The 443870-nt window shown below is 70.2% G+C and carries 442 protein-coding genes, 3 tRNA genes and 16 pseudogenes (2 of these 461 running past the window's edge); 235 read left to right on the plus strand and 226 right to left on the minus strand.

The genetic code is table 11. The annotated features are described in order from the left end of the window. The 5 genes in view from ACRAWB_RS14340 to ACRAWB_RS14360 are tightly spaced (each overlapping or abutting the next) and all read left to right on the plus strand, a layout consistent with a single transcriptional unit that may run on beyond the window. A protein-coding gene (locus tag ACRAWB_RS14340) for a molybdopterin oxidoreductase family protein (RefSeq protein WP_431353927.1) crosses the window boundary here: on the plus strand, positions 1–226 show its final stretch. The gene continues 2144 nt to the left of window position 1, outside the view; only the last 226 of its 2370 coding nucleotides appear in the window; the start codon falls outside the window, past its left edge; its stop codon occupies positions 224–226. Continuing rightward, positions 223–684, plus strand: a complete 462-nt coding sequence (locus ACRAWB_RS14345) for a hypothetical protein (protein ID WP_431353928.1) — start codon at positions 223–225, stop codon at positions 682–684. Before ACRAWB_RS14340 ends, ACRAWB_RS14345 begins: the two co-directional genes overlap by 4 nt. After that, complete coding sequence (locus ACRAWB_RS14350; RefSeq protein ID WP_431354522.1) at positions 684–1277, plus strand: NTP transferase domain-containing protein; 594 nt, start codon at positions 684–686, stop codon at positions 1275–1277. The genes ACRAWB_RS14345 and ACRAWB_RS14350 overlap by 1 nt, the downstream gene beginning before the upstream one ends. Further along, positions 1264–1545, plus strand: coding sequence for a DUF6457 domain-containing protein (locus tag ACRAWB_RS14355; protein ID WP_431353929.1), 282 nt, complete (start codon positions 1264–1266; stop codon positions 1543–1545). Before ACRAWB_RS14350 ends, ACRAWB_RS14355 begins: the two co-directional genes overlap by 14 nt. Next, on the plus strand, positions 1542–2717 hold the full coding sequence (locus ACRAWB_RS14360) for a molybdopterin molybdotransferase MoeA (protein ID WP_431353930.1): 1176 nt from the start codon (positions 1542–1544) through the stop codon (positions 2715–2717). The genes ACRAWB_RS14355 and ACRAWB_RS14360 overlap by 4 nt, the downstream gene beginning before the upstream one ends. 191 nt (positions 2718–2908) lie before the next feature. Here ACRAWB_RS14360 and ACRAWB_RS14365 read toward each other — a convergent pair whose 3' ends face one another. Beyond that, the gene (locus ACRAWB_RS14365) at positions 2909–3805 is read right to left on the minus strand and encodes an SDR family oxidoreductase (protein ID WP_431353931.1); all 897 of its coding nucleotides are present in this window, start codon (positions 3803–3805) and stop codon (positions 2909–2911) included. 151 nt (positions 3806–3956) lie between these two features. Between ACRAWB_RS14365 and ACRAWB_RS14370 the strand changes: the two genes are divergently transcribed. The 10 genes from ACRAWB_RS14370 (at position 3957) to ACRAWB_RS14415 (ending at position 12982) form a co-directional block, all read left to right on the plus strand. After that, on the plus strand, positions 3957–4958 hold the full coding sequence (locus tag ACRAWB_RS14370) for an SIS domain-containing protein (RefSeq protein ID WP_431353932.1): 1002 nt from the start codon (positions 3957–3959) through the stop codon (positions 4956–4958). Positions 4959–4968: 10 nt separating this feature from the next. Next, entirely contained in the window at positions 4969–5889 is a 921-nt protein-coding gene (locus ACRAWB_RS14375) for a PfkB family carbohydrate kinase (protein WP_431353933.1), read from the plus strand. Between the two features lie 34 nt (positions 5890–5923). Then, a complete protein-coding gene (locus ACRAWB_RS14380) occupies positions 5924–7024 on the plus strand; it encodes a LacI family DNA-binding transcriptional regulator (RefSeq protein WP_431353934.1) in 1101 nt (366 codons plus the stop codon). A gap of 248 nt (positions 7025–7272) precedes the next feature. Then, on the plus strand, positions 7273–8595 hold the full coding sequence (locus ACRAWB_RS14385) for an ABC transporter substrate-binding protein (protein WP_431353935.1): 1323 nt from the start codon (positions 7273–7275) through the stop codon (positions 8593–8595). Beyond that, a complete protein-coding gene (locus tag ACRAWB_RS14390) occupies positions 8592–8717 on the plus strand; it encodes a hypothetical protein (RefSeq protein WP_431353936.1) in 126 nt (41 codons plus the stop codon). The genes ACRAWB_RS14385 and ACRAWB_RS14390 overlap by 4 nt, the downstream gene beginning before the upstream one ends. Before the next feature lie 23 nt (positions 8718–8740). Next, positions 8741–9571 (plus strand): carbohydrate ABC transporter permease, encoded by an 831-nt coding sequence (locus ACRAWB_RS14395; RefSeq protein ID WP_431353937.1) that lies wholly within the window; start codon positions 8741–8743, stop codon positions 9569–9571. Further along, a complete protein-coding gene (locus ACRAWB_RS14400; RefSeq protein ID WP_431353938.1) occupies positions 9565–10401 on the plus strand; it encodes a carbohydrate ABC transporter permease in 837 nt (278 codons plus the stop codon). The genes ACRAWB_RS14395 and ACRAWB_RS14400 overlap by 7 nt, the downstream gene beginning before the upstream one ends. 4 nt (positions 10402–10405) lie before the next feature. Then, positions 10406–11581, plus strand: a complete 1176-nt coding sequence (locus tag ACRAWB_RS14405) for an MFS transporter (protein WP_431353939.1) — start codon at positions 10406–10408, stop codon at positions 11579–11581. A gap of 177 nt (positions 11582–11758) precedes the next feature. Further along, on the plus strand, positions 11759–12640 hold the full coding sequence (locus tag ACRAWB_RS14410; protein WP_431353940.1) for a manganese catalase family protein: 882 nt from the start codon (positions 11759–11761) through the stop codon (positions 12638–12640). A 78-nt stretch (positions 12641–12718) separates the two neighbouring features. Next, positions 12719–12982 (plus strand): DUF4190 domain-containing protein, encoded by a 264-nt coding sequence (locus ACRAWB_RS14415; RefSeq protein WP_431353941.1) that lies wholly within the window; start codon positions 12719–12721, stop codon positions 12980–12982. 262 nt (positions 12983–13244) lie between these two features. On the opposite strand, the gene ACRAWB_RS14420 is transcribed toward ACRAWB_RS14415, so the two are convergent. The 3 genes and pseudogenes from ACRAWB_RS14420 to ACRAWB_RS14430 all read right to left on the minus strand — a co-directional run bounded on the left by ACRAWB_RS14420 (position 13245) and on the right by ACRAWB_RS14430 (position 14804). Continuing rightward, a complete protein-coding gene (locus ACRAWB_RS14420; protein WP_431353942.1) occupies positions 13245–14051 on the minus strand; it encodes a helix-turn-helix domain-containing protein in 807 nt (268 codons plus the stop codon). A 175-nt stretch (positions 14052–14226) separates the two neighbouring features. Next, positions 14227–14400 (minus strand): hypothetical protein, encoded by a 174-nt coding sequence (locus tag ACRAWB_RS14425; RefSeq protein WP_310132241.1) that lies wholly within the window; start codon positions 14398–14400, stop codon positions 14227–14229. 3 nt (positions 14401–14403) lie between these two features. After that, positions 14404–14804 (minus strand): annotated as a pseudogene (locus tag ACRAWB_RS14430) (ChaB family protein). Positions 14805–14951: 147 nt separating this feature from the next. On the opposite strand from ACRAWB_RS14430, the gene ACRAWB_RS14435 reads away from it, so the two are divergent. The 6 genes from ACRAWB_RS14435 (at position 14952) to ACRAWB_RS14460 (ending at position 21290) form a co-directional block, all read left to right on the plus strand. Further along, positions 14952–16166: a zinc-dependent alcohol dehydrogenase gene (locus ACRAWB_RS14435; protein WP_431353943.1), complete on the plus strand. Its 1215-nt coding sequence runs from the start codon at positions 14952–14954 to the stop codon at positions 16164–16166. Positions 16167–16188: 22 nt separating this feature from the next. After that, positions 16189–16944 (plus strand): alpha/beta fold hydrolase, encoded by a 756-nt coding sequence (locus tag ACRAWB_RS14440; RefSeq protein ID WP_431353944.1) that lies wholly within the window; start codon positions 16189–16191, stop codon positions 16942–16944. Then, on the plus strand, positions 16941–17627 hold the full coding sequence (locus tag ACRAWB_RS14445) for an esterase/lipase family protein (protein WP_431353945.1): 687 nt from the start codon (positions 16941–16943) through the stop codon (positions 17625–17627). The genes ACRAWB_RS14440 and ACRAWB_RS14445 overlap by 4 nt, the downstream gene beginning before the upstream one ends. A gap of 64 nt (positions 17628–17691) precedes the next feature. Beyond that, the gene (locus ACRAWB_RS14450) at positions 17692–18078 is read left to right on the plus strand and encodes an META domain-containing protein (RefSeq protein WP_431353946.1); all 387 of its coding nucleotides are present in this window, start codon (positions 17692–17694) and stop codon (positions 18076–18078) included. A gap of 109 nt (positions 18079–18187) precedes the next feature. Continuing rightward, positions 18188–19615, plus strand: coding sequence for a glutamate decarboxylase (locus ACRAWB_RS14455; protein WP_431353947.1), 1428 nt, complete (start codon positions 18188–18190; stop codon positions 19613–19615). 37 nt (positions 19616–19652) lie between these two features. After that, the gene (locus ACRAWB_RS14460) at positions 19653–21290 is read left to right on the plus strand and encodes an amino acid permease (protein WP_431353948.1); all 1638 of its coding nucleotides are present in this window, start codon (positions 19653–19655) and stop codon (positions 21288–21290) included. A gap of 29 nt (positions 21291–21319) precedes the next feature. Here the strand turns inward: ACRAWB_RS14460 and ACRAWB_RS14465 are convergent, their stop codons facing one another. Then, complete coding sequence (locus tag ACRAWB_RS14465) at positions 21320–22225, minus strand: SDR family oxidoreductase (RefSeq protein ID WP_431353949.1); 906 nt, start codon at positions 22223–22225, stop codon at positions 21320–21322. A gap of 95 nt (positions 22226–22320) precedes the next feature. Between ACRAWB_RS14465 and ACRAWB_RS14470 the strand changes: the two genes are divergently transcribed. After that, positions 22321–22884, plus strand: a complete 564-nt coding sequence (locus ACRAWB_RS14470) for a TetR/AcrR family transcriptional regulator (RefSeq protein WP_431353950.1) — start codon at positions 22321–22323, stop codon at positions 22882–22884. 136 nt (positions 22885–23020) lie between these two features. On the opposite strand, the gene ACRAWB_RS14475 is transcribed toward ACRAWB_RS14470, so the two are convergent. Next, on the minus strand, positions 23021–23719 hold the full coding sequence (locus ACRAWB_RS14475) for a hypothetical protein (RefSeq protein ID WP_431353951.1): 699 nt from the start codon (positions 23717–23719) through the stop codon (positions 23021–23023). A 585-nt stretch (positions 23720–24304) separates the two neighbouring features. On the opposite strand from ACRAWB_RS14475, the gene ACRAWB_RS14480 reads away from it, so the two are divergent. Then, positions 24305–25258: a PrsW family intramembrane metalloprotease gene (locus tag ACRAWB_RS14480; RefSeq protein ID WP_431353952.1), complete on the plus strand. Its 954-nt coding sequence runs from the start codon at positions 24305–24307 to the stop codon at positions 25256–25258. Between the two features lie 62 nt (positions 25259–25320). Here ACRAWB_RS14480 and ACRAWB_RS14485 read toward each other — a convergent pair whose 3' ends face one another. The 5 genes from ACRAWB_RS14485 to ACRAWB_RS14505 all read right to left on the minus strand — a co-directional run bounded on the left by ACRAWB_RS14485 (position 25321) and on the right by ACRAWB_RS14505 (position 30264). Beyond that, the gene (locus ACRAWB_RS14485) at positions 25321–26418 is read right to left on the minus strand and encodes a hypothetical protein (RefSeq protein ID WP_431353953.1); all 1098 of its coding nucleotides are present in this window, start codon (positions 26416–26418) and stop codon (positions 25321–25323) included. A 102-nt stretch (positions 26419–26520) separates the two neighbouring features. Then, complete coding sequence (gene rimK / locus ACRAWB_RS14490; RefSeq protein WP_431353954.1) at positions 26521–27720, minus strand: 30S ribosomal protein S6--L-glutamate ligase; 1200 nt, start codon at positions 27718–27720, stop codon at positions 26521–26523. Positions 27721–27841: 121 nt separating this feature from the next. Then, positions 27842–28507, minus strand: coding sequence for a hypothetical protein (locus ACRAWB_RS14495; protein WP_431353955.1), 666 nt, complete (start codon positions 28505–28507; stop codon positions 27842–27844). 331 nt (positions 28508–28838) lie between these two features. Next, entirely contained in the window at positions 28839–29507 is a 669-nt protein-coding gene (locus ACRAWB_RS14500) for a hypothetical protein (RefSeq protein WP_431353956.1), read from the minus strand. Between the two features lie 193 nt (positions 29508–29700). Further along, entirely contained in the window at positions 29701–30264 is a 564-nt protein-coding gene (locus ACRAWB_RS14505; RefSeq protein WP_431353957.1) for a hypothetical protein, read from the minus strand. Positions 30265–30553: 289 nt separating this feature from the next. On the opposite strand from ACRAWB_RS14505, the gene ACRAWB_RS14510 reads away from it, so the two are divergent. Continuing rightward, a complete protein-coding gene (locus ACRAWB_RS14510; protein WP_431354523.1) occupies positions 30554–31036 on the plus strand; it encodes an ATP-dependent zinc protease family protein in 483 nt (160 codons plus the stop codon). A 1-nt stretch (position 31037) separates the two neighbouring features. On the opposite strand, the gene ACRAWB_RS14515 is transcribed toward ACRAWB_RS14510, so the two are convergent. Together ACRAWB_RS14515 and ACRAWB_RS14520 are read right to left on the minus strand one after the other, a co-directional pair. Further along, a complete protein-coding gene (locus ACRAWB_RS14515; RefSeq protein WP_431353958.1) occupies positions 31038–32198 on the minus strand; it encodes a hypothetical protein in 1161 nt (386 codons plus the stop codon). 91 nt (positions 32199–32289) lie between these two features. Beyond that, a complete protein-coding gene (locus tag ACRAWB_RS14520; protein WP_431353959.1) occupies positions 32290–33177 on the minus strand; it encodes a hypothetical protein in 888 nt (295 codons plus the stop codon). 31 nt (positions 33178–33208) lie between these two features. On the opposite strand from ACRAWB_RS14520, the gene ACRAWB_RS14525 reads away from it, so the two are divergent. Next, on the plus strand, positions 33209–34093 hold the full coding sequence (locus ACRAWB_RS14525) for a DNA-methyltransferase (RefSeq protein ID WP_431353960.1): 885 nt from the start codon (positions 33209–33211) through the stop codon (positions 34091–34093). A gap of 6 nt (positions 34094–34099) precedes the next feature. On the opposite strand, the gene ACRAWB_RS14530 is transcribed toward ACRAWB_RS14525, so the two are convergent. Continuing rightward, on the minus strand, positions 34100–34522 hold the full coding sequence (locus ACRAWB_RS14530; RefSeq protein ID WP_431353961.1) for an SRPBCC family protein: 423 nt from the start codon (positions 34520–34522) through the stop codon (positions 34100–34102). Between the two features lie 106 nt (positions 34523–34628). Between ACRAWB_RS14530 and ACRAWB_RS14535 the strand changes: the two genes are divergently transcribed. Further along, complete coding sequence (locus ACRAWB_RS14535) at positions 34629–35453, plus strand: phosphatase PAP2 family protein (RefSeq protein ID WP_431353962.1); 825 nt, start codon at positions 34629–34631, stop codon at positions 35451–35453. Between the two features lie 21 nt (positions 35454–35474). On the opposite strand, the gene ACRAWB_RS14540 is transcribed toward ACRAWB_RS14535, so the two are convergent. Together ACRAWB_RS14540 and ACRAWB_RS14545 are read right to left on the minus strand one after the other, a co-directional pair. Continuing rightward, on the minus strand, positions 35475–35975 hold the full coding sequence (locus tag ACRAWB_RS14540) for a DoxX family protein (RefSeq protein ID WP_431353963.1): 501 nt from the start codon (positions 35973–35975) through the stop codon (positions 35475–35477). Then, positions 35972–36412, minus strand: coding sequence for a DM13 domain-containing protein (locus tag ACRAWB_RS14545; RefSeq protein ID WP_431353964.1), 441 nt, complete (start codon positions 36410–36412; stop codon positions 35972–35974). The genes ACRAWB_RS14540 and ACRAWB_RS14545 overlap by 4 nt, the downstream gene beginning before the upstream one ends. Positions 36413–36548: 136 nt before the next feature. Here ACRAWB_RS14545 and ACRAWB_RS14550 point away from each other — a divergent pair, with 136 nt between their 5' ends. Together ACRAWB_RS14550 and ACRAWB_RS14555 are read left to right on the plus strand one after the other, a co-directional pair. Then, positions 36549–37253, plus strand: a complete 705-nt coding sequence (locus tag ACRAWB_RS14550; RefSeq protein WP_431353965.1) for a response regulator transcription factor — start codon at positions 36549–36551, stop codon at positions 37251–37253. Continuing rightward, entirely contained in the window at positions 37250–38383 is a 1134-nt protein-coding gene (locus ACRAWB_RS14555) for a sensor histidine kinase (protein ID WP_431353966.1), read from the plus strand. Before ACRAWB_RS14550 ends, ACRAWB_RS14555 begins: the two co-directional genes overlap by 4 nt. Here the strand turns inward: ACRAWB_RS14555 and ACRAWB_RS14560 are convergent. The 3 genes from ACRAWB_RS14560 to ACRAWB_RS14570 all read right to left on the minus strand — a co-directional run bounded on the left by ACRAWB_RS14560 (position 38373) and on the right by ACRAWB_RS14570 (position 41317). Beyond that, positions 38373–39233 (minus strand): alpha/beta fold hydrolase, encoded by an 861-nt coding sequence (locus ACRAWB_RS14560; protein ID WP_431353967.1) that lies wholly within the window; start codon positions 39231–39233, stop codon positions 38373–38375. The two genes, ACRAWB_RS14555 and ACRAWB_RS14560, sit on opposite strands and share 11 nt — an antisense overlap. A gap of 10 nt (positions 39234–39243) precedes the next feature. Further along, positions 39244–39636, minus strand: coding sequence for an SRPBCC family protein (locus ACRAWB_RS14565; protein WP_064110280.1), 393 nt, complete (start codon positions 39634–39636; stop codon positions 39244–39246). Between the two features lie 61 nt (positions 39637–39697). Beyond that, entirely contained in the window at positions 39698–41317 is a 1620-nt protein-coding gene (locus ACRAWB_RS14570) for a hypothetical protein (RefSeq protein WP_431353968.1), read from the minus strand. Between the two features lie 45 nt (positions 41318–41362). On the opposite strand from ACRAWB_RS14570, the gene ACRAWB_RS14575 reads away from it, so the two are divergent. Next, entirely contained in the window at positions 41363–41908 is a 546-nt protein-coding gene (locus tag ACRAWB_RS14575) for a CGNR zinc finger domain-containing protein (RefSeq protein WP_431353969.1), read from the plus strand. A 302-nt stretch (positions 41909–42210) separates the two neighbouring features. On the opposite strand, the gene ACRAWB_RS14580 is transcribed toward ACRAWB_RS14575, so the two are convergent. The 5 genes and pseudogenes from ACRAWB_RS14580 to ACRAWB_RS14600 all read right to left on the minus strand — a co-directional run bounded on the left by ACRAWB_RS14580 (position 42211) and on the right by ACRAWB_RS14600 (position 48035). Then, positions 42211–43233 (minus strand): LacI family DNA-binding transcriptional regulator, encoded by a 1023-nt coding sequence (locus ACRAWB_RS14580; protein WP_431353970.1) that lies wholly within the window; start codon positions 43231–43233, stop codon positions 42211–42213. Positions 43234–43263: 30 nt separating this feature from the next. After that, a pseudogene (locus tag ACRAWB_RS14585) lies at positions 43264–44714 on the minus strand (GH1 family beta-glucosidase). Positions 44715–44716: 2 nt separating this feature from the next. Further along, complete coding sequence (locus ACRAWB_RS14590; RefSeq protein ID WP_431353971.1) at positions 44717–45586, minus strand: carbohydrate ABC transporter permease; 870 nt, start codon at positions 45584–45586, stop codon at positions 44717–44719. Then, a complete protein-coding gene (locus ACRAWB_RS14595) occupies positions 45583–46644 on the minus strand; it encodes a carbohydrate ABC transporter permease (RefSeq protein WP_431353972.1) in 1062 nt (353 codons plus the stop codon). Before ACRAWB_RS14595 ends, ACRAWB_RS14590 begins: the two co-directional genes overlap by 4 nt. 68 nt (positions 46645–46712) lie before the next feature. Further along, the gene (locus ACRAWB_RS14600; RefSeq protein WP_431353973.1) at positions 46713–48035 is read right to left on the minus strand and encodes an ABC transporter substrate-binding protein; all 1323 of its coding nucleotides are present in this window, start codon (positions 48033–48035) and stop codon (positions 46713–46715) included. Between the two features lie 264 nt (positions 48036–48299). On the opposite strand from ACRAWB_RS14600, the gene ACRAWB_RS14605 reads away from it, so the two are divergent. Next, the gene (locus tag ACRAWB_RS14605; RefSeq protein WP_431353974.1) at positions 48300–49856 is read left to right on the plus strand and encodes a hypothetical protein; all 1557 of its coding nucleotides are present in this window, start codon (positions 48300–48302) and stop codon (positions 49854–49856) included. Between the two features lie 10 nt (positions 49857–49866). Here ACRAWB_RS14605 and ACRAWB_RS14610 read toward each other — a convergent pair whose 3' ends face one another. Continuing rightward, on the minus strand, positions 49867–51921 hold the full coding sequence (locus ACRAWB_RS14610; RefSeq protein ID WP_431353975.1) for an MDR family MFS transporter: 2055 nt from the start codon (positions 51919–51921) through the stop codon (positions 49867–49869). A 194-nt stretch (positions 51922–52115) separates the two neighbouring features. On the opposite strand from ACRAWB_RS14610, the gene ACRAWB_RS14615 reads away from it, so the two are divergent. Genes ACRAWB_RS14615 through ACRAWB_RS14640 form a run of 6 tightly spaced genes read left to right on the plus strand, consistent with a single transcriptional unit; the run spans position 52116 to position 57812 of the window. Further along, positions 52116–53024 (plus strand): amidase domain-containing protein, encoded by a 909-nt coding sequence (locus ACRAWB_RS14615; protein ID WP_431353976.1) that lies wholly within the window; start codon positions 52116–52118, stop codon positions 53022–53024. Positions 53025–53075: 51 nt separating this feature from the next. Next, a complete protein-coding gene (locus ACRAWB_RS14620; protein ID WP_431353977.1) occupies positions 53076–53915 on the plus strand; it encodes a M15 family metallopeptidase in 840 nt (279 codons plus the stop codon). A gap of 37 nt (positions 53916–53952) precedes the next feature. Further along, entirely contained in the window at positions 53953–55128 is a 1176-nt protein-coding gene (locus ACRAWB_RS14625; protein WP_431353978.1) for a PP2C family protein-serine/threonine phosphatase, read from the plus strand. After that, complete coding sequence (locus ACRAWB_RS14630; protein ID WP_431353979.1) at positions 55125–57077, plus strand: glycosyltransferase family 2 protein; 1953 nt, start codon at positions 55125–55127, stop codon at positions 57075–57077. Before ACRAWB_RS14625 ends, ACRAWB_RS14630 begins: the two co-directional genes overlap by 4 nt. Continuing rightward, entirely contained in the window at positions 57074–57406 is a 333-nt protein-coding gene (locus ACRAWB_RS14635) for an STAS domain-containing protein (RefSeq protein WP_431353980.1), read from the plus strand. Before ACRAWB_RS14630 ends, ACRAWB_RS14635 begins: the two co-directional genes overlap by 4 nt. Beyond that, a complete protein-coding gene (locus ACRAWB_RS14640) occupies positions 57399–57812 on the plus strand; it encodes an ATP-binding protein (RefSeq protein WP_431353981.1) in 414 nt (137 codons plus the stop codon). The genes ACRAWB_RS14635 and ACRAWB_RS14640 overlap by 8 nt, the downstream gene beginning before the upstream one ends. Here ACRAWB_RS14640 and pgm read toward each other — a convergent pair. Next, complete coding sequence (gene pgm, locus ACRAWB_RS14645; protein WP_431353982.1) at positions 57809–59428, minus strand: phosphoglucomutase (alpha-D-glucose-1,6-bisphosphate-dependent); 1620 nt, start codon at positions 59426–59428, stop codon at positions 57809–57811. The two genes, ACRAWB_RS14640 and pgm, sit on opposite strands and share 4 nt — an antisense overlap. A gap of 57 nt (positions 59429–59485) precedes the next feature. On the opposite strand from pgm, the gene pheA reads away from it, so the two are divergent. Both pheA and ACRAWB_RS14655 read left to right on the plus strand, forming a co-directional pair. Then, on the plus strand, positions 59486–60478 hold the full coding sequence (gene pheA, locus ACRAWB_RS14650; protein WP_431353983.1) for a prephenate dehydratase: 993 nt from the start codon (positions 59486–59488) through the stop codon (positions 60476–60478). 245 nt (positions 60479–60723) lie between these two features. Then, positions 60724–61101, plus strand: a complete 378-nt coding sequence (locus ACRAWB_RS14655; RefSeq protein WP_431353984.1) for a hypothetical protein — start codon at positions 60724–60726, stop codon at positions 61099–61101. On the opposite strand, the gene ACRAWB_RS14660 is transcribed toward ACRAWB_RS14655, so the two are convergent. Then, positions 61098–62087, minus strand: a complete 990-nt coding sequence (locus ACRAWB_RS14660) for a diacylglycerol/lipid kinase family protein (RefSeq protein WP_431353985.1) — start codon at positions 62085–62087, stop codon at positions 61098–61100. The genes ACRAWB_RS14655 and ACRAWB_RS14660 overlap by 4 nt on opposite strands. 44 nt (positions 62088–62131) lie before the next feature. On the opposite strand from ACRAWB_RS14660, the gene serS reads away from it, so the two are divergent. The 7 genes from serS (at position 62132) to ACRAWB_RS14695 (ending at position 71312) form a co-directional block, all read left to right on the plus strand. Next, on the plus strand, positions 62132–63397 hold the full coding sequence (gene serS / locus ACRAWB_RS14665; RefSeq protein ID WP_431353986.1) for a serine--tRNA ligase: 1266 nt from the start codon (positions 62132–62134) through the stop codon (positions 63395–63397). After that, positions 63394–64197, plus strand: coding sequence for an HAD family hydrolase (locus ACRAWB_RS14670; protein ID WP_431353987.1), 804 nt, complete (start codon positions 63394–63396; stop codon positions 64195–64197). Before serS ends, ACRAWB_RS14670 begins: the two co-directional genes overlap by 4 nt. Before the next feature lie 97 nt (positions 64198–64294). Next, positions 64295–65587, plus strand: a complete 1293-nt coding sequence (locus ACRAWB_RS14675; protein ID WP_431353988.1) for an LCP family protein — start codon at positions 64295–64297, stop codon at positions 65585–65587. 38 nt (positions 65588–65625) lie between these two features. Then, a tRNA-Ser gene (locus ACRAWB_RS14680) sits at positions 65626–65710 on the plus strand. A gap of 1375 nt (positions 65711–67085) precedes the next feature. Then, a complete protein-coding gene (locus tag ACRAWB_RS14685; RefSeq protein ID WP_431353989.1) occupies positions 67086–69296 on the plus strand; it encodes a hypothetical protein in 2211 nt (736 codons plus the stop codon). Between the two features lie 257 nt (positions 69297–69553). Further along, positions 69554–70033: a hypothetical protein gene (locus tag ACRAWB_RS14690; protein WP_431353990.1), complete on the plus strand. Its 480-nt coding sequence runs from the start codon at positions 69554–69556 to the stop codon at positions 70031–70033. Continuing rightward, positions 70017–71312, plus strand: coding sequence for a serine/threonine-protein kinase (locus ACRAWB_RS14695; protein WP_431353991.1), 1296 nt, complete (start codon positions 70017–70019; stop codon positions 71310–71312). Before ACRAWB_RS14690 ends, ACRAWB_RS14695 begins: the two co-directional genes overlap by 17 nt. Here the strand turns inward: ACRAWB_RS14695 and ACRAWB_RS14700 are convergent. Further along, positions 71285–72481, minus strand: coding sequence for an MFS transporter (locus tag ACRAWB_RS14700; protein WP_431353992.1), 1197 nt, complete (start codon positions 72479–72481; stop codon positions 71285–71287). The genes ACRAWB_RS14695 and ACRAWB_RS14700 overlap by 28 nt on opposite strands. 102 nt (positions 72482–72583) lie before the next feature. Between ACRAWB_RS14700 and ACRAWB_RS14705 the strand changes: the two genes are divergently transcribed. The 3 genes from ACRAWB_RS14705 (at position 72584) to ACRAWB_RS14715 (ending at position 74908) form a co-directional block, all read left to right on the plus strand. Beyond that, positions 72584–73168 (plus strand): Chromate resistance protein ChrB, encoded by a 585-nt coding sequence (locus ACRAWB_RS14705; RefSeq protein WP_431353993.1) that lies wholly within the window; start codon positions 72584–72586, stop codon positions 73166–73168. Between the two features lie 5 nt (positions 73169–73173). Next, positions 73174–73905, plus strand: a complete 732-nt coding sequence (locus ACRAWB_RS14710; protein WP_431353994.1) for a phosphatase PAP2 family protein — start codon at positions 73174–73176, stop codon at positions 73903–73905. 82 nt (positions 73906–73987) lie between these two features. Next, complete coding sequence (locus ACRAWB_RS14715; RefSeq protein ID WP_431353995.1) at positions 73988–74908, plus strand: helix-turn-helix transcriptional regulator; 921 nt, start codon at positions 73988–73990, stop codon at positions 74906–74908. A gap of 24 nt (positions 74909–74932) precedes the next feature. Here the strand turns inward: ACRAWB_RS14715 and ACRAWB_RS14720 are convergent, their stop codons facing one another. Together ACRAWB_RS14720 and ACRAWB_RS14725 are read right to left on the minus strand one after the other, a co-directional pair. After that, positions 74933–75343 (minus strand): nuclear transport factor 2 family protein, encoded by a 411-nt coding sequence (locus ACRAWB_RS14720; protein ID WP_431353996.1) that lies wholly within the window; start codon positions 75341–75343, stop codon positions 74933–74935. Between the two features lie 64 nt (positions 75344–75407). Further along, a complete protein-coding gene (locus ACRAWB_RS14725; RefSeq protein WP_431353997.1) occupies positions 75408–76334 on the minus strand; it encodes a helix-turn-helix domain-containing protein in 927 nt (308 codons plus the stop codon). Between the two features lie 174 nt (positions 76335–76508). Between ACRAWB_RS14725 and ACRAWB_RS14730 the strand changes: the two genes are divergently transcribed. The 3 genes from ACRAWB_RS14730 to ACRAWB_RS14740 all read left to right on the plus strand — a co-directional run bounded on the left by ACRAWB_RS14730 (position 76509) and on the right by ACRAWB_RS14740 (position 77629). Further along, positions 76509–76832 (plus strand): hypothetical protein, encoded by a 324-nt coding sequence (locus tag ACRAWB_RS14730; RefSeq protein ID WP_431353998.1) that lies wholly within the window; start codon positions 76509–76511, stop codon positions 76830–76832. Continuing rightward, a complete protein-coding gene (locus tag ACRAWB_RS14735; protein ID WP_431353999.1) occupies positions 76829–77470 on the plus strand; it encodes a DUF2510 domain-containing protein in 642 nt (213 codons plus the stop codon). The genes ACRAWB_RS14730 and ACRAWB_RS14735 overlap by 4 nt, the downstream gene beginning before the upstream one ends. Before the next feature lie 70 nt (positions 77471–77540). Continuing rightward, a tRNA-Ser gene (locus ACRAWB_RS14740) sits at positions 77541–77629 on the plus strand. A 65-nt stretch (positions 77630–77694) separates the two neighbouring features. Here the strand turns inward: ACRAWB_RS14740 and ACRAWB_RS14745 are convergent. The 3 genes from ACRAWB_RS14745 to ACRAWB_RS14755 form a co-directional block, all read right to left on the minus strand. Further along, on the minus strand, positions 77695–78171 hold the full coding sequence (locus ACRAWB_RS14745; RefSeq protein ID WP_431354000.1) for a nucleoside deaminase: 477 nt from the start codon (positions 78169–78171) through the stop codon (positions 77695–77697). Further along, a complete protein-coding gene (locus ACRAWB_RS14750) occupies positions 78168–79619 on the minus strand; it encodes a purine-cytosine permease family protein (protein ID WP_431354001.1) in 1452 nt (483 codons plus the stop codon). The genes ACRAWB_RS14745 and ACRAWB_RS14750 overlap by 4 nt, the downstream gene beginning before the upstream one ends. 97 nt (positions 79620–79716) lie before the next feature. Beyond that, positions 79717–80772 carry a LacI family DNA-binding transcriptional regulator gene (locus ACRAWB_RS14755; protein WP_431354002.1) on the minus strand — a complete coding sequence of 352 codons (1056 nt, stop codon included), beginning with the start codon at positions 80770–80772 and terminating at the stop codon, positions 79717–79719. Between the two features lie 114 nt (positions 80773–80886). On the opposite strand from ACRAWB_RS14755, the gene ACRAWB_RS14760 reads away from it, so the two are divergent. From ACRAWB_RS14760 to ACRAWB_RS14790, 7 genes are all read left to right on the plus strand, one after another. Continuing rightward, entirely contained in the window at positions 80887–81993 is a 1107-nt protein-coding gene (locus tag ACRAWB_RS14760) for a substrate-binding domain-containing protein (protein WP_431354003.1), read from the plus strand. Between the two features lie 67 nt (positions 81994–82060). Then, the gene (locus ACRAWB_RS14765; RefSeq protein WP_431354004.1) at positions 82061–83107 is read left to right on the plus strand and encodes an ABC transporter permease; all 1047 of its coding nucleotides are present in this window, start codon (positions 82061–82063) and stop codon (positions 83105–83107) included. Continuing rightward, on the plus strand, positions 83104–83880 hold the full coding sequence (locus tag ACRAWB_RS14770) for an ATP-binding cassette domain-containing protein (RefSeq protein WP_431198025.1): 777 nt from the start codon (positions 83104–83106) through the stop codon (positions 83878–83880). Before ACRAWB_RS14765 ends, ACRAWB_RS14770 begins: the two co-directional genes overlap by 4 nt. Continuing rightward, positions 83877–84176, plus strand: coding sequence for a putative quinol monooxygenase (locus tag ACRAWB_RS14775; protein ID WP_431354005.1), 300 nt, complete (start codon positions 83877–83879; stop codon positions 84174–84176). Before ACRAWB_RS14770 ends, ACRAWB_RS14775 begins: the two co-directional genes overlap by 4 nt. Continuing rightward, positions 84173–85114 carry a carbohydrate kinase family protein gene (locus ACRAWB_RS14780; RefSeq protein WP_431354006.1) on the plus strand — a complete coding sequence of 314 codons (942 nt, stop codon included), beginning with the start codon at positions 84173–84175 and terminating at the stop codon, positions 85112–85114. Before ACRAWB_RS14775 ends, ACRAWB_RS14780 begins: the two co-directional genes overlap by 4 nt. A gap of 16 nt (positions 85115–85130) precedes the next feature. Next, on the plus strand, positions 85131–86321 hold the full coding sequence (locus ACRAWB_RS14785; RefSeq protein WP_431354007.1) for a hypothetical protein: 1191 nt from the start codon (positions 85131–85133) through the stop codon (positions 86319–86321). Between the two features lie 158 nt (positions 86322–86479). Next, positions 86480–87628 carry a GH32 C-terminal domain-containing protein gene (locus ACRAWB_RS14790; RefSeq protein WP_431354008.1) on the plus strand — a complete coding sequence of 383 codons (1149 nt, stop codon included), beginning with the start codon at positions 86480–86482 and terminating at the stop codon, positions 87626–87628. A 58-nt stretch (positions 87629–87686) separates the two neighbouring features. Here the strand turns inward: ACRAWB_RS14790 and ACRAWB_RS14795 are convergent, their stop codons facing one another. The 3 genes from ACRAWB_RS14795 to ACRAWB_RS14805 form a co-directional block, all read right to left on the minus strand. Further along, positions 87687–88139: an Rrf2 family transcriptional regulator gene (locus tag ACRAWB_RS14795; protein ID WP_431354009.1), complete on the minus strand. Its 453-nt coding sequence runs from the start codon at positions 88137–88139 to the stop codon at positions 87687–87689. Beyond that, entirely contained in the window at positions 88136–88282 is a 147-nt protein-coding gene (locus tag ACRAWB_RS14800; protein ID WP_431354010.1) for a hypothetical protein, read from the minus strand. Before ACRAWB_RS14800 ends, ACRAWB_RS14795 begins: the two co-directional genes overlap by 4 nt. Positions 88283–88379: 97 nt before the next feature. Then, positions 88380–88997 (minus strand): MBL fold metallo-hydrolase, encoded by a 618-nt coding sequence (locus ACRAWB_RS14805; RefSeq protein WP_431354011.1) that lies wholly within the window; start codon positions 88995–88997, stop codon positions 88380–88382. Positions 88998–89232: 235 nt separating this feature from the next. Here ACRAWB_RS14805 and ACRAWB_RS14810 point away from each other — a divergent pair, with 235 nt between their 5' ends. Together ACRAWB_RS14810 and ACRAWB_RS14815 are read left to right on the plus strand one after the other, a co-directional pair. Next, entirely contained in the window at positions 89233–92565 is a 3333-nt protein-coding gene (locus tag ACRAWB_RS14810) for an RICIN domain-containing protein (protein ID WP_431354012.1), read from the plus strand. Positions 92566–92657: 92 nt separating this feature from the next. Next, a complete protein-coding gene (locus ACRAWB_RS14815) occupies positions 92658–92951 on the plus strand; it encodes a putative quinol monooxygenase (RefSeq protein ID WP_431354013.1) in 294 nt (97 codons plus the stop codon). Positions 92952–92956: 5 nt separating this feature from the next. Here ACRAWB_RS14815 and panD read toward each other — a convergent pair whose 3' ends face one another. From panD to ACRAWB_RS14840, 5 genes and pseudogenes are all read right to left on the minus strand, one after another. Then, positions 92957–93367, minus strand: coding sequence for an aspartate 1-decarboxylase (gene panD, locus ACRAWB_RS14820; RefSeq protein ID WP_431354014.1), 411 nt, complete (start codon positions 93365–93367; stop codon positions 92957–92959). Positions 93368–93405: 38 nt separating this feature from the next. Beyond that, positions 93406–93984 (minus strand): AAA family ATPase, encoded by a 579-nt coding sequence (locus tag ACRAWB_RS14825; protein WP_431354015.1) that lies wholly within the window; start codon positions 93982–93984, stop codon positions 93406–93408. A 55-nt stretch (positions 93985–94039) separates the two neighbouring features. Continuing rightward, on the minus strand, positions 94040–95350 hold the full coding sequence (locus ACRAWB_RS14830) for an MFS transporter (protein WP_431354524.1): 1311 nt from the start codon (positions 95348–95350) through the stop codon (positions 94040–94042). Positions 95351–95412: 62 nt separating this feature from the next. Next, positions 95413–95685, minus strand: a complete 273-nt coding sequence (locus tag ACRAWB_RS14835; RefSeq protein WP_431354525.1) for a hypothetical protein — start codon at positions 95683–95685, stop codon at positions 95413–95415. Between the two features lie 121 nt (positions 95686–95806). Then, a pseudogene (locus ACRAWB_RS14840) lies at positions 95807–96061 on the minus strand (hypothetical protein); the annotation flags it as partial. An 83-nt stretch (positions 96062–96144) separates the two neighbouring features. Between ACRAWB_RS14840 and ACRAWB_RS14845 the strand changes: the two are divergent. The 4 genes from ACRAWB_RS14845 to ACRAWB_RS14860 all read left to right on the plus strand — a co-directional run bounded on the left by ACRAWB_RS14845 (position 96145) and on the right by ACRAWB_RS14860 (position 99190). Then, on the plus strand, positions 96145–96948 hold the full coding sequence (locus ACRAWB_RS14845; RefSeq protein ID WP_431354016.1) for a DeoR/GlpR family DNA-binding transcription regulator: 804 nt from the start codon (positions 96145–96147) through the stop codon (positions 96946–96948). 5 nt (positions 96949–96953) lie between these two features. Further along, positions 96954–97679: a phosphotransferase family protein gene (locus ACRAWB_RS14850; RefSeq protein ID WP_431354017.1), complete on the plus strand. Its 726-nt coding sequence runs from the start codon at positions 96954–96956 to the stop codon at positions 97677–97679. A gap of 14 nt (positions 97680–97693) precedes the next feature. Further along, complete coding sequence (locus tag ACRAWB_RS14855; protein WP_431354018.1) at positions 97694–98275, plus strand: YdcF family protein; 582 nt, start codon at positions 97694–97696, stop codon at positions 98273–98275. Positions 98276–98350: 75 nt separating this feature from the next. Next, positions 98351–99190, plus strand: coding sequence for an alpha/beta hydrolase (locus ACRAWB_RS14860; RefSeq protein WP_431354019.1), 840 nt, complete (start codon positions 98351–98353; stop codon positions 99188–99190). Between the two features lie 33 nt (positions 99191–99223). On the opposite strand, the gene ACRAWB_RS14865 is transcribed toward ACRAWB_RS14860, so the two are convergent. The 3 genes from ACRAWB_RS14865 to ACRAWB_RS14875 form a co-directional block, all read right to left on the minus strand. Next, positions 99224–99757, minus strand: coding sequence for a hypothetical protein (locus ACRAWB_RS14865; protein ID WP_431354020.1), 534 nt, complete (start codon positions 99755–99757; stop codon positions 99224–99226). 18 nt (positions 99758–99775) lie between these two features. Beyond that, positions 99776–100987 carry a tyrosine--tRNA ligase gene (tyrS, locus tag ACRAWB_RS14870; RefSeq protein WP_431354021.1) on the minus strand — a complete coding sequence of 404 codons (1212 nt, stop codon included), beginning with the start codon at positions 100985–100987 and terminating at the stop codon, positions 99776–99778. A 254-nt stretch (positions 100988–101241) separates the two neighbouring features. Continuing rightward, on the minus strand, positions 101242–101646 hold the full coding sequence (locus ACRAWB_RS14875) for a hypothetical protein (RefSeq protein ID WP_431354022.1): 405 nt from the start codon (positions 101644–101646) through the stop codon (positions 101242–101244). Positions 101647–101760: 114 nt separating this feature from the next. On the opposite strand from ACRAWB_RS14875, the gene ACRAWB_RS14880 reads away from it, so the two are divergent. Then, complete coding sequence (locus ACRAWB_RS14880) at positions 101761–102168, plus strand: hypothetical protein (RefSeq protein ID WP_431354023.1); 408 nt, start codon at positions 101761–101763, stop codon at positions 102166–102168. A 45-nt stretch (positions 102169–102213) separates the two neighbouring features. Here ACRAWB_RS14880 and ACRAWB_RS14885 read toward each other — a convergent pair whose 3' ends face one another. After that, positions 102214–103458, minus strand: coding sequence for a DNA polymerase domain-containing protein (locus tag ACRAWB_RS14885; protein WP_431354024.1), 1245 nt, complete (start codon positions 103456–103458; stop codon positions 102214–102216). Positions 103459–103508: 50 nt separating this feature from the next. Then, on the minus strand, positions 103509–104009 hold the full coding sequence (locus ACRAWB_RS14890) for a MarR family winged helix-turn-helix transcriptional regulator (protein WP_431354025.1): 501 nt from the start codon (positions 104007–104009) through the stop codon (positions 103509–103511). 94 nt (positions 104010–104103) lie between these two features. Between ACRAWB_RS14890 and ACRAWB_RS14895 the strand changes: the two genes are divergently transcribed. Then, positions 104104–105048 (plus strand): NADP-dependent oxidoreductase, encoded by a 945-nt coding sequence (locus ACRAWB_RS14895; RefSeq protein ID WP_431354026.1) that lies wholly within the window; start codon positions 104104–104106, stop codon positions 105046–105048. A 78-nt stretch (positions 105049–105126) separates the two neighbouring features. Next, positions 105127–106521 carry an NtaA/DmoA family FMN-dependent monooxygenase gene (locus ACRAWB_RS14900; protein WP_431354027.1) on the plus strand — a complete coding sequence of 465 codons (1395 nt, stop codon included), beginning with the start codon at positions 105127–105129 and terminating at the stop codon, positions 106519–106521. A 32-nt stretch (positions 106522–106553) separates the two neighbouring features. Here the strand turns inward: ACRAWB_RS14900 and ACRAWB_RS14905 are convergent, their stop codons facing one another. The 3 genes and pseudogenes from ACRAWB_RS14905 to ACRAWB_RS14915 form a co-directional block, all read right to left on the minus strand. Next, on the minus strand, positions 106554–106907 hold the full coding sequence (locus ACRAWB_RS14905; protein ID WP_431354028.1) for a UBP-type zinc finger domain-containing protein: 354 nt from the start codon (positions 106905–106907) through the stop codon (positions 106554–106556). 23 nt (positions 106908–106930) lie between these two features. Beyond that, a complete protein-coding gene (locus tag ACRAWB_RS14910; RefSeq protein ID WP_431354029.1) occupies positions 106931–108628 on the minus strand; it encodes a class I adenylate-forming enzyme family protein in 1698 nt (565 codons plus the stop codon). Positions 108629–108649: 21 nt separating this feature from the next. Next, positions 108650–109476: pseudogene (locus tag ACRAWB_RS14915) on the minus strand (SDR family oxidoreductase). Between the two features lie 190 nt (positions 109477–109666). On the opposite strand from ACRAWB_RS14915, the gene ACRAWB_RS14920 reads away from it, so the two are divergent. Both ACRAWB_RS14920 and ACRAWB_RS14925 read left to right on the plus strand, forming a co-directional pair. Further along, positions 109667–109816, plus strand: a complete 150-nt coding sequence (locus tag ACRAWB_RS14920; RefSeq protein WP_431354030.1) for a hypothetical protein — start codon at positions 109667–109669, stop codon at positions 109814–109816. A 140-nt stretch (positions 109817–109956) separates the two neighbouring features. After that, positions 109957–110094: a hypothetical protein gene (locus tag ACRAWB_RS14925; RefSeq protein ID WP_431354031.1), complete on the plus strand. Its 138-nt coding sequence runs from the start codon at positions 109957–109959 to the stop codon at positions 110092–110094. A 19-nt stretch (positions 110095–110113) separates the two neighbouring features. Here the strand turns inward: ACRAWB_RS14925 and ACRAWB_RS14930 are convergent, their stop codons facing one another. Together ACRAWB_RS14930 and ACRAWB_RS14935 are read right to left on the minus strand one after the other, a co-directional pair. Continuing rightward, positions 110114–110818: an SDR family oxidoreductase gene (locus tag ACRAWB_RS14930; RefSeq protein WP_431354032.1), complete on the minus strand. Its 705-nt coding sequence runs from the start codon at positions 110816–110818 to the stop codon at positions 110114–110116. A 9-nt stretch (positions 110819–110827) separates the two neighbouring features. Beyond that, a complete protein-coding gene (locus ACRAWB_RS14935; RefSeq protein WP_431354033.1) occupies positions 110828–111382 on the minus strand; it encodes a TetR/AcrR family transcriptional regulator in 555 nt (184 codons plus the stop codon). Between the two features lie 86 nt (positions 111383–111468). Here ACRAWB_RS14935 and ACRAWB_RS14940 point away from each other — a divergent pair, with 86 nt between their 5' ends. Next, on the plus strand, positions 111469–112518 hold the full coding sequence (locus tag ACRAWB_RS14940) for an aldo/keto reductase (RefSeq protein ID WP_431354034.1): 1050 nt from the start codon (positions 111469–111471) through the stop codon (positions 112516–112518). A gap of 13 nt (positions 112519–112531) precedes the next feature. Here ACRAWB_RS14940 and ACRAWB_RS14945 read toward each other — a convergent pair whose 3' ends face one another. Next, entirely contained in the window at positions 112532–113755 is a 1224-nt protein-coding gene (locus ACRAWB_RS14945; RefSeq protein WP_431354035.1) for an MFS transporter, read from the minus strand. Positions 113756–113834: 79 nt separating this feature from the next. On the opposite strand from ACRAWB_RS14945, the gene ACRAWB_RS14950 reads away from it, so the two are divergent. Together ACRAWB_RS14950 and ACRAWB_RS14955 are read left to right on the plus strand one after the other, a co-directional pair. Continuing rightward, positions 113835–114710, plus strand: a complete 876-nt coding sequence (locus ACRAWB_RS14950; protein WP_431354036.1) for a LysR family transcriptional regulator — start codon at positions 113835–113837, stop codon at positions 114708–114710. A 104-nt stretch (positions 114711–114814) separates the two neighbouring features. After that, on the plus strand, positions 114815–116140 hold the full coding sequence (locus ACRAWB_RS14955; RefSeq protein ID WP_431354037.1) for a low temperature requirement protein A: 1326 nt from the start codon (positions 114815–114817) through the stop codon (positions 116138–116140). Here the strand turns inward: ACRAWB_RS14955 and ACRAWB_RS14960 are convergent. After that, a complete protein-coding gene (locus ACRAWB_RS14960; RefSeq protein WP_431354038.1) occupies positions 116112–116987 on the minus strand; it encodes an oxidoreductase in 876 nt (291 codons plus the stop codon). The two genes, ACRAWB_RS14955 and ACRAWB_RS14960, sit on opposite strands and share 29 nt — an antisense overlap. A 62-nt stretch (positions 116988–117049) precedes the next feature. Here ACRAWB_RS14960 and ACRAWB_RS14965 point away from each other — a divergent pair, with 62 nt between their 5' ends. Further along, positions 117050–117667: a TetR/AcrR family transcriptional regulator gene (locus tag ACRAWB_RS14965; RefSeq protein WP_431354039.1), complete on the plus strand. Its 618-nt coding sequence runs from the start codon at positions 117050–117052 to the stop codon at positions 117665–117667. Here ACRAWB_RS14965 and ACRAWB_RS14970 read toward each other — a convergent pair. Next, positions 117635–118648 (minus strand): TerC family protein, encoded by a 1014-nt coding sequence (locus ACRAWB_RS14970; RefSeq protein ID WP_431354040.1) that lies wholly within the window; start codon positions 118646–118648, stop codon positions 117635–117637. The genes ACRAWB_RS14965 and ACRAWB_RS14970 overlap by 33 nt on opposite strands. A gap of 281 nt (positions 118649–118929) precedes the next feature. On the opposite strand from ACRAWB_RS14970, the gene ACRAWB_RS14975 reads away from it, so the two are divergent. Next, on the plus strand, positions 118930–119505 hold the full coding sequence (locus ACRAWB_RS14975; protein WP_431354041.1) for a VanZ family protein: 576 nt from the start codon (positions 118930–118932) through the stop codon (positions 119503–119505). A gap of 7 nt (positions 119506–119512) precedes the next feature. Here ACRAWB_RS14975 and ACRAWB_RS14980 read toward each other — a convergent pair whose 3' ends face one another. Continuing rightward, on the minus strand, positions 119513–120631 hold the full coding sequence (locus ACRAWB_RS14980; RefSeq protein ID WP_431354042.1) for a cytochrome b N-terminal domain-containing protein: 1119 nt from the start codon (positions 120629–120631) through the stop codon (positions 119513–119515). Between the two features lie 730 nt (positions 120632–121361). Here ACRAWB_RS14980 and ACRAWB_RS14985 point away from each other — a divergent pair. Next, positions 121362–122564 carry a S1C family serine protease gene (locus ACRAWB_RS14985; RefSeq protein WP_431354043.1) on the plus strand — a complete coding sequence of 401 codons (1203 nt, stop codon included), beginning with the start codon at positions 121362–121364 and terminating at the stop codon, positions 122562–122564. Between the two features lie 2 nt (positions 122565–122566). Here the strand turns inward: ACRAWB_RS14985 and ACRAWB_RS14990 are convergent, their stop codons facing one another. Next, a complete protein-coding gene (locus tag ACRAWB_RS14990) occupies positions 122567–123103 on the minus strand; it encodes an MOSC domain-containing protein (protein ID WP_431354044.1) in 537 nt (178 codons plus the stop codon). A 14-nt stretch (positions 123104–123117) separates the two neighbouring features. On the opposite strand from ACRAWB_RS14990, the gene ACRAWB_RS14995 reads away from it, so the two are divergent. Beyond that, a complete protein-coding gene (locus ACRAWB_RS14995; protein WP_431354045.1) occupies positions 123118–124356 on the plus strand; it encodes an FAD-dependent oxidoreductase in 1239 nt (412 codons plus the stop codon). A gap of 13 nt (positions 124357–124369) precedes the next feature. On the opposite strand, the gene ACRAWB_RS15000 is transcribed toward ACRAWB_RS14995, so the two are convergent. After that, on the minus strand, positions 124370–124966 hold the full coding sequence (locus tag ACRAWB_RS15000; RefSeq protein WP_431354046.1) for a TetR/AcrR family transcriptional regulator: 597 nt from the start codon (positions 124964–124966) through the stop codon (positions 124370–124372). A gap of 107 nt (positions 124967–125073) precedes the next feature. Between ACRAWB_RS15000 and ACRAWB_RS15005 the strand changes: the two genes are divergently transcribed. The 3 genes from ACRAWB_RS15005 to ACRAWB_RS15015 all read left to right on the plus strand — a co-directional run bounded on the left by ACRAWB_RS15005 (position 125074) and on the right by ACRAWB_RS15015 (position 127332). Next, on the plus strand, positions 125074–126093 hold the full coding sequence (locus ACRAWB_RS15005; RefSeq protein WP_431354047.1) for an aldo/keto reductase: 1020 nt from the start codon (positions 125074–125076) through the stop codon (positions 126091–126093). 31 nt (positions 126094–126124) lie between these two features. Next, positions 126125–126829: a helix-turn-helix transcriptional regulator gene (locus tag ACRAWB_RS15010; protein ID WP_431354048.1), complete on the plus strand. Its 705-nt coding sequence runs from the start codon at positions 126125–126127 to the stop codon at positions 126827–126829. Between the two features lie 107 nt (positions 126830–126936). Next, positions 126937–127332 (plus strand): VOC family protein, encoded by a 396-nt coding sequence (locus ACRAWB_RS15015; RefSeq protein WP_431354049.1) that lies wholly within the window; start codon positions 126937–126939, stop codon positions 127330–127332. 4 nt (positions 127333–127336) lie between these two features. Here ACRAWB_RS15015 and ACRAWB_RS15020 read toward each other — a convergent pair whose 3' ends face one another. After that, positions 127337–128278: an SDR family NAD(P)-dependent oxidoreductase gene (locus ACRAWB_RS15020; protein WP_431354050.1), complete on the minus strand. Its 942-nt coding sequence runs from the start codon at positions 128276–128278 to the stop codon at positions 127337–127339. A 90-nt stretch (positions 128279–128368) separates the two neighbouring features. Here ACRAWB_RS15020 and ACRAWB_RS15025 point away from each other — a divergent pair, with 90 nt between their 5' ends. After that, positions 128369–128938, plus strand: a complete 570-nt coding sequence (locus ACRAWB_RS15025) for a TetR/AcrR family transcriptional regulator (RefSeq protein WP_431354051.1) — start codon at positions 128369–128371, stop codon at positions 128936–128938. Here the strand turns inward: ACRAWB_RS15025 and ACRAWB_RS15030 are convergent. From ACRAWB_RS15030 to ACRAWB_RS15070, 9 genes are all read right to left on the minus strand, one after another. Then, positions 128922–129248: an ABC transporter permease gene (locus ACRAWB_RS15030; RefSeq protein WP_431354052.1), complete on the minus strand. Its 327-nt coding sequence runs from the start codon at positions 129246–129248 to the stop codon at positions 128922–128924. The two genes, ACRAWB_RS15025 and ACRAWB_RS15030, sit on opposite strands and share 17 nt — an antisense overlap. Before the next feature lie 486 nt (positions 129249–129734). Further along, positions 129735–130553, minus strand: a complete 819-nt coding sequence (locus ACRAWB_RS15035; RefSeq protein ID WP_431354053.1) for an ABC transporter permease — start codon at positions 130551–130553, stop codon at positions 129735–129737. Beyond that, entirely contained in the window at positions 130550–131764 is a 1215-nt protein-coding gene (locus tag ACRAWB_RS15040) for an ABC transporter substrate-binding protein (protein WP_431354054.1), read from the minus strand. Before ACRAWB_RS15040 ends, ACRAWB_RS15035 begins: the two co-directional genes overlap by 4 nt. Beyond that, positions 131761–132840 (minus strand): ABC transporter ATP-binding protein, encoded by a 1080-nt coding sequence (locus ACRAWB_RS15045; RefSeq protein ID WP_431354055.1) that lies wholly within the window; start codon positions 132838–132840, stop codon positions 131761–131763. Before ACRAWB_RS15045 ends, ACRAWB_RS15040 begins: the two co-directional genes overlap by 4 nt. Before the next feature lie 139 nt (positions 132841–132979). Continuing rightward, positions 132980–133831, minus strand: coding sequence for a lipase family alpha/beta hydrolase (locus tag ACRAWB_RS15050; protein WP_431354056.1), 852 nt, complete (start codon positions 133829–133831; stop codon positions 132980–132982). 131 nt (positions 133832–133962) lie between these two features. Next, positions 133963–134379 (minus strand): hypothetical protein, encoded by a 417-nt coding sequence (locus ACRAWB_RS15055; protein WP_431354057.1) that lies wholly within the window; start codon positions 134377–134379, stop codon positions 133963–133965. Positions 134380–134558: 179 nt separating this feature from the next. Further along, positions 134559–134789 carry a hypothetical protein gene (locus tag ACRAWB_RS15060; protein ID WP_431354058.1) on the minus strand — a complete coding sequence of 77 codons (231 nt, stop codon included), beginning with the start codon at positions 134787–134789 and terminating at the stop codon, positions 134559–134561. Positions 134790–135222: 433 nt separating this feature from the next. Beyond that, positions 135223–135963, minus strand: a complete 741-nt coding sequence (locus ACRAWB_RS15065) for a response regulator transcription factor (protein WP_431354059.1) — start codon at positions 135961–135963, stop codon at positions 135223–135225. A 42-nt stretch (positions 135964–136005) separates the two neighbouring features. Beyond that, positions 136006–136353: a hypothetical protein gene (locus ACRAWB_RS15070; RefSeq protein ID WP_431354060.1), complete on the minus strand. Its 348-nt coding sequence runs from the start codon at positions 136351–136353 to the stop codon at positions 136006–136008. A 174-nt stretch (positions 136354–136527) separates the two neighbouring features. On the opposite strand from ACRAWB_RS15070, the gene ACRAWB_RS15075 reads away from it, so the two are divergent. From ACRAWB_RS15075 to ACRAWB_RS15090, 4 genes are read left to right on the plus strand one after another with little or no spacing between them, the layout of a single operon-like run. Next, entirely contained in the window at positions 136528–137070 is a 543-nt protein-coding gene (locus tag ACRAWB_RS15075) for a hypothetical protein (RefSeq protein ID WP_431354061.1), read from the plus strand. Beyond that, a complete protein-coding gene (locus ACRAWB_RS15080; RefSeq protein WP_431354062.1) occupies positions 137067–137297 on the plus strand; it encodes a hypothetical protein in 231 nt (76 codons plus the stop codon). The genes ACRAWB_RS15075 and ACRAWB_RS15080 overlap by 4 nt, the downstream gene beginning before the upstream one ends. 30 nt (positions 137298–137327) lie before the next feature. Further along, positions 137328–137603 (plus strand): hypothetical protein, encoded by a 276-nt coding sequence (locus ACRAWB_RS15085; protein WP_431354063.1) that lies wholly within the window; start codon positions 137328–137330, stop codon positions 137601–137603. Continuing rightward, complete coding sequence (locus ACRAWB_RS15090) at positions 137600–137857, plus strand: hypothetical protein (protein WP_431354064.1); 258 nt, start codon at positions 137600–137602, stop codon at positions 137855–137857. The genes ACRAWB_RS15085 and ACRAWB_RS15090 overlap by 4 nt, the downstream gene beginning before the upstream one ends. Positions 137858–137935: 78 nt before the next feature. Here ACRAWB_RS15090 and ACRAWB_RS15095 read toward each other — a convergent pair whose 3' ends face one another. Beyond that, a complete protein-coding gene (locus ACRAWB_RS15095) occupies positions 137936–138349 on the minus strand; it encodes a hypothetical protein (RefSeq protein WP_431354065.1) in 414 nt (137 codons plus the stop codon). A 99-nt stretch (positions 138350–138448) separates the two neighbouring features. On the opposite strand from ACRAWB_RS15095, the gene ACRAWB_RS15100 reads away from it, so the two are divergent. Then, a complete protein-coding gene (locus tag ACRAWB_RS15100) occupies positions 138449–139627 on the plus strand; it encodes an MFS transporter (protein ID WP_431354066.1) in 1179 nt (392 codons plus the stop codon). A gap of 9 nt (positions 139628–139636) precedes the next feature. Here the strand turns inward: ACRAWB_RS15100 and ACRAWB_RS15105 are convergent, their stop codons facing one another. From ACRAWB_RS15105 to ACRAWB_RS15135, 7 genes are all read right to left on the minus strand, one after another. After that, the gene (locus tag ACRAWB_RS15105) at positions 139637–141262 is read right to left on the minus strand and encodes a CDP-alcohol phosphatidyltransferase (RefSeq protein ID WP_431354067.1); all 1626 of its coding nucleotides are present in this window, start codon (positions 141260–141262) and stop codon (positions 139637–139639) included. 7 nt (positions 141263–141269) lie between these two features. After that, positions 141270–141989, minus strand: coding sequence for a RibD family protein (locus ACRAWB_RS15110; RefSeq protein WP_431354068.1), 720 nt, complete (start codon positions 141987–141989; stop codon positions 141270–141272). Next, positions 141871–142971, minus strand: coding sequence for a lysylphosphatidylglycerol synthase transmembrane domain-containing protein (locus ACRAWB_RS15115; RefSeq protein WP_431354069.1), 1101 nt, complete (start codon positions 142969–142971; stop codon positions 141871–141873). Before ACRAWB_RS15115 ends, ACRAWB_RS15110 begins: the two co-directional genes overlap by 119 nt. Continuing rightward, entirely contained in the window at positions 142968–143786 is an 819-nt protein-coding gene (locus ACRAWB_RS15120) for an SAM-dependent methyltransferase (RefSeq protein WP_431354070.1), read from the minus strand. Before ACRAWB_RS15120 ends, ACRAWB_RS15115 begins: the two co-directional genes overlap by 4 nt. Continuing rightward, a complete protein-coding gene (locus tag ACRAWB_RS15125; RefSeq protein WP_431354071.1) occupies positions 143783–144718 on the minus strand; it encodes a glycosyltransferase family 4 protein in 936 nt (311 codons plus the stop codon). Before ACRAWB_RS15125 ends, ACRAWB_RS15120 begins: the two co-directional genes overlap by 4 nt. Positions 144719–144833: 115 nt before the next feature. Next, positions 144834–145220, minus strand: coding sequence for a 6-pyruvoyl trahydropterin synthase family protein (locus tag ACRAWB_RS15130; RefSeq protein WP_431354072.1), 387 nt, complete (start codon positions 145218–145220; stop codon positions 144834–144836). Continuing rightward, positions 145220–146212 (minus strand): zinc-dependent alcohol dehydrogenase, encoded by a 993-nt coding sequence (locus ACRAWB_RS15135; protein WP_431354073.1) that lies wholly within the window; start codon positions 146210–146212, stop codon positions 145220–145222. Before ACRAWB_RS15135 ends, ACRAWB_RS15130 begins: the two co-directional genes overlap by 1 nt. A 64-nt stretch (positions 146213–146276) precedes the next feature. Here ACRAWB_RS15135 and ACRAWB_RS15140 point away from each other — a divergent pair, with 64 nt between their 5' ends. Then, entirely contained in the window at positions 146277–147038 is a 762-nt protein-coding gene (locus tag ACRAWB_RS15140) for a CDP-alcohol phosphatidyltransferase family protein (protein WP_431354074.1), read from the plus strand. A gap of 33 nt (positions 147039–147071) precedes the next feature. Here the strand turns inward: ACRAWB_RS15140 and ACRAWB_RS15145 are convergent, their stop codons facing one another. Further along, the gene (locus ACRAWB_RS15145; RefSeq protein WP_431354075.1) at positions 147072–147632 is read right to left on the minus strand and encodes an NADPH-dependent FMN reductase; all 561 of its coding nucleotides are present in this window, start codon (positions 147630–147632) and stop codon (positions 147072–147074) included. 164 nt (positions 147633–147796) lie between these two features. Here ACRAWB_RS15145 and ACRAWB_RS15150 point away from each other — a divergent pair, with 164 nt between their 5' ends. Beyond that, on the plus strand, positions 147797–148294 hold the full coding sequence (locus ACRAWB_RS15150; protein WP_431354076.1) for a hypothetical protein: 498 nt from the start codon (positions 147797–147799) through the stop codon (positions 148292–148294). A 26-nt stretch (positions 148295–148320) separates the two neighbouring features. Here the strand turns inward: ACRAWB_RS15150 and ACRAWB_RS15155 are convergent, their stop codons facing one another. Next, on the minus strand, positions 148321–149367 hold the full coding sequence (locus ACRAWB_RS15155; RefSeq protein ID WP_431354077.1) for an LLM class flavin-dependent oxidoreductase: 1047 nt from the start codon (positions 149365–149367) through the stop codon (positions 148321–148323). 80 nt (positions 149368–149447) lie between these two features. Here ACRAWB_RS15155 and ACRAWB_RS15160 point away from each other — a divergent pair, with 80 nt between their 5' ends. After that, complete coding sequence (locus ACRAWB_RS15160; protein WP_431354078.1) at positions 149448–150098, plus strand: TetR/AcrR family transcriptional regulator; 651 nt, start codon at positions 149448–149450, stop codon at positions 150096–150098. Here the strand turns inward: ACRAWB_RS15160 and ACRAWB_RS15165 are convergent. Both ACRAWB_RS15165 and ACRAWB_RS15170 read right to left on the minus strand, forming a co-directional pair. Continuing rightward, entirely contained in the window at positions 150088–151107 is a 1020-nt protein-coding gene (locus tag ACRAWB_RS15165; protein WP_431354079.1) for a GlxA family transcriptional regulator, read from the minus strand. The two genes, ACRAWB_RS15160 and ACRAWB_RS15165, sit on opposite strands and share 11 nt — an antisense overlap. A 40-nt stretch (positions 151108–151147) precedes the next feature. After that, a complete protein-coding gene (locus ACRAWB_RS15170) occupies positions 151148–151810 on the minus strand; it encodes a nuclear transport factor 2 family protein (protein ID WP_431354080.1) in 663 nt (220 codons plus the stop codon). A gap of 161 nt (positions 151811–151971) precedes the next feature. Between ACRAWB_RS15170 and ACRAWB_RS15175 the strand changes: the two genes are divergently transcribed. From ACRAWB_RS15175 to ACRAWB_RS15195, 5 genes are all read left to right on the plus strand, one after another. After that, on the plus strand, positions 151972–152877 hold the full coding sequence (locus ACRAWB_RS15175) for an alcohol dehydrogenase catalytic domain-containing protein (protein WP_431354081.1): 906 nt from the start codon (positions 151972–151974) through the stop codon (positions 152875–152877). After that, positions 152796–152984: a zinc-binding dehydrogenase gene (locus ACRAWB_RS15180; protein WP_431354526.1), complete on the plus strand. Its 189-nt coding sequence runs from the start codon at positions 152796–152798 to the stop codon at positions 152982–152984. The genes ACRAWB_RS15175 and ACRAWB_RS15180 overlap by 82 nt, the downstream gene beginning before the upstream one ends. 76 nt (positions 152985–153060) lie before the next feature. Next, positions 153061–153726, plus strand: a complete 666-nt coding sequence (locus ACRAWB_RS15185) for an NADP-dependent oxidoreductase (protein ID WP_431354082.1) — start codon at positions 153061–153063, stop codon at positions 153724–153726. Then, a complete protein-coding gene (locus tag ACRAWB_RS15190) occupies positions 153684–153995 on the plus strand; it encodes a zinc-binding dehydrogenase (RefSeq protein ID WP_431354527.1) in 312 nt (103 codons plus the stop codon). Before ACRAWB_RS15185 ends, ACRAWB_RS15190 begins: the two co-directional genes overlap by 43 nt. Positions 153996–154028: 33 nt before the next feature. Continuing rightward, entirely contained in the window at positions 154029–154874 is an 846-nt protein-coding gene (locus ACRAWB_RS15195; protein ID WP_431354083.1) for an enoyl-CoA hydratase/isomerase family protein, read from the plus strand. Between the two features lie 20 nt (positions 154875–154894). Here the strand turns inward: ACRAWB_RS15195 and ACRAWB_RS15200 are convergent. Next, a tRNA-Gly gene (locus ACRAWB_RS15200) sits at positions 154895–154968 on the minus strand. A gap of 267 nt (positions 154969–155235) precedes the next feature. Here ACRAWB_RS15200 and ACRAWB_RS15205 point away from each other — a divergent pair. From ACRAWB_RS15205 to ACRAWB_RS15235, 7 genes and pseudogenes are all read left to right on the plus strand, one after another. Further along, the gene (locus ACRAWB_RS15205; RefSeq protein WP_431354084.1) at positions 155236–157083 is read left to right on the plus strand and encodes an adenylyl cyclase; all 1848 of its coding nucleotides are present in this window, start codon (positions 155236–155238) and stop codon (positions 157081–157083) included. A 295-nt stretch (positions 157084–157378) separates the two neighbouring features. Next, entirely contained in the window at positions 157379–157468 is a 90-nt protein-coding gene (gene kdpF / locus ACRAWB_RS15210; protein WP_431354085.1) for a K(+)-transporting ATPase subunit F, read from the plus strand. Positions 157469–157470: 2 nt separating this feature from the next. Continuing rightward, positions 157471–159143: pseudogene (gene kdpA / locus ACRAWB_RS15215) on the plus strand (potassium-transporting ATPase subunit KdpA). 2 nt (positions 159144–159145) lie between these two features. Then, on the plus strand, positions 159146–161263 hold the full coding sequence (kdpB, locus tag ACRAWB_RS15220; RefSeq protein ID WP_431354086.1) for a potassium-transporting ATPase subunit KdpB: 2118 nt from the start codon (positions 159146–159148) through the stop codon (positions 161261–161263). 20 nt (positions 161264–161283) lie between these two features. Next, on the plus strand, positions 161284–161907 hold the full coding sequence (kdpC, locus tag ACRAWB_RS15225; protein WP_431354087.1) for a K(+)-transporting ATPase subunit C: 624 nt from the start codon (positions 161284–161286) through the stop codon (positions 161905–161907). A gap of 10 nt (positions 161908–161917) precedes the next feature. Beyond that, positions 161918–162712, plus strand: a complete 795-nt coding sequence (locus ACRAWB_RS15230) for a thioesterase family protein (RefSeq protein ID WP_431354088.1) — start codon at positions 161918–161920, stop codon at positions 162710–162712. Beyond that, complete coding sequence (locus ACRAWB_RS15235) at positions 162709–163320, plus strand: MBL fold metallo-hydrolase (protein WP_431354089.1); 612 nt, start codon at positions 162709–162711, stop codon at positions 163318–163320. The genes ACRAWB_RS15230 and ACRAWB_RS15235 overlap by 4 nt, the downstream gene beginning before the upstream one ends. 1 nt (position 163321) lies before the next feature. On the opposite strand, the gene ACRAWB_RS15240 is transcribed toward ACRAWB_RS15235, so the two are convergent. After that, positions 163322–164182 carry a hypothetical protein gene (locus ACRAWB_RS15240; RefSeq protein ID WP_431354090.1) on the minus strand — a complete coding sequence of 287 codons (861 nt, stop codon included), beginning with the start codon at positions 164180–164182 and terminating at the stop codon, positions 163322–163324. A gap of 62 nt (positions 164183–164244) precedes the next feature. Between ACRAWB_RS15240 and dcd the strand changes: the two genes are divergently transcribed. From dcd to ACRAWB_RS15260, 4 genes are read left to right on the plus strand one after another with little or no spacing between them, the layout of a single operon-like run. Then, a complete protein-coding gene (dcd, locus tag ACRAWB_RS15245; protein WP_064110137.1) occupies positions 164245–164847 on the plus strand; it encodes a dCTP deaminase in 603 nt (200 codons plus the stop codon). Positions 164848–164882: 35 nt separating this feature from the next. Then, positions 164883–165410, plus strand: a complete 528-nt coding sequence (locus ACRAWB_RS15250) for a hypothetical protein (protein WP_431354091.1) — start codon at positions 164883–164885, stop codon at positions 165408–165410. Positions 165411–165423: 13 nt separating this feature from the next. Continuing rightward, a complete protein-coding gene (locus tag ACRAWB_RS15255; protein WP_431354092.1) occupies positions 165424–166170 on the plus strand; it encodes a glycoside hydrolase family 16 protein in 747 nt (248 codons plus the stop codon). A gap of 44 nt (positions 166171–166214) precedes the next feature. Continuing rightward, on the plus strand, positions 166215–167018 hold the full coding sequence (locus ACRAWB_RS15260; protein WP_431354093.1) for a patatin-like phospholipase family protein: 804 nt from the start codon (positions 166215–166217) through the stop codon (positions 167016–167018). On the opposite strand, the gene idi is transcribed toward ACRAWB_RS15260, so the two are convergent. Together idi and ACRAWB_RS15270 are read right to left on the minus strand one after the other, a co-directional pair. Further along, positions 167004–167555, minus strand: coding sequence for an isopentenyl-diphosphate Delta-isomerase (gene idi, locus ACRAWB_RS15265; protein ID WP_431354094.1), 552 nt, complete (start codon positions 167553–167555; stop codon positions 167004–167006). The genes ACRAWB_RS15260 and idi overlap by 15 nt on opposite strands. Before the next feature lie 9 nt (positions 167556–167564). Further along, a complete protein-coding gene (locus ACRAWB_RS15270) occupies positions 167565–168548 on the minus strand; it encodes a hypothetical protein (RefSeq protein WP_431354095.1) in 984 nt (327 codons plus the stop codon). Positions 168549–168603: 55 nt separating this feature from the next. Here ACRAWB_RS15270 and ACRAWB_RS15275 point away from each other — a divergent pair, with 55 nt between their 5' ends. Together ACRAWB_RS15275 and ACRAWB_RS15280 are read left to right on the plus strand one after the other, a co-directional pair. Next, a complete protein-coding gene (locus ACRAWB_RS15275) occupies positions 168604–169098 on the plus strand; it encodes a hypothetical protein (protein WP_431354096.1) in 495 nt (164 codons plus the stop codon). Next, positions 169047–169289, plus strand: a complete 243-nt coding sequence (locus ACRAWB_RS15280; protein ID WP_431354097.1) for a MarR family winged helix-turn-helix transcriptional regulator — start codon at positions 169047–169049, stop codon at positions 169287–169289. Before ACRAWB_RS15275 ends, ACRAWB_RS15280 begins: the two co-directional genes overlap by 52 nt. Before the next feature lie 46 nt (positions 169290–169335). On the opposite strand, the pseudogene ACRAWB_RS15285 reads toward ACRAWB_RS15280, so the two are convergent. Beyond that, positions 169336–170768: pseudogene (locus tag ACRAWB_RS15285) on the minus strand (MFS transporter). A 79-nt stretch (positions 170769–170847) separates the two neighbouring features. Next, on the minus strand, positions 170848–171579 hold the full coding sequence (locus tag ACRAWB_RS15290; protein ID WP_431354098.1) for a GTP pyrophosphokinase: 732 nt from the start codon (positions 171577–171579) through the stop codon (positions 170848–170850). 113 nt (positions 171580–171692) lie between these two features. Here ACRAWB_RS15290 and ACRAWB_RS15295 point away from each other — a divergent pair, with 113 nt between their 5' ends. The 6 genes and pseudogenes from ACRAWB_RS15295 (at position 171693) to ACRAWB_RS15320 (ending at position 178002) form a co-directional block, all read left to right on the plus strand. Continuing rightward, positions 171693–173285 (plus strand): MFS transporter, encoded by a 1593-nt coding sequence (locus ACRAWB_RS15295; protein WP_431354099.1) that lies wholly within the window; start codon positions 171693–171695, stop codon positions 173283–173285. Between the two features lie 22 nt (positions 173286–173307). Continuing rightward, complete coding sequence (locus ACRAWB_RS15300) at positions 173308–173808, plus strand: hypothetical protein (RefSeq protein WP_431354100.1); 501 nt, start codon at positions 173308–173310, stop codon at positions 173806–173808. A gap of 162 nt (positions 173809–173970) precedes the next feature. Then, positions 173971–175832: pseudogene (gene dnaK / locus ACRAWB_RS15305) on the plus strand (molecular chaperone DnaK). Between the two features lie 2 nt (positions 175833–175834). After that, positions 175835–176494 carry a nucleotide exchange factor GrpE gene (locus ACRAWB_RS15310; protein ID WP_363805947.1) on the plus strand — a complete coding sequence of 220 codons (660 nt, stop codon included), beginning with the start codon at positions 175835–175837 and terminating at the stop codon, positions 176492–176494. Between the two features lie 102 nt (positions 176495–176596). Further along, the gene (locus ACRAWB_RS15315; RefSeq protein WP_431354101.1) at positions 176597–177586 is read left to right on the plus strand and encodes a DnaJ C-terminal domain-containing protein; all 990 of its coding nucleotides are present in this window, start codon (positions 176597–176599) and stop codon (positions 177584–177586) included. 2 nt (positions 177587–177588) lie between these two features. Beyond that, positions 177589–178002, plus strand: a complete 414-nt coding sequence (locus tag ACRAWB_RS15320) for a heat shock protein transcriptional repressor HspR (RefSeq protein ID WP_431354102.1) — start codon at positions 177589–177591, stop codon at positions 178000–178002. A gap of 75 nt (positions 178003–178077) precedes the next feature. On the opposite strand, the gene ACRAWB_RS15325 is transcribed toward ACRAWB_RS15320, so the two are convergent. After that, a complete protein-coding gene (locus tag ACRAWB_RS15325; RefSeq protein ID WP_431354103.1) occupies positions 178078–178815 on the minus strand; it encodes a cysteine hydrolase family protein in 738 nt (245 codons plus the stop codon). 61 nt (positions 178816–178876) lie between these two features. Here ACRAWB_RS15325 and ACRAWB_RS15330 point away from each other — a divergent pair, with 61 nt between their 5' ends. The 4 genes from ACRAWB_RS15330 (at position 178877) to ACRAWB_RS15345 (ending at position 182215) form a co-directional block, all read left to right on the plus strand. Beyond that, on the plus strand, positions 178877–179239 hold the full coding sequence (locus ACRAWB_RS15330) for a DUF4190 domain-containing protein (protein WP_431354104.1): 363 nt from the start codon (positions 178877–178879) through the stop codon (positions 179237–179239). A gap of 114 nt (positions 179240–179353) precedes the next feature. After that, positions 179354–180397 carry an L-threonine 3-dehydrogenase gene (gene tdh, locus ACRAWB_RS15335; protein WP_431354105.1) on the plus strand — a complete coding sequence of 348 codons (1044 nt, stop codon included), beginning with the start codon at positions 179354–179356 and terminating at the stop codon, positions 180395–180397. A gap of 1 nt (position 180398) precedes the next feature. Next, entirely contained in the window at positions 180399–181589 is a 1191-nt protein-coding gene (locus ACRAWB_RS15340) for a glycine C-acetyltransferase (protein ID WP_431354106.1), read from the plus strand. Between the two features lie 32 nt (positions 181590–181621). Continuing rightward, positions 181622–182215, plus strand: a complete 594-nt coding sequence (locus ACRAWB_RS15345; RefSeq protein WP_431354107.1) for a GNAT family N-acetyltransferase — start codon at positions 181622–181624, stop codon at positions 182213–182215. Between the two features lie 15 nt (positions 182216–182230). On the opposite strand, the gene ACRAWB_RS15350 is transcribed toward ACRAWB_RS15345, so the two are convergent. From ACRAWB_RS15350 to ACRAWB_RS15360, 3 genes are all read right to left on the minus strand, one after another. After that, the gene (locus ACRAWB_RS15350; protein WP_431354108.1) at positions 182231–183412 is read right to left on the minus strand and encodes an alpha/beta hydrolase; all 1182 of its coding nucleotides are present in this window, start codon (positions 183410–183412) and stop codon (positions 182231–182233) included. After that, entirely contained in the window at positions 183406–183612 is a 207-nt protein-coding gene (locus tag ACRAWB_RS15355) for a hypothetical protein (protein ID WP_431354109.1), read from the minus strand. Before ACRAWB_RS15355 ends, ACRAWB_RS15350 begins: the two co-directional genes overlap by 7 nt. 64 nt (positions 183613–183676) lie before the next feature. Next, complete coding sequence (locus ACRAWB_RS15360) at positions 183677–184351, minus strand: TetR/AcrR family transcriptional regulator (protein WP_431354110.1); 675 nt, start codon at positions 184349–184351, stop codon at positions 183677–183679. Positions 184352–184445: 94 nt separating this feature from the next. Here ACRAWB_RS15360 and ACRAWB_RS15365 point away from each other — a divergent pair, with 94 nt between their 5' ends. Genes ACRAWB_RS15365 through ACRAWB_RS15375 form a run of 3 tightly spaced genes read left to right on the plus strand, consistent with a single transcriptional unit; the run spans position 184446 to position 188663 of the window. Next, on the plus strand, positions 184446–186068 hold the full coding sequence (locus tag ACRAWB_RS15365; RefSeq protein ID WP_431354111.1) for an amidohydrolase: 1623 nt from the start codon (positions 184446–184448) through the stop codon (positions 186066–186068). Positions 186069–186121: 53 nt separating this feature from the next. Next, positions 186122–187501: an APC family permease gene (locus ACRAWB_RS15370; RefSeq protein ID WP_431354112.1), complete on the plus strand. Its 1380-nt coding sequence runs from the start codon at positions 186122–186124 to the stop codon at positions 187499–187501. Positions 187502–187535: 34 nt separating this feature from the next. Continuing rightward, the gene (locus ACRAWB_RS15375) at positions 187536–188663 is read left to right on the plus strand and encodes a class I SAM-dependent methyltransferase (RefSeq protein WP_431354113.1); all 1128 of its coding nucleotides are present in this window, start codon (positions 187536–187538) and stop codon (positions 188661–188663) included. A 3-nt stretch (positions 188664–188666) separates the two neighbouring features. Here ACRAWB_RS15375 and ACRAWB_RS15380 read toward each other — a convergent pair whose 3' ends face one another. Then, positions 188667–189581 (minus strand): glycerophosphodiester phosphodiesterase, encoded by a 915-nt coding sequence (locus ACRAWB_RS15380; RefSeq protein ID WP_431354114.1) that lies wholly within the window; start codon positions 189579–189581, stop codon positions 188667–188669. A 265-nt stretch (positions 189582–189846) separates the two neighbouring features. Between ACRAWB_RS15380 and ACRAWB_RS15385 the strand changes: the two genes are divergently transcribed. Then, the gene (locus tag ACRAWB_RS15385) at positions 189847–191367 is read left to right on the plus strand and encodes an APC family permease (protein ID WP_431354115.1); all 1521 of its coding nucleotides are present in this window, start codon (positions 189847–189849) and stop codon (positions 191365–191367) included. A gap of 69 nt (positions 191368–191436) precedes the next feature. Here the strand turns inward: ACRAWB_RS15385 and ACRAWB_RS15390 are convergent, their stop codons facing one another. Further along, positions 191437–191787 carry a hypothetical protein gene (locus ACRAWB_RS15390; protein ID WP_431354116.1) on the minus strand — a complete coding sequence of 117 codons (351 nt, stop codon included), beginning with the start codon at positions 191785–191787 and terminating at the stop codon, positions 191437–191439. 108 nt (positions 191788–191895) lie between these two features. On the opposite strand from ACRAWB_RS15390, the gene ACRAWB_RS15395 reads away from it, so the two are divergent. Both ACRAWB_RS15395 and ACRAWB_RS15400 read left to right on the plus strand, forming a co-directional pair. Further along, the gene (locus ACRAWB_RS15395; RefSeq protein WP_431354117.1) at positions 191896–194049 is read left to right on the plus strand and encodes an ATP-dependent Clp protease ATP-binding subunit; all 2154 of its coding nucleotides are present in this window, start codon (positions 191896–191898) and stop codon (positions 194047–194049) included. A gap of 78 nt (positions 194050–194127) precedes the next feature. After that, positions 194128–195192: a zinc-dependent alcohol dehydrogenase family protein gene (locus ACRAWB_RS15400; protein ID WP_431354118.1), complete on the plus strand. Its 1065-nt coding sequence runs from the start codon at positions 194128–194130 to the stop codon at positions 195190–195192. A 63-nt stretch (positions 195193–195255) separates the two neighbouring features. On the opposite strand, the gene ACRAWB_RS15405 is transcribed toward ACRAWB_RS15400, so the two are convergent. Continuing rightward, positions 195256–195846: a nitroreductase family protein gene (locus ACRAWB_RS15405; protein WP_431354119.1), complete on the minus strand. Its 591-nt coding sequence runs from the start codon at positions 195844–195846 to the stop codon at positions 195256–195258. Positions 195847–196451: 605 nt separating this feature from the next. Between ACRAWB_RS15405 and ACRAWB_RS15410 the strand changes: the two genes are divergently transcribed. From ACRAWB_RS15410 to galU, 4 genes and pseudogenes are all read left to right on the plus strand, one after another. Beyond that, positions 196452–197876, plus strand: coding sequence for a glycosyltransferase family 2 protein (locus ACRAWB_RS15410; RefSeq protein WP_431354120.1), 1425 nt, complete (start codon positions 196452–196454; stop codon positions 197874–197876). 30 nt (positions 197877–197906) lie between these two features. Continuing rightward, positions 197907–199367, plus strand: a complete 1461-nt coding sequence (locus tag ACRAWB_RS15415; protein ID WP_431354121.1) for a glycoside hydrolase family 26 protein — start codon at positions 197907–197909, stop codon at positions 199365–199367. A 29-nt stretch (positions 199368–199396) separates the two neighbouring features. Continuing rightward, complete coding sequence (locus ACRAWB_RS15420; protein WP_431354122.1) at positions 199397–200797, plus strand: UDP-glucose dehydrogenase family protein; 1401 nt, start codon at positions 199397–199399, stop codon at positions 200795–200797. Between the two features lie 31 nt (positions 200798–200828). Next, positions 200829–201706: pseudogene (galU, locus tag ACRAWB_RS15425) on the plus strand (UTP--glucose-1-phosphate uridylyltransferase GalU); the annotation flags it as partial. A gap of 249 nt (positions 201707–201955) precedes the next feature. Here galU and ACRAWB_RS15430 read toward each other — a convergent pair. Beyond that, complete coding sequence (locus tag ACRAWB_RS15430) at positions 201956–202276, minus strand: hypothetical protein (RefSeq protein ID WP_431354123.1); 321 nt, start codon at positions 202274–202276, stop codon at positions 201956–201958. 37 nt (positions 202277–202313) lie between these two features. On the opposite strand from ACRAWB_RS15430, the gene ACRAWB_RS15435 reads away from it, so the two are divergent. Next, positions 202314–203057: a GNAT family N-acetyltransferase gene (locus ACRAWB_RS15435; protein ID WP_431354124.1), complete on the plus strand. Its 744-nt coding sequence runs from the start codon at positions 202314–202316 to the stop codon at positions 203055–203057. A 16-nt stretch (positions 203058–203073) separates the two neighbouring features. On the opposite strand, the gene ACRAWB_RS15440 is transcribed toward ACRAWB_RS15435, so the two are convergent. Continuing rightward, a complete protein-coding gene (locus tag ACRAWB_RS15440; protein ID WP_431354125.1) occupies positions 203074–204861 on the minus strand; it encodes a glycoside hydrolase family 2 protein in 1788 nt (595 codons plus the stop codon). 52 nt (positions 204862–204913) lie between these two features. After that, the gene (locus tag ACRAWB_RS15445; protein ID WP_431354126.1) at positions 204914–205903 is read right to left on the minus strand and encodes a LacI family DNA-binding transcriptional regulator; all 990 of its coding nucleotides are present in this window, start codon (positions 205901–205903) and stop codon (positions 204914–204916) included. Between the two features lie 228 nt (positions 205904–206131). Here ACRAWB_RS15445 and ACRAWB_RS15450 point away from each other — a divergent pair, with 228 nt between their 5' ends. The 6 genes from ACRAWB_RS15450 to ACRAWB_RS15475 are packed head-to-tail and all read left to right on the plus strand — an operon-like array spanning position 206132 to position 212102. Continuing rightward, complete coding sequence (locus ACRAWB_RS15450; RefSeq protein WP_431354127.1) at positions 206132–207439, plus strand: ABC transporter substrate-binding protein; 1308 nt, start codon at positions 206132–206134, stop codon at positions 207437–207439. Further along, entirely contained in the window at positions 207432–208415 is a 984-nt protein-coding gene (locus ACRAWB_RS15455) for a carbohydrate ABC transporter permease (RefSeq protein WP_431354128.1), read from the plus strand. The genes ACRAWB_RS15450 and ACRAWB_RS15455 overlap by 8 nt, the downstream gene beginning before the upstream one ends. Then, on the plus strand, positions 208412–209341 hold the full coding sequence (locus ACRAWB_RS15460) for a carbohydrate ABC transporter permease (protein ID WP_431354129.1): 930 nt from the start codon (positions 208412–208414) through the stop codon (positions 209339–209341). The genes ACRAWB_RS15455 and ACRAWB_RS15460 overlap by 4 nt, the downstream gene beginning before the upstream one ends. Next, complete coding sequence (locus ACRAWB_RS15465) at positions 209338–210312, plus strand: glycoside hydrolase family 43 protein (RefSeq protein ID WP_431354130.1); 975 nt, start codon at positions 209338–209340, stop codon at positions 210310–210312. The genes ACRAWB_RS15460 and ACRAWB_RS15465 overlap by 4 nt, the downstream gene beginning before the upstream one ends. Beyond that, entirely contained in the window at positions 210309–211217 is a 909-nt protein-coding gene (locus tag ACRAWB_RS15470; RefSeq protein WP_431354131.1) for a glycoside hydrolase family 43 protein, read from the plus strand. The genes ACRAWB_RS15465 and ACRAWB_RS15470 overlap by 4 nt, the downstream gene beginning before the upstream one ends. A gap of 21 nt (positions 211218–211238) precedes the next feature. After that, a complete protein-coding gene (locus ACRAWB_RS15475; RefSeq protein ID WP_431354132.1) occupies positions 211239–212102 on the plus strand; it encodes a phytanoyl-CoA dioxygenase family protein in 864 nt (287 codons plus the stop codon). A gap of 220 nt (positions 212103–212322) precedes the next feature. On the opposite strand, the gene ACRAWB_RS15480 is transcribed toward ACRAWB_RS15475, so the two are convergent. The 3 genes from ACRAWB_RS15480 to ACRAWB_RS15490 are packed head-to-tail and all read right to left on the minus strand — an operon-like array spanning position 212323 to position 215569. Beyond that, a complete protein-coding gene (locus ACRAWB_RS15480; RefSeq protein WP_431354133.1) occupies positions 212323–213396 on the minus strand; it encodes a threonine aldolase family protein in 1074 nt (357 codons plus the stop codon). Next, positions 213393–214127: an SDR family NAD(P)-dependent oxidoreductase gene (locus tag ACRAWB_RS15485; RefSeq protein ID WP_431354134.1), complete on the minus strand. Its 735-nt coding sequence runs from the start codon at positions 214125–214127 to the stop codon at positions 213393–213395. The genes ACRAWB_RS15480 and ACRAWB_RS15485 overlap by 4 nt, the downstream gene beginning before the upstream one ends. After that, positions 214124–215569, minus strand: coding sequence for a DUF6421 family protein (locus tag ACRAWB_RS15490; protein WP_431354135.1), 1446 nt, complete (start codon positions 215567–215569; stop codon positions 214124–214126). Before ACRAWB_RS15490 ends, ACRAWB_RS15485 begins: the two co-directional genes overlap by 4 nt. Before the next feature lie 160 nt (positions 215570–215729). On the opposite strand from ACRAWB_RS15490, the gene ACRAWB_RS15495 reads away from it, so the two are divergent. The 5 genes from ACRAWB_RS15495 (at position 215730) to ACRAWB_RS15515 (ending at position 220402) form a co-directional block, all read left to right on the plus strand. Further along, entirely contained in the window at positions 215730–216191 is a 462-nt protein-coding gene (locus ACRAWB_RS15495) for a GNAT family N-acetyltransferase (protein ID WP_431354136.1), read from the plus strand. A 40-nt stretch (positions 216192–216231) separates the two neighbouring features. After that, entirely contained in the window at positions 216232–217008 is a 777-nt protein-coding gene (locus ACRAWB_RS15500) for a class I SAM-dependent methyltransferase (protein ID WP_431354137.1), read from the plus strand. Positions 217009–217043: 35 nt separating this feature from the next. After that, a complete protein-coding gene (locus ACRAWB_RS15505) occupies positions 217044–217940 on the plus strand; it encodes an SDR family NAD(P)-dependent oxidoreductase (protein WP_431354138.1) in 897 nt (298 codons plus the stop codon). Between the two features lie 324 nt (positions 217941–218264). Continuing rightward, positions 218265–218909 (plus strand): hypothetical protein, encoded by a 645-nt coding sequence (locus ACRAWB_RS15510; protein ID WP_431354139.1) that lies wholly within the window; start codon positions 218265–218267, stop codon positions 218907–218909. Positions 218910–218989: 80 nt separating this feature from the next. After that, positions 218990–220402, plus strand: coding sequence for an APC family permease (locus ACRAWB_RS15515; protein ID WP_431354140.1), 1413 nt, complete (start codon positions 218990–218992; stop codon positions 220400–220402). Between the two features lie 4 nt (positions 220403–220406). Here ACRAWB_RS15515 and ACRAWB_RS15520 read toward each other — a convergent pair whose 3' ends face one another. Continuing rightward, the gene (locus ACRAWB_RS15520; protein WP_431354141.1) at positions 220407–220988 is read right to left on the minus strand and encodes a cation transporter; all 582 of its coding nucleotides are present in this window, start codon (positions 220986–220988) and stop codon (positions 220407–220409) included. A gap of 70 nt (positions 220989–221058) precedes the next feature. On the opposite strand from ACRAWB_RS15520, the gene ACRAWB_RS15525 reads away from it, so the two are divergent. Then, on the plus strand, positions 221059–221820 hold the full coding sequence (locus ACRAWB_RS15525) for a Type 1 glutamine amidotransferase-like domain-containing protein (RefSeq protein ID WP_431354142.1): 762 nt from the start codon (positions 221059–221061) through the stop codon (positions 221818–221820). 21 nt (positions 221821–221841) lie between these two features. Here ACRAWB_RS15525 and ACRAWB_RS15530 read toward each other — a convergent pair whose 3' ends face one another. Then, positions 221842–222072, minus strand: a complete 231-nt coding sequence (locus ACRAWB_RS15530) for a hypothetical protein (protein WP_431354143.1) — start codon at positions 222070–222072, stop codon at positions 221842–221844. 99 nt (positions 222073–222171) lie between these two features. Between ACRAWB_RS15530 and ACRAWB_RS15535 the strand changes: the two genes are divergently transcribed. Continuing rightward, a complete protein-coding gene (locus ACRAWB_RS15535; protein WP_431354144.1) occupies positions 222172–223011 on the plus strand; it encodes an SDR family oxidoreductase in 840 nt (279 codons plus the stop codon). A 60-nt stretch (positions 223012–223071) separates the two neighbouring features. Here ACRAWB_RS15535 and ACRAWB_RS15540 read toward each other — a convergent pair whose 3' ends face one another. Genes ACRAWB_RS15540 through ACRAWB_RS15550 form a run of 3 tightly spaced genes read right to left on the minus strand, consistent with a single transcriptional unit; the run spans position 223072 to position 225130 of the window. Beyond that, on the minus strand, positions 223072–223539 hold the full coding sequence (locus ACRAWB_RS15540) for an SRPBCC family protein (protein WP_431354145.1): 468 nt from the start codon (positions 223537–223539) through the stop codon (positions 223072–223074). Further along, on the minus strand, positions 223527–224831 hold the full coding sequence (locus tag ACRAWB_RS15545) for a Vms1/Ankzf1 family peptidyl-tRNA hydrolase (RefSeq protein ID WP_431354146.1): 1305 nt from the start codon (positions 224829–224831) through the stop codon (positions 223527–223529). Before ACRAWB_RS15545 ends, ACRAWB_RS15540 begins: the two co-directional genes overlap by 13 nt. Continuing rightward, entirely contained in the window at positions 224828–225130 is a 303-nt protein-coding gene (locus ACRAWB_RS15550) for a hypothetical protein (RefSeq protein ID WP_431354147.1), read from the minus strand. The genes ACRAWB_RS15545 and ACRAWB_RS15550 overlap by 4 nt, the downstream gene beginning before the upstream one ends. Positions 225131–225263: 133 nt before the next feature. Here ACRAWB_RS15550 and ACRAWB_RS15555 point away from each other — a divergent pair, with 133 nt between their 5' ends. Then, entirely contained in the window at positions 225264–225458 is a 195-nt protein-coding gene (locus tag ACRAWB_RS15555; RefSeq protein ID WP_431354148.1) for a DUF2795 domain-containing protein, read from the plus strand. A gap of 22 nt (positions 225459–225480) precedes the next feature. Here the strand turns inward: ACRAWB_RS15555 and ACRAWB_RS15560 are convergent. Beyond that, a pseudogene (locus tag ACRAWB_RS15560) lies at positions 225481–225930 on the minus strand (hypothetical protein); the annotation flags it as partial. After that, a pseudogene (locus tag ACRAWB_RS15565) lies at positions 225873–226720 on the minus strand (exodeoxyribonuclease III). The pseudogenes ACRAWB_RS15560 and ACRAWB_RS15565, both read right to left, overlap by 58 nt. 78 nt (positions 226721–226798) lie before the next feature. On the opposite strand from ACRAWB_RS15565, the gene pyrE reads away from it, so the two are divergent. Together pyrE and ACRAWB_RS15575 are read left to right on the plus strand one after the other, a co-directional pair. Then, on the plus strand, positions 226799–227347 hold the full coding sequence (pyrE, locus tag ACRAWB_RS15570) for an orotate phosphoribosyltransferase (protein ID WP_064110095.1): 549 nt from the start codon (positions 226799–226801) through the stop codon (positions 227345–227347). Continuing rightward, positions 227347–230346: a hypothetical protein gene (locus tag ACRAWB_RS15575; protein ID WP_431354149.1), complete on the plus strand. Its 3000-nt coding sequence runs from the start codon at positions 227347–227349 to the stop codon at positions 230344–230346. Before pyrE ends, ACRAWB_RS15575 begins: the two co-directional genes overlap by 1 nt. Positions 230347–230377: 31 nt before the next feature. Here ACRAWB_RS15575 and ACRAWB_RS15580 read toward each other — a convergent pair whose 3' ends face one another. Next, positions 230378–231175, minus strand: a complete 798-nt coding sequence (locus tag ACRAWB_RS15580; RefSeq protein ID WP_431354150.1) for an HAD-IIA family hydrolase — start codon at positions 231173–231175, stop codon at positions 230378–230380. Between the two features lie 96 nt (positions 231176–231271). Between ACRAWB_RS15580 and ACRAWB_RS15585 the strand changes: the two genes are divergently transcribed. Next, entirely contained in the window at positions 231272–231907 is a 636-nt protein-coding gene (locus ACRAWB_RS15585) for a TrmH family RNA methyltransferase (protein ID WP_431354151.1), read from the plus strand. A gap of 26 nt (positions 231908–231933) precedes the next feature. Here ACRAWB_RS15585 and ACRAWB_RS15590 read toward each other — a convergent pair whose 3' ends face one another. From ACRAWB_RS15590 to ACRAWB_RS15605, 4 genes are all read right to left on the minus strand, one after another. Further along, positions 231934–232338, minus strand: coding sequence for a DUF3052 family protein (locus tag ACRAWB_RS15590; RefSeq protein ID WP_431354152.1), 405 nt, complete (start codon positions 232336–232338; stop codon positions 231934–231936). Next, positions 232335–233174, minus strand: a complete 840-nt coding sequence (locus ACRAWB_RS15595; protein WP_431354153.1) for a metallophosphoesterase — start codon at positions 233172–233174, stop codon at positions 232335–232337. The genes ACRAWB_RS15590 and ACRAWB_RS15595 overlap by 4 nt, the downstream gene beginning before the upstream one ends. A 67-nt stretch (positions 233175–233241) precedes the next feature. Further along, positions 233242–233424, minus strand: coding sequence for a hypothetical protein (locus ACRAWB_RS15600; RefSeq protein ID WP_431354154.1), 183 nt, complete (start codon positions 233422–233424; stop codon positions 233242–233244). A gap of 76 nt (positions 233425–233500) precedes the next feature. Continuing rightward, the gene (locus ACRAWB_RS15605; RefSeq protein ID WP_431354155.1) at positions 233501–235438 is read right to left on the minus strand and encodes a YhgE/Pip family protein; all 1938 of its coding nucleotides are present in this window, start codon (positions 235436–235438) and stop codon (positions 233501–233503) included. A gap of 14 nt (positions 235439–235452) precedes the next feature. Between ACRAWB_RS15605 and ACRAWB_RS15610 the strand changes: the two genes are divergently transcribed. Then, complete coding sequence (locus ACRAWB_RS15610) at positions 235453–235932, plus strand: hypothetical protein (protein ID WP_431354156.1); 480 nt, start codon at positions 235453–235455, stop codon at positions 235930–235932. A gap of 181 nt (positions 235933–236113) precedes the next feature. Here the strand turns inward: ACRAWB_RS15610 and ACRAWB_RS15615 are convergent, their stop codons facing one another. The 6 genes from ACRAWB_RS15615 to ACRAWB_RS15640 form a co-directional block, all read right to left on the minus strand. Further along, entirely contained in the window at positions 236114–236764 is a 651-nt protein-coding gene (locus ACRAWB_RS15615; protein ID WP_431354157.1) for a TetR/AcrR family transcriptional regulator, read from the minus strand. 51 nt (positions 236765–236815) lie between these two features. Continuing rightward, positions 236816–238723, minus strand: a complete 1908-nt coding sequence (locus ACRAWB_RS15620) for a YhgE/Pip domain-containing protein (protein ID WP_431354158.1) — start codon at positions 238721–238723, stop codon at positions 236816–236818. Positions 238724–238749: 26 nt separating this feature from the next. After that, on the minus strand, positions 238750–239406 hold the full coding sequence (locus tag ACRAWB_RS15625; RefSeq protein WP_431354159.1) for a hypothetical protein: 657 nt from the start codon (positions 239404–239406) through the stop codon (positions 238750–238752). After that, entirely contained in the window at positions 239376–241487 is a 2112-nt protein-coding gene (locus ACRAWB_RS15630) for an MMPL family transporter (protein WP_431354160.1), read from the minus strand. Before ACRAWB_RS15630 ends, ACRAWB_RS15625 begins: the two co-directional genes overlap by 31 nt. A 93-nt stretch (positions 241488–241580) precedes the next feature. Next, the gene (locus ACRAWB_RS15635) at positions 241581–241775 is read right to left on the minus strand and encodes a hypothetical protein (protein WP_431354161.1); all 195 of its coding nucleotides are present in this window, start codon (positions 241773–241775) and stop codon (positions 241581–241583) included. A 52-nt stretch (positions 241776–241827) separates the two neighbouring features. Next, a complete protein-coding gene (locus ACRAWB_RS15640; protein WP_431354162.1) occupies positions 241828–242739 on the minus strand; it encodes a CPBP family intramembrane glutamic endopeptidase in 912 nt (303 codons plus the stop codon). Positions 242740–242934: 195 nt separating this feature from the next. Here ACRAWB_RS15640 and ACRAWB_RS15645 point away from each other — a divergent pair, with 195 nt between their 5' ends. Beyond that, entirely contained in the window at positions 242935–244221 is a 1287-nt protein-coding gene (locus ACRAWB_RS15645; RefSeq protein WP_431354163.1) for an adenylosuccinate synthase, read from the plus strand. 72 nt (positions 244222–244293) lie between these two features. On the opposite strand, the gene ACRAWB_RS15650 is transcribed toward ACRAWB_RS15645, so the two are convergent. Both ACRAWB_RS15650 and ACRAWB_RS15655 read right to left on the minus strand, forming a co-directional pair. Next, on the minus strand, positions 244294–245577 hold the full coding sequence (locus tag ACRAWB_RS15650; protein WP_431354164.1) for a GNAT family N-acetyltransferase: 1284 nt from the start codon (positions 245575–245577) through the stop codon (positions 244294–244296). Between the two features lie 44 nt (positions 245578–245621). Next, entirely contained in the window at positions 245622–246215 is a 594-nt protein-coding gene (locus ACRAWB_RS15655; RefSeq protein WP_431354165.1) for a TetR/AcrR family transcriptional regulator, read from the minus strand. Positions 246216–246331: 116 nt separating this feature from the next. Between ACRAWB_RS15655 and ACRAWB_RS15660 the strand changes: the two genes are divergently transcribed. The 3 genes from ACRAWB_RS15660 to ACRAWB_RS15670 are packed head-to-tail and all read left to right on the plus strand — an operon-like array spanning position 246332 to position 248888. After that, the gene (locus ACRAWB_RS15660; protein WP_431354166.1) at positions 246332–247228 is read left to right on the plus strand and encodes a carbon-nitrogen hydrolase family protein; all 897 of its coding nucleotides are present in this window, start codon (positions 246332–246334) and stop codon (positions 247226–247228) included. Then, the gene (locus tag ACRAWB_RS15665; RefSeq protein WP_431354167.1) at positions 247225–248577 is read left to right on the plus strand and encodes an APC family permease; all 1353 of its coding nucleotides are present in this window, start codon (positions 247225–247227) and stop codon (positions 248575–248577) included. Before ACRAWB_RS15660 ends, ACRAWB_RS15665 begins: the two co-directional genes overlap by 4 nt. 20 nt (positions 248578–248597) lie before the next feature. Then, on the plus strand, positions 248598–248888 hold the full coding sequence (locus ACRAWB_RS15670) for a hypothetical protein (protein WP_431354168.1): 291 nt from the start codon (positions 248598–248600) through the stop codon (positions 248886–248888). Positions 248889–248957: 69 nt separating this feature from the next. On the opposite strand, the gene ACRAWB_RS15675 is transcribed toward ACRAWB_RS15670, so the two are convergent. From ACRAWB_RS15675 to ACRAWB_RS15705, 7 genes are all read right to left on the minus strand, one after another. After that, on the minus strand, positions 248958–249875 hold the full coding sequence (locus tag ACRAWB_RS15675; protein WP_431354169.1) for an SDR family NAD(P)-dependent oxidoreductase: 918 nt from the start codon (positions 249873–249875) through the stop codon (positions 248958–248960). A gap of 3 nt (positions 249876–249878) precedes the next feature. Next, positions 249879–250193, minus strand: coding sequence for a chorismate mutase (locus ACRAWB_RS15680; RefSeq protein WP_363805857.1), 315 nt, complete (start codon positions 250191–250193; stop codon positions 249879–249881). 17 nt (positions 250194–250210) lie between these two features. Further along, positions 250211–251536, minus strand: coding sequence for an FtsX-like permease family protein (locus ACRAWB_RS15685; protein ID WP_431354170.1), 1326 nt, complete (start codon positions 251534–251536; stop codon positions 250211–250213). Then, positions 251533–252234, minus strand: a complete 702-nt coding sequence (locus ACRAWB_RS15690) for an ABC transporter ATP-binding protein (RefSeq protein WP_431354171.1) — start codon at positions 252232–252234, stop codon at positions 251533–251535. Before ACRAWB_RS15690 ends, ACRAWB_RS15685 begins: the two co-directional genes overlap by 4 nt. Before the next feature lie 101 nt (positions 252235–252335). Then, on the minus strand, positions 252336–253814 hold the full coding sequence (locus tag ACRAWB_RS15695; RefSeq protein ID WP_431354528.1) for a glycosyltransferase: 1479 nt from the start codon (positions 253812–253814) through the stop codon (positions 252336–252338). A gap of 116 nt (positions 253815–253930) precedes the next feature. Beyond that, positions 253931–254620, minus strand: a complete 690-nt coding sequence (locus tag ACRAWB_RS15700) for a CE1759 family FMN reductase (RefSeq protein WP_431354172.1) — start codon at positions 254618–254620, stop codon at positions 253931–253933. 41 nt (positions 254621–254661) lie between these two features. Then, positions 254662–255849, minus strand: a complete 1188-nt coding sequence (locus tag ACRAWB_RS15705) for an LLM class flavin-dependent oxidoreductase (RefSeq protein ID WP_431354173.1) — start codon at positions 255847–255849, stop codon at positions 254662–254664. Positions 255850–255994: 145 nt separating this feature from the next. On the opposite strand from ACRAWB_RS15705, the gene ACRAWB_RS15710 reads away from it, so the two are divergent. Together ACRAWB_RS15710 and ACRAWB_RS15715 are read left to right on the plus strand one after the other, a co-directional pair. Next, the gene (locus ACRAWB_RS15710) at positions 255995–256912 is read left to right on the plus strand and encodes a DMT family transporter (RefSeq protein ID WP_431354174.1); all 918 of its coding nucleotides are present in this window, start codon (positions 255995–255997) and stop codon (positions 256910–256912) included. Between the two features lie 112 nt (positions 256913–257024). Next, positions 257025–257222: a hypothetical protein gene (locus tag ACRAWB_RS15715; protein WP_431354175.1), complete on the plus strand. Its 198-nt coding sequence runs from the start codon at positions 257025–257027 to the stop codon at positions 257220–257222. Position 257223: 1 nt separating this feature from the next. Here ACRAWB_RS15715 and ACRAWB_RS15720 read toward each other — a convergent pair whose 3' ends face one another. From ACRAWB_RS15720 to kynA, 11 genes are all read right to left on the minus strand, one after another. Next, entirely contained in the window at positions 257224–258252 is a 1029-nt protein-coding gene (locus tag ACRAWB_RS15720; RefSeq protein ID WP_431354176.1) for an alpha/beta hydrolase, read from the minus strand. A gap of 97 nt (positions 258253–258349) precedes the next feature. Further along, positions 258350–260668 (minus strand): phosphoribosylformylglycinamidine synthase subunit PurL, encoded by a 2319-nt coding sequence (gene purL, locus ACRAWB_RS15725; RefSeq protein ID WP_431354177.1) that lies wholly within the window; start codon positions 260666–260668, stop codon positions 258350–258352. A gap of 88 nt (positions 260669–260756) precedes the next feature. Then, the gene (locus tag ACRAWB_RS15730; protein ID WP_431354178.1) at positions 260757–261581 is read right to left on the minus strand and encodes a hypothetical protein; all 825 of its coding nucleotides are present in this window, start codon (positions 261579–261581) and stop codon (positions 260757–260759) included. Continuing rightward, positions 261578–262135 (minus strand): RNA polymerase sigma factor, encoded by a 558-nt coding sequence (locus ACRAWB_RS15735; protein ID WP_431354179.1) that lies wholly within the window; start codon positions 262133–262135, stop codon positions 261578–261580. Before ACRAWB_RS15735 ends, ACRAWB_RS15730 begins: the two co-directional genes overlap by 4 nt. 87 nt (positions 262136–262222) lie before the next feature. Continuing rightward, entirely contained in the window at positions 262223–262921 is a 699-nt protein-coding gene (gene purQ / locus ACRAWB_RS15740) for a phosphoribosylformylglycinamidine synthase subunit PurQ (RefSeq protein ID WP_431354180.1), read from the minus strand. After that, complete coding sequence (purS, locus tag ACRAWB_RS15745; RefSeq protein ID WP_431354181.1) at positions 262921–263181, minus strand: phosphoribosylformylglycinamidine synthase subunit PurS; 261 nt, start codon at positions 263179–263181, stop codon at positions 262921–262923. Before purS ends, purQ begins: the two co-directional genes overlap by 1 nt. 49 nt (positions 263182–263230) lie before the next feature. After that, positions 263231–263941, minus strand: coding sequence for a PaaX family transcriptional regulator C-terminal domain-containing protein (locus tag ACRAWB_RS15750; RefSeq protein ID WP_431354529.1), 711 nt, complete (start codon positions 263939–263941; stop codon positions 263231–263233). Beyond that, on the minus strand, positions 263941–264084 hold the full coding sequence (locus ACRAWB_RS15755) for a hypothetical protein (RefSeq protein ID WP_431354182.1): 144 nt from the start codon (positions 264082–264084) through the stop codon (positions 263941–263943). Before ACRAWB_RS15755 ends, ACRAWB_RS15750 begins: the two co-directional genes overlap by 1 nt. Beyond that, a complete protein-coding gene (locus tag ACRAWB_RS15760) occupies positions 264077–265354 on the minus strand; it encodes a kynureninase (RefSeq protein ID WP_431354183.1) in 1278 nt (425 codons plus the stop codon). The genes ACRAWB_RS15755 and ACRAWB_RS15760 overlap by 8 nt, the downstream gene beginning before the upstream one ends. Next, complete coding sequence (locus ACRAWB_RS15765; RefSeq protein ID WP_431354184.1) at positions 265351–266604, minus strand: amidohydrolase family protein; 1254 nt, start codon at positions 266602–266604, stop codon at positions 265351–265353. The genes ACRAWB_RS15760 and ACRAWB_RS15765 overlap by 4 nt, the downstream gene beginning before the upstream one ends. Next, the gene (gene kynA / locus ACRAWB_RS15770; protein ID WP_431354185.1) at positions 266601–267461 is read right to left on the minus strand and encodes a tryptophan 2,3-dioxygenase; all 861 of its coding nucleotides are present in this window, start codon (positions 267459–267461) and stop codon (positions 266601–266603) included. Before kynA ends, ACRAWB_RS15765 begins: the two co-directional genes overlap by 4 nt. Positions 267462–267614: 153 nt before the next feature. On the opposite strand from kynA, the gene ACRAWB_RS15775 reads away from it, so the two are divergent. From ACRAWB_RS15775 to ACRAWB_RS15790, 4 genes are read left to right on the plus strand one after another with little or no spacing between them, the layout of a single operon-like run. Next, positions 267615–268571: a phosphonatase-like hydrolase gene (locus ACRAWB_RS15775; protein WP_431354186.1), complete on the plus strand. Its 957-nt coding sequence runs from the start codon at positions 267615–267617 to the stop codon at positions 268569–268571. Beyond that, positions 268568–269731 (plus strand): zinc-binding dehydrogenase, encoded by a 1164-nt coding sequence (locus tag ACRAWB_RS15780; protein WP_431354187.1) that lies wholly within the window; start codon positions 268568–268570, stop codon positions 269729–269731. Before ACRAWB_RS15775 ends, ACRAWB_RS15780 begins: the two co-directional genes overlap by 4 nt. A 28-nt stretch (positions 269732–269759) precedes the next feature. Continuing rightward, positions 269760–270362 carry a uracil-DNA glycosylase gene (locus ACRAWB_RS15785; protein ID WP_431354188.1) on the plus strand — a complete coding sequence of 201 codons (603 nt, stop codon included), beginning with the start codon at positions 269760–269762 and terminating at the stop codon, positions 270360–270362. A 60-nt stretch (positions 270363–270422) separates the two neighbouring features. Beyond that, positions 270423–271094, plus strand: coding sequence for a TIGR00645 family protein (locus ACRAWB_RS15790; RefSeq protein ID WP_431354189.1), 672 nt, complete (start codon positions 270423–270425; stop codon positions 271092–271094). Positions 271095–271100: 6 nt separating this feature from the next. Here the strand turns inward: ACRAWB_RS15790 and ACRAWB_RS15795 are convergent, their stop codons facing one another. Next, positions 271101–271622, minus strand: a complete 522-nt coding sequence (locus tag ACRAWB_RS15795) for a gamma carbonic anhydrase family protein (RefSeq protein WP_431354190.1) — start codon at positions 271620–271622, stop codon at positions 271101–271103. 168 nt (positions 271623–271790) lie between these two features. Here ACRAWB_RS15795 and ACRAWB_RS15800 point away from each other — a divergent pair, with 168 nt between their 5' ends. After that, positions 271791–272291: a PadR family transcriptional regulator gene (locus ACRAWB_RS15800; RefSeq protein ID WP_431354191.1), complete on the plus strand. Its 501-nt coding sequence runs from the start codon at positions 271791–271793 to the stop codon at positions 272289–272291. Positions 272292–272322: 31 nt separating this feature from the next. Beyond that, positions 272323–274020, plus strand: coding sequence for a DHA2 family efflux MFS transporter permease subunit (locus ACRAWB_RS15805; protein ID WP_431354192.1), 1698 nt, complete (start codon positions 272323–272325; stop codon positions 274018–274020). A 76-nt stretch (positions 274021–274096) separates the two neighbouring features. Here the strand turns inward: ACRAWB_RS15805 and ACRAWB_RS15810 are convergent. From ACRAWB_RS15810 to ACRAWB_RS15820, 3 genes and pseudogenes are all read right to left on the minus strand, one after another. Then, positions 274097–274989 (minus strand): annotated as a pseudogene (locus ACRAWB_RS15810) (VOC family protein). A 33-nt stretch (positions 274990–275022) separates the two neighbouring features. Next, a complete protein-coding gene (locus ACRAWB_RS15815) occupies positions 275023–275703 on the minus strand; it encodes an RraA family protein (protein WP_431354193.1) in 681 nt (226 codons plus the stop codon). 45 nt (positions 275704–275748) lie between these two features. Beyond that, positions 275749–276690 (minus strand): phosphoribosylaminoimidazolesuccinocarboxamide synthase, encoded by a 942-nt coding sequence (locus tag ACRAWB_RS15820; protein ID WP_431354530.1) that lies wholly within the window; start codon positions 276688–276690, stop codon positions 275749–275751. Positions 276691–276798: 108 nt separating this feature from the next. Between ACRAWB_RS15820 and ACRAWB_RS15825 the strand changes: the two genes are divergently transcribed. Beyond that, the gene (locus tag ACRAWB_RS15825; protein WP_431354194.1) at positions 276799–278175 is read left to right on the plus strand and encodes an SGNH/GDSL hydrolase family protein; all 1377 of its coding nucleotides are present in this window, start codon (positions 276799–276801) and stop codon (positions 278173–278175) included. A gap of 56 nt (positions 278176–278231) precedes the next feature. Here ACRAWB_RS15825 and ACRAWB_RS15830 read toward each other — a convergent pair whose 3' ends face one another. Together ACRAWB_RS15830 and ACRAWB_RS15835 are read right to left on the minus strand one after the other, a co-directional pair. After that, complete coding sequence (locus tag ACRAWB_RS15830; protein ID WP_431354195.1) at positions 278232–278606, minus strand: SHOCT domain-containing protein; 375 nt, start codon at positions 278604–278606, stop codon at positions 278232–278234. A gap of 10 nt (positions 278607–278616) precedes the next feature. Further along, positions 278617–279063 carry a DUF6325 family protein gene (locus tag ACRAWB_RS15835; protein WP_431354196.1) on the minus strand — a complete coding sequence of 149 codons (447 nt, stop codon included), beginning with the start codon at positions 279061–279063 and terminating at the stop codon, positions 278617–278619. Positions 279064–279223: 160 nt separating this feature from the next. Between ACRAWB_RS15835 and ACRAWB_RS15840 the strand changes: the two genes are divergently transcribed. After that, on the plus strand, positions 279224–280471 hold the full coding sequence (locus ACRAWB_RS15840; RefSeq protein WP_431354197.1) for an FAD-binding protein: 1248 nt from the start codon (positions 279224–279226) through the stop codon (positions 280469–280471). A 19-nt stretch (positions 280472–280490) separates the two neighbouring features. Here ACRAWB_RS15840 and purD read toward each other — a convergent pair. Beyond that, positions 280491–281746: pseudogene (purD, locus tag ACRAWB_RS15845) on the minus strand (phosphoribosylamine--glycine ligase). Positions 281747–281802: 56 nt separating this feature from the next. On the opposite strand from purD, the gene ACRAWB_RS15850 reads away from it, so the two are divergent. From ACRAWB_RS15850 to ACRAWB_RS15870, 5 genes are all read left to right on the plus strand, one after another. Next, the gene (locus tag ACRAWB_RS15850) at positions 281803–282159 is read left to right on the plus strand and encodes a sterol carrier family protein (protein WP_431354198.1); all 357 of its coding nucleotides are present in this window, start codon (positions 281803–281805) and stop codon (positions 282157–282159) included. A gap of 179 nt (positions 282160–282338) precedes the next feature. Further along, positions 282339–282698, plus strand: a complete 360-nt coding sequence (locus tag ACRAWB_RS15855) for a hypothetical protein (protein WP_431354199.1) — start codon at positions 282339–282341, stop codon at positions 282696–282698. A 29-nt stretch (positions 282699–282727) separates the two neighbouring features. Then, positions 282728–284299 carry an amidophosphoribosyltransferase gene (gene purF, locus ACRAWB_RS15860; protein WP_363805823.1) on the plus strand — a complete coding sequence of 524 codons (1572 nt, stop codon included), beginning with the start codon at positions 282728–282730 and terminating at the stop codon, positions 284297–284299. A gap of 37 nt (positions 284300–284336) precedes the next feature. After that, on the plus strand, positions 284337–285458 hold the full coding sequence (purM, locus tag ACRAWB_RS15865) for a phosphoribosylformylglycinamidine cyclo-ligase (RefSeq protein ID WP_431354200.1): 1122 nt from the start codon (positions 284337–284339) through the stop codon (positions 285456–285458). A gap of 72 nt (positions 285459–285530) precedes the next feature. Further along, positions 285531–286832, plus strand: a complete 1302-nt coding sequence (locus ACRAWB_RS15870; protein ID WP_431354201.1) for a Calx-beta domain-containing protein — start codon at positions 285531–285533, stop codon at positions 286830–286832. A gap of 59 nt (positions 286833–286891) precedes the next feature. Here ACRAWB_RS15870 and ACRAWB_RS15875 read toward each other — a convergent pair whose 3' ends face one another. Next, positions 286892–287107 (minus strand): DUF3073 domain-containing protein, encoded by a 216-nt coding sequence (locus ACRAWB_RS15875; RefSeq protein ID WP_363805818.1) that lies wholly within the window; start codon positions 287105–287107, stop codon positions 286892–286894. 140 nt (positions 287108–287247) lie between these two features. Between ACRAWB_RS15875 and ACRAWB_RS15880 the strand changes: the two genes are divergently transcribed. Continuing rightward, positions 287248–288321, plus strand: coding sequence for an NAD(P)-binding domain-containing protein (locus tag ACRAWB_RS15880; RefSeq protein WP_431354202.1), 1074 nt, complete (start codon positions 287248–287250; stop codon positions 288319–288321). 94 nt (positions 288322–288415) lie between these two features. Here the strand turns inward: ACRAWB_RS15880 and ACRAWB_RS15885 are convergent, their stop codons facing one another. The 5 genes and pseudogenes from ACRAWB_RS15885 to ACRAWB_RS15905 all read right to left on the minus strand — a co-directional run bounded on the left by ACRAWB_RS15885 (position 288416) and on the right by ACRAWB_RS15905 (position 294573). Then, a complete protein-coding gene (locus ACRAWB_RS15885) occupies positions 288416–290491 on the minus strand; it encodes a glycogen debranching N-terminal domain-containing protein (RefSeq protein WP_431354203.1) in 2076 nt (691 codons plus the stop codon). Beyond that, complete coding sequence (locus tag ACRAWB_RS15890; protein WP_431354204.1) at positions 290488–291231, minus strand: Type 1 glutamine amidotransferase-like domain-containing protein; 744 nt, start codon at positions 291229–291231, stop codon at positions 290488–290490. Before ACRAWB_RS15890 ends, ACRAWB_RS15885 begins: the two co-directional genes overlap by 4 nt. Further along, entirely contained in the window at positions 291228–292139 is a 912-nt protein-coding gene (locus ACRAWB_RS15895; protein ID WP_431354205.1) for a carbohydrate ABC transporter permease, read from the minus strand. Before ACRAWB_RS15895 ends, ACRAWB_RS15890 begins: the two co-directional genes overlap by 4 nt. Then, positions 292136–293292 (minus strand): annotated as a pseudogene (locus ACRAWB_RS15900) (carbohydrate ABC transporter permease). The gene ACRAWB_RS15895 and the pseudogene ACRAWB_RS15900 overlap by 4 nt, the downstream one beginning before the upstream one ends. 27 nt (positions 293293–293319) lie before the next feature. Next, positions 293320–294573, minus strand: a complete 1254-nt coding sequence (locus tag ACRAWB_RS15905; RefSeq protein WP_431354206.1) for a sugar ABC transporter substrate-binding protein — start codon at positions 294571–294573, stop codon at positions 293320–293322. 225 nt (positions 294574–294798) lie between these two features. Between ACRAWB_RS15905 and ACRAWB_RS15910 the strand changes: the two genes are divergently transcribed. The 5 genes from ACRAWB_RS15910 (at position 294799) to ACRAWB_RS15930 (ending at position 300489) form a co-directional block, all read left to right on the plus strand. Continuing rightward, positions 294799–295845 (plus strand): LacI family DNA-binding transcriptional regulator, encoded by a 1047-nt coding sequence (locus ACRAWB_RS15910; RefSeq protein WP_431354207.1) that lies wholly within the window; start codon positions 294799–294801, stop codon positions 295843–295845. 43 nt (positions 295846–295888) lie between these two features. After that, positions 295889–296470, plus strand: coding sequence for an antibiotic biosynthesis monooxygenase (locus ACRAWB_RS15915; RefSeq protein ID WP_431354208.1), 582 nt, complete (start codon positions 295889–295891; stop codon positions 296468–296470). Positions 296471–296631: 161 nt separating this feature from the next. Beyond that, the gene (locus ACRAWB_RS15920; RefSeq protein WP_431354209.1) at positions 296632–297477 is read left to right on the plus strand and encodes a DUF4097 family beta strand repeat-containing protein; all 846 of its coding nucleotides are present in this window, start codon (positions 296632–296634) and stop codon (positions 297475–297477) included. Further along, positions 297474–298103 carry a PadR family transcriptional regulator gene (locus tag ACRAWB_RS15925; protein WP_363805804.1) on the plus strand — a complete coding sequence of 210 codons (630 nt, stop codon included), beginning with the start codon at positions 297474–297476 and terminating at the stop codon, positions 298101–298103. The genes ACRAWB_RS15920 and ACRAWB_RS15925 overlap by 4 nt, the downstream gene beginning before the upstream one ends. Before the next feature lie 232 nt (positions 298104–298335). After that, positions 298336–300489, plus strand: coding sequence for an APC family permease (locus ACRAWB_RS15930; RefSeq protein WP_431354531.1), 2154 nt, complete (start codon positions 298336–298338; stop codon positions 300487–300489). On the opposite strand, the gene ACRAWB_RS15935 is transcribed toward ACRAWB_RS15930, so the two are convergent. Then, on the minus strand, positions 300486–301208 hold the full coding sequence (locus ACRAWB_RS15935; protein ID WP_431354210.1) for an MBL fold metallo-hydrolase: 723 nt from the start codon (positions 301206–301208) through the stop codon (positions 300486–300488). The genes ACRAWB_RS15930 and ACRAWB_RS15935 overlap by 4 nt on opposite strands. 92 nt (positions 301209–301300) lie before the next feature. Between ACRAWB_RS15935 and ACRAWB_RS15940 the strand changes: the two genes are divergently transcribed. Next, the gene (locus tag ACRAWB_RS15940) at positions 301301–302062 is read left to right on the plus strand and encodes a MerR family transcriptional regulator (protein ID WP_431354211.1); all 762 of its coding nucleotides are present in this window, start codon (positions 301301–301303) and stop codon (positions 302060–302062) included. Positions 302063–302146: 84 nt separating this feature from the next. Here ACRAWB_RS15940 and ACRAWB_RS15945 read toward each other — a convergent pair whose 3' ends face one another. Continuing rightward, the gene (locus ACRAWB_RS15945; RefSeq protein WP_431354212.1) at positions 302147–303037 is read right to left on the minus strand and encodes a YczE/YyaS/YitT family protein; all 891 of its coding nucleotides are present in this window, start codon (positions 303035–303037) and stop codon (positions 302147–302149) included. Between the two features lie 64 nt (positions 303038–303101). Here ACRAWB_RS15945 and ACRAWB_RS15950 point away from each other — a divergent pair. The 4 genes and pseudogenes from ACRAWB_RS15950 to ACRAWB_RS15965 form a co-directional block, all read left to right on the plus strand. Further along, positions 303102–303296, plus strand: a pseudogene (locus tag ACRAWB_RS15950) (GntR family transcriptional regulator); the annotation flags it as partial. Between the two features lie 250 nt (positions 303297–303546). After that, entirely contained in the window at positions 303547–304578 is a 1032-nt protein-coding gene (locus ACRAWB_RS15955; RefSeq protein ID WP_431354532.1) for a PLP-dependent aminotransferase family protein, read from the plus strand. Between the two features lie 141 nt (positions 304579–304719). Continuing rightward, positions 304720–308118, plus strand: coding sequence for an efflux RND transporter permease subunit (locus tag ACRAWB_RS15960; RefSeq protein ID WP_431354213.1), 3399 nt, complete (start codon positions 304720–304722; stop codon positions 308116–308118). Between the two features lie 85 nt (positions 308119–308203). Further along, positions 308204–309100, plus strand: a complete 897-nt coding sequence (locus ACRAWB_RS15965; RefSeq protein WP_431354214.1) for an arginase family protein — start codon at positions 308204–308206, stop codon at positions 309098–309100. Between the two features lie 267 nt (positions 309101–309367). On the opposite strand, the gene hutI is transcribed toward ACRAWB_RS15965, so the two are convergent. From hutI to hutH, 3 genes are all read right to left on the minus strand, one after another. After that, positions 309368–310525 (minus strand): imidazolonepropionase, encoded by a 1158-nt coding sequence (gene hutI, locus ACRAWB_RS15970; RefSeq protein ID WP_431354215.1) that lies wholly within the window; start codon positions 310523–310525, stop codon positions 309368–309370. Then, a complete protein-coding gene (hutU, locus tag ACRAWB_RS15975) occupies positions 310522–312192 on the minus strand; it encodes a urocanate hydratase (RefSeq protein ID WP_431354216.1) in 1671 nt (556 codons plus the stop codon). The genes hutI and hutU overlap by 4 nt, the downstream gene beginning before the upstream one ends. A 97-nt stretch (positions 312193–312289) precedes the next feature. Then, complete coding sequence (gene hutH / locus ACRAWB_RS15980) at positions 312290–313822, minus strand: histidine ammonia-lyase (RefSeq protein WP_431354217.1); 1533 nt, start codon at positions 313820–313822, stop codon at positions 312290–312292. A 92-nt stretch (positions 313823–313914) separates the two neighbouring features. Between hutH and ACRAWB_RS15985 the strand changes: the two genes are divergently transcribed. Further along, complete coding sequence (locus tag ACRAWB_RS15985; protein WP_431354218.1) at positions 313915–314673, plus strand: IclR family transcriptional regulator; 759 nt, start codon at positions 313915–313917, stop codon at positions 314671–314673. A 23-nt stretch (positions 314674–314696) separates the two neighbouring features. On the opposite strand, the gene ACRAWB_RS15990 is transcribed toward ACRAWB_RS15985, so the two are convergent. After that, positions 314697–315272 carry a Dps family protein gene (locus tag ACRAWB_RS15990; RefSeq protein ID WP_431354219.1) on the minus strand — a complete coding sequence of 192 codons (576 nt, stop codon included), beginning with the start codon at positions 315270–315272 and terminating at the stop codon, positions 314697–314699. Positions 315273–315451: 179 nt separating this feature from the next. On the opposite strand from ACRAWB_RS15990, the gene ACRAWB_RS15995 reads away from it, so the two are divergent. Beyond that, the gene (locus tag ACRAWB_RS15995) at positions 315452–315919 is read left to right on the plus strand and encodes an Hsp20/alpha crystallin family protein (RefSeq protein ID WP_363805784.1); all 468 of its coding nucleotides are present in this window, start codon (positions 315452–315454) and stop codon (positions 315917–315919) included. Between the two features lie 23 nt (positions 315920–315942). Here ACRAWB_RS15995 and ACRAWB_RS16000 read toward each other — a convergent pair whose 3' ends face one another. Continuing rightward, positions 315943–316383, minus strand: coding sequence for an SRPBCC family protein (locus tag ACRAWB_RS16000; RefSeq protein WP_431354220.1), 441 nt, complete (start codon positions 316381–316383; stop codon positions 315943–315945). 2 nt (positions 316384–316385) lie between these two features. Further along, entirely contained in the window at positions 316386–317930 is a 1545-nt protein-coding gene (locus tag ACRAWB_RS16005; protein ID WP_431354221.1) for a phytoene desaturase family protein, read from the minus strand. A gap of 266 nt (positions 317931–318196) precedes the next feature. On the opposite strand from ACRAWB_RS16005, the gene ACRAWB_RS16010 reads away from it, so the two are divergent. Both ACRAWB_RS16010 and ACRAWB_RS16015 read left to right on the plus strand, forming a co-directional pair. Next, positions 318197–320263, plus strand: coding sequence for a DEAD/DEAH box helicase (locus ACRAWB_RS16010; RefSeq protein ID WP_431354222.1), 2067 nt, complete (start codon positions 318197–318199; stop codon positions 320261–320263). A 3306-nt stretch (positions 320264–323569) separates the two neighbouring features. Further along, complete coding sequence (locus ACRAWB_RS16015) at positions 323570–324106, plus strand: hypothetical protein (protein WP_431354223.1); 537 nt, start codon at positions 323570–323572, stop codon at positions 324104–324106. On the opposite strand, the gene esaA is transcribed toward ACRAWB_RS16015, so the two are convergent. After that, on the minus strand, positions 324042–326906 hold the full coding sequence (gene esaA, locus ACRAWB_RS16020; protein WP_431354224.1) for a type VII secretion protein EsaA: 2865 nt from the start codon (positions 326904–326906) through the stop codon (positions 324042–324044). The two genes, ACRAWB_RS16015 and esaA, sit on opposite strands and share 65 nt — an antisense overlap. A gap of 188 nt (positions 326907–327094) precedes the next feature. Between esaA and ACRAWB_RS16025 the strand changes: the two genes are divergently transcribed. The 12 genes from ACRAWB_RS16025 (at position 327095) to ACRAWB_RS16080 (ending at position 338886) form a co-directional block, all read left to right on the plus strand. Beyond that, entirely contained in the window at positions 327095–327385 is a 291-nt protein-coding gene (locus ACRAWB_RS16025) for a WXG100 family type VII secretion target (protein WP_431354225.1), read from the plus strand. A 36-nt stretch (positions 327386–327421) separates the two neighbouring features. After that, positions 327422–327661 (plus strand): EsaB/YukD family protein, encoded by a 240-nt coding sequence (locus tag ACRAWB_RS16030; RefSeq protein WP_431354226.1) that lies wholly within the window; start codon positions 327422–327424, stop codon positions 327659–327661. 27 nt (positions 327662–327688) lie between these two features. Further along, entirely contained in the window at positions 327689–328840 is a 1152-nt protein-coding gene (gene essB / locus ACRAWB_RS16035; protein WP_431354227.1) for a type VII secretion protein EssB, read from the plus strand. Beyond that, complete coding sequence (gene essC / locus ACRAWB_RS16040; protein ID WP_431354228.1) at positions 328837–333321, plus strand: type VII secretion protein EssC; 4485 nt, start codon at positions 328837–328839, stop codon at positions 333319–333321. Before essB ends, essC begins: the two co-directional genes overlap by 4 nt. Then, entirely contained in the window at positions 333318–333758 is a 441-nt protein-coding gene (locus ACRAWB_RS16045) for a DUF4176 domain-containing protein (RefSeq protein ID WP_431354229.1), read from the plus strand. The genes essC and ACRAWB_RS16045 overlap by 4 nt, the downstream gene beginning before the upstream one ends. Further along, positions 333755–334174: a DUF4176 domain-containing protein gene (locus ACRAWB_RS16050; protein WP_431354230.1), complete on the plus strand. Its 420-nt coding sequence runs from the start codon at positions 333755–333757 to the stop codon at positions 334172–334174. Before ACRAWB_RS16045 ends, ACRAWB_RS16050 begins: the two co-directional genes overlap by 4 nt. Further along, positions 334167–334484 (plus strand): hypothetical protein, encoded by a 318-nt coding sequence (locus ACRAWB_RS16055; protein ID WP_431354231.1) that lies wholly within the window; start codon positions 334167–334169, stop codon positions 334482–334484. The genes ACRAWB_RS16050 and ACRAWB_RS16055 overlap by 8 nt, the downstream gene beginning before the upstream one ends. A gap of 293 nt (positions 334485–334777) precedes the next feature. After that, entirely contained in the window at positions 334778–336211 is a 1434-nt protein-coding gene (locus ACRAWB_RS16060) for a T7SS effector LXG polymorphic toxin (protein ID WP_431354232.1), read from the plus strand. Next, the gene (locus ACRAWB_RS16065; protein WP_431354233.1) at positions 336208–336579 is read left to right on the plus strand and encodes a hypothetical protein; all 372 of its coding nucleotides are present in this window, start codon (positions 336208–336210) and stop codon (positions 336577–336579) included. Before ACRAWB_RS16060 ends, ACRAWB_RS16065 begins: the two co-directional genes overlap by 4 nt. Before the next feature lie 2 nt (positions 336580–336581). After that, positions 336582–336932 (plus strand): hypothetical protein, encoded by a 351-nt coding sequence (locus ACRAWB_RS16070; protein WP_431354234.1) that lies wholly within the window; start codon positions 336582–336584, stop codon positions 336930–336932. Positions 336933–337087: 155 nt separating this feature from the next. Further along, on the plus strand, positions 337088–337228 hold the full coding sequence (locus ACRAWB_RS16075; RefSeq protein WP_431354235.1) for a hypothetical protein: 141 nt from the start codon (positions 337088–337090) through the stop codon (positions 337226–337228). Between the two features lie 722 nt (positions 337229–337950). Then, positions 337951–338886, plus strand: a complete 936-nt coding sequence (locus ACRAWB_RS16080; RefSeq protein WP_431354236.1) for a hypothetical protein — start codon at positions 337951–337953, stop codon at positions 338884–338886. A gap of 25 nt (positions 338887–338911) precedes the next feature. Here the strand turns inward: ACRAWB_RS16080 and ACRAWB_RS16085 are convergent, their stop codons facing one another. The 11 genes and pseudogenes from ACRAWB_RS16085 to ACRAWB_RS16135 all read right to left on the minus strand — a co-directional run bounded on the left by ACRAWB_RS16085 (position 338912) and on the right by ACRAWB_RS16135 (position 349898). Continuing rightward, positions 338912–339400, minus strand: a complete 489-nt coding sequence (locus tag ACRAWB_RS16085) for a MarR family winged helix-turn-helix transcriptional regulator (protein ID WP_431354237.1) — start codon at positions 339398–339400, stop codon at positions 338912–338914. A gap of 59 nt (positions 339401–339459) precedes the next feature. After that, positions 339460–340215 carry an alpha/beta fold hydrolase gene (locus ACRAWB_RS16090; RefSeq protein ID WP_431354238.1) on the minus strand — a complete coding sequence of 252 codons (756 nt, stop codon included), beginning with the start codon at positions 340213–340215 and terminating at the stop codon, positions 339460–339462. Continuing rightward, positions 340212–341384: an enolase C-terminal domain-like protein gene (locus tag ACRAWB_RS16095; protein WP_431354239.1), complete on the minus strand. Its 1173-nt coding sequence runs from the start codon at positions 341382–341384 to the stop codon at positions 340212–340214. The genes ACRAWB_RS16090 and ACRAWB_RS16095 overlap by 4 nt, the downstream gene beginning before the upstream one ends. A 36-nt stretch (positions 341385–341420) precedes the next feature. Next, positions 341421–343211, minus strand: a complete 1791-nt coding sequence (locus ACRAWB_RS16100) for a thiamine pyrophosphate-requiring protein (protein ID WP_431354240.1) — start codon at positions 343209–343211, stop codon at positions 341421–341423. A gap of 34 nt (positions 343212–343245) precedes the next feature. After that, positions 343246–343755 (minus strand): GMC family oxidoreductase, encoded by a 510-nt coding sequence (locus tag ACRAWB_RS16105; RefSeq protein ID WP_431354241.1) that lies wholly within the window; start codon positions 343753–343755, stop codon positions 343246–343248. Next, the gene (locus ACRAWB_RS16110) at positions 343719–344882 is read right to left on the minus strand and encodes a GMC family oxidoreductase N-terminal domain-containing protein (protein ID WP_431354242.1); all 1164 of its coding nucleotides are present in this window, start codon (positions 344880–344882) and stop codon (positions 343719–343721) included. Before ACRAWB_RS16110 ends, ACRAWB_RS16105 begins: the two co-directional genes overlap by 37 nt. Then, on the minus strand, positions 344879–345526 hold the full coding sequence (locus tag ACRAWB_RS16115) for a gluconate 2-dehydrogenase subunit 3 family protein (RefSeq protein WP_431354243.1): 648 nt from the start codon (positions 345524–345526) through the stop codon (positions 344879–344881). The genes ACRAWB_RS16110 and ACRAWB_RS16115 overlap by 4 nt, the downstream gene beginning before the upstream one ends. After that, positions 345523–345981 carry a hypothetical protein gene (locus ACRAWB_RS16120; RefSeq protein ID WP_431354244.1) on the minus strand — a complete coding sequence of 153 codons (459 nt, stop codon included), beginning with the start codon at positions 345979–345981 and terminating at the stop codon, positions 345523–345525. The genes ACRAWB_RS16115 and ACRAWB_RS16120 overlap by 4 nt, the downstream gene beginning before the upstream one ends. Continuing rightward, positions 345978–347327 carry an NAD(P)/FAD-dependent oxidoreductase gene (locus tag ACRAWB_RS16125; protein WP_431354245.1) on the minus strand — a complete coding sequence of 450 codons (1350 nt, stop codon included), beginning with the start codon at positions 347325–347327 and terminating at the stop codon, positions 345978–345980. Before ACRAWB_RS16125 ends, ACRAWB_RS16120 begins: the two co-directional genes overlap by 4 nt. Positions 347328–347330: 3 nt before the next feature. Then, positions 347331–349104: pseudogene (locus ACRAWB_RS16130) on the minus strand (glycoside hydrolase family 15 protein). Positions 349105–349130: 26 nt separating this feature from the next. Next, the gene (locus ACRAWB_RS16135; RefSeq protein WP_431354246.1) at positions 349131–349898 is read right to left on the minus strand and encodes an SDR family NAD(P)-dependent oxidoreductase; all 768 of its coding nucleotides are present in this window, start codon (positions 349896–349898) and stop codon (positions 349131–349133) included. A gap of 211 nt (positions 349899–350109) precedes the next feature. On the opposite strand from ACRAWB_RS16135, the gene ACRAWB_RS16140 reads away from it, so the two are divergent. Both ACRAWB_RS16140 and ACRAWB_RS16145 read left to right on the plus strand, forming a co-directional pair. Beyond that, positions 350110–351483, plus strand: a complete 1374-nt coding sequence (locus ACRAWB_RS16140) for an NAD-dependent succinate-semialdehyde dehydrogenase (RefSeq protein WP_431354247.1) — start codon at positions 350110–350112, stop codon at positions 351481–351483. Positions 351484–351574: 91 nt separating this feature from the next. Further along, positions 351575–351907: an ATP-dependent DNA ligase gene (locus ACRAWB_RS16145; protein ID WP_431354248.1), complete on the plus strand. Its 333-nt coding sequence runs from the start codon at positions 351575–351577 to the stop codon at positions 351905–351907. A gap of 7 nt (positions 351908–351914) precedes the next feature. On the opposite strand, the gene ACRAWB_RS16150 is transcribed toward ACRAWB_RS16145, so the two are convergent. After that, a complete protein-coding gene (locus ACRAWB_RS16150) occupies positions 351915–352790 on the minus strand; it encodes an aminoglycoside phosphotransferase family protein (protein WP_431354249.1) in 876 nt (291 codons plus the stop codon). A 139-nt stretch (positions 352791–352929) separates the two neighbouring features. Between ACRAWB_RS16150 and ACRAWB_RS16155 the strand changes: the two genes are divergently transcribed. Next, the gene (locus tag ACRAWB_RS16155) at positions 352930–354318 is read left to right on the plus strand and encodes a pyridoxal phosphate-dependent decarboxylase family protein (RefSeq protein ID WP_431354250.1); all 1389 of its coding nucleotides are present in this window, start codon (positions 352930–352932) and stop codon (positions 354316–354318) included. Between the two features lie 68 nt (positions 354319–354386). On the opposite strand, the gene ACRAWB_RS16160 is transcribed toward ACRAWB_RS16155, so the two are convergent. The 3 genes from ACRAWB_RS16160 to ACRAWB_RS16170 form a co-directional block, all read right to left on the minus strand. After that, positions 354387–354641, minus strand: coding sequence for a DUF6458 family protein (locus tag ACRAWB_RS16160; RefSeq protein WP_064110016.1), 255 nt, complete (start codon positions 354639–354641; stop codon positions 354387–354389). Positions 354642–354654: 13 nt separating this feature from the next. Further along, a complete protein-coding gene (locus ACRAWB_RS16165) occupies positions 354655–354819 on the minus strand; it encodes a hypothetical protein (protein WP_183080093.1) in 165 nt (54 codons plus the stop codon). A gap of 69 nt (positions 354820–354888) precedes the next feature. After that, a complete protein-coding gene (locus ACRAWB_RS16170; RefSeq protein ID WP_431354251.1) occupies positions 354889–355380 on the minus strand; it encodes a MarR family winged helix-turn-helix transcriptional regulator in 492 nt (163 codons plus the stop codon). Between the two features lie 97 nt (positions 355381–355477). Between ACRAWB_RS16170 and ACRAWB_RS16175 the strand changes: the two genes are divergently transcribed. Then, positions 355478–356803 carry a serine/threonine-protein kinase gene (locus tag ACRAWB_RS16175; RefSeq protein WP_431354252.1) on the plus strand — a complete coding sequence of 442 codons (1326 nt, stop codon included), beginning with the start codon at positions 355478–355480 and terminating at the stop codon, positions 356801–356803. Positions 356804–356862: 59 nt separating this feature from the next. Next, complete coding sequence (locus ACRAWB_RS16180; RefSeq protein WP_431354253.1) at positions 356863–357840, plus strand: diacylglycerol/lipid kinase family protein; 978 nt, start codon at positions 356863–356865, stop codon at positions 357838–357840. On the opposite strand, the gene gap is transcribed toward ACRAWB_RS16180, so the two are convergent. The 5 genes from gap to ACRAWB_RS16205 form a co-directional block, all read right to left on the minus strand. Then, a complete protein-coding gene (gene gap, locus ACRAWB_RS16185) occupies positions 357837–358838 on the minus strand; it encodes a type I glyceraldehyde-3-phosphate dehydrogenase (RefSeq protein WP_431354254.1) in 1002 nt (333 codons plus the stop codon). The two genes, ACRAWB_RS16180 and gap, sit on opposite strands and share 4 nt — an antisense overlap. A gap of 136 nt (positions 358839–358974) precedes the next feature. After that, the gene (locus ACRAWB_RS16190) at positions 358975–359925 is read right to left on the minus strand and encodes a GlxA family transcriptional regulator (protein WP_431354255.1); all 951 of its coding nucleotides are present in this window, start codon (positions 359923–359925) and stop codon (positions 358975–358977) included. Continuing rightward, the gene (locus ACRAWB_RS16195) at positions 359922–360353 is read right to left on the minus strand and encodes a MarR family winged helix-turn-helix transcriptional regulator (protein WP_431354256.1); all 432 of its coding nucleotides are present in this window, start codon (positions 360351–360353) and stop codon (positions 359922–359924) included. Before ACRAWB_RS16195 ends, ACRAWB_RS16190 begins: the two co-directional genes overlap by 4 nt. A 50-nt stretch (positions 360354–360403) precedes the next feature. Next, positions 360404–361837: an argininosuccinate synthase gene (argG, locus tag ACRAWB_RS16200; protein WP_431354257.1), complete on the minus strand. Its 1434-nt coding sequence runs from the start codon at positions 361835–361837 to the stop codon at positions 360404–360406. Between the two features lie 10 nt (positions 361838–361847). Next, positions 361848–362336: a MarR family winged helix-turn-helix transcriptional regulator gene (locus ACRAWB_RS16205; RefSeq protein ID WP_431354258.1), complete on the minus strand. Its 489-nt coding sequence runs from the start codon at positions 362334–362336 to the stop codon at positions 361848–361850. Positions 362337–362395: 59 nt separating this feature from the next. On the opposite strand from ACRAWB_RS16205, the gene ACRAWB_RS16210 reads away from it, so the two are divergent. Further along, positions 362396–363025 carry an NAD(P)-dependent oxidoreductase gene (locus ACRAWB_RS16210; protein ID WP_431354259.1) on the plus strand — a complete coding sequence of 210 codons (630 nt, stop codon included), beginning with the start codon at positions 362396–362398 and terminating at the stop codon, positions 363023–363025. A gap of 15 nt (positions 363026–363040) precedes the next feature. On the opposite strand, the gene ACRAWB_RS16215 is transcribed toward ACRAWB_RS16210, so the two are convergent. The 3 genes from ACRAWB_RS16215 to ACRAWB_RS16225 form a co-directional block, all read right to left on the minus strand. Further along, positions 363041–363628, minus strand: a complete 588-nt coding sequence (locus tag ACRAWB_RS16215) for a M15 family metallopeptidase (RefSeq protein WP_431354260.1) — start codon at positions 363626–363628, stop codon at positions 363041–363043. Positions 363629–363795: 167 nt separating this feature from the next. Continuing rightward, positions 363796–365496 carry an amidase gene (locus ACRAWB_RS16220; protein WP_431354261.1) on the minus strand — a complete coding sequence of 567 codons (1701 nt, stop codon included), beginning with the start codon at positions 365494–365496 and terminating at the stop codon, positions 363796–363798. Next, the gene (locus tag ACRAWB_RS16225; RefSeq protein WP_431354262.1) at positions 365493–366527 is read right to left on the minus strand and encodes an agmatine deiminase family protein; all 1035 of its coding nucleotides are present in this window, start codon (positions 366525–366527) and stop codon (positions 365493–365495) included. Before ACRAWB_RS16225 ends, ACRAWB_RS16220 begins: the two co-directional genes overlap by 4 nt. A gap of 79 nt (positions 366528–366606) precedes the next feature. On the opposite strand from ACRAWB_RS16225, the gene ACRAWB_RS16230 reads away from it, so the two are divergent. Genes ACRAWB_RS16230 through ACRAWB_RS16240 form a run of 3 tightly spaced genes read left to right on the plus strand, consistent with a single transcriptional unit; the run spans position 366607 to position 368014 of the window. After that, positions 366607–367209, plus strand: coding sequence for a TetR/AcrR family transcriptional regulator (locus ACRAWB_RS16230; RefSeq protein WP_431354263.1), 603 nt, complete (start codon positions 366607–366609; stop codon positions 367207–367209). A gap of 30 nt (positions 367210–367239) precedes the next feature. Then, the gene (locus ACRAWB_RS16235) at positions 367240–367509 is read left to right on the plus strand and encodes a DUF1778 domain-containing protein (RefSeq protein ID WP_431354264.1); all 270 of its coding nucleotides are present in this window, start codon (positions 367240–367242) and stop codon (positions 367507–367509) included. Continuing rightward, a complete protein-coding gene (locus tag ACRAWB_RS16240; protein WP_431354265.1) occupies positions 367502–368014 on the plus strand; it encodes a GNAT family N-acetyltransferase in 513 nt (170 codons plus the stop codon). The genes ACRAWB_RS16235 and ACRAWB_RS16240 overlap by 8 nt, the downstream gene beginning before the upstream one ends. Here ACRAWB_RS16240 and ACRAWB_RS16245 read toward each other — a convergent pair. From ACRAWB_RS16245 to ACRAWB_RS16270, 6 genes are all read right to left on the minus strand, one after another. Then, positions 368007–369059: an alpha/beta hydrolase gene (locus tag ACRAWB_RS16245; RefSeq protein ID WP_431354266.1), complete on the minus strand. Its 1053-nt coding sequence runs from the start codon at positions 369057–369059 to the stop codon at positions 368007–368009. The genes ACRAWB_RS16240 and ACRAWB_RS16245 overlap by 8 nt on opposite strands. Beyond that, positions 369056–369184 carry a hypothetical protein gene (locus tag ACRAWB_RS16250; RefSeq protein ID WP_431354267.1) on the minus strand — a complete coding sequence of 43 codons (129 nt, stop codon included), beginning with the start codon at positions 369182–369184 and terminating at the stop codon, positions 369056–369058. Before ACRAWB_RS16250 ends, ACRAWB_RS16245 begins: the two co-directional genes overlap by 4 nt. Then, the gene (locus ACRAWB_RS16255) at positions 369181–369963 is read right to left on the minus strand and encodes an alpha/beta fold hydrolase (protein WP_431354268.1); all 783 of its coding nucleotides are present in this window, start codon (positions 369961–369963) and stop codon (positions 369181–369183) included. The genes ACRAWB_RS16250 and ACRAWB_RS16255 overlap by 4 nt, the downstream gene beginning before the upstream one ends. Beyond that, positions 369960–370706 (minus strand): 3-hydroxybutyrate dehydrogenase, encoded by a 747-nt coding sequence (locus ACRAWB_RS16260; protein WP_431354269.1) that lies wholly within the window; start codon positions 370704–370706, stop codon positions 369960–369962. Before ACRAWB_RS16260 ends, ACRAWB_RS16255 begins: the two co-directional genes overlap by 4 nt. A gap of 79 nt (positions 370707–370785) precedes the next feature. Continuing rightward, positions 370786–371763, minus strand: coding sequence for a Gfo/Idh/MocA family protein (locus tag ACRAWB_RS16265; RefSeq protein WP_431354270.1), 978 nt, complete (start codon positions 371761–371763; stop codon positions 370786–370788). 31 nt (positions 371764–371794) lie between these two features. Continuing rightward, positions 371795–373318, minus strand: coding sequence for an ATP-dependent DNA ligase (locus ACRAWB_RS16270; RefSeq protein ID WP_431354533.1), 1524 nt, complete (start codon positions 373316–373318; stop codon positions 371795–371797). Positions 373319–373370: 52 nt separating this feature from the next. Between ACRAWB_RS16270 and ACRAWB_RS16275 the strand changes: the two genes are divergently transcribed. Then, a complete protein-coding gene (locus ACRAWB_RS16275; RefSeq protein WP_431354271.1) occupies positions 373371–373742 on the plus strand; it encodes a cupin domain-containing protein in 372 nt (123 codons plus the stop codon). Between the two features lie 3 nt (positions 373743–373745). On the opposite strand, the gene ACRAWB_RS16280 is transcribed toward ACRAWB_RS16275, so the two are convergent. Then, positions 373746–374426 (minus strand): DedA family protein, encoded by a 681-nt coding sequence (locus ACRAWB_RS16280; RefSeq protein ID WP_431354272.1) that lies wholly within the window; start codon positions 374424–374426, stop codon positions 373746–373748. A 49-nt stretch (positions 374427–374475) separates the two neighbouring features. Then, positions 374476–376020 carry a molybdopterin-dependent oxidoreductase gene (locus ACRAWB_RS16285; RefSeq protein ID WP_431354273.1) on the minus strand — a complete coding sequence of 515 codons (1545 nt, stop codon included), beginning with the start codon at positions 376018–376020 and terminating at the stop codon, positions 374476–374478. A 129-nt stretch (positions 376021–376149) separates the two neighbouring features. On the opposite strand from ACRAWB_RS16285, the gene ACRAWB_RS16290 reads away from it, so the two are divergent. Further along, entirely contained in the window at positions 376150–376806 is a 657-nt protein-coding gene (locus tag ACRAWB_RS16290) for a fasciclin domain-containing protein (RefSeq protein WP_431354274.1), read from the plus strand. Between the two features lie 74 nt (positions 376807–376880). On the opposite strand, the gene ACRAWB_RS16295 is transcribed toward ACRAWB_RS16290, so the two are convergent. The 5 genes from ACRAWB_RS16295 to ACRAWB_RS16315 all read right to left on the minus strand — a co-directional run bounded on the left by ACRAWB_RS16295 (position 376881) and on the right by ACRAWB_RS16315 (position 380491). Continuing rightward, entirely contained in the window at positions 376881–377552 is a 672-nt protein-coding gene (locus ACRAWB_RS16295) for an alpha/beta hydrolase (protein ID WP_431354534.1), read from the minus strand. A 92-nt stretch (positions 377553–377644) separates the two neighbouring features. After that, on the minus strand, positions 377645–378040 hold the full coding sequence (locus tag ACRAWB_RS16300) for a VOC family protein (RefSeq protein WP_431354275.1): 396 nt from the start codon (positions 378038–378040) through the stop codon (positions 377645–377647). Then, positions 378037–378447: a hypothetical protein gene (locus ACRAWB_RS16305; RefSeq protein WP_431354276.1), complete on the minus strand. Its 411-nt coding sequence runs from the start codon at positions 378445–378447 to the stop codon at positions 378037–378039. Before ACRAWB_RS16305 ends, ACRAWB_RS16300 begins: the two co-directional genes overlap by 4 nt. Positions 378448–378710: 263 nt before the next feature. Then, positions 378711–379832: an endo-1,4-beta-xylanase gene (locus tag ACRAWB_RS16310; RefSeq protein WP_431354277.1), complete on the minus strand. Its 1122-nt coding sequence runs from the start codon at positions 379830–379832 to the stop codon at positions 378711–378713. Between the two features lie 110 nt (positions 379833–379942). Then, positions 379943–380491 carry a cysteine hydrolase family protein gene (locus ACRAWB_RS16315; protein ID WP_431354278.1) on the minus strand — a complete coding sequence of 183 codons (549 nt, stop codon included), beginning with the start codon at positions 380489–380491 and terminating at the stop codon, positions 379943–379945. Positions 380492–380545: 54 nt separating this feature from the next. Here ACRAWB_RS16315 and ACRAWB_RS16320 point away from each other — a divergent pair, with 54 nt between their 5' ends. Genes ACRAWB_RS16320 through ACRAWB_RS16335 form a run of 4 tightly spaced genes read left to right on the plus strand, consistent with a single transcriptional unit; the run spans position 380546 to position 383361 of the window. Next, the gene (locus ACRAWB_RS16320; RefSeq protein WP_431354279.1) at positions 380546–380983 is read left to right on the plus strand and encodes a MarR family winged helix-turn-helix transcriptional regulator; all 438 of its coding nucleotides are present in this window, start codon (positions 380546–380548) and stop codon (positions 380981–380983) included. Beyond that, positions 380983–382323, plus strand: coding sequence for an MFS transporter (locus tag ACRAWB_RS16325; RefSeq protein ID WP_431354280.1), 1341 nt, complete (start codon positions 380983–380985; stop codon positions 382321–382323). Before ACRAWB_RS16320 ends, ACRAWB_RS16325 begins: the two co-directional genes overlap by 1 nt. Further along, positions 382290–382415, plus strand: coding sequence for a hypothetical protein (locus ACRAWB_RS16330; RefSeq protein WP_431354281.1), 126 nt, complete (start codon positions 382290–382292; stop codon positions 382413–382415). The genes ACRAWB_RS16325 and ACRAWB_RS16330 overlap by 34 nt, the downstream gene beginning before the upstream one ends. A 37-nt stretch (positions 382416–382452) precedes the next feature. Beyond that, positions 382453–383361, plus strand: coding sequence for a bifunctional methylenetetrahydrofolate dehydrogenase/methenyltetrahydrofolate cyclohydrolase (locus tag ACRAWB_RS16335; RefSeq protein WP_431354282.1), 909 nt, complete (start codon positions 382453–382455; stop codon positions 383359–383361). Between the two features lie 10 nt (positions 383362–383371). Here the strand turns inward: ACRAWB_RS16335 and ACRAWB_RS16340 are convergent, their stop codons facing one another. Beyond that, positions 383372–384373: an alpha/beta hydrolase fold domain-containing protein gene (locus ACRAWB_RS16340; protein ID WP_431354283.1), complete on the minus strand. Its 1002-nt coding sequence runs from the start codon at positions 384371–384373 to the stop codon at positions 383372–383374. Positions 384374–384475: 102 nt separating this feature from the next. On the opposite strand from ACRAWB_RS16340, the gene ACRAWB_RS16345 reads away from it, so the two are divergent. Continuing rightward, positions 384476–386218: an MFS transporter gene (locus ACRAWB_RS16345; protein WP_431354284.1), complete on the plus strand. Its 1743-nt coding sequence runs from the start codon at positions 384476–384478 to the stop codon at positions 386216–386218. Beyond that, positions 386202–386669: a MarR family winged helix-turn-helix transcriptional regulator gene (locus ACRAWB_RS16350; RefSeq protein ID WP_431354285.1), complete on the plus strand. Its 468-nt coding sequence runs from the start codon at positions 386202–386204 to the stop codon at positions 386667–386669. Before ACRAWB_RS16345 ends, ACRAWB_RS16350 begins: the two co-directional genes overlap by 17 nt. A 65-nt stretch (positions 386670–386734) precedes the next feature. Here ACRAWB_RS16350 and ACRAWB_RS16355 read toward each other — a convergent pair whose 3' ends face one another. From ACRAWB_RS16355 to ACRAWB_RS16365, 3 genes are read right to left on the minus strand one after another with little or no spacing between them, the layout of a single operon-like run. Then, positions 386735–386872, minus strand: a complete 138-nt coding sequence (locus ACRAWB_RS16355) for an EamA family transporter (protein ID WP_431354286.1) — start codon at positions 386870–386872, stop codon at positions 386735–386737. A gap of 29 nt (positions 386873–386901) precedes the next feature. Further along, positions 386902–387603, minus strand: a complete 702-nt coding sequence (locus ACRAWB_RS16360; RefSeq protein ID WP_431354287.1) for an EamA family transporter — start codon at positions 387601–387603, stop codon at positions 386902–386904. Then, complete coding sequence (locus ACRAWB_RS16365) at positions 387603–388166, minus strand: dihydrofolate reductase family protein (RefSeq protein WP_431354288.1); 564 nt, start codon at positions 388164–388166, stop codon at positions 387603–387605. The genes ACRAWB_RS16360 and ACRAWB_RS16365 overlap by 1 nt, the downstream gene beginning before the upstream one ends. Before the next feature lie 81 nt (positions 388167–388247). On the opposite strand from ACRAWB_RS16365, the gene recQ reads away from it, so the two are divergent. The 3 genes from recQ (at position 388248) to ACRAWB_RS16380 (ending at position 393240) form a co-directional block, all read left to right on the plus strand. Continuing rightward, a complete protein-coding gene (gene recQ, locus ACRAWB_RS16370; protein ID WP_431354289.1) occupies positions 388248–390245 on the plus strand; it encodes a DNA helicase RecQ in 1998 nt (665 codons plus the stop codon). Between the two features lie 159 nt (positions 390246–390404). Continuing rightward, positions 390405–391112 (plus strand): DapH/DapD/GlmU-related protein, encoded by a 708-nt coding sequence (locus ACRAWB_RS16375; RefSeq protein ID WP_431354290.1) that lies wholly within the window; start codon positions 390405–390407, stop codon positions 391110–391112. A 31-nt stretch (positions 391113–391143) separates the two neighbouring features. Then, the gene (locus ACRAWB_RS16380) at positions 391144–393240 is read left to right on the plus strand and encodes an acyl-CoA dehydrogenase (protein ID WP_431354291.1); all 2097 of its coding nucleotides are present in this window, start codon (positions 391144–391146) and stop codon (positions 393238–393240) included. Between the two features lie 68 nt (positions 393241–393308). Here ACRAWB_RS16380 and ACRAWB_RS16385 read toward each other — a convergent pair whose 3' ends face one another. Beyond that, positions 393309–394298 carry a malate dehydrogenase gene (locus ACRAWB_RS16385; protein ID WP_431354292.1) on the minus strand — a complete coding sequence of 330 codons (990 nt, stop codon included), beginning with the start codon at positions 394296–394298 and terminating at the stop codon, positions 393309–393311. Between the two features lie 90 nt (positions 394299–394388). Here ACRAWB_RS16385 and ypfJ point away from each other — a divergent pair, with 90 nt between their 5' ends. The 4 genes from ypfJ to pip all read left to right on the plus strand — a co-directional run bounded on the left by ypfJ (position 394389) and on the right by pip (position 398160). Then, entirely contained in the window at positions 394389–395276 is an 888-nt protein-coding gene (ypfJ, locus tag ACRAWB_RS16390) for a KPN_02809 family neutral zinc metallopeptidase (RefSeq protein WP_431354293.1), read from the plus strand. 104 nt (positions 395277–395380) lie between these two features. Then, positions 395381–396454: an acyltransferase family protein gene (locus tag ACRAWB_RS16395; protein WP_431354294.1), complete on the plus strand. Its 1074-nt coding sequence runs from the start codon at positions 395381–395383 to the stop codon at positions 396452–396454. Positions 396455–396481: 27 nt separating this feature from the next. Further along, positions 396482–397153: a GOLPH3/VPS74 family protein gene (locus ACRAWB_RS16400; protein ID WP_431354295.1), complete on the plus strand. Its 672-nt coding sequence runs from the start codon at positions 396482–396484 to the stop codon at positions 397151–397153. A 26-nt stretch (positions 397154–397179) separates the two neighbouring features. After that, complete coding sequence (gene pip / locus ACRAWB_RS16405; protein WP_431354296.1) at positions 397180–398160, plus strand: prolyl aminopeptidase; 981 nt, start codon at positions 397180–397182, stop codon at positions 398158–398160. On the opposite strand, the gene ACRAWB_RS16410 is transcribed toward pip, so the two are convergent. Beyond that, on the minus strand, positions 398149–398571 hold the full coding sequence (locus tag ACRAWB_RS16410) for an adenylyltransferase/cytidyltransferase family protein (protein ID WP_363805692.1): 423 nt from the start codon (positions 398569–398571) through the stop codon (positions 398149–398151). The genes pip and ACRAWB_RS16410 overlap by 12 nt on opposite strands. Before the next feature lie 213 nt (positions 398572–398784). Here ACRAWB_RS16410 and ACRAWB_RS16415 point away from each other — a divergent pair, with 213 nt between their 5' ends. From ACRAWB_RS16415 to ACRAWB_RS16430, 4 genes are all read left to right on the plus strand, one after another. Next, positions 398785–399354: a CDP-alcohol phosphatidyltransferase family protein gene (locus ACRAWB_RS16415; protein ID WP_431354297.1), complete on the plus strand. Its 570-nt coding sequence runs from the start codon at positions 398785–398787 to the stop codon at positions 399352–399354. A 14-nt stretch (positions 399355–399368) separates the two neighbouring features. After that, positions 399369–399542 (plus strand): hypothetical protein, encoded by a 174-nt coding sequence (locus ACRAWB_RS16420; RefSeq protein ID WP_431354298.1) that lies wholly within the window; start codon positions 399369–399371, stop codon positions 399540–399542. A 93-nt stretch (positions 399543–399635) separates the two neighbouring features. After that, a complete protein-coding gene (locus ACRAWB_RS16425; protein WP_431354299.1) occupies positions 399636–400220 on the plus strand; it encodes a hypothetical protein in 585 nt (194 codons plus the stop codon). 147 nt (positions 400221–400367) lie between these two features. Then, complete coding sequence (locus tag ACRAWB_RS16430) at positions 400368–405122, plus strand: PKD domain-containing protein (RefSeq protein WP_431354300.1); 4755 nt, start codon at positions 400368–400370, stop codon at positions 405120–405122. Here ACRAWB_RS16430 and ACRAWB_RS16435 read toward each other — a convergent pair. Then, positions 405116–406063, minus strand: a complete 948-nt coding sequence (locus ACRAWB_RS16435; RefSeq protein WP_431354301.1) for a glycosyltransferase family 2 protein — start codon at positions 406061–406063, stop codon at positions 405116–405118. The genes ACRAWB_RS16430 and ACRAWB_RS16435 overlap by 7 nt on opposite strands. Position 406064: 1 nt before the next feature. Here ACRAWB_RS16435 and ACRAWB_RS16440 point away from each other — a divergent pair, with 1 nt between their 5' ends. After that, positions 406065–407009: a glycosyltransferase family 2 protein gene (locus tag ACRAWB_RS16440; RefSeq protein WP_431354302.1), complete on the plus strand. Its 945-nt coding sequence runs from the start codon at positions 406065–406067 to the stop codon at positions 407007–407009. A 29-nt stretch (positions 407010–407038) separates the two neighbouring features. Here the strand turns inward: ACRAWB_RS16440 and ACRAWB_RS16445 are convergent, their stop codons facing one another. From ACRAWB_RS16445 to ACRAWB_RS16470, 6 genes are read right to left on the minus strand one after another with little or no spacing between them, the layout of a single operon-like run. Beyond that, the gene (locus ACRAWB_RS16445; protein WP_431354303.1) at positions 407039–408055 is read right to left on the minus strand and encodes a glycosyl transferase; all 1017 of its coding nucleotides are present in this window, start codon (positions 408053–408055) and stop codon (positions 407039–407041) included. Further along, positions 408052–409095, minus strand: a complete 1044-nt coding sequence (locus ACRAWB_RS16450) for a hypothetical protein (protein WP_431354304.1) — start codon at positions 409093–409095, stop codon at positions 408052–408054. Before ACRAWB_RS16450 ends, ACRAWB_RS16445 begins: the two co-directional genes overlap by 4 nt. Then, positions 409068–409349, minus strand: a complete 282-nt coding sequence (locus ACRAWB_RS16455) for a hypothetical protein (RefSeq protein WP_431354305.1) — start codon at positions 409347–409349, stop codon at positions 409068–409070. The genes ACRAWB_RS16450 and ACRAWB_RS16455 overlap by 28 nt, the downstream gene beginning before the upstream one ends. 54 nt (positions 409350–409403) lie before the next feature. Then, positions 409404–410765 (minus strand): oligosaccharide flippase family protein, encoded by a 1362-nt coding sequence (locus ACRAWB_RS16460; protein WP_431354306.1) that lies wholly within the window; start codon positions 410763–410765, stop codon positions 409404–409406. Continuing rightward, a complete protein-coding gene (locus ACRAWB_RS16465; protein WP_431354307.1) occupies positions 410762–411823 on the minus strand; it encodes a glycosyltransferase family 4 protein in 1062 nt (353 codons plus the stop codon). The genes ACRAWB_RS16460 and ACRAWB_RS16465 overlap by 4 nt, the downstream gene beginning before the upstream one ends. 47 nt (positions 411824–411870) lie before the next feature. Beyond that, the gene (locus ACRAWB_RS16470) at positions 411871–412722 is read right to left on the minus strand and encodes a CpsD/CapB family tyrosine-protein kinase (protein WP_431354308.1); all 852 of its coding nucleotides are present in this window, start codon (positions 412720–412722) and stop codon (positions 411871–411873) included. A 123-nt stretch (positions 412723–412845) separates the two neighbouring features. Between ACRAWB_RS16470 and ACRAWB_RS16475 the strand changes: the two genes are divergently transcribed. Beyond that, positions 412846–413064, plus strand: a complete 219-nt coding sequence (locus tag ACRAWB_RS16475; RefSeq protein ID WP_431354309.1) for a hypothetical protein — start codon at positions 412846–412848, stop codon at positions 413062–413064. A 107-nt stretch (positions 413065–413171) separates the two neighbouring features. On the opposite strand, the pseudogene ACRAWB_RS16480 reads toward ACRAWB_RS16475, so the two are convergent. Together ACRAWB_RS16480 and ACRAWB_RS16485 are read right to left on the minus strand one after the other, a co-directional pair. Continuing rightward, positions 413172–413414, minus strand: a pseudogene (locus ACRAWB_RS16480) (Wzz/FepE/Etk N-terminal domain-containing protein); the annotation flags it as partial. 96 nt (positions 413415–413510) lie between these two features. Next, the gene (locus ACRAWB_RS16485) at positions 413511–414647 is read right to left on the minus strand and encodes a glycosyltransferase (RefSeq protein WP_431354310.1); all 1137 of its coding nucleotides are present in this window, start codon (positions 414645–414647) and stop codon (positions 413511–413513) included. Positions 414648–414731: 84 nt separating this feature from the next. On the opposite strand from ACRAWB_RS16485, the gene ACRAWB_RS16490 reads away from it, so the two are divergent. Beyond that, positions 414732–415337, plus strand: coding sequence for a hypothetical protein (locus ACRAWB_RS16490; RefSeq protein ID WP_431354311.1), 606 nt, complete (start codon positions 414732–414734; stop codon positions 415335–415337). A 78-nt stretch (positions 415338–415415) separates the two neighbouring features. Here the strand turns inward: ACRAWB_RS16490 and ACRAWB_RS16495 are convergent, their stop codons facing one another. From ACRAWB_RS16495 to ACRAWB_RS16505, 3 genes are all read right to left on the minus strand, one after another. After that, positions 415416–417962 (minus strand): right-handed parallel beta-helix repeat-containing protein, encoded by a 2547-nt coding sequence (locus tag ACRAWB_RS16495; RefSeq protein WP_431354312.1) that lies wholly within the window; start codon positions 417960–417962, stop codon positions 415416–415418. A gap of 231 nt (positions 417963–418193) precedes the next feature. Beyond that, positions 418194–419402 carry a DUF1972 domain-containing protein gene (locus tag ACRAWB_RS16500; RefSeq protein WP_431354313.1) on the minus strand — a complete coding sequence of 403 codons (1209 nt, stop codon included), beginning with the start codon at positions 419400–419402 and terminating at the stop codon, positions 418194–418196. Beyond that, the gene (locus ACRAWB_RS16505; RefSeq protein WP_431354314.1) at positions 419402–420922 is read right to left on the minus strand and encodes a sugar transferase; all 1521 of its coding nucleotides are present in this window, start codon (positions 420920–420922) and stop codon (positions 419402–419404) included. Before ACRAWB_RS16505 ends, ACRAWB_RS16500 begins: the two co-directional genes overlap by 1 nt. A 404-nt stretch (positions 420923–421326) precedes the next feature. Here ACRAWB_RS16505 and ACRAWB_RS16510 point away from each other — a divergent pair, with 404 nt between their 5' ends. Next, a complete protein-coding gene (locus ACRAWB_RS16510; protein ID WP_431354315.1) occupies positions 421327–422046 on the plus strand; it encodes an SOS response-associated peptidase in 720 nt (239 codons plus the stop codon). Here ACRAWB_RS16510 and ACRAWB_RS16515 read toward each other — a convergent pair. After that, complete coding sequence (locus ACRAWB_RS16515) at positions 422043–423611, minus strand: glycosyltransferase family 39 protein (RefSeq protein ID WP_431354316.1); 1569 nt, start codon at positions 423609–423611, stop codon at positions 422043–422045. The genes ACRAWB_RS16510 and ACRAWB_RS16515 overlap by 4 nt on opposite strands. A 127-nt stretch (positions 423612–423738) precedes the next feature. Here ACRAWB_RS16515 and ACRAWB_RS16520 point away from each other — a divergent pair, with 127 nt between their 5' ends. Then, positions 423739–424827, plus strand: coding sequence for a hypothetical protein (locus tag ACRAWB_RS16520; protein WP_431354317.1), 1089 nt, complete (start codon positions 423739–423741; stop codon positions 424825–424827). 12 nt (positions 424828–424839) lie between these two features. Here ACRAWB_RS16520 and mgrA read toward each other — a convergent pair whose 3' ends face one another. Continuing rightward, the gene (mgrA, locus tag ACRAWB_RS16525; RefSeq protein ID WP_431354318.1) at positions 424840–425877 is read right to left on the minus strand and encodes an L-glyceraldehyde 3-phosphate reductase; all 1038 of its coding nucleotides are present in this window, start codon (positions 425875–425877) and stop codon (positions 424840–424842) included. Positions 425878–425959: 82 nt separating this feature from the next. On the opposite strand from mgrA, the gene ACRAWB_RS16530 reads away from it, so the two are divergent. Then, positions 425960–426178, plus strand: coding sequence for a hypothetical protein (locus tag ACRAWB_RS16530; protein ID WP_431354319.1), 219 nt, complete (start codon positions 425960–425962; stop codon positions 426176–426178). 68 nt (positions 426179–426246) lie between these two features. On the opposite strand, the gene ACRAWB_RS16535 is transcribed toward ACRAWB_RS16530, so the two are convergent. Then, positions 426247–426405, minus strand: coding sequence for a hypothetical protein (locus tag ACRAWB_RS16535; RefSeq protein WP_285115406.1), 159 nt, complete (start codon positions 426403–426405; stop codon positions 426247–426249). A gap of 165 nt (positions 426406–426570) precedes the next feature. Here ACRAWB_RS16535 and ACRAWB_RS16540 point away from each other — a divergent pair, with 165 nt between their 5' ends. Both ACRAWB_RS16540 and ACRAWB_RS16545 read left to right on the plus strand, forming a co-directional pair. Further along, complete coding sequence (locus ACRAWB_RS16540; RefSeq protein WP_431354320.1) at positions 426571–427479, plus strand: ATP-binding cassette domain-containing protein; 909 nt, start codon at positions 426571–426573, stop codon at positions 427477–427479. Further along, positions 427476–428306 (plus strand): ABC transporter permease subunit, encoded by an 831-nt coding sequence (locus ACRAWB_RS16545; RefSeq protein ID WP_431354321.1) that lies wholly within the window; start codon positions 427476–427478, stop codon positions 428304–428306. The genes ACRAWB_RS16540 and ACRAWB_RS16545 overlap by 4 nt, the downstream gene beginning before the upstream one ends. A gap of 55 nt (positions 428307–428361) precedes the next feature. On the opposite strand, the gene ACRAWB_RS16550 is transcribed toward ACRAWB_RS16545, so the two are convergent. The 9 genes from ACRAWB_RS16550 to ACRAWB_RS16590 all read right to left on the minus strand — a co-directional run bounded on the left by ACRAWB_RS16550 (position 428362) and on the right by ACRAWB_RS16590 (position 436224). Then, positions 428362–428604: a hypothetical protein gene (locus ACRAWB_RS16550; protein WP_431354322.1), complete on the minus strand. Its 243-nt coding sequence runs from the start codon at positions 428602–428604 to the stop codon at positions 428362–428364. Continuing rightward, positions 428601–429062, minus strand: coding sequence for a hypothetical protein (locus ACRAWB_RS16555; RefSeq protein ID WP_431354323.1), 462 nt, complete (start codon positions 429060–429062; stop codon positions 428601–428603). The genes ACRAWB_RS16550 and ACRAWB_RS16555 overlap by 4 nt, the downstream gene beginning before the upstream one ends. A gap of 179 nt (positions 429063–429241) precedes the next feature. Further along, entirely contained in the window at positions 429242–430273 is a 1032-nt protein-coding gene (locus ACRAWB_RS16560; RefSeq protein WP_431354324.1) for an SIS domain-containing protein, read from the minus strand. A 39-nt stretch (positions 430274–430312) separates the two neighbouring features. Continuing rightward, on the minus strand, positions 430313–431161 hold the full coding sequence (locus ACRAWB_RS16565; protein ID WP_431354325.1) for a carbohydrate ABC transporter permease: 849 nt from the start codon (positions 431159–431161) through the stop codon (positions 430313–430315). Beyond that, positions 431158–432129 (minus strand): carbohydrate ABC transporter permease, encoded by a 972-nt coding sequence (locus tag ACRAWB_RS16570; RefSeq protein ID WP_431354326.1) that lies wholly within the window; start codon positions 432127–432129, stop codon positions 431158–431160. Before ACRAWB_RS16570 ends, ACRAWB_RS16565 begins: the two co-directional genes overlap by 4 nt. Continuing rightward, positions 432126–433427 carry an extracellular solute-binding protein gene (locus tag ACRAWB_RS16575; RefSeq protein WP_431354327.1) on the minus strand — a complete coding sequence of 434 codons (1302 nt, stop codon included), beginning with the start codon at positions 433425–433427 and terminating at the stop codon, positions 432126–432128. Before ACRAWB_RS16575 ends, ACRAWB_RS16570 begins: the two co-directional genes overlap by 4 nt. Continuing rightward, on the minus strand, positions 433424–434359 hold the full coding sequence (locus ACRAWB_RS16580; RefSeq protein ID WP_431354328.1) for an N-acetylglucosamine kinase: 936 nt from the start codon (positions 434357–434359) through the stop codon (positions 433424–433426). Before ACRAWB_RS16580 ends, ACRAWB_RS16575 begins: the two co-directional genes overlap by 4 nt. Before the next feature lie 104 nt (positions 434360–434463). Further along, entirely contained in the window at positions 434464–435663 is a 1200-nt protein-coding gene (locus tag ACRAWB_RS16585) for an ROK family protein (RefSeq protein WP_431354329.1), read from the minus strand. Between the two features lie 72 nt (positions 435664–435735). Continuing rightward, the gene (locus tag ACRAWB_RS16590; RefSeq protein ID WP_431354330.1) at positions 435736–436224 is read right to left on the minus strand and encodes a hypothetical protein; all 489 of its coding nucleotides are present in this window, start codon (positions 436222–436224) and stop codon (positions 435736–435738) included. 117 nt (positions 436225–436341) lie between these two features. On the opposite strand from ACRAWB_RS16590, the gene ACRAWB_RS16595 reads away from it, so the two are divergent. The 4 genes from ACRAWB_RS16595 (at position 436342) to ACRAWB_RS16610 (ending at position 438427) form a co-directional block, all read left to right on the plus strand. Then, positions 436342–436758 (plus strand): hypothetical protein, encoded by a 417-nt coding sequence (locus ACRAWB_RS16595; protein WP_431354331.1) that lies wholly within the window; start codon positions 436342–436344, stop codon positions 436756–436758. A 91-nt stretch (positions 436759–436849) separates the two neighbouring features. Continuing rightward, positions 436850–437182 (plus strand): META domain-containing protein, encoded by a 333-nt coding sequence (locus tag ACRAWB_RS16600; protein WP_431354332.1) that lies wholly within the window; start codon positions 436850–436852, stop codon positions 437180–437182. Positions 437183–437252: 70 nt separating this feature from the next. Beyond that, a complete protein-coding gene (locus tag ACRAWB_RS16605; protein ID WP_431354333.1) occupies positions 437253–438185 on the plus strand; it encodes an aminotransferase class I/II-fold pyridoxal phosphate-dependent enzyme in 933 nt (310 codons plus the stop codon). Continuing rightward, the gene (locus tag ACRAWB_RS16610; RefSeq protein ID WP_431354334.1) at positions 438176–438427 is read left to right on the plus strand and encodes a hypothetical protein; all 252 of its coding nucleotides are present in this window, start codon (positions 438176–438178) and stop codon (positions 438425–438427) included. The genes ACRAWB_RS16605 and ACRAWB_RS16610 overlap by 10 nt, the downstream gene beginning before the upstream one ends. 20 nt (positions 438428–438447) lie before the next feature. Here the strand turns inward: ACRAWB_RS16610 and ACRAWB_RS16615 are convergent, their stop codons facing one another. Continuing rightward, complete coding sequence (locus tag ACRAWB_RS16615) at positions 438448–439749, minus strand: O-acetylhomoserine aminocarboxypropyltransferase/cysteine synthase family protein (protein WP_431354335.1); 1302 nt, start codon at positions 439747–439749, stop codon at positions 438448–438450. A 4-nt stretch (positions 439750–439753) separates the two neighbouring features. After that, positions 439754–441676: an FAD/NAD(P)-binding protein gene (locus ACRAWB_RS16620; protein WP_431354336.1), complete on the minus strand. Its 1923-nt coding sequence runs from the start codon at positions 441674–441676 to the stop codon at positions 439754–439756. Positions 441677–441832: 156 nt separating this feature from the next. Between ACRAWB_RS16620 and ACRAWB_RS16625 the strand changes: the two genes are divergently transcribed. The 4 genes in view from ACRAWB_RS16625 to ACRAWB_RS16640 are tightly spaced (each overlapping or abutting the next) and all read left to right on the plus strand, a layout consistent with a single transcriptional unit that may run on beyond the window. After that, positions 441833–442099 (plus strand): hypothetical protein, encoded by a 267-nt coding sequence (locus ACRAWB_RS16625; protein ID WP_431354544.1) that lies wholly within the window; start codon positions 441833–441835, stop codon positions 442097–442099. Further along, positions 442051–442341: a GNAT family N-acetyltransferase gene (locus ACRAWB_RS16630; RefSeq protein WP_431354535.1), complete on the plus strand. Its 291-nt coding sequence runs from the start codon at positions 442051–442053 to the stop codon at positions 442339–442341. Before ACRAWB_RS16625 ends, ACRAWB_RS16630 begins: the two co-directional genes overlap by 49 nt. Beyond that, a complete protein-coding gene (locus ACRAWB_RS16635; protein ID WP_431354337.1) occupies positions 442338–443306 on the plus strand; it encodes an amino acid ABC transporter permease in 969 nt (322 codons plus the stop codon). Before ACRAWB_RS16630 ends, ACRAWB_RS16635 begins: the two co-directional genes overlap by 4 nt. Beyond that, a protein-coding gene (locus tag ACRAWB_RS16640) for an amino acid ABC transporter ATP-binding protein (protein ID WP_431354338.1) crosses the window boundary here: on the plus strand, positions 443303–443870 show its 5' portion. The gene runs 191 nt beyond the window's last position; 568 of the gene's 759 nt are visible here — the first part of the coding sequence; it begins with the start codon at positions 443303–443305; its stop codon lies beyond the right edge, outside the window. The genes ACRAWB_RS16635 and ACRAWB_RS16640 overlap by 4 nt, the downstream gene beginning before the upstream one ends.

Here is a 443870-nt window from a genome sequence, read left to right on the forward strand (position 1 = left end):
CCGAGGCCGCATCGTCGCGCCGGTGCGCGTGAGCGACATCCGGCCGGGCGCCGTCTTCGCGCCCTTCCACTACGGGTACTGGGATGCGCCTCCCGGCGCCGAGGAGCGGCGGCCCACGGCGGCGAACGAGCTGACGATCACCGAATGGGACCCGGTCTCCAAACAGCCGATGTTCAAATCCGGTGCCGTGCAGGTGCGGCGCCTCGAGGAAGGGGCGGCATCGTGAAGCTCCCGGTCTATGTGACGCTTCTCGCGGAGTCGGAGTCGACGCTCGCCCGGTCGTACCGGCAGGTCGCCGACGCGCACGGCGACGAGCCCGATATCCACTTCCTCTGTCTGACGCTCGCGAAGCAGTGCGAGAACCACCGGCAGAAGCTCGACGAGGTGATCGAGCGGATCGGACGCGCGCCGGCCGACGACGAGCCCGAGCGCCTGCACGCCGACGCCATCGAGGAGCCGCGCTCCGGTCCGCTCGGGGTCCTCCGCGACCTCCAGGACCTCTACCTGCTCGCCAGCCTCACCGACGTCACCTGGACGGTGGTGAAGCAGGCGGCCGAGGCGCTGGTCGACCACCATCTGCTCGACATCGTCGAGAGCTGCCAGAAGGAGACGGCCGTGCAGCTGCGCTGGCTGATCACCCGGATGAAGCAGGCCGCGCCGCAGGCGCTGATCGCGGCGAAGTGATGGACGGCGTCGCGGCGGTGATCGTCGTCGCCGGCGGCCGGTCGAGCCGGTTCGGCGCGGACAAGCTGCAGCACCGGATCGGCGGACGGACGCTGCTCGAACGGACCGTGGATGCGGCTGGCGCCTGCGCGCCGGTGGTTCTGGTGGGTGCGGTCGACGCGCCGCCCGGGGTTGCCGTCGGGGTCTCCGAGTGGCCGCGGTGGGGCGGCCCGTGCGCGGCCATCGCGGCGGGAGTGGAAGCGGTGCCCGGCATCGAGGGGGACGCTCTGATCGTGTCCGCCGACCTGGCCGACCCCGTCGCCGCCCTGTCGGCGTTGCTCGCGCTCGAAGCCGGCGTGCTGACGGCCGGCGGGCGCCCGCAGTGGCTGCTGGCCCGGGCGCCCCTGGCGGCGCTGCGCGCGAGGCTCGATGCTCTTCGTGCCGACCGACCGACGCTCGCAGGCGCATCCGCCGCCGCGCTGGTCGACGTGGTCGAGGCCCGGCACGCGGTCGACCCGCAGGTCTGCGCCGACATCGACACCCCGTCCGACCTGCCGCACGCCCTGCCGTTTGCGGCCGACCCCACGAGGGAGCTGATCCATGGAACCGTCTGAACTCGACGACTGGGCCGCCGAGGCCGCCGCCGCGGTAGGAGTGACCCTCCAGCCCGGCGACATCGGCGCCGTTCTCGACCTGGCGCGGGATGCGGCACACGGTGTCGCGCGTCCCGCCGCCCCGCTCACCACCTTCATCGCGGGTATGGCGGTGGGCCGCGGACAGCCGACCGCCGAGGCTATCGCCGCGCTGGTAGATGCGATCGGGCGGCGAAGCGCGGTTGAGGGCAGCCCGTCCGAAGCGGGCACGGAAGGGGAGGGGTCGTGACCACCTGGCACGAGGCCCGCGACATCGCCGCCGCCCTCGGCCGCGATGCGCCGACGCGCGTCCTCACCGTCCCGCTCGCCCGCGCCGCCGGACTCACGCTCGCCGGAGACGTACGCTGCGAACGCCCGCTGCCGCGTTTCGACAATTCGGCCATGGACGGCTGGGCGGTCGCGGGCGACGGCCCCTGGCAGGTCGGGGAGCCTGTGCTCGCGGGCAGCATCCCGCCCTCGATACCGCTCGAGCCCGGGCAGGCCCGGCCCATCGCGACCGGCGCTCCGGTCCCTCCCGGCACGCTGACGGTGCTCCGGAGCGAGGACGCGATCTGCGAGCCCGAGGGTGACGGCAGCGTGATCGACGCGCTGGGGACGCCCGACCCGGGATGCGACATCCGTCGCGAGGGCGAGGAGGCCGCGACGGGGGACACGCTGCTGACCCGCGGCGCCGTCCTCTCGCCGCCCGGCATCGGCTTGCTCGCCGCGGCCGGCGTAACCGAGGTGGATGTGTCGGCGCCTCCCCTGGTGACCTTCGTCGCAATCGGCGACGAGCTCGGCGCCCCCGAACTCGATCCCGGCCATGTGACCGACAGCCTCACGCCGATGATGCCCTCGCTTCTGGCTGCTCTCGGCGCTCGCTGCGCCACAACCGCCCGCGCTCTCGACCGTCCGGGCGACGTCGCGACGGCGATCCGCCGCGCCCGGACCGAGACCATCGTCACCTCGGGAGGCACCGCTCACGGGCCGGCCGATCCGCTGCGGGCGGCTCTGGACCGGCTGGAGGCGCGCGTCCTGATCGACGGCGTCGACCTGCGTCCTGGCGGATCGGTGCTCCTCGCGCGCCTGCCCGACGGGCGACATGTGCTGTCGCTTCCCGGCAATCCGCTCGCAGCCGTGATCGCGCTGCTGACCGTCGGCTGGCCGTTGCTGCAGGCGAGGATCGGGCGCGACGTTCCCGCTGCGACGCCCTGCACCGCCGGGCTGCACGCGGGACTCGCCGGCATCGCAGCGGCCGACGGCCGCGAGCGGGCCGTCGCGTGCGTGCTCGAGGACGGCATCCTCACCCCGGTGCCGCACCAGCGGTCCGGGATGCTGCGCGGCATCGCCGCGGCCACGCACCTGGCCATGATCCGCGGCTCCCACGGCGAACTCCTCCGCCTCCCCTGGGCCTGCGTCTGACGACCCTCCCGTCCCCGACCACCAACCGCCGCGAACCGGACCCGTCGCCTCGCGTTCGAAGGAGATTCGGCCGATTTCCGCCCGCTTCTCCTATCACACCGCGTTCCGTAGGAGTTTTCGGCCCTGTTCTCCTTCTTTCCTCGACAAAGGGCCGGGCAGCACCGCTGCCCGGCCCCGCGCGACACCCGCGCCTACGGCGTCGGCATACCGCCCGTCACGGCCAGCGTCTCGCCGATCACGTAGCTCGACTCCGGCGAGGCCAGGAAGACGTACGCCGGCGCGAGCTCCGCCGGCTGGCCCGGTCGGCCGAGCGGCGTCTGCTGCCCGAACTCGGGGATCGCCTCCGGCGGCTGGCCCTTGCTGACCTGGAGCGGCGTCCAGATCGGGCCCGGAGCCACGGCGTTCACGCGGATGCCCTTCGGCGCGAGCTGCTGGGCGAGCGCCTTCGTGAACGCGTTGATCGCGGCCTTCGTCGTCGCGTACTCGACGAGGGTTTCGCTGGGCGAATAGGCCTGGATGGACGTCGTGTTGATGATCGTCGCGCCGGCCGGCAGGTGCGGCAGCGCCGCGCGCGTCAGCCAGAACATCGCGTAGATGTTCGTCTTCATCGTGTGGTCGAACTGCTCGTCGTTGACCTCGGTCAGGCTCTCGGTCGCAATCTGCTTGCCTGCGTTGTTGACGAGGATGTCGATCCCGCCGAGCTCGTCGAGGGTGCGCTTCACGACCTCGTCGCTGAACGCGCGCTCCTTGAGGTCGCCGGGGATGGTCACCGCGGTGCGTCCCGCATCGCGGATGAGCCCGGCGATGCGCTGCGCGTCCTCCTCCTCTTCCGGGAGGTACACGATCGCGACGTCGGCGCCCTCGCGGGCGAAGGCGATCGCGGTGGCGCCGCCGATGCCGGAGTCGCCTCCGGTCACGATCGCCTTGCGGCCGGTCAGGCGGCCCGAGCCGACGTAGCTGTCCTCGCCGAGGTCGGCGCGCGGCTGCAGGTCGCTCTCGAGGCCCGGCTCGGGCACCTGCGTCTCGTCCGGATGGATGACCGGGTAGCGGTCCACGGGGTTGTCGAAGGTGAACTGGTTCTCTGGCATGCCCCTACGCAAGCACGCACCCGGCCCGGCGTCCCGGGGCTGGCGACACGTGGACGCGAGGGGTAGGCCCTATTGCGCATCTCGTCCCCGTATGCCAGCATTGAGACGAATTGATACCGGTACCAAAAACTGGATCGGTGGAGGGAGACACATGCTGGGCTTCAACGAAGAGGAATACCTGGAGCAGGTTCGGAGCACCGTCGCGCTTCGACCGCAGATCGAGGAGCTGGCCGAGCGCGTCAGCGCCGGACGCTGGAAGAACATCTACTTCATCGGCGCGGGCGGCACCTACGCCGCCGCGCTTCCCTACGAGCGCTTCTTCCAGACGCACTCGTCCTTCCCGGTGCGCGCCGTCATCGGCAAGGAGTTCGTGCTCGCGCCGGACCCGCAGTTCGGCCCGGACTCGGTCGCGATCTTCGCCTCCGTGTCCGGCACCACCGAGGACATCCTCGAGTGCGTGGAGTTCGCCCGCGAGAAGGGCGCGCTCACCGTCGGCTTCACCGGCTACCCGGAGAGCCCGATCGCGTCCGCCGTCGATGAGGTGCTGCTCTCGGCGCCGAAGGCGTGGCCGTTCGACGTGCAGTTCCTGACCTTCGCGGCCAAGTTCCTCTCGCTCCGGGGCGAGTTCGACGGCTACGACCGCCTGATCAAGGACCTCGAGGCGCTGCCCGAGGCCCTGATCGCCGTCACCGAGCAGGCCGACCCGATCGGTCAGGCGTTCGCCGAGAAGCACGCCGAGAACGACTACCACTTCCTGACCGGCGCCGGCCAGCTGTGGGGCTTCACCTACCTCTACTCGATGTGCATCCTCGAGGAGATGCAGTGGCTGACCACCACGCGCGTCCACGCCGCCGAGTTCTTCCACGGCTCGCTCGAGCTGATCGAGAAGGACACGAGCATCATCGTGTTCGCCGGCGAGGACGAGACCCGGCCGCTCACCGATCGCGTCATTTCCTTCTCGAAGGAGTACTCCGACGACGTCACCGTCATCGACACCAAGGACTACGCGCTCCCGGGTGTGAGCGACGAGTTCCGCGGTCTGCTGGCGCCGATCGTCGTGGACGCGGTCGTCGACCGCTTCAGCAAGCACCTCGCGAAGGTGCGCGACCACTCGCTCGACCTGCGCCGCTACTACCGCGTCGTGGCGTACTGAGCAGGCGTCGATGAGCACGGTGCGCGTCCTCGGTCTCGGGGACAACATCGTCGACCGGTTCGTCGACCGCGGCGTCGAGTACCCGGGCGGGAACGCGGTGAACGTCGCGGTCTTCGCCCGGCAGCTCGGCGCCGAGGCGGCGTACCTGGGGGTCTTCGGCGACGATGAGCAGGGGCGCTTCGTGCGTGCGGCCATCGAGGACTGCGGGGTCGACACCTCGCGGTCCTCGGTGCGCCCGGGTCCGAACGGGATCACCGAGATCGAGACGGTGGACGGCGAACGCCGCTTCCTGGGCTGGAACCAGGGCGGCGTCACGATCAGCGATCCGGTGCGCCTGGGTGAGGAGGATCTGCGCTACATCTCCGGCTTCTCACTGGTGCACTCCAGCGCCTATTCGGGCATCATCCCGGAGCTGCCGAAGCTGGCACCCACGCGCGTGCTGCGGTCCTACGACTTCTCGTCCGAGCCGGAGTACCGCACGACGGAGTACCTGAACGCCGTCGGTCCGTGGATCGACCTCGCCCTCGTCTCGCTCGGCGGCCTGTCCCGCACGGACACGTGGGCCGAGCTCAGACGCATCGCATCGCACGGGCCGTCGCTCGTGCTGGGGACCCAGGGGGACGATGGTGCGGTGCTGTTCGACGGCGACGCCTACTACTACTCGGACGCGGCGCCGGTGCCCGGTCCGTTCGTGGACACGATGGGATGCGGCGACGCGTACGTCAGCGCGTTCGTGGTTGAATTGCTCCGATCCGGCTGGCGCAGGAATGCGCGGGCCGGCGGCGCCGCTGTTCATCGGTCGATGCGGCGGGCGGCGCAGCACGCCGCGCGGCAATGCACGGTCGAGGGCGCGTTCGGTCACGGGCGCGCGGTCGACCTGGCGGCGCGGGTCGGCTCGTTGCCGCCGGTGACGGCGGGCGACGCGGGCTAGGGCGAAGGCCGCCCCGGATCAGGAAGGGGTGGCGATGTCCACGGAGCGGGACCACCGCACTCCCTCGCCGACGATCTCCGAGGTGGCGGCCGCGGCCGGCGTCGGCCGCGCGACCGTCGCCCGGACCCTCGGCGGCTACGGCTCGGTGAGCCCGAAGACGCGGGACCGCATCCTCGCGGTCGCCAAGGAGCTCGGCTACCGCCCGAACACGATCGCCCGCAGCATGACGACGGGCGAGACGCGGACGCTGGGCGTCGTGCTCGCGGATGTCGGAAACCCGTTCTTCGCAGGGGTGCTGCGCGGCATCAGCGACGCCGCCCGCAAAGCCGACTACGACGTGCTGGTGCTGAGCACCGACGAGAACCTGCAGCTGGAGGCGGCCGCGATCGACGTGCTCGTCGACAAGCAGGTCGACGGGATCGCGCTCGCGCCCGCAGCCGGCCGGTCGGCGTCCCTGCCGCACCTGGAGATCGTCGCCAAGCGCGAGATCCCGCTGGTGCTGCTCGACCGACTCGTGGACACGGTGGATGCGGACGCGGTCGTGATCAACAACCGCGAGGCGTCTCGCCAGGCCGTGCTGTCCCTCATCGAGAAGGGGCACCGGCGGATCGGCTTCGTCTGGGGTCCGGTCACCAACGAGCCGGCGGCCGACGCGGACGACCTGCGCCGCATCCTGGACCACGCGCTGTGGTCGGACGGCGAGCGCCTGCTCGGCTACCTCGAGGCGCTGGAGCACGCGGGCATCCCCTTCGACACGTCGCTTGTCACGCACGTGCTCAAGAACGAGTCGCAGGCCACCAGGGCGGTGCTGGGGATGCTGGCGCTGTCCGACCCGCCGACCGCCATCTTCGCGACCGAGACGGATGCGCTGACCGGCTCGCTGCGCGCCATGCGGCAGCGCGGACTGCGCTGCCCGGAGGACGTGTCGCTGATCGGCTTCGACGACAGCTCGTGGGCGAGTGTGATGACGCCGCCGATGTCGGTCGTCGCCCAGCCCATGCACCAGCTCGGTGAGCTGACAGCCGAGTGCCTGCTCGCCCGCGTCGCGGGCAGCGAGGCGCCCGTGGCCACCCACGTCCTCGAGGCCGACTTCATCGAGCGCGACTCCGTCGCCCCGCCGCCCTCCCGCGCCTAGCCGCTCCCTCCCCTGCGCCCCACCCCACCCACTCTCGGTGACTTGCTCGTTGTTGCGGTCGCCACGCCGTCGCGCGCAGCAACAACGAGCAACTGACGAAAAGGAGGGAGGCGAATGCGAGCCTTTGGGCAGTGTTGATACCGGTACCAAAATCCCGTATAGTCATCGCAATCGGTCGCGCGATGCGACCCACGATCCAAAGACGGGTCAGCGGACGAACCCGACCGCACCGACCCGCACGACGGGAGATGAGCGTGAAGAAGACCAGGACCATCACGGCAGCGGCAGCGGGCGTCATGGCGCTCGCGCTCACCGCCTGCTCCTCCGGCGGCGGCGCCAGCGCCGACATCAGCGCCAAGCCGGACTACTCCGGCAGCATCAGCATCCTCACCGCCGCCGCGGGCGACCCGCTCGGCTCGTACTTCGAGGACCTGGTGAAGGACTACAAGAAGCTCCACCCGGATGTGAAGATCACGCTCGCGCAGGAGACCGACGACAACGCGATCAAGGACAAGGAGAAGGTCCTGATCGGCTCGCAGTCGCTGCCCGACATCTACTTCAGCTACGCCGGCAACTGGGGCGAGAACTTCGCCGCCAACGGCCTCGCGGTCGACCTCACCTCGGTCATCGCGCCGGGCACCGCCTGGGGCGACACCTTCGGCGAGGGATCGCTCAACGCCTTCAAGTACGACGGTAAGTACTACGGCATCCCGCAGTACGTCGACGGCAAGTTCATGGGCTACAACAAGAAGGTCTTCTCCGACCTCGGCCTCGACGTCCCGAAGACGCTTGAAGAGCTGATCTCCGACTGCTCCACCATCAAGGCCGCGGGCATCACGCCGATCGCATTCGGCAACAAGGACGGCTGGCCCGGCCTCCACTACCTCGGCCAGCTCTTCGCCTACGACGTCCCGCAGAAGACCCTCGAGGCCGACCTGCTGCCGAAGACCGCGAAGTACACCGACGAGGGCTACCTGGAGGGCATGAAGCAGTTCCAGGAGCTGGTGACCCAGTGCACCGGCGACGCGGGCAACTCCAACGGCGTCACGTACACGACCGCCCAGCAGCAGCAGTCGACCGGCAAGGCGGCGATGTACTACCAGGAGCTCATCGAGTTCGACTCGGTGAACACCGACGACAGCCAGCTCAAGAAGGACGGCTTCGGCATCTTCCAGCTCCCCGCCGCCGAGGGCGCCAAGGGCGACACCTCGACGCTCGAGGCCGCGCCCGAGGGCTACATGATCAACAAGAAGAGCAAGAACGCCGCGCTCGCCCTCGACTTCATGAAGTTCGTCATGAACAAGAAGAACGCGACCACGCTGTCCTCCCCGCCCTACGGCCAGCCGAGCGCGGTGAAGGATGTGGTGACCGACCAGACGTCGAGCCCGGCCGTCGCCGAGGGCACCAAGCTCGTGAACGACGCGAAGTCGACCGTTGTCTGGCTGGACATGGCCAACGTGCCGTCCGTCGGCGACGCGTGGGTCTCCGTCTCCGAAGGTCTCGTCTCCGGCAGCCTCACCCCCGAGGCCGCGTTGAAGGCCGTGCGACAGGCGTCCGAGAAGGCGAAATGACCACCACCCAGGCGCCACAGGCTCCCGTCCGGCCGCGGATCGACCGCGGCCGGACGGCCCCGGCCCCGGGCGACGTCGCCCCCAAGGCGGCGAAGCGGGGCGCCGCCGCTGGCGCGGCCTGATCTGGCTGGTCCCGGCGCTGGCCGTGCTGGCGATCTTCGTCTACTGGCCGCTCCTCCAGAACATCGTCTTCAGCTTCCTGAAGTGGAACATCTATAGCGGCGACCAGACCTTCGTCGGCGTGGACAACTACGCCGAGCTGGCGCAGGACCCGATCTTCTGGAAGGCCCTCGGCAACAACACCTGGTACGCCGCGATCTCGATCGTCTTCCAGGTCTTCGGCGCCCTCGTCCTCGCCGCGATCGTGGAGAGCGTGCGCAGCGAGCGCTGGCGCAAGGCGTTCCGCGCGATCTACTTCATCCCGTCGGCGATCTCGCTGACCGTCGCCGGCCTGCTGTTCTACTTCATCTACCAGCCGCAGACCGGCCTCCTGAACGTCTTCCTCGCCAACCTCGGCCTCGGCCAGTTCTCGCAGGCGTGGCTCGGCCACGAGGGCACGGCGATCTTCGCGATCATCGCGATGAGCCAGTGGCAGGGCTTCGGCTACAGCGTCCTCCTGTTCTCGGTGGCGCTGCAGCGCATCCCGCAGGAGCTGTACGAGGCCGCGAACCTCGACGGCGTCGGCCCGGTGCGCCGGTTCTTCCAGGTCTCGCTGCCGCTCGTGCGCGAGATGACCGGCCTCATGATGATCGTCACGATCTCCGGCGCCTTCCAGGTCTTCAACGAGGTCATGGTCATGACCAGCGGCGGCCCGAACAACTCCAGCCAGGTGCTCGGCACGTGGCTGTACCACGCCGGCTTCGTCACCAACGACTTCGGCTCGGCCGCCGCGATCGGCGTCGCCATCTTCATCATCACGCTGCTGCTCGCCGCGGCGCAGCTCGGCTACTCGCGCAAGAGGAGAGTGGAATGGTAGCCCTCGCCCGTCTCGGCCGTGGTGTCCGCACCGCCCTCATGTGGGCGCTGCTGATCGCGCTCGCGGTGCTCGTCCTCTATCCGCTGCTGTGGATGGTGACCAACGCCCTCAAGACGAACACCGAGCTGTTCGGCAACCCGTTCGCGCTCCCGACCGAGTGGCTGTGGCAGAACTTCGGCAAGGCGTGGAACCAGGGCGTCGGCGACTTCGTCTTCACGAGCGTTTCGTTGACCGTGCTGGCGACCCTCATCACCGAGCTGATCAGCGCGTGGGCCGCGTACGGGCTGACCCGCATCAACATCCCGCTCAACCGCACCTTCACGGTCATCGTGCTGGCCGGCCTGATGCTCGCGCCGACCGTCGCGCTGATTCCGCTGGTCAAGCTGTTCCAGGCCTGGGGGCTGTACGACACCTTCTTCGGCCTGCTGATCCTCTACACGGCGTTCCGCATCCCATTCACGGTGTTCCTCATCCGCGCGTACATGCTCGACCTGCCGCGCGAGGTGGATGAGGCAGCCTCGATCGACGGCGCCTCGCGTGCCGCGACGTTCTGGCGCATCATCCTGCCGATGAGCATGCCGATCATCGCGACGACGATCGTGCTGAACGTGCTGCAGAACTGGAACGAGTACCTGTTCGCGATGATCTTCACCAGCGGCACCGGCGTGCAGACGCTGCCGGTGGGCCTCGCCGACATGATGTCGAAGAACGGCACCCAGTATCCGGTCGTCTTCGCAGGGATGGTGATGGCCGCCCTCCCGATGGTGATCCTGTTCTTCGTGTGCCAGCGCTACTTCGTGCGCGGTCTCGCCGGCGGCGTGGGCAAGTAGCGGGGTGCGGACGTACCTCGAACTCGTTCGCGTCCCCGGCGTTCTCCGGGTCACGGTCTCGCAGCTCGTCGCGCGCTTCCCGCTCGGGATGCTGTCGCTGGCGGTGCTGCTGTACGTGCGGCACGCGAGCGGGTCGTACGCGCTGGCCGGGCTGGTCGTCGCATGCGTCAGCGTCGGCGAGGCGATCGCGATGCCGCTGGTGAGCCGGTCGGTCGGCGTGCTGGGCATCCGGACGCCGGTGCTCGCCGCCGCGCTGTTGAACGCGACCGGGATGCTCATGCTCGCATTCGGGCCGCCGTCGCCCGCGCTCATGCTGGTGCTCGGCGGGGTGATCGGGGCGTCCGTCCCGCCGCTCATGCCGGTGGTGCGCGCGCTGTACCCGAGGCTGGTGCCGCGACGGGCGGTGCCGGCGCTCTTCGCGCTCGACACCTCGGCGCAGGAGCTGATCTGGATCACCGGCCCGGTCGCCGCCACGCTGCTGAGCGGGGCGGTGTCGACGCAGGCGCCGCTCGCGCTGGCCGCCGCTGTCACGCTCGGCGGGACGGCGTGGTTCCTGCTCACACCGCACATCGCTGGGGTGCGGCTGCCGCGCAGCGAGTCGCGCCCGGGCGTGGTGCTGCTTACGCGGGCCGTCCGGCTGGCGGCCGCCGCGAGCTTCGCGCTCATCGCGTCCTTCGGAGCGCTCGAGCTGGCGCTCATCGCGCGGTTCGACGGCGACAGCGTCCTCGCCGGGGTCGCGATCGCGGTCTCGAGCCTGGGCTCCCTGGTCGGCGGCATCGCCTTCGGCCACCGGCGTATCGGCCCGCGGGCCCTGGCCGCGATCCTGGGAGGGGTCGCCGTGGCGACGGCCGCCGCCGGGCTGGTGCCCGGCATCCCGCTGCTGTACGGCGTGCTGTTCCTGTCGGGCCTGGGATTCGCGCCGTCGCTCGCCGCGCTCTACGCGATGGTGTCGGCCGCGCTGCCGGAGTCGTCCACCCCGGAGGCGTTCGGCTGGCTGAACACGGCCGGCCTGATCGGCGCCGCGACGGGAACGGCCGTCGCCGGCGTCCTCGGCGACGCGCTCGGCCCCGCCGGCCCGTTCGTCGCGGCGACCGTCGCCTCCGTCGCCGCCGCGCTCCTCCCGCTGGCGCCGGGCCTGCGCCCGCGCCCGCCCGCCGCCCCCGCTGACGCGCCTTCGTGACGCCGGCATCTACTGGTCCCAACACGCCGTTACGACACCACCCATAACGGCGTGTCGGGACCACTAGATGGGCATCAGACTGGTGCCCATTGACCCCGCCGTAGAACGACCTGTCAACGGCTGGGATCGGGCGGATTAGGGGGCTCCTCTGGTGGCACACACCAGAAAGGGGAACCCATGTTCTTCCACCGACAGGAGATGCAGCACACCGCGAAGCCGGACAAGCCGGACGCGGTCTACGCCCGCAAGCTGCAGGAGGTGCTGGGCGGCCAGTACGGCGAGATCACCGTCGCCATGCAGTACGGCTTCCAGGCCTGGAACGTCCACATCCCGGGCAAGTACCGTGACCTGCTCTTCGGCATCGGCGCGGAGGAGTTCGGCCACGTCGAGATGCTGGCGGTCATGATCGCGCAGCTGCTGGAGAAGTCCCCGCTCGGGATCACGGAGGACGCCGTCCAGGACGACCCGGTGGTCGCCGCGGTCGTCGGAGGCACCGACGTGCAGCACGCGATCGTAGCGGGCGCGGGTGCGCGTCCCGTCGACAGCAACGGCAACCCGTGGCAGGGCAGCTTCATCACGTCCAGCGGGAACCTGCTGGCCGACTTCACCGCCAACGCCAACGCCGAGATGCAGGGCCGCCTCCAGGTCGCCCGGCTGTACCACATGACCGACGACGCCGGCGTTCGTGACCTGCTCTCGTTCCTGCTGGCGCGCGACACGATGCATCAGAACCAGTGGATCGCCGCCGCCGCCGAACTGCGCGAGGAGGGCGCGGAGGACCTGCCGGTGCCGAGCAACTTCCCGCTCAGCAAGGAGGACCGCGACGTCGCCTACCAGTACATCAACTTCTCCGACGGCCCGGCCGCCGCGGAAGGGCGCTGGGCGAGCGGACCCACGCCCGACGGCAAGGGCGAGTTCACGTATCTCGACGGGCCGCAGGCCACGGTGCCCATGCCGCCGCCGACGCATCCGGACTCGCGCTTCTACGGCACCACCGAGCTGCCGAACACCGTCGAAAAGGTCGCCGGAGCGGTCCAGGACAAGCTGCACAAGGAATGACCGCGCGGGCGGGCGTCATGATGCGGCTTCCTCGTCGTCTGAATGGGTGAGACCCCTTTCCGACGACGAGGAGACACCATGACGTCCGTCCCGCCGGCCCCCAAGCAGCCGACCATCCCTTCCGCGCCCGGGTACGGCGCTGCCGGCTACCCGCCCGCGCCACAGCCGGCGAGTCCTTCGACGAATGCGCTCGCGATCGTCGCCTTCGTCTGCTCTTTCGTCGTCGCGCTCGCCGGCATCATCTGCGGCCACATCGCGCTTTCGCAGATCAAGCGGACGGGGAGAGCGGCCGCGGCCTCGCACTGGCCGCGGTCATCATCGGCTATTGCTCCCTCGCGCTGACAGCGGTCCTCGGCTTCTTCTTCATCGTCCTCATCGCCGCCGCGGCGACCGCCGGAGGCGCGAGCTACTACGGCTAGTCGTCACTCCTCATGCGGCACCTTCGCATCACGTGGAACGTGCCCAGGGCGGTGTTCGCCCGCATCGCGGATGACCATCTCCGCGGTGGGATCGGTCCAGAGATCATCGTCCACGGCGCGCTGAGCGTCTGCCACTGCTTCCCCTACACGACTGAGTGAGTAGCGACTCAGCGCCTCGGCTCGACTCAGCGGCCGAGCGTCGCCTCAGGGCCTTCGCCGTACTGGGCGCGATAGCCGCGTGTGAAGCGGTCGAGGTCGGCGAAGCCCCAGCGTCCGGCGAGCTCCGCCAGATCGGTGGACGTGGGATCGGAGACCAGCAGGTCGGTGCGGGCGGCGGACAGCCGCACGGTCCAGAGGTAGCTGCGAGCGGTCGTGCCGTGGTGGGCGCGGAAGGCCGCATTCAGCTGGGTGATCGTGATGCCGGCCGCGTTCGCGATGTCGCCGACCGTGATCGGCAGCGAGGCGTGGTCGTCGATGAAGCGCACGGCAAGGCGGTGCTTCTCCTGCAGCGCTGCCGCAGAGAGCGGCCGCTCGGCTGGATCGGCACTGAGAGGGAAGCACTGCAGCGCCGCCATGGCGAGCGTGTGGAAGAGGCTCGCCCGCACCAACGGGTGGCGGAACGTGCCCGACTCCATGTATTCGGACGCCACCGTCGCGGCGGTCATCATGTACTCGGCGCGCCGCGGGTCGATCGTCTCGGCCGAGCCGAAGACCACCGGGCCCTCATGACCGAACGCGGTGGCCGCCACATCCCGCAGCACATCAGGGGAGAGGAAGATGTTCACTACGTCGCTGTCCCGGGCGTAACAGGTGAAGTCATGCCCTGGCCGGATGAGGAAGGGCGCGCGCGAACCGAATCCGCGCTCGCCGTCGATCTCCCAGCGGTAGACGTCGCTCTTGACGTTGACGATGACGACGTCGTCGAAGTCGCCGGACGTCTCCCATTCACCCCCGATCGCGTAGCGGGCGACCGAGAACGACGGATCGATCACCTGATCGACCTCGAAAGCGAAGTCGTTCTGGGGGAGCTGCGCGAACTCGAACCGCCCCCGGCGGCAGCCATCGCCGCATCCGCCTCCTCCGGGTCGGAGGTGTGGCTGTGCAGGCGCGTGATATCAGCCATCCGTCAACGCTATCCCGAGCCCCTGACAGTGACCAGGGGACGAGTCAGTCCGCGTGACCGAGCACGTGGACCGGGATCCCGAACGACAGCGCGATGCACAGGATGCCGGCGAAGAACACCAGCCCCTGGAACGCGGGCAGCGTGTCCGCGAGCCCGAGCAGGAAGATTCCCACCAGGAACAGCAGGAAGCACAGGATGAACGCGATCACGTCGCCCATAGGTCACTTCTTCTTTCGCGCGGCCGCGCTCTCGCGGCGGTTGGCCTTCTTGATCTCGTCGACCAGCTCGTCCTTCGTCATCCGGGTGCGCCCGGAGATGTCGAGACGCTTCGCGACGTCGAGCAGGTGGCTTTTGGACGCGTTCGCGTCGACGCCCTCCTGCGTGCTCGCCTTCGTGTTCCGACCCCCGCGGCCTTGCGGTCCGAGGGTCCGTTCTGCGCTTTGCGCTCCCAGTGGTCGCCCACCTTCTCGTACTCGTGCTTCAGCGCGGAGAAGGCGGTGCGGTGGGCCCGCTCGCCCTCGCCGTACTCCTTGACCGCGGAGTCGTGCGCCTTCGACCAGAGCGCCTGCGCGTGCTTCTCGGAGCGCTCGAGGGTGGAGGGAAGCTCCTCTGATGCGGGCATGATCCTGTGGTACTCCTTCCGCCGCCGGTGGGGCTAGTACTCCTCCACAGCTACCCCTCTCAGACGAGTTTTCAACGGGTTCGTTGCCGCCCGGCAGGCGCGCGTACCCTCCGCTGCAGTCTGGAACGACCGACCGAGGGAGACAACATGAAGGCCATCGTGTGGCACGGCGTCGGAGACATCCGTCTCGACGACGTTCCCGATCCCACCATCCAGGAGCCGACGGATGCGATCGTCCGCATCACGACCAGCGCGATCTGCGGCACCGACCTGCACATGATCCGCGGCACCATGGCGGGCATGAAGGAGGGCACCGTCTTAGGCCACGAGGCCGTCGGCATCGTCGAAGAGGTGGGGGACGCCGTGCGCGGCTTCTCGCCCGGCGACCGCGTCATCGTCTGCTCCACCATCTCCTGCGGCGTCTGCCCGCAGTGTCGCGCCGGCAACACGGCGCAGTGCGACGTCGCCAACCCGAACGGCCCGTCGGCGGGCACGTCCTTCTTCGGCGGTCCCGAAACGACCGGCCCGGTGAACGGTCTGCAGGCGCAGTACGCCCGCGTGCCGTGGGCGCAGCACACGCTCATCCCTCTGCCGGAGGCGGTGAGCGACGAGCAGGCGATCCTGCTGTCCGACATCTTCCCGACCGCGTGGTTCGGGGCAGAGCTCGCCGGTGTGAAGAAGGGGGACACCGTAGCGGTCTTCGGCGCCGGGATCGTCGGCCAGCTGGCGATCGCGTCCGCGTTCCGCCAGGGCGCAGGGCGCGTGTTCGCCGTCGACGGCATCGAGACCCGCCTGGCTCAGGCGCTCGCGCAGAACGCCGAGATCGTCGACTTCAATCGCGAGGCGCCGGTCGACACCATCCTCGAACTCACCCGCGGCGCCGGAGTGGACGCCGTGATCGACGCGGTCGGCGTCGACGCGCAGCGGCCCAAGACCGGCCCGGCAGCGGAGCAGACCGCCGAGCAGGTGCCTCAGTTCGAGGAAGCGCAGCAGGAGGTCGCGCCCGAGACCAACCCGCAGGGCGACCAGTGGGTGCCGGGCGACGCGCCGACGCTCGTCTCGCAGTGGGCGGTCGAATCGGTGGCGAAGGCCGGCCGCATCGGCATCATCGGCGTCTACTCGCCGCAGCTCGCGCACTACCCGATCGGCGCGGCGATGAACAAGAACCTCACCGTACGCATGGGGAACTGCAACCACCGGGCGGTCACGCCGCCGCTGATCGATCTCGTCGCAGCCGGGCTCTTCGACCCCACGCCGTTCATCACGCAGGAGGTCGGGGCGGTGGATGCGCTCGAGGCCTACGAGAGCTTCGATCGACGCGAGGAGGGGTGGCTGAAGACGATCCTCGACCCGTCGGCGTGATCGGTGGGGATACCGTGGAGGCGTGACCGACGACCATGAGCCCTCGCCTACGCTGTCCGCCGTGGTCACCGTCGACAAGCGCGGTCCTGGCGCCGCCGACGGGCCCACCTTCGTCCTCATCCACGGCATCGGGGTCAGCTCGCGCTACTTCGAGCGGCTGGTGCCGGCGCTCGCCGAGGAGGGGCGCGTCGTCGCGGTCGACCTTCCGGGCTTCGGAAAGGCGCGGGAGCTCCGGCGGGTGCGGGGCTTCTCGATCGAGGAGTTCGCCGACGCGGTGGCGTTCGCGCTCGACGGGCTCGGGATCGTGGATGCGGTGATCGTCGGGCACTCGATGGGCACGCAGGTGGCGATCGCGCTCGCCGACCGCCGCCCGGACCTCGTCCAGGGCCTCGCCCTCCTCGGACCGGTGATGGCCCCGCAGGATCGCAACGCGCTCAAGGCGGGGCTGCTTCTGGGCATCGACATGTTCCGGGAGGACGCGCGCGGCAACCGGATCGTGATCGGCGATTACCTGCACTGCGGCATCCGGTGGTACCTCGCCACGCTCCCCGCCATGCTCGCGTTCGAGACCGAACGCGAGCTGGAACAGTGCCGGGTGCCTGTCGTCGTCATCCGCGGGGCCCGTGACCCGATCGCGCGCGACCCGTGGGTGGGGCAGCTGGCGACGAGCAGCGGAGGGGCGGGCACGTCCGTCCCCGGCGTCGCCCACCTCGTCATGCACGGCGCGCCCTGGCGCACCGCCGCCCTCATCCGGCAGGGAGCGGCGGTGCCGAGGTGAAGCGGACGCTCCTCCGCAAGGCGGGCGTGGTGGCCCTCGACTACCTGTACGCGGGCCGTTACCAGCTCCGCGCGCTGCTCGACCGCAGCACACCGGACGCGCTGGTGGCCGGCAGCGGGCACCGCGTACCCGTCGTCCTGCTGCCGGGCATCTTCGAGACCTGGCGGTTCCTGCGTCCGCTGAGCCAGCACATCCACGCCACCGGCCACCCGGTCCACGTCGTCACCGGCCTCGGCGACAACAGGATGTCGGTGCCGGAGGGCGCTGCCCTGGTCACCCGCCACCTCGAGCAGCACGACCTCCACGACGTGGTGATCGTCGCGCACAGCAAGGGCGGCCTCGTCGCGAAGTACCTCATGGGGATGCCCGACTCCGGCCCGCGCATCCGCACGGCCATCACCGTCGGGACGCCGTTCGCCGGGTCGTCGCTCGCACGCTTCATCCCGCTCCCCAGCGTCCGCGCGCTCATGCCCAACACTCCGGGCCTTCTGCGGCTGGCGCTCAGCCGGGCGGTGAACGCGCAGATCGTGTCGGTCTGGGGCTGGTTCGACCCGCACGTCCCCGGCGGCAGCAGGCTGGAGGGCGCGCGCAACATCGAGCTCGACGTCGGCGGCCACTTTCGCATCCTGGCCCGGCCGGAGCTGCTGGCCGTCGTCGACGAGGTGCTGGCCGCCACCGACTGACCCCTGTCGCACTCGGGGGCACCGGCGTTACCCTGCCGCTCAGAACGGCCACCGGGGAGGAATCATGCACGACCGCGTCCACCGAACCCGTGGGGCAGCCGCGGCCACGATCGTCCTCGCGGCGGTGCTCGCGCTCGCCGGCTGCGCAGGGACCCCGAGCGGGGCCGCCGTCGTCGGCCGCTGGGGCTCGACGTCGTCCGGCCAGCCCAACCTCGACATCCAGAACGACGGCACGTTCTCGGGCAGTGACGGCTGCAACCGGCTGAGCGGTCAGGGCCAGATCGACGGCGACGAGATCACCTTCGGGTCCATCGCCTCCACGATGATGGCGTGCGAGGGTGTCGACACGTGGCTGAGCAAGGCCGCGACGGGGAACGTCAGCGGCGACACGATGACCGTCCTCGACGACGGCGGAAGCAAGATCGGCACCTTGAAGCGGTCCGGGTCCTGAGCCGAATCGGTGTCTAGCCACACCGACGACCGCGTGATTAGCGTGTGGCCTGCCGCGCCCGGCCATGCCCGACCGGGAGGTGGATCACGAGCCGTCGAGGAGTGAAGCAATGACCATCGCCGAGGACAAGAAGGCGGCCACGAAACCGCCCACCACCGCTTACACCGGGTTCAACGACCGCACGCAGCTCAACCCGATCTTCGCCCGCCCGGGTGAGGCCACCGATCTGCCGGTTGATCGCATTCCCCCCACGGAGTCGCTGCCGGAGACCGCGTACTGGGTCGTCCATGACGAGTCGATGCTCGACGGGAACGCCCGCCTCAACCTGGCGACGTTCGTCGGCACGTGGATGGACGAGTACGCCGCCCGCCTCTACTCCGAGTCCGCCGACAAGAACATGATCGACAAGGACGAGTACCCGCAGACGGCCGCGATCGAGACCCGCTGCTGGAAGATCGTCGCGGGGCTGTGGAACTCCCCCGACCCGGAGAAGTCGATCGGCACCTCCACCATCGGCTCGTCCGAGGCGTGCATGCTCGGCGGCCTCGCCCTCAAGCGCCGTTGGCAGCTCGCGCGCAAGGCCGCGGGCAAGCCGTACGACAAGCCGAACCTCATCATGTCGAGCGCCGTGCAGGTCTGCTGGGAGAAGTTCTGCAACTACTGGGACGTCGAGCCGCGCTACGTGCCGATCAGCGACGACCACAAGGTGCTCGACGGCCACGATCTCGACAAGTACGTCGACGAGAACACGATCGGCGTCGTCGCGATCATGGGTGTGACCTACACCGGGATGTACGAGCCGGTCGACCAGATCGCGGCGGCGCTCGACCGCATCCAGGAGGAGACCGGCCTCGACATCAAGATCCACGTCGACGGCGCCTCCGGCGGCATGATCGCGCCGTTCCTGCAGCCGAACCTGGAGTGGGACTTCCGGGTCGACCGCGTGGTCTCGATCAGCACCTCGGCCCACAAGTACGGCCTCGTGTACCCGGGTCTCGGCTGGGTGGTCTGGAAGACCGTCGACGACCTGCCCTCCGACCTCGTCTTCGACGTGACCTACCTCGGCGGCCACATGCCGACGTTCGCGCTGAACTTCTCCCGCCCGGGCGCGCAGGTGCTGCTGCAGTACTACCTGTTCCTGCGCCTCGGATTCGACGGCTACTACCGCGTCCAGAAGGCGTCTCAGGATGTGGCGCTCTACCTCTCGAGCGAGATCGCCAAGATGCCCGCCTTCGAGCTGTGGAACGACGGCTCGGACATCCCGGTCTTCGCCTGGCAGCTGAAGAAAGGGCACACCGACAAGTGGAACCTCTACCACCTGTCCGAGCGGCTGCGGCTGAAGGGGTGGCTCATCCCTGCGTACCCGATGCCGGACGACCTGAGCGACCTCACGGTCCAGCGCATCGTCGTCCGCAACGGCCTGAGCCGCAACCTCGCCGAGTCGCTGGTGATCGACATCCGGGAGGCGGCCGATTACTTGGACGCGCTCGAGGCGCCCATGCCCACGGAAGGCCAGACGCACTCCTTCACCCACTGAGTGCTGAACGCGCTCGCAGCGCAGAGCGGAGCAGACCATGACCGCACCCACCGAGCCGCACAAGCACGCGGCGGCCCCGCAGCGCGCCGACGGTACGCCTGCGCCCTCCGTCGACCACGTAAAGCCGCACCCGTTCGGCACCGTGACGCACAAGCCGGCGATCGGCGCGCCGGCCACGACCTCGACGAAGTTCATGAGCGTGATGCAGCTCGCCATCCTGACCGTCGTCGCCGTGGCTTCGCTCCGCAGCCTGCCCGCCATGGCCGGGTACGGTCTCGGTTCGGTGACGCTGTTCATCATCCCGGCGATCTTCTTCCTCATCCCGGTGGCGCTGGTCGCCGCCGAGCTCGCAACGGGGTGGAAGGGCGGTGTGTTCACCTGGGTCAGGAAGGCGTTCGGCGAACGCTGGGGTTTCCAGGCGATCTGGCTGCAGTGGGTGCAGAACGTCGTCTGGTATCCGACGCAGATCGCGTTCATCGCGGCCTCGCTGGCGTTCGTCTTCCTCGACCCGAACCTGGCGAACTCCGGCTTCTATACCGCGGTCGTGATCCTGGTCATCTACTGGTTCTCGACGTTCATCACCCTGCGCGGAGGCAACCTGTTCGCGAAGGTCGGGTCCTGGTCCGGTCTCGCCGGGACGATCTTCCCGGGCGTGCTGCTCATCCTGTTCGGCATCATCTGGCTGGCGACGGGCAACACCAGCCAGGCGCCGATGCAGGCGTCCGACATCATCCCGCCGTTCACCGGAATCGCATCCATCGTGCTCATCGTCTCCAACGTGCTCGCCTACGCGGGCATGGAGGTGAACGCCGTGCACGCCAACGACATGAAGAACCCGGGCAGCGGCTACCCGAAGACGGTGCTGATCTCGTCCATCCTGATCCTCGGCATCTTCATCTTCCCGACCATCGCGATCGCCGTCGCGGTACCGTCGAGCAAGCTCGGGCTGACCACCGGCATCAATCTCGCCTTCCAGACGTACTTCGATGCCTGGGGGATGGGCTGGGCGACGCCGATCATCTCCCTGCTGATCGCGCTCGGCGCGTTCGCGTCGGTCGTGACGTGGATCGCCGGTCCGAGCCGCGGTCTGCTGGCGGCGGCCCGGTCCGGCTACCTGCCGACCTTCCTGCAACGGAGGAACAAGGCCGGGGTGCAGGTCGGCATCCTGAATGTGCAGGGGATCGTGGTGACCCTGCTCGCGGCGCTGTTCATCTTCGTGCCGAACATCAACACGGCGTTCATCCTGCTCGTGGACATGGCGGCCGCGCTGTACCTGATCATGTACATGCTGATGTTCGCGGCGGCCATGAGGTTGCGCCGGACGCATCCCGAGGTGAAGCGGACCTACCGCACCCCCGCGATGGGCCTCATCGCGACGATCGGCTTCATCGCGTGCTTCGCGGCCTTCGCGCTGGGGTTCGTCCCGCCGGCCGGGTTCGCCGCAGGGGCTCCGGGATGGGCGTACCCGCTGCTGGTCGCCGTGGTGGTCGTCATCCTCGGCGTGCCTCCCCTCATCTTCTACGCGGCGCGCAAGCCGCACTGGGATCAGCGGACCGCCGAGGAGAAGGCGACCTTCGACGACGTGCTGGTCAACCCCGGCGAGACGACGCCGAACCGCGCCCGCCCAGCCCCCAGCCGCCGAGCACAGGAAAAACGTCGCCTATCGGCTGAATAGGCGACGCTTTCCCTGGGCTCGCGGGCCGGTCAGGCGGCCGCAGCGGCGGTGTACGCGCCAGCCGCCAGGTCCTCGAGCAGGGTCGGGCCGACCGGCTCCCAGCCGAGGCGCGCGCGGGTGAGGGCGCTCGAGGCGGGGATGTCGGCCCCGAAGAACATCCCGATCCAGCCGAAGTGCGATGACGCGTCGGCGGGGTCGATGGAGGCGATGGGCACGCCGACCGCCGCGCCGATGGCCTCCGCGATCGTGCGGGCCGCGATGCCCTCCTCGGCGACCGCGTGCACCACCCGCGCCGCGTCCGGGTCCTCGAGCGCGAGGCGGATGAGGCGGGCGACGTCGCTGCGGTGCACCGCAGGCCAGCGGTTGGAGCCGTCGCCGACGTAGCCGGCCACGCCCTTCTCGCGGGCGATCGCGGTCAGCACCGCCGTGAAGCCGTGGTCGCCGTGCCCGTGCACGGTCGGCGCGAAACGCAGGGCGACCGGGCGGATGCCGCGGTCGGCCGCCGCGAAGGCAAGCGCCTCGGCACCGCCGCGCGGAGCGTCCGGACCGCTGAAGGGTGCCGGGTCCTCCTCGGTGGCCAGGCGCCCGGGCGTGAGCATGGCCACGCCAGAGGCGAACAGCAGAGGCTTGCCGGTGCCCTCCAGGGCGTCGACGAAGGTCTCCATGACCGCGCGCTCGGTGGCGGCCGCGCCCGCCATGTCCGAGAAGTCGTGCTTGAACCCGAGGTGGATGACCGCGTCCGCCGCCTCGGCCTGCTCGCGGAGGGTGTCCAGCGAGTCGAGGTCGCTCAGCACGGGCGTGGCGCCCGCGGAGCGGACCTTCGCGGCCGATCGCTCGGACCGGGCCATCCCGGCGACCTCATGCCCGGCCCCGACGAGCTCGGGGACGGTGGCGGAGCCGATCCATCCGGATGCTCCTGTGACGAATACGCGCATGCTGCGCTCCTCCCAATGTCATGTCAGAGAATGACGTCAGCGACTGACATCACCATAACACCGATGTCAGACGCTGTCATCACTACACTGGAGCTGTGGGACGCTGGGAGCCGGGAGCACGCGAACGCCTCGTGGAGGCGGCGCTCGACCTCTTCGCGGACCCCGGATTCGAGCAGACGACGGTCGCCGACATCGCCGCGCGCGCCGGCGTGACCGAGCGCACGTTCTTCCGCCACTTCGCGGACAAGCGCGAGGTGCTGTTCGCCGGTTCCGACGAGTTCCAGACCGGCGTGCTCGCCGCGATCGAGGCCGCCCCGGCCGGGCTGTCGCCGCTGGAGGTCGCGTCGGCCGGCATGGAGGCGGCGGCCGCCCTCCTGCAGAGCCGGCCCGACCGCGAGTTCCCGCGCCGCCGGGCCGCGGCGATCGCGGCCAATCGGAGCCTCCAGGAGCGCGAACTGCTGAAGCTCGCGACGGTGGCGGCCGAGTCGGCGCGCGCGTTGGAGTCACGCGGCGTGCCCGCGATGGAGGCGTCCGTCGCCGCGGAGGCCGCGATGGCGGCGTTCCGGCTCGCTTTCGAGCGCTGGGTGGCCGCGTCCGAGGCGCTGGATCTGCGGCAGTTGGTGCGCGAGCGGGTGGCTGCCTTCCGCGCGCTAGCGTGAGGCGAGAGCGCTCGAATGCAAGCGCACCCGAGCTGACTGCTGAGCGATGCCGCCGCGAGCATGAGGCAGTGAACCTCCGAAACGCGAAAGCGAGGGGTGCCCGATGCGGGCACCCCTCGCCGAGGGTGGTTACTGCTTAGGCGTTCGCCGCGGCTGCCTTGGCCTTCTTGCGACGCGCGAGCACGCCGCCACCGATACCGGCGGCTCCGAGCAGCGCAATGCCCGCAATCGCCGGGGCGATCACCGGGATGTCGACGATCTGCGTGCCGACGATCTGGGCGACGCCGGTGGTGGGGATGGTCTGCACGCCGGCAGCCGTGGTCACGGTGCCACCGGCCGTGACAGCCTCCACCGGGCCGTTGTACCCCACCGGAACCAGGGCGGTGGTGCGGACGAGGATGGTGTCGCCCGGGTTCAGGGGCACCTGGTACGAAGCCGTGTTACCGGCGCCGTCAAGCACGGGGCCGGAGCACTTGACCTGCGACGCGGAGATCCAGGTGCACTTGATGTAGGAGGGCTGTGCCGTGTACTGCTGCGTGATCCGGATGTTTCCTCCCGTGCCGTTGTATCCGCCGGTGGTGCCAGCCTGGAACTGAACGCCTGCGGGCGCGTTCAAAGTGAGATCGACGCCCGACGCGGTGGTGGCTGCGCCGTTGTACACCATGGTGAAGTTGAGCGCGCCGGCGGTGCCCGGCGTCTGGGGCGTCACCGAGACGGTGCCCGGCTCCCACAGGTTGGCCGCGTTGGCCGGGACGGCTGCGAGGGCCGCGCCGCCGACGGCCAGCGTGGTGCCGAGCACGGCACCCGCGATGGTGCGCTTGAGTGAGTTCTTCATGAGAGTCCTTTCGGGACGACTAGGGATCCAGTGCGAGTGATTCGGGATGCGACCGGATGCGAGTTCATATCTAGAGACGCAGCAGATGCGCCGTTATGACGCCGATCTATGTATTTCTTAGATTGGTTCGCGCTCGGTGGCTGCTGCGCTTTTGGAGAGCTCGTCCCGCTTGCCCCGCCATCACCGCTGAGAATGGAAAACGCCGTGCACCGGGCTCGCCCTGCGGATCGCGACCATCTCGTCATCGCGGTTACAAGCAACCTCAGCTCGTGACGGTGATCCTTCTCGGCAGCTACGCTGCCGTTCTGCGCCGTAGAGTCCGCGGAAGCGACCCAAGCCTCAGGGGCGACCAGCGGCGATCGCGGCCAACCGCACCTGCAGGAGCGCGAGCTGCTGAAGCTCGCAATGGCGGCGTTCCGTCTCGCTTTCGAGCGGTGGGTGACCGCGCCCGCGGCGCTGGATCTGGCGGAGTTGGTGCGGGGGCGGGTGGCTGCCTTCCGCGCGCTAGCGTGAGCCTTTCCGCCCACTCGAAACTCGAGTGTTCCAGGGCTTGCCACGCTCCTACCCGGTGGGATGATGACCCCCATGGATGAGCCCCAGACGGCCGCCGTCACCGGCCTGGCGTACAGCGCCCCCGCCCCGCACCCGCACCACCATCACGGCTGGTGGTGGAAAACCCTGCTCACCGGGCTCGCCCTGTGGATTCTGACGATCGTCGTCACGGCGGTCACCGGCAACACGAACCTGATCCCGACGCTGATCCTGCTCGGCAGCTTCCTGGTGCCGTTCTGCGTGGTGCTGTTCGCGATCGAGCGCGTCACCGGCAGCATCAGCTCCCTGCAGCTCGTGCTCGCGTTCTTCATCGGCGGCATCTTCGGCGTCCTCGGCGCCTCCCTGCTCGAGGTGAACCTGCACCAGAGCTGGGGCCTCTACCTGCTCGTCGGGCTCATCGAGGAGTTCGTCAAGGCGGTGCTCTTGATCATCATCGGCTGGCGCGTCGTGCCGAAGACTGCAACGCAGGGTGCACTGCTAGGTGCGACCGTCGGCGCAGGCTTCGCCGCCTTCGAGTCGGCAGGATACGCGTTCAACGCGGCGATCACCTCCCGCGGAATCGACCTCATCGCGCTGCTGCAGACCGAGGTGCTGCGCGCCATCCTCGCTCCGGTGGGTCACGTGCTGTGGACGGCCGTGCTCGGCGCGGTGCTGTTCGGCGCGGCTCGCGGGCGCACGCGCTTCCGCTTCTCGATCTGGATCGTCGTGACGTACCTCGGCGTCTCGGTCCTGCACGGGCTCTGGGACTCGGCTGGAGACCTCGCCGCCGTCATCGCGCTGATCGCCAACGGCCGCGCGCTGGAGGAACTGACGACAGCCGGGGGACTCACGGCGGAGACGGCGAATGCGGTGACGGCTCTGGCGGGCATCCTGTACTTCGTGGTGCTGGTCGTGGTCGCCGCGGGCGGCCTGCTGACGCTGTGGCTGATCCTGCGGCACTACCGTCGGGCCGAGCACGCGCGGCTCAGGGAGCAGCCGATCGTCTGAGCGGCCTCACTACAACGGCAACGAGGGGCCCCTTGCGGAAGCCCCTCGTCTTGACGGGAAGGTCAGGCGTCAGCCGCGGCCTTCTTCTTGCGGCGGACGGTGAACACCGTGCCACCGACACCCGCCGCACCCAGCAGGGCGATGCCCGCGATGGCCGGGGCGATTACCGGGGTGTCGACGATGTCACCCCAGGTGGTGAGGTAGGACACGCTCGCGACGACGTTCTCGGCGACGCCAGTCGAGGCGGGCGTGGCGCTCTTCATGGTCCAGGTGGTGGTGCCCTGGGCGTCTACGTCGGCCGTCGTCATGAACCCGCGGAATCCGGTCGGGATCGAAGATGTCGGGTAATCGATCGTGATATCGATCGTGGTGGGGTTGACCTTCGTGAAGTGGTAGGTGGCAATACCGAGCGTGAGGGTTGCCTTGCCGCTGCCGTCGAAGTTGATCGGGTAGCCGGTGCTGGTGAAGTAGTTCGTGAAGGCGACGTTGTTGCCGGAAATCGTCTGCGTGTACGTGACGCTGTTCAGCGGCTCGGAGAAAGTCGCAGGCACAAACTGAATCGAATTGGCGCCGACCGCCTCGGCCTGGTTGGCCGGAGTGCTCGGGACGACGGTCACCACCGGGTTGCCCCACGTGGTGAGGTAGGACACGCTCGCGACGACGTTCTCGGCGACGCCGGTCGAGGCGGGCGTGGCGCTCTTCATGGTCCAGGTGGTGGTGCCCCGGGCGTCCACGTCGGCCGTCGTCATGAACCCGCGGAATCCGGTCGGGATCGAAGGTGTCGGGTAATCGATCGTGATATCGATCGTGGTGGGGTTGACCTTCGTGAAGTGGTAGGTGGCAATACCGAGCGTGAGGGTTGCCTTGCCGCTGCCGTCGAAGGTGATCGGGTAGCCGGTGCTGGTGAAGTAGTTCCTGAAGGCGACGTTGTTGCCGGAAATCGTCTGCGTGTACGTGACGCTGTTCAGCGGCTCGGAGAAAGTCGCAGGCACAAACTGAATCGAATTGGCGCCGACGGCTTCGGTCAGGTCGGCCGGAGGGTTCGGGATGACGGTGCTCACGGCTGCGTTGGCGGGGATGGCCGCGATCGCGATTCCGCCCATCGCGAGAGTAATGCCGAGCACCGCGCCCGCGATGGTTCGCTTGAAGGACATCTTCACGGGTGATCCTTTCGAGGAGGCATGTCGTCCGGCTCGGGTTATCCGATGGTTCGTGTGCCGGGTTCATACCTAGAGACCGCGAAGCCCCCTCCCCCTAACGGGTCACTCCTCCGTCAGCGCCTCCTGCGCCTCCTTCGGCAGCTTCCGCACCTTCGTGCGCCGCTTGCGCCGGTCCGGGATCATCGACCGCATCTCCTCCAGCCGGCCGAAGCACAGCAGGCGGTCGCCCGACTCCAGCACCACGCCGCTGCGCGGGTTCGGAATGACGGAGGTGCCGCGGTGCAACGTCAGCACCGAGATGTCGCGGTCGGCGAGGCCAGAGTCGCGGAGCATCTTGCCGACGAGGTCCGCGTTGGTGTGAACGAGGAGTTCGGCGACGCCGTAGCCGGTCGAGACGCTGAGCCGCTGGCGCACGTCGATCTCGGGGAAAGCGACCTGGTTGTCGATGAAGTCGATGATCGCGCCCGCCACATCCAGGCCGGTCGCGCGCTCGATGCCCTCCAAACCCGGCGAGGAGTTGACCTCCATCACCAGGGGGCCGTCCTTGCCCTCGAGCATGTCGACGCCGGCGACGCGCAGCCCCATGATCTGGGCCGACCGCACCGCGGCCTCCTCGAACTCCGGAGTGAGCGTCACCTTCTCGACCGTTCCACCGCGGTGCACGTTGGAGCGGAACTCGTCGCCGCTCGCCACGCGCCGCATCGCCGCGACGACCCGGTCGCCCACGACGAGCGCGCGAATGTCGCGCCCGCGGCTCTCCGCGATGAAGCTCTGGATGAGGACGTTCTGCTTCGTCGAGTGCAGCGTCTCGATGATCGACTCCGCGATCTTCGCCTCCGGCGCCAGGATGACGCCGATGCCCTGGGTGCCCTCCAGCAGCTTGATGACGACCGGCGCCCCGCCGACGCGCTCGATCGCCATCTGCACGTCGGCACGGCTGTTCACGAACGCCGTGCGCGGCATCCCGATGTTGTGGCGCGACAGGATCTGCGTCGCGCGGAGTTTGTCGCGCGAGTTCGTGATGCCGTTCGCGGTGTTCGGCGTGTACACGTCCATCTGCTCGAACTGCCGTACGACGGCCGTGCCGTAGTACGTGATCGAGTTGCCGATGCGCGGCAGGATGGCGTCGTAGTCGGACAGCAGCCGCCCGCGGTACTGCAGGTCGGGCTCCTCGCCCGAGAGGTCGATCGCGAAGCGCAGGGTGTTGAGCACTTTCACGTTGTGGCCGCGGCTCTCGGCCGCCGAGCGCAGGCGCTGCGTCGAGTACGCGTGCGGGGCGCGCGAGAGGATGGCGAGTTTCACTGGGGGAGCTCCTGCGAAGGTGGGGAATGGCCGACACCCATCTAAACACTGGAACGCTCGCCCGGCTGAATGCAAAACAGCGGGGGCGCCGGTCGGCGCCCCCGCTGTGGGAGGAGGAAGGTCAGGCGTTGGCCTGGGCCTTCTTGCGGCGGCCGAGGGCGATGCCGCCGCCGGCACCTGCGGCGCCGAGCAGGGCGATGCCCGCGAGCGCCGGAGCGATCACCGGGGTGTCGACGAACTCACCCCAGGTGACGACCTTGGTCACCGTGGGCGCGCCGGTCAGGGTCTCAGCGACGCCGGTCGAGGACGGGGTGACGGACTCGAGCTTCCAGATGAACGTGCCCTGCGCGGTGGGGGAACTGTTGGTAGCCGCGAGGTCATTGAGGTACGCCCTGGTCACCGGGCTCGCGTAGGCGAGGGTGACGCGCACGCTCGTCGGCGAGAGCTTGGTGATCGTGTACACGTTGGCGCCAGACGTCGCGGTTCCCACGTTGCCCGTCCAGGTCACCGGCTGGTTGTTGATCGTGTCGTTGAGGGAGAAGCCGGTTCCGACGCCCTGGACCGTGTACGTGACGGAGCTGACAGGTGCATCGAACTCGTAGATGCCCTGCTGGTTGAACGTCTGCCCGGGGTTCAGTGCGACGGCGCCGATGTAGTCGCCGACGACATCCTTCACCGTTGCGGAAGTAGTGGCGCTGGCGGGAAGGGCCGCCAGGGCGGCGCCGCCGACGGCGAGGCTTGTGCCGAGCACGGCTGCGGCAATCGTGCGGGTGATGGTCTTCTTCATGAGTGAGTGTGGCTTTCTGATCGGTTGGATTCGTTGTGGCCATCGGTGAGCCGGGCCATCACTTGAAGAGACGCGCGATCGGGCGATTGATGACGCGAAATGCGAAAATTGCTTGCATTTCGGGGACTGGTGCGTCTGGCAGTCTGGTTCCGGCGAATTTCACGGGCAGGGTGAGCATCCGCGTCGGGTCTCGGGCCGGATGTGGTGACCGCCGAGTGCGCGGTGCACGATCGCCGCTTGGTGCTTGACATGTGGGCATGGCGGGCGGTGTGCCCCGATGACGAAAACAGCGGGGGCGCCGACCGGCGCCCCCGCTGTGGGAGTAGGAAGGTCAGGCGTTGGCCTGGGCCTTCTTGCGGCGGCTGAGGGCGATGCCGCCGCCGGCGCCCGCGGCACCGAGCAGGGCGATGCCCGCGATGAGCGGGGCGATCACCGGGGTGTCAACGAAGTTTCCCCAGGTGACGACCTTGGTCACCTTGGGCGCGCCAGTGATCGCCTCGGCAACTCCAGTCGAAGACGGGGTGACGGACTCAACATTCCAGGTGAACGTGCCCTGAGCGGTCGGAGAAGTATTGATGGGGTCCATAATGAAGAGATTCATCGTCGTCCCCGGGTTGTTGTAGTCGATAGTGATTCGGGTGGACGTCGGTGAGAGCTTGGTGAACGTGAACTTTCCGGTTCCCGTCGTGACGGTTGCGCTGTTGTTCGCATCCCAGTTCACCGTCTGACCTGCGAAAACATCGCTGAGTGCGAAGCCCGTTCCGACGCCCTGGACCGTGTAGGTGACGGATTTCACGGGGGTGGAGAAGTCGTAGATGCCCGTGTGGTTGAACTTGGTCCCGGGGTTCAGTGCGACGGTGCCAACGTAGTCGCCGGTGGTGCCCTGCACCGTAACGGTGGTGGCAGCGCTCGCGGGGAGGGCCGCCAGGGCGGCGCCGCCAACAGCGAGAGTCGTGCCGAGCACGGCTGCGGCAAGGGTGCGGGTGATGGTCTTCTTCATGAGTGTGGCTTTCTGATCGTTCGGATGAGATGTGGCCATCGGTGAGCCGGGCCATTCACTTGAAGAGACCGTGCACTCGGGCGAGTGGTAACGCGAAGATCCGTCGAACTACTTGCATTCAGCGATATCCGCGGCGACTACACGCAAAACAGCGGGGGCGCCGGCCGGCGCCCCGCTGAGGGAGGAGGGCAGGTCAGGCGTTGGCCTTGGCCTTCGCGCGGCGGCTGAGGGCGATGCCGCCGCCTGCGCCCGCGGCGCCCAGCAGGGCGATGCCCGCGATCAGCGGTGCGATCACCGGGGTGTCGACGAAGTTGCCCCAGGTGACGACCTTGGTCACCGTGGGAGCGCTGGCGGCGCTGACTGCAACACCAGTCGAGACCGGCGTCACGGACTCGAGCTTCCAGGTGAACGTGCCCTGGGCCGTCGGCGAGGTGTTTGTCGAGTTCAGGGTGAACAGATTCACCTTGTTCATCACCGGGTTGACCCAGTCGATGGTGACGCGAAGCGAGGTCGGAGAGATCTTGGTGAAGGTGTACTTGTTTCCGGAGCCTACGGTGACACTTGCCGTGTTGTTGACCCAGTTGAGCGGATAGCTGGAGAACTGGGTGTCGTCCAGCGCGAAGCCGGTGCCGGTGCCGGTGACGGTGTAAGTGACGGACTTGACTTGCTCGGAGAAGTTGTAGACCCCGTAGTGGTTGAACGGGCTCCCGGGGTTCAGCGGGACGGCGCCGATGTAATTGCCGGTGGTGCCGTCCACCGTCACGGTGGTGGCCGCGCTGGCGGGAGGGCCGCCAGTGCGGCGCCGCCGACGGCGAGGGTCGTGCCGAGCACGGCGGCGGCGACGGTGCGGGTGATGGTCTTCTTCATGAGTGAGTGTGGCTTTCTGATCGTTTGGATGAGAGGTGGCCATCGGTGGGCCGGGCCATTCACTGGAAGAGACCGTGTACTCGGGCGATTGATAACGCGAAGACCCATCGATTCACATGCATCCAGCGGGCTGGCGTGTCTCGCGGCGTCGCTCCTGAGAAGATGGCGGGGTGGCCGACATCCCTTCGAACATCGACACGGCAGCCTCACGCACGGTCGGCTGGCGTGAATGGGTGAGCCTCCCCGGCATCCCGGTGCCGTGGATCAAGGTGAAGGTGGACACGGGCGCTCGCAGCTCCTCGCTCCACGCCTTCGACATCGAAGAGCTGCCCGGAGACCGGGTGCGCTTCCAGGTGCACCCGTGGCAGGACTCCGACCGGGATGCGGTGACCGCCGAGTGCGCGGTGCACGACCGGCGTGTGGTGCGCAGCTCGTCCGGTCACACCGAGGAGCGGATCGTCGTGCTGCTCGACCTCGTGCTCGGCGGCCGGACCGTGCTCGCCGAGACCACGCTGACGAACCGAGACCAGATGGGGTTCCGGATGCTCGTGGGCCGCGAGGCGCTGCGTCAGGGCTTCGTCGTCGACCCGGCGCGCTCGTTCCTGGGCGGGCGGGCGCCCCGCGAGGTTCGCCGCCGTAACCGCGGGCGCGAGTTGGGCTGAGTCAACGGCTGAGGCCGGTCCGCCACTGGACCGCCGCACGCGGCGCGGTCTGCGGCGTCGCGATGGCCGACCACCCGAAGATGTCGAAGCTCGGCCCGATCGGGATGCTCCCCTGCTCATACGCGTACAGCCGCCCGAGCACCTGCGCCGGCTGCGACACCCCCGGGCAGTACGGGCTGACGAACGTCTCGGCGTTCACTTGGAGCGCGGCGAGCGGCAGGCCCATCGTCGCCAGGCGGTGGTACCAGTCCACGCGATCGGCGATCGTGTTCCCGGCCGCTCCGCCGACCTCCAGGCACGGACGCGACAGACCGTCCTGGAGGTCGAGCCACAGGCGTCCGCCGGTCGCGGACTGGACCGCGCTGAGGTACGACCGCAGGTTCGCCGGCACAACCGTCCCCTGCCCGTCGACCGAGACCTGCGCCCAGGAGCGGTCCAGAGCGGGCGACCAGAGGAAGGCGCGGCCCGGCCGGATCCCGGAGAGGGCTGCGACCAGGCGCTTCTGGTAGTCCAGGTAATCTGCCCGCAGGACGGAGGGGACGATCCGCGGGGGTGCCGGATAGGCGAACGAGTCGGCGTACATCAGCGGCGCGAGGAACGCCTCCCAGCTCAGATACCAGTCGACGCGGACGGACGGATACCGCGCCACGAAAGCCGCGGCCGCCCGGGTGGACGCGGCCAGGTGCGCCGACCGCAGGGCCGGGGAGGCGATGCCCTCGACGTAGGGGCTCCAATACGACGGGGCGCCGGCAGGCGCCGGCGGCTCGAGCAGGGTCCCGACGAAGACGTGGTCGAAGGCAGCGCGCGGGCCGCCCGGCAGGTACGGCGCGACCGCGTCCAGCACGCCCGTGAACAGTGGCGACCCGTTGCCGGACGCCGGGGCGATGTCCTGCAGCACCAGGTTCTGGATGAAGCCGGGTCGCGACGGGTCCCGGTGGTGGAGGCGGATGTCCTCCAGCACGGCGGCGAGCCGGGCGCTGCCGCCGGTCTGGCTCGCGACGGACGAGACCTGCACCATGACGGACATGCGCTGCGGCTGCCAGCCCACGGGCGCGGTGGTCGCGGCGGTGGCGGCCGGGCCGGCGAGGAGGGTGGCGGCGACGACCGCGACCGCACCTCCCGCTGCGAGCCAGCGCATCCCGGATGCGGATCTGCGGGTCATGTGGTGCACCTCCTGCCCGGCGGCGTCGCCGGGGACGAAGGAGAGTCGAACACGGGACGGGCCGATCTCGAAAGTCGCCTCTCCGGGGCCGTCAGCCGGCCGCCTCCAACCCCAGTTCCCGCCGCCAGTGCGTCAGGAACTCCGCACCGGCGTCGTCGTGGATGGCGTCGCCGATCGTGATCACCTCGTACGGCCGGTCGAGCACGCCGTCGGCGGGGCGCACGTCCACGTGGGCGACCTCGTAGCCGGCGTCGTGCACGAAGTCGGCCATCTTGTAGTCGCTGCGGGAGTCGCCGATGGAGCGCCAGCGCCGCGGCAGCGGGCCGCGCGCGGCGAAGTAGTCGAAGGCGCGCTGGGCGCCGCGGTCCTTGTCGAGCAGCACGGACTCGATGTCCGTGGAGATGATCGTCGGGTCGATGCGGAACGGCACGGCGCCGGAGGCGTCCGGCGCGACGCGATCGCGGTACGAGAGCCCGACGCCGAGTCCGGTGAGCACGTCGAACGCGGCGTCCTGGAATCGGCCCTGCGCCTCGGCGTAGGTGTCCGCGTCCACGTCGGTGCGCTGCTCCACGGAGATCATCGCGCGCTTCGTCTCGTCGAAGAACATGGTGTCGGCGAAGCTGTCACGCACCAGGCGGCGCACCGCATCCACCGCCTCCGGCGTGAAGGCGACCGACTCGTCGACGGTGACCTCTCCCATCCCGTCGCCGGTGATCGGCGCCCACGCGCCGCCCTTCTCGAAGACGCCGAACATGCGCGCGCCGTGCTGGCCGAGCGCGTCGCCGAGTCCTGCGTCGCACAGCGGCGTGACCACCTGGTTGCGGATGAAGTCGCCCGACCGCCCGGTGATGAACGCGATCGGGACGCCCGCCGCGGCCATCGACACCAGGTCGGTGACGATGCTGCGGATAGCGATGGTGCGGGTGACGGGGCTCGCGAGCGGACCGTCGACGTCGAAGAGGAGGCCGAGATTGTGCACGGTCCCATTCTCTCGCTGCGACAATGGACGCATGTCGCAGCCCGAACCCGCAGCCTCCCCGCTGTGGCATCCGGAGGCGCCGAGCACCGTCGTCGAGGGTGACAATCTGTCGGTGCTGGCGGAGCTGCCCGACGGCGCGTTCCGGCTGATCTACCTCGACCCGCCGTTCAACACGGGGCGCCCGCAGGCGCGGCAGACCCTCACCTCGGTGCGGTCGGAGGGCGGCGCGGGCAGCGTGATCGGCTTCAAGGGACGCAGCTACGAGCGGATCAAGGGCGACCTGCTCAGCTACGACGACCGGTTCGAGGACTACTGGGGCTTCCTGGAGCCGCGGCTCATCGAGGCCTGGCGGGTCCTGGCCGACGACGGGACGCTGTACCTCCACCTCGACTACCGCGAGTCGCATTACGCCAAGGTGCTGCTGGATGCGCTGTTCGGGCGGGAGTCGTTCCTCAACGAGATCATCTGGGCCTACGACTATGGCGCGAAGCCGAAGAACCGCTGGCCGGCGAAGCACGACACGATCCTGGTCTACGTGAAGGATCCGGCCGCCTACCACTTCGACTCGGCCGCGGTCGAGCGCGAGCCGTACATGGCGCCCGGACTGGTCACTCCCGAGAAGGCGCAGCTGGGCAAGCTGCCGACGGACGTGTGGTGGCACACGATCGTGTCGCCGACCGGGCGTGAGAAGACCGGGTACCCGACGCAGAAGCCGGAGGGCGTGCTCCGGCGCATCGTGCAGGCGTCGAGCCGGGAGGGTGACTGGGTGCTCGACTTCTTCGCGGGCAGCGGCACGACCGGGGCGGTGGCCGCGGGGCTCGGGCGGCGGTTCCTTCTCGTGGACAGCAATCCGGCCGCGATCGAGGTCATGCGCGCGCGGCTCGGCGGCGGCGACGGCGGCGTCCGCTTCGTCTGACTCGGATCACCCCGGATGCTCGACGTGCGCCTTGAGGGCGCGCATCGTCCTCCGGCTCTCGGCGGCGGCCATCCGCACGAGCACGGGCTGCATGGCACGGAAGACGCCGTGCGTGGTCAGCTCGCCGACGCGAGTGACCCGGGTGGACGCTGCCGTGCCGTGGACCGCGTAGCGGATGTCCGCATCCACCCGGCCGGAGCGCACCGCCTGATGGAAGTGCAGCATCCGGTCGGGCTCGTCATCGATCAGGCGCCCGCTCATCCGGCCGACCGTCGTGGTGTCCACGTACCCCTGCGGGCCGCCCGTGCGGGTGCCGCGGTACACGATCGAGGGCCGCAGCCACCCCGGGTACGAGTCGAGCGTGCGGATCGCCAGGTACACGTCGTGCGGCGGCGCGTCGATCTCGATGGTGTTCTCGATGCGTCTCATGCGGCTGGTCTACTCCTCTCCACAGGCGTCGGGCGAGCGTAGTTCTGCCCCTCTTGAGCGTTCGTCCGGGAATCTCAGGGTCGGTTGTGGAAGGGTTGAAGGCACTATGCGATCGAGCCTCCGCGCCCTCCCCTTCCTCTGGGGTGCGCTCGTGTCCGCGGTGCTGTTCGTCGCCGTGTACCTGGTCTTCGTGCAGAGCTACATCGGTCAGGTGATCGACGAGCGGGCCTTCGCCGGCGCGGACGCGTGGAAGGGCGACGTGATCGACTTCGCACATGCCTTCCTCGACGCGCTGCCGGTGGCGTCCGTGGTCATCGGGGCGGTCGTCGCGATCGTCATCGTGCTGGTGCGGCGCAACTGGCTGGTGTTCGCGGTCGCGGTCGGCGCGGCGGTCGCCGCGAACGTGAGCACGCAGGTGCTGAAGTACACCGTCCTCTCCCGGCCCGAGAAGGGCGTGGATGTGGGGCTCTCGAACTCCCTCCCGTCCGGTCACACGGCGGTCGCCGCGTCCGCTGCGCTGGTCGTGTTCCTGTTGTCGTCCCCGCGGTTCCGTCCGCTCGCCGCGGTGGTCGGCTCGGTCTTCACGGTCGCCGCGGGCGCGTCCACTCTGGTGGAGCAGTGGCACCGGCCGAGCGACGTCGTCGCCGGCATGCTGGTGGTCGCGTTCTGGGGCAGCGTGGCAGGCATAGTGCTCTCGGGCCTGCGCCTGCCCGGCGCCGAGCCGCCCGTGCGCAGCAAGCTGTGGCCGCTCGTCTGGGTCGGCGGCCTCTGCGGGCTGGGCTCGGTCATCGCGTTGGCGGTGACCTATTTCTCGGCGCAGTCCGGGACCGAGCACCTGTTCATCGCATACGCGGGCGGGGTCGCGGCGATCGTCGCGACCGGCTTCGTGATCGCGGCGACCGGCAACCGGCTGTACCGGCGCCTGGCCTGATCGGGCCGCGCCCTGCCGGTCCTACAGCCAGACGCGAAGCGGCGCCGGGGCCGAGCGCAGACACGGGATGCGCCGCTCGACCAGCGCGGAGACGGACAGCGCCCGTGCGGCATTCGGCCACGCGATGACGACGACGCTGAGGCCGAGCATCACCGGGTACTGCCAGATCAGCTGATCCGCCGACCAGTACAGCAGCAGCGTCAGCACCGACATCAGCGCCGCCGCCCGGGTGAGGACACCCAGGATGAGCGCGACGCCGAGCGCCGTCTCCAGAAGGGGCATGGCGACGCCGAACAGAGCGGGCGCCGGGCGCATGACCGTATCCGCGAAGGCCGCGAAGTACCCGGGAACGCGCGAGTTCGTCGCGGCGCCGTGGATCACGAACTCGATGTCGGCCGCGCCGAAGCCGGCGCGGTACTTGAGCAGGCCCTCCAGCAGCCACAGGATGCCGAGGGCGACCCTCGCCGCGCCCCCGAGGAGGGCGGGAGCGGCGAGGGTCGCGGTCGTCGGACGGGTCCTCACGAGAGGGATGCCGCCCCGAAGACCGCCTTGGCCTTGTCGCAGTGCACGACCACGTCGGTGAACTTCGAAGCGTCCACACCGTTCAGCTCGAAGGTCTGGCTCGCCTGGTTGTAGGCGACGCCCTTGATCTCCTTGCCGGCGGCGACCGCGGCCTCATCGGTGCCGTTGGCGAGGTAGAGGTGCAGGTCGGGGCCCTCGTCGGACGAGAAGCCCGAGAGCGTGATGGTGTCTCCGCTGATCGTGACAGTGCCGGCGACCTTCTTGTCGTTCAAGCCGGAGAAGGTGCCGGTCCGCGTGGCCGCCGACGTGGACGTGGTCGAGGACGACGACGAAGTGGCCGACGGCGTCGAGGTCGCGGCGTCGGAGCCTGCGCTGCAGGCGGTCAGTCCGGCGGCGAGGGCCACGGCGGCCGCGGCGAGGGCGAGGGTCTTGCGCATCTGTGTATCTCCTTGTGCTGCCCCGGCGCGGTGCCGAGGCGTGACGACGCTAACAACGCGAAAGCCCCTGAGGATCAGACATTTCATCCCCGTAATAACTCAGCTTCGGCGGCTCCCTCCACGCGAGAATGACCTCATGATCGCCGCTCCCCAGCTCACGGCGATGATCGTCGAGGACGACCCCACCGTCCTCGGCGTCGTGAGCGACTACCTCGCCTCCGCCGGCTACCGGGTGAAGGCGTTCGCCGACGGCGCGAGCGGGCGGCGCGCGCTCGCCGGGGGCCTGCCGGACGTGCTCATCCTCGACCGGATGCTGCCCGGCGTCAGCGGAGACGAGCTCTGCCGGATCGCCCGCGAGCGCGACGACCGCCTCCCGATCCTCATGCTCACGGCGCTCGACCGTGTGGACGACCGCATCGAGGGGCTGGAGCACGGGGCGGACGACTACCTCGCCAAGCCGTTCTCGCTGCGCGAGCTCCTGCTCCGGGTCAACGCGATGCTCCGCAGGGCGCGGGCACCGCGTCCGACGGCCGCGTTCGAGGTCGGTCCGTTCCGGGTCGACCCGGTGCGGAGGACCGTCTGGGCGGCGGGACGTGAGCTGCTTCTGACCGCTCGCGAGTTCGAGTTGTTCCACTACTTCCTGACCAACCCCGGCCGCGTCGTCACCCGCGAGGAGGTGCTGCGCGACGTGTGGGGCTGGAACTTCGGCGACCCCTCGACCGTGACCGTCCACATCCGTCGCCTCCGCGAGAAGATCGAGCCCGCGCCGCACGAGCCGCGTCACCTGCTCACGGTGTGGGGCGAGGGCTACCGGTTCGCGACCGCGGGAGAAACGTCGTGAACGGCTCGGACTTCTGGTTCATCGTCGTCGTGACGCTGGGCTGCACTGCCGGCGTCTTCATCGTGGCGGCGGTGGTGTTGCGGCTGTCGCGGCGCGCATCCTTCGCCTGGCGGATCGCGATCGTCGTCGCGTCCACCATCGTGTCGATCGCGTGCTCCACCCTGGCGATCGCCGTGGGCATGTACTTCACGCCGCACGATCTGACGGTGCTGCTGTGGATCCTGGCCGTGTCTGCTGTGTTCAGCATGACCGGCGCCTGGCTGGTCGCCCGGGGGCTGCGCCGGTCGCTGGCGACGGTCGCCGCCTCGGCGCGCCGCCTCGGCGACGGTGAGATCGTGCAGAGCGCCGCCGCATCGCGTGAGGTCGCGGCGATGTCCGCGGAGCTCGCCACGACATCCGTCCGCCTCGCCGATGCGCGCGCTGAGCTGGAGCGGCTGGATGCGGCCCGCAGCGCGTTCTTCGCGTGGATCTCGCACGACCTCCGGACGCCGCTGACCGGTGTCCGGGCCCTCGCCGAGTCGCTGGAGGACGGCATGGCCGGCGATCCGGCCGACGCCGGTCGTCGCATCCGGCAGCAGGCCGACGCGATGAGCCGGATGGTGGACGACCTGTTCGAGCTGTCGCGCCTGCAGAGCGGCACGCTGCGGCCGCAGCAGGAGGAGGTCGTGCTGCTCGACGCCGTGTCCGACGCCGTCGCCGACGTGCGGGTGCTCGCGGAGGCCCGAGACGTGCGGGTGGCCCATCGGCGGGTGGAGGGCGCGACGGTCCGGGCCGACCCGTACCTCCTGGGGAGGGTTCTGACGAACCTTCTCGGGAACGCCGTCCGCCATGCCCCGCGCGGGAGCGTGGTCGAGATCTCGGCGGTCCCGTCCGCCGGCGACGTCGTCATCGGCGTCCTGGACAGCGGCCCCGGTGTGCCCGGGGACGACCTCGAGCGGATGTTCGAAGCCGGCTGGCTTGCCGACCCGGCCCGGACGCCCGGCCGGGCCGGATCGTCGGGTGCCGGCCTCGGGCTGGCCATCGTGCGCGCCATCATGGAGGCGCACGGCGGGACGGTGCGCGCGCAGCGCACGCCGGACGGATTCCTCGTCGCAGCGACGCTGCCGCGTGAGATCCCCGTCAGCGGGTGAAGAACTCGCGAAGCGCGGCGGCCAACTCCTCGGGTGCCTCCTCGGCGACGTGGTGGCCGGAGTCGATCCCGTGCCCGCGGACGTCGTCCGCCCAGTCGCGCCAGATCGCGACCGGGTCGCCGAACAGCTGTTCCAGGTCGTCCCGCTCCGACCAGAGCACGAGCAGCGGCATCGTGAGGCGCCGGGCAGCGGCACGGTCGGCCTCCTCGTCGGCGCGGTCGACCGTCAGCCCGGCGCGGTAGTCCTCGAGCATCGCGCGCACGACCTCCGGGCGGTGCACCGCCTCCCGGCGTTCCGCGAAGTTCTCCGCCCCCATCGCCTGCGGATCGCCGCCGTACCAGGAGTCCGGGTCCGCACCGATCACCCGCTCCGGGACATCCGGCTGAGCGAAGAAGAACCAGTGGTACCAGGCGGTGGCGAACTCGGGCGTGATGCGGTCGAGGTGTTCGACGATCGGGACGCAGTCGAGCAGGGCGACGCGGCGCACCGCCTCCGGGTGGTCCATCGCGAGCCGGAATGCGACGTAGCTTCCCCGGTCGTGGCCGACGAGGTCGAAGCGGTCGTGGCCGAGGCTGCGCATGACGGCGAGGATGTCGTCCGCCAGGGCGCGTTTCGACGCCTGCGCGTGGTCGGGCCGTGGCGCCGGAGCGGTCGACCGGCCGTAGCCCCGAAGGTCGGGCACCACGACCGTGAAGCCGTCCGCGGCGAGCAGCGGCGCGACGCGGTGCCAGGTCGCGCCGGTCCGCGGGTGGCCGTGGAGCAGCACGAGCGGCGGTCCCTCGCCGCCGTGGCGGACGTGGATGCGCGCGTCGCCGACGTCGACGTCGGTCGTCAGGAACCCGTCGAACACGTGCCCGGGCTCAGGCCTTCGCGCGCAGGTTCTCCGCGATCTTCGCGAGGGACCCGTCGAGCGACTGCTGCATCCCGTCGAACTCCTGCGTGGTGTGGATGGTGAGCTCGACGCCGTCGTCGGTGATCCGCAGCGAGCCGTGATAGTCGTGCGGGCCGGGCGCCGACCAGGTGATCTCGCGGGCCGCGCGGTCGACGTCGAACGCGGCCTCGGACGTCACCGTCTCGTCGCTCCCGTCCTGGTCGGCGTCGACGTGCGCGGTCGTCTCGACCTTGCCGTCGGGCAGCTCATGCGCCTCGGTCACGCGCGGGAAGTAGGCGGGCAGGTTCTCCGGGTCGGAGACGTAGTCGAAGTACTCGTCGGCGTCACCATCGAGCGGCCGGTGGGCGGTATACGTTGGCATGCCGCGACGGTACGCCTGCACACGTCGACCGCAACCGCCGCCCGCGTTCGCGAGCGACAGCTCATCGGCGACGAGACGTCACCACTCGATGGTCGGGCACGGCGGTGGAGGGCGTGGATGCTGTGGCCGGCCGGGCGCGACGGCTTGCGACGGCCGCATCCACGGCTATAACCGCAAGGGTCAGCCCGCACACGGCGGCGGAACAGCCGATGAGGACGGCCGGCCCGAGCGGAGCGACCAGCCCCGCCGCGGCGACGCCGAGCGCGCTGCCTCCGACTTTGATCCCGGCCACGGTCGCGAAGACGCGGGCCGCCGCGCCCGGGGGCGAGTACTCGGTGCGTGCGGCGAGCGTTGCAGCGAACAGGGCCGAGCTCGCCGCGCCGATGAGCGTGAAGGCGACGCCGCCGATGAGGCCGCCCGCGGTCGGGAACGGGAGGGCGAGGAGCGGCGCGAGGAGCGCGACGCCCGCGATGACGACGCCGGTTCTCACCAGCCGTTCGGGGTCGCCGGTGAGCGGGCGGGCGATGAGGAGGAGGGAGGCGAGAAGCCCGCCCGCTCCGTACAGCGACATGAGCACGGCGGCGGTGGCCGGGGGCGCCCCGCGCTGGCCGGCCAGTGCGGTCGCGATGAGCGGGGCCGCGGCGAGGGCGGTCGCGGAGCCGATGGTCGCGACGGTGGTGCGGCGCAGCGGCGCGGACGTCACGAGGAGGCGGAGGACGCTCCCCTCCGGTTGGGCCGGGCCGTGTTGAGCGTTCGCGGGCAGCCAGAGCACGATCGCGGCCGCGACGAGCAGGAGCGCGGCGGTCGCGCCGAGCGCGCCGACCGGGTTGAGTGCGGCCGCGAGCACCGCGACGGCGGCGGGACCGACGGTCGCGGAGACGCCGTACGTCAGCGCGTCGAGCGCCTGTCCGCGCCGCTGGGTGCGGCTGCGGGTGTCGCCCGCGTCTGATGGCGCGGTAGCGCTGGGGGTGTCGCCTGTCTCTGATGGCGCGGTAGCGCTGCGGTTGTCGCCTGCGTCTGACGGCGCGGTACCGCTGCGCCGGTCGTGCTCTTGTGGGGAGGCCTCGGCATCCTGCCCGTGCCGCAGAATGCGGCTGCGCGCGTCCGAGACATCCGTCGGCGCGGTGTCGTCGCGCCGCTGGGTGCGCCCGCGGTTGTCGCCGGCGGCCGCCGGTGGAGGGCCGTCGCGCCGGTCGCGCTCTTGCGTGGCGACGACGGCATCCGGGCCGCGCCGCTCAAGGCGGCTGCGCGCGTCGCTGGTGTCCGCCGACGCGGTGCCGTCGCGCCGGTCATGGCCACGAGTGCCGGCCACTATCCCCGCCAGCCGGCTGCTCAGTCCTCCAGTCACCAGCGGCCCGGCGCAGCCCGCCGCCGCCAACGCAACGGCCGCTCCCGCCACCGACACCGGCAGCAGCATCGCCGCCCCAGCGACGAACACCGCGTACCAGACGAAGGCCGCCGCGAGCACCGGCCCCGGCTGGCTCCGTCCATCCAGCAGCCGACCCGCGAGCGGCCCGATGAGGTGGGGCACCGTCAGCGCCGCAGCGAGCAGTCCGCCTGCGGCCGGCCCCGCCACGGTCGTCCCGGCGAGGACGGCCGCCACGATGGCGCCCGCGTCCGCCGACCGGGCGGCCACCGCCGCCGAGACGTACACGAGGACGCCGCCGCTCCGCCCGCTCATGCAGCACACCTTGCTCGTCCTCGCGTCACCTGTCAAGATGGTGACGTGGCTTTCGAGTTCGTTGCCGGGAACCTCGCGCTCGACTTCGTCGCGACAGTCGCCGAGCGGCGCACGGCGGCCGAGGAGCGCGTTCCGACGCCCGATTCCCTCGCGCGCTGGTTCGCCGACGCCGGGCTCGTGGACGCGCCTCCCGCCATCGACCAGCCCGGCTACCGGCGGGCGATCGCCTTGCGCGAGACCATCTGGTCGCTCCTGACCGCCGACGCAGCCCTACCTCTTGCCGGCACCGCCGTCGCCGAGCTGAACCGCTACGCCTCCGCGCCCCTCCCCGCCGCGGCGCTGGGCGTCGACCGCACCGTCGCCACGGCCGGCGACCTCGCCGCCTGCCTCGCCGCCGTCGGCCGTGCGGCCGTGGACGCCTTCCGTCCCGAGAACGCCGCGCACCTCAAGTGGTGCGAGGGCACCGACTGCACGCGCCCGTTCCTCGACGCGTCCCGCGCCGGCAATCGCCGCTGGTGCGGCATGGCCGGCTGCGGCGACCGCGCCAAGGCCGCCGCCTACCGAGCCCGCCGCCGCTCCGCCCGCGCCTGACCCCGCCACCGCCGCCCCGAAGTGCAGCTAGTTGCAGTCGACACGCCGCGTCGCACCGCAACAACGTGCACTTCGGCGTCTCCGCTTCTTGATGCGGCTGGGCGCTACGCGCGTGAAGTGTAGCTAAGTGCGGTCGACACGCCGCTGGGCTGCGCAACTACCTGCACTTCGGGCCGGGCCCTCCGCCCGCGCGTGACCCCGCCACCGCCGCACCGACGTGCAGCTTGTTGCGGTCGACACGCCGCGGGGCTCCGCGACTACCTGCACTTCGCGAGAGGGCGCGCGCGGGCGGAGAGCGCGCGTCAGCTGGACTGCCGCACCACGAGCTCGGTCGGCAGCAGCGTGACCCGCTCCACCGACTCGCCCGCGAGCCGGCGCACCAGCACCCGGGCCATCGCCTCGCCGAGCCCGATCGATGGCTGGTGCACCGTCGTCAGCGGCGGCGTCGACATGAGTCCGAAGCTGTCGTCGTCATAGCCGACCACCGCGATGTCGCCCGGGATGCTCAGCCCGGCCTCGTGGATTGCCGAGTACGCCCCGGCCGCCATCTGGTCGTTCGCGGCGAACAGTCCGTCGATCGGGCGCCCCTCCGCGAGCAGCCGGCGCATCGCCTCCAGCCCCGACGCGGGCGAGAAGTCGCCGTACGCGACCATCGACGCGTCCAGTCCCGCCGCATCCATCGCCTGTCGCCAGCCTGTGTACCTATCGAGGCCGGCGGGCATGTCCTGCGGCCCCGTGATCAGCGCGATGTTTCGACGGCCACGGTCGATCAGATGCGCCGTGGCGACTTGAGCCCCGGCGACGTTGTCCACGTCCACGTAATACGACGCGTGCTCGCTCTCGCTGACCGGGCGCCCGCCGAACACCAGCGGGAGGGAGGCGCCGAGCTGGGCGTAGGAGTGGTCACCCGAGTGGTGGGAAACCACCAGCGCGCCATCCACATTGCCGCCCATCAGGTAGCGCCGCGTCTTGTCGGGGTTCGTCTCGGACGAGATGACCATGTTGAGCGTGAACTCGGTGTCGGCGAGGCTCAGCGCGACGCCCTGGACGATGGAGGCGAAGAACGGGTCGGCGAAGACCTTGGCCGTCGACTCCGGCACCACCAGAGCGATCACCTGCGTCCGCCGCGAGGCGAGCGACCGGGCGGCGCGGTTGGGGACGTAGTTGAGGTCGGCGATCGCGCGTTCGACCGCGGCGACGACCTCCGCCGTCACCTTCGGCGACCCGTTGACGACGCGCGACACGGTCGCGCGTGAGACGCCGGCGCGCGCGGCGACGGCCTCCAGGGTGGGAACCGCGCGCCCTGCGATCTGCTCCGTCGTCATCGGGTGGTCTCCTCGTCGCTCGCGTCCATGCTAGACGCGGGACGGGGCGGCCTCCTCGACGACCTCGCCCTCGCGCGCCGCCGCGATCACCTGAGCGAACGCCAGACCCGAGTCCTTGACGGTCCGCTCCTGCGTCTCGTAGTCCACGCAGACGATCCCGAACCGCTTCGCGTATCCCCACGCCCACTCGAAGTTGTCGAGCAGCGACCACACGAAGTAGCCGCGCACGTCGGCGCCCTCGTCGATGGCCCGGCCGACCGCGTCGATGTGGGCCAGGACGTACGCGGTCCGGTCGGCGTCGTGCACCGCGCCGTCCTCCGCCACGTCGTCGTCGTAGGCGGCGCCGTTCTCGGTGATGTACAGCGGCGGCAGGGTGGGATAGTCGCGGGTGAGCCGCACGAGCAGCGCGCGCAGCCCATCCGGGTTCACCTCCCAGCCCATCGCTGTGGTCGGCAGGTGCCGCGACGGGAAGGTCACGTACTCGCTGCCGACGAACGGCGAGGAGGTGGGACGCGGCGTGGGCACGACCGGCGCCGGGTCATCCGTCGGCGCGGGATGCCCGCTCACGTTGTCGTCGTGGTAGTGGTTCACGCCGAGGAAGTCGATCGGCTGCGCGATGGTCGCCAGGTCGCCGTCGTGCACGAGCTCGTCGAACCGGTGCTCGCGCACATCCTCCAGCACGTCCGCCGGGTAGGCGCCGAGCAGCAGGGGCTCGAGGTACATCCGGTTCCACAGTCCATCGATGCGGCGGGCGGCCTCCCGGTCCACGGGATCCGTCGGGTCGTTCGGGACGGCCGTGGTCAGGTTGAGCGTGATGCCGACGCGCAGCGAGTCCGCCCGGCCGGTCGCTCCGGCCATCGAGCGCAGCTCGGAGACCGCCAGCCCGTGCGCCAGGTGCTGGTGGTGCAGCGCCGCGAGGCCGGCGCGCGGCTCCTGCCGCCCGGGGGCGTGCTCACCGCCCGCATAGCCGATCAGCGACGAGCACAGCGGCTCGTTGAACGTCGTCCAGTTGTCGACCCGGTCGCCGAGCGCGTCGTACACGGCGACCGCGTAGTCGCGGAACCGGTAGGCGGTGTCGCGGTTCGCCCACCCGCCCTTCTCCTCGAGGGCCTGCGGCAGGTCCCAGTGATAGAGCGTCAGCCAGGGCAGGATGCCGGCGCCGAGGAGTTCGTCCACGAGCCGGTCGTAGAACGCCAGCCCGGCCTCGTTGACGAAGCGGTCGCCCGGCTTCACGCGCGCCCAAGACGTGGAGAAGCGGTACGACTGCAGGCCGAGGGACGCCATGAGGGCGACGTCCTCCGGCATCCGGTGGTAGTGGTCGACCGCGACCTCGGGGTGTCCCCGCCGGCGATCGCGCCGGGGACGCGCGCGAACGCATCCCAGATCGAGTCCTCCTTGCCGTCCTCGTGGGCGGCGCCCTCGATCTGCGCGGCGGCGGTGGCCGATCCCCAGAGGAAGCCGGCGGGCCAGGTGCGGTTCATTCTCAGCCTTTCACCGCGCCGGCCATGATGCCGGAGACCAGCTGCCGGCCGGCGAGCACGAAGAGGATCAGCAGGGGGATGGTGGCGAGCACGGCGCCGGCGAGCACGATCGAGTAGTCGACGTACTTCGCCGACTGCAGCTGGCTCAGGGCGACCTGCAGGGTCGGGTTCTGCGGGGCGACGAGCAGTGGCCAGAGGTAGTCCGTCCACGCGGTCATGAAGGTGAAGAGGCCGAGGATCGCCATCGCCGGTCGTGCGGCGGGGACGCCGACGTGCCAGAAGGTGCGGATCATGTTCGCACCGTCCACCCGCGCCGCCTCGATCAGCTCCTCGGGGATCACATCCACGAGGTACTGGCGCATGAAGAACACCCCGAACGCCGTCACCAGGGTCGGCACGATCACCGCGCCGAGCGTCCCGGTCCAGCCGAACTGCTTCATCACCATGAACAGCGGGATGATGCCGAGCTGTGTCGGGACGGCCAGCGTCGCGACGACGAACACCATCAGCCCCTCGCGACCGCGGAAGCGCAGCTTGGCGAACGCGTAGCCGGCGAGCGTCGAGAACGCGACGACCGACAGCGTGATGACCGACGCGACGATGATCGAGTTGCCGAGCGCCAGCCAGAACGGGACGGTGTCGAGCACCTGGCCGACGTTGGTCCAGAACTGCCCGCCCGGGAGGAACGGCGGCCAGGTCGAGGTCAGCACCGTGCTGTCGCTGGATCCTGCGACGAACGACCACCACAGCGGGTATGCGCCGCCGAGGAAGATGGCGAGCAGGATGCCGTAGGTCAGGAAGCCGGGCCGGCGGTCGATCCCCAGCGCCTTGCGCTTGGGCGCCCGGGCCGGGCGGGCGGCGGTGGCGGTCACAGGTTCTTCTCCTCGCTCGCAGCGGCCAGGATGCGCGACGCCTGCAGGCGCCTCGCCGTGCGTTTGCGGTGCAGGCGGGTCTCGGTGGAGGCGATCCGGCGCGAGATCAGGAAGTTGAGCACGCCGAAGATCACGATGAGCAGGAACAGCAGCCAGGCGACGGCCGAGGCCTTGCCGAAGTTCTGCCGGTTGAAGGCCAGATCCCACAGGTAGAGCACGGTGGTCTGGTACTGCCGCTGCGGGCCGCCGGGGATGGCGCTGGACGGGTTGAACAGCTTCGGCTCGGTGAAGATCTGCAGACCTCCGATGGTGGCCGTAATGATCACGAAGATCATGGTCGGGCGGATGCTCGGCAGCGTGATCGAGAAGAAGCGGCGGAACGACCCGGCGCCGTCCAGCGCGGCCGACTCGTGGATGTCGCGGGGGACCGCCTGCATGGCGGCCAGCAGGATGAGGGCGTTGTAGCCCGTCCAGCGCCAGTTGACCATGGTCGCGATCGCGACGTGCGACGGGAAGGTCTCGGTCTTCCACATCACCGGGTCGAGGCCGAACGCCTGAAGGATGTTGTTGATCAGGCCGTACTTCTCGTCGAACGCGCTCGAGAAGATCAGCGTGACGGCGACCGGCGTGACGACGTAGGGGAGCAGGACGCTCATCCGCCAGAAGGTCTTGGCCCGCAGGTTCTGGTCGAGGATCGCGGCGATGAAGACGGCGGCGATCAACTGCGGGATGGCGGAGAGCAGGAAGATGCTGATCGTGTTGAACAGCGAGTTCCAGAAGAACGGATCGGTCAGCTCGGTCGCGTAGTTCTTGAACCCGACCCACTCGCCCGGACCGGTGAGCAGGTTCCAGTTGTTCAGCGAGACGACGAATGTGTACACGAGCGGGAACAGGCCGACGAGCCCGAAGAGGATGAAGAACGGCGCCACGTAGAAGTAGGGCGACGCCTTGACATCGAAGCGGCTGAGCCGCTGCTTGAAGGTGAGGCCTCCGCGGTCGTCCCGCTTGCGCGGCGCGGTGGAGGCGGGGGCGGACTCCCGTGTGGCGGTGGTGGTCATTGCGGTTCTCCCGTGGGTCGGGCCCCCGCCGCTCGGGTTGCAGCGGGGGCCCGGTTGCGGTTGTCGGGTTACTTGTTGACGACCAGCTGGTCGAGCAGCTTCATGGCGTTGTCCCATGCCTGCTGACCGTTCGCCTTGCCGGAGTCGAGCTCCTGCACGGACGGGCCGAAGACCTGCGACTGGATCACCGAGTCGTCCGGTCCCTTGTACTGGGCGACGACGCCCTTCGCGCGCTCACTGAGGATCTGGCCGACCGGAGCGTTGTTGAAGAACTTCGTCAGGTCGCTCTCGCCGGTCACGCCCGGGTCGCTCTGCGCCTCGGTCACCGACGGGAACGTCCCCGCCGCCTGGAAGGTCTGGACCTGCGACTTCGCGGTGGTCAGCCATGCGGCGAGGGCCGCGGCCTCCTTCGGGTGCTTCGACTGCTTCGGGACCGTCAGGAACGATCCGCCCCAGTTGGCTGCGCCGCCCGGGAACACGTTGGCGAAGTCCCAGCCGGTGGTGGCGTCGCCGCCGCCCGCCTTGACCTGGCCCTGAACGACGCCGAGCATCCAGCCCGGGCAGACGAACGTGGCGAACGAGCCGTCGGTGAACGCCTTGCCCTTGCCCCAGTCCCACTGGGTCTGGTTGGAGGAGAGGCCCGCCGCCGCTCCGTCGGCCAGCTTGGACCACAGCGCCTTCAGGTCGCTGTTGTCCTTGATGTTCAGCTTGCCGTCCTTGGTGTAGTAGCCCTCGGGCTGCTGGTTCACCATGGCGTTCCAGATGAAGCCGGACTGGTCGTACCAGGCCTTGCCGGTGGCCGCGTGGTACTGCTCGCCGACCTTGAAGAAGTCGTCCCAGGTGGCGTTGTCGCCGCCGAACAGCTTCGCGACGGACTCGCGGTCGCTCGGCAGGCCCGCCGCGGCGAACAGCTTGCCGTTGTAGCAGAGGCCTTCCGGCCCGATGTCGGTGCCGTAGCCGATGATGCGGCCGCTCTTGTCGGTGGCCTGCTTCAGCTTCCAGTCGACCCAGCGGCTCTTGATGTCGTTCGCGCCGTAGTCCTTCAGGTCGTTGAACTGGTCGGAGACCTGCATGACCTTGCTCAGCCAGCCCTCCTCGACCGCCTGGACATCGGGGAGGCCGCTGCCGGCCGCCTGCTTCGTCTGCCAGTCGGTGAGCGCATTGTCACCGGTGTCGATGTTGGTGGCCTTGATCTTGATGTTCGGGTGCTCCTTCTCGTACTGCGAGTAGAGCTTGTCGAAGCCCATCGTGCCGAACGTGGTGACGGTCAGCGTGATCGGGTCCGAGCTGGAACCGCTGCCTCCGCTCGATGAGCATCCGGCTGCGATGAGGGCGAAGGATGCTGCGCCGGCGACGGCCGCAGCGATCCTGGTGCGTCGTGAAAGCTTCACGGGTCACTCCTTTGTGCGTGTGTCTGGTGTGCGCCTGGTGCGCGTTGAGAGCGCTCTCATGCGACGAGCGTGAGAGCGCTCTCACGCGTTTGGAGAGACTGTAAAACGGTCGGCCGGGGCTTGTCAAGTCTTTCGTGGTCGCGCTCTCATCCGCGTGTTTCCGGGTTTGTGGCCGGGATCCCGCTGGCCGCCCGTCATAACCGCGGATTTCCTGCGTCTTCGTCAGTGAGGGATTCCCCTCCGAGCGCAAGAGAGGACCGGGCTGTGCGCACACGGATCATGGACGGCGACTTCCGCTGGTTGTTCGCCGTGCTGTTCGGCGCCCTCGCCACCGGCATCATGCTGCTGCGCCTCTTCGTGCCTGTTCCGGTCGGAATGGCCGACAACGGCGACGGCCTGCGGCTCATGTGCCAGGTCGGAGTCGGGCCCCACGCGACCTCACGCAAGGATCTGTTCAACAGCTGGGCGATCCTGGACTACTTCACGGTGCACGTGACCCCCGGGTCGTGCCTCAACTACCCCAGCACGACGAAACTGCTGATGCAGTTCTGGGCGTATCTCTCGCACGAGACCGGTGCCACGGCGGGCCTCGATTTGCGCTTCGCCCTCCTGACCTACGCCATCTTCGTGGGCCTCCTGGTGCTCGCGCTGACCCTCCTGTTCCGTTCGCCGGTGATTCAGGGAATCGTCGCCGTCCTGTTCGTCCTCGTGGTCGGCGACACCGCGTTCGCCGACTACCTCGCGTCACCGTTCACCGAGACGGCCGGAATCGTAGGGCTGATCGGCATGGCCGTCTCCGGCGCCTATCTGGGCGCCTTCCGCGCCAAGCGCGTGGCGAGCGTCCTCGCCCTCCCCGTGTTCCTCGGATGCGCCTACCTGCTCGTCAACGCCAAGACGCAGATGATCACGATCATCGCGCCCATCGCTCTGTTCCTGCTCTGGCATGCGGTGCGACTCGTGATCGACGTCTTCCGGGCGCGCACGTTCTTCGCGGTTGCGGCGGCGGTCGTGGCCGTCGGTGTCGGGTTCAGCGGCCTGGGTCTGCTCGGCGTCTCGGCGAAGGACACCTACGACCGCAATCCCGACGACTTCGCCGTCATCAACCCCACCGAGGTGATCTTCGTCGGCATCCTCGGCATCAGTGACGATCCGGCTGCCGACCTGAGGGAGATGGACCTGCCCGAAGGGCTCGCCGACCGTGCGGGCAACTCCTGGTGGCGCGGCGTGGAGGCCCCGCAGAACGACGAGCTGTTCCCTGCGGTCGAGCACAAGATGACGTACGGGACGGCGGCGGCCTTTCTGCTCCATCATCCTGATCGCGCGATCGCCATGGCGAACGTTGCCGCAAATGACTTCCTCGCCGCGCGTACCGACTATCTCGGCAACTTCGCGAAGGAGAGCGGCGCCAAGGCGGGCACGCAGGACGGCCGGCTCGTAGTCGCCTCGACAACCCTGGCCACCCTCAAGGGCGGCGGCCTGGTGGTCCTCTTCTTCTTCTCGGTGCTGTTGCTCGTCGGGGCGATCTTCGCGCTGCGTAGGCTCGAACCGGGCACCATCAAGGGCGGTCTCGCCTCGGTGTCGCTGCTGCTCTTCGCCATCGCCTGGACGCAGTTCGTCACCTGCGCCTACGGCGAGGCGATCGAGAACACGAAGCACCTCGTCGTCGCCGTCCTGGCCGGGATGCTGTGCGCCACGACGCTGATCGCCGCCGCGCTCGCGGAGGGCGAGCGCCGACCGCCTCGGCCGGAGCGCGCCCGTCGGGGAGCCGCGCCGACGAAAACGGCCGCCACTCCCGAAGAAGTGACGGCCGTCTCGGCGTGATGCCTGGCGCTCAGTCGGTCGCGGGTCGCGGCCGCTGGGCCCGGGTCGAGGCCGTGTCGGCGCCCGGCTCGACGAGGGCGCCGAAGTCGTTCGCCGCGCGGTTCGCGAGAAGGCCGACGTCGTAGTCCTCGTCGTCGTCCTCCGAGAGCGACGCATACGCGCCGACCGGCTCGCGCTCGGCGTTCTTCGCGGCGTCTGCAGCCGCGGCGTCGTCGGCCGCCTCCTGCAGCGCAGACTTCGCACGGAGCGGCGGGGTCCTGAAGAACAGCGACAGGATGAACGCGACCAGCACGACGATCATCGCGACCCAGTAGACCTGCACCGCCGAGGCGTTGAACGCCACGAGGAACGGCTTCGAGAGCCGCGGATCGGCCGAGTTGAGGAACGACGTGTCGTTGATGTCCGAGCTGCTGGAGCCGGCGTTCGACTTCTCGAGCTGCGTCTGGAGGGCGGGGACCGCCTTCGAGACGACCTGCTCGCGCTGGTCGGCGTTCGAGAAGTCGATCGGCTCGGCCGGGACCTGCTGCTCCGCCACATCCTGCGGGATGCCCTTCGCGACGAGCGCTTCGACGCCCGCCTGGTGGGCCTGCGCCTGCACCTGTGGAACCAGCTTGCTGACGATCGGGTCGTAGATCTGGTTCATAATCTGCTTGTTCTCGGGGGCGTTCGCCACCTCGGGGTTGAGCGCCGCATCCAGTGCGGACGTCAGCGTCGGGGTGTCGGTGAGCGACGTCTTGATGTTCGTCGGGAAGACCGTGAACAGCAGCGACAGGAGCACCGCGGTGCCCAGCGTTCCACCGATCTGGCGGAAGAACGTGGACGCACTGGTCGCCACACCCATATCGCGCAGGCCTACCGAGTTCTGGCTGGCGATGGTCAGCGTCTGCATCAGCTGGCCGAGGCCGAGTCCGATGAGCAGCATCGCGCCGGCGATGAACCAGTAGGAGTCGTCGTACTTCAGGAAGGTCAGGTAGAAGAAGCCGCCCGCGAGCATGGCCGTTCCGATGATCGGGAACTGCCGGTAGTGACCGGTGCGCGCGATGATCTGGCCGGAGGCGATGGACGAGATCATCAGTCCGAGGATCATCGGCAGCAGCTGCAGACCCGACTCCGTCGGCGTCGAGCCGAGGACGATCTGGAGGTAGAGCGGGAGGGTCAGCATGGCGCCGAACATCCCGAAGCCGACCAGGACGCCGATGACCGTGGCCATCGAGAAGGTGCTCGAGCGGAACAGCTTGATCGGGATGAGCGCGTCGTCCTTCATCGCGATCTCGATGAAGATGAACGCGATGATGCCGACGCCGCCGATGACGTAGCACGCGATCGAAGCGGGGCTGCCCCAGCCCCAGTCGCGGCCCTGCTCGGCCACCAGCAGCAGCGGGACCAGCGCGACGATCACGCCGGCCGCACCCCACCAGTCGATGCGGGCCGAACCCCGCGACCGCTTGGGCAGGTGCAGGAACCGCAGCACCATCGCCAGGGCGATGAAGCCGATCGGGACGTTGATGAGGAACACCCAGCGCCAGCCGTCGATCCAGAGGATCTGGTCCGCGCCGGCGAACAGGCCGCCGACCAGCGGGCCGACCAGGCTCGAGATGCCGAAGACGGCGAGGAAGTAGCCCTGGTACTTGGCACGCTCGCGAGGTGCGAGCATGTCGCCCATGATCGCGAGCGGCATCGACATGAGACCGCCGGCGCCGAGACCCTGGATGGCGCGGAACGCCGCGAGCTCGAGCATCGAGGTCGAGAACGTGGCCAGGATCGACCCGGCGATGAAGATGAGGATCGCGATGATGAACAGGGGGCGGCGGCCGAAGATGTCGGACAGCTTGCCGTAGATCGGCGTCGAGATCGTCGAGAGGATCAGGTAGCCGGTGGTGACCCAGGCCTGCTCGCTGAGGCCGTGGAGATCGTCGCCGATCGTGCGGATCGCCGTGCCGACGACCGTCTGGTCGAGGGCCGACAGGAACATGCCGGCCATCAGGCCGAAGATCACGAACAGGATCTCGCGATGCGACATGATCGGCTTGGGTGCGGCGCCTGCCGCGGTGGTTTGACTGGACATCTGTCTCCGGGTCGAGAGTTCGGGTGCGAAATGCGTGTGTGAAAGAATTTTGCGGAGACTGCAAAGTTACACCCAGTGCCACACTGCTGACAACGCAGCAGGTTCGCTCCCAGCGAAAGGTGTGCGATCGTTCAGCGAATGGATGTGCCCCCTCTTCAGGTGACGCAGAAGTTCTGGGCGTATGGTGCAAGGCGATGACTTCTCCCGCCCGCTCCCGTCGTCTGCAGCGCACGCTCGCGCTCACGGCCGTCGCCGCCTCCGCTGCGCTCGCCTTCACCGCGTGCGCCGGCGAGCCGTCGCCGGTGACCAAGGCCGTCGCCCAGGCCGCCGCTCCGTCGGCCAGCCCGACCTCGTCGGTCGTGTCGTCCATCCAGCCGGCCGCGGGCAGCGTCTCGGGAGGCACCATCACCCTCGAGGGCACCAACCTGCAGAAGGTGGGTGCCGTCCAGATCGGCGGCCAGCCCGCCACGGTCGCCCAGGCCACCGACGACAAGGTCGTGGTGAACGTCCCGGCTGCGGCCAACTTCCAGGCGGGAAGCGTGCCTGTCACGGTCACCGACAAGAGCGGCAAGCCGGTCACCACCTCGACGAGCACCTACGACTACCAGGTGCAGACGCCGGTGGACAAGCAGCTCGCCTACGCGCTCACGTACTGGAAGAACTACAACACCGCCCAGTACGGCGACCTCAACCCCGTCGGCGGAGACTGCGCCAACTTCGTGAGCCAGACCCTCATCGCGCGCGGCTGGCAGATGAACGGCGACTGGTACAACCACGACGCCGCCGCCGACTGGAGCCCGGCCTGGGGCTACGTGCCGGCGATGGACAACTACTTCCGCGAGAACGCCGCCAAGCTCGGCCTCACCGAGTACTCGTTCGACCAGCGCGACAAGATCAAGGTCGGCGACATCGTGATGTTCGACTGGAACGACAACAACTCGCTCGACCACGTGCAGATCGTGTCCGCCGTGCAGAACGTGAACGGCCAGATCAAGATCAAGATGGTCGGACACAATGAGGACAGCGACTACCGCGACCTCGACGAGGCGATCACCGTCGACCACCCGGGCGGCATCGGGCACTTCTGGAGCCTGTCGAGGTAATTCCGGCCACCCTGCAGGGAGGCTTCACGGGCGTGAGCTATGCTCGGCCCCGTGAGTCTGGGGGGTGCCCGCAGGAGGCGGGTTCAGGGGTCGCGCGCTGCCCGCATCGGCGGCGTCCTGACGGTCGTGCTGCTGCTGCTGGCCGGGTGCGCCTCGGGCGCCGTCTCCGCAGCTCCGACGAGCCACCGGCCGACGCCGCATCGCAGCACGCCGTCGCCGCGGCCCCCGCGTCCGACGCCGACGCCGACGACATCCATCCCGCCGACTCCGACCGTCGTGGGCTTCGATAAGGCCGCGCTGTCGCACGACGACCCCGCGAGCCCGTGGGTCGTCGTCAACAAGCCGCGGGAGCTCCATCCCACGACGTACGCGCCCGGCGACCTCGTCTTTCCCGACGTCGCCTACGTGAACCGTCAGCCGATGCGGCAGCAGACCGCAGCCGCCCTGGTCGCGATGTTCCAGGCGGGAAAGCGGGAGGCGGGCCTCGAGTTCTCGGTCCAGAGCGCCTACCGCTCCTACGACTCGCAGACGCGGGTGTACGACGACGACGTCGCCCGCAACGGCCAGGCGTACGCGGACACCGACACCGCCCGCCCCGGTCACAGCGAGCACCAGACGGGGTTGGCCGTCGACATCAGCGCCCTGCCGGCGCGGTGCTCGCTCGACGCGTGCTTCGGCCAGACTCCGCAGGGCCGCTGGCTCGCCGCGAACGCCTGGCGCTTCGGCTTCCTGCTCCGTTATCCGGCGGACAAGGTCGCCGTCACCGGCTTCACCTACGAGCCCTGGCACTTCCGGTACATCGGCGTCCCGCTCGCGACGGAGCTGCACACCACCGGTGTGACGACCCTCGAGGAGTTCTTCGGCTGTGCCGGAGGCGAGCAGTACCGCTGACCCTGGACGGACGTAGACCAGCCAGTACAGTGGGGGCATGGTCGTCGACGCGCAGTCGGTTCAGCAGACGGAGGTCGCTCGTCAGCGTGCGCTGAGCGGGCTCGGGGTCCTCGATTCCGGGCCGGAGGCGCGGTTCGACCGCATCACACGCCTCGCCCAGCAGCTCTTCGGTGTGCCGATGGTGAGCATCACCCTTCTCGACCGCGACCGGCAGTGGCGCAAATCGCAGATCGGGCTCACCCAGGAGGCGCCGCGCGAGAAGGCCTTCTGCGACGTCACGGTGCGGCAGGATGCCGCGCTGATCGTCGACGACGCGTCCGACGACGACCGCTTCGCCGACAACCCGTTCGTCGTGGGCGACCCGCATCTCCGGTTCTACGCCGGCGAGCCGCTGCATGCACCCGGCGGAGAGGCGGTCGGCACGCTGTGCGTCCTCGACACCGTCCCCCACACGCTGAGCCCCGAGCAGGAGCGCGTGCTGCGCGATCTCGCCGACTGGGTGCAGGACGAACTCCACCGCGACGATGAGCTCGACCGTGCGGCGATCGCCCAGAAGGGGCTGCTTCCGCGCCGCAAACCCCGCGCTCCGGGCTTCGACGTCGCGGCGGCCTGTGAGCCGTCGCGCGGCGTCTCCGGCGACTTCTACGACTGGTACGACGTGGGCGACGACTTCTGCATCACGGTCGGCGACGTGATGGGCAAGGGGATGGCCGCAGCCATCGTCGGCGCGTCGGTCCGCACCGCGCTGCGCAGCGCGATGGACTTCGCCGATCTCGAGGAGTCGGTGGACGCGGCATCCCGCCTGGTCGAGGAGGACCTGGACCAGCTGGCCACCTTCGTCACGCTCTTCCATGCGCGCCTCCACCCCGACGGCGGGGTCGACTACGTGGATGCGGGCCACGGCCTCGCGTTCGTCGTCCGGGACCGGAATGGCGTCGACCGTCTGCCCAGCGGCTCGCTCCCGCTCGGACTTCCGACGATGGAGCCCCGGATCCCGCAGCGCGTCGACCTCGGCCCGGGCGACTCGCTCGTCTGCATCAGCGACGGCGTGCTGGACGCGATCGGCGGCGAACGGGCGTTCCCGATCGTCGAGGCGATCGTCCGCGGGAACGCGACGCCCGGCGGAGCCGTCTCGCGCATCCTGAGCGTCGCCCGCGCCGGCATCCCGATCGACGATGTGACCGCCGTGGTGGTGCGCCGGAGCGACCGGTGAACCGCCTCCTGCTGCGGGTGGTGTGCCTGCTCGCCGTTCTCGCGGGCGTGAACTACGTCGTCTGGCGGTGGCTCGACTCCGTCAACTGGTCCGCCTGGTGGATCGCCGTCCCCCTCGTGATCGCCGAGACCTACAGCGTCATCGACACGTTCTTCTTCGCGCTGACGATGTGGCGGGTGAAGGTCCGCAACGGCCCAGAAGCGCCCGCCGAGGGCACGGTGGACGTCTTCATCACCACGTACGACGAACCGATCGACCTGGTGCTGACCACGGCCCGTGCGGCGAAGGCCATCCGGTACCCGCACAGCACGTGGATCCTGGACGACGGCGATCGCGCCGAGATGAGGGCCGCGGCCGAACGGGAGGGTCTGGGATACGTCACCCGCAGCGAGGACTGGGTTGACAAGCCGCGTCACGCCAAGGCGGGCAACCTCAACAACGCGCTGTTCCAGACGGGCGGCGAGTTCCTGCTCATCCTCGACGCCGACCAGATCCCCGAGCCGCAGATCCTAGACAACACCCTCGGCTACTTCGCCGATCCCCGGGTCGCGCTGGTCCAGACCCCGCAATTCTTCTCGAACGTCGACGACGCCGATCCGCTCGGCAACCAGGCGCCGCTCTTCTACGGTCCGATCCAGCAGGGCAAGGACGGCTGGAACGCCGCCTTCTTCTGCGGGTCGAACGCAGTGCTGCGGCGCGATGCCCTCATGGAGCTCGGCATCGTCGGCTATGTCCGCGACGTGGAGCGCACCGTCCGGGTCTCGCTGCGTGCGTCCGAGCGGATGCTCGCCAAGGCGCAGCGCTCGTCGCGCTCCGATCCCGAGACGTCCCGGCTGATCGCCGAGATCCGCTCGCACGTGGAGGAGGCGTCAGCCCGTCTTCGGGCGGGCGACAGCGTCGGCGAGGTGACCTACCGGCTGCAGCAGAGCGTGGACGGCGTGTCGCGTTCCGTCGTCCGCGGCGACATCGCCGCAATGGAGGAGGATCTGCGGGCCATCGCCGCGCTCCCGGTCCAGGCCGACTCCGAACTGGGCGCCTTCGTCGTGGACGAGGTGGCCCTCGACCGTCTCGCCGAGACCGACCTCTCGCCCCTCGCGGCCATCGAGTCGGTGCAGCGCATCGCCGACACGCTCGCGGTCGACCGCCCCGGGCAGGCGCAGCCCGTCATGCCGATGGCGACCATCTCGGTGACGGAGGACATGGCCACGGCCATGCAGTTGCACGCCGCCGGCTGGCGGAGCGTCTACCACCACGAACTGCTCGCGACCGGGCTCGCGCCGGAGGATCTGGGCACGATGCTGGGCCAGCGGCTGCGCTGGGCGCAGGGCACCTTGCAGGTGATGCTGCGGGACAACCCGCTGGTCAAGCGGGGCCTATCCGGCGGCCAGCGCATCATGTACTTCGCGACGATGTGGAGCTACCTCTCTGGCTTCGCGTCGGTCGTCTACCTCGCCGCCCCCGTCGTCTACCTCCTGACCGGCGTCATGCCGGTGACCGCGTGGAGCGTCGACTTCTTCGCCCGCTTCATCCCCTACTTCGTGCTGAGCCAGCTGATGTTCCTCGTCGCCGCGCGGGGCTTGCGCACCTGGCGCGGCCAGCAGTACTCGCTCGCGCTCTTCCCGCTCTGGATCCGGGCATGCTGGACCGCCGCGGCGAACGTGTGGTTCGGCCGGTCGCTCGGGTTCGTCGTCACGCCGAAGGAGCGCGCAGGCCGCGCTCCCATCCCGTGGCGGCAGATCTGGCCGCAGTTGACCGCCATCGTCGTGCTCGTGATCGCGGCGATCGTCGGCGTCCTGCGTGTCATCGCCGGAACCGCGGATGGTGTGGGCACGCTGGTCAACACGGTCTGGGTGATCTACGACCTCGTCGTGCTCAGCATCATCCCGAGGGCGGCTCTCTACCGCGGACCGGCCGCTCACGCCGCCAGGAAGGATTCACCGCTCCGATGAACATCACCACGACCATCCGACCGGACGGCGTCGCCGTGCTGGCTGCGAACGGCCGCATCAACCTGGTGACGGCGACCACCGTCCGCCGCGAGGTGCAGCGTGTCGTGGACGACGGCCACGCGCGGCTCGCGCTGGACCTCAGCGGAGTGGACTTCATCGACTCCTCGGGCCTCGGCGCGCTGGTCAGCGGCCTGAAGACGGCCCGGAGCGCGGGCGGAGACCTCCGCCTGGTCGCGGCGACCGAGCAGGTGGCCGGCGTCCTGCGCCTGACGAACCTGGACCGCATCCTCCGTGTCTACCCCGGCCCTGACGACGCCTACCGTGACTGAGGCGTTCCGCGAGGAATTCCTCGCCCCGGCCGACGCCGAGGCCATCGAGCGGGTGCATGCCCTCTTCGAGGAGCTTGCCGTGAGGCGCCCTGACCTCCCGGACGACCGTCGCGGCGCCTTCGAGCTGGCGGTGGTCGAGGTCGTGACCAACGTCGTGCAGCACGGCGTCGCGGGCACGCGCACCCGCGTCGAGCTGGAGCTCGGACACAGCCCCGACGGACTGCGCGCCGTCGTGACGGACGACGCCGAGCCCGCCGACATCGACCTGTCGACCGCGGCGATGCCCGACCCCGAGGACTTCGGCGAGTCGGGCCGCGGCCTGGCGCTCATCTCCCTGCTCGTGGACGAGTTCGCGCACCAGCCGCTGCCGCACGGCAACCGCTGGACGCTGTCCTCGGGCGTCTAGCCGCCGAGCGCGTCGCCGACGATCCGCTTGGCCTCCTCCTGCACCTCGCGCAGGTTCTCCTCGCCCTCGAACGACTCGGCGTAGATCTTGTAGACGTTCTCGGTGCCGGAGGGACGCGCGGCGAACCAGGCCTTGTCCGTCTGCACCTTCACGCCGCCGAGCGGTGCGTCGTTGCCCGGCGCGCGGCTCAGCTTCGCCGTGATCGGCTCTCCGGCCAGCTCGGTGGCGCTGATCGCGTCGCCGTCGAGCTTCGACAGCGCGGCCTTCTGCTCGGGCGAGGCGGGCGCATCCACGCGCTGGTACACCGGGTCGCCGAAGCGCTCGGTCAGCTCGCGGTACAGCTCGGACGGCGACTTGCCGGTCACCGCGCGGATCTCGCTGGCGAGCAGGGCGAGCAGGATGCCGTCCTTGTCGGTCGTCCACGCGGTCCCGTCGAAGCGCAGGAACGAGGCCCCAGCGCTCTCCTCGCCGCCGAAGCCGACGGTCCCGTCGATGAGCCCTGGGACGAACCACTTGAAGCCGACCGGCACCTCCCACAGCCGTCGCCCGAGCGATTCGGCCACCCGGTCGATGATCGACGACGACACGAGCGTCTTGCCGACGGCGGCGTCCTTCTTCCACTCGGTCCGGGTGCGGAACAGGTAGTCGATGGCGACGGCCAGGTAGTGGTTGGGGTTCATCAGCCCGCCGTCCGGCGTGACGATGCCGTGCCGGTCGGCGTCCGCGTCGTTGCCGGTGAGGATGTCGAAGTCCCCGCTGCGCGCGACGACCGACGCCATCGCCGACGGGCTGGACGGGTCCATCCGGATCTTGCCGTCCCAGTCGAGCGTCATGAACGACCACGTCGGGTCCACATCCGGGTTCACGACCGTCAGGTCGAGGCCGTAGCGCTCGGCGATCGCCTCCCAGTAGTGGACGCTCGCGCCGCCGAGCGGATCGGCACCGATCCTGATGCCGGAGTCCTTGATCGCCTTGACGTCGATGATGTTCTCGAGATCGTCGACGTAGTGCCCGCGGAAGTCGTAGGTCTCGACACCCGACGGCTCGGCCATCCGCACCTCGGTCATGCCGTTCGCGATGATCTCGTTGGCGCGCTTGGCGATCCAGCTGGTCGCGTCCGTGTCGGCGGGGCCGCCGTGCGGTGGGTTGTACTTGAATCCGCCGTCCCGCGGCGGGTTGTGGCTCGGGGTGACGACGATGCCGTCGGCCTGGTCGTCGTGGCCCTGCCGGTTGTACCGGATGATCGCGTGCGACACCGCAGGCGTCGGCACCCAGTCGTCGAACTCGTCCACGAGCACCCGCACCTCGTTGCCGACGAGCACCGCGAGCGCGGTCGTCGTGGCGAACTCGCTGAGCAGATGGGTGTCCGCGCCGATGAAGAGGGGACCGGTGATGCCCTGGCTGTTGCGGTACTCCACGATCGCCTGAGTGGTCGCGGCGATGTGATCCTCGTTGAACGCCGTATCGAGCGCCGACCCGCGGTGCCCGGACGTGCCGAACACCACGCGCTGCTCCGGGATGCTGACATCCGGCTTCAGCTCGTAGTACGCGCGCCGCAGGGCGTCGACGTCGATCAGGTCGGAGGGCTGGGCGGGGGTTCCGGCTCGTTCGTCCATGCCCCTACTCTTCCACGGCGGGCGGCCCACGCCAGCGGCCTCGGTAAGCTGAGCGGCATGTCCTCCGACCCCGCCGACGCGCCCGCCGAGCTGCCCGCCTCCGTGGACGACGTCTACAGCTTCCTGGGGCCGTCGGGGACGTTCACCGAGGCCGCGCTCAAGCAGGTGCCCGAGGCGCGCGGCAAGCGGTGGCGTGCCGTCAACAACCTGGGGGAGGCGCTGGCCGACGTCGTCGAGGGCCGCAGCGTGGCCGCGATGATCGCGATCGAGAACTCGATCGAGGGCGGCGTCTCGGTGGCCCAGGATGCGCTGGCCACCATCCCGGGCTTGCGGATCGTGGGCGAGTACCTGGTCCCGGTCACCTTCGTCCTGGTGGCGCGTCCCGGCACGACGCTCGCCGACGTGAAGACGATCAACGCGCATCCCGTCGCGTACGCGCAGTGCCACCAGTGGCTCGACCGCAACCTTCCCGATCACGGCCACCTCCCGGCGTCCAGCAACGTCGCGGCGGCCGCGTCGCTGTTCGAGGGCAGCACGGCGGATGCGGCCATCGCGCCGCCCGGCATCGTCGACCACCACGACGTGGTCGTGCTCGCCGAGAACATCGGCGACAACGCCAACGCCGTCACCCGGTTCGTGCTGGTGAGCACGTCCCGGACGGTCCCCGAGCCGACCGGCGCCGACAAGACCAGCCTCATCGCCGAGCTGCCCGACGACCGCCCCGGAAGCCTCCTCGACCTCCTGGAGCAGTTCTCGACCCGTGGGGTCAACCTCAGCCTCATCGAGTCGCGGCCCATCGGCGATGCGCTCGGCCGGTACCGGTTCGTCATCGACGCCGACGGCCACATCCGCGACGAGCGGGTGGCGGACGCGCTGCTCGGCCTCCGCCGGTTCAGCCCGTCGGTCATGTTCCTGGGCTCGTACCCGCGGGCGGACCGGGTGCCGGTGGAGTTCGACCAGCGCTATCGCGACGACGTCTTCACCGAGGCGCGCGCGTGGCTCGCGTCGCTGACCGACGAGACGGGTCACGACGCAGCCGCTCCGGCGTAGGCTGCGAACACGCAGCACAGCGAGGAGGTCGGCATGGTCGGCGAGGAGCAGGACGGCAGCGGTCGGGGCGACGCCTTCGACCCGCGCTACGACCCCTCTTTCCAGCGCGGCTACCAGCCGCAGCCGGGGAGCGCGCGCAGACCCGTGTCCGTGCCGACGCGCCCGACTCCGCCTACCGCCGGCCGTCGTCGCTGCTGCAGCGCCCCGCGGAGACGGAGGCCGACGACGACCTTCCGCCGCTGGATGTGCGTGCAGCGCTGGTCCGCGAGCCGGGGGCCGCCCTCGAACCCGCGTCGGCCGCCCCGGCGTACGTCGTCGGCCCCGGAGCGCTCGCCCGGCTCGACGTCAGCCCCCGGCGCAACCCGCTCATCCTGGCTCTGTGGATCGTCGGCGGCGGCTTCGTCCTGCTCGGCATCGTGCTCTACTGCATCTCGGTCACGTCGTCGTACAGCGGTCCGACGCCGAGCAGCGACGTCGGCTCGCTCGTGTTCGCGCAGCTCGGATGGATGCTCGCCGGCCCGCTGATCACCGTCGGCCTGCTGACCCTCGTCGGGCTGCTGTTCCTCAACGCCCTCGCCGGCCGTAGGGCGCCGGTGGAGGCGTCGCCGGACGACGAGCTCTAGGCGGAGGGCACCCGCACCCGCAGGCTCAGTTCGTCGACGTCGAGGTCCAGTCCCACCACGTCGCCGAAGGCGTCGCCGTCGAGCTCGAACGGCTCGGGCGCATCCACCTCCAGTTGCACCGACGCGCCGCGCAGGTAGCTGAGCCGGGCGCGCACGGCCCGGTCGGTGAACCGGATGATGCGGCGCCCGAGCGCGGACTTGCGCAGCACCCGGTTCTCCCACGTCACCTTCCGCCAGATCGCGAGCCACCCGAACACGGTCGCAGGCTGCAGGATGGCCACGTCGAGCAGGCCGTCGTCGATCGCGCCGTCCGGGATCAGCTCGATGTTCCCCGGCAGCGCGCCGCAGTTGGCGATCAGAATGGTGCTGACGTGCGCCGAGCGCTCGTGTCCATGGTCGAGGCGGAACCGCACCCGCACCTTCTTCGCCGACGGCCACGTGCGGAACGCCGCATCCACGTACGCCAGCCAGCCGAACCGCCGCTTGAGCTCCGGCCGCGCGCCCGCGATCATCGCCGCGTCGATCCCGATCCCGGCCATGACCAGGAACACGTGCTCGGACTGCGACCCGTCCGCGTAGCGGGCGGAGGCGACGCCGGCATCGATCCGGCGCGTGTCGCCCCCGAAGGCGACGGCGCACGCCGCCTCCACGCTGCCGAACGGGATGCCGAGGTTGCGGGCGAGGAGGTTGCCGGTGCCGCCCGGGATGACGGCGAGGGTCGCGTCGCGCCCGCGCAGCGCCTCCGCCACGGCGCGCACCGTCCCGTCGCCGCCCGCGGCCAGCACCAGCGTCGCGCCGCGGTCCAGCGCCTCGCGGGCCTGTGCCTGCCCGCCCTCCTCGACCGTTGTCGGGAGCCAGAGCAGGTCGACGCCCTCCGCCTCCGCCGCCGCTGCCTCGACCGCCGCGCGCACCCGGGGGACGTCGACCCGGACGGGGTTGTAGACGACGGCGACGACCATCCCCGCGTCCCCACCCCGAGCGTTCACGCTGCTCACGCTACCTGTTCGGCATCGGTCGATAAGCTGGTCAGGTGATCGATCCCGTGCTCCTCCGCGAGAACCCCGATGTCGTCCGCCGCTCGCAGGAGGCGCGCGGCGACTCCGTGCAGCTCGTCGACGAGGCCATCCAGGCCGACATCGAGCGCCGCGCGTCCATCACGGCCTTCGAAGAACTCCGCGCCGAGCAGAACGCGTTCGGCAAGACCGTCGCGAAGGCGCCGAAGGAGCAGAAGAAGGAGCTCGTCGCGCAGGCCCAGCAGCTGGCCGGCCGCGTCAAGGAGGCGCAGCAGGCCGCGAACGAGGCGGATGCGCGCTTCGAGCGTCTGATCCGCAGCATCGGCAACCCGATCATCGACGGCGTTCCGGCGGGCGGCGAGGACGACTTCGTCGTGCTCAAGACCGTCGGCGACATCCCCGAGTTCCCCTTCGAGGCGCGCGACCACCTGGAGCTCGGCGAGCTCCTGGGTGCGATCGACATGGCCCGCGGCGCGAAGGTCGCCGGCGCCCGCTTCTCGTACCTCCGCGGCATCGGCGCCCGCCTCGAGCTCGCCCTGATGAACATGGCGCTCGACAAGGCCGTGCAGAACGGCTTCATCCCGATGATCACGCCGACGCTGGTCAAGCCGGAGATCATGCAGGGCACCGGCTTCCTGGGCGCGCACGCCGACGAGGTCTACCACCTCGAGAACGACGACCTCTATCTGACCGGTACGAGCGAGGTCGCGCTCGCCGGGTACCACGCCGACGAGATCATCGAGGTGGATGCGCCGCTGCGCTACGCCGGATGGTCGACCTGCTACCGCCGGGAGGCCGGCTCGGCGGGCAAGGACACCCGCGGCATCATCCGCGTGCACCAGTTCGACAAGCTCGAGATGTTCGTCTACACCCGCCCGGAGGAGGCGGAGGCCGAGCACGAGCGGCTGCTGGGCTGGCAGGAGGAGATGATGCAGGCGCTGGGCCTGAGCTATCGCGTCATCGACACCGCCGCGGGCGACCTCGGTTCGAGCGCGGCGCGCAAGTACGACGTGGAGGCGTGGATCCCGACCCAGGGCCGCTACCGCGAGCTCACCTCCACCTCGAACTGCACGACCTTCCAGGCCCGCCGCCTCGACATCCGGTACCGCACCGAGAGCGGCAAGACGGCTCCCGTCGCGACCCTCAACGGGACGCTGGCGACGACGCGCTGGCTCGTCGCCATCCTCGAGACGCACCAGCAGGAGGACGGCTCGGTGCGTGTCCCCGAGGCGCTGCGTCCCTGGCTGGGCGGGCTGGAGCTGCTGGAGCCGATCGCGCGGTGAGCTCCGACGAACGCCTGCTGATCGCGCTCGACGTCGACGGCACGCTGATCCACGAGGACGAGACGATCGGCGACGCCGTCCGCCTCGCGGTCGCCCGCGTGCGCGACGCCGGCCACGAGGTCATGCTCGCGACCGGCCGCAGCTGGGAGACCGCGCGCCCCATCCACGAGGCGTTCGGGCTCGACAGCGAATTCGTCGTGTGTGCGAACGGTGCACTCACGATGAAGCGCGACGCGACGCTCGAGGGCGGTTACCGGCGCGAGTTCATCGAGGTCTTCGACCCGACGGACGTACTGCTGACCATGCGCCCGCACCTGCCGAGCGGCAGCTTCATGGTGGAGGGGCCGACCGGTTTCCGCCGCTACACCGAGGGCATGACCGACTGGGAGCTGGTGAACGCCGAGCAGGTGCCGTTCGAGGAGCTGCTGCAGCATCCCGCCACCCGCGTCGTCGTGGTCTCGCCCGAGCACGACACCGAGGAGTTCCTGTCGATCGTCGACCGGATGGGCCTCCAGCGGGTCAGCTACTCGATCGGCTGGACGGCGTGGCTCGACATCTCGCCCGACGGCGTCAATAAGGCCACGGCGATGGAGCGGGTGCGGCACGCGCTCGACATCCCGCGGTCGCGCGTGGTGGCCGTGGGCGACGGCCGCAACGACCTCGAACTGCTCACCTGGGCAGGCGCCGAGGGGCTGAGCGTTGCGATGGGACAGGCGCCCGACGAGGTCAAGGCCGCGGCCACGCGGTCCACCGGTCCCGTCGTCGAGGATGGACTCGCCGACGTGCTCGACTCCCTCTGAGAGCATTTCCAGCCACCCTGTGGGACCCTTTAACCCGGCGTGCGCCTTCCGTGGGCGTGCGCTCGAGTCTGTGTGGCCCCGCACCGGAAGGAAGTGAATGAGCGAGATGCCCACCCGCGCGCAAGCGCGAGCGCAGGAGAAGACGGCAGGACCAGCGGTCCGCCACGGTCGACTGAAGCAGCACCGTCCGCTCACGGCACTCCTCAAGATCTTCGTCGCGGTCATCGCCGTGTTCGGCGTCACGGGCGTCTCCCTCGCGGCGTATGCAGCAGTGGATGTGGTGGCCAGCGTCAAGAAATCGGTCAAGCTCGTCGACTCCAAGGGCAACGCGGTCACGCCGAGCGTCGGCGCTATGAACGGGGCGTTCAACGTCCTGCTCGCGGGCAGCGACTCCGGCGGCGGCAACGCGGCCTACGGCGACCGCGGTGAGAACCTGAACGACGTCACGATGCTGCTGCACGTCTCCGCCGACCACAAGAACGCGACGGTCGTGAGCTTCCCGCGCGACATGTACGTCTCCATCCCGTCCTGCCCGAACCCCAAGGGCGGCAGCTTCGACGCGATGAGCCGGCAGAAGATCAACAACACCCTCAGCTACGGCGGCCTGGCGTGCACCGTGCTGACGGTCGAGAAGCTGACGGGGCTCGAGATCCCCTACGCGGGCGTGATCCAGTTCGACGGCGTGATCGAGATGTCGAACGCCGTCGGCGGCGTGCCGGTCTGCGTCGCGGGCGACATCAACGACCCGTACACGGGCCTGGATGTGAAGGCCGGCCAGAACACCCTCCAGGGCCAGCAGGCGCTCGCCTTCCTCCGCACCCGCCACGGCGTCGGCGATGGCTCCGACCTCGGCCGCATCAGCAACCAGCAGGTGTTCCTGTCGTCCCTCGTGCGCACCATCAAGAGCGCGGACGTGCTGAACAACCCGGTCAAGCTGTACGGCATCGCCAAGGCGGCCACGAGCAACATCACGCTCTCCGACAGCCTCAACAACCCCACCACGATCGTCTCGATGGCCATGGCGCTGAAGAACATCGACATCAGCAAGGTGGTGTTCGTGCAGTACCCGAACCACTACGACGGCGACGGCGTCTCCCCGACGAAGGACGCTGCGGCCCAGCTCATGGGCGCGCTGCTGAACGACCAGCCCGTCACGCTGAGCGGCGACACCGGCGTGGGCTCGGAGGCCGACCCGAACGCGCCGGGAGGCGCCCAGACGCCGGCGACGCAGGCACCGGCGACGCAGGCGCCCGCGACCCAGGACCCGGCGACCCCGCCGGTCGACGGTTCCACGCAGGCTGCGGGCGACGGATCCGGCGTCCAGCTGCCGTCCGACGTCCACGGCCAGACCGCTGCGCAGTACACCTGCTCGAAGCCGTTCCAGGACTGACGTTAGACTCAAGGCGCCCGGTCGCGGCCGGGCGCTCAGGAGGGCTGTCCGAGCGGCCGATGGAGCCAGTCTTGAAAACTGGTGGGCAGAAATGTCTCGTGGGTTCGAATCCCACGCCCTCCGCTTCACGAATCCTCGTGATCGTAGGTAGATAACTACGGTTCCGCGCTCCGCGATCAACAAGAAGTCCAGTTAAGCGCGATGAATGAGCGAGAAATCACTCGACCGACTCAAGTGGTGTCAGCCGTGCGTCACACCCTAGGATCTTGGGCACCTGACCTGGAGCCCGTCCACAGACTGGGGAGCGTGCCGTGGAAGTCTTTTCGTTGGCTGGATCCAAGTCCGCTGTGTCTGTGGAGTCGTTATTGACCGAGCTGTCACACGCGGATGTACCACGAGACTTCAGAGTGCCAAGAAAGCTTCAATCGCGTGAATTTGGGGGCATGGCGACTTTCGCCCAAGCTTGTGCAACCTGGGCCCACAAGTTCCCAGACTCGGCACTCCGCACGTATGTCTCTGACGATCAGCCTGAGCGCGACTTGTCCAACTTGCTCGGCGCCGACCACGGGATTGTCTCAATTTCGCTTGCGAGTGAAGTGAAGGACCGGGCAGGCGTTGACATCACCTGGGCCGCAAAGCGCGCAGAACTAGCCCGCCTTCAACAGCTCCAGAAAGTGGAGACCGCCAAGCGAGGCATGAAGCTCATGATCGTCGCCGCAGACGATACCTCGTTTGCAAGTCCAGCGGCACTCTATTCATCCAACGGCGCAGGAGGTGGGACACTCCGCACTGAAGCTGGCTTCATACTCTTGGCGAAGCAGATTTTAGGAGCAACATCGCTAGGGATGGACGCCGAAAGACTCACCCCGGCAGCTGGTCCTCTCGGCAGCTTGCTCTATGAGCTCGTCCGCAATTCGCATGAGCATGGGCGAGTTGAGGTCGACGGTTCTGCAGTCCGGCGGTCCGTGCGCTTCCTGCGCGCCGAAGGAGTGTGGCACAACTCTGAGTCCGACTTGCTGGCCCAAGCTGCAGGCGACGAAAGACTGGCTGCTTACTTGAGCGCAACCGGCGGAAGCGGGAAGTCGAAATACCTTGAGCTCACCATATGGGACAGCGGTCCGGGTCTCGCCACTAGGCGTTTGCGAGACCTCGGCTTTGGGCGCCCGAGCTTGGACCAAGAGTGGTCCGCTTCGATCGATTGTTTCGAGAAGCATCTGACCACGTCGCGTAACGGTGCAAGGGGGCTCGGTCTAGAGCGAGTTCAAATGGCACTTACCAACCTCCGTGGGCTGCTTCGTCTCAGAACGGGGAGAGTATTGCTTGAGCGAGACTACGTCGACCAGCCGCACCATCCGGGAGCCAGAGCACAGTTCGGCGAACCAGTCGCATTGGCGCCTGTGCGCGGCACCTCAATCACGCTGCTCTTTCCGACTAGCGAGCAAACTCGATGAGGAGGATCTCTTCGGGGGCGTTCGCATTCGATGCCAGCCTGCCCACTGTGGATGATCGAAAGAGAAACATCACAGTGCTATTTGTTTCTAGTTCACGGCTGAGCGCTCAAGAAGCCGGACAACTGCTAGCAGAACATTTCGCCGGCGTTAGCTACCCAGACGAGATTTGGATTCTCGGGATTGCGGACAACAGGACGACCGTCGCCGACCTGGCACGCCATCAAGATCTCAAAGATCGAGTGCCCGGTTTCACAAGATTTCGAGACACCCCGGTTCTTCTGCCATTCGTTGTGAACATGGACGGGGGGATCGAATCCGTCGATGGCCAAGCCCTTGCCCCACCTGTTGTGGCGGCGGTCTTCAGTTACGGCTTGGTATCCATATTTCGAGCTCACAATGGCATGCTCGATGCTCATGCCGGCTATCACTACGTAAAGCCGTCAAAGCGTCATTCGGACCATTTCTTGCGGACTGCAAATGTCCTGCTCTATGGCGCAGAGGTGGAGTTTATCGCTGCCGCAATTCTGAGGCGTGTGGCGGGGCGCCAAGTACACAGAATCTATACCGACTCCTCGTCGATAAACTCTCTCGGATTGTCGTTGGCAGACTTGCTTTCCCGGCTTCGCGGGGACGTGCGGCCATCCGTAGACAGCTTCAGCAGCTACCAAGGGCTCAAAAGCGACTTCATAATCGAACCGGATGAGAAATCGTTCGCCCTCATTTCGGCGTCCACTTCGGGTGGTCTTGTGGACGAGCTTGAGTCCACCCGGCAGATCAGTCGGGACCAACAACTCATCGTCTTTTACGTCGGCCCTCCGCTGTCTGAACAGCTGGTCTTACAAGACCTGACGTCCGGTGCAAACGAACTCGGTTACATTGATCCTTTTCAGTCCTGGGAACCCAAGGAATGCCCGCTTTGCGATCAAAATCAGTCAACGGTCATCATTCAGGGCGACCAATTCCTGCCTGCTAGCCCCACAGTCACGGGGAGGATGATCGGGACCAAAGATGCGCCGTCTTGGCTGAACCCTTTCATGCGCGACGTCGCCGGAAAGGGCATCATCACGTGCCGCCTGGGCAATCGCACGTTTTATCTACAGATTGGCAAGGTTCTCTCTGGCGATGCCGGAATGTTCTCCGAACGCATCTCAGCCGCCATTGAACGGTATATCCCGGCGGCCACCGAATGGATAGTTCCGCTCGATGATCGGGACTCGCAGCTCCTCGCGGAGGGCATTCAAAGTCATCTAGCGAATCTTGGCGTGAAGATCGAATCTGACCATGTGATCAGCGCGCGAGCCCTGACGGAGGGCTCCCATCAGCCACTTGCAGGTGGCGTGGTAGTCGTTGTCGCCAGCGTGGTGGTTTCGGGGCGAGCGCTCCTCAATGTCAGCCGCGCGCTTCGTACGCTGCACCCGGATCAGCCAATCTCATATTTCGTGACCTTGATGCGCACTCCGGGCGAGGCCGAAGCGCGCGATCTGGAGGTGAACCTGGCCTGGGGGCCTAGGGGCGCCCAATTCGACGTCCACACCGTGACCAAAGTGTTTGTGCCGAACGAACGCGAAGTGGAGGCGTCGACCTGGGATAGAGAGCGAAAATTCCTCACGGTTGTCGCTGAACGTATTCAGAAGATGGACCAATCCGCTCGGATAGCCGATCAGCTGGCTGCCATAAAGAAGCGAATCGAGGAACTGAGGGGACCGTCCGTCGGCCAATTGTTCCTTCCAGGCATCGACGCCGATGGCAACGAATTCGACCTCGAACTGCGTCCAAACTTTGCGTTTTGGTCGTTTCAGCCGACCCCGAAAGCGAGTCAAGCCGACGTGTTCTTCACAATGACCTCGGTATTGCACGCTCTCAGGAACAGCAGACGGTCAGCAAGCCTGACGCGTGACCACAACTGGAACGTGCTAGATCCGCGCAATTTTTCGAGGTTTAACGACGGTGTGATACAAGCATCGCTCTTGCGCGCAGCTCTGCCATACGAGCTTGACTACTCGACGGATGCTGCCATGAGCCATCAAATGCAAGCCATAGTGGACGCGTCTCTGAATTCGGCAGACCCGGCCGAATCTTCCGCTATGTCTGAGTTTCTGCTCGCTTTATGTACGGGTACTCTTCGGCTCGAAGACCCTGATTTGCAACTTATGGCTCACTCGCTCAAGCACATCGCCGCAGGGAGCGACCTTCGGGCTGCCCTCGCTGAATACTTCCGGGTTGTCGTCGTCGATATACCGGCCGAACAACAGACATGAATCGACAATCACTATTCGGACAGGCGGCAGCTTCTCCAGATAAGCCTGACTATTCATTGAATTGCGCCGCAAAGCTCAACCCTGGCGGTTACCGCGTCCGATGCCTTCCCTAGTCGGGACCACTACGGCAGCCGGCCAACGTTCGAATCCCACGCCCTCCGCTTCACACCGAGCCCACCGGGTCGACAACGTCGTACGGCGCGGCTACCGTGTCAGCGAACCCGTAGACCGCCGCTATTCGGCGTGCCCGAGACGAAGTGGAGTGCCGAGATGACCAGACGCGTTCCCTCGTCGCGGCCGCGGTCGTGCTCGCCCTGGGTCTCGCCGGCTGCAGCGGCGGCGAGTCGTACTCGACGCAGACGGCGTCCCAGCTGCAGCATGCGGTGCTCGATGTCGCCACCACCTCGGCCGGCAACGACTACGCGGGCGCGCTGGCGAAACTGGCCACGCTGGAGCAGCTGAATGACGCGGCCGTCAAGAAGGGCTCCATCAGCGTGGCCCGCCACGACGCGATCGCGCGCTCCATCGCCGCGATCCGGGCCGACCTCGGCCGGTTGCAGGACGCGGCGGAGAAGGCCCAACTGCAGCAGCAGATCCAGCAACTCCAGCAGCAGCAACAACAGCAGCAGCAGCAGCAGCCGAAGGACGACGGCAAGAAGGACGGCAAGGGCGACAAGGGCGGTCCTGGCAAGAAGGACGACGGTAAGGGGGTGGCTGACTGTGTCGACGACCGATGAGATCCCCGCAGCCGCTCCGGACGATGCCGCCCCGGTGATCGCCGACCGGTACCGCCTCCTCGAGCGGATCGGTCACGGCGGAATGGCCGAGGTGTTCCGTGCGCAGGACCAGTCCCTGGGCCGCGACGTCGCGCTGAAGATCTTCCGCCGCGAGCTCGCCTCGGCCGAGGATCTGCGCCGTCAGGAGGTCGAGGTGCGCCTGCTCGCGGGGCTGTCGCATCCCTCCCTGGTCACGCTGTTCGACGCCACCTCCGACGGCGACGGGCGTGGCGTGCTCGTCCTGGAGTACGTCAAGGGCAGCGACGCGCGCGACCGCCTCAAGGACGGGCCGCTCCCGGGCCCGGTCGTGGCGGCGATCGGCCTCGACATCGCGAACGCCCTGGCCTACATCCACAGCCAGGGAGTGGTGCACCGCGACATCTCGCCGGCGAACATCCTCCTGCCGGACTCGTTGTCCACCGGCGTCGCCGCCAAGCTCACCGATCTGGGCATCGCCCGGCTGGTCGACGACACCAAGATCACCGCGACCGGCTCGGTGATGGGCACCGCGAGCTACATGAGCCCGGAGCAGGCGCTGGGCCGTCCGCTGACGGGCCGCAGCGACGTGTACTCGCTGGGGCTCGTGCTGCTGGAGTGCCTGACCGGCCGACGCGAATTCCCGGGCACGGTGGCGGAATCCGCCGCCGCGCGCCTCACCCGCGACCCCGCCGTTCCGTCCACGCTCGACCGGCGGTGGGACGCGCTCCTCGTGTCGATGACCGCCCGGGAGCCTGAGCAGCGGCCGTCAGCGGAGGCCGTCGCCACCCAGCTGCGAGCGCTTCTCGATCAGGATGCGTGGGTCGGCAGCATCCCTGATCCCGCGGACCTTCCCACGGCACGGATGGACCCACCCACGGCACCCGTGACCGCCGGGACCGGCCCGACCCGGCTGCTGCCGGCGCCCGTGGGGGAGGACGCTCCGGCCACCGGCCCGACACGAGTGCTGCCCGCCTCCGAGCAGGAGGACGCGTCGGCCACCGTTCCGCTGACGGAGCGCGCCGCACCGGCGCCGGCAGCCGAGCGACCCGTCCGACGTCCGAGCCGTCGTCGCATCCTCGACCTCGCCCTGGCGGTGGATGCGCTCGTGGCCGTCATCGCGATCATCCTGGCCGGTGTAACGCTGTCGACAGCCGACCACAGCGTCCCCGACCCGGTCCCCACCTACCCGGCGGTCGACGGGACGCTCGGCGATCACCTCAAGCAACTGGAGGATCAGGTCTCGCGCGACTGGACGCCCTGACCGGTCCCGGATCGAGGGGCGCGGAAGGTGACAGCGGTCGTCACCGCGGCAGCGCCCACGAGGAGCGCGAGCGCCCCGAGACCCGCCGAGACGCCGACCGCCGTGCCGATCGCGCCGACGAGGAGCGGGCCGCCGGCGTCGCCGAGCTCGCGGCCCAGCTCCGCGTTGCCCATCGTCCGCCCGAGCCTTTCCTCCGGCGTGGTCGCCGCGAGGTGCGCGTAGGCGAGGGGCGTCGCGACCCCGACAGCCGCGCCGATGAGGACAGCCGACGCGTAGAGCGCGACGGGCTGCTCCCACAGCATCAGCACGGCGGCGACGGCGCCGGTCGCCAGGGCGGTGCTGACACCCGCGCGGACGGTGACGCGGCCGCGATCCCGCAGCCGCCCGGTCCAGGGCTGGGCCACGGCGGAGATGACCGCGATAGCGGCGACGGAGGCGGCGCTGGCGATCGGACCGACCCCGGTTCGGGTGAGCAGGAGCGGGAGGTAGCCGACCGCGACGCCGAGGAGGCCGGTCGTCGCGGCGAGTGCCAGGGTCGGGAGGAGGAACCCGCGCTCGGTCGTCTGGCGGATCAGATCGGCGAGCGTGTACCGGGGCCGGGGACGCACGGGCAGCGACGGGACGGCGACGGCGACCCAGACGGCCGTCCCCGCGGCTAGCAGCGTGAGCGCGACGTAGAGGGCGCCGATCCCGAACGCGGTGATGAGGGCGGCGCCGAGGAGCGGACCCGCTGCGTAGCCGATGCTCTTCCACGCTCCGTAGCGGCCGAAGTACCGCCCCAACCGCTCGCTGCCGGCCAGCCGCGCGACCGCGCTGGAGGATGCGGGCGAGAAGGCGGAGGCTCCCGCGCCCTGTCCCAGCCGCGCGAGCGCGATCACCAGCGGAGTCGGATCGAGGATCGCCGCCGCGGAGGCGAGCGCGAACACGACCAGACCGCCGAGGATGACCGGCTTGACGCCGATGCGGTCGCTGAGGGCGCCGAAGATCGGCTTCAGGATGACCTCGGCGAGGTCGTACAGGGCGAGGATGACGCCGAAGGTGAGGAGCGACAGGCCGAGCCCGCCGGCCTCGACGCCCAGGCCCGTCGCGACGCCGTGGGCGCCGAACGCCGTGGTGAAGCCCGCGAGGTAGAGCGGAATCAGCGCGCGGCTTTCCGGTCTGGTTGTCACACGTCGAGTGTAACAGTCGTTACAGGACAACATGTGCTGTTTGTCAGATAGCTCAGCGTCCTCCGGGGCCGCGCGCATGTGACGCCGATTACGCTGGCGTCCGTGACGACAGACGTGAAGTGGGTCCTGATCTTCGTGCAGTTGCCCTCGGAGCCGTCCCGGCACCGCGTGGCGGTGTGGCGCGAGCTCCGCAAGGGCGGCGCCGTACCGGTATCGCAGGGCGCCTGGGCGATGCCGGATGCGCCGGCCTTCCGAGCCTCGCTGGAGCGCGCGGAAGAACTGACGAACGCCGGCGGCGGCGTCTTCGCCGTCATCGACGCCGCGCCGCGCACCGACAGCGGCCAGGCTCTGATCCGTGACGCCTTCGTCGCGGCCCGGCTGGACGAGTGGAGCGAGTTCCGGGCGGACTGCGGCAAGTACGAGGACGAGATCGCCCGCGAGATCGCCAAGCAGAAGTTCACCTTCGGCGAGCTGGAAGAGGAGGAGCAGAGCCTCGACCGTCTGCGCCGCTGGTTCCGGGATCTCAAGAAGCGCGACATCCTCGAGCTTCCCGAGGCGGACGCGGCGGAGGAGCACCTGCGCCAGTGCGAGGAAACCCTGGCCCGGTACTCCGAGCTCGTGTACGACACGATGCGGGGCAACGCGCCGGCCGGCATCCTGTCGCCCGACGCGGGAGCCGCCGAATGAACGCGATGACGCCGCTGGACCGAGAGGACCCGCGCACGCGGCTGGCGCGGCTGCCGCAGCTCCGGCACTGGCTGCTCGTCAGCCTGATCGGGACCCTTGCGATCCTGTTGCTGGGCTTCTCCGCCAAGCTCATCCCCGGCGTCCTGCCCACCGAACTCGCGTGGGATGAAGAGCTCACCGATCATCAGCACGCGGTGCTGAACGGCGTGGGCGTCGCCCTCTCCGCGATCTTCTCACCGCCCGGCATCCTCGTGCTCCTCGCGCTCTCCTTCGTCTTCCTGCTGGTCGTGCGCCGGTCTCCCGTCAACGCCTTCGCGTTCACGGGCCTGGCCGCGTTCGGCTGGCTGAGTTCGGAGGTCTTCAAGCTGATCGTCGCCGAACCGCGTCCCGCTGCCGCGCTTCTCGACCATCCGCTGCTCGCCGAGGCCGGGCACGACAGCTTCCCGAGCGGCCACACGACCTACATCGCCGCGTACGCGATCGCCTGCTACCTGCTGGCCCGCGGCACCCGTTGGCAGTGGCCGGTCGCCGTTCTCGGCGTCATCGCGGTCGTCGGGATGGCCGGCATCCGCCTCTACGTCAGCGCCCACTACCTCACCGATGTGCTCGGCTCGGTGCTCGTCGCACTCACCGCCGCCGTCTTCTTCACCGGTCTCTGGAACCGGATGGGGTTGATCGTGCTCAATCGCGTCCCGCTGGTCGGGAGGCTGGGTCCCGTGCCGTCGGCCGGCCGCTGACGGAGCAGGGCCACCCCTGGAAAGGTCCCGCTTCCGAGATTAAGCTGGCGGGCATTCCGGGGGAATCCGGTGAGGGGCTGCCATGGTGATCGACCAGAACGTCCGGACGACGGATGTGGGCGAGGCGGAGAAGCTGCTCGCCCAGGTGTACAACCGGGCCCGGGTCATGGAGTCCGAGCACCCGTTCGTGTTCCAGCAGTCGATCCGTGGCGACGAGCGGGTGAGCGTCGCCCACTACCGCGCCGAGGGCCGCGCGGACGTGTCGGTGGACATCGAGGGTCTGCTGGGTATCGGCACCCGGTTATCCGGCACCTACCGGGCGTCCTCCAACGGGATGGACGTCGACCCGGACGGCGCGTTCGTGCTCGGCCCCGGTCCGGCGGCTTCGTCTTTCGCGGACCTGGATCTGATCATGGTCTACCTCGACCTCGACGCGTTGGCGGGGGCGGCCGACGCGCGCCGCCGCGTCTCGTCGGTGAAGTTGGGCTCCTTAGCCCCGTTGACGCCGGCGCTGAATCAGCAGTGGCGGCACGTGCACCAATTCGCGATCGATACGCTCGCCGATCCTGCCCTGTTGAACAACGACCTGATCCGCCGGTCGGTGAGCGACCTGCTGCTCGCCAACGCGCAGGCGTGCTTCGCCGTCGAGGTGGACGCGGCGGCCGCGGGCCACGAGGCCCGTCCGGCGACACTGCGCCGGGCCATGCGGTTCATCGAGGACAACGCGACGCAGCCGATCGGCGTCGAACAGATCGCTGAGGCGGCCCGGCTGAGCACGCGCGGGGTGCAGGACCTCTTCCGCCGTTCGCTCGGTCTCACCCCCACGGGATATCTGCAGCGGGTGCGCTTGGACGGCGCGCACCAGGATCTCGAACGTGGAGACGCGTCGGAGGAGTCGGTTCAGGAGATCGCGCGCCGATGGGGTTTCGTGCACCTGCCGCGCTTCGCAGCGCGGTACCGCGAGGAGTACGGCGAGTACCCGAGGCAGACGCTGCGGCGGTGAGCTGCTGCGGCGTCCGCCTTCCGCTCATCCCTCCGACTCGTCGACCACCGTGTCCCCGTGGCGGTGGGCGACCATCCACCGGCCGTCCTCCCGGCGGTACACCTGGGTCGCTCGCAGCGTGTACGTGCGCGGTTTCCCGTAGACGGAGACCGAGGTGTGTTCGAGCGCTGCGGTATAGGCCATGTCGCCGATGACGTCGAAGGCGACCAGGTCCATGGTCGCGGAGGTGCAGTCGGAGAAGCTGGCCGCGAGGTCCGCGAAGAGCGCGTCGATCTCCTCCTGACCTGTCGCGTCCTTCCAGGCGCCGAACACGCTCACGGGCTCCTTCCGCGACCAGAGTGCGCGTCGCGGGCCGGCATCGCCGTTGTGCAGGGCGAGTTCTGCGTCGAACAGTGGTCCACGGAACCAGCTGAGGAATTCGTCACGGTCCGTCATGGCGGTAGCCTGCTCCGCCCGGGCGGCCTCCGGCAATACGGCAGAAGCAGCGGGAATTCCGGTCTCAGCGCTCCAGGACGTATCGGGGGTTGGTGCGGTAGACGTCCCGGTAGAGCTCGGCGAAGCGTCCGGGATGCGGGAAGCCCCAGCGCGCTGCGATGGCCTGCACGGTGTCGCCGCGCGTCGGGTCCCCGTTGACGATGTCGAGGTGCGCCGCCGCCAGCCGCGCGCGGCGCAGGTGCTCGGCGGGACTCCACGACTGCGGCGAGTGCCCGCGGAACGCCAGTGCCAGCTCGCCCTCGGTGACGCCAGCTGCGGCGGCGATGTCGGCGATCGTGATGGGGAGGGACAGGTGCTCGTCGATGAAGCGGCACGCGCGGCCGTATGCGGCCAGTCCCGTCCGCGCGCCGTGCCGGCGCTCGCTCGCATCGCCGCTCAGCCGGAACCCCTCCAAGGCGGCGAGCGCCAGCGCGTGGTACGCGGTCGCGCGGGAGAGGTCGTTCTCGAGCACGGCTGCGTCCCGCATCAGCGGCACCAGCCGCATCCAGTGCCGCCCCGACGCTGCGGATGCCGGTCGCTGAGCGGTGAACCACGGGCGCATGCTCATCCCGTAGATCGCCGTGGCGAGCTCGGAGAGCGCGCCCGGGTCGAAGTTCACCGTCGTGACCAGGGTGGCGCCGCCGATCCGGCTGGCCATCGGCTCGCGGGGCTGGAAGACCGCCGGCTCCCGGTCGAGCCTGCCCTCCTCGCGGCCGACGCGCCACTCGTACCCCGGGGTGCTGTATGCCACCGTGATCGTGTCGACGTCCGCCTGGACCTGGAAGTCGCCGGACAGGCGGACGTCGACGATCGTGAAGCGGTCCTCGCCGACGGCGGCCTCCTCGTAGCCGCCGAGACCGCCCAGCCGCACGTCGCCGTAGAGGTCCCGGAGCCGCGCCTCCGCGACCTCGGTCGAGTACGCCTCCCGTGCGAACCGGAAGAAACCGCCCATGTGCGCCTCCCTCGCCGAACGCGGAGAGCGGGACGCTGCGCGCTGGTGCCTCCTCTGTACACTCCGGTTCTCCCGCGTTCCAGGGGTGGTGCCCTGTCCGCTGCGATAGCAGGGCGGGTAGGGTCTCAATCGAGCGCCTTGCCGCCATCCCGACCGTTGATCGAGAGGATCCGCATGACCGACAGCCCCGTACCCTCGTTCGAACTGCTCGCCGCGCAGCTGCTGGAGGACCCGGACCTCGACGTCTCGGTCACCGCCACCGGGCTGCACGTGCACGGGAGGCTGTTCGCCTACCTCGACGGCACCGACCTCGCGCTCGACCTCCCGGTCGATCGCGCGGAGGACCTGGTCTCGCGCGAGGTGGCCGAATCCGTTCCGGCCGGCCGCAGCGAGCCGAAGGGCGCCTGGGTGCGCATCGCCGACGCCGAGGACTGGCCGGAGCTGGCCTCCGAGTCGCACCAGTTCGTGGGCGAGCCCGCAGTGGGCCGCGATTCGTGAGCACCCCAGACGCGCCGGTTCCTGACGCGCCGGCTCCCGGCTGGTACCCGGACCCGACCGGCACCGGCGGACTCCGCTGGTGGGACGGTGTGCGCTGGACCGAGCACGCCTCGGCAGGCGCGTCGCCGTACACGCCGCCGGGCCGCCGCCCGCTGCCGGACGGGACGCCGGTGTACACGGTATGGATTTGGCTGGTCGTGACGCTGCCGATCCTCCCGGTGCTGCTGCTGTTCCTGGTGCAACCGCAGGTGATGTTCCGGGAGGTCTCGGTCGGCGGCCGCTCGACGCTGACGGTCGACCCGTTCGCCCTGATCGGCGGTCCGGGCTACTTCCTGCTGGTCGGTCTCGGATGGCTGGTCACCGCAGCCGTGATCGTCTTCTCGTGGCTGGACTACCGGGAGCTCGTCCGCCGCGGCGTCGAGCGCCCGTTCCACTGGGCGTGGTCGTTCCTGGGTCTCGTGTACCCCATCGGCCGCAGCGTGATCGTCCGCGGTGTCGCCGGAGGGCGGGGCCTCGCCCCGCTCTGGGTGGCGATCGGGGTGCAGGTCGCCGCGTTCGTGGTCGCCATGGTGTGGACGATCCTGCTGGTGTCGCAGATCCTGGGCACCGTCTCGCACCAGGTCCCCTACGGAGCCTGAGAGCCCGGTGTCCGGACGCCCCCGCCGCGTCCGTTATGATGGCTGTCGTGCGTCCGCTCGCGGTCGCGCTGGAGACGTCGCATAGTCAGGCCTAGTGCACCACCCTGCTAAGGTGGAGTCCCCGTAAGGGGACCGAGGGTTCAAATCCCTCCGTCTCCGCCGAAAGTAGCGGCTCCGCGATTGCGGAGCCGCTTTTCTGTCTTTCTGCTCCGGGAGAGGCATCGCTATTCCTCCCCGATGTCCTCGTTCCACAGTTCGGGGTGGGATTCGATGAAAGCCCCCATCATGGCGATCAGCTCGGGATCGTTGACGACGGCGATGTCGACGCCCTGCTCTGCCAGCCAGTCCTGGCCGCCGAGGAAGCTCTGGTCGTCGCCGACGACCACGCGGCCGATGCCGAACTGCTTCACCAGGCCCGAGCAGTACCAGCACGGCGACAGGGTGGTGACCATGACCGTATCCCGGTAGCTGCGCTGGCGTCCGGCGTTGCGGAAGGCGTTGGTCTCGGCGTGCATGGAGGCGTCGCCATCCTGGACCCGCCGGTTGTGGCCGCTTCCGAGCAGCCGGCCTTCGCCGTCGAACAGCGCCGCGCCGATCGGGATGCCGCCCTCGTCCGCGCCGCGTCTCGCCTCCGCGGTCGCGACTGCGAGCTTGTCCGCGTCCGTCGGGTAAAGGCGGGGAGTTGCGTCGGCGGCGCTCACGCGACGTCGTCCGCGGCGTCCACGCCGACGATCACCGACGGCTCGGTGTCGAGGCTTGCGCCGAGCTGGACCTTGAACGCGCGGAACAGGATCCAGTAGAGCACGGCCGCGAGCACGAACCCGACGAGCGGGGTGAGGTCGCCGATCGGCGCAGCAGCGGCGATCGGGCCGGTGTAGGACGTCTGAGCCGAGAACAGCCAGATCGACACAGCGCCCGCGACCACGAGCGAGATCCAGCCCGCCGGGTTGCGGTACCGGGCGTGGCTGGTGACCAGGCTCGCGATCTCGGTGCCGCGGCGGAGCCAGCGGTCGGTCAGCACGACGCCGAGCCACGGGGCGATCCAGTAGGCGATGACGAGGAGGAAGCCCTCGTACTTGGCACCGGCGTCCGGCAGCGCGCTCCAGGCGATGAAGAAGCCGATGATGCCGAAGCCGAGTGCGACGATCGCCCTCCGCCAGGCGAACGGGATCCTGATGCCCGCCGCGAGGAACGACATGGCGCCCGAGTAGATGTTCAGCGCGTTGGCGGCGATCGCGCCGACGGCGATCGCGAGAAGCGTGAGGTCGCGGATGACCACCGGCATGTGCGCGGTGAAGGAGGCGGTGGGATCGTCCGGGTTGAAGCCGGCGATCGTGGCCGCAGCGGCGCCGGCGGCCATCAGCACCACGCAGCTGACGAAGTTGCCGAGACCCGCGGCCCAGCCGATGGCCCGGCGGCTGGTGCCGGCGGGGAGGTAGCGGCTGTAGTCGGAGGCGTACGGGTTCCAGCCCGCAGCGTAGCCGAACGCGGCCGCCGCGGTGAGCGTCCAGCCTGCGAAGCTGAAGCCTCCGCCCTTGACGGGTCCGGTCAGGTCCGCGTGCAGGAAGACGGTCACCGTGGCGACCAGGAAGATCGCCCCGAGGATGTAGGTCGCGTACCGCTCGAAGAGCTGCACCAGGTCGTGCCCGATGAAGGCCACGACGACCTCAACGACCACGACGATGAGCAGCGACAGCACCGCGGGCAGACCGGTCAGCGTGGTGAGCGCGAACGCGCCGCTGACGGAGTTGACCGCGAACCAGCCGAGGCCGGCCATGACCGTGTTGAGGGCCGACGGCAGGATGTTGCCGCGGCTGCCGAACGCCGTGCGACCGATGACCATCTGGGCCAGCCCCTCGCGCGGACCCCAGGTCGACAGGATGCCCTGCGTGAGCGCGCCGAGCGCTGTGCCGAAGACGAGCGCGGTCATCGACTGCCAGAAGCCCAGCCCGAAGAACGCGACCGCGATGACGCCGACGAAGATCGTCGCGAACTCGAGATTCGGCGCCGTCCACGTGGCGAACAGCTGCCACGGCGAACCGTGCCGTCGCTCCGGCGGGATCGCCTCGATACCGCCCGATTCGACACTCGTGACATGGGGGCGCTGAGCGTCGGCCGGCGCCGACGCGGCCGTGGGGGTTGTGGTCATGGGGGCAGCATAGGGAGATCCGGCCCTGCGGCCTTTCTCGCCGTCCAAAACGTCACGAGTTGTTTACATGCGGCAAGGAGAAGCGAGACCGGCGCCCCTACTCCGCCCGGATCTCCCCCGACCCCCGCACGACCAGATCCACCCCCAGCACGAAATCCCCGCTCGGCAACGGCACATCGTTCGAGTGCTTCTCCAGCTGCTCGAAGATGCGCTCCGCAGCGGTGGTGCCGATCTCGTTCGGGTGCTGGGCGATCACCGTGACGCCGGGGTCGAGGAGGTCGCCGAGCTCGATGTCGTCGAAGCCCACCAGGGCGACCCGGTGCTGGAGCGAGAGCTTGCGGAGGGCGCGCACGGCTCCGATGGTGATGAGGTTCTGGCTGCTGAAGATCGCCGTCGGGGGATGGGCTGAACTGAGGAGTCGCAGCACCGTGCTCTCGGCGATCGCCGACGTCGCGACGTCCTCGACCACCAGGTAGTCGTCGGGGGCGAGGCCGAAATCGTCCATCGCGCTCACGAAACCCGCCTTGCGCTGGCCCGCCGTCCAGATGCGCGGCTTGTCGAAGAGTCCGGCGATCCGGCGGTGGCCGCGGCTCAGGAGGTGGCGGGCCGCCATCGCCGCTCCGCCGACGTTGTCCGAGCGGACGACGTCCGCCGTGTAGTCCGCCGGCTCGCGGTCGATGAACACCACCGGGACCTTCTTGGGGACGATGTCCGCGAGGTAGGCCTGGCTGCCGGTCGAACAGGTGAGGATGAGGCCGTCCACTTTCCGGCGGAGGAAGTTCTCCACGGCGGCGACCTCGCGCACCGGGTCCTCGTCGAGGCTGGACGCCAGCACGGCGACGCCGTGGTGGGCCGCCACGTCCTCGATGGCGCGGTGGATGGCGGCCGCGAACGGGTTGTCGACGCTTCCCAGGAGGAGGCCGATCGACTTGGTGCGGGTGTGGACGCGCCGCAAGTTGCTGGCGTGGCTGTCCGGCTCCCAGTGCAGCTCGGCGATGGCCGCCCGGACCCGCGCGGCGGTGGTCGCGGCGACGTTCGGCTCGTCGTTGATCACGCGCGACACCGTCTTGATGCCGACTCCGGCCTGACGGGCGACGTCCCGGATCGTGACTCGACCGGTGCTTGTCGAGGCTGAATCCGACAACGATGTCATTGCGAGGGCTCCTGGATTTCCCAAATAGGTGGCGAAACTTCTCGCCGTGTGTCATTATCCCTGATGACACCGTTGTCAGGGCTGAAGGCCCTCGGAGAGAAAGGGGCCGCAAAGATGCCCACCCGATTCCCGCGTCGACCTCGTACGGTCGTGTTCGCATCCCTCGCGATGGCTGCGGCCGTCGCCGCCACCATGACGGCGTGCTCCGCCGGAGGCGCAGGCTCGACGGCCGGCCCGAACGACGAGGTCGGCGTATCGCTCATCGTGAAGACCACGAGCAACCCCTACTTCGTCGCGATGGAGACGGCCGCCAAGGCCGACGCGAAGAAGAACAACGTCAAGCTGACCCTCGCCGCAGGCAAGAAGGACGGCGACACCGACACCCAGATCCAGGCGATCGAGAACGCCATCTCCCGCGGTGACAAGGGCATCCTGATCACTCCGGCCGGCCCCGCGGTGAACAACGAGATCGCGAAGGCCCGGCACGCGGGTCTCTACGTGATCGCCCTCGACACCGTGCCGACGCCGCCCGACACCGTCGACATCACGTACGCCACCGACAACTACGCCGCCGGCCAGTCCATCGGCAAGTGGATGGCCGGGACGCTCGACGGCAAGAAGGCCGTCATCGCGATGATCGACCTGTTCTCCGACCAGGTCGTCTCGGTCGACGTCGATCGCGACCACGGCTTCCTCAACGGGATGGGCATCGACGTCGGCGACAAGAAGAAGAACGGCGGCGAGAAGTCCTCCGGCAAGTACACCGGCGGCACCGGCGGCGACTACGAGATCGTCGGCCACCAGCCCTCGCAGGGCGCCGAGGACGGCGGCCGCACCGCGATGGAGACGCTGCTGTCGAAGAACCCCGACATCAACGTCGTCTACACGATCAACGAGCCCGCCGCCTACGGCGCGTACCAGGCTCTGAAGGCCGCCGGCAAGCAGGACAGCGTCACCATCGTCAGCATCGACGGCGGCTGCACGGGCGTCGGCTACGTGAAGGACGGCATCCTCGGCGCGACCGCGCAGCAGTACCCCTCGAAGATGGCGTCGGCCGGAATGGAGGCGATCGCGAAGATCGCCCGCGGCGGCGAGAAGCCGAAGACCTCCGACGGCCTCGACTTCTTCAACACGGGTTCGACCCTGATCACGAACAAGCCGGTCGACGGGCTGGAGAGCGTGGACGCGACCAAGGGCGCGACCACCTGCTGGGCCAACTGACCCGCTGAGAGGGGCACCCGCCGTCGGGTGCCCCTCTCGAAGCACCACAACTATCTCTGGAGTACCCATGTCAAACACCAACGCGACGTCTTCGCCACCCACGTCATCGCTGAATCTCGCCAGCGAGTTCATCAACCGTCAGACGCCGATGATGCGCGTCCGCGCGGTCCTGCACCGCTACCCCGCCATCAGCCCGGCGATCGTCCTGGTGCTGTCCATCATCGTGTTCGGCGCGATCAACCCGCGGTTCCTCGCGCCGACGAACCTGTCGCTGATCACGCAGCAGGTCGCCGTGATCGGCACCCTCGGTGTCGCAGAGACCCTGGTGATCCTCACCGCCGGCATCGACCTCTCGGTCGGCGCGGCGATGGTCCTGAGCTCGATCGTCATGGGCAACGCGGCGGTGAGCTTCGGGCTCCCGGGCGTCGTGGCACTGCTCCTCGGCCTCGTCACGGGTCTCGCCACCGGGCTCATCAACGGTCTCCTCGTGACCCGGCTCAACCTGCCACCGTTCATCGTCACGCTCGGGACGCTGAGCATCTTCACCGCACTGACCCTTCTGATCTCCAGCGGCGCGACCGTCCAGGGCAACACGATGCCGGGCATCCTCACCTGGACCGGCCTGACCCTCAAGATCTTCGGAGTCGACATCACGTTCGGCGTGCTGCTGATGGTCCTGCTCTACCTCGTGATGTCCTTCGTCCTCGGGCGCACGTCGTGGGGCCGCCACGTCTACGCGGTGGGCGACGACAAGGAGGCGGCACGCCTGACCGGTATCCGCGTCAGCCGCGTCCTGCTGAGCGTCTACATCGTCGCCGGCGCCGTCGTCGCGCTGACGGCGTGGATCCAGATCGGCCGCGACTTCGGCTCCAGCCCGAACGCCGCCGTCGACGCCAACCTCAACGCGATCACCGCGGTGGTGATCGGCGGGACCAGCCTGTTCGGCGGCCGCGGCAACATCTGGGGCACCCTGCTCGGTGCTCTCATCGTCGGCGTGTTCCGCAACGGTCTCGCGCTGGCCGGACTCGACGTCCTCTACCAGACCCTCGCGGTCGGCGTCCTCGTCATCGTCGCGGTCTCCATCGACCAGTGGATTCGAAAGGTCCGAAAGTGAATACCATCACCGAAACCCGCACCCCGGTCCTGGCCGCCCGCCGGCTGGTGAAGACCTACGGACACGTCGTAGGACTGGACGGCGTCAGCCTCGAGCTCTACGCCGGAGAGGTCCTGGCGATCATCGGGGACAACGGCGCAGGCAAGACGACGCTGATCAAGTGCCTCACCGGTGCCGAGATCCCGGACGAGGGCGAGATCCGGCTCGACGGCGAGCTCGTCCACTTCCGCCGACCGCAGGATGCGCGCGAAGCAGGGATCGAGACCGTCTACCAGTCGCTCGCCGTGTCCCCCGCTCTGGATGTGGCCGCGAACATGTACCTCGGACGCGAGCTCCGCCGCCCGGGATTCCTGGGTTCCGTATTGCGGATGGTCGACACGAAGACCATGCGTCAGCGCGCGAAGGCGGAGCTGACGGAGCTGGGTATCTCGACCCTGCAGGACGTCGCCGTCCCGATCGAGAACCTGTCCGGAGGCCAGCGCCAGGCCGTCGCCGTGGCGCGCGCCGCCGCGTTCGGCTCCAAGGTCGTGGTCCTGGACGAGCCGACGGCCGCGCTGGGCGTCCGCGAGTCCAACCAGGTCCTGGACCTGATCAAGCGCCTGCGCGACAAGGGCGTCCCGGTGATCCTGATCAGCCACAACATGCCGCACGTCTTCGAGGTCGCCGACCGCATCCACATCCAGCGTCTCGGCAAGCGTGCGGCGACGATCACGCCGGAGTCCCACTCCATGACCGAGGCCGTCGCGATCATGACGGGAGCCCAGAAGGAATGAGCGACCGCCGATTCCTCTACGCCGAGATCGACGCGCTGCCCGGGTCGGAGGACGAGGTCGCCCTCCTGCTCACCGGCTACGGGCTCCGCGTGCGCGAAGAGCCGGGCAACCGGCAGTTCGAGGCGTTCAACCCGGACGGCGACCCTGCGAAGTTCTTCGTCTACGAGGAGTACGAGTCCGAGGACGCCTTCGAGGACCACAAGAGCGCCGACTACTGCGCGCGGTTCAACGAATCGCTGGCTCCGCTCGTCGTCGGCGGCGCATCCCGTCTGACGCTGCTGGACCCGCTGACGTGAACCCGGCCACCGCCCCGCGCGCGCTCGTCGTCGGAGAGTCGCTGGTGGATGTGGTCGAGCGCGGGTCGTCTTCCAGCGCGCATCCCGGCGGGAGTCCGCTGAACGTGGCGTTCGGCCTCGCCCGCCTCGGGATCCCGGTCACGTTCGTCACGGAATTCGGGGACGACGCGTACGGGGACCTGCTCGCCGGCCACCTCCGCTCGGCCGGCGTGGAGACCATCAACCGCCCGGAAGGCAAGGCGACCTCGGTCGCCACGGCGCACATCGGCGCGGACGGCGCGGCCGGATACGACTTCTCGCTGACGTGGGACTTGCGAGCACCCGCAGTGCCGGCCGCGGACCTGTTCCATACCGGCTCGATCGGCGCCCTCCGCGAACCCGGATCCGGCGCCGTCCGGCAGCTCGTCGAGGCGGTGGCTCCCGGAACCCTCGTCAGCTTCGACCCGAACATCCGCCCGGCGCTGATGGGCGACGCTGCGTCGCTGCGGGACCTGGTCGGCTGGTACTGCCGGCACGCCCACCTCGTGAAGCTCAGCGATGAGGACGCCGCGTGGCTGTTCCCGGGATGGGCGCACCACGCCGTGCTCGACTGGGTTCTGGAACAGGGCACCCGCGTGGCGGTGCTCACGCGCGGCGCGCACGGGAGCATCCTCCGCAGCCGCGACGCGGAGGTGGAGCTCCACGCCATACCGACGACAGTCGTCGACACGATCGGTGCGGGCGACGCCTACATGGCCGGGCTGCTCGCCGGCGTGGGACACACCGGCGCAGGCGCCGAGCTGCACGCCGGCCACGTCTCCGAGACATCGCTGCGGGCCATCGGCGAGACGGCGTCCGCCGTCGCCGCGCTCACGGTGGGCCGGGCAGGAGCGATGCCGCCCACCCTCCCCGAAGTAGAGGCCCTGGCCAGAGCACGGAGCCTGCACCTCACCACCTAGAACGAAAGTCGAGTCGATGAAGACATCACAACGGTTCACCACGGTCGCGATCGCGACTGTTCTCGCTCTGGGCGGTATCGCCGGCGGTGCAACGCCCGCCCTGGCAACCACCCCCACCGACAGCCGGCCCTACTACCACTACACGCCGCAGCAGAACTGGATGAACGACCCCAACGGGCTCATCTACTACGGCGGCAAGTACCACCTCTTCTACCAGTACAACGCGACCGGGAACACGGGCGGCAACGCCTCCTGGGGTCACGCCGTCAGCACGGACCTGACCCACTGGAAGCAGCTGCCGATCGCCATCCCCTCCGATGCGAACGAGGAGGTCTGGTCGGGCAGCGTCGTGAACGACAGCACGAACACCAGCGGACTCGGCACCGGCACGACCGGCCCTCTGGTGGCCGTCTACACCAGCGCGGTCCGCGCGACGGGCGTCCAGCGGCAGTCCATCGCCTACAGCACCGACGGAGGCACCACCTGGACCAAGTACGCGGACAATCCCGTCATCGACATCGGCTCCCACAACTTCCGTGACCCGAAGGTCTTCTGGTACGCCCCGGCGAAGGAGTGGCGGATGGTGGTCGTGCTCTCGGACCAGCACAAGGTCGCGATCTACGGGTCGTCCAACCTGAAGGACTGGACGGAGAAGAGCGAGTTCGGCCCGGACGGCGTGACCTCCGCGGTGTGGGAGTGCCCCGACCTGTTCCCTCTGCAGCTGGACGGCAAAGCGGATGCCACGAAGTGGGTGCTCACCGTCAACGTGGCGGGGAAGGCGGAGTACTTCGTCGGGTCCTTCGACGGGACCACGTTCACGAACGGTGAGGCTCCGTACACGGCCCCGGCGGGCACGGTCATCAACGACTTCGAGGCGGCGACCTACGGGGCGGGATGGACGGCGACCGGCACCGCGTTCGGCGACGGCCCCGCACACGACACGGGCGTCTCGGGCGCCCTCGGCGCGGGGTACGTGGACACGTTCCACCACTCGGACGCCGAGACCGGGACGCTGACCTCGCCCACGTTCACCATCGACAAGAAGAACCTCAACTTCCTGATTGCGGGCGGGAAGCATCCATACGTCGAGGGGGGTCGATCGCGGCACCGGCCGGTGACACGTTCCAGGACTTCGAGGGCGACTCGCTCCCGGGCTGGACCGGCACGGGCGACTTCACTGGCATCGCGCCGTCGAAGGAGAACCTGAGCGGCCAGCTCGGCGGCGGTGTCCTCGACACCTGCCAGTCGGGCTGCGACAGCGCGGAGGGCACCATCACCTCCCCCGCCTTCACCATCACGCACCCGTACATCGATCTGCTGACCGCGGGCGGCAAGCACCCGTGGGGGCAGAGCAACCCGACCGCCGTGAACCTCATCGTCGACGGCGCCGTCGTCGATAGCGTCACCGGCAACGACTCCGGCAGCATGGACTGGGTGTACCTGGATGCGTCCGCGTACCTCGGCCGTCAGGCCACCCTGCAGGTCGTCGACCAGAACGACGGAAGCGCCGGTTGGGGCCACATGATGGTCGACAACGTCGTCTTCTCGGACTCCATCGCGCGCCCCTGGAACACCGAGACCGGCGCGAACCTGATCGTGAACGGGAAGGTCGTCCGCACCGCCACGGGCAACGACAGCGGCGCCCTCGACTGGACCAACTGGGACCTGAGCGACCTCCAGGGTCAGCAGGCGCAGCTCCAGCTCGTTGACCTCAGCACCGGCGGGTGGGGCCACCTCATCGCCGACCAGTTCATGCTCTCCGACCAGCCCGCGCTGAGCTCCCTGAAGCGGGCGCACTGGATCGACGAGGGGCGCGACTTCTACGCGGCCGTCACCTTCAACGACGCCCCCTCGAACAAGCGGATAATGCTCGGCTGGATGAACAACTGGGACTATGCGAACACCATCCCGTCCGACGGCTGGCGCGGCTCGCAATCCGTTCCCCGGTTGCTGTCGCTGCGCACGATCGACGGGCAGCCGCGGATCGTCCAGTCGGTGGTCCCCCAGGTGAGCGCGCTGGCGCAGCTCAGCAAGCTCCAGGTCGCCCCGCCCACCGCCATCCCGGCGGGGACGAAGCCGCTGAAGGTCACGACGCCGGCGAACGCGGTGCGGGTGGATGCGGTGCTCGCCGCCGGCTCCGCGAAGAGCTTCGGGCTGCAGCTGCTCCGGTCGGCCGACGGGTCTCAGTACGTCGGTGTGTCGTATGACACGGCGACCAAGACGCTGAGCGTGGACCGGACGCACTCGGGCGACGTCGGGTTCAACAGCGCCTTCCCGAGCGTCGACGGGACGGTCGTCCCGCTCGATCACGGCCTGCTGCGGCTGGAGCTGTACCTGGACAAGACCTCGATCGAGGCCTTCGCCCAGGGCGGCCGGGCCTCGCTGACGGATCTGGTGTTCCCCGCCGCCGGCAGCAACGGGGTGGCCCTCACTGCGAGCGGCGGGACGGCCGGGCTCGTGCTGCTGACCGTGAAGCCGCTGGCGAATGCGATGAGCGGCGCCTACTCCGGGTGATGCGGTGAACGGCCGGGTCCCGCGGGTGAGGGCCCGGCCGTTCAGGCGCCGGGGGCGTTCAGGCGCTGGGGGCGCTCTCGCCCGATGCTGCGAGCGTCGCGGCGAGGCTCGCCGCGATGGTGACGCCGGCCAGCTGCCGCTCCGCCGCGCGCTCGGCCTCCTGGTAGACCTCGCCGAGGGTGGGGCCGATGCTCCTGCCGATCGGGCAGTCCTGGGAGGGCGGCGAGGTGTGGAGGCCGAAGAGCGGTTCGTCGGCGAGGGCGTGCCGCACGTCCGCGAGCGTGATCTGGTCGGCGGGCCGGGCAAGCGTCCAGCCAGCGTTCGCGCCGCGCTGCGACTCGACCAGGCCGGCTTCTCGGAGTTGCCCGAGAAGCCGGCGGATGACCACGGGGTTCGTCTTCACGCTGCCCGCGATCCCCTCTGATGTCGCCGGGCCACCGCCGTGCCCGGCGTGGAGTTCGATCCACTCCAGCGAGTGGATGGCGATCGTCAATCGCGAGTTCGCGCTCATCGGTCGCCCTCCGCCGCGGGGGTGCCCTTGATGAGCTTGGCCGTCCCCCAGGCGGAGCCGGGGTTCGCGCGTCCGGGCTGAGCCGCCAGCAACCGGCGGTAGAAGTCGAGGGCGTCGGCCGACGTCGCCGCGATCTCCTCCACGTCGCGGAGGTACTGGATGGTCGCGTCGATGTCGGCGGGGAGTCGCCGTTCTGTGGCTGCTTGTGTCCGCTGACGACGAAGGTCGGCTGAAGCGCCTTCAGCCGCTCCAGGCCGGCGATCCAGTCCTGCCGGGTCTCCGACGTGGTTTCGGCGAGGTATGGATACGTGGCGTTGTAGACGACGTCGCCGCCCACGATGAGGCCGAGGCTCGGCACCCACAGGGCGGTGCTGCCGTCCGTGTCCGTGTAGCCCGTCTCGATGACGCGCAGCTCGTTCCCTTCGAGCTCGAAGCGGTCGCCGTCGAGCGCATCCGGAAACTCGACCGGGGGATCTGACCGGGGAACAGCTTCTCCCAGAAGCCGGCCAGGTACGTCGGGTCCGCCTGCGTGTGCAACGTGGCGATCGTCCCGGTCGTTGCGAGGACGCGGACCCCGGGGAAGGCCGCACGCAGCTGCCCGATGCCGAAGGCGTGGTCGCCGTGACCGTGGGTGATGTACACCGCGGCAAGGGTCCTGTCGTGCTCGCGGATCCACTCGATCAGCCGATCGTTCTGCTCCGTGGTGGTGAACGTGTCCACCAGGACGGCGTCGCGTTCGCCCCAGATCAGCGTCGAGGAGTTCGCCACCCAGCGCAGGTCGGCGTCGCCTTCCGGGAGGTCTCTGGTGACACCCGCGCGCTGTTCGGTCGTGACCTCGTAGTGGAGTTCGTTCGGCATGAAGCCAATGTAACTGTAATGGTTACGTTAAGCAAGGCTGCACCCATCCTTCGAACCGCTTCGACGCCTAAAACGCCTCCGCAAGCCCCTTTTGGGCCATTCAGCGGGCCTCCACCACGGAATTGTGCAAGCGATTCGTTCGAATTACTTGACGGACGGCAATCGACGGGTCTAATTTCCCCCTGAAGCTATCGAACCGGTTCGACTCTTCGAACCCCGATGCAAGGGAGCATCCATGAAGTCGCCTCTCTCTGATGGCGCCCTCTCCGGTCCGCCGCGCAGAAGCTCTGTGCGCGGCATCACCGCGGGAGTCGCCACCATCGCCCTCCTCGCCGCCGGGGGCGCGCTCGCCTCCGCCCCGGCCCAGGCCGCGCCGACCGCGGCCAACACGCTGACGGTCAACGCCGATCAGACCTTCCGGCCGGTGAGCCACGTGGCCACCGGCTCCCTCTACGGCCTGGCCAACGCGACCACCCCCTCGGATGCGCTCGTGCAGGCGATCAAGCCGACCGAGTTCGTCATGAAGCCCATCGGCGGAAAGCAGCAGCCGACCGGAGACATCGGCGTGACCTGGCAGAAGGCGGCCGCCGCCGGAGCCAAGGTCGTCGACCGGCTCTCGGACTACTACGCCGGCTGGCCCTACCAGTTCAGCTGGAGCACCTGGGATCAGGTCGTCACCGACCAGGTCCACCAGGTGCAGGCCTCGGGCATGACCAACCTCGCCGCGTACGCCCCCTGGAACGAGTCCGACAACACCTGGCTCGCCTCCAACGGCACCTTCGAGGACTTCTGGACACACACCTACCGGCTCATCCGCAGCCTCGACCCCACCACGCCGATCCAAGGTCCGAGCCTGTCGGACAACATCGGCGACATGCAGAACTTCCTCAACAACGCCGTCGCGACGAACACGGTGCCCGACATCCTGGCCTGGCATGAACTGGAGACCTCGTCGAAGATCGCCGGCGACGTCGCCAAGGTGCAGGCGATGGAGGACGCGCTGGGCATCCAGCGCCGCCCGATCGACATCGAGGAGTACGCCGCCCCGGCAGAGGTCGGCATCCCCGGTTCGCTGGTGGGCTACATCGCGAAGTTCGAACGCCTCGGGATCAACAGCGCGGAGCTCGCCTTCTGGAACCAGTCCGGCGCGCTCGGCGACCTCCTCACCGGTCAGGGCGGCAACCCCAACGGCGCGTACTGGCTGTACAAGTGGTACGCCGACATGAACGGCGACATGGTCACCACCACGCCGCCGGGCAACAACAATTTCGACGCCGCCGCGGCGGTCACCTCCGACAAGAAGGAGGTGGACGTCATCACCGGCGGGACGTCCGGTACGGCGGGCATCCGCGTCGCCGGGCTCGACAAGCTGGCGCTCGGCTCGAAGGTGAACGTGAAGCTCGAGTTCACGCCGTCGTACGGCCGCACCGTGGCCGTGGCCGCGCCCACCACCATCTCCACGACCACCTACCAGGTCGGCGCCGACGGCTCGATCACGGTGCCGGTCGTGATGAACCCCGCGTACGGGTACCACCTCGTGGTCACCCCGGCGGCGGACACCACCGACCTCTCCGGCACGTACACGATCACCAACGTCAACAGCGGCCTCGCCCTCGACACCCAGTCGTCCGCGACGGCGGCGGGCACCGCGGCCGTGCAGGCCGCTCCCGCAGCAGGCGGCAGCGCGACCCAGACCTGGCAGCTCGTCGCCGCCGGGTCGGGGCTGTACAAGATCGTCAACCCGGCAAGCGGGCTCGTGCTCGGCATCCAGGGCGCGGCCACCTCGACCGGGACACCGGCTGTGGTGTGGGGCGACAGCGGGACCGATGACCACCTGTGGCAGGTCGTTCCGGACGGCAAGGGGAACTACCGCTTCGCGAACTACGGCACCGGGCTCGTGCTCGGCATCGCCGGGATGAGCAAGGTGGCCGGCGCCGGTGTGATCCAGTGGACGGACGGCTCGGTCACCTCCGGGTGCACGGCCACCGGTCCCCGCCAGCCCGGCAAGATCGGCTCGGCCCTGTCGTTCTGCAACAGCACCGCCTACGCCACCCTGCCCACCGGCTCGGTGAGCGGGCTCACCGGCGACTACACGGTCTCCGCCTGGGTGAACCCGGCGAGCAACGCCTCCTGGCAGCGCCTGTTCGACATCGGCTCCAGCAGCAACGCGAGCATGTTCCTCACGCTGAACGACGGGACCGAGCTCCGGTACGCGATCACCACGAGCGGAGCGGGAGGCGAGCAGCGGCTCAACAGCAGCACCAAGACCCTGCCGCTCAACCAGTGGTCGCTGGTGACGGTGACCGTCGCAGGGACCACCGGCACGCTGTACGTCAACGGGCAGGTCGTCGCCACGAACGCGAACCTGACGATCCACCCGTCGGCGTTCGGGCAGAGCACGCGCAACTACATCGGCAAGTCGCAGTACAGCGGCGACCCGGCGCTGAACGCCACCGTCGACGACTTCAACATCTACAGCCGCGCGCTCAGCGCCGCGGAGGTCGGTGCTCTGGCGTCGGGTCAGGCGGGAAGCGGCGACGTGGTGCACTACGCCTTCGATGAGGCGAGCGGTGCCACGCTGGTCGACTCCTCGGGCGCCGGACGCAACGGCACCGTCGTCCCGGGCAACTCCTCGACGACGAACACCTCCGCGACCGACGCGCAGACCGCCGATCACTTCTGGACGCTCCACGCGGTCACCGCGCCGGCTGCGCCCACCGGGGTGGCGGCCACCGCGACGACCTCGACGGTGACGGTGAACTGGACGCCCGCAACCGATGACGGTGGCTCGCCTGTGACCGGGTACCGCGTCTACCGTCAGGGCGTCACCGATCCGGTGGCGACGGTCGGTGCCGACGCGACCTCGGCCGACGTCACCGGCGTCTGGCCGGGCGACACCGCCGTCTTCGCGGTCTCCGCTGTGAACGCGGCGGGCGAGGGCGCGAAGTCGGGGTGGAGCGCGCCGGTGGTCGTGCCCGATGGAGCGACCTCCAAGCCGGGCCAGGCCGTCCTGTCGAACGACAACGGCTGGGACACGGGTCTCAAGGACGGCGACTACAACGTCGTGATGAACCTGTGGCGCGGAGAGGACGGATCGATCTACCGCCTGTACGAGAACGGCACACTGATCGCGACCAAGCAGCTGACCTTCGGCGGCACGGGCGCTCAGACCCTGTCCATCCCGGTGCACGGCAAGACCAACGGCACCTACGTGTACACGGGCGAGCTCGTGAACAGCCAGGGGACGACGGCCACCACCAGCACCACTGTGAAGGTCACCGACGCCAACCCGGGGACGCCGGTGCTCAGCAACGACGACTGGAACGGCGGAGGCACCTACACGGTGACGGCCAACCTGTGGTGGGGCACCAACGCCACCTCGTACACGTTCTACGAGAACGGCGTTGCGGTGGGGCAGGGCCAGCTGACGGCGAACACGCCGAACGCCCAGACCGCCACGCTCGCCGTGCAGGGGAAGGACAAGGGCACGTACGTGTACCGGGTCGACTTCACCAACGCGGCAGGCACCACGAGCAGCAAGACGATGACGGTCACCGTCGTCAAGTAGGGGAGGCGGGAGGCGGGGCCGGTGCGAAGCCGGCCCCGCCTCTCGTTTCCGCTCCGACGGGTCCGGCGAGCGTGTGCGATCCTGGTCGAGTCATGACTGTCACTTCTCTTCTCGACCTGCGCTTCGCCGCCGACCACCTCGAGGATGGGCCGCGCGCGCTGCTCGACATCCTCGCGGACACTCGCGCTTTCGAGGGCTGCCTCGGCGTGGAGATCGTCACGGACGTGACAGACCCCGCTCACGTCGTCGCGGTCGAGCACTGGGAGTCGATCGAGCACGATGAGGCCTACCGCGCCTGGCGGGCCGGGCCGGGAGCTTCGGGCCTGGGTGCCTACCTGGCGGGATCGCCGGTCCTGACTCGGTTCACGGACGTCGCTTCGCTCTGACCCGGTTAGACCGCGTGCGGCGGCGTCAGCACCCCGTCGGTCAGCGCCTCGGCGGGATCCTGGCCGACGGCGACGATCGCGTTGCGCGCATCCACGTGGACGATCCGCGGTTCGAACGTGCGGGCCTCGGCGTCGTCCAGCTGGGCGTAGGAGATGACGATCACCGTGTCCCCGACATCGACGAGGTGCGCGGCGGCGCCGTTGATCCCGATGACGCCGCTTCCGCGCTCGCCGGCGATCAGGTACGTCTCGAGGCGTGCGCCGTTGGTCACGTCGACGATCGCGACCTGCTCCCCGGGAAGGAGATCGGCCGCCTCCATGAGGTCGAGGTCGACGGTGAGGGAGCCGACGTAGTGCAGGTCGGCGTGGGTGACGGTGGCGCGATGGATCTTCGACTTGAACATGGTGCGGAGCACGCGTCCATCAAAGCACGAGTCGAGGGTGGCGTTGCAGCTCAGGCGAACTCCGCCAGCGCGGCGTCGAGGTTCGGGGCCGTCATCCCCTCGGTGCTGTTGTCGAACAGGATGTGGTGGGCGCCCCGCCAGCGGCATTCGGCGGCCTGGGCGGTCGCCCAGAACTCGTCCCAGTGCGCCAGCTTCCAGGCGTCTCGCTCATAGCCGCGACCTTCCACACGGTCGCGGACGCGCGAGCCCTCGACCGTGACGTGAACGACGAAGATCTGGGCGTCGGCGGGCCAGTCGTGGCGGGCTCCAGCGGCCTCCAGGAAGTCCTGGCGGGGGAAGTAGCGGACGAAGGGGGCGTCGAGGACGACCGAGTTGCCGAGGCGCAGGTTGTCGCCGGCGAGCCGGAGCAGCGTCTCGTACTCGAGGTCCATGACGGAGCGCTGGTAGAACTCGTTGTTGTCGCGCTCGTGCTTGTCGGTTCCGGCGAGTTCGAGCAGGGCTTCGGTGAAGAAGGTCGCGACGCTGTCCTTGTCCAGGTAAGCGGCGTGCGTCCGCTCTGCGATGAGCGTGCTCACGGTCGACTTGCCGGACCCGGCCGGTCCGATCACGAAGTAGAGTCTGGCGGGCATAGCGGTCTTTCTCCGGTCGGGGCGGCGTCGCGCCGTGGACGCCGCCCCTGTCAGGCTAGCGGGATGCGTCGGCGACCTGGCTGGCGGGCGTGCGCTGCTTGACGAACAGTCCGTAGGACAGCGCGCCGACCAGCAGCAGGATGCCGCCGACGAGGAACACCAGCGTGTAGTTGCCGCCGGTCGCCGTGAGGATGGCTCCGGTGACCACCGGCGCGACCGCGGCGCCGATGAAGCCGCCGAAGTTCTGGATCGCGCCGAGCGACGCGACCTGGTTCGACGGTGCGACGTCGGAGGCGAGGGTCCAGAGGCACCCGATGGGCACCTGGGACGCGAAGTAGCCGACGGAGAGCAGCGTGATCGCCAGCGGTGTGTTCTCGACGTACGCGACGGGCAGCACAGCGGCCGCGGCGAGGAGTGCACCGCCGACGATCGGGATCTTCCGGGCCAGGACGGTGTTCACACCGCGGGCGACGAGCCGGCCGGACAGCCATCCGCCGAAGATCACGCCGATGATGCCGCAGAGGAAGGGCAGCGAGGCGAGCCAGCCGCTGTCCGCGAGGCTGAAGCCGCGAGCGGTCTGCAGGTAGCTGGGGAGCCACGTGAGGTAGACCCACACCGTGTAGAAGATGCCGAAGGCTCCGAGGATCATGAACCAGGTGTTGCGCTGCTTGAACAGCTGACCCCAGTGGACCTTCTCCACCGGTGCCGCCACGACGGCGTCGGCCTGCGCGCCCTTGATGATCGCCTGCTCCTTCAGCGTGGGATCGCGGTAGATGCGCAGCCAGACGAGGGCGATGACGATGCCCAGCGCGCCGACGATGATGAACATCCCGCGCCAGCTCATGGTGAGGAGGAGGAACGTGAGCAGCGGCGGAGCGATCGCGTTGGCGATCTGCGAGCCGGTGTTCACGAGCGAGACGGGGAGGGCCCGCTCCTTGGCATTGAACCAGCGCTCGTTGACCTTGAGGGCCGACGTGAAGAACGGGGACTCGGCGATGCCGAGGGCGACGCGGGCGGCGTAGAAGAAGCCGAACGAGTTCGCGGCCGCGGTGATCATCGAGATGAGCGACCAGGCGCCGGCGGCGAAGGCGAACATCCGCTTCGGCCCGAACCGGTCGACCAGGTATCCGGCGGGCAGGTTCGCGATGGCGTAGGGCCATGAGAACGCCGAGAGGAGCAACCCCATCTGGAGCGCGTTCAGGTGGAACTCTTCCGCGATGGTCGTGTTGGCGACGCTGAGCGTCGAGCGATCGAGGTAGTTCACCACCCCACCCAGGATCAGGAATCCCACCAGGAACCAGCGGATCCTCACGGTCTTCTTCTCCGTCGGGGTGAGGCTGGGCGCCTCGGTCAGCGTTTGACTCATCTTGTCACTCCTTTGTGCGGGTTCGGCGGGGTCGCCGTGGTGCTGGGGTTTGCGGGGGTGGTTCAGGTCCTGGCCGCGGAGATCGCGTCCAGGAACTCGGAGGCGGCGGCGGTGACCTTGCGGTAGTCGCCGTCGGCCCGGGCGGCCTTCGTGATGTGGCTTCCGACCCCGACAGCGACGACGCCGGCGGCGAACCAATCGCCCACGTTGTCGGGTGTCACACCACCGGCGGGGAGGAGAGGGGCCTGCGGCAGGGGCGCCCGCACGGTGCGGACGTATCCCGGCCCGACCGCGTCGGTCGGGAAGAGCTTGACGATGTCGGCGCCGGCCTCCATGGTGTCGACGATCTCCGTCGGCGTGTACGCGCCGCTGATCGAGACCGCCTGGATAACGGTTCGCCGTCGCGAGCATGTCGCGGTTCAGGTTCGGCGACACCAGGATGCGTGCTCCCGCCTGCAGGGACGCGAACGCGGCGTGGCCGTCTAGGACCGTCCCGGCGCCGACGGCGACACCCTGCGATTCGAACTCGTCCGACAAGGTGCGGACGACCTCCAGCGCGCGGGGCACGGACAGCGTGATCTCGAGGGCGCGGATGCCGCCGGCGACGGCGGCCCGCGACACCTCCAGTGCTTCTTCGGCACTGTCGAGCCGGACGATCAGCACCGCGCCGGTGGAGTGGATCGCGCTCAGAACTTCGAATTTGCTTAACATCGCGCATCACCATATCTCAAAAATTCACAGAACGCGAGAGAATCTGTTAATTCATGTTCGAGATTGGGAGATAGGCTGCAATCGTGAGTTCACTTCCGCCGCTGATCCCGGAGCAGCGCCACCAGGAGATCCTTCGTCTGCTTCGGAGCACCGGTGTGCTGAGCATCCGCCACATCGTCGAACTGCTCGGGGTGTCGCACATGACTGTGCGGCGCGACATCGCGGCGCTGGAGGAGAGCGGAGAGGTGGTCTCCGTGCAGGGCGGCGTGCGCCTGGCCGACTGGAAGGGGACAGAGCCCCCGCGGGAGCGACGCTCGCGCGCGATCCTGGAGCTGCCTCGAAAGAGGGCGATCGCCGAACTCGCCGCCGGCCTGGTGGAGGACGACATGACGCTCTTCCTGGATGCGGGGACGACGTGCGAAGCGATCGTCCCCTTCCTCGCGGGCCGTAGAGGGCTCACCGTCGTCACCAACGACTTCTTCGTCGTCACGGCGCTCCTCGACCATCCCGAGATCCAGAGCATCCACACCGGCGGGGTCGTGGACACCTCGAGCGGGTCCTCGAGCGGACCGATGGCAGCCCACACGCTCGATGGGATCAGCCTGGACATCGCCTTCCTCAGCACCGGCACCTGGGACCTCGCCCACGGCGTCACGACGCCCGAGACGGACAAGGTGGTCGTGAAGCGGTCCGCCCTCCGCGCTGCGCAGAGCGTCCTCGTGGCCGACAGCACGAAGTTCGGCACCTACGAACGCTTCAAGGTGGCGCCGCTGGACGCGCTCGACCTCATCGTCTCCGACACCGGGCTCCCTGTGGAGGGGCGCCGGACTGTAACAGAGAGCGGTGTGGAGTTACGGCTGGCGGTGCCGGGGGAGAGCGTGGAGTAGACCCGATGGAGGAGCTGCTGGGCGGCGGCAACACGACCGAGGGCGTCGTCAAAGCGGGCCGTACCGTTCGACGCCCGCGCGGCCGGCGCTCGGCCTTCGCGAGCGAAGTTCTCCGCACCCTGAATGAGGCCGGCATCCCGTGGGCGCCCACCTACCTCGGCATCGACGGGGAGGGCCGCGACGTCTTCTCCTACATCCCAGGGGCCACCACCGATCACCCCTCGCAGCGCGACGAGCGCTGTTATGCGGCGTTCGGAGGGATCCTGCGCGAACTTCACGAGTTCAGCCGCGGTACCCCGCTCGCCGCGGGCGGCGAGTGCCTGGTCCACGGTGACCCCGGTCCCTTCAACGTGATCATGGCGGAGGGGATGCCGGTGGCGCTGATCGACTGGGATAGCGTCCATCCCGGCGACCCGATGGAGGACGTCGGCTACGCGGGGTGGACGTGGTGCATCTACGCAACGGGGAACGTCCCGGTGGTCGATCAAGCGCGACGGCTGCGACTGCTGGCCGACGGCTACGACCCGGACCTGCGGGGCGACGCCCTGATCGAGGCGATCTTCCGGAGCCAGGACTCGCTCATCCGGATCGAGGGGGCGAACGCCGGCGACGACGGGCTCAGTGACCAGCGACGCCGGCACGCTCGCGCCGCCGTCGAGTGGGCCGGCAGCTGCCGGACTGTGCTGGAGACGAACCTGGAGATGTTCGCCGAAGCATTGCGACGCGACTGACGATGAGGACAACGGTGAAGGCGGCGGTCTTGGTGTCGATCGCTGTCGTGGTCCTCGTGTGGTCGGAGGCTGTCCACACGCGGGCATCCACGCGCAGGCTGAGCCCCCGTGCCGAGGCCGACCCGCTCGTAGAAGCGGTTGTGGTGCTCGGGTACAGGAATCGGGGCACGCGCGCGAACTACCTCAACCGGTACCGGGTTCGCGCCGGTCTCCGGTCGTTCGATGATCGTGCCCGCGAACGGCTCCTCATCCTGTGCGGTGGGCCGGTCGCCGGTGACATCGCTGAAGCGACGCTCATGGCGGATTACGCACGCACGATGGGCTACACGGGCGCCCTCCGACTCGACACCGAAAGCCTCAGCACGTGGGAGAACATCACAAACGCGATTCCGCTGCTCGAAGGTGCCGACTCGATCAAGGTCGTGTCGAACTCGCTCCATGCCGAGAAGGGCAGGGCGTATCTGTGGAAATTGCGCCCCGACCTCGCCGCGCGACTGCGTCGCGGGTCGGACCATCGATTCGGCGAGATCATCCTTCTCAAACCGATCGCCGCGGTGATCGGGCTTCGCGGTCTGCGCGGACTCCCGCCGGGTTGAGTCCTCCTGCCCATGGGAGAGGGCCACGAGGGTGGCCATAGACGCGTGCGATCCGGTCGCAAGTAGGGTCGGGATGTGTCGACGACGGTTCCCTTCCAACCCTTACCGCTGGACCAAGCCGAGATCGTCTACGAGTACGGCCCGGATTCGGTTCCCGACCCCGCCGTCGCTCGAGGTGACGTCGAGGAGATCCGCCTCACCGGCAGCGATTTCTACCCGGGGACGTCGAGGACGATCTGGATCCACCGGCCCGCGGGACTCCCGTCCGACGTCGAGGCCGGTGTGATGTTCTTCAACGACGGCTGGTGGTACCTCGACCCGGACGGGGACGTCCGCGGCGGAACGGTGCTCGACAACCTGTCCGCGGCAGGCGCCATCCCGCCGGTCATCGGCGTCTTCGTCGATCCGGGCATCCGCGATGAAGACGGACAGGCGATCAAGAACCGCAACGTCGAGTACGACGCTGCCGACAGCCGATACGCGGACTTCCTCATCGAAGACGTCCTCCCGCTCGTCCGGTCCCGGCACCGGATCTCCGAGAACCCGTCGATGCGGGGCATCTGCGGCGGGAGCAGCGGCGGCAACGCAGCCCTGACGGCGGCCTGGAACCGGCCGGATGCCATCGGGCGCGTGATCACCTTCAACGCGAGCTTCGCGCAGATGCCGCACGGCAACCCCTACCCGAAGCTCCTCGCCGAAGAACCGCCACGAAACCTCCGCGTCTTCGTTCACGCAGCGCGCCGGGACCTCAACTGGAACCGCTCCGAGGACAACTGGTTCGCCGAGAACCTGGAGACCGCGGCGGCACTCGCCCGCGCCGGATACGACATGCGTCTGGTCGTGGGCGACGGCGGACACAGCCCCAACCACGGTGGCGTTCTCCTCCCGGATGCGCTGCGGTGGCTGTGGAGGTGACTGCCTCCGCCTGACTCGTGCCCGCGCGCAGGGTCACGGCAGATCGAGGCCTTCACCCTCGTAGAAGCGTCGCGTCGCCGGGGAGCCCGAGAGGAACACTTTCGGCAGGGTCGACTCGTCGAACACAGCGCGGCGCCGCCGCCGGCTGGCGCGTGTGTTGAGCAGCAGGTATCTGATCATCGACCAGGACAGCCTGTCTCTGGTTCCCGGCAGACCGCCGATCCGCCTGCCCGCCGGCTGCAATGCGCGCCGGACGTATCGCGCCAGGCTCGCCCCTGTCGACATGTCGATGACGATGAGACCCGTTGCTCGCTGTAGACGCTGCGGCATCAGCTTCGAGTAGTTCCCCTCGATCACCCAACGCTCGGTGCGAATGGCGGAATCATGGAGCTCGGCGAAGGCGTCGTCCGGGCGGAGCTGCCACTGCGAACCCGGCAGGTGTCGATACTGGTCCAGATGGACTACCGGGAGACCGAGGCGCTTCCCTATGGCGGCCGCCAGTGTCGACTTTCCGCTGCCTGACTGGCCGATGATGCAGATCCTGTCGCCCAGATCAGCAAGCCGCATGGCTCAACGCTATTCCAGCTACGGCGTAGGGGTCACCCGGACTCGCGCCCATTCCCGTCTCCCGGACCTGACGATGCTGCCGTCGCGAACCGCTATCCGCTCGCCCGGGTCGCTCACGAGTCGTCCGTCGATGCGGACCGCGTTCTGAGCGAGCAAGCGCCTGCGGGCGGACTGGCTGATGTCGGGCCGGACACGTTCGAGCAGACTCAACGCGGTGAGCTCGCTATCAGCCACCGATACGTCCCGGATGTTCTCGGGAGCCGCGCCGCTCGAGAAGACGTCGACGAAAGCGTCGCGCTCCCGGGTGGCGACGACGTTGCCGTGGTACCGCTCGACGACGGCTTGGGCCAGCCGCAGCTTGGCATCGCGGGCTCGTGTACCGCCGGCCTCCGCGTCCGAATGTATCTCGGCGAGTTCTGATTCCGCGAGGGCGGTGTACGCATCCGCCCATGCCGGGAGGAGGTCGTCGCTGAGGCTCATGATCTTCCCGAACTTGTCGGTCGGCGTGTCCGTGAGCGCGACGTAGTTGCCGAGGGATTTCGACTGTTTGGGGCCGCCATCCAACCCGGGGGTGATCACCGTGGTGATGATGCTCTGCGGGCGCGCGCCGAGCCGCTGCTGGAATTGACGTCCCATCATCTCGTTGAACAGCTGGTCGGAGCCGACGATGGTCAGGTCGCTCTGCATCGCGAAACTGTCGTAGCCCTGAAGAACCGGGTACGTCAGCTCATGCAGGGCGATCTCGCGTCCGGCAGCAACGCGGTCCCGGAACATGTCCCGCGCCATGAGCTGGGCGTGCGTCGTCATGCTGAACAGACCGAGCAATTCCGAGACCGGCATGGGCCCGAACCACTCAGAGTTCCGGCGCACCTCGAATACGCCTGGGTCGGTGTCGAGCACGAGCGAGACCTGGTCGAGGAACGCCCGCGCGTTGGCCTCGATCGCCTCTTCGGAGAGGACGGGACGCGTCTCGCTCTTGCCTGTCGGGTCTCCCACCTGAGTGGTCAGGTCGCCGAGGAGGAAGATGACCTTGTGCCCGTGATCCTGCAGGCGACGCATCAGCCAGAGGTTCACCGCGTGGCCGAGATGAAGATCGGGGGCGGTCAGATCGACGCCGTACTTGATACGGAGCTGATCCCCGCCCTCCAGGCGCCGGCCCAGCGCTCCCTCATCGACGACCGAGTCGATCGTCCGCCACATCGGGCCCAGGATGTCATCCGCTCGGGACATGGCCTTTCCTCTCACTACGGGCGAGAGGAGTAGACGGGCCAGAGCCTCCCGCGGATACACGAAAGGCAAGGACGGGTGTCCTTGCCTCGGGGCTCTGACCAGGTGAAGAACGCGCGCTACACGTCGCCGGCTCTGACCAGAGCCGGAAGATATGCGTGCACACGCGTGATCATGCGCGAAACTGTAGCACGCACGGGTGCGGGGAAGGCGACGATGAGCGTGAGTGGCACGGGGGACGGGATCGAGGTCTCGTGTCAGGCTCGCAGGGCCTCCAGCGTTGCCACCGGGACGATGCCGTCGGCCCGGGCCGCCATGGCCGCATCCACGGTGACGAGCGTATCGGCCTGGAGCTTCGCGACCGCCAGGTATTCGGCATCGGCGATCGTGCTCCAGCCGTGCGCGAGGGCGAGCTGATAGGCGGTCCAGCGGGAGACCCGGTCCCCGAGCACGCGGATGGGCAGCTCGGTCATCCGCGTGTGCAGCTGTCGGGCCTCCGCCTCCGCGATGTCGCCGGACAGCAGGGCGTCGAGCGCGTCCGACCGGATCGAGTGCGGCGCGACGAGCCGGATGTCGTCGGCTACGGGCATGTCGTCGGTGACGATGCGGAGCAGCGTGGGCGCGTCGATCGCGTAGCGGCGCACGGTGTCGGAGGCGGTCATGCGCCGACGGTATACCCGCCGCCGCGTCATGACCGCCGGGTTCTCGCGTCTAGAGAAGTGGAGCCTTTCGCGCGCACCGCGTCCGCTCCTCCATCGATAGACAGGAACACAGCAATGACTCTGAAGAAGACCCTCCTCATCCCGGCCGCCCTGGTCGCGGGGCTGACCGTCGCCGCGCTCGCCGGCTGCGCCACGGAGACCGCCGCGTCGACGGCCGCGCCGACGTCCACAAGCACGGCCTCCTCCGTCGGCACCGCGACGGACATCCTCGAGACCTCCGCCAAGTCGCTTCCGTTCATCGAGGACGGCGTGACCGAGTCGGACGGACAGGGCAGCGAGGTGACCGGTGACTACACCCTCACCTACAAGACGACCCTCGCCGACGCGAAGGCCGAGGCGGCCAAGCTGCTGAAGGCCGGCGGCCTCACCGATCAGGGTGGCGACAAGTACAGCAACGACAAGTGGACCGTCACCCTCGAGGGCACCGGCAGCAAGGTCGTCTACAAGCTCGACCGCAAGTAACGCGGAGCACGGCGGACCCCGCCGCCGACAAGGAGGCGGGGTCTGTCAGCGCTGCCCGGCGCCCGTCGGGCCACGGCCCGCCCACGGGTCGTAGTCCGCGAGCAGCGCGCCCTGCTCCGGGCGCTCCGCCTCCGGCACGTGCTGCAGGTTGATCCGTACTCGGTACCAGAGCGAGCTCGAGCCGCGCATGCCGTCGACCAGTTCATCCGCGGGATGGAGCTTGCCGGCGGCGTCCGGATGCTGTGCCTTCCAGCGTTCCAGCGCCTCCTGCGCCTCCGGCTTCGTCTTGGTGCGGGCGACCTCGATCAGCGGCATCTGAGACACCCGGCGGCCCTCGCCGTCGCCGGCGCGTGGCGGCTTCTCCGCCGGGCCCAGTTCGCGCGCGAGGGCGAGCAGCCCGTCCAGGGAGCCGACGGCCTCATCGATGCCGACATGCGCGTCGCCGCGCTCGGCGAAACGCTCCAGCACCGTCCGCACCGTGAACTCCTCCGGGCGCCGCGAGCGGACCTCGTCCCAGTCGAGCGGTGTGGACACGCGTGCGTCGGGCAGCGGGCGAATGGAGTACGCCGACGCGACCGTCCGATCCTTCGCGTTCTGGTTGAAGTCGACGAAGACGCTCTCGCCACGCTCCTCCTTCCACCAGCGCGCGGTGGCCAGACCGGGCGCGCGGTTCTCCACCTCGCGGGCCAGCGTCTCGGCTGCGAGACGCACGTCGGCGAACGTCCACTGGGGTGCGATGCGGACCAGGATGTGCAGCCCGCGGGATCCGCTCGTCTTCGGCCACCCGACGAGGCCGTGATCGGTGAGGACGTCCTGCGCGATGAACGCCACATCCACGATCTGCGACCAGTCGACGCCCGGCATGGGGTCCAGATCCACCCGCAGCTCGTCGGGATGGTCCAGGTCCTCCGCGCGGACGGGATGCGGGTTGAGGTCGAGGCACCCGAGGTTGGACACCCACGCCAGGCCGGCCGCGTTGCGCACCACCGCCTCCTCGGCGGAGGTGCCGCGCGCGTAGTGCAGGGTCGCCGTGTCGATGTACGGCGGGTGCCCCTCCGGCACGCGCTTCTGGAAGAACGGCTCCTGCGACAGCCCCTTCACGAAGCGCTTCAGCACCATGGGCCGTCCACCGGCGCCTCGTAGCGCGCCCTCGGCGACGGCGACGTAGTAGCGCGCGAGGTCGAGCTTCGTCAGCCCGGGCTCCGGGAAGACGACCTTCTCGGGGCTGGAGATGCGCACCTCCTCGCCGTCCACATCCAGGAAGGTCTCCGACTTCGACGAAGGGCTCATGGTGCTCACGGTAACGGGCGAGCGAGGAGGCGACCAGGCCTCCTGGCGCCTCAGCTGCGACGGCCGCGCCGTGCCGACGCCGAACGCGGCGGCAGCGAGCGCATGTGACGGACCACGGGATCGAGCAGCTGCTGCAGCTCGACCGTGCCGTCGGCTGAGAGCGAGTCGAACAGCATCCGGTTGAGGATGTCGATGTGGCCGGGGAACACCGCGGCCAGCCGCGCCCGGCCCGCGTCGGTGATGGTGACCGTGGTGGCGCGCTCGTCCTCGGCCGAGGGGCCGCGCGTGACGAGCCCGGCCTTCTCGAGCAGGCTCGCCTGGTAGGTGAGGCCGCTCCGGCTGTAGACCACGCCGTCGGCGAGCTCCGTCATCCCGCAGCTGCCGTCCGGCGCGTCGCCGAGGCGGGCGAGGAGCTGGAACTGCACGTAGCTGAGGTCGCCCGCCTCGCGGAGCTGCTGCTCGACCGCGTGGCGCAGGAGGCTCGCGGTCTCGATGAGCGCGAAGTACGCGCCGAGCTGACGCGGGTCGAGGGCGGGGGACGCATCGGACATACGAGAAGTATATGTTGCTTCGAATTCGAAGCAGTGTTACAGTCCCGAATGTGCTTCGAATTCGAAGCAAAGCTGACGACGAAAGAAGAAGACCATGAAGGCAGTGCGCTTCCACCAGTACGGCGGCCCCGACGAGCTGCGCTACGAAGACGTCGAGATTCCGGAGCCCGGCGCGGGCGAGGTCCGCATCCGCGTCTCCGGGGCGGCGTTCAACCCGGCCGACAACGGCATCCGGAGCGGCAACCTGCGCGACGCGATCCCCGTGACACTCCCGCACACCCCCGGCTACGACGTGTCGGGGACCGTCGACGCGATCGGCGCCGACGTCGACGGACTCACGGTGGGCGACGCGGTGATCGGCTTCCTCCCGATGGTGGCTGACGGAGCGGACGCCGAGTTCGTCCTCGCCCCGGCCGACGCCCTCGCCGTGGCGCCGGCCAGCATCCCGCTCGCCGACGCGGCGGCCCTCCCGTCGGTCGGCCTGACGGCCTGGCAGGCGCTGTTCGACGATGCCGGGCTCGAGGCGGGCCAGCGCCTGCTGGTCAGCGGCGCAGGTGGTGCGGTCGGCGGCTACGCCGTACAGCTCGCGAAGCAGGCCGGCGCCTCCGTCATCGCGACCGCGAGCCCGCGCAGCCGCGACGCGGTGATCGCGGCCGGCGCCGACGAGGTCATCGACCACACCAGCACCGACGTCCTCGACGCGGTCGCCGAGCCGGTGGATGTGCTGCTCAACCTGGCCCCGATCTCGCCCGACGAGTTCCGCGCCCTGGTGGGCCGCGTGCGCGACGGCGGGGTCGTGGTCAGCAGCACCGCGTGGATGCCCGCACCCGGCGACGAGGACCGCGGCGTGCGCGCTGTCGACGTCTTCGTCCGCAGCGACGTGGCGCAACTCACCGAGCTGGTCGCTCGCGTGGACCGCGGTGAGCTGCGGGTGCAGGTCGACCGCCGCATCCCGCTCACCGAGGTCGCCGCGCTGCACGCCGAGGCGGCGTCCGGGGAGCTCCGCGGCAAGGTCGTCGTCGTGCCGGACGCGAACTGAGGCGACGCCCGATGGGGAGGGCGGGCCGCGGCTGCGTACACTCGGCCTGAACCCTCCCCTCGCGAAAGAGAGCCCTGCGTGACCGAGCCGAAGCAGCTGTTCGTCAACCTGTTCGAGATGGCGACGCCCAGTCACATCACGCACGGGCTCTGGCCGCTGCCGGGCAACAACCGCGAGCGGTTCGCCGACCTCGACTACTGGCTGGAGTTGGCGCAGCTGCTCGAGCACGGCGGGTTCGACGGCCTCTTCCTGGCCGACGTCGTCGGCGCGTACGACGTGTTCCGCGATGGGCCGGAGACCGCCCTGCGGGAGGGGCTGCAGATCCCGAACCTCGACCCGCTGCTGCTGGTCCCGGCGATGGCCGCGGTGACCGACCGCCTCGGCTTCGGCGTCGCCTTCTCGACCACTTACGAGCCGCCGTTCGCATTCGCACGGCGGATGTCGACGCTCGACCACCTGACGAAGGGCCGCATCGGCTGGAACATCGTCACGTCGTACCTGCCGAACGCGGCGCGCAACTTCGGCCTCGACGCCGAGATCCCGCACGACCTCCGCTACCGCTACGCCGAGGAGTACCTGGAGGTGCTGTACAAGCTGTGGGAGGGGTCCTGGGACGACGACGCGGTGGTCGCCGACCGCGCGGCCGGCGTCTTCACCGACCCGTCGAAGGTCCGTTATATCGACCACGTCGGCGAGCGGCACCGGGTCGCGGGTCCGCACCTGGTGCATCCCTCGCCGCAGCGCACGCCGCTGCTCTTCCAGGCGACCGGGTCGCCGGCGGGGATCGCCTTCGCCGGTCGCCACGCCGAGGTCGTCTTCACCGGCGGACGCACGAGCGACGAGTTCCGCCGAAACACCGAGGGGATGCGGGACGCGGCCGAGCAGCAGGGCCGCGACCGCGACGACGTGCGCTTCATCGCGATGGCCGGCGTCATCGTCGGCCGGACGCAGGAGGAGGCGGAGGACAAGTGGCGCCTCTACCGCGAGAACGTCAGCCTCGACGGGATGCTCGCGCACACCAGCCTGCCGATCGACCTGACGGCGTTCCCGCGCGAGATCACCGTGCGTGAGGCGCTGGAGCGCGCGGAGTTCCCGGCGGAGCGCGTCCCGTTCCTGCCGCTCGACCGCACGGTCGGGCAAGCGCTCGACTTCGTGAAGTACGGGCGCGACGAGCGCTTCCTCGTCGTCGGGGATGCGAAGACGGTCGCCGACGAGATCGAGCGCTGGCTGGATGAGGACGGCCTGGACGGCATCAACCTGCGCCAGTACCACTCGTTCGACACGGCGCGCGACTTCGCCGAGCTGGTGATTCCGGAGCTGCGGCGCCGCGGCCGGATGCCGGCCGAGGGCGACGCGCCCGTCACGCTGCGCGAGCGCTTCTTCGGCGCGGGCAACCGTCGTCTGCCCGACCGGCACCCCGCCGCGCGCTACCGCCCCAAGCCCCCGAGCACAGGAAAAACGTCGCCGTTCTGAGCGGACCGCGACGTTTTTCCTGTGCTCGACGGCTAGCGGCGCGCTTCGAGCAGCCGCTGCCAGTCCCGGGGGACGCGGTCGGCAGGGCCGGGCACGGTCTGGTCCTCCGGGTGGCTGACCGGCGGCGCGAGCTCGGGCCCGCTCAGGAAGGTCTGGCGTCGGTAGTCCCAGAACCAGTCCTCCCCGGGCTCGTAGCTTTGGATGATCGGATGCCCGGTGCTCGCCGCGTGCTTGCTCGCGTGGGTGTTCAGCGAGTCGTCGCAGCAGCCGACGTGCCCGCACTCCGCGCAGCGTCGGAGGTGCACCCACCAGTCGCCGGTCTGCGTGCATTCGACGCAGCCGGGTCCGCTCGGCGGCACCGCCGTGTCGATCCCCGTATCGGTCATCCCTCGGTCCCCTCCATGGTCTGTCACGGCGTCACGAACCGCCCCTCGGCGGCGTCGCCGCTGGACTGCTCGCGCAGCACGAAGTGCTGCTTCTTGCCGGTGGCAGTGTAGGGGAGCTCTGTGACGAACGTGTATCGCCGCGGGCGCTTGTAGTCGGCGAGCGAGACGCTGGCGCGGCAGTGCGCGTCCAGCTCCCGGGCCGCCGCCTGCGGATCCTGGAGCTTGCCGGGGCGCGGCTGCACGTACGCCACGACGACCTCGCCCCACTCCTCGTCCGGCAGCCCGACCACGATGCTGTCGGCGACATCGGGATGCTCGGCCAGCGTCTCCTCGACCTGCACGGGATGCACGTTCTCGCCGCCGGAGATGATCATGTCGTCCTTGCGGCCGATGATCGTGACGATCTCGTTCTCGTCCCAGCTGGCCAGGTCGCCCGGGTACATCCAGCCGCCGCGGAACTTGCGGCCTTGCTCCTCCGGGTTGTGCATGTAGGCGTAGCCGCTCTTGACGCTGCGCATGATGACCTCGCCGATCTCGTGACCGTCCTTCGCGGCGTGGTCGTCCGGGGCGGCTGTGCGGTCGTCGCCGTACACCTTCACGACCGCCACGTCGTCGTCGAGGCAGGCGCGACCGGCGGCGCCGGCGGCATCCGGCAGGTCCTCGGGGCGCAGGTAGGTGTTCCAGAACGCCTCGGTGGTCCCGTAGCCGTTCGCGATGCGCGGCGTGAGGACGCGCTGGTACCGCAGGGCAGCGGCCCGATCGAGCGGCGCACCCATCGTGACGATTCCGTGCAGCGAGCTCAGGTCGCGGGGTGACGCCTCCTGCGCGTCAGCGAGCCGTTCCAGGTTGGTCGGTGCGCCGATCACGTAGGTGAGCCCGTACTCCTGGATGCTGTCGAGCACGATCTCCGGATCGAACCGTGGCAGCGTGACGACCTCGGCACCGACATAGAAGGCGGTGTTGGGCCCGGCGCAGTAGTTGCCGCCGCGGTGGAACCAGGGCGACATGTTCATCGTCCGGTCGGTCGGAGCGAGCGGGAAGTGCATGATCACGTCGTGCGCGGTCAGCACCTCGTTGAGGCTGGTCAGCGGCACGGCCTTCGGCATGCCGGTCGTGCCGCTGGTGTAGAGACGCGAGGTCTCGTCCCAGACGCTGGCACCCTCGGGCGCCCGGAAGGACGGCGCGCCCTCGACCAGCAGGTCTTCGAAGCGGATGGCGCCATCCAGCAGCGGTCCGTCACCGACGGCGGCGAGCACGGACGGACGGTGCGAGGCGAGCTCGAGCGCGGTCGCCACCGAGTCGCGCGCGGCGGCGTCGTACACGAAGACGGCGGGACGCGAGTCGTCCAGGATGTGCGCTGTCTCGCCCGGGGCGAGGCGGAAGTTCATCGGTGAGCTGACGGCGCGGAGGCCTTGTGCCGCGACGTACAGGAACGCGAACTCGGGAGTGTTCATCAGCTGGTACGCGACGATGTCGCCCACGCCGACGCCGCGCTCGGCCAGCCCGGCCGCCAGGGCGCCGGTCACCTCGCCGAGCTGCGCGTACGTCCAGCTGCGGCCGGAGGGCGGGTCGGTCAGTGCGGTGCGCGCAGCGTACCGGTGCGTGTTCCGCTCGACGGCGGAGGCGTAGGTGAAGTGCTGCTCGAACACCGCGCGCAGGGTGCTGGGGTCGTACTCGGTGTTCGGCTCGATGGCGTGCGCGGTCGGGTCGGTGAGGGTCATGGTTCTCCTCGGGCAGGGGATTCAGGCGTCCGGTGGGCGTCGACTCCGTCTCGGTTCGATGGGTGAGGCGTCCTGGCGGAGCTCCGACCAGAACGGGGGCGCGACGACGGTGAGCCCGCCGTCGACGACGAGGGTGTGGCCGGTGATGTACCCGGCGGAGGGGGACGCGAGGAAGCGCACGGCGGCGGCCACATCGTCGGCCGTGCCGAGCCTCCCGAGCGGGATGCGCGAGGTCATGACGTCGAGGTCGGGCACGCCGGCGTGACCGTAGAAGTAGTGGAGCGAGTCGGTGTCGATGAGGCCGCCGTTGACCGCGTTCACCGTGATGCCGTCGCCGCCCCACTCGGCGGCGAGGTGGCGCACCCACGACTCGACGGCGGCCTTGTCCGAGCCGATCGCTCCGTAGAGGGGAACGCGCGGTGGCTGCCGTAGCTCGTGACGGCGACGATGCGGCCGCCGCGGTGCTCGCGCATCCGCTCGGCAGCCCGCTGGGCCAGCAGGACGAACGACCGGACGTTGGTCGCCCACGACCGCTCCAGATGCCGCGAGGTCAGCTCGGTGGCGGGTTTGAAGGCGGAGGAGGCCGCGCTCGCCACCAGCACGTCGAGGGCGGAGCCCGCGGGGAAGGCCTCCTCGAAGAGGCGGTCGATGTCCTCCTCGCTCTCCAGCTCCAGCCGGTGGGCGCCGGCGGACCCGCCTGCGGCGCGGATGCCGTCGACGACCTCCTGCGCGGCGTCGGCCTCGCGGCGGAAGGTGAGCACCACATCCACCCCGTCGGCGGCCAGCGTCTCGGCGATCCGGCGTCCGATCCCGCGCGACCCGCCCGTCACGAGTGCGCGACGGGGCACGGTCTCGGTGTCCGGGATCGGGTTGTTCGTGGCGGCCTCCGTACGTCTCCGACGAGAGTCTAGACCTGTCGGAGGGTGCCTCCGGTACGGTTCCGCTCGTCCCGTCAAGCCCTACAGCGCGGGTGCGGGCGGGCGGATGCTCGTCGTACGTCCGCACAGCCGCGGGCGCGCAGAACCGCAGGAGCCGACCATGACCGCCTTCCGTCGCATCGCCCTCTCGGGCGAGCACACCGCACGCACCAATCCGCTCGACCTCTGGGGGCGCCGCGTCGCCGTCGGCATCGCCGTGCTCGTCGGTATTCCGACCGTCGTCGCCGGGATCATCGCGCTGCTCTCCTAGCGGGCGTCGCGCGACCGGCGTACGTTCGCGCGGTCAGCACACTCCGCCCACGCGTCAGTTGCTCGTCGTTGCGGTCGACACGCCGTATCGAACCGCAACAACGAGCAATTCACGAAGGTGGGCTCAACGGAAGGAACGCGATGAGCGACGAGAACCAGCGCCCCGACGCCGACGAGCTGCCCGACGGCTCCAACTCCGACGGCAGCCGGTCCGAGCCCGGCGAGGACACGACCTCGGGCGGCGGACCCGACGAGCACAAGGACGCGAAGGGCGCCTGACCGCGCCCGTCCGTCCGCCTCAGCGGCGGTGGAACGGCCGGATGCTGAGCGATTCCACCGTCCCGGTGGCCGGGAGGTCGACGGCGACGCGCACGGTCGCGGCCACCATCTCGGGCGTGATCGTGTACGTCGCGTCGTATTCGTGGCCCTCGCGGGCGACGAGCGCGCGCTGCATGTCGGTGTCGACGCGTCCGGGATGGATGCTCGTCACGCGCACGCCGTGCGGCCGCTCCTCCTCCCGCAGTGCATCGGTGAGGGCCCGCAGAGCGAACTTCGAACCGGCGTAGACCCCGCCGCCCGGACCGCTCGCGAGGCCCGAGCCGCTGTTGATCGACACGACGAGTCCCTGCGCCGCCCGGAGCGCGGGAAGGGCACGGCGCGTCAGCGCGGCGACGGCGAACACGTTGACCTCGAACACGTGCTTCCAGGTCTCCGCATCCGTCGCCTCGACAGTGCCGCCGTCCTCGACGCCCGCGGAGTGGACGAGGACATCCAGCCGGTCGGGAAGCGCCGGCAACGAGTCACCGCTGAGGTCGGCGACCAGATCGGCCACGTACGGCTCGGCCGATGGTAGTTCGGCCACGACCGCCGCCACCGCGTCCGCATCCCGCCCGCCCACCAGGATGTGGTGCGTCCGCCCGAGCTCGACGGCGATGGCGCGGCCGATGCCGCGCGAGGCTCCGGTGACGAGGGCGATGGGGCGGTCGGTGTCGGTGCTCGGCATGCTCCGACCCTACGCGGGCGCCGGCAGCGAGCCGACCACCATCTCCAGGATGCGGTCCGCCTGCACGAGCCCGGCCTCACCCTCCGGGACCCGCCAGAGCGCGCTGAGCAGGAGGAGCACATCGCCGGCATCGGCGCCCGGGCCGATGTCGCCGTGCGCGACCGCCGCGTCGAGCAGTGCGCCGATCGCCGCGGTCACCGGCGCGTAGGTCGCATCGATCACCGCCTGCGCGGCGGGAGTGGCGAGGGCGTCGCCGAGGCCGTGCTTGATCCGCACTAGCGCCGCCAGGTCGCGTGACCAGGTGCGGAACGCGTCCAGCGGCTCCTGTTCGGCGAGCAGCGGGCCGACCGAGCGCTCGAGCGCATCGATCTCCTCCTTGTAAACCCCGAGCAACAGCGCCTCGCGGGTCGGGAAGTGCCGGTACAGCGTGCCCGCGCCGACGCCGGCGCGCTTGGCGATCTGGTTGAGAGAGGCGTCCGTGTCCTCGCGGAAGGCCTGGGCGGCGACCTCGAGGATGCGCGCGCGATTGCGCTGGGCATCGGCGCGCGTGATCGGCTCGGGCATGCGGCTCCTTGCTAAACGGAGAATTCTCCGTTACGTTCCTTCTGGAAGCGGAGAGTTCTCCGCTGAGTTCTATTCAAGGAGATCCCATGCGATACCGCAAGCTCGGCACCACCGGCCTCGACGTCTCACCCATCGCAATCGGCGCGATGACCTACGGCGAACCCGACCGTGGCCATCCCGTCTGGTCCAAGGGCGAGGAGGACGCGCGTCCCCTGATCAAGCACGCGCTCGAGGCCGGCATCAACTTCTTCGACACCGCCAACATGTACTCGAACGGCTCCAGCGAGGAGATCCTGGGCAGGGCGCTGCGCGACTTCGCGGACCGCGACGACGTCGTGATCGCCACCAAGCTCCGTCACCCGATGCGGCCGGGGCCGAACGGGAAGGGCCTCTCGCGCAAGGCGATCATGACCGAGGTCGACCACTCGCTGCAGCGGCTCGGCACCGACTACATCGACCTCTACCAGATCCACCGCAACGACCATTCGACTCCGCTGGAGGAGACGCTGGAGGCGCTGCACGACGTGGTCAAGGCGGGGAAGGTCCGCTATCTCGGCGCTTCGTCGATGTTCGCGTGGGAGTTCGCCAAGGCGCTCCACCTTCAGAAGCAGCACGGCTGGGCGCGCTTCGTCACCATGCAGGACCACTACAACCTGCTCGCACGCGAGGAGGAGCGCGAGATGATCCCGCTCTGCCTCGACGAGGGCGTCGGCACGATCATCTGGAGCCCGCTGGCACGCGGCCGCCTCGCGCGCGGCTGGGACGACGCCCGCTCGACCGCGCGCTCGCAGAGCGACGGCGACTACGCCGACCTGCTCTACACGCCCGACCAGGAGCGCTCGAACCGGGTGATCATCGACGCGGTCGGTGAGGTGGCGGCGGCCCACGGGGTGAGCCGGGCGACCATCGCGCTCGCGTGGCTGCACCGGCAGCCGGTGGTCACCGCGCCGCTGGTGGGCGCGAACTCGATCGCGCAGATCGACGAGGCGGTCGCCTCCCTCGACGTCGAGCTCACCGACGACGAGGTGCGGTCGCTGCTCGCGTCCTACACGCCGCGGTACGACTTCCAGGGCGTCGCGGATGAGGCGACGATGGAGGCCATCCGCGCCCGCGTGCCGGGGATGGCGCTGGCCTAGCCGACGGTCCGGCTCACGCCCGGCGCAGCATCCGCAGCCCGGCGGGGACCGACAGCACCGCGATGGCGGTCACGAAGACCACGAGCACCGGGACCAGCGGCCACAGGATGAGGGCGACGCCCACGAGCAGCACCGGCAGCGCCAGGCCGATGTAGGCGATCAGGAAGATCGCGGCCAGCACCTCGCCACGCCGCTCCGGCGCCGCGAGCGAGGCGGCCGCCGCGATGGCCGAGCGGAACTGCAGCCCGACACCCGCTCCGGCCAGCACGCCGCTGACGACGAACACCGCGAGCGACGCGAGCAGCACGCCCGCGGCCAGGCCGCCGAGGCCCAGGAGCATCAACACCAGCGCGAGCACCAGCTGCGCCCGTCCGGAGAGTCGGGCGAACACGATCTGCGACACGGCGGAGGCGGCGAACACCGCGAAAGGAACGGCGCCGGCGAGCAGGTGCGAGGTCTGGTGCAGCGTCCCGGCGAGGACGCTCGGCGCGAGGGAGGTGAACAGCCCGAAGACCGCGAACCCGGCGAAGGCGGCGACCGCGGCGGCCGAGAAGGCGCCGCGCGCCTCGGCTGGCAGCGAGATGCGCTGAGGGCGGTAGGCCGGGCGCTCCTCGGCCCGCTCCACCGTCTCCGGCACGACCACGACGGCGACCGCGGCGACCGCGAGCAGCACGAGGAAGACCGCGTACGGCAGCAGCAGCGGTGCGGGGAGGAACTGCGCGAACGCCCCGCCGATCAGCGGGCCGAGCGCGAGGCCGCCCGTGTTCACGACGGTGGACACCGTCCCGGCGAGCCGTGGACCCTCCTCCGGCTTGGCCACCGCCCGCAGCTCGCTGAGGTGCGCTGTGGCGCTCGCGGTGAGGGCGCCGACGCCGATCCCGGACAGGGTGCGTGCGACGATCAGCCCGGCCACGTCGTTCCACACCAGGAACAGCGCGGCGGCGACGATCTCGACCAGCACGGCGATGAGCACCATCCGGCGGCGTCCCGCCCAGTCGCTCAGGTGGCCGATCAGGAACAGGCTCGCGATGACGCCGACGGCGTACGCGGCGAAGATCACGGTGACCACCCAGGTGGGGAACCCGTCGCGCGCCTGGTACAGCGCGTAAAGCGGGGTGGGGATGGTGGAGAACGCCATCACCGCGAGGAACGCCGCGGCGATGACCCAGAAGCCGGCTCCGTGACGGAGGCGGAACGGTCGGCGGAGGTCTGCGGGGGTGTCGAGTGCGGCGGTCATGCTTCGATGATGCTTCGCCGTATCCATCGAGTCCAACGGAAATAGACGATGATGAGCATCGACGAATACGATTGGGTGCGTGGACACGCGCCAACTCGAATACCTCGTCGCCGTCGCCGACGAGCAGAGTTTCACGCGGGCCGCCGAGCGCGTGTTCGCCGCCCAGTCGACCGTCTCGGCCGGCATCCAGAGCCTGGAGCGGGAGCTCGGCGCACCACTGTTCGAGCGGGACGCGCACGGCGTCCGTCTGACCGATGTGGGGGAGGCCGTGCTCGCCGAGGCGCGTGTAGCGCTGCGCGGCGTCGACCGGATGCGCGAGCTCGCCGACCGCGACGGGCCGTTGCGCGGCACGGTCCGCGTCGGCATCTTCACCAACCTGACGACCGTCGACCTGCCCGGGATCATGGGCGAGTTCCACCGCCGCCACCCCGGGGTCGACCTGCGTCTCGGGCCGTCACCCAGCGGATCCACGGGTCTTGTCGAGGACGTGCGTCAGGGGCGACTCGACATCGCGTTCCATGGCCTGCCCGACGCGGTGCCCGACCTGCTGACGCGTCCGCTCACTTTCTCGCCGTTCCGTGCGGTGCTGCCGGAGGCGCATCCTCTCGCCCGCACGCGCGCGGTGTCGCTGGCAAACCTGGCGGAGGAGCCGTGGGTGGATGCGCGCGCGGGCTTCGGCAATCGGGTGACGCTCGACCGGGCCTTCGCTGCCCTGGGGCTGACCCGCCGCGTCCCGACCGAACTGTCCGACCTGGGCGAGATCCCGCGGTTCGTGGCCGCCGGCCTCGGGGTCGCGGCGCTGCCCGAGCTGACCATCATCCCCGCCGCCGGTGCCGTGGTGCGGCCGCTCCGGGAGCCGGTCGACTGGCGGTTGAGCGCGATCGCACGGCAGCGTCCCGGGCGTGCGGCGGAGGCCATGCTCGCGCTGCTCGAGGAGCGCATCCCCGGGGTATGACCGGAGACCTACCGCACACCTCCCGGATGCGCGAGACTCGGCGCGAGATCGGGCGCGGCGGGCGGTCGGCGGGCAGGGCGAGGACGGTGGGGACAGTGGCGGACGTGACGGACGACCTGCGGGCGGAGCTGCGGCACCGCATCCGCCCGATGCGCGGCCGGAACCCGCGCGAGCGGGGCCGCACGACGACCCCGCTGGAGCTGCTGTACGACCTGACCTACGTTGTCGCCTTCGCCGCGGCGTCCGATCAACTGGCCGAGCAGCTGAGCCACGGCGACATCTGGCCGGCGCTCGGCGCGTACGTCTTCGCGATCTGGGCGGTCAGCTGGGCGTGGCTCAACTTCACCTGGTTCGCGTCCGCGTACGGCAACGACGACGTGCTGTTCCGGCTGGCGACGATCGTGCAGATGATCGGCGTCATCGTGCTCACGTACGGGCTGCCGGTCAGCTTCGATCGCGCGGCGCACGGCGAGAGCCCGAACAACCTGCTGATGGTGATCGGCTACATCATCATGCGCGTGCCGCAGATCCTGCTCTGGCTGCGGGCGGCGCGGGAGGATCCGGACCACCGCCCGAACGCGCTCTCGTACGTCGTGATCATCTCGATCGCGCAGGTCGGCTGGCTGCTGACCGCGATCATCCCGCTCCCGGTCCCGGTCGTGGTGACGGCGCTGGTCGTGCTCGCCCTCTTCGAGATGGTCGCCCCGGTGGTGGCCACCCGCCTCTACGGCTTCTCGCCGTGGAACGCCGGACACCTCGCCGAACGCTTCGCTCTCCTCACGCTGATCACGATCGGGGAGGTCATCGCCGGGACCACGGCCGCGGTCGGCGCGCTCACCACGGAGGAAGGATGGTCGGTGGAGGCCGTGCTCATCGCCTCCTCGGGCCTGGTGATGGCGGCAGCGGTGTGGTGGACGTACTTCCTGGTGCCGTCGCGGATCATCCTGGAGCGGCGGCCCGAACGCGCCTTCCCATGGCGCTACGCCCACGTTGCGCTGTTCGGCTCGATCGCGGCGATCGGAGCCGGCCTGCACCTGACCACGATCGCCGTCGAGAAGGGCGGAGTCTCGCTGCTCGGCGTCGCGCTGGCCTTGGCCGTGCCGCTCGCGCTGACGATCGTGCTGATCTTCCTCACCTGGAGCGTGCTGCTGCGCTCGTTCGATCTGACGCACCTCCCGCTGCTGCTCGTGACTCTCGCGCCTCTGGCTGCCGCCGTCGTGGTGGGCGCGCTGTGGCATCCAGGTGAAGGGATCGACCTGGAGCAGCCGGGCTCGATGACCGCGCTCAGCGTCGTGATCGGGCTCGTGGCACTCGGAGCGGTCGTCGAGGTGGTCGGCCACGAGCTGGTCGGCTTCCGCCACACGCTGCGGGCATGGCGCAATGACTCGTCGGGGTCGCCGCTCAGCTCCGCAGCGCCACGCCCGTCATGACCTCCGAGGTCTGCCAGAGGCGAGCGGCCAGAGCCGGATCCGACGCCCGCGCCGACCGTGCGATGGGCTGCGCGCCGCCGCGCATGTGCAGCAGGTGCTGCGGCCCGACGAATGTGCCGCCCGGCACCTCCTCGGTCGCCGCGTACAGCACCGGCAGGGCGCCGTGCTCCGCATCCTGGCCCAGCCGGGGGAGCAGGCGGTCGAACAGGTTGCGGCGGCTCCCGGCCGGAGCGTCGTAGATCGCCGTCGTCACCAGTCCGGGATGCGCCGCCACGGCCCGCACGGCCGATCCTCTGTCGCGGAGGCGGCGGTCCAGTTCGGCGGTGAACAGCAGGTTGGCGAGCTTGGAGTCGTTGTAGGCGCGCGCCGGATCGTAGGGCCGCTGCTCCCAGTTCAGATCGTCGAAGTCGAGCCGCCCCATCCGCTCCGCCTGCGAGGCGAGCGTGACGACGCGGCCGGTCACGTGCGGGAGCAGCAGGGTGGTCAGCGCGAAGTGCCCGAGGTGGTTGGTGCCGAAGTCGAGCTCGAAGCCGTCCGCCGTCCGCGTGAGCTCCCGGGCGTAGACGCCGGCGTTGTTGATCAGCAGATGGATTGGGCCGCTCCAGTCTGCGGCGAACCTGTGGACGGACGACAGGTCGCCTAAGTCAAGCGCTCGGACCTCCGTCGAACCCGGCATGTCGGCGGCGACCGCGGCGCCCTTCGCCTCGTCCCGGACGGCGAGCAACACATGGGCGCCGGCGGCCGCGAGGGCACGGGCCGTAGCGCGGCCGATGCCGCTGGAGGCGCCCGTCACGATCGCGTTCAGGTTCGTCAGATCGGGGAGAGGGGATGCGCTGTAATCGGCCATGGCTGCAAAAGTAGACAATGACTACATTGTTGTCAATGACTACATCCCGCTAGGATCGACAGGTGGACTCGACCTACCATCACGGCTCGCTGCGCGAGGCGCTGCTGGCCGAGGGGCGCCGCCTGCTGGCGGAGGAGGGACCCGCCGCCGTCACGCTCCGCGAGCTCGCCCGACGCACCGGGGTGAGCCACGCCGCTCCCAGCAGGCACTTCGCCGACCGGGATGCCCTGCTCGCGGCGCTCGCCGCGGAGGGGTTCGATGAGCTGACCGCCGACCTCCGCCGGTCCGCCGAGAACGATGACCTCGAGGACCGCCTGACCTCCTACGCACGCGCCCACGTCCGGTTCGCGATCGAGAACGGGCCCCTGGTCGCGCTCATGTTCGCCCGCAAGCCGCTCCCCGGCGAACCCGATGCGGAGGCCGCAGCCCGCTTCTACGCGCTGGGAGCCGAGCTGCTGGGCGAAGCACCGGGCGAACCGGTCGGCCCCATGCCGTACGTCCTGGCCGGAACGCTCGAGGGCATCGGCGCGCTCGTGGTCGCCGGGCGCCTCGCCCCCGACCGCGTGGACGCGGTGGTCGACGAGGCCGTGTCGATGCTGCTCCCGCGGGTGCGCGAGCAGCTGGCGCGGCGGGACGGCGGGGCCGGGTCAGTCGGCGGTGGCGCGGGCGTCGGTCAGTGAGCCGGTCTCCCGGCCTTCATCCGTCTTCCGCGTCTTCCGCAGGCTCAACACGGCCGCGACCGCGATGACCAGCCCGATGAACGTCAGCGAGAACCAAATCGGGATCTCGGGGATCCACTTCACGGGCTCGCCGCCGTTGATGAACGGCAGCTCGTTGACATGCAGCGCGTGGAAGACGAGCTTCACGCCGATGAAGGCGAGGATGACCGCGAGGCCCTGCGACAGGTAGACCAGCCGCTCGAGGAGCCCGCCGATGAGGAAGAACAGCTGGCGGAGTCCCATCAGCGCAAACGCGTTCGCCGTGAACACGATGTACGCCTCGCTGGTGAGGCCGTAGATCGCCGGGATGGAGTCCACCGCGAAGACGACGTCGATGAGGCTGATCGCGATGATGGTCAGCAGCATCGGGGTGACGAAGCGACGCCCGTCCTTCTTCACGGTGAGACGGTCGCGGTGGTACTCGTCGGTCACCGGGAGGTGGCGGCGCAGGAAGCGCATCGCCCGGTTGTCGGAGGGGTCGGCGTCATGCGACGCGAACGCCTGCCGCCACGCCAGGAACAGGAGCAGCGCGCCGAAGAGGTAGAAGATCCAGGCGTAGTTCTGGATCAGCGTGGCGCCGACCGCGATGAAGATTCCACGCAGCACGAGGGCGATGATGATGCCGATCATCAGCACCTTCTGCTGGTACGCCTTCGGCACGGCGAACGCAGACATCAGCAGCAGGAAGACGAACAGGTTGTCGACCGAGAGCACCTTCTCGGTGAGGTAGCCGGCGAAGTACTCGCCGCCGTAGTTCCAGCCCGAGACGAAGCCGACTCCGACGCCGAACAGCAGCGCCAGACCGATGTAGAAGGCGGACCAGCGCGCCGACTCGCCGATGGTCGGCTCGTGCGGCTTGCGGACGTGCGCGAAGAACTCGTAGACGAAGAACGCGATCGTGACGGCGATCGTGATGATCCAGATGAGCGGGGTGACCTGCACCGGGACTCCAAGGGGATAGGCGTAGCGACTCGCCAAGGTCTCCTCCGCCCCGGCCGATCGACGGCTGCGGGACCAGCGGCCCGGGATGCGATGGCGCATCCGTAATGACGGACTCACTGCAAGCGGGAGTACTCCCCTTGATGCCTCCACTGTACCGGCGAGGCGGGAGGCCCGGCTGGGAATCCGCCGGGCCGGCGTCATCGCGCGATCAGCCTCCGGTCGTACGCGGTCGCGACTCGCGGCCGATCCGGCGCCACCGTGCCGCTTCCTACGCTCGCAGGATGAGCACCACCGTCCCTGCCGCAGCCTCCCGTCACCGCGTCGTCCTTTTCGCGTTATTCGCCGTCTACCTCGGCCTGCTCGCGTGGGCGGTGCTGTGGAAGCTCGGGATGCCCACCCTCGACGGCGGCACCCGTGCGGTGAAGCTCGTGCCGTTCGTCGCCGGCGACGGCTACGGCGACAACACCCTGCCGGAGATGGTCGCCAATGTGGCCCTGTTCGTCCCCTTCGGCATCTACGCCGGACTGCTCGCGCGGCGCCGCCGCTGGTGGCAGGTGGCCGTCGCGGCGGCGATGCTGAGCGTCGGGTTCGAGACCCTGCAGTTCGTGCTGGCGGTGGGGAGCTCGGATGTGACGGACGTCATCCTGAACACCACAGGTGCTGTCGTCGGGGTCGCCGTGCTGGCGGTCGTTCGGGGTGCGTTCCGCGAGCGGACCTCGTCGGTGCTCGTCGGCGTGTGCGCGACCGGCACGGTGCTCGCTCTCGCGGCCGGCGCGGTGTTCGCCGCGGGGCCTCTCCGGTACGGACCGCCGCCGGGGGAGCGGCCGCAGCTCGTCCGGGAGGCCCGGACGCCGTAGCGGCACATCAGGGCGCCGTCAGTTCGCCGCGTTCGATCGCCTCATCCGTTCGTCCTCCCCCGGGGTCGCCGTCGTCCACGGGTTGCAGCCTGTCCTCGAAGAAGACGCGCGCGAGGGCCGCGCGCACGCGGTCGCCGATCCGCAGCCGGCCGTCCTCGGTCGGATGCGCGTCCTCGGCCTGCGCGGCGACCGGGCCGGCCAGGCGGTAGCGTTCGGCCGCCTGCACCCGCGCGTGCACCTCGACGTACTCGCCGCCGGGCAGCCGGACGATCCGACCCGTCTCGTAGCCGTGCAGCAGGATGTCGCGGTCGCGCTTCTGCAGCGCCAGGCAGATGCGCCGGGTCAGCAGGAAGGCGATGATCGGGCCGGCGACGACGATCCCCTGGTACAGCGCGACGACCGATTCGACCGTGACGTGGAAGTGCGTGGCCACGAGGTCCGCGCTCCCGGCTCCCCACAGGGCGCCGTAGAAGACGAGCGCGCCGACGCCCAGGCCGGTGCGCGTCGGCTCGTTGCGCGGCCAGTCCAGGATGCGGTGCTCGCGGTGATCGCCGGTCACCCACTCCTCGACGAACGGGTAGACCGCCACGGCGAGGAGGAACAGCCCGACGACGGCGAGCGGGATCAGGACGGCGAGCGTCCAGGTGCGCCCGAGCCAGTCGACCTCCCAGCCGGGCGGGACGAGGCGCAGCGCCCCGTCGAGGAAGCCGGTGTACCAGTCCGGCTGGCTCCCCGCCGACGCGTCGCCGGGCGAAGACGGCCCGTACAACCAGACCGGACTGATGGTGACGGTCGCGGCGACCAGCAGCAGGCAGCCCGTGACCACGGCGAACAGCCCTCCCGCCCGCACGGCCAGGTTCGGCCACACCGGCAGACCGACCACGCGATCCTCGGTGCGTCCCGGCCCGGCGAACTGCACCGGCCCGTTCACGTACGCGCTGCGGGCCCGCGCCGCGATCAGCACCACCAGCAGCGCCGGGACGACCGCCACGTGGATCGGGTACAGGTTCTCGATGATCCGGCCCGGGAACTCGCCGCCGAACAGCAGCGCCGATAGCCAGGTGCCGACGACCGGGATGCCGAGCACGATCCCCTCGACGATCCGCAGGCCGGTTCCGGAGAGCATGTCGTCGGGCAGGGCGTAGCCGCTCCAGCCCCCGCGAGCGCCGTGATCAGCAGGCCGAACAGCAGCACCCAGGAGAGCCGCCGCGGCCGCCGGAACGCGCCGGTGAAGAACGTCACCGCCAGCTGCAGGATGAGCGCCGCCGGAAGGAGCAGCGCCGCCCAGTGGTGCGCCTGCCGCACCAGGAGGCCGCCCGGCAGCTCGAACGAGATCGCGAGCGTCGACTGCAGCGCCTTCGACATCTCCGCGCCGGCCAACGGCAGATACGGACCGTCGTAGGTGACGCGTTCGCTCGACGGCGTGTACACGAACATCAGGATGAAGCCGGCCACGAACAGCACGACCACACAGGCGAGGGCGACCACCCCGAAGAGGTTCGTCCAGTGGAGCGGCGCTCGCCGCATCCTGAGCTCGTCGCGCAGCGCGGCGGCGCGGCGGCCGCCGGATGTCGACGACACCAGCCGGGAGAGGCGCGCGGTGACGGACGGACGGTGCCTGCGATCGACGGGCATCACAGCCTCCCTGGCTCGGCTCGATTCGTTCATGAGCTAAGACACGGCAGCGTCCGGATCTGTGACAGTGCGCGGGGCTGCCGCCGCCTCGGCTCCAAGCGAGCGCCCGGCAGCCTCATAGGAATCTCTGGCCTTCTCACGGCGGAGGCATAACCCGCGCCTGCCTCGCTCCGACCTGCGCGCGGTGTGCTGTCCCCATCCACACCAGCGAGAGGATCACCATGAACGCCACCACGAACCACCGCCGACTCAGGATCGGGCTGTCCGCAGCCGTCGCGGCCACGGTCGTCGCAGGATCGGCGTTCGGGGTGGCGGTGTCCGCCTCGGCGGCCGGGACCTCAGCCGTGGCGTCGACCAGCGCGTCGCCCGACATCCACACGGCACTCGGACGCGGAGGATACGGCTCGGGATACGGCTCCGGCTCCGGCTCCGGCGGCCAGGCATCCGGGGACGCCTCTACCAGCACCCTCGGCTCCGCCACCGCCGCGCAGGAGATCGGCGTCGTGGACATCACCTCCGAGCTGGCCTACGACCAGGCGGAGAGCGCGGGGACGGGCATCGTGCTCACGTCGACCGGCGACATCCTGACCAACAACCACGTGGTGGAGGGCGCGACCAGCATCAGCGTCACCGTCGTCTCGACCGGCGCGGTCTACACGGCCGCCGTGGTCGGCACCGACGCGACCGACGATGTCGCCGTCCTGCAGCTGACCGGCGCGTCCGGCCTCCAGACCGCGCACCTCGACACCGCGGGCGACACCGCGGTCGGCGAGGCCGTGACCGGTGTCGGTAACGCGGGCGGAACCGGCGGCACCCCTTCCGCTTCGCCGGGCACGGTGACCGCGCTGGAGCAGACCATCACCACGCAGGCCGAGCAGACGGCAGCGTCAGAGACGCTGCACGGCCTCATCCAGACCGACGCCGACATCCAGGCCGGCGACTCCGGCGGCCCGCTCTTCGACGCGGCCGACCAGGTCATCGGCATCGACACAGCCGCGGCTCAGGGCGGGGCGACGACCGCGGGGTACGCCATCCCGATCGAGGATGCGCTGGCCATCGCGGCGCAGATCGAATCCGGGCAGGCGTCGGCAACGGTGACGATCGGGTACCCGGCGTTCCTCGGGATCGAGGTCGCGTCGGCCGCCGACGAGTCCGGGGCAGGATACGGGTACGCGTACGGCTCGACCGCCACCTCCGGCGCGGCCGTCTCCGGTGTCATCGACGGCGGTCCGGCGGCCGCGGCGGGACTGACCGGCGGCGAAACGATCACGGCCCTCGGCGGCACCGCGATCGGCTCCGCCCAGGACCTGACCGACGCGCTCGCCGCACTGAAGCCGGGCCAGACCGTCAGCGTCTCGTGGACGGACGCCGAAGGCTCCACCCACACCGCCGACGTCACGCTGGCGCAGGGGCCGGTCGCCTGAGGTCAGACCGGCGCCAGCGCCTCGAACGGCCCGTCGGGCAGCGTCACCTCGATGGCATCCCCCGGCTTCACGACCCCACCGGCGAGCACGACGGCCATGACCCCGGCCTTCCGGACGACCTCACCGGCGGCATCCACCCCGACGACCTCCTTCAGCAGGCCCGGCCGGAAGCGGTCGATCTGCACGCACGGGTTCCGCAGTCCGGTGAGCTCGACGACGGCCTCGGGGCCGAGGCGCAACCGGGTGCCGCGGGGAAGGTCGAGGATCGCGAGGCCCGACGTCGTGACGTTCTCGCCCAGCTGCCCCGGTTCGACGTCGGCCGTCACCTCGTCGAACAGCTCCGAGTGGATGAGGTGGACCTGCCGCAGGTTGGGCTGCGTCGGATCCCTCCGCACCCGGGAGAGGTGCTGGACCGTCTCGCCGAAGTGCGCATCCCCTTCGACCCCGAGGCCGGCGACGAGCGTGATCGCGTCTTCCGCGCTCTTGGAGAAGCGGTGGTCCGCCGCTCGGCTGACCCCGGTCACGCGTGCGCTCGTCATGGCACCATTCTGGTGTGACGACGACGACGATCGAACGGGACTGCGTGATCGCGGGCGGCGGCCCGGCGGGGATGGTGCTGGGATACCTGCTGGCCCGCGCCGGTCTGCGCGTGACCGTGCTGGAGAAGCATTCCGACTTCTTCCGCGACTTCCGCGGCGACACCATCCATCCGGCCACCATCGGCCTCCTCGGCGAGCTGGGCCTCAGGGACCGCTTCCTTCGGCTGCCGGTCAACCGCATCCCGAGCCTGGACGCGGTCGTCGACGGGCAGCGCATGACGATGGTGGATTTCCGCACGCTGCCGAAGCCGAACGACTTCCTCGTTCTCGCGCCGCAGTGGGATTTCCTGAACTTCCTGGCCGATGAGGCGAAGGAGTTCTCGACCTTCGACCTGCGCATGAGCACGGAGGCGACCGGCCTGATCGTCGAAGGTGGCGCGGTCCGCGGCCTGCAGGCGACCGGATCCGAGGGCGAGCTCGAGGTGCGGGCGACGTTGACCGTGGCCGCCGACGGGCGCAGCTCGGTCCTGCGGGATGCCGCAGGGTTCGTGCCGGACGAATCCGGGTCGCCGATCGACGTGCTCTGGTTCAACCTGCCGAAGCCGGCCGACCCGCCCCCGCCGACCCTGGCCTACCTCTCGTCCGAAGGCATGGTGCTGACCATCGACCGCGGAACGAACTATCAGTCGGGAATGGTGATCCGGAAGGGCGGGTACGACGAACTGCGGTCAGCAGGGCTCGCCGACCTGCGCGCGCGGATCGTCGGCGCGGCACCGCTCCTGAGGCCGGTCGTCGACACCCTCGCCGACTGGGACCAGATCAAGCTGCTGTCGGTGCAGATCAACCGCATCCCGCGCTGGTGGCGTCCGGGCTTCATCGCGATCGGGGATGCGGCGCACGCCATGTCGCCCATGTTCGGTGTCGGCGTGAACTACGCGATCCAGGATGCCGTCGCCCTCGCCAACGCGATCAGCGGCGACCTGCGCTTCGGCTTCGCACCGTCCGACACGCTGGCCGCGGTGCAGAAGCGCCGCGAGAAGCCGGTCGCGACGATGCAGCGGCTGCAACGGATCGGCCAGAACGCGATCGCGAAGCAGCGGCGAGGCCATCGGATCGCTCCGCGCTGGGCGCTGCGCGCGTTGAGGGTGTTTTTGCCGCTCATCCGCCCGCTCGCAGCGCGGTTCATCGGCCTGGGTCTCGGCCGCGAGCACGTTGCTGCGGCGCTCCGCCGGCGAGAGGGCGATGCCCGCTAGCCTCTCCCGATGCTCATCGCGGTGCCGGGTCGCCGGCCGGCCTGGTCAAGCCGTCCAGCAGGATCGTGATCATCCGACCTGCGCGGCCGTCGGCGTCGCCGGGGTGGTCGTCGGCGAGGCGACTCAAGGCGTGGATGAGGTCTTCGGCTTTGACGTCCGGACGGATGGAACCGTCCGCGGCGCCCGCGTCGAGGATCTGCTGGACCTTCGGCGCGAGCACACCGAGGAACTGTCCGGGCAGCGGAGCGTAGGCCGGGTCGCCGGAGTGTAGCGCGCTGGAGAACCCGCGCTTCGTCGCCACGAATCGGGCGAGGCTCCCGGCCCAGCGGCGCAGCGCCTCGGCCGGCGGGTACTCCGCGCCGAGCCGGTCCGCCTCCGCGGCCGTCGCCTCCAATTCGCGCCGGAAGACCGCGATGATGAGGTCCGAGCGCTGGGGGTAGTTGCGGTAGATGGTCCCGACGCCGACACCGGCGCGGGCGCTGATCTCGCGCATCGGCGCGTCCACGCCGAGCTCGGCGAACGCGGTCTTCGCGGCCTCCAGCACCGCCTCGGTGTTGCGCACCGCGTCGGCGCGTCTGCGGCGTGGTTCCGCTTCGCCGGCGATGGACATGCAGCTCCTCCGTGACAAACGGAACAATGTTCCGTATAGTTGCGGACGAGTGTTCCGCTTAGTCGAGCGTACCGCGTCCGAGGCGGGAACACCGAATGGAGGACCACATGAAGTACCGCCCCCTCGGCCGCACCGGCATCCACGTCTCGCCCTTCGCGCTCGGCGCGATGATGTTCAGCTCGTTCGGCAACAGCGACCAGGACGACGTGAACCGGATGATGGGCCGCGCCCTCGACGCCGGGATCAACCTGGTCGACACCGCCGACGCCTACGGCGACTCGGAGGAGATGGTGGGCCGCGCGCTCAAGGGACGGCGCGACGACGTCGTCCTCGCATCCAAGTTCGCGCGTCCGGCCGGAGACGACCCGAACCACCGCGGCGGGTCGCGCCGCTGGATCATGACCGCCGTCGAGAACTCGCTGCGCCGTCTGCAGACCGACCACCTCGACCTGTACCAGATGCATCGCCCCGACCCGGCGACCGACATCGAGGAGACCCTTTCGGCGCTGACGGACCTCGTGCGCAGCGGCAAGGTCCGGGCGATCGGGTCCTCCGACATGCCCGCGTCGGAGATCGTCGAGGCGCAGTGGGTGGCCGAGCGTCGCGGACTCGAGCGGTTCCGCGTCGAGCAGCCGCACTACTCGCTCCTGGACCGCGGCATCGAGCGGGAAGTGCTCCCGATGGCGCAGAAGTACGGCATGGGAACCGTGATCTGGAGCCCGCTGGCGAGTGGGATGCTGACCGGCCGCGTCCGCCGCGGGCAGGAGAGCGACCTCCGCCGCACGCAGCTGTTCGCCGCCCTGCGCGACGAGCGCCGCATCGACGCGGTGGAGCGGTTCATCCCGCTCGCCGAGGAGGCCGGGCTGCCGCTGACCCACCTCGCGCTCGCCTTCGTGATCGCGCACCCCGGCGTGACGGCCGCGCTCATCGGCCCGCGCACCATGGAGCAGCTGGATGACCTCCTCGCCGCCGCCGACGTCGAGCTCTCCGACGACCTCCTCGACCGCATCGACAAGATCGTGCCGCCCGGGACCGGCGTCGGCCGGATGGACCAGGAGTACAACACGCCCCCGATCGTGGATGCCGCGCTGCGTCGCCGCGCGGTTCCGGAGCGGTCGGCCGCGTGACGCCGTCGGCGGTCGCGGACATGATGGAGGCGTGAACCGGACCGATCGCCTCTACGCCCTCGTCGAGGAGCTGCGCGGCGTAGCGCCCCGGCCGCGCAGCGCGCGCTGGCTCGCCGAACGGTTCGCCGTGTCCACGCGCACCATCGAGCGCGACCTCACGGCACTGCAGGAGGCGGGCGTGCCGATCTGGGCGGAGAGCGGCCGCGCCGGCGGGTACACGCTCGACGCCTCGGCCACCCTGCCTCCGGCGAGCTTCACCGCCGACGAGGCCCTGGCGCTGCTGATCGGCCTGGGGCGGCTCCGGCGCGGTCCGTTCGAGTCGGCTGCGACGACCGCCATGCGGAAGATCCTGGCCGTCATGCCCGACGAGGAGGCGCGGCGCGCGACCGTCGCCGCCTCCCGCGTCCACCTGCTCGAGCCCGACGAGGACCGGCCCCCGGTCGTCCCTGGGCTGGCCGCGTCCCTCCGCTCGGACCGCGTCGTCCGGCTCGCCTACCGCGACCGCGCGGGCGAGACGAGCTTTCGCGACGTCGAACCGCTCGGGTCGATCGTGAAGGGCGACACCTGGTACCTGATCGGCTGGTGTCGGTTGCGGGACGGCGTTCGGGCATTCCGCGGCGACCGCATCGTCTCCCTCGAGCTGACAGACGAGCGGCCGCCGCGGCGCGTCCTCCGCCGCGAGGACCTGGACATCCCGTTCGGCACGCTGCGCCCGGTGGTCGACGAGCTGCGCTGACGAACGGCGCTGACCATCTGCGGAAACACCGACAGGACGGTGTCGCCGCACCCGCGCAGGCTGCAGAGGTCGACCAACGTCGGCCAACCGTCAGTCAGGAGATCGTCATGTCGTTCGCATCCATCCGCATCGTCACCGAAGACGTGGACCGCCTCGCCGCGTTCTACGAGCGCGTCACCGGTCGGCCCGCCGAGAGGCCGGCTCCGGTCTTCGCCCAGTTCGCGGGTGACGGCGCGACCCTCGCCATCGCGAGCACCGCGACTGTCGCCATGCTCGGCGACGCCGTCGGCACCTCGGCCAACCGTTCGGTCATCATCGAGTTCGAGGTCGGCGACGTCGACGCCGAGTTCCAGCGGCTGGGTGTGGAGGAGGCGGACGTGGTCCTGCCGCCGACCACGATGCCGTGGGGAAACCGCTCGGCGCTCGTACGCGACCCGGACGGCAACGTCGTGAACCTGTTCGCGCGTCCCGCCGGGGCTCCTCCGGTCAGCCTGGAGTCGTGAATGCTCAGGCGTCGACCCCCGTGAGTTCCACGGAGAGGTCCCACAGGCGTCGAGCGTTCTCGGCGTCGAGCGCGTACTCGGTGACCCCGCGTCGCACGCCCGGGGTGAACGGCTCCGCCTGCTGGGCGTCCTCGAAGTAGGTTCCCGTGACGCCCTCGACCAGGGGCGAGGCGGCGAGCAGCACCGAGGTCGCCGCACCCTGGGCGATGGTCTTCTCCGAGACGCCGGTCGCCCCGGCGGGGTCGAAGCTCTGCGGGGGCGTGTCGATGTGGCGGCCCAGGTTGGTGCCCCAGATCCGGCCGGGGTTGAGGGCGTTGACGGCGATGCCGTCCTTCGCCCACCGCTTCGCGGCCTCGACGGCGAAGAGGATGTTCGCCGTCTTCGACTGGGCATAGGCGAGCCACGGGTCATAGGGCTCCGCGGTGAAGTCGGGGTCGTCGAACCGGACCGGGCCGTTGACGTGCCCGACGGAGCTGACGACCACCACGCGCGCGTCACCCGCGGCCGCGAGCGCCGCATGCAGGCCCACCGTCAGCGCGAAGTGTCCCAGGTGGTTCGTGGCGAACTGCAGCTCGCGGCCCTCCGGCGTGCGCTGCTCCGGCGTCGCCATGACCCCTGCGTTGTCGACCAGGATGTGGAGCGGCCCCGTCCACGCCTCCACGAACCGGCGCACCGACTCCAGGTCGGCGAGATCCAGCACGGCCGGGTGGACGGAAGGATTGCCGGTGCTCTCCGAGATCTCGCGCGCGGCGGTCTCCGCTGCCTCGAGGCGGCGCGCCGCGATCGTGACGTCCGCTCCGGCGGAGGCGAGCGCACGGGCGGTCTCGTAGCCGAGCCCGGCTGCACCGCCGGTGACGACCGCTCTGCGGCCGGTGAGGTCGACGCCGGCGATGACCTCGTCCGCGGTCGACTGGGCGCCGAACGGCGTGGTGATTCGTTCCGACATCGTGGATCCTTCCCCTAAGCTCTAAGTGGAGCCTGGTCCGCTTATGGGTACGAGCATAAACGGAGCCGGGTCCGTTTGCAAGGAGGAGCCATGACCCGACCGCTGCGTGCCGACGCGCAGGCGAACCACGATCGGCTGCTGGAGGTCGCCGCGTCGGCCTTCGCCCGGGAGGGGACGAACGCCTCCTTGAAGGCGATCGCCGCGGAGGCAGGGGTCGGGATCGGGACGCTCTACCGCCGATTCCCGGCGCGCGAAGACCTCGTCGAGGCCGTCTACCGCAGCGAGACCGAGCGGCTGTCGCTGGCGGCCGGGCGCCTCCTCGAGGAGCAGGAACCGCGCGAGGCGTTGCGATCGTGGATGGAGCAGTTCGTCGACTACATGCTCACGAAGCAGGGCATGTCGGACGCGCTGCCGGTCATCCTCGCGACTCGAGACGGCCTCCGCGCCCACAGCAGGGAGGTGCTGGAAGAGGCGGTCTCGCACCTCGTGACCGCCGGCCGTCAGGCGGGCGACCTCCGCGGCGACCTCGACCCGTCGGACGTGCTCATGGCAGTCGGCGGCATCACGCTGATCGCGGGTCACGAGGGTCAGCGCGAACTCGCGTCCCGGCTCATCGACCTGCTCTTCGAAGGGTTGGTGCCCCTCACACCCGGCTCGTGACCGAGTCCCCCGCCAGCCGCTGCGACAACCACACCGGGATGATCGCAAGGATCGTCAGCACCGCCGCCACCACGTTCACCACGGGAGCCTGATTCGGCCGGAAGAGGTTCTGGAAGATCCAGATCGGGAGGGTCTGCACCGCCGGCCCGGCCGTGAAGGTCGTCACCACGATCTCGTCGAAGCTCAGGGCGAAGGCGAGCAGCACGCCGGCGGCGAGCGCGCCGCGGACCTGCGGCAGCGTCACCCAGAGGAACGTCTGCCAGCCGCGCGCCCCGAGGTCGCCGGACGCCTCCTCGAGCGAGCTGCCCATGCGCCGCAGCCGCGCCTTGCACGTTGTTGTAGACGATCACGATGCAGAAGGTGGCGTGGCCGATGATGACCGTGGCGATCCCCAGCGTCACGCCCAGCGGCCCGAGCACGGTGGTGAACGTCGACGCGAGCGCGATGCCCGTCACGATGCCGGGCAGCGTGATCGGCAGCACGACCAGGAAGTTGATGCTCTGCCGCCCGAAGAACCGGAAGCGCTGCACCGCGAACGCCGCCATCGTGCCGAGCACCAGGGCGATGGCCGCCGCGGCCAGCCCGCAGAGCACCGAGGTGGCCAGCGCGTCCGCGGCACCGCGGGAGTGGAAGGCGTCCTCCCACCACTGGAGCGTGAACCCGGGAGGTGGGAACGAGAACGTCCGCGAGCTGTTGAACGAGTTGAGCACGATCAGCAGCAGGGGCACGTACAGGATCACCAGGCCGAGCAGCATGCAGACCCCGGTGATGATCCGGGCCGGCGTCGACAAGAGCTTCACACGTTCTCCAATGCACCGGTGCGGCGGACCGCGAGCAGATACAGCACGACCGCGACGAGCGGGATGACGGACAGCGCCGCGGCGAGCGGCTGGTTGTTCGCCGTCACGAGCTGCCCGTAGATGAGGTTGGCGAGAAGCTGCGTCTTGCCGCCGACGATCCCGACCGCGATGTAGTCGCCGAAGCTGAGCGCGAAGGTGAAGATCGAGCCGGCCACGATCGCCGGGAACACCAGCGGGAAGGCGACCGTGCGGATCGTCCGCCAGGTGGACGCGCCCAGATCGTAGCTCGCCTCGAACAGCGAGTCCGGCACCCGGTCGAATCCGGCGTACACGGGGATGATCATGTACGGCAGCCAGAGGTAGGCCAGCGTCATGATCGTCGCGGGCAGCCCGAAGCCGGGCGTGTAGCCGCCGGTCGCGACCGCGATCGGTCCGCCCGGCTCGACGAGGATGCGCCAGGCGTACGCCTTCACCAGGTAGCTCGCCCACAGCGGGGTCGTCACCGCGACCAGGTAGAGGGCTCGGCGGCTCGGCCGGGCCACCTTCGCGATGTACAGCGCGATCGGGAAGGCGATCACGGCGTCGATGAGCGTCACCCCGAGCGACACGAGCAGCGTCCGCAAAGCCACGGTGCCGTAGAGCGGATCCGTGAACAGCGTCGCGTAGTTCTCCAGCGTGAACGTCGGGACGACGGCGCCCGTGAACCCGTCCACCGTCCAGAAGGAGGAGACCAGCAGGACGGCGATCGAGCCCAGGTAGATGACGACGAGCCAGAGGAGGGGCGGCCCGAGCACGAGGCCCAGGCGTGCCCTCATCCCTTGATCTCCTGCCACTTGTTGACCCACTCGCTGTAGGCGGTGCAGTTCGTCCCGCTGCCGTCCACGCACTTCTTCTGCGGCGTCGTCCAGTAGTGGATCTTGGACGCGTAGTCGGCGTCGGTCGCGTGGTAGGTGTCGCAGAAGCTCGGGTCGGTGGTCTCCTGGCAGGCCTTCGTCTGGGCGGGAGCCTCACCGAACCACTCGGCGACCTGGGCGTTCGTCTTCGGGGACGTGATCCAGTCCATCCACCGGTACATGCAGTTCGGGTGCTTCGCCTTGGACGAGATCATCCAGGTGTCCGACCACCCGGTCGAGCCCTCCTTGGGGACGGTCGTGCCGACCTGGACCTTGCCGTCGCTCTGGATGAGGTTCGCGATGACCTGCCAGGACGTCCCGACCACGCTGCTGCCCGACTCGAACGACTGCACCGACTTCGTGTAGTCGGACCAGTACTCGCCGATGTTCGCCTTCTGCTTCTTCAGCAGGTCGACCGCGGCATCCAACTGCTTCTCGGTGAGCGAGTAGGGGTCCTTGATCCCCAGCGACTTGTCGTGCTCCATCAGGTAGAGCGCGGCGTCGGCGATGTAGATGGGGGAGTCGTAGGCGGTGACCTTGCCGGCGTACTTCGACGCGTCATCGAAGACGGCCGACCACGAGTCCGGCGCGGGCGTCACGGTGGCCTTGTTGTACATGAGCACGTTCGCGCCCCAGCCGTGCGGGATGCCGTACATCTGCCCGTCGACGGAGTTCCAGGCCTTCTTCTTGAGGAAGTCGGAGATGGTCGCGTAGTTCGGGACGAGCTTGGTGTTCACCGGCGCGACCTGGCCGCCGTAGACGAGCCGGAGCGTGGCGTCGCCCGAGGCGGAGACGCCGTCGTAACCGCCGGTGCGCATGAGCTGCACCATCTCGTCGGAGGTGCCGGCGACCTTGGCGTTGACCTGGCAGCCCGTCTCCTTCTCGAACGGCGTGACCCAGTCGACGCTCGGGTCGTTGCTGCCATCCTCGGCGTAGCCCGCCCAGACGATGATGTTCAGCTGTCCCTCGTTCGACCCCAGCTTCTTGGCCATCGGGACGTTCGGCACGGAGGCCGAACCGCCTCCGGAGCCGCCGGAGCCGCCGCTCGAGCACGCGGCCAGCACCAGGAGGGCCGCGGATGCGGCCGCCAGCGCGGCAGCCGGGCGCAGGACGCGCTTGGTTGCACCCATCATGATTCCTGCCTCTCTTTTTCACCTCTGCTGCGAGGTACGTCTGCGGTGTCCGGGCCGGCGCTCGCCAGCTCCCGGAGGTCGTCGTCGTTCCAGGAGACGTGCACCCGCGCGCCTCGGTCGAGCTCGCCGCGGTGGGTGCGGTCGTTGTGCTCCAGCACGGAGATCCGCGGTCCGGCATCCAGGTCGACGACCCGACGGATGCTGTTGCCCGCGTAGACGGACTCGACCAGCGTCCCGCTGGCGGTCGGTGAGCCGGAGGAGTCGGGGACGGTGCTCAGCGTCAGCTTCTCGGGCCGGATGGAGAACTCCCCGTCCCGGCGCAGCACCGACTGCGCGTGCTCCCGGTCGAACAGGTTCGAGGTGCCGACGAAATCCGCGACGAACCGGGAGACCGGGTGCTCGTAGAGCTCGCGCGGCGTGCCCAACTGCTCGATCCGGCCGTTGTTGAAGACGGCGATGCGGTCGGACAGCGTCAGCGCTTCATCCTGATCGTGGGTGACGAAGACGAATGCGATGCCCAGCTCGTGCTGCAGCTGCTTCAGCTCCACCTGCATCTGCTGGCGCAGCTTGAGGTCGAGCGCGCCGAGCGGTTCATCGAGCAGCAGGGCCTTGGGCTGGACCACCGTGGCCCGCGCGAGCGCCACGCGCTGCCGCTGGCCGCCCGACAGCTGTGCAGGCTTGCGGGTGGCGAAGCCCTCGAGGCGGACCGAGGCCAGCGCATCCATCGCCCGCCGCCGTCGCTCCGCCCGGGCGACGCCCCGCACCCGCAGCCCGTATGCGACGTTGTCGAGCACGTTCATGTGCGGGAACAGCGCGTAGTCCTGGAAGACCGTGTTCACCGGCCGGGAGGCGGCCGGCTTGTCCGTGACGTCCTGCCCGAACAGCTCGATCCGGCCCGAGGTGGGCTGCTCGAATCCGGCGATGCAGCGCAGCACCGTCGTCTTGCCGGACCCGGACGGCCCGAGCATCGAGAAGAACTCGCCCGCGGCGATCTCAAGATCCAGGTGGTCCACGGCCGAGACCGAGCCGAAGAGCTTGGTCAGCTGCGTCAACCGGATAGCGGGCAGTTCGGGCACTCGGGGCTCCTTCGTCGGTGAGCAAATCGTAGACGATCCACCGCACGACGAAAAGCTTTGCATTCAGGCGTGCCGACCAAGGATTCCGAAGGTTTTTGAAAGCGCCGGAACCGATTCCGCGCCGATAGGCGCTCCGCTGCTACAGACAGCTGGGCTGATATGCCGGGTTCGCGGGTCCTTTCGGCATGCTCAACGCCTGCAGCACCAGCTGCTGAACCACGGGATCGTTCGGCGTCTGGTCGTGCTCGATCGGGTCGGCGGGACACTTGTCCTGGATGACGAGGTTCGTCACCTGCGACGCCGAGCCGGCCAGCGCCTGGCTCTGGTACGGCGTGACGACCTCATCGTGCGTGGTCGAGATCACGGTGTAGCTCGGGCCCTTCACCGTGTCGCCGATCGAGTTCAGCTTCTGGAGGAAGGCGGAGCCGGCCGTCTGGTCGGCGCACGCCGGGCACGCGGTCGGGTCGGCGCTGGTCAGGGCCGGGAGGCCGTCGGGTCCCGGCACGATCACGCCGCGGGTGCCGTGGTTGGAGGGCGCGATGCCGATCAGCTGGTGCACCTTCTTGGCGCCGCCGAGGAAGCCCAGGTAGTAGCGCGGCATCATCCCGCCCTGGCTGTGCCCGACGATGTTGACCTGCGGGGCCTTCGTCGAGGCGAGCACCGCGTCCACGAAGGGCGCGAGCTGCTGAGCGGACTGCGCGATCGGGCCCGAGGCGTCCACTCCGTTGTACTGGCCGTAGTCCAACGCGTACACGCAGTAGCCGGCCTGCTTGAGCGTCGGCGACATGGTGGCCCAGTTCTTGGCCATGTTCTCGAACGTGCCGGGCACCAGGATGACCGGGTACGGGTGCGCGGCGGACGGCACGCACGACCAGTCGTTCGCGCCCGGAGGCGACACGGAGACGGTGTCCGCCTGCGCGGGGACGGCGAGCGCGAACGCCCCGAGGGTGGCCGCCGCAGCGGTGACGATCAGCTTCTTCAGTAACGACATCGGTACCTCTTCCATCGCAGCCCGCTGGGGGACGCGGGCTCGGCCGAAGACGGTAGACGCGGCCTCGCGGGGGATCAAGCGGTTCTGAGGCGGTTGGGAGAGGGTGCGCAGGAGGTCTTCAGGTGCGCGCTTTACTCGTCCCGCCCTTGCCGCGTCTGCCTCACCCACGGGGAGACCTGGACTTCACCGGCACCCGGTTCGTCGCTGAACCCGGATACCTGCACCACGAACTCCGCACCGTCCGCCGGCGAGAACTTCAGCCACCCGCCTCCGCTGCAGGAGGAGAAGGACCCGTCCGCCGTTCCGTCGGTGTAGACGAGGCAGGTCTTCATCTCTCCGGTGCCTCTGAGCAGGTACAGCGCGTGACCGTCGGCGTCGCCCTGGTACCGGGAGGAGTTCACATCCGCGTTCTCGATGTACTTCACCGCGTCCGGTGGCACCGCGTCGTCGGAGGTGCGCGCCTGATCGAACGGCGTCGCCGACCCGACACAGCCCGCCACCGTGACGGCCACAGCCGCAAGCACCATCCCGAATGTCAGTCGTCGCATCGACCTACCCCCGGTCGAAACGTAGCAGAACCGATGGCGCATTCTCAGCGGCGCCCGCGCCCACAGGCCCCGACCGCGCACGAATGTCCGTCGCCCCGGTGTCGGCGCTGCCGTTGCACCTTCGAACCCGCCGCCGCCCGAGGGACTGGGCAGCGGCGGGCTCTTCCCCTCCGAACCGGTCAGAGGATGCGCTTCCCGAGTGGGCACTTCCATCGACCGGGTGTGCAGGGCGTCGGCGGCTGGCCCGGCGCGACAAGTGCCCGCGGCTGTTCGTCGATGCCCGGGATCGTCGCGATCTGGACGGGTCCGCCGTGAACTCTCGCGTCCGCGGTCGCCGGCGCGGTCACCGTGAGCGCCAGTGCTGCGAGGACGGCGAGAGTCGCTGCGGTGGTGCGGGGCTTCATGCTCATCAGATCCACCTCCGAGGCCGATGTTCGCGCCCCGGCACTCTGCGCGGTATGGGCAGAACTGCGTAGGCAATTGTTCGAATGGCGGCCGGTGCTCGCGGGCGTCACCCTCGTCGGTGAGGGGAGGTGATCACCATGCTGCTAGGAGTCGCAGCGACAGTCGTCGCAACCTGCTTCTGCCTGAGCCCCACACCGCTGCCGGAGCAGATCCCCGTCGCGCCTGACGCGTTCAACACGCCGATCCGTGCCGCGGCGCCGGCGGACGCGGTACCGGAACGCTGCCTGAGCACGGCTCGAGCGTGGTCGCATCTGGCCGCGACATGCCCGCGGATGCCCGTGCTGACGGACCCGTTCGTCCATGTCGGAGCACGTCCGTTGGTCCTCGGTCGGGTGCGCTGACGGCAGGGGGCCGCTATGGTCGCCGGTGCAGCTCGGCCTACCGGGGCAGATGGATGATGCCCAGCCGGGCGGCAGCCGTGACCGCCGTCACCCGGTCGTGCTGGCCCAGCTTCGTGTACGCGTTCTCGACATGCTTTCGTACCGTCGACGGCGATACCCGGAGGATGTACCCGATCGCGGTCGCGGTGAACCCTTCGCTGACGAGTTGCAGCACCTCGGTCTCTCGCCTCGTCAGCGGGTTCCGTTCGACGAACTCCGGATGCGGAGTCGCCAGTCCTGTCAGCCGGTTGAACGCGACGAGGAGAGGCTGGATGGCCGTCGCGGCCGCCACCTCGTCGTCGCTGAAATCCCGGCGGTACCGGTTGAACGCCCAACCGTTCCACGAGTTCGGCGTCACCGGGGTGACGACGATCGACAACTGCGTGGACAGATTCCAGCGCGCGAACGTCTCGGCGAAGACAGGGTGGTTGAACCAGTCGCGGTCTCCGATGATGTCGCTCATGCGGCGCGGGTTCATTGTCGCCGTCGAGGTGTAGCTCAGGACCTGGGGGTGCCTCCACATGTTCCGGCTGACCGCCGCGACGACCTCCGGGTTGCCGGCTTCGCCCGTCCCACGGATCTCCAGCTCACGCGACCCCGGATCGAACCCCACCCACCCGAGGGATTCGGACGGGAACATCGTCTCCAGCGACTCCGTCACCGCATCGAGAAACGCCTCACGGTCCGTGACGCCGTCGAGGTCGTAGCTCAGCCGTAGAGCAAGTTCTGTGCCATCCAAGAGAGCCCCCGGGAACAGATCCGCCGTCCCGATGGCTGAACGCTAGACCTGCCCGTCCACCCGCCGCAACAGAGCCTTTTGGCCGAGGTCCCCCTGTGCAGCCCGTTCGGCTTCGGCGAGTTGACGCAATGCTGCGGACCCGGCGAAGGTGATGGCGGCGATGCAGCCGGACGCTGCCACGAGAACGAGCAGCCAGTAGAGCGCATGCGCGACCGTCGCCCCAAGCCACGGGTGCTCGGCGGAGCTCGGTACGCCGAGCCAGCGGTCGGGTTCGGATACGAGCGCCGGGGAGACCGCCACGCCCGCGAGACAGGCTGCATACCCGGCGGCGACGAGCACGATGACCACGGCCGGCAACGCGCGGCCGACCGCGTTGGCATCCCGTCTCATCGAGCCCCCTCCTCGCTGGCGGGAAGCGTAGCAAGGGCGGCTCTGTATCACCCTCACATTTTCCGACTCGGCTTGATAGTTGACGTTTGCTCAGTACCGGAGTTGTCTACTCCGTGGCGCCCCGACGAAGCAGGTGCCGTGGGCGTGTGAGCGGGGTGCGCTGTGCGAGAGTGGATGAACCGGCAGCCGGCATGGGTCGTCGGGGTTCTGATGGGTCTGTTCTTCGGCGTCGGGACGTTCGTCGTGAACGTCAGCATCGGGATCCAGCGGCTGAGCTGGGCAAGCGCTGTCGCCGCTGCGATCGGCGGTGTCCTGTTCGGTGCTGTCATGGCACTGCTGGTCGCTCGCCAGCGGCGGAAGTCCGGTGGAACGTCGATGGCGCAGTCCGTGACGAACGCCGTCAAGCGGGGTGAGCTTCCTCACGGCGCTTCCGCGGATGAGTGGATGCCGTTGCTGGAGAGGCGACGCCGGCAAGCGAAACTGCTGCGCTGGCTGGGCCCGCTGGAGTTCGGCCTGTTCGCCGCGCTCGCCGTCTACCTCATCGTCACCGACGGCTCACGAGTCATCTTCTGGGACGCCGCGCTCGTATTCTTCCTGGCATTGGCCGTCTGGTACCCGATCAACTCGCGCCGGCAGTTGCGGAGCATCGAGCAGTTGGAGCGGCAGCTCGCCGAGGATGCCAGGTCGGCGGGGCCTGCTCCCATCGGCGGGTCATGAAGTACCCCTGGTGGGTGAGGCCCACCGGCGGCAATCGAGGCTGGGCGCTGGTTCTCGCCGTCGTGTACAGCCTCATGTCGGTCGTCCAAGGCTTCACGTGGCTGACCCGCTCGAACTGGTTCTCCGGCGTCCTCGCCTTCGGGTTTCTGTTTCTCGCGGTCTGCGCCTGGGCTGCGGTCATCTACCTGAATCGCCGGTCCGACGACGGGGGACGTCGTGGCTGGTGATCCGACGGAGGGCGAGAGGACCTTCCTCCGATGAAACCGATCCATGCGGACGAGGTGCGTGTCCCGAGGAAGCCGTGGTGGGTGCTCAGTATGAGCCGCCGCTACGCGTTGGTCCTGGGGATCTTCTACCCGCTGATCGCTGTCGTCTTCCTCGTGGGCTGGTTCGTCGAGGGTCGATGGTGGAACCTCGTGAGCGCGGTGGTCTGGCTTCTTCTCGGTGTGGCGGCATGGGCAAGCTACTTCTGGTACCGGAAGCTCCCGGCAGACGAAGCCACGGCCGCCCGCCACGATGGAGGCGTGACGTGAGCAGGCGCGACGTCTCCGTACCCGGCTTCTTCATCTGGGCCACTGCTGGTGGCGTGGTCGCTCTCTGCTTCGCCGTCTACGCGGGCATCCGCGCGGCGGAGCGTCACAGCGCGCTCCTGTGGACGGCATGCGTCATCCTCGTCGCCTCCGCCCTGCTCACCTTCAGCGGCGCCGCACTCGAGCGGCGGCGCCGAGCACGAAGTCGCGCTGCGGACGGCAGCACGACACGAGTCGAGGGACGCGGCGATGGCTGATGTGGCGGCTCGCGCATATCGGTGACTGCGACGCATCGAACGCGTCCCGGCCATCGCGCTGGTCGTCAAGGGGCACCCCTACGAAACCGCCCGCACCGCCCGCCCCCGCAGCATCATCGCCGACGCGATCGCCAGCACCACGATGCCGATGGACTCGACGATTACCGTCTCGGGGACGAGCGTGAACGACCACGTCTCCCTGATGCCGAAGAGCCCGACCGTGAGGGCCAGCAGCAGGGCGGCGAGGCTCGCGATCAGGAAGAGCAACCCGAGCACGGTGACCGCCTGCAGGAGCCGGCCGCGAGTGACCAGCATCCCGATGGCGAGCACGATGCCCGCGATCGCGTTGAGGATGAAGAAGACCCCGAGGATCCCGCCGACGCCGTCGAAGACGAGGAACAGGTGGATCCCGCCCGCCGCCGCGAGGAGGATCGCGCTCAGGATGCGCATGATCCAGGGGAGACCCTGGGTGCCCTGACGGGTGTCGCTCATTTCTCTACCTGCTTCCACTTCGCGCCTCCACCCGGCGAAGGCGTCATGGGGAACACGAGGCGGCAGCGGGAAAGGTTCACCGGCCGCTAGCATCGGCTCATGCCCGCCGCCGCCTGGGATCCCGGGACCCTCCGTCAGGCCGCTGGCGGACTCATCGCGCTGACCGTCGCGACGTTCCTCGCGGTCACCACCGAAATGCTCCCGGTGGGCGTGCTCCCCGCGATCGGGCGCGATATCGGGGTCAGCGACTCGGTGACCGGCCTGCTGGTGACGGTGTACGCGTTCATGGTGGCCGTGCTCGCGGTGCCGCTGACCCTATCCACCGCCCGGGTGTCGCGCAAAGGCCTGCTGACGTCCACGATCGTGGGCTACACGATCAGCAACGCGCTCGTCGCGGTGGCGCCGAACTTCGGCGTGCTGGCGGCAGGGCGCGCATTCGGCGGTATCGCCCACGCGCTGTTCTTCTCGGTCAGCATCGGCTACGCCTCGCGGCTGGTGCGACCGGCGTTCACGGGGCGGGCGCTGGCCATCGTCACGGCGGGTGCTGCGGCGGGATTCGTGCTCGGTGTTCCGCTCTCGACGTCGCTGGGGAACGCGGCCGGCTGGCGCGCGGCCTTCGGGGTGCTGGCGGGCGTGTGCGCGCTCACGGTGGTGTTCGTGCTGGTCCTGCTGCCGGCGGTCCCCGGCGGCGGGACGGAGCACACGGGCGCCGGAGTCGGTGCGCGTCGAACGCGGCTCGGGATCGTGTCCACCGCGAATGCCGTCGTCTACCTGGGTCAGTTCACGGTCTACACGTTCATTTCGGTGCTGCTGCTCGGCGCCGGGCTGCCGGAGGCGGGAATCGGCCCGGTGCTGCTGGGGCTCGGCGCGGTCGGGCTGCTCGGGACGTGGTTCGCCGGGTCCATGCTCGACCGGCGGCCGCGGTTCGTCGTGCTGGTGCTGCTCAGCGTGCTGACCCTGGCCCTGGTCGCGGTGGGGCTCGTGTTCCCTGCGCTCGGCGGGACGCTCGCCGCGGCGGCGTTCTGGGGTGCCGCGTTCGGCGGCGTGGCGTCCGTGTTCCAGACCGCCGCCATCCGCACGCGCGGCGCGACCCCGGAGGTGGTCGGCGCGCTCGTCAACTCGACGGCGAACATCGGGATCGGCGGCGGGGCTGCGATCGGCGCCGCGGTCCTCGCCGGGCCCGGGGCCGGGTGGCTGCCGTACGCGGGTGCCGCGCTCGTGCTGGTGGGGCTCGTCATCGTGCTGGTGGCGCGGCGTTCGTTCCCGTCCGAGCCCTGATCGCCGGCGTCACCCGCCGAAGGCGTCCAGGAAGCGGTTGCGGAACGCATCCATCGGCCAGACGGGCGCCGCGGGCGAGGGAAGCATCCCGGGCTCCCACTTCCAGGAGGCGATGCGCTCCATCACCGCAGCGTCCTTGGCGATGACGCTGATGGGCACCTCGTGGTTCGCGCCCTCGCCGCTGACGACCGTGGCGGGCTGGTGGTCGCCGAGCACGACGAGCACCAGGTTCGGGTCGTGGGTCTCGGTGAGGAACGAGAACAGCGAGCCGAGAGAGTACTGGACGGACTGCCCGTAGAGCTGCTGCACGTGCGCCGGGTTCTGCCAGACGACGCTGGGGCTCAGACCTTCCCCCGGCTGCTCGTCGTAGACGGAGCCGTCGCCGATCGCGTTCCACGGGACGAGCTTCGGGAGCGGCGTCCAGGGTGTGTGCGACGAGACGAGGTCGATCTCCGCCATGACCGGCGCGTGGGGCTTCTCGAGCACGGTCCGGTCGAAGTGGGCCAGCGTGTACTGGTCGGGGACGCGGGCGTAGCTGAACTTCGGTCCGTGATAGCCGACGTTCTTCGCGTTGAGCTGCGTCCCGAACCGGTAGAAGTCGGTGCCGACGGGCCAGGGCTTGGTGTCGGACGGGACGTCGCTGATGGTGTCCCAGCCGGCCTTCCGGAACGCGGTGGCCAGGGTGAAGCGGTCGCCGGAGGTGATCTGGTCGTACTTCTGCTGGGTGTCGATCCACAGGCCGCTCTGGAGGGTGGAGTGCGCGAGCCAGCTGACGCCGCCGAAGGTGGGGGAGTCGAGGAACGCGCTGCGCTCGCTGTAGCCGTGGGCGGCGAGCTGCGCGTCCCCGTTCCGCAGGACGGCGTCCACACCGGGGGAGAACGAGGTGCCCTGGACCGCGACCTGGCCGTAGCTCTCGACGAAGGCGACGATGACGTCCTTGCCGCGGAGCCCGGTGAGGAGCTGGGAGGCGGGGAGGCCCGCGTACGGGTCGGTGGCGGCCTCGCGCGCGAAGACCGCCTGGTCGCGCCCGGCCGCCTCCATCTGGGCGACGCGCGCCGCAGCGGTCGGGAGCGGATCCGCCGCGGCGACCGGCTCGCCCGGGACGAGCTGGGCTCCGACCAGGGCGATGACGAGCCATCCCGCCGTCACGGCTGCCGCGCCGAGGGCAGTGGCGCGGAGGTGGCGGCGGAGCAGCCGCGCGAGCCGGAGCAGGGAGGCTGTGACGGCGACGACCGCGGCGACCGCGAGCAGAGCGACGAGGAGGAGCAGGAGCTGCGCGCCGACGGGTCCGGCCGAGTCCTGCACCACGCCGTAGCCGTCGACGAGTTCGGTCCAGCCGGACACCGGGTCGAAGGGGCGTCCGATCGTCGCGGTGAAGACACGGTCCAGGGCGGCGCTGACGATCGCCGCGACCAGCACGAGGGCGGCGACCGCGGCGAGGGTCCGGCGCAGCCAGTGCCACGGGATGAAGGCGAGCACGGCGAGGACGAGCGCGGTGACGAGCGGGATGCGGACCAGCGCCAGCGCGGACCCGGACGCGATGACGCCCGGCGCCGTCGCTGCGGCGAAGAGCACGACGATGGCCGCCGCGGTCGCGAGGGCGGATCGGACGGGACGGACGCGGGAGGCGGTCACGAGCGCATCACCCGGCCGTATTCGAGGGAGGGAGGTCGACCTCCTCGAATCGCGCCGACAGGGCGTACCGCAGCAGCACAACATCCCCGATCGGATGGGCGTCCACCAGCCGCGCGCGGTTGTCCGCCGTCCACGGGAAGTCGCCGTCGCCGACGAACCGCGGCGCCCGGCGGTCGCCGACGAACAGCGGCGCGACCGTGAGATGGAGCTCGTCGACGAGGTCGTCCGCGAGGAACTGCGTCAGCGTCTTCCCGCCGCCCTCGACCATCAGTCTGCACGCACCGCGCGCGCCGAGGTCCGCGAGCAGGTCGCGCATCCGCACCGTCTCGCCGAGCGGGACGACCTCGGCCGCCTGCCCCAGCCGCCGGTGGATGCGCGGCGCCTCGTCACGCGGACAGTAGACGAGCTTCGCGGTGTCGCCCTCGCTGAAGAACGCGGCGTGCGGGTCGAGGTCGCCGCTCGCGGTGACCGTCGCCTTCCAGGGCGAGTCGCCGAGACCCGCCTCCGTGCGCCTGCGCTGCCGGTCGCGGTCCCGCACCAGCAGGCGAGGGTTGTCGAGCCGGACGGTGTGCGCGCCGACCAGGATCACGTCGCTGCGGGAGCGGACCTCATCCACCCGGTCGAAGTCCGCCGGGTTCGAGAGCGCCAGCCGCGGCGGCCCGGCGGTGTCGAGGTAGCCGTCCAGCGAGACCGCGCAGCTGAGAGTGACGTAGGGGGTGTCGATCATGGTTCCTCCCGGAGCCGAGGGACGCGACGAAACGGGTGAGAAAGGATGCGACCGCCGGAGCGATCCGGAAGACGACCACGCCGGGCAGCACCGAGACGACGGCCAGCACACCGAAGACGGTGGCTGCCGACACACCGGTGGCGGCGCCGACGCCGGCGACGGCGAAGGCCCAGCCGGCGACGCCCTCGCGAGGCCCCCAGCCGCCGACCGAGAGCGGGATGGATGCGGCGAGCAGCACCACGAGCGCGAGGACAAGCACCTGTGCGGGCTGGGCGTGCGCGCCGACGGCGACCGCGGCGACGGCGAACGTGGTGACGTGGCAGGCGACGACCACGAGGGAGGCCGCCACGACCTGCACCGCGGCGGAGGGCGAGCCCAAACCCGCCCGCAGCTCCGCCGCCTCGTGACGCAGCACGTCCCGCACCCGGGCACTGGCCAGAGCTGCGACGGCGACCCCGACGGCGGCAGCGACCAGGCCGATCCCGATCACCGGGAGCAGCCACCCGGCGAACTGCGGGCCGACCAGTACCAGCACCACGACCGTGACCGCGAGCTGGACCGCCTGGCCGGCGGTGCGCTCCACCGCGACGGCGCGCGCGGCGGCGCCCCGGCGGTCGGTGCTGCGGCCGTGGTCCACGGCGCGCTGCACATCCCCGACGACCCCGCCCGGCAGGACACTGTTCACGAATTGGGACCGGTAGTACATCCCGACCGCGGTGCCCCACCGCAGCTCGGCCCCGAGCCGGACGGCGATCAGCCGCCACCGCCATGCGGCCGCCGCCGTCGCCACCGCGCAGAGGACGATCGCCACGACGACCGTCGTCGCGTCGACGCTGCGGAGGCCGTGCAGGAACGGGGCGCCCCCGAAGCGGAGGACGACCGCGACCAGCACCGCGCCGCCCAGGAGGAGTCGGACGACGACACCGACCCGACGGGAGTGCAGCATCCGGCGCAGCATCGGGCGCTCTCGGAGGTCGGTCATCGCGGCCATGCCAGCACATCCCGGTGGTAGACGACGGCCGAGAGCTCCCCGCGTCGGGCTTGGGATGTGCGCAGCTCGCGATAGCCGGCGATGCGGGCCGCCAGCTCCGGCGACTGCTCCTCCGCAGCGCCCAGCCAGCCGTCGAACCACTCGTCCAGCAGCTGCGGTTCGGCGTCCGAGAGCCGCCAGGTGGTCAGCGCCGTGCGGACGCTCCATCCGGCGAGGCGGAACAGTCCGTTGACGATCGGTGCGCCGTATCGGCCGAGGAGGCCACGGCCCTGCACCGACCGCCGCTGGTGTGCGTTGAACGCCTCGGCGACGCGACGGTCCCGCGCGTCCCACGGGCGCAGGTCGACGTCGCCGGTGACGCTCAGCGAGAGCAGCGCGGGAGCGCCCGCGGCGACGCACGCGTCCACGATCGCGTGCGCCTCGTCCGCCGTCAGGACATCCAGGAGCGCGGAGGCTGTGACCAGCGACGCGCCCGTCAGGGCTTCGGCATCGAGCCGGTCGAGTTCGTCGACGCGGGTGCGGATGGCGACCGGTGCGCCGTGCAGGTCGCGCGGGCGCGGACCCTCGAACGCCTGTGCGGTCAGGGCCGCGTTCCAGTCGTGCAGCACCCAGGTCTGCGGACCGGGCAGCAGCGGAGCCAGCCAGCGCATCATCGACCCGGTCCCGCTGCCCAGGTCATGCACGGTGAGCGGCCCGGCGGGCAGGATGTCCGGCAGGGCGCGCGCGAGGTCCAGGGAGCGGGCGCGGGCATCCTCCGTCTCGCGCAGGGCGAGCCAGTCGGGGCTGACCTGGATGACGTCGCTCACGAGGCCGCCGCCCTCGTCGTTCGGGCCGGATCGGACTCCGCGCTCTCCGTGCGTCGCAGGGCCGCCGCGACCGCATCCGCCGTCGACGTCCACGAGCGGCGCGCTCCCCGGGCGCGGAGCGCCGCCTCCTGCAGCGCGCGGCGGAGTTCGGCGCTCGCCCACCACCGCTGCAGCACGACCCGGATCGCCCAGGGGTCGTCGGGCGGCACGATCATCGCCGCATCGTTGACGCCGATCGCCTCGGGCAGGCCGCCCACTTCGGTGGCCAGCACCGGGATGCCGTGCGCGAGCGCGTCGGCGACCGCCATCCCGTAGCTCTCGAGGCGGGAGGGCTGGACGACCAGGTCGGCGCGCGCATACGCCTCCGCGAGGGCATCGCCCGTGAGCACACCGGCGAGGACGACCCGGTCGCCGAGGCCGGACGCTTCGATGCTCGCCCGCAGCGCGGCCACGAAGCCGGGGTCCGTGGTGAGCGAACCGGCGAGGGTGCAGGTCCAGCCGGGCCGGTCGGCGAACGCGCTCAGGGCCTCCACCAGCAGGTCCTGGCCTTTCTGCGGGGCGACAGCGCCGACGCAGAGCAGCCGGCCTCCCGAGGTGGACGGGGAACTCGGAGCGAACTCATCGGTGCCGGGATGCGCGACCGTGATCGCGTGCGGTTCCGCCGCATCCTGCGCGATCAGTTCGGCGCGGGTCCATCCGCTCGTCGCGATGACCTGGCGGGCGGCGCGGTAGTCCGCGCGTTCGGCGTCGCCGAGCTCGCCGTCGATCATGTGGGTGAGGATCACGAAGTGCAGGCGCCGGACCTCCGCAGCGACCGCGCCCGTCTCGCGCGCCACGAGGAGGCCGTCGACCAGTACGAGCGCATCGTCGGGGAGGGCGGCGAACGTCCGCCGGAGCGAACCGGTGCGCTCCGGCACCGGCACCGGCACCATCCGCACATCCCACCCCGACGCCGCCAGCCCGTCGCGCAGGCGACGGTCGTAGACGTTCCCCCGCTGACCCGCTGCGGGTCGTCGATGGAATCGGGGACGGCGAAGAAGACGGTGCTCACAGCGGCCTCGCATAGCTCGCCCACGCGATGTGCGACTCGTGCAGGGTGACGGTGATCGAGGTCAGCGCGCCTCCGAGCTCGCCTGCGCGTTCGGCCAGCCGGTCGGCGATGGCCTTGCACAGCACCTCGGTGGTGGTGTTGACCCCCGCGAAGTCCGGATCCTCGTCGAGGTTCCGGTAGGTGAGCGCTCCGGTGATGTCCGCCAGCGCGGCGGAGGCGCGGCCGATGTCGACCACGACCCCGTCCGCATCCAGCTCGTCGGCGCCGAACGAGGCGTCGACCACGAACGTCGCGCCGTGCAGCCGTTGCGCCGGGCCGAAGACCTCGCCGCGGAAGCTGTGGGCGACCATCAGGTGGTCGCGGACGGTCACGGTGTACGGCATCAGGCGTCGCTCCAATCGATCGTGTGGCACAGCTCCCCGCTGGGTCCCTCCGCGAGTCGCGCCATCACCTCCGGCAGCTCCCGCCATGACGACGAGCCGGTGAGGAGGGCGTCGAACGCCGGATCGCGCAGCAGCTCGAGCGCCAGCGCGAGCCGGTCGCGGGTGGTTCTGGACCCCCTCCGGCGCGGCGCGACCATGCCCACCTGACTCGACCGGATGGTGAGGCGGCGGGAGTGGAAGTCGGAGCCCAGGGTCAGCGTCGCCGGCCGGTCGCCGAACCATCCCGCCTCGATCACTTCGCCCTCGGTCACGACGGTTTCGAGGGCGAGCTGCAGCCCGGCCTCCGAAGCGCTCGCGTCGATCACCAGGTCACGCTCGTGCGGGGCGTCGCCCGGCGTGGCGAAGGGGACCCCGAGCCGGGCGGCCACGGCGGCCTTGGCCGGGTCGACATCCACGAGCACGACCTCCGCCGCCGGGATGCCCGCAGCCAGACGTGCGATGCAGCAGCCGATCATCCCGGCGCCCACGACCGTGATCCGGTCTCCGACCAGCGGGGCTGCATCCCACAGCACGTTGACGGCCGTCTCGACGGCGCCCGCGAGCACGGCGCGGCGGTCGGGGACGTCCTCCGGGACCGGGACGACGTCGCCGGCGCCGACGACGAACGCCGACTGGTGCGGGTAGAGCGCGAAGACGACGCGGCCGACCAGGTCGGTCGGCCCCTGCTCGACGACGCCGACGTTGAGGTAGCCGTACTTCACAGGCCCGGGGAAGGCACCCTCCTGGAACGGTGCGCGCATCCGCTCGTACTCGCTCGGGGGCACGCCACCCTGGAACACCGTCGTCTCGGTTCCGCGGCTGATCCCGGTGTGCAGGGTGCGGACGAGCACGTCGCCGTCTCCCGGCGCGGCGAGTGCGACCGGACGAAGCGCGCCGGCACCCGGCCGCTCGACCCAGAACGCCGTCGCCTCGTGCATCTGCGGACCTCCCATGAACCTTCGGTGCACCGGTCGCGTGTTAACGCTAAAAGGTGCTCTCCTGGAACACGAGGTGGATGTGAGAACGGTTCAACGCGAAGCGATCGGATGGGCCGCGCTGTGGGGAATCGTGGTCCTGCCCCTCGCGGCGACCGCAGCCGGCGGGGTGTCGTCGCTGCCCGTGACGGCCTGGCTGACCGCCGCCGCGTACCTCGTCGTCACCACTCTGCTGCTGATGCGCGGCCTCCGCCGCGACGGCGCAGCGCGCTTCGGCCCGGCGAACGCGGTCACCTCGCTGCGCTCGACGCTGGTCGGCCTGATCACGGGCCTGGTCGTCGCCTCGTTCATCGCCCCGGTCCCGATCCCACTGCTCGTCGGACTCACCGTGCCCGCCCTCGCCCTCGACGCGGTGGACGGGTGGGTCGCGCGCCGCACGCGGTCCACCAGCGAACTCGGCGCGCGGTTCGATATGGAGGTGGACGCGTTCCTGCTGCTCGTGCTGAGCGCCTACGTCGCCCGCGACCTCGGCCTCTGGGTGCTCACGATCGGCCTGCTGCGCTACGCCTTCGTGGCGGTGGGCTGGATGCTGCCATGGTTCCGCGCCCGCCTGCCGTACCGCTACTGGCGCAAGGTGGTCACCGCGGTCGCGGGCATCGCACTCGCCCTCGCGGCGGCCGGGGCGCCCACGCCGATCGCCGCGGGCGCCGTCGGGGTGGCGCTGGCGCTGCTGCTCGAGTCGTTCGGACGCGACACGGTGTGGCTGGTGCGGCAGCGCGCGGCGGGGTTCAGCCCGACGTCTGGCGCTGCCGGTGAGAAGGCCTCCACGAGGGTGAGGCCGTAGAACCTCGACGCTTGCGAGGTGCCCCGGCTGCCGTCAGGTGTCCGCGCCGGCCCGGACGGGCGCGAGGGCGTGGGCGAGCGTGTCCAGCTCCTCCAGTTCGTGCGCGAGGATGGTCTGCTCCTTGGCCTCCGGATGGAACACCCCGTCGATGACCTGCTTCCCGCCGAACGTCAGCTCCACGTTCGCGCCGACCCGCACCAAGCCGAGGCCGGTCGTCGTCGCGAGCAGGCCGACCACGCCGCGGGTGCCGCTGGACACGCCGCCGTAGCTCACGAAGCCGACGGGCTTGCGCCACCATTCGCCGCTCAGGTAGTCGAGGGCGTTCTTGAGCGCGGGCGAGTAGCTGTAGTTGTACTCCGGCGTCACGAAGATGAACGCCTCCGCCGCCTCCACGCGCTTGCTCCAGGCGATCGTGTGCGGCTTGGTGTACTGCTTCAGCCGGGGATGATTGGGCTCATCCATGAAGGGGAGGGCCAACTCGCGAAGGTCGACGAAGTCGATCTCGAACCGCCCCGTCTTCTCCGCCTCCTGCCGCACCCACTCCGCGATCGGGAGCCCGACGCGTCCCTCGCGGACGCTTCCAACGATGATCATCAGTCTGGTCGTCACGTTCGCGATAACCGGGGGTGGGCGTCGGCATTCCCGGGACGCGATGTGAATCCGTGAAGGTTTGTGCGTCGGTGTCGCCCACCGGCAGTGACCCGGCCTCATCGGGAATTGGTGGACCTTCGACACCGGCTGGTAGGAGGATGAGCACGATGACGACCGACACGAGAGCGCGCCGGCTCCGCGGCCTGCCCGACGACCCGGCCGTCCGCCGTCGGCTGCTCACGCTGCTGATCTGGGGCGCTGTCCTCGCGGTGCCGGCGGCCGGCCTCTTCGCCGTCGCACTGCTGACGACCTCGTCCCTGTCGTACGGCCCGTCGTGGGGGCAGGCGGGGATACCGGCGTGGTTCTTGCGGGACGCTGCCGAGTCGTTCTTGCTGGGCATGCCGGTCGGCGCGACGGCGGCCTCCGGTGCGGCCGTCGCACTGCTGATCTACACCGCCCGCGGCGGTTCACGAAGGCGTCCGGTCATCGCTGCGCTCGGGACGCTGTTCGCGTCCATCATCGTCGGCTTCGTGCTCGACATCACTCACGGCAGCTACCCGTTGTTTACGGTGATCTACGGCGTCCCTGGCGGGATCCTCGGCGCAGGCCTCGCCGCCGGATACGTCGCCTGGGCGAACGCAGCGTCTCGACGGGCGGCCGCCTGATGCCCCGCAAGACGCTCGAGGGCCGCTTACCCCGCTGCGACCATCCGAAGCTCCGGCGCCACATCCCGGGCGAAGCGCGTGAGCGATTCGCGGGCGACAGTCCTCGGCATTCCTCCCCAGTCCGGCAGGAGCTGCAGGCGATCGAACCGCACCGCGCGATACAGCCGGGTCAGCTTGTCCACGGTGTCCTCGACGGTGCCGATGGCACGCACGACGTCCGGAGAGAATCCGGCATCGAAGTCGGCGAGGCTCACATGGAGGCCGGGCACGCCCGGCCGCTTGGGCGCCAGGAAGTCGCGGTAGTACGGGTAGATCGCGCGGGCCTCCTCAGCGCTCGCGGCGGTGAACGAGTGCAGGCCGACGCCGAGGCGCAGGGAGTCGGTGTGTCCGGCACGCGCGCCGGCGGTCCGGTAGATGTCGGCGAGCTGCGCTATGTGGGCGAACGAGGAGGCGATCGAACCGATCATCAGTGGGAGGCCGAGGGCTCCGGCTCGCTCGGCGCTCGCCGGCGTCCCGCCGATGCCGACCCACACGGGGATTTCCCGCTGCGCGGGGGCGGGCGCGATGAGGGCGTCGCGCAGCGGTGGGCGGAATCGGCCGGCCCAGGTGAGCGGTCCGGCGTCGCGCATCCTCAGGAGGAGGTCAAGACGCTCGGCGAAGACGTCGTCATAGCCCTCCACCGGGATGCCGAAGAGGGTGAACGGCTCGATGAACGCACCCCTGCCGACGGTCAACTCGGCGCGGCCCGAGCTGAGCAGGTCGAGCGTCGCGAAGTCCTCCTGCAGGCGCACCGGGTCGTTCGCGGCGAGGACCGTGACGGCCGTGCCCAGGCGGATTCGCCGCGTGCGGGCTGCGACGGCGGCGAGGACGACGGCCGGGGAGGACACGGCGAAGTCGGGGCTGTGGTGCTCGCCGATGGCGAAACCGTCCAGGCCGAGCTCCTCGGTCAGCGCACCGAGCTCCACCACCTCCTGTATGCGCTGCTCGACCGTGACGACGCGGCCGTCGTGCGCTGTGCGCACGTGATCGGTAAGCGTGCCGGTGGTGATCTCCAGCGCGACGGATGCGGACATGAGGACTCCCATCCCTCGAAACGGACATATATGTACGTTTTAACCGGCCATCCCGCGCCCTATTCCCTAAGGTGGTGACCATGGATGCCGCACCCGTCGTCCGTCGCCGCGACGCCTCGCGCAACCGCGCCCTCGTGATCGATGCGGCCCGGGAGGTCTTCGCCGCCCACGGCCTCGCTGCTCCGCTCGACCGCGTGGCTGCGCGCGCGGGTGTCTCGCGGGCCACCCTGTACCGGAACTTCTCCGACCGGGAGTCGCTGTGGGAGGCGGTCGTCACAGATCCGCTCGTCGACATCCTGAAGCTGGCCGAGCGAGCCGCGAAGATCTCCAGCGCCTCCGAAGCGCTCGTCGTCTATCTCGTCGGAGTGGGTGAGCGGGAGGCCGGGCCGGATGGCTTCGTGGGGATCATGACCACCCGATTCCGTCCGGGGTCGTCGCTGGCCGTCCTGCGCGAACGGGTGCAGTCGCAGGTCGACGAGCTCGTCCGCCGCGCCGTCGAGGAGGGTCGTGTGCGGCCGGATCTGGCCGAAACGGATCTCGCGCTGGTCTCGATCGCGCTCGCATCGATGATCGAGCGGACGCGCGACATCGCGCCGGACGCGTGGCGACGTCTGCTGCGACTCCTCCTCGAAGGGGTGCTCACGGCCTCGGCGGATGCGGTTTCCGATCAGCACCTCCTCGCCGTACCGCCGATTCGGCGGAACGAGGTCTGGCGCGCGTTCAGCCGGTGACGCCGCCCGCCATGGGGATCCTTCCGGGGTGCGTCGCGCGGGTCGGGGTCGGGCGAGTGGATGCTGCCCGGAAGGTGTGGCGGTAGGCCATCGGCGACACGCCGAGGGCGGCGGCGAGGTGGTTGCGCAGGGAGGTGGCGGTCGCGTAGCCCACGATGGAGGCGATCGTGTCGATCCCGATATCGGTGGTCTCCAACAGCTCGCGGGCGAGCGCCAGCCGCTGGCGAGTGAGCCACTGGCGCGGTGCCATACCGGTCTCCGCGCGGAAGCGTCGGGCGAAGGTGCGCTCGCTCATGTTGGCGTGCCGGGACAGCTGGGACACGGTCAACGGCTCGCCGAGCCGCTCGAGCGCCCACTCGCGGGTGGCGGAGGTGGAGGCGTCTCGCGCATCGGGCACAGGGCGTTCGATGAACTGCGCCTGCCCGCCCTCCCGATGCGGGGCGACGACGCACCGCCTCGCCGCGCGCGTGGCGAGCTCGCTGCCGTGGTCGAGGCGGATCAGGTGGAGGCAGAGGTCGATGCCGGCGGCCGCCCCGGCCGAGGTGAGAACATCGCCCGCGTCGACGAACAGCACGTTCTCATCGAGTTCGACGTCCGGATACCACTTACGGAAAAGGGGCTCGCATTGCCAGTGTGTCGTGGCCACGCGCCCCGCCAGGATGCCCGCGGCGGCCAGGATGAAGCCTCCCGTGCAGATGGAGACCACCCTCGCGCCCGGGCGGATCTGCGACAGCGCGTCCCTCGTGTCGTCGCCCAGCTCCGGTGTCAGGTACGCGGGGTCGACCGGAGCGACGATCACCGTGTCCGCCGTCCTCAGCACCTCAGGGCCGGCGGCGGGGAGCACATCGAATCCGGCGTTCGTCGTGATCGCGCCGCCCGTCGCGGTGCAGAGGACGACCTCGTAGGCGCCGTCGGTGGCGCCGAAGATGCGGGCGGGGATACCGAGCTCGAACGGGTAAGCGCCTTCCTGGGCGATCACGACGACGCGGTGGGGAGTCTCGCTGGTCATGACACGATCGTAGCGTCTGGCTACGATACGGCCATTCGGGTTAGAACGATCCGTTGCCGTGCGGGAGGTTCGCCGGCACCGGAGCCACGAGTCCCCAGTGCTCGACGATGCGTCCGTCGGCGACCCGCCAGACGTCGTTGACGATGACCGGCACATCCGCAGCTCCCTCCGACCGCGTGTACACGAGGTCGCCGGCGGCGATGACGGTGTGGAGGGCGGAGTAGGTGACGTCCTCGAAGCGCTCGACGTCCGGCGCGATCGCGTCGGACGCATCCCCGCCGTCGATCAGCGCATCGCGCACCCACGAGGTGACGAGCGCCCGGTTCGCCTCCCGGTCGGTGTCGGCGGCCACCGCGGATGAGGCAGAGGGAGCCGGAACCGCGCCCGGCCCGAGAGCGTCCCAGTGCTCGACGATGCGGCCTTCTGAGACACGCCACACGTCGTAACCCACGAGCGGCACCGGAGCGAAGCCCGTGAAGACGCCCTCGGTCACGGCCAGGTCGCCGTCGGCGAGCACGCGCCGGAGTTCGTAGCCGTTCGCCTCGGTCAGCTGCGACACGAGCCCGCGGAGTCCGTCGACACCATCCGGCGCCAGCGCCGAGTGCTGCACGTAGACCGGCCCGAACAGGTCGTCGACGGCCGACAGGTCCCTCCGGTTGAACAGCCGCTCGGTGGCGGCGACGACGATGTCTTCGGTCGACATGACTCCTCCTCCGTGCGGGCGCCGCGCGGCCCCGCCCCGACGGACGCTACCGAACGGGCGAGTGAGCCCGGAAGCGATCAATCGGTCACGTTTCGCCACTTTCGTGCCCGAGTCGGCGCAGGCCGTCGACGACGGTGTCGCGGGGATGCGAGCCTGAGCCCATGACCGAGGCGACCAACATCCAGATCGGCTACTCCGCGAATCGGCCCGCGTCGGACCCGGAGGCTTTCGAGGTGCGCTCCGCGCCCGTGCCCCGTGCTCGCGCAGGGGAGATGGTCGTCCGGGTGGAGGCGGTCTCCGTCAACCCGGCCGATGTGAAGCTCCGGGCCGGGTCGACGCCTCCCAACGGCTTCCGCGTCCTGGGGTTCGACGCCGCGGGCGTGGTCGCCGAGGTGGGTGACGGCGTGAGCGGCTTCGCCGTGGATGACGAGGTCTTCTACGCGGGGAGCATCGCGCGTCCGGGCTCCGATCAGCGCTACCAGGCAGTGGAGGCCCGGCTGGTCGGCCGCAAGCCGGCGAACGTGACGTTCGGCGAGGCCGCCTCCCTGCCGCTCACGTCGCTGACGGCGTGGGAGTCCGCGTTCGATCGGCTGAGCATCACGGCCGAGACGGAGGGCGACCTGCTGGTGGTCGGCGCGAGCGGAGGGGTGGGCTCGGTGCTGCTCCAGCTCGTCCGCGCCCGGGCGCCGAAGGTCCGTCTTATCGGCACCGCCGGAGCTGCCAACGCCGACTGGGTGCGGTCGATGGGTGCGCACGAAGTGGTCGATCACCACGGCGACGTCGTGTCGCAGGTCCACGCCCTGGCGCCGACAGGCGTCGACTGGCTCTTCACGTCGCACTCCGAGCACCAGGAGGCGGTCTACGCGCGCCTCGTGCGGCCGTTCGGTTCGGTCGTGGCCATCGACGACGGTCCTCGCGACGTCGCACCGCTCAAGGACAAGAGCATCGGATGGCTGTGGGAGCTGATGTTCACCGACCCCTCCACCTGCCGGAGTCGCAGCATCAGCGCTGGATCCTGGACCAGGTCGCCGCCCTCGTCGAAGCGGGAGCCGTCCGCCCGACCGTGACGCAGAACCTCGGGGCCATCTCCGCCGACTCCCTCCGCCGTGCTCACCAGGCGGTTGAGAGCGGTCGGACCGCGGGGAAGGTCGTCCTCGAGGGGTGGACGATGTGACGGAATGGCATGAACGTAGCGAAACCTGACGTTCCTGTCATTGGCCGGTCGGTCGAGCATTCCTAGCGTGGAAGTCATGACAGAGACGATGCGTGCGATCACCCAGGACGAGCTCGGCGGACCCGAGGTCCTTCACCCCGCGACGATCGACCGCCCGGAGCCGGGCATCGGTCAGGTGCTCCTGCGCGTGGAGGCGGCAGGCGTGAACCCGGCGGACGCGATGAACCGGCAGACCGGCCTGTTCAGCGGAAAGCCTCCGTTCGTCCTCGGCTGGGACGTGTCCGGCGTCGTCGAGAAGGTCGGCCCGGGGGTGACGCTCTTCGCTCCCGGTGACGAGGTCTTCGGGCTGTTGCCGTTCCCGCGCGGAGGCGGCGCGTACGCCGAGTTCGCCATCGCCCCCGCGCGGGCACTCGTTCGGAAGCCGTCCGGCCTGTCCCACGTGCAGGCCGCTGCCCTGCCTCTCGCCGGACTCACCGCCTGGCAGGCGCTCGTCGAAACGGCGGGCGTGGATCACGGCTCCCGCGTCCTGATCACGGGCGCGGCGGGCGGGGTCGGGCACCTGGCCGTGCAGATCGCCGCGGCACGCGGAGCCGAGGTCATCGGGCTGACCTCGGAGGCGAACGCAGGGTATGTCCGGTCCTCGGCGCGGCCGAGGTCCTGGACTACCGGGCCGTCGACTTCAGCGAGGCTCTCGACGATCTGGACGTCGTGCTGGACGTGGTGGGCGGCGACTATCCGCTGAAGGCGCTGCGCACTCTCCGCCCCGGCGGCATCCTGGTGTCGACGCTGCCGCAGAGTCTCGCCGCCGCGGCCCCCGCCGGCGCGGAGCAGGGCCTCCGCGTCGCCGGACTCTTCGTGGAGTCGGACCGACTCGGCCTCTCCGCCCTCGCCGAACTGGCGGAGGAGGGACGACTCGCCCCCACGATCGCAGCCACCTACCCGTTGGTGGAGGCCGCGACCGCCCAGGCGACGAAGCACGGCGCCGGCAAAGTCGTCCTCACCCGCTCCTGACCCGCGTACGTCACCCCTCGAAAGGTTCCGCTCATGGCCGACGCACCCGTCCTCCTCACCCGCACGAGCCCTCGCCTGGCCCGTATCACCTTCGACAGCGCACCCGTGAACCTCGTCACCGGGGTCCTCGCGCAGCGCCTGCATGAGATCGTCGTCGAGCTCGACGCCGATCCCGACCTGCAGGTGCTCGTCTTCGACAGCGCGGTGCCGGACTTCTTCCTCAGCCACTTCGACCTCGCCCATCTGGCCGACTTCCCCCGCCCGGACGCCGCGACAGGCCGCCAGCTGTGGACCGACATCGCTGTGCGACTGTCGAAGGCGCAGTACATCACCGTCGGCATCATCCGCGGCCGCACCCGCGGCGGCGGCAACGAGCTCGCGCTCGCGTTGGACCTCCGCTACGCCAGTCGTGAGAAGGCGTTCTTCGGCCAGCCCGAGGTGGGCACCGCCGTCGTCCCGGGCGGGGGCGGTACGGAGCGCCTGCCGCACCTGATCGGGCGCGACCGCGCGCTCGAGGCGGTGCTGACCTCCCTCGACTACGACGCCGCCACCGCCGAGAACTGGGGCTGGGTCACCCGTGCACTTCCCGACGCCGAGCTCGACGGGTTCGTCGACACGATCGTCGCGCGTCTCGCCGCCTTCGACCGGACGGCCCTCGCGACAGCCAAGCGCATGATCAACCGCGCGTCCCTCCCACCGGAGACGGACCTCGACACGGCATACGCGGACTTCCTCGAGACGACGACGCTCCCCGGCTATCTCGCTCGAGCCGCGGCCCCGGCTCCGACCGGACAGCAGGCGCTGGAGGTCGAATACCGGCTCGGCGAATTCCTCGGGATAGCAGCCCTGCGCCGTCAGGCGGCGGGTGAGAGCGCTTGACCGGTCGAGGGTCGGCTATATGGAGCGAGTGACGGGAATCGAACCCGCGCTATCAGCTTGGGAAGCTGAGGTTCTACCATTGAACTACACTCGCGCGGCCCGGAATCCCAGTAAAACACTGGGAAGTAAGGCTGCCGCCCAGACTACCCGGTCGATGGTCATCGGCCAAACCCATCGTCCTCCGCGTTCGGTTTCCGCGCCTTCGTGCCGCAAGCGGGGCCGCTGCACCTGTACAACGCGCCGCTCGCGCTCTATCGTTCAGGCGTTACTTACTAGACAGTAACCGGCGCCCGTCGCGACCGGGATCGACATCGGCCCCCGGGCGCCGCGTTCGTTCTTCAACGCGGAAGAAGGTTCATCGGTGCCTCAGTCGTCACCACATCCACTCCGGACGCGTGCGTCCCGTCGTCAGTTTGGAGCGGCCGCCGCCGCCCTGGCCGTCCTGCTGAGCGTCTTCGCCTCGGCTCAGGGGGCGAACGCCGCCCCGCCGCCCCCATCGAGCACCGATCTCGGGCCCAACGTGATCGTGTTCACGCCGGACATGCCGCAGTCCGCCATCCAGTCGAAGGTCGACGCGATCGCCGCCCAGCAGGTCGACAGCGAGATGGGCAGCGGACGCTACGCGCTCCTCTTCGCGCCCGGCACCTATGGAACGCCGGCGAACCCGCTGCGCTTCCAGGTCGGCTACTACACCGAAGTCGCGGGGCTCGGCGCGTCGCCCGACGATGTGACGATCAACGGATCCGTCGACGTCTACAACCGGTGCTTCACCGACGGCAGCGGCTGCATCGCCCTGGACAACTTCTGGAGGTCGATCTCGAACCTCCACATCGCTGTCGCGGGCGGTTCGGGATGTCAGACGAACACCGAATTCTGGGCCGTGTCGCAGGCCGCCCCGATGCGCCGGATGGACATCACGGGCGGTGGGATGTCGCTGATGGACTACTGCACGGCCGGCCCGCAGTACGCGAGCGGCGGCTTCCTCGCCGACTCGAAGGTCTCGGCGACCATCGTCAACGGCAGCCAGCAGCAGTTCTACTCCCGCAACAGCACCATCGGCGGCTGGTCGAACGCGGTCTGGAACCAGGTGTTCTCGGGCGTACAGGGCGCCCCGGCGCAGAGCTTCCCGACCCCGCCGTACACGACGCTCCCGACCACTCCGGCCTCGCGTGAGAAGCCGTACCTCGTCCAGGGCGCGGGCGGCCTGTCAGTCGTCGTGCCTCCCGCGACGACGAACAGCGCGGGCGTGAGCTGGTCCTCGACCGGCTCGGCCGGGCGGACCATCCCGCTGTCGGACTTCGTCGTGGCGAAGCCGGGCGACTCCATCGCCCGCATCAACGCGGCGCTCGCCGGAGGCAAGAACCTCCTGCTCACACCGGGGGTCTACTCGATCGACCGTTCGATCCAGGTCAAGCGGGCCGGGACCGTCGTGCTCGGGCTGGGCCTCGCGACGCTGACCGCGGAGAACGGGTCGACCCCGCTCGTGATCGACGACGTCCCGGGAGTGGATGTCGCCGGGATCACGGTCGACGCCGGCCCAGTGAACTCCGACGTGCTGCTGCAGGTGGGCACGAAGCACCAGCGCGGCCAGGGCGGCTCCAGCGCCGCGGACCCGATCTCGCTGCAGGACGTGTTCCTGCGCGTGGGCGGCCCGCACGCAGGCAAGGCGACGGTCGGCGTCCAGGTGGACAGCGACCACGTCCTCCTCGACGACCTGTGGCTCTGGCGCGCCGACCACGGCGCCGGCGTGGGCTGGACGCAGAACACGTCCGACACCGGGCTCGTGGTCAATGGTGACGACGTCACCGCCACCGGCCTGTTCGTCGAGCACTTCCAGAAGTACAACGTGATCTGGAACGGCGAGGACGGCCGGACGGTGTTCTTCCAGAACGAGCTGCCGTACGACGCGCCGAACCAGGCCGCCTGGCAGCACGACGGGACGCTCGGCTACGCCGCCTACAAGGTGGCGGACTCGGTGACGACCCACGAGCTGTGGGGCGCCGGAAGCTACATCTACACGAACGTCGACCCGACCCTCCACGCAACCCGCGCGTTCGAGGTCCCGGTGACGCCGGGCGTGAGGCTGCACGACCTGAGCACAGTGTCCCTGAACAAGGCGGGAACGATCGACCACGTCGTCAACGACACCGGCAACGCGGTCACGCCTACCCACCAGGGTCCGGAGACGGTCGTCGAGTACGGCGGCTGATCCAGGGGCTCGCCGCCTCGCGCCCCGACCAGCCGATGCCCTCACGTCCCGGACGTGGGGGCATCGGCCTGTCTCCACCGGCCCACCGTGAGGGAAACCGTTAGGACTCCCGCCGGGCCCGTATGGATCCCGTTAGGACACGCATCCCGACCCCTCCAAGCGACTTGTATCGGTCCCTGGAGCCGGCAGAGGGCCGGCCCGGATGGAGACCTTCCGTGTTGGACCTGATCTGTGTCGTGGGGATCATCGCGCTCGGCGTGATCGTCGCCCTCGTCGGTCGAGGGGTGGAGAGACTGTGATCTTCTTCGACCTCGTCGCCGCGGCGCTCGCCGTCGCCTCGATCGCGTACCTCGTGTACGCCCTGCTGAAGCCGGAGCGGTTCTAGCGATGACAGCCTGGCTCTTCTTGGGCGTGCTCGCCACGCTCGTCCTCATGCTCGCGGTCGTCTACCGGCCGCTCGGCGACTACATGGCCGCCACCTTCACCACCCGCCGAGACCTCGCGGTCGAACGCGGCTTCTACCGAGTGATCGGGGTGAACCCGGGGCTCGGCCAGAGCTGGCCGGTCTACCTCCGCAGCGTGCTCGCGTTCTCGATCCTCGGAGTGCTGCTGGTCTACGGGCTGCAGCGGGCGCAGGCGATCCTGCCCTACTCGCTCGGCCTGCCCGCGGTGCCGGAGGGACTGTCGTTCAACACGGCGATCTCGTTCGTGACGAACACCAACTGGCAGTCGTACTCGCCCGAGGTGACCATGGGCTACACGGTCCAGGTTGCGGGATTGGCGGTGCAGAACTTCCTGTCGGCTGCCGTCGGCCTCGCGGTCGCGGTCGCCCTGGTCCGCGGGCTCGCGGCGCACCGCTCGGGGGCGATCGGCAATTTCTGGGTGGATCTGACCCGTGCCGTCCTGCGGATTCTGCTGCCCCTGGCCGTGGCCTTCGCGCTCATCCTCATCGTGGGCGGGGCGGTTCAGAACGTCAACGGATTCACCCACGTCGCCACTCTCACCGGCGGCACCGCCACCATCCCAGGCGGACCGGTGGCGAGCCAGGAGGCCATCAAAGAGCTCGGCAACAACGGCGGCGGCTTCTTCAACGTCAACTCCGCGCACCCGTTCGAGAACCCGACCGCGTGGACGAACCTCGTCGAGATCTTCCTGATGCTGCTCATCCCATTCTCGCTGCCGCGCACGTTCGGCCGGATGGTCGGCGACAACCGGCAGGGGTACGCGATCCTCGGCGCGATGGCGACGATCTTCGTCGTCTCGCTGGTCGCCCTCACGCTGTTCGAACTGCAGGGCGCCGGCACGGCGACGCAGGCGGCGGGGGCGCGCTCGAGGGCAAGGAGCAGCGGTTCGGCATCGTCGGGTCGACCCTGTTCTCGACCACGAGCACGCTGACGTCGACCGGTGCCGTCAACTCGATGCACGACAGCTTCACGCCGCTCGGCGGGATGATGACGATGCTCAACATGATGACCGGCGAGGTCGCGCCCGGCGGCATCGGCGCGGGTCTCTACGGCATCCTGATCGTCGCGATCATCGCGGTGTTCCTCGCCGGGCTCATGGTGGGACGCACGCCCGAGTACCTGGGCAAGAAGATCGGCGCGCGCGAGATCAAGCTCGCGAGTCTCTACATCCTGATCACGCCGACGCTGGTGCTGCTCGGCACGGGCCGCAGCTTCGCGATCCCGGCGATCCGGGACGACGTCGAGAAGGTCTCGATCTGGAACCCGGGTCAGCACGGCTTCTCCGAGGTGCTGTACGCCTTCACCTCCGCGGGGAACAACAACGGTTCGGCCTTCGCTGGGCTCACGGCGAACACGCTGTGGCTGAACGCGGCGCTCGGCACGGCGATGTTCCTCGGTCGGTTCCTCCCGATCGTGTTCGTGCTCGCGCTGGCCGGCTCGCTGGCGGCGCAGGACAAGGTGCCCGCGACCACCGGGACGCTCCCGACCCACCGGCCCCTGTTCGTCACTCTCGTCGTCGGCGTGGTCGTCGTCGTCGCCGCACTCACCTATTTCCCCGTTCTCGCGCTGGGTCCTCTGGCGGAAGGGCTCTCCTGATCATGTCCACCACCACCGATCGCGCGCCGCAGGGCGCCTTCAACGGACGCCAGCTCGTCGCGGGCCTGCCCGGTGCCTTCCGCAAGCTCGACCCGCGGGACATGTGGCACAACCCCGTCATGTTCATCGTCGAGGTCGGCGCCGCGCTGACCACGGTGCTGGCGATCGCGGAGCCGTTCCTCGGTCCGCAGACCTCCGGCGGCAGCACGACGACGATCGCCTTCACCTGGGCGATCGACGTCTGGCTCTGGCTCACGGTGCTGTTCGCGACCCTGGCCGAGTCCGTGGCCGAGGGACGCGGCAAGGCGCAGGCGGCGAGCCTGCGGAAGACACGGACCACGACCGTCGCCAACCGGGTCACCGGGTACGACGAGAAGGGCGACCCGTCGGCCACCGGCTCCGTCACCACTCCGGTTCCGTCAGCCGAACTGCGGCTCGGCGACGTGGTCGTCGTCTCGGCGGGCGAGCTCATCCCCGGCGACGGAGACATCGTCTGGGGCATCGCCTCGGTGGACGAGTCGGCCATCACCGGCGAGTCGGCCCCGGTCGTCCGCGAGTCCGGCGGCGACCGCAGCGCGGTCACGGGTGGCACGCGCGTGCTCTCCGACCGCATCGTGGTGCGGATCACGAGCAAGCCCGGCGAGACGTTCGTCGACCGGATGATCTCCCTGGTGGAGGGCGCCGCGCGCCAGAAGACGCCGAACGAGATCGCGCTCAACATCCTCCTGGCGGCGCTGACCATCGTCTTCGTCGTCGTGGTGCTCGTGCTCGGCCCGACGGCCGGGTTCGCCAACGCGGCCCCGAGCGTCACCGTGCTCGTCGCCTTGCTGGTGTGCCTCATCCCGACCACGATCGGCGCGCTGCTCTCCGCCATCGGCATCGCCGGCATGGACCGGCTGGTGCAGCACAACGTCCTGGCCATGTCGGGCCGTGCGGTCGAGGCTGCGGGCGACGTGACCACGCTGCTGCTGGATAAGACGGGCACCATCACCTACGGCAACCGCCAGGCGGCGGAGTTCACGGTGGTCGAGGGCGTCGACCAGGCGAAGCTCAGGGAGGCCGCGGCGCTCGCGTCCCTCAGCGACCCGACCCCCGAGGGCTCGTCGGTGGTGGCGCTCGCCGCGCAGCTCGGCTTCGTCCACGAGGGCGACGTCGACGGCGAGGTGGTGCCGTTCACCGCGCAGACCCGGATGAGCGGCGTGGACTTCGCCGACGGGTCGCAGGTCCGCAAGGGCGCCGCGTCCATGGTGGTCGCCTGGGTGGAGGAGAGCACGCGCATCCCGTCGTCGGTCCTCAGCGACCTCGACGAGAAGGTGCAGCACATCGCCGAGCAGGGCGGGACGCCGCTGGCCGTCGCCTCGAAGAGCGCGAGCGGTGAGGCGACCATCCTCGGCGTCATCTACCTGAAGGACATCGTCAAGACCGGCCTCACCGAGCGGTTCGCCGACATGCGCCGGATGGGCATCCGCACGGTCATGATCACCGGCGACAACCCGGTCACCGCGAAGGCCATCGCGGCCGAGGCGGGTGTGGACGACTTCCTCGCCGAGGCGACGCCGGAGGACAAGCTCGCGCTGATCCGGAAGGAGCAGGAGGGCGGCAACCTCGTCGCGATGACCGGCGACGGCACCAACGACGCCCCCGCGCTCGCGCAGGCGGACGTCGGCGTGGCGATGAACACCGGCACGTCGGCGGCGAAGGAGGCCGGCAACATGGTCGACCTCGACTCCGACCCGACCAAGCTGATCGACATCGTCCGCATCGGAAAGCAGCTGCTCATCACCCGCGGCGCCCTGACCACGTTCTCGATCGCGAACGACGTCGCGAAGTACTTCGCGATCATCCCGGCGATGTTCGTGGGCGTCTTCCCGGGCCTGCAGGCGCTGAACATCATGCAGCTGCACTCGCCGTCGTCGGCGATCCTCTCGGCGGTGATCTTCAACGCGATCATCATCGTCATTCTGATCCCGCTCGCCCTGCGCGGCGTCCGCTACCGGGCCACCTCGGCCTCGGCCCTGCTGCGCAGCAACCTGCTGATCTACGGCCTGGGCGGCATCATCGCTCCCTTCATCGGCATCAAGCTGATCGACCTTCTGGTCAGCCTGATCCCCGGATTCTGAGACAAGGAACGGAACACATCATGAACGCCTCGACACGGGGAACGGGCCGCCAGTACTGGGTCGGCCTGCGGGCCCTGCTCATCCTCACCGTCGTGCTCGGAATCGGCTACCCGCTGGTGGTCACCGGGGTCGGGCAGCTGGCCTTCCCGAACCAGTCCAACGGATCGCTCGTCCACTCGGACGGGAAGGTCGTCGGATCGGCCCTGGTCGGCCAGTCCTTCACCGACAAGAAGGGCAACCCGCTGCCGCAGTGGTTCCAGTCGCGGCCGTCAGCGGCCGGCGACGGCTACGACGGCGGCGCGTCCAGCGGCAGCAACCTCGGCCCGAACAACCCCGACCTCCTGAAGGCGGTGAAGGAGCGGAAGGCGCTGATCGAGAAGACCGACGGCGTCAGCGGCAGCAGCATCCCCGCCGACGCGCTGACCGCGTCCGGCTCCGGACTCGACCCGCACATCTCGCCCGCGTACGCGCTGCTCCAAGTGGATGCCGTAGCCAAGGCCCGCGGGATCCGCCCGGACGTGGTGCGGCAGCTGGTCGACCGGCATGTCCAGCAGCGCGACCTCGGCTACCTCGGCGAGCCGACGGTGAACGTCCTCCAGCTGAACATCGATCTCGCACGGATGGACCCGGCGGGCAACAAGTAGGGTGAGGCTGATGTCCTCCTACTTCGAGCGGATCGACGACCACCGTTACCGTCCGACGGCCGACGCCGGCGGCGCGTGGAAGGAGTCCGAGATCCACTTCAGCCCGCTCGGCGGCCTGATCGTGCACGCGATCGACCGGTACCGCGCGGCTCGCGACGAGCCCACCGACCTGGTGCTCTCGCGGATCAGCTTCGACATCCTCGGCTTCCTGGATGCGGACGTCTGCGACGTGCACGTCGAGACGATCCGGCCAGGCCGGACCATCGAGTTGATCGAGGCGACGGTGACCATCCGCGGCCGGCGGACCGTGCTCGCCCGCGCCTGGTACACGATGACCGGCGACACCAGTGAGGTGGCCGGCGGGGCCGAGGGCGCTCCGACGGTACCGGGTCCCGACCATCGCTGGGCCATGACGGAGACCTGGCCGGGCGGCTACGTCGCCTCGCTCGAGATGCGGGCCGAGGAGCCGCCGCTTCCGGGGCGCGCGACCGCCTGGCTGCGGACCGAGCGGGAGCTGGTGGCCGGCGAGCCGGCGAGCCCCGACGCGGCCTACATCGCCCTGGTGGACACGGCCAACGGCGTCGCGGTGCGCCGGCCGCCCCAGGAGTGGATGTTCCCCAACCTCGACCTGACCATCCACCTGTTCCGCCGCCCCGCCGGGCCGTGGGTCGGCCTCGACACGACGGTCGTCTTCGGACCGGCCGGACAGGGGCTCACGAGCACGGCGCTGCTCGACGAGCAGGGCGCCGTGGGCCGGGCGGAGCAGACGCTGACCGTACGCCCGCTGCACGAGAGGACGCCATGAGCATCACCGTCACGCCCGTCCACATCGGCGATCTCGCCGGCGTCGACCTGCCCGTCTACATCCACGTCATCGACCATCCCGGTGGCCGTATCCTCGTGGACACCGGACTGACCGACCTGCACCCGATGGTGGAGGACATGGACCCGCGACTGAAGCCGGTGAGCGAATGGGGCGTCGACCCCGCGAGCGTCGACACGGTCGTCAACACGCACCTCCACTTCGACCACGCGGGCGGCAACCACCTGTTCGCCGGCAAGCCGATCCACGTGCAACGGATCGAGCTGGAGGACGGCCGGCACGCGGAGGACTACACGATCCGCGAGTGGGTCGACCCGGAGGGCGTCGAGTTGCAGTACGTGCCCGCGGACGGCGAGGTCACTCTGGCGCCCGGCATCCGGCTGCTTCCCGCGCCCGGCCACACCCGCGGCTCGCAGATCGTGGCCGTCGACACCGACGAGGGGCTGGTCGTCATCGCCGGCGACTCCGCCGTCTGGGGCGCAGAGCTCGACGACCCGCAGACGGAGGGCCAGCGGCTGATCCGCTCGCTCGAACCGCGTGAGGTGTGGATGTCGCACGCCGCCGAGCCCTGGCGCCCGACCGCCTCCTGAATCAGGACGCAGAGTCGGCGGTCACCGGCTCGTCCGCCCAGATGCGCGGACCCCAGAACCGGAACGTCACGTACTGCACGACCGCGAGGATGCCCACGAGGTAGCCGACCCGCAGGAGCAGGTACCACCACGCGTCCGGCGACGGCAGCACACCGATCGCCTGGAGCAGCAGCACGACTGCCGCAGCCACGGCCGCGCCCTTCCCGCCGTGTCCGCTCGACACGAACGGGATCGCCGCGATCAGCGCACCGACCGCGACACCGCCGCCGACCATCGCGATTCCGGACGCGACACCGCGCGCGCGGGACAGCGCCGCCGTCCGGGGTGCGCGTGCCGACACGACGATCCGCGCGACGCCGACGACGATCAGGCCAACGACCAGCGCCACCACGACGATCCCCACGAACAGGACGAGCGGTGCCAGCAGCCACCCGATCGTCCCGAGGAGCAGCACCGTGAAGATGACGCCGAGCCGGATGTCGTCGTAACCCATCGGCTTCACGAGCGTGAGTGCCAGCACAGTGACGATGAGGATGTGGGCCACGGCCAGCAGCAGCACCTGCCACCACCGCAGCAGCCACGTCCCGTCCGCCTCCTTGTTCTTGCCGCGCTTTCGCGTCCGGGTGTCGGTGCCGAGCGGCAGGAGGGCCAGCCCCTGCCCGAGGCCGACGACGCCGCAGATCAGCAGCATGGTCCACAGCGCCGCGTCGTCACCCGGGTCGTCGGACAACGCCATCCACCCCGCCAACGCCAGCCAGCCGGCCACGGTGACGACACCGAACAGCCACCACCGGCCGCGCCGGGACGTCAGCGCGCGGCGGAACGGCAGGGCGACGACGGTCAGGAAGCGGCGCAGATCCACGAACGGGAGGCTACTGGAGGCGAACGGCTGCAGCGGGCAACCCGCCCCGATAGGCTGGCCTCGTGCTTCTCTCCGATCGCGACATCAAGGCCGAGCTGGGCTCGGGGCGCATCGCCCTGGAGCCGTTCGAGCCCGAGATGGTCCAGCCGTCGAGCGTCGACGTGCGCCTCGACCGCTTCTTCCGGCTGTTCGACAACCACAAGTACCCGTTCATCGACCCGGCTGAAGACCAGCCCGAGCTGACGCGGTTCGTCGAGGTGGATGCAGACCAGCCGTTCATCCTGCACCCCGGCGAGTTCGTGCTCGGGTCCACGTTCGAGCTCGTGAGCCTGCCCGACGACGTCGCCGCGCGGCTCGAGGGCAAGAGCTCGCTCGGCCGGCTGGGGCTGCTCACCCACTCCACCGCCGGCTTCATCGATCCCGGCTTCTCGGGCCACGTCACCCTGGAGCTGAGCAACGTCGCGACGCTCCCGATCAAGCTGTGGCCGGGCATGAAGATCGGCCAGATGTGCTTCTTCCGCCTCTCGTCCGCGGCCGAGAAGCCGTACGGCTCGGCCGAGTACTCGTCGCGCTACCAGGGCCAGCGCGGCCCGACGGCGTCGCGTTCGTACCTCAACTTCCACCGCACCGACGTCTCCACCACCGAGGCGGGACGCTCGTCCTGACCACATCCTGACCGCCTGAGCAGAGAGCAGGGACCATGAGCGAGACCACCGACGCGGCGTTCGCACGGGCCCTGATCAGCTCGGGCCCGATGGAGCAGAACCCGCAGCGGATGCAGCTGTTCGGCCGCCTGGTCGGCAGCTGGAGCGCCGACGTGCGCCTGTTCGACGAGAAGACCCAGGTGTGGACCGAGTCGGTCAATCACTGGATCTTCGCGTACACGCTCGGCGGACGCGCCGTGCAGGATGTGCTCGTCATCCGCGATGACGCCGACCCCGAGGGCGTGAAGGGACGCGGCACCACGATCCGCGTGTACGACTCCACCCTCGGCGCGTGGCGCGTGAGCTGGTTCGGCGCGGCCAGCGGCGACTTCTGCACCCTCGTCGCCACCCCGCACCGGCGCGACGGGATCCGGCAGGACGGTACCCAGACCGACGGCCGGCCGATCCGCTGGAACTTCTCCAACATCACCGACGACTCGTTCGAGTGGGACGGCTGGGTCTCCGACGACGAGGGCCGCACCTGGTGGCTCGAGCAGCACATCGACGCCACCCGCACCGGATGAGGTGAGAGCCGGCGTGTTCGACGACTTCGACGAACCGGCGCTCGACCGGTCGGTGTGGCAGCCGCACTACCTGCCCGCCTGGAGTTCGCTCGCCGAGACGCGCGCGACGTACCTGATCCACGACTCGCACCTGGAGCTGAGCATCCCGCCCGAGCAGGGGCTCTGGTGCGGCGACGACCACCGGCCGCCGCTGCGGGTCTCGGGGCTGCAGACCGGCAACTTCTCGGGTCCGGTCGGGTCGACCGTCGGGCAGCAGCCGTACCGCGACGACCTTCGGGTGCGCGAGGCGCAGGAGGAGTTCCGCGGCTGCCTGATCGACCACGGGACGGTCGGGATGCGCGCCTCCCTCTACCTCAGTCCGCGGTCGATGGCGTCGCTCTGGCTGGTCGGCTTCGAGGACGAGCCCGAGCGCAGCGGGGAGCTGTGCGTCATGGAGGTGTTCGGCCGGGACGTGCGCGACGGTTCTGCCGACGTGGGGATGGGTTTCCACCGCTTCCGGGATCCGGCGCTCGCCGAGGACTTCGAGCGACTGTCAGTGCCGATCGACGTCACCGAGCCGCACGCGTACGAGGCGAGCTGGGACGGCGAGGAGGCGACGTTCCGCGTCGACGGCCGGGTGGTGCGGATGCTGGACGCGCCGCCACGGTATCCGCTGCAGCTCATGCTGGCGGTCTTCGACTTCCCCGACTGGCCGGACCCTCGCGATCCGCAGCACGCGTTCGTCCCGACGCTCTCCGTGGATCGGGTCTGGGCGCATTGACAGGTCGCACTGATATCTTCTCATCGGATATCAGGGAGGCCCGAGTGACGGACGACATGACGCTGGGCCTGGCCCTCGGTGGCGGCGGGGCGTTCGGCGCCGCGCACGTCGGAGTGCTGCAGGTGCTCGAGGAGCGCGGGCTGCGCCCGGGGATCGTGACGGGCACGAGTTCCGGTGCGCTGGTCGCTGCGGCCTACGCCGCCGGCTTCGGGCACGACGACATCGACCGCGCGGTCCGCGCGTTCCGCTGGAACGCGATCGCCGCCTGGTCGTTGCGTCCGCGCTGGGGTCTGCTCGACACGCACGCGGTGACGGCCGCTGTGCACCGCGTCTTCGGTGAGGACCCGCTGATCGAGTCGTTCCCACGGCGGTTCGGCGCCTTCGCGACCGACCTCCGCACGCGGCGCGGCGTCATCCTCGACCGTGGTCCGCTCAGCACCGCACTGCGGTCGACCATCGCCGTTCCCGGCCTGCTGCCTCCGGTGAGGCGTGACGGCGCGCTGCTGATGGACGGCGGGATGGTCGACAACGTCCCCGTGGCGGCTGCGCGTGCACTCGGCGCGGAACGGGTGATCGTCGTCCGGCTGCACGCCCGGTGGGAGAACGTGCGGATGATGCGCACGCTGACCCGAACGGCGGAGCTCGCCGCCGACCCGTCGGTGGTGCTGATCCAGCCCGAGATGGAGCGGATGGCGCAGTGGACGATGCGCGACATCCCGAAGCTGATCGCCGAAGGTCGGCGGGCCGCGATCGCCGCGCTGCATTCGCCTCAGGGCATACGCGCGGAAGAGTTATCCACAGTCAATTACACAGGTGGAAAATATGAGCAGCGCTCACAGCTGACCTGAAGCTTCGAGGCTGTCGTCGGCGTACAGCGCGGGCAGCTGAAGGGTCAGCCAGGGGCTGAATGCCCACGGCGTCGCTTCCACCGCGGTGAGCAGCGTCCGCGGGTCGGCCCACGTCCACTCGGCCACCTCGTCGGGCGACGGGTCGAGTTCGCCGACGACGGTCGCCGTGTACACCGGGCAGACCTCGTACTCGACGATGCCGGCCGCATCGACGGCGCGGTACCGGAAGTCGGGCAGGACCGGTGTGAGGTTGTCGATCTCGGCGCCCAGCTCGTCGGCAGCACGCCGGCGTACGGCGTCCTCGAACGCCTCGCCCGGACCGGGGTGGCCGCAGAAGGAGTTGGTCCACACCCCGGGCCACGTCGCCTTGCCGAGGGCGCGGCGCGTGACCAGGATGCGGCCCTCTCCGTCGAAGAGGTGGCAGGAGAAGGCGAGGTGCAGCGGCGTGTCCGTCGTGTGCACCGTCGCCTTGTCCGCCGTGCCGATCGGCGTGCCGTCCTCGGCGAGCAGCACGACCTCTTCGCGGGGTGGCGTCATGCGTCCATCCTAGGCGGGGTCGGGCGCGTCGCCCTGGGGGCCGTCGCCTTCACCGGGCTTCTCGCCGGCCTTCTCACCGGACGGACGCCAGCCGAGGTTGCGCGCCATCGTCTCGAGGGTGGTCATCGCGGTGGCGTAGTCGCTCTCGGAGATCCCGTCGGCGAGCTGCGCGCGCACCTCCTGGACCCGCTCGAACGCGCGGTCGTGCGCGGCACGTCCCTCACCGGTCAGGGTGGCCCGGTCGCCGTCGAACCAGACCCAGCCGCGCTCGACGAAGTCGGCGAGGGTGCGCTGGATGCGGTGTGCGCGACGCATGCCCCGGTCGGGGCCGCCGTGACGGTGGCCGGCGAAAGGGCGTCCCGCGCGGCCGGCGTCGGCGCCCCATGGGGCGTAGCCGTGCCCGCCAGGGAAGGGGCCGTAGCCCTGTGCGCCGGGGAAGGGGCCGTAGCCGTGTCCGCCGGGAAAGGCGCCGTAGCCGTGGCCGCCCGGGAAGGGGCCGACGGCGTGGCCGAAGCGGGCCGCGGCGAAGCCGACACCGCGGTCGAAGCCGCGGGCGTAGCCGCGCTCGAACGCGCGCTCGAAGCCGTGGTCGCCGTGGTGGTGCTCGTCGTGGTGGTGCTCGGGCCGCTGCTCGGGTCCCGCGTCGTGCGCGTTCTCCGGGCGTCCCGGACGGTCCGCGCCGGGGACGCGCTCGTCGCGCGGCTCCTGGCTGCGCCATCCGTAGCGGAAGCCGTAGCCGCGGCCGCGGGTGTAGCCGTCGCGGCGGCCCTGTCCGTGCCCGCCGTGTCCGCGCTGCTCGTCGCCGTGGGGCAGGCGCGCGGCCAGCTCGTCGGCGGTGGCCGGTCCGTCGGCCAGGGTGTGCAGGATGCGCCAGCTTCCGCGGCGCAGTCCCTGGTCGGCCAGCGCGTCGCGCATCCGCTGGTGCAGCCGGCCTTCGATCACGCGGAACCAGTATCCGGGCGGCGTCTGTGTGGAGTCGTCGATGTTCGCCATCGGGGCTCTCCTCTCGTTTGCATGTACTGTTACAAGTAAATGTATAGTTACATGCATGAGCGCGGGACGTCAAGACGGATCGGGGATTCCGCCAGAAGCGGACATCGTCGCGATGATCGAGCACGCGCTGCTCGCGGTGCGGCGCGACCAGTCCCGGCGACGGCCGCCGTGGGGCGAGGGGATGCCGCACGGCCACTCCCACGGTCACCACGGCGGGCACTGGGGCGGGCCGTTCGGCGCCCCGTGGGGTCCGGGCGGCCCGGGCGGCGAGGGCGGTCAGGCCGGCGGCATGCCGTTCGGCGACTCCGCGCGTCCCGGGCCCGGTCGGCGTAGCCGCGACGGGTCGCTCGGGCGCATCGCGCGCGTCCGCATGCTCGAGGCGCTGGAGTCCGCCGACGCCGACGGCCGCAGCCTCTCCGTCAGCGGCGTCGCCGCCGCGATCGGGGTGGATCAGCCCCGCGCCAGCCGCCTCGTGCAGGAGGGGTGGAGCGCGGCCTGGTGCGGCGCATCCCGGACCCGTCCGACGCTCGACGCGCGCTCATCCAGCTGACGACCGCCGGCCGCGCGCTGCTCGAGGAGCTGCGCAGCCACCGCCGCTCCGCCGTCGAGACCGCCCTCGCCACCTTCACCCCGGAGGAGGCGCGCACCTTCGCCGAGCTCTTCGACCGCTTCGTCCGCGCCTGGCCGCGCCCCGCCCCCGACCAGTCACCGGACGCCACACCCGACGACCCCTCTACTTGACGCAACACGCCGCAATGCACGCCCGCCGCACGGCGTGTTGCGTCAACTAGACGGTTGCGCGGCGCGGCGAGCGCACGGGGAGCAGCAGCGCGAGGCCGATGGCCAGCACCAGCACGATGGCCAGGATGCCCCAGTACTGCGCGCCTCCGACCGCCACGAAGAGCGCGAACAGCGTCGGCGCGAGGAAGGACACCGCGCGTCCCGTGGTCGCGTACAGACCGAACACCTCCCCTCGCGCCCGGCGGGCGTGACGCGCGCGAGGAACGTGCGGCTCGCCGACTGCGCCGGCCCGACGAACAGGCACAGCACCAGGCCCCCGACCCAGAACGCGCCAGCGCCCAGGTCGTGCGTGAAGAACACCGCCAGTCCCGCGACGATCAGCCCCACGAGGGACGTGACGATCACGGCCTTCGGTCCGAAGCGGTCGTCGAGCCGCCCGGACAGCAGCGTCGAGACGCCCGCGACGACGTTGGCGGCGATCGCGAAGATGATCACCTGGCCGCCGGTGAAGCCGAACGTCCCCTGCGCCAGGATGCCGCCGAACGTGAACACGCCGACCAGCCCATCCCGGAACAGCGCAGACGCGATGAGGAAGAGGACCGTGTTTCGGCTCTCCTTCCACAGCCGGCCGATGTCGCGCACGAGCACCCCGTAGGACGCGAAGAAACCGACGCGCGGCGTCCGCGCGTTCGGCGGGATCTCCGGCACGACGAACAGCACGGGCAGCGAGAACACCAGCGTCCAGAGCGCGGCGATCAGCGCGACGAAGCGGATGTTGAGGCCGGCCTCGGTCGGCACGTGCAGGAGGCCGCCGTCGCCGCTCACGATCCCGAAGTACACGATGAGCAGCAGCACGATCCCGCCCAGGTACCCGGCGCCCCAGCCGAAGCCGCTGACGCGTCCCACCGTCTTCGGCGTCGACACCTGCACCAGCATCGCGTTGTAGTTGACGGTCGCGATCTCGTAGAACACGGTCCCGATCGCCACGAGCGCGACGCCGAACAGGAAGTACGCGGGCTCGCCCACGACGAAGAACATCAGTGCCGTCACCACGACGACCACGCCGGTGTTGACGCCCAGCCACAGTTTGCGTCGCCCGGAGCCGTCGGTCCGCTGGCCCAGCACGGGAGCGAGCAGGGCGACGACGATCCCCGCGATGCCGACGCCCCACGCCAGCCCGCTCGACAGCACCGCAACCGCCGCGTCGTAGGCGGAGTGCGCGGGTCCGGAGGTGCCGGTCTCGGCGTTCTTCGCGGAGACGATGGCGGGGTCGACGAACAGGCTACTGGTCAGGTAGACGGTGAAGACGAACGTGGTGATGACCGCGTTGAAGGCCGCGCCTCCCCAGTCCCAGAGGGCCCACGACACCACCCAGCGGGTGGGGATGCGACGTTCGGTGTCGCTGTCGGCGAAGAGGGGGCTCGCGGTCGTCACCAGGGCGTCGTCGCCCGCCGCGCGACCGGGGGAATCGGTGGCCATGGGGACACTGTAGGGCCGCCGCGCCAACGGTGGGTGAACGACGCGGACGCCGCGCTGCGCACCTCGGCGATGCGTGGGGCTAGATCGACACGGGGAGGCTGTACACCGTCCCGCGGTCGTCGCCGCGCACCTGCCGGTGCAGGCCCTCCATCGTCACGTCGAGCTGGCTCGCGGTGGTCGCCGCCGCGGTGAGGTCGCGCAGCAGCTCCTCCGGCACCTCGCCGTCGTACTTGTAGTAGATCTTGTGCTCGAGGCTGGCCCAGAAGTCCATGGCGACCGTCCGCAGCTGGATCTCGACCGGCACCAGCACCGGACCCTCGCTGAGGAAGACGGGCACCTCGACGATGACGTGCAGGCTCTTGTAGCCGTTGGGCTTCGGGTGCGCGATGTAGTCCTTCACCCGCAGTGTGCGCACATCCTCCTGTGCGGTCAGCAGGTCGAAGACGCGGTAGACGTCGGAGACGAAGCTGCACACGATCCGGATGCCCGCGATGTCGGTGATCTCCTGGCGGATGACCTCGAAGCTGGGTTCGCAGTTCTTGCGGATGACCTTCTGCTCGATGCTCTCGGGCGACTTCAGACGGCTCGAGATGTGCTCGATCGGGTTGTAGTCATGCAGCTCGGCGAACTCCTCGCGCAGGATGCTCACCTTGGTCGAGATCTCGTCGATGCCGAACTTGTACGGCATGATGAACCGCGCGAAGTCGTCCCGGAACGCCTGCACCTCGCTCAGCGTCGCGGGGTCGATGTTCTGCAGCGCCTCGATGGCGCGCGACGACAACAGCGGGGCGGCGTGCGGGTCGGGATCCATGTTCCCGACGCTATCGACGGCGCTTGTGCAGCCGGTGTGAATCCGGGGGTCCCAACCGCCCGCGGATGTGCTTGCCTACCCCTTACGGGGACGCCCGACGGGAGGTGGATGCGATGGCCGATGCTTCGACGGCGCCGACCACGCCCGTGAAGTTCAACGGTCGCCTGGCGATTCTGCTGGCGATGGCGATGTTCGTGCTCGTCGTCGACACGTCGCTGATGAACGTGTCCATCTCGGCTGTGGTGCACGACCTGCACACCACCGTCAGCGGCGTCCAGAGCGCGATCGCGCTGGAGGCGCTGGTGTCGGCCGCGTTCATCCTGATCGGCGGTAAGACCGGCGACTTGATCGGCCGCAAGCTGGCCTATGTGCTGGGGCTGCTCGGCTACGCCGTCGGCGCGATCGCGATGACGCTGGCGCAGAACCTGACCGCCATCATCATCTTCTGGGCGGTCATCGGCGGGATCGGCGCCTCACTGCTGCTGCCGGCGATGCAGTCGCTGATCCACGGGAACTTCGAGGGAGCGCAGCAGAAGCGCGTCTACGCCCTGGTCGGTGCGTCGGCGGCGATCGCGGCGGCCGTCGGCCCGCTGCTCGGCGGCTTCATCACGACCTTCCTCTCCTGGCGGGTCGGCTTCCTGCTGGAGGCCGTCATCATCGCGGTGGTGCTGTCCGGCATCGGGCTCGTGAAGGACGTGAAGTACACCGGCGACCGGTCGATCGACCTCGTCGGCGCGCTCCTGTCCGTGATCGGAATGGGCGGCATCGTGACCGGCATCCTGGTCTGGCAGGAGGGCGGGGAGCGGGTGCTGCTCATCATCCTCGTCGGCGTCGCCGGCCTGGGGTCGCTGATCATCTGGCTGCGCTCGCGCTCGCGGCGCGGGAAGCCGACGCTGCTCGACCCGGGCCTGTTCCGGTCGAAGCTGTTCCAGTCCGGGGTCTCCGGTCAGCTGCTGCAGCAGATCGCGCTGGGCGGCACGATGATCGCGCTGCCGATCTACCTGCAGATGGTGCTCGAGTACAACGCCCTCTTCTCCGGGCTCTCGATCGCGCCCCTGTCGCTCAGCATGTTCGCGGTCGCGCTGATCGCGGGCCGGCGCCTGAAGCAGCGCCCGGCGAACCTCATCCTCTGGGGATTCTCGCTGACCGTGATCGGCGTCGCCATCATCATCCCGCTCGTGCCGATCGCCACCTCGGGCTGGTACCTCACCATCCCGCTGATCATCGCGGGCTCGGGCCTCGGCCTGCTCGTGTCGCAGCTGAACAACTACACGCTGTCGCCGATCTCGGACGAGCGGGTCAGCGAGGCCGCCGGCGTGAACTCCGCCGCCGGGTCGTTCGGCCTGTCGTTCGGGTTGGCCTTCGCCGGCGCGATCATGCTCGCGACGCTCGCTCTCACCTTCCAGACGAAGACGGACGCGAGCACCGTGCTGCCGCCGGACGATAAGGCGCAGATCTCGCAGGTGCTGGAGACGGACGCCGAGGTCATGTCGAACACCAAACTGAACGAACTGCTCGCCACCGAGCCGCCGGAGATCCGCGCGGAGGTCGTCCGGATCAACAACGAGTCTCGGCCGATCTCGCTGCAGGTGGCGCTGCTCGTCCCGGTGCTGGCGGGACTGATCGGCGTCGGCAATGCGTTCCGGATGCGCCGCCTCCCCGACCCTGCGCCGAACGCGGCGGCGGAGGGGACGCTGGCGGGCTGATCGCGTCCCATAGCCTGGCCGGATGGAACAGGACGTGACGCGGCTGCGAGTCGGTGGAGCGTCCCGCGTGGAATTGAGGGCTGCACTGCTCGACCATGGTGTCGCGCTCAACGAGTACGCGGAGACACTTCTCGGCCATCCGGTCTTCGACCTTCGGGAGGGCGAGGACGTGGACATCGTCGTGCGCACGGTCGGGGAGCTCGGCTTCACCACTGGTGCCGTCCTGCCAGAGGTTCACACGACGGCCATCGAGCAGGGGCTGACCCTGTGTCCTGCCGACACGGGACCGTATCTGCGGCTCGCCATGACGTCCCAGCGGAATGCGCCCGACATCGAGCTTTCGGCTGGAAGGTCACCGGCCGGGTCGATCAAAGTGGCGGCTCCACGGCTCGTTGACGACCCGTCCTTTCCGGCCGGCTTCTACCTGCGCGTCGTCGACGGGCAGTCCTGGTTGCGCGGATTCCGCTGCGACGACGAGTACCTGTTTCCGCCGGACGCGTCCTTCGCTTTTCGGCTGCCGTAGGGAATACCGAGCATCCCCTCAAAGTTGAGTCATGTGTGCTCAAGTTTGCGTCCGACCCTCTTGACACCATCCACGCCGGATGACAGTCTTGAGTCGTCGAGGCTCAAGTCTTGACCCCAGACTTTCACGGCCATAAGCCAGCAACAAAGGAGAGAAGCACACATGTCACGTGCAGTAGGTATCGACCTCGGAACGACCAACTCCGTCGTCGCGGTCCTCGAGGGCGGCGAGCCCACGGTCATCGCGAACGCGGAGGGCTTCCGCACCACCCCGTCCGTGGTCGCGTTCACCAAGGACGGCGAGGTCCTCGTCGGCGAAACCGCGAAGCGCCAGGCGGTCACCAACGTCGACCGCACCATCTCGTCGGTGAAGCGCCACATGGGCACCACCTGGACCACCGAGATCGACGGCAAGAAGTACACCGCCCAGGAGATCTCAGCGCGCATCCTGCAGAAGCTGAAGCGCGACGCCGAGCAGTACCTCGGCGACACCGTCACCGACGCGGTCATTACCGTCCCGGCGTACTTCAACGACGCCGAGCGCCAGGCCACCAAGGAGGCCGGCGAGATCGCGGGCCTCAACGTGCTCCGCATCATCAACGAGCCCACCGCCGCCGCACTCGCGTACGGCCTCGACAAGGGCAAGGAGGACGAGCTCATCCTCGTCTTCGACCTCGGTGGCGGAACCTTCGACGTCTCCCTCCTCGAGGTGGGCAAGGACGACGACTTCTCGACCATCCAGGTCCGCGCGACCGCCGGTGACAACCGCCTCGGCGGCGACGACTGGGACCAGCGCATCGTCGAGTGGCTGATCAAGCGCTTCAAGGACTCGACCGGCGTCGACGTCTCGAAGGACAAGATCGCCCTCCAGCGTCTGAAGGAGGCGGCGGAGCAGGCCAAGAAGGAGCTGTCGTCGAGCATGTCGACCAGCATCCAGCTTCCCTACCTCTCGCTGACCGAGAACGGCCCGGCCAACCTCGACGAGACGCTGACCCGCGCCCAGTTCGAGCAGATGACCAGCGACCTCCTCGACCGCACCAAGAAGCCGTTCCAGGACGTCATCCGCGAGGCCGGCATCAAGGTGTCCGACATCGCGCACGTCGTGCTCGTGGGTGGTTCCACCCGCATGCCGGCCGTCTCGGAGCTCGTGAAGCAGGAGACCGGCGGCAAGGAGCCCAACAAGGGCGTGAACCCGGACGAGGTCGTCGCCGTCGGCGCCGCGCTGCAGGCCGGTGTCCTGAAGGGCGAGCGCAAGGACGTCCTCCTCATCGACGTCACCCCGCTGTCCCTCGGCATCGAGACCAAGGGCGGGATCATGACCAAGCTCATCGAGCGCAACACGGCCATCCCCACCAAGCGCAGCGAGACCTTCACCACGGCCGACGACAACCAGCCGTCCGTCGCGATCCAGGTCTTCCAGGGCGAGCGCGAGTTCACCCGCGACAACAAGCCGCTCGGCACCTTCGAGCTGACGGGCATCGCCCCGGCCCCCGCGGCATCCCGCAGATCGAGGTCACCTTCGACATCGACGCCAACGGCATCGTGCACGTGTCCGCGAAGGACAAGGGCACCGGCAAGGAGCAGTCGATGACGATCACCGGCGGGTCCAGCCTGCCGAAGGACGACATCGACCGCATGGTGCGCGAGGCCGAGGAGCACGCGGCGGAGGACAAGAAGCGCCGCGAGTCCGCCGAGACCCGCAACCAGGCCGAGCAGCTGGTCTACTCGATCGAGAAGCTGATCAAGGACAACGAGGACAAGCTCCCCGAGGACGTCAAGAACGAGGTCCAGGGCGACGTCGACGGTGTGAAGACGGCTCTCGCGGGCGACGACGACGACGCGGTCAAGACCGCGTTCGACAAGCTCAACGCGAGCCAGGGCAAGCTGGGCGAGGCGATCTACTCGTCGGCGCAGGCTTCCGAGGCTCCCGCGGGCGACGCCGGTGAGGCGCCGCAGGGCGAGTCGTCCTCCGACGACGAGGACGTCATCGACGCCGAGGTCGTCGACGACGAGGAGAAGAAGTAACCATGTCGGACCAGAACGGCGGCTCGCAGGAGCCGGAACGCGAGGATCCGATCATCCGTGACAAGCGGAGGATCGACCCCGAGACCGGGAAGGTCCGGCAGCCCGAGGGTGAGCAGGCCGACGCCGGCGAGAACGACCTCTCTCATGAAGAGCTCGTCGACGTCGGACCGGCCGAGGGGGAGGGCGAGGAGAGCATCCTGAGCGATGACGACCTCGACATCCTCTCCGGTCAGACCACCGCCGAGCAGGTCGCGGCCGAACGTCTCGCCGATCTCCAGCGGGTCACCGCGGAGTACGCGAACTATCGGAAGCGCACCGAGGCGAACCGCGAGATCGAGCGCGAGCGAGCGGTGGGGGATGCCGTCAAGGGCCTCATCCCGGTGCTCGACGACCTCGAGCGCGCCGAGAAGCACGGCGACCTGGGCGAGGGCAGCGCGTTCTCGACCATCGCCGCGAAGCTCCGCACCGCGGTCGAGCGTCTGGGCCTCACCCCGTACGGCGAGAAGGGCGACCCCTTCGACCCGCAGATCCACGAGGCGATCTTCCAGCAGCCCACCCCGGGCGTGACGGCGGACACCGTCGCCGAGGTCGTGGAGACCGGCTACCGGCTGGGCTCCACCACCGTCCGGGTGGCCAAGGTCGTCGTCTCGGTGCCGGCCTGACCCGGCACACACGCACGACGGAGCGGCGGGACATCGTGTCCCGCCGCTCCGGTGGTGCGGCAGACTTCATCCACCGACCACAGACACTGAGAGGAGGCGCCCGTGGCTAGCCAGGACTGGTTCGACAAGGACTTCTACAAGGTGCTCGGCGTCTCCAAGGACGTCAGCGAAGCGGACCTCAAGAAGACGTACCGCAAGCTCGCCCGCAAGTACCACCCCGACTCCAACCCCGGCGACGCGGCCGCGGAGGCCAAGTTCAAGGAGATCAGCGAGGCCTACTCGGTGCTCAGCGATCCCGAGGAGCGCAAGGAGTACGACCAGATCCGCGCGATGGGATCGGGTGCCCGGTTCACCGCGCCCGGCGGCGGCGGCGCAGGCGGCGGCTTCGACGACGTCTTCGGCGGGATGTTCGGCCAGGGCGGCAACCAGCGCTACACGTTCCAGCAGGGTGGCGGCGGGTTCGACGACGTCTTCGGCGGCCTGTTCGGCAACGGCCGGTTCGGCCAGACGAGCGGCGGGTTCCAGGGCTACGGCGGCCCGACCCGGGGCCGCGACGTCACCGCCCACACCACCATCGACTTCGTGACCGCGACGCGTGGCGAGACGATCACGCTGCAGGCGTCCGACGGCAAGCCGATCAAGGTCAAGATCCCCGCGGGCGTCGCCGACGGCCAGAAGATCAAGCTGCGCGGCAAGGGTCAGCCGTCGCCTGACGGCGGCGAGGCGGGGGACATCGTCCTCACCGTGACCGTGCGCAAGCACCCGGTCTTCGAGCGCGACGGGCTCAACCTGCGCGTCACCGTCCCGGTCACCTTCGCTGAGGCCGCGCTCGGCGCGACTATCGAGGTCCCCACCCTCGGCGGGGAGCCGGTGAAGCTGCGCGTCGCCCCCGGCACACCGAGCGGCCGCGTTCTGCGCGTGAAGGGCCGCGGCGTCGAGACCAGCAAGGGCACCGGCGACCTGCTCGCCGTCGTCCAGATCGCGGTCCCGTCGCACCTGTCCGGTGAGGCGAAGGAGAAGCTGGAGGAGTTCGCGGCGTCTCTTCCCCAGGAGAACCCGCGCGACGACATCCTGGCCAAGGCCCGGAGCTGACGATGGACGAGAACAGCCAGGTCTTCGTGATCTCGATCGCGGCGGAGCTCGCGGGCATGCACCCGCAGACGCTCCGCCAGTACGACCGGCTCGGACTCGTCAGCCCCAGCCGGACCGCCGGCAAGTCGCGCCGCTACTCGATGCGCGACATCGCCAAGCTGCAGGAGATCGCCCGCCTCGGCTCCGAGGGCGTCAGCCTGGAGGGCATCCGCCGAATCATCGAGCTGGAGGACCAGGTCGGCGAGCTGCGCGGCCGCGTCCGCGAGCTCGAGACCGCCCTGGCGGACGAACTCCTCAACCGCCCCGGCCGCCGCGTCTTCGCCGCCGGCTCCGAGGGCGAGGTCGTGCCGCTGCGCGCCGGCACCCGCACGCGCCGCAGCACCTCCCTCGTCGTCTGGCGCCCCCTCGACCGCTGACCCCTCTCGTGAAGTGCAGGTAGTTGCGCACCGCCACGGCGTGTCGACCGCAACTACCTGCACTTCACGGGGCCGTCAGAGGGACGAGACGCCCTGGCCCACGTAGAGGGTGTTCTGGAGGTTGTGCGCCTCTTCGGCCGCGATGTCGCGGTCGATCCCGGCGCGCACCTCCCGCATCAGCTTGTGCAGCTCGGCGTGCTTCTCCGGCAGGCGGGAGTGACCGGTGCTGTCCCAGAGGTTCGACACCGGCAGCGTGTCCCCGGCCTCGACCGCGAGCGTCCACTCCTCGGTGGTCGCGACCGCCGCGAACTCGGACTGCATCGTCACCAGCACCGAACGGTGGAGCGCGTCCGCCGAGATCGCGCCGGCCTCGTTGACGAGGTCGAGCGTCCCGGTCGCGTCCGACAGGAACTCGACCGTGAAGCCCAGCTCGGCCGCATCCCGCGCCGTGCCCGCGCAGCAGTGCTGCGTCATGTAGCCGGCGATGGTGACGGTCTCCACGTCGTTCGCCCGCAGCCACTGCTCGAGGTCGGTGCCCGGGAAGGCCGAGACGCTGCCCTTGGTGACGAGGTGCGCGGGCGTCCGATCGGCGATCGAGGCGTGCAGCGCAGCGCCTTCCGACCCGCGGGCGAACACCGGCGCGCCTTCATCCTCCAGGTGCTGGACCACGACGACCGGCACGCCGTGATCGTCGGCGGCATCCCACGCCACCTCGATGTTCGGGATGGACGTCATCAGCTCCGGGAAGCAGATCTTCAGGTTGCCGGTGACGTACTCGTTCTGCAGGTCGATCACGATCAGCGCGCGCTTCATGCGAGCACTCTAGCCGCGCCGCCTCCCGCCGGTGACGGTGTCACCTCCCTATGCTGAGCGCGTGGCTACCCCATACCCCTACCATCCGGGCTACACGCCGGCCCCTCCGGCGGCGCGGCCCGGCCGCGTGCTCGGGATCGTCGGCTTCGCGCTGTCGTTCGTCTTCCCGCTGGACATCGCCGGCCTGATCCTGTGCATCATCGCGCTCGTGCAGTCCAGGCGGGCCGGCCAGCGGAACGGGTTCGCGCTGGCGGGACTGATCATCTCGATCGTCGGCATCCTGTTCAGCGCGGCGATCCTGGCGGTGCTCATCCCGGCGATGGCCGACCTCTTCGTGACCTGCTCCCGGCTCGGCAACGGCGTGCACCATGTGGGGAGCGCCATCTACACCTGCACCCCGACCTCGGCGCACAAGACCTGGTGACCGCTTCCGGCGCCGTCGGTCGCGCGCGGCGGTAGGCTCTTCCTCGGCCGCACCCCGTCCATAAGACGCGGCGGCCGCGCGATGAAGCACACCGACTCCCACGAGGAAGCGACGATGAGAGCCCTGTTCAAGAACGAGGCCGCCCCCGGTCTCGAACTGGTCGACGTACCCGAGCCCGAGATGGGCCCCGAGGATGTCCGGATCCGCGTCCTGCGCACCGGCATCTGCGGCACCGACCTGCACATCCAGCGCTGGGACGACTGGGCGGCGTCGGCCGTGAAGGCCCCGCTCATCCCCGGCCACGAGTTCTTCGGCGAGGTCGTCGAGGTCGGCCCGCTGGTCCGCGACGTCGCCGTCGGCGACAAGGTATCCGGCGAGGGCCACATCGTCTGCGGCACCTGCCGCAACTGCCGTGCAGGACGCCGTCAGATGTGCATCCGCACCCAGGGTGTCGGCGTGCAGCGCGACGGAGCCTTCGCGGAGCAGCTTGTGCTGCCCGCGACCAACGTCTGGGTGCACCACAGCGCCATCGAGCCCGAGGTCGGCGCGCTGTTCGACCCGCTCGGCAACGCCGTCCACACCGCGCTCGCCTTCCCGGTCGTCGGCGAGGACGTGCTGGTCACCGGATGCGGACCCATCGGTCTGATGGCGATCGCCGTCGCTCGTCACGTCGGCGCGCGCTTCATCGTCGGCACCGACGTCAGCGCGCAGCGGCTCGAACTGGCGAGGGGGATGGGCGCCGACTTCACCGTGGACGTCTCGAAGCACGACATCCACGAGGCGCAGAAGGCGCTCGGGATGCGCGAGGGCTTCGATGTCGGCTTCGAGATGAGCGGCGCGCCCACCGCGCTGCCCTCGATGATCGAGAACATGAACCACGGCGGCCGGATCGCGATGCTCGGCCTTCCGGCGAAGCCGATCGCGGTCGACTGGGGGATCGTCGTCACGCACATGCTGACGCTCAAGGGCATCTACGGCCGCGAGATGTTCGAGACGTGGAACGCGATGGGGGCGATGCTGCAGACGTCGACCGAGCTGCACGACGCCATCGCGTCGATCGTGTCCGACCGGTTCGCGGCGCGCGACTGGGAGAAGGGGTTCGCCGCGGCGGCCTCGGCCGGCGGCGGCAAGGTCATCCTCGACTGGACGGAGGTCTGAGATGTACGGGAGCTTCAAGGAGCACATCGCCGGGCAGCTGGCGGAGATCGAGGAGGCCGGGCTCACCAAGCGCGAGCGCAGCATCCACGGCCCCCAGTCGGCGCTGATCACGGCCGACGGGCAGGAGGTGCTGAACTTCTGCGCCAACAACTACCTCGGCCTGGCCGACCACCCCGCCCTCCGCAACGCGGCGAAGACCGCCCTCGACGACTGGGGCTATGGGATGGCGTCGGTGCGGTTCATCTGCGGCACCCAGGAGCAGCACCTCGAGCTGGAGCGGCGGGTGTCGGCGTTCCTCGGCACGGAGGCGACCATCCTGTTCTCGTCGTGCTTCGACGCGAACGGCGGCGTCTTCGAGACGCTGTTCTCGGCCGAGGACGCGATCGTCTCCGACGAGCTGAACCACGCGTCCATCATCGACGGCATCCGCCTGTCGAAGGCGCAGCGCTACCGCTACAAGAACCGGGACATGGACGACCTGCGCGCGCAGCTGCAGGCGGCGAAGGATGCCGGCGCCCGGTTCACGGTGATCGTGACCGACGGCGTGTTCTCGATGGACGGCTACATCGCCCCGCTCGCCGACATCTGCGACCTCGCCGACGAGTTCGGCGCGCTGGTGTTCGTGGACGACTCGCACGCGGTCGGCTTCGTCGGCGAGCACGGGCGTGGGACGCCCGAGTTCTGCGGCGTCGCGGACCGGGTGGACATCTACACGGGCACGTTCGGCAAGGCGCTCGGCGGTGCCTCCGGCGGCTTCGTCTCGAGCCGCCGCGAGATCGTGGACCTGCTGCGCCAGCGCGCGCGGCCGTACCTGTTCTCGAACACGCTCGCGCCCTCCATCGTCGCCGGGACGCTCGCCGCGCTCGATCTGCTGGAGCAGTCGGACCACCTCCGCGCCCAGCTCGTCGCCAACGCCGAGCTGTTCCGCCGGCTGATGACAGAGGCCGGCTTCGACCTGCTGCCGGGCGCGCATCCGATCGTGCCCGTCATGTTCGGGGATGCGGCGCTGACGGCCCGGATCGCGGATGAGATGCAGCGGCAGGGCGTGTACGTCACGGCGTTCTCGTATCCGGTGGTGCCGAAGGGCCGCGCGCGCATCCGCGTGCAGCTGTCGGCGGCGCACACCGAGGAGGAGATCCGGCGCTGCGTGGACGCGTTCGTCGCGTCCCGCGACGCCGTCGCGGCGGCCTAGCCCGGGTGAAATGCGGTCAGTGCACCCACCGTGTGCATTCCGCCCGCCTACCATCGTCGGATGGATATCGAACTGGCCTTCGCCGATCCCCGGGGGCGGATCGTGGCGCTCTCGTCCGCTTCCTCTCGGAGAACGTCTTCCCCTTCCACGTCATCCCGCGCCCGACTGCGGAGGACGCCAACCGAGCGATCGAAGCTGGCCACTACGACGGCCGCGAGCACGCGACGCTCTGGGCGCGGGACCCGGACGGCACCATCATCGGAGTCGTGCGCCTCGATGATCTGGATGACGACACGCCGATGGTCGACCTGCGGCTCGCGGAGGCGCAGCGTGGCCGGGGTCTCGGCGCGAAGGTGCTCGCCGCGGCGACCGATTACGTCTTCTCTACGATGCCGATCACCAATCGCTTCGAAGGGCAGACCCGCGAGGACAACGTCGCCATGCGTCGTACCTTCCTCCGGTGCGGCTGGGTGAAGGAGGCCCATTACCGGGACGGCTGGCCGATCGAAGGCCAGGCGCCTCTCGCCTCCGTCGCATACAGCGTCCTGCGCCGTGACTGGGAGTCGGGCACCAGCACGCCGGTGAACTGGGACGACGACCCCGAGGTCGCAGCCCTCTCTCGATAGTGGGCGTCGCCTCGCTCAGTCGTCGAGCGAGGGCCGCGCCCGGCGCAGCGCGACGCCACGGCGCGCGAAGAACAGCGACAGCGCGACGATCAGGAACAGCGCGAGCGCGGACAGGTCGACGATCGCGACCGTCCCGCCGACCGCGGCCGCCTGTGTCAGCCCGCAGGACCGCGGCGTCTGGTCGGCGGTGCACAGGAACCGCTCGCCCGCGCTCGTTGCGCCGGTCTTCAGCCACGAGCCGATCAGCTGGTTGTAGCCGGTGGCCAGGCCTTTCGTCAGCGTCGGGCTGGAGTGCCCCGCGCCGGGAACGGCCCAGTACGTCACCGTCCATCCGGCGTCCTCGGCCGCCGTCGCGGTGTCCTCGACCTGCGGACGGAAGTGCGCGTCCAGCTCCCCGGCAACGAAGATCCCGATGGTCGGCTGCGGGTAGTCGCGGGAGGCGAGCACGTTCGCCGGCCAGGTCTCCTCGTAGGCGGTCTGCGAGCCGCCGAAGTACTTCGTCCGGGTGGAGACCGGTCGGTGCTCGCCGGGCTTGTCCGGCCCCGAGATGTCGATAACAGCACCCCACGTCTGCGGGAACTCCGCGCCGAGGTACGCCGCGCACTCGCCGCCGTGCGAGAACCCGGCGATCACGCGGTCGGCGCGATCGCGCGACGCCGGGAGGTTCGCGTCGATCCAGGCCGGGACGTCCTTCTGCAGGTAGGTGGCCAGCAGGCCCCCGGGCAGATCGGCGCACGGCGGGTTCTTGTCGATGGCGCCGAGCTGGTCGACGACGAGCACGAACGGTGCCTCGTTGAGGCGATCGTCGCCGAGGCCGTGCAGCGCATCGAGGGTCGCCCCCAGCGTCGGCACGCCCGGCTGCCCCATCATCATCTCGACCACCGGCCGCGTGCTCGACGGGTCACGCAGCCAGCCCGGCGGCACGAACAGGTGCGCCGCGCGCGCCTGGAAGCCGGATGCCGTGGGCGGGATGCTCACCGCGAGCTGGTATCCGTCGGCCAGGGTCTTCTCGGTGACCGGGATGACGCGGCCGGCGACCACAGGCTGCGCGAACGCCGACACCCCGGCGACACCGGCCACCCCGGCGGCGAGGATGCCCGCGACCGCCGCCACCGCGACCCGCGCCGCCCGACCGCCGGTCGACTGCATCGCGTCCCCGATCGCGAGCGGCACGACGGTCGCGGCGAGGATCAGCACGAACCATCCCGCCCCGACGAGGTCGGGCCGGGGAGCAGCACCACGCCCAGCAATACCAGCGCGAGCGCGAGCACCTGCCCGGCGACCACCGCGATCACGGTCGCCGTCGCCCGGAACCGCCACGACCGCCGCACGAACCGGTACGCCGGGTACGCCCCGACGAGGACGAGTGCGGCGGCGAGCCAGGCCAGGGTGGACATCCCGGTCAGTCTACGGCTGGGCTCACTGAGAACGGGGCGGCGAAAAGCGTCCGGTGGGCTGGATCTAGCCCGCCGCCACCCGCGCGAACCGCACACGCAGCCCGTCGAGGATCGCCGTAAGTCCGGTCTCGAACGCCGCGTCCGCAGGCGCAGTCTCTCCGAGCGCTGCGGCCCGCGCCCGGTACGCGGACGCGAACGCGGGCACCTCATCCTCGGATCCGCTGGGGTCGAACATGTCGGCCGGCGCGATGGCGTCGAGTGCCGAGCCGAGGATGAACGACTCGACCGCGACCAGCGTCGGCAGCACGTCGCCCTCCGGCCAGCCGGCGCGCACCATCGCCGCGACGACCACGTCGTACATGCGCATCGTGCGCAGCGCGCCGGTGAGAGGCAGGGTGGCGAGCAGCGCGATGGTCGGCGGATGGGCGGCGAAGGCCACGCGGTACGACCGCGCCCAGGCGAGCATCGCCGCATCCCATGGCTCCGTCTCGAATGCGCCGACGTCGATGCGGTCGGAGACGAGTTCGCGCACGGCTGCGATGACGTCCTCCTTGCCCTCCACGTGGTTATAGAGGGCGCTGGGCCGCACGCGCAGAGCCTGGGCGAGCCGCGCCATGGTGAAGCCGTCGGCGCCGGACTCGTCGAGCAGCCGCAGGGCCGCGTGCGCGATGAGGTCGCGGGTGAGGACCGTCGTCCGCGGGCGCCCCACCCGACGCGCCGGGCGATCGATCTCGGCCATGCTCTTCCCCTCCGGCTCGATCACACCCTAGTATCTGACGAAATAAAAGAACGCCGTTCATTTATCCGAAACAATGAAGCGATAGGAAGGCCGCATGACCACCACCGTCTTCACCAACGGCACGATCCTCGCCAGCTACCGCGCCGACGCGGCCGAGCACACCGCTGCGGCGGTCGAGGACGGCCGAGTCGTCGCCGTCGGAGCCGAAGCCCTCGCGCTCCGCGGCGGAGCCGACGAGACGGTCGACTTGCTGGGCGGCGTGCTGGCCCCGGCTTTCGGAGACGGCCACGCGCATCCGGTGCAGGGCGGTCTGGAGAAACTGGGCCCGCAGGTGCGCGCCTGCACCTCCGTCGCCGAGATCGTCGCGTGCGTGAAGGACTGGGCGGACGCCCATCCCGAGCAGGAGTGGATCTACGGCGGCAGCTACGACGCCACCCTCGCCCCCGAGGGGATGTTCGACGCACGCTGGCTCGACGAGGCCGTGCCCGACCGGCCGGTCGTCCTGCGGGCGTGGGACTACCACACGGTCTGGTGCAACTCCGAGGCGCTGCGCCGCGCCGGGATCGACGCGAGCACGCCGGAGCCCGCCCTGGGCCGCATCCCCCGGCGCGAGGACGGCGCTCCGCTCGGCATCCTGCAGGAGCCGGGCGCCGTCGACCTGCTGATCCCGGCCGAGCCGGGTCGCACGCACGAGGAGCGCGTTGAGGCGCTGCGGCTCGCCACCGCCGAGTACGCCGACCTCGGGATCGCCTGGGTGCAGGACGCCTGGGTCGAGCCCGCGGAGGTCGAGGCGTACCTGGAGGCGTCGGCCCGCGGCGTCCTCTCGACGCGCGTCAACCTGGCCCTCCGCGCCGACCCGCTCACCTGGCGCGACCAGGTACCCGCGTTCGTCGAGTCGCGCCGTCGCGTCGAGGAGTTGGACGACCCGCTGCTCACCGCCGGCACCGTGAAGGTCTTCGTCGACGGCGTGATCGAGAACCACACCGCCGCCATGCTCGCCGACTACACCGACACCCCCGGCGACCGCGGTCTCCCGAACTGGGATGCCCGCGAGCTCGCCGCCGCGGCCGTCACCTTCGACCGGCTCAGCTTCCAGCTGCACCTGCACGCCATCGGCGACGCCGCCGCGCGCACCGCGCTCGACGTCTTCGAGGAGGTGCAGCGCGTCAACGGCGCGCGCGACCGCCGACCGGTGATCGCGCACGTGCAGGTCGTCGACCCCGTCGACCTCCCCCGCTTCGAACGCCTCGGCGTGATCGCGAACTTCGAGCCGCTGTGGGCCCAGCTCGACCCGATGATGGTCGACCTGACCATCCCGCGGCTCGGCGCCGCGCGCGAACGACTGCAGTACCCCATCCGCACCCTGCTCGAGTCGGCCGCCATCTCCTTCGGGAGCGACTGGCCCGTCAGCAGCGCCGACTGGCGCCCGGGCGTCGCGACGGCCGTCACGCGTCAGACCGACGCGCGCGAGCCCGAGGCCGGATGGACCCCCGTCGAGCGCATCCCGCTCACCGACGCGCTGGAGGCCTACTCCTCCGGCGTCGCCTACCAGGCCTTCGCCCGCACCGCCCGGGGCGAGCTGCGTCCGGGGTCGTCCCCGGACCTGGTCTGGCTCGACACCGACCCGCGCCACGTGGACCCGCACGACCTGCGATCCGTCCGCGTGCTCGGAACCTGGGTCGCCGGCGTACGCCGCGCGGCCACCGTACGGAGCTGATACACCCCCACCACATCCCCTGCACCACTCGACAGAGATGCAGCACCACCCCCATGGCCACCACCGACCTGCCGCCCACCCAGCCGCGGCTCAAGAGAGCGCTCGGCCCGACCGCCCTCATCCTCTTCGGTCTCACCTACCTCGCGCCGGTGACCGTCTTCACGACCTACGGCATCGTCACCGAGACGACCGACAACCACCTCCCGTCCGCCTACGTCGTCGCGCTGGTCGCGATGCTGTTCACGGCACTGAGCTACGGCGCGATGGCGCGCGCGTTCCCGGTGTCCGGATCGGCGTACACGTACACGCAGCAGACGTTCGGCGGCCACATCGGCTTCCTCACCGGATGGACGCTGATGCTCGACTACCTGTTCCTGCCGATGATCAACTTCCTGCTGATCGGCATCTACCTGAACACGCAGTTCCCGGACGTGCCGGGCTGGGTGTTCGCGCTGGCGTCGCTCCTCCTCGTGCTCGTGTTCAACGTGCTGGGCATCACGCTGGTCAACAAGCTGAACATCGCGATCGTGGCTCTGTCCATCCTGCTCGTCGTCGTGTTCGCGGTGCTGGCCATCAAGGAGCTCGTCACCAACCCGTCGTCGCAGACCCCGAGCCTGATCGAGCCGTTCCTGCCGGGTCCCGGCGGCCTCGGGCCGATCTTCGCGGGCGCCGCGGTGCTCGCCCTGTCGTTCCTGGGCTTCGACGCGGTGTCCACGCTGTCGGAGGAGGCGAAGAACCCGAAGCGCGACATCCCGCGCGCCATCGTGCTCACGACGCTGATCGGCGGCGCGATCTTCATCGTGGTGTCGTGGCTTGGCGCTCTCGTCTACCCGTCGTGGAAGGACTTCGCGAACCTCGACTCGGCGGGCGTCGAGCTGATGGCGAAGGTGGGAGGCACGTTCCTGACCTCGTTCTTCGTCGCGATCTACGTCGTCGGCGCCTTCGGGTCCGGGATGACGACCCAGGTGAGCGTGTCCCGCATCATCTACTCGATGGGCCGGGATGGCGTGCTTCCGCGGATCTTCGCCACGCTGCACCCGCGCTTCCGGACCCCCTGGGTGGCGGCGGCCGCCGTCTCGGTGGTGTCGCTGCTCGCCCTCGTCCTGACGCTCGAGCAGGCGGCGACGATGATCTCGTTCGGCGCGCTGGCCGCGTTCTCGATGGTGAACCTGTCGGTGATCCGCCACCACCTCTTCCCGAAGGGAGGCCGTGAGCGGCCGACCGGCGGGGAGTGGTTCCGCTACGGCGTCCTGCCCGCGATCGGCTTCGTCCTGACCGTCTGGCTGTGGACCTCGCTCACCCTCACGACGTTCATCGTCGGTCTCTCGTGGATGCTGGTGGGCGTGATCTACCTCGCCGCCCTGACCCGCGGCTTCCGCCGCAAGCCGCCGACCATGGACTTCTCCGAGAAGGAGGAGCTGGTCTCGGCCTGACCCGACGCGCGCCGCCCGCGGCCGCTCTGCTTGGATGGACTGCGTGTTCGAGTATGAGCGGCTGCGGCGGTGGCCCGACGTGGAGGCGCCGAACCTGTTCGCCTCCGACGCGGCCGACCGGCTGCTCGCCGACCTCGCCGGCGATGCCGTCCTCCGGCCCGGCCTGGTCGTCATCGGGGACGCCTACGGCGCGCTGACGCTGGCGGCCGCGTCCCAGGGTGCGCGGGGCATCCGCGTCCACCAGGACCCGCTGACCGCCGAGCGCGCGCTCGACGCGAACGCCGCAGCGCTGTCTCTGTCGGACACCTACACGCACCACGGACTGGACGCGTCCCTCGTGCGCGGAGCCGGTACCGTGCTCCTCCGCCTCCCGCGCAGCCTCGACGCGCTCGCCGAGATCGCGACGCTGATCGCCGAGCACGCGCCCGCCGACGTCGTCGTCTACGCGGGCGGCATGCTGAAGCACATGACCACCGCGATGAACGGCGTCCTCGCGGAGGTGTTCGGATCGGTGGAGGCGTCGCTCGCCCGCCAGAAGGCCCGCGTGCTGACCGCGCGCGAGCCGCATCCCGCCGCCGCCACCGTGCTGGACCGCTGGCCGGAACGGCTGCAGGACCCCGACACCGGCCTCTGGGTGTGCGCTCACGGCGCCGCCTTCGCGGGGACGGCAGTGGACATCGGGACGCGCTTCCTCCTGAGCGTGCTCGACGGCGCGGTCCCCGATGCCCGCACCGCGATCGACCTCGGCTGCGGCACCGGTGTGCTCGCCTCGGCGCTCGCCGTCTCGCGACCCGACCTGCGCGTCATCGCGACCGACCAGTCCGCCGCCGCCGTCGCGTCCGCCTCCGCCACCGCCGCGGCGAACGGCGTCGGCGACCGGGTGACGGTCGTGCGGGACGACGGCCTCGCCTCCCAGCCCGATGCATCCGCCGACCTCGTCGTGCTCAACCCGCCCTTCCACATCGGAGGTGCGGTGCACACCGGCATCGCACACCGGATGTTCGCCGACGCGGGCCGCGTGCTGGCGCCGGGCGGAGAACTGTGGACGGTGTGGAACTCGCACCTCGGCTACCGCGCAGCGCTCGAGCGCGCGGTCGGGCCGACCCGCCAGATCGCGCGCAACCCGAAGTTCACGGTCACGGCGTCGCGCAAGGCGGGGTGAGGGCTAGCTAGCCCCCTTCAGCACCTCCTGCACCCCCGACACCACCATCCCGTTGGCCCCGAGCCGCAGTGCGCTGTCGGCGGCCGCACGCGACGGGACGATGTGCGCCAGCACGGGCTTCCCGGTCGCGGTGAACTGCGCCCAGGCCGCCTCGCCGCCCTGGTAGTCGAGGCCGAGCCAGGTCCAGCGCGCCTGGGTCTTGGCGTACAGCTCCGGGTCGGCGGTCAGCTCCCTGCCGTAGTAGTAGCCCCAGGTCTGGTAGCCGCGCGCCCGCGCATCCACCGGCCAGGCCTGCGCGGTGCAGTACCCCTTTGCGACGAAGGTCCGGGTGGGGTTCTCGACCTTCGCCATCAGCGTGAACAGCTCGCCGAGGTGCATCGTCGGCACCACCTTCGGGTCGACGAAGATCGTGTGCGTGGTGCCGTACGCCTCCACCAGATCCTCGAACCGGAGGTACGGCTGCGGCGCCTGCTTGGGGCGGTCCGTCTCGGCGGCGGTGATGCGGTACCGCTGCACCTCGGCCCACGTGTGGTCGGCGGCGACGAAGCCGGACGTGCCGGAGGTGCGATCCAGGGTGGCGTCGTGGAGGCCGAACCAGACGCCGTCCGAGGTGCGGGCCAGCGACATCTCGAGCGCGTTCACACCGAGGGCGACGGAGTTGCGGTAGCCCTCGAGGGACATCTCCGGCCAGTCCCTCGACCCGCCGCGGTGGGCGACCGTGAAGCCGGCCCGCTTGACGAGGTCGGGGACGAGCAGGCCGTCCTCTGTGCCCTTGAGCAGGCGCGGCAGCACGACCGCGCCGCCACCGCCCACGGCCGCCACCGCCACGACGCCGATCGCGCCGCCGATGAGCGCGCGGCGGGAGATTCGCCGGCGCGCGGGCGTGTCGTCGGGCGCGGGCTCCTGCTCCTCGGGCATGCGCAACCCTAGGCATCCAGGCGGCTTGGGATCAAGCGGCCCGATCGAGGGGTGGAGCGACCGGGTCTCCTGTGGCCCGGCGACTTCTTCCGTCGCGTATGAGAGGATTCACAACGTTTTTCGGAAGTGTTTCGGCAAATCGGCAACCGAATCCGTCGTAACACGCTTGTCCTGAACCGCGGATGTTGCTAACGTCCCCCTGTCGCAACACCGAGGTGCGCCCGAGCTCCGCCGCACCCGCGACCCACGCAGCCCAGGGAGAGCAATGACGCAGACAAGTTCCCGGCCGGACGCCCCGCAGGGCGCCGACCACCCGACGGGAGACCACGCGCTGAAGGCGGACGGCGTCAGCGCCGCCGGCTCCATCGTCATGGCCGTGGCGGGCAGCGCGCCCGCCTACTCGATCGCGGCGACCACCGCGACCCTCGTCGGCGCCGCGGCCCTCGGCGCCCCGGCCGCGCTGCTGTGGTGCGGCATCCCGATGCTCGGGATCGCGTGGGCGTTCCTCTACCTGGGGCGCCTCGACGTCAACGCGGGCGCCGCCTACTCGTGGGTCGCCCGTGCGCTGCACCCGATTCTCGGCTTCCTGTCGGGCTGGGCTCTCGTCATCTCCGCGACGATCTTCATGGTCGCCGGAGCGCTCCCCGCGGGCGCGATGACCGTCACGCTCTTCGCGCCGGAGCAGGCCAACAACGTCCCGCTCATCACCGGTGTCGGCGCCCTCTGGTTCCTCGTGATGGCCGCGTGCGTGCTGTTCGGTGTGCACGTCACCGCCCGTGCGCAGTGGATCATGTCGGTGATCGAGGTCGGCATCCTGATCGTCTTCGCGGTGCTCATGATCGTGCGCGCCGCCACCTCGACCCACGCCGGCCCCTCGTTCTCGTGGGACTGGCTGGGCTTCCAGCACCTCACCGGCCAGGGCGTGTTCGTCTCGGCCGCGCTGATCGCCGCGTTCTACTTCTGGGGCTGGGATGTGGCGGCCAACCTCAACGAGGAGACGAAGGACGGCCACAAGAACGCCGGCTCGGCGGGCATCATCGGCGTGATCATCGTCTTCCTGCTGTTCGAGGTCTTCACGATCGCGACCATGGTGATCCTCCCGGCGAAGACCATCGAGGACAACAGCGCCAACGTGCTCTCGGTTCTCGGCGACGCGGTGTGGCCGGGTATCGGCGGCAAGATCCTGGTGATCGCGGTCGCCCTGTCGACCATCGCGACCCTGGAGACCACGCTCATCCAGGTGACCCGGACGCTGTTCTCGATGGGACGCGACAACACCATCCCGAAGGTCTTCGGCACCATCCACCGCCGCTGGCGCACGCCCGCCTTCGCCACGCTGGTCGTGGTCGGCGTCTCGGTCATCCTGTTCCTCGGCGCGAACCTGATCGGCAAGACGATCGGCGACATCATGACGAACGCCATCGCGTCCATCGGCATCCAGATCGCCTTCTACTACACGCTCGCGGGCGTCGCGGTCGTGCTGGCGTACCGGAAGGTGCTGACGAAGTCGGTCAAGAACTTCATCCTGATCGGGCTCTGGCCCGCCGTCGGCGCGATCTTCATGGGCGTCATCTTCGTGCTCGGGATCGTGCAGAACTTCCAGGACGACGCCATCATCGTGAACGTGCTCGGCCTCGGCCTGATCGTGGTCGGCATCATCCCGATCCTGCTCTTCTACCGCAAGGCGCGCGAGTACTACTCTCGCCGCCCCTTCGAGCTGCCCGCCGACCTCGACGCCGCAGCGCCCCCGAACATCGACGACCGCGACCCCGCCACCCGCGCGTAGCCGGCCGCCGAGCACAGGAGAAACGTCGTCGATCAGACCGATCGGCGGCGTTTTTCCTGTGCTCGACGGCTAGGGCTTGTCTTCGTGGCCGGGTCTGCGCGGGTTGGGCGTGTCCAGGAAGGACAGGAAGAAGAGGAGCGCCAAGAGGCCGAAGATCGCGAGGCCCGCGAGCAGATCGCTGACACTGAACGGGATGAGCGTGCCGTCGATCGAGAGCACGAACGCCGTCTCCACGATGCCGAACGCGACGAAGAACAGCCCGAGCAGGACGCGTGTCAGCGCGATGTTGCCGCGGTGATGCAGCTCCACCCGCCGGAACTCCACCATCAGGGTCAGCAGCAGCAGCGGAAGCACCTGCGCCAGCGTCGCCGCCGTCGCGCTGTCCATCAGGACGACGCGCAAGTCGGCCGGATCAACCATGTGCCACAGGCTACAGATTTCTCGACAGATCCGGGAATGACCCCTCGCATTGCAAAGTTGAGCTTAGTAGACTCAAGTTTGCCCACAGAGAAATGGGAGAGGAACCAGATGGCGAACATGCAGGGTGCGCCCTCCACGCAAGAGGAGGCGAAGAGCGCGCTCGAACAGTACGGCGTGAACCTCACGGAGATCGCCAAGAGCGGCAAGCTCGACCCGGTCATCGGACGGGATGCCGAGATCCGGCGCGTCAGCCAGGTGCTGACCCGCCGCACCAAGAACAACCCGGTGCTCATCGGCGAGCCCGGCGTCGGCAAGACGGCGGTCGTCGAAGGCCTCGCCCAGCGCATCGTCGCGGGGGACGTGGCGGACTCGCTCAAGGGGAAGCAGCTGGTCGCGCTCGACCTGTCCGCGCTCGTCGCCGGCGCGATGTACCGCGGCCAGTTCGAAGAGCGGCTGAAGGCCGTCCTCAAGGAGATCAACGACGCCGAGGGCCAGATCATCACGTTCGTGGACGAGCTCCACATCCTGATGGGCGCGGGCGGCGGCGAGGGGTCGGTGGCGGCCTCCAACATGCTCAAGCCGATGCTCGCGCGCGGCGAGCTGCGCCTGATCGGCGCGACGACGCTCAACGAGTACCGCGAGTTCATCGAGAAGGATGCCGCGCTCGAGCGCCGCTTCCAGCAGGTCTACGTGGGCGAGCCGTCGGTCGAGGACACCGTCGCCATCCTCCGCGGGCTCAAGGGCCGCTACGAGGCGCACCACGGCGTGACGATCGAGGACTCGGCGCTCGTCGCCGCGGCCTCCCTCTCCAACCGCTACATCACCGCGCGCCAGCTGCCGGACAAGGCCATCGACCTGATCGACGAGGCCGCGTCCCGGCTGAAGATGGAGATCGACTCTGCCCCGGTCGAGATCGACACGCTGCAGCGCCAGGTCGAGCGGATGAAGCTGGAGGAGTTCGCCCTCAAGAAGGAGAAGGACGACGCCAGCAAGGAGCGCCTGGAGCAGCTGCGCGAGCGGCTGCGCGCGCAGGAGGACGAACTGGAGCAGCTGCAGGCCCGGTGGCGCGCCGAGAAGGCGTCGCTGAACCGGGTCGGCGAGCTGCGATCGCAGCTGGAGGAGGCCAAGACCAAGCGCGACCTCGCACTCCGCGACGGCCGGTACCAGGAGGCGTCCCGCATCGAGTACGAGACCATCCCGGGCATCGAGCGCGAGCTCGCGGAGGCCGAGGCGGCCGAACACGACCACCCGCGCATGGTGAACGAGCAGGTCACCGCCGACGACATCGCGGCGGTCGTGGCCGCGTGGACCGGCATCCCGGTCGACCGTCTCACCCAAGGCGAGACCGAGAAGCTGCTGCACCTCGAATACGAGCTGGGCCGCCGGATCATCGGTCAGAAAAAGGCCGTCCAGGCGGTGGCGGATGCGGTCCGCCGCAGCCGCGCCGGCATCTCCGATCCGGGGCGGCCGACCGGATCGTTCCTGTTCCTCGGCCCGACCGGCGTCGGCAAGACCGAGCTGGCCAAGGCGCTCGCCGGGTTCCTGTTCGACGACGAGAAGGCCATGGTCCGTATCGACATGAGCGAGTACGGCGAGAAGTTCTCCGTCTCGCGCCTGGTGGGTGCGCCTCCCGGGTACGTCGGCTACGAGCAGGGCGGTCAGCTGACCGAGGCCGTGCGGCGGCGACCGTACTCGGTGATCCTCCTCGACGAGGTCGAGAAGGCGCACCCGGAGGTGTTCGACGTGCTGCTTCAGGTGCTCGACGACGGCCGCCTGACCGACGGCCAGGGCCGGACGGTCGACTTCCGCAACGCGATCCTCATCCTCACCTCGAACCTCGGCAGCCAGTACCTCGTCGACCCGACGCTGAACGAGACCGAGAAGGAGGAGGCGGTGCTGCAGATGGTGCGCCAGGCCTTCAAGCCGGAGTTCGTGAACCGTCTCGACGACATCGTCGTGTTCTCGGCGCTGAGCCAGGAGGAGCTGGGCGAGATCGTGGAGCTGGGCATCGACCGCCTGATGGCACGGCTGTCCGAGCGGCGGCTGGAACTCGCGGTGACGCCGGATGCGCGGGCCTGGCTCGCGGAGCGCGGGTACGACCCGATCTACGGCGCCCGCCCGCTGCGGCGGCTGATGCAGCGCGAGATCGAGGACCGGCTCGCGACCGCGCTGCTGGCCGGAGAGGTGCGCGACGGCGACCTCGTGCGCGTCGACCTCGACCGCGACGCCGACCACCTCACGGTGGAGGCCGTGCGCGAGTAGTCCTCCACACGTACAGCGTCATCCACAGGGGCGCCGTCCGGATCGGGCGGCGCCCCTTCGTGCGCGTAGGCTCGGAACATGCGTGCTGCTGTCATCCACGGGGAGCGCGATGTGCGCCTCGAAGAAGTCCCCGATCCCACCCTGTTCACCGGTCCGAACGCCGACGGCCTCGATGCCGTCGTGCGCGTGGTCGCCGCCTGCGTCTGCGGCAGCGACCTGTGGCCCTACCGCGGCGTGACGCCGACCAACGAGCCTCACCGTATCGGCCACGAGTTCGTCGGCGTCGTCGAGGAGATCGGTCAGAACGTCCACACCATCAAGCCGGGCGACTTCGTCATCGCGCCGTTCTACGACTGCGACATGACGTGCGTGAACTGCAAGAACGGCGTCAGCACCTCCTGCCTGCACGGCGGGTGGTGGGGTTCGAAGGACCGCATCGGCGGCTTCGCCGACGGCGGCCAGGGCGAGCGCGTCCGCGTGCCGCACGCCGACGGCTCCCTCGTCGCGACGCCGGAGTATCCGCGCGCCGAGCTCATCCCGAGCCTCCTGACGCTGTCGGATGTGATGGGCACCGGCCACCACGCCGCCGTCTCCGCCGGAGTCACCGAGGGAAACACCGTCGTGGTCGTCGGCGACGGCGCCGTCGGGCTCTGCGCCGTGCTCGCCTCCGCGCGGCTCGGCGCCTCTCGCATCATCGCCATGTCGCGCCACGAGACCCGTCAGGCGCTCGCACGGGAGTTCGGCGCGACCGACATCGTGGCCGAGCGCGGCGACGCCGGCGTGGCCGCGGTGAAGGAGCTGCTGGACGGCATCGGCGCAGACTGCGTGCTCGAGGCCGTCGGCACAAAGGAGTCGATGGACCAGGCCATCCGCTCCGCGCGGCCGGGCGGCATGGTCGGCTACGTGGGTGTGCCGAACGGCGGCCCCGAGCTGCCCGTCCGTCCGCTGTTCCAGAGCAACATCGGCGTCAACGGCGGTGTCGCGCCCGTGCGCAACTACGTCGAGGACCTGCTGCAGGATGTATGGTCCGGCGCCATCGAGCCGGGCAAGGTGTTCGACCTCGAGGTTCCGCTGACGGACATCGCCGAGGCGTACGCGGCGATGGACGAACGGCGCGCGATCAAGACGCTCGTGCGCCCCTGATCCACCCGGATACGACGAAGGGCGGCCGCGCGATGCGACCGCCCTTCGTGGTTCGCGGGACGATCAGTCGTGGACGCGGACGATCCGCTCCAGCGGGTGACGGGTGCGCGGCGCGTTCTCGCGCTCGCGAAGCGGCTCCGGCAGCGCGTCCGCGTCGCCGAGCACGCCGAGCGCCGTGATCGAGACCGGCTCGAAGCGCTCGCCGATCTCGAAGGCCTCGCGGAGCGCGGCCCCGTCGAAGCCGCCCATCTGGTGGGCGTGCAGGCCGTCGTGGTGGGCCTGGATGGTGAGGTGCGCGACAGCCTGGCCCAGATCGTAGGTGGCCCAGCGGCGCTCGCGGCCCTCCTCGTCCACCGTCTCGGCGAGCGCGACCACCAGGACGGCGGCGGAGCCGGCCCACACCTGGTTGAAGCCGGCGAGGTTCTTCACGATGGTGTCGAAGGCGCCGCTGCCGCGCCGGGCGACGATGAAGCGCCACGGCTGCGAGTTGTTGGCGGAAGGCGACCAGCGCGCCGCCTCGAGCGCCGACCGCAGTGCGGTCTCCTCGACGTCGGCGGTGGAATCGAAGGCGCGGGGGCTCCAGCGCTCGGCGAGCGCGGGCAGCAGCGGCGCGGACGTATCGGCGCCGCGCGTCGTGGTGTCGGCCAGGGTCACAGGGGGTCTCCTCGGTGGTACGTGATCGGTGAGAAAGTGACGGCTCCATTGCCGAGCTATAACCATGAAAACGCATAGGACGGCGCGGTATTCCCACCGGTCTTGTGTGAACAGAATGTGTCGCCGATGTAAAAGTTCGTAACATTCGCCGACGCCAGACCGGACCCCCGAGAGGGGTACAAAATCCGGGCATCCCGGGCGCGGCGGATGCGCGAGATCACAGACGCTGCACAGGTGGAGATCTGTCCTCCCATCGGCCATTCCGCCGTCGAGCAAGACTCGCAACTCTGAGCCGACGCGCTCTCCTGAGCGTGTCCGCACCTCTGCGGACACCGCTCGACGGGGGACGATCCGACACGCCGTGATGTCCGCCATGTACCCCACTTGCGGGTCGCCCGGACCCCCACGTAGAACTGTCACCACCCGAACTCGACCAGATCCCCAGCGCTGCGGATGCCGCCCCCACGACAACCCACCTGTGAGAGGTCCCGCCGTGTTCATCTTCCTGCTGCAGATCCGCCACATGCTCGGCGGGCATCCTGGAGTTCTATCTCTTCGCCATCTACTCCGCCCTGATCTGGGTCATCTGGATCGTCAAAGTCCTGATGTCCCGTCGCTACCGGCAGTACACCGGCGAGTTCCACGGCACGACCAGCGTCGTCGTCCCCGTGGTGGACGAACCGCTCGACCTGTTCCGCGACGTGCTCGGCCGCATGGTCGAGCAGAAGCCGGGCGAGATCATCGTCGTCATCAACGGCGCCCCCAACCCCGAGCTCGCCGAGGTGTGCGAGGAGTTCGCGCCGCTGGTGCGCTGGGTGCACACGCCCATCCCGGGCAAGCGCAACGCCGTCATGATCGGGACGAAGATGTCGACCGGCGAGATCACGGTGCTGGTGGACTCCGACACGATCTGGACCGAGGGCACCCTCGCCGAGCTCGTGAAGCCGTTCGCCGACGAGCGCGTGGGCGGCGTCACCACCAAGCAGCGCATCCTGGAGCCGACCCGCAGCTGGATCACCCGCTGGGCGGACTGGCTGGAGAACTCCCGGGCCCTGTACTCGATGCCCGCTCAGAGCGTCGTCGGGCAGATCGGCTGCCTCCCGGGCCGTACCATCGCCTTCCGTCGCTCGATCCTGATGCGCGTCATGGACAAGTTCATGACCGAGAAGTTCCTCGGCGTGTTCCTCGAGGTCTCCGACGACCGGACGCTGACGAACCTCACGCTCAAGGAGGGCTACCGCACCGTCTACCAGCACACGAGCCTCGTCTATACGGACGCCCCGCTCAAGGTGAAGAAGCTGTTCAAGCAGCAGCTCCGCTGGGCGCGCGGCAGCCAGTACAACACGCTCCGCATGCTGCCGTGGATGCTCGGCCATGCCCCGGTTCTCGCGTTCTTCTTCGTGATGGACATCATCCTGCCGTTCATGCTGGCGGGCGTCATCGGCGGCTGGATCTACCGGTCGATTACCGGCGGCGGCTACAACTTCTACGAGGGCTTCCTGAAGTCCTACGGGATCGAGGGCGGCATCCTCACCGTCGTCGCCCTGATGGTCGCATCGTCCGTGATCAGCATGTCGATCCGCCAGATCCGGCACCTGTCCGAGAAGCCGAGCGACTTCTTCCGCCTGCCGATCTTCATCATCGTGTCGACCTTCTTCCTGATGCCGATCCGGCTCATCGGGTTCTTCCGGATGGCGCACGCGAGTGGATGGGGCACCCGAGCAGGCGCCTACGCCGGCGGCCCCGGCGAGATCAGCTCCGAGGAGGAGATCGCCCAGCACGCGACGACCGCGACCCCGTCGGGGCACCAGTCGCCTGCGCTGCCCGACTCCGTGGGCGGAGTGACCACCGCGACCGCGCTCGCCACCCGCACCCAGCTCGCTACCCGCGCCGAGGTGAAGGCAGCAGCCGTCGCCGCTCCCGCGCCCCGCCCGGCCAAGACCAACCGCCGCCGCCTCAACCCCTACGCGGCCATCCCCTACCTGATCGGAATCGCGATCCTGACCCTGGAGGCTCTCTTCCTTGTCTAGCCAGACCGCCCCCTCCAAGACCGCCGCCTGGTGGTCCGAGTCCAAATCCCGCTCGCAGGCGACCGCCGCAGCCGCCATCGTCCTGACGGCCGTGCTCGTCGGCATCTCGGCCTACGTCTGGGTCTCGCCGACCGGCGCCCCCTGCGGAAGGCCGTCGACCAGGCGGCCGTCTCCGTCACGCCGTTCGCGGCCCAGAACGTCGAGCTCAAGAAGAACCTCGACCGCGCCACCGAGACCATCGCCTCGCAGAAGGGCAAGCTCACCGCGATGGAGAAGGCGTCCCTCGCGGCGCAGGCGTCGGCCGCCAAGCAGCTCGCCGTCGCCCAGCAGAAGGCTTCGGCCGCGGAGGGGAAGCTCGCCAGCGTTCAGGCCCAGCTCTCGGCCGCGCAGGCCAAGGGCAGCACCGGTTCGTCGGCCTCCGCGGCCGGCAGCGGCACGGCGGGCGGCACGGGAACCTCGGGCGGTGGCTCGGGTTCCGGCTCCGGAACCGTGGCAGCTCCGATCACCGCGCCGGCTCGCGCCGACCTCCTCAACCCGTCCAAGCGCTACTTCGGCATGTACACCGAGCAGGCCCCGTTCAACTGGGCCACCTTCGACGCCACGAGCACGAAGGTCGGGGTGTCGCCGAACGTGGTGGGCTACTTCAGCGGCTGGGACGAGAACTTCCGCGCCAACGCGGTCACCCGCGCCTGGCAGCAGGGCCAGCTCCCGATGATGACCTGGGAGTCCCGCCCGATCGACGCAGGGAACGACCAGGTGGACGCACCCGCCTACTCGCTGCCCAACATCATCCGCGGGGACTTCGACTCCTACCTGCACCAGTACGCGAAGGACGTCGTGGCGACCGGCCTTCCTCTCGCCATCCGTCTCGACCACGAGATGAACGGCGTCTGGTACCCGTGGGCGGAGACCGACGGCAAGGGCAACTCGATCAACGGCAACAACGTGGGCGACTACGTGACCATGTGGCGCCACGTGCACGACATCTTCCAGGCGGAGGGCGCCAACAACCTCGTCATGTGGGTCTGGGCGCCGAACATCGTCAACAACCTGCCGGCCACGCACAAGGCGCCGGGATTCCTGGAATCGCTCTACCCGGGCGACGAGTACGTCGACTGGGTGGGACTGTCGGGCTACCTGCGGCCGCCCTACAAGGCGGACAACAACTTCACATTCGACTACACGTTCAAGGCCAGCCTGGACAAGCTGCGGTCGATCACCAAGAAGCCGATCATGCTGGCCGAGACCGGGGCGTCGGAGACCGAAGGGCACAAGGCGGCCTGGATCAACTCCTTCTTCGACGCCTTGGCGAAGCCCGAGAACAGCGATGTCATCGGCTTCGCGTGGTTCAACCTGGCGGTGACCAGCTATGTGGAGGGCGTCCGCGCCACGAACGACTGGCGCATCGACTCCCGGGCGGACTCCCTCTCCGCGTTCATCACGGGCCTCACCCGCCCGGAGGACGACTTCGCCCTCACCCCCGCTCCCTGAACTCCGACCGCACAGAAAGGACGATCATCATGACCGCTCCCAAGAAGACCAAGGACCAGCCCGCTCCGCGCATCAGCGTCATCGGCACCGGCTACCTCGGCGCCACGCACGCCGCCGCCATGGCCGAGCTCGGCTTCGACGTCGTCGGCGTCGACACCGACCCCCGCAAGGTGGAGGAGCTGAAGGAGGGACGCGCGCCCTTCTTCGAGCCGGGGCTGCCCGAGCTCATCCGCCGCAACGTCGCCGCCGGCCGGCTGACGTTCACCACCGACCTGGCGGAGGCGGTCGCCGTCTCCGACGTCCACTTCATCTGCGTCGGCACGCCGCAGCAGTCCGGTTCCTTCGCCGCCAACCTCTCGTACGTGGAGGCGGCGGCCCGGGGGATCGCCGAGAACCTGACGCACGACGGCCTGATCGTCGGCAAATCCACCGTCCCGGTCGGCACCGGCGCCCGGCTCCGCGCGATCGTCGCGGATGCGGTGCCGGCCGGGATCGACGTCGAGCTCGTCTGGAACCCCGAGTTCCTGCGCGAGGGCAAGGCGGTCGAGGACACGCTCTCGCCCGACCGCCTCGTGTTCGGCGGAACGTCGGCCAAGGCCGAGGCCACCCTCCGCCGCATCTACGAGAAGCCGATCGCGGAGGGCTCGCCGGTCCTCGTCGCCGACCTGCCGACCGCCGAGCTCGTCAAGGTCAGCGCGAACGCGTTCCTCGCGACCAAGATCTCGTTCATCAACGCGATCGCCGAGGTCTGCGACGCGGCAGGGGCGGATGTGTCCCTCCTGGCCGACGCCCTCGGGCACGACAAGCGCATCGGGCGGCAGTTCCTCAACGCCGGCCTCGGCTTCGGCGGCGGCTGCCTCCCGAAGGACATCCGGGCGCTCATGCACCGCTCGAACGAGCTCGGCGCGCACGGCGCTGTCGGCCTGCTCCAGCAGGTGGACGAGATCAACATGGGCCGCCGCCAGCGGGTCATCGACCTGGCGCTGAAGGCGCTCGGCGGCTCGGTGCTCAATCGCCGGATCGGCGTGCTCGGAGCCGCGTTCAAGCCGCACACGGATGACGTCCGCGACTCGCCCGCGCTCAACGTCGCGGCCGCCCTGCACCTGCGCGGCGCGCAGGTCGTGGTCTACGACCCGCAGGCCCGCGAGACCGCGCAGCGGCTGTTCCCGACCCTCGGCTACGCCGACTCGATGGAGGAGGCCCTGACCGGCGCCGACCTGACGGTCGTGCTCACCGAGTGGGACGAGTTCACCACGGCGGACCCGGCGGCGCTCGCCGCCATCGTGCGCGGCCGCTCCGTCATCGACGGCCGCAACTGCCTCGACGCCGCCGCCTGGAACCACGCGGGCTGGAGCGTCTACGCCATGGGCACGCTGCCCGAGGGCGCTCCGCTCGCGGACGACCTCGCCGCGCTCGCGCCCGCTCTCTGATCCGCCGAACGCCGAACTCCAGGAGGAGAACATGACCAGCTACGTGACGAAAGCCGTCATCCCCGCGGCGGGACTCGGCACCCGCTTCCTGCCCGCCACCAAGGCGATGCCGAAGGAGATGCTTCCGGTCGTCGACAAGCCGGCCATCCAGTACGTCGTCGAGGAGGCCGTCACCTCCGGCCTCCACGACGTGCTGCTGATCACCGGCCGCAACAAGAACGCGCTCGAGAACCACTTCGACCGCAACGCCGAGCTGGAGGATGCGCTGGCCAAGAAGGGCGACCAGGACAAGCTCAACAAGGTCAGCTACTCCACCTCGCTCGCGGACATGCACTACGTGCGGCAGGGCGATCCGAAGGGGCTGGGCCACGCTGTCCTGCGCGCCAAGATGCACATCGGGCACGAGCCGTTCGCGGTGCTGCTCGGTGACGACATCATCGACGCCCGCGACCCGCTGCTCTCCCGGATGCTGGAGGTGCAGCACGCGCTGAACACCACCGTCGTCGCCCTGATGGAGGTGCCGCCGGAGTCCATCCACCTCTACGGCGCCGCCGCGGTGGTCGAGACGGACGATGACGACGTGGTGCGCATCACCGGCCTGGTCGAGAAGCCGAGCCGCGAGAACGCGCCGTCGAACTACGCCGTGATCGGCCGGTACGTGCTGCGGCCGGAGATCTTCGACATCCTCGAGAAGACGGAGCCGGGCAAGGGCGGCGAGATCCAGCTGACGGATGCGCTGCAGGGCTCGCGACCGCGCCGGCCTGGACCGGCGGCGTGCACGGCGTCATCTTCCGGGGACGCCGCTACGACACGGGCGACCGGCTCGACTACCTCAAGGCGATCGTGCAGATGGCGGTCGCCCGCGAAGACCTCGGCCCCGAGCTGCTGCCGTGGCTGAAGGAGTTCGCGACGACGGCGGGACCGGCCGAGACCGCGCCCATCCCGACCTTCCCCGCGCTGACGCCCGCGGCGACCGCCGCCCCGGCCCCCAAGCCGGTCGTGGTCAAGCCGGCCGCGGTCAAGCCGAAGCCGGCCAAGCCCGAGCTTGAGCTGGCCGCCGCCTCCGGCGCCTGACCCGGCCCACCGACCGGTCCCGACACGCCGTCATGCCCGACCGCATGACGGCGTGTCGGGACCACTCGTTTCGGCGGGCAGGTGTCAGTCGAGGCCGAGACGCTTGAGGGTGTGCTCCTCGGAGTGCCCCGGCTCGGTCTCGATCTCGTCGATCGCGATCGGAATGCTGGGGCCGACGGCCAGCCAGACGAACCCGTCGCGATGGACCAGCGGGACGAGGTCCGTCGTCCCGTCGCGGAGGATCGTCCGCACGCGCTTGAGCAGGGCGTAGCCCTCCGACGGCTTCGTCACGTACGTCTTCCGGCGGTAGTGGATGACGTGGGCGACGGTCTTCGCACTGAGCCCGGCCACCTCCGCGTCGGTCAGTCCCTCGCCCGTGGGGCCTCGGGTGTCGGTGTCGGTCATGGGTCGCACGGTACGCCGAGTCCGCTACCGTCGACAGGTGGACCTCCCCGACCCTGCCGCCCTCGACCGCCTCGCCGATCGCGGCTGGCCGGCGCTCGAACGCGAAGCTCTGCAGGGCTGGACGCTGCGTGCCTCCGCTGGCGTCACCAATCGCGCCAACTCGGTGCTGACCGCCGGCGATGTCGAGGATGTCGCGACCGCCGTGGCGGACGCCGAACGCTGGTACGCCGCACGCTCCCTCCCGGCGGTGTTCCAGACCAGCCCCGCGTCACCGGTCTCGCTCGCGGACGTGCTGGCCGCCCGCGGTTACCGCGAGCACTCGACCACCGACATCCTCGTGGCCGACCGCGCCGAGGTCGCCGAAGGCTGGACGGAGGCGGTCGCCGTCCGTGTCGCCGAGTCCCCGAGCGCCGCGTGGCTGGACACGTGGTGGTCGGTCGACGGACGCGGCGGCGCGGTCGAGCGCGAGGTGGCGCGTCGCATCCTCACGGGCGGCCGGGCGCTGTATGCGTCGCACGGCGATCCCTCTGCCCCGGATGCCGTCGCCCGCCTTGCCCTCGTGGGGGAGTGGGGAGGCCTGTACGCCGTCGCGACGCGTCCGGAGGCGCGCCGCCGCGGGCTCGCCCGCGACCTCGCCCGGGCGCTGGCCCACGCCGCCTCCGCGCACGGTGTCACCGCGCTCTGGCTGCAGGTCGTCGCCGAGAACGCCGCGGCCCACGCGCTGTACGCGTCGCTCGGGTTCCGCCGGGCGTCCGGCTACTCCTACTGGTCGCGCAGCTGAGAGGCGATCGGCCGCCTCAGGCGCCGAAGATCGCGCGCAGCTGCTCGATCGGCGCCTTGGGGCGCCGGTCCTCGAACACCAGGCCGTTGGTCTCCTGGCCGGTGTCGGCGAGCTGCGTGTAGCAGTAGCCGGCCAGCGGCGCTGCGGCCCGCACGGCGCCGACCAGCGCGCGCAGCCGCTCGATCAGGTCCTCCTGGCTCGTCGCGGTGGAGTAGCCCCAGGCGTCCTCCGGACCGTTCTCGGTGTACGAGATGCCGCCGAACTCGGTCAGCATCAGCGGCGCGTCCGTCCGCTGGGCCGCGTCCACGATGAGCCGGCGACCGGGGAGGGTGAACGTCGCATCCAGGATGCCCTCGAGCGTCGCGTACCGCTCCGCCACTCGCGCGGCGTCGTGGTCGTAGTCGTGGATCGACAGGATGTCGGACTCCGCGTGCTCCCAGCCGTCGTTCGAGATGACCGGACGAGTCGGGTCGACGGTCTTCGTCAGGTGCACGAGCGCCTTCGCGTACGACACCATCCGCGGATCGTGCGCGAGGTGCTGCACGCCCCAGCTCTCGTTGAGCGGCACCCACGTGACGATCGAGGGATGCGACCGGTCGCGGTCCAGGATCGCGGACCACTCGGCGACGCTGCGGCGCACCGCCTCCGGGCTGAACGCGTACGCGGCCGGCGCCTCGCCCCAGACCAGCAGCCCGAGTTTGTCGGCCCAGAACAGGAAGCGCGGGTCCTCGTACTTCTGGTGCAGGCGGGTCGCGTTGAATCCGAGGTCGAGGATGAGCTGCGCCTCGGCGCGCAGGGCGTCGGCGCTGGGCGCTGCCGAGTGCGAGCCGGGCCAGTAGCCCTGGTTTAGTACTGACCGCACGTAGAAGGGCCGGTCGTTGAGCAGGAACCGCCCTCCTTCGACGGCGGCCGAGCGCAGCCCGAAGTACGAGCTCACCACGTCGGAGGAGTGCTCCGGCGCCTGCAGCACAACCGTGGCGTCGAGCAGCGTCGGGTGCGCGGGCGACCAGAGGAGTTCTTCGTACGCCTGCCCGTTGCTCTGCCGGTGGATGCGGAACGGGATCTCGACCTCACGACCCGAGACGCTTGTCTCCACCGTGGCGAGGGGTTCGGAGCCCAGCGCGACCGAGATGCGCACGGTCGCGCCCGCGGGGGCCGGGCGGCTCAGCCGGAGCTGCGCCGTCACCTCACCGGCGGGAACGTCGACCACCCAGTGCAGCTGCTCGATGCGGGCCTCGGGCACGGCCTCGATCCACACCGGCTGCCAGATGCCGGTCGTCCGGTGGTACCAGATCGAGTGCGGGTGGTGGCGCCAGTCCTGCTTGCCGCGCGGCTGCGCGACGTCGGCCGGGTCGTCCTCGGCGCGCACGGTGATCGAGAAATCGGCGTCGCCCACGAGGTCGGTGATGTCGAGCGAGAAGGGCGTCGAACCGCCCTCGTGCGTTCCGGCCGAGCGGCCGTCCACCCACACCTCGCAGGCGTGGTCGACCGCGCCGAGGTTCAGGAGGATGCGCTCCCCGGCGGGCACCTCGTCCCGCAGCACGGTGCGCTGGTACCAGACCACCGGATGGAACCCCGTGTCTCCGACGCCGGACGCCTCCGACTCGAACGGGAAGGGCACCTGGATGACGTTCGCCAGCGCGCCGCCCGACTCCCAGTGCTCGCGCCGGCCGCGGTCGTCGTCGTCGAAGGCGAAGGTCCAGGGACCGGACAGGTCGAGCCATCCGGCCCGGACGAGCTGCGGCCGGGGGTAGCGGCCGTCCTGCGCGGTAGCCGCGGCGACGGGGTGTTCCTGCGTGAGCATCCACCCAGCATGCACGATCCGTGCAGCGCTGTAAAGTCGCTTCTCGCCACGATCAGGTGCGGGCGGGCGCGCTCTCACGGGTGACGAGCGAGAAGGGCGCGAGTTCGTGCCGTCCCATCCCGTCGAAGCCGGAGACCCGCTCCAGCAGCATCTCCACCGCGCGCGACGCCAGGCCGCGCATGTCGGGCGCGATCGTCGTCAACGACGGGTAGGTGACCGCCGTCATCGGCGTGTTGTCCCATCCGGTGATCGCGACGTCTTCCGGCACGTGGAAGTCGCGCTCCTGCAGGGCGCGCAGCGCGCCGATCGCCGCGAGGTCGTCGCGGCAGACCAGCCCGTCGAAGCGCAGGCCGCGGTCGATCGCGGCACCGACCGCGCGCACCGCGTTCCCCGCGGAGACGGAGACGCTGGGGATCAGCAGCTCCGGGTCCGGGGTGAGTCCCGCGTCCTCCAGCGCCTGCTGGTAGCCGGTGATGCGCAGCTTGGAGGTGCGCGTCGTGCGGGTGCTCTCGTGCCCGACGAAGGCGATGCGGCGCCGACCGTTCGCGATCAGGTGCTCGGTCGCCACGCGGGCCGCCTCCACGTTGTCGATCATGATGCGGTCGAGCGTCAGCGGGGCGGCGTTCTCGCCGAGCACGACGACCGGGATGTCGGTGCGCGTCTGGGCGAGTTCGGCCGAGTTCATCACGCTCGGCTGGAAGATCATGCCGTCCACCAGGCCCGACTCGCCGGCGGACACGACGGCGCGCTCGCCCTCGATCGTGCCCTCGGTCTGCTCGAGCAGGACGCGGTAGCCGCGCCGCTCCGCCTCGTCGGCGACGACCCGCGCGAGTTCGGCGAAGTACGGCAGGGTCACGTCCGCGAAGGCGAGCGCCAGCAGACCCGTGCGGCCGGTCGCCAGGCGGCGTCCCATGATGTTCGGCCGGTAGCCGAGCTCGTCGATCGCCCGCTGCACCTTCTCGCGCATCTGCGGGCTGACGTGGGGGTAGTTCCGGACGACGTTCGAGACGGTCTTCATCGAGACGCCGGCGTGTTCTGCCACGTCCTGAAGCCTGACCGCCATCAGACCGTCCCCTTTCGCCGCCGCGGACCCGGTGTCCGTCGGGTCACTCTACAACGCACCGCCCATTCCGGTCTGCACCGGGTTGACACCGGATATCCAGCGCTGTAAATTCGCCAGACATGCCGAGTGTACGGCTCAAGCACCCCCGATCACGCACAGGCATCAGCATCAAGACCGCGTGAACGGCTCACTCAAGGGAGAGATCACATGAAGAAGCGATTCGCGGCACGCGCGATCGCCGTGGCGGTGACGGCGGGCCTCGGGCTCGCGCTGACCGCCTGCGGAAGCAGCGCCGGTTCGGGAGGAGCCCAGGTCGCCTCCGGCGACTACACCGGCCCGAAGGTCAACATCAGCTTCTGGAACGGCTGGACGGGCGGAGCAGCCCCCGTGCTCGTTCCGAAGCTGGTCGACAAGTTCAACTCCGAGCACAAGAACATCGTCGTCAAGGACGTCCCGATGGAGTGGGCCGACATCGCCCGCAAGATGCCGCTCGCCGTCAAGGCCGGCAAGGGCCCCGACGTCGCCGTCGGTCACGGCGACGACATCGCCACGTACGCCGCCCAGGGTCTCGTGCTCAAGGCCGACGACATCGTGAAGTCCCTCGGCTACAAGGCGAGCGACTTCCCGGAGGGCCTGCTCGACGCCGGCAAGTACAACAACGCGCAGTACGCGGTCCCGTGGAGCGTCACGCCGCTCGGCCTGTACGTCAACAAGGACGTGCTGAAGTCGGCGGGCGTCGAGTCCATCCCGACCGACAAGGCGGGTTACCTCGCGGCGCTCGACAAGCTGAAGGCGGCGGGCGTCCAGGGTGAGTGGGTCGACGGCTACGTCTTCACCGGAACCTTCGAGTTCGAGAGCCTGCTGTGGCAGTACGGCGGCGACCTGTTCGACAAGGGCGCCACGAAGGCCACCTTCAACTCCGACGCCGGCGTCAAGGCGCTGACCTGGATGACCGACCTGATCAAGAAGGGCTACAGCCCGGCCGACGTGGCCCAGGACGGCAACATCAACGCCCTCATCGCCGGCAAGACGGCGTTCAACTGGAACGGCGTCTGGCAGACCACCAACACGGCGTTCGACAAGCTGCAGTGGCAGGCCACGGCCGTCCCGCAGATCGGCGACGAGAAGGCCGTCTGGTCCTCGTCCACCCACTGGATGTTCATGAACAACAAGGGTCAGGACAAGAACAAGACCGCCGCCGCCGCGACGTTCGTCAAGTGGATGAACGACAACTCGGCCGACTGGCCCAAGACCGGTGAGCTCCCCGCCAAGAACTCGGTCCGCAACGACCCGAAGCTGGTGCAGGACTACCCGAACCTCAAGCCGTTCCTCGACGAGCTGCCCTACGCCCACTACGAGCCGATCGCGGCGGGCATCACCACGGTGGAGGCCACCATCACCACCGCGGTGAACGAGGCCGTCACCGGCAAGAAGGACCCGAAGCAGGCGCTGGACGACGCGGCCGCCAAGGCCGACACCCTGCTGAAGCAGAACAAAGAGAAGTACGGTGACTGAGACCGCTTCGATCGTGGCGCCCCGGGAGACCGGGGCGCCACGCCCGTCCCGTTCGGGCCGGAAGTCCGGCCGGCGGCCGGGTGCGCCTCGCCGCACCGGCGTCGCGTACCTGTTCCTCGCACCGTTCCTGGTGCTCTTCCTGGTGTTCGTGCTGGCCCCGGCCGTCTTCGGCCTGTGGATCAGCCTGACCAACTGGAGCCCGTTCCGGGTCAACCAGAAGTTCATCGGCCTCCAGAACTACATCGACCTCTTCACGCCGGGGAGCGCCACCTCCGGCGACTTCTGGCAGTCGATGCTGGCCACCCTCATCTTCACGGTCTGCAGCGTCCCCTTCCTGCTGATCATCCCGCTCCTCGTCGCCGTGCTGCTCAACCAGAGGATCCGCGCGGGGTCGTTCTTCCGCGGCATCTTCTTCGCGCCCTACGTGCTCGGCGTCGCCGTCATCGGCGTGATCTGGAAGTACCTGCTCGACACCCAGTCGGGCATCGTCAACCATCTGCTCGGGATGATCGGCCTGCCCGACAACATCCCGTGGACGGTGGATGTGCCGTGGGCCTGGGTGAGCCTCGTCGGCGTCACCGTGTGGTGGACGATGGGGTTCAACACCGTGATCATCCTGGCCGGGCTCAAGGGCATCAGCGCCGACCTCTACGAGGCGGCCGCCCTCGACGGCGCCGGCGCCGTGCGGCAGTTCTTCAGCGTCACGCTGCCGGGGCTCCGCCCGGTCATGACCTTCGTGGTCACCATCACCATCCTGGCCAGCGCGAACATGTTCGGTCAGTCCTTCCTCATCACCAAGGGCGGACCGGGCAACCAGACGCGCACGGCGATCATGTACATCGCCGACCAGGGCCTCTCGCAGAACAACATGGCCGCGGCGTCCGCGATGAGCTATGTGCTCTTCGTCTTCCTCGCGATCATCAGCATCGTCAACTTCCGCCTGCAGCGGGAGCGGGCAGAGAAGAGCGCCTCATGACGACGACCGCTCCGCAGAACGAGACCGGCGCCACCGGGGCCGGCACCACCGGCTCCGACAACGCCGACGGCCGGGCCGTCCCCACACGCCGCAAGCCGACCACCCAGGCCGCGCTGCGCAAGAGCGTGCTGTACGCGGCGCTGATCGTGATCGCGCTGATCGTGATCCTGCCGCTGCTGTGGATCCTGCTGACGTCGTTCAAGACCGACGGCGACGCCATCCGCAACCCGTACAACGCGCTGCCGAACCCGTTCTCGATGGAGGCGTATGCGACCCTCGCGAGCGGCCAGCAGCCGGTGTTCCGCTGGTTCCTCAACAGCCTCGCCGCGGCGGCGCTGCAGACGGTGATCATCCTGGTGACCGCCTCCATGGCCGCCTACGCGCTGGCTCGCCTGGAGTTCTGGGGCAAGCGGATCGTCTTCGGGCTGATCGTCGCGACGCTGCTGGTTCCACCGGTGATCTTCCTGATCCCGAACTACCTCATCGTGCAGAACCTCGGGTGGCTCGACACGATCTGGGCGATCACCATCCCGGGCGCCGCGAGCGCGTTCGGCGTGTTCTTCCTGCGGCAGTTCTTCGTCGGCCTGCCGGCGGAGATCGAGGAGGCGGCGCGCATCGACGGTGCGGGCGACTTCCGCATCTTCCTGCAGATCGTGCTGCCGCTGGCGCGGCCCGCGCTCGCGACCCTCGCGGTGCTGAGCTTCCTCGCCAACTGGAACGACTTCCTGTGGCCCGTCTACGTGCTGCTCAGCCCGGAGAACCTGACGCTGCAGCCCGGTCTGTCCCAGCTGCAGGGCGCGTACTCCACGCACTACGCCATCGTCATGGCGGGCGCCGTGATCGCGTCGGTGCCGGTGCTCATCCTGTTCTTCTTCGCGCAGAAGCAGATCGTGGAGAGCGTCGCCACGAGCGGAGTCAAGGGATGACGGCCCGCCGGGCCGCCCTCGCGGCCGGCGTCGCAGCAGCACTCGCGGCCGGCCTCGTGGGCTGCTCGGCGGGGCCGTCGCCCGAGGCGTCGTCGACGCCCGAGGTCGCGCCGTTCCAGATCGACGGCGACTTCCCGGATCCCGGCGCACTCGTCGTCGGTGACCGCGTCTACGCGTACGCGACGAACACACCGGCCGCCAACGTCCAGGTCGCCACGTCCACGGACATGAAGACGTGGAAGGTCAGCGATCAGGACGCCTTACCCGAGCTGCCGTCCTGGGCCCTCCCCGGCAAGACGTGGGCGCCCGGGCCGGCGGAGCTCTCGGACGGCCGGTTCGCGCTCTACTTCACCGCGTCCGACGCCGCCAGCCGGTACCAGTGCGTCGGCGTCGCATTCGCCGACAAGCCCGAGGGGCCGTTCACGTCCACGGCCGACAAGCCGCTGGTGTGCCCGGTGGACGAAGGCGGCGCGATCGACGCGAGCGTCACGGCGGACGCCGACGGCCAGCGCTACCTGGTCTGGAAGAACGACGGCAACTGCTGCGGCTACGACACCTGGATCTACGCGCAGCCTCTCTCGGCCGACGGCGCCTCGCTGAGCGGCGAACCCACCCGGCTGATCAAGCAGACCGAGTCCTGGGAGGGCCACCTCGTGGAGGCTCCCGTTATCGTGCGGCACGACGACGAGTACGTGCTGCTCTACTCGGCCAACGACTACAGCAACTCCTCGTACGCCACCGGCGCCGCCACGGCGAAGAGCCTGCTCGGCCCGTACACGAAGGCGAAGAAGCCGCTGATCTCGACCGAGGGATCCGGCGGCCGCTACCTCGGCCCGGGCGGCGAAGACCTCATCACATTCCAGGGCAAGGACTGGATGCTGTTCCACTCCTGGGACGAGGCGTTCGCGTATCGCGGCATGCACGCGGTCCCTGTGACGTGGCGCGGCGGACTCCCGGAGCTCTCGAAGTGACCACCGTCGTGCGCGTGGACCGGCACTGGGGTCCCGTCTGGGGCGGCTACTTCGCCGACCCGTTCGTCCTCCGGCTCGCCGACGGCGGGTACGTCGCCTACGGCACCCATCCCGGCAGCGACGGAGACCGCGTGTTCGAGGCGTTGGTCTCGCCCGATCTGGAGCGCTGGGAGAGCGCGGGGCCGGTCCTCGAGCGCCTGCCGGCCGCGTTCGGCGAGGACTACTGGGCGCCCGAGGTCGCCGAGGCCGACGGCGCGTACTGGATGTACTACTCCGTCGGCCGGGGCATCGAGGGCCATCACATCCGGGTCGCGCGCGCCGAGGCTCCGACCGGCCCGTTCCAGGATGTCGGCGTCGACCTGACGCCCGACGAGGTCTTCGCGATCGACGCGCATCCCTTCCAGGATGCGGACGGCCGCCGCTACCTCTTCTTCGCTCGCGACGTGCTCGACCACGAGCGCCCGGGCACCCACCTCGCCGTCGCCCCGCTCGACGAGAGCATGACGGCGCTCACCGGACCGGTCGTCTCCGCCCTCGCGCCGAACGCCGACTGGCAGCTCTACGAGCGCGACCGCCTCATCCACGGCCGCCGCTTCGATTGGCACACTCTCGAGGGCCCGGCGGTGGTGGCCCGCGACGGTCGCTACTGGCTGACGTACTCCGGCGGCGCGTGGACCGGTCCCGGCTACGCGGTCGGCGTGGCCGTCGCCGACCATCCGCTCGGCCCGTGGTCGCACGTCGACCAGGCCGCCCTGCTGCGCAGCGGCGGCGACCTGCGCGGTCCCGGCCACAACTCGTTGACGACGGCGCCCGACGGCGGCGACATCATCGCGTTCCACTCCTGGAATGCGGAGCAGACCGCACGGCAGCTCCACCTCGGCGCCGTGACGTTCGACCAGCACTGAACCGGCAGAAGAAGGAAGCACATGAACGACGACGTTCCCCGCGTCACCCCGGCGCAGCCCGACACCATCGGCCTCGAGCCCGAGCTGCGGGAGGCGGTGACCGCCCTCTACACCGACGGCATCATCGGCAAGAAGGGCGCCTTCACCACCGAGTGGGCGGACCAGCTCCGTGAGGACATCGAGGTGGCCTTCGAGGAGGCGCTGAGCCGTCCCGGTGGCGCCGTCGGGCGAGGCACCAAGCGCTACTACGTCGAGATCCATCCCGAGCAGATGCGCGGCTGGGTCGAGCTCGTCGACCACCCGTGGGTGCGCGGCGTCTGCGAGGCCGTCCTCGGCCCGGACTACCAGATCGTCGAACTCGGCTTCGACGTGCCCGGCCCGGGCGCGAAGGACCAGCCCTGGCACCGCGACTTCCCGATGCCGGACGAGACCAAGGAGACCGGCCGGCTCACCTCGCTCGCCTTCAACCTGACCGCCGTCGACACCACCGAGGACATGGGTCCCTTCGAGATCGCGCCCGGCACCCAGTGGGACCTCCCCGAGGGCTTCGAGCACGAGATGTTCCCGGTGAAGGAGCTGTACCCGCGCTTCCTCGAGCGCGCGGTGCGCAAGTACCCGAACCGCGGCGACATCTCGGCCCGCTCGGCGCTCACCCTGCACCGCGGAACGCGGAACACCTCGCAGCTGTCGCGTCCCGTGCTCGTCCTCGGTGTGGACGCCCCCGGCGCCGGCAACGCCGAGCACCACGACATGGCCGTGACGCACGGGTTCTACGAGACGCTTCCGGATCGGGTGAAGGCGCACCTGGTGTGCCCGGTGGTGGACGAGCTCACGCCGATCACGCAGAAGCACACCATCGAGGGCCTGATGATGGGCGACGCGTAGGAGCCGTTTCACGGCTGCCGATTCGCCGTTAAACCGCGATGCCGGGCTGCGAGAAGACTAGGGTTCTTCTCACGGCCCGGCATACGTTCGGGGTTACTCCGGATGGATATTCGGGTTCCTCCGGGGCACTTCTGAGAATACACGAAAAGGCGCAGTCGTGTAGGTCGAATGGAGGACATTTTTGTACCCCGGTCCCACCCCAGTCTGAGGGGTAAGCGGGTTACGCGGCGGCCAGTTCCTGCTTGAGCGCGGCGACGAACGCGTCGATGTCCTCTTCGGTGGTGTCGAAGGAGCACATCCAGCGAACCTCGTTGTTGGCCGCATCCCAGTCGTAGAAGCGGAAATGCGAGCGCAGCCGGTCCGCGACGCCGGTCGGGAGGGTGGCGAAGACGCCGTTGGCCTGCGTGACCTGGCTGAAACCGACACCCTGGATGCTGCCGTCGGCGATGCCCGCCTCGAGCGCGGTCCGCAGCCGGGTCGCCATCGCGTTGGCGTGGCCGGCCGACCGCAGATAGAGGCCATCGGTGAGGAGCGCGATGAGCTGCGCGGAGATGAAGCGCATCTTCGACGCGAGCTGCATGTTGAGCTTTCGAAGGTAGATCAGTCCCTCCGACGCCTGCGGGTTGAGCACGACGACGGCCTCGCCGTAGAGCATGCCGTTCTTGGTGCCGCCGAAGCTGAGCACGTCGACGCCCGCGTCGGTGGTGAATGCCCGCAGCGGCAGGCCGAGCGTGGCCGCCGCGTTCGAGATTCGCGAGCCGTCCATGTGCAGCTTCATGCCGTGCTTGTGGGCGTGGTCGGCGATCGCGCGGATCTCCCCGACCGTGTACGCGGTGCCGAGCTCGGTGGTCTGCGTGATCGAGACGACCAGAGGCTGTGCGCGGTGCTCGTCGCCCCATCCCCACGCCTCGCGGTCGATCAGCTCGGGCGTGAGCTTGCCGTCCGGCGTCTCGACCGTGAGCAGCTTGATGCCGGCGACCTTCTCCGGCGCACCCGCCTCGTCGGTGTTGATGTGCGCCGTCTTGGCGCAGATGACCGCACCCCAGCGAGGCAGCATCGACTGCAGCCCGACCACGTTGGCGCCGGTGCCGTTGAAGACCGGGAAGACCTGCACGCCCTCACCGAAGTGCTCGGCGAAGACCTCGTGCAGGCGGGCCGTGTAGACGTCCTCGCCGTACGCGATCTGGTGGCCGTTGTTGGCCGCCGCGATGGCGTCGAGGATTTCGGGATGCACGCCCGCGTAGTTGTCGGAGGCGAAGCCGCGGAGGGTGAGGTCGTGGAGTTGAAGCGTCACTGCTCCATCCTCTCAGGCGTGAGCGGGATGCGGCGCCCGTTGACCGCCTCGGCATCGGCCGACCAGAGGGCGACGACCTCCTCGCCCAGCCGGTCCTCGAGTCCGTCGAGCGACTTGACGACGAACACCGTCGCGGCCGACTGCGGCGCCTGCTTGGCGAAGCCCTGTGCGACCGCGCGCGTCCACGCATCGGCGGCGGCCTTCGCCGCGGCGTAGTTCGCGCCGCCCGCGAGCGGCTTGTCGACGGCAGTGGACGACACGATCGCCAGACGCCCGGCAGGCGAGGCGACCAGGTCGTCGTAGAAGACGCGGGTGGTGTTGCGCAGGGTGCGGAAGGCGCGGTCGAAGAAGTCCCAGTCCTCGTCGGACTGGCCCGCGATCCCGCCGCCGCCGCGCCATCCGCCGACGAGGTGGATGAGTCCGTCGAGGTCGCCGAACTTCAGGTGGACGTGCATGCCCAGCTCGGCCACCGCATCCCGGTCGGCGAGGTCGCATGCCCGGACGTCGACGCCCGGCACCGCTGCCGCGAGGGCATCCAGCTTCTCCTGGCTGGTGCCGACGGCGAGCACGCGCGCGCCGGCCGCGAGGAGCGCCCGCGCGACGGCCTCGCCGGACGCGCTCGTGGCGCCGGCGATCAGGACAAGGCGGCCGGCGACGCCGGACGGCCCGGCCTCCGAGGAGGTCCGGGCCGCCGGGTCGGCCGCCGAGCGGGGCTCAGCGGCGTCGGTCATGCCGCGTCCGTCGTGCCGGTGATGCCGGCGGTGGACTCGATTACGCCCGCCATCTTCTTGTTGAGCGCTTCGTAGAACATCGAGAGCGGGAACTCGTCGTCCAGCACCTGGTCGGTGTAGCCCTTCGGGGCGCCGGACAGCACCTCGTCCGACAGCCCGCGCGCCCAGTTGGACGCAGGGTGCGGGGTGAGGGTCTGGGTCAGCATCTCGTAGGCGGCGAGCCAGTGCGCGACCTTCGGGCGGTCGATCGAGCGCCAGTAGAGCTCGTTGATCTGGTCGCTCAGGGCGACGACCACATCCGGGACGTTCTCCCAGTCGATGGTGAGCTGGGTGTCGGTCCAGTGCAGGACGTCGTGCTGGTGCATCCACGCGAACAGCAGCTGCCCGCCGAGCCCGTCGTAGTTGCGCACACGGCTGCCGGTGATCGCGAAGCGGAAGATCCGGTCGAAGATCACCGCGTACTGCACCAGGTGGGCGTGGTCGCGGATGGCGCGCTGCTCGTCCGAGAGCTCCGCATCCGGCAGCGCACTGAGCTCGCGCTCCAGCTTCACCGACTCGCGGAACGCGGTCAGGTCGCACCGCAGCTCCTCCAGCGAGTAGAGGAAGAACGGCATCCGCTGCTTGATCATGAACGGGTCGAACGGCAGGTCGCCGCGCATGTGGCTGCGGTCGTGGATGATGTCCCACATCACGAAGGTCTCCTCCGTGAGGTGCTGGTCGTCCAGCATCGCGGCCGCGTCGTCCGGCAGCTCCAGCTTGGTGATCTCGGCGGCGGCGCGCACCACGCGGCGGTAGCGCGCGGCCTCGCGATCCTGGAAGATCGCGCCCCACGTGAACTGCGGGATCTCGCGCATGGCGACCGTTTCGGGGAACAGCACGGCCGAGTTGGTGTCGTAGCCGGGGGTGAAGTCGACGAAGCGCAGGGCGACGAACAGCTTGTTTCCGTAGTCGCCGGCCTCGAGCTCGGCGATGAAGTCCGGCCAGATGACCTCGACCAGCAGCGCCTCGACAAAGCGGTTCGGGCTGCCGTTCTGCGTGTACATCGGGAACACGACCAGGTGGCCGAGCCCGTCCACGCGGTGCTGCTGCGGCTGGAACTCGTTCAGCGAGTCGAGGAAGTCCGGGACGCCGAAGCCCTCGTCCGCCCACCGGGCGAAGTCGCGCTGCAGGGCGGCGAGGTAGGACGCGTCGTGCGGGAACGCCGGTGCGAGTGCGGCGATCGAGTCGACGATGGTGCGGACGCGCTCGGCGGCGGCCGGGCGGTCGGACTCCTGCTCGACGGAGCCGTCCTTCACCTGCAGCGCCTGCAGAGCGACGGCCGCCTCCTTCAGGCGCAGCCAGGCGGGGTCGTTCGCGACCTCGCGGACCGGGCGGCCGTCCTCGACGACCTCGGGCTCTCCGACAATCGCATCTGCAGTGTAGTTCTGGACGAAATTGGACATGACGAACCTCCCGTCGCTGGTCGGCCGCTCGCACGCGGCAGGTGAGTGGATGTGACGAGCCTATCCGGGGATCGCAAGCGTTTTGTTGTCCATTTCGGCGGAAAACTGCGCTCAGTGCGCGCAGGACGCAGGGAATCGCTACTGGCCGTAGCATCCCCTTATGGATGTGATTGTCGAGCCTGCGGTGGCGGCCGACGTCCCCGCGATCGAGGCGCTGGTGCGCGAGGCGTACGAACCGTACGTCGCCCGGATCGGCCGGGAGCCCGGTCCACTGCTCGAGGACTACGCCGCCGTGGTGGTCGACGGACGCGCGCTGGTCGCCCGGCGGGATGGGGCCGTCGTGGGCCTGCTCATCAGCTCCGTGCAGCCCGACCACGTCCTCGTCGAGAACGTGGCCGTCGCGGCGAGCGAACGCGGCACGGGGCTCGGCACGCGTCTGCTTGCGATCGCCGACGAGCAGGCGCGTGCGAACGGCGTCGGGGAGGTGCGGCTGTACACGCACGAGAAGATGACCGAGAACCTGGCGTATTACCCGCGCCGAGGCTTCGTCGAGACCGACCGCCGTACGGAGAACGGCTTCTCGCGAGTGTTCTTCACCCGCGTCGTCCCTCCAGAGGTCTGACGCCCGTCCGATCGCTACCCACACGGCCTACGGTGGTGGCATGGACGCCGACGCCTCACGACCCCTGCCGCCCTTCGACGAGCTCGTCAGGATCGGCGAGGAGGCCGACATCTCGGGGTGGGACTTCTCGTGGCTGGACGGCCGTGCGACCGAGGAGCGGCCGCCGTGGGGGTACGCGCGCCTGTTAGCCGAGCGTCTGGCGGTCGCGCGCGCGTCGCTCGACGTCCATACCGGCGGTGGCGAGGTGCTGGCGCAGGCGGCGGCCTTCCCGCCGACCGCCGTCGCGACCGAGTCGTGGCCGCCCAACGTCGAGAAGGCCACGCGGCTCCTGCACCCTCGCGGTGTCGTGGTGGTGGCCGATCCGGACGAACCACCCCTGCCGTTCGCCGATCGCGCCTTCGACCTCGTGACCAGCCGCCATCCCGCCACAGTCTGGTGGGACGAGCTGTACCGTGTGCTGGCGCCGGGCGGGACCTACTTCGCGCAGCACGTCGGGCCGTCCAGCGCGTTCGAGCTCATCGAGTTCTTCCTCGGACCGCTTCCGGAGGCGCGGCGCGGTCGCCACCACGATGACGAGGTCGCCGCAGCACGCGCGGCGGGTTTCGAGCTGGTCGACCTGCGCACCGCGCGCACCCGGATCGAGCTCTTGGACATCGCCGCCGTCGTGTACCTGCTGCGCAAGGTGATCTGGTGGGTGCCCGGATTCACGGTCGACGCCTATCGGGACCGGCTGCGCGACCTGGATGCCGTGATCCGCCGCGATGGCGTGTTCGTCGCCCATTCGAGCCGTCACCTGCTGGAGTTGCGCCGGCCCTGATCCCGCCCAGCGCACGCGCCTGCGATGATGGACGCATGTCGAGAACGGTCCGCGGCGCACGCGTCCTCATCACCGGGGCGGCCTCCGGGATGGGTCGGCTGTACGCCGAACGCGCCGTGCTCGAGGGGGCGCGCTCGGTCATCCTGTGGGACCGCGACGAGGCGGCGCTCATGGAGCTGACGCACCGGCTGCGCCGCGAGGTGCTGGCCGGGCGCACCGCCGCCGCGTGGGGCGCGCCGCAGGGATCGCCGAGCTCGGCGGCCGGGCGGCCCACCACGAGCGTTCTCCCGTACGTGGTCGACCTCTCCGAGCTGGGCGCGATCGCGCAGAGCGCGCAGGCCGTCCGCAAGGAGGTCGGCGGCGTCGACGTGCTGATCAACAACGCCGGAATCGTCCGCGGCAAGTACTTCTGGGAGCACGACAACGGCGACGACACCCGCCCGACCATGCAGGTCAATGCGCTCGCGCCGATGTACGTCACCCGTGAGTTCCTGCCCGGGATGCAGCGGAGCGTCCGCGAGTCCCGCATCGTCAACGTGGCGTCCGCCGCCGGCACCATCAGCAACCCGCGCATGAGCGTGTACGCCGCAAGCAAGTGGGCGGTGATCGGCTGGAGCGACAGCCTGCGGCTGGAGCTCGCGCAGCAGGGTTTCGGGCACGTCAAAGTGACGACGGTGGCGCCGAGCTACATCGACACCGGGATGTTCGAGGGCGCGCGCGGGCCGCTCCTGACCCCGATCATGACGCCGGAGTACGTGGTCGACCGCGTGTGGCGCGCAATGCTCGCCGGCAAGCCGATGCTCATGCTCCCGTGGTCGGTCGGCCTGGCGAAGACGCTCCGCGGCGTGCTGCCCCTGCGTGTGTGGGATGCGGTGGCCGGGCGTGTGTTCGGGGTCTACGACTCGATGGACGAGTTCACCGGGCGGCAGTAGGGGGCGCTCCGCGCTGTCCGCACAGTGGCCGTTGAACGGCTGGCGGGATTCCCCCAGGTGTGTGCAGTGTTCCCCGTTGTCCGCGCTACGTCGGGCCGTCCGACGAATCGCGGGGGGATCGCGAACTCGGCAACCCGTACGAACTCCCGGTACTCATTTGCGGGCAAGGTCGCTTGACGGGGAACCTTTGCAGGAGCTCGCTAGCGAAGGCAGGCAGCAAAGCGACGGGTCGGAGCGCCCTGAAGCGGAGGCGAAATGGACTGGTTCTTAGACCCAGCACGCGGTGCCTGGCTGCGGGACCGCATCACTGAGTCCGATATCCGAATGAGCCCCGCCGGCTTCCCCGCCTACGCCCGGATCCTTCATCCCATCGACGCCTGGCCGCCGACCATTGTCGATTTGGTCGTCGAGGACCCGGGATTGGAAAGCTGGACATGGGCCGAGCTCGCGGCCCGTACGCGCTCGCGTCTCGACGCGAACAGTGAGTGGTGGGATATTGCTGGCGAGACGGACTCCGTCGACGGGTGGACGTTCTCAAAGCCCCACGACGGGTGGAACGACCCGCAAGCGCTCGCGTCGCTCGTCCCAGCCCTGCGCGCCAGCACCACCACACCGGAAGCACTCACACTGGCGGTGTGGGACGGCTGGGGGTTCGCGTCCTGGGGAGATGTATCCGAGTTCCCTCTTCCCCTGTTCGAGCTGCCCGACCGCCGCTACGTGCTGGGAGACGCAGCGCTCAGCGACCTGGAAGACCCGACATGGCCTTTCCGAGCGGGCCTGGGTTGGGAGCCTGGTGACATAAACGGCGTAATGCCGCAGTTCATCTGGCCCGCGGACGAGGCATGGTGCGTCTCCGTCGAGATCGACGCCCCCTATACCGTCGTCGCCGGCCCGCATTCTCTGATCGACCAGATCATGTCCCTCCCGGATCTGGAGACGCAGGTCATCCCCGAACCCGCTGCCCGGTAAGAGCCACGCCCCGCAGGGACTCCCAATTCTGTGAGAACTCACATACAGTGCTCCCCACAGCGATGCGAAGGGAGCCGATCGTGAGCGATCCGTCGTGGACCCAGGTGGTCAAGACCGTGGAGCCGGAGCAGCCGGAGCTGAAGAGGGCGCTCGGGCCCGGGCTTCTGCTGCTGTTCATCGTCGGCGACATCCTCGGCACGGGCGTCTACGCCCTCACCGGGCAGGTCGCCGCGGAGGTGGGAGGCGCCGCCTGGCTGCCGTTCCTGCTCGCGTTCGGCGTCGCGACCGTCACCGCCTTCTCCTACCTGGAGCTGGTGACGAAGTACCCGCAGGCGGCCGGGGCCGCGCTGTACACGCACAAGGCGTTCGGCATCCACTTCTTCACCTTCATCGTGTGCTTCATCGTGATGACGTCGGGGATAACGTCGGCCTCGACCGCGTCGCGCGCGTTCGCGGTGAACCTCACGGTCGGGTTCGGGATCCCGGATGACAACCTGACGACGATGCTGATCGCGCTCGCGTTCATCGTGCTGATCATGCTGGTCAACCTGCGCGGGGTGACCGAGAGCGTGTGGCTGAACGTCGTCCTCACCCTCGTCGAGCTCTCCGGCCTCCTGCTCGTCATCTTCATCGGGCTGTGGGCGATCAGCGGCGGCAATGCGGACTGGCCGCGGGTGGTCGCGTTCGAGACGCCCGAGGACAAGAGCATCCTGCTCGCGGTCAGCACGGCGACCTCGCTGGCGTTCTTCGCGATGGTGGGCTTCGAGGACTCGGTCAACATGGCGGAGGAGACGAAGGACCCGAGCCGGATCTTCCCCAAGATGATGCTCAGCGGTCTCGGCATCGCGGCGGTTATCTACGTGCTCGTGTCGATCACCGTCGTGGCGCTGGTGCCGATCGGTCAGCTGGCCGGCAGCGAGACCCCGCTGGTGACGGCGGTGGAGGCGGCGGCGCCGGGCTTCCCGATCAACGACCTGCTGCCGTTCATCTCGATGTTCGCGGTGGCCAACACGGCGCTGATCAACATGATGATGGCGAGCCGCCTGCTCTACGGCATGAGCCGGCAGAAGGTGCTGCCGCCGTTCCTGGCGAAAGTGTCGCCGAAGCGCCGGACGCCATGGACCGCGATCCTGTTCACCTCGGCGCTCGCCGTGGGGCTCATCATCTACGTGTCGCTCGACCCGAAGGGCTCGATCGTGGCGCTGCTGGGAGGCACGACCTCCCTCCTGCTGCTCGCCGTGTTCTCCGTGGTGAACATCGCCGTGCTGGTGCTCCGCAAGCAGCCGGTCGACCACAAGCACTTCCGCACCCCGACCGTGCTGCCCATCATCGGCGCGATCACCTGCCTGTACCTGGTCTTCCCGTGGACCTCCGGGCGCCCGGCCGGCCAGTACACGATCGCGCTGGCGCTGCTGGCGATCGGTGTGCTGCTGTGGGTCGTGGAGCGGATCTACGCGGCGGCGGCGAAGCGACGGGGAGTGAACGTGGAGTGATGCGTCACTCCCGGAAGATGTGCACCGCCTCCCGCGCGGCGTAGAACACGATGACCAGGCCCGCGACCGGGTCCGCCCACCACCATCCGAGCGTGTCATCCAGGAGCAGCCCGACGAGGACCGCCGTCGCGAGGATCCCGTCGATCAGCGTGACCCGGCCTTCGGTGACGAGCACCGGGTTGTCGAGGCGCGTGCCGACGCGGTGCTTTCCCCAGGCCAGCGCGAACATCACCAGGGCCGTCAGCGCGGTCCAGCCGATGCCGCCGGGGGTGGATGCCGCCCGGTGGCCGGCGAGGAGCGCGACGATCGCCTGCACCAGGAGATAGGCGGCGAGCAGCACGAACGCCCAGCCGATGAGGCGCAGGGCGACCCGCTGTCGTCTCTCGCTCGAGCCCGTGAGCTCCCAGATGACGACGGTGCTGGCGCCGATCTCGATGAGGCTGTCGAGCCCGAAGCCGAGGAGCGCCACGGACGACGAACGCACGGCGAGCACGGCCAGGAGCACGACACCGACGACGTTCCACGCGAGGGTCGTCGCCTCCAGGCCGATGCCGGCGCGCCGGAGACGGAGTTCGACGTCGGTCACGCGACGACAGTAGCGCGGCTGCGAGGTGGACGCGCAGTGACGTAGCCTCGTCGGATGACGTTCTCGGTCGATGCAGCATCAGGCACAGGCGCGATCGGGGGCGCCGCGTGAGCGTCCACCTGATCGGCGGCGGCGCGACCACTGTCGCGGACGCGCCCTCTACGCGCCGTTCGTCCATGACGTCGCGCAGCGCGCGGCGGCAGCGGGCCGTACGCGCCCGCGCATCGCCGTGATCTCGCTGCACCCCGAGGCCGAGGAGAAGGCGGCGGCGCTGGCTGAGCTCCTGGCGGAGGCGGCAGACGGAGTCGCGATCGACGCGCGCCTGATCACCGGACGCCCCGGCGAGCCGATCCGTCCCGACGCGATCGACGACGTCGACGGCATCGCGGTGGGCGGCGGGATCGTGGAGGAGGTGCGCGCCGGACTCGAGCCCGTGTTCGCGGAGCTGCGCCGACAGGTCGCCGCGGGCGTTCCCTATCTCGGCGTCTCGGCCGGCGCGATGGTCGCGGCGGAGGGGTCGCTCGGAGGCGGCTCGCGCATCGGCGGCGTGGTCGTCTCACCTGAGGAGGACGGGGAACCCGGCGGCGAGCTGGAGATCGAGGCCGGAATCGGGCTCATCGACGTCGCCGTTGATGTCCACGTGGCCCAGCGCGGCATGCTGTCACGACTGGTGGCCGCCGTTGAGTCGGGGCTGATCACGGGTGGGCTCGGCATCGACGAGCGGACGGCTCTCATCGTGGGCGAGGGTGCGCTCCGGGTCGAGGGCGCCGGGAGCGTCTGGCGGGTGCTGCCCGCCGAGGGCGGCGTGCTGGTCTCGACGATCGGCGCCTGAGGGCGGGAGACCGGCGGGCGCCTATTCGCGTCCTCGCTCGACGATCTCCGCTGCGTCGAGGTCGTCCTCAGGCGGCACGGGCACGTCGCCCACGTCGTCGGGCCCTCCCGTGCCGGGACGGACGGATCCGCCGGTCGACTCGTTCTGCTTGACCTCGGTCTCGCGCTCGCTCGCGGGACTGTAGGAGCGGTCCTTCGCCGTCTGATCGGCGTCGCTCTGATGCTGATCGGGTGCATCCGGTGTTGCGTTCATTGCGCGGACGGTACGCGCCCACCCCGTCGCGTCCAAGCCCCTGACGGACGGCGCGACCAGGTGTTCGGTGGACGGTACCGAGACGATTGGAGGCCATGGATGTCTTTCCCCGAACAACAGCAGCAGCCGCCCGGCGAGACGGAGGCGATGAACCCGCGCCCTGACCACGGCGAGGAGAGTTATCGCGGAAGCGGCAAGCTCACCGGAAAGGTCGCGCTCATCACGGGAGCCGACAGCGGCATCGGCAAGGCCGTCGCGATAGCGTACGCCCGGGAGGGCGCGGATGTGGCGATCTCCTACCTGTCGGAGGATGCCGACGCCGAGGACACCGCGAAGTGGGTGCGCGAGGCCGGCCGCAAGGCGCTGCTCCTCAGGGGCGACGTGTCCGACCCGCAGCACTGCCGCGACCTGGTGTCGCGGACCGTCGATGAGCTCGGCGGCCTCGACGTGCTCGTCAGCAACGCAGCCTTCCAGATGACGCACGAGTCGCTGGATGAGATCCCCGACGACGAGTGGGACCACACCATCGCGACCAACCTGTCCGCGTTCTTCCACCTGGCGAAGGCCTCCGTGCCGCACATGAAGCCGGGGTCGAGCATCATCGGCTCGTCGTCGGTCAACTCCGACATGCCCTCGCCGACCCTCCTGCCCTACGCGGCGACGAAGGCGGCGATCGCGAACATGACGGCGTCCCTCGCCCAGCTCCTCGGCGAGAAGGGGATCCGGGCCAACAGCGTGGCGCCCGGTCCGATCTGGACGCCGCTCATCCCGTCCACGATGCCGAACGAGAAGGTGACGCAGTTCGGCAGCGACACCCCGCTCGGCCGCGCCGGGCAGCCCGCCGAGCTCGCCGCCGTCTACGTGCTGCTGGCGAGCGACGAGGGCTCCTACATCTCGGGCGCCCGCGTCGCGGTGACGGGCGGTCGGCCGATCCTGTGACCCGCACGACGACGGCCCCGGCGGAAATCCGCCGGGGCCGTCGTCAGGTTGAGAGGAGGGTCAGACCGTGTCGCCGCGGTCCACCTCGCCGCGCCAGGCGCCGGTCGCGGTGCCCTGCGACTCGATGAACTCCTTGAAGTTCTCGAGGTCCTTCTTCACCGCGTGGTCGTCGAGGCCGAAGGCGGCGCCGACCTTCTCGAGGGCGTCGGACGGCGCCCACTCGAGCTGCACCGTGACGCGGGTCTCGGTGTCCGACAGGCGGTGGAAGGTCACGACGCCCGCGTGGTCGGTGTCGCCGGCGACCGACTTCCACGCGACGCGCTCATCGGGCAGCTGCTCGGTGATGACCGTGTCGAACTGACGCTCCACGCCGCCGATCTTCACGCGCCAGTGATTGGTGGTGTCGTCCACCTGGGTGATCTCCTCCACCTCGTCGAGGAAGTGGGGGAAAGACTCGAACTGGGTCCACTGGTTGTACGCGGTGGTCACCGGGACGTTCACATCGATGGACTTGGTCACTGCAGCCATGTCGGCTCCTTTCGTCGTCTTCTCTGTCGTGCCCGACGGTAGGCCGGGCGTGGGATGGGGCTAGGGCCTGGATTTCCCAGGCGGATCGTGGAAAGCGAAGCGGTTCTACTCCGGCTTCGGCGGTCCGACCGGCCAGCGCAGAAGCGCAGCCGCGGGCGCGTCGTCGGGGAGTTCGCCCGGGAGACGACGATCACCCGCGCGTCCGTCAGTACGGCCGCCCGCGCGATCGCGACCGAGGCGGGGACGACGCCGAGCTCGCCGGCGCCGAAGTCCTCCTCGGGGGCGGAGGCGATCCACGGCTGGGCGTCGAGGGCGATGGCGTGCCGCTCCTCCTCGTGCGTGCGCTCCGCCTCCCGTGGGACGGTCACGAGCACGGTGTCCGCCTGGCTCTGCTCCAACGCGGTCACGACCTCGCCGATGCCCAGGGCCTCCTTGCGGCCCTCGCCCTCCGATCGGGTGAAGATGCGCTGCAGAGCCGCCTCCTCGTCCTCGGCGGCGACGCGCGCGACCGCCTCCTCGAACCGGCGGAACAGCTCCTCCCGATCATCGCCCGGACTGGCCTCGAGCTGCACGGTGTACAGCACCTCCTTCGCCGCCGCCGGCAGCTTCTCGGTGAGCAGTTCGACAGCCCGCACGTCCCCCGCCACCATGACCAGCCGGGGGTGGAAGCGCACCACCAGGTCCTCGATCCGCTCGGCCACGGCGGCTTCGTTGTGACGCCAGTTCTCCTCGACGTGGTGCTGGTAGCGCAGATGCGACCAGCCACCTGACGGCACCTTGTGGATGGGATGCGTCCTGCCGTCGACGCGCTCGGCCTCGTCCAGCTTCTGCGCGGGCTCGCCGACGTCGGTGGGGGCGTCGGGGTCGTGGTCGAGGTCGGGGCGGCGGTGCCAGATCGTCGCGCCCTCCCGGGACGCCTCGACGAGGATGGCGTGGAAGTCGAAGGCGTCATGGGCCAGGAGCGGGATGGGGTCGATGACCGGCGCGTGCCAGGCCCAGCCGTCGCGAGGGACGGCACCCAGCACGACCTCGTCGACCTCGACCTCCCCGCCGCGCACCGCGATGAAGCGGGCGCTCGGGCTCGGGGTGCGGTAGTCGGTCTCCAACGCCTCCTCCACCGCGTCGATGTCGGCTCGCGGGGCGCCCTGCTCCTCCAGCGACTGCATCAGCGACCGGTGCCGCAGGTCGACGGTGCGCTTCGGGTCCGGCAGGTCGCGGGAGATGTCGGCGAAGACGGTCGTCCAGGGCCCGGGCTCGGCGAGGAACCCCGCCAGGATGTCGCGGGCGCTCATCGGTCGCTTCCGTCCTGGTCTGGAGGCGTCTCGGTGGAGTAGGCCACCGGGTCCGGGCCGGTCGCCGCCGGATCGCCGGGATCCTCGGGGCTGGTCACATCGTCGTCCGCCGGGCGCTCCTCGCCGTCGATCCCGGAGGCCGCGACCACCTCGGGGTCGTCGGTGTCGTCCGGCATCGGTTCCGTCTGCCGCCACTCCTCGACGTGGCTCGGGCCATGACCCTGGACGAATGCCTGCGACTCGTGCGCCAGCTCCTCGTCCAGATTCGGTCCGTGCTTCGTGTTGCCGCGCTCAGCCATGTGCTGCTCCTTCCGCGTGGTGGATCGCGACCGAACGAACCACCGGCCCGGAAAGGCGACAAGATCTTGCAAGCTCCGCGGATCGGGGTAGGCGTGGACGCATCCCTCACCCATCTCTACGGAAGGAGCGGACATGGCCGACCGGCCCATCCAGATCGACGTGCAGAAGTACCTCAGTGGGGTCGACTACCCGGCGGGCAAGGCGGACCTCGTCAAGACCGCGCAGGGGCAGGGCGCCCCGCAGGAGGTGATCGACGCGCTCGAAGGGCTTCCCGACAAGCAGTTCGACAGCCCGGTCCAGGTGACCGAGGGCATCAGCGGCAGCTGAGGCGGCGTGCGGCGTGCCCGGGTCAGAACGTGGCGCCGGGCACGCCGGACACCACCAGCGCCGCGCCGCCGACCCAGACGCCCGCCGCGAGGAGGATGCCCACGATCGGCACCCAGAAGGCTCTCCGGCGGACGACGAGCAGCACCACGGCGACGATCACCGTCACCAGGGTGATCGCGGCGGGACCCAGCAGCGCGATGAAGAAGCCCGCGCCCATCCGGGCGGTATCGCAGACCGTCGACGCGCCGCACGGGTCGCTCGCGAAGACCAGGAAGAACGCCGCGAAGGTGAGCACCCCCGCGATGATGACCGCGAGCACCAGGAGCACGATCGTGGTGACGAGGTCCCAGACCACCACCGGCCGCCGCGCGCGCGTGCTGCCGGGCGGCGGGTAGGCGGGCGGGTATGCGCTCATCAGCCGAAGATCATGGGACGGTCGTCGTCGTCCTCGTCGACCGGAGGCGCCGCGAGCTCGACGAGCACGGGCACGTGGTCGCTGGGCGCGTCGCCCTTGCGCTCGTTGCGGTGGATGCTCGCGCCCACGACGCGATCGGCGAACGCCCGCGAGCCGAGGATGAAGTCGATCCGCAGGCCCTCGTTGCGCGGGAACCGCAGTTGCTTGTAGTCCCAGTAGGTGTATCCGTCGGGCACGATCGGCCGCACGACGTCGGTGAGCCCGGCCTTCTCGAACGCGGCGAACGCCGTGCGCTCCGGCGGCGAGATGTGGGTGGAGAGGCCCGGGACCAGGCTCGGGTCGCCGACGTCGGAGTCGAGCGGCGCGACGTTCCAGTCGCCCATCAGCGCGAGCTGCAGCTGCGGGTCATCCGTCAGCCAGCGCTGGGTGTCGGCGGCGAGGGCGGCCAGCCAGTCGAGCTTGTAGACGTAGTGCGGGTCGCTGAGCGAACGGCCGTTGGGCACGTAGAGGCTCCACAGCCGGACGCCGTCGACCGTCGCGCCGATGGCCCGCGCCTCCTTCGGCAGGTCGGGGCCGTCGTGGTCCTTGAGGAAGCCGGGCATGTCGGGGAACCCGATCTCGACGTCCTGCAGGGGAGGCGGCTGGCGATGGCGACGCCGTTCCACTGGTTGAGGCCGTGCAGCACGACCTCGTAGCCCGCCTCCTCGAACGCCGCATAGGGGAACTGCTCGGGCTTGCACTTGATCTCCTGCATCGCGAGCACGTCGACGTCCTCACGGACCATCCAGTCGACCACCCGGGCCACACGAGTGCGGATGGAGTTCACATTCCAGGTGGCGACACGCATGCCCCGATCGTATCGGGAGCCTCCGACGGCCTGTGGAGAACCGGGGAGAGCGGGATGTTCCCCTCTAGAATCGGGGATGTGACCGACGCACGACAGCAGCTCATCGACTACATCGCCGCAGAGGCCGTGTTCCACGGCGACTTCACGCTCACCAGTGGAAAGAAGGCGAGCTACTACGTCGACCTGCGCAAGGTGAGCCTCGACCACCGCGTCGCGCCGCTCATCGGGCAGGTCATGATCGACCTCATCCGCGACGTCCCCGACGTCGTCGCCGTCGGCGGCATGACCATGGGAGCCGACCCGGTCGCCGCGGCGATCCTGCACCAGGGCGCCGCACAGGGCCTCGCCTACGACGCGTTCGTCGTGCGCAAAGAGCCGAAGGACCACGGCCGGGGCAAGCAGGTCGAGGGCCCCGATCTGGCGGGCAAGCGCGTCATCGTGCTCGAAGACACCAGCACCACCGGCGGCTCGCCGCTCAAGGCCATCGAGGCCCTGAAGAAGGTCGGCGCCGAGATCGCGGCCGTGGCCGTCGTCGTCGACCGCGACACCGGCGCTCGCGAGGTCATCGAGGGCGCGGGCTACCCGTACTTCGCCGCTATCGGCCTGAAGGACCTGGGGCTGGCCTGATGTCCGACGAGCGCGGGAGGGGCGCTCCGGGTGAGGAGCGCCCGGAAGCTGCGGAACCCGCGTCGGCGGAACCCGAGTTCGGCAGCTCGGAGTGGCTGCTGCAGCAGCTGACTGGCGGGCGCCATGTTGAGCGGACGGGTGGCGAGGCGGCGGAGGCTGCGTCGGCGGGGGATGCGTCGGCCGAGATTCCGTTGGCTGAGGATGAGGCCGGTACGGGTTCTTCGGCCCCGGTGGTCGAGTCCGAGCCTGTCGCCGACGTACCGGAAACACACGCGCCGACCCGGCCGGCGTCGCCACCGACGAGCTTCGAAGACCTGCTAGGTGCCGGAGCGGACGAGCCCGCCGAGGACGAGCAGCCCGCGACCGAATTCCCCGTCGCATTCTCATGGAACCTCACTCCCGGTGCCTCGACCGACCCGTCGGTGGATGCAGACCGCCCGGACGAAGACGCCCCGACGGCTGCCCTGCCCGTGATTACGGAGCCCACGCCGCAGGCCGTGCCGGGGACGACGTCGCAGCCGGACTCGGCAGCACAGGCCGCGCAGGAGCCTGGCGTGCAGGGCGAGCCCGTGGCGCATCCCGCGCCGGACCCGACCGCAGAGGTGGTGCCCGCGCCGGAGGCGGAGTTCGCCCCTCGATTCGAGCGGGCAGTTCAGCCCGACCCGGCAGCGCAGCCCGAGCCGGCGGTGCAGCGCGACCCGGCGGTGCAGCGCGAGTCCGCGGTGGAGCCTGATTCCGCGGTGGAGCCCGAGCCTCCCGCGCAGCCCGAACAGGCGCCCGCGCCACCACTCGTCCCCCCGGTGTACCGCTCGTCCTTCGTGGCTCCGGTCGAGCCGCCTCCCGTCGACCCCTCGCTCGCGGGCGTCGAACCACCCGTCGCGAGCGATGCAATCCCGTCGGCCGAGCCGACCGGAGAGATCCCGGTCGCCGCCCGCTCCTGGGTGATCGAGTCTCCCGAGCCGCCGCAGACGGCAGAACCTGAACGCCCGCGCACGATCTTCGATGCACCGCCCACGCCGTCCTCCGACGAGGAGGAGAGCCACGGGCTCGCTGCGCTCCTCGGCTTCGGCGCCACCGACGCGGAGAAGCCGTCCGGACGCTCGGTCATCGGCGATACGACGAGCGTCATTCCGATCGACCCTTCGCTGCTCCGCCCGGGTGGCCCGGCGGCGCCGGCCGTGGGCGCGACCCCTGTGCCCGATGAGCCGCCCGCGCCGGAAGTGCTCCCGTCGGAGCCGGACGTCCCGGCGGCCGAGGCGGAGGTCGCACTCGGCGGCGTTCCCTCGCCCGCGACGAGCCCGATCGACGCGGAGAGCATCGCGGCGGCGTCCACGCCCTTCTGGGCGCGGCGGACCGATGCTCCCCGCGACGAGTCGGACACTGCGCCGGCCGAGGGGGCAGGCCCTGCGCTGGATGGATCGGCAGCCGAGCCGCCGGCCCGTTCACCACGCGAGGACTCGGACACTGCGGTGGATGAATCGGCAGCCGAGCCGCCGGCCCCTTCGCCGCTCGAGGGCTCGCCTTATGTCTCGCGCGACCAGTCCGCGGCTGCGGTCCCCGAGGAGGCAGCCGCTACGGCCGACGAAGCGCCGGACGACGACGACACTGACGGCACCGATGGCCTGGCCGCGTTGTTCGGCGACGTGATCTCCGAGCCGGAGGCGGATGAGATCGACGGCGCTCACCAGGAACCCGAGCCCGAGCGCGATTTCCCCCCGACCGCCGCCGCTCCTGGTGCCCTGGCACCGGAGACTCATCCCGACGCGGAGGCCGTGCCGGAGCCGGAGCCGGAGCGAGGGGCGGACTGGGTTCCGGGCTCGACCGCGTCCGGTCCTGCGCCCGAAGCGAAGTTCGATGCAGTGCCCCAGCCTCAGCAGCCGGAGGCCCAGCAGCCGAGGGCGAGGCAGCCGGAGGCCGAGTCCGACGCCGCGCCGCGGTCGGTGGACGCACGCGAGCCGGGGTTTCCTCCCACCGCCGCATACCCGGCCGCGGCTGCCTCCGCGTGGGCGTTCGAGCCGGAGCTGCAACCGGCCGCTGACCTCGAAGGTCCGCAGCTGAACGCGGCGGAGACCACAGGCCCCGCGACCGTCGCCTTCACGCCGGCCGAGGCCGCTGAAGCGGCGAGCCCGAGTCGCGCTCCAAGTGGCGACGCGGGCCCCGGCACGGCCGCTGCCGGAGCGTCCGCCCTTGCTGGAGCGACTGCTGCCGGAGGGACCACCCTTGCCGGCGGCACAGTCGCCGGAGCCGGCGGCGCCGGCGGTGACGGAGCAAGCGCACGCGGCACCGGCGGCGGGACAGGCGGTAACGGCACCGGCGGCGCGACAGGCGGTAACGGCACAGGCGGCGGAGCCGGCAGCGGCCCGGGCGGCACCGTCACCGCCCTGTGGGCGAACCGCAACAGCCGCATCCTGCTCCTCTCCCTCGCCGGGCTCGCCGTGATCCTCGTGCTCATCGGCCTCTTCGCCCTCGGCACACGCATCCCCTCCCTGTTCGGCGCCGGAAAGGCGGCCCCGCAGCCCTCGGCGACCACGGCCGCGAAGTCGGCGAGCCCGACGCCGACCCCCACGCCGATGCCCGTCCCGACCGTCACCCCCAAGCCGGCCGCCGCCGTCGGACCGGGCACGCACCCGTGGGATGCCCTGGGCGGAGGGGAGTGCCTGCAGCCGTTCACCTCGGTCTGGGCGGAGGAGTTCACGGTCGTGGACTGCGCCGCTCCGCACACGGCGCAGCTGCTCTACACGAATCTGCTCTCCGCCGACCCGGCCGCACCCTACCCGGGAGCGGACGCGCTGGCCGCGCAGATCCCCGGCTTGTGCACCGCCTCCGGCGTCGTCGACCTCGGCGCCGCCGGCGCGTATCCCGACCTGCAGGTGCTCGGCTCGTACCCGGCGACGGAGGAGCAGTGGAAGAGCGGGCAGCGCTCCTACTACTGCTTCGCGAACCGGTCGAGCGGGCAGCCGCTCACCTCATCGGTCGCCGGGCCGGGCCCCAGCGCCTGACGTTCAACGGAGGCGGCGGGAGCCGCGGACCTCAGAGCTCGGTCTCGACCGGCTCCCGCGAGACCAGCTGGTCCACGCCCGTCAGCACCTCGTCCGGACGGAACGGGTAGCGCTCGATCTCAGTGCGGTCGCTGATGCCGGTGAGCACCAGGATGGTGTGCAGGCCGGCCTCGATGCCCGCGACGACGTCGGTGTCCATCCGGTCGCCGATCATGGCGGTGTTCTCGGAGTGGGCGCCGATGCGGTTCATGGCGGAGCGGAACATCATGGGGTTGGGCTTGCCGACGACGTACGGGTCGCGTCCCGTCGCCTTGGTGATCATGGCGGTCACGGCGCCGGTCGCGGGCAGCGGGCCCTCGGCGCTCGGGCCGGTCGCGTCGGGGTTCGTGGAGATGAACCGCGCGCCCTTGCCGATCAGGCGGATCGCCTTGGTGATCGCATCGAAGGAGTAGCTGCGGGTCTCGCCGACGACGACGTAGTCCGGGTTCGTGTCGGTCATGATGAATCCGGCCTCGTGCAGCGCTGTCGTGAGACCGGCCTCGCCGATGACGTACGCGCTGCCGCCGGGCATCTGCGACTTGAGGAAGTCGGCGGTGGCCAGCGCGGAGGTCCAGATCGACTCCTCGGGCACATCCAGGCCGGAGGTGCGCAGCCGGGCCGCGAGGTCGCGCGGGGTGAAGATCGAGTTGTTCGTCAGCACCAGGAACGGGGTGCCCTCATCCCGCCACTGCTGGATGAGCTCCGACGCCCCCGGCAGCGCCTGGTTCTCGTGGACGAGTACGCCGTCCATGTCGGTGAGCCAGCACTCGATCTCGTCGCGACGCGTCACGCGGACTCCTTTCGGCGGGAATCGGATGCGTCCAGCTTAGGGGCCGGGGCGCGCGCAGCGCAGGGACTCCGTGCGGTCGGTGGATAACCTGGACCGGTGGACGAGACGCCGAACCCGACGCACGAGCTGACGACCAACGGCGTCGGACCGTGGCCCGGCGAGTGGCCCGACGACCCCCGGTACGACCCCGAACTCCTGCGCCACGGCGACACGCGCAACGTCGTCGACCGCTACCGGTACTGGAGCATGGAGGCGATCGTCGCCGACCTGGACGAGCGCCGCCACCCGTTCCACGTCGCGATCGAGAACTGGCAGCACGACATGAACATCGGCTCCATTGTTCGCAGCGCGAACGCGTTCCTCGCCGACACCGTCCACATCATCGGCCGTCGGCGCTGGAACAAGCGCGGCGCGATGGTGACCGACCGCTACCAGCACGTCGTGCACCACGACGATGTGGACTCGTTCGTGGCGTGGGCGCGGGGCGCCGGGCTGCCCGTCATCGCGATCGACAACGTCCCCGGCTCCGTCGGCATCGAGACCTTCGCGCTGCCGCGGGAGTGCGTGCTCCTCTTCGGTCAGGAGGGCCCCGGCCTGTCGCCCGCCGCCCTGGACGCGGCGGACGCCGTGGTCGAGATCGCGCAGTTCGGCTCCACCCGCTCCATCAACGCCTCCGCCGCGGCCGCCATCGCGATGCACGCCTGGATCACCCAGCACGTCCCCTTCGCCTAGCCCGCTCGGCGTCCGCAGCGGCAGGGTCAGCGGTTCTCGCGGCGCCAGACGAGCTTGAGGCCGGACCAGTCGGTGTCGATGGCGGCGACCTTCACATCCACGAGGCCGCGCTCGAGGGCGGCGTTGCGGATGACGTTCTCGTCGAGATCGCTCACGTGCCCGGCGGCCTTGCGCGGCCAGGCCGCCCACACCATCCCGTCCGGGTGGATGCGTTCGCCGAGCTCGTCCAGCTCGGCCAGGTAGTCGGCGGCCGTCCGGTAGAAGGCGAGGATGAGTCCCGCGTCACCGGATGCGACCCACGAGACCTCCGGCGCGCCCTCGGTCGGGATGCGCCAGCCGTCGTCGGCGTGGAGTACGGCGACGCGCATCCCGGGCTTGAGCCCGAGCTTCCGCCAGAGCGGGGTCCCGGAGTAGCCCGCCGGGGTGCTCACGCGCGCCACCCCGCATCGTCGGCGATGCGGCGGATGGCGTCCGTATCCAGGTCGTACACCGTCTCGCCGTCGTCGGGCGACGGCGCGGTCAGCAGGTGCGAGCGCACCGGACCCTCGGCCGGCAGCTCGACCCACGCGAACCCGGCGCCACGCACGGCCCGCTCGCGCGGAGGCGGCCACAGCACGTCGGTCGTGTTCGCCACCGCGGGCGCGACCACGACCGGGATACCCGCCGGCCCCGCCTCGGTCACCAGCCCGTGATGGAAGTGCCCGGCCAGGATGAGCCGCACGTCCGCCGCCGAGCACACCTCGAGCAGCGGCTCGGGATCGACCAGCCGCAGCGGCTCGAACAGCACCGTCGTCGGCGGTACCGGCGGGTGGTGCAGCACGACGACCGTCCCGCTCTCGGACGGCTCGGCCAGCACGTCCCGCAGCCGGTCGAGCTGTTCCTCGGAGACCTGTCCGTAGCCCGCGCCGGGGACGGACGTGTCGACGGTCACCACGCGGAAGCCGCGCACGTGCGTGACGGTCTCGCGCGCGCCCAGCACCTCCTCGAACCCGTCGCGGAGGTCGTGGTTGCCCATCGCGTACACGATCGCCGCGCCCCGCTCGGCGGCCCACGGCTCGAGGGTGCCCTTCAGCCGTCGATAGGAGTCGGCGGTGCCGTCGTCCGACAGGTCGCCGGACGCGACCACCACATCCACCTGGGTCAGCGTCGCCGCGCGCGCCAGGACGCGGTCGAACCCGGCGAGCGTGTCCACGATCCCGTAATGCAGGCGGCCGTCGCCGTACAGGTGCGTGTCGGAGAGGTGCAGGATGCGCAGACGATCGGTCACGCGGCCACCCTAGCGCCGGCCACCGTCGCCGCAGGCGCGAACGCAGGCGCGGCCCGACCGGACGCCGTCAGTCGGAGTCGGAGTCGGAGTCGGTGTCGAGCGCCAGGATGATGGCGTCGACCGCGGTGATCAGGTTGTGGAGCGCCTGCCGCTCGATCGAGTCCTCGGACAGCTTCTGGATGTCGTAGCTCGCGGCGCTCGCCGCCTGGCGCGCCTGCGAGAGCGCCGCCTGGACTTCGAGATCGGCCATGGTCGTCCTCCTCGGATCGGATGCTGGTGGGCGCCACCCTAGCCCCGCCGGGTAGCGGCCCGCCAGACTCCGCGGCTCAGCCGATGAGCGACGGACGCAGGTCCCGCAGCGTGCGGAAGTGCGTCATCCGCGTCACCCCGATCGCCGCGATGAGCAGTGCGATGAGCATCCACAGCGCCAGCACGCCCGCGTCCGCCCACGCCGTCGCGGGGTTGCCGCCGTACATGAGCTGGCGGATGCCGTCGACCGCGTACGACATGGGCAGCGCGTGATGCAGTGCCGCGAGCGGGCCAGGCAACGTCTGCCAGGGGAACGTGCCGCCCGCCGTGACGAGCTGCAGCACCATCAGCACGAGGCCGAGGAACTGCCCCACGCTCCCGAGCCAGACGTTGAGCGCCAGGATGATCGCGGCGAACGTGACCGACGCCAGCCCCATCAGCCCGTACATCCCGAGCGGGTTGTCGATGCGGAAGCCGAGCGCGCCCGCGACGATCGCGAACAGCCCGATCATCTGGATCGCGCCGAGCAGGCCCGGGGTCAGCCAGCCCGCCAGCGTGATCTTGATGGGCGAGTGCAGCGCGGTGATCGCCCGGCGCGAGACCGGCTTCACGATGAGGAACAGCGCGTAGATGCCGATCCAGGCCGCCAGGGCGACGAAGAACGGTGCGAGCCCGGCGCCGTACGTACCGGCGGAGGTGATGGAGTCGTTCTTGAGGTTCACCGGGTCGGCGATCGTCGACGCCTGCTTCTTCTGGAGGGACGGGGACGAGTCCGGGATCTGCTTCACACCGCTCTGCAGGCCGTCCCGCAGCTTGGTGGTCCCGTCGTGCAGCGTCGTGAGCCCGTCGCGCAGCTGGGCCGCGCCGCTCGCGGCGGTGGATGCGCCGGAGGCCAGTTGGGAGGCTCCGTCGGCGGCCTGCTGCGAGCCGGCGGCGACCTGAGATGCGCCCGTTGCGGCCTGCTGCGATCCGGCGGCGACCTGCGCCGCTCCTCCCGCGACCTGGTCCGCGCCGGAGGAGAGCTGGTGGATCTGCCCCACCGCATCCTGGATCTGCCCGTTGGCGGACTGCGCCTTCGTGTCGAGGTCGCCCATGACAGCCTTCACCTGCGCCAGCTGCTCCGGGGTGGCGCCGGCCGCGGTGAGCCGGTTCAGGAGGTCCTGCTGCGCGGCGGGCGCGGCCGCGGCGATCTGCTGCGCCGCCGCCGAGGCGTTGTCCGCCTTCGCCGCCAGCTGACGATTGCCGGCCGCCACCTGGGCCGCGCCGTCGCTCACCTGCTGTGCGCCGCCGGCGAGCTGGCCGAGCTTGTCCGCCAGCTCCTGGGACCCGGAAGCGAGCTGACCCAGCTTGCCGGCGAGCTCCTGCGATCCGGACGCGAGCTGGGCCGTGCCATCCGCGAGCTGCGAAGCGCCGGACTGGGCGCTCGCGCTGCCGTCGACGAGCTGGTCGGCGCCATCCACCGCCGTCACCAGATTGGAGCGGATGTCGGCGAGGCCGAGCAGGAACTGCTTCGCCGCCTGCTCGTTGACCTGCTTGACGATGGAGGTGCGGATCTTCTCGGCCGCCTGCGTCCCGATCGTCGACGCGAGGTAGCTGTTCGTGTCGTTCGTGGTGAGCGTCACGACCGCGCGATGCGGGTCGGTCCCGGACGCGGAGGCGAGGGCCGACGAGAAGTCCTCCGGGAACGTGATGCTGAAGTCGTACTTCGAGTCGTCCACGCCGCTCGCCGCGGAGCCCTTGGCCACGCGGTGCCACTGGAACGACCCGTCCTCGATCAGCTGGTCGGCCACCTGGTCGCCGTAGTTCACGGTCTTGCCGTCCACGGTCGCGCCGGTGTCGTCCACGACGATCGCGGCCGGGATGCGGTTCAGGTTGGCGTACGGGTTCTGGTTCGCCCACAGGTACAGGCCGCCGTAGAGCACCGGGACGCACATCAGGGCGATGAGCGCCACGATGGACATCGGGCTGGCGGTCAGGCGGCGGAACTCCGCCGCGATCATCTGCGGGATCTTCATTCGCTCTCCACAACGTGGCCCGGGAGATCGTCGGTGTCATCCCGGCCGGGGTCTTCGTCGAAGGTTTCTGGTTCGGTCTCGTCGAAGCGCTCGACGAGGAGGCGGCCGCGATGGCGGCTGCGGAGGCGTCGCCGGCGACCACGAGCACGGCGATGCCGCGCCCGGCGAGCTCGCGCGCGAAGCGCCACCACTCGACCGGGTCGCCGCCGTGGCGGTCGGGTGACACGAGCACGAGCGCGTCGACGCCCTTCCGCAGCAGCGCCAGCTCGGCGAGCAGGCGGATGCGGACGGTGGGCGGCACGGTGCCGATGGAGGCGCGCGACCACTCGGACGCGCCGAGCTCGCGCAGGCAGCGGCCGACGGCGACGGGATGCGACGCGCGCCCGGCGAACATCAGCTCTTCTGCGACGATGCCCGAGACGGTCACATCCGAGGTGGGCTCGGAGACGTCGGGGGCGTCGATCAGGGCGATCCGCCGGCGCATCGCCCCGTAGTCGGCGGCGCCGTCGATGGTCACCTCGCCGGTGTCCGGGCGCATGCGGCCCGATGCGATGAGGCCGAGGATAGTGGGACGCTGCTCGGTCTCGGCGCGCGCGAGGGTGGCGCGGCCGGTCTCGAAGGCGGCGGAGGTCGGCGGCAGCGCGGCGCCCTTCCCGACCCGGTCGAGGACGACCTTCATCGCGCACCTCCCGGCGTCCGTACGCCGAACGCCAGCTCGGGTGTGGACGCGATCAGGTCGTCCGACTCGCGCCAGCCCATCCCCGCGGCGCTGAGCCCGGCGAGCATGACCAGCTGGTGCCCGGCCTCCGGGGTGAGGCGCGCGCGGGTGGCCTCGTCGAGCACCGACACCGCGGCGTTCTCGATCAGCCGGGTGACGGTCTCGCGGTCGAGGTCGGTGCGGATGCGGCCGGACTCCATCCCACGGCCCACCGTCTCGCGCAGCCGCTCGCGCGCCGGGTCGAGCGCGGTGCCGACCATAGCGCGGTGCGGGCCGCGCACGGCCAGGGCGGCGCTGACGCGGACGTGCTCGACCTCTGCCCACAGGGTCGCGCCGAACAGCGCGATCTCGACCAGCGGGTCGGGATGCGACACCGGGTCGAGCAGCGCGGCCAGCCGCCGCGCGCCGCGGGTGAAGACCTCGATCAGGAGCTCGTCGCGCGTGGCGAAGTGGCCGTAGACCGCGCGGCGGCTGAGGCCGGCGCGGGCGGCGATGCTCTCGAGGGAGGCGTCGATGTCTTCGTTCAGGGCGACGGCCGCCGCGCCGAGGATCGCCTCGCGGTTGGCGGCCGCGTCGCGGCGCGGTGCACGGGTGGAGGAGGTGGGCATGCCTCCAGTGTACGCCCTTCTTGCACACCCGTGTGCAACTTAAGGAATCCCTCAGGCGGCGACCTGGGCACCGCCAGGTACGGTGTCCCGCAGCCGCACGTTGCGCCGCGCCGCCACCGCCGCGAGCGTCAGCGCCAGGCTGCCGGCCGCCCACACCAGGAGCAGCCCGACCGACCCCCACGCGCCCGCAGCATCCCCGGTTCCCGCGGCTCGTAGCAGCGCCAGCGCGGGCGCCGTCGGCAGCAGCTGCGAGAACGCGACGAGCTGGGGCGGTGCGGTGGACGACAGCCCGGCCACCAGCGCCGTCCCGCCGATGAGCAGGGCGATCAGCCGCCCGACCCCGCCGAACGCCGCGGCCAGCGCCTGGTTGACGACGCCGAACACGGCGCCGACGAGCGCCGCGGCGAGCGCGAAGGCGATCCAGACATCCGGCCGGAGCCCCATCCCGAACTGCGCGGCGCCCGCCACGATCACGCCCTGGCCGGCGCCGATGAGCGCAACCACGCCCGCCGACCGCGCGGCGATCAGCGCCGACGGCACGGAGCTGAGCAGCAGTCTGGTCGGCACGGCCCGGCGGGCGAGCGAAGTCACCATCGCGCCCAGCCAGAGCGCGAGCACGGCGAAGAACGGCAGCGACGCGAGCCCCGTCGGCGGCGCCTTCTGCGAGGTCACCACCGGCTGCGCGGCGACGGCCGACAGCGTGGTGATGTCCGAGTCCGAGTAGGTCGGGATGGAGGTCGTCGCCTGCTGCAGGCCCGACGACAGCTGCGCCGCCCCGTCCGCGCTCTGCTGCGCGCCGGAGGCCGCCGACGCCGCGCCGCTGCTGACCTGCTCGGCCCCGGCTGCCGTCTGCGATGCACCCGCGGCGAGCGACGCCGCCCTCGTCGCGGACGCGTCGATCCCGTCGACGACCTGCGGCATCGCGCCTGCCAGCGCGGCGTTGCCGGCGGCGACCTGATCCGCGACCCCGGCGATCGTCTGCACGTCGCCGTTCGCCGCCTGCAGCGATGTCAGAGCGGCCGTGGCGCGGGCGCAGGCTCCGGCTGCAGGCGTGGCGCAGACCTCGGCGACAGCCTCCGCCATCCGGGCCACCGCGTCCGCTGTCCGGCTCGCGGCCGCATCCGCGACCTGCGCGACGGCGGCCGAACCGCGCGCGAGGCTCGCGGTCTGCTCCGGCAGGGAGGCGGTCCCGGATGCGAGCTGGTCCAGCCCCGACGACAGCGACTGCGCCCCCGCGTCCAGCGACTGCGTCCCGGCCGCGAGCGACGCCGCCCCGGTCGCGAGCGACGCCGTGCCCGACGCCAGGCTCGCCGTCCCGCTCGCGAGCGATGCGGCGCCGTCCGCCGCCTGCCCGATCTGCTGGTCGATCGTATTGAACCCGGCGTACACGTTCTGCAGGTACTGCACGGTGAGCTGCCGGTCCAGCGACGCCGTGGCCGCCTGCGTGACCGCGGCGGTCAGTGCCGGATCGACCAGTGCCGTCGCGGGCCCGGTCCGCACGGTGACCGTCGCCTGCGTCGCGCTCGCCGCCGGTCCGCCGATCGACGTCGCGTCGGCCGAGAACGACTTCGGGATCGTCAGCACGGCTGCATACCGTCCGCTCTGCAGCCCTGAGCTCGCGTCGTCGTCGTTCGTGAGCACCCAGTCGAAGTTCGAGGCGTCGTCCGAGGGCGGTGGCTCGGTCGCCTGGTCCGAGCCCCCGCTCGCCGTCGACACCGTGCCGCCCGAGATCAGCGCGCCCGCGAACTGCCGCCCGAGCGGGATGGTCTGACCGTTCTTGGTGACCGGCTGGTCGTCGTTGACGACCGCCGCGGTGACCCGGTCGAGGTGCTGACCCGGCGCGAACAGGCCCCAGCCGAGCACGGCGACGACGATGAGCGGAGCGAGCGCCAGGCCGATGAGCGTGGGCGTGCGCGTCCGCTCGGTCCCTGCGCGCGCGTCGAACGGTGTGCGGGTCATGGGATGCCCTCTCGTCGATCGGAGAATCAGGTGGATGCGGCGAGCGGCGGGGCCTCGCCCGCCGGTACGGCGTCGCCCGCGGCCGGGCCCAAATCCGCGACCGCGGTGGCATCCCGATCGGTCAAGACGACCGCGATCCCGTCGGCCGCGGCCTGGCGCACGGCGTCCGCGAGCCGGCTGCGCTCGTCGCCGACCACCGCGGCCGCGCCGTCGATCACCAGCAGCGCAGGATGACCGGTGCGCGCGGCGTGCACGGCGGCGACGGCGTCTTCGGTGCGGTCGACGAGCACGAGCCCGGTGCGCGCTCGAACGGACGCGCGGCGGGTGGGGAGCAGCAGCCCGGCGACCTTGAGCCGTCCCGCCGCGAGCGGGCCGCGCCCGGTCAGCGCGAGCGCCAGCGCGGTGTGCGCGGGGTCGGCCACCACCCGCACCTCGCTGGGGAGCAGCATCAGATCCACCGGCCTTGACGCTCCCGCCCGCAGCCCGGCAGCAGCCACCGCGTACGGCTCGTCGCGCACCGGCCACGCGGCAGCATCCAACTCGGCCTGCAGCCCTTCGCCCTCGATGTCGAACCGCGGCAGCAGACGGTCGAGCCAGCGCGGGATCCACCACGCCGCCCGCCCGAACAGCACGAGCACCGCGGGGATGAGCGTCATCCGCACCACGAATGCGTCGATCGCCACGCCGACGGCCAGCCCGAGCGCGATCGGCTGGATGGACGCATCCCCTCCGGGATGAACGCCGCGAACACCGCGAACATGATGATCGCCGCCGCTGTCACGACCCTGGCGGAGCCGACGAAGCCGTTGCGCACCGCATCCTTCGGCGCGTCCCCGCGCACGTACTGCTCGCGCATCCGGCTGGCCAGGAACACCTCGTAGTCCATCGCGAGCCCGAACAGCACCCCCATGAGGATGATGGGCATGAAGCTGATGACCGAGCCGAGGTCGGCCACGTGCAGCGGTCCGGCGAGGAACCCGCTCATGAACACCAGGCTCGTCACGCCGAAGGCCGCGCCGATGCTGAGCAGGTAGCCGAGCGCGGCCGTCACCGGCACCACGATCGAGCGGAACACCATCGCGAGCAGGATCAGCGACAGCCCGACGACCAGGATCGCGAACGGCAGCAGCGCCTCGCCGAGCCGTGCCGAGATGTCGATGCCGGCGGCGGTGTAGCCGGTCACCGCGAGGTCGATGCCGTACTCGCGCTCGAAGTGGTCGTGCAGGGAGCGGAGGGTCGCCACCAGGGTCTGCGTCTCCTCCGAGTCCGGAGCGCCGGTCGGGACGACCTGCGCGATGCCGGTGTCGCCGGTCGGGTTCGGGGTGGACAGCGGGACAGCCGCGACGCCCGGGACCGTGCGCAGCTCGTCGCCGAGGTCGTCCATCAGCGTGACGGGATCGCTGCTGCCGATCACCGATCCGGTCACGATCAGCGGGCCGTTGTATCCCGGACCGAAGTGCTCGGCGATGAGGTCGTAGGTGACGCGGGCGGGCTCGGTCTCGTCGAGCGATCCCGCATCCGGAAGCGCCAGGCGCAGCGACATCGCGGGCAGCGCGAGCGCTCCGAGCAGCCCGACGACCACCAGGACGGTGAGGACCGGGATGCGCGTGACGGCGTTCACCCAGCCGTGGGCGACGGGATGTTCGGGCCGGGGACGGCGAGGGCGCTTGGGCTTGCGCGGCGCAGCGTCGGAGTGCGCGGCGGGCTTCTGCGCAGGCGCCTCGGTCCCTCCCCGGAAACGCTTAGCCACCACCCGCATCCCGGCGAACCCCAGCAGCGCCGGCGTCAGCGTCGTCGACACCAGCACCGCGATCGCGACCGCCAGCGCCGCCGCGACGCCCATCGTCGTCAGGAACGGGATGCGTGCGACGGCCAGCCCGAGCAGCGCGATGATCACCGTCACGGCCGCGAACACCACCGCCGACCCCGCCGTCGCGACGGCTCGCGCGGCGGACTCCTCCGGCGCGATCCCCTTCTTCACCTGCTCCTGGTGCCGGGAGATGATGAACAGCGCGTAGTCGATCCCGACCGCGAGCCCGAGCATCAGGGCGAGCAGGGGAGTGGTGGAGGCGATGGTCAGCCACTTCGTCGCGGCGAAGATGAGGGCGAGCGACAGCCCCGCGCCGAGCAGCGCGTTGATCAGCGGCATCGCGGCGGCGACCACCGAGACGAAGGTCAGGATGAGGACCACGAACGCGACCGCGAGGCCCAGCAGCTCGGTGACGCTGATGCCCGCGACGCTCGACGAGAACACCTGACCGCCGACGGCCACCTGCGACCCCGGAGGCAGCGCCTTCTCGAGGTCGGCGCCCGACCGCTGCAGCGCATCCTTCGTGCTCTGGGACACCTCCACGGTGCCGACGGACAGCTGGATGGGCACCAGGGCCGCGGAGGCGTCGCCGCTGACGTTGCCCGTCGAGGGGCCCTGGTACGGATCGGTCGCCGAGGTGACCTGCGGCACCTTCGCGAGCTCGCCGACGGTCTTCTCGACCGCGGACTGGAACGCCGGGTCGCGCACACTCCCGCCCTTCGGGGCGACCGCGATCAGCTGCGCGGACGCCCCGCTGACCTGCGGGAACGTGCGAGCCAGCGCATCCAGAGCCTGCTGCGACTCGGTGCCCGGGATGGTGAACGTGTTGTCGGTGCCCTGGCTCAGGAGCCCCGCAGCAGCGAACAGCAGCACGAGCGCGCCCAGCCACACCGCCAGAACCCGCCGGCGCGCCCGGAAGGCGAAGCGGCCCAGCGAGTACAGGAGGGACGACATCGCGCCCAATGTAGAGCCATCCTCAGCAACCGAAAATGCTGGATACCGGGGTGGGCGGATCGGCCCGGGATCGGGCCGATCCGCCCATCGACGTCACTTGCCGTCGATGTCGTACGTGACGTCCTTCCCTGTTCCGGAGAGTTCAACCGTCCACGAGCCTTTGACGTACGTGCTGCCTGACTTGGTGAAGCCGTGACGCTCGAGGAGAGCGCCGGCTGCCTTCACCGCATCCGACTCGTCCGTCGGGATGCCGTAGTGGTACTCCTTCTCCGCCTCGTTGTACGACACCTCGGCGAGGCCGGAAGCGTGGAGGAAGGGGATCTCGTCGGGACGGTGCCGGTCACGCGACGACCGGCTCGTCGGCGCGCGCCGGGGTGCGCTCCGGGGCGACGGCCGCCTTCTCCCGGTGCCAGCCGGGCTTGGTCACCTGGAGGACGATCACCACGACCACGATGGCGACACCTCCGGCCACGGACGTCGCCAGCGGGGCGATCGCCGGATCGGCCGGCGCCTGCAGGAAGATGCTCGTGAGGTAACCGGTGGCCCAGTTGTAGACGCCGTGCAGGCCTAGGACCAGCCAGAGCGAGTTGCTGGTGACCGCCAAGAGCCCGAGAAGCAGGCCGATCACGAAGGTGTAGAGGAACACGAGCGGCTGCTTCATCCCGTTGGAGAAGTGAACGGCCGAGAACGCGGCAGCGGTCACGATCACGATCGTCACGGCCGAGAATCGTCGCGCCAGAAAGCGCGCCATCATGCTGCGGAACATGAACTCCTCGCCCGAGCCCTGCACGTAGAACACGAGGAGGGAGACAACGGCGACCGGCCAGAACGCGGGTGCGGCGAACGCCTGCGCGTTGAACGTGAAACGGCCGCCGAAGAACAGCACCAGCGTCAGCATGATCATCCAGACCAGGGCGATCCCGACCACGACGCCCAGCAGGAACCGGCCGACGCCGCGCGAGGTCAGACCCGAGCCGTGGCGACGGTTGCGGATGGTGAAGATCAGGAAGAACACCCACAGCGGCAGGAACGTGACGAACACCGTGAGCGACGTGACCCACGGCGACTCGGCGCCGAGGAGGGAGACGACCAGCGGTTGCGCCACCAGGCCGACGCCGATGGTGACGAGCGTGAGCGTGATGAAGATGACGAAGCCGAGCACGCCGTAGACGGGCTTCGCCGTCTTGGCGAGCGACGCCGTGACTCCGCTCGTCGTGAACGGCGGGTCGAAGAAAAATGTGGACCTGGTCATGGAGACCTTTCATTCCGGTGAGGTAGCGGCTCGGACGAGCCCCCAAACGTAATGACAGCGATTCGACGGGTTCGTGACGGGGTTCCGTCGAGGCGATGTGCCCGGTGCGGGGCCGAAACACGCCTCGCGATAGGATCGAGTGCGACGGTCGTCCGCGTGGCGCCGACGCGTTCCATCCATGGAGAGGACATCCACGTGCCCGCGATCGTGATCATCGGCGCCCAGTGGGGCGACGAAGGCAAAGGCAAGGCGACCGACGTCCTGGGGAGCCGCATCGACTATGTCGTCAAGTTCAACGGCGGCAACAACGCGGGTCACACGGTCGTCATCGGCGACGAGAAGTACGCCCTGCACCTGCTGCCGTCCGGCATCCTGACCGAGGGCGTCGTCCCCGTGATCGCGAACGGCGTCGTCGTCGACATCGAGGTGCTGTTCGAGGAGCTGGACGCGCTCATCGCCCGCGGCGTCGACGTCTCGCGCCTGAAGGTGTCGTCGAATGCGCACGTGATCACCTCGTACCACCGCACGATCGACAAGGTCACCGAGCGCTTCCTCGGCAAGCGCCAGATCGGCACCACCGGCCGCGGCATCGGCCCCACCTACGCCGACAAGATCAACCGCGTCGGCATCCGCATCCAGGACCTCTTCGACGAGAACATCCTGCGCCAGAAGGTCGAGGGCGCCCTCGACCAGAAGAACCACCTGCTGGTCAAGGTCTACAACCGCCGCGCGATCACGGTCGACGAGGTCGTCGAGCAGCTTCTCGAGTACGCCGAGCGCCTGCGGCCGATGGTCGTCGACAGCTCGCTCCTGCTCAACCAGGCGCTGGAGGAGGGCAAGTACGTGCTCTTCGAGGGCGGTCAGGCGACCATGCTGGATGTCGACCACGGCACGTACCCGTTCGTCACCTCCTCCAACTCCACCGCCGGCGGCGCCGCGACCGGCTCGGGCATCGGCCCGAACCGCATCGACCGCGTCATCGGCATCGTCAAGGCGTACACGACCCGCGTCGGCGCCGGTCCGTTCCCGACCGAGCTGTTCGACGAGTGGGGCGAGTTCCTGCGCGAGCGCGGTTTCGAGTTCGGCACCACGACCGGCCGCCCGCGCCGCACGGGCTGGTACGACGCCCCGGTCGCCCGCTACACCGCACGCATCAACGGCGTCACCGACTTCGTGCTCACCAAGCTGGACACGCTGACCGGCATCGAGCGCATCCCCGTCGCGGTCGCCTACGACGTGGACGGCGTCCGCCACGACGAGGTCCCCGCCTCGCAGAGCGACTTCCATCACGCGAAGCCGATCTACGAGGAGTTCCCCGGCTGGACGGAAGACATCAGCGGCGCCCGCACCTTCGACGACCTGCCGAAGAACGCGCAGGACTACGTCCTCGCCCTGGAGCGCCTGTCCGGCGCCCGCATCTCCGCGATCGGCGTGGGCCCCGCCCGCGACCAGATCGTGGTGCGCCACGACCTGATCGACTGAGCCGACCTCTCCAGTTGACGCAACACGCCGTCGCGCCCACGGGCACGACGGCGTATTGCGTCAACCAGAAGCTCAGAACCAGGTGCTGAGCCGCGGAGGGACCGCCGTGCGGAACAGGCGGTCCAGCGCGTCGGCGTCACCCTGGATACGGCCCGCCAGTGCAAGGCCCCGCACCACGTCGTGCCCCAGGTACCCGCTGCCCAACGCGGTCACCGGCAGTGTCACGTCGGCCGCGTCCTCCGTCGGCGACACGGTCGCGCGGCCCTCCTGCACCGTCAACCGGTACCGCCCCGCCGCGAAGCCCAGCTCGTCCGCGACCTCCAGCACCAGCGATCCGTCGCGCTCGTAGGTCCGGGCCTGCAGCGCGGCCGGGACGTCGAGGATGCGGACCCACAGGTGATCCTCGAGGTCCGTGACGTGCGCGCCGCGGACGTCGTTCACCAGGGCCTGCAGCGGCTCGTCGACACCGCGCGTCCAGACCTTCACCTCGGCGACGAGGTCGAGCTCCAGCAGGAAGCGCCACAGCGCGCGCAGCGCCTCCGGGGTCGCGGCGGCCAGGTAGCGCACCTCCACGGTGTGGCGGGTGAAGTCCTCGTCCCCGCCCTTGAGCGAGTACGAGACGAAGCCCTCCGGCTCGCCGTCGGCGGAGTCGTAGCGGACCAGGCGCGCCTTGTCGGCCTCCGGGTCGCCCTTGAGCGGGCCGACCAGGCGCTTCGCGAGATACGGCTCCAGGCCGATCTCCCCGGGCCGGGCGGCCATGACGCGGTCGAGCACCTGCGCGCCCGTCTCCTCGTAGTCCTCCGGCTCGGTGAACGACAGGCGGCCGGGGGTGTCGCCTCCCACCCACCGGACGCGCTTCGTGTCCACGGACCAGGCCGTCGCCCAGGTCGCGGGCCCGAAGCCCCAGCGGCCGTAGATGACCGACTCGGAGACGGTGAGGATGGCGAGCGGCAGGCCCAGGGCGTGCGCCGTCCGGAGCTCGCCGCCCAGCAACGCCGTCGCGATCCCGCGGCGCCGGTGCGTCGGCGCGACCGTCACCGAGCTGATCGCCCAGGAGTCGACGCGCGCGCCGCCCGGGACGGTGAGCGGCGCAGGCCACGTGTTGACGGTGCCGACCGGGTCGGTGGTCGCCCCGGCGTCGTCGTAGACCCCGGTGTTGCGCCGCGGCGCGAAGTTCTCCCGGGCCCCCGCCAGCTGCTCGGGCGACGGGCGCCGGCCGTGGAAGCCGCGGAAGTCGGCGCGCGTCCAGCCGTCGAGGGCTTCGGTGTCGGAGGCGTCGACCAGCGCGTAGCGGAGGCCGGTCGCGGCGAGGGCCTGGGCGGACGTGTCGTCGAGGGGTGCAGTGCGGAAGTCCATCCCTTCACCGTATCGGGAGGCCGCCGGGCGGGACAGGGCTGCGGTCAGACCGCGGCCACCATGATGCGCGCGTAGTCCATCAGCCATTGCTGCTCGGTCTCGGGCGCGAGGTCGCCGGTGAGCACATCCACGCCGTAGCCGTCCTCAAGCGCGATGAAGCTGCGCGCGAGCACGTCCGCCGGCTGCAGCAGACGGAAGCGGCCCGACTCGGCGCACTCCCGCAGCACCCGCTCGTAGAGGGCGACCTGGCGCTGGATGAGCGCCGCGTTCTCGGCCGCCGCCACCGGGTTGCGCAGCACGATCGGCGTGAGCTCGTACAGGATGCGGCTGGTCTCCTCCGCGCGGCCCGGCCACGGGATGCCCGACGCGATGCACTCGGCGAGCTTGGCCTCGGGGGTGGATGCGGCCTCCACCCGCTCCTCGCGGTGCCGGCAGTACTCGTCGCTGCCCTGCGCGAAGACGGCCGTGTAGAGCTCGCGCACGTCGGGGTAGTAGTAGAGCACCGAGGCGGAGGTGAGCCCGGCCTCCTTGGCGATGTCCGCGAGCCGGAGGTCGTTGGAGCCGTGGAGGAGCATGGCGCTGGAGGCGGCGGCGATCAGTTCCTCGCGCCGCTTCGTCTGCTCCCGGGGTCGTGCCATAAGTCGATCGTCGCATACCGTCCACCGTCGTTTGACACGCCCGGCGATTCTTTATATAAATTGCGTTTAATTAACTCGTACGGTCGCACGGCGGCCCCGACGGAACACGGTTGACGATGACCCGCCCGCTCTCCCTGGCCCTGGTGCAAGCGCCGACGGCCCCCTCACACGACATCGGCGCCTTCGCGGCGCATCTCGAACAGCTCACCCGCATCCACCGCGACACGCACCTGTTCGTGCATCCCGAACTCCACCTCACCGGCCTCGGCGAGGCGACCCCGGACGAGACGGCCGAGCGCATCGAGGCGCTTGCGCAGCCGCTCGACGGGCCGCGCGACCGCGCCCTGGCGGAGCTTGCCGGCGACCTCGGCCGCTGGCTCGTCCCCGGCAGCGTCTACGAGCGCGGCGCCGACGGCCGCATCTACAACACGGCCGTCGCCTACTCGCCGGAGGGACGCCGCGTCGCGTCTTACCGCAAGGTCTTCCCGTGGCGCCCGTACGAGACGGTGGCCGCCGGCGACGAGTTCGTCGTCTTCGACATGACCGGCTTCGGCCGCGTCGGCCTCTCGATCTGCTACGACGCGTGGTTCCCCGAGTCGAGCCGTCACCTGGCCTGGATGGGCGCGGAGCTCATCCTGAACCTCGTCCAAACCCCGACCTCCGACCGGGCGCAGGAGGTCACGATCGCGAAGGCGAACGCGATCGTCAACCAGGTGTTCGTCGCGAGCGTCAACGCCGCGGCGCCGAACGGCCTCGGCCGCAGCCTCCTCGCCGACCCGCAGGGCCGCGTCCGCGTCGAGTCGGAGAGCTCGGAGACCGCGGTGCTGACCGACGTCATCGACCTCGACGAGGTCGCCGCCGTCCGCCGCTACGGCAGCGGAGGGGTGACCCGGCCGTGGATGCAGTACGAGGGCGAGCAGTCGAGCCTCGAGCTGCCGCTCTACGACGGCCGGATCTCCTCCGGCCGCTGGGCCCCGGCGTCCGTCGCGACCGCTGCGGAGGTGTCCGCATGAGCGCGCCCACCCGCCTGACGGCCAAGCTGTCCCTCTCCTCCATCGTGCTGTTCGGCGTCGCCTACATGTCGCCGGCCATCGTGATGCTGACGTTCGGCGTGATCGCCGGCGCCAGCAACGGCACCACGCCGACCGCGTACATCATCGCGGCGGCCGCCATGTCCCTGACCGCCCTGAGCTACGGCAAGATGGCGCGGATCTTCCCGGCCGCGGGCTCCGCGTACACGTACGCGCGCCGCACCATCAACCCGCACGTCGGCTTCCTGGTGGGATGGGCGATCCTGCTCGACTACTTCTTCCTGCCGATGGTCGCGTGGCTGATCCAGTCGGTGTACCTGAACGCGCAGTTCCCGGCCGTGCCGGTGTGGGTCTGGCTCCTGATCAACATCGTCGTCACGACCATCGTGAACGGCCTCGGCATCGTGCTCGCCGACCGCGTCAACCGGACGCTGATGACGCTGACCGGCCTCGGCATCGCCGCGTTCGTGGTGCTGTGCATCGGCCACCTCGTCGGGAACCACCCCGCCTCCCTGACCGCGCCGCTGTGGAACGACTCGACCACCATCGCGGCCGTCTCGGGCGGCGCTGCGATCGCCGCGTACTCCTTCCTCGGCTTCGACGCGATCAGCACGCTGAGCGAGGAGACCCGCGACCCGGAGCGCAACATCCCGCGCGGCATCTTCCTGGCGGTCATCATCGGCGGGCTGATCTTCGTCGTCGTCTCGTACGTCATGCAGCTGGTGCACCCGGGCGGGGAGTTCAAGGACCCCTCGACGGCGTCCTACGCCATGTCGGTGCTGGTCGGCGGCCCGGTGTTCGCGAACATCGTCAACCTCGTCGTCATCGTGGGCGGCTTCGCCTCGGCCATGGCCATCCAGGCGAGCACGAGCCGGCTGATGTTCGTCATGGGACGCGACGGCGTGCTCCCGCGGGGCTTCTTCGGCCGCCTGAACGCGCGGTTCAACACCCCGCTGCTGAACCTCATCCTGATCGGCGTCGTGGCGATGTTCGGTCTCGGGCTGTCGCTCGACACCGCCACCTCGTTCATCAACTTCGGCGCGTTCCTCACCTTCACGATGGTGAACGTCTGCGTGATCGTCCACTTCGCCCGGAACCGCCGCCGCGGCGACCGGCTCTCTGTCGCGAAGTTCGTGGTGCTGCCCGCGGTGGGCGCCGCGGTGGACCTCTACCTCCTCACCCAGCTCGGCCCGATCGCGCTCTGGCTCGGGATCGGGTGGCTCGTGATCGGCGTCGTGTACCTCGCGGTGCTGACCCGCGGGTTCCGCCGGACGCCGCCGGAGATGCGCGTCGAGGACCGCGCGGAGGAGGCGGCACCGGTCGAGGCCTGACGTCGGCTAGCGTGGAAGATATGAAGGTGGTCGGTCTGATCCAGAACAGCGAGACGCGCGAGTTGACGGCGGAGGCGGACGACGCCCAGTCGGCGCGGGCGCTGATCGAGGAGCAGGTCCCGGAGGGCTTCGAGCTGCTGCAGGTGCACAACGCGATGCCGCGCGGCGGTCGCGTGATCGCGAAGGCGATCATCCGCGAGAGCGCGGTCGCCGAGATCGAGGCGGAGGGCCCCGACTACGCCTCCGCCCGCGACGCCCTACGCGCCGCAGTCCCCGCCTCCCACCGCCTCCTCTCGATCGTCGTCGCCTAGCCGGCCCCCGAGCACAGGAAAAACGTTGCCCTTCGACTCGAACGGCGACGTTTCTCCTGTGCTCGACGGCTAGGGGAGGGGGAAGGGCTGGCCGGAGGCGGCCTCGAGGAGCGGCCAGAGGCGGGCGCCCTGGCGCGGGGAGCGGGTGGCGCGCGTCGCGGGGGCGTGGGCGGGCGCGCCCTTCGTCCACAGCGCGGGGCCGAGGTGGTCGCCGCCCGAGATCGTGGGGTCGAGCACGGCCCGCACCGGGACGTGCGCGCCGTCGTCCTTCCCCTGCGTCCACGCCGCCTGCAGGTTGTCCGCGAAGCGCTTCAGCCGCGACGGCTGGTTGACGCCCCGGATGCCGGGCGTCCGCCCCGACGTGGAGTAGCCGGGATGCACGACGATGCTCTCGACGGACGACCCCGCCGCACGCAACCGCCGGTCGAGCTCGAACCCGAACACCTGCGCCGCAATCTTGGAGCCCGAGTACGCACGCCAGGAGGTGTATCCCTGCTCCAGCTGCAGGTCGTCCAGGCGGAGCCGTCCGAGACGGCTGGCGAGTGAGCCCAGGGTCACGATCCGCCCGTCGTCCGCGATCGCGGGAAGCGCCCGTGCGACCAGGCGGAAATGCCCGAGAACGTTCGTCGAGAGCACCAGCTCGTTGCCGTACGCGTCGGTCCGGCGCGTCCGCGGCGGGTGCACGATGCCCGCGTTGAGCACCAGCGCATCCACCCCATCCCGGGCCAGGAGGGAGTCGGCGGCCGCGTCGATCGAGCGCCGGTCGGTCACATCCAGCGGCAGCGCCTCGACGCTCGCGCGCGGCACCCGCCGGCGGATGGCCGAGACGGCCGCCTCGGCGCGCTCCGGGTCGCGGCAGCCGAGGACGACGTGAGCGCCCGCGCCTGCCAGCTGTTCGGCCGTGAAGTACCCGACCCCCGCATTCGCTCCGGTCACCACGACCGTCCGGCCCCGCGCATCCGGCAGGGCCGCCGCGTCCCAACCCACCGGCTACTTGCCGTTCTCGACGGCGATGCGCTCGTGGTGGTGGATGACCTCCGCGACGATGAACGTCAGGAACTTCTCCGCGAAGGCCGGGTCGAGGTGGCTCTCCTCCGCAAGCGCCCGCAGGCGCTGGATCTGCTGCTTCTCGCGCTCCGGATCCGCCGGCGGCAGCCCGTGCTCGGCCTTCAGCGCGCCCACCTGCTGCGTGAACTTGAACCGCTCCGCGAGCATGTGGATGACCGCGGCGTCGATGTTGTCGATGCTCTGACGGATGCTGTGCAGCTGCTCGAGCGCAGCTTCCACGTCGCTGTTCTGGGGCATGCAACGACCCTACTGGGTCAGAGGCTGGGCGACGGCTCAGCGAGCACGCGGTCGAGCACCGGCCGGGTGGCGAGGAGCGACGCCCACACCAGCAGGACGCCCGCGGCGAGGCAGCCCGCCACGACGGCGAGGGTCAGCGGCTGCACGAGGAGGCTCGCGCCGGTGAGCGGCAGGAGCACCACCGCGGCCGTGGCCGCCGAGCCGACCGTCGTGATGCGCAGCGGCGACAGCACCGCCCGGCTGCGGGCCGCGTTCATCTCGGAGATGGGCATTCCGATCCGGTCGAGGCTGACGTACAGGTCCCGCCGGTCGAGCACCGCCGCCGCCTGGTTGACCCCGGCAGAGCAGGCGACCATCAGGAAGGACGCCGCGACCGTGATGATGACGCCGGTGCGGATGTCGGCGAGCAGCGGGTCGCCGTCGCCGCCCCCTGCAGCCTCCATCAGGGCGGTGCCGACACCGGCGAACACCGCCATGAAGCTGGTCATCGCGACGCCCGAGACCTGCCGCCAGGCGGCCTTCGGCGACTCCAGGATGCTGCGCGCCGCGAGCAGGCGGCGCGCGTTGCGTGCGCGGCGGGCCTGGGACGCGGCCATCCGCTTCAGCACCCACGGCCCGATGAGGTTGAGCACCGCGATGCTGCCGCCGAACGCGACCGCGATCACGAGGAGGAGCACCGTCGCGCTGAACGCCACGACCTGAAGCGCCGAGACCAGCAGCACGATCACGCCGATCGCGACCACGGTGAGCACCGCCCGGAGCCAGTGGATGCGCGGTGCCTGCTGCCGCGTCCTGACTCCGAGCGGCGACAGCACCACCCCACGCAGGCCGACGACCGCGCTGACCGCCGCCAGGAGGGCGACGCCGAGGACGGTCAGCGCGATCCACCCCGGGCCGAGCAGCGCCGAGAACCCGAGCGGCCGCCCGCGGAACGGGATGAGCCCGACCAGCGGCGCAGCGAGCAGCGCGAGCACGACGCCCGCGACCGCGCCGGCCACCGCGAGCACGGTCGACTCGATCACCGTGAGCGCCCGGACCAGCCGCGGCGTCGCCCCGAGCAGCCGGAGGCTCGAGAGCCGGTCGTCCCGGCGCCGGGCGGACAACCGTGCCGCGGAGCCACCGAGCGCGACCAGCGGAACGACGAGCAGCGACAGCGCGACGACGGCGAGCAGCTGGTAGAGGCCGGCCTCGTCGTCCGTCCACGAGAAGAACGCCTGCGCGCCTCCCGCCACGATGAGCAGCAGAGCGGTGACGACCGCGAACGCGAGGATGGGGAGGACGACGGTCGAGCGGGCGGAGGCGCTGCGGCGCGCGAACAGCCAGGCGAGGCGGAGCGTCGTCATCGGCTCGCCACCTCGTCCACGATGCGTCCGTCGGCGAGACGGACGACCCGCGAGCACCGCGCCGCCACCGTCTCATCGTGCGTGACGACCACGAGCGAGCGCCCGCGTCCGGTGGTCGAGCGGATGAGCGCATCCATCACCTCCGCCGAGGTGGCCGAGTCGAGCGCGCCGGTCGGTTCGTCGGCGAACACCACGGACGCGCCGGTCGTCTGCGCACGGGCGATGGCGACGCGCTGCGCCTGCCCGCCGGACAGCTCCCCGATCCGGCGCGACTCGAATCCGGCGAGCCCGAGCGCGGCCAGCCACATCGCCGCCGTCTGCTCGGCCGCCCGGCGGTCGGCGCCGGTCAGCATGAGCGGGAGCGCGACGTTCTCGACCGCGGTCAGCTCGGGAAGCAGCAGCCCCTGCTGGAACACGAACCCGAACTCCTCCCGCCGCAGGCGCGACCGCCCCGCCTCGCCCAGCCGCGTGACGTCGACCGACCCGCTCGCCGTCGTGAGCACGACCGTGCCGGCGTCCGGCGCGACGATGCCCGCGAGGCAGTGGAGCAGGGTCGTCTTACCCGAACCGGACGCGCCCATGATCGCGACCGAGTCGCCGGGATCGACGCGGAAGTCGACGCCCGCGAGCGCGGGAGAGGAGCCGTAGGACTTGCTGAGGCCGGAGGCCGCGAGGGCCGGAGCTGGTGCCGAGGTCATGCTTCCAGCGTGGCCGGGCGCGGCGCGGGGGTGCGTCGGCCGGGAGAGGCATCCTGGGGCGGCGGGGTCATCCTCGGGATGTGGTCCCGGGGTATGACAGGTCAGCTCGTCGCGACCCGCCCGACCTTCTCCGTCTTGTCCCACTTCGCCTCGGTCCCGGCCAGCTCCTTCAGGTAGGAGTCGAACGTGATCGCGCACAGGAGCGAGCCGTAGCCCGCGAGGTAGATCAGGGCGGGGGCCAGCCAGCGGCCGGCGCGGGTCTTCTCCGCCTTGCGGGCGAGCCAGGCGACGACCATGGAGAACGGGATCCAGATGTAGATCGCCAGCGTCAGCACGAAGAGCGTCGGGCCGGACAGCGTCCAGCCGAAGAGGCCCGGGAGCCAGACCAGCATCACCGGTGGGAACAAGGCCGTGACCATGACCAGCATGTTGATGATGCCCGGGAACAGGATGACATGGCCGAGCGTGTGCTTGGTCGTGGAGCCGTCGGTCTGCGAGCCGAGTATCAGGACGAAGAGGTAGGCGAGCGCCGCCGAGATCCACAGCACGCGGAACACGTTGGTCGCCAGCTCGTCCTGCAGGAACAGCAGCCCCGCCAAGCCGATCGCCGACGTGATCATGATGAGCGGCAGCAGCCACAGGCTGAACCAGACGATACCGAAGCTGATCCCACCGAGGTGGTGCCTCCGCGACGGACGGAACCAGACCTTGGCGTAGCGGGCCGTCACGGTCACGTTGCCGCGGGCCCAGCGCAGACGCTGCTTCCAGAGCGCGTCGACCCGGTTCGGCTCCTCGGCGAGGACGTGCGCGTGCGGCTCGAAGACGACCTTCTTTCCCAGCAGCTGCGTCTCGAACGTGGTGATGGTGTCCTCGGCGAGTGACGAGGTGTCGATGCGGCCGCCGATCGCCAGCAGGTTCTCGCGCGTGTGCAGCTGCGCGCCGCCGGCCAGGCAGGCCTGTGCGCCGAGAACGTTCTGCGCGCGGCGGGCCGCAGGCTGCGAGAGCACGTACTCGACGCCGACGAACTTGGTGAGGTAGTTGCGCTCGCTGCTGCCCTCGCGGATGTACGCCGAGACCGCGCCGACGTCCGGGTCGGCGAGGTGGCGGGTCATCCGGCGCAGCGAGTCCGGCAGGTAGATGACGTCGGCGTCCATGATGAGCAGCGCCTCCATCCAGTCGTCCTGGAGGATGCGCTCGATGCCGTGGTTGAGCGTGTGCGCCTTGCCCTGGCCGCCCTGCTCGCGCCGGAACAGGTAGACGTTGCCGGGGTAGCGCGCCGCGCGGTCGCGGACCACGTCGGGGGTGTCGTCGGTGCTGGCGTCGTCGACCACGTAGATGCGCAGCGCCTCGAGCGGATAGTCGAGCTTCATCAGCCGGTCGATGGAGGCGCCGATGACGGCGCCCTCGTTCCAGGCCGGGACGACGATGGCGACGCGGGGGAGGTACGGCGCCGCCTTCTTGTAGTGGTTGATCCACGCGTGGAAGGGGATGACGACGAACGTCGCGGCCGCGGCGATTACCGGGATGAGCCCCGACAGCGCGAGGATCAGGCACACGATCACGCCGATCCAGTGCAGCACGCTGAGAACGTCCAACCCCAAGACCTCCCTGTTCTACCCTGCAGACTACCGCGCGGGAACGGCAACGGGCCCCGGCGCTCGCCGGGGCACGTTCGCGGACGGAAGGCTGTCCGCTGCTATCGCCGGCCGGGAAGGCTTCCGCCGGTGGCCAGGCGCATGAGGTCCGACTCCAGGTCGATGCCGAGGGCGTTGCCGCCCGCGGAGCCGAACTCGTGCTGGTAGCTGTCCCACGAGGTGTCGGTGATCTTCGCCTCGACCTCGGACTCCATCAGCACGACGAGTTCGCGCGCCGCGCGGTCGATGCGCTTGGCCAGGGACGAGTCCTGCCAGTCCTCCGTCGACGCGAACACCGAGGTCGGCGCGGTCATCGTGCGGAGGAAGGCGAACAGCGACCGCATCTCGCCGTCGACGACCAGCGCGTGCCGGGCGGTGCCGGCGGTCGCGCCGAGGACGACGGGCTTCGCGATCAGCAGGTCGTTGTCGAGCACCTGGAAGAAGGAGGTGAACAGCCCGCTCGGGCCGGCCTTGTAGACCGGCGCCGTCGCGATGATGCCGTCCGCCGACTTCAGGGCCTCGACCGCCTTCGTGAACTTCGGGCCCAGGTGGCCGGACGCGAGGGCCGCGCCCAGCTCGGGCAGCAGCTCGCGCAGGTCGAGGTTCAGCGTCTCCACCGTCCGTCCGTCGCGCTGGGCGTTCGCCTCGACGCGCAGGGCGAGCCGGTCGGCGAGCATCTTGGTGGATGACGGGTCGCTGACGCCCGCGTTCACCACCACGACCCGGAACGGCCGCTGCTCGGTGCTGGTCATGATCTTCCTTCTCTCGTTCGTCGGTTCGCGTCCGTGGTCGCTCAGAGCGACGGGTAGCTGGCCTGGAACTGCTCCTCGGTGTCCTGGTAGGGGGACGCGCCGGTGACGTTGTCGCCGCGGTTCGCGTTCGGGCGCGGCTGGCGCGGGGCCTCGTCGCCGTACTTCGCCTTCACGAGCGACGCGTGGGTCGGGGCCTCGGGGGTCTCGGGATCCTTGCGGGCCTCGGTCTCCTTGCGCAGCACCGGGATGACGTGCTCGCCGAGCAGGTCCAGCTGCTCGAGCACGGTCTTGAGCGGCAGACCGGCGTGGTCGACGAGGAACAGCTGGCGCTGGTAGTCGCCGGCCCATTCACGGAAGGTCAGGGTCTTGTCGATGATCTCCTGCGGGCTGCCCACGGTGAGCGGGGTCGCCTCCTCGAACTCCTCCATCGTCGGGCCGTTGCCGTAGACGGGGGCCTCGTTGAAGTACGGACGGAACTGGTCCTTCGCGTCCTGCGAGTTCTTCGCGACGAACGCCTGGCCGCCGAGGCCGACGATCGCCTGCTTCGCGGTGCCGTGGCCGTAGTGCTCGAAGCGCTCGCGGTAGAACGCGATGAGGCGCGCGTAGTGCTCCTTCGGCCAGAAGATGTTGTTCGCGAAGAAGCCGTTGCCGTAGAACGCGGCCTGCTCGGCGATCTCCGGGGTGCGGATGCTGCCGTGCCACACGAACGGCGGGACGTCGTCCAGCGGGCGCGGCGTGGAGGTGAAGCCCTGCAGCGGGGTGCGGAAGCGTCCCTCCCAGTCCACGACGTCCTCATGCCAGAGGCGGTGGAGCAGGTTGTAGTTCTCGAGGGCGAGCGGAAGGCTCTGACGGATGTCCTGACCGAACCACGGGTACACAGGTCCCGTGTTGCCGCGGCCGATCATCAGGTCCATGCGGCCCTTCGACAGGTGCTGCAGCATCGCGTACTCCTCGGCGATACGCACCGGGTCGTTCGTGGTGATCAGCGTCGTCGAGGTCGTCACCGTCAGGGTCTTGGTGAGGGCGGCGATGTGGGACAGCAGGGTCGTCGGGGACGACGAGAAGAACGGCGGGTTGTGGTGCTCGCCGACGGCGAAGACATCCAGCCCGACCTCCTCCGCGTGGGTGGCGATCTTCACGATCGCGTCGATGCGCTCCGCCTCGCTCGGCGTCACACCGGACACCGGGTCGCGGGTGATGTCGCTGACGGAGAAGATTCCGTACTGCATGTCTGGCTCCTCTTGTTTGTCTCGCCGTTTCTATGCAAATGCATACAACGTCGGGCGATAGAAAGTATTCCCGCTGGCCGGATGTGGTGCATCCCTGTCCGATTCTCGCGCGCGGAGGGTCCCTGGCGCCCGCTAACGTCGAAACGTGAAGGTCGCTGTGCAGTTCGTCGCGATGGGGCTCGTCTGGGGAGCGAGCTTCCTGTTCATGAAGGTCGCGCTGGAGGGCGTGAGCTTCGGGCAGGTGGCGTGGGCGCGTCTCGTGTTCGGCGCCATCACGCTGGGCGTCATCGCGCTCGCGACGCGTGCCCGCCTCCCGCGCGAGCCGATCGTCTGGGTGCACTTCACGGTGGTCGCCGTCACGTACTGCGTCATCCCGTTCCTCTTGTTCGCCTGGGCCGAGCAGTACGTCTCGTCGAGCCTGGCCAGCATCTACAACGCCGTTACGCCGATCACGACGGCCATCCTGGCCACCGCGGCCTTCCGGGTCGAGAAGCTGAATCGCGACCAGGTCCTCGGTGTCCTCGTCGGCATCGTCGGCGTGGTGATCGTCGTCGGACCGTGGGCGGTGGATGCGCTCGCCGGCAGCCTGTGGGGACAGCTCGCCTGCCTCGGCGCAGTCACCTGCTACGGCTTCAGCTTCGGCTACATCCGACGCTTCATCAGCCCGCGCAACGTGTCGTCCACCACGAGCGCGTTCCTCAACATCGGGCTGGCGGCGGTGATCATGGTGCTGCTGACCCCGATCGTCGCCTGGCATCCGATCGACTTCAGCTGGCCGGTGCTCCTCTCCCTCCTGGCGCTCGGCGCGCTCGGGACCGGCGTCGTCTACATCTGGAACATGAACGTGCTCCGCGCGTGGGGGCCGACGCTGACGTCGGGCGTCACGTACGTCACACCGGTCGTCGGGGTCGCGCTCGGGATCCTGGTGCTGGGTGAGCACCTGACCTGGAACGAGCCGGTCGGCGCGGTGGTCGTGCTCGCCGGCATCCTGCTGACGCAGCAGCGGGTGCGGGTCCTGACGCGCCAACCTGTGGAAACGCATAAAAGCCCGGACATCGCGTAAGGAACTCCGCGTCCGCCCGTCTTTTCTAGTGAGGCATCTCATCCACGAGATGGAGTCCTCGGCGCTGCGAGCATTTCGTCGCGCCTTCCCGAGAGGCAAAACAGGAGTCGGAATGTACAACAGCGGGGGAATCCTCGTCGGGATCGGAGCCACCGGCACGACAGTTCTCGCGAGCACCGGGTCCAGTCTCGCGTGGGTGGCGTACTCGATCGCGGCAGCGTCGGTCGTCATCGGCGGGCTGCTGGCACTCCGGTCCCGGATGCTGAAGCGACACGTCGATGAGAGCGACGGCGAGGCCGTTACCGCCTGAGTCAGGCGGCGTCGTTCGCGGTGTCGGCCTGACTCGTGCGCTCCCGGAGGAACGCGACGGTCGCACTGAGCGCTTCCCGCGCCTCCGGGAAGCGCAGATGGAACTGGTACTCGTGCGGCAGCGCGGGTTCGTGGTCGACCGGCCAGAACAGCTCCGTCACGTCGACTCCCGCTGCACGCAACGCCGCTGCCAGCGGGACGGATTGGGTTGCGGTGAGGCCGTCGCCGTTGCCGCCCGAGACGTACGCGGGCGGAAAGTCAGCGGTCACGAATTCGAGGGTGGACATGGTGCGTCCGGCCGGGCTGTCCGACCAGTCCTTCGTGCCGGCGTACGCCCACATCGCGGTCTTGAAGCCCCAGCCGAGCAGTCCCGTGAGGTCGGCGAGGGCATCCAGGTCGTAGACGCCGCAGTTGAGGACGACGCCGGCCAGCTGATCGCCCCCCACAGCCGGTGCGATGCCGACGAGATCGGCGTACTCGGCGTTCGTCGCCAGCACGGCGAGCTGGCTGGCCAACTGGGCACCCGCGGAGTCGCCCGCCAGGACGATGCGCGAGGGGTCGATCCCGTATTCGTCGGCGTGCGCCACCAGGTGCGCGAGCGCGTCGTTCAGTTGCCGGATCGCCGTCGGATAGGCCGCCTCCGGCGCGAGGGTGTAGTTCAGTCCGACGGTGGTGAAACCCTCTGCGGCGAGGATGCGGAGGTACGGCTCCACATCCCAGCTCGAACCCGACAGCCACGCCCCGCCATGCACCCAGACGACCGTGGGGAGCGCACCCTCCGCGTCGGAGGGACGGAAGACGTCGAACGTGAGACCGCCGGCTGCCGGCCCGACGGGCACGCCGGTGCGAGCGGTCACGCCGCCCGGCACGAACGGCAGCATCTCGGCGACGGTCTCTCGGGCGCCCTTGGTGAAAACCCGCCGGATGAGCAGTGCCGACGGCCACGGCGTGGCTCGCAACGCCGCGACCGCGCCGAGCGCGAGAACTCCGAGACCGACGACGAGGGAGGCGAGGACTCGGCGGGCACGCATGAGCCCACCGTATCGAACGCCCGCCAGCACAGGAAAAACGCTCCGAATCGCAGGGATTCGGAGCGCTTTTCCTGTGCTCGGCGGCTGGGGGCGCGGGTCAGGCGACCGTCGGGCCGAAGTGCTCGGGGAGGGTGGAGCGGTGCACGCCGCGCAGCTCCTCCAGGCCGATGGTGAACTGGTCCTGCACCTCGAGGACGGGCTGCGCGCCCACCTCGGCGTCGGTGACGCCGATCCGCAGGGCAGGGATGCCGCGCCCCTCGCAGAGGCCGCGGAACTTCACGTCATCCTCGCGCGGGACCGTCACGATCACGCGGGCGGTCGACTCCGAGAAGAGGGCGGTCGCCGCATCCACGCCGTCACGCTCCTGGATCTCGGTGAGCCAGACGCGCGCGCCGACGCCGAAGCGCATGACCGACTCGGCCAGCGCCTGCGCGAGCCCGCCGTCGGCGAGGTCGTGCGCCGACGAGACGAGACCTTCCTGCGCGGCGGCGTGCAGGGCCTCGGCGAGCGAACGCTCCGCATCCAGGTCGACCGCCGGCGGGTGTCCGCCGAGGTGGCCGTGGATGGTGCCCGCCCAGGCCGAGCCGTCCAGCTCCTCGCGGGTGGTGCCGAGCAGGTAGATGTTCTCGCCCTCGTCCTGCCAGCCGCTCGGGATGCGGCGTGCGACGTCGTCGATCACGCCGAGCACACCGACGACTGGGGTCGGGAAGATCGGGGTGTCGCCGGTCTGGTTGTAGAAGGAGACGTTTCCGCCGGTGACCGGGATCTCGAGCTCGAGGCAGGCGTCCGACAGACCCTCGACGGCCTGCGAGAACTGCCACATGACCTCGGGGTTCTCAGGGCTGCCGAAGTTGAGGCAGTCGGTGACCGCGACCGGCACAGCGCCGGAGGCGGCGACGTTGCGGTACGCCTCCGCGAGGGCGAGCTTGGCGCCCTGTTTCGGGTCGAGCTGGCAGTAGCGGCCGTTGGCGTCGGTGGCGATGGCGAAGCCGAGGCCCGACTCCTCGTCGACGCGGATCATGCCCGCGTCGTCCGGGAAGGCGAGCGCGGTGTTGCCGCCGACGAAGTAGTCGTACTGGTCGGTGACCCAGCCCTTGTCGGCGAGGTTCGCGGAGCCGAGCAGGGCGAGCGTCTGCTCCCGCAGCTCGTCACCGGTCGTCGGGCGGGCGAGCACGGAGGCCGAGTCGTCCTGCAGCGCGTCGATCCAGGTCGGGTAGGCGACGGGACGCTCGTACACCGGACCGTCGACCGCGACCGTGCGCGGGTCGACGTTGACGATCTCCTCGCCCTTCCAGTTGATGACGAGGCGGCCGGTCTCGGTGACCTCGCCCAGCACACTGGTCTCGACGTCCCACTTGGCGGTGACCGCGAGGAACGCGTCCAGCAGCTCCGGCTTGACGACGGCCATCATGCGCTCCTGGCTCTCCGACATGAGGATTTCCTCGGCCGTGAGGGTGGGGTCGCGCAGCAGCACCTTGTCGAGCTCGATGAACATCCCGCCGTCGCCGTTCGAGGCCAGCTCGCTGGTGGCGCAGGAGATTCCCGCGGCGCCCAGGTCTTGGATGCCCTCGACCAGCTTGTCGCGGAACAGCTCCAGGCAGCACTCGATGAGCACCTTCTCGGCGAACGGGTCGCCGACCTGGACCGCCGGGCGCTTGGTGGGGCCGCCCGCGGAGAAGGTGTCGGACGCGAGGATGCTCGCCCCGCCGATCCCGTCGCCGCCGGTGCGGGCGCCGAACAGGACCACCTTGTTGCCTTCGCCGGACGCGTTGGCGAGGTGGAGGTCTTCGTGGCGGAGCACGCCGACCGAGAGCGCGTTGACCAGCGGGTTGCCCTGGTACACCGGGTCGAAGTAGGTCTCGCCGCCGATATTCGGCAGGCCCAGGCAGTTGCCGTAGAACGAGATGCCCGAGACCACGCCGTGCACGACGCGGGCGGTGTCGGGGTTGTCGATGGCGCCGAAGCGCAGCTGGTCCATGACGGCGACGGGGCGCGCGCCCATCGAGATGATGTCGCGGACGATTCCGCCGACGCCGGTCGCGGCGCCCTGGAACGGCTCGATGTAGGACGGGTGGTTGTGCGACTCCACCTTGAAGGTGACGGCCCATCCCTCGCCGACGTCGACGACGCCCGCGTTCTCGCCCATGCCGACCATGAGGTTCTTCTTCATCGCCGGGCTGACCTTCTGGCCGAACTGGCGCAGGTAGATCTTCGACGACTTGTAGGAGCAGTGCTCAGACCACATCACCGAGTACATGGCCAGCTCGCCGCTGGTGGGTCGGCGACCCAGGATCTCGCGGATGCGCGCGTACTCGTCCTCCTTGAGCCCGAGCGCCGCGAAGGGCTGCTCCCGCTCCGGGGTCTCGATCGCGTTCGCGACGGTGTCGACGACGTGGGCGGTTGCGGTGTCGGTCACGCGGGCACTCCAGGCTGGGCGGGGCTGGCGGGGATGTGTCCAGTCTACCGGGCTTGCGCGGAGTGTCGGGTGGCGGTCGGCCCGCCCCTCAGTCGCAGAGGTCGACGACGCTGTCGTAGGTCGACGACTGCATGTGGATCACGGTGCGGGCGCCGGATGGCGCGGTTGCGACCTGGAAGACGAGGTATCGGCCCGACGTCGGCCCGACGGCATACGTCGTGAAGCCCATGCTCTCGTCGTACCTCGAGTGCGACTTCTGAAGGTCCGGGTACGCGGCCATCAAGTCGCTCTCCGTCGAGCCGAGTCGGATGCCGGCCTCGGTGGACGGCGAGGCGGGAACGATCTCCTCGGAGGCGGTGCGGACGGAGAAGGCCGCGTACGTGAGCACCGGGTCCTGCACGGCCGTTCCGCGTTTGTCGTCTTCCAGCAGACTGATTTCGACGGTGATGTCCGGCGCCGACTCGCTCCAATACCCCGGCGGGCAGTCGATGGTGTCGTCGACGGCGACCAACTTGGCCGCCGCCGCCAGGGCCGCAGAGGACTCGCCGAAGCGGACACCGCCGACCTGATCGAACCCCAGAATCCAGGTGGCGGGGTCCGCCGGATCCTCACTGGGCGCGGGCAGCGGCGCTGTCGCGGTCGGCGTGGGCGTCGGCGTGGGAGTCGGGGTCTCGGTGACCGTCGGCGTCGGCGTCGGGCTCGGCGCCGCGACCGGCGTCGGGTCGAGCAATCCCGTCCCGAGCGCGTAGGCGACCGAACCGCCGGAGATCGTCAGCGCGAGCACGACGAGGGTGGCGACGAGCGCGGTGCGCTTCCGTGCGCCGGCGCGACCGGGGTGTGCCTCCGCGTTCGCCACCACGAGGTCGCGGATCGCAGCCTTTCGGCGCGGGTCGAAGGTCGGCTCGTCGTTCATCGCTCTCCTCCGTTCAGTTGAAGTGCCGGGTCCTGCTGCAGCAGTTCGGTCAGGCGTGCTTTCGCACGAGAGAGCCGCGACTTGACCGTGCCCGGCGCCACGCCGAGAGCGGCCGCGGCGTCGGCCGTGCTCAGCTCCTCCAGCACGCAGAGGGTGAGGATGTCCTGGTCGCGCTTCGGCAGCCGAGCGAGCGCGGCGCGCATCGCCGACCGGCGGGCGTCGCGGTCGATCCGGTCGTCGACGGCGTCCGCGTGGTCCGGTGCGTTCTCCGGTGGCGGCAGCTGCTGCAGCCCCTCGCGATAGCGGCGGGACGCCCGCGCGTAGTTGCGGAACACGTAGTTCGTCATCACCAGCAGCCACGCGACGACGGACCCGTTCACCTCCCGCATGGCGTCTCGCCGACGCCACGCCTCCAGGAAGACGACCGCCGTCACGTCCTCCGCGTCATGGAGCGACGCCGTCATCCGCAGTGCTTGCCGGAAGACGCGGTCGTGGTGCAGGTCGAACAGGTCGCCGAAGGCATCGGCGTCGCCGTCGCGCACGCGTTCGAGCACTGACGGCTCGTCGAGTCGGATTCCCCTCACAACTATGAAGTGTCCGCGATGAGGGGTGCGGTTCCCGAGAACCGGGAGGACTTTCTCCTACGCCTCGACGAGCGCCGAGCGGATCACGGAGGTGAAGAACGTGAGCCCGTCGGTGCCCGAGCGCATCGCGTCGCGGGTGTCGGGGCCGAAGCCCGGCTCGACCGCGTGCTCGGGGTGCGGCATGAGGCCCACCACGTTGCCGCGCTCGTTGCGCACGCCGGCGATGTCGTTCAGCGAGCCGTTCGGGTTGACGCCCTGGTAGCGGAAGACGACCATCCCCTCGCCCTCGAGGCGGTTCAGCTCGTCGGCCGAGGCGATGAAGCCGCCCTCGCCGTTCTTGAGCGGGATGACGATCTCCTGGCCCTGCTCGAAGCCGCTCGTCCACGGCGTGGAGGCGTTCTCGACGGTCAGCTGCTGGTCGCGGCGGATGAAGGTGCCGTGGTCGTTGCGGATCAGGCCGCCGGAGACGAGGTGCGCCTCGGCGAGCATCTGGAAGCCGTTGCAGATGCCCAGCACGGGCATCCCGGACTTCGCCGCGTCCACGACCTCGGTCATGATCGGCGAGAGGGACGCGATGGCGCCGCAGCGCAGGTAGTCGCCGTACGAGAATCCGCCGGGCAGCACGAGGGCGTCGACACCCTGGAGGTCGTGCTCGCCGTGCCAGAGGGCGACCGGCTCGGCGCCGGCGAGGCGCACGGCGCGCAGGGCGTCGCGGTCGTCGAGCGAGCCCGGGAAGGTGATGACGCCGATGCGCATCAGGCGTCGACCTCGGCGGGGTAGTGGATGCCCACCACGTCCTCGATCACGGAGTTCGACAGGATCTCGTCCGCGATCTCCTTCACCGTCGCGCGGACGTCGTCGTCGATCGGGCCGTCGACGGTCAGCTCGAAGCGCTTGCCGACGCGGACTCCGCTGACGACACCGCGCCCGGTGCGGGCCAGGGCTCCGGCCACCGCCTTGCCCTGGGGGTCGAGCAGCTCGGCTTTCGGCATTACTTCGACGACGATGGTCGGCACGGGGATACTCCGCTCACTCGGGCGACAAGGTGGGGGTTCGCTGTCGATTCTACCGTGCCGCGGCGACGGTTCGAGCGGGCCCGGCGACGGCGGCGACGTGGGCGACGGCGCGGTCCTCCAGCCGTTCGCGCAGCCGGCGGAAGAGGACGGCGGAATCGGCTCCCGGCCATCCCACCGGCAGTTCGGCCGAGGGGAGGCCCGGGTCGCGGTACGGGATGACGCGCCACTCGTCGAGGGCCCGGATCCACAGGGCGAACGCTTGCGCGTCGTCGGCCGGGGCCGCCTCGCCGCCGAAGCGTGCGAGGAACGACTCGTGCACGCGGCGGATCGCCTCCAGGTCGTACCAGCGGGCGAGCCCGGCGGCGAGGTCGCCCCGCGGCGCCGCATCCGCGAACAGGACGACGTCCGCCTCCCCGGCGATATCGTGCGCGGTCGCGGCGAGCTCGTCCTCGAGGGCGGCGGGCGCGATCCACAGGCCGTCGGCGACGGTGCCGCAGCCGAGCGCCGAGAGCCGGCGGCGGAGGCGGTCACGGCTTCCGCGACGGCGTTCCGGGAACGAGAACGACAGGAGGCACCACGCCGTCGCCTCGACGCGCTCGCCGAAGATGCGGTCGTCGCCGCGCTCCAGCATGGGGACCGCCGCCGGTTCGAGGGCGTAGCCGGCCACGCCGTCCCGGGGCTCCCGGCGCAGCACGCCGCGGGAGCAGAGCCGCGCGAGGCTGGAACGCGCGGTGGCGGCGGGGATGCCGAGGTCGCCCATCAGGCGCACGGCTCCCCCGCGCTCATCCAGCCGCCGATGGGGCGCAGGACGCTGCCGACGAGGGTGCGGAGGAGGGCGGTGGCGCTCCCGCTGCTCGCCTCCAGGTCGTCGCGTGCGGCGTCGCGTGTGGCGTCCTCAGTCATCGTGGGCGAGCTCGCCGAGCGCATCCCGCACCGCGGCCATCCCGGTGCACAGCTCCTCGAAGCTCGTGCTGAATGGGGACAGGCCGATGCGGAGGCCGTCGGGGTCGCGGTAGTCGGGGATGACGTCCCGCTCCCACAGCAGTGCCGTCACCTCGCGCATGGCCGGGTGGCTGAGGGTGATGTGGCCGCCGCGTCGCTCCGGATCGCGCGGGCTGGCGAGGGCGACGCCGAGCGGGGTCAGCCATTCGTCCGCGAGAGCGATGGCGAACTCCGTGAGCGCGACCGACTTCGCCCGGACCGCGTCGATGCCGGCCTCCTCGATCATCCCGATGGTGTCGCGCATGGCGAGCATCCCGACGATCGGGGGCGTGCCGCTGAGGAAGCGGCGCACACCGTCCGCCGGCTCGTACTCGGGACCCATGAGGAAGACGTCGCGCACGCCCATCCACCCCTGGATGGGCTGGGTGAGGCGCGGGATGAGGCGCCTGTTCACATAACCGAAGGCGGGGGAGCCGGGGCCGCCGTTGAGGTACTTGTAGGTGCAGCCGACCGCCAGGTCGACGTCCGCAGAATCGAGGTCGACGGGGACGGAGCCGGCGGAGTGGCAGAGGTCCCACAGCACCAGGGCGCCCGCGTCGTGGACGATGCGGGTGATCGCGGGCAGATCGGCCAGGAAGCCGGAGCGGTAGGCGACGTGGCTGAGCACGACGAGCGCGGTCCGCGGGCCGACGACGGCGGCGACCTGCTCGGGCGTGACGCCGGCCTCGGTGTCCGCCTCGACCCAGACGAGCTGGAGGCCGCGCTCGCGCGCGATGCCGTCGAGGAGGTAGCGGTCGGTCGGGAAGTTGTCGGTGTCGAGCACGATCTCGCTGCGCTCGGGGAGGCTGTCGACCGCTGCGCGCGCCAGCTTGTAGAGGAGGACCGTGGTCGAGTCGCCGATGAACGTCTGGCCCGGCGCGGCGCCCAGGGCGGCGCGGCCGAGATCGTCGCCGATCGTGAACGGCAGCTCCATCCACTCCTCGTCCCAGCCTCGGATCAGCCGGTCGCCCCAGCCGTCGAGGAGGAACCGCTGGATGCGCTCGACGCTCGCGCGGGTCGGGCGGCCGAGTGAGTTGCCGTCGAAGTACGCGGTGACCTGCGAGCTGCCGTCGTCGATACCGGAGAAGCGGGTGCGGAAGGGGGCGAGCGGGTCGCGCGCGTCGAGTGCGCGAGCCGCGGTGACGGGGTCCGGGTCGAGGGAGGCGGGAGGGGCGGTGTCGAAGTCGGTCATCGGGGCTCCGGGGTCGCTGCGGTGGCGTCTGTGGGGTCCGTGGATGCGGTGAGCAGGGCGGCGACGGTGAGGCCGCGGGCGGTGGCGAGCCAGTCGGGGAGGGCGGTGGGGTCGAGGTCGGTGCCGGCGAGTGCCGTGGTACCGCCGGCGGTGGTGGCGTCGCTGGGCGGGGGCGTCGGCACCCAGGCGACCCGCGGGCCGATGGTCGGGACGCGGTCGTCGTCGGGGCGGCGCAGGCCGGCGATGGACTTCACGACGGTGACCGGCGGCAGGCCGGCGTCGAGCATCCCGCGCAGCTCGCGTGCGTTGACGCCGACGGCGAGGGGACCGTTGCCCAGGTCGGTGCCGTACAGGACGCGGCCGCCGGCGCGGGCGAAGCGACCGAGGTTGTCCGACGCGATCGCGTGCTCCTTGGTCGGGTCGCCCCAGCCGTGGATGTCGAGGGTGCTGACCCAGCTCATCCCACGGCGCACCGACTCGGAGATCAGGTCGTCGTCGAGTCGTTCGGTGAACGGGGTGTGGGCGAGCTGATCGGCGCCCGCCGCGAGGGCGCGGGCGGTCTGGCCGGCGCCCTGGACGTGGACCGTCACCGGGACTCCCTGCGCGTGGGATTCGGCCACAACGCTGTGGAGAACCCGATCATCCACAGTTTCGCCCGCGTCGGTGTTGAGGGTGACCTTGATACGGGAGGCTCCCAGCATGACATTCGCACGAACCGCCAGCCTGGCCTCGCGTTCGCCGCCGACCTCGGTAGAGGAGCCCGGCGGCCCCCACCCGGCGTTGACCGGGTAGCCGCCCACGCACGTGATCAGGGAGCCGACGATGGCGACCGATGGCCGGGAGAGGTCGTCGGTGAGCCAGCCGGCGGCGACGGCGGGGATCCACCCGAGGTCGATCGCGTGCGTGATACCGCCTGCGAACATGGCGTGCTGGTCCGTGAGGCCGAGGTGCGTGTGGTGATCGGTGAGGCGTGGGAAGAGGGTGCCGGGGAGGCGGTGGTGGCGTGCGCGGGCGTGCGCGGGCACGTGGTCGACCGGGTGCAGGCGCTCGCCGTCGGTGCGGAACGTGGTCTCGCCGAGGAAGCGGTGGCCGTTCCAGACGGCATCGACGGTGAGGTAGGTGTCGGGGGCGGCGGTGCCGATGGTGTCGGCGGTGCCGGTGGTGTCGGCGTTGCCGGTGCGGTCGGTGCCGGCGGCCTCGCCGGTGCGGCCGGCGCCGTCGGGCTTCGCTCCCGGCCGCTCGTCGCTCATGCCGGCGCTCCGATCTCGGTGCGGACGGCGTAGAGCTCGGGGAAGAAGGTGAGGTCGAGCGCCTTCTGGAGGAAGGCCGAGCCGCTGGAGCCGCCCGTCCCCGTCTTCATACCGATCGTGCGCTGCACCGTCTTGAGGTGACGGAAGCGCCAGAGCTGGAAGTTGTCCTCCAGGTCGACGAACTCCTCGCAGGCCTCGTACTCGGGCCAGTGCTCGGTGGCGTGCTCGTAGATCTCGCGGAAGACGGGGGCCAGCTCGGGCGTGAAGACGTGGGCCTGGGTCACGTCGCGGTCGAGGAGCGCAGCGGGGACGGCGAAACCGGCCCGTGCCAGGTAGCGCAGGAATTCGTCGTAGATGCTCGGCGCTTCCAGCAGCTCCGCGAGGAGCGCGTGCGCGGCCGGGTCGCTCTCGAACACGCTGAGCATGCGACGGTTCTTGTTGCCGAGCACGAACTCCACTGCCCGGTACTGGTACGACTGGAAGCCCGACGAGTTGCCGAGGAAGCCGCGGAACTCGGCGTACTCCGTCGGCGTCAGCGTCGCCAGCACCGACCACTGCTCCGTCAGGGTGCGCTGGATGTGCTTGACGCGGGCGATGCGCTTGAGCGCGGGCGGAAGGTCGTCGGCCCGCAGCAGGTCGCGCGCCGACTCCAGCTCGTGGAGCACGAGCTTCAGCCACAGCTCGGTGGTCTGGTGCTGGATGATGAACAGCAGTTCATCGTGGTGCTCCGGATGGCTCACGGGTCGCTGGGCGCTGAGGAGCGTGTCCAGGTCGAGGTAGGAGCCGTACGACATCCGCTCCCGGAAGTCGGTGACGATGTCGGGATCGAACTCGCGGGTGTTGTCGCCGTCGGCCATGCTGCAATTCTGCGCCGATCGTCAAGGAAGTGCAACAGCGGTTTCTTCGTCTCCCGTCGTCCTCTCGCCGTTCACCCGCGCTTTACCGGCAGTTGCGTGGACCTTCGCACCCGCCTCATAACGTGACGGCATCACGGCAGGAGAGGCGCGACGATGACCCCGGACGGACGGATCACCAGCGAGTTCGACGACGCAGGCGGCATCGAGCGCGCGGCGGGGGAGCCGTGGGACGCGCGCGTCTGGGCCGCAGGGTCGGGCGGATACGACTGGGACGACCTCGGCGGCGGTGGCGGTGACGACTTCGAGGATCCGGACGACGTCGCGGACTCCGACCGTGACGATGCGCGCGACGACTCTCCGGAGACCGACGACCGCGACGACGACCTGGCCGACCTCGAACTCGTGGTCCTCGACCTGTCCGGAACCATCGTCGCGGATGAAGCCCTCGTCGAGCGCGCGTTCGACCGGGCCGCGTCCGCCGCGGGTATCGGGACCACGCCCGAGGTGCGGCGGACGGCGTGGGGCTTCGTCCGCGAGACCATGGGCCAGTCGACGATCGGCGTCTTCCGTGCGCTCACCGGCGACGACGACCAAGCCGAGCACGCCAACGCGGTCTTCGAGTCCGCGTACGTCGAACTGATCGCGCGGGAAGGCGTGACCGCGGTGCCCGGCGCCGAGGACGTCATCCGGCGACTGCAGACGACCGGCGTCGATGTCGCCCTGGTCACCGGCTTCTCGCGACGGGTCCGCGACGCGCTCCTGGACGCGCTCGGCTGGCAGCTGCTGGCCGACGTGGTCCTGAGCCCGGAGGACGCGGGTCGCGGCCGTCCGTTCCCCGACCTGCCGCTGACGGCACTGCTGCGCACCGGTGCGTCCTCGGTCGAGGGCATGGTCGTGGTCGGCGACACCGCCAGTGACATCGCGTCCGGGCTCGCGGCGGGAGCCGGGCTCGTCGTCGGGGTCCTGACGGGCATGCACGATGAGCAGACCCTGCTCGACACCGGTGCTGATGCGGTTCTCCGCAGCATCGCAGGCCTGCCGGAACTGCTGGGCTACGACACCCCGGGCCTCGTGAGCGCGGACGCCGTCGCGGCGCCCGGCGCACGGTGACGGTCAAGGCGGTCACCCCGCGCGTCGTCGAGCCGCCGGCGCGGCTGGGGATGGGGGTGAGCGTGTACCCGTCCGCCACCGCGATGGTGTGGCCAGGCGAGGGGCATACGCACGAGGCGGTCGCGGTCCCGGGTGTGCGGCTGGCGCCCGGTGACGTCCTGGTCGAGGTCGAGCTGGCGACCGTCTGCGGCTCCGACCTTCACACCGTCCAGGGTCGACGGCAGGCGCAAGCTCCCCTGGTCCTCGGGCACGAGCAGGTCGGACGCGTCGTCGCGCTCGGACGCGGCGGCGCGAAGACGACCGACGGGCGCCGCGTGACGCTCGGCGAACGAGTCGTCTGGTCGGTCGCCGTCCCCTGCGGTCGGTGCGTCCGCTGCCGCCGCGGGCTGCCGCAGAACTGTCTGAACCTGCAGAAGTACGGCCACGAGCGGATGCGGCGCGGCTGGGAGCTGTCGGGCGGCTTCGCAACGCACACGCACATCCTCGAGGGCACGCCGCTCGTGCGGGTGCCCGACGACATCCCCGCCGAGGTGCTGGCACCGGCGTCCTGCTCGACGGCGAGCGTCGCAGCGGCGCTGGAGGCCGCCTCCCAGATCGTGCCGCTCGACGGTGCCCTGGTGCTGGTCGCCGGCGCGGGGATGCTGGGACTCACCGCCACCGCCATGGCGACAGACGCCGGCGCACGCGTGGTCGTCAGCGAGCCGGTGGCCGAACGCCGCGAGGCGGCGAAGGCCTTCGGCGCGGTCGCGGTGGCCGACCCCTCAGCGGGCGCCGATCGGGCCCTGTCCCTCCCCGCGGTGCTTCACAGGGCGGGCGGCCGCGCTGCGGTCCCGACCGTCGCGCTCGAGCTCTCCGGCGACCCGTCCGCCGTCCGCTCGCTGCTCGGCGCGATCGATGTCGGCGGCGTGCTCGTGCTCGTCGGATCCGTGACGCCCGGACCGGAGCTGGCCGTCGCCCCCGAGCAGCTGGTGCGGAACCTCCTCACCATCCGCGGCGTGCACAACTACGCGCCCCGGCACCTGGAGCAGGCGGTGCGGTTCCTCGCCGACGCCTGGGACCGCTATCCCTTCGCCGAGCAGGTCGGCGAGACGTACGCGCTCGCCGACGTCGACCGTGCGCTCGTGCCGTCGACGCACCCCCGCATCGCCGTCCGGCCCTGACCGAGCGGCGCGGTCGTAGCCTGGGGTCGTGTTCGACCGCTTCTTCGACCTGATCCGCGCCGTCCCCGCCCCCGCGGACGCCGAACTGCTCTTCGGCGACGACGACCTCGGCCGGCTTCGCGAGCGCAACCTCCGCCGGTACCTCGCGGCCCCGCACGCGCCCATCCTGCTGCTCGGCGAGGCGCCGGGCTGGCGCGGGATGACGGTCACCGGTGTGCCGTTCACGTCCGTGCGCGAGGTGGAGGCGGGCGTGCTGCCGGGACTGGAGCTGCCCGCCGAACCGCAAGCGCCGTGGGAGGCGTCGAGCCGCGTGTTCTGGGACACCATGCGCCAGTGGACGGGTCCGCTCCCGCTCTCCTGGCCGGTCTATCCGCACCACCCGTTCGTCGCGGGGCGGCCGCAGACGAACCGGACGCCGCGCTCTTCGGAGGTGCGCGCGGGCGCTCCGGTCGCGGACGAGCTGATCCGGGCGCTGGGCATCGAGACGATCGTCGCCGTCGGGCGCAAGGCGCAGGGCTCGCTCGCCGAGGCGGGCATCGAGGCGCCCGCGATCCGGCACCCGGCGCAGGGCGGGGCGCGGATGTTCACGGACCAGCTGCTGGCGCTGAACCACGCCATGCTCGAAAGCTGAGCGTCCTCTCACGAATCTGTATTTATGATGTCCTGACACCCCCGAACGACGAGGACATCCGTGACCGAGACCGCCGAGGCCACCGCCCCGACCGCCCCGACCCCGCCCGCCACCACCGACCCGCACGCTCAGCCGCACCCCCACGCCCCGGCGCACCCACGCCCGCCCGCGCGCCGCCGCCCCCTCGCGAACGGCATCGGCTCGCTGATCTTCTTCAGCCGCTGGCTGCAGGCACCTCTCTATCTCGGCCTCATCGTCGCGCAGCTCATCTACGTCTGGGTCTTCATGACCGAGCTGTGGCACCTCGCCGAGGAGGTCATCGCGCATCCCGGCTCGATCAAGGAGGCGGACGTCATGCTCGCCGTCCTCGGCCTGATCGACGTCGTGATGATCGCCAACCTCCTGATCATGGTCATCATCGGCGGCTACGAGACGTTCGTCTCACGCGTCAACGTCGATGGGCACCCCGATCAGCCCGAGTGGCTGTCGCACGTGAACGCCAACGTGCTGAAGGTGAAGCTGGCGATGGCCATCATCGGCATCTCGTCCATCCACCTCCTGAAGACGTTCATCGCCGTGGGCGACCTGGGGATGGCCGGCGGCGGTGCCCTGGGCTCCGAACGCTATACGCCGCAGGGCGTGTTCTGGCAGGTCGTCATCCACTGCATCTTCATCCTTTCGGCGGTGGCGCTGGCCCTCATCGACCGGATGTCGCGGACCAAGCGGGCCTGATCGCGGTCAGTCGAGCGCGACCGCCTGGCGGTGCTCGCCCGTCTTCTCGACGTAGCCGGACGCGTTGCGGCGGATCGCCTCCACCTCGTCGTCGGTGAGCTCCCGGCGGACCTTCGCCGGAACGCCGGCGACGAGCGAGCGCGGCGGGATGACCGCGCCCTGCGTGATGAGGGCGCCCGCCGCGACCAGCGATTCCGCGCCGACCCGGGCGCCGTTCAGGATGGTCGCGCTCATCCCGACCAGGACGTCGTCCTCGATCGTGCAGCCGTGCAGCACCGCGTTGTGCCCGACGGACACGCGGGCGCCGACGGTGAGCGGGTAGTCCGCGTCGACGTGCGCCGAGACGTTGTCCTGGAGGTTGGTCTCCGCTCCGATGACGATCGGCGCGTTGTCGGCTCGCACCACCGCGCCGTACCAGACGCTGGCACCGGAACCGAGGGTGACCTGCCCGACCACCGTGGCGCCGGGGGCGACCCACGCCTCCGAGTCGATCTGAGGTACCCGATCGCCGGGCAGTGAGTAGAGCATCCGCGCCCCTTTCCGTCCCCTCAACGCTACTTGACCGGCGTTAGTCCATGCCGTATATTCCTCGTGGAATAATCAAACCGGAAGAACCATGGCCGAATCACGCACTCTGACCCCCTCGCCGTCGCCGCGCTCGCGCTGCTCGCCGAGGGTCCGTCGCATCCGTACGAGATGTACCAGACCCTGGTGCTGCGCTCGGAGGACCGGCTGGTCAAGGTGCGCCCGGGCTCGCTGTACCACACGGTCGATCGCCTCGCGCGGCACGGCCTGGTGCGCGCGACCGGCACCGAGCGCGAGGGCAACCGGCCCGAGCGCACCACGTACGCGATCACCGACGAGGGCACGCTCGCCCTCGGCGAGCGGATCGCCGAGATCATCGCAACACCCGTCAACGAGTACCCCGAGTTCCCGCTCGGGCTCGGGGAGTCGCACAACCTCCCGGCCGAGACCGTCGTCGCGCTTCTCCGCAAGCGCGTCGGTCTCATCCGGGCCGACATCGCCGTGTACGACGAGGCGATCCGGACCATGCGGGCGAAGGAGCTGCCCGCCAAGTACTGGGTGGATGTGCGCTACCAGCGCGCGATGGCGGAGGCCGACGCGGCCACGCTCGAAGCCCTCATCCACGACCTCGACTCGGGAGCGCTCTCCTGGGACGAGGAGAAGACGCACTGAGCATCCCGCTCTCAACAGGAAGAACGTGACAATGGAACGCGAACTCAAGCCGTGGCCCGCGCTGTGGGCCCTGGTCATCGGGTTCTTCATGATCCTCATCGACACCACCATCGTGTCGGTCGCCAACCCCTCGATCATGAAGGGCCTCGACCTCGGGACGGACTACAACGCCGTCATCTGGGTCACCAGCGCCTACCTGCTGGCCTACGCCGTGCCGCTGCTGATCACCGGCCGCCTCGGCGACCGGTTCGGCCCGAAGAACCTCTACCTCATCGGCCTCGTGATCTTCACCGCGGCCTCGGCCTGGTGCGGGTTCTCCGGCCACATCGGCATCCTGATCGCGGCCCGGGTCGTGCAGGGTCTCGGCGCCGCGCTGATGACGCCGCAGACGATGGCGGTCATCACCCGCATCTTCCCGCCCGAGCGCCGCGGCGCCGCCATGGGCCTGTGGGGCGCGGTCGCCGGTGTGGCGACGCTGGTCGGCCCGATCCTCGGCGGCGTGCTCGTCGACAGCCTCGGCTGGGAGTGGATCTTCTTCATCAACGTGCCGGTCGGCATCGTAGCGTTCATCCTCGCCGCTCGCCTGGTTCCGAAGCTGCCGACCCACACCCACAGCTTCGACATCCTCGGCGTGATCCTGTCTGCTGTGGGCATGTTCCTGCTGGTGTTCGGCATCCAGGAGGGCGGCACCTACGACTGGGGCGTCATCTGGGGCCCGATCAGCGTCTGGGGCCTGATCATCGCCGGAATCGTCGTCCTCGCCGCGTTCGTGGTGTGGCAGGCGTTCAACAAGAAGGAGCCGCTGCTCCCGCTGCCGCTGTTCCGTGACCGCAACTTCTCGCTCTCGAACGCCGCGATCACGACCGTCGGCTTCGCGGTGACCTGCATGGCCCTGCCGCTGGTGTTCTACTTCCAGACCGTCCGCGGCCTGACGCCCACCGAGTCGGCCCTGATGCTCGCGCCGATGGCCATCGCCACCGGTGTGCTGGCGCCGGTCGTCGGTCGCCTCATCGACCGGGTCAACCCGCGGAACATCGCGGTCGCGGGTCTCCTCCTGTTCGCGCTGTCCCTCGGCCTCTACTCGCGGATGCTCACTCCCGACGTCAACATCTGGCTGCTGCTCATCCCGAGCTTCACGCTCGGCGTCGCGATGTCCGGTGTGTGGGGGCCGATCTCCACGACGGCGACCCGCAACCTGCCGCTGAACCAGGCGGGAGCCGGCTCGGGCGTCTTCAACACCACCCGCCAGATCGGCGCCGTGCTCGGAAGCGCGTCCATCGCGGCCCTGATCGAGAGCCGTCTGGCCGCCGATCTGCCGAAGGTCGCGGGAGGCGCGGCGAACGCCAACGAGGCCGCCGCAGGGACCGAGCTGCCGCAGTTCCTGCACGCCGGGTTCACACAGGCGATGTCCGAGGCGCTGCTGCTGCCCGCAGCCGTCGCCTTCCTCGGCGCCCTGATCGTGGTCTGGTGGGAGCGGCCGAAGCCCCCGGCATGGGCGAAGCCCGCGGGTGCCGCCGCCGCACCGGCGGGTGCGTCCGCCGCGCAGACCCCGGAGGCCGCCCCTGTCGGCGCCGCCGAGTCGACCGCGACTCACGGCGCCCACGCTGCGCCGGTCCCGGTGGACGCGACGCCGCACGGCTCGCACGCCGCGGACGTGCCGCCCGCGACGGACGCGCGCCCCGGCGAGGAGCCGCCGCACGGCGTCCACGCCGCCCCGGCGATCGACTGACCGCGTAAACGAGACAAAGGAGGAGGTCGCAGCCATCACGGCTGTGACCTCCTCCTTTCGCGTCCCGCGTGGCGCGTCAGGCCGGCACATCCTCCGTCTCGGCCACCACGCGGACCGCGTTCGCCCACGGGTCGTCGAAGGCGACCGAGCGCCCGTCATCGCGGGCTTCGACGCCGTAGTGCCGCATCCGCTCGCTCAGCTCACCGAGGTCATCCTTCGACGGCACGCGGATCTCGACCTGACCGAGCCCGAGCGCCAGCCGGCGACGGCCGGCACCGCGGCTGTTCCAGGTGTTCATCGCCATGTGGTGGTGATATCCGCCCGCGCTGACGAACAGCGCGCTGCCGCCGAGCGCGGCTGTGGTCTCGAAACCGAGCCGGTCGACGTAGAACGCGCGCGCCGACTCGACGTCGCCCACCGACAGGTGGACGTGGCCGACGGTCGCGTCGCCGAACGGGAGGACGTCATCGGCCTGCGCGAGCGCTGCGCCGCGGTCGGTCAGGTGCTCGGTGAGGAAGCGGTTCGGGTCGAGGTAGAGCGTCGCCATCTCGACCTGGCCGTGGGTCCAGCTCCACTGACTCCGGTCGCGGTCCCAGTACAGCTCGACGCCGTTGCCCTCCGGGTCGGTGAAGTAGAACGCCGTGCTGACCAAGTGATCGGCGCTGCCGGTGAACGTGCCGGGCGCACGCGTCGCGACCGAATAGACGGCGGCGGCCAGCGCCTCCTGCGTGTCGAACAGGATGGCCGTGTGGAAGAGCCCGGCCTCGCCGGGGAGGCATGGCGCAGCTCCGGCGCGTGCTGCAGGATCACCGCGGGCGTCGAACCGCGGCCGAGGATGACGCGGTCGCCCTCGGCGGCGAGCACGCTGAGCGTCACGGCGTCGCGGTAGTAGCGCGTCATCAGGTCGAGGTCGGCGACGCGCAGGGTGACGGCCCCCATGGCGGAATCGGCGGGCAGGAGTTCGGGCATACCTGTCAGAACACCGGCCGGACCGGGACTATTTCACGTCTCGATCGCTCCGCCGTTCGCGGCGAGGTAGCGGCGGAGGGTCAGCGACGGGTCCGCCGCCTGCTCGCGGCGGTACCGGGCGAAGTCGAGCTGGTCGCGCAGCGAGGAGCCCGCGCGCATTCGATCGGCCTGCGCCCCTTCGACCGTCTGGATGCGCTCCGCCTCGGCGAACAGCCGCTCGCGGTCGTCGGCGGCGAGGACGAGCACGCCGTCGTCGTCGGCGACGATCCAGTGGTCGGGCGTGACCGCGACGCCGTCGAGGAACGCCGTGCGCATCGCCGACCCGGGCGGCGGCACGCGCCGCGGACCGAAGGGATGCGCGCCCCGGCTGAACACCGGCAGCCCGATCTCGCGCAGTTGCGCGGTGTCGCGGTGGCGCCCCCAGATGACCGCGCCGGCCATCCCGGCGGTCGCCGCCTCCAGCAGCATCAGGTCGCCCACGCACGCCTCGTCGTCCCGTCCGCCGTTGTCGACGACCAGGACGGCGCCAGGTGGCGCGTCGTCGATCGTCTCGAGCAGCACATCCACGCTGCCGAGGTGTGTGACCGGCGCGGCCGGGCCCGCGAAGGGACGGCCGGGCAGCAGCGGGAGCAGGCTCACGGGTGCGGTGCCGACAGGGATGCCGAACCGGACGGCGGCGTCGGCGATGGCCGCGGTGGCGGGAGGGGTGTCCATGAGGGGACGCTATCCCTCACCGCATGCGCGCGGCGACATGCGCCTCTACTCGCCGGTCAGGCGCTCCAGGAGCTCGCGGTACTTCGCCGCGGTCCGCTCCACCACGTCGGCGGGGAGCTCGGGCGGGGTGCCGCTCTTGTCCCAGTGGGCGGCGAGCCAGTCGCGCACGATCTGCTTGTCGAAGCTCGCCATCCGCTCCTCCGGGGTGGTGCCGGCCGCGTACGCCGCCGCATCCCAGTACCGGCTGGAGTCGCTGGTCAGCACCTCGTCGGCGAGGGTGATCTCACCGGTCGTGCGGTCGGCGCCGAACTCGAACTTCGTGTCGGCGATGATGACGCCGCGGGCCTCGGCGATCTCGGCTCCGCGCTCGTAGACGTGCAGGGACAGCCGCCGCAACTCCTCCGCCACGTCGGGCCCGACGAGTTCGACCGTCCGCTCGAAGCTGATGTTCTCGTCGTGCTCGCCCTGCGGGGCCTTCCACGCCGGCGTGTAGATCGGCTCGGGTAGCCGGTCGCCGTTCCGCAGCCCGCCGGGCAGCGGGATGCCGCAAACGCTCTGCGACGCCTGGTACTCGGTCCAGCCGCTGCCGGTGAGGTAGCCGCGCACGACGCACTCGATCGGGAACATGTCGAGCGGCTTCGCGAGCATCGACCGCCCGGAGACCGCTTCGGGGATACGCTCCTCGACGCGGTCCCCGACCAGCACGTGGTCGGGGATGAGGTGGTTCGGGACGTCGTCGAGCTGGTCGAACCACCACAGGCTCAGCGTCGTCAGCAGCTCGCCCTTGCCGGGGATGCCGGGCTCGAGCACGTGGTCGAAGGCGCTCACCCGGTCGCTGGCGACGACCAGGACGCTGTCCGCGTCGGCCAGACCCTGCGCGCCATCGGGCACGTAGAGGTCGCGGACCTTGCCCGAGTAGACGTGGACCCATCCCGGAAGTTCGTTCACCCGTCCATCGTAGGGCGGAGCGCCGTCATGGATTCGCATCACATCCGTCTAGATAGGTAGGCGGAACTAGGGCCGCCCGGTGCCGGCCACGACGTGGCGGGTACCACATCCGCTGCGCCTCGGCACAGCACGAAAGAAAGCAGCACTATGACGTGCGTCAAGACGGTCGCGGCGCTCGCCGCGACCACCGCCCTCGTCGTCGGCGGGTTCATCGCGGCGGCTCCGGCTTCTGCGATCACGGCGGGCCAGCTCACCGGCTCCGCCGTGTTCCTCGGCGACTCGTACGCCTCGGGCAACGCGGCGGGGGCCTACGACACGGCGAGCGGAGATTGCCATCGCAGCGCCAACGCATATCCGGTCGTCTGGAAGGCCGCCTACCCCGGCGTGCGCGGGCAGTCCTTCGCCTGCAGCGGCGCCACCACCGCGAACGTCCTGTCGGCTGCTGCTCCGGAGGCGACGGTCGCTGCGGCCCTCGGCTCGGCCACTCAGGTCACCATCACCGTCGGCGGCAACGACATCGGCTTCCCGCAGGCGGTGACACAGTGCCTCCTGGGGTCGGACGCGGAGTGCGATGACTACCTGAGGACCACCACGACCACGCTGGTCGCGGCCCTGCCCGCGAAGCTGGATGCGCTCTACGCGCGCATCAACGCGCTCGCCCCGAACGCCTCGGTCGAGGTCGTCGGCTATCCGCGCCTCTTCGACGCCTCAGCGACGTCGTGCTCGCTGTGGTCCGTGGCGAAACGCCAGGCCATGAACGCCATGTCGGACCGTCTCTCCGACGCCGTCGCCGCGCGTGCGGCGGCCGCCGGATTCGTCTACCGCGATGTGCGGGGCGACTTCACCGGTCACGGGATCTGTTCCTCCGCCCCGTGGATCGTGGACGCCGGCACGGGAGCGACCTGGGAGTGGCTGCACCCGAACGCCGCGGGCCACGCCCGCATCGCCGCGCTTCTCGCAGCCCCGCAGCATCCGGTCGAGGTCTCGGCCTCGGGCGGCCGCCTGAAAGTGGCCATGACGCGCGAGCTGCACGCGTCGGCCAACCGGGTCATCATCTGGGTCAACGGCGCCTATGCGGGAGAGACGTACCGGGGTTCCACGTACTACGGCTCGGTCTCGGCCCGGCGCAACACGGTCGAGGTGGTCCCATCCGCCACGGTGAAGGCCGGCGACCGCGTGCAGGTCGGCATCGTCCCCGGAGTGCCGGGCAACTCCTATCCCTCCCCGGGTTCTGTCTCGTTGCTCGCCGACACCCAGGTGGACTCCGTCTATAGCGCGACGCTCACCGGCGACGGGCATCTGGCGGTCGTCCTGTCCAATGCCCTGTTCTCCTCGGCGAACCAGACCACGTTCTACGTCAACGGCACGTACCATGGCGCGACCAACCGCGGCACCGCCTACTACCTCAGCGGCTGGTACGGCGGCGACGGCGTCCACCTCACGACGTCGGACGGCGGGTTCAAACACGGAGACCGCGTCACCGTGACCGTCGGCTCGCAGACCGTGATGGACCGAGTGCTCTAGACAGCGAGAGGGCGCCCCGTCGGGCTCGGGGCGCCCAGGCACTCACGGGTGGAGGCTCAGCCGAGCAGCTTGGCCTTGGCGGCGGTGAACTCCTCGTCGCTGAGCACGCCCTGCGTGTGGAGGGTCGCGAGCTGCTGCAGCTGCGCCATCATGTCGTCGCCGCCGCCCGCAGCGGCCGGAGCGGCGGGAGCGGCCTGTGCCGCGGCCTGCTGCTGGTAGGCCGCCTGCTGCGCCGCAGCCTGCTGGGCCATCTGCTGCATCTGCTCCTGTTGCTGCTGTTGTTCGTACGCCTGCTGGTCGTACTTGTCCTGCTCCCGCTGCGCCTGCCGGCGCTGGACGTTGCCCGACACGGCCGTGGCCGTGCCCGCGACGACGGCGGTCCGCGCTGCCATCCCGATCAGTCCCGGGCGTCCCATTCTCCTCAACGGCATGATGCTCTCCTCAGCTCTCCGTGGTCTCGAGTTCTTCGTACGCCTCGGACGCCACCGCGTTCACCACGGGGGCCGGGATGCGCTCGCTGTAGAGGACCGTCCCGCCGGACTCGAAGAAGCGGCTGGCGAGGTCCTTCGCCCAGATGTGCTCGAAGACGAAGATCGCGCCGGTGGACCCCGCTTCGATGAGCTCGGCCGCCTGCTCGACGTCCTCGTCGCCGGCGATTCCCGGAGCCTCCAGGTGGAGGTCGCCGATGTCGATTTCATCGTCGTTCTCGGCCATTTCGATGACGTCAACGCTGCCGTCCGGGTGGCGCTCCACGAGGAGCAGGTCCAGCACCCGGATCGTGCCCGTCGCGACGAGGTCCCCGATCGCCTGGAAGACGCCGTCCGATGGTCGGTCCGTATCGAACTGAGCGATCATGAACTCCGCTGGACCGTATTCGAATTCGGCCATGACGGCCCCCTCTCTGTCGGGTCTCCCCGTCTGACACGGCAGACGATACTGCCGCGTCCCGACCGACGGCTACACACGATTTGCGGAGATTCGACGGCGGCGCATGCGCACGTTCACATCCCTAGACTGTGTGGACACGACGCGACCGAGGGAGGCTCACGTGGCCGAGAAGAACTGGGCTGGCAACTACGAGTACCGGGCGGACCGGATCGCCCGCCCGCGGTCGATCGACGAGCTGCGCGAGCTCGTGGTCGGGGCGCCGGCGGTGCGGGCCCTCGGCAGCCGGCACTCCTTCAACGACCTGGCCGACGCGCCCGACGGACTGCTCGTGAGCACCGCCGATCTCCCAGGCCCCGTCCGTATCGACGAGGCGTCCCGGACGGTGACGGTCGGCGGCGGCGTCCGCTATGGCGACCTCGCGCGCGAGCTGCAGGACGCCGGCTGGGCGCTGCACAACCTCGCCTCGCTCCCGCACATCTCGGTCGCCGGTGCGATCGCGACGGCGACGCACGGCTCGGGCGACCGGAACGGCAACCTCGCGACCGCGGTCGCTGGTCTGCGCATCCTGAACGGCTCCGGCGAGCTCGTGGACCTCCGCCGCGGCGACGAGGGGTTCGACGGTGCGGTCGTCTCGCTCGGCGCCCTGGGGGTGGTCACGGACGTGACGCTCGACATCCAGCCCACCTACGACGCGCGCCAGCGGCTGTTCGGTGGCGTGCCGTGGGGCGCGGTGCTCGGCCGCTTCGACGAGGTCACGTCGGCCGCATACAGCGTCAGCCTCTTCACCACCTGGGACGAGGAGGCCGTGTCCCTGGCCTGGCTGAAGGAACTGGACGGCGTCCACTCGCTCATCGAGGACGAATTCTTCGGCGCGCCGGCCCTGACGGAGCCGCGCCACATGATCCCGACGATGGACGTGCGCAACACGACCGAACAGCTCGGCGTCGTGGGCCCGTGGAGCGAGCGGCTGGCGCACTTCCGGTTCGCGTTCACCCCGTCGAACGGCGAGGAGATCCAGTCCGAGTATCTGGTGCCGCGGGCACGCGCCGTCGAGGCGATCGAGGCGGTTCGCGCGCTCGCGCCCGTCATCGCGCCTCTGCTCCAGATCAGCGAGATCCGCACCATCGCAGCGGACGACCTGTGGCTGTCGACCGCGTACGGCACGGACGCGGTCGGACTGCACTTCACCTGGTTCCGCGACCAGGCCGGGGTGGAGGCGGTGCTTCCACAGCTCGAGGCGGCGCTTCTGCCGCTGGGCGCCCGCCCGCACTGGGGCAAGCTCTACCTCGACAGGGACGGCCTCGTGCCCTCGCTCTACCCGCGCCTGGCCGACTTCGCGGCCCTGGCGTCCCGCTTCGACCCCGAGTCCCGCTTCCGCAACCCCTTCCTGACCCGCCTCCTCGGCTGACCCGTCGTCGGCGGGGAGGTCAGGAGACGCGAGCGGCGATGTCGGTGCGGTACTGGGCGCCGTCGAGGTGGATGAGGTCCAGCGCCGCGTAGGCCCGCTCGCGCGCCTCGGCGAAGCCGGTGCCGCGGGCGACAACCGAGAGCACGCGGCCGCCGGTCGCCAGCAGCGCGCCGGTCGCCTCGTCGACGGCGGTGGCGGCGTGCGCGATGGTCACCTCGGGGACCGCGGCCGCGGCCTCCAGACCGGTGATCGGCCGGCCGGTCTGCGGCGCCTCCGGATAGCCCTCGCTCGCCAGCACGACCGTGACGGCGGTGTCGAGCGCGAACTCGGGACGCGGCATCGCACCGAGCCCCCGGTCGCGGCCGCGTACAGGAGCGACGACAGCGGAGTCACGAGCCGCGGCAGCACGACCTGGGTCTCCGGGTCGCCGAAGCGGGCGTTGAACTCGATGACGCGGATGCCGCGGTCGGTGACGATGAGGCCGCAGTACAGCAGACCGATGAAGGGCGTCTGCTCGGCGGCCAGCGTCCGCACGGTCGGCAGCGCGATGGTGTCGATCACCTCGTCCACGAAGTCGTCGGGCAGCCAGGGCAGCGGGGAGTAGGCGCCCATACCGCCCGTGTTGGGACCCGCGTCCCCGTCCAGCAGGCGCTTGTAGTCCTGCGCGGGCGACAGCGGCAGCACGTCGTGCCCGTCGCTGACGAGGAAGAGCGAGACCTCCTGGCCGTCCAGGAATTCCTCGACCAGCACTCCGCCGTGCTGGAGCCAGTGCGTGGCGTGCTCGACGGCCGCCGCGCGGTCAGGAGTCACCAGCACGCCCTTGCCCGCTGCGAGCCCGTCGGCCTTGACGACGTACGGCGCGCCCAGCTCGTCGAGCGCTCGCTCCGCCTCGTCCAGGGTCTCGGCGCGCACCGCGCGTCCGGTCGGCACGCCCGCCGCATCCATGATCCGCTTCGCGAACGCCTTGGAGCCCTCGAGCTGGGCCGCGGCCTTGCCCGGCCCGAACACGGGGATGCCGCGCGTGCGCAGCGGATCGGCGACGCCCGCGACCAGCGGAGCCTCCGGGCCGATGACGACCAGCTCGATGCCGTTCTCGATCACGTATTCGGTGACGGCCTGGCCGTCGAGCGGGTCCAGACCCGGCTCGACCCGCACATCCTGGGCGATGCCGGCGTTGCCGGGCGCCGCGACGATGTCGTGGCCGGCCTCCTCGGCGAGCAGCGCGGTGATGATGGCGTGCTCACGGGCACCGGAACCGAGGATGAGGATCTTCACGCCACCATGCTAGAGGGAGGGACACGCGCCGTCGGGGCTGGGGGAGGATGGACGACATGGCGAGAGCGAAGATCCCCGACTCGGTCGGCGGCCCGGCCGTGCGCTCCGCGGTCGCGGGCGGAGCCGACCGCGAGACGACCGCGACGGCGGTGCGCTACCTGCTGCAGCTGCTGGCGGAGCGCGCGCCCGGCAACACGGTGGAGGTGCGGGTGCCGCCGTTCGGGGCCGTCCAGTGCATCCCGGGACCGCGTCACACGCGAGGGACGCCGCCCAACGTCATCGAAACGGATGCGGCCACCTGGCTGGCCCTCGCCTCCGGTGCGACGACGTGGGACGAGGGTGTGGCGTCCGGCGCGGTGCACGCCTCGGGCCAGCGCGCGACGCTCGAGGGCCTGCTCCCCTTGCGCTACTGACCGCCCTCACGGGTGCACCCCGACGGCGACCGCCACGACCGCCGCGCTCACCATCACGAGCGCGAACGCCGCACCGACCACGACCCGGAGAACAGTTGCGCTCATACCCGTTAAGACGTGGGCGGCGGCCGGCCATGACGCACGACGAGCGCCCAGTTTCGATCTGGGAGAATCGACGCATGAGCGACAGCCCCGCCGTCCCCGAGCAACCGGAGGAGACCGAGACCGTCACCCCGGCCGAGGTGCGCGTGCGGCGCTCGCCGCGGTACTTCCGCTTCATGATCACCGGCGCGGTGCTCTTCGCGATCGTGGCCCTCATCCTGACGTTCTCGTTCCCCGAGAACCCGACCTACGACCGCGGCAGCGTCTTCGGCTTCCTGCTCGCGATCTGCGTGACCATCGGCGTCGCGCTCGGGGCCGTGGTCGCGCTCGTCCTCGACCGGACGACCGCCCGTCGAGCCCGCAGCGTGCAGGCGGATAGAATCGATGTGCGCACAGCCTCGGCCGAGCGCGACGACACGAGCGACACCCAGAGCTGAACATCCCGACTTCCTGAAAGGGGTCCGCTGTGGCCGGAGGCGACGGTCTTCTCAGTCACGATCTGCTGCCCGGCGAGAAGGGGCCGCAGGACGCCTGCGGTGTCTTCGGCGTCTGGGCCCCCGGTGAGGAGGTCGCAAAGCTCAGCTACTTCGGGCTGTACGCGCTCCAGCACCGCGGCCAGGAGTCGGCAGGCATCGCGACGAGCGACGGGGACAAGATCCTCATCTACAAAGACATGGGACTCGTCTCCCAGGTCTTCAACGAGAACGCGCTCAACTCGCTCCCCGGCCACATCGCCGTCGGGCACACGCGCTACTCGACGACCGGCGCCTCCAGCTGGCAGAACGCGCAGCCGACGCTCGGCTCCACCGCCAGCGGCACGGTCGCGCTCGGCCACAACGGAAACCTGACCAACACCGCCGAGCTGATGCAGCTCGTGCACGAGCGCTACCCGCAGCACGACGGCGAGCTGAGCCGCGGCAACACGACCGACACCGCCGTGGTGACGGCCCTGCTGACCGGCGACCTCGACCACACCCTGGAGTCGACCGCGCTCGAGGTGCTGCCGCGTCTCCGCGGCGCCTTCTGCCTGGTGTTCATGGACGAGCACACGCTGTACGCCGCGCGCGACCCGCAGGGTGTGCGCCCGCTGGTGCTCGGCCGCCTGGAGCGCGGCTGGGTCGTCGCCTCCGAGACCGCCGCCCTCGACATCGTCGGCGCGAGCTTCGTGCGCGAGGTCGAGCCGGGCGAACTGCTCGCGATCGACGAGAACGGCCTGCGCAGCCAGCGCTTCGCGACCGAGAAGCGCGCGGGATGCGTCTTCGAGTACGTCTATCTCGCGCGTCCCGACACCACCATCGCCGGCCGCGGCGTCTACGAGGCCCGCGTCGAGATGGGCCGCCAGCTGGCCCGCGAGCACGCGGTCGAGGCCGACCTCGTCATCCCGACGCCCGAGTCCGGCACCCCGGCGGCGATCGGCTACGCGCAGGCGTCCGGCATCCCGTTCGGGCAGGGCCTGGTGAAGAACTCCTACGTCGGCCGCACCTTCATCCAGCCGTCGCAGACCATCCGCCAGCGCGGTATCAAGCTCAAGCTGAACCCGCTCAAGGAGGTCATCAAGGGCAAGCGCCTGGTGGTCGTCGACGACTCGATCGTCCGCGGCAACACGCAGCGCGCCCTGGTCTCGATGCTGCGGGAGGCGGGCGCCGCCGAGGTGCACGTCCGCATCTCCAGCCCACCCATCACCTGGCCCTGCTTCTACGGCATCGACTTCGCGTCGCGCGCCGAGCTCATCGCGACCGGCCTGGGCGTCGAGGAGGTGCGTCAGTCCATCGGCGCGGACAGCCTCGGCTACCTCTCCGAAGACGGCATGATCGACGCCACCGAGCAGCCGCGCGAGCGCCTGTGCACGGCGTGCTTCACGGGCAAGTACCCGATCGAGCTGCCGGACGCGCACCACCTGGGCAAGAACCTCCTGGAGCGCCCCGCCGTCTCCCCGACGGACGACGGCTCCGACGCCACCTCCGACGGCTGCGAGCCCGGCCCCGACTCCGAACTCGAGCCGCTGCTCTCCTTCGGCGACCCCGGCCGCCAGGAGTAGTTTTTCCACGCCTCTGGCGCCCGGATACGATGGAGCGGTGACCGACTCCACCGCCTCCTCGTCCGCCTCCTACGCCGCCGCCGGCGTCGACACCGCAGCGGGCGACCGGGCCGTCGAGTTGATGAAGGCGGCCGTCGGCCGCACGCACGGGCCCGAGGTGCTGGGCGGCGTCGGCGGCTTCGCAGGCCTGTTCGACGTGTCGTTCCTGCGCGACTTCCGTAGGCCCCTGCTCGCCACCTCGACCGACGGCGTCGGCACCAAGGTCGCGATCGCGCAGGCGCTCGACAAGCACGACACCATCGGCCAGGACCTCGTGGGCATGGTCGTCGACGACATCGTCGTTGTGGGCGCGCGTCCCCTCTTCATGACCGACTACATCGCCTGCGGCAAGGTCGTCCCCGAGCGGATCGCCGCGATCGTCGCCGGCATCGCCCGCGCGTGCGAGGCGACCGGCACCGCGCTGGTCGGCGGCGAGACGGCGGAGCACCCGGGACTGCTCGGTCCCGACGACTACGACGTCGCGGGAGCGGCGGTCGGCGCCGTCGAGGCGGATGCCGTGCTCGGCGCAGACCGCGTCCGCGACGGGGACGTGGTGCTCGCGATGGCGTCCTCGGGCCTCCACTCGAACGGCTACTCGCTCGTCCGCCACATCCTGGCCGCCCGCGGCATCGGCTTCACCGACGAGTCGGCGGAGTTCGGCGGCGTCGTCGGCGAGGCGCTGCTCGAGCCGACCCGCCTGTACACGTCGCCGCTGCTGCGCGTGCTGCAGGATGCGTCCCTCGGCCGCGCGATCCACTCGCTCAGCCACGTCACAGGCGGCGGGATCGCGGCCAACCTCGCCCGCGTCCTGCCCGTCGGATCGTGGGTCGAGGTCGACCGCTCGACGTGGTCGCCGACCCCGGTCTTCCGCATCCTGAGCGACCTGGCCGGCAGCACGCTGGAGTCGAGCGAGGGCACCTGGAACCTCGGCATCGGGATGTTCGCCGTCGTCGCCCCGGAGGCGGCGGATGCGATGGCCGCGGCGATCACGGCCGACGGTATCCCGACCTGGCGGGCCGGGACGGTGTCCACCTCGGCGCGCGACCTGACCGGCTTCGAGCAGGGTGCGAAGGGCGTCGACGGCGGCGCGGTGCGGCTCGTCGGCACGTACGCGGACTGACCCGCGACACACCGCCGCGTCACCCTTTTTGGTCGGAGCGGATCGGTCCCGGACCCCGCTAGAGTTGCGCGTGTGAGCCGACCGCACGCCCGACTTCGCCTGGCGTGCGCGGTGACTCTCGCGGCCTTCGGAGCGCTGCTCGGGGCGGCACCCGCGCTGGCGACGCCGACGCCCGGACCGACGCCGACGCCCGGTCCGACGCCGTCGGCAACGCCCGCGGCTCCCGCGACTCCCGACACGCTCACCCCGCTCGTCGACTGCGTGCAGGATGCGCCCCTCGGCGCCGTCACCTCCCGCACCGTCGTCCTCGGCTATCGTTCGTCGGCCTCCGATGCCGTGACCGTCGCCCCGGGATCCGGCACGAACGACCTCACCGGCGGCGCCGCCGACCGCGGCCAGCCCTCCAGCTTCGCTCCGGGTGAGCATCACGGCGTCTGGCTGTTGACGGTGGACGCGGTCGCCGAGCCCGACCTGGCCTGGCGGCTCGGTACGACCGAGGCGCGCTTCGACACCGCGCCGGCCTGCACCGCGGCGACCGCCGTCACCGTCAGCGCGCCGACGCAGGTGAACGCGGGCGGAACGGCCGACGTGACGGCGACGGTCACGCGCCCGCTGCTCGGCGCCCCTTCCACCGGCACGGTGTCGTTCGCTCTCGACGGCGGCCCGGCCGTCACCGAGCCGGTCTCGGCGGGCGGTGTCGCGCGCACCGGGCTCACCGTGGCCTCCGCGGGCGCGCACACCGTGACCGCGACCTTCACGCCGGACACTGCCTCCGGCCTCCTCGCCTCCACCGGCACCGCCGCCTTCACCGCGACCGCCGCCGGCGCCCCGCTCGCCGTGGCGGCCGACTCGGTCGTCGCCGGCAGCACGAGCGTGCTCGTCACCATCTCGCGCCCGGCCGCGCAGGGCGGCGCGACCGTCGACGTGATGACCGCCGACGGCACCGCGCAGTCGGGGGTCGACTACGCGCCCGTCGCCACGACCGTGTCCCTGGCGGACGGCCAGAAGAGCACCACGCTCCGCATCGCACTTCCTGCCCGCGCACCGGGATCGCCAGCCGCGAGCTTCTTCATGCTGCTGCAGCGCGCGTCCACCGCGGTGACGACGGCGTCGGCCACCATCCGCCTCCCTGCCGTTCCCGCTGCCGCGACCACCGCAGCGGCCACGAACGCGGGCGGCGGCTCGACCGGCGCTGCGGCGATCTCCTCCGCGCTGCCGCCGGACGACCCGACGGCGCCCACCGCGACGGCGACCGTGAACGCGGCTCAGAACCTGGCGATGCTCGTCGGCGGCATCCTGATCACCGCGGGAGGGATCGGCGGCGTCCTCGGACTCGTCCGGGCGGCCGCGATCCGCACCCCGCGCGTGGGATGAGCCCACGCGTCATGCGCAGCAAGAATGCGAGCGCATCGCGCTCAGCGGGACCGGAGGCGCTAGGCGCGCTTCGGGGTGCCCGTCTCCTCGTCTTCGTCCTCGTACTCGACCTCGTCATCGGTCGCGTACTCGGCCCACTTGTCGTACGGGTCGCTTTCGCCGTGGGAGTGACCGGTCAGCTCGCGCTCCAGCGCGTCGTAGTTCACGTTCGGACTGAACGACTTCAACTCGCGAGCGATCTTGGTGTGCTTCGCTTTTTGACGGCCGCGCCCCATGCGTGACCCCCTTTTGGTCCCAGCCCGCGCGATGTTCGCCCGGGGATCCGATAGAAACAATGAAAACTAGGATGCAGTTTAGCATGCGGCCCCCACGGGACCCCGAGTTCGCGCACAGCGAGAAGTGATGGGATGAGCGCGTGAGCACGACCAGGACCGACACCCAGGTGGTGGTGATCGGCGCAGGCCAGGCCGGTCTCGCGGTCGCGTACTACCTGCGGCGTTTCGAGCTGACTCCCGGGGTCGATTTCATCATCTACGACCGCGGTCCGATCACCGGCGGCGCCTGGCAGCACCGGTGGGACGCGCTCAAGCTCGGCAGCGCCCATCACGTTCACGATCTGCCCGGGATGGCCGAGCTCGGGCTCAGCTTCGACACCGCCGATCGCACCCTTCCCGCGCGCGACATCGTCGCCGGGTACTACCGGCGATACGAGGAGCACTTCGCGCTCGACGTGCAGCGTCCCGTGACGGTCACGAGCGTCTTCGACCGCGGCGCCGACCTCATCGTGCAGCACACCGCCGGCGAGACCGCGACGCGCATCGTCGTCAACGCCACGGGCACCTGGGGTGCGCCGTTCGTCCCGTACTACCCGGGCGTGAACGACTTCCGGGGGCGCCAGGTGCACACCTCGACGTACCTGTCCGCCGAGGAGTTCGCCGGGCAGTCGGTGGTCGTCGTTGGCGGAGGGACGAGCGCGATCGGCTTCCTGCTCGAGCTGGAGGAGGTCGCGGCCTCCCTGACCTGGGCGACCCGGCGTCCGGTCGACTTCCGCGACGAGTCCGAGCTCACCATCGAGGGTGGAGTCGCCGCCGTCGCGATGCAGGACGCCGCGGCCCGCAACGGCCAGGCGCTCCCGTCCATCGTCAGCGGGACGGGCGTGCCACGTACGCGCCGGATCGCGGCGGGCATCGAGCGCGGCGTCCTCGTGGAGCGCGGGATGTTCTCCCGCATCGAGGCGGACGGTGTGCGCTGGCCCGATGGTTCCTTCACGCAGGCCGACGCGATCATCTGGGCGACGGGCTTCCGCCCCGAGCTGCGTCATCTCGCGCCGCTGCGGCTGCGCGAGAAGGCGGGCGGCCTCACGGTCGCGTCGGGCGCATCCTGGCAGGACTCGCGCATATTCCTCGCCGGGTATGGACCGCAGGCGTCCACCATCGGCGCCAACCGCGCGGGCCGCATCATCGCGCGCCAGATCATGGCGCAGCTCTAGCCCCCACCTGCCTGGCCGCCGAATTGCTCGTCGTTGCGGCCGACACGCCGCGCCGGACCGCAACGACGAGCAATTCGCGGGAGTGCGGGAGGGGTCAGACGGTGACGTCGCGCGACTCGCCCGCGAAGCGGAGGCCGCGGACGCGGATGGATCCTGCTGCCGGGTCGGGGTCGACCTCGAAGGATCCCGACGGTGCGTCCGCGCGCAGGCCGAGCCGCGCGCTCAGCACGGCGACCGCCGCAGCCGCAGACCACGCCTGCGGACGGCAGGCCGCCGGGTATGGGATGGGCGCGGAGGTCTCGCTCGCCGGGTCCCCGGAATGCAGCTCCGGCATCCGGTAGCCGAAGCCGTCCGCTGCCGCGAGGAGCCCGTCGGCCAGCAGGCCTGCCTCCACGCGGAAGCCGTCGCGCGTCAGCCCGCTGATCGCGATCGCGGTGTCGTGGGCCCACACGCTGCCGCCGTGGTAGCTCAGCGGCCAGTATCCAGCCGAGTCGGTCGACATCGTCCGCAGCCCGTAGCCGGAGCAGAGCTGGGGAGAGATGAGGCGCCGGGCGACGAGCTCGGCCTGCGCGTCGTCGAGGATGCCGGTCCCGAGCAGGTGCCCGATGTTGCTGGTGACCGTGTCGACGCGGCGCTTGGACGCATCCAAGGCCACCGCGGGGTAGGCGCCCGCCGGGTCGTCGATCCAGAACGCGGACGCGAACCGCTCCTTCAGGCCGGCCGCCCATTCGCGCCAGGCCGAGCCGCCGTCCCGCCCGAAGGCGTCGAGCAGTTCCGCCCCGCCGATCGCCGCCTCGTAGGCGTAGCCCTGCACCTCGCACAGGGCGATCGGTCCCTCGGCGAGGGTGCCGTCGCGCCACTGGATGGAGTCGCCGGAGTCCTTCCAGCCCTGGTTGGCCAGGCCGTGGCCGGTCGTGTCGACGTATTCGAGGAAGCCGTCGCCGTCGCTGTCGCCGTAGTCGCGCATCCACGCCAGTGCTGCCTCCAGGTGGGGGAGCAGCGCCTCGACCTCGTCCGCAGGCATTCCCCACCGCCAGGCGTCGTGCAGCAGGCACACCCAGAGCGCGGTCGCATCCACCGTCCCGTAATAAAGAGGAGGGAGCACGACGCCTTCACCCGGGATGGTCAGCGCGGCCGGCCGCAGCTCGTGCATGATCTTGCCCGGCTGCTCCGCGGTCGCGTCGACGCTCTCGGTGCCCTGGTAGTGCGCGAGCACGCGGAGCGTGGAGGCGGCCGGCTCGTGGCCGAGCGGCAGCAGCATTCGGGCCGCCCAGATCGAGTCGCGGCCGAACAGCGTGAAGAACCACGGCGCTCCCGCCGCGAGGAAGACGTCGTCCGGACGCTCGACGGTCGACATGCGCAGCGCCTGCAAGTCGGCCAGCGCGCGGTGCAGCCACGACGCCAGGCGCGAGTCGCCGGTCTCGGCCGTGAACGCCTCCCACTCCGCCGACGGCGCAGCGCCGCCGACGACCGCGGTCGGGTCGTCCACCTCGGTGCTCCAGCCGACGGCGACCTCGGCGTGGGCCGGCACGTCGACCTCCCACCGCAGCGTGATCGCGGCGCCGTCGACCGTCACATGCGCCTCCGGCGCCGACAGTCGCGCCGACACCGGGCCGCTGCGCAGCACCGCGCCCGAAGCACCGTCCGCGGACACCGACACCGGATGCTCGCTGCCGGTCAGCCCGGCCTTGATCTGCTGCATCGGCGAGAAGTCCGCGCGAAGCGACACCTGTACCACGGTGCGGAGGGACGAGCCGAGCGCGTTGCGCAGGACGATCCGCTCGTCCAGCACGCCGGAGCGCACGGTCCGGGTGTGGTCGACGCGGACGCGCGGGTCGGCGGTCGCGTCGTCGATCCCGCGGGCGAGGCCGGTGAAGACGGCCTCCGAGGCGGACGATCCCGCGGTCGCGATGTGCTCCAGGTCGGCGCCGCCGACCGTCAGCACGATGCGGTCGAGCACCCGGAGGTCGGAGTGGTAGAACCCGTGGATGCCGTGACCGTCGATCCGTCCGTCGGGGGCCGACCACGCCTGGGAGGGTGCGGTGAGCACCACGACGCTGTCGTGGAGGAGCGGCTGCAGGGGCTGGGTCATCGTGGGGGTCGTGCCTTCGTGTTCGGTGACGGTGGATCGGGACGCCGGGGCGTCGGTCGTGGGATGCGGTGCGGTCATGCGGCGGCCTCCTCGGCGAGGTCCCGGGCGGGGACGCGGGTCTCGCGCACACCGTCCCCGTCGCGCTCGACGCGCCAGACGGAGACGCCGGGCCGCTCGGCGACCACGTCGACGAGCTCGCGGCCGCGGTAGACCAGGCCGGTCCCCTCGTCGAGCGCGTAGCCGTCGGGCAGGGTGCCGTCGGCGATCGCGCGCCGGTGCGCCGGGCGTCGGTTCGGGTCGGAGTCGTAGTGCACGGCGAGCGAGCCGGGGACGAGCCCCAGCCCGTCCGGGATCGCGGAGATGCCGGGGCCGAAGGACGACGTCGTGCCGCCCTCGTGCCAGCAGAGCGCGCCGGCCGACCCGCCGGCGAGCACGACGCCGTGCCGCCAGGCGTCGGCGAGCAGCCGGTCCAGTCCGTGGGCGCGCCACACGGCGAGCAGGTTCACGAGACTCCCGCCGCTGACCCAGATGACGTCCTGGCTCAGCAGGTGCTCGCGGAGGTCGGGGAGGTTCGGATGCGGGAAGAGCCGCAGGTGCGTCGCGTCCACCCCCGCAGCCCGGGCCGCCTCGACCTCGGCACCCTCGACGTGCCGCTGGTCGCCGCCGGCAGTATTGATGTGCGTGACCCGCGGCGCGCGCCCGCGCACCTCGGCCAGCGCGATCGCGTGCTGGAGGAGCGGTCCGTACACCGAGTCGGTCCAGCCTCCCGCGTTCAGGCCGCCGCAGGTCGCGAGGATTGTCGGCTCGCTCGCCGTCATTCCTTCACCGCCCCTTCGCTCGAGTTCATGATGCGCCGCTGGAAGACGAAGAACAGCACCGCGACCGGGATGGTCATGATCGCCGCCGCCGCGAGTTTCAGCGGGTACTGGCTCCCCTGGCTGAGCTGGCCGCTGGCGAGGCCCGCGACCCCCTTGGTCAACGTGGTCAGCGCGGGGCTCTGCGTCGAGACGATGAAGTGCGCGAGCTCGTTCCAGGACCCCTGGAAGGACAGGATGATGATCGTGATGAGCGCCGGCCGCGCCATCGGCAGCACGATCGACCAGAACACGCGGAACGTACCGGCACCGTCGATCCGCGCCTGCTCCTCGACGCTCGCCGGGATGGACTCGAAGAAGTTCTTCATGATGAACACGCCCGCGGCGTCCGTCAGCAGCGGCAGGATCATGCCCGTGTACGAGTCGTACATGCCGAGCTGGTTGATGACCAGGAACTTCGGGATCAGCAGCACCACCATCGGCACCGACATCACGGCGACGAGCGCCGCGAACACGACCGTCCGCCCACGGAAGTGGAGCCGGGCCAGCGCGTAGCCCGCCAGCGAGTCGAAGAACACGCGGCCCGCGGTGACGAAGACCGTCACGAGGGCGGTGTTGCCGAACCAGACGGGGAAGTCGGAGTTGAGGAACAGCTTGGTGTACGCCGCGGTGGTGAAGGTCTGCGGGATGAGCGAGACCGGGTTGGCCGAGGCTTCGGCGTCGGTCTTGAACGAGGTGGCGACCTGGATGAGGAACGGCATGATGTAGATCACGGCCAGCACGATGAGGATCGCGTAGGTGATCGAGGTCGCGACGATCGTCCCGGTCGACTTCCGCCGGCGTGCGGTGGGCCGCGGGGCGGAGGGCGGCGGTGAGACGGAGACGGCGTCCTGCACAGTGGTCGTGCTCATTGGAGCGCTCCCTTCCGGTCGTTCTCGTCGCTGGTGGAGGGCGCGCTGCTGGGCGCACCGCCCGCGGCCGTGCCGGCGGCGAGGGCCGGCTGGTACAGCCGCATCCTCCGCTTGGACACCGCCCGTTCGCGCAGCACCCAGCGCTGGAACAGCGTGAACACCACGATGATGACGAACAGGATGAACGCGATCGCGGCGCCCTGGCCCCACTCCTGGTTCACGAACGAGGTCTGATAAGAGAGGTACGCCGGCGTCAGCGTCGTCTTGCCCGGGGCGCCGCGCGTCCCCGTGTAGATCTGGTCGAACACCTGCCAGCAGCCGATGAGGCCGAGCGTCAGCACGGTGAACAGGGTGGGGCGGAGCTGGGGGAGCGTGATCCGCCAGAAGCGCTGCCAGGCGTTGGCCCCATCCATCTCCGCGGCCTCGGTGATGTCGCCGCCGAGGTTCTGCAGCGCCGCCAGGAACAGCAGCATGAAGGTGCCGCTCGTCGTGAAGACGGCCATGATGATGTACGCCGACATGGCGACCGACGGTCCGCCCAGCCAGTCCCACCAGGAGACGCCCAGGGCCGTGTTCTGGGTCAGCGCCGCCGGGCCCTGGGTGACGCCGAAGGCCGCCAGCAGGTTGTGGATGATGCCGCTCGGGTCGTTGAACCAGTTCGGTCCGTGGATGCCGAACCACGACAGCACCTTGTTTACCGCTCCGCTGGTGCTGAACAGGAACAGCCACAGCACCGTGATCGCCACCGAGCTGGTGACGGACGGGAAGTAGAAGGCGGTGCGGAAGAAACCGCGCCCGCGGAGGATCGCGCGGTTGACGAGCACCGCGAGGCCGAGCGACACCGCCGTCTGGATGGGCACCACGAGCACCACGTACCAGGCGTTGTTCTTCAGCGACATCCCGAAGTCCTGTTCGGCGAGCCCGCCGCCGCCGAGCAGTGTCGCGTAGTTCTGGAGTCCGACGAACTTCACGTCGGACGAGAAGGGCTGCCGCGGCCGCCCCAGTCGGAGAAGCTGACCCACAGCGCCATGAGCACCGGGATGACGAGGAACACGCCGAGAAGCAGGATGACCGGGGCGGTGAACAACCACCTCGAGGCGGCCTCGCCGCGCCGGATCCCGGTGCGACGAGGCCGACTCGTGGTTGCAGACATGACTCTTCTTCTTCTCCGTCGAAGGGGTTACTTCAGCAGCGCTTCGAGGTTCTTCTGCGTGGCGTCGAGGATCGACTTCGGGTCACCGGTCGCCAGCGACTCCAGCTTGCTGTTGAGGTCGGTCACGACGTCCGCCGAGCCCTTGGCCGTCGGGACGCCCTTGGCGTAGTCCGCGGCGTTCAGGAACGGGACGAGGTCGGGGTTGGCCGACTTCCACTCGTCGGCGGCCGACTTGATCGACGGCATCGGGCCGAAGGCCTTCGAGAAGGCGAGCTGGTCGCCCTTGCTGGTCAGCTTCTCGACCAGCTTGAGCGCGGCGGCCTGGTTGGGGCTGTCGGCGGCGATCCCCCAGCAGTTGGTGAACTGCAGGGTGCCAGCGCCGGCCGGTCCCTTCGGGAGCTCGGCGATCGTGTACTTGACGTTCGGGAAGTCGGACTTCAGGGCGCCGGTGATCCAGTTGCCCTCGATCGTCATCGCCGCGAGGCCCTTGCCGAACGCCTCGCCGCCCCAGCCCGCGCCGAGGTCCTTGGCGTACTTGAGCTCGCCGCCGTTGAGCATCTTCTTGACCTGGTCGAGCGCCTGCACGTTGGCGTCGCTGTTCGCGGTCGCCTTGGTGCTGTCGTCGTTCATGAGGTTGCCGCCGGCCTGGACCATGAAGGCGCCGATGCGGGCGTACTCGCCGGAGATGCCGAGGCCGACCTGGCTGCCGGTCGTGAGCTTCTTGGCGACGGCGTCGAGCTGGTCCCACGTCTTCGGGATGTCGGCGTCGGTGAGGCCGGCGGCCTTCCAGGCGTCGGTGTTGATGACGAGCTGGAGGGTCGAGAAGTCCTTCGGGGCGCAGTAGAACTTGCCGTCGTAGGTGAAGGACTTCACCAGGCTCGGGTAGAAGTCGCTCTTGTTGCTGAGCTGGTCGCCGTACGCGAGCAGGGAGCCGTTGGAGGCGTACCCGGCGAGCGCGTCGGTCGAGAGATAGAAGACGTCCGCCGGCTTCTTCGCCGCGAAGCCCTGCGACAGCTGCTGGTTCAGGTCGCTCGCCGCGACCACGCTCGCCTTGGTGCCCGAGCTCTTCGACCAGTCGCTGACCGCTGACTTGACCGCATTCGTCTCGGCGTCGCCCGACGATCCGATCATGACGGTGAGGGCCTTGTCGGAGGACGTGAGCTTGCCGGAGTCGCCCCCGCTGCTCCCGCCGCCGAAGCCGGAGCCGCACGCGGTCAGGGCGAGCGCTGTCGCCGCTGCGACGGCGCCGGCCGCGAGCCGGCGGTATGTGATCTTGCGCATTGGTTTCTCCTTGATGGGGGAGATCACGATGCGCTGCAGCGATGCCCGCATCCGACCTCCTTTGGTCCGTAGTGGTGTCTCCGCCCGACGTTTGAACGATCAAATCTACAACTGCTACGGTGACTTTGAACGATCAAACCGGGATGTGTGCCACAGTAACCGCGCTGTTCCGAAGGTGTCAAGCGGACCACTAGGGTCATATCCAGCCGAGGAGGGAGGGGCGCGATGGGACTGCAGCCCACGGTCAGCGACGTCGCCGACGTCGCGGGCGTCTCCCGCCAGACCGTCTCCAACGTGCTGAACGCCCCCGAACTCGTGCGCCCGGAGACGCGGGAGCGCGTCCAGGCCGCCATCCATACACTCGGCTACCGGCCGCACGCCTCCGCGCGCCGGCTGCGCACGCAGAAGAGTTCGACCATCGGCATCCGCCTCGATCCGATCACGCAGGACGGCATCTCGGGCAGCATCCTCGACCGCTTTCTGCACGCACTCACCGAGCAGGCCGACCGGCAGGGCCTGCGCATGCTGCTGTTCACCGCCGCCGGTCCCGACGACGAGATCGAGCAGTTCCGCCGGCTCTCCGACGCCGCCGACGTCGACGCCTTCGTGCTCACCTCCACGTTCCACGGCGACCCGCGCACCGAATGGCTGATCGAGCACGGGCAGTCGTTCGTCACCTTCGGTCGCCCCTGGGGCATCGACGACATGACCGACCCGCAGCACCTCTGGGTGGATGTGGACGGCCGCGCCGGCGTGCGCGACGCGACGTCGTACCTCCTCTCGCGCGGGCTGCGCCGCATCGCGTTCGTCGGCTGGCCCAGCGGGTCCGGCACCGGTGACGACCGTCGCGAGGGCTGGCTCGACGCCATGCGCGACGGCAGCGGTCTCCCCGACGACGAGCTGCGTCGCCTCGATGCCGCGGTCGAGGACGTCGTGCCGTTCGGCGCCGAGGCGATCCGCCGGCTGGAGACGGAGGCGGGGCCGATCGAGGGCGTGGTGTGCGCGTCCGACTCCCTCGCGCTGGGCGTGCTCACGGCGACCGGCGGCCGCATCCCGGTGGTGGGCTACGACGACACCCCGGTCGCCGCATCGCTCGGCTTCTCGAGCGTCGGTCAGCAGCTCGATGAGGTCGCGGCGGGCGTACTCGAGCTGCTGACCGGCGCCCACGGCGGTCAGGTGCGCGGGGGCGAGGAGGTCGCCGATCCACGGCACCGCCTGGTCGCCCCGCGGCTGGTGGTCCGCGAGGGTCCGCCGCTCATCGGCGGCCGCTGACCCGCGAAATCCGCTTGTAACGCCGGCCGGAGACAATGGAGGCATGTCTCCACAAGAGCCTCTGCTGGATGCGCCACGAGCGCGTCGCCTCCCGATCACCGTGTCCATCACCCGTCGCGTCGACGGCAACCGCCTGGCCGACGTCACCCGCTGGGTGCAGTCGGGCGTGAACCTCGCCAACACCTACGACGGCTTCCTCGGTTCGGGATGGGTGCGCTCCCACGACGATTCGGACGAGTGGCACATGCTGTACCGCTTCGCCGACGCGGACACCCTGGAGGCCTGGGAGGCGTCGGACGACCGCGCCGACTGGCTGTACGAGGGCCGCGAGCTCGTGGAGGTGTCCCGCGTCGAGCGTCGGACGGGCATCGAGGGCTGGTTCGATGAGCCGCAGCCCGGCGTCCCCTCCGCTCCGGCACGCTGGAAGCAGGCGGTGACGATCTGGCTCGGCTTCTTCCCGCTGTCGCTCCTCTTCACCTACCTGACGGTGACGTTCATCCCGGGCTGGCACACGCTGTGGCCGCTCGCCACGGTGCTGATCAGCACGTTGTGCCTGACGCCGACCATGACGTATGTGCTGCTGCCCTTCGTCACCCGGATGCTGCAGCCCTGGCTCAAGCGCTGAGGCGCATCCACTCCGGGTCCTCCCTGAGCAGACCCTGATTCCTCTCCGCAATCCTTGTGCGCGACCGAATCGCGATATATCGTGATTCACGTCAACAGTCGCGATATAACGCGAGTCACCGACGGTCCCGGCACGGACCGGAGAACAAGGAGCACGAGAACATGGCACAGGAGAAGTGGCTGATCCAGCCGGGCGAGAGCCGCACCATCGACGTGGAGATCGTCCGCACCCTGAAGGTCGGGCTGCTCGGCGGCCAGGTCGACATCGTCGGCCACGATGAGCCGGGCGCGCGCATCGAGGTCCACTCGGTCGCCGGCCGCGACCTCAAGATCGTCATCGACGGCGACCGCCTCGAGATCGACCACCCGCAGCTGCGCTGGGACAACTTCATCGAGGTGTTCAAGTCGATGCGGTCGAGCGCCAAGGCCGACATCAGCGTGCTCGTCCCGCGCGACGTGGAGCTCAAGTTCGGCGTCGTCTCCGCGACCGCCCTCGTCTCGGGCCTCTCCACCGACGCCCGGCTGAGCACGGTCAACGGCGACGTGGTCGCCGACGGGCTCACCGGCGACATCGAGCTCAACTCGGTCAGCGGCGAGCTGTCCGTCCGCGACCACACCGGCCGCATCGTCGCCCACACCGTCTCGGGCGATGTCACCGCGACCGGCGCCATCCACCGGTTCTCCGCGGCCGGCGTCTCCGCCGACGTCATGATCGACGTCACCGGCACCCCGGACGAGATCAGCGTCAACACCGTCTCGGGGGACACGACCATCCGCATCCCGGAGGCCGTCGGCGCGCGATACCGCGTGGACACAGTGTCCGGCAAGGTTCAGCTCGACAACATGACCGTCGTCGGCGGCATGGGCCGGGGGTACACCGGCACGGCCGGGTCGCTCAACGGCACCTGGGTCGAGATCAGCGTCAACTCCGTCTCGGGAGACGCCGCTGTGCTGCGCAGCGCCGCCACTGCCACGCAGGACACGGGAGCACAGGAGGCGACGGCGTGAGTCCCGTCTTCTCGCACGGCAGCCTCCGGCTGTACCTGCTCAGCCTGCTCGACGAGTCGCCGCGACACGGCTACGAGCTGATCCAGGCGCTCACCGACCGGTTCGGCGGCACCTACAGCCCCAGCGCGGGCACCATCTACCCCCGGCTGGCGAAGCTGGAGGAGGAGGGCCTGGTCACCAAGACAACCGAGGGCCGTAAGACCGTCTACGCCATCACGGACGCCGGCCGCGCCGAGCTCGCCGCCCGGCGTCCGGAACTCGACGCGATCGAGGATGAGGTCACCGACTCGGTGCGCCGCCTCGCCGACGAGGTGCGCGCCGGCGTCAACGACGCCATGCGCACCCTGCGCGCCGAGCTCGCCTCGGCGGCCCGCGAGGCGAAGCGGAACGCCACCCGCGTCGACCCGCGGCAGGACGCCCGCGACGCCGACCGGGACGCGAGAATGGCCGGCAACGCTGCCGTCAGGGACGCCGAGGCTGCGCTCAACGAGTTCCGTCAGGAACTACGTACCGACCTGCGGTCCTACGCGGCGCGAGGCGCCCTCCCGCCGGACGCCGTCCCGCTCCTCAAGGGCGAGCTGGATCGCGTGCGGCGCGCGGTCGCCGAGGTTCTGGCCCGTCCCTGAACGGAAAGCGGGCTTACGGAGAAGAGTCAGCCAATGCTCATCCGGCTCCCAGTGAGGGCCACCCGGGTCGCCGTGCCGCGAGAAACCGCGGTCGGCGCCTTGTCGGCGGTGCGGACCCCAGTGTTTGCAGACGGGGCTGCTCCGCGGCGCGCGACGCGCCGACTTGACAGTGCATTGCCAGCGAGTATGCTCGCCACTCGTGACAAATGAGGGGAGATCCCCGAAGCGCTGGTTGATCGGCGACCCGCTTCCGAGTGAAAAACTCGAAGGACAGCTGCTCCCGAAGCACCTCGCCCTACCCATCTTCGCCTCCGACGCCCTCTCCAGCGTGGCCTACGCCCCGCAGGAGCTGCTGATGATCCTGCTGCTCGGCGGGCTGGCGTTCCTCACCTTCGCTCCGTGGGTCGCTGCGGCCGTCGTCGTGCTGCTCATCACCGTCGTGCTGAGCTACCGACAGCTCGTGAAGGCCTACCCGTCGGGCGGCGGCGACTACGAAGTCGCGCACAAGAACCTCGGCGAGAAGGCCGGGCTCATCGTCGCCTCCGCGCTGCTGGTGGACTACGTGCTCACCGTCGCGGTGTCCGTCGCGTCGGGCGTCGACAACGTGATCTCGGCGCTGCCGTTCCTCGCGCCGTGGCGCGTCGAGTTGGCCATCCTCTGCGTCGTCATCATCGCCGCCGTCAACCTGCGCGGCGTGCGCGAGTCCTCCAAGGCGTTCGCCCTTCCGACCTACATCTTCATCGGCAGCATCGCGCTGATGATCGTGACCGCGCTGGTCCGCACCGTCTTCGGCGACGCGCCGGTCGCCGAGTCCGCCGGGTACCAGGTCCACGCCGACTCGCTGACGCAGGCCGCCGTCGTGCTGCTGCTGCTCCGCGCGTTCTCGAGTGGATGTTCGGCACTGACCGGCGTGGAGGCGGTCGCCAACGGCGTCCCCGCGTTCCGCACGCCGAAGATCCGCAACGCCCGCATCACCCTCGGCCTGATGGGCGGCATCGCGATCACGCTGTTCGCCGGCCTGACCGCGATCGCGCTGATCAGCGGCGTCCACTACGCCGAGAACCCGTGCGACCTGCAGGGCTGGGCGCAGTGCGCCACCCAACCGCAGCGCAGCCTCATCGCGCAGATCGCCGCCGCCACCTTCGGCAACAACACGTTCTTCTTCTTCCTCGTGCAGGCCGCGACCGCGGTCGTCCTGCTGCTCGCCGCGAACACCGCGTTCAACGGCTTCCCGCTGCTCGGCTCGGTGCTCGCCCGCGACTCGTACGCCCCCAAGGCGCTCAACACCCGCGGCGACCGCCTGGTGTACTCGAACGGCATGATCATCCTGGCGCTGGCCGCCACGGTGCTCCTGGTCGTCTACCAGGCCAACCTGACCCAGCTCATCCAGCTCTACATCATCGGCGTCTTCGTCTCGTTCACGCTCGGCCAGTCCGGGATGGTGAAGCACTGGATCTCGCTGCTGCGGTCCGGCGGCCAGACCGGACGCGAGCGGACCGGGATCATCCGGTCGCTCTGCATCAACGCGTTCGGCGCGTGCCTGACCGCGATCGTCCTCATCGTCGTGACGATCACGAAGTTCACGCACGGCGCGTACCTCGTCTTCATCTTCATGCCGATCCTGTGGTTCCTCATGCTCGGCGTGAACCGGTACTACCGGGATGTCGAGAAGGAGATCGAGGTCGACCCGGTCACCACCTTCGGCAGCGTCGGCGACCACGCGATCGTGCTCATCGGCAAGATGCAGAAGCCCGCACTGAAGGCGCTCGACTACGCGATCGCAGCCCGGCACGACTCGATCGAGGCGGTCCACGTCTCGATCGAGGAGGAGGCCACGCAGAAGCTGCAGCGCCAGTGGATCGAGCAGAACATCCACGTCCCGCTGACGATCATCGAGTCGCCGTACCGCGACTTCGGCGTGCCGCTGGTGAAGTACCTCAAGCACCGGCGCGAGGAGCACGGCTCCGAAGTCGTGACCGTCTACCTGCCGCAGTACATCGTGGGGCACTGGTGGGAGGCCATCCTGCACAACCACCGCGCGCGCCGGATCAGCAAGCAGCTCATGCTCTGCCATGGCGTCACCGTCGCGCTGGTGCCCTGGCTGCTCGATTCGTCGTCGCTGATCTACGGCCGCCGGTCCCGTCCGCTGCCCGGACAGGACCGCCGTGGCGAGCCCGTGCGTCCGGTCGCGCGGCGTCCGCTGGTGCCGGCGTCGAAGGCGCACACGCGCATCCACATCCACGAGGTGCCGATCACGATGGACGCGCCCACGCAGACGCCGGAGCAGGTCGCGGCGACGATCCCCGAGCCGGAGGCACAGCCCACGGCCGAGACCGTCGGGTCGGGGTCGGCGCAGAAGAAGGTGCCGGCGCGGGCGAAGCGCTAAGCCCGGGCGAGCTCCACGATCGGACCGTGTCCGGGGAGCACTCGGTCGACGTCGCACAGGACGAGTCGCTGGGCGCTCCGGGCCGCCTCGTCGGCATCGTGCTGGAAGAACCCGGGAAGCTGCTGCAGCTCGCCGTTCTCGCGCAGCAGCGGATGGCCGCCGACGATCGCGTCGCCGGAGAGCAGGGAGCGCGACTCCGGCTCGATGAAGCACACGCTTCCGGTCGTGTGTCCCGGTGCTGCGACGAGCTGCAGGGTGTGCCCGGTGCTGAGGTGAACCTCGTCGCCCTCGAGCGCGACCGCGGAGGCTACGCCGACGTCGCGGAGACCGCCCGCGCGCACCGCGGCAATCGCCCAGCGCACGGTGCCGCGCTTGAGGATGGACGGCAGCAGGTCGCGGATCGTCACCTGCTCGGTGACCTCGCGCCGCACGTTCGGCAGCTCGTCCGCGCTGGTGGCGACCACGACGCCGCGTTCGGCGAAGCGCGCGCTGGCGCCCAGGTGATCGGAGTGCCCGTGCGTGATGAGGATGCGGCGCAGGTCCGCGGGGTCGGCGCCCGCCCGGCGGATGGATTCCTCCACGAGCGGCAGGTCGGCGGGGTAGCCGCAGTCGACGAGCTCGACGCTGCCATTGCCGGTGAAGACGGTCCAGTTCGAGAGCGGACCCTCGACGAAGAGGATGCCGGGAGCCACGCTGACGGTCGAGCGGATGCCTGTCACCGGGCCACTCTATCCAGGACTGTCGAAGACACTTGACCTTGACGTAACGTCAACTCCTAGCGTGGATTCTGCACCGCAGGGAGGAGGAGAACATGGACTGGTCCATCCAGGACATCGCGCGGATCGCCGGTACCACCAGCCGCACGCTGCGTCACTACGACGCCATCGGGCTGCTCGCGCCGAGCCGTGTCGGCGGCAACGGCTACCGGTACTACGACCGCGACTCCCTTGTGCGGCTGCAGCGCATCCTGCTGCTCCGCGAGCTCGGCCTCGGCCTCGACGCCATCGGCCGCGTGCTCGACGACCGGACGGATGCGGTCCCCGCCCTGCGCGACCACCTGGCGTGGTTACAAGCGGAGCGGGAACGGCTGGCGCGGCAGATCGCGTCGGTCGAGTCGACGATCCACGCAGTGGAGGAAGGAGAGGAGATCGTGGCCGAGCGGATGTTCGACGGGTTCGATCACACGCAGTACAAGGAGGAGGTCGAGCAGCGCTGGGGGAAGGACGCCTATGCGGCATCCGACCGGTGGTGGCGCAGCAAGACGCCGGAGGAGCGGCGGGAGTGGCAGCACCGGCAGGAGGACCTGGCCCGTGACTGGCAGGCCGCCGCAGCGTCGGGCATCGCGCCCGATTCGGACGAGGCGCAGGAGCTGGCGCGCCGGCACGCGGAGTGGCTGGCCGCCATCCCCGGCACGCCCGGCTACGGGACGGGAGCTCCAGCCGCGGCGTACCTGACCGGTCTCGGCGAGATGTACGTCGCCGACGAGCGCTTCGCCGCCAACTACGGCGGCGCCGAGCGCGCGGCCTTCGTCCGCGACGCTCTGCGCGCCTACGCCGCCGCCCACCTCGCGTAGTCCTAACCCCTAGCCGCCGAGCACAGGAAAGACGTCGCGATCCACGCAAGACCGCGACGTTTTTCCTGTGCTCGGCGGCTGGGGTCAGGGGTGGCGAGGGCGGCGGGTGATGCGGTCGTCGAGCCAGTGGGCGGCCACGGTGCGGGACGGGCGCGAGGGGCGCAGCTCACGCTCGGACGGGGCGGCGCGGTCGGGCTGCGGCCCGCGCACCAGCGGCTCATCGGCGCGGAAGGCCCGGGCGTGCGCGGCCCGGTCGGATTCGAGCAGGATGCCGTCGCGCACGTCGAAACGGACGGCATCCTGCTCCTCCTCGAGGCCGGCCGACTGCTCGGCGGTTCCCTCGAGCTCGCTCTCCAGCCGCGCAGTCGTTGCAGCGTCCCCCGGCAGCCGGATGGCGAAGAAGGGGAGGGTGAGGCTGCACAGCGGGCCGACCAGCAGCGCGAACGCGAGCGTCCCGATGCCGACGTTGCCGCCGAGCGCCCACCCGATGATCAGCACGGTCACCTCGATGGCGGTGCGCACCATCCAGATGGGACGGCCGGTGCGGGCGTGCAGCCCGGTCATCAGCCCGTCGCGCGGACCGGGGCCGAGACGCGGGCCGATGTAGAGGCCGGTGGCCACGGCCAGCAGCGCGAGACCCGCGACGAAGAACAGGACCTGCGCCCACAGCTCCGTCTGCTGCGGGAGGAGGTCGAGGCCCAGCTGCGCGCTCGGGCCGACGAGCAGCACGTTGAGCACGGTGCCGAGACCCGGACGCTGGCGGAGCGGGATCCAGAACGCCAGCACGACGAGTCCGATCAGGTTGGTCACGAACCCGAATGGGATGCCCGTCTTCAGCGAGACGCCCTGTGCGAGCACATCCCACGGCGACAGCCCGATCCCGCCGCGGACCATGAGCGCGATGGCGATCCCATAGAGGAACAGGCCGATCAGCAACTGCACGAGGCGCCGGGTGAGAAGGAGTCGGGTGGTCATGGCTGCAATCCAATCGCAGCGATTGGACTGGCGGCAAGATGCCAATTCGCCTAAAGTGGCCTGCATGTCGGAAGCCCAGCTCACCGCGCGGTCCCTCGAACAACTCCTCGGCTCGTGGCGCACCTCCGCCGCCGGGTACCAGGCGCTGGCGGACCGCATCCGGCTCCTGGTGCTCGACGGCCGTATCCCGATCGGCACCCGGCTGCCCGCGGAGCGCGACCTCGCAGGCCGCCTCGAACTCAGCCGAACGACCGTCGCCGCCGCCTACCGCCAGTTGCGCGAGGGCGGCTTCGTCGACAGCGTGCGCGGCTCCGGCAGCGTCACGCGGCTGCCCGGCCGCACCCTTCCGCTTCCCGCGGTGGGCGGCGAGGGGATGCTGGACTTCACCAAGGCGTCGCTGCCCGCCGCCTCCACGCTGGCCGCCGCAGCGCGCCGCCGCCGACGACCTGCCGCGGTTCCTCCCCGACCCCGGCTACGACCCGGTCGGGCTCCCGCACCTGCGCGAGGAGATCGCCGACCGCTACACCCGGCGTGGGCTCCCGACCGACCCGGAGCAGATCCTGGTGACCGTCGGAGCGCAGCAGGCGATCGCGCTGATCGCGCGCACCTTCCTGCAGCGCGGCGACCGCGTCGTCATCGAGGTGCCGACCTACCCGCACGCGATCGAGGCGATGCGGCTGGCCGGCGCCCGGCTCGTGCCCATCACGGTCACCGCCCCCGAGGAGGGCCCGCACCGCCTCGGCGACGAGCCCGATGGATGGGATGCGGACGCGATCGAGCAGACGTTCCGCCGCGCCAATCCGGCGCTCGCCTACCTCATCCCGGACTTCCACAACCCCACGGGCGCCACGATGTCGCCCGGGACGCGGCAGCGGGTGCTCGCCGCCGCCGCGGGTCACGGCGCGATCGTCGTCGCCGACGAGACCACCGCAGAGCTCGACATCGACCGGATCGGCGACTACCTGCCCATGCCGCGCTACGCCGACCCGGCCTCGCCGCCGGCGCCCATCATCATGATCGGATCCGCCAGCAAGACGCTGTGGGGCGGCCTGCGGATCGGGTGGATCCGCGCCGAGCGCGGTCACATCCAGCGCCTGATCGGGGCGAAGCCCGCGAGTGATCTGGGCACGCCGATCATCGAGCAGCTGGTGGTCGCGCGCATGATCCCGCAGCTCGAGGAGATCGCGGAGGAGCGGCGCGGGCAGTTGCGCGAGGGACGCGCGATCGTGCGCCGGCTCGTCGCCGAGACGTTCCCGGAGTGGACGATGCCGGTGCAGCACGGAGGACTGACGGCGTGGGTGGGGATCGGCGCGCCGGTCAGCTCGGCCCTCGCCCTCGCGGCCCGCAGCCACGGCCTGCTCATCGCTGCGGGACCGCGGTTCGGGATCGACGGCGCGTTCGAGCGCTTCCTGCGCATCCCGATCACCTACTCGGAGGAGGAGTACGACCGCGCGTTCGCCGCTCTGTCGCGCGCGTGGGCGGTCGCCGCGAACGAGCCGGTGCCCTACTTCGACAGCGGCGCGCTGCCGAGCGTGGTCTGAAATCGTCCACAGGGAGGACTCCTGGGGGAGTATCCACAAGTCGTACCAGGGCATGAAGATACCGCCCATGAGGTGCTGACATACTTCATCGTGCGTCACCGGTGCCGCGCGTCCTGTCAGTCCCATTCCTAGGGGAGCTCCGTGCATTTCCTCGCCGTTCTCAGCATGAAGAACCGCGCCCTGATCGCGCTCGTGACGATCGTTGCGGCGGTCTTCGGCGGCCTCGCGCTGAACAACCTCAAGCAGGAGCTCGTGCCCTCGATCTCCTTCCCGCAGCTCGTCGTGCTCTCCAGCTACCCGGGTGCGTCGCCGGAGGTCGTCAACAACGACGTCAGCACCCCGGTGGAGGCGGCGATCCAGGGCGTCCCCAACCTCGACAGCACTTCGGCCGTCAGCAGCACCAACCAGTCGATCATCACCGCGAAGTTCACCTACGGTACCGACCTGGCGACGGCGGAGCAGAAGATCGACCAGGCCATCAACCGGATCAAGTCGGGCCTGCCGTCCGGCGTCGAGCCGCAGGTGCTGTCCGGCAGCATCGACGACCTGCCCGTGGTGCAGCTCGCCGTCTCGTCCTCGGGGGATCAGCGCGCGCTCGCGGATGACATCACCAAGCTGGCCATCCCGGACATCAAGGATCTCAAGGGCGTCAACGACGCCCAGCTGGTCGGCGAGGTCGGGCGTCGCATCACGATCACGCCGGACCCGGCGAAGCTGGCCGCGGCCGGAGTGAGCTCGTCGGCGATCAAGGATGCGCTGCAACAGAGCGGTGTGCTCATCCCGGGCGGATCGATCACCGAGGACGGCAAGACGCTGTCTATCCAGTCGGGGACCCAGCTGAAGTCGGTGGACGACATCGCGGGGCTGCCGCTGGTGAAGTCGGCGTCGGCCGGCGGTTCTTCCGCGTCGGCCGGGCCGTCGGCTTCGTCGGGGGCTGCCGGTGCGGGTAGTGCCGCCGGCGCGGGCGGCGCCGGCGCTGCGGCCGGTGGGATCGGCACCAGCGAGCCCGCCCAGATCGTCGGCGCGCCCCCGACCATCGGATCCGTCGCGACGGTCGCCGAGACGGACGACCCGATCACCTCGCTCTCGCGCGTCAACGGCGATCCCGCGCTCACCATCGCCGTCACCAAGCTCCCCTCGGCCAACACGGTCGAGGTCTCGCACGAGGTCACGAACCTCATCCCCGACCTCGAGAAGAAGCTCGGGTCGGACGCGAAGATCACCGTCGTCTTCGACCAGGCGCCGTTCATCACCCAGTCGATCAACTCGCTCGCCGAGGAGGGTCTGCTCGGTCTCGCGATGGCCGTCATCGTCATCCTGGTGTTCCTGCTGTCCGTGCGGGCGACCCTGGTGACGATCGTGTCCATCCCGACCAGCGTCCTGATCACCTTCGTCGTCATGTGGGCGACCGGCTACACCCTCAACATCATCACGCTCGGCGCGCTCACGATCGCGATCGGACGCGTCGTCGACGACTCCATCGTCGTCATCGAGAACATCAAGAGGCAGCTCGTGCCCGGCGTCGATCGCGCCGTCACGATCGTCAAGGCCGTTCGGGAGGTGGCCGGGGCGATCACGGCATCGACGATCACCACGGTCGCCGTGTTCCTGCCGCTCGCGTTCGTCGGCGACGTCACCGGCGAGCTGTTCCGGCCGTTCGCGCTGACCGTCACGATCGCCCTGCTGTCGTCGCTGCTCGTCGCGCTCACGATCGTGCCGGTGCTCGCGTACTGGTTCCTGCGCGCGCCCAAGGTGCACAAGCACGACGGGGATGGGGCGGCCGATGTCTCGCATCTGTCCGTCGAAGAGGCGGCCGCAGCCGGTGTCGACGAGCTCGAGCATCCCTCGCGCCTGCAGGCCGGCTACCTGCCGATCATCCGTTGGACGCTCAAGCACTCGTGGGTGACGGTGGTCGCGGCGGCCCTGGTGCTCGTGCTCACCTTCTTCGCGTTCCCGTTCGTGAAGACGAACTTCCTCGGATCCAGCGGACAGAACTCGCTGACCGTCACGCAGACCCTCGAGCCCGGCGCGAGCCTGCAGGCGAAGGACGACGCGGCGAAGGTCGTCGAGCAGAAGCTGATCGACACGAAGGGCGTCAAGACGGTCCAGGTGTCGATCGGGTCGTCCGGGTCGTCGCTCCGCGATGCGTTCACCGGCGGCGGGGGCGGCACGACGTTTTCCGTGACGACCGATCCGAACGCGGATCAGACGAAGCTGCAGAACACCATCCAGGACGAGCTCACCGCCATCAAGGACCAGGGTGAGATCACGCTGTCCGCGTCGAGCGGGTTCGGCGGTTCGACCGACATCCAGGTGGACATCACGGCCAGCAACGACGGCGACCTGCAGAAGGCGACCGATTCCGTCCTGGCCGAGCTGCAGACGAAGAAGTCGCTGAAGCAGGTGACCGACAACCTGTCCGCCTCGCTGCCGTACGTCGCCGTGGAGGTGGACCGTTCGAAGGCCGCCGCCGCGGGCCTGAGCGAGGTCGCCGTCGGCACGATCGTCTCGCAGGCGATGCAGCCGACCCAGGCGGGATCCGTCGCCATCGACAACACCACGCTGAAGATCTACCTGCAGTCCGAGAACCCGCCGACCACCGTCGCGGGCCTCGCGACGCTGCCCATCCCGACCGCTGCCGGCATCGTTCCGCTCGACACGTTGGCCTCGGTCAAGGAGGTCAAGGGGCCGTCGACGGTCACCACCGAGCGCGGCCTCCGGACCGCGAGCGTCACGGCCACCCCGGCCACGGACAACCTGACGACGGCGAACGCGGACGTCTCGGCGGCGCTGAAGGCGGCCGACCTCCCCGAGGGCGCAACCGCGAAGATCGGCGGCGTCTCCGCGAACCAGTCCGACGCCTTCGGGCAGCTCGGCATCGCCCTGCTCGCGGCCATCCTCATCGTGTACATCGTGATGGTGGCGACGTTCCGGTCGCTGCTGCAGCCGATCCTGCTGCTCGTGTCGGTGCCGTTCGCAGCGACGGGCGCCATCCTTCTGCAGATCGCTTCGGGCATCCCGCTCGGGGTCGCGTCCATGATCGGGCTGCTGATGCTGATCGGAATCGTGGTGACGAATGCGATCGTCCTCATCGACCTGGTCAACCAATACCGCAGACGCGGGATGACCGTCTCGGACGCGGTCGCGCACGGCTCGTCGCGCCGACTCCGCCCGATCCTCATGACGGCCATCGCGACGATCGCCGCGCTGACCCCGATGGCGCTCGGCGTCACCGGCCACGGCGGTTTCATCTCGCAGCCGCTGGCGATCGTGGTGATCGGCGGTCTCATCTCGTCCACCGTGCTGACGCTGGTCGTGCTGCCGACGCTGTACAACCTGGTGATCGGCCGGCGGGAGCGGAAGGCCGCACGCAAGGCGGCGCGGGACGCGGCGGCCGGCGGTTCGTCCGAGGGTCCGGGCGGCGACGCGCCGCGGGGGCCGGATGGCGGACCGCGCGATGGCGGCTCGCCGGACGACCGCGCGCCGGATGCGCCGCAGCCGCCGGTGTTCACCAGCCCTGCGGGCGGGTCGCAGATCTGACGGCGGCGGTCGGACGTCCGGGATCCCAGACGTCCGACCGCGTGCGGTCGCGGCGCCGGTGTGCTGGGCTGGCTAGGGTCGCGGTATGAGCGAGCAGGGGCTGTCCGTCGATCCGCTGTGGCCGCGCGCGGGCGGCTGGTCCGCGCTGGGAGCTGACGACGTCGACCTGGCGGTGATCGGCATCCCGACGCACGAGACGTCGCTGTCGCCGACCGGTGCGCACCGGACCCCCGAAGCAGTGCGGGACGCTCTGCGGCGCTATTCGGCGTTCGTCCCCGGCCTGGAGGTGGAGGCGCTGCGGTTCGCGGACGCCGGCGACGTCGTCGAGCCGGACGGTCCGGGTGGGCGCGAACGCGCCATCGCGGCCGTGGCGGAGGCGGTGATCCGGTCGCGGCTGACCGTCGCGGTCGGCGGGGACAACTCGCTCACGGTGCCCGCGATGCTCGGCGCGGCAGGGGGCGCGCTCGCCACCGCGGGCCTGATCACCCTCGACGCCCACCACGACCTGCGGGACGGCCGCTCGAACGGCTCACCGGTGCGCGAGCTCCTGGAGGCCGGCCTGGACGGCCGCCGCGTCGTGCAGGTGGGCATCGCCGACTTCGCCAACTCGGCTGCGTACGCCCGGCGCGCTGAGGAGCACGGCATCACCGTCATCACCCTGGATGCGCTTCGCGCTCGGCCCCTCGACGACGTGATGGCTGAGGCGCTGGACATCGCAGGTGCCGCAGGCGGTCCCATCCACGTGGACCTCGACGTCGACGTGTGCGACCGCTCCGTCGCGCCCGGATGCCCGGCGTCCGTCCCCGGCGGTCTGGCCGCGTGGGAGCTGCGCCGCTTCGCTCGCCTGGCCGCCGCGTCCCCTCTGGTGCGCTCGATCGACATCGCCGAGGTCGACGCGACCGCGGACACCCCTGACCAGCGCACCGTCCGCCTGGCCGCCCTCCTGGTCCTGGAGGCCGCCGCCGGCCTCGCCGCCCGCTGACCCGCGCCCCCGTCGAGTCCGCACAGAGTGCACCTGACACGCCGTTGCGCCGTGCACTCTTCGTGTACTCGACGAGGGGTGCGCGCCACGTGTAGGCGTGGGCGCCATCGAGTCTGCGCAGAGTGGACGTGACACGCCGCAGGGCCGTGCAGTCTGTGCGGACTCGACGGAGGTGAGCACCGCAAGCTGACCCGCCGCGAAGCCCGCGAGCACAGGGAAAACGTCCTCCATCAGCCCGATCGGGGACGTTTTTCCTGTGCTCGACGGCTAGAAGGTGAGGGTGCGGGCTACGAGGGGGACGCCGGGGCGGTAGGCGAGGTGGACGTACGAGGGGGCGCGCAGCACGACGAGGTCGGCGCGCGCGCCGACGCGGAGATGCCCGACGTCGTCGCGCCGCAGGGCGGCCGCGCCTCCGAGCGTCGCCGCGCGCAGCGCCTCCGCCGGCGTCAACCCCATCTCGCGCACTGCGAGCGCGATGCAGAAGGGCATCGAGGAGGTGAACGACGACCCCGGGTTGCAGTCGCTCGCGAGCGCGACGGTCGCGCCCGCATCCAGTAGCCGCCGCCCCGACGGGTACGGGTGCCGGGTCGAGAACTCGACGCCGGGGAGCAGGGTCGCGACGGTCCGGGAGGCGGCCAGCTGCTCCACGTCCTCATCGCGCAGGTAGGTGCAGTGGTCGACGCTCGCCGCGTCCAGCGAGACGGCCAGCGCGACGCCGTCACCCGGACCGAGTTGGGCGGCGTGGAGCCGCACACCGAGTCCGCGGGCCGCGCCAGCCTCGAGGATGCGCCGCGACTGCTCGACGGTGAACGCCCCGGTCTCGCAGAACACGTCGATCCATCGCGCATGCGGCGCGCACGCGTCGAGCATCGGGCCGGTCACGAGATCGACATAGGCGTCCGGGTCCGACGCGTACTCGGGAGGGACCACATGAGCCCCGAGGAACGTCGTCTCCTCCGTCACCTCGCGCGCGATCCGCAGCAGGCGCTCCTCATCCAAGACGGTCAACCCATAGCCGCTCTTGGTCTCGAACGTCGTGGTGCCCTGCGCGCGCAGCTCGCCGACGAAGCCCGCCAACCGGGTCCGCAGCGCGTCGTCCGACGCCTCCCGCGTCGCCGCGACCGTCGACCGTATTCCCCCCGCGGTATACGGCCGCCCCGCCATCCGCGCCTCGAACTCAGCGGCCCGGTCGCCGCCGAAGACGAGGTGCGTGTGCGAGTCCACGAACCCCGGGATGACCGCCGCGCCGTCGACGTCCACGACCTCGTCCGCATCCGACACGGGAGCGGAGGCGGCGGGTCCGGTCCAGGCGACGCGGCCGTCGACCGCGAGCACGGCGGCGTCCGCCAGCGACCCCAGCGCACCAGGATGCGAGGGATCGAACGTGACCAGCTCGCCGATCCCCGTGACGAGGGTCGCGGTCATCGGCGGGCGGCGCTCTGCTCGCGCATCGGGATACGCAGGCCGCGCTCCTCCGCGACCTCCACCGCCCGGTCGTAGCCCGCATCCACGTGCCGCATCACACCGGTGCCCGGGTCGTTCACGAGCACGCGCTCGATCTTCTCGGCGGCAAGCGGAGTGCCGTCCGCGACCACGACCTGGCCCGCGTGGATGCTGCGCCCGATCCCGACACCGCCGCCGTGGTGCAGCGAGACCCACGTCGCGCCGGACGCGGTGTTGAGGAGGGCGTTGAGGAGCGGCCAGTCGGCGATCGCATCGGAGCCGTCGGCCATCGACTCGGTCTCGCGGTACGGCGACGCGACCGAGCCGGAGTCGAGGTGGTCGCGGCCGATGACGACCGGCGCGGACAGCTCGCCCGAGGCGACCATCTCGTTGAACCGGAGGCCCGCGAGGTGGCGCTCCTTGTATCCCAGCCAGCAGATCCGCGCCGGCAGGCCCTCGAAGTGCACCTTCTCGCCCGCCTGGGTGATCCAGCGGCGCAGGTGCTCGTCCTCGGCGAACAGCTCGAGCACCGCGCGGTCGGTCGCGGCGATGTCGGCGGGGTCGCCGCTCAGCGCCGCCCACCGGAACGGGCCCTTGCCCTCGGCGAAAAGCGGGCGGATGTACGCGGGCACGAAGCCGGGGAAGTCGAACGCGCGGTCGTACCCGCCCAGCTGTGCCTCCGTCCGGATGGAGTTGCCGTAGTCGAAGACCTCGGCGCCGACGTCCTGGAAGCCGACCATGGCCTCCACCTGCGCGGCCATCGAGCGGCGTGCGTCGTCGGTGAAGCGCTCGGGGTCCGCGGCAGCGCGCTCGCGCCACGACTCCACGTCGTAGCCGACGGGCAGGTACGAGAGCGGGTCGTGGGCGCTGGTCTGGTCGGTGACGATGTCGATCGGGACCCCGCGCCGCAGCAGCTCGGGGAACACTTCGGCGGCGTTGCCGACCACACCGACGGAGAGCGCACGGCCCTCGTCCTTGGCGGTCACGGCCTGGTACACGGCGTCGTCGAGGTCGTCGGCGAGCACGTCGAGGTAGCCGTGGTCGACGCGACGCTGCAGGCGCGTGCGGTCCACATCCACGATCAGCACGGCGCCGCCGTTCATCGTCACGGCGAGCGGCTGCGCCCCGCCCATGCCGCCGCAGCCGCCGGTGAGGGTGAGGGTGCCGGCGAGCGATCCCTCGAACCTCTTGCGCGCGACCGCCCCGAAGGTCTCGTACGTGCCCTGCAGGATGCCCTGGGAGCCGATGTAGATCCAGGACCCGGCGGTCATCTGGCCGTACATCGTCAGCCCCAGAGCCTCCAGGCGGCGGAACTCGGGCCAGGTCGCCCAGTCGCCGACGAGGTTGGAGTTGGCGATCAGCACGCGCGGCGCCCACTCGTGCGTGCGGAACACGCCGACCGGCTTGCCGGACTGCACGAGCAGCGTCTCGTCCGCCTCCAGGTCGCGGAGCGTGGCGACGATCGCGTCGAACGCCTCCCAACTGCGGGCCGCGCGCCCGGTGCCTCCATAGACGACCAGGTCGTCGGGCCGCTCGGCGACGTCGGGGTCGAGGTTGTTCATCAGCATCCGAAGCGGTGCTTCGGTCTGCCAGCTCTTCGCGCTGAGCTCGGTGCCGCGCGCGGCGCGAACCGGTCGTGCTCCATCCATCGTGTGGTCCTTTCGTCTGCCGTCGAGTACAGGAAAAACGTTGCGACTCGGCCTCGAGGCGAGCGTTTTTCCTGTGCTCGGCGGCTGGTGGGGCGGGTTAGGGGAGGTCGGCGGCGGCCCGGAGGGCGCCGGAGGAGAGGAGGGCGTGGGCCGCCTCGATCTCGGGAGAGAGGTGGCGGTCGGGGCCGGGGCCCGGGACGGCCGTGCGGAGCGCGGCGATGACGGCGCCGGTGCGCGGGCCGGGCTCGAGCGGGGCCCGCAGGTCGGCGCCGCGGGCGGCGGTCATGACCTCGATCGCGAGCACGCGGGCGAGACCGTCGAGGGCGCGGCGCAGCTTGCGGGCGGCCGCCCATCCCATCGAAACGTGGTCCTCCTGCATCGCCGACGAGGGGATGCTGTCCACCGACGCCGGCGCGGCGAGCCGCTTCAGCTCGGAGACGATGCCGGCGGCGGTGTACTGCGCGATCATCAGCCCCGAGTCGACGCCCACCTCGTGCGCGAGGAACGGCGGCAGCCCCTGGTTGCGGGCGGGGTCGAGGAAGCGGTCGGTGCGCCGCTCGGACATGCTCGCCACATCCGCCACGGCGATCGCCAGGAAGTCCAGGACGTACGCGACGGGGGCGCCGTGGAAGTTGCCGTTCGACTCCACCCGGCCGTCGAGCGTCAGGACCGGGTTGTCCACCGCCGACGCCAGCTCGCGCGACGCGACGAGCTCGGCGTGGTCGACGGTGTCGCGCGCGGCCCCGTGCACCTGCGGCGAGCAGCGCAGCGAGTACGCATCCTGGACGCGCGTGCACTCCGGACCCTTGTGGCTCGCAACGATCGGGGAGCCGGCGAGCATCGCACGCAGGTTCGCGGCCGAGAGCGCCTGCCCGGCCTGCGGGCGCAGCCGCTGGAGGTCGGCGGCGAAGACGGCGTCGGTGCCGAGCAGCGCTTCGACGCTCATCGCGGCGGCGATGTCGGCGTCTGTGAGGAGTCCGTGGAGGTCGTGGATGGCGAGCGCCAGCATCCCGAGCATCCCGTCGGTGCCGTTGATGAGCGCCAGGCCCTCCTTCTCGGCGAGGACGACCGGCGCGATGCCTGCTGCCGCGAGGGCGTCGGACGCCTCCATGAGTTCGCTGTCGACGCGGACTCGACCCTCGCCCATCGCCGCCAGCGCGCAGTGCGCGAGCGGCGCGAGGTCGCCGGAGCAGCCGAGCGAGCCGTACTCGTGGACGACCGGGGTGATCCCGGCGTTGAGCAGCGCCGCGTACGTCTCGACGGTCTCGGGTCGCGCGCCGGTGCGTCCGGTCATCAGCGTGGACAGGCGCAGCAGCATGAGCGCGCGCACCACCTCCCGCTCGACTTCGGGGCCGGAGCCCGCGGCGTGCGATCGCACCAGGCTGGCCTGCAGCTGCGCGCGCCGGTCGCCCGGGATGAACGTGGTGGCGAGTGCGCCGAAGCCGGTGGAGATGCCGTAGTGCGGCTCGGTGTCGTCCGCGAGCGCGTCGACGATCGCGCGGGAGGCGGCGACGCCCTCCAGCGCCTGCGGGTCGAGCTCGATGCGGGCGTCGTGACGGGCGACGGCGACGACGTCGGCGATGGTCAGCGCGCCGGTGCCGACGGTGACGGAGGTCTGGGTCTGGAGCATGCTCCGATCCTCGCGCCGGGGGTGCTGCCCGCGCGTCGGCGGTAGGCTGCTCGGTGTCCGGGATCCCAGACTCGGCCGGCGAGGAGGATGACGTGAGCAAGGTGCCCGCCGCCGAGAACACCCTCCGCATCCTGGGCTACCTGGGGACGCAGCGCGGCCCGGTCCCCGCCGCCGCGATCGCCGCCTCCCTCGGCCTGCCGCGCTCGACCGTCTACCACCTGCTCACCGTGCTGGCGGAGCACGGCTTCGTGCTGCACTTCCCCGAGGCGAAGCGCTACGGCCTGGGCGTCGCGGCGTACGAGCTGTCGAGCGGGTTCTCCCGGCAGCAGCCGCTCAGTCGCCTGGGCCGGCCGATCGTCGCGGCCCTCGTGGACGCCATCGGGGAGTCCGGCCACGTCGCCGTGCTGCACGGCCGCGACGTCGTCTACATCGTGGAGGAGCGCGCCCCACGCCGGCCCCGACTGGTCACCGATGTGGGGGTCCGCCTCCCTGCCCACCTCACGGCGAGCGGTCGTGCGCTGCTGGCCACGCTCCCGCGGGAGCAGCTGCGCGCGCTCTACCCGGACTCCGGCGCATTCGAGGACCGGACCGGCTCCGGCCCGCACTCCTACGCCGAACTGCGCCGCGTCGTCACCGAGGCGCGCGAGCGCGGCTACGCGACGGAAGACGGCGATGTGACGCCGGGATTCGCGTCGGTCGCCGTCTCGGTGCGCGACCACGCGGGCTGGCCGGCGGCGGGCATCGCCGTCACGTTCCCGCGCGAGAACGTCCCGCCGGAGCGGTGGGATGCGCTCGCCGCGCGGGTGCGCGAGACGGCGGCCGAGCTGTCCCGCCGCATCCGGGGGAGCTGACCGGCCGCCGCGTCGGCGGGGAGTCAGGCCCGGCTGGGCGTGCGGTTCTCGGCGCTGACCATCCAGGCGAACTGCTCGAGCCTCTGGATGATGGCGTGCAGCAGGTCGGCCGAGGTCGGGTCCTCTTCGTCGACGTCGTCGTGAACGTCGCGCATCGTACGGACGACCGCCTCCAGTCGCTCGGTGATCAGGTCGACCGTCTCCTCGGTGTCGACCTCGCCGTTCGGGAACTCCGGGAGGCTGGTCTGCTCGGCGACGGTCGCGCTGCGTCCGTCGGGGGTCGCGTGCAGGGCGCGGAGGCGTTCGGCGACGTCGTCGCTGAACTCGCGCGCCGCCTCCACGATCTCGTCGAGCTGCAGGTGGAGGTCGCGGAAGTTGCGGCCGACGACGTTCCAATGCGCCTGCTTGCCCTGCAGGTGCAGCTCGATCAGGTCGACGTGCACGCGCTGAAGGTTCTGCGCCAGCTCGGCCGACGCGACGAAGCCGTGCTCGGCGTGCTCGCGGCGGGTCGGGGCGACGCCGACCGCACTCGTGCGGCGGACTGCGGGGGTCTTCGGCTTCTTCGCGCTGCTCTTCGGCTTGGTGTCGGTTGCGGCCACGATGGGTCCCTTCTGTTCGATGGACGACACGCACGGTAGGCCACGGGAACGCGGCCCGGAACCTCCTTGACAAGCCGGAAAACCACTTGGCACTCTCCTGGTGAGAGTGCTAATATCTGTGGCCGAAAGGCGGCGATAACCGCCTCTCATCAGCTCAATTGAAGAAAGGGGTACATCCAATGGCCATGTCGTTCGATCCTTTCTCCCAGTTGGACCGGATCGCCCAGAGCGTGTTCGACACCAGCCGCCAGCCGCGACTGATGCCGGTCGACCTCTTCCGTGAGGGCGACCGCTACATCCTCAACGCCGACCTTCCCGGCGCGGACCCGTCGTCGGTGGATGTGGACGTCGACGGCCACCTCCTCACGATCCGCGCGGTGCGCACGGCCGCCGACCGCGACGGCGCCCGCTGGCTCGCCCAGGAGCGACCCTACGGCGCCTACATGCGCCAGTTCACGATCGGCGACGACGTCGATCCGGACGGCATCACCGCGTCGTACGACAATGGCGTGCTGAGCGTCATGATCCCGGTCGCCGAGCGGGCGAAGCCGCGCAAGATCGCGGTGGAGTCGAGGCGATCGGAGGGTGGCGGCGGCACGATGCGCGTCGACGAGGCGCGCAGCGACGCGAGGGCCGTCTCGTCGTAACCGGGTGACCGCGGGGGCCGCTGTCAGTGCTCGGCGCGCCCCCGCGCCACCCACTCCAGCCGCCGCAGCGTCTCCGCGTTGCGGACGTGCAGCAGCGCATCGGCGATGACGCCGGGGAGCCTGGTCACGAGCCCGGTGTACGGGTACTCCTCGATGCGCACGAGGCAGCCGCCGCCGCGCGGCTTCACGTCGATGATCACCCGCTCGGTTCCGAAAGGCCGCGTCTTGGCCTCCAGCACCATCCGGCGCGGCGGGTCCCACTCCTCGACGCGGGTCTCGTCGTTGAGCACCAGCGGCCAGACGCCGATGGAGTGGTGCAGGCGCGAGCCGTCGGCTGGGTAGCGGTCGTCCGCGGCACGCAGACGGGAGGCGCCGACCACCCAGGTCGGGTAGACCCAAGGGTCGGCGAGGACGGCGAACACCTGTTCTGGCGTACAGGCCATACGGCGGACGTTGACGGACATGATCACTGCTCCGATGGGGTCGGGGGACGCAGCGCGTCCGGGATGAGCGGGGCGGACGCGGGGGCGGCCACCTGGTCCGGCGAGGGCGCGAGGTCGGGCATCCGCGTCATCCCGAACTCGTGACGGAGCGCGCTCCGGGCCGCGTAGTAGCCGCCGAGGCCGTGGACGCCGGGTCCGGGTGTCACGGACGCCGAGGCCAGATAGAGGCCGCGTCCGGGCATCCGCCACGGTTCCGACGAGAGCACGGGACGCGCGACGAGCTGACGGAAGTCGGGGGCCCCGGCGGAGATATCGCCGCCGATGTAGTTGGGGTTGTGCTGCTCCACCTGCACCGCGTTCATCGTGCTCGTGCCGATGATGAGGTCGCGGAAGCCGGGCGCGAACTGCTCGACCCGGCGGATGATCGCCTCGGTGCGGTCCTCCGTAGAGCCGCGCGGCACGTGCGTGTACGCCCAGAGCACGTGCTTCCCCGCGGGGGCGCGGCTGGCGTCGAACAGGGACGGCTGCGTGACGAGCACATAGGGCGGGTCGCTCTGCCGGCCGCGCGCGACCGCGTTCTCCGAGCGCGCGGTCTCGGCGCGAGTGCCGCCCAGGTGGACGGTGGCCGTCTCGAACAGCTCGGGGTTGGTCCACGGCACCGGGCCGGACAGAGCGAAGTCCGCCTTGAAGACGCCGTTCCCGTCACGGAAGCGGGAGACGCGGCGGAGGTAGGACGCGGGAAGCCGGTCCTCGCCGAGCCGGACCGCATCCGCGACATGCGTGTCGAACACGATCGCGCGCGCGTCCGGCAGGTCGGCCAGCGACGTCACCGGCGTGCCCGTGACGATCTCGCCGCCGTGCGCCTGCAGGTCGGCCGCCATCGCGTCCGCGATCGCTCGGCTGCCGCCGACCGGAAGCGGCCACCCGCGGGCGTGGGCCTGCACCGCAAGCGTGAGTCCCGCGGCCGCGCCGGCCACGCTGGGCAGCGGCAGCGTCGTATGCGCGAAGACACCGGAGAGCAGCGCGCCGGGCGCCTCGGCACGGAACGGGAGATCCCACCACCGGCCGCCCTGCGACAGCGCCGTCAGGCCGAACCTCGCGGCGACGAGCGGATGCCGGGGCACCTGTAGCAGCTCCGAGAGCGTGAACTGCGACACGGCGTCCGCCTCCCGGACCAGCGGGCCGAGGAGCGCGCGCCAGGCCGGCCCGTCGACGCCGAGGCCGTCCACCGTGCGCTCCAGGTCGAGGTACGCCATCGCGACCCGGCCGCCGTCCAGCGGGTTGCCGTACGACGCCGTCGGCACCACGAACGGCACCCGTCGCTCGAGCTGGAACTTGCGGAAGAAGCCGGAGGCGAAGGCGAGCGGGTGCACGGCCGAGCAGATGTCGTGCAGGAAGCCGGGCAGCGTCAGCTCCTCGGTGCGGAGGCCGCCGCCGATGGTCGCGTTGCGCTCGTACACCCGCACCCGCAGGCCGGCTCGCGCGAGCGTCAGCGCGGTCGCGAGACCGTTCGGGCCCGAGCCGATGACGATCGCATCGAGGCCGTCCGACGAGGTGGATGCGCTCATACCTCCCTGTATACCCCGCGCCCGCACAGCGGCCGAGGGTGATCGGCAGCCCGTTCCCAGCCTGCGTCCTGTATCGTTGACAGGTCGGCTCTTGACACCGCGCTTGTCGCGCGGATGGGTTTGTCAGTCAAGCGGGCCGGTTTCGCACCCGATCAGCGGTGCGGATCACACAATCGTGAACGGCCCCGGACACAGTTCGCCCGGGAATCATCCGGTGCGCTTCGGCGTGCCGCCGCGCACTCGAAAGCAACCCAGGAAGCACATCCATGCCCGGATACAACAACGACCGACGATCGCAGCCCTCCCGCGGCGGCGCCCCGAAGAGCGGCAGCCGCAGCCCCAAGCACCGGGGCTACCGCGCCGAGGAGCAGGGGGCGGCTCCGAAGAAGGCCCGCTGGAGCACGGAGGACCGCGCCGCCCGCGGCCGCTCCGTCTACGGCACGCGTGACGACGTCCGCGGCGGTGACGCCCGCGGCTCGCGCGCTGAGCGCGGTGAGCGCCCCAACTGGGAGCCCCGCGGAAAGGACGCGCGCCGCACCGAGCGCGAGTGGCAGGACCGCTCGGATCGCCAGGAGCGACCGCGCCGTTCGTACGACGACCGCGCCGACCGTCCGCGTCGCGACCAGGACGACCGCCCGCGTCGCTTCGACGACCGCAGCGAGCGACCCCGTCGCGAGTACGACGAGCGTCCCCGTCGTCAGTTCGACGACCGTGCCGAGCGTCCGCGTCGCGACTTCGGCGACCGCGCCGAGCGTCCGCGCCGCGAGTACGACGACCGTCCGCGCCGTCAGTTCGACGACCGCAGCGAGCGTCCGCGCCGTGAGCAGGACGACCGTCCGCGTCGCGACTTCGGTGACCGCACTGAGCGCCCGCGTCGCGACTTCGGCGACCGCGCCGAGCGTCCGCGCCGTGACTACGACGACCGCCCGCGTCGCGAACTCGGTGACCGTGCCGAGCGTCCGCGTCGCGACTTCGGCGACCGCGCCGAGCGTCCGCGTCGCGACTACGACGACCGTCCCCGTCGCCAGTTCGACGACCGCCCTCGCCGCGACTCCTCCTTCTACCCGTCGCGCGACGAGAAGCCCGCGTTCGCCCCGACCGACGACGTCGTGCTCGAGCGTCTGGAGGCGGAGGCCATCCAGGCGAAGGACGTCGAGGGCGTGACCTTCGCCGACCTCGGCCTCGGCGGCAACATCGTCCGCGCGCTCGCCGAGCTCGGCGCCGAGACCCCGTTCCCGATCCAGGCCGCCACCACTCCGGATGTGCTGGCCGGCAAGGACGTTCTCGGCCGCGGCCGCACCGGCTCCGGCAAGACCATCGCCTTCGGCGCCCCCATGGTCGAGCGCCTGATGCAGCTGTGGGCCGAGTCCGGCAAGTCCGGCGGCAAGCGTCAGATGGGCCGCGCGCCGCGCGCGCTCATCCTGGCGCCGACCCGCGAGCTCGCGCTGCAGATCGACCGCACCGTCCAGCCGATCGCCCGCAGCGTCGGCCTCTTCACCACGCAGATCTACGGCGGCGTGCCGCAGGGCCGCCAGGTGGGCGCGCTGCAGCGCGGCGTCGACATCGTGATCGGCACCCCCGGCCGCATCGAGGACCTGGTGGAGCAGGGCCGCCTCGACCTCAGCGAGGTCGCCATCACCGTCCTCGACGAGGCCGACCACATGTGCGACCTCGGCTTCCTCGAGCCGGTGCAGCGCATCCTGCGCCACACCGCTGACGGCGGCCAGAAGCTGCTCTTCTCGGCGACGCTGGACTCCGGTGTCGCTCAGCTGGTCGACGAGTTCCTGGTCGAGCCGGCCGTGCACGAGGTGGCGGGTGAGGACCAGGCGTCCTCGACCATCGACCACCGCGTGCTCGTCATCGAGCACCGCGACAAGGGCGCCATCATTGAGCAGCTGGCCGACCGCGAGGGCAAGACCCTGGTCTTCGCCCGCACCCGCGCCTTCGCCGAGATGCTGGCCGACCAGTTGGAGGACGCCGGCATCCCGGCTGTCAGCCTCCACGGCGACCTCAACCAGTCGCGCCGGACGCGCAACCTGGAAAAGCTGACCAGCGGACGCGTCAACGTCCTGGTCGCCACGGATGTGGCCGCACGCGGCATCCACGTCGATGACATCGACCTGGTGATCCAGGCGGACGCCCCGGACGAGTACAAGACGTATCTGCACCGCTCGGGCCGCACCGGCCGCGCCGGCAAGCAGGGCACCGTCGTCACGCTGATCCCGAAGCACCGCCAGCGCCGCATGAACGAGCTGCTTGGCCGCGCGGAGATCGAGGCGGACTTCGTGCCCGCCGCCCCCGGCGACGACGTGCTCCTGACGCTCGCGCAGTAACCGGCGTCAGCCGGCCACCGGAGAGCCGTCCTCGACACGCTGTGTCGGGTGACGGCTCTCCTGCGTTTGGGGGCCCGTCGCCGCTTCGGCAGGGCGAGGGCGAGCCCGAGCAGGAGCGCGAGCGCGCCGATGACGGCCACCCACCACGGCGTCTCCGCCGGGATGCCCAAGTAGACGGTGATCCCGAGGATCCGAGAGAGCCCCCACGGCAGCAGCGCGAGCTGATCGTTCCACACCGTGAGCGCCTGCTCCAGTCCGATCACGCCGACGAGCACCGCGATCGCCGCGACGGCCCCGCCCACAGCCGCGGCCACCATCCCGGTCGCCCGCCGCGCACCCAGGAGCGGAGCCTGTGACCACCCGGCCGCGACCAGCACCCAGGCGAACAGCGCGAACGCCGCGATCGTGTACAGCGAACGCGCCGCCGGGTCGGTCCAGAACCCGAACCAGTAGCCGCCCGGGCCGGTGGGGACGAGCACTGCGGTGAGCAGCAGCACTCGCAGCAAGGCCGCGCCGCCGATCGCGGCGAGCAGCGGCAGCATCCGCCCGCCGAGCAGTGCGCAGAGCGCCAGCAGCACCGCGACGAAGACCGCCCACGCGCCGAGGGTGGCCACCAGATGGGCGGGCGCCGCGAACCAAGTGAGGACGCAACGGCTGGCCACGAGCGCGACCGTCGGAACCGCGATCAGCAGCACCCGGTCGAGCCTGCCCAGCCCGGCCGCCGCCTCCGCCGCGCGCCACGGCCGGGTCGCAGCGATCCAGGATGCCCGCGCGGCGGCCGCACCGGGAGCACCGCCCAGCCGACGCACGCGTGACGACAGGATGCCGAACAGCAGCCACAGCGCGACCAGGACCAGCAGGGCGCCCGACGCCCACGCCATCGGCAGATCGCGATCGGCGCGGTCGAGGCCGAGGTGCGCAGCCGTCAGGTTGTACGCCGGGTAGTAGGGGTCGCCGCCGTACCGCTTCTCGTGGTCGGCCGAGCTGGCGAGGAACGCCGTCCGGGCCGTCTGCCAGTCGGCGTACGCCTGCGGGTCGGCGGTGTCGTTCCACTGCGCCTTCCGCAGCACCATCGCGCGGTAGTCGCCGAGCATCCCGAGCGTGCTCGCCTCGTAGTCGAGCGTGGCGGTGAACCGCGTGCGCAGTGCCGGGTCCTTCCAGGTGGCGGCGTCGGTCCCTCCGATCAGCGTGCGCATCCTCCCGACGGCCGCCGTCGCGCGCTCTCCGCCGTCGATCGCCTCGTCGAGGTGGTCGCGCGAGATCGCGTAGATCACGTCCAGTGCCGCGCTGTCGCCGGTGACGATGTCCCACTCGAAGATCCACATCATCGGCGGCGGTTCGAGGCCGATCGCGAACACCCTCTTGTCGGCGAACGGGCCGATGTAGAGGCCGTCGGTGATGGCCGTGCGCGACTCCGCCATCGCCGTGACGATCGACCGCACGGTCGCGGGATCATCGGAGAACCAGCGCCGCGCCCAGTCCACGGTGACGGCGGCGGGATCCGTGGAGGGATCGCGCGCGAGCCGCACCGCCAGCTCCGTGTCGAGCTCGGCGAGCTGCCAGAATCCGGTCTTCAGCTCGAGGGACAGGGGACCGGCGCGCCAGGGGCCGCCGTCCTGCGTCCAGGTCCAGATCCCCTCGATGTGCGGGTTGGCGGCGAGCAGCGTGTCGAAGGCGGTCTTGTAGAGCGGCCCGAGGTCGTTCGGGAACGCGCCGAAGTTCTCGAACTCGCGCCGGCTCTGGAACTCGATGATGCGCCGTTGGTCCCCGGTCTCCAGGGTGTCGTTGAGCGGGAGATGGCTGTAGAAGTCGCCGAGCGTGTACTTCGTCGACACGATGAGATGCGGGGAGTCGATCCCGTCGAGCACCGCGTGGTACGACGCCGGATTGGTGTGCATGTCGCCGACCGCGCCGACGCCGACGCTCCAGGTGCGGAAGATGACCTCCCGGTCGGCCCGGTCCGCCTGGCCGAGCAGCGTGGTGAGCATCGTGCGCACGGACGCGACCGTTGTGACCGCGAGCTCGGAGGTGTAATCCCAGCCGGGCAGATCGTAGACCGACCCGGCCTCGCCGATCCGGATCAGGACGCCGTCGACGTAAGGCATGGTGCGGTACAGCTCATCGAGGCCCGCTGCGTAGACCGACCACAGCTCCGGGTTCTCGGTGTCGAGGCTCCCGAACCGCTTCGTCAGGTACTCGCGCAGCGGAGTGGTGAGGGTCAGCATGTCGGTGCGGAAGTACACCTTCAGCCCGGCATCGTGGGCCGACTTCCACATCGCACCGAACGACTCCCGCATGGCGAGCGCCCGTGCCACGTGCTCGTCGCCCTCGGCGTACACGGCGCGGCCGTCGCCGACGTCGGCGAACGTCAGATACTCGAGCAGCCCGGGGATGGCGACCGCCGTGTACCCCTCGGCGAGGAGGTGCCGCACGTAGGCGTCGAACTCGGCGCGATCCCCGGCGAGGGCACCCTCGTCGACGTAGGGCGCGCCGGGCAGGATGGCGTCCTCGAACGCCTTGGAGTTGTGCGAGTAGTCGTCGCCCCTCGACCACGCCGCCTCGTCCGGCTTCACGCCGACGGCGCCCAGGTCGGCCATGCGGAAGGGGAGGCGGGAGGTCACGGTGCGGCCCAGGTCGGCGGTCACCGGTCGGCCGTCGCGGATGGCGGACGCCAGATCGTAGACACCGCGCGCGGCTCCGGCATCGGCGGTCGCGACGACACGCAGGGCGGTGGGGGTGCCGTCGAGGCGGTACGTATCGTCGGTCGGCGTCTGCGCGCCGCCGGTCACCTCGACCGCCAGGGAGGCGGTCCCCGCCGTCGCGGCCGCGTCACCGACGGCGTCGTCCAGCTCGGCGAGGGCCGCATCCACACGGGGTCGTCCCGTGGAGGCGGGATGCGCGAACCGCGGCGGCAGGGCGGTCGGGGCGACCGCTGCGACGGCGGGTGTCTCCGGCGCGACGTCCGACGACTCGGCGCGGATGCCGAGGGCGTCCGTCAGCACGAAGGCGATGCCTGCGCCGAGCGCAAGCAGGATCACGGCGGCGAGCCCGGCGAGCAGGGGCCGCCGCATGTGCGTCTTCGTCACGGCCGGAGTGTAGCAACGGGAGGCCGTCGGAATCTCATTGCGGCCATCGGCCGCGCCGCGTCGCGCGTCTCGCCGCGTCGCCCGCAGTACCAGCGTGAACCGGCCGTCGTGCCATGGCGTCCGCCGACGTGCATGGCCGCAATTCGAGCCCGCGGTTGGCGACCCCGCTGAACGACTCGATACCGTCGTGGAAACGCCCATGTCACCAGAGGGAGATCGGATGACAGTCCACAGCTCGAAGCACCATCGTCCGCGGTCGTTCATCGCGGCGGCGGGCCTCCTCGGGGCGGCCGGGCTCGTGGTTCTGGTGGGATCCCCGGCGATCGCGGATGAGGACCACGGTGTCCCGCCGGCAGGCGATGGCAGCCTTCACCTCCTTTCCGACGTCATCGTGAACACGGGGATCGAGGCGGGGAATTCCTCCGACTTCCCCTTCATGGGGGAACTCTTCCTTCCTCAGGTCACGCAGAAGGCCGAGGAGATCGCGCACGCGCAGGAGGCGGTTGCTCAGGCGTCGGCCCGGCTCACCTTCGAGGGCCGCGGCGATACGAGTGCCGACGACCAGTACACCCGACTTCGGAACACTCTCTTCGAGGGCTACTCTCCGGCGGCGGTTCGGGACGTCGCCTCTGTCACGGCGCCGCCGGACGCCGATCCCTGGATCCTCCTCATGGCGGCGGTCGCCCTACCGCTCACCGGCCTCGCGGTGTTCCTCGGCGCCAAGACCGGGTCGAGGCGCCGGCGGGCTCGCGCCTGACCATTCGTCGACGCATCAGCAACCACGCGCCGAGGATTCCGAGGAGCGAACCGGCGAGGAAGATCGCGGGCCAACGGTAATCGAACCCACCGCTGCCGATGTTCGACGCGGCCGATGTGGTATCCCGTGTCGTGACCGGAGTCGCGAAGGACTCGTAGATCTTGGCCGGGTCGGCGCCGCTGGCACGCGTGTTGGACAGCACCGTCGAGAACCGCGCGCTGTAGTCGCTGGCCATCGCGCGGTCGGTGCTCCCTGTCACGATGCTTCCGTTCATGGCCTCGAGAAGCGCATGGGTGTCCGCTTGGGTGCGCTGGATGTTCGCCAGCAAGTCGTCGAACTCGGCGGAGTTGTCGGAGATCGCGTTCGCGCTCGCGGCGACCCCGTCCGCGGCCGACCTCGTCGTCTTCACGAGTTCCGAGAGCGATTCGTAAAGCATCGGGCCTGCTCGCTCATCGAGATACAGCTCTGCTCTGCCCTCCTCCTGCCCGGTCCACGGGACCGTCGCCAGCTGGATCACGCTGGGGGATTGCGCCCGCCACCGCTCCGGAGCGGCCTGCACCGCGACCGTCGCCGCGGCATACCACGCCTCCAAGCCGGACAGTGCGGTGGAGAAGAAGGACGGCGACAGCTGGAGGCTCGCCAGCGTGCCGAGATCGGTGTCGATCTGCGCCCGATGACTGAGAGCGAGTCGGATCTGCTGGGTGAGCGCGGAGACGACATGCTGGCCGAGTGCGCGGTAGGCGGCGACGTCGTCGGGGTGCAGACGCTTCTCGATGGTCGCGGCGTCGATCACGCCGTAGCGGTTGAAAATGGAGTCCGTGCTGTGCCCGGGGAAGTCTCCGGTCTGCGTCACCGCCGAGACGAAGCCGCGAAGGTCCTCGTCCGGTCCGCCGTAGAGAGCGTGAAGCAGCTGCGCGGCCGTGCGGATGTCGCCGAGGTAGCTGGAGATTCCGGCCACGGAGGCGGACACGGCGTTCGCACCGGCGTTCGCGGGATCCAGCACGTACACATCGCTGCGGAGCACCTGCGCCGCGGGCTCGCCCACCGTTCCCTGGGCGGTGAAGTCGACCTTGACGGTGCCCATGGTGTCCCGCAGGCGGATGGTGTAGGTCACCGTGACACCGACCGGACTTTCCCCCGAGCTGTTGTCGACCGTGACCGTCTGGGTCGCGGGGTCCACCTGCACACAGTCGGCGCACTCCGCTGACGTTGCCGTCGCAACCGTCACGTCAGCAGCAGCGAGCGGCGTCGGAAGGGTGACGCCGAGCGCTTGACGATCTCCGGGATCCACCGTCGCCGAAACCGACGTCGTGACAGCCTGATCTGCGCTCGGCGTCGGGCGGAGGACGTCCAACGGCGGCGACGCGATGCCCCGTTCGTCGGCGTAGCGCTTGATCAGCCGCAGGTCTTCGGCGTAGAGGGTGGGATCGAAGCCCGGTGCCGCTTGCAGCGCGGCGGACAGCGCTTCGAATTCGACGGGATCGGTTGGGATGGATGCGACCAGGGCCCGGATGCGAGCGTCGTACTGATCCATCTCCGGTGCCCGGTAGCCATCGCTGAGTGTGTTCGCCAGCTTCTGAGCGAGGGCCCGCGTGGCGTGGGCGGCCGTGAGGGTCGTCAGGTCGACGTCGTACGAGTGATCGGTGAGCCTGGACGCGCCGGCGGGTGCCCCGATGGTGGCATTGTCGGCTGGCATCGCGATGGTGAAGTACTCCTCGAGGAGCGTCGTCTCCAGCTGCTCCAATGCGGTGATCGAGTCCACGAGCTCTGCCCGGCGGCTGTTCAAGGAGGCGACTACCTCGCCGACGTGTGCGTTGTACTCCCGAGCCAGAGCGTCGTACTGCGACACCGCCCGTTGCAGCGTCGGCAGGACTCCCGTGTGCGTGCCGTCCGCGTCGACGGAGTCGACGCCTCGCAGCCCGGACCAGGTGCCGTCTCCGGAGAGGAATCCCTCGAGGTGCGCGGAGAACGCCGCGTCGTACTGCTGCTTGTCCGCGGAGGCCTGCTCGCCGAGCGCGGTGTTGCCGTTGGCCGCATTTCGCTCAGCGATCTGCCGCTGGAGGGCGAAGTAGTCGTCGAGCGAGGGCTGCTGCCGGGAGAGCGACGCGCTCGTCGAGGCCAGCGTGCTGGTGGTGCTCCGGGTGAAGCCGTTCTGGCTCTGGATCCACGCGGCGTTCATGGAGCGCAGGATCTCGGCCAGGCTGATGTCGCCGTCGTTCTTCGTCGCGATCTTCTCGACGTCGGGGTGGAGGGTGTCGGACAGCGTCCCGACCAGTCGCGCGTGGCTGTCCACCACCGACGACATCCTCGTCTGCGCCTCCGAGATGTTCCCGGCGACGCTTGCGAAGTACAGCTGGACGACGCGGGAGTTGAAGTCGCGCAGGATCGACGAGACCTCGTTCTGAAGGCGTTGCTGGGACAGCGCATCGCCGGGGGCGACTTTGTAGTCGATCCGGGCCTGGATCGGATCGAGGTCCTGCAGCGTGAGGATGTCGTGCGAGAACGATCGTGGCAGCACGATCACCGCCCCGACCGCCTCGTCGGCGTAGGCCTTCTCGGCGACGCTTCGGGACACGACCTGCCAGTTGTAGCGGTTGTCGCGCGCCACCAGATCCACGAAGTTCTTGCCGAACAGGTAGTCGGTGCCGTTGAAGGCCGCGGACTGGTCCTCGTTGACGAGCGCGATCGTCGGCGCGTGGCCGGATGCTGCCGTGGATGACGCCTCGTACGTCGCCGCAGAGCTCACCAGCAGCGCTGAGGCGCCGACCATCGCAACGCTGATGAGGATCTTCTTGAGCACATCGCCCTCCTGAGTTGTCGCCGACGGCATGGCCCATGGCTTTAGGACAGAATTCGACCTTCGCTCAGTGCCGGGATTTGACCCACGAGATTGAAAGCCAATATGTTCACCACATGCGATAGATGCCGCATACGCGTGCAGTATTTCGCGTTATAGATTAGCAGATCACAGCACTAGGGAGGCTCCACATGGGTCAGATCAGCGTTACCCCGGAAGAACTGAAGCAGCAGGCGCAGGTATACACGCGCTCGAAGGACGAGATCGAGCAGGCGATCCAGAAGGTGAACCAGATGAACTCGACCATCGCCGAGGAGTGGAAGGGCCAGGCCTTCCAGGCGTATCTCGAGCAGTACAACCAGCTGCAGGAGAACGTGCGCAAGTTCGAGGATCTCCTGGTGAGCATCAACGAGCAGCTGAACAAGTACGCCGACACCATCGCCGAGCGTGACGCGCAGGATGCACAGAGCTTCGGCTTCTGACCCGCTCACCGGGCCCTTCTCAGCGGGAACATCATCGTGATCGAGATCACCCTCGTGTTTCACGGCAGGCAGATCGATCTGCTGGTGCCGGGCGGTGTCACCTTCGACCGCCTTCGACGGTTGATCGCCGACGCCTTCGCTGAGAAGGGCACGGTACTGCCCGACGGTTTCTCCTTGACGCTCGACGACAAGGCCCTCGCCGTCAGCGGGAACGACGTCATCGCAGCATTCGGCATCGCCAACGGCGATCGCCTCCGGATCACAGCAACGAGTTGAGCAATGCGAATTGAACGAGAAGGCCACGTGCTCGAGCTCGAGGCCGGCGCCTCAGTCGTCCACGTCAGCGTGTCCAAGAACGGGTACGACGGTGCGTCCCTCGACGTGATCCGTCGTTACGTCGACGCGCAGGAGACGGACGACGGTCTGACGATCGACTACCCCCTCAGAGAGGGCGAGATCAGCTTCCGGGAGGCGGTCGGCCGCGCGCAGACGCGCCTCGATCGACTGGCCCTCGCTCAGAAGCTGGCCTCGTGTGCGGGGTATCGCGGGGGCTTCCGAGTGCCCGTGATCCATCCGGACAACGTCTACCTCGACGGCGATCTCGTGCGCGTCGTGCACTGCGGTCTTCACGGCATGCTCGAACCGTCGGCCTTCGACGAAGCGCTGTTCCTGCGTTCGTTGCAGGCCATGGTGCTCCAGGTCTTCCGGCCGAAGATCGCCTTCGAGCACATCCTGGACGGGGCGCGCGGCCTCCGGGACGAATTCGCGACGTCGGTGTGGCAGACGACCACCACCGACGAGCTCTTCGCCGTCATCGGCGCTCAGTTGAGGGCTGAGCGCGCACGGGCCGCCGCCACACGGGTCAGCGTGCCGAAACGTCGCTACGCGCTGTACCGCATCCTCGGCGCTCTCGGGGTCATCGCCGGCCTGGTCGCCGGGGTGTTCGCGTGGCAGGCGGAGGCACAGAACCGCCTGCAGACGGCCGTCGTGGCATCGCAGGCCCGGTTCCTCGCGAGCGACTACGCCGGTACCCTCGACGCACTCGACGGCTATGCCGCGGCGTCGCTGCCGGCGTCCGCGAAGTACGTGCTCGCGGTATCGAGCATCAACCTCAACGACCTCACGGCCACGCAGAAGCAGGCGATCCTCAACAACGTCTCGGAGAAGTCCGACGACGTCACGCTGAACTACTGGATCGCGCTCGGCCGTGGCCAGCTGGACCACGCGCTCGACCTCGCGAAGAACCTCGGCGACGCCCAGCTCACCCTGCTGGCGTACACCGACCTCTACCAGGCGACCAAACTCAACACCCGCATGGCCGGCGACGAGAAGCAGAAGCTGCTCGACGAGTACACGAAGGCCATCGACGAGTTGACCAAGAAGCTCGGGGGTCCGGGTGCCGAGCCGGCCCAGACCACCGAGGCGGCACAGACCAGCGAGGCGGCACAGAAATGACCGTCTTCGACACGGAGCCGGTCGCCGAGAACCGAGCGGCCCTCCTCGACTCCCGGCTCGATGCGACCGAGCTGCTGTACCTCGTCTACGTCCTCGACGGTGAACGAGCGACCACTCTCTCGCTCACGGTGGAGCGGCCGCTCGTCGACCATCAGGGCCACAAGCTCAGTGTGGTCAATGACGCGCTCTACGTGGACGGCGACCGGATCGGCGACGGACTGCACACGCTGGGCGACGTCACGTGGCTTGTCGCCTCCGCTTCCGATGCCCGCACGCGGTTCTTCACGATCGACCGTGGCGCCGAGCTCGTCGTGGGTGACACACCCGTCGCCGCTATCAGGGCAGGCGGGTCGCCGCTTCTGACCCTGCACGAGGACTCCCTGATCGTCGATCCGAACGGACAGCTGGTCTATGTCGACGGCGTCGCGGTCCGAGGCCGGCAGCTCTTCGACTTCGAGCCCGGGACGGTGGTCCTGACCGAATCCTTCCTGCTCGAGAGGCGCCCGACCCAGTTCAAGATCACGCCCTTGCGGGCCGACGTCGTGATCGACGACGGCAAACTACTGATCCAGCAGCCGGCAAGCGAGTTCCCGCCGGATTTTCCGGACTATCGCCGCTCGCCGAAGCTGAACCTGGAGGTCGAGGAGGCGGAGTTCGGACTCCAGGGTCCGGATAAGCCGGCCACGGCATCCAAGAGCGGCGGCATCCTGAAGATGCTGGTTCCACCGTTCGCGATGATCGCGGTGACGGGTACGACGACCATGATCTCCGGCAACAACCCGGTGATGCTGATCGGGATGGGGCTCGCCAGTCTGCTGACGGCCTCCTTCACGGTGTCGCAGTACGTCAAACAGAAGAAGGACGAGAAGGCGGCGTCTGCGCAAGTCGAGGAGGACTACACGCACTATCTGGTCAGGACCGTCGCGGACGTCTCCCGCGCAGTGGATGCCGAGCGGCGCGTCCTGTCATATCAGCAGCCCAGCCCGCAGGAGCTCGCCGCGATGGTCGAGCGGTACGACCCGCGGATCTATGAGCGGCAGCGTTTCAACAAGGACTTCCTGACGGTGTCGCTGGGGCTGTCCGATCGCCCCTCGGCGGTGAAGGTCTCGTCGGACGTGAGCGACAAGGATTCCGGCGCCGGCGGACAGCAGGTGAGGGACCTGGCGACCGGCTTCCAAACGCAGCGCGACGTTCCGACGCCGATCGGTGTCGCGGGCCAGACGATCGGCCTGGTCGGGCCGCCGGACGTTGTCACCGACTACCTCCAGGCGCTGCTCTTCCAACTGGCGTTCTTCCACTCGTACCGGGACGTGAACTTCGTCAGCGTCCTCTCCCGCGATGCCTACGCGGCGACGTGGAGGAACTGGAGGCTGTTGCCGCACTTCCGGCTGCTCGAACTCAACATGCGCGGTCTCATCTATACGGAGAAGCTGCGCGACGTGGTGCTGAACAGCTTCTACCAGCTCCTCCAGAAGCGTAAGCAGGCGCTCAAGGACGCGGGCTCGCAGAAGCCCCAGTTCGCTCCTCACGTGGTGTTCACCATCGCCGACGATCGCCTGCTGTCCGGCCACGGGATCAACGAACTCCTCGCCGAGGACATGAGCGAGCTCGGGGTGACGGTCATCTGGTGCAGCGAGGACGCCAAGCTGCTGCCGGAGACCGTGACCGCTCTCATCCAGGCGCCGCACCGCGTGCGAGGAGAGCTCGTCACCGACAACAGCGTGTATGTGGCGACGCCCTTCACGCCGTACCCGCTGCCGGGCGATCTCGAGCACTCGCTCCGCAGGCTCACCAACCTCAACCACCTCGAGGTCGAGAAGAACGCGGTCCCCGAATCGCTGAGCCTGCTCGAGCAGTACGAGGTGTCGACGGTGGAAGACCTCCAGATCGCCGACCGGTGGGCGCGGGCGGAACCGAACAAGTCCATCGCCTCGTTGATCGGCTGGCGTGGCAAGGCCGATTTCGTGTTCTGGGACCTCCACGAGCGAGCGCATGGTCCGCACGCGCTCGTCGGCGGCACGACCGGATCGGGCAAGTCGGAGTTCCTGACCACCTATCTCATCGGGCTTGCGATCAACTTCTCACCCGAAGACGTGGGCATGCTCATCATCGACTGGAAGGGCGGCGGCATCGCCAACACGCTCGACCGGCTGCCCCACTTCATGGGCGCGATCACCAACCTCGACGGCGCGGGCACCGCTCGGGCGCTCGCGAGTATCAAAGCCGAACTCAATAAGCGTCAGCGTGAGTTCGCTGTGTACGGCGTGAACAGCATCAACGCGTACATGACGCTGTACAAACAACGGCACGAACCGAAGCCCGGCATCACCTATCCCACCCGGCCGCTGCCGCACCTGGTACTCGTCTCGGACGAGTTCGCGGAGCTCAAGGCCAACGTCCCCGAATTCCTCGACGAGCTCACGTCGGTGGCACGGATCGGACGAAGCCTCGGCGTGCACCTGATCCTCGCGACCCAGAAGCCGAGCGGTGTGGTGAACGACCAGATCGAGGCGAACTCGACCTCCAAGATCGCGTTGAAGATGGCGAGCGAGCAGGACTCGAACGAGCTCTTGAAGACCACGGATGCCGCCCACATCACCAACCCGGGCCGGGGGTACCTCAAGGTCGGCCAAAACGTGGTCTACGAGCTCTTCCAGAGCGGTTATGCCGGCGTGCCGTACGACCCCGACGCGGAGGTCACGGAGCGGATCGACGACCGCATCTTCACGATCAACGAGGTCGGCCAGTACGAGCTGTTCCACGACCCCGACGAAGAGGTCGAGCAGGGCAAGGACACGAGCGACCTACCCTCGCAGCTGGATGCCGTCATCGACACGATCGTGGACATCTTCACCAGCGACGACGCGCTGACGACGCCCGACAAGCCCTGGCTTCCGAACCTGCCCGCGCGCCTCCCGTCGCCTGAACCGGAGCAGGGCGACGGGCTGAGCGTGCCTCTCGGTCTGCTGGACATCCCGTCCCGGCAGGCGCAGGAGAGCTACGCGTTCGACCTCGCACGCGACGGCCACACCGCGGTGTTCGGCAGCCCCGGCTACGGCAAGTCGACGGTGCTCCAGACTCTTGTCCTGAATCTGGCGAAGGCCCGAACCCCCGAGCAGGTCCACGTCAATCTGATCGACTTCGGCAACAACGGCCTCCTGCCGCTGAAGGACCTGCCGCACGTCGCCGACATCGTCACCCTCGAAGAGGCCGAGAAGCTGGCCAAGATGCTCGACGCCGTCGCAGGCCTTCTCGCCGAGCGGAAGCAGTTCTTCAAGGAGGCCGGTGTGGCGAACCTGGACCAGTACCGCGCCAAGACCGGGGGTGACCTCCCGGTCGTGCTCAACGTGCTCGACGGCTACGACAACCTGACGGCCAACGACCGGCGCAAGGACACGATCGACAACCTCCTGCTCCAGGTGCTGCGCGAGGGCTCCGCGCTGGGCGTGTTCCTCGTCATGAGCGCCAGCCGAGTCGGCGGCGTCCGCATGAACATGCTGAGCAACATCTCCACGAAGCTCTGCCTGTTCGTGAACGAGGAGAGCGAACTCTCCCAGCTGATGGGCCGCGAACGCCTCCAACAGGCCGACATCCCGGGCCGCGGCCAGCTGTTCACCGAGGGAGCCACCGCGATCCAGTTCTACCTCCCGGCCCCGGGCGACGACAGCGCCGAGACCCTGTCCGCGCTCGAGCAGCAGATCGCGGCGCTCGACGCGGCGTGGACTGGGCCGCGTCCGAAGCGCATCCCGATGGTGCCGCAGGAGCTCACGGTGGATGCGTTCGGCACGTTCGAGTCGGTGGATCGAGTGCAGGAACTCGGAGGCGTGGCGTTCGGACTGTCGATGGCGACGACGGAGGCGGTCGGTTTCCTTCCGAAGTCTCAGCCGTTGTTCGTGTTCGCGGCCCGTGATGACGAGCAGGAGGCCGTGTTCCAGGAACTGTTGCTCACTCAAGGCGGGCGGGTTCAGTCGGAGTTCATGGTGGTCGACTTCGACGAGACCTTCGCGCAGACCTTGGATGTGGTCAGCGTCCCGCCGAACTTCAGTTTTGTCGGGGCGAAGGGCGATGCCCCCGACGTCGTCGCGAGCATCGTCGCCTATGTCGCGATGAGCAAGCAGAAAGTGCAGGGCACCTCGATGGTGCTGGTCATCGCGAACCTCCCCGACTTCATCAGCAAGACCGGGCTGAAGGCGGAGGATTTCGCCCTTGCTGTGAAGAACGCGCCGAAGGCTGGACTGGACTTCATGGTTTTCGGCCGCCACGACTATCTCGCGAGGTCGGTCGATGCGATTCCGAAGCTGATCAGGGATCTCAAGTTCACCGGCTTGGTCGGGGCGCGCGCCTACGACAGTGCGCTGGTGAAGACCATGGGCAGATCGGATGAGCCGGAGCCGAGGACGAACGAGCCGTTCTTCGTGCTCCGCGGAGGGAGCGTGTTCGAGAAGGTCAAGCTTCCCCTGATGCGAGGAGGTGCGAGATGAGTGAGCCTCCCACCCTGCTCCCGCTGGGCACGGCAGTGCGCGTCACCGGCGAAGACGGAGTGTTCGTCATCATCGCGCGGGGATTCCAGAAGCAGCCGACGGGATTCTTGGCCGGCTACAAGGGTGTGCCTCACCCTCACGGCGCGGGGGCCGGTTTCCGGGAGATCGTCATCGCGCTGAACAAGATCGCCGAGGTCGTGCATCCCGGATACGAGGACGCCGCGGACGCGCCGTTTGCGAAGAAGCAGCTCGAGAGCGCGAAGTCGCCCCCGAAGGAGCAGCCGCCGATCGCAGAACCGGATCTCGTCATCGACGTGACGAAGCCGGCCGAGGCGCGGGGAGCTGCGCCGGAGCCCGCTGGGCAGACGACCCGGCGTATCGCGAGCGACCCGAGAGACCCGTTCAAAGAGTTACGCACGAAAGGAAAGCGGACATGACAGCGGAACAGCTGGAGCAGACAGTGAAAGAGGCGCAGCCGACGAAGCGGGAATTCCTTCCCCTGGGGAGCATCGTGATTCTGCGGGGGTCAGTGAAGAAGCTCATGATCGTCTCTCGGGCTTCGATCGTGGAGGACGACTTCTTCGATTACGGGGCGTTCTTGTACCCCGAGGGGATGATCGATTCGAACGTCGCGTACTTCAATCACGGCGACATCCACAGGGTTGTGTTCGAGGGTTACGCCGACGACGACGACGAACTCGCGTTGGACATCCTGAACGAGGCTTACCTCCAGTTCGAGCAGGGCGGCCGGGTCTCTGCTTCGGGTACTTCGGACGTGGAGCCCGTCTCATCTACACAGGATGAGGACCCGTTCGCCTCGGTCCGCGACCTGATGGACGACGACGATGCATGAGCAGCGCATCCTCGCCCAGATCCGTGAGCTGGAGGGGGTCGTTCACCGGCTCGAGCGAGCGCGCGAGGCTGCCGACGCCGTCAACATCCAGCGACTTGAGAGCGCTCGCGGCGGGCGCTGGGCAGGTCAGAAGCGCTCCGAGTTCAGGTCTGTCTTCGATGAGGCGCGGTCCGGGCATGCGCGCATCGGTTCTGAGATCGGGGACGCGATCGGCGACTGCAAGAGCAAGCAACGTGCCTTGGCGGCCTCCATCAATCCGATCGAGCATCCGCTGCTCTCGGCCGAGGCGTACCTGATCGCGCTGGGCTGATCGAGCCATGCGGAATGGGAGATAGCAGTGGCTACGAGAGGTATCAAACAGGGCTTTCACCAGGAGACGCGGAAGGTTTCCACGCTGACGTCGGCTGTCGCCGGGATCAAGGACGGGTGGACCAGGGGTGAGCCCCTGAAGGTCCCGGGGGCGCACACAGTTTCCGACATCTTCCACGACTTGTCCGCGCTGATCGCGAAGTACGGCCAGTTGGCGAAGAAGGACACCGATGCATTCGCCCGCTTCGGCGTCCAGATCGAGGTCCAGGACAGTGAGGACGCGAAGCGGTGAGGGTGACCGAGTTTTCGGCGGATGCGTGGCAGGCGTCGGCGCCGGGGTTGCGGCAGGGTCTTGCCGAGCGGATGGACGCCCTGGACAGGCTGACGCAGGGTTTGCAGGCGTTGGCGGGTTCCCGGAACATCAGCGGTGAGGGTGCGGATGCGATGCGTGCGTACATCCGTGAGGTGCATGTCCCCGTCTTGCAGTGCCTGCTGCTCGGGCTCTCGACCTTCCAGACCGCGGTGGGTGTGTACTGGGCCGGGTACCGGCACGTGGAGGCGCACGGGAACTTCCACCTGGTGCGGGATGAGCATCAGGCGCATCTGACCCAACTGGATGCGGGGATGCAGCAGTTGCGAGGCGTGAGCGCGCAGTTGCGGCAGATCAGCGCGGACGCCTCCCACCTGGTGTCGTTGGGCTCGGCGGGTGCGGGCGCGGCGGACCGGGCCGTGGATGAGGTGCAGCGGATGCATCTGATCGTGAAGACCCAGCTGGAGAGCTGGGAGGCGTATGAGGCGTCGGATCCCGGGTTTCGGCGGGTGCAGGAGCTGATCTCCCGGCTGCGCGGGATCGTGAACCGGGTCGGATCCGCGAACGTGGGCCGGGGCCGGTCGTATGTGCCGGGGAGTTTCCAGGGCGAGTTGGCCCCGTTGGGGGAGCTGACCGCGGAGATGAGCGAGTACTGCCGGGACAACCAGGACCTGGCCGCCCAGGGGTGGCAGGACATGTTCGACCAGTACGCGAAAGATGTGCGGGCGGCCGAGGATGCCCGGAGGGAGCAGGCCGGCTGGGATCTGATCTGGGACGCAGTGCAGATCGCCACCGGCGCCGTGGTGACCGCGATCGGTCTCGGGTTGACCCCGTTCACCGGCGGCACCTCGCTCTTTCTGACCGGGCTAGGTGCCGCGCTTGTGGTCGGTGGGATCAACAGTGCGATCAACCACACCTCGATCTGGACCACCGGCAACGACCTCGATCTGGCCGACATGGCCTGCCAGTGGTGGGATGCCAGCGTTGCACGCCCGGTCGCCGCGTGGGGCGGCGACTGGGAAGCCATCGGCGGGTTCCTATCCGGTGCTGGGCACGCTGTCACCAGCATGGCCCAGCTGAACGTGCACCAGGTCGGGATGGGGATCACCGCGTTTGCCACCGACCAGGCTGCACGGGACGCATTGTGGCAGGAGGTCAGTGGGTTCGCGGGCAGGGTGGCTAACGGGGACAAATTCGCCGCCGGACAAGCGCTCGGAGAGGTGGCCGGCCTGCTCATCCCCGGCGCGGCAGCCGGCAAGGCCGCCCGGGCAAGCGGGCTGCTGAACAAAGCAGGTCGAGCCGCCGAAGGGCTGGTGAGACAGCCAAAGCTCCCGGCCACTAACGGGCTGCCGCCAATCTCTCAACGGAGCGTGTCGGTTGCGGGGGCAAAGTCCTCATTGACGGCACAGAGAAGATGAGCGTCGAGGAATGGGAAACGATTCGTCGTTCCAGCGTCCATAACCCGTTGTCTCGTGAGGTCACTCTTGGAAAGTGGGAGGGACCCGACAATCCGAACTCCTACACAAATAGAGCTGCTGCGGCTGGCGAGCGGTACTTCGACCTCGGGGCGGACTGGGACAAGATCAAGCAGCGTCATGGGCTGACGGATGGCGACATGTTCGATCTCTTCAATCGCCCGTTTCTCGATGATGCGATCAAAGACAGCAAGTTGGTCCGGTTCACGCATGATCCGCAAGGCGACCGGGGCGCGCTTGGAAAAGAGCTAGAATATCTTGAAGATCACGGTTACATATACGATCCTAAGACGAAGACGGCAAGGAACTAACGATGGATAAGCGCTTCACCACTGCGGAACTCGCTCGGTTCATCCGCGATTGCATCGGCCCGCGCGGACGCGTGCAGTCTGCTGACAGCGGCTCTGGAGACATTGTCTTCACGATGTACGACGCGTTCGGGTTCAAGTGCGGGCTAGATGACCGCTACGGATCGTTTGGTTTGATTCTTCCTGTAGAGGCGGGCGGGGCTATTCGTTCGTTTTTGGGGCGCGAGATTTCTATGAATTCGGACCCGCAATCAATCCGCGAGAGCCTTCAGCTCGTGGATAGCTATTGCAGGCTGCGTCTGCCCGACAAGTATCTCGAGGTCTTCGACGCGGCCTATCCGCCGGCCAGCGAATAGGTGGATCGGCGTGGTTTCTGACTTGTGGGAACGGCACACGAGTCCTTGACACGTACGTTGCGCGGTCGGTGACCGGTTCCCCGCGGCGTCCGAAGTCCCATAAGTCGACGCAACTACGAATCGATGCCATCGATCACAAGCAATACATTCAATGAATGTCGGACCTGGGCTACTCGGGAGCGGGTGCTGAAGACCTCATCCGTCTCTGGAACGACCCCTCTGAAGTGGCGTTGCGTATCAACGACTTCGTTCCCCAGGAGGACATCATCTCTACATCGATCGGAGTGGGCCGTTGAATATTGAGGACCAGTATGTCTCGGTCGAGCACCGGTTCTCGTTCGGGGAAGAGTTGGAGACCGGGGCCTACTATCTTTCGATCCCGGTGTCTAACGGAATTGTCGACTACGAGGAGTACTACCGACTTCCGGAGTCCGAGTTTCGGGACTTCCTAGCAGAGCCGCAGCACGCAGCTGTCCTTGCCGAGCGCTGCCGCCGACGGGAAGAGGATGAAAGGCTGATCCAGAAGCCTGGGTGGAATCGCGGCACACCGGTGTAGATGACTATGTTCGTGACGGCGCCACCGCCGCAGCCCCTCCGTGCTGATCCCGAGCACGCTCGCGACATGACGGATCGCTTCGAACTCCGACTCGACGAGGCATAACTCCATCCTCCTCAAGGAAGCGGAACCAAAGCCAGGGCGATCTAGCTTCAGCAAGCGGATCCGATTGGTCCTCCGTGCGGTAGACCCGCGAGAAGCAGGGTCTCAACGCGTCATGAAACGCAATTCCGGTCGTCGTGAATAGTGCAGCTCGATCCCGTCATGTGGACGAGACAGACTCGCGACGAATGGCGGACACATGGGGCGACAACGTCGACACAGCACGGCTACCAGTTCTCAATCCATCGACTGGCAGCCGGTCTGGGTTTTAGGCGGTCTTGCGCTGCTCTTCGGTGCGCTTCCGCTGTGGGGCCTTGTTCTGCCGATGATCTGGGGGAGGAGCCATACGACGGATCCAAGATGTTCGCCGTATGTTTTTTCCTCGGTGCTGCGATGGTCTTGATCAGTTGGATTCCTCACGCGGCCCTGATCCAGGATGGGTACCTCCCGAAGTTCGAGCACGAACGGTATGGAGCGGGCCTCCGCTGGTATCTCGTCGTGACGACCACTGTCGCCGGCTCGCTGTTCGGCGTGGCTCCGTACCTGCCGCTCGCTGCGGGCTACGACTTCAGCGTCTCCGTCTTGTGGGGGCGTCATCACTCCGAATATCCGCTGTGGTTGTGTGCCCTGCTCGCGTGGACCGCATGCGCCATCCTGTTCTACCGAACCGGAGCTGGAGTGTGGCGGCGGATGAGAGGAATGAGAGGAGAATCCCCGACCGCGGGCGGCGCCAAAAGCCTAGGGATCGATGTTCAGGAAGACGACGGCTCGGATTCGGACGCGAGTGAAGCGGGAGATGCGGCCGGGACAGCGCCTGGAGGCGTGTACCGACGTCGCCGGGTCCGCGATCAAGCACACGGCGAGCCACCTTTGCCCACGCGGAGGTTCCTCGGCGCGTTGGAAGGGCCGGCATTGATGATTAGCCATGTCGGCTCCTTCTTGTTGGGACTAGTGGTCTGCCTAGCTTTGTTCCAACCGCTGCCGCCGAGCGTGGGGCCATACCTCGCGGTCGCGACCGCAACGGGGATCCTGCTGATCTGGGCGGTGGTTGGCGACCGCTTGGGGAGGCCTCGCGCGTGGCTGACGAATGCTGCCCTTGGGAGCCTCTTGGCGCTCGCCGGACTCGTGCTCGCGATCATCAAGCAGAGTTCGCTGGCCGAGCCAGCGAACTCTTCGGCGCCCTCCTCGATCCTTCGCGGAGCTTTGACCATTGCGTGGCTCGCAGTCGTCGTCGGAGTAATTCACGTCGTTGTCGCCCTGATCGCTTATCGACGCGCGACACGGACAAGCGGGTAGGTCGCTCGTCACTGACAGCGCCGCTTTACGACACCGAGCGGTCCCGCTCCGCCGGCAGCACCAGCGTGAACCGCCCGTCCTCGAACGGCTGCACTCCCGCCGCCGTCGCGAACGCCGCAAACCCCCGGGCCGCCGCCTCCCGCTCGTTCTCCGGCATCGCCGCCAGCACCTCCGCGACCGCGTTGCGGCGGTGGGCGATGACGCGTCCGACCAGGCGCTCGCCCTCCTTCGTCAGGGTCAGCTTGACGTAGCGGCGGTCGGTCGGGTCCTCCTGGCGTTCGATCAGGCCGGCGCGGACCAGCTTCTCGCTCGTGCGGGTGGCGTTGGAGGGGTGGACGCCCAGCTCGGTCGCCACGTCGCCGGGGTTCTGCGGGCCTCGCGTCGCGATGAAGACGAGCACGCGCAGCTGCGGCGAGGTGACGATGTGGTCGACCTCCATCACCGAGCGCGCGGCGACGTGCATCAGGAAGTCCGCCGCGCGGAGGGCGGCCTCGAGCGGGTCCTCGTCGGTCACCCGTCCTTTTTACCGTGGATGCGTTGCGAACGTGCAATACTTGCGCGAAATTCGCGCCGTCACTCCGCCAAGAAGTCCAGCACCCGCTGCCAGTGCCGCCCGATGATGTCCGCGCCGCCGTCCACCCTCTCGACCCGCGCCTGCGGGGCGATGCCGGCATACCACTGCGCATCCTGCACGGTCGCGTACGCGACGGTCGTTCCGTACAGGATGAGCGTTGCGGTGTCGATGCGCCCCCATTCCGCCTCCGGCATCTGGAAGGCGTGGCGGTCGGCGAGGACGCCCGCGTCGCCCTGGGTGGCCGCGGTGTCGAGCATCCGGCGCACCCGGTCCGGGTAGCCGAGCGGTTCGCCCGGGCCGCCGGTGAGGACCGGCTGTCCGGACCTCCGGAGCGCGTCGGCCGCCCGGGAAGGGGCCGGCGCCGCGACGAGCGCCAGGCGATTGACGAGCTCGGGGTGGCGCGCGGCCAGCGCGGTCGCGTAGATACCGCCCTCCCGCCAGCCGACGACGCCGATACCGCCGTAGCCGGTTCCTGCGGCGTTCCGGGCACCGGCCTCCGCCTCGCGCAGGTATCCGGCGAGGTCGTCCGCCCAGCCGTCGACGCCGGGCTCCGAGGGGTCCGTCGCTCCGTAGCCCGGGCGTTCGAAGGTCAGCAGGTGGATGCCCGACCGCGCGGTGACGTCGGGCGCCGGGTCGAAGCCGGAGGCTCCGGGGGTGGGATGCAGCAGTACGGCCAGGCGCTCGCCGGCGGGATCGCCCAGCCCGGTCATGCCCGCTTCGCGGCCGCTGGGGAGCCGCACCAACCGGTACGTCATCGTGATCGTCCTCCTCCTTCTTCTTCTGCTGCTCCATCGGTGGCCCGGGTAAACGCGGCGACACGGTACGGCCGCGCGTCCGCCTCCTTCAGCGTGAGCCCGTGGCCGGGGGCGGAGCGGTCGGGCACCAAGGCGCCGCCGCGCAGCGCGGGGACGCCGTCGAAGAACGCGCCGGAGATGCGTGCATGGTCGTGGAAGTACTCGACGTTGACGACCCCGTCGAGCCCGGTGGCGACGGACGCGTGCAGCGCCGGTGCCGTGTGGGCGCTCAGGGGGATGCCGAACGCGCGAGCCAGCGCTGCGGCGTCCCGGAAGCCGGTGATGCCGCACCGCGTCGCATCGGCTTGGAGCACGTCCACGCATCCGCCCGTCAGCAGATCGCGGAAGTCCGCGGGCGTGTATGCGTACTCGCCGGCGGCGACGCGGATCGGCGCGGGCATGCGGTCGCGCAGCAGCCGCAGGCCGGCGCGGTCGTCGCTCGACACCGGCTCCTCGAACCAGGTGACGCCGAGGTCGGCGAACTCGGAGGCGAGGTGCAGCGCCTGCTTGCGCTGGTAGGCGCCGTTGGCGTCGACGAACAGCTCCACCTCGGGACCGACGGCCTCACGGGCGAGGGCGACGCGGCGAGGGTCGTCGCCGGCATCCGAGCCCACCTTCAGCTTGACGGCGCGCAGGCCGTGCTCGGCCCACGAACCCAGCTGCTCGGCCAGCTCCTCGTCGGTGTAGTCGGTGAAGCCGCCGCTGCCGTACGCGGGCACCGTGTCGTGCGCACCGCCGAGGTGCTGCACCAGCGAGACACCCGCGAGCCGTGCGGCGAGATCGTGCGCCGCGATGTCGACGGCGGAGATCGCGGCGGCGCAGAGCCCGCGCCAGCCCGCGTTGCGAACGGCGCGGGCCATGGTCCAGAAGATGCGCTCGGTGTCGCGCGCATCCATCCCGTCGATGGCCGGCCACAGCAGGTCACGCACGATCGACAGCGCGGCCGATGGCGCGTGGGTGAAGCCCATCCCCGTCTCGCGCCCGGCGGTCAGCCGGACGACGATGAGCCCGGTGTCGCTCCAGGCGAGGGTGCCGTCGCTCTCCGGGCGCTCGCGGCCGCCGAACGCCGTCGGGATGACGAACGCGTCGACCGTGATCGCCCGGAGCCGGGCATCGGGGTCACTTGCCATCGCCGTCGCGGTCGTGATCGAGGTGCAGCGCGTCCTTCACCCGCTCCACCCCTCGGTGATCAGCGAGGTGGCCGAGTCCTTGATCGCGCCGACGCCGTTCGGGTCGCCCTTCAGCAGTGCGAGACCGGTGTTCTTCGCGAACTCGTACGTGATGTGCGGCGGCAGCGGCGGGATGTTCTTGCCCGTGTACGCGTCGATCACGGTCACGCCGCGGTGCGCGAGCGCGGTGTCCCAGGCGGCCTCGACCTCGTCGTCCGAATGCACGGCGATCCCCTGGAATCCCAGCAGCCGCGCCCAGCCGGCGTAGTCGACGGACTCGACGTCCTGCGAGGTCGGCCAGACGGGGTTGGCGTCCTCGGTGCGCATCTCCCACGAGACCTGGGTCAGGTCGTCGTTGTGCAGGACCAGCACCACGAAGGTCGGGTCGTCCCAGTTTGCGAGGTACTTCTTCAGGGTGATCAGCTCGTTCATCCCGAGCATCTGGAACGCGCCGTCGCCGATGGTGCAGACCACGGTCCGGTCCGGGAAGGCGAACTTGGCCGCTTCGGCGTAGGGCATGGCGGCGAGCATGGAGGCGAGCCGCCCGGAGAGGTCGCCGCGCATCCCCTCCCGGAGGCGGATGTAGTGGCCGTACCAGTCGGCGGTGGTGCCGGCGTCGCAGGTGACGATGGCGCCGGCAGGGAGACGCTTGTTCAGCTCGGCGTAGACCTTCCGCGGGTTCACTCCGTCGTCGTAGTGCTTCTCGGCCTGGGCGGCGAGCTCGTCGTCCCAGTCCCGCATCTTCGCGGCGACCTTCTCCTGCCAGGACAGGTCGTCCTTCTGACGCAGAAGGGGGAGGAGTCCGGTGAGGGCCGTCTTGACGTCCGCCCAGATGCTCACCTCGGTGGGATACCGCAGCCCCAGCTGCTCCGGCCGGATGTCGATCTGCACGGCCCGCGCCTGTCCCGTCTCCGGCAGGAACTGGCCGTACGGGTAGTTGGTACCGAGCAGCACGAGCGTGTCGCACTCGCGCATCTGGTCGTAACTGGGCCGCGAACCGAGCAGGCCGACCTGCTGGGTGTGGAAGGGGATGTCGCCGGGCACGACCTGCTTGCCGCGCAGCGAGGTGACGACGCCGGCGCCGGCGAGCCGGGCCGCCTGCAGCACCTCCTCGGTCGCACCGTCCGCACCCGCGCCGACCAGGAAGGTGACCCGCTCGCCCGCGTTGATGATGTCGGCGGCGGCCTGCAGCTGCTCGAGCGGGGGCGCGATCGCGGTCGACGGCGCGACAGCGCTGGATCGCGACACCCACATCTCCGCCCCCGGCTCGGCCATCTTCAGCCCCTGGACGTCGTGCGGGAGGATGATCACACACGGCTGCTTGCGGGTGATCGCGGTGCGGAACGCGGTGTCGACGACGGCCTGCGCCTGCGCCGGCGACACGATCGTCTGCACGTATTCGGCGACGTCGTCGAAGGCGCGCTCGAGGTTGCTCTCCTGCTGGTTGAAGGTGCCGAAGGAGTTGAGCCCCTGCTGGCCGACGATCGCGACGACCGGCTGGTTGTCCATCTTCGCGTCGTACAGGCCGTTCATCAGATGGAAGCCGCCGGGGGAGGAGGTGGCGATGCACACGCCGACCTCGCCCGTGAACTTCGCGTGCGCCGTGGCCATGAAGGCGCAGATCTCCTCGTGCGTGGGGCGGATGTACTCCAGGCCCTCACCCGCGCGTTCCGCCTTGCCGAGCATCCCGTCGAACTCGCCGATCCCGTCGCCGGGGTAGCCGAAGACGCGGCGCACGCCCCACTCCCGGAGCCGGCCGATCACGAACTCGCTGACCGTCTGTGCCATGTGCTTCTCTCCTTCTGCGTTCGCGCCCGCCCGCTCACGGCTCCGGGCGCTCGATGAGCCGGTCCGCAGCGCGCGCCGCGACGGCCATGATGGTGAGGGCGGGATTCGCGCTGCCCTGCGTGGGCAGCACGCTCCCGTCGGTGATGAGCAGGTTGGGGACAGCGAACGTCCGGCAATCCGCATCCACAACCCCTTCCGTCTCGTCGGCGGCCATGCGTGCGCCGCCGACGAGGTGCGCGTAGCGCTGGACCGTCATGGTCTCCTGCGCCCCGGCCGCCTCGAGGATGCGCTCCATCGTCGCCTGCGCGGCCTTGGCCAGCGCGCGGTCGTTGTCGCACTGCGTGTACGAGAAGTGCGCGACGGGGAGTCCGTAGCGGTCGGTCTCGTCGGCGAGCGTCACCCGGTTGTCCGGCTGCGGCAGGAACTCGCACAGTGCTCCGAGGCAGGCCCAGTGCACGTAGTCGGACATGTAGCGGCGCAGGTCGGCGCCCCAGTGGCCCTGCGCCATCACGTGCTCCGCCCACGTGATCGGCAGCGGCGACACCGTCTGGATGGAGTACCCGCGCTTGTAGGGTTTCGCCGGGTCGGTCTCGTAGAACTGCTCGGTGCTGACCTCGGGCGGGGGCGCCTTCCACATCCGGATCTCGTCCGGGAAGCGGCCGGCCGTCTGCGGCGCGCCCTGCACCATGAGGTAGCGCCCGGCCTGGTCGAAGTCGTTGCACATCCCGTCCGGGAAGCGCGCCGATGTCGAGTTGAGCAGCAGCCGGGGGTCTCGATCGAGTATCCGGCGACGGCGACCATCCGCGCCCGCTGGAACCGCGGCACCCCGTCGCGGAAGTAGTGCACGCCGGTCGCGCGCCCGGTCCGCTCGTCGAACCCGATGGACGCCACCATGCTGTCGGCGCGGACCTCTGCGCCGTGCTCCAGCGCGTCCGGGAGGTGCGTGATGAGCGGGGACGCCTTGGCGTTCACCTTGCAGCCCTGGAGGCAGAAGCCGCGGTAGATGCAGTGCGGGCGGTGGCCGAAGCGACCGTTCGCGATGGCGACCGGCCCGACCTTCGCGGTGACTCCGGCCGCCTCCGCGCCGCGGAGGAAGGTCTCGCCGTTGCCGGAGACGGGATGTGCATGATGCGGGTACGAGTGCGGGTCGCCCCAGGGCCAGTCCTCGCCCGCGACCGGCAGCTCGTTCTCGATGTCGGCGTAGTAGCGCGCGAGGTCGCCGTAGGCGATCGGCCAGTCGGCTCCCACCCCGTCCGTCGTGAGGGTGCGGAAGTCGCTCGGGTGGAAGCGCGGCGTGTACCCGGCGTAGTGGATCATGGACCCGCCCACGCCGCGTCCCGAGTTGTTCGAGCCCAGCGGCACCGGATCGCCACCGCCGATCTGCCGCGGTTCCGTCCAGTAGAGGTGGTGGGATCCGGCCTCGTCGCTGACCCAGTCGCGCTCCGGGTCCCAGAACGGGCCGGCGTCGAAGGCGACCGCGCTCCATCCTGCGCGCGCGAGCCGTTGCAGCAGCACCGAGCCGCCTGCTCCGCAGCCGATGATGGCGATGTCCACCTCGTCCGTGTCGGCGTACCGCCGCATCCCGTCGAGGAGGTCGGGCCGGGTGCGGGACCCGTCGGGCGTGAGCAGCCAGGCCGAGGCGTTGCGGTCGCGCACCGTCGACGCGCTCACGATCCGCCCCCGACGCGCGTGGCGGGCAGCTCGGCAGGATGTGCGTCCGGGACCTCGAAGGGCTCGCGCTTGCCCACGCCGAGGTTCTTGTAGCCGCGCGGGTAGGCCGGCCCGTCGAAGCCGATCTCGTCCCAGGCGTCCGGGTGACTGTAGAAGGCGGTGCACGCGTATCGGGTCCACAGACTCCAGACCTGGCCGCGATGGAAGCCGCGCCAGTCGCCGTCGCCCGTCCGGATCGCCTCGAGCAGGGCGTGGCGCTCTCCACGGCTGCACGCGGCGAACGTGCAGCCGTGCGCGTCCCGTGCGTCGTCGTCGAGCGCGGCGAGCGTCTGGTGCCAGGCATCCGCGTCGGTGGGCATGCTGTCGTAATGCCAGCCGTCGGTCTGGCTCTCGGCGAGGCGAGCGTCGACCAGCGCGGTGACCGGGACCCGGCCGTCGCCCTCCTGATCCAACAGCTCGTCGAACAGGGCGGTCGCCGCGGCCTGTTCGACGACGTCGAAGAAGCGGATGTCGGACGGCCGGCCGACGCGGGCGAGCACGACGGAGCGGGTGGCGTCGTCCCAGTGGTCCGCCTGGTCGAGCACGCGGAACCCCGGGAACCGCACGGGCACGGACGTCCCGCGCTGGACCGGCGGCGTGCTCATTTCTCCCGCCTCAGGATCGCGGCGAGCAGCCCCATCCCGCCGACCATGGTGACCAGCAGCGGCGCGAGCAGGGGCGGCCCCATCTCGACGTTGTAGCGGAGGTTGCGCCAGCCGCCGGGCTTCTGCCCGATCCCGCGCGCGTGCAGGTACGTGCCCTGCAGGCCGTTCGCCACGATGGTGGCGGCGGCGATGGGCAGCAGGGTCTTGGCCGCGCGCTTGCTGAACACGCCGGCGACACCGGCGATCGCACCCACCGGGCCGAGGACGACGGGCGCCCACATCCACGGGTTGCCGAAGCTCGCCTTGTCGTGCTCGAAGTAGATCTCGGCGGCGGTCACCAGCGACCCCGCCGCGGTCAGCGCCGAGAGCGACCGTTCGAAGCGGCCGGTCTCGACGTTGCGCACCATCCGGTCGATCCCGTGGACCGCAGTGCTCGCGTGTCTGCGTGACGTCATCCCTCGTCCTCCTTCTTCTCCGCCGCCTGTTCCTGCGCGACGCGCCGGAACGGCTCCCTCGGGTCCTCGAAGACGCCGACCGGCGCCGCATCCCGCCGGGTCAGCCCGTTGCCGATCCACCCGAGCACCAGCCGCAGGCGTCGGCCCGGATTCGGCAGCGCGAGGGCGTGGTACACCTTGTCGACCGCCCAGGCCGGGACGCCCCGCAACGGGACGCCCCGCAGGACCGCGGCCCCGCGCATCCCGCCGTAGCTGGCCAGCGTGCCGAGCGACCGGTGCCGGTACTCGGTGGGCGGCCGGTCGTCGAGGGCGAGCCGCAGGTTCGTCGCGAGCACGCGCGCCTGTCGGATCGCGTTCTGCGCATTGGGCGGGTAGTAGGCGGGCTGCTTCGAGGCCGTCAGGTCGGGCACCTGGGCGTCGTCGCCGAGCCCCCACGCGCCCCCGACCGGCGTGCCGTCGTCGCGGACGACCCGCAGGCAGGCGTCGCACTGCACGTGCCCCTTCGGGCCCCGCGGCAGGTCCGTACGGTCGAGCACGGGGTTGGGCGTGACCCCGGCGACCCAGACGATGGTGTCGGCGGGATGCGTTTCGCCGTTGTTCAGCGCGACCTCGCCGTTCTCGCAGCTCGTCATCTCGGTGTGCAGCAGCACCCGGATGCCGCGGCGCCGGAGCAGCCGCAGCGTCCACGCGGACAGCGCCTCGGTGAGCTCGGCGGCGATGCGCCCCGCGGCCTCCACCAGCAGCCACTCCATGCGCTCGCCGTCGAGCTCCAGGTAGCGGTCGAGTTCCGCGGCGGCCAGCCGCTGCAGCTCGGCGATCGCCTCCACCCCGGTGTAGCCGCCGCCGACGAAGACGAAGGTCAGCGCGCGGCGACGCTCCGCGCGGTCCGCGGTCGCGGCGGCGAAACGGATGCGACCCAGGATGTGGTCGCGCAGGTACGCGGCCTCCTCGACGCTGGAGAAGCCGATCGCGTTCTCCGCGAGCCCCGGGATGGGGAGCGTCTTCGTCACCGCTCCCACGGCGAGGACCACGTGGTCGTAGTGCAGAGCGCGCTGTGTGCCGTCGAGCGCGCGGACCACCGCGAGGCGCGCTCCCGAGTCGAGCGATTCCAGCGAACCGGACACCACCTCGGCTCGCCGGAGCGGGCGGCGCAACGGCACGACGGTGTCACGCGCCTGCGTCTCGCCGCCGGCGACCTCGGGCAGCAGGGGCTTGTAGGTCAGGTACGGCGCCGGGTCGACGACGGTCAGCCGGATGCGGCCGGCGGCGGCATCCCGTCGCAGGCTCCGCGCCAGCGTGAAGCCGGAGAAACCGGCTCCCAGGATCAGGATGTGCGGCGTGCTCATCGTTCACTCCTCGCCGATCGGGATGGGCTGGTGGGTGGTGCTCACCTCGCCGGAGAGCAGGTGGAAGGCGCTGCGGATCAGGGCGAAGTGGCTGAACGCCTGGGGCATGTTGCCCAGCTGCCGAGCGCTCGACGGGTCCCATTCCTCGCTGAGGAGGCCGACGTCGTTGCGGAGGTCGAGCAGGCGGGTGAACAGCGCCTCCGCCTCCTCGCGCCGCCCGGCGCCGATGAGCGCGTCCACCAGCCAGAACGAGCAGGCGATGAAGACGCCCTCCTCACCGGGAAGCCCGTCGTCGCTCGCCTGCGGCCGGTATCGGAGCACGAGCCCGTTCTCGGTGAGATCCTGTATGACGGCGTCGATCGTGCCGATCACGCGCTTGTCGCCGGGCAGCAGGAAGCCGACACGCGGGATCAGCAGCAGGGACGCATCCAACTCGTCCGAGCCGTACGCCTGCACGAAGGTGTTCCGCTTCGCGTCGTAGCCGTTGGCGAGGATGTCGCGACGGATCTCGGCCCGCAGCCGCTCCCACCGCCGGACGGGACCCGGCAGGTCGTAGGAGCGGGCGCCGTCGATCATGCGGTCCACCGCGACCCACGCCATCACCTTGGAGTACGTGAAGTGCCGCTGCGGGCCGCGCATCTCCCACAGGCCGTTGTCGGGCTCCTTCCACCGCTCGGCCAGGTGCTCGATCAGGCTGAGCTGGACGTTCCAGGCGTCGTCGTCGCCGGAGCCGATCGTGGAGCGGGTGAGCGAGAGGCCGTCCAGCACCTCCCCCAGACGTCCAGCTGCAGCTGCTCCGAGGCGGCGTTGCCCACGCGGACAGGGCGAGAGCCCTCGTAGCCGGACAGCCAGTCGATGGTCTCCTCGGGGAGCCGGCGCCGTCCATCCAGCCCGTACATGATCCGGAGGTCGGCCGGGTCGCCGGCGACGGCGCGCACCAGCCAGTCGCGCCAGGCGCTGGCCTCGTCGGTGTATCCGGCGGTGAGCAGCGACTGCAGTGCGAGCGTCGCATCCCGCAGCCAGCAGAAGCGGTAGTCCCAGTTGCGCGGGCCGCCGATCTGCTCCGGGAGGGAGGTGGTCGGCGCGGCGACGATGCCGCCGGTCGGGGCGTAGGTGAGCGCCTTGAGCGTGACGAGCGAGCGCTGGATGGCGTCCTTGTGCGGACCGTACGCCGTGCTCCTCGCGCTCCACCGGCTCCAGAACAGCTCCGTCGCGGCCAGCGTCTCCTCCGCGTCCGCCGGAGTCGGCTCGGGATCGTGGCTCGGAAACCACGTCATCACGAAGGCGACGCGGTCGCCCGGCTCGACGGTGAACTCGGACACGGTCTTGAGATCGCGGCCCTCGAGCGGGACGTCGGCGGTCACGAGCACCGCGTCCGGCCCGGCGACCGCGCGGACGCCGGACTCGGTCTTCGTCACCCACGGCACCACCTCGCCGTAGTCGAATCGGAGCACGAGCTCGGTGCGCATCGGAACCGTGCCCGAGACGCCCTCCACGATGCGCACCAGGTCGGCCACCTCGTCGCGCACGGGCATGAAGTCGATGACGCGGACGTGCCCGTCCGCCGTCTCCCACTCCGACTCGAGGACGAGCGTGTCGCCGCGGTAGCGCCGGCGCGTGCACCGACCGCCGTCGACCGGTGCCAACAGCCACCGTCCGGCGTCCTCGGTGTCGAGGAGTCCGGCGAAGCAGGCGGGGAGTCGAATCGCGGCAGGCAGAGCCAGTCGATCGAACCGTCCGCCGCGACCATCGCCGCGGTGTGGAGGTCGCCGATCATGGCGTAGTCCTCGATCCGGCTGGCCGTCACAGTCCCGCGCTTCCCTGCATGATGCCGCCGTCGACGAAGACCGTCGTCGCCGTCATGTACGACGCGGCGTCGGAGAGGACGAAGGCGACGACGTCCCCGATCTGGGCCGGGTCGGCGACCTCGCGCAGCGGGATGCTGTTCTCCAGCTTCTGGCGGAGGGAGTCGTCCTTCATCGTGGAGGCGTTGATGGGCGTGTTCACCGCCCCGGGGGCGACGTTGACCACCCGCACCTTCTGCGGGCCGAGCTCGACGCCGGCCGTGCGGGTGAGCATCCGCATGCCGCCCTTCGAAACGCAGTAGGTGAAGTTCCCCGGCATCGGCCAGTCCTCGTGGACGGAGGATATGTTGACGACGACGCCGCCCGCGCCCTGCTCGATGAAGCGCTTGGCCGCCCGCTGGGTGCCGAACACCGCGCTCTTGAGGTTCACGGCCATGACCTTGTCGAAGGTCTCCTCCTCGACCTCGAGCAGGCTGTGACGGTTCTCGATGCCCGCGTTGTTGACGTAGCCGTCGAGCCGGCCGAACTCGTCGACGGCGGTGGAGATGAGCTTGTCGATCCCCGCGACCGTGCTGACGTCGGCCTCGACGCCGACCGCCCGGCCGCCCTGAGCCGTGATGTCCTTCACCAGATCGGCCGCGTCCTCCGGCCGGGAGACGTAATCGATGACCACCGCCGCTCCGGCGGCCGCCAGGGAACGCACGATGGCCGCTCCGATCCCGCTGTTGCCGCCGGTGACGACGACGCTCTTCCCGCTCAGGTCCACGGATCCTCCTTCGTTCGCCGCCCATTGAACCCGTCGCTTGCGTAAAGGCAATCGTTTCTGAGCGGGCTTGAAGGCGGCATCAGGGAAGGCGCATCCTGTACGTCCTGTCGACCAGGGGTGCACGGCGTGGACGATGTGGCGATCCGCATGCTCCTTCGACCCCGTATTCTCGACACTGGGCCAGACCCGTTCAGCGAAGAAGAGGAGCGACATGAGCTACGCCGTGACCAACCCCGCCACCGGCGAGACGGTCAAGACCTTCGACACCATCAGCGACGAGGACCTGCAGGCCGCCATCGCCGCCGCCGACAGCGTCTTCCGCACCTGGTCGCGATCGACCACCGTGCAGGAGCGCGCCGCTCTCGTCCGCCGCGTCGGCGAGCTCCACGTGGAGCGCCGGCAGCAGCTGGCGGACATCATCGTGCTCGAGATGGGCAAGCCGGTCGAGCAGGCGCTCGCCGAGGTGGACTTCGCGGGTGCGATCTACGAGTACTACGCGGACCACGCGGACGAGTTCCTGAAGGACGAGCCGATCCAGCTGCTCGACGGCGACGGCTCCGCGGTCGTGCGGCGCTCGGCGCTCGGCGTGCTGCTGGGCATCATGCCGTGGAACTTCCCCTACTACCAGGTGGCCCGCTTCGCCGGACCGAACCTGGTGATCGGCAACACCATCCTGCTGAAGCACGCGGAGCAGTGCCCCGAGTCGGCCGCGGCCATCCAGCAGATCTTCCTCGACGCGGGCTTCCCGGAGGGCGCCTACGTCAACATCTACGCCAGCCACCCGCAGATCGAGACCGTGATCGCCGACCCGCGCGTCCAGGGCGTCTCGCTGACCGGCTCCGAGCGCGCCGGTGCGAAGGTCGCCGAGATCGCCGGCCGCAACCTGAAGAAGGTCGTGCTCGAGCTGGGCGGCTCGGACCCCTTCATCCTGCTCTCGACGGACGACCTGGATGCGGCCGTGCAGAACGCGGTGGACGCGCGCCTCGACAACTCGGGCCAGTCCTGCAACGCCGCGAAGCGGTTCGTCGTGATCGACGACCTGTACGACTCGTTCCTGTCAAAGTTCACCGAGAAGCTGGCGGAGGTGGAGGCGTCCGACCCGACGAGCGAGGAGTCCGCGCTCGGCCCGCTCTCGTCGCTCAAGGCGGCGGAGAACCTGGACGAGCAGGTCAAGCGCGCTGTCGAGAACGGCGCGACCCTGGTGCGCGGCGGCGGCCGTAACGGCGCGTTCTTCGAGACGACCGTGCTCACGGACGTGACTCCGGAGAACCCGGCGTCGAAGGAGGAGTTCTTCGGACCCGTCGCGCAGGTGTTCCGCGCGAAGGACGAGGACGACGCGGTCCGCATCGCGAACGACACTCCGTTCGGCCTCGGCTCGTACCTCTACACGACCGACAAGGAGCAGGCATCCCGTGTCGCCGACCGCATCGAGGCCGGCATGGTCTTCGTGAACGTCGTCCTCGCCGACGGTGCGGAGCTGCCCTTCGGCGGCGTGAAGCGCTCCGGTTCGGGCCGTGAGCTCGGCCGCTTCGGCGCCGACGAGTTCGTGAACAAGAAGCTGATCCGCGTGGGGAACGACTGGTAAGCAACCCCTGAAACGGCGGAGTCCGCGGCCGATCCGGTCGCGGACTCCGCCGTTTCGAACCGGTCGCGGTACGGTGTGCGTGGAGGTCCCGATGGGTTTTATGGTCTACGACAGCAGTACGCAGATCTCGTTCGACGATCGGGTGCTCGCCCACCTCGAGGTCGTCATCGTCTCGAAGCTGCGGCGCAAGGAGTCCTTCGCGCTCAGCTGGCGCGAGTCCCCCGACAACGGAGACGGACGCACGACGATCTGGATCGATCCGTCCATCCCGCTCCGCTTCCGGTACAGCGGGTCCCGGCCGCCGTCGCTCGACCGCGAGTGGATGGAGCGCCTTGCGGCCGCCGCCGCCAGCTCGAGCGGCCTGATCGCCATCGACGAGGACGGTCAGCCGGTCGTCGGCAGCACGCACGAGCGCGGGGTCTAGCCCAGGCTCACTCCTCGAACTGCTGGAGGGCGTGCCGGGCCAGCGCGGCCATCCGCGGGTTGTCGTCGGAGGCGGTGGCCAGCGCGGAGGACATGGCCACGGCCCAGCCGCGGGCGCGGAGCCAGGTCGCGGCGTCCGGAGCCTGGGGGAGCGCGCTCCGGAAGGCTTCTCGCGCCTCGCCGTCGAAGGTGAGCCACGCCGTCGCCAGGTCGGTGGCGGGATCGCCGGAGGTGACGTCCCCGAAGTCGACCACGGCCGCGAGACCTCCGTCGTCGGCGAGCAGCAGGTTGCCGGGATGGAGGTCCCCGTGCAGCAGCATCGGCGGACCCTCCCAGGCGGGGGCGTCCAGGGCCTTGCGCCAGACCTGCTCCAGGTGGGCCACCTCCATCCGGCCCGCGAGGGACCGCAGGCGCAGCCGGACGGCCTCGTGCCGGGACGCGAGCGGGACGCCGCGCACCGGGTTGTGCGGCGCGTCCGGCGCGGGGACGGCGAGCTCGCCGACGAAGCGCGCGAGCGGTTCGGCCAAGCCGGCGCGTGCTCCCGCGTCCACCGACGCGCCGTCGGTGCCGTCGAACCAGTCGACGATGCTCCACGGCCAGGGGAAGGTCGCCGACGGGACGCCGACGCGCACCGGGACGGGGACGGGCACCGACACGCGCTCGGCGATGCCCGGAAGCAGCTGCTGCTCGTGCTCGATCAGGTGCGCCGCCACCTCCCGGCGCGGGACTCGGACCGCGAGCCGGTCGCCGAGGCGGTAGAGCTGGTTGTCCCAGCCGTCCGAGACGAGGCGCAGCGGCGCGACGAGGTCGGGATGCTGTTCGGCGACCAGCCGGGCCACCAGTTCGGCGTCGGTGCGGATATCCGCGGCAGGTGTGTCGCTCACCGCTCGAACGTAGCAGAACGAGCGTCGCGCCAGGTGTTCGCGCGTGATAGCGGCGTACTGGGCCAGAGAGCGCACAATTCTTGCGTACAGCGCTAAACGCATGCTCGTTCCGTGTGAAAGCATTGCGGTCGGAGGAAGCATGACCCAGACCCAGAAGCCCGCCGCCCAGCTCCACGAGCGGATGCACGCCGTCACACCCGAGACCCGGGAGCTCGTCGACCTCGTGCTCGACTACTCGCGCCGCCGCATCCTGAGCGAGGACACCCCGCTCGACAAGCCGCTGCCCGAGTTCGAGCTGCGCCGCCTGGCCGGCCAGACCGTGTCGGAGACCGGCATCGGCGCCGAGCGCGCCCTTGCGCTCTTCGAGCACGTCCTCGCGCCGGCCTGCATCACGACGGACCACCCGCGGTACCTCTCCTTCATCCCGACCGCGCCGACCAAGGCCGCCACCGCCTTCGACCTCGTCGTCTCGGCGAGTGCCGTGTACGGCGGATCGTGGCTGGAAGGATCCGGCGCCGTCTACGCCGAGAACCAGGTGCTGTCGTGGCTGGCGGCCGAGTTCGGCCTCCCGTCGACCGCCGGCGGCGTGTTCGTGCAGGGCGGGACGCTCGGCAACCTGTCCGCGCTGGTCGCCGCCCGCGACGCGGCGCGCACCGAGCGCGGCAACCCCGCCGGCCGCTGGGTGATCGTCTGCAGTTCGGAAGCGCACTCCTCGGTGTCCTCGGCCGCCCGGGTGATGGATGTGGACGTCGTCGCGGTCTCGCCGGGCGAGTCCGGCATCCTGACCGGCGACGCCGTTCGTCCGGCGCTCGAGGAGTACGGGGACGCGGTCTTCGCGGTCGTCGCGACCGGCGGGTCCACCAACTTCGGCATCGTCGACGACATCGCGTCGGTCGCAGCCTTGAAGTCGGAGTTCTCGTTCTGGCTCCATGTCGACGGCGCCTACGGCCTGGCGGGGATGCTCTCCCCGCTCGCCCGGCACCGCTTCGCCGGGGTGGAGCACGCCGACTCGGTGATCGTCGACCCGCACAAGTGGCTGTTCGCGCCGTTCGACGCCTGCGCGCTGATCTACCGCGACCCCGAGGCGGGCCGCCGTGCCCACACGCAGCACGCCGAGTACCTGGACACGCTCACCGAGAACGCCGAGTGGAGCCCGTCGGACTACGCGGCGCACCTCACCCGGCGCGCCCGCGGCCTTCCGTTCTGGTTCTCGCTCGCCTCGCACGGCGCCGCGGCGTACCGCGACGCGGTGACCGCCTCCATCCGTCTGGCCGGCGAGATCGCCGACGAGATCGAGCGGCGCGACGGCTTCCGGCTCGTGCGCCACCCGCAGCTCTCGGTCGTCGTCTTCGAGCGCGAGGGATGGACGAAGGAGGATTACGCCGTCTGGTCCGCCCGACTGCTGGAGGAGCAGCGTGCGTTCGTCACGCCGAGCTCGCACGCCGGCCGACCGAACACGCGCTTCGCGGTGCTCAACCCGCTGACCACCTTCGACGACCTGGTCGGCATCCTCGACACCATGGAGTGATCAGGGGATGACAAAACCCCCGTGCCGAGCGGCACGGGGGTTTCGCCCATCCGAGAGGGAAAGAGGTGTCAGACGATGTCGTCCGACTCGCCCGTCCGGCGCGTCACGCGCTCGCCCGTCGCAGGATCGACGGCCGTGCGGGTGGTGGCGACGGAGGTGCGACGCCGGGTGAGCAGCACGATCCCGATGATGATGCCGATGACTCCGGCCACCATCAGGATGTAGCCCACCAGGTGCAGGTCGATCCAGCCGACCTGGATGTTCAGGGCGAACGCGAGGATCGCGCCCACCACGACGAGGAAGATTCCTGCGCCGAGGCTCATGGCTGCCTCCTGCCTAGACCCGTCGGCTTCCGGTGAGCAGTCGCACCAGCCAGACGATCACGGCCAGAACGAGCAGGATGATACCTACCCACAGGAGGAAGTTCAGGGACTGAACGAAGCCACCGGTGAGCAGCAGGATGATCGCGATGATCGCGACGATGATGAGCAGGATGTTCATGGAGAAGTGTCCTTTCCTTGACGTACTCCACCCAACAACTGCTTCAATTGCCTAGGAATCCCCTTGACTTCACGTGCGTTTCGGCCTAGCCGAGCGCTCCGACGCGATCCGATCCACGGTTTCGCGCATCTTCGTCAGGAAACGGGTGACGGTCTCCGCCTCGTCCGCGCTGAGTTCGGCGGTGGCGGCGGCGATCTGCTCCTGCGCAGCGGCCAGCAGCGGGCCCGTGTCGCCGAGCGCCGCGCGCGTGGGCACCAGCTCGACCGAGCGTTTGTCGATGCGGCTGGGACGCCGTTCGACGAAGCCGCTCTTCGCCAGCCGGTCGATCAGCAGAGTGGTCGAGGCGCTGGAGACCCCGAGATACGCGCTGATGTCCTTCGCGAAGGTCGGCCGGCCGAGGGCCGTGTTGTCGAGGATGAGACGGAGCGCGAGCAGGTCGTTCTCGCCGATGCCCATGGCCGCGCCGGTGCGCCGGCGCATGGCCGCCTCGGCTGCACGGTAGACCTGCAGCGCCTCCAGAACGCCCGTGTCGGGCGGAGTCGCTTCCGGTTCGTGCTTCACCTCCCCCAGTGATGCCCCATACGGCCCCGGATGCAACCAGGGTGGACATGACTGTCGGCGGATTCACGGACAGCCGGTCTGCGCGTATGCTCGCGCGGTGGACGACAGAGTGCTCCTGGAGCGGTACGAACTGCACGACCGGTTGGGTCGTGGCGGGATGGCGACCGTCTACCGGGCGACCGACCTGCGGCTCGACCGCGAGGTGGCCGTCAAGCTGTTCGCCCCCGGAACTGCGGTCGAGGACGCGCGCCGGCGCACCGAGGCGACGATGCTCGCGCGGCTGAGCCACCCGCACCTGGTCGCCCTGCATGACGCGCACCTGGCGTCCGACGGGGATACGACCCCGAGCTTCCTCGTGATGGAGCTGGTCGACGGCGAGGACCTTCGCAGCCGCCTGGAGCGCGGACCTGTGCCGCCGGACGAGGCGGTCGAGGTGACGGCCGGGATCGCGGAAGCGCTCGTCGTCGTGCACGAGGCCGGGATGGTGCACCGCGACCTCAAGCCCGGCAACATCCTGCTCGCCGACTCCAGCGTTCCGGGCGGTCGCCCGGTCGTCAAGCTCGCCGACTTCGGCATCGCGCACCTGGTCGGCTCGGAGCGGATCACCACGATCGGCACCGTCATCGGGACGGCCGGCTACCTCAGTCCCGAGCAGGTCTTCGGCGGCGAGCCCGGGCCGGCGGCGGACATCTACTCTCTCGGGCTCCTGACGCTGGAGATGCTGACCGGCGTTCGCGAGTACCCCGGGACGCCGGTCGAGGCGGTGGCCGCGCGCGCGGCGCGCGACCCGCGGATCCCCGCGTCGCTGCCCGAGGACTGGCGCGGCCTGATCGCCGCGATGACCGCGCGCGACCCGTCGCTGCGGCCGACCGCGATGGAGGTCGCCGTGATGGCGCGGGAGCTCGCGCCGCAGCTGACGGGGTGGGTGCCGGAGGCGCCGGAGGATGTCGCGACGCAGGCGGTGACGGGGCCGACCGCCGGGGCCGTCGCAGCGGCGGCGACGGATCCGACGCGCATCCTCTCCTCCCGTCGCGCGGCGCGCGACACGAAGACGACGCGCCGCCGCCGCGGGATCGTGGCCACCGGCGCCGTCGCCGGCTCCATCCTGGTGGTCGCCGCGACGCTCGCCCTGGGCAGCATGGTGGCGCCCGCGTCGGAGGAGCCGGAGTCGGTGCCGACCACTCCGCGGCCGACGCCGACCGTGCAGGCGCCGGCGACGACCGTCGCGCCGGCGGTCACGACCACCACGCCGGAGCCGCAGCAGCAGGCGCCGGAGCAGCAGGCACCGGAGCAGTCGAATCCGGCGCCCGCTCCCGCTCCTGCTCCCGCTCCCGCGCCTGCCCAGCCCCGGCCGGGCCCCGGCGCGGATCACCCGAACAAGGGGCCGGGTAAGAACAGCGGGGGACCCGGTAAGGGCAAGTGACGAGGGGACCCGCCCCCTCCCGCTTCCGCACCCGCGACTTCCCCGGTACTGTCCCCGGTATGCCCGAGCAACCGAGGACCGCAGCGATCGTCGTGAACCCGGTGAAGGTGGATGAGCCCGCGTTGCGAGAGGCGCTGGCCGCCGCCGAGAAGCGCTGGGGGTGGAACGAGACGTTATGGCTCGAGACCACCGAGGACGACCCCGGCAGCGGGCAGACGAAGGAAGCCCTCGAGAAGGGCGTCGACGTCGTCATCGCCGCGGGCGGCGACGGCACGGTCCGCACGGTCGCAGAGGAGCTTCGCGGTACCGGCACGCCGATCGCGCTGCTGCCCTCGGGAACGGGCAATCTGCTGGCCCGTAACCTGAACCTCACGCTGGATGACATCGAGAACGCCCTCGACTCCGCCTTCGACGGCGGCGACCGGACGATCGACATGGGCGTGATCGAGCTGCGCGACGGCAGCGGCGGCACCCGGCGGCACGCCTATCTGGTGATGGCCGGTGTCGGGATAGACGCCCAGATGATCGCCGCGACCGACGAGGACCTGAAGGCCAAGCACGGCTGGCTCGCCTATGTGAAGGCGATCGGTACGGTGTTGCGGGACAAGAACCAGCTCCGCGTGCGCTACCGCCTGGACGACTACGGCCAGCGCTCGATGCGCGCCCACACCGTCCTGATCGGCAACTGCGGCTCGCTGCCCGCCAACATCCTGCTGCTCCCCGAGGCCGCGGTCGACGACGGGCAGTTCGACATCGTCGTGCTGCGCCCGGAGGGGTTCGTCGGCTGGGTGCAGATCGTGGTCAAGATCTTCTGGGAGAACGGCGTGCTCCGGCGCACCACCGTCGGCCGGCGCCTGATGGGCGCCGACCGGGAGGTGCGGGCGATGAACTACCTCAAGGGCAAGGAGTTCGTGATGCGGCTGAGCCGGGCCGAGGAGGTGGAGCTGGACGGTGACCTGTTCGGCCGCGCCTCCGCCCTGCGCACCTGGGTCGACCCGTCCAGCCTCGTCGTGAAGGTGCCCAAGGAGGCTGCCTAAACGGCCTCGGCCAGCAGCTCCAGCGTGTCGACGACGCGGTTGGAGAAGCCCCACTCGTTGTCGTACCAGGCGACGACCTTGATGTGACGGCCGTCCACGCGGGTCAGCGCGGCGTCGAAGATGGACGACGCGGGCTGCCCGGTGATGTCGCTCGAGACGAGCGGGGCGTCGGCGTACTCCAGGATGCCGCGGAGCGCGCCGTCGGCGGCCTCGCGGTAGGCGGCCAGCACCTCGTCGCGGGTGACGTCGCGCGACACGGTCGTGTTGAGTTCCACGATCGAGCCGACCGGGACCGGGACGCGGATGGAGTCGCCCGACAGCTTGCCGTCGAGCTGCGGCAGAACCAGACCGATCGCCTTCGCGGCGCCCGTGGTCGTGGGAACGATGTTGACCGCGGCGGCGCGGGCGCGGCGGAGGTCGCGGTGGGGGCCGTCCTGGAGGTTCTGCTCCTGCGTGTAGGCGTGCACGGTCGTCATGAAGCCGTGCTCGATGCCCGCGAGGTCGTCCAGCACCTTCGCCAGCGGAGCCAGAGCGTTCGTGGTGCAGGAGGCGTTGGAGACGATCAGGTGGTTCTCCGCGTCGAACGCGTCGGTGTTGACGCCGTAGGCGAGCGTGACGTCCGCCCCGTCGGCGGGGGCGCTGACAAGCACGCGCTTGGCGCCGGCGGTCAGGTGCCCGCGGGCGGCGTCGGCGGAGGTGAAGCGTCCGGTGGACTCGAGCACCACATCCACGCCCAGCTCGGCCCAGGGCAGGTCGGCCGGCTCGCGTTCGGCGAGGACGCGGATGCGGCGGCCGTCCACGACCAGCGTGTCGCCGTCGACCTCGACGGTGCGGCCGAGACGGCCGAGCGAGCTGTCGTACGCGAGCAGGTGGGCGAGGGTGGCGGGTGCGGTGAGGTCGTTGACGGCGACGACCTCGAGATCGGAGTCGCGCTCCAGCAGGGCGCGGAGGGTGTTGCGGCCGATGCGGCCGAATCCGTTGATGGCGATGCGGGTCATGGTGTGTGGTGTTCCTTTCGTGTGACCGCATCCATGCTGCGCGGGGCGCCGAGGCATCGACAGTGGCGCGCGGGACATGATGCGCAAGCATCCCGCCAGAGATTGAGCCATGCGGCGAAAGGATCGTGCCAGGCTCTCAGGCCGAGAACGTGTGCCGGTACTCCGTCGGCGAGGTGCCCAGGATGCGCTGGAAGTGCAGCCGCAGGTTCGCGCCCGTCCCGAGACCGACCCGCGCCGCGATCTGCTCGACACCGAGGTCGGTGCGCTCGAGGAGTTCGCGGGCGAGGTCGACGCGTGCGCGCAGCACCCACTGCATCGGGGTGTAGCCGGTGTCCTCGACGAAGCGGCGGGAGAAGGTCCGGGCCGACACCTTCGCGTTGCGGGCCAGCGCTTCGAGGGTCAGCGGCTCGGCGAGGTGGGCGAGCGCCCACTCCCGCGTCCCGGCGAAGAGGTCGCCGAGGGGTTCCGGGACGCTGCGGGGCACGTACTGCGCCTGGCCGCCGCTGCGGTAGGGCGCGGCGACGAGCCGCCGGGCCACGCGGTTCGACAGCCCGACCCCGTGATCGCGGCGCACCAGGTGCAGGCAGAGGTCGATGCCGGACGCGGCTCCCGCGGAGGTGAGGATGTCGCCCTCGTCGACGAACAGCACGTTCTCGTCGACCCGGACGAGGGGATGCCGCTCCGCGAGTGCGCGCGTGTAGTGCCAGTGGGTGGTCGCGCGCTTGCCGTCGAGGAGCCCGGTCGCCGCCAGGGCGAACGCTCCGGTCGAGATCGCGGCGAGCCGTGCGCCGCGCTCTTGCGCTGCGAGCAGGGCGCCGACCACCGACGCCGGCGGGTCGGTGGTCGCGGGGTTGCGGTAGCCGGGCACGAACACCGTATCGGCCTGCTCCAGCGCCTCCAGCCCGTCGGCCACGTGGTACGAGAGCCCGTCGCCGCCGGTCACCAGGCCCGGTGCCGCACCGCAGACACGCACCTCGTACGGCATGCTCGGCCGGTGCGAGAACACCTGGGCGGGGATGCCGACATCGAGCGGCTTCGCGCCCTCCAGCACCAGTACGGCGACGCGGTGCACGCCGCTGTCGCTCATGACCGGGCGGACACGATCTGCAGCAGAGCGGCGCGCAGCGCGGCGGGGTCGTCGACCTCGGGGAACACCTCGTCCTCCAGCCCGCGGACACCCGCGAAGGCCGCGCGCCCCTCGTCGGTCACGGCGAGGACGTGGCGGCGCCGGTCCACCGTATCGGGTTGCCGCACCAGCAGTCCTTCGCGCTCCAGGCGGTCCACCGTGCGGGACATCGTCTGCGGCTCGACCCGCGCCAGACGGGCGAGGTCGGACTGCGAGTCGAAGCCCAGCTCCAGCAGGTGCAGGACGACCAGGCCGGCGTGGGTCAGGCCGCGCTGCTCCAGGGCCTCCGCCCAGGCGCGCTCGACGGTGCGGGAGGCGGCGCCGAGCAGCCGGCCCAGCGGCCAGTTCTCGGGGCGGTGCTCCTCCGCCTCCACCTCGTGCTTGTCCATACGCTCATCGTACGTTCGGCCGGGGCCGCGACGCGCGCGGCCCGACGGGCTCAGTCGGTGCCCGAGTCGAACGCGGCACCTTCCGAGCTCAGGTCGATCTCGCGCGACAGCTCCTCGTCGACCGGCTCGACGCCCTCGAGGATGGAGCGCGCGCTGCCCTCCTCCAGCTCGCCGACGAGCTCGCCGGTCGGTCCGCCGATGAGGCCGGATGCGGCGTACTGCTCCAGGCGGGAGCGGGAGTCGGCGATGTCGAGGTTGCGCATGGTCAGCTGGCCGATGCGGTCGCCGGGGCCGAAGGCGGAGTTGCCCACGCGCTCCATGGACAGCTTCTCGGGGTGGTAGCTGAGCGCCGGTCCGGTCGTGTCGAGGATCGTGTAGTCGTCGCCGCGGCGGAGGCGCACGGTGACCTCGCCGGTGATGGCGGAGCCGACCCAGCGCTGCAGCGACTCGCGCAGCATGAGCGACTGCGGGTCGAGCCAGCGGCCCTCGTACATCAGGCGGCCGAGGCGGCGGCCCTCGTTGTGGTAGTTGGCGACCGTGTCCTCGTTGTGGATCGCGTTGAGCAGGCGCTCGTAGACGATGTGCAGCAGGGCCATGCCCGGCGCCTCGTAGATGCCGCGGCTCTTCGCCTCGATGATGCGGTTCTCGATCTGGTCGGACGCGCCGAGGCCGTGGCGGCCGCCGATCGCGTTCGCCTCGAGCACCAGGGCCACCGGGTCGTCGAACTCCACGCCGTTGATCGCGACCGGCCGGCCGGCCTCGAATCGCACGGACACCGTCTCGGGCGTCACGTCGACGTCGTCGCGCCAGGCGGCGACGCCCATGATCGGGTCGACGATGTCGAGCCCCGCATCCAGCTCCTCCAGGCGCTTCGCCTCGTGGGTGGCGCCCCAGATGTTGGCGTCGGTCGAGTAGGCCTTCTCGCTGGGGTCGCGGTAGGGGAAGCCGCGCGCGACCAGCCACTCGCTCATCTCCGTGCGGCCGCCGAGCTCTTCGACGAACGCCGAGTCGAGCCACGGCTTGTAGATGCGCAGCCGCGGGTTGGCGATGAGGCCGTAGCGGTAGAACCGCTCGATGTCGTTGCCCTTGTAGGTGGAGCCGTCGCCCCAGATCTCGACGCCGTCGTCCATCATCGCGCGCACCAGCATGACGCCGGTCACCGCGCGGCCCAGCGGGGTCGTGTTGAAGTAGGTCTTGCCGGCGGAGCGGATGTGGAACGCGCCGCACTGCAGCGCGATCAGCCCCTCCTCGACCAGGGCGCGCTTCGCGTCCACCAGCCGGGAGATCTCGGCGCCGTACTCCTTGGCGCGGCCGGGCACCGCGTCGATGTCCGGCTCGTCGTACTGGCCGATGTCGGCGGTGTACGTGCAGGGGATCGCGCCCTTCTCGCGCATCCAGGCGACCGCGCAGGAGGTGTCGAGCCCTCCTGAGAACGCGATGCCGACTCGTTCACCGACGGGCAGACTGCTCAGAACCTTGGACACGGCATCCAGCTTACTGGGGGCTCTCCTGGCCGTGCTGCTCGAGGCCCGGGTGCACACCCGGCTGGTAGCCGCTGCCCGCGACCATCCGGGTGAGGATCGCCAGGAGGGTCGCCCGGTCGTCGGGCGTCAGCCGGCCGAGCATGGCCTCCTCCTGCTCGTCGGCCAGGCGTGTGGCGGCGCTGACGACATCCCGCGCGGACGGGGTCAGGTGGATGGCGTACGCACGCCGGTCGTCGGGGTGCCGGCGCCGCTCCACGAGGCCGCGCTGCTCGAGGTCGTCGATCAGGGTCACCATCGAGTTGCGGTGCAGGCCGAGGGCCGTCGCGAGCTCCTGCTGGGTGCGTCCCTCCTGCCGGGCGACGTGCACCAGGATGCCGTAGCGGTTGGGGGTGAGCCCGAGCGGGGCGAGGGCGGCGGTGAATGCTTGGGCGCTCTGGAGTCCCAGCTGCGAGACCAGGAAGCTGGCCCGGGACTCGAGGGCGGGGGGCTCGGAGCTCATGGTCACATGATACCGATCAGTGATTGCACGTTACTGTGACTATCACCTAGCATGACGACATGAGACTGACCATCTTCGGAGCCAGCGGACAGACCGGCCGGCTGATCACCCACCAGGCGCTCGAGCAGGGACACGATGTGACGGTCGTCCTGCGCCGGCCCTCCGACGACGTGGATGCGCGTGCCGACGTCCGCGTCGTACCCTCGCTCGACGACACGGCGGCGGTGCGCGCCGCGCTCGCCGGGGCGGACGCCGCCCTCTCGGGCGTCGGGCCGCGCAAGCGTGCGGACGCACCGGTGGCGGCGCCCGCAACCCGCGCGATCCTCCGGGCTGCGGAGGGGACCGGGCTGCGGCTCGTCGTCATCAGCGCGGCACCCGTCGAGCCGCCGCCGGCCGACGACAGCTTCATCAGCCGGCGGATCGCCCTGCCGCTGATCGGCGTGCTCCTGCGTCCCGTGTACGACGACCTCCGCGAGATGGAGCGGTCGCTGCGGGAGTCGGACGCCGTGTGGACCGCGTTCCGGCCGCCGATGCTCACCTCGGGGCGCGCGACCGGAAACTATCGCACCCGCATCGGCGGCAGCGTCCCGCGCGGCTTCACCGTGTCGCGGGCGGACCTGGCGGATGCGATGCTCGCCAGCCTGCAGCGTCCAGAGACCGAGCGCGCCGCGGTCGGGATCGCGGGCTGAGGTCCGCTCGGGTCGTCAGCCGCGCCCGTCGGCGGACTGAGCCGGGCACTCACCGCCCGGCTCGGTGCGCAGCTCGAAGTGCCACGCCTCGTTGGCATACGTCTGGCACAGGCCCCAGGCGTTGCCGAAGCGGTTGAGGTAGTCCATCGCGCCGGCGTCGGCGATGTCGACCGCCTCGCCGCGGACGTGGGCCGAGTCGCTTCCGCGCTTCACCCACTTCTCGGCCTCCTCCTCGCTGCCGTACTGCTGGACCGCCTGCGCGAACAGGTGCTCCTGGTACCGCTCGGAGCGCCATCCGTCGGCGATGGTGATGTCGTGGCCGGCGCCCTCGCGCCGCATGGACTCCTGCGCGTCGCGGAGGGCGGCGAGCAGCGCGGGGTCGAGGCGCGCGACGGCGGGGAGGTCGCTGTCGAGGCTCAGGGAGCTGCCGTCGGGGATGTAGCCGTCGTCGTCGGTGAGGCCGTCCGCGGTGGTGGCGCCGCCGGCCGCGGGGAGGCTCGCGGGTCGCGCCATGGCGGCGCTGCCGCCCGCCGCGCATCCAGCGAGGGCGGCGGCGAGCAGGAGGGCGGACGCGGCGCCGATGAAACGGTTCGTGGAGTGCATGCCTCCACGCTCGCAGCCCGTGCGCGCCGCGCGCGTCCCTCCCGCGACCCATCCGCATCCCTCCCGAGACCGACCCCGCCCCCTCTATCGAGTGGCGCCCAGCCCGCGGGCACAGGAAAAACGTCGCGATCCGGCGCGATCGGCGACGTCTTTCCTGTGCTCGGCGGCTAGGGGAGGGGCGGGGTGCGCGGCGGGGCGGTGCGGCGGCGGCCGGTCGCCTCGAAGGCGGCGGCGAGGGCGAGCAGGCGCGCGTCGTCGTAGGCGCGGCCGGCGAACGTCAGCCCGACGGGCATCCCGATGTCCGCCATGGTGCCCATCGGCACCGTGACGGTCGGGATGCCGAGGTGCCGCGGCACCAGGTTGCCGTTCGCGACCCACACGCCGTTGCGCCAGCCGAGGTCTGCCGAGGCCGGGTTCACGTCCATGTCCGCCGGCGCCACGTCGGCCACGGCGGGGAAGACGACGGCGTCGAGGCCGAGCCCGTCCATCCACTCCTCCAGGTCGACGCGGCGGGTCTCCTCGAGTCCGCGCAGTCCGTCGGCCAGCTCCGGGATGCTGTCCAACGTCGTCCCGGGGTGCTCCCGCACCCAGGCGGGGTAGTCGGCGATGTCGTCCTCGAACCCGGTGTACCGGTCGGGCAGAGCGCCCTCGGGCTGCGGGAAGATGCGCGCGCCGTCGACGTCGGCCAGGGTTCGCAGCGCGGGGTCGCCGTTCGCGTCGAGGAAGTCGTCCCACGCCCACGCCGACAGGTCGACGATCTCGCGGCGCAGGAACTCGCGGCTGACGAGCCCGCGCGTCGCGATCGTCGGCGCGCCCGGTCGGTCGCCCTCGTAGTTCGAGACCACGGGGAAGTCGACCTCCGCAACGGTCGCACCGGCGGCCTCGAGGTCGCGGCGGGCCGCCTCCCACAGGGCGATGACGGAGTCGCGGGTCTCGATCCGCTGCCCGGTCGGGCCGCCGATGCCCGGGTGCTCGGCGGTCCCGGCCTCGGGGTCGGCGTTGATGTACATGCGCGGGACGCCCACGCGGCGGCCGGCGAGCGACGCGCCCTCCGCGAGCGCCGGATACGACGCGGGCCGGAGCTCCGACGCCGCGGGCAGCGGCACCCACGGCTGCGCCCGCCAGAAGTCGCCGCGCGTCTCGACGTCGTCCGCGACGATGACGTCGAGCACGTCGAGCAGGTCGGCCATCGTCCGCGTGTGCGGCACCACCACATCCATCGTCGGCACCAGCGGCCAGTTGCCGCGCACCGAGATGATCCCGCGCGACGGCGTGTACGCGCAGAGGGCGTTGTTGGATGCGGGGGCGCGCCCGGAGGACCACGTCTCCTCGCCGAGCCCGAAGGCCGCGAAGCTCGCCGCGGTCGCCGTGCCCGAGCCGTTCGAGGATCCCGACCCGAACGCAGCCGTCAGGTAGTCGCCGTTGTACGGGGACTCGGCGCGGCCGTAGACGCCGCGCTGCATCCCGCCGTTGGCCATCGGCGGCATGTTCGTGAGCCCCAGCAGGATCGCCCCGCCGGCACGCAGCCGCTCGATCGTGAAGGCGTCGCGCTGCGCGACCAGGTGCTCGAACGCGGGCGAGCCGGCGGCGGCGGTCAGGCCGCGAGCGAGGTAGCTGTCCTTCGCCGTGTAGGGGATGCCGTCGAGCGGTCCCCGCGTCTCGCCGCGTGCCCGGCGCTCGTCCGATGCGCGCGCCTCCGCCAGGGCGTCCGGGTTGCGGACGACCACGGCGTTCAGCCGCGGACCCGCTGCGTCGTAGGCGTCGATCCGCGCCAGGTACGCCGTCACCAGCTCCTCGCTGGTCGTCTCTCCGGCCTCGAGCGCTCGCCGCAGCTCGGCGATGGAGGCCTCGACCACGTCGAACGTCATGCGTTCACCGCCGGCTGCTGCTGGGTGATGCAGTGGATGCCGCCACCGCGCGCGAAGATCGGGCGCGAGTCCACCATGGTGACGCGGCGACCCGGATAGACCGCTTCCAGGATCTCGGTCGCCTCGGCGTCCGCCTTCTCCTCGCCGAAGCCGCAGGCCACGACGCCGTCGTTGACGACCAGGTGGTTGACGTAGCTCCAGTCGACGAAGCCCTCCTCGTCGCGGAGGGTCGCCGGCGCGGGGAGCTCGACGATGTCCCAGCTGCGGCCCGCCGCATCCGTCGTCTCGGCCAGCATCGCGCGCAGCTCGCGCGAGACCTCGTAATCGGGGTGCTCCGGGTCGCGCTGCGTGTGGAGCAGGAGGGTGCCGGGGGACGGGATGGTCGCCACGATGTCGACGTGGCCGTTCGTGCCGAAATCGTCGTAGTCGCGGGTGAGGCCCCGCGGCAGCCAGATCGCGTGGGTCGCGCCGATGGTGCGGGCCATCTCCGCCTCGACGCGCGCCTTGTCGGCGTACTTGTTGCGCCGCGGGTCGAGCTGCACCGTCTCGGTGAGCAGAACCGTCCCCTCGCCGTCGACGTGGATGCCGCCGCCCTCGTTGACGAGGAGGGAGCTGATGAGCTCGGCGCCGGTGCGCTCCGCGACGAAACGGGCGATCTCGGCGGACTTCCGCCACTCCGCCCACTCCGGGTCGCCCCAGCCGTTGAACGTCCAGTCGACCGCGCCGAGCACGCCGGGGCGCTCGTCGTCGACGACGAAGGTGGGGCCGAAGTCGCGCATCCAGAACTCGTCGAGCGGCGCCTCCACCTGCTCGATGTGGCTGCCGAGCATCCGCCGGGCGCGGTCGCGCTCGGTCGGGTCGACGACCATGGTGAGCGGTTCGTACTCGGCGACCGCGTGGGCGACAGCGGTCCAGGACGCGTAGGCCTCCTCGGCGGAGGCGGCGTCGTCGCCGAGGGTGAGGCCGGCGCGCGGGAACGCCATCCAGGTGCGCTCGTGGGGTGCCGTCTCGGCGGGCATGCGCCAGGTCATCGAGTCCTCCATCGGTCGGCGACATTTTATTGATCGTGCGATCAATAGTTGTGAAGAAAGTACCTATACTGGGCGGACGATGTCAAGAGCCCCCCGCCGCCCGCCGGCTGAGCGCCGCACCGAGCTGGCCACCGCCGCGCGCGACCTCGCGCTGTCCGACGGCCTCGCCGCGGTCACGCTGCGCGGCGTCGCGGGGCGCGCGGGAGTGACCCCCGCCCTCGTCGCGCACTACCACCCCGCCATGGACGCGCTGGTCGCGTCGGCCTTCGCCGCGGTCGTCGGCGCGGAGCTGGCCGAGGTGCGCACGCTGCTCGCCGGTGCCGACGGCCCGACGCAGCGGCTCGCGGTGCTGCTCCGCACCCTGCTCGACGGTACGCGCGACGACGTCACCCTGGTCTGGGTGGAGGCCTGGGCGCTCGGCCGCCGAAACGAAGCGCTCGCCGAGGCGGTGCGCGAGCAGATGGATGCGTGGCAGGAGCTCATCCTCGGCATCATGCAGGAGGGCGTGGAGGCCGGCGAGTTCCACGCCGACGACCCGGCGCAGGCTGCGTGGCAGTTGCTGGGGATGATCGACGGGCTGAACGCGCAGGCGCTGGTGCGCTGGGGCGGTGGTGACCGGGGGCCGGTGTTGGCGCGCGCGGTGGAGGGGATGCTGGGGTTGCGGCGCGGGGCGCTCGATTGAGTGTACGGCGGATTGCCGTACACTGGTCGCATGAGTGTGAAGGACAAGCGCCTCGAGCTGCGGGTGAGCGGCGAGCAGAAGGAGCTCATCGAGCAGGCCGCCGCGCTCGAGGGCCGCTCGGTGACTGACTTCTCGACGCAGGCGCTGACCGAGCACGCTCACGAGGTGATCCGCCGCAACCACCAGCTGACCATGGATGCCGAGGCGTTCGACGCCTTCCTGGCTGTCCTCGACGAGCCCGCACGTCCGATCCCCGGCCTCGTCGACCTGCTCCGCCGCCCTTCCGTCTTCCGTGACTGACTACGAGGCTCCTCGCGCGCTGCGGGCGGGCGACGTCGTCTCCGAGTTCTCCTGCGGTAGCCCCGAGCTCGACCGGTGGCTGCGCGGGTGGGCACGTCACACCGACGCGAACGGTGCCTCGCGCACCTTCGTCTCGGTCGCCTCCGGGACAGAGCGGGTCTGCGGCTTCTACTGCCTGGCCGCAGGGTCGCTGATCCGCGCGGAGGCGCCCGGGCGGCTCGCCAGGAACATGCCCGACCCCATCCCGGTCGTGCTCATCGGGCGCCTCGCCGTCGACACCCGCGATGCGGGTAAGGGACTCGGCGCCTCGCTTCTGCAGCACGCGGTCGCGCAGTCGGTCCGCGTCGCTCAGACCATCGGCATGCGCGCGATCGTCGTCCACGCCAAGGACGACGGCGCCGCCGCGTTCTACGAGCGCTTCGGCTTCACGCGCTTCCCCTCGGGCGAACGGACGCTGTACCTCCGGGTCGCGGATGCCCTGGCGAGCGCCCGGTCCCTCACCTGATCCACGCCAGCAGCTCCGCCCGGAACTCGTCCGGCTTCTCGATGTGGGCCGAGTGGCCGCAGTTCTCGAAGACGACCTCGCGCGTCCGGCCTCCGGTCTCGGCGTAGCGGTCCAGCACGGCGCGGGTCTGCGCCAGCATCGGCTGCGGCGGTGCGACCTCCTCGCCCGGCCAGCCCGGGATCACGCCTGCCGCGCCGAGCTGGTTGAGGTCGAAGATCGACGCGTCGCCGACGATCGCGTCCACGTCGCCGTGCAGCCACAGGATCGGCGGCTTGGCCGGCGCGTCCACGATGGCGGACGTATCGAAGTAGGTCGGCGCGAGCGTGTTCAGGATGCCGCGCGTGCCGGGCGCGAAGCCGGGCCAGTGGTCGGAGGCGCTGGCGTCGCCGGGGTAGTTGTCGGGGCCGGTGGCCGTGGACAGCATCGACTCCACCCACAGGTCCTCGTACTCGGACTCGAAGCCGGGCGCGACGTACGACGAGCGGTAGACCGCGCGCGGGGAGGTCGGCGACTCCTCGCCGGTGTCGCCCGCTGCGAGCCGGGCCACGAAGTCGGGGTTCGCGCCGCCGCCTCCGGTGCCGGACGCGTCCGCGTTGAGCAGGGAGCCGTCCAGCGCCGTGCCGCCGAAGCCGTACGGCGAGACCGGCGAGACGAGCGTCAGGCTGGCGACCAAGTCGGGCCGGTCGAGCAGCAGCTGCATGACCACGCCGCCGCCGAGGCTCCAGCCGACGATGTGCGCGGCACCGAGGCCCAGCTCGTCGGCGACCGCCGCGACGTCGTCGGAGAAGTCGCGGACGCCGCGCGTCGCATCCACCGGCAGCACCTCGCTGTCGCCGAAGCCGCGGAGGTCGACCGCGAGCGCGCGGATGCCGGCGGGCAGCGACAGCATCAGCGGCTGCCAGAACAGCGACGACGAGACGTTGCCGTGCACGAACAGCACGGTCTGGAGCGCGTCTCCGTCGGCGGGGCGCTCAAGGACGTTGGCGGTGTAGCGGTCGGTGCGGACGGTGCGGGCGTCGATGCCCGGCAGCAGCGTTCCGGTCATGCGGGTGTCTCCTTCGGGTGGCGATTCGGGGTGGGGGTGGACGCTTCGAGCAGCGGGAGGATCTGCCGGATTCCGTCGTCGGTCATCAGGATCGTGTAGTGGTTCACGTCGTCGGCCTCGCTCACGCGCATCCCGGGCAGCCGCTCACGCCACTCCGCCACGACCTCCGGCGGGTAGAGCGGGGGCCGTCGAGAAGGCCCCGCGGCGCCCGGACGAACGCGATCGGGAGCCGCAGCGCGGCCAACGCCTCCGTGTACCCGTCCTCGCCGTACAGCTCCAGCGCGTTCACCGACACGGCCGCCTCGCTGACGCTCGACCGCAGGGCGGGCGCCTCGCCGACGAGGTCGTAGGCGACGTAGTCGGCGAAAGTATCGTTCCACCACGGGCCGATCGCGGGATGCTGCCGCCAGAAGTCCTCGTAGGCGGCCGGTGACGCGAACGTGCGACGCAGCCGTTCGAGGGCGGGTCCCAGGACGACCGCTGGCAGGTCCTCGGCGGGGATGTCCGCCGGCCAGGGGAGCGGCAGGCCGCCGTCGATGAGGGCCAGGCTCTCGGCGCGGTCCGGGTGGCGCTCCGCGAACCGCACAGCGACGAAGCCGCCCATGGAGTGACCCGCCACCGCCACCCGGGGGACGTCGAGCGCATCCAGTACCCGGGCCAGATCGTCGGCGAGGTGGTTCAGCGTGAACGGGCCGGGCAGCCCGCCGCTGCGGCCACGACCGCGCAGGTCGGGCGCGATGATGCGCGTCCCCGGCAGCGCGGAGGCGACCCGCGCCCAGGCGAGGTGGTTCGCCGTGATGCCGTGGATGGCGAGCAGCGGCGCGCCCGGGACGTCCGTGTTCCAGACGCCGCCGGCCAGCTCCCCGCCGTCGACAGGGGCGGTGAACGGGACGGGCGCCGTCACCGTGCGCTCCAGCCGCCGTCCATCGTGTAGCTGGCTCCGGTGACCATCCCCGCGTCGTCGCCGGCCAGCCACAGCGCGAGGCTTGCGACCTCGGCCGGCTCGACCAGCCGCTTGATCGCGGCCTCGGTCAGCATGACCTTCTCGACCACATCCTCTTCGGGGATGCCGTGCAGCCGCGCCTGGTCCGCGATCTGCTTCTCGACCAGCGGCGTGCGCACGTAGCCGGGATTGATGCAGTTGGAGGTGACGCCGTGCGGGCCGCCCTCGAGCGCGGTCGTCTTCGACAGTCCCTCGAGCGCGTGCTTTGCGGTCACGTAGGCCGACTTGTACTCGCTCGCGCGCAGCCCGTGGACGCTGGAGATGTTGATGATCCGGCCGAAGCCGCGGTCGTACATCCGGGGGAGCGCGGCGCGGATGAGGAGGAACGGCGCCTCCACCATGATCCGCAGCATGAGCGCGAACGTCTCCGGTTCGAACTCCTGGATCGGCCTCACGGTCTGGATGCCCGCGTTGTTGACGAGGATGTCGGTGTCGACCGGCGCCTGCGCGAGCTCGACGGTCTTCGACAGGTCGACCTCCCACGCGTCGCCACGGAGCCGTTTCGCGACCTCGCGAGCCGCGTCGCCGTTCAGGTCGGCGATCGTCACGTGCGCGCCGGCCGCCGCCAACGCCTCGGCGCATGCCAGCCCGATGCCGCTCGCGCCGCCGGTGACGAGCGCCCTCCGCCCGGTGAGATCGGTCATCCTCGACGCTCCTTCCCGCTGGGCCGCGGCCCTAGCCGCACTCTAACGCCGGGCGTCGGGCGCGCGGAAGGGCACCGGATCAGTAGGTGAGGCCGATGCGCTCGCGGATGGTGTCGAGCGTGCCCATGATCGCGACCGACTGCGACAGCGGCAGCCGTGCATCCTCTCCACCGCCGGCCGCGATCAGCCGCTCGATCGCGCGCGCCTGGTACTGCATCCCGCGCCCGTCGATGCGGGACTCGTAGGTCTCCAGCACGCGACCGGCCGGGTCGACGACGCGGAAGCTCGTCGGCGCGTAGAAGGTGGCGTCGAGCTCCACGCGGGCGTCGGTACCGAGCACGGTCGCGCTGTTGTCGCCCGCCGCATCGAGGGTGGTGGTCAGCGCCGCCTGGGCGCCGCTCTCGTAGCCGAGCAGGATCGACGTCTGCCGATCGACCCCGGTCGCGGTCGGCGTCGACAGGGCGAGCACCTGGTCCGGGGCGCCGAGCACATCCCACGCGAACGACACCGGATAGATCCCGAGGTCGAGCAGCGCGCCGCCGCCGAGCGCCTTGTTGAGCATCCGACCCTCGGGATCGGGGTTCGTCCGCTGGTCGTGGTGAGCGATGACGGAGCGGAGCTCGCCGAGGGTGCCGTCGCTCACGATCTCCTGCAGCCGCACCATGTGGGGCAGCCATCGTGTCCACATCGCCTCGAGCGCGACGAGGCCGTTCGCGGCGGCCGCGTCGGCGATCGCCTGCGCCTCGGCCTGGTCCATGGTGAAGGGCTTCTCCACGAGCACGTGCTTGCCGGCCGCCAGCGCGAGCAGGGCGTTGGGAGCGTGCTGCGGATGCGGGGTCGCGATGTAGACGACGTCCACGTCCGGATCGGCCACCAGCTCCTCGTAGCTGCCGTGCGAGCGCGGGATGCCGTGCGCGGCGGCGAAGCGGGCGGCGGACTCGGGGCTGCGCGATCCGACCGCCGTGACGGTGTGGCCGTCGAGCTGCAGGTCGCGCGTCATGGCGCCGGCGATGCCGCCCGTGCCCAGGATGCCCCACGCGGGGGAGGAGGTCGTCATGCGGTCATCGTACCGACGGCTCCGGCGCCCGCTACTCCCGCAGCAGCCCGCGGAGCGTTTCGATCGTGTCGGCCTCGCCAGCGTCCTTGTCGTCGCGGTAGCGCTTCACGCGCGCGAAGCGGAGGGCGATGCCGCCGGGGTAGCGGCTCGACCGCTGGACACCGTCGATCGCGATCTCGACCACGGTCGTCGGCGCGACCCACACCGTCCCGGCCGTCCGCCGCACCTCGATCTCCTGGAAGTGCTCGGTCTGCCAGGCGAGCAGCTTGTCGGTCAGGCCCTTGAACGTCTTGCCGACCATGACGAAACCGCCCGGCTCCCCGTACGCGCCCTCGGGGTCGCGGGCGCCCAGGTGGATGTTCGACAGCAGCCCCTGCCGCCGTCCCGATCCCCATTCCACCGCCAGCACGACGAGGTCGTAGGTGTGAACGGGCTTGACCTTCACCCAGCTCGACCCGCGACGCCCGGCCGCGTAGGGCGAGTCGACCGCCTTCACGACGACGCCCTCCTGACCGGCCGCCAGCGCCTCCCGCGAGACGCGCTCGGCGACCTCGGGGTCGGCCGTGATCTCGCCGGGGATGCGGTGCTCGCCCGCGACGCGCTCCAGCTCGGCCATCCGCACAGACAGAGGCTCGTCCAGGAGGTCGCGGCCATCGACATGCAGCACGTCGAAGAACCACGGATGCAACATCGTTTCGCGCGCGGCTTCGGCGCCGAAGCGGCTCATCGTCTCCTGGAACGGCCGCGGCGCGCCCTCCTCATCGAGGGACAGCGTCTCGCCGTCGAGGATCACATCCTGCACCGGCAGCCGCCGGACCACCTCGACCACTTCGGGCAGGCGGTGCGTGATGTCGGCCAGGTTGCGGGTGAAGACGCGCACGTCGTCCCCGTGCCGGTGCGCCTGGATGCGCGCGCCGTCGAGCTTGTACTCGACCGACGCCTCGCCGGTCGTCGCCAGGGCCTCGGTCGGTGTCGGCGCGGAGGCGGCGAGCATCGGCAGCACCGGCCGTCCCACCTGCAGGCCGACCGCGTCCAGTTCCTCCGCCGTGCCCGTGAGGGCGAGCCGCGCGGTCTCGCCGAGGTCGCCGGACAGCATCGCCGCACGGCGGACGGACTCGCCGCCGCGGTCGGACGCGCGCGCGATCGCATCCATGAGGACGCCCTCGAGCGCGCCGGTGCGCATCTCGCCGAGGAGCACGCGGGCGATGAAGTCCTGCTCCCGCTCCGTCGCCCGCGCGGTGAACTCGCGGAGGACGCGGTTGCGCTCGGTCGCCGACCCGGCGCCCGAGAGCGCGGCGAGCCGGTCGAGCAGCGCATCCAGGTCGTCCACCGTCAGCGTCGGCTCATCGGCCGGGCTTCCCATCGCGCCGCTGAGCCCGCGCCAGCCGACGCCCACGCGGCCCTGCCGCGCCCTGCCGACCAGGAAGCCGACCGCCGGGGCGATCTCGTCGGGCTGAAGCTGGGCGAGCAGCGCGGCGAGCGCATCCACCTTCGCCAGCCGGGACCGGGTGGATGCGACGGTCTCGGCCGTCGTCACGAGCGCGTCGAGGAGCACGCCTCCATACAACCACCGGCCGCCGACAGCAGCGGGACCATAGGCTGGCGTCATGACCGCACCCGTCCGGAACGTCCTCGCCGCCTTCGATCACATCCCCGAACCGTGGCAGCCCCACCGCCTCGTCAGCGTCAACGACCAGGACGTCAAGGTCGCCCGCCTGCACGGCGAGTTCGTCTGGCACACGCACCCGGACAGCGACGAGCTCTTCCTGGTAGTCGACGGCCGGCTCACCCTCCAGCTCCGCGACGGTGACGTGGAGCTGGGACCGAACGACGTCTACGTCGTTCCGGCGGGAGTCGAGCACTGCCCGCGGGCCGACGAGGAAGCGCTCGTGGTCATGGTGGAGCGGGCGGGCACGGTCAACACCGGCGACCAGCCGGGGGAGCGCACGGCAGAGGTCCGCGAGCTGCCCCAGGCCTGACGGTCACTCCGACTCGCCGCCCTCCGGATCTCGCCGCGAAGCGCGCACCCGCAGGATGCGACGCAGCACCAGCCAGCCCAGCGTCAGCCCGACGGCGGCGTAGATGACGACGTCGAGGTATTCCGTGTAGCGCTCGACGAGGTGGTACTGCGTCCCGAGGGCGAAGCCCGCGCCGACGAGCAGCGCGTTCCACAGAAGCGTGCCCGCGAGCGTGAAGAGCGCGAACCGGCCGAACGGCATCCGGGTCGCGCCCGCGGGAAGGGAGATCAGACTGCGGACCAGCGGCACCAGACGGCCGAAGAACACGGCGCCGCGGCCGTGGCGACGCAGCCACTCCGCCGACGATCGGAAGTCGGACTCGTCCACCAGGGGCAGTCGCGCGAGCAGCCGCACTGCGCGCTCCTCGCCCAGCCGGCGGCCGAGAAGATACAGGATGACGGCCCCGGCGAAGCTGCCGAGCGTCGCCGCGAGCAGCACGAGCACCACGTTCATCGACCCCTGGTACGCCAGGAACCCGGCGAACGGCAGGATGACCTCGCTCGGGATGGGCGGGAACACCACCTCGGCCAGCGCGCACACCCCCACCCCGAACTCGCCGAGGGCGGTCATCACGCGCGCGGCCAGGCCGGCGATCCCCCCGAGTTCTTCCGGTGCGGCGGTTGCGGCGATGGTCGTTCCCGTCATGGCGCCGACCGTACCCCGCCGGGATGGGAGGGGCGTGGACGCGGGCCGGTCAGACCACGCGCACGAAGGTCTGCTGCCAGCCGGTCGACCCGTTCGGAGCGATCGGCGCCCGCTTCTCCTCCTGCAGCCGTCCGGCGCTGTCGGTCGCGCGCACGGCGAGGGTGTGGCCGCCCGCGGTCGCGTCCCAATCCAGTGACCACTGCACCCAGGTGTCGGCGTTGATCGGGTTCGAGAGCTTCGCCTCCTGCCACGGTCCGCCGTCGATCCGGACCTCGACCTTCCGGATGCCGACCGTCTGCGCCCAGGCGACCCCGGCGATCGTCGTGGCGCCGGCGCTCACGGTCTTGTCGACCCGCGGAGTATCGATGCGGCTGGAGAGCTTGATCGGTGCCTTCGCGCTGTAGCCGCGCGGCGTCCAGTACGCCTGGTCGGCGGCGAAGGTGGTGACCTTCAGCTCGGTCAGCCATTTGGTCGCCGAGACGTAGCCGTACAGACCGGGGACGACCATCCGGACCGGGAAGCCGTGCTCGAGCGGCAGGGGCTCGCCGTTCATGCCGACGGCGAGGATGGCGTCCCTGTGAGCGTCGGTCAGTGCGCTCAGCGGGGTGCTCGCCGTGAAGCCGTCGACGCTGCGGGACAACACCATGTCGGCGCCCGACCGCGGCCGGGCGAGCGCGAGCACGTCGCGGACGGGCACGCCCAGCCAGCGGGCGGTGCCGATGAGGTTGCCGCCGACTTCGTTGGAGACGCAGGTCAGGGTCACGGCGTATTCGTCGAGTCCCATGTCGAGCAGGTCCTGGAAGCTCAGCTGGATGCGCTTCTCGACCATCCCGTCGATCGTCAGCCGCCAGGCGGCCGGGTCGACCGAGGGGACGGTGAGGGCCGTGTCCACCCGGTAGAAGTCGCGGTTCGGTGTGAACAGCGGCGAGAGCCCCGGCACCTTCAGGTCGGCGCCCTCGGGGATCCGCACGCGCGACGCCGGCGCGGGCAGCTTCACCGCGGCGCGGATCGCGGCGATGGACGAGGTGGCCGCCGATCCGAGGCGCGAGCCGACCCCGGCGACGACGGCTCCGACGGCCGCGACGCCGGTGAAGAGGAGGAACCGGCGGCGGTCGACGCCGGCCTCCGCGTCGTCCGCGGCGCGGTCGCGCCAGCGGTGCAGGCGGCCGACGAGCAGGTGGAGCACGACCGCGCCCGCCGCCGCGCCGACCGCCGACGGCAGGAACGCGAGCGGGCTCGCTCCAGCGCGGGTCACGGTGGCGACCACGGCGGCGACTCCGGCGACCGCGAACAGCGCGGCGCCGACCCACCGCCGCCACAGTTCGAGAACGCCGGCCACCGCCGACGCCACCAGCACGGCGGCGCCGAGCGAGGCGAGCAGGAACAGCTTGTCGTTGGATCCGAAGAGCTCGATCGCGAGCTCCTTGGCCCACCGGGGCACGATGTCGATCACGAAGGAGCCGACCGCGAGGATGGGCCCCGCCTCCCGGGCTGCGATCAGCGCGACCAGTTCGGCTGCGGCCAGGAACACGCCCCCGCTCACGACCCCCGCCAGCGCCGCCAGGGCGACCGTACCGATCCTCGATCTCGTCATGCCCGTGGTTCGTCGCGACGACCGGTCGCGGATTGCATCCAATCCGATTCCCACCGGGCCCCGAACCCCAGATGACCGCCCGCTGAGGGGGTCTCACAAACGGCACCACCTCTCGAAGGAGAAGAGAACATGCGATCCACCGCCCGTCTCGCCGCAGCCGGCATCCTGGCCGCCGCGGCCCTCGCCCTCACCGCCTGCTCCTCGGGAGCCGGCACCTCCTCCAGCGACACCAGCGCGCCGATGGAGTCGTCCACTCCGTCCGCCACGGCGTCGATGGACCCGGCAGCCGACCTGGTCGGCCCGGGCTGCGCCGACTACGCCAAGGCGGTCCCGTCGGGCGCCGGCTCGGTCGCCGGCATGGCCGAGGACCCGGTGGCCACCGCGGCGAGCAACAACCCGCTGCTGACCACGCTGGTCGCCGCCGTCTCCGGCAAGCTGAACGCGAACGTGAACCTCGTCGACACCCTCAACGGCGGCCAGTTCACCGTGTTCGCCCCGGTCGACGACGCCTTCAAGAAGATCGACCCGGCCACCATCGACACCCTGAAGACGGATGCCGGCGCGGCCACGCTGACCTCGATCCTCACCTACCACGTGGTCCCCGGACAGCTCTCGCCGAAGGAGATCGTGGGCACCCACAAGACCGTGGAGGGCTCGGACGTCACCGTCAGCGGCTCCGGCGACTCCCTCAAGGTCAACGACGCGAACGTGATCTGCGGCGGCGTGCACACCGCCAACGCGACCGTGTACCTCATCGACTCGGTGCTGATGCCCCCGGCGAAGTAACCGGCTCCATCCCCGGAACCGGCCGTGCGGCGATCGCTGCGCGGCCGGTTCTTCGCGTTCGTGCCAGGGCGTCCCTAGAGGAACGCCGCCAGCGCCTCCGTCAGCCGCTCCTGCGCGGCCCGGTCGTCGATGGTGGCAACGCCGTCGCCGGACTGCGGCCCGTAGTCTCCGAACTGGCCGTGGTTCATCCCGTCGATCTCGACCAGCTCGGCATCCGGCGGCAGCAGGTGCCGCGCGGCGGCGATCTTCGCGGGTGTGCTCAGCCCGTCGCGGCTGCCGCCGATCGACAGCACACGCAGGTCCGTCCCGGAGACGTCGTTCGCGCAGTACGAGCCGAAGAGGATGAGGCCCTTCACCGCCGGGTCGTCCGCGAGCTGGCAGGCGCGCACCCCGCCGAGGGAGTGCCCGCCGACGTACCACTCGTCCACGTCGGGCGCGTGGGCGGTGAACGTGCTGAGCGGCCGCTGGTCGAAGAACGCCAGGTTGAGGGTCGGCTTGGTGATGACGACCGTCAGCCCGGTCTCCGCCACCGCGCCCGACAGTTTGTAGAGGTAGGCGTAGGGGTCGACGAGAGCGCCCGGCACGAAGACGAGTCCCGTCCCGGAGGCCTTGCCGGTCGGCTCCATCACGACCGCGTCGCCGGCGTCGTGGATGCTCACCGCTGGATCGCGCCACGCTTCAAGAGCGGCGGTCCGGTCGCCCATCATCGGGGTCGAGACCCAGGCGAGGAAACCGACCACGATCATGGCGAGGACGCCGACCACGGCGATGACGGCGTTGCGGATGCGGTGACGAGGGCGGTTCACGGCCCCATCCTACGAGAAAGTAAGCTGGCTGACTAACTCGGCGACCACTGCTCGCCCGGGCGGTACGAGCCGAAGCTCCACTCCCGTCCGCCGGGGTCGAGCACTCGCGCCCGGCGGCTGCCCCACTCCGTGTCCTCGGGTGGGAACACGACGGTCGCGCCGGCCTCGACGGCGCGTGCGAACATCCCGTCGACGTCCGGGGTGACGAGGTACGTGCCCACGCCGGTCGAGTTGCCGGCCAGGGGAGGCTCGACAGCGACCGGGTCGGTGGCCAGCATCACGACGGTGTCGGCGAGTCGGAGTTCGCTGTGGCCGACCGACCCGTCGGGAGCGTCTTGACGTTGGAGGACGTCGAAGCCGATCGCCTCCAGCCACGCGATCGCGCCGGGGGCGTCACGGTAGCTCAGGTAGACGGCCGAGGAGATCATGACTCGTCGTCCCAAGTCGTCGGCGGGTCACCGGGACGTGCCTGCAGGTCCTTCCGGATGCCGTCCAGGACGGCGCGGACGGACACCCGCTTGGCCTCCGTGTCCACGATGTTGGCCGGCACCGTCACGGTGAGGCCCGACTGGTAGAAGGCGCGGATGCGGAAGCCGCTGGACCAGGACGACTCGTCGGCGTTGTCCGCCTCGGACCCGCCGGAGAGCTCGAAGCGGAGCAGGCCGGCGCGGCTCTCGACGCGGGTGACGACCTGGGCGCCGGGCGTCCCGTCGTCGATGACCTCCGCTGCGACCACGATGCGGTCGGTGAAGACGCCCACGCGGAGCGTCACCGTCGAGAGACCGGATGCCGCGGCGGCGCCGAGGTAGACGATCCGCTGGTCGCCGATGGCCACCTCGAGCTGGCGGAGCAGGACGGGGTACCACGAGGGCTGCGGATCGAGCAGCCGCTCGAGCCCCGCTCGGCGGCGAGGAGGTCCCGCAGACGGTCTTGGATCGCTGACAACTGCGCCATCGTGCGGGTTCTCCCTCTGCTCGTCTGCGCAACAGCCTATCGCTAGCCAGGCTAGTAATGGATGCGTCGTCTCGGGGAGCGGGATTCGTGCCGAATGCACGGTCTGGGCGCGCCATTCCGCGCATTCGGCACGAATCGTGACGGTCAGCGCCGCGGGCCGGTGTGGCCGGGCGCGCCCGACGCCAGGGCCAGGGTGTCCTGTAGCGCGGCGTACTGCGGCTTGGGCTGCAGGTTCTCGTCGTAGATCAGCGCTGCGCCTTCACCGGGGAAGACCGCCGGCACCCACGAGTACGCGTCGCCGAAGCCCCAGATCGTGTACGAGATGCACGCACGCACCGCGAGGCACGCCTGCAGCGTGGACATGTACGCCCCCACTTGCGCCGTCTGCTCGACCGGGGTCACCGGCAGCGTCGTGCGCACATCCACCTCGGTCTCGGCGACCTTCAACCCGAGCGCGGCGAAGCGCTCCAGGTTCGCCTTCAGATCGGGGAGGCCGTACTGGGTGTCGAGGTGCGTCTGGAAGCCGACGCCGTCGATCGGCACGCCCTCCTTCTGCAGCTGCTGCACGAGGGCGTAGGCCGCATTGCTCTTGGGCCCGGTGAACTCGATGTTGTAGTCGTTGTAGAAGAGGAGCGCCTTCGGGTCGGCCTCGTGCGCCCACCGGAACGCGTCGGCGATGTATCCCGGCCCGAGCTTCTGCAGCCAGATCGTGTCGCGCGGGGTGCCGTCGTCGTTGAACGCCTCGTTCACGACGTCCCACTGCCAGATCTTGCCCTTGAAGTGGCCCACCTCATCCTGGATGTGCTTCTTCAGCAGGGCGCGCACCTCCTCCGTGCTCATGCCGGGGAGTGCGGCGTTCAGCCACGCCGGGAGCTGGTTGTGCCAGACGAGCGTGTGGCCGCGGACGAGCTGGCCGTTCTGCTGGGCGAAGGTGACGAGCTGGTCGGCCGGCCCCCAGTTGTAGACGCCCGGCGAGGGCTCGACGCTCTCCCACTTCATCGCGTTCTCGGCCGTGACGGTCGAGAACTGATTCGCGGTGATGTCGCGGTAGGCGGCGTCGGATGCGAGCGCGTCCATGTCCACCGCGGTCCCGATCCGCAGGCCCACGGCGTCGCCGAGCGCGCGCAGCGAGTCGGCGGGGACGCGCGGCTGGTGTCCGGGCGGAGCGGCGGGCGGCGCGGCGAAAGCGGCGCCCTGGGCGAGGATGACGGCCCCGGCGCCGAGGACGGCGGCGGCGATCAGGCCGGTTCTGATGCGAGAGGTCACGCTGATACTCCTTCGTATCGGTCGGAATTTGTTGCGCGACCCACCTAATTCCACCCTCGAAGGGGTGTCAAATTTTTGGAAAAGCGGCCTTCGCCAGCGGAACGCGGCGGCTACCCGACCCACTCGTCCACCGTCACCACCGCCGCTTGCCGCGGGAACACCTTCTCGGTGAGCACGCGGTGCACCTCCGGGTCGGCGTCGGCGCACGCGTCCGCCAGCACGGCGAGCCGGAAGTCGAGGTCGGCGGCCTGGCGGACGGTGGACAGCACGACGCCGCTGGTCGAGATGCCGCCGATCACCAGCTCGTCGGCGCCGAGGCCGCGCAGCAGCACGTCGAGGTCGCTGCCGGCGAACGCCGAGATGCGCTTCTTCACGACGACCGGCTCCTCCTCGCCCGGCGCGAGCGCGTCGACGATCTGCGTGTACGGGCTGTCGACGTGCATCAGGTCGCCGGCGGATGCCGCGTGTGCGGAGAACGACAGGTTGGAGGCGGCCACCTCCGGGTAGCCGGGGCGGAAGGCGACCCGGACGAAGATCACCGGGATGCCGCGCGTCCGGGCCGCGTCGAGCGCGCGCGCTGCCGCGTCCACGGCCCCCTCCATCCCGGGTCGGCCGGCGATGCCGTTCTGGAAGTCGCAGAGGAGCAGGGCGGAGGTCATTGGGCATCCTTTCGGAATCTCGACAGGTACAACTGTGCAGTCTAGACTGTCTATATGACCAGCGAGCACCCCGACGTCACCCCGCGGCAGACCGCCGTCGACCTCCGCGCCATGCTCGCCCGGCTGCTCCGCAAGCTCCGCGAGACCACGAACGACGACATCACGCCGTCGCAGGCGTCCGCGCTCTCACGGCTCGGCAAGGGCGGCGTCTCGACGGTCAGCGCCCTCGCGCTCGCCGAACGCGTCCGGCCGCAGTCGATGGCCGCGATCGTCGAAGCGCTCGAAGGTCTCGGCTTCGTCACTCGCAGTCAGGACCCGAACGACGGCCGCCGCCAGATCGTCGACCTGACCGAGGTGGGATGGGCGCAGATAGCGGGTCAGAGGGAGGCCGGTGTCGCCTGGCTGGAGCAGGCGCTCGCCGAACAGGTCTCCCGGGCGGAGCTCATGACGCTCGCCGCCGCTACATCCATCCTGGAACGGATCCTCGACTGATGGCCCTGAAGCCCGCACCGGCCGGCCGCTTCGACCGCCGGCTGCTCGCGCCCATGATGGTGGGCGCGGTGCTCAACCCGATCAACACGGCGATCATCGCCGTCGCACTCGCACCGATCGGCATCGCGCTCGGGGCGCCGGCGTCCGAGACCGTGTGGCTGGTCTCGGCGCTGTACCTCGCCACGGCGATCGGGCAGCCGCTGGTCGGGCGGCTCGTCGACATCTTCGGTGTGAAGCGGCTGTACCTCGTCGGCGGCGCCCTGGTCGCGGTCGCCGGGGCGATCGGCCTCCTCATCCCGGAGTCGCACGACAGCGTCTGGTGGCTGGTCGCCGCCCGCGTCGTGCTCGGCCTCGGCACCTGCGCCGGCTATCCCGCGGCCATGCACCTGATCCGGGCGGAGGGACAGCGGACGGGCGTCGCGTCGCCCGCGGTCATCCTCACCATCCTGTCGGTGACCACCCAGACCGTCGCGGTGGTCGGCCCGACGCTCGGCGGCCTGCTCATCGGGGCGTGGGGATGGCGAGCCACCTTCGCCGTGAATCTCCCGCTCGGCATCGTGAGCGTGGTGCTCGGCGCGATCCTGCTGCCGCGGCGCACGGGACTGGAGCCGTCGCGCGACGAGCGGCCGCGCATCGACGGCCTCGGCATCCTGTTCTTCGCGGTCGCCATGCTGGCTCTGCTGATCTTCCTGCAGAACATCTCCGTCGGGACGCTGTGGCTGATCCCGATCGCGGTGGTCGCCGGCGTCGCCCTGGTGTGGCGGGAGCTGCGCGTCGACTCGCCGTTCATCGACCTCCGGGTGCTCGGCGGCAACGGGCCCCTGCTGCTGACGTACACACGCTCGCTGCTGACGGCGACCATCTCGTACACGTTCGTCTACGGCTTCACGCAGTGGCTGGAGAACGGCCGTTCGCTCGACCCGACCGCCGCGGGTCTCGTGCTGCTGCCGGTCTTCGCCGCCGGGATCGCCGTCGCCCTGGCGTTCGGGCGCCGCCCCGAGGTGCTGAGGAAGCTGCTCATCGGCTCCGTGGCCCAGCTCGCCGCGGGCGTCCTCGTGCTGTTCATGACCGGGGCGACGCCGATCTGGTACCTCGTCGTCACGATGCTGGTGCTGGGCATCCCCCAGGGGCTGAACAACCTCGCGATCCAGAACACGCTCTACCACCAGGCGGAGCCCGAGCGGATCGCTTCCTCGGCCGGTCTGCTGCGCACCTTCTTCTATCTGGGCGCGATCGTCGCCTCCGTCGTCTACGGCAACGTGTACGGGGAGCGGGCGACCACCGGGGACTGCACGTGCTCGGCTGGGTGGTCATCGGCATCTCGATCGTCTTCCTCCTGATCACGGTGCTCGACCGCAGCCTGCGCTCGATCGGGCGCGAGGAGCGGCGGACGCCGGAGCCCGCGGAGCAGGGCGCCGCGAAGGCCGATTAGGCTCGTTGCCTATGAGCGCACGTGTGGTGGAGGCGGCATGACCGCGACCGAACTCGATCCGTCCGGCGTGGCCGCGGAGTTCCGCGCGCAGGTGCGGGAGGATGTCACGCGCCTCGCCGCCGACGGCCGCTCGCTCCGGGTCGTCGGCCTGCTCGGCCAGGAGACCGGACCCGCGGCGACGTACGCGCGCTTCGCGGGCCGCGGCTTCCAGGACGTCGGCATCGAGTTCGACCTGCGTCACGTCGCGCCCGACGCGGTGGAGGCGGCCGTCGCCGACGCCAACCTCGACCCGGAGGTCGACGGCGTCTTCCTCTACTACCCGCTGACCGACCCGCGCGGCGACCGCTGGCTGCGCGAGCTCGTCGACCCGCGCAAGGACGTCGAGGGGATGCACTCCTTCTGGAGCCGCCTCCTCTACGAGAACCAGCGGTTCGTGGACCCGGACCGCTCGGTCCGCGCGATCCTCCCGTGCACGCCGCTCGCCATCCTGAAGCTGCTGCAGAAGGCCGGGATGCGCGGCACCGACCCGAGCGCGCCCCTCGCCGGCGTCACCGCCTGCGTCATCAACCGCAGCGAGCTGGTCGGACGCCCGCTCGCCGCCATGCTCGCCAACGACGGCGCGCTCGTCCACTCCCTCGACCTCACCGGCTCCGTCACTTTCGAACCGGCGATCGGCCGCCACACGCACGACGTGCGCGACTCCGGGGTGACCCGGGCGGAAGCGCTGGCGACCGCCGACGTCGTGATCTCGGCGGTGCCGTCGCGCTCGTTCGAGCTCATCCGCGGCGACGAGATCCGCGAGGGCGCGATCTGCGTGGATGTGGCCGAGTTCACCAACTTCGACCCGTCGGTCCGCGAGAGGGCGAGCGTCTTCGTCCCACGCGTCGGGCCGCTCACCATCGCGATGGCCGCGCGGAATCTGGTGCGGCTGACGTCGGTGCAGTAGCCGCCCGAGCTCACCCCAGCGTGCGGTCGAAGAAGTCGACCAGCACGTCCCCGTCGAACGTCACGGGCGCCGGCCCGGTCACGGTGCCGCCGTCGGTGGTCGTGAGGGTCGCCCCGGCGACGAGCGGTCCGCCGGCCGCCCACTGCGCCGCCTGCCCATGACTCCCGCGCGGCACCAGGATCAGCTCCGCGCGTCCCTCCGCCGCCGTGATCGCGTCGAACAGTGCAGTGCTCTGTTGCCACGGGACCAGCTCGTCGAGCGTGCCGTGCACGAGCATCACGGGAGGATCGTCCGCGTCGACGAAGCGGCTCGGCGTGGCTGACTCCAGCAGCGCGGGCGGGCACACCGGCAGGGCGCATCCCAGCATCCGCGACGTCGAGGAGGACGCATCCTGCTGGCACCAGCTGACCCGGTCTCTGGGCCGGTCGGGTCGGCAGTTCGCGGGCAGGTCGCGGTCCATGGCGAGGAAGTCGACGGGCGCGTACATCGCGAGCGCGGCGCCCACCGGCTCGGGCGTGCTGTCGCCCTGCGGCGTCGTCAAAGCCACCATGAGCGCCGTCCACCCGCCGGACGAGTCGCCCGCGACGCCGATGCGGTCGGGGTCGATGCGGTAGCGGTCGGCGTTCCTGCGGAGGAAGTGGATGGCCGCCCGCAGGTCCTCGACCTGACCGGGGAACGTGGCCTCCGCGCTGCTGCGGATGTTCACGCCGGCGACCGCGTAGCCGTGGGGTCCGAAGAGGGCCGCGACGCCGGATCCCGTGCCGCCTCCCGTGTCCTCGAGCCAGCCGTTGCCGCCCGTCCAGACGATGAGCGGGGCCGATTCGGAGGTGGCGGGCGTCGGCGGGTAGAAGTCCAGCGTGTGGGCTGTCACATCGGCCGGATCGTGCGTGTAGGGGATCGCGAACTGCGTCTCCACGCTCGGCGATGCAGACGACTCCTCCTGGCCGGTCGGGACGCATCCCGCCAGCAGTAGAGCCGCCGCGACCGCCGCGGCGAGGCATCGGAGCACCATCGCCGGATCTTTCCGGGCCCGATTCTCCTCCGGCCCGGTCCGCCGGTGGCTGCAGAGTTATATAGTTGACGCATATAAACAACCGCGTCTGCAAGGAATTCTGTGGCCCGCTCCGGCATCTTCACCAAAGACCACCCGCACTACCGCTGGGTGGCGCTCTCGAACACCACCCTCGGCATGCTTATGGCGACGATCAACTCGTCGATCGTCATCATCTCGCTGCCTGCGATCTTCACCGGCGTCAAGCTCAACCCGCTCGAGCCGGGAAACGTGTCCTACCTGCTCTGGATGCTGATGGGCTACATGCTCGTCACCGCCGTGCTCGTCGTCATGTTCGGGCGGATGGGCGACCAGTTCGGCCGTGTGCGCATCTACAACCTCGGCTTCGTCATCTTCACGCTGGCCGCCATCGCGCTCTGCCTGGACCCGTTCACCGCGGGCCCAGGCGCCCTCTGGCTGATCGTCTGGCGGTTCGTGCAGGGCATCGGCGGCGCCATGCTGTTCGCCAACTCGACCGCCATCCTCACCGACGCCTTCCCGGCCAACAAGCGCGGGTTCGCGCTCGGCCTCAACCAGGTCGCGGCGATCGCCGGAAGCTTCATCGGCCTCATCCTCGGCGGCGTCCTGGCCGAGATCGACTGGCGCGCGGTGTTCTTCGTGTCGGTGCCGTTCGGCGTGGTCGGCACCATCTGGTCCATCAAGTCGCTGCACGAGGTCGGCCAGAAGAACCCGGGACGCATCGACTGGCTCGGCAACGCCACGTTCGGCATCGGCCTGATCGCGCTGCTGACCGGCATCACGTACGGCATCCAGCCCTACGGCGACTCCAGCCAGGGCTGGGGCAACCCGTGGGTGCTCGGGGCGATCATCGGCGGGATCGTGCTGCTCGGGCTCTTCGTGTTCGTCGAACTCAAGGTGCCCGCGCCGATGTTCGACATGCGGCTGTTCCGCATCCGCGCATTCTCGTCCGGCATCTTCGCCGGCTTCCTCGCCGCCATCGGCCGTGGCGGCCTGCAGTTCATGCTGATCATCTGGCTGCAGGGGATCTGGCTGCCGCTGCACGGCTACAGCTACGAATCCACGCCGCTCTGGGCCGGTATCTACATGCTGCCGATCACGATCGGCTTCCTGATCGCCGGTCCGATCTCGGGGGCGCTCTCCGACCGATTCGGGTCGCGCGCCTTCGCGACCGTCGGCCTGCTGATCGTCGCCGCGACCTTCATCGGGCTGCTGCTCATCCCGGTGAACTTCGAGTACTGGCAGTTCGCCGTCCTCACCGGCCTCAACGGCATCGGCTCCGGTCTGTTCTCGTCGCCGAACCGCACCGCGATTATGAACAGCGTGCCGGCGAACGAGCGCGGTGCCGCATCCGGGATGGCCGGAGTCGCCCTCAATGCCGGAAGCTCGCTCTCGATCGGCATCTTCTTCTCGCTGATGATCGCGGGCCTCTCGGTGGCGCTCCCGTCGGCGCTGACCAACGGGCTCACCTCGCACGGCGTCCCGGCGAACATCGCCGCGCAGGTCGGGAACACCCCGCCGGTCGGGTCGCTCTTCGCCGCGTTCCTGGGCTACAACCCCATCCAGAGCCTGCTGGGACCGACCGGGATCCTGACCGCTCCCCACGTCGACGGGGCCACGCTGACCGGCAAGGAGTTCTTCCCGCAGCTCATCTCCGGTCCGTTCCACGACGGGCTGGTCGTCGTCTTCCTCGCCGCCGCCGTCATGAGCATCATCGGAGCCGTCGCGTCGTTCCTCGGCGGAGGCAAGTATGTTCATGAGGAGGCCGTCGCACCCGAGCGGTCGGCCACCGAGGAAGGCGAGGAAGTCGGTGCCCACCGCGCATGAAGCTGACGAGCGGCCGGCGGCCGGACGTGACGACGATGTCCCCGGCCGCCTGGCCCTGGCCGTCGGGCGCCTGAACCGCCGCATTCGCTCCTCCACCGGAGGGCTCAGCCACGGGCAGCTCTCCGCCCTGTCGACCATCGTCCGGAGCGGGCCGCTGCGCCCGAGCGAGCTCGCGTCCATCGAGCTGGCCGCTGCTCCCACCATCACGCGGATCGTCGCCGAACTGGAGGCGCGCGGTCTCGTCGAGCGCACGCCCGACCCGCAGGACCGCCGGTCCCTGTTCGTCTCCGGGACGGAGGCCGGCACGGCGCTGCTGCTCGAGGCGCGGTCCGACCGCGCGCGTGCCGTCGCCGCGGTCCTCGACGAGCTGACCCCGGCCCAGCGCGACGCCATCCGCACGGCCCTCCCCGCCCTGGAGCAGGCCGCGCAGGTGCAGCCGCCCGCCTCCTGATTGACGCGACACGCCGCAATGCAGGTCCTCGCGACGGCGTGTTGCGTCAACCAGACGGAGCGCGGTCAGTCGAGCGCAAGGAGGGCGGCGGCGGTGACGGCCAGCACGAGGCCGACCCACTGCACCGGCGCGACGCGCTCGCGCAGCACGATGGCGGCAAGCAGGATCGTGCCGGCGGGGTAGAGCGCGACCAGCACCGACATGGTCGTGAGGTCGCCGAGCCGCAGGCCGATCAGGATGAGCAGGTTGGCGGACGCATCGAGCGCCCCGGCGCCGACCGCGATGCCGAGGCCGCGCGGCTGCAGGCGGGGAGCGCATCCTCGTCCTGAGGCGCCCGGCGCCGGCGGAGCACGAGCAGCCCGACGACCGTCCACATGACCGCGCCGTTGACCGCGCGGTTGGCGATCAGCGGTACGACACCGGAGTCGTCCGGCGTCTGATCGAGCAGGATGAGGAACACGCCGATCAACGCGCCCGCCGCCACGGCCATCCCGAGGGCACGCGCGCTCGGCCGCACCGCGCCCTTCTCCGGCACGAACCCGACGAGCACCACCGCGACGAGCGCGAGCCCGAGGGCCAGCGAGCCGACCAGACCGAACCGGTCGCCGCCGACGAGCCCCCAGGCCATCGGCACCAGCGCAGACACGAGCGCCGTCAGCGGCGACAGGATGCTCATCGGCCCGATCGCGAGGCACGCGTACAGCAGCCCGACGGCGGCCGACCCGACGAGACCCGAGAGCGCGCCCCAGCCGAGCGCGGCGGGTGACCACACGCCTCCCGCGATGGGCAGCGACAGCACGAGCAGGACGAGGCCGCTGACGGCTCCGACTGCGGTGGTCCGGACCGGGCCGATGCGCCGCGCGGCCACCCCGCCGAGGAAATCGGCGGAACCGTAGACCAGTGCGCTCAGCAGCCCGAGGACTGCGGCCGGCATCAGCTCCCGGCCAGACGGTAGGCGTGCAGCACCGCGCCGGAGTCGAATCGGATGAGCTCGGTCAGCTCGAACGTCCACTTCTCGTGGTCGTCCGGGAAGAGCCGGATACCGCCGCCGACCATCACAGGATAGGTGAGCAGCCGCAGCTCGTCGACCAGCCCCCACACCAGAAGCGAGCGGACGAGGGAGGCGCTGCCCGCGACGAGGATCGGGCCGCCGTCGCTGTCCTTCAGCGTCTGCACGGACGCGCGGACCGGAGCCTCGAGCGAGGTCGCGTTCCACGTGAGCTCGGTGGGGCGCGAGGTGGCGACCGACTTCGGCATGGCGTTCATCTTGTCCGCGAACTCGCCGTCGCGCGACGGCCAGGCGTCGGCGAACTGCTGGTAGGTGCGGCGTCCGAGCAGCAGGGATTCCGCCTCCAGCACCTCGCGCAGCTTGAAGGCGTACAGGTCGTCGGTGCCGAAGGGGATGGTCCAGCCGGAGTGTGGGTGCGTGGGCTCGCCACCGGGCGCCTCGACGACGCCGTCGAGGGTCATGAACTCGGTCACGATGAGCCGGCGCATGTGGGCGATGGTACCGCGAAGTTGTCCACAGATCTGCCGCCGCTCGGGAAGCCGTCGGCGGCCGCCGTTACGATCGAAGGTATGAGCTTCACCTCCGGCTGGGTCCCCGACGACAGGGACGCGCCTCCTCTCGACGAGGAAGCGCCTCCGGCGTTCGACGACCCGTACGCCGGGGCGGTGTGGGATGTCGTGGAGCCGGGCACGCCGACGGTTGTGCGGGCGGCGGTGCGGCCGGCGGAGGTGCGGGCCACACCCGCGCGCTTCGCGACCGCTCAGGACGCTCTGCGCACGGTGTTCGGGTACGACGAGTTCCGCGGGCAGCAGCAGGCGATCATCGAGAGGGTCGCCGGCGGCGGCGACGCGGTCGTGCTCATGCCCACCGGCGGCGGCAAGAGCCTCTGCTACCAGATCCCGTCGCTGCTGCGCGAAGGCACCGGCGTCGTCGTGTCCCCGCTGATCGCCCTCATGCAAGACCAGGTGGATGCGCTCACGGCCGTCGGCGTGCGCGCGGCGTTCCTCAACTCGACCCAGGATGCGGCGGCGCGGTCGGCGGTCGAGCGCGCGTATCTCGCCGGCGAGCTCGACATCCTCTACGTGGCGCCGGAGCGGCTGTCCTCCGAGGCGACCAAGCGCTTCCTCGAGCGTGGGCGCATCGCCCTCTTCGCCATCGACGAAGCGCACTGTGTCTCGCAGTGGGGGCACGACTTCCGGCCCGACTACCTCGCGCTCTCCGAGCTCGCCGACCGCTGGCCCGACGTGCCGCGCATCGCCCTCACGGCGACGGCGACCGAGGCGACCCATCGCGAGCTGACCTCTCGGCTGAAGCTGGAGGGCGCGGAGCACTACGTCTCCGACTTCGACCGGCCGAACATCCAGTACCGGATCGTCCCCAAGGCCGAGCCGCGCAAGCAGCTGCTCGACTTCATCACGAGCGAGCACCCTGGCGATGCGGGCATCGTCTACGCGCTGTCGCGGGCGTCGGTCGAGAGGACGGCCGAGTTCCTGTCGTCCCGTGGGTTGACGGCGCTTCCGTATCACGCAGGTCTCGAGGCGTCGCAGCGCGCACGGACGCAGGCGCGGTTCCTGCGCGAAGAGGGCGTGATCGTGGTCGCGACCATCGCCTTCGGCATGGGCATCGACAAGCCCGACGTGCGCTTCGTCGCCCACATCGATCTCCCGAAGTCCGTCGAGGGCTATTACCAGGAGACCGGCCGAGCTGGCCGGGACGGCCTCCCGTCCACCGCCTGGCTGGCCTACGGACTGCAAGACGTCGTGCAGCAGCGGCGCATGATCGACGACTCCCCGGGCGACCTCGCGCACCGCCGTCGCATGACGCAGCACCTGGATGCGATGCTCGCGCTCTGCGAGACGGTGCAGTGCCGACGGGTGAACCTGCTCGCGTACTTCGGCCAGGAATCCGGCCCGTGCGGCAACTGCGACACCTGCCTCACGCCGCCCGACAGCTGGGACGGCACGGTTCCCGCCCAGAAGCTGCTGTCGACCGTCGTACGCCTCAAGCGCGAGCGCAACCAGCGGTTCGGCGCGAGCCACCTGATCGACATCCTGCGCGGCAAGCGCACCTCGCGCGTCGAGCAGTACGGGCACGACCAGCTGGCCACCTGGGGCATCGGCGACGACCTCAGCGAGAGTCAGTGGCGCGGCGTCGCGCGTCAGCTCATCGCCCAGGAACTGCTGAAGCCCGAGGGCGAATACGGCGTGCTGACCATTACGCCCGCGAGCGCCGAAGTGCTGTCGGGCGACCGGCAGGTGGTGCTCCGCACCGAGCCCGAGCGCCCCGAGCGGGCGTCCCGCTCCTCGCGCAGCGCGGGGTCGGCGTCCGCCGAGCTCGCTCCGCACGACGAACCGCTGTTCGAGGCGCTGCGGAGCTGGCGCGCCGGGCAGGCGCGCGAGCAGGGCGTCCCGGCGTACATCGTGTTCGGCGACGCCACCCTGCGGGCCGTCGCGGCCGCGCGGCCGGGGTCGCTGGCCGACCTCGACGGCATCTCCGGCATCGGCGCCAAGAAGCGCGAGGCCTACGGCGAGGCGCTGCTCTCGGTCGTCGCGTCGGCTTCCGCGTAGGTCCTCCGACCGCATCCTCCCCGGGGGAACCCCTTGCGGCGTCTCCGTGAGGGCGTACCGTCCGTCGTTCCACCGCACGACCAGGGAATTACTTCCCCCGGGGTGGTGTTATGTCATTGAGCGATTACTTAGCGAGCTCGAATGGAGGACTCAAGCTACATGGCACGAATGATCGAAGAGCTCGAGGACGAGACCGGGGCCGTCATCAAGTACAAGCGTCACGCGAACGGCCGGGGCCTCGTCGCCCCGACGGCGCGGGTGGCCGAGTCGGCGTACATCGAGCCGACCGCCTACATCGAGGCTGACGCCCGTGTCGGGATGGACGCGTACGTCGGCGCCGGCAGCTGGATCGACAAGGGCGCCACCGTGGGCGACCGCACCTTTGTGGGCGCGAACGTCCACATCGGCGCGGGCTGCATCGTCGGCTCCGGCGTCAAGATCGGCAGCGGCGCGAAGCTCGGCGAGAACGCGATGATCGGCAACGGCGCGCGCGTCGAGCGCGACGCTCAGGTCGCATCAGGGACCGTGATCGAGCTCAAGGGAGCCGCGGCCGCCCGTGCCGCGCTCACCACGCCGCTCCGAGCCCCCGCCCGCAGCAGCGCGACCTGCGCACTCCCCGCGCCCCGCGCCGCGCCGCCTGACCGGCCGCCCCGCGGCCCAGCCCCCGAGCACAGGAAAAACGTCGTCCCAGACCCTCTGGGGCGACGTTTTTGCTGTGCTCGACGGCCGAGGCGGGTTGTGCGTGGTGTCACGGAGCGGAGGTCGGCGTTTGGACGGTTCCCACAAAGGGTGGGGTGGGCGTCCCGATGCGGTTTTGTAGGCGGGGTACCGACGGTTTCCGCTCGCGCGACCGGCGTCGTAGCGTGACGATATCCCGCGATTTCCGTTAGGAGAGGTCATGGTCGACACTGCCGAACGCGTCCCGAGCGCGACCCCCGCTGCATCCCCGACGCCCGCCGTCCCCGAGCCCCCACGCACCACGGGCGCCGCACCACGCGTCGATGTCGAGGCGCTGGGCCGCCAGCTGCTGGGCGACTGGGCGGAGGCCCGCCTCGCCTCGCGTGCGCTCTCGTCGCGCCCCGAGATGCAGAAGCAGGAGGGGCTGTCGGTCGCCGACCACCGTAAGCGCGTCTTCGAGCAGCTGAAGCTCCTCGTCGAGAACGGGCAGGTGCACCGCGCCTTCCCGAAGTCGGTGGGCGGCCAGGAGGACAACGGCGGCAACATCGCCGCCTTCGAGGAGCTGGTCGCGGCCGACCCGTCGGTGCAGATCAAGTCCGGCGTCCAGTGGGGCCTCTTCGGCTCGGCCGTGATGCACTTGGGCACCGAGCACCACCACCAGAAGTACCTCCCGGCGATCATGTCGCTGGATGTCCCCGGCGCCTTCGCCATGACCGAGACCGGCCACGGCTCGGACGTGGCCAGCGTGGCGACCACCGCCACCTACGACCCGGAGACGCAGGAGTTCGTCATCGACACCCCGTTCCGGGGTGCGTGGAAGGACTACCTCGGCAACGCGGCGGTCGACGCCACGGCAGCGGTCGTCTTCGCCCAGCTCATCACGAAGGGCGTCAACCACGGCGTCCACGCCTTCTACGTCCCGATCCGGGATGCGAACGGCGACTTCCTGCCCGGCATCGGCGGCGAGGACGACGGCCAGAAGGGCGGCCTCAACGGCATCGACAACGGCCGGCTGCACTTCACGGGCGTCCGCATCCCGCGCACCGACCTGCTCAACCGCTACGGGGATGTCGCCGAGGACGGCACGTACACCTCGCCGATCGCGAGCCCCGGCCGCCGGTTCTTCACGATGCTCGGCACCCTCGTCCAGGGCCGCGTCTCGCTCGACGGCTCGGCGGTCATCGCGTCCAAGATCGGGCTGAAGATCGCGATCACCTACGCCGACCAGCGCCGGCAGTTCACCGCGGGCAGCGACACCGACGAGGAGGTCATCCTCGACTACCAGCGCCACCAGCGCCGCCTGCTCCCGCGTCTTGCGACGACGTACGCCGCGAGCTTCGCGCACGAGGTGTTCCTGCACAAGTTCGACGACGTGTTCAGCGGCAAGGCCGACTCCGACACCGACCGCCAGGACCTCGAGACCATCGCGGCGGCGCTCAAGCCGCTCAGCACCTGGCACGCGCTCGACACGCTGCAGGAGGCACGTGAGGCCTGCGGAGGCTCGGGCTTCCTCACCGAGAACCGCATCACGTCGCTCCGACAGGACCTGGACATCTGGGTCACGTTCGAGGGCGACAACAACGTCCTGCTGCAGCTCGTCGCGAAGCGCCTGCTGACGGACTACAGCCGCAAGTTCGCGAAGGCGGACGCGGGCGCGCTCGCCCGCTACGTCGTCACGCAGGCGGCCGGCAAGGCGTACCACGGGTCGGGGCTCCGGAGCGTCGCGCAGACGGTCCGCGACTTCGGCTCGACCGCCCGCTCGGTCAACTGGCTGCAGGAGCCGACGACGCAGCGCGAGCTGCTGACGGCCCGTGTCGAGACGATGATCGCGCAGATCGCCGCCAAGCTGCGTCCCGCGTCCAAGCTGGGCAAGAAGGCCGCGGCCGACATGTTCAACTCGCAGCAGAACGACCTCATCGAGGCCGCCCGCGCCCACGGCGAGCTGCTGCAGTGGGAGGCGTTCACGGACGCGCTGGAGCAGGCGCCCGACGCCGGCACCAAGCAGGTGCTGACCTGGCTGCGCGACCTGTTCGGCTTCGGGCTGATCGAGAAGCACCTCGCCTGGTACCTGATGAACGGCCGCCTCTCGCCGCAGCGCGCGCAGGCCGTGAGCGCCTACATCGACCGGCTGCTCACGCGCATCCGCCCGCACGCCGTCGACCTCGTCGACGCGTTCGGGTACGGCCCGGAGCTTGTCCGCGCGAAGATCGCGTCGGGCGCCGAGGCCGAGCGCCAGGCCGAGGCCCGCGCGTACTACGCCGAGCGCCGCGCCGCCGGCACGCTCCCCACCCCCGAGAAGTCCCAGAAGAAGCGCTGACCCGCGTCTATGGGACGCAACACGCCGTTATCCGCGCGGGATAACGGCGTGTTGCGTCCCATGGATCGTTAGAGGAGGCCGAGGGCGCGCACCGCGTCGCGCTCGGCGACGAGCTCGGCGACGGACGCGTCGATGCGCTCGCGCGAGAAGGCGTCGATGTCGAGGCCCTGGACGATCCGCCACGCGCCGCCCTCCGACCGCACAGGGAACGACGACACCACCCCCTCCGGCACGCCGTAGGAGCCGTCGGACACGACGCCCGCGCTCGTCCACCGGTCGCCGGTGCCGTTCACCCAGTCGTGCACGTGGTCGATCGCGGCGCTCGCCGCGGACGCCGCCGACGACGACCCGCGCACCTCGATGATCTCGGCGCCGCGCTTCGCCACCCGCGGGATGTACTCCTTCACCAGCCAGTCCTCGTCCACGAGCTCGGTCGCCGGGCGCCCGTCGACGGTCGCGTGGGTCAGATCCGGGTACTGGCTCGCCGAGTGGTTGCCCCACACGATCACGCCCTCGACCGACCGCACGGGCACGTGGAGGTGGCGCGCCAGCTGCGCCACGGCCCGGTTGTGGTCCAGCCGGGTCATCGCGGTGAAGCGCTCCGCCGGCACGTCGGGCGCGTGCGCGCTCGCGATGAGCGCGTTCGTGTTGGCGGGGTTCCCCACGACGAGCACCCGCACGTCGGATGCCGCGCCCGCGTTGATCGCCTCGCCCTGCGGCCCGAAGATCGCGCCGTTGGCCGCGAGGAGGTCGCTGCGCTCCATCCCGGGTCCGCGTGGCCGAGCACCGACGAGGAGGGCGATGTTCACGCCCTCGAACGCGGCGCGCGCGTCGTCGGTGACGTCGACCGCGTGGAGCAGCGGGAACGCGCCGTCCTCCAGCTCCAGCGCCGTGCCCTCCGCCGACCTTAGCCCCGCGGGGATCTCGAGCAGCCGCAGCCGCACCGGCGTCTCCCGCCCGAGCAGCTGCCCGGACGCGATGCGGAACAGTAGCGCGTACCCGATCTGACCGCCTGCGCCGGTCACGGTGACGGTCACGGGCGTGGTGGATGGGCTCACGAGGCCGAGCCTAGACCGGCCCTCTGCCGTATGCGCAAGCCCCGCGCAACCCCCATGTCCGCGCGCCGTGCCGGGCGTATGGTGCGCGTCATGACGTTCGATCCGAATGCCGACATCAGCGGCGGCAAGGTGCGCCGCCGCGGCCGTACGACCGGGATCGCCGCCGGTGGCGTCGGCCTCGGTGCCATCGCCGTGTTCCTCATCGCCCAGCTCTTCGGCGTGGACGTCTCGGGGCTCGTCGGCGGCGGATCCGGAGGCGGCACCGAGCAGATCGGCACCGGCGACCAGGCCGTCAGCTGCACGACCGGCGCCGAGGCGAACGCCAGCATCGACTGCCGGATGCAGGGCGCTGCCGCGTCCCTCGACACCTACTGGGCCGACGAGCTGCCGCAGCTCGGGGCCACCTACTCGAGCCCGCAGTTCGTCCTGTTCACCGACCAGACGAACACGGGATGCGGCGGAGCGACGAGCGCCGTCGGCCCCTTCTACTGCCCGCCCGACCAGACCCTCTACGTCGACACCGGCTTCTACGACGAGCTGCGTTCGAAGTTCGGATCGAGCGGCGGACCGCTGGCCGAGATGTACGTCGTCGCCCACGAGTGGGGGCACCACATCCAGAACATCGCCGGGATCATGGAGCAGCACACCAGCCGCGAGACCGGGCCCACCTCCGACAGCGTCCGCACCGAGCTGCAGGCCGACTGCTTCGCGGGCAGCTGGGCGGGCGCCGCGTCGACGACGAAGGACGAGAAGGGCCGCACCTTCCTCGAGCCGATCACGGACGACCAGATCAAGGACGCGCTGAGCGCGGCCGCGGCGGTCGGTGACGACCGCATCCAGCAGGCGGCGACCGGCCGCGTCGACCCGGAGGGGTGGACGCACGGCTCGGCCGAGCAGCGGCAGCGCTGGTTCACGACCGGGTTCCGTCAGGGCGCCGCGGCCTGTGACACCTTCTCGGTGCCCGCGGCTCGGCTCTGACCCACCCGATTGGGTGATTGACCGCACCTGTCCGCGTGCGAGTATGCTCGGTCAACATGAGCAATGCTCAACGAGTTGCCGGACCCGGGCGGACGCTTCATGACGTGCTCGATCCGAAGCTGAACGCCCTCAACGCGATACGTCTCACCCTCGCGGTGAGCGTCATCCTCTGGCACTCGTTCACGCTCACCGGAACCCCGGCACCCACCGCGCCGGTCACCCAGCTCCTCTCCGACGGGGGCGTCGACGGGTTCTTCGCCATCAGCGGTTTCCTCATCGTCTCGAGCTGGACGCGGCAGCCCCGCTGGTGGCCCTACCTGAAGGCCCGATTCCTCCGGATCCTTCCGGCGTTCTGGGTGTGCCTGCTCGTCACGGTCCTCGTCATCGCCCCCATCGGGATCGCGCTGGCCGGCCAGGCGCTGCCGGCCACGTACGCCTCCGACGCCGTCCACTACGTCATCCACAATGCTGCGTTGAAGATCCAGGACTACGGAATCGGCGACACCCCCACCGACGTGCCCTACCCCGGTGTCTGGAACGGCTCCCTGTGGACGCTGTGGTGGGAGTTCATGTGCTATCTCGCGGTTCTCGTCCTCGGGCTCCTCCGGCTGCTGCGCCTGCGGCTCACCATCCCGCTCATCTTCGTCGGATGCCTGGTGGCGTTGATCCTCAGCGATCTGCACGTCACGCACAACTACTACGTGGTCAACGGGTCGCGGTTCGGGATCATGTTCGCCGCAGGTGCCCTGATCTATCAACTGTCCACGCGCATTCCCGCAAGCTGGACGCAGGTGCTGGTGGCGGCGGCTCTGGTCATCGCGGCCGCGTTCCTGCCCGAGTACCGCCCCGTGGCGGCGATTCCGTTCGCCTATGTGCTGATCGCCTCCGGCGCGCTGCTGAAGGTGAAGGCACTCCGGCTGCGCAACGACGTCTCCTACGGGACCTACATCTACGCCTTCCCCGTGCAACAGGTGATCGCCTCCGCGGGTCTGTGGCGTCTCGGGGTCGGCTGGTTCGCGGCGCTGGCGATCCCCTTCGTCGCAGCACTCGCGATCGCCTCCTGGTTCGCCGTCGAGAAGCCGGCGATGCGGCTCCGGCGTGCGAGGAAACCGCGTACGAGCGTCGCGGTGGCGAACGCCGAGCCCGGATCCGAACCCGCGCACGTCACACCGTCATGAATTGCGCGCGGCCACGTCTTTAAGGGCGTGACCGTTCCCGCACCCGACGCCCTCAACGTCCCCGAAGGCCTGGCCCTCCTCCTGCTCCGCGACGCCAGCGGGCGCCGCGCGGTCGAGCTGCGCACCTTCAGCGCCGTGCTGGGCGCGGGCGCCTTGGCCGAACTCGCCATCCGCGGGGAGGTCGAGCTCGACGACCGAGGTCGGGTGCGCGCGACGTCCCTGGGGAGCACTGACGAAGATCCTGTGGCGGCCGTCCGCGAGCGCATCGCGGCGACCGCCGCTCCGCAGACGGACGAGTGGTGGGTCGACCGGCTCGGCCGCGGCTCGCTCGCCGACGCCGTGCTCTCGGGGCTCGTGGAGCGCGGGGTGCTGCACGAGCGGCGGCCGTGGGCGTTCCTCGGGCTCGCGGGCGCGCCCGTCCATCCCGCGTCGAGCACGACGGAGGAGCGGGCGCTGCGTGAGGCGGTGCGCTGGTCGCTCGCCATCGATCACCAGCCCACTCCGCGCGTCGCCGCGACCATCGCGCTTCTCGACGTCGTCGGCTGCGTGCGCGAGGCAGCCGGCTTCCTCCCTGACCCGGGTGTCGACCTTCGGGCAGGTCAGTGGCCCGCCGCCGCCCTGCAGGCGTGGTTGCTGTCGCGCGATCCGGTCACGGGCCGCGCGCTGCGATCGTCGATCGAGCGCGGCGCGGTGGTGTGACGCCGGCCTGCCGATAGCCTCATCCCATGCGGACCCTGTACCCGGAGATCGAGCCCTACGACAGCGGGATGCTGGACGTCGGCGACGGCCAGCAGCTGTACTGGGAGGTGAGCGGCAACCCGGAGGGCAAGCCGGTCGTCTTCCTGCACGGCGGCCCGGGCGGCGCCACCACCCCCGCGCACCGCCGACTGTTCGATCCGGAGCGCTACCGCATCGTGCTTTTCGACCAGCGGATGTGCGGCCGCAGCCTCCCGCATGCGAGCGAGCCCGAGGCCGACCTCGCGGTGAACACGACGTGGCACCTGGTCGAGGACATCGAGCGCCTGCGCGAGCACCTGGGCGTGGAGCGCTGGCAGGTTTTCGGCGGGTCCTGGGGGAGCACCCTCGCCCTCGCGTACGCTGAGACGCATCCCGAGCGGGTGACTGAGCTCGTCCTGCGCGGCATCTTCACCCTGCGGGCGCAGGAGCTGGACTGGTTCTACGAGGGCGGCGCGGCGGCGCTGTTCCCCGACCTGTGGGAGGGCTTCCTCGAGCCGGTGCCGCCCGCGGAGCGCGGCCACCTCATCCGGGCCTACCAGCGGCTGCTCGCCGATCCCGACCCGGCCGTGCACCAGCCGGCGGCGATCGCCTGGTCGCGCTGGGAGTCGTCCACGATCACGCTGCTGCCCCGCCCCGAGCTGGTCGAGGCGTTCACACAGGACGCGTACGCGGTCGCCTTCGCGCGCATCGAGAACCACTTCTTCGTGCACGGCGGCTGGTTCGAGGAGGGCCAGCTGATCCGGGATGCCCCCACCCTGGCCGGCATCCCGACCGTCATCGTGCAGGGCCGCTACGACGTGTGCACGCCGCCGATGACAGCCTGGGACCTCCACCGCGCCCTGCCGGAGGCCGAGCTCCGGATGATCCCCGACGCGGGGCACGCCTTCGACGAGCCGGGCATCCTGGACGCGCTGATCGAGGCGACGGACCGGTTCGCAGCTGCGTCGGACGACGAGTCAGCCGGCTAGCGCCGCGAGCGCCTTCCGCAGCTGCGTCGACGACGTGGTCATCGTGTACGGGAAGTAGACGACCTCGACCCCGACCTCGGCGAACTCGCGCTCCAGCCGCATCCCCTTCTCGGTGCCGCGCCAGTCGTCGCCTTTGAAGAAGACGTCGAACTTGAGCTCGCGCCACATGTCCAGCTTGTCGGGGACCGTCTCGGGCACCGCCTCGTCGACGTACGCGATGTGGCGCACGATCTCGAGGCGTTCCGCCAGAGGGATGACCGGCGTGATGCCCTTGGTCAACTGGAGCATTTCGTCGGACACCACGCCCGCGATGAGGTAGTCGCACTGGCTCTTGGCGTGCTTGAGGATGTTCAGGTGTCCGATGTGGAACAGATCGAACGCCCCTGCGGCGTAGCCGACACGTCGGGTCACGGGCTTCCCCCTCTATGAGATTTCCTCACCTATGTTGGCAGAATAGTGAAGATTTGTCAGCATTCGCGAACACATCCCCACTTGTCACCCAAATGGGGATAGGGATTGTGAGACTTTCTCAATTAGACTGTCAGCACGGCCCGACCGCCGTGACCACATCCGACTGACCAGGGTCGGAGTCGCTCGTGCGTCGGCCCGTGGAGGGGTGAACCGATGACGACGCAGGATGGCGCAGCGCAGTCGTACCGCTCGGTGGTGCGCACCCTCGCCGGAGCCCAGAAGCCCGCGCTCCCCGGCTCTCCTCCCTACTCCGTGTACGTGAACCGCCGCGCCGGACGCCTCATCGCCGCGTGGGCGTACCGCGCGGGGCTCACGCCGAACGCGGTGACGGCCATCTCGGCGGCACTCACCTTCTCGGGCATCCTCGTCATCGCGCTCGTGCCGACCGCCCCGTGGGTGGGGCTGGTCGTCTGGCTGCTGCTCGCCCTCGGCTACGCCTTCGACTCCGCCGACGGGCAGGTCGCCCGCCTCGGCGGCGGTGGGTCCCCGGCCGGCGAATGGCTCGACCACGTGGTCGACAGTGCCAAGATCTCGGCGCTGCACCTCGCCGTCGCCGTCGCGATGTTCCGGTTCTTCGGGTTCTCCTCGGCCGCCTGGCTGCTCATCCCGGTGCTCTACGTCGTCGTGGCGAACGTGACATTCTTCGGGATGATCCTCAACGACCTGCTGCGTGCGGCGCGGGAGGCTCGTCCGACCGGACGCCCGGCTCGCGCTCGGCGCTGAAGACCCTGCTGCTGGTGCCCACCGACTACGGGGTGCTGTGCCTGGTCTTCCTGCTGCTGGGCTGGCCCGCGCTCTTCACCATCGTCTACGGCCTCTTCTTCGTGGCCAACCTCGGCGCACTGGCCATCGCACTGCCGCGATGGTTCCGACAGATGCGCGAACTCGGAAGGAAGTCAGATGTCCGCTGAGAACACCCCCGAGCCGGACGGCGCCCGCCGCCGTCCCTGGTGGCCCTGGCTCGCCGGCGCCGCAGCGCTCCTCCTGCTCATCGGCGGCGTCTGGTGGGGGTCGCAGCCGGCTCCGCGTCGCAGACCTCCGCTGACAGCCCGCACTCGGCCCAGCCGTCGTCCTCCGCGCCGGCGGATGCGAAGACGGCGACCCCGGAGGCGTCTGCGCCGTCCACGGCGGCTCCGTCCGACAAGCCCGCGCCGACGTCCGAGCCCGGCGCTGCGGGTGCGGCGCTCCCGCAGCGGGAGCCTGTCGCCCTCAGCTCCAAGACGACCGTCGACAAGGGTGTCACGGTGACGATGTCGAAGCTCGAGTCCGTCAAGGGCGAGGCCACGGGCGTCGGCGAGGTCGCCGGCCCCGCGATCCGCTTCACTCTCGACTTCGCCAACGGCGGCGACGCCGCGTACGCGACCCAGTCGATCGTCGTCAACACGTACTACGGCGCGAGCAACGTGCCCGCCTCGCCGCTGAGCGGGCCGGGCGCGAAGGCGCTCGCCGGGAGCATCCCGGCGCACTCCAACGCGTCGGCCACCTATGTCTTCACCGTGCCGGAGGACCAGCGTGGGTCCGTCGTCATCACGGTGGACTATCAGGCGGGCGCGCCCGCCATCGCCTTCCAAGGCGCCGCCCCGAAGTGAGCTCTGCGCCCCCAATACGGGGGCCTCTCTACTCACTCAACCCGATAACTGAGCTAGGCTCAGCGCCAATAAAACTGAGAATTTGTCGATAAAGCCCCCGCAGTACCCCACCGACGATTCTCCTCAACCCGAACACAGGATGAAACCGTGACTGCATCGCACGAACCTCCCGCCGGCGGCGGGACACCCCCGGAGATGGTGGCTCCAGAACGACGGAGCCGCAGGCTTCGACGCGCCGCCATCGGCATCGTCGCTGCGACTGCAGCGATCCTCGGCTCCCTCGTCGCCGTCCAGCCCGCGCTGGCCGACACGGCCCCTCCTCCCGGTGATCCGGCGACCGTCAGCGCAGACCCGCTGCCCACCGTCCAGATGGACGGCGTCGCCTGGGCGGAGCAGATCGTCGGGAACACCGTCTACGTCGGCGGCCAGTTCTCGAACGCGCGGCCGGCCGGATCCGCGGCCGGCACCAACCTGACTCCGCGGTCGAACATGCTCGCCTTCGACCTCACCACCGGCGCGTTGAACACCACCTTTAACCCGGGCCCGAACTCCCAGGTCAAGGCCCTCGCTGTCTCGCCGGACGGAACGCGGCTGTACGTCGGTGGCAGCTTCACGACGATCGCGGGCGCGACCCGCTACCGTCTCGCCGCCTTCAACACGGCCACCGGCGCGCTGATCACGACCTTCGCGCCGGTCCTCAACGCGAGCGTGGCGGGCATCGTCGCGACGAACACGACGGTCTACGCGGTCGGAACGTTCAGCTCCGCCGGGAACCAGGCGCGTACTTCCGCTGCCGCCTTCTCGGCGAGCAATGGCGCGCTCCTTCCGTGGGCTCCGGCGATCGCGGGCGGCACCGCCCAGCACCTCGCCATCTCTCCGGACGGGTCAAAGGTCGTCCTCGGCGGCAACTTCACCTCGGTCAATGGGTCGTCGAACCCCGGCTACGGCCTCGCCGCCGTCACGCCGGACACCGCGACGCTGCTGCCCTGGAACGTGAACAACCTCATCCGCAACGGCGGAACCCAGGCGGCCATCGAAGCACTGCACGCCGACGCCTCCGGCCTCTACGGGTCGGGCTACGTGTTTGGCTCGGGCGGTAACCTCGAGGGCTCGTTCCGTGCCGATTGGACGAACGGCGATCTTGTCTGGGTCGAGGACTGCCACGGGGACACCTATGACATCACGGTGCTCCAGGGCGTCGAATACGCGGTCGGCCACCCGCACTACTGCGGCAACATCGGCGGCTTCCCGCAGACCAGCCCCGACTGGACGTTCCACCGGGCGCTGGCCTTCACCACGGACGTCCGCGGCACGATCACGGCTGACCCCTACGGCTACTACAACTACGCCGGCAACCCGCGGCCCGACCTGCTGAACTGGTTCCCGGATGTCAACACCGGCACCTTCACCGGTCAGAGCCAGGGGCCGTGGAGCAATGAGTCCGCCGGCAATTACCTCATCCTCGGTGGCGAGTTCACGCGGGTCCAGGGCAAGGCGCAACAGGGCCTCGTGCGGTTCGCCATGCCGTCCATCGCGCCGCTGAAGATCGGCGCGCAGATCCCCACGGCGTCGTACAGCCCGAACGTCATCTCCCTCACCGAGGGAACGGCGCGGATCAGCTGGAAGACGAACTGGGATCCGGACAACAAGACCCTGACCTACGACGTGATCCGCGGCTCGGCCACCGGGCACCCGATCTACACGACGCAGGTCACGACGCCATTCTGGCAGCCGAAATCGCTGACCTTCACCGATACCGGGCAGACACCCGGCTCGACGCAAAGCTATCGCGTCAGAGTCACCGATCCGAACGGCAACGTCCTGTACAGCTCGCCGGTCTCGGTGACGATCGCCGCCTCGGGCTCCATGACGCCGTACGCATCCAGCGTGCTGAACGCCAGCCCCGAGTACTACTGGCCGCTGAACGAGAGCTCCGGCAGTAACGCCTACGACTGGGCGAACGGGAACGACGCGACGCTGAACACCGGCGTCAGCCGCTCCGGCACCGGACCGCTCAACCCGGACAGCACGACGGCTGCGCTCTTCAACGGCGGGAGTGACGGTTTCTTCCCGTCGCCCACCAACGAGGACGGGACGAACACGTTCACCGCGCAGGCCTGGATCAAGACGACCACCACCAGTGGCGGCAAGATCCTGGGCTTCGGCAACCAGTCGACCGGCAACTCCGGAAGCTACGATCGTCACGTCTACATGGCGAACAACGGCCGGGTCTACTTCGGGGTCTACCCGGGCGGCGTGCAGACGCTGAACACCCCGACGGCTCTGAACGACGGTCAGTGGCACCAGATCACCGCGTCGCTCGGCAGCGGAGGAATGGCCCTGTACGTCGACGGCAAGCGCGTGGCATCCCGGACCGACATCACCTCGGCGCAGGGATACAACGGCTACTGGCGAGTGGGCGGCGACAACCTGAACGGCTGGCCCAGCCAGCCGGCGAGCAGCTACTTCGGCGGTTCGATCGCACAGGTGGCGATCTACCCGACGGTGCTGACCCGTAACCAGGTGTCGAGCATGTACCAGGCGGCCGGATACACCCTCAACGCCCCGTCGGCGCCCGCGGACGCCTACGGTGCGGCGGTGTACCAGAGCGACCCCGACCTGTACTGGCGTCTTTCCGACACCGGTACGACTGCGGCCGACTCGTCCCCGTACGGCCAGTCCGGCAACTACCAGGGCGGCTACAGCCACGGTCAGACGGGCGCGCTGAACGGTGTGGCCAACGCGGCGACGTCGTTCAACGGCAGCTCCGGCATCGTGGTGAGCAACCAGCAGGTGTCGAACCCGTCGACGTACTCGTTGGAGGGGTGGTTCAAGACCACCACGACCTCCGGCGGCAAGCTGATCGGGTTCGGCGACCAGCCGAGCGGACTGTCCAACAACTACGACCGCCACGTCTACATGCAGAACGATGGACGCCTGGTCTTCGGAGTATGGACGGGCCAGACCAACACGATCACGTCGCCGACACCGTTGAACGACGGCAACTGGCACTACGTGGTCGCCACGCAGGCCTCGGACGGCATGGCGCTGTATGTGGACGGAGCGAAGGTCGGGACCAACCCCCAGACCCAGGCTCAGGGCTACAACGGCTACTGGCGCCTCGGCGGGGACAACACGTGGGGTTCGAGCAGCCCGTACTTCAACGGGACCCTCGACGAGTTCGCCGTCTACTCGACGGAGCTCTCGGCCGCCACGGTTTCCAACCACTACGCGCTCGGCTCCTCCGGGACCCCGGCGAACCAGCCGCCGACGGCGTCGTTCACGGCCTCGTCCTCCGGCCTCGTCGCGTCGACCGACGCCTCCGCGTCGACCGACCCGGATGGGACGATCACCGGCTACGCGTGGAACTGGGGTGACGGCGCCACGGGTACCGGAGCCACGGCGTCGCACACCTATGGCGCTGCGGGCACCTACACGGTCACGTTGACGGTCACCGACAACGCGTCCGCCACGGCGACCACAAGCCAGCAGGTGACGGTCGCCCCGATCCCGAACCAGCCGCCGACCGCGTCGTTCTCGACGACCACCAGCGGTCTCACGGTGAACAGCGATGCATCCGCGTCGTCGGATCCGGACGGCACGATCGTCGACTACGCGTGGAACTGGGGTGACGGGGCCACCGGATCCGGTGTCACGTCCAACCACACCTACGCCGCCGGTGGCACCTACACCGTGACGCTGACGACGAAGGACAACAGCAACGCCACGACCAGCTCGACGAAGCAGGTCACGGTCACCGCGCCCAACCAGCCTCCGACGGCGGCGTTCACGTCGTCCTCGACCGGACTGGTGCTGAGTGTGGACGGCTCGACCTCGAGCGACCCGGACGGGACGATCGGCTCGTACGCGTGGAACTTCGGTGACGGAGGGACCGCGAGCGGGGCGACCGCGTCGCACACCTACGCGAGCGCAGGCACCTACACGGTCACGCTGACCGTCACCGACAACCAGTCGGCGACGGGCACGACGACCAAGCAGGTCACCGTGACTGCTGCGAACCAGCCTCCGACGGCGGCGTTCACGTCGTCCTCGGCGGGACTGGTGCTGAGTGTGGACGGCTCGACCTCGAGCGACCCGGACGGGACGATCGGCTCGTACGCGTGGAACTTCGGTGACGGAGGAACCGCGAGCGGGGCGACCGCGTCGCACACCTACGCGAGCGCAGGCACCTACACGGTCACGCTGACCGTCACCGACAACCAGTCGGCGACGGGCACGACGACCAAGCAGGTCACCGTGACCTCGGGTACCGCTGCCGTTCTCGGGGCCGACGCCTTCGGTCGGACCGTGGCGAACGGCTGGGGCACCGCGGACACCGGAGGCGCCTGGACCCTGAGCGGGACGGCGGCGAACTTCTCCGTCGGCAGCGGGGTCGGCTCCATCGCGGTCCCCGTCGGCATGACGCGCACCGCGCGCCTCGGTTCGGTCTCCTCCGCGGCGACCGACGTGCAGGCGTCGATCACCGTCGACAAGGCGGCAACCGGCGGCGGCCAGTACGTCGGGCTCATCGGTCGGCAGGTCGGGAGCACGGCGTTCTACGGCCGGGCGCTCATCAAGGCCGGCGGCGTGGTGCAGATCCAGATACTGGAGGGCGGTACGACGCTCAAGGCGGTGACCGTCGCCGGACTCACGTGGACTCCGGGAATGGTGATCAACGTGCGGATGACGACCGTGGGCAATGGCACCTCGACGACGCTGAACGCGAAGGCGTGGGACGCCTCCCAGCCGGAGCCGACGGCGTGGCAGGCGACGGCGACGAGCACGACGGCCGCCATGCAGGCCGCGGGAAGCGTCGGTGTCGTGGCTTACATCTCGGCGTCGGCGACGGACGCGACGACGACGGTGCGCTTCGACAACTTCAGCGCGAAGACCGCTCAGTAGTGCGCATCAGGATGGCGCGGAGTACGCGACAGGCGAAGGCCGTCACGGACTCCGCGCCATCCGGCGCGTATGGCCTCGGTCGAGCTGAGGAACTGTCGCCGGCCGCCCTGCAGAAGCACCTCCCAGGCCACGGGGATCGTCGAGCGGCGCCATGCCCGCACCGTCTCCGGCGGCAGATTCCTCGCCGCGAACAGCAGGCGATTGCGGATGTTGTAGTAGTAGTACGTCCCGGACTTGGCTGCTCCCGCGTGGGAACCGTCGGTTCCCTGCGTCCCGCCCTGGTCGTGCACGGCGCTCGCGTCCTCGACGAGAGCGAGCGAACCGCCGGCGTGGGCGATCCGCAGCGAGAGGTCCACGTCCTCCCAATACAGGAAGTACTCGTCGGCGAAGCCGCCGACCGCATCCCAGAGTCGATCCGTGATGAGCAGGCAGGCGCCGCTCAGCCACGGCACCCGTTCTCCGGGGACGGTCCCGCGGCGCGCGGCGGAGCGGATGCGTCCGTCGCGCAGGTACACGTCGGCGCCGACCGACCACGTCGATCCGTCGGATCGGCGCACGACCGGAGAGAGCAGCGTCATCGGCTCCGCGATCGAGCGCTCGACGAGCTTCTGGACGCTGGGCCGTTGGATCGTGGCGTCCGGGTTGAGAAGCAGGAACCGCCGGGCCCCGAGCTCTCGCGCCCGCGCAACGCCCGCGTTCATCCCGCCGCCGAACCCGAGGTTGTCGTCGGCCTCCACCACGTCCCACCCGAACGGTCGTGCCAGCGTCCGCAGCGCCGTGCGCTCGTCGTCGGTGGAGAAGTTGTCGACGACGACATAGGTCGCTTCCGGCACGTCCTCCGTCACTGCGGCGAGGGTCCGGGACAGCAGCTTCGAGGAACCGTAGTTCACTACGACGATCGCGAGGTCGTCCGATTGGCCCGGGAGGCCTGATCCTGTCATGATGACCATCGTGCACCACGTCGTGATCGCTGTGCTCACTTTCCGCAGGCCCGCCGACATCCGGGCCGTGCTTCCCGCGCTCTCACGCGAGATCGACAGCGCGAGCGCCTTGCCGTTCTCGGTGCGCATCCAGGTCGTCGACAACGACAAGGAGGCGAGCGCGCGCGAGGCGGTCTCCGAGGTCGCCGCGCAGTTGTCGGTTCCCGTCGACTATGCCGTCGAGTCCGTACCCGGCATCACGGCGGCGCGGAACCGGGCGCTGAGCGAGTCGGCCGACGACGACATCCTCATCTTCATCGACGACGACGAGCGTCCGGAGCCCGGCTGGCTGGCCGCACTGCTGACGACGAAGCAGCAGACCGGCGCTGAGGCCGTCGTCGGGCCGGTGCGCTCCACCTTCGAGGTCGAGCCGGACCCGTGGATCGAGGCGGGCGGATTCTTCGTCCGGCGCAGGCTCGAGACGGGCATCCCGGTCCAGGTGGCCGCGACCAACAACCTGCTGCTCGACCTCCGCTTCGTGCGGGCGAACGACATGCGCTTCGACCTCGAGTTCGGGATCACCGGCGGCAGCGACACCCAGTTCACGCGCGCGTTCGTGCAGGCGGGTGGTCGGATCCTCTGGTGCGCCGAGGCGATGGTCGTGGACGTCGTACCCGCCACGAGGGTCACGCGCCGGTGGGTGATGTTCCGCGCGTTCCGAAGCGGCAACAGCTGGTCCCTGACGTCGCTGAAGCTCGCGCGGACGCAGACCGACCGATACCGAGCGATCGCCGAGCTCCTGGCCTCGGGGGCCGCAAGGGTCGGCGCCGGCTGTGCGCGCGTGGTCCTCGGTATCGTCGCGGGATCCCTGCGGCACCGGGCGCAGGGTGCGCGGACCATCGCGCGGGGACTCGGCATGATCGCCGGTGCCCTGGGCTACCGCTACCAGGAGTACCGGCGCCGCTGAGGCACCCGTCGTGAGGCGCCCTGTCCCTGTCAGGCAGGCAGGCCGCGGAGCCGGCGCGCGTGGCGGTACGCGTCCACGTGCTCCTCGCCGACGGTGACCCAGTCTCGAGCGGAGAGGTCCGGTTGCCCACAGGGCGGATCCGCCTGCAGCTCCTCGAGAGTCCGTTCGAGCGTCTCGGTGGTGAGCGGCCCGCTGTAGCGCCGCACCCACGCCTCGCCGACCTCGGCCGCAAGCGCCCCGTTCACGTCGTTGTCCGGGATGAGCACCGGGCGGTCGAGCGAGAGCGCCGCGAGCGTCCCTCCGGAGTTGTGCATCTCGCGGTAGGGCAGCACGACGAGCTGTGCCGACGTCGCGATGGCGACGAGCTCGTCGTCGGTCAGGAAGCCGAAGCTGAGCGCGATCCGGTCGTCGCCGGACGCGACCGCTGCGATCTCCTCGGCGAGCTCGGGACTGGACGGCCGGCCGCCGACCTGCAGCGAGGCGTCCGGGGGCAACCCGCGGAACGCGTCGACCAAGCCGCGCACGTTCTTGTACGGACGGATCAGGCCGAAGTAGCCGAGCCTCCCCGGTACCGGTGAGCGGCGCGGCACCCCGTCGAACCAGTCCCGGTAATGTCCGTGCAAGATCGTGATCGCCTCGGCGCCGTCGGGGAGCGGGGTCTGCGGGTTGAGGACGATGCGTACGGTCGTGAGCCGGGCGAACCCCCGGAGGAGGAATCGCCGCCACCGGCCGATGCCGTCGTGCAGCCCCAGGTTGTGGACCGTCCTCACCACCGGTGTCCGGAGCAGGCTCAGCCTGAGCAGCAGCAGGGCCGTGAGCAGCTGCCGGGCAAGCGCGCGGGAGGGCGTACGGCCCTCCAGCAGGATCTCGGGCCAGTGGATGTGGAACACGTCGTATCGACCCAGGAGAGCGGTGCGCCACGAGAACGTCAGCAGTTCCGCGTCCGGCTGCGCCCGGATCGCCCGGGCCAGCATGATGATGTAAGGGTTGGTGGTCGCGCGAGGTTCGGGGAACGACTGCAGGACGACGATCCGTCTACTGGTCATGAGGACACCGCCTTCGTGTCGTCGCGGGCGCGTTCCAGAAGGGTCATCCCGATGACGGGGATCAGCAGCGTCGCCGACCCGTACCACGGGCTGAAGAAAAGGGACCACAGGGTCGCGATCGCCAAGTAGATCGGGAGCGCTCTCGCACTCCGTCCAGCCACGCTGTGCCCGAGACCGCGCAGCGTGTACCAGAGCAGGGCGATCCACAGCGCCAGACCGGCCACGCCGTGATTCGCCCACAGGTCACCGAAGACCGAATGCAACTCGAAACCGGTCCCGAACATGAAGTTGTCGACGTAACCGTTGTTCGGGTCGTAGTTGATGGACTGCATGCCCTGCTTGGCGACGAGCAGCTGCGAGGAATCCACGTACGTCCCCGACCCGAATCCGAAGGGGTAGTGCTGCATGAGGGATGCCGTTGCGGCCAGCTCCGGCCTGCCGCCGAGGATCAGCGATCCGGAGGTGTTGATCTGCGCGATCGTCCGCTGCTGAGTGGCCTCGCCGAGTGCGCCGTCGACGATGAGCAACTGGCCGACGTTGTAGGCGACGGCGGAGAGGAGGAGCAATCCGAGGAGCACGCGTACGGTCGATCCGCGCCGGGTGTGCGACGTCGGTCGCATCTGCCAGATGACGAGCACGGTCGTCAGCACCAGGACGGCGAGACCGCTTCGCGCATCGCTGACCATCGACAGCGCCGACAGCACGACGAGCGTCGCGAGCTCCAGACCGCGGCTTCTGCGCGCCATCGCGATGCTCAATGCGATGACGGTGACCGGGACGGCGAACGCGAACTTCCAGGGATTGCCTCCGGCGAGGAGCCCGTGCGGGTCGACCCCCAGCAGCACGCCAATCCCGTAGAACAGGCCGACGCTCCACAACGGCATCAACGTGCGTGCCCACAGCACGACGCCGATGACGAGCATGGTGCCGACGAGGACGATCGTCTTCTGCAGGGCGAGTCCGTAGCCGACGTGCCCGGTTCCGTTCGCCAGCGCCGTCAGCAGGTAGCCGTTCAGGGCTGCCGCCCCGCCGAGGACCATGAGCAGGACTCCGCCGCGGAAACGGGGAGGACGGAGAGCCACACGGGCAGCAGCAGCACGGCGACGATGTAGCCGGCGGTGAGGCCCTGCGGGAGCTGGATCCGTGCGCCGATGATCACGAGCGAGACGGCGGCGACGACACGGGAGATGGTCTGCATCGCGGTCGGACGCGCGTTCACCGTCGTGCTCAGCGAGGCGCGGTCGATCCCGGACCCTGCGGTGAGGCGGAGCGGCGAGGGGTCGGCCACGGCCATCTGCGCATCCTTTCGGCTGATGATGAGATTATCTCATGTACCGTCGGCGCCGCCCTAGTCCCCCATAGGGGTCAACGTCGGCTCCTGCGCCTCCGCCTCCCGCGCGAGAGCCCGGCGACGCGCCAGGTCGCGGCGGACGTACCAGAGGTTCGGGATGACCTGGCAGAGCAGCACCGCTACGGCCGAGCCGATGATCGGGCCGCCGGCACCGAGCGCAAGCGTGAGCCACCAGGAGATGCCGAGGTTGATGGGCACCATGATGACGATCGGGAGCACCTGGAAGGTGAGCCCGCGCTGGTCCGTCATGTACATCCCGATCGGGTACTTCGCAGCCTGTACGACGACGAACGCGATGTAGCCGCCGACCAGCCAGCCGTCGAGCTGCAGCTTGCCGTCGGAGACGAATCCGGCCACCCAGGGCAGTAGCGCGGCCAGCACCAGCGCGGTCGCGAGGCCGCCGCCGGCGAAGGCGAGGGTCGCGCGCCACGGCGTCTCCACCCGCTCGGCCGATCTGGCTCGCGCGAAGACCGGCCAGAGCGCGACGCCCGCCGCGGCGATCGTCTGGAGGATGAGCCCGAACAGCTGCGTCGCGAGGTTGTACTGGGCGAGTTCGGTCCCCGTGGTGAGATGGCTGAGCAGCAGGCGGTCGGTCTGCATCGCGATCGGCAGCGCCAGCATCTGCGCGAGCATCGGCCAGGCCAGGCCGAAGGCGGCGACGTTGCGGACGCTCCGCACCCGCGGGATGTCGCGGATCGCGTGGCCGACCTGCGGCTTGAGCAGACGGCTCGCGAAGGACAGGCACAGCACCGAGACCAGGGCGGCCGCGATGTACGAGAACACAGCGAGGTAGTCGCCCGACGGCAGCGCGAACAGCGCCACTGCGCCCACCGCGAGGAACATGAACGGCGCGACCACGAACTGGGTCGCGACCTGCAGCGTCGTCCTCTCCAGCCCGACGAGGATCCGCTGCCCGACGGTCAACGGCAGGGCGAGCCCGAAGATGCCGAGGCAGAGGAACGCGGCCAGGTCGCCGGCCCCGGGTGTCAGGCCCGCGCCGAGCAGAGTGGGCCACCAGCCGAGCAGCGTTATGCCGAGCGCCACGAGGAGGATCACCGTGCCCGCCCCGATCAGGATGCGGAACGCCGTCGTCACCGCGCGGCGGACGTACGGATCGTGCTTCGGGTCCCCGGAGCCGGCGATCGCGTTGATGACGACCGCGGCCATCCCGAGGTCGGCGAACGGCAGCAGCGTCGACAGCGTGGAGAGGAGCCCGTACTGGGCGTACGCGTCGGTTCCGAAGTGGCTGATGATCAATCGGCTGGTGAAGATGCCGAGGATGCCGGACGCGCCCATGACGAGCACCTTGATGAGGGCGGTCGACGAGACGGCGCGCAGCGCGCCCCTCTTGGCGCTCATGCCGTCGCCACGCTTTCGTGCGGGGCGGTGCGGCGGCCGAACAGCCAGTCGTCGGCGGCGCGACGGCCGTCGGTGGCGGGGAGCGCCGCCAGCAGGTCCCCGGGCGTGCGCCCGTCGCCGAGCGCGTCGGCAACGGCCGCCGCCAGCGTCGCGGCGTCGGCGTCGGCCGGGATGACGTAGTGGCCCTCGTCGGTGAGCCAGTCGGCGAGCCCCGTCTCGGAGGTCGTCACCACGACGCATCCCGCCGCCAGGCCCTCGACGATGGGGAGGCCGACCTGCTCACGCCAGCGCGGCCGGCGCTGCGAGGGCAGCACCAGGACCTTCGAGGTGGCCAGCGCATCCCAGATCGCGTCGCGCGGGGGGTCCACGAGGAGGTCGATGGACGGGTCGGCATCGGCGGAGGCCCGGGCGCGCGACTCCAGAGGGCCCTTGCCGATGAGCAACAGGCCGGCCTGTGGCCGGCGTTCCCGGACCAGCGGCCACGCGTCGAGCAGCAGGGGCAGCCCCTTGCGCTCGTCGAAAGCGCCGAGGAAGACCACGGACGGCGTCCGGACACCGGCGTTCGCCGGGTGGGCGGCCGCGGGCAGGGCGGGGATGGTCGCCGTGGCCGCGCGGCCCGCTCCGTACGTCCGCCGGTACAGCTCGCGGGACGCGTCGGTGCCGAAGGCCAGCCGGTCGAGGTTCGCGTACACGAAGCGTGCGAGGAGGAGCCGGAGCCGCCGACCGATCCGTCCTTTGATCGAGGCGGCTGGAGGCGGGAACAGGTTCTCGATGGCATACGAGACGACACGCGTGCGCCGGCGCCGGAGCGAGCCTCCGATCCGGACCGCCGCGATGGCAAGGGCAGACCTCACGGACGCGGAGATCATCAGCGGCTCGTTGACCTCCAGAGTGTCGACGTGGGAGCGCGCCAGCAGAAACGCTGCGCCGAGGTTGCCGGCTCGGACGATGTCGAGACCCCGTTCGAGTCCGGGGTCGTAGTCGTAGCGCGTGTCTCGGTACACGATGCTGGCCGGGGAGAATTCGTGGGCCCGCTCCAGGTGCGCGGTGCGGACCATGTCGTAGAGGCGCACCGATCGGTGCCGCAGTCGCCGTGGGCCCATCGTCACTCGCGTCCGGAGGCGACCGCATTCTGTCGGGCCTCGTTGCGCTTCCGGTCGAACAGCGAGGTGATGGCTCCGGAGGAGGCGCGGTCGCGAGGGCTTTCGGGCTCGCCGACGAACGCCTCATCCGGCGCAGGCTCGGCCGCGCCCGGCACGATCGGGGGCGCCACGCGCCGCGACGGCGCCGGTGCGCGACGGGCCGGGGCTGCCGACGCGACGTAGCCGTGGTACGGGTTGCGCGCGGCCGGCGGCATGAAGTTCAGCACCGCGCCCTGGATGGGCGCGTTGACGCCCTGCAGGGACTCGATGGCGAGCCGCAGGTCGTGGCGGGTGGTGCCGTTGTGGCGGACGGTGACCAGGGTGCCGTCGGTGAGTCGCGCGAGCGGGAGGGTGTCGGTGACGGCCAGCAGCGGCACGGAGTCGAACACGACGAAGTCGTAGTGCTCGCGCATCGTGGCGACGAGGTCGGCGAAGGCGGCCGAGCTGAGCAACTGGCTCGGGTTCGGCGGCATCGTCCCCGCGGCGAGTACGTCCAGGTTCGGCACACCCCACTCCTGGACGGCATCCTCCAAAGTGGACCGGCCGACCAGCACCGTCGTGAGCCCGACCGAGCCCTCGATCTGGCAGTAGCTGGCGATGGAGGGTCGGCGCAGGTCGGCGTCGACGAGCAGCACGCGCTGTTCCCGCTCGGCCATGGCCAGTGCCAGGTTGATCGCGACCGTGCTCTTTCCGTCGTCGACGGACGGGGAGGTGACGACGACCACGCGCATGGGTTTGTCCAGGTCAGCGAACTCGAGGTTGGAGACCAGCCCGCGGTAGGCCTCCGCCTCGGCGGAGCCGGGCGCGGCGAGCACCGCGAGGGGTCGGCGCGGCGGCGTCCGCGCGGGATGCGGCCCAGGATGGGGATCTCGGCGATGCGCTGCACGTCTTCACCCGAACGGATGCGGGTGTCCAGCAGTTCGCGCAGGATCGCGTAGGTGAGCCCCGCGATTAGGCCGATCGCCACGCCGATCAGCACGTCGAGCGTGCGATTCGGGGAGATTGGCGTGCTCGGCAGCGTGGCGGCCGCGATCACCGAAGACGTCACCGTGGCCTTGCCGTCCTTGTCCTTCGGCGCGATGCCGGCGATGGCCTTCCCGAGCGAGCCCGTGACCGCCGAGGCGATCCGCTGCGCCTGCTGGGGGTTCGGGTCCTGAGCCGAGATGTCGATGATGACGGTGTTCACCGGCGACTCCGCGGTGATCTTCGCGGCGAAGCTTTGCAGCGTGCCGGAGTATCCGAGGTCCTCCATGGCGGGCTGCAGCACGCTCGCCGTCGGAACGAGGGCGGTATACGACTGCACGACGTTCTGGGCGAAGGTCCCGCCCTGCAGCAGTTCGGTCGTGCTGTCACCTTGATTCGTGGAGATGAAGACGCTCGAGGTCGAGCGGTAGATCGGCGTCGTCTGGGACGCGACCACGAATCCCAGCGCGCCCCCGGCGAGGATGAGAGCGACGATGGTGATCCAGCGCTTGCGAATGGCGCTGAGGTATTGGTGTAGGTCCACGGTCGGTGGTCCTCTCGGTCGGGTACGTTAAAAGCTAGGCCACCTACCATCAGTGAGTAAAGCTCAGGTTACACCCCGACCGGGGGTCACGAGAGGTCAGCTGGCGTCGATCAGCGCCGTCACAGCAGCGTCATAGGCGCCTCGCGAATGCCGCTCGGCGGCTTCCCGGCTCGCATCGATCGCCGCCTCGCGGAGCGCCGGCCAGTCGGCGGCCATCCGCTCGACCGCGTCGGCGATCGCTGCGGCGTCTCCCGGCTGCACGAACTGCGCCGACGCGTAGCCCGCTGCCGCCTCACGGAGGCCGGACGTGTCCGACACGATCAGCGGACGTCGGCTCAGCACGGCCTCGACCGCGGTGTTACCGAACGGCTCGTCCGCCCGGGAGGGGACGATCGCGATGTCGGCGGCCGCCAGCTCGTCCCACACCGAGGGACGGAAGCCGGCGAAGTGGACGCGGTCGGCGATCTCGGCCTGCTCCACCTGGTTCAGCAGCTGCTCGCGGAACCACTCGTAGCCCGGGAACACGTCGCCGACGACCTCCAGCGTCGCGGCAACGCCGCGGCGGGCGAGCAGCCCGACCGCCTCGACGGCCACATCCACGCCTTTGCGCTCCGACAGGCGGCCCACGTAGATCAACCGGACGGGTCCGTCCAGGTCCGCCCTCGGATCGGTCGGAGCCGGAGGGGCGTCCACGGCGTTCAGGATGACCTGCGTGCGCTCGCGGAGACCGGGATACGGCTCGGACAGCACGTCCGCGCTGAAGCGGCTGTTCGCCGCGATCGAGTGGGCGAGCAGCAGCGGCGTCGACAGGGCGCGCTTGGTCAGCGCCCCGGCCGAACCCTCCGCCTCGTGCACGTGGGTCACCGTCCGGCGGCCGGTGAGCCGGGCGGCGAGCAACCAGATGGGCACGGTCACGGTGCTGACGTAGACGGTCCCGACCCCGTTGCGCAGGATGGTCCGGATCGCGCGGACGAGCGCGACCGGCGCCTCGACGGCCAGCCGCAGGAGGCCGCGCGGCGACAGCAGGCTCTTGCGAAGCACGGGGACGGGGACGATCTCGGCGCGCGCCCCGCGAGCACGGCACTCGGCCAGCAGCGGGCCGTCCTGCGGCAGCACGACGAGCACGCGATGGTCCGCGGTCAACGCCGAGACGGTCTCGAGCATGACGCGGTCGGAGCCGTACAGTTCGGCGCTGGGATGGGCGATCAGGACGGATCCGCGCGTCGGGCTCATCCGGTCTCCTCAGCGAGCCGGTGTCGGAGCGGCTCGTACCGTTAGCATAATGAGAATTCGTCGACGCGATCGGATCGGAGACCCATGCCCGTCATCCTCCTGGTGTGCACGGCCAACATCTGCCGGTCGCCGCTGGCCGCCGGACTCCTGGACGCGGCCCTGCGTCCGCAGCACGACTCGTCTCTCCAGGTGCTGAGCGCCGGAACCACTGCCGTGGAGGGCGCGCCGATCTGCCCGACGTCGATGCACCAGCTGAGGGCGCGCCACGGCGAGCCGCTGGTGGCCGACGCGTCCCGGCGGGGACGGCTGACTGTCGACCTTCTCGACGAGGCCGACCTCGTGCTGACCGCCGATCGGCACCAGCGCTCGTTCATCGCGCAGCTGTCGCCCGCGGCGCGCTCCCGCACGTTCACGCTGCGGGAGGCGGCCTACCTGGCGTCCGCGTGGCCGGCGCCGGCGGCCGAAGCAGCGGAGCTCACCGACCTGGTGCAGGCACTCAATGGGCTGCGGGGCCGGGTGCCGCTCCCGGGAAGCGGCCGGCGTGGACTCCTCACGTCACGACGCACCGGGATCGACATCCACGACGGTCACGCGGCCTCTCCTCGGCACCACGCCGAGACGCTGCAAGAGGTCAGCGCGGCCACGGAAGCGCTCGCCGCCTTCCTGCGGAAGGCCGCCGCGGTGGCGTGAACCGGCCCGCACGCCGACAACGAGAAGGCCCCTCCCCGCGGTGCGGAGAGGGGCCTTCTGGTGTTCAGCTCGAGGATGTCACCAGGAGCCGAGGTGCAGCGTGCCGGCCGGCTGGCCGATGAGACCCGCCACGGCCGAAGGCAGCGGCTTGGCCGTCGACGCCACCTGCGCAAGGCCGGAGCTCGTCAGCGTGAGGCCGGACGAGAGCATCCCGCTGCCGGTGACGGACTTGGAAGCGCTGTCCTGACCGGTCGCCGCGGCGAAGGCCTCGGCGGTCGCGTAACCCTTCGTCGCGCTGGTGGTCTGCATCCACACGATGTCGATCGACGGCTTGCCGGCGACCGTGCGCTGGTACAGGTTGCCGTTGATCGCGAGACGCATGTCGTTACCCGACAGCTTCTCGGCCAGGTCCTCGACCGTCAGCTGGGCGATGCCCTTCGCGTCGGCCAGGACGTTGTTCGACACCGACACGTTCTGCAGGATCCACGACAGCGTCGGGTCCGGCGCAGGGCGCCTCGGGTCATGACCGGGAACGGAGAGATCCGTCTGACGCCGCGCGTCCTGCATGAGCGAGATATTGCGGCTGTTGCGGACGGACGTGTTGTTCCAGATCGCGCTGTCCGACGTGTCGAAGAGACGGATGCCGAAACCGGTGTTGTCGCGGGACACGTTGTTCGCGATCGTCACGTGGGCCGAGAGCTCCGCCTCGACGCCATCGCCACCGTTGGACACGAAATCGTTGCCCGTCACGGCCGCGTCGTAGACCGACTCGTCCAGCCAGAGCCCCGTCGTCGCGTTCCGAAGGAAGGCGCTGTCGGTGATGGAGATGCCGCGGCTGCGGGTGATCTTGAAGCCGCCGGAGACCGGCTCCTTCTTGAAGTGCTCGCTGTTGTTGTCCGCGACGAGGAGGTTCGAGGCCTTCAGCCCGTACGCCTCGTTCCCGCCGGCGCCGAGCATCCCGTTGCGGGCGATCGTCAGGTGACGCAGCGTGGCGTTGGCATGCACGTAGAGACCGACGGTCGCGTTGTCGACGATGGCGAGGTTCTCCAGGGTGACTCCGTCGACCGCGGTGACCGCGCCCATCTGCTTCGCCGAGGTGGCGTAGCGCTCGAATCCGATGCCGCGGACGGTCGTGCCCACGCTCTGGACCACCATGGCCTGCTGCAGCGTGCTGACACGCACGGAGTGACCGCTGGGGTTGGAGCCGAGCACGAGCTGATGAGCGCCCTTGTCGACGTAGAAGGTGCCTGCGGTCACGGCAGACCGCGAGTTCACCTGACGCTGCGACACGCCATCGATGAAGACCTGGTCGGGCGTCGCCGCCATCGGGTAGGCCGGGTCGATGTAGCGCGCTGCGTCGCTCAGACCGCCGTTGAACGACGGGCTGTTGTCGAAGGCGTACGAGTAGCCGCCGGAGACCCAGGTCGAGCCGGACCCGCTCCATCCGCCCCACGCCTGGCTGCCGTCGAACCAGACGGCCTCACCGGGATAGGACTGGATGGTCAGCTTCTTGCTCGAAGGCACGCTGACCGACTCGTGGTACGTTCCGCCGCGGAGCACGACGGTACCGCCGGTCGGTGCGGCGCTCACCGCAGCCTGGGCGGAAGCGTAGGGCTTCGCCTGCGTTCCGTTGCCGCCCGCGGCCGCACCGGCGGCAGCGAACACGGCGCCGGCCGGGACCGCGTAGCCGGTCGAGCCGATCGCTGCGGAGCCGACGCTGTGACGCGCACCGGACGTGGAGACGCCGTTCGACGCCGACTGCGAGGTGTCGGGGGTCGACGGGCTCGACGGCGCGGTGGGCTGCGTCGTCGGCGTAGTCGTCGGGGCCGGCGTCGGAGTCGTCGTGGGAGTGCTCGGCGTGGTCGTCGGCGTGGCGGTCGGAGTCTTCGTGGGAACCGGGACGCTCGGAGTCGTGACGGCCCCTGCACCGGTGGCGACGAAGTCGTCGACCTTCACGGTCGCCGCGGTGGACGACTGCGAGAGGTAGCTCCAGACCGCCAGCGAGCCGGAGCTCAGGCGCTTGGAGCTGGAGTCCGTGCCGGACGCCTGCCAGGCGCCCGCGGTGCCGCCGGCGGGGGTGACCCGAGCCTTGAGGGCGACCGGCGACGAGCCGGTGACCGAGAACTCGAGCGTGTATGCGGTTCCCGCCGTGATGCCGGACGCGATCGTCTTCTGGGACGCGATCTGGGTCGTGGTCGATCCGTCGATGCGCCGCACCTGGAGCGTCATGGTCTTGGAAGGAGTGAAGCGGATCACGGCCTCGTACCGGCTGGTGCCGGAGATCCGCGCCTGCAGCGCGGCATAGATGCCGGAGCCCTTCGTGGGCAGGGTGGGCACAGCGAACTTCGCCGACGCGGTCACGTCGGACGCCGAAACGGAGCGGAGCACCGAGCTCGCGCCGGTGCCCGGCTTCCTCAGCGTGAACACGCCGGTGCCCGACGCGACGGAGGTCGCGGCGGCGTTGGTGTTCGTGTAGGCGCCGCCCGGGGTGGCGGTGCCGAAACCGGAGCCGACCGTTCGGGTGAACGAGTCGGAGACCAGCGGAGCCGGTGCGGCGACAGCGCCTGCCACGCCGACGCCCACGGGGACGGCGAGCGCAGCGGTCAGCGCGGTGGCGAGAGCCACCGTGCGGGCGCGGGGCCTTCTGGTCTTGGTTTTCGATGTGCTGGTGGCGGCGTGCCGACCGTGGTTTGAAGTGAAATCGCGGGGGTTTTTGCTCGTCATAAGCGGGTTGTATTTCCCGCCGCCTCGGGTAGGGGTGGCAGCCGGATCTGGCGGAGAGGGGGTCCGAGGGCGGCGCTGTAGGAAGTATTCACCACTGCAACGCCGTTGTCGAATTGTTATACAGCGTGTCCCTCAGGCTTCGACGACTCCCGCTACACCCTCCGGAAGCGTGTTATCACTTCCTCGTCTACCCCTGACACCCGCGGTACTGTGCCCCGAAATGAGGTGAACCGCCAGTTCTGTATACCCCCGCGCCACAACGTCCCAATCGTACCGTTCAAGCGCCCTCTCCTGCAGCGCGCTCCCAGAAGACTTTGTGGTTTCGGGGCTTGTCTCAGCCCCTTCGAGGTGCATTTTCGCCTCTTCCGGGTCGCCGAAGTAGCGCGCATCCGGTCCCGCGACCTCGCGATTGAAGTCGACGTCGTACGCGATCACCGCCGTGGCGGCGCCCATCGCTCGGAGGAGCGACGGGTTGGTCCCGCCGACCGAGTGGCCGTGGACGTAGGTGAGGGCGTTGGCGTAGAGCTGGTCGAGCAGATCCTGGTCCCAGACGCCGCCGAGCAGCCGGATCCGGTCGTCGGAGTCCGCGAGGTCGGTGATCCGCTGCGAGTACTCCACCGCGTAGGGAGCCGATCCGACCACGACCAGCGGGAGTTTCGCGGCACTGCGGCGGTAGCCCTCGACGATGACATCGACGTGGTTCTCCGGCTCGAAGCGGGCGACGACCAGGTGGTAGCCGCCCGGTTCGAGGCCCAGCTCCGCCAGGCCGGCGGATGGCCGCGCCTCGATCGCCTTCGACCCGTAGGTCAGCAGCCGCGTGTCCACACCGAACTCCTCGGTGTAGTAGTCGGCGATCCCCTGGGCGTCCGCGATCAGCGCGTCCGCCCAGCGCACCGACAGCGACTCGGCGACCCGGTAGTACTTGCGGCCGACGCGTCCCCACTTGCCGCGCTTCCACTCCAGGCCGTCGACGTGCACGGCGACCGGCACGCGCGCGATGCGCAGGGCGGGCAGGAAGGGGGAGTTGGCGGCGTTGAACACGAAGGCGGCGTCGTACCGGCGGCGCAGCACCGCGTGCAGCACGGACAGGCCGGTGTGGCTCAGGGTCTCGAGGGTCTTGGACCGTAGCGCGGGCAGGTGCACGAGTTTCATCCCGGCGTATTCCGCCGGCCTCGGCGAGCCCTTCTTCGTGCGGCAGTACACCGTCACCTCGGCGCCGTCCGCGGCCATCCGCCGACCGATCTCGTCGACCGCGGTCTCGAAGCCGCCGTACGCGGCCGGGACACCGCGCGTGCCGATCATCGCTATGCGCAGCGGCCGGTCGTCCTGCCCACCGCGCATCAGTACGCCCCCACGGGATGCGTCAGCACCTTGACCGTGCGCCACATGATCACGAGGTCGCCGGTGAGCGACCAGTTCTCCACGTAGTAGAGGTCGAGCCGGACGCTCTCCTCCCACGAGAGGTCGGAGCGGCCGTTCACCTGCCACATGCCCGTGAGGCCCGGCTTGATGTACAGGCGGCGGTGGACGTGGTTCTCGTACCCCTCCACCTCGGACGGCAGCGGCGGGCGCGGGCCGACGAGGCTCATGTCGCCGAGGAAGACGTTGACGAGCTGGGGGAGCTCATCCAGCGAGAACTTGCGGAGCACGCGGCCGACGTGCGTGACCCGCGGGTCGTGCTTCATCTTGAACAGCAGCCCCTGGCCCTCGTTGGTGGCCTGCAGCGCGGCGAGGCGCGCCTCTGCATCCACCACCATCGAGCGGAACTTGTACATCTTGAAGCGCTCGCCGTTCCGCCCCACGCGCTCCTGGGCGAAGATCACCGGGCCGCCGTCGTCCATCTTCACAGCGATCGCCACGGCGAGGAAGAGAGGAGAGAGCAGCACCAGGGCGAGGCCGGAGGCGAAGAAGTCGAACGCCCGCTTGAGCACGTGCTTGCCGCCCTCGAACTGCGGGATCTCCACGTGGATGAGCGGCAGGCCCTCTACCGGGCGGAAGTGGATGCGCGGGCCGGCCACGTCGGTCAGCGGCGAGGCGAGCACGAGCTCGGTCGCCGTCCCTTCGAGCTGCCAGGCCAGCCTCCGGACGAAGTCGCCCGAGCTGAGGGCGCGGCCGGCCACGATCACCGTGTCCGCGCCCAGCCGCGCCGCAGCGTCAGCGACCCCCGACAGGTCGGAGACGATCGGGACCTCGCGCTCGGGGCTCGCGATGCGTCGCTTGAGCTCCGCATCCTTCTTCGCGCCCTTGCGCTTTCCGGTGTCGAGAGCGGCACCCACGACGTTGTAGGCCGCTCCCGACTTCTGGTGGATCTGCCGGACGACGTAGTCGACGTCGCTGAAGCGCCCCACGACGAGCGCTCGAGACAGGTAGTGGTCGAAGGTGCGCTGCCGGATCAGCCAGTGGCGCCACAGCCAGCGCGAGAACAGCACGCCGGCCATCCCGGCCGGGAGCGCGACGATGAAGTAGCCGCGGGCGATGTCGACCTTCGTGACGAGGAAGAGGATGGCGAGCAGCCCGAACGTGATGGCGGTGGCCGAGACGACCCGGCGGTATTCGGAGACGCCGACGCCGACGACGCGCGCATCACGGGTGTGGTAGATCGACAGGGTGAAAAGCCAGGTCGCGGCGATGATCATCGACAGGTAGAGGTAGTCGAGGCGGAAGCCCGAGGACGCCGCGGCGGACGCCTCGTCGAAGCCGAAGCGGACGAAGATCGCGCCGACTGTCGTGGCGAGGATGATCGCCGTGTCCGTCGCGAGCAGCCGATACCGATAGAGCTTGGCCCAGGTGCGCTCGGAGCTGATCGCGGGGAGCGCGGCGGGGGCGACCGGGGCCGTGAGGCGGGGGCGGACGACGGTCATGCCGCTGCCCCCGTCCCGACGGAGTCGACCAGGAAGCCGGCGGCGGCTGGGGGAAACCGTGGTCTCGAACGGCTTCACCGCCGCCGGCTCCGTTCGTGGGGCGGCCGTCGTGGATCCGCGCGCGCCGAGTGCCCCCGGTCGGATGGGGTTGAGTGCGGGAAGCACTCGGCGCGGCGGAATCGGGTACACGTCTGGTCACCTACGGGTCGGGTTGGTGTGCATTTCGGGTGGTGTGGATCGGTGCCGTTCCAGTACCGTAAAGTGACTGTTCCTCACTGATTCACAAAAGTGAGAATACATCGTTTTCCCAGTTTCCCGACACCCGCTTTTGGGGGGTGAGCGATGCTCATTTTTGCACCGAGGGGTGTCGGAACGCTGTCGGAGGCCAGGCCTATGCTGGCGATATGTGCGGCAGGTTCGCGATGGACGACAAGGTCAACGCCGAGATCACCGAGTTCGTGGAGGCGACAGGACGTCGACCCGACGAGTGGACGGCCGACTGGGAGGCCGACTACAACATCGCGCCGACGGATGACATCCCCGTCCTCATCGACTCGGCGAAGACCCGCGAGCTGCGCTTCGAGCGCGCGCACTGGTCGCTCGTCCCCTCGTGGTCGGACACGCTGAAGCTCAAGTTCCCGACCTTCAACGCCCGGGCGGAGGAGATCGCCGACAAGTCCACCTGGCGTAAGCCCGTCCAGTCCCACCGCGCGATCGTCCTCGCCCGCGGGTACTACGAATGGCAGGGGCCGAAGGGCAGCAAGACGCCGTTCTTCATCCGCTACCCGGAGGACCGTCTGATGGGCTTCGCCGGTCTCTACTCGTGGTGGCGCGACAAGAGCAAGGCGGAGGACGACCCGGACCGCTGGGTGCTGACGGCCACCATCCTGACGTCGGATGCGGTGCAGACCCTGGCGGACATCCACGACCGCAACCCGGTGATCCTGCCCGAGGAGATGTGGCAGCACTGGATCGACCCCTCGATCGTCGGCGACCAGGCGCTCGTCGACGAGGCGGTGCGGGCTGGCGTGGCCGAGGCGTCGACGCTGCGATTCGATCAGGTGAGGCCGTTCAAGACCAGCGACGACGGGCCGCAGCTGATCGAGCCGGTCGCGCTGACCTAGCGGGTCAGCTCGATGATGACGCTCCGGTGCGTGTCGATCACGCGTCCGGTCTCGCCGAAGCCGATCGCGCGGAGCTGGTCGAGCCCCCACTCGTCCTGCTGTCCGGTCTCGAGGTCGACATTCTCGATCACCCAGACGCGCTCGATTCCGTCGAACCGGCCGCGGTCGGCGGCCTGCCCCACCGAGTACGCGGTGTCGCCCCACCAGTCGTTGCGGTAGTAGGGGCTTCGGAGGGTCGGGTCCTTCAGCCCGGCGAATCCCGCGGGGTACGTGCGCATCGCGAGGCGCGGGCGCTGGGACGGCTTGGCGGACTGGTCGTAGACGACCGCGTCCCCCGGCCCCGCGTTGGCCGCCATCACCGCGCTGACCTCGGCCCAGTCGCTGTCGTTCTTGGCGTACGGCCCCCGCTGCAGCACGTAGACCGGCGCGCACAGCGCGACGAAGACGACGGTCGCGCCTGCCGTCGCCGCGACGGTCCTCCGCGGATCGCTCCCGAGCATCCGGCCCAGCACCAGGATGCCCTCGGTCACCAGGAGCGCGGCCGCGGGGGCGGCGAAGGTCGAGTAGCGGCCGGTGTACATCGGGTAGGCCAGGTTCACCAGCAGCATCAGGCCCGTAGGCAGGAACAGCCAGGACGCTGCGACGAGCCGGGTGGACGCGGCGCGCGGGCCGGCAGGGATGAGCCGTGTTGCGCGCAGCCGCCAGGAGCGCCAGGCGGGCCACAGACCGATGGCGATGAGAGCCCAGGCGGCGACGGCGACCCAGGGCATCCCGAACCAGAGGAAGTAGTACCAGATGGACGGGTCGTCGGGAGACGAGTTCAGGTACGCGATCTGGTCGCGCTCGAGGTAGGCGACGGTGGCGAGCGGAAGGAGGGAGACGACGCACCCGGCGGCGCAGATCGCCCAGGTCCGCAGGGTCGAGCGGGAGGCGCGGGTCGCCAGCAGGACGACCCCGTGTGCGACCAGCAGCGTGATCACATAGAGGAAGAGGTACGAGGAGACCGCCATTCCGACGGCGTACAGCGCCCAGGCGGCGCGGCGGGTCGCGGGTGGGACGCGCCGGCCGCCGCCGTCGATGAGCCAGAGCAGCAGGAGCGTGAGCCACGCGGCGGCCGCCGCGGTGAAGGCGTAGGAGCGGGCCTCCTCGCCGGCGTACGTGAGGCGGGGGAGGACGCACGCGACGATCCCGGCGATGACGGCCGCCCGTGCGCCGCCGCGACGACCGGCGAGCAGGGTGACCGCAGCGACCGCGGCGCCCACCGCGAGGGCGCTCGGCAGGCGCAGGGCGAACGGGCTCTCGCCCGCGAGGCGGATCCAGCCGTGCATCAGGAGGTAGTAGAGGCCGTGGACGGCGTCGACGTGCGAGAGCATCCCGAACAGGCTGCCGACCGGCCGCTTCGCGGACAGCAGCGTCGCCGCCTCGTCGCCCCAGAGCGACGGCACCCAGCTGAAGGCCGCGCACAACGCGGTCGCGATGAGACCGAACGAGACCGCGATCGTCCATGGCCGTACGGCGCGCAGCGCCTGGCCTGCCCGGATGTCCGGCTCGACGAGAACGGTCATATCACCAGCTTTTAGGCGTCGGACGGGAACACCATAGAGACAACCAGACAACCCTGGGCGACGCGTGGGCGAGCACTACGGAAACTCACACGCGTCACGATCCGGGATCCGCGACGTCGGTATGGATGTGACCACCACCTCCCCCTCCTCCGCCCTTCCCCTGCGCCGCCTTCGTGAGGCGACGGCCGAGACGCTGGCGCTGACGGCGGCGGCTGCGGCCTTCGTTCCCGCGGGCGTCGTCGCGCTCATCGTGTTCCTGACCGGCGATCACCAGCTAGCCATCGCCTACGTCGGCATGTTCGCTGCGATCGCCGCCGGCATCGTCGCCGTCCTGGCGTACGGGGCGGGCCGCTTCGTCGTCCTGCGGTCGGAGAGCATCGGCCCGGCGATCTCGCACCGGTCGCGCGCGTCTCTGGGCTTCGCCGTCTTCGATACGGTCGCGATCGGCATCGCCCACGGCGCCATCGTCTGGTTCGTCACCGTGCTCTCGTCGGAGATCCTTGCGTCGTCCTTCGCGGGCGCCCCCGTGTATGCACCGGAAGCGGCCGTCATCGTGGGATGCGCCGGCGCGCTGGCCGCCTACAGCGCCTTCTCGTCGGCCGTGCGCATGAGCACGACGCTGCTCTCGGTGGTGCTCGCGCTGTTCCTGGTGTTCGGCACGACGACCGCCATGCTCACCGCGTCGAACAAGGAGTGGTGGAAGATGAACCTAAGCTCGCTCGGCACGGTGTGGGACATCTCCGGCATCGCCTTCAACGCGACGCTCATCTTCTCGGGCATCATGGTCGCCGCCATCGCCCGTCAGGCCACGGCGCCGGCCGACCCGGCGCGCGCCCTGACGCGCGGCGATTCGACGGTGCGCTGGACGCTGGTCGTCGTCGGCTTCTTCCTCGCCTGCGTCGGCCTGGTGCCCGTGAACGTGTCCATCCCGATCCACAACACCGTCGCGACGGGCATGGCGGTCGTCTTCTGCGCCCTGGTCGTCGCGCTCAAGTGGCTGATGCCGACGCTGCCCATGGCGTTCATCGGACTCGGCTGGACCTTCCTCGTCGTCATCGCAGCCTGCGGCGGCCTCTTCGCGCTGGGGTACTACAACCTCACGGCGGTGGAGCTGGTGGCCGCCGTTGCGATCTTCAGCTGGATCATCGTCTTCCTCCGCGTCGTCGGCGCGCGTCAGGCGGACGCCGAGGCGAAGCTCGCGCCGGCGTCCGCCTAGCGTCTGCTGCGCCTAGACCTCGCCTCGGCGGGCGCCCGCCCACAGGTCGACTCCGGCCTCGACGGCGTACTCGTCGATGGCGGCGAGTTCGTCCGCGGTGAAGTCGAGGTTGCTCAGCGCCGCGACGTTCTGCTCCAGCTGCTCCACCCGGCTGGCGCCGATGACGAGCGAGGTGACGCGGTCGTCGCGCAGCGCCCACGCCAGCGCCATCTGCGCAAGCGACTGCCCGCGACTCTGCGCGATCTCGTCGAGCGCCCGCAACCGGTCGACGGCCTCGTCCGTGAGCCAGTCTGCGTCGAACGAGTCGCCCGCGGTCGCCCGCGATCCCTCCGGGATGCCGTTCAGGTACTTGTTCGTCAGCATGCCCTGCGCGAGAGCCGTGAACCCGATCACGCCGATCCCGAGCTCACCGGCCGCGTCGAGCAGTCCCTCGTTCTCGATCCACCGGTTGAGCATCGAGTAGGACGGCTGGTGGATGAGCAGCGGGGTGCCCAGGTCGCGCAGGATGGCGGCGGCGCGGCGGGTCTCCTCGGCGCCGTAGGACGAGATGCCGACGTAGAGCGCCTTGCCGGAACGCACGGCGGTGTCGAGCGCCTGCATCGTCTCCTCGAGCGGCGTCGACGGGTCGGGGCGGTGCGAGTAGAAGATGTCGACGTAGTCGAGCCCCAGGCGCTGGAGCGACTGGTCGAGGCTGGCGAGGACATACTTGCGACTGCCGCCGCCCTGGCCGTACGGCCCCGGCCACATGTCCCAGCCGGCCTTGCTCGACACGATCAGCTCGTCGCGGTACGGCCGGAGGTCTTCCTTCAGGATGCGGCCGAAGTTGATCTCGGCGGCGCCGTAGGGCGGACCGTAGTTGTTGGCCAGGTCGAAGTGGGTGATGCCGAGGTCGAACGCCCGGCGCACGATGGCGCGCTGCGTCTCGAAGGGGCGGTCGTCGCCGAAGTTGTGCCAGAGGCCGAGCGAGAGGGCCGGGAGATCCAGGCCGCTCCGACCGGTGCGGCGGTAGATCATGTCGTCATAGCGGGACGGGTTCGCAACGTAGGTCATGGTCCAACATTCGTCCCCCTCGGCGGCGAAGTCCAACCGTCATCCCCTTGACGTGGCGACGCGCGAGGCGGTGGGTGGTCACATGACCGACGATCAACTGACCCCGTCCAGCGATGCCATCGAGCCGGGCGCCCCGCAGGGCGCACCCGCGCCGACCGACACCCCGATCCACGACCAGCCGACCGCGGCCGGTCGGGCCCCGTCGGGCGGCGCGTTCGACGCCGACATCGACCTGCCCGCCGACGACGAGACGGCCGACACGCTCCAGAACGACGCCCTCGCCGACGAAGAGCAGCCGTGACCCCCTGAGACGACGAAGCGGCGGCCGCGCTTTCGCACGGCCGCCGCTGTTCTGTCTGCGTTCGACGGTCAGGTGCGGTTCGCGCCGCGTCGCATCCAGCCGACGATGGCGGTGATCACGAAGAACACCAACCCCAGGATGGCCAGCCAGAGAAGTCCCTTGATGGCGAAGCCCAGGATGGCGAGCACCGCCCAGATCACGAGCAGAATCACGATGAGAGCAATCATGTTCCTATAGGACTCCGGTTCGGGGCGCCCGTCAACGAGGGGGCGGGACCCTTGCGGACGAGCCCGCTCTCCTGTATCGCGTCATCATCCGGCCTCCCACTCGTCTTCACCGGTAGGGAGGTCTTTTCGTGCCGCCCTCTGGCCGACGCATGAGGGAAGGGCGCCGTGATCACTCTGGAACGACTGTCGAAACGCTTCGGTGAGCGGCGGGCGGTGGATGACGTCTCGGTCGTCATCGAGCCCGGCCGGGTCACCGGGTTCCTCGGGCCGAACGGCGCGGGCAAGTCCACGACGATGCGCATGATCATGGGCTTCGACCGCCCCAGCGCCGGTTCCGCGCGAATCGGCGGCAAGGCGTATGCAGAACTCCGTGCACCGCTGCACTCCGTCGGTGCGCTGCTCGACGCGAAGGCTGCCCACCCCGGGCGCAGCGCGCGCCAGCACCTCCGCGCGCTCGCGGCGACCAACCGCATCCCCCGACGCCGGGTGGACGAGGTCATCGGGATGGCGGGGCTGGAGTCGGTCGCCGACAAGCGGGTCGGCGGCTTCTCCCTCGGCATGGGTCAGCGTCTCGGGATCGCCACCGCGATGCTCGGTGACCCGGGAGTCCTCATCCTCGACGAGCCGGTGAACGGGCTCGATCCCGAAGGCGTTCGCTGGGTGCGGGAGTTCACGCGCTCTCTGGCCGCCGAGGGCCGCACCGTCTTCCTCTCGTCGCACCTGATGAGCGAGATGTCGCAGACGGCCGACCACGTCATCGTCCTCGGCAAGGGCCGGGTGCTGGCCGACGCCCCCATCGACGACCTGCTGGGTGCGTCGGGCGACGCCGTCCGCGTGCGCAGCCCGCGCGTCGGGGCGCTCGCCACGGCGGTGACCGGCCCCGACATCTCCATCGCCAACCTCGGCAACGACACCGTCGAGATCCGCGGCCTGCGGGTGGAAGTGATCGGGGAGGCGGCAGCGGCCGCCGGCATCCCGCTCTACGAGCTGGCGACGGTCACCGCGTCGCTCGAGCAGGCGTACCTCGACCTGACCCGGGACGCCGTGGAGTACCGGACGGGGGCCGTCCGATGAGCGTGACGACCGCCTCGGCCTCCGGTGAGCTGCGAGGCGGCGGTGTCAGCTTCGGCGGCATCCTCGCCGGTGAGTGGATCAAGCTGCTCTCGTTGCGCTCGACGTGGTGGGTGACCGTGTCGATCCTGCCTGTGACGCTGCTCATCGCAACGCTGCTCGCGGGCACCTTCGCGGGTGACGACATCGCTCAGCTGAGCGGCGACAAGGGCCTTCTGCTGGTCGCGCAGCCCGCGGGCGCCGGCATCCTGTTCTCGCAGCTCATCATCGTGGTGCTCGGCACCCTCGCGATCACCTCCGAGTACGGGACGGGGATGATCCGCTCGTCCTTCGCCGCCGTTCCCAGCCGGCTTCCGCTGCTGGTGGGGAAGGCGGTCGTGGTGGGGCTCTGGGGCTTCGGGACCGGCGTCGTCAGCGCCGGGCTGTCGTGGGCGGTGTGCCTGCCGCTGCTGCTGGGGCGCGGTGCGTCCATCACGTTCGGCGAGCCCGCGATCCTGTTGTGGTCGGTGCTCGGGACGGGGGCCGTCATGGGGCTGACCGCGGTTTTCGCACTCGGCGTCGGCACGGTGCTTCGATCGTCGGCGGGTGGTCTGTCGGTCTCCGTCGGCGCGCTCTTCGTCCTCACGGTGATCGTGCAGATCATCGCCGGAGTCACCCAGTCCGAGGTGATCGCAGCGATCCAGCCGTATCTGCTCAGCCCCGCCTCCGGCGGGGTGGTCGGCATGGGCAACGGGCCGCTCGTGGAGTGGCAGAGCCTGCTCGTCGTCCTCGGCTGGGCGACGGCGTCGCTCGCCGGCGGGCTGCTGGTCGCACGTCGCCGCGACGTCTGATCCTGTGTGTCAGGAGGGCCGCATCCCACGGGGAAGCGGCCCTCCATGGTGCGGGTCAGACCGTCGGGGTGGCGGTCTTCTTGCGGCGCTTGAGCGCGACCGCGCCGCTGATACCGGAGGCGCCGAGAAGGGCGATGCCGGCGATAGCGGGTGCCATGACAGGCGTGTCCTGCTGCTGGGGCAGGTCGATCGTGGCCAGCTGCGCGTTGACGCTCGGCTGCCAGCCGTTGACGTTGACGTAGGCGTAGCCGTTGATCGGCGCGTCCAGGGGGCCGGTCGCGGCCGCGTCGACGATCACCTTTCCGCGGACGAGGAAGGTCTCGCCAGGCTGAATCGGGATGCTTCCCGTGGAGTGGGGGTGCCATCATTGTTCTCGATGGTCCCACCGCAGGTGAGCTTCGTCGGCGTGGTGATGTCGCAGTGCATGTATGCGGGGATGGCGGTGTATCCCTCATTCACACGTACGAAACCGCCCTTGGCGTGGCCGCCCAGGGCGGTGTAGCCGGCATCCCAGCTGACGCCGGCGGGGAGGTCGACCGTGAAGGTCGCGGCGGTGAAGTTGCCGGCCGCGCCGTTGTAGACCCAGCGCAGGTCCACCTGCTTGCTGACACCGGGGGTGTAGGAGATCTTGCCATTATTGCCGGGGCTGACCACGCTAGCGGCCTGCGCCGGGATGGCAGCAACGGCTGCCGCGCCGACGGCCAGCGCGGCGCCGGCGAGAGTGGCGGCCAGAGACCGCTTCATCGTCTTGTTCAAGGGTGAGTCCTTTCGGGGAGGATACGAGAAGGGCCAATGGGCCCTTTGTCTGCACAGACGCAGCAGGCAGCCCGATCCCGACGCGAAGGCCCACCCCTTACAGCGAACTCCCATGACGGAACACGAAGGACGGCGGCCGCGCTCCGAGAGCACGACCGCCGCAGGACTCCGTCCTCGTGTCAGCGCACCGGCAGCTTCGTGTCGTCCTGGTGGTAGAGGAAGTCCTCCAGCGGGTACGGCTTGTGCTGGATCGCCGCGGCGATCGCCAGCTGGCCGATGACGGTCTCGACGACCGCGCGCTCGAAGATCCCCAGCCCCGCGGGCAGCGGGACGATCGTGAGGTTGTCGTGCCCTGCCCCCGGAACGGAGTCGGGCGACGCCGACGTGACCAGCACGACGCGCACCCCCGCGTCCAGCACCGACGACGGGATGCTCAGCTCGCGGCCGTCGCCGAACACCACCAGCGCGTCGTCCGACGACAGCACCTCCATGGGCCCGTGCAGGTACTGGAAGGTCTCGAAGGCCGTGCTCGGCGTCCGCAGTCCCTCCCGTACCATCAGCGAGAGCTCCGATGCCGCGGTGAGCGATCCGCCGCGTCCGACGACGTCGATTGTGGTGGCGTCGGCGAGCACCCGCCCGATCGTCTCGGCGATGGCCGCGTAGCCGCCCAGCGCCTCCTCGGCCCGAGACGGGATGCGGGTCGCCTCGTCGGCCGCGTCCAGCGCCCCGACCGAGTCGAGCAGCAGCGCGTACGCCAGGATCGTCGCCGTGAACCCGCTCGTGTAGACCGGGGAGTCGGGGAAGCCGCCCAGACCGAGCACCGCATCCACCGTGTCCTTGATCGGCTGCTCGGGGAAGTTGCTGATGCCGACGCTCGTACCCGAGGTCAGCGTGCGCGCGGCGGCCAAGGGCTCCGGGCTGCGGCCCGACTCCGAAACGACGATCGTGCGGTCGGCGCGCACGACGGCGAGACCGTCCGCGACGTCCGACGCCACGAACGCCGTCGCCGGGCGGCCGGCAGCGGCCAGGGCGGCGACGAGGGTGTGCGCCGAGTTCAGCGACGCGCCCATCGCGAGCACGGCGACGGAGTCGTCCGCGCCCCAGGGCTCGAGGTCTGCGGCCGCGAGGTCGCGCAGCACGGTGTCGCGCGCAATGGCCAGGTTCTCGGGCTGGGCGCGCATGGCGTCGACGAAGGAGGCTTTGGGTTCCATGGGGTGTGTCCTTTACGGGGTCGGTGGTAGGGGACGAGGTCAGCCCTTGACGGCGCCGGCGGCCATGCCGCTGACGACGTAGCGCTGGAAGATCATGGCGACGATGATCGGCGGAAGGGCCGCGATGATGCCGCCTGCCGCCACGAGACCGAAGTCGGTCGTGTAGCGGCCGGCGAACTCGCTGATCGCGACGGGCAGCGTCTTCGCCGCGTTCGACGAGGTGAAGATGAGCGCGTACATGAACTCGTCCCACGCCAGCAGGAACGCGAACATGATCGCCGCGAAGATCCCCGGCCGTGCCGCGGGCAGCACGACCCGGAACAGCGCGCCGAGCCGCGAGGCGCCGTCGATGCGCGCCGCCTCCTCCAGCTCCTCCGGGATCGTCAGGAAGTAGTTGCTCAGGATCCACAGCACGAACGGCACCACGAGCGAGCAGTCGACGATGATCAGGCCGACCACCGTGTCCAGCAGCCCGAGCGAGTTGAGGATGAGGTACAGCGGGATGAGCAGCGCGATCTGCGGCAGCATGTACGTCGCCAGGAACAAGATGAGCACCGCCTGACGGAACCGGAACCGCAGCCGCGCGAACGCGTACGCGCCGAGGATGCCGACGATCATCGACACCGCGACCGTCCCTACCGCGACGATCGTGGTGTTCGCCAGCGCCGCGCGGAACGTGGCCCCGACGCTCTCCGCGCCGCCGCGGAAGATCAGCTCGTACCGGCTCCAGTCGAGCGTGTCCGGGATCCACTGCAACGGCGTCGAGATCAGGATGCGCTGCGGCGTCACACTGGCCATCACCATCCACCCGAAGGGCAGCAGGATGATGATCGAGACGACGAACGCCGCCAGGTGGATGAGGATCGAGTTGCGGGTCGTGCGCTTCACAGCAGGCTCATCTCGGATCGGCGCAGCATGCGCAGGTAGACGAAGGTCAGCACCAGGATGACCAGCACGATGATGTACGAGAGGGCGGCGCCCATCCCGAAGTTCTGGTCCGAGAACGCGGTCGTGTAGGCGTAGTACGCGATCGTCTGGGTGCCGTTGACGGGACCGCCGCGGGTCATCGCGTAGATGATGTCGAACACCTTGAACGCCTCGACCGTCCGCAGCACGAGCACGATGGAGATCGACGGCACGAGCATCGGCAGCACGATGGAGCGGAAGATCCGCGGCCAGCTCGCGCGGTCGACCTTCGCCGCCTCGTACAGCTCGTCCGGGATGGAGGTCAGCCCCGCGAGCAGGAAGAACGCCACCAGCGGGGTCGTCTTCCAGACGTCGGCGAGGATGACCATGTTGAGCGCGAGGGTCGGGTCGCCGAGCCACGCCTGGTACTCGTGGATGATGCCGAGCTGGGTGAGGGCCGCGTTCAGCGCGCCGTACTGCGCGTTGAAGATGCCCTTCCACATCGCCGCGTTCACGATCGTCGGGATGGCCCACGGGATGATCACGATCGCTCGGAACAGCCAGCGCGCCCGCAGCTTCGCGTTGAGGAGTCCCGCGACGATCAGCCCGAAGACGAGCTCCAGCGCGGTGGACACGAGCGTGAAGTAGAGCGTCCGTCCCATCGCCGCCCAGAAGCCCGGCGCGGTGAGGATGTGGACGTAGTTCTGCAGCCCGACGAACGGGGTGTCGGTCGCCAGCGCCGAGTTCACCTCGAAGAACGAGATGAGGAGCGTGCGGAGGATCGGGTAGACGATCACACCGAACACCGCGACCGCGGCGGGCAGCAGCAGCCAGAAGGCGAGCCTGCCCTGGTTGTCGCGCTTGCGGCGGGTGCGGCGCCCACGCGGGGTGGGCGCGGGCGCCGGACTCCGCTGCTCCGTCTCGACTCCGGCGACCGACACCGTGCTCATCCCTGGCTCGCGTTCGCCGCGGTCACCGCGTCGTCGAGGGCCTGCTGCGGGCTCTTCTTGCCGAGCAGCGCGTTCTGGAGCTCGACCTGCAGCGCCTGCGACACCGTGTTGTAGTTCGGCACCGGCGGGCGCAGGATCATCGAGTCGTACGCCTTGCCCGCGGCCGCGAAGACCTCGGGGTTCGACTTGGTGATCTCCGGCTTGGTGTAGCTCGCCTTCCAGTTCGTCATCGACGACTTGGTGTACTTGTCCTGGTTGGACTCGCTGGTCAGGTACTCGATCAGCTTCCACGCTGCGGCCTGGTTCTTCGACTTCGAGCCGATGGACAGCGCCATCGAGCCGTTCACTCCGGGGTTGTCGCCGCTCGGTCCCGCGGGCGGGGCGGTGACGGCGATCTGACCGACGACCTTCGAGATCGACGGGTCGTTCTGGTCGCGGAACGTCGACTCCCAGTTCAGCTCCATCGCGGTCTTGCCGGCCGCCATGGACTTGTCGGTGTCGTCCTCGAGGAACGTGGTCGACGCCGGGTCGGTCAGGCCCTCGTCGATCGACTTCTTCATGAACTCGAGCGCCTGCACGCCGGCGCCCTTGTTGATGTCGAGCTTGCCGCTGGAGTCGGTGAACTGTCCGCCGTAGGCGCCGAGCATCACCGCGTAGTCGCAGATCAGCGCCTCCGCCTGTGCCCAGCTCCACGCCAGCGGGTACTGCACGACGCCCGCGTCCTTGAGCTTCTTCGCGGTCGCGAGCACGCCGTCCCACGTCTTCACGTCGTCCGGACCCGCACCCACCTTGGCGAGCATGTCCTTGTTGTAGAAGAACAGCTTGGTGGACGGTCCCCACGGCACGCCGTAGTACTTGCCCTTGTACTCGGCGCTGGAGAGCGCCCCGCCGAGCATGTCCTGCTTCCAGCTGGCCGGGAACTTGTCCGTGACATCCGTGATGATGCCCTTGGAGGCGAACTCGGCCGGCCAGATGACGTCCGACAGCACGACGTCGTACGTGCCCGCCGGCGCCGAGGTGACGATCTTGTCGTGCAGCGCCTCGTACGCGACGAACGTCGGCTTGACGGTGATCTTCGGGTTCTTCTTCTCGAAGTCCGCGATCATCGTGTTGATGTCCGACTCCGAGTAACCCGCCTGCTTCATGAACAGGGCGTTGATCGTGCCGCTGCCGCTCCCCTGACCGCCGGACGATGTGCTCGCCCCGGTCACGCTGCAGGCGCTGAGGGCGAGCGCCGCGGTCGCCGCGATCCCGAGGGTCGCGAGAGCGCGGCGGCGCCGGGTGGATGTGATTCTCATGACTTCCTCCGTGTGTTCGATGGTGCGAAGGGGACGACGGTGGCCGCCTCCGTGAGCCGCCGGGCGAGCGCGAGGGCGCCGCGCACCGGGGCGACATCCAGCAGGTGGATGGAGTGGGTGAGCCCGCGGGCGCGCAGGCGCTCGCCGAGGGCGTCGAACAGGCGCGGCTGGTGGCTGACCACTCCGCCCGCGCAGACCACGTCGTCGCCGGCCGCGCCCCGGCGGTGGACGAGCTCGACGCTGCGGGCGAGCTCGTCGGCCGCCTGCTCGATGACGCGGACGGCGCGGACGCTGCCGGCGTCGGCCGCTGCGAAGACGAGGGGAGCGGCGGCGCCCCAGACGGTGACGCGGGGGCGGATGCTCAGCGCCATCGAGAGCCCGACGATCTCGTCGACGCCGAAGTGGGCGTAGAGCGCGTCGGCCAGCGCGTCCCGCGGCTCCTCCTCGTCGACTGCGTCGAACAGGGAGCGGACGGCGTCACGGACGAGCGCGGGCGCGCTGCCCGGGTCGTTGAGGATGTAGCCGTAGCCTCCCGCGTTGACCAGCGTCCCGTCCGCGCGGCGGCCGACGACCTTGCTGCCCGTGCCCGCGATAACGGCGATCGCCTCGTCGAAACCGGCCGCGGGGCCGACCAGCTCGACGTCGTTCACGGCGAGGGCGGGGCCGTCGTGGAGCGCCGACAGGGTCTCCGAGAACGCGAGGGTCTGCGCCTCGCTGTCGAGGCCGTGCGCTCCGACGACGAGGGGAGCGGCGGGCGCGCCGGGAACCTGCTCGAAGAGGGCGAGGAGCGCCCGGACGTTCTCCTCGGAGTGGAGGTCGCTCCCGCGCTGCCAGTCGGCGGTCTTGACCGAGCGGTCGAGGAGCACGGCGCCGGCGTCGTCCTCGACGCACACGTGCGTCTTGGTGCCGCCGATGTCGATTCCGACGATCACGTCTGCTCCTCTGCCTCGCTGTAGGGAACCTCCTTCTTTCCTATCGGAGTGAGAAGAAGTTGGGACAAACCTAGGGTGCGGCTTCCGGCGCTGTCAAGAGGAAGTCAGAAGGCGAGGTAGGCGAAGCCGTTGACCTCGGCGGCCGCCAGCTCCGCGGCCCCGAGCAGCACCGCATCCTCGCGGTGGGTCGCCGGCTCGATGCGCGGCACTCGGATGATGCGGCCGCGCAGCCGTTCCTGGATGCCGGGGATGACGGTGTCGGCGCTCCCGACGAAGCTGCTGCCGACCACCACGAGCTCCGGGTCGAGGACGATCACGAGCGCCGCGACCGCGATCGCGACCATGTCCAGGATCTCGTCCGCCAGCTCCTGCGCGTCCGCGTTCCCGTCGCGCGCGAGCTCGAACACGTCCTCCGCGGTGAGCGAACCGGACGCCGGGATGGGCATCCCGCGCTCGCGCGCGCGCTCGGTCAGGGCGAGGGAACCGATGCGGTCCTCCAGGTCGCCGCGGGCGTCGTACGAGCGCTCCAGCGATGACCGCTCCATGAGCAGGTAACCGATCTCGCCGGCCTCCGCCCGCGCGCCGCGGTGCAGCTCGCCGTTGGCGACGATGCCGGCGCCGAGCCCGTTCTCGAGGAACAGCGCCACCAGGCTGGAGAGCCCGCGTCCCGCGCCGGCGTGGAGTTCGCCGTAGGCCAGCGCGTTCGCGTCGTTCTCGACCACCACCGGCAGCGAGGTGCGCTGGCGCAGCAGCTCGCCGAAAGGCACGCCCGTCCAGCCGAACTCGGGCATGGTGCCGACCACGCCGTCCGGCTGCTGCACCACGCCAGGCACGGCGACTCCGACCGCCAGGCAGGGCGTGCCCATCGAGTCGGCCGTCGCGATGAGATCGTCGAACAGCCGGAACACCTTGCGCAGGCCGCGCTCCTGATCCGGGGCACGGTCCTCGCCGCTGGCGAGCGTGACCGAGCGGCGGAACACGACCCTGCCGTCGAAGTCGACCAGGATGCCCGTCACCGTCTCGGCCCGCAGCTGGATCGCCGCGACCAGCCGGGAGCTGCCGGCGTACCGCAAGAGCACGGAGGGGCGGCCGCCCGTCGAGGGTTCCTGCCCCGCCTGCACGACCAGTCCGTCGTCGATCAGGGCGGCGGTCAGTCGGTTGATGGTGGCGGGGCTCAGCCCGGTCTTCGCGCCGAGCTGCTGCCGGGACAGCGCGCCGGACTCGCGCAGCGCCTCGATGATCGCGGTCTGGTTGACGCGCGCGAGCGTGCTCGTGGTCGCCGTCGCGCGCGTCCGCTTCGCCACCGGAGCCTCCTCATCCCGGCCGCCGATGGGCCTCGCGTGAACTTTACTATCGGAGTGGATGGATGTGCGGCATCAGCATCCGACCTTGCCCTGCAGCGAGACGCCCTTCCCCAGGAGCCCGGCGTCGGAGAGCGCCGTGGAGACGTGGTCCGAGAGCACGCCGGTCAGCATCTCGGCCTCGGTCTGCCCCTGCGCCTGCTTGTGCGCACGATCGTCGGCGCTGAGCTCGTCCAGCGACACCGGCTCGGTCTGCCAGTCGTGGCTCTTGAGCAGCGTTCGCGCCTGGTCGATGCGCTCCACGCCCTTTCCGTCGTCCGTCTTCGGGTCGGCTTCGACCGCGACCTGCAGGCACCCGGGCGCGGTCGTTCCGTCGGCGAGCGTGAAGGTGCGATGGACGCTGAGGTCCCACACCGGCGTCGGCATCGCCGTGGGCGCCGCCACCGGTGTCGTCGTCTCGGGCGCCGCAGCGGCCGTGCCGCCCTGCCCCGCACATCCCGCCAGCGCCATCGCCAGTGCCGCTCCCGCCGCCGCGACCGTCATCGCCCGCTGGGCCGTCCTCATCCGTCCGTTCACGATCCCCCTGTCGTCGGGCTCAGCATAGCGGCGGGCGTGACCCGCAGCGGGGGCACTCGAAATGGGGCGCGCATCCCTCGTCGGGGGAGGCCTACCGTGTGTGGCATGTTCCGGTTCCCCCGCGCAGCGAGCCGGCGGCGGCCCGACCCCGCCGTCGGCTCGCTGCTGGCCGGGGCGATGGCCGGCGGCATCCACGACATCTACGGGCACACGGTCACCTACGTCCCCGAAGACCTCGTGTTCGTCGACCGCCTGTTCGTCGACCTGCGGACCGAGGACGGCTTCGTCGGCGACGAGTTCACCGTCCAGAGCCTGGGCTGCCTGATCGGCGAGATCCTGGTGCGGACCGACGGCGGCCACTGGAGCAACGCCCGTCGCCGCGGGTCGCGTGAAGACCCGATGCTCGAGGTCGTGCTGCCGAACGGGCGGGCGGTGGATCCGATCCGCGCGGCGTACGACTGCGCCGGCGGTGGCGAGGACACGTCCGTCATCCGCTTCCGTCAGCTCGCCCTCGCGTCCTGACCCGCACCCGCGCCGTCGCAGGTTCTGGCTAGCCGAGCGTGACCGCAGCCTCCATACTGCGGGCATGAAGCGGACGATGACATTGTGCGCCGTGGCGACGCTCTCTTTGGCCGTGCTCGCAGGCTGCGCCCCCAGCAGCTCGTCGTCGTACGTCGGCACCTGGACGTCCGACCGCCCGGCCGGCACCGAGCTCCAGCTGAAGGACGGCGGAGACCTGTCGGGCAACGACGGCTGCAACGCGATGAGCGGACAGTGGACCGAGTCCAAGGGGACGATCACTTTCAGCAAGCTGGCCGTGACGACCAAGGCGTGCCCGGACGTCGACCCCTGGCTGTCGAAGGCCGCCAGCGCCCGCTCCGACGGCGACACCCTGAACGTCTACGACTCCGCCGGGACGCAGGTCGGCGTGCTCGACAAGAAGTGACGCCGACGCTTCACTACGCTTTTTGACGCCCCGGGTCGCGCCTGTCCGCGGCCTGCGGCACAGTGACGGGATGAGCTTCGGACCGGCACGTTCCCTGGAGCAGCTGTTCGCGACCAGGTCGAGCATCAAGTGGCGCCGCTACCCCGCGGACGTCCTGCCCGTGTTCGTGGCCGAGATGGACTTCGATGTCGAGCCGGCCATCCTGGATCGCGTCGCCGAGATCCTTCGGCACTCCGACACGGGCTACCTCGACTCCGCCGGTCCGCTCGCCTCCGCCTTCGCGCGCTTCGCCGACGCGGAGTGGGGCTGGCACGTCGACCCGGCCACTGTGCACCTGGCGACGGATGTGACGGTCGGCGTGGTGGAGGCGCTGCGGCTCGACCTGCCCGAGGTGGGCGGACGCGTGGTGCTGACGCCGCCGGTGTATCCGCCGTTCTTCGAGATGGTCGATGAGGCGGATGCAGTGGCCGTCACCGTCCCGCTGCTCGAGGATCAGGACTGGTCGCTCGACCTGGCCGGCATCGAGCGTGCGTTCGCCGACGGCGCCGACGCCCTCCTGCTCTGCAACCCGCAGAACCCGACCGGCCGATGTCACAGCCGTGCGACGCTCGAGGCGCTTGCCGCCCTCGCCGCGCGGTACGACGTGTTCGTCGTCAGCGACGAGGTGCACGCGCCGCTCGCCCATCCCGGAACGGTGTTCACGCCGTTCGCCCCCGTCGCCCGCGCCGCCGGAGCCCGCGCGGTGACGGTCACCTCGGCCAGCAAGGCCTGGAACCTCGCCGGCCTCAAGTGCGCGGTCATCGTCGCCGCGGACGACCGGTCCGCCGAACTGCTGACCGCCCTGCCGGAAGAGCTCGCCGCGCGCACCAGCATCCTGGGCCTGCACGCGAACATCGCGGCGCTGTCGTGCCTGTCGTGGCGCGACGACCTGGTCGAGCTGCTGGTGTCCAACGTCGCGCTGCTGGAGGGGAGCTCGCCCGGCAGGCGCCGTCCGTGCGGGTGATCCGGCCGGATGCGGGCTATCTGGCGTGGCTGGACTTCCGCGACACCGGCCTCGGCGAGGACCCCGCCCGTGTGCTCATCGAGCAGGGGCGGGTCGCCCTCAACTCCGGCCTCGCGTTCGGCGAGCCCGGCCGCGGCTTCGCCCGCATCAACCTCGCCTGCAACCCGTCGACCGTCGTGGAGGCGGTGCGCCGCATCGCCGCGACCGTCGCCGCGTCGCGCCCCGCCGTCCTCGCCCGCTGACCCGCGGGGGAGCCGTAGCGTCAGGCGCCGGCGGCGTCCAGGGCGCGGTCGAGGTCGTCGAGGATGTCGCGCGGGCTCTCGAGGCCGATGGACAGGCGGATGAGGCCGGGGGTGATGCCCGCGTCGGCCTGCTCCTCGGGCGTGAGCTTGGCGTGGATGGTGCTTCCCAGGTGGATGGCGAGCGTGCGGACGTCCCCGATGTGCGTCATCGGCGAGATCAGCTCCAGCGCGTCGATGAACCGGCGGGCGGCGTCCCGGCCGCCGGCGAGGTCGATCGAGACGATGGATGCGGCCCCGCGCGGCAGGTACTGTTGCGCCCGCTCGTAGTACGGGTTCGACGGCAGCCCGGGGTAGTGGACGGTCGCGACCTCCGGCCGCCGGTCCAGCCACTGCGCGACGGTCTGCGCGGTGGCGACGTGCCGATCCATCCGCACGGACAGCGTCTCGATGCCGTGCAGCAGCAGGAACGTGCTGGTCGGCGGCACGGTCGGCCCGTACTCCAGCACGATGACGCTGCGCACGTACGCCAGGTACGCGCTCGCGCCGAACCGCTCGACGAAGGACGATGCGCCCGGCCGCGGCGCCTCCGTCAGCTGCGGGAACCGCGCTCCGGCCGCCGCCCAGTCGAAGGTCCCCGCGTCCACGATCGCCCCGCCGATCACCGACGCGTGCCCCGACAGCCACTTCGAGGTCGAGTGGATGACGATGTCCGCGCCGTCCTCGATCGGCCGCCACAGGTACGGGGTCGGGACCGTGTTGTCGACCACCAGCGGCACCCCGGCTGCGTGGGCCAGGCCGGCGATCCGCCGGATGTCGACCACCTGTCCGAGCGGGTTGGGCAGCGTCTCGGTGTACACCGCCTTGGTGTTCGGGCGGAAGCGCGAGCTCCACTCGGCATCGTCCGCATCGTCGGGCACGTACTCGAACTCGATCCCCTGCCGCGCGAGCACGCCGCGGAACATCTCCCGGGTCCCCTCGTACAGCGACCGCGTGGCCAGGATGTGGTCACCGGCTCCCGCGAGCGCGCTCAGCGCGGACGCGATCGCGGCCTGCCCGCTGGCCACGACGATCCCGTCGACGCCGCCCTCGAGGTCCGCGATGCGGCGTCCGGCGACCGCGTTCGTGGGGTTCTCGTTGCGTGAGTACGCCCTGTAGGCGCTGCGCCCGGCGAACCGCTCCTCGCCGTCGTCGAAGCTGTCGAAGACGTACGCCGCGGTCTGGTAGATCGGCGTCACCCGCGACCAGGTCTCGGAGTCGACGATTGCTCCTGCGTGGATCTGGCGGGTCTCGAAGTCGAGCGGGCGGCGGGGTTCGTCCGGCATGGGGTCACTGTAGTGACAGCACCGCCGGCGTGCCAGGCGATGTTGCGCTCTGCGTCGCCGCGCGGTCCGCGATCAGCCGGTGTACGGCCTGCGCGACCCGGTCGTTCTCGCGGAAGGACAGCGCGTTCGTGCCGGGCCGGGCGAACGCCCCGGCGAAGGGCGCGTCGGTGAACGGCCCGATCGCCCAGCGGCGCGGATGCGGTGCGCCGGTCGCGTCGAGCACCCGCGCGTCGTCGGGATGCACGCGCAGCATCCCGTGCCGGAACGATCCGGCGCCGCTGACCGCGAGATCGCGGAGCGCCCGGTTGTCCGTACGGTCGGCGTGCGCGGCGGGCAGCCAGGCGTCGACGAGGGTCCGGGTCAGCACCGAGCCGTCGACGGACGGGCTGGACACCCGGAACGCGCCGGCCTCCTCGTCGGCGGACACTTCGACGTCGGCCCCGGCGAACTCCACGATCCCGGCGCCCGAGAGCGCGAGCAGTTCCTCGAGCCGGTGCCCGGGCGGACCGGAGGCGACGTAGCTGAAGTACGCCGGCCACCAGCCGTGCAGGTCGCGGGTGCGCGACTCGTCCGTCCAGGCCGGGGAGGCGCCGACCGGTGCCAGCGCGAACATCGTCTGCAGCAGCGCGAGGAAGAGCCCCAGCGTCTCGCTGTGCTCGGGCGCGGTGCGTCGGTGGAGGTCGTCGCGCAGGTGCTCTCGCAGGCGGTCCTGCAGCGCCTCGCGCGACGCGAAGCGCTCCCCGGCGAGCGGCCGGTCGAACGCGTCGAGGTGGAGGTGGTCGGACGGATCGGGGAGGGACGCGGCCAGCAGCTCGCGGTAGGCCGACGACCGCAGGTCCACCCCGTCCAGCTCCGCCCGGAACCGCTCCCAGGTCACCGCGGCCCGCTCGGGATGCCCGGTGAACAGCTCGCGGTAGTACCCGTGCAGCAGTTCCCGCTCGACCAGCGGCCAGACGTCGCGGCGGAAGTCGAGCGTCCCGGGGTCGCGGGTCAGCCGGGCGACCACCTCCGGCGTGAGATAGCGCAGCGACGGCGCCTCGCCCGCGAGCGTCGACGAGATCTTCGAGCGGTACGGCACGCCGCGCCGCGACCCGATCAGGATGCGCGGCTCGCGTCCGCTCGGCCGGTAGCGCAGGCCGTCGTGGTGGCGCTCGAAGCGTCCGCCGCGTCCCTCGGTCAGGAGCACGACGAGGTCGACCGCGGCCAGGCCCATCCCGCGCACGGCGACGGTCTCGCCCGCCGGGATCCCGGAGAGGTCGGCGTCGGCGGTGAACGCCGGCGCTTGATAGTGCAGGCCGTGCCGGCGGGCGAACGCGGCGAAGGCGGCGGCCTCGCCCGAGGGCTCGCTGCCGGTGTGCCCCAGCGCGTACACGACCGCGTCGGCGCGGATGACCGTGCCGTCGGCCAGCCGGATCACCTCGCCCTCGTCCGAGCTCGACACGGCGACGACCTCCCCGTCGCGTCGCACGACGGTCGCGTCCCCGTCCAGCGCGGCAATCGTTCGGCGCAGGAACCAGTCCAGGTAGCGGCTCTGCAGCCTCCGCGTCGGGAAGTCCCCGCGGCGCAGGCGCGCGAGCTCGGCTCCCACTGCGGCGTCGTCGATCGAAGCGTCCCGGATGTGGCCCTCGCGCACGCCCTCCGCCCACTCCAGCAGCGACGGTCCCGGCGCGACCGGTCCGTCGACCGTGCAGGAGTCGTCGGTGAACATCGTGACGTCCTCGGCCATCGAGTTCAGCTTGAGCAGCGGCGACTGGTCGTGGCGCCAGATCCGTCCCGGCCCGGCCGGGAACGGGTCGATCAGGTGGATGACGACCGGCGGCCTCTCGGCGGCGATCGACCGCGCCGCCGCGAACCGTTCCAGCCAGCCCACGGCGCGCGGACCGGCGCCGACGACGGCGATGGACGGGGTCGGGGACGTGGTGGGCATCGGGTCACCCTGCACGGCGAACCCTGCGCGGGCAAGCGTCCGTGACGCCGTGTTTCGCGGGCGTCGCAAACCGTAATCAACGTTTCCCCGACCCGTCGCCTGCCCTCTACGGTCATCCGAAACATCCGCTCCCACCCCGCGAGAAGGAGGCATCCGGTGACCGTCACGAACGTCGACGCAGACGAGTTCCGTTATGTCGAAGCGACCGATCCGCTGGCCCGGCCGTTGCTGGACGAGCTCGAGTACGAGTACGACACCCGCTACGGCGACTTCTTCGGCGAGCGCGCCTCGACCGAGCTGAGCCGGTACCCGGCCGAGCTGTTCGCGCCGGCTCAGGGCGGTGCCTTCGTGCTGCTGCTGCGCGCGGGGAGCCCATCGCCGGAGGCGCGTTCAAGCGCCTGGATGAGCACACCGCCGAGCTGAAGCGCATCTGGACCAGCTCCCGCCACCGCCGTCAGGGCCTCGCCCGCCGGATCGTGAACGAGCTGGAGTCGGAGGCGGTGCGGCAGGGCTACACGAAGGTGTACCTCACGACCGGTCCGCGCCAGCCCGAGGCGAAGGCGCTCTACCTGGCCGCGGGGTACCGCCCGCTGTACGACACCGCGCTCGACCCCGAGCAGGTCGGCATCCACCCGTTCGAGAAGACGCTGGGGGTGGAGCGATGAGCGCCGCCACCACGGTGGAGGCGACACCCGTCGCCGCCGCCGCCGTCCCCGACGGCGTGGACCTCCGCCGCCTGGCCGAGCGCCCCATCCTCCCGCTGCGCCACCCCGGCCGGTGGATCGCCGCCGCGCTCGTGCTCGTGCTGCTGCTGAACTTCGGCCAGACGCTGTTCACGAACCCGTCGTGGGAGTGGGCGAAGGTCGGCAAGTGGCTGTTCAGCCAGGCCATCCTCACCGGTCTGCAGCTGACGCTGGTGGCGACCGCGATCTCGGCGGTCGTCAGCTTCGCCGGCGGCATCGTCGTCGCCCTCGGTCGGCTCTCGGCCAACCCGGTCCTGAGCTCGGTCAGCTGGCTCTACGTCTGGCTGTTCCGGTCGGTGCCGCTGATCCTCGTGCTGATCTTCCTCTACAACCTCGGCAACCTGTACCCGACCATCGGGATCGGCATCCCGTTCGGTCCGCAGTTCGAGGTCAAGACCGTCTCCGTGCTGTCCGAGCTCACGCTCGGCGTCATCGGCCTGAGTCTCAGCGAGATCGCGTACTGCTCGGAGATCGTGCGCGCGGGCGTCCTCTCGGTCGACCAGGGCCAGCACGAGGCGGCGAAGGCGCTGGGGATCCCGCGCGGGCGGCAGTTCCGCCGGATCGTGCTGCCGCAGGCCCTCCGCTCGATCGTGCCGTCCTACGTGAACCAGATCATCGGGCTGCTCAAGGCCAGCTCGCTCCTCTTCTACGTGTCGCTGCTCGACCTGTTCGGCGTCGTGCAGAACCTCGGCAGCACGTACCCGACCGACATCATCCCGCTGCTCGTCGTCGCGACGATCTGGTACCTCGTGCTCACCAGCGTGGTTTCGGTCATCCAGTACTACGTCGAGCGGTTCTACGCCCGCGGCGCCGTCCGCTCGCTGCCGCCGACGCCGTTCCAGCGCCTGCGCAGCTGGGTGAACCACCGTCAGGACGGTGTGGCATGAGCGCCGGGATCGAGATCGCGAACGCGACCAAGGCGTTCGGCGACAAGCCCGTCCTCCGGGGAGTGGACCTGACCATCGAGGCCGGGACCGTGACGGTCGTCCTCGGGCCGTCCGGCTCGGGCAAGTCGACCCTGCTGCGCGCGATCAACCACCTGGAGCCGCTGGACGAGGGGTACGTCGTCGTGGGCGGGGAGCTGATCGGCGTCCGCGTGCAGCGCGGGCGGCTGAAGGAGCGGAGCGAGAAGGAGATCCTGCGGCAGCGCGCCCGGATCGGGTTCGTGTTCCAGAACTTCAACCTGTTCCCGCATCTCACCATCCTCGAGAACGTGTCGGAGGCACCGATCGCGCAGGGCACGCCCGCCGCGGTCGCCCGGGAGGAGGCGCTTGCCTTGCTCGCCCGGGTCGGTCTCTCGGACAAGGCCGCCGCCTACCCGCGGCAGCTCTCCGGCGGACAGCAGCAGCGCGTCGCCATCGCCCGTGCGCTCGCTCTGCGGCCGGAGGTGCTGCTGTTCGACGAGCCGACATCGGCGCTCGACCCGGAGCTGGTCGGCGAGGTGCTGGCCG

The organism is Leifsonia poae (assembly GCF_050632865.1).
In the GTDB taxonomy this organism is placed as follows: Bacteria; Actinomycetota; Actinomycetes; order Actinomycetales; family Microbacteriaceae; genus Leifsonia; species Leifsonia poae_B.

What these genes read in the sequence shown, in the direction of transcription:
- ACRAWB_RS14350 (WP_431354522.1), top strand. Translation starts at nt 684, where the DNA reads ATGGACGGCGTCGCGGCGGTGATCGTCGTCGCCGGCGGCCGGTCGAGC.
- ACRAWB_RS14355 (WP_431353929.1), top strand. Translation starts at nt 1,264, where the DNA reads ATGGAACCGTCTGAACTCGACGACTGGGCCGCCGAGGCCGCCGCCGCG.
- ACRAWB_RS14365 (WP_431353931.1), bottom strand. Translation starts at nt 3,805, where the DNA reads ATGCCAGAGAACCAGTTCACCTTCGACAACCCCGTGGACCGCTACCCG.
- ACRAWB_RS14370 (WP_431353932.1), top strand. Translation starts at nt 3,957, where the DNA reads ATGCTGGGCTTCAACGAAGAGGAATACCTGGAGCAGGTTCGGAGCACC.
- ACRAWB_RS14375 (WP_431353933.1), top strand. Translation starts at nt 4,969, where the DNA reads ATGAGCACGGTGCGCGTCCTCGGTCTCGGGGACAACATCGTCGACCGG.
- ACRAWB_RS14380 (WP_431353934.1), top strand. Translation starts at nt 5,924, where the DNA reads ATGTCCACGGAGCGGGACCACCGCACTCCCTCGCCGACGATCTCCGAG.
- ACRAWB_RS14385 (WP_431353935.1), top strand. Translation starts at nt 7,273, where the DNA reads ATGAGCGTGAAGAAGACCAGGACCATCACGGCAGCGGCAGCGGGCGTC.
- ACRAWB_RS14390 (WP_431353936.1), top strand. Translation starts at nt 8,592, where the DNA reads ATGACCACCACCCAGGCGCCACAGGCTCCCGTCCGGCCGCGGATCGAC.
- ACRAWB_RS14400 (WP_431353938.1), top strand. Translation starts at nt 9,565, where the DNA reads ATGGTAGCCCTCGCCCGTCTCGGCCGTGGTGTCCGCACCGCCCTCATG.
- ACRAWB_RS14410 (WP_431353940.1), top strand. Translation starts at nt 11,759, where the DNA reads ATGTTCTTCCACCGACAGGAGATGCAGCACACCGCGAAGCCGGACAAG.
- ACRAWB_RS14415 (WP_431353941.1), top strand. Translation starts at nt 12,719, where the DNA reads ATGACGTCCGTCCCGCCGGCCCCCAAGCAGCCGACCATCCCTTCCGCG.
- ACRAWB_RS14425 (WP_310132241.1), bottom strand. Translation starts at nt 14,400, where the DNA reads ATGGGCGACGTGATCGCGTTCATCCTGTGCTTCCTGCTGTTCCTGGTG.
- ACRAWB_RS14435 (WP_431353943.1), top strand. Translation starts at nt 14,952, where the DNA reads ATGAAGGCCATCGTGTGGCACGGCGTCGGAGACATCCGTCTCGACGAC.
- ACRAWB_RS14450 (WP_431353946.1), top strand. Translation starts at nt 17,692, where the DNA reads ATGCACGACCGCGTCCACCGAACCCGTGGGGCAGCCGCGGCCACGATC.
- ACRAWB_RS14455 (WP_431353947.1), top strand. Translation starts at nt 18,188, where the DNA reads ATGACCATCGCCGAGGACAAGAAGGCGGCCACGAAACCGCCCACCACC.
- ACRAWB_RS14460 (WP_431353948.1), top strand. Translation starts at nt 19,653, where the DNA reads ATGACCGCACCCACCGAGCCGCACAAGCACGCGGCGGCCCCGCAGCGC.
- ACRAWB_RS14465 (WP_431353949.1), bottom strand. Translation starts at nt 22,225, where the DNA reads ATGCGCGTATTCGTCACAGGAGCATCCGGATGGATCGGCTCCGCCACC.
- ACRAWB_RS14475 (WP_431353951.1), bottom strand. Translation starts at nt 23,719, where the DNA reads ATGAAGAACTCACTCAAGCGCACCATCGCGGGTGCCGTGCTCGGCACC.
- ACRAWB_RS14480 (WP_431353952.1), top strand. Translation starts at nt 24,305, where the DNA reads ATGGATGAGCCCCAGACGGCCGCCGTCACCGGCCTGGCGTACAGCGCC.
- ACRAWB_RS14495 (WP_431353955.1), bottom strand. Translation starts at nt 28,507, where the DNA reads ATGAAGAAGACCATCACCCGCACGATTGCCGCAGCCGTGCTCGGCACA.
- ACRAWB_RS14500 (WP_431353956.1), bottom strand. Translation starts at nt 29,507, where the DNA reads ATGAAGAAGACCATCACCCGCACCCTTGCCGCAGCCGTGCTCGGCACG.
- ACRAWB_RS14515 (WP_431353958.1), bottom strand. Translation starts at nt 32,198, where the DNA reads ATGACCCGCAGATCCGCATCCGGGATGCGCTGGCTCGCAGCGGGAGGT.
- ACRAWB_RS14525 (WP_431353960.1), top strand. Translation starts at nt 33,209, where the DNA reads ATGTCGCAGCCCGAACCCGCAGCCTCCCCGCTGTGGCATCCGGAGGCG.
- ACRAWB_RS14530 (WP_431353961.1), bottom strand. Translation starts at nt 34,522, where the DNA reads ATGAGACGCATCGAGAACACCATCGAGATCGACGCGCCGCCGCACGAC.
- ACRAWB_RS14535 (WP_431353962.1), top strand. Translation starts at nt 34,629, where the DNA reads ATGCGATCGAGCCTCCGCGCCCTCCCCTTCCTCTGGGGTGCGCTCGTG.
- ACRAWB_RS14545 (WP_431353964.1), bottom strand. Translation starts at nt 36,412, where the DNA reads ATGCGCAAGACCCTCGCCCTCGCCGCGGCCGCCGTGGCCCTCGCCGCC.
- ACRAWB_RS14550 (WP_431353965.1), top strand. Translation starts at nt 36,549, where the DNA reads ATGATCGCCGCTCCCCAGCTCACGGCGATGATCGTCGAGGACGACCCC.
- ACRAWB_RS14565 (WP_064110280.1), bottom strand. Translation starts at nt 39,636, where the DNA reads ATGCCAACGTATACCGCCCACCGGCCGCTCGATGGTGACGCCGACGAG.
- ACRAWB_RS14570 (WP_431353968.1), bottom strand. Translation starts at nt 41,317, where the DNA reads ATGAGCGGGCGGAGCGGCGGCGTCCTCGTGTACGTCTCGGCGGCGGTG.
- ACRAWB_RS14580 (WP_431353970.1), bottom strand. Translation starts at nt 43,233, where the DNA reads ATGACGACGGAGCAGATCGCAGGGCGCGCGGTTCCCACCCTGGAGGCC.
- ACRAWB_RS14595 (WP_431353972.1), bottom strand. Translation starts at nt 46,644, where the DNA reads ATGACCACCACCGCCACACGGGAGTCCGCCCCCGCCTCCACCGCGCCG.
- ACRAWB_RS14610 (WP_431353975.1), bottom strand. Translation starts at nt 51,921, where the DNA reads ATGTCCAGTCAAACCACCGCGGCAGGCGCCGCACCCAAGCCGATCATG.
- ACRAWB_RS14615 (WP_431353976.1), top strand. Translation starts at nt 52,116, where the DNA reads ATGACTTCTCCCGCCCGCTCCCGTCGTCTGCAGCGCACGCTCGCGCTC.
- ACRAWB_RS14625 (WP_431353978.1), top strand. Translation starts at nt 53,953, where the DNA reads ATGGTCGTCGACGCGCAGTCGGTTCAGCAGACGGAGGTCGCTCGTCAG.
- ACRAWB_RS14635 (WP_431353980.1), top strand. Translation starts at nt 57,074, where the DNA reads ATGAACATCACCACGACCATCCGACCGGACGGCGTCGCCGTGCTGGCT.
- pgm (WP_431353982.1), bottom strand. Translation starts at nt 59,428, where the DNA reads ATGGACGAACGAGCCGGAACCCCCGCCCAGCCCTCCGACCTGATCGAC.
- pheA (WP_431353983.1), top strand. Translation starts at nt 59,486, where the DNA reads ATGTCCTCCGACCCCGCCGACGCGCCCGCCGAGCTGCCCGCCTCCGTG.
- ACRAWB_RS14675 (WP_431353988.1), top strand. Translation starts at nt 64,295, where the DNA reads ATGAGCGAGATGCCCACCCGCGCGCAAGCGCGAGCGCAGGAGAAGACG.
- ACRAWB_RS14710 (WP_431353994.1), top strand. Translation starts at nt 73,174, where the DNA reads ATGACGCCGCTGGACCGAGAGGACCCGCGCACGCGGCTGGCGCGGCTG.
- ACRAWB_RS14715 (WP_431353995.1), top strand. Translation starts at nt 73,988, where the DNA reads ATGGTGATCGACCAGAACGTCCGGACGACGGATGTGGGCGAGGCGGAG.
- ACRAWB_RS14720 (WP_431353996.1), bottom strand. Translation starts at nt 75,343, where the DNA reads ATGACGGACCGTGACGAATTCCTCAGCTGGTTCCGTGGACCACTGTTC.
- ACRAWB_RS14725 (WP_431353997.1), bottom strand. Translation starts at nt 76,334, where the DNA reads ATGGGCGGTTTCTTCCGGTTCGCACGGGAGGCGTACTCGACCGAGGTC.
- ACRAWB_RS14730 (WP_431353998.1), top strand. Translation starts at nt 76,509, where the DNA reads ATGACCGACAGCCCCGTACCCTCGTTCGAACTGCTCGCCGCGCAGCTG.
- ACRAWB_RS14750 (WP_431354001.1), bottom strand. Translation starts at nt 79,619, where the DNA reads ATGACCACAACCCCCACGGCCGCGTCGGCGCCGGCCGACGCTCAGCGC.
- ACRAWB_RS14755 (WP_431354002.1), bottom strand. Translation starts at nt 80,772, where the DNA reads ATGACATCGTTGTCGGATTCAGCCTCGACAAGCACCGGTCGAGTCACG.
- ACRAWB_RS14760 (WP_431354003.1), top strand. Translation starts at nt 80,887, where the DNA reads ATGCCCACCCGATTCCCGCGTCGACCTCGTACGGTCGTGTTCGCATCC.
- ACRAWB_RS14765 (WP_431354004.1), top strand. Translation starts at nt 82,061, where the DNA reads ATGTCAAACACCAACGCGACGTCTTCGCCACCCACGTCATCGCTGAAT.
- ACRAWB_RS14775 (WP_431354005.1), top strand. Translation starts at nt 83,877, where the DNA reads ATGAGCGACCGCCGATTCCTCTACGCCGAGATCGACGCGCTGCCCGGG.
- ACRAWB_RS14785 (WP_431354007.1), top strand. Translation starts at nt 85,131, where the DNA reads ATGAAGACATCACAACGGTTCACCACGGTCGCGATCGCGACTGTTCTC.
- ACRAWB_RS14795 (WP_431354009.1), bottom strand. Translation starts at nt 88,139, where the DNA reads ATGAGCGCGAACTCGCGATTGACGATCGCCATCCACTCGCTGGAGTGG.
- ACRAWB_RS14805 (WP_431354011.1), bottom strand. Translation starts at nt 88,997, where the DNA reads ATGCCGAACGAACTCCACTACGAGGTCACGACCGAACAGCGCGCGGGT.
- ACRAWB_RS14810 (WP_431354012.1), top strand. Translation starts at nt 89,233, where the DNA reads ATGAAGTCGCCTCTCTCTGATGGCGCCCTCTCCGGTCCGCCGCGCAGA.
- ACRAWB_RS14815 (WP_431354013.1), top strand. Translation starts at nt 92,658, where the DNA reads ATGACTGTCACTTCTCTTCTCGACCTGCGCTTCGCCGCCGACCACCTC.
- ACRAWB_RS14825 (WP_431354015.1), bottom strand. Translation starts at nt 93,984, where the DNA reads ATGCCCGCCAGACTCTACTTCGTGATCGGACCGGCCGGGTCCGGCAAG.
- ACRAWB_RS14830 (WP_431354524.1), bottom strand. Translation starts at nt 95,350, where the DNA reads ATGAGTCAAACGCTGACCGAGGCGCCCAGCCTCACCCCGACGGAGAAG.
- ACRAWB_RS14835 (WP_431354525.1), bottom strand. Translation starts at nt 95,685, where the DNA reads ATGGAGGCCGGCGCCGACATCGTCAAGCTCTTCCCGACCGACGCGGTC.
- ACRAWB_RS14850 (WP_431354017.1), top strand. Translation starts at nt 96,954, where the DNA reads ATGGAGGAGCTGCTGGGCGGCGGCAACACGACCGAGGGCGTCGTCAAA.
- ACRAWB_RS14865 (WP_431354020.1), bottom strand. Translation starts at nt 99,757, where the DNA reads ATGCGGCTTGCTGATCTGGGCGACAGGATCTGCATCATCGGCCAGTCA.
- tyrS (WP_431354021.1), bottom strand. Translation starts at nt 100,987, where the DNA reads ATGTCCCGAGCGGATGACATCCTGGGCCCGATGTGGCGGACGATCGAC.
- ACRAWB_RS14875 (WP_431354022.1), bottom strand. Translation starts at nt 101,646, where the DNA reads ATGACCGCCTCCGACACCGTGCGCCGCTACGCGATCGACGCGCCCACG.
- ACRAWB_RS14880 (WP_431354023.1), top strand. Translation starts at nt 101,761, where the DNA reads ATGACTCTGAAGAAGACCCTCCTCATCCCGGCCGCCCTGGTCGCGGGG.
- ACRAWB_RS14885 (WP_431354024.1), bottom strand. Translation starts at nt 103,458, where the DNA reads ATGAGCCCTTCGTCGAAGTCGGAGACCTTCCTGGATGTGGACGGCGAG.
- ACRAWB_RS14890 (WP_431354025.1), bottom strand. Translation starts at nt 104,009, where the DNA reads ATGTCCGATGCGTCCCCCGCCCTCGACCCGCGTCAGCTCGGCGCGTAC.
- ACRAWB_RS14895 (WP_431354026.1), top strand. Translation starts at nt 104,104, where the DNA reads ATGAAGGCAGTGCGCTTCCACCAGTACGGCGGCCCCGACGAGCTGCGC.
- ACRAWB_RS14905 (WP_431354028.1), bottom strand. Translation starts at nt 106,907, where the DNA reads ATGACCGATACGGGGATCGACACGGCGGTGCCGCCGAGCGGACCCGGC.
- ACRAWB_RS14910 (WP_431354029.1), bottom strand. Translation starts at nt 108,628, where the DNA reads ATGACCCTCACCGACCCGACCGCGCACGCCATCGAGCCGAACACCGAG.
- ACRAWB_RS14920 (WP_431354030.1), top strand. Translation starts at nt 109,667, where the DNA reads ATGACCGCCTTCCGTCGCATCGCCCTCTCGGGCGAGCACACCGCACGC.
- ACRAWB_RS14925 (WP_431354031.1), top strand. Translation starts at nt 109,957, where the DNA reads ATGAGCGACGAGAACCAGCGCCCCGACGCCGACGAGCTGCCCGACGGC.
- ACRAWB_RS14930 (WP_431354032.1), bottom strand. Translation starts at nt 110,818, where the DNA reads ATGCCGAGCACCGACACCGACCGCCCCATCGCCCTCGTCACCGGAGCC.
- ACRAWB_RS14935 (WP_431354033.1), bottom strand. Translation starts at nt 111,382, where the DNA reads ATGCCCGAGCCGATCACGCGCGCCGATGCCCAGCGCAATCGCGCGCGC.
- ACRAWB_RS14940 (WP_431354034.1), top strand. Translation starts at nt 111,469, where the DNA reads ATGCGATACCGCAAGCTCGGCACCACCGGCCTCGACGTCTCACCCATC.
- ACRAWB_RS14945 (WP_431354035.1), bottom strand. Translation starts at nt 113,755, where the DNA reads ATGACCGCCGCACTCGACACCCCCGCAGACCTCCGCCGACCGTTCCGC.
- ACRAWB_RS14960 (WP_431354038.1), bottom strand. Translation starts at nt 116,987, where the DNA reads ATGGCCGATTACAGCGCATCCCCTCTCCCCGATCTGACGAACCTGAAC.
- ACRAWB_RS14975 (WP_431354041.1), top strand. Translation starts at nt 118,930, where the DNA reads ATGAGCACCACCGTCCCTGCCGCAGCCTCCCGTCACCGCGTCGTCCTT.
- ACRAWB_RS14980 (WP_431354042.1), bottom strand. Translation starts at nt 120,631, where the DNA reads ATGCTCTCCGGAACCGGCCTGCGGATCGTCGAGGGGATCGTGCTCGGC.
- ACRAWB_RS14985 (WP_431354043.1), top strand. Translation starts at nt 121,362, where the DNA reads ATGAACGCCACCACGAACCACCGCCGACTCAGGATCGGGCTGTCCGCA.
- ACRAWB_RS14990 (WP_431354044.1), bottom strand. Translation starts at nt 123,103, where the DNA reads ATGACGAGCGCACGCGTGACCGGGGTCAGCCGAGCGGCGGACCACCGC.
- ACRAWB_RS15000 (WP_431354046.1), bottom strand. Translation starts at nt 124,966, where the DNA reads ATGTCCATCGCCGGCGAAGCGGAACCACGCCGCAGACGCGCCGACGCG.
- ACRAWB_RS15005 (WP_431354047.1), top strand. Translation starts at nt 125,074, where the DNA reads ATGAAGTACCGCCCCCTCGGCCGCACCGGCATCCACGTCTCGCCCTTC.
- ACRAWB_RS15015 (WP_431354049.1), top strand. Translation starts at nt 126,937, where the DNA reads ATGTCGTTCGCATCCATCCGCATCGTCACCGAAGACGTGGACCGCCTC.
- ACRAWB_RS15020 (WP_431354050.1), bottom strand. Translation starts at nt 128,278, where the DNA reads ATGTCGGAACGAATCACCACGCCGTTCGGCGCCCAGTCGACCGCGGAC.
- ACRAWB_RS15025 (WP_431354051.1), top strand. Translation starts at nt 128,369, where the DNA reads ATGACCCGACCGCTGCGTGCCGACGCGCAGGCGAACCACGATCGGCTG.
- ACRAWB_RS15030 (WP_431354052.1), bottom strand. Translation starts at nt 129,248, where the DNA reads ATGGGCAGCTCGCTCGAGGAGGCGTCCGGCGACCTCGGGGCGCGCGGC.
- ACRAWB_RS15035 (WP_431354053.1), bottom strand. Translation starts at nt 130,553, where the DNA reads ATGAGGGCACGCCTGGGCCTCGTGCTCGGGCCGCCCCTCCTCTGGCTC.
- ACRAWB_RS15040 (WP_431354054.1), bottom strand. Translation starts at nt 131,764, where the DNA reads ATGATGGGTGCAACCAAGCGCGTCCTGCGCCCGGCTGCCGCGCTGGCG.
- ACRAWB_RS15050 (WP_431354056.1), bottom strand. Translation starts at nt 133,831, where the DNA reads ATGTCGTTACTGAAGAAGCTGATCGTCACCGCTGCGGCGGCCACCCTC.
- ACRAWB_RS15055 (WP_431354057.1), bottom strand. Translation starts at nt 134,379, where the DNA reads ATGCGACGACTGACATTCGGGATGGTGCTTGCGGCTGTGGCCGTCACG.
- ACRAWB_RS15060 (WP_431354058.1), bottom strand. Translation starts at nt 134,789, where the DNA reads ATGAGCATGAAGCCCCGCACCACCGCAGCGACTCTCGCCGTCCTCGCA.
- ACRAWB_RS15070 (WP_431354060.1), bottom strand. Translation starts at nt 136,353, where the DNA reads ATGAGACGGGATGCCAACGCGGTCGGCCGCGCGTTGCCGGCCGTGGTC.
- ACRAWB_RS15075 (WP_431354061.1), top strand. Translation starts at nt 136,528, where the DNA reads ATGAACCGGCAGCCGGCATGGGTCGTCGGGGTTCTGATGGGTCTGTTC.
- ACRAWB_RS15080 (WP_431354062.1), top strand. Translation starts at nt 137,067, where the DNA reads ATGAAGTACCCCTGGTGGGTGAGGCCCACCGGCGGCAATCGAGGCTGG.
- ACRAWB_RS15085 (WP_431354063.1), top strand. Translation starts at nt 137,328, where the DNA reads ATGAAACCGATCCATGCGGACGAGGTGCGTGTCCCGAGGAAGCCGTGG.
- ACRAWB_RS15095 (WP_431354065.1), bottom strand. Translation starts at nt 138,349, where the DNA reads ATGAGCGACACCCGTCAGGGCACCCAGGGTCTCCCCTGGATCATGCGC.
- ACRAWB_RS15100 (WP_431354066.1), top strand. Translation starts at nt 138,449, where the DNA reads ATGCCCGCCGCCGCCTGGGATCCCGGGACCCTCCGTCAGGCCGCTGGC.
- ACRAWB_RS15110 (WP_431354068.1), bottom strand. Translation starts at nt 141,989, where the DNA reads ATGATCGACACCCCCTACGTCACTCTCAGCTGCGCGGTCTCGCTGGAC.
- ACRAWB_RS15115 (WP_431354069.1), bottom strand. Translation starts at nt 142,971, where the DNA reads ATGACCGACCTCCGAGAGCGCCCGATGCTGCGCCGGATGCTGCACTCC.
- ACRAWB_RS15125 (WP_431354071.1), bottom strand. Translation starts at nt 144,718, where the DNA reads ATGGTGCCGGTGCCGGTGCCGGAGCGCACCGGTTCGCTCCGGCGGACG.
- ACRAWB_RS15130 (WP_431354072.1), bottom strand. Translation starts at nt 145,220, where the DNA reads ATGCCGTACACCGTGACCGTCCGCGACCACCTGATGGTCGCCCACAGC.
- ACRAWB_RS15135 (WP_431354073.1), bottom strand. Translation starts at nt 146,212, where the DNA reads ATGGGAGGTCCGCAGATGCACGAGGCGACGGCGTTCTGGGTCGAGCGG.
- ACRAWB_RS15145 (WP_431354075.1), bottom strand. Translation starts at nt 147,632, where the DNA reads ATGATCATCGTTGGAAGCGTCCGCGAGGGACGCGTCGGGCTCCCGATC.
- ACRAWB_RS15150 (WP_431354076.1), top strand. Translation starts at nt 147,797, where the DNA reads ATGACGACCGACACGAGAGCGCGCCGGCTCCGCGGCCTGCCCGACGAC.
- ACRAWB_RS15155 (WP_431354077.1), bottom strand. Translation starts at nt 149,367, where the DNA reads ATGTCCGCATCCGTCGCGCTGGAGATCACCACCGGCACGCTTACCGAT.
- ACRAWB_RS15160 (WP_431354078.1), top strand. Translation starts at nt 149,448, where the DNA reads ATGGATGCCGCACCCGTCGTCCGTCGCCGCGACGCCTCGCGCAACCGC.
- ACRAWB_RS15165 (WP_431354079.1), bottom strand. Translation starts at nt 151,107, where the DNA reads ATGACCAGCGAGACTCCCCACCGCGTCGTCGTGATCGCCCAGGAAGGC.
- ACRAWB_RS15170 (WP_431354080.1), bottom strand. Translation starts at nt 151,810, where the DNA reads ATGTCGACCGAAGACATCGTCGTCGCCGCCACCGAGCGGCTGTTCAAC.
- ACRAWB_RS15175 (WP_431354081.1), top strand. Translation starts at nt 151,972, where the DNA reads ATGACCGAGGCGACCAACATCCAGATCGGCTACTCCGCGAATCGGCCC.
- ACRAWB_RS15185 (WP_431354082.1), top strand. Translation starts at nt 153,061, where the DNA reads ATGACAGAGACGATGCGTGCGATCACCCAGGACGAGCTCGGCGGACCC.
- ACRAWB_RS15195 (WP_431354083.1), top strand. Translation starts at nt 154,029, where the DNA reads ATGGCCGACGCACCCGTCCTCCTCACCCGCACGAGCCCTCGCCTGGCC.
- kdpB (WP_431354086.1), top strand. Translation starts at nt 159,146, where the DNA reads ATGTCCACCACCACCGATCGCGCGCCGCAGGGCGCCTTCAACGGACGC.
- kdpC (WP_431354087.1), top strand. Translation starts at nt 161,284, where the DNA reads ATGAACGCCTCGACACGGGGAACGGGCCGCCAGTACTGGGTCGGCCTG.
- ACRAWB_RS15230 (WP_431354088.1), top strand. Translation starts at nt 161,918, where the DNA reads ATGTCCTCCTACTTCGAGCGGATCGACGACCACCGTTACCGTCCGACG.
- ACRAWB_RS15235 (WP_431354089.1), top strand. Translation starts at nt 162,709, where the DNA reads ATGAGCATCACCGTCACGCCCGTCCACATCGGCGATCTCGCCGGCGTC.
- ACRAWB_RS15250 (WP_431354091.1), top strand. Translation starts at nt 164,883, where the DNA reads ATGAGCGAGACCACCGACGCGGCGTTCGCACGGGCCCTGATCAGCTCG.
- idi (WP_431354094.1), bottom strand. Translation starts at nt 167,555, where the DNA reads ATGACGCCACCCCGCGAAGAGGTCGTGCTGCTCGCCGAGGACGGCACG.
- ACRAWB_RS15270 (WP_431354095.1), bottom strand. Translation starts at nt 168,548, where the DNA reads ATGGCGAACATCGACGACTCCACACAGACGCCGCCCGGATACTGGTTC.
- ACRAWB_RS15275 (WP_431354096.1), top strand. Translation starts at nt 168,604, where the DNA reads ATGAGCGCGGGACGTCAAGACGGATCGGGGATTCCGCCAGAAGCGGAC.
- ACRAWB_RS15290 (WP_431354098.1), bottom strand. Translation starts at nt 171,579, where the DNA reads ATGGATCCCGACCCGCACGCCGCCCCGCTGTTGTCGTCGCGCGCCATC.
- ACRAWB_RS15295 (WP_431354099.1), top strand. Translation starts at nt 171,693, where the DNA reads ATGGCCGATGCTTCGACGGCGCCGACCACGCCCGTGAAGTTCAACGGT.
- ACRAWB_RS15300 (WP_431354100.1), top strand. Translation starts at nt 173,308, where the DNA reads ATGGAACAGGACGTGACGCGGCTGCGAGTCGGTGGAGCGTCCCGCGTG.
- ACRAWB_RS15310 (WP_363805947.1), top strand. Translation starts at nt 175,835, where the DNA reads ATGTCGGACCAGAACGGCGGCTCGCAGGAGCCGGAACGCGAGGATCCG.
- ACRAWB_RS15320 (WP_431354102.1), top strand. Translation starts at nt 177,589, where the DNA reads ATGGACGAGAACAGCCAGGTCTTCGTGATCTCGATCGCGGCGGAGCTC.
- ACRAWB_RS15325 (WP_431354103.1), bottom strand. Translation starts at nt 178,815, where the DNA reads ATGAAGCGCGCGCTGATCGTGATCGACCTGCAGAACGAGTACGTCACC.
- tdh (WP_431354105.1), top strand. Translation starts at nt 179,354, where the DNA reads ATGAGAGCCCTGTTCAAGAACGAGGCCGCCCCCGGTCTCGAACTGGTC.
- ACRAWB_RS15340 (WP_431354106.1), top strand. Translation starts at nt 180,399, where the DNA reads ATGTACGGGAGCTTCAAGGAGCACATCGCCGGGCAGCTGGCGGAGATC.
- ACRAWB_RS15355 (WP_431354109.1), bottom strand. Translation starts at nt 183,612, where the DNA reads ATGTCCACCCTGGCCTGGCTCGCCGCCGCACTCGTCCTCGTCGGGGCG.
- ACRAWB_RS15360 (WP_431354110.1), bottom strand. Translation starts at nt 184,351, where the DNA reads ATGGCCGAGATCGATCGCCCGGCGCGTCGGGTGGGGCGCCCGCGGACG.
- ACRAWB_RS15365 (WP_431354111.1), top strand. Translation starts at nt 184,446, where the DNA reads ATGACCACCACCGTCTTCACCAACGGCACGATCCTCGCCAGCTACCGC.
- ACRAWB_RS15370 (WP_431354112.1), top strand. Translation starts at nt 186,122, where the DNA reads ATGGCCACCACCGACCTGCCGCCCACCCAGCCGCGGCTCAAGAGAGCG.
- ACRAWB_RS15375 (WP_431354113.1), top strand. Translation starts at nt 187,536, where the DNA reads ATGGACTGCGTGTTCGAGTATGAGCGGCTGCGGCGGTGGCCCGACGTG.
- ACRAWB_RS15380 (WP_431354114.1), bottom strand. Translation starts at nt 189,581, where the DNA reads ATGCCCGAGGAGCAGGAGCCCGCGCCCGACGACACGCCCGCGCGCCGG.
- ACRAWB_RS15385 (WP_431354115.1), top strand. Translation starts at nt 189,847, where the DNA reads ATGACGCAGACAAGTTCCCGGCCGGACGCCCCGCAGGGCGCCGACCAC.
- ACRAWB_RS15390 (WP_431354116.1), bottom strand. Translation starts at nt 191,787, where the DNA reads ATGGTTGATCCGGCCGACTTGCGCGTCGTCCTGATGGACAGCGCGACG.
- ACRAWB_RS15395 (WP_431354117.1), top strand. Translation starts at nt 191,896, where the DNA reads ATGGCGAACATGCAGGGTGCGCCCTCCACGCAAGAGGAGGCGAAGAGC.
- ACRAWB_RS15400 (WP_431354118.1), top strand. Translation starts at nt 194,128, where the DNA reads ATGCGTGCTGCTGTCATCCACGGGGAGCGCGATGTGCGCCTCGAAGAA.
- ACRAWB_RS15410 (WP_431354120.1), top strand. Translation starts at nt 196,452, where the DNA reads ATGTCCCGTCGCTACCGGCAGTACACCGGCGAGTTCCACGGCACGACC.
- ACRAWB_RS15420 (WP_431354122.1), top strand. Translation starts at nt 199,397, where the DNA reads ATGACCGCTCCCAAGAAGACCAAGGACCAGCCCGCTCCGCGCATCAGC.
- ACRAWB_RS15430 (WP_431354123.1), bottom strand. Translation starts at nt 202,276, where the DNA reads ATGACCGACACCGACACCCGAGGCCCCACGGGCGAGGGACTGACCGAC.
- ACRAWB_RS15440 (WP_431354125.1), bottom strand. Translation starts at nt 204,861, where the DNA reads ATGCTCACGCAGGAACACCCCGTCGCCGCGGCTACCGCGCAGGACGGC.
- ACRAWB_RS15450 (WP_431354127.1), top strand. Translation starts at nt 206,132, where the DNA reads ATGAAGAAGCGATTCGCGGCACGCGCGATCGCCGTGGCGGTGACGGCG.
- ACRAWB_RS15460 (WP_431354129.1), top strand. Translation starts at nt 208,412, where the DNA reads ATGACGACGACCGCTCCGCAGAACGAGACCGGCGCCACCGGGGCCGGC.
- ACRAWB_RS15465 (WP_431354130.1), top strand. Translation starts at nt 209,338, where the DNA reads ATGACGGCCCGCCGGGCCGCCCTCGCGGCCGGCGTCGCAGCAGCACTC.
- ACRAWB_RS15475 (WP_431354132.1), top strand. Translation starts at nt 211,239, where the DNA reads ATGAACGACGACGTTCCCCGCGTCACCCCGGCGCAGCCCGACACCATC.
- ACRAWB_RS15485 (WP_431354134.1), bottom strand. Translation starts at nt 214,127, where the DNA reads ATGACCGACGCCGCTGAGCCCCGCTCGGCGGCCGACCCGGCGGCCCGG.
- ACRAWB_RS15490 (WP_431354135.1), bottom strand. Translation starts at nt 215,569, where the DNA reads ATGTCCAATTTCGTCCAGAACTACACTGCAGATGCGATTGTCGGAGAG.
- ACRAWB_RS15495 (WP_431354136.1), top strand. Translation starts at nt 215,730, where the DNA reads ATGGATGTGATTGTCGAGCCTGCGGTGGCGGCCGACGTCCCCGCGATC.
- ACRAWB_RS15500 (WP_431354137.1), top strand. Translation starts at nt 216,232, where the DNA reads ATGGACGCCGACGCCTCACGACCCCTGCCGCCCTTCGACGAGCTCGTC.
- ACRAWB_RS15505 (WP_431354138.1), top strand. Translation starts at nt 217,044, where the DNA reads ATGTCGAGAACGGTCCGCGGCGCACGCGTCCTCATCACCGGGGCGGCC.
- ACRAWB_RS15510 (WP_431354139.1), top strand. Translation starts at nt 218,265, where the DNA reads ATGAGCCCCGCCGGCTTCCCCGCCTACGCCCGGATCCTTCATCCCATC.
- ACRAWB_RS15525 (WP_431354142.1), top strand. Translation starts at nt 221,059, where the DNA reads ATGCAGCATCAGGCACAGGCGCGATCGGGGGCGCCGCGTGAGCGTCCA.
- ACRAWB_RS15530 (WP_431354143.1), bottom strand. Translation starts at nt 222,072, where the DNA reads ATGAACGCAACACCGGATGCACCCGATCAGCATCAGAGCGACGCCGAT.
- ACRAWB_RS15535 (WP_431354144.1), top strand. Translation starts at nt 222,172, where the DNA reads ATGTCTTTCCCCGAACAACAGCAGCAGCCGCCCGGCGAGACGGAGGCG.
- ACRAWB_RS15540 (WP_431354145.1), bottom strand. Translation starts at nt 223,539, where the DNA reads ATGGCTGCAGTGACCAAGTCCATCGATGTGAACGTCCCGGTGACCACC.
- ACRAWB_RS15545 (WP_431354146.1), bottom strand. Translation starts at nt 224,831, where the DNA reads ATGAGCGCCCGCGACATCCTGGCGGGGTTCCTCGCCGAGCCCGGGCCC.
- ACRAWB_RS15550 (WP_431354147.1), bottom strand. Translation starts at nt 225,130, where the DNA reads ATGGCTGAGCGCGGCAACACGAAGCACGGACCGAATCTGGACGAGGAG.
- ACRAWB_RS15555 (WP_431354148.1), top strand. Translation starts at nt 225,264, where the DNA reads ATGGCCGACCGGCCCATCCAGATCGACGTGCAGAAGTACCTCAGTGGG.
- ACRAWB_RS15575 (WP_431354149.1), top strand. Translation starts at nt 227,347, where the DNA reads ATGTCCGACGAGCGCGGGAGGGGCGCTCCGGGTGAGGAGCGCCCGGAA.
- ACRAWB_RS15600 (WP_431354154.1), bottom strand. Translation starts at nt 233,424, where the DNA reads ATGGCCGATCTCGAAGTCCAGGCGGCGCTCTCGCAGGCGCGCCAGGCG.
- ACRAWB_RS15605 (WP_431354155.1), bottom strand. Translation starts at nt 235,438, where the DNA reads ATGAAGATCCCGCAGATGATCGCGGCGGAGTTCCGCCGCCTGACCGCC.
- ACRAWB_RS15615 (WP_431354157.1), bottom strand. Translation starts at nt 236,764, where the DNA reads ATGCCCACCTCCTCCACCCGTGCACCGCGCCGCGACGCGGCCGCCAAC.
- ACRAWB_RS15620 (WP_431354158.1), bottom strand. Translation starts at nt 238,723, where the DNA reads ATGACCCGCACACCGTTCGACGCGCGCGCAGGGACCGAGCGGACGCGC.
- ACRAWB_RS15630 (WP_431354160.1), bottom strand. Translation starts at nt 241,487, where the DNA reads ATGTCGTCCCTCCTGTACTCGCTGGGCCGCTTCGCCTTCCGGGCGCGC.
- ACRAWB_RS15640 (WP_431354162.1), bottom strand. Translation starts at nt 242,739, where the DNA reads ATGACCAGGTCCACATTTTTCTTCGACCCGCCGTTCACGACGAGCGGA.
- ACRAWB_RS15650 (WP_431354164.1), bottom strand. Translation starts at nt 245,577, where the DNA reads ATGGACTTCCGCACTGCACCCCTCGACGACACGTCCGCCCAGGCCCTC.
- ACRAWB_RS15655 (WP_431354165.1), bottom strand. Translation starts at nt 246,215, where the DNA reads ATGGCACGACCCCGGGAGCAGACGAAGCGGCGCGAGGAACTGATCGCC.
- ACRAWB_RS15660 (WP_431354166.1), top strand. Translation starts at nt 246,332, where the DNA reads ATGACCCGCCCGCTCTCCCTGGCCCTGGTGCAAGCGCCGACGGCCCCC.
- ACRAWB_RS15665 (WP_431354167.1), top strand. Translation starts at nt 247,225, where the DNA reads ATGAGCGCGCCCACCCGCCTGACGGCCAAGCTGTCCCTCTCCTCCATC.
- ACRAWB_RS15670 (WP_431354168.1), top strand. Translation starts at nt 248,598, where the DNA reads ATGAAGGTGGTCGGTCTGATCCAGAACAGCGAGACGCGCGAGTTGACG.
- ACRAWB_RS15680 (WP_363805857.1), bottom strand. Translation starts at nt 250,193, where the DNA reads ATGCCCCAGAACAGCGACGTGGAAGCTGCGCTCGAGCAGCTGCACAGC.
- ACRAWB_RS15685 (WP_431354170.1), bottom strand. Translation starts at nt 251,536, where the DNA reads ATGACGACGCTCCGCCTCGCCTGGCTGTTCGCGCGCCGCAGCGCCTCC.
- ACRAWB_RS15690 (WP_431354171.1), bottom strand. Translation starts at nt 252,234, where the DNA reads ATGACCTCGGCACCAGCTCCGGCCCTCGCGGCCTCCGGCCTCAGCAAG.
- ACRAWB_RS15700 (WP_431354172.1), bottom strand. Translation starts at nt 254,620, where the DNA reads ATGACCAGCACCGAGCAGCGGCCGTTCCGGGTCGTGGTGGTGAACGCG.
- ACRAWB_RS15705 (WP_431354173.1), bottom strand. Translation starts at nt 255,849, where the DNA reads ATGCAGTACGGAATCTTCTCCGTCAGCGACATCACCCGCGACCCGGTG.
- ACRAWB_RS15715 (WP_431354175.1), top strand. Translation starts at nt 257,025, where the DNA reads ATGTACAACAGCGGGGGAATCCTCGTCGGGATCGGAGCCACCGGCACG.
- ACRAWB_RS15720 (WP_431354176.1), bottom strand. Translation starts at nt 258,252, where the DNA reads ATGCGTGCCCGCCGAGTCCTCGCCTCCCTCGTCGTCGGTCTCGGAGTT.
- ACRAWB_RS15730 (WP_431354178.1), bottom strand. Translation starts at nt 261,581, where the DNA reads ATGAACGACGAGCCGACCTTCGACCCGCGCCGAAAGGCTGCGATCCGC.
- purQ (WP_431354180.1), bottom strand. Translation starts at nt 262,921, where the DNA reads ATGCGCATCGGCGTCATCACCTTCCCGGGCTCGCTCGACGACCGCGAC.
- ACRAWB_RS15750 (WP_431354529.1), bottom strand. Translation starts at nt 263,941, where the DNA reads ATGGGCGACCTCGGCATCCCCGCCGCCACCGCGCGTTCCAGCCTCGCG.
- ACRAWB_RS15755 (WP_431354182.1), bottom strand. Translation starts at nt 264,084, where the DNA reads ATGACTGAGGACGCCACACGCGACGCCGCACGCGACGACCTGGAGGCG.
- ACRAWB_RS15760 (WP_431354183.1), bottom strand. Translation starts at nt 265,354, where the DNA reads ATGACCGACTTCGACACCGCCCCTCCCGCCTCCCTCGACCCGGACCCC.
- ACRAWB_RS15765 (WP_431354184.1), bottom strand. Translation starts at nt 266,604, where the DNA reads ATGAGCGACGAGCGGCCGGGAGCGAAGCCCGACGGCGCCGGCCGCACC.
- kynA (WP_431354185.1), bottom strand. Translation starts at nt 267,461, where the DNA reads ATGGCCGACGGCGACAACACCCGCGAGTTCGATCCCGACATCGTCACC.
- ACRAWB_RS15775 (WP_431354186.1), top strand. Translation starts at nt 267,615, where the DNA reads ATGACCCCGGACGGACGGATCACCAGCGAGTTCGACGACGCAGGCGGC.
- ACRAWB_RS15795 (WP_431354190.1), bottom strand. Translation starts at nt 271,622, where the DNA reads ATGCTCTACTCACTGCCCGGCGATCGGGTACCTCAGATCGACTCGGAG.
- ACRAWB_RS15800 (WP_431354191.1), top strand. Translation starts at nt 271,791, where the DNA reads ATGTACCAGACCCTGGTGCTGCGCTCGGAGGACCGGCTGGTCAAGGTG.
- ACRAWB_RS15805 (WP_431354192.1), top strand. Translation starts at nt 272,323, where the DNA reads ATGGAACGCGAACTCAAGCCGTGGCCCGCGCTGTGGGCCCTGGTCATC.
- ACRAWB_RS15815 (WP_431354193.1), bottom strand. Translation starts at nt 275,703, where the DNA reads ATGGACACCCCTCCCGCCACCGCGGCCATCGCCGACGCCGCCGTCCGG.
- ACRAWB_RS15820 (WP_431354530.1), bottom strand. Translation starts at nt 276,690, where the DNA reads ATGCGAATCCATGACGGCGCTCCGCCCTACGATGGACGGGTGAACGAA.
- ACRAWB_RS15825 (WP_431354194.1), top strand. Translation starts at nt 276,799, where the DNA reads ATGACGTGCGTCAAGACGGTCGCGGCGCTCGCCGCGACCACCGCCCTC.
- ACRAWB_RS15830 (WP_431354195.1), bottom strand. Translation starts at nt 278,606, where the DNA reads ATGCCGTTGAGGAGAATGGGACGCCCGGGACTGATCGGGATGGCAGCG.
- ACRAWB_RS15835 (WP_431354196.1), bottom strand. Translation starts at nt 279,063, where the DNA reads ATGGCCGAATTCGAATACGGTCCAGCGGAGTTCATGATCGCTCAGTTC.
- ACRAWB_RS15850 (WP_431354198.1), top strand. Translation starts at nt 281,803, where the DNA reads ATGGCGAGAGCGAAGATCCCCGACTCGGTCGGCGGCCCGGCCGTGCGC.
- ACRAWB_RS15855 (WP_431354199.1), top strand. Translation starts at nt 282,339, where the DNA reads ATGAGCGACAGCCCCGCCGTCCCCGAGCAACCGGAGGAGACCGAGACC.
- ACRAWB_RS15875 (WP_363805818.1), bottom strand. Translation starts at nt 287,107, where the DNA reads ATGGGGCGCGGCCGTCAAAAAGCGAAGCACACCAAGATCGCTCGCGAG.
- ACRAWB_RS15885 (WP_431354203.1), bottom strand. Translation starts at nt 290,491, where the DNA reads ATGACCGCACCGCATCCCACGACCGACGCCCCGGCGTCCCGATCCACC.
- ACRAWB_RS15890 (WP_431354204.1), bottom strand. Translation starts at nt 291,231, where the DNA reads ATGACGGCGAGCGAGCCGACAATCCTCGCGACCTGCGGCGGCCTGAAC.
- ACRAWB_RS15895 (WP_431354205.1), bottom strand. Translation starts at nt 292,139, where the DNA reads ATGAGCACGACCACTGTGCAGGACGCCGTCTCCGTCTCACCGCCGCCC.
- ACRAWB_RS15905 (WP_431354206.1), bottom strand. Translation starts at nt 294,573, where the DNA reads ATGCGCAAGATCACATACCGCCGGCTCGCGGCCGGCGCCGTCGCAGCG.
- ACRAWB_RS15910 (WP_431354207.1), top strand. Translation starts at nt 294,799, where the DNA reads ATGGGACTGCAGCCCACGGTCAGCGACGTCGCCGACGTCGCGGGCGTC.
- ACRAWB_RS15915 (WP_431354208.1), top strand. Translation starts at nt 295,889, where the DNA reads ATGTCTCCACAAGAGCCTCTGCTGGATGCGCCACGAGCGCGTCGCCTC.
- ACRAWB_RS15920 (WP_431354209.1), top strand. Translation starts at nt 296,632, where the DNA reads ATGGCACAGGAGAAGTGGCTGATCCAGCCGGGCGAGAGCCGCACCATC.
- ACRAWB_RS15940 (WP_431354211.1), top strand. Translation starts at nt 301,301, where the DNA reads ATGGACTGGTCCATCCAGGACATCGCGCGGATCGCCGGTACCACCAGC.
- ACRAWB_RS15945 (WP_431354212.1), bottom strand. Translation starts at nt 303,037, where the DNA reads ATGACCACCCGACTCCTTCTCACCCGGCGCCTCGTGCAGTTGCTGATC.
- ACRAWB_RS15965 (WP_431354214.1), top strand. Translation starts at nt 308,204, where the DNA reads ATGAGCGAGCAGGGGCTGTCCGTCGATCCGCTGTGGCCGCGCGCGGGC.
- hutI (WP_431354215.1), bottom strand. Translation starts at nt 310,525, where the DNA reads ATGACCGCGACCCTCGTCACGGGGATCGGCGAGCTGGTCACGTTCGAT.
- hutU (WP_431354216.1), bottom strand. Translation starts at nt 312,192, where the DNA reads ATGGATGGAGCACGACCGGTTCGCGCCGCGCGCGGCACCGAGCTCAGC.
- hutH (WP_431354217.1), bottom strand. Translation starts at nt 313,822, where the DNA reads ATGCTCCAGACCCAGACCTCCGTCACCGTCGGCACCGGCGCGCTGACC.
- ACRAWB_RS15995 (WP_363805784.1), top strand. Translation starts at nt 315,452, where the DNA reads ATGGCCATGTCGTTCGATCCTTTCTCCCAGTTGGACCGGATCGCCCAG.
- ACRAWB_RS16000 (WP_431354220.1), bottom strand. Translation starts at nt 316,383, where the DNA reads ATGTCCGTCAACGTCCGCCGTATGGCCTGTACGCCAGAACAGGTGTTC.
- ACRAWB_RS16005 (WP_431354221.1), bottom strand. Translation starts at nt 317,930, where the DNA reads ATGAGCGCATCCACCTCGTCGGACGGCCTCGATGCGATCGTCATCGGC.
- ACRAWB_RS16010 (WP_431354222.1), top strand. Translation starts at nt 318,197, where the DNA reads ATGCCCGGATACAACAACGACCGACGATCGCAGCCCTCCCGCGGCGGC.
- ACRAWB_RS16015 (WP_431354223.1), top strand. Translation starts at nt 323,570, where the DNA reads ATGACAGTCCACAGCTCGAAGCACCATCGTCCGCGGTCGTTCATCGCG.
- ACRAWB_RS16025 (WP_431354225.1), top strand. Translation starts at nt 327,095, where the DNA reads ATGGGTCAGATCAGCGTTACCCCGGAAGAACTGAAGCAGCAGGCGCAG.
- essC (WP_431354228.1), top strand. Translation starts at nt 328,837, where the DNA reads ATGACCGTCTTCGACACGGAGCCGGTCGCCGAGAACCGAGCGGCCCTC.
- ACRAWB_RS16045 (WP_431354229.1), top strand. Translation starts at nt 333,318, where the DNA reads ATGAGTGAGCCTCCCACCCTGCTCCCGCTGGGCACGGCAGTGCGCGTC.
- ACRAWB_RS16050 (WP_431354230.1), top strand. Translation starts at nt 333,755, where the DNA reads ATGACAGCGGAACAGCTGGAGCAGACAGTGAAAGAGGCGCAGCCGACG.
- ACRAWB_RS16055 (WP_431354231.1), top strand. Translation starts at nt 334,167, where the DNA reads ATGCATGAGCAGCGCATCCTCGCCCAGATCCGTGAGCTGGAGGGGGTC.
- ACRAWB_RS16065 (WP_431354233.1), top strand. Translation starts at nt 336,208, where the DNA reads ATGAGCGTCGAGGAATGGGAAACGATTCGTCGTTCCAGCGTCCATAAC.
- ACRAWB_RS16070 (WP_431354234.1), top strand. Translation starts at nt 336,582, where the DNA reads ATGGATAAGCGCTTCACCACTGCGGAACTCGCTCGGTTCATCCGCGAT.
- ACRAWB_RS16075 (WP_431354235.1), top strand. Translation starts at nt 337,088, where the DNA reads ATGTCGGACCTGGGCTACTCGGGAGCGGGTGCTGAAGACCTCATCCGT.
- ACRAWB_RS16080 (WP_431354236.1), top strand. Translation starts at nt 337,951, where the DNA reads ATGTTCGCCGTATGTTTTTTCCTCGGTGCTGCGATGGTCTTGATCAGT.
- ACRAWB_RS16090 (WP_431354238.1), bottom strand. Translation starts at nt 340,215, where the DNA reads ATGACGTACCGGTTGGTGCGGCTCCCCAGCGGCCGCGAAGCGGGCATG.
- ACRAWB_RS16095 (WP_431354239.1), bottom strand. Translation starts at nt 341,384, where the DNA reads ATGGCAAGTGACCCCGATGCCCGGCTCCGGGCGATCACGGTCGACGCG.
- ACRAWB_RS16100 (WP_431354240.1), bottom strand. Translation starts at nt 343,211, where the DNA reads ATGGCACAGACGGTCAGCGAGTTCGTGATCGGCCGGCTCCGGGAGTGG.
- ACRAWB_RS16115 (WP_431354243.1), bottom strand. Translation starts at nt 345,526, where the DNA reads ATGAGCACGCCGCCGGTCCAGCGCGGGACGTCCGTGCCCGTGCGGTTC.
- ACRAWB_RS16120 (WP_431354244.1), bottom strand. Translation starts at nt 345,981, where the DNA reads ATGACGTCACGCAGACACGCGAGCACTGCGGTCCACGGGATCGACCGG.
- ACRAWB_RS16125 (WP_431354245.1), bottom strand. Translation starts at nt 347,327, where the DNA reads ATGAGCACGCCGCACATCCTGATCCTGGGAGCCGGTTTCTCCGGCTTC.
- ACRAWB_RS16140 (WP_431354247.1), top strand. Translation starts at nt 350,110, where the DNA reads ATGAGCTACGCCGTGACCAACCCCGCCACCGGCGAGACGGTCAAGACC.
- ACRAWB_RS16145 (WP_431354248.1), top strand. Translation starts at nt 351,575, where the DNA reads ATGGGTTTTATGGTCTACGACAGCAGTACGCAGATCTCGTTCGACGAT.
- ACRAWB_RS16155 (WP_431354250.1), top strand. Translation starts at nt 352,930, where the DNA reads ATGACCCAGACCCAGAAGCCCGCCGCCCAGCTCCACGAGCGGATGCAC.
- ACRAWB_RS16160 (WP_064110016.1), bottom strand. Translation starts at nt 354,641, where the DNA reads ATGAGCCTCGGCGCAGGAATCTTCCTCGTCGTGGTGGGCGCGATCCTC.
- ACRAWB_RS16165 (WP_183080093.1), bottom strand. Translation starts at nt 354,819, where the DNA reads ATGAACATCCTGCTCATCATCGTCGCGATCATCGCGATCATCCTGCTG.
- ACRAWB_RS16180 (WP_431354253.1), top strand. Translation starts at nt 356,863, where the DNA reads ATGCCCGAGCAACCGAGGACCGCAGCGATCGTCGTGAACCCGGTGAAG.
- gap (WP_431354254.1), bottom strand. Translation starts at nt 358,838, where the DNA reads ATGACCCGCATCGCCATCAACGGATTCGGCCGCATCGGCCGCAACACC.
- ACRAWB_RS16190 (WP_431354255.1), bottom strand. Translation starts at nt 359,925, where the DNA reads ATGAGCGACAGCGGCGTGCACCGCGTCGCCGTACTGGTGCTGGAGGGC.
- ACRAWB_RS16195 (WP_431354256.1), bottom strand. Translation starts at nt 360,353, where the DNA reads ATGGACAAGCACGAGGTGGAGGCGGAGGAGCACCGCCCCGAGAACTGG.
- ACRAWB_RS16205 (WP_431354258.1), bottom strand. Translation starts at nt 362,336, where the DNA reads ATGAGCTCCGAGCCCCCCGCCCTCGAGTCCCGGGCCAGCTTCCTGGTC.
- ACRAWB_RS16210 (WP_431354259.1), top strand. Translation starts at nt 362,396, where the DNA reads ATGAGACTGACCATCTTCGGAGCCAGCGGACAGACCGGCCGGCTGATC.
- ACRAWB_RS16215 (WP_431354260.1), bottom strand. Translation starts at nt 363,628, where the DNA reads ATGCACTCCACGAACCGTTTCATCGGCGCCGCGTCCGCCCTCCTGCTC.
- ACRAWB_RS16220 (WP_431354261.1), bottom strand. Translation starts at nt 365,496, where the DNA reads ATGACGTTCGACGTGGTCGAGGCCTCCATCGCCGAGCTGCGGCGAGCG.
- ACRAWB_RS16225 (WP_431354262.1), bottom strand. Translation starts at nt 366,527, where the DNA reads ATGACCTGGCGCATGCCCGCCGAGACGGCACCCCACGAGCGCACCTGG.
- ACRAWB_RS16230 (WP_431354263.1), top strand. Translation starts at nt 366,607, where the DNA reads ATGTCAAGAGCCCCCCGCCGCCCGCCGGCTGAGCGCCGCACCGAGCTG.
- ACRAWB_RS16235 (WP_431354264.1), top strand. Translation starts at nt 367,240, where the DNA reads ATGAGTGTGAAGGACAAGCGCCTCGAGCTGCGGGTGAGCGGCGAGCAG.
- ACRAWB_RS16245 (WP_431354266.1), bottom strand. Translation starts at nt 369,059, where the DNA reads ATGACCGGAACGCTGCTGCCGGGCATCGACGCCCGCACCGTCCGCACC.
- ACRAWB_RS16260 (WP_431354269.1), bottom strand. Translation starts at nt 370,706, where the DNA reads ATGACCGATCTCACCGGGCGGAGGGCGCTCGTCACCGGCGGCGCGAGC.
- ACRAWB_RS16265 (WP_431354270.1), bottom strand. Translation starts at nt 371,763, where the DNA reads ATGACGACCTCCTCCCCCGCGTGGGGCATCCTGGGCACGGGCGGCATC.
- ACRAWB_RS16275 (WP_431354271.1), top strand. Translation starts at nt 373,371, where the DNA reads ATGACCGCACCCGTCCGGAACGTCCTCGCCGCCTTCGATCACATCCCC.
- ACRAWB_RS16280 (WP_431354272.1), bottom strand. Translation starts at nt 374,426, where the DNA reads ATGACGGGAACGACCATCGCCGCAACCGCCGCACCGGAAGAACTCGGG.
- ACRAWB_RS16285 (WP_431354273.1), bottom strand. Translation starts at nt 376,020, where the DNA reads ATGACGAGATCGAGGATCGGTACGGTCGCCCTGGCGGCGCTGGCGGGG.
- ACRAWB_RS16290 (WP_431354274.1), top strand. Translation starts at nt 376,150, where the DNA reads ATGCGATCCACCGCCCGTCTCGCCGCAGCCGGCATCCTGGCCGCCGCG.
- ACRAWB_RS16295 (WP_431354534.1), bottom strand. Translation starts at nt 377,552, where the DNA reads ATGATCGTGGTCGGTTTCCTCGCCTGGGTCTCGACCCCGATGATGGGC.
- ACRAWB_RS16300 (WP_431354275.1), bottom strand. Translation starts at nt 378,040, where the DNA reads ATGATCTCCTCGGCCGTCTACCTGAGCTACCGTGACGCCCCCGGCGCG.
- ACRAWB_RS16315 (WP_431354278.1), bottom strand. Translation starts at nt 380,491, where the DNA reads ATGACCTCCGCCCTGCTCCTCTGCGACTTCCAGAACGGCATCGCCGGC.
- ACRAWB_RS16320 (WP_431354279.1), top strand. Translation starts at nt 380,546, where the DNA reads ATGACCAGCGAGCACCCCGACGTCACCCCGCGGCAGACCGCCGTCGAC.
- ACRAWB_RS16325 (WP_431354280.1), top strand. Translation starts at nt 380,983, where the DNA reads ATGGCCCTGAAGCCCGCACCGGCCGGCCGCTTCGACCGCCGGCTGCTC.
- ACRAWB_RS16335 (WP_431354282.1), top strand. Translation starts at nt 382,453, where the DNA reads ATGACCGCGACCGAACTCGATCCGTCCGGCGTGGCCGCGGAGTTCCGC.
- ACRAWB_RS16340 (WP_431354283.1), bottom strand. Translation starts at nt 384,373, where the DNA reads ATGGTGCTCCGATGCCTCGCCGCGGCGGTCGCGGCGGCTCTACTGCTG.
- ACRAWB_RS16355 (WP_431354286.1), bottom strand. Translation starts at nt 386,872, where the DNA reads ATGTCGGTGCTGGTCGCGCTCTACCCCGCCGGCACGATCCTGCTTGCC.
- ACRAWB_RS16360 (WP_431354287.1), bottom strand. Translation starts at nt 387,603, where the DNA reads ATGCCGGCCGCAGTCCTCGGGCTGCTGAGCGCACTGGTCTACGGTTCC.
- ACRAWB_RS16365 (WP_431354288.1), bottom strand. Translation starts at nt 388,166, where the DNA reads ATGCGCCGGCTCATCGTGACCGAGTTCATGACCCTCGACGGCGTCGTC.
- recQ (WP_431354289.1), top strand. Translation starts at nt 388,248, where the DNA reads ATGAGCTTCACCTCCGGCTGGGTCCCCGACGACAGGGACGCGCCTCCT.
- ACRAWB_RS16375 (WP_431354290.1), top strand. Translation starts at nt 390,405, where the DNA reads ATGGCACGAATGATCGAAGAGCTCGAGGACGAGACCGGGGCCGTCATC.
- ACRAWB_RS16380 (WP_431354291.1), top strand. Translation starts at nt 391,144, where the DNA reads ATGGTCGACACTGCCGAACGCGTCCCGAGCGCGACCCCCGCTGCATCC.
- ypfJ (WP_431354293.1), top strand. Translation starts at nt 394,389, where the DNA reads ATGACGTTCGATCCGAATGCCGACATCAGCGGCGGCAAGGTGCGCCGC.
- pip (WP_431354296.1), top strand. Translation starts at nt 397,180, where the DNA reads ATGCGGACCCTGTACCCGGAGATCGAGCCCTACGACAGCGGGATGCTG.
- ACRAWB_RS16415 (WP_431354297.1), top strand. Translation starts at nt 398,785, where the DNA reads ATGACGACGCAGGATGGCGCAGCGCAGTCGTACCGCTCGGTGGTGCGC.
- ACRAWB_RS16435 (WP_431354301.1), bottom strand. Translation starts at nt 406,063, where the DNA reads ATGACAGGATCAGGCCTCCCGGGCCAATCGGACGACCTCGCGATCGTC.
- ACRAWB_RS16440 (WP_431354302.1), top strand. Translation starts at nt 406,065, where the DNA reads ATGACCATCGTGCACCACGTCGTGATCGCTGTGCTCACTTTCCGCAGG.
- ACRAWB_RS16445 (WP_431354303.1), bottom strand. Translation starts at nt 408,055, where the DNA reads ATGACCAGTAGACGGATCGTCGTCCTGCAGTCGTTCCCCGAACCTCGC.
- ACRAWB_RS16450 (WP_431354304.1), bottom strand. Translation starts at nt 409,095, where the DNA reads ATGGTCCTCGGCGGGGCGGCAGCCCTGAACGGCTACCTGCTGACGGCG.
- ACRAWB_RS16455 (WP_431354305.1), bottom strand. Translation starts at nt 409,349, where the DNA reads ATGGCCGTGGCCGACCCCTCGCCGCTCCGCCTCACCGCAGGGTCCGGG.
- ACRAWB_RS16460 (WP_431354306.1), bottom strand. Translation starts at nt 410,765, where the DNA reads ATGAGCGCCAAGAGGGGCGCGCTGCGCGCCGTCTCGTCGACCGCCCTC.
- ACRAWB_RS16465 (WP_431354307.1), bottom strand. Translation starts at nt 411,823, where the DNA reads ATGGTCCGCACCGCGCACCTGGAGCGGGCCCACGAATTCTCCCCGGCC.
- ACRAWB_RS16485 (WP_431354310.1), bottom strand. Translation starts at nt 414,647, where the DNA reads ATGAGCCCGACGCGCGGATCCGTCCTGATCGCCCATCCCAGCGCCGAA.
- ACRAWB_RS16490 (WP_431354311.1), top strand. Translation starts at nt 414,732, where the DNA reads ATGCCCGTCATCCTCCTGGTGTGCACGGCCAACATCTGCCGGTCGCCG.
- ACRAWB_RS16500 (WP_431354313.1), bottom strand. Translation starts at nt 419,402, where the DNA reads ATGCGCGGTGGGCAGGACGACCGGCCGCTGCGCATAGCGATGATCGGC.
- ACRAWB_RS16505 (WP_431354314.1), bottom strand. Translation starts at nt 420,922, where the DNA reads ATGACCGTCGTCCGCCCCCGCCTCACGGCCCCGGTCGCCCCCGCCGCG.
- ACRAWB_RS16510 (WP_431354315.1), top strand. Translation starts at nt 421,327, where the DNA reads ATGTGCGGCAGGTTCGCGATGGACGACAAGGTCAACGCCGAGATCACC.
- ACRAWB_RS16515 (WP_431354316.1), bottom strand. Translation starts at nt 423,611, where the DNA reads ATGACCGTTCTCGTCGAGCCGGACATCCGGGCAGGCCAGGCGCTGCGC.
- mgrA (WP_431354318.1), bottom strand. Translation starts at nt 425,877, where the DNA reads ATGACCTACGTTGCGAACCCGTCCCGCTATGACGACATGATCTACCGC.
- ACRAWB_RS16530 (WP_431354319.1), top strand. Translation starts at nt 425,960, where the DNA reads ATGACCGACGATCAACTGACCCCGTCCAGCGATGCCATCGAGCCGGGC.
- ACRAWB_RS16535 (WP_285115406.1), bottom strand. Translation starts at nt 426,405, where the DNA reads ATGATTGCTCTCATCGTGATTCTGCTCGTGATCTGGGCGGTGCTCGCC.
- ACRAWB_RS16545 (WP_431354321.1), top strand. Translation starts at nt 427,476, where the DNA reads ATGAGCGTGACGACCGCCTCGGCCTCCGGTGAGCTGCGAGGCGGCGGT.
- ACRAWB_RS16560 (WP_431354324.1), bottom strand. Translation starts at nt 430,273, where the DNA reads ATGGAACCCAAAGCCTCCTTCGTCGACGCCATGCGCGCCCAGCCCGAG.
- ACRAWB_RS16570 (WP_431354326.1), bottom strand. Translation starts at nt 432,129, where the DNA reads ATGAGCACGGTGTCGGTCGCCGGAGTCGAGACGGAGCAGCGGAGTCCG.
- ACRAWB_RS16575 (WP_431354327.1), bottom strand. Translation starts at nt 433,427, where the DNA reads ATGAGAATCACATCCACCCGGCGCCGCCGCGCTCTCGCGACCCTCGGG.
- ACRAWB_RS16590 (WP_431354330.1), bottom strand. Translation starts at nt 436,224, where the DNA reads ATGAGGACGGCCCAGCGGGCGATGACGGTCGCGGCGGCGGGAGCGGCA.
- ACRAWB_RS16595 (WP_431354331.1), top strand. Translation starts at nt 436,342, where the DNA reads ATGTTCCGGTTCCCCCGCGCAGCGAGCCGGCGGCGGCCCGACCCCGCC.
- ACRAWB_RS16605 (WP_431354333.1), top strand. Translation starts at nt 437,253, where the DNA reads ATGAGCTTCGGACCGGCACGTTCCCTGGAGCAGCTGTTCGCGACCAGG.
- ACRAWB_RS16615 (WP_431354335.1), bottom strand. Translation starts at nt 439,749, where the DNA reads ATGCCGGACGAACCCCGCCGCCCGCTCGACTTCGAGACCCGCCAGATC.
- ACRAWB_RS16620 (WP_431354336.1), bottom strand. Translation starts at nt 441,676, where the DNA reads ATGCCCACCACGTCCCCGACCCCGTCCATCGCCGTCGTCGGCGCCGGT.
- ACRAWB_RS16635 (WP_431354337.1), top strand. Translation starts at nt 442,338, where the DNA reads ATGAGCGCCGCCACCACGGTGGAGGCGACACCCGTCGCCGCCGCCGCC.